Below are 461,373 nucleotides of genomic sequence, written 5' to 3' on the forward strand. Positions count from 1 at the left end.
CCCTATAATGCGCCTCCACTGACCGGGAACAAACGCTAACGCGATGCCGGGTCGGGAAGGGAAAAGCGCCCGGTACGGGCAAATAAAAGCTTGACTCTTCAGCGGGAAAACGTAATATACGCAACCCGCGCCAGGTGAGATTGATGCACGCTGGCCATGCTCTTTAACAATTTATCAGACAATCTGTGTGGGCACTCACAAGACCGTATCGAAACACAAAATACCAAGTCTTGAAGAGTGAACAAACAGTTAATTCATAAGATTAACAGTATGACAATCTTTGAGCATCAAGCTTTTAATTGAAGAGTTTGATCATGGCTCAGATTGAACGCTGGCGGCAGGCCTAACACATGCAAGTCGAGCGGCAGCGGGAAGTAGCTTGCTACTTTGCCGGCGAGCGGCGGACGGGTGAGTAATGTCTGGGGATCTGCCTGATGGTGGGGGATAACTACTGGAAACGGTAGCTAATACCGCATAACGTCGCAAGACCAAAGTGGGGGACCTTCGGGCCTCACGCCATCGGATGAACCCAGATGGGATTAGCTAGTAGGTGAGGTAATGGCTCACCTAGGCGACGATCCCTAGCTGGTCTGAGAGGATGACCAGCCACACTGGAACTGAGACACGGTCCAGACTCCTACGGGAGGCAGCAGTGGGGAATATTGCACAATGGGCGCAAGCCTGATGCAGCCATGCCGCGTGTGTGAAGAAGGCCTTCGGGTTGTAAAGCACTTTCAGCGGGGAGGAAGGCGATAAGGTTAATAACCTTGTTGATTGACGTTACCCGCAGAAGAAGCACCGGCTAACTCCGTGCCAGCAGCCGCGGTAATACGGAGGGTGCGAGCGTTAATCGGAATTACTGGGCGTAAAGCGTACGCAGGCGGTCTGTTAAGTCAGATGTGAAATCCCCGGGCTTAACCCGGGAACTGCATTTGAAACTGGCAGGCTAGAGTCTCGTAGAGGGGGGTAGAATTCCAGGTGTAGCGGTGAAATGCGTAGAGATCTGGAGGAATACCGGTGGCGAAGGCGGCCCCCTGGACGAAGACTGACGCTCAGGTACGAAAGCGTGGGGAGCAAACAGGATTAGATACCCTGGTAGTCCACGCTGTAAACGATGTCGATTTGAAGGTTGTGGCCTTGAGCCGTGGCTTTCGGAGCTAACGCGTTAAATCGACCGCCTGGGGAGTACGGCCGCAAGGTTAAAACTCAAATGAATTGACGGGGGCCCGCACAAGCGGTGGAGCATGTGGTTTAATTCGATGCAACGCGAAGAACCTTACCTACTCTTGACATCCAGAGAAGACTTCAGAGATGAGGTTGTGCCTTCGGGAACTCTGAGACAGGTGCTGCATGGCTGTCGTCAGCTCGTGTTGTGAAATGTTGGGTTAAGTCCCGCAACGAGCGCAACCCTTATCCTTTGTTGCCAGCACGTAATGGTGGGAACTCAAAGGAGACTGCCGGTGACAAACCGGAGGAAGGTGGGGATGACGTCAAGTCATCATGGCCCTTACGAGTAGGGCTACACACGTGCTACAATGGCGCATACAAAGAGAAGCGAACTCGCGAGAGTAAGCGGACCTCACAAAGTGCGTCGTAGTCCGGATTGGAGTCTGCAACTCGACTCCATGAAGTCGGAATCGCTAGTAATCGTGGATCAGAATGCCACGGTGAATACGTTCCCGGGCCTTGTACACACCGCCCGTCACACCATGGGAGTGGGTTGCAAAAGAAGTAGGTAGCTTAACCTTCGGGAGGGCGCTTACCACTTTGTGATTCATGACTGGGGTGAAGTCGTAACAAGGTAACCGTAGGGGAACCTGCGGTTGGATCACCTCCTTACCGAAATAGATACTAGATTGTGTAGTGTCCACACAGATTGTCTGATAACTGTAACGAGCAAGAAAAACCTTCTATAGGCTTGTAGCTCAGGTGGTTAGAGCGCACCCCTGATAAGGGTGAGGTCGGTGGTTCGAGTCCACTCAGGCCTACCAGTTCTACTTACCCTGGTCATTTTCACCGCTGCGTGACTCATGTGCTTGCGCACACTGCGTTACTCGCGCCGAAACTGTCTGCGGCTAAGCGAACTGGCTATCGTACCGAAATCCTCCCCGATGTGACATTGCTGAGTATCCTTAACCGGTGCCCGGTCATAAGCGCATGGAAAAGAATGCGGTGGATATAAAAAGGTTAAACGACTTGGGGCTATAGCTCAGCTGGGAGAGCACCTGCTTTGCACGCAGGGGGTCAGCGGTTCGATCCCGCTTAGCTCCACCATTTCCTGACGGGATGGGTGGTAAGATTGTCTGGTTTTTCTTATTTATTTCAGAGCACATTGTTATGCAACCGCGTATCAGTATGCTGCGAAATACATGCTCTTTAACAATCCGGAACAAGCTGAAAATTTGAAAAAAAACATGCTGAGCAAAATCAGTATGCGATTCTCTCAAAGCAAGCAAACCTAATGATTGCCGTGTCGATGGCAATCCCTGTAGCTCAGGCGAGGGTTTACCCTCACCAGGGTGAGACTGTGCGAACAGTGTCAGGGCAAGGCGCACGGCGCGCAGCCAGCGGAGTGGACTCAATGTCCATGAGCATGGCGAGCACCGCGCAACGATGCCCTGGCAGTGTGCAGCCAGTCGCAACACAGACACTTTAGGGTTGTGAGGTTAAGTGAATAAGCGTACACGGTGGATGCCTAGGCAGTCAGAGGCGATGAAGGACGTGCTAATCCGCGAAATGCGCCGGTGAGCTGATATGAAGCGCTATCAGCCGGCGATGTCCGAATGGGGAAACCCAGTGCAATTCGTTGCACTATCATTACGTGAATCCATAGCGTATTGAGGCGAACCGGGGGAACTGAAACATCTCAGTACCCCGAGGAAAAGAAATCAACCGAGATTCCCCTAGTAGCGGCGAGCGAACGGGGAACAGCCCAGAGTCACCATCAGCATTTGCATCAGGAGAACGGTCTGGAAAGTCCGGCAACACAGGGTGATAGCCCCGTATCCGAAGGTGCAAGTGCTGTGAGCTCGATGAGTAGGGCGGGACACGTGATATCCTGTCTGAAGATGGGGGGACCATCCTCCAAGGCTAAATACTCCTGACTGACCGATAGTGAACCAGTACCGTGAGGGAAAGGCGAAAAGAACCCCGGCGAGGGGAGTGAAATAGAACCTGAAACCGTGTACGTACAAGCAGTGGGAGCCTTGATTTATCAGGGTGACTGCGTACCTTTTGTATAATGGGTCAGCGACTTATATTCTGTAGCAAGGTTAACCGAATAGGGGAGCCGTAGGGAAACCGAGTCTTAACTGGGCGTTAAGTTGCAGGGTATAGACCCGAAACCCGGTGATCTAGCCATGGGCAGGTTGAAGGTTGGGTAACACTAACTGGAGGACCGAACCGACTAATGTTGAAAAATTAGCGGATGACTTGTGGCTGGGGGTGAAAGGCCAATCAAACCGGGAGATAGCTGGTTCTCCCCGAAAGCTATTTAGGTAGCGCCTCGTGAATTCATCTTCGGGGGTAGAGCACTGTTTCGGCTAGGGGTCCACCCCGGATTACCAACCCGATGCAAACTGCGAATACCGAAGAATGTTACCACGGGAGACACACGGCGGGTGCTAACGTCCGTCGTGAAGAGGGAAACAACCCAGACCGCCAGCTAAGGTCCCAAAGTCATGGTTAAGTGGGAAACGATGTGGGAAGGCACAGACAGCCAGGATGTTGGCTTAGAAGCAGCCATCATTTAAAGAAAGCGTAATAGCTCACTGGTCGAGTCGGCCTGCGCGGAAGATGTAACGGGGCTAAACCATGCACCGAAGCTGCGGCAGCGATACCTTCGGGTATTGTTGGGTAGGGGAGCGTTCTGTAAGCCTGCGAAGGTGGCCTGTGAGGGCTGCTGGAGGTATCAGAAGTGCGAATGCTGACATAAGTAACGATAAAGCGGGTGAAAAGCCCGCTCGCCGGAAGACCAAGGGTTCCTGTCCAACGTTAATCGGGGCAGGGTGAGTCGACCCCTAAGGCGAGGCCGAAAGGCGTAGTCGATGGGAAACAGGTTAATATTCCTGTACTGGGTGTGACTGCGAAGGGGGGACGGAGAAAGCTAGGTTCGCCGGGCGACGGTTGTCCCGGTTTAAGCGTGAAGGTGGAAAAGGCAGGTAAATCCGCTTTTTTATTCAACACTGAGGCGTGATAACGAGCCACTACGGTGGTGAAGGAATTGATGCTACGCTTCCAGGAAAAGCCTCTAAGCTCCAGGTCACATCGAATCGTACCCCAAACCGACACAGGTGGTCAGGTAGAGAATACCAAGGCGCTTGAGAGAACTCGGGTGAAGGAACTAGGCAAAATGGTGCCGTAACTTCGGGAGAAGGCACGCTGGCATTAGGTGGAGGGACTTGCTCCCCGAGCTGAAGCCAGTCGCAGATACCAGCTGGCTGCAACTGTTTATTAAAAACACAGCACTGTGCAAACACGAAAGTGGACGTATACGGTGTGACGCCTGCCCGGTGCCGGAAGGTTAATTGATGGGGTTATCCGCAAGGAGAAGCTCTTGATCGAAGCCCCGGTAAACGGCGGCCGTAACTATAACGGTCCTAAGGTAGCGAAATTCCTTGTCGGGTAAGTTCCGACCTGCACGAATGGCGTAATGATGGCCAGGCTGTCTCCACCCGAGACTCAGTGAAATTGAACTCGCTGTGAAGATGCAGTGTACCCGCGGCAAGACGGAAAGACCCCGTGAACCTTTACTATAGCTTGACACTGAACATTGAGCCTTGATGTGTAGGATAGGTGGGAGGCTTTGAAGTGTGGACGCCAGTCTGCATGGAGCCAACCTTGAAATACCACCCTTTAATGTTTGATGTTCTAACTCCGGCCCGTAATCCGGGTCGAGGACAGTGTCTGGTGGGTAGTTTGACTGGGGCGGTCTCCTCCTAAAGAGTAACGGAGGAGCACGAAGGTTAGCTAATCACGGTCGGACATCGTGAGGTTAGTGCAAAGGCATAAGCTAGCTTGACTGCGAGAGTGACGGCTCGAGCAGGTGCGAAAGCAGGTCTTAGTGATCCGGTGGTTCTGAATGGAAGGGCCATCGCTCAACGGATAAAAGGTACTCCGGGGATAACAGGCTGATACCGCCCAAGAGTTCATATCGACGGCGGTGTTTGGCACCTCGATGTCGGCTCATCACATCCTGGGGCTGAAGTAGGTCCCAAGGGTATGGCTGTTCGCCATTTAAAGTGGTACGCGAGCTGGGTTTAGAACGTCGTGAGACAGTTCGGTCCCTATCTGCCGTGGGCGTTGGAAGATTGAGAGGGGCTGCTCCTAGTACGAGAGGACCGGAGTGGACGCACCACTGGTGTTCGGGTTGTCATGCCAATGGCATTGCCCGGTAGCTACGTGCGGAAGAGATAACCGCTGAAAGCATCTAAGCGGGAAACTTGCCTCGAGATGAGTCTTCCCTGTGGCTTTAAGCCACCTGAAGGGACGTTAAAGACGATGACGTTGATAGGTCGGGTGTGTAAGCGCAGCGATGCGTTGAGCTAACCGATACTAATGACCCGTGAGGCTTAACCTTACAACACCTAAAGTGTTTGACGCGAAGAGAGCGTTGCCCCAAGGGGCGGCGAGAGGATTTTCAGCTTGTAACGGAAAGTATTAAACACAACCGGTCGAGATATTGACGGGTTGTCAACAACGCGGAGCGTTGGCCTTGCACAGGGGAAATGACAAAATCGCCGGGAGCGATTTTGTACAGCGCACAGCGCTGGCCCGCAGGGCGAGTCTCAGGATGAGACGAGAAATTTGCCTGGCGGCACTAGCGCGGTGGTCCCACCTGACCCCATGCCGAACTCAGCAGTGAAACGCCGTAGCGCCGATGGTAGTGTGGGGTCTCCCCATGCGAGAGTAGGGAACTGCCAGGCATCCAATTGACGAAGCCCTCTGTGAGAACAGAGGGCTTTTTCATGTGCGTAACCCTGGCGGTTCGCTACTCGAGTAAGAGAGTAGGACCACCGGCAAAGCTTTATAAATATATTTATCCCAATATCATCTTTTAATAGTTCATGTAATAAAATTGCTGACATTTTACTAAATACTTCAGATTAAGATTATTATCAACGCGAAATGTGACAATAGACCGGACGATTGTTTGATTACTGTTTATGGGCTGATCTATATTATGAGACACAATTAAATCAATCAGGATTTTTGTAAAATGATCAATAATCATAGAGACATTAACCACTCAGATTTATTTGGGATATATAATCAGTCACTTCATTCTCATATAAATGCACGTCCGAATGGTCGGATATTGACAGAAGTAAGTAATGTAAGCTTGCCACTGACTAAAGGTGCTAGCGAAAGCACCGATAATGACCCCGATTTGTCAGCGGTATTGTTACGGAGTATGGCGAGTTTAAATGAAGACGTTGTATTAAGGCAAACCATTGACGCCAGTTTGTCCTCCGCTAACCTGCCCTCCGGTGAAAAGGATGATGATTTCCTAAGGGCACTGGCTGCCAGCCAGCAAAGCGCCCTTGAAGATGAGGAGATCAGGCGAGCAATGGAAGCAAGTTTGGCCAGCACCACTTCCGTAGGAAATGGCCGTGTGGGCATGGCAGGGCCTGCAGCCGAGGCAAATAAGAATACGGTACAGCTCGAAACGCAGGCAATGGCCCATCTCAGCGCGATGCCGGCGTTAGAAAAGTTTCTATCTGAAACGGGATACGTTATACGGGATAGTAGTGGTGAGAATAACAATTGCTTATTTCATTCCATTGTCCAGTGTATTTACCACGATAAAGGAATTACCGACTCTATCGGGCATAAAGCATTTGAGCTGCGTATGTTTTATGATGCAGTAAAACCAGGAAGTGAAAACCAAGGCCTCTTTTTTGATAACAATAATTCCACGGGTAGTAATAGCGGCGACGCCACTTTTATTGTTAATTTAGTCAATCAGGCTCTTGGTGAAAACATTAAGGTTAAATTGATTTCTCCTAATATTGTAGATGACGGTAATCACTACATTACTGAAGGAGAGTACTCTGGCGATGAGGCGGATAATAATAGCCCTGTACGCGAGATTATAATCTTAAATACTCCTGGTCATTATCAATCGGTGGTTAAAATAGCGTAGCACGGCAAATCCAGCGTTTCGTAACGGTGATAAAAGGAAATGTTGGGTAAAATGCAGATAGTCTGGTCATGTTTACACTTTTCTTATCATAACGGCCTCATACCCTAAGGGGTAACGGAATCCTGCCCGCCAGATCGGGAAGGCGCTAAAGTTAGTCGCTGAAATCCGTCCCGATCGGGTAAACTAGGCTCAAGAGTGATTAAGAAAGGTTTTTACCATGACAATGCATGGTGTGGCGTTAAAACACCTGAATACCTTTGCCATCGACGCGGTAGCCGCCCATATCGCCACTGCCCATACCGCAACTGAATTGTTGACGCTTTGGCGCGACGCCCAACGGCGGTCCGAAGCGGTATTGCTGCTGGGCGGCGGCAGTAATGTCCTTTTTTTGGAAAATTTTGCCGGCACCGTATTGCTAAATCGCATTAAAGGAATACAGGTCAGCGAAGACAACCATGCCTGGCATCTGCATGTCGGCGCCGGCGAGGACTGGCATGGACTGGTGTCCTTCGCGTTGGCGCAGGACATGGCGGGGCTGGAAAACCTGGCGTTAATCCCCGGCCGTGTCGGGTCCGCGCCCATCCAGAATATCGGCGCCTACGGCGTGGAGCTGGAATCGGTATGCGAATACGTCGATCTGCTTGATCTGAATAACGGCGAGAAGATACGCCTTAGCGCCGCGGAGTGCCGGTTCGGTTATCGCGACAGTGTGTTTAAACACCGTTATCGGGCCAGCTACGCTATCGTGGCGGTGGGGTTTACCCTGGACAAAACCTGGCGCCCGGTGCTTACCTACGGCGATCTTGTCCGCCTGGATAGCCGGACCGTCACCCCGCGCCAGGTTTTTGATACCGTTTGCGCCATGCGCCGCAGCAAATTACCCGACCCCGCCATTACCGGTAATGCCGGCAGCTTTTTTAAAAATCCACTGGTCGGCGCTGAGGACGCACGGCGCCTGTTGCAACGGTATCCCGATGCGCCGCACTATCCGCAGCCGGACGGTAGCGTAAAACTGGCGGCGGGATGGCTGATAGATCGGTGCGACCTGAAAGGCTATGTGCTGGGCGCCGCCGCGGTGCATGCCAAACAGGCGCTGGTATTGATCAATAACGGCCAGGCTGATGGGCGGGCTATCGTCGCGCTGGCGAAACTGGTGCGCAATAGCGTAGCGGAACGGTTTAACGTCTGGCTGGAGCCAGAAGTGCGGTTTATCGCCGCCGGCGGTGAAGTAGACGCGGTGGATACTCTGTCATGAAAGATATCACCGTTCCGCTAAAATTAATCGGGCTGCTGGCCGACGGGGAATTCCACTCCGGCGAGCAGTTCGGCGATTCGCTGGGCATGAGCCGCGCGGCCATCAATAAACATATCCAGACCCTGCGGGAGTGGGGTATTGATGTTTTCACCGTTCCCGGTAAAGGGTATCGCCTCTATGCCCCGCTGCAACTTTTGGATGAGGGGAAAATCCTGTCGCTGCTGCCGCGGGGCGGGGTCACGGTGCTGCCGGTGATTGATTCCACCAATCAGTACCTGATGGAGCGCACCGCCGTCCTGCGCTCCGGCGACGCCTGTGTCGCAGAGTACCAGATGGCGGGACGGGGGAGGCGCGGCCGGCAATGGGTCTCGCCGTTTGGCGCCAATCTCTATCTGTCCCTGTATTGGCGGCTGGAGCAAGGCCCGGCGGCGGCGATCGGCCTTAGCCTGGTGATCGGCATCATCATGGCGGAAGTGCTGCATGAACTGGGCGCGCGCGAGGTGCGGGTAAAATGGCCTAACGATCTCTATCTGCACGATCGCAAGCTGGCCGGCATCCTGGTGGAGATCAGCGGCAAGGCAGGCGATGCCGCGCATCTGGTGATAGGCGCCGGAATTAACCTGGCGATGAGGGAAGCGGCCGAGCCGGTCATCAATCAGGGCTGGATTAATTTACAGGAAGCGGGTATCCAGATCGATCGTAACGCTCTGGCCGCGAAGCTTATCAACGGGCTCAGGCTGGCATTGCCGATTTTTGAACGGGACGGCTTCGCCGCGTTCGTAACGCGTTGGCAGGCACTGGATAACTTTTATCATCGCCCGGTTAAGCTGCTGATTGGCGAGCGTGAAATCAAAGGTATTTCACGCGGCATCGATGCGCAGGGGGCCTTGTTGCTGGAACAAGACGGTAAGGTAAAAGCCTACCTCGGTGGTGAAATCTCGCTGCGGGGACTTTGACATGTTCATCCCGCGCGGGGTCATATGGCTACGGCCAATAATGCCGTAACAGACAATCAATGACGATTTATAGGGCGCCGTTTCCTGTTATTTATGGATTACAGCGCGCCCGGACGTTATGGACTATTTCCGCAGCCTGATATTCCCCACTGCGTGATTGGCGCTTTTGGATAAAATCAGACTCGCACGCTCACGCGTGGGCAGGATATTTTCTTTCAGGTTTAATCCGTTAATTTCTTCCCAAAGCTGGCTGGCAATTTGTACGGCTTCTTCTTCCGTCAGCTTGGCATAATTATGAAAGTAAGAATGCGGATTGGAAAACGCACCCTGCCGAAAACGCAGAAAACGGTTGATATACCAGCTTTTTAGTAAATCTTCCGGTGCATCCACATAAATGGAAAAATCGACGAAATCGGAAACAAAAACATGATGGGAGGCATGCTGATAATCCATGCCACTCTGCAACACGTTTAATCCTTCAAGAATTAATATATCGGGTTGCGAGATGACTTTATTATCTTCCGGCACGATATCGTAGATCAGATGGGAATATACCGGAGCAGTAACTTCACTGGCGCCTGATTTTACTTCGGAAACAAAATTAACCAGGCTGCGCATATCGTAGGATTGTGGGAATCCCTTTTTCTTCATTAATTCCCGTTCTTTCAGTACGCGGTTGGGATATAAAAAACCATCGGTGGTGACCAGCTCGACCGAGCGGTGTTCAGGCCAACGGCTCAGCAACGCCTGTAATACGCGCGCGGTGGTGCTTTTACCCACCGCCACGCTGCCGGCAATGCCGATAACATACGGGATGTGCTGGCCGTTGGTGCCAAGGAACTGTTCCAATACCGCCTGGCGGCGCAGATTGGAGCTGATGTAGAAATTGATTAAACGCGAGAGCGGCAGATAAATTTCCGCCACTTCATCAAGGGAAAGATCTTCGTTAATCCCTTTCAGTTTTATTATTTCTTCCTGGGTTAACGTCAGGGGAACCGTATCACGCAAAGCGGCCCATTGCTGCCGGTTGAACTGAAGATAGGGTGTGGTAAGTGATTGATCACGATTTATCATAAGCTTAGCCAGCCTGTTGCGCAGGTCCAATCGGGGCAGCCGAGCCCACCCGGAACGAAAACAAGCTGCATAGTATAGACAGCTTCGTTAACATCGTAGAGTGTTTTTTCTGCTTAAACCATGGAATCTTGACAATGGGCGGAAGGGTACGGCTCGGGGACACTTGGGTCACAGGACAAAGATCCGTACCCGCCGCTTATGAGCTTAGCTGGCGATGGCGTTTAGCTGCTGGTTGACGGCGAATAAGCGTTTGTAATAGATAACCGTGGGATGGTAATAACCGTCCGGCGTGCAGGCGTAATCGGGAATTTCACCCAGGCAGCGGTAGCCGAGCGCGCGGTAAAAGGCTTCCGCGGGGGAACCGGATTGGGTATCCAGGTAGAGCAGGCCGCGCTGCAGATCGCGGGCGGTGCGCTCAAGGGCGCCTATCAGCGATTTCCCAATCCCTTCCCGCCTGGCGCGGCTGTGCACCAGGAGTTTTTGTATTTCCGCCCGGTTTTGCCCGTTTGGCTTACGGCATAACTCCAGCTGGATACTGCCGACAATGCCCCGCTCGTCACGTGCAATCCATAACAATAAGTCATTCTTAGCCATGGCGGAGCGCAGGCCGTGGATATAGCCCTCCGCCTCATCCTGGGTCAGGGGATTGGTGTAGCCTACCGAGGCGCCGTACGCAACGGCGTCCCTCAGCAGGCCGGCGAGCTCGCTGCGGTAAACGGGAAGCGTGGCGGCATTCAGCTGTACTATTTTCATGATGTCATCCTCCGGCCGGTGATATCACAGAAACTACAGTATAAATAAAGCAAGACGCGTGCCAGCTGGCGATCATGGCCAGCAGAGGCACCGCGCGGGAAGCGGCGATGTTCCGGGCGCCACGGCGGTGCAATAGGCCCATCGTGGTGCAGACTCGCCCTGGCCGGCCGGGGCGCTTCTCTCGGTGCATGAATAACAAACAAATTTGTGAGACATTTTCTAATTTTGGGTATTTTATGAGCGAAAGTGCGATTTACGCGATTTTTTTGTTGCATAGGTCGCCGGCTCTACCTAGAATGCGCTGCACTTGATGCCGGCATAGCTCAGTTGGTAGAGCAACTGACTTGTAATCAGTAGGTCGAGGGTTCGACTCCTTCTGCCGGCACCAACAAAAATCTGGTGGGGTTCCCGAGCGGCCAAAGGGAGCAGACTGTAAATCTGCCGTCACTGACTTCGAAGGTTCGAATCCTTCCCCCACCACCAAATTCGCCGCGGGCAACCAAGGCAATCCCTGATGCAAAGCAACATCATGCGCCAGGGGGAAGGTTGAGAACCTTCGATTAAGGTTCGAGTCGAGCAAAGCGAGACAACGTCGCTTGCGACGGCCCGAAGGGTGAGGAACGAAGTGACGAATAATCCTTCCCCCACCACCAAATTCGCCGCGGGCAACCAAGGCAATCCCTGATGCAAAGCAACATTATGCGTCAGGGGGAAGGTTGAGAACCTTCGATTAAGGTTCGAGTCGAGCAAAGCGAGACAACGTCGCTTGCGACGGCCCGAAGGGTGAGGAACGAAGTGACGAATAATCCTTCCCCCACCACCAAATTCGCCGCGGGCAACCAAGGCAATCCCTGATGCAAAGCAACATCATGCGCCAGGGGGAAGGTTGAGAACCTTCGATTAAGGTTCGAGTCGAGCAAAGCGAGACAACGTCGCTTGCGACGGCCCGAAGGGTGAGGAACGAAGTGACGAATAATCCTTCCCCCACCACCAAATTCGCCGCGGGCAACCAAGGCAATCCCTGATGCAAAGCAACATCATGCGCCAGGGGAAGGTTGAAAACCTTCGACCAAGGTTTGTATGATATGAACCTTTCAACAATCTACAGAAATATCAGGTAGCCGAGTTCCAAGATGCGGGCATCGTATAATGGCTATTACCTCAGCCTTCCAAGCTGATGACGTGGGTTCGATTCCCACTGCCCGCTCCAAATGTGCTGATATAGCTCAGTTGGTAGAGCGCACCCTTGGTAAGGGTGAGGTCGGCAGTTCGAATCTGCCTATCAGCACCACTTCTAGTCTCCCTCCTGATTCACTTTCTGTTAGAAAATAAATTTATCAGGCCTATGTCTGGTTAATGTGGTGATACCACCGATTTATTCGTGTCTTAGAGGGACAATCGATGTCTAAAGAAAAGTTTCAACGTACAAAACCACACGTTAACGTCGGTACTATCGGCCACGTTGACCATGGTAAAACGACCCTGACCGCCGCCATCACTACCGTGCTGGCCAAAGCTTACGGCGGCAGCGCCCGTGCTTTCGATCAGATTGACAACGCGCCGGAAGAAAAAGCCCGTGGTATCACCATCAACACGTCCCACGTTGAATACGACACCCCGGCCCGCCACTACGCGCACGTAGACTGCCCGGGACACGCCGACTATGTGAAAAACATGATCACCGGCGCCGCCCAGATGGATGGCGCCATCCTGGTGGTTGCCGCAACCGACGGCCCGATGCCGCAGACCCGCGAACACATCCTGCTGGGCCGCCAGGTAGGCGTTCCTTACATCATCGTCTTCATGAACAAATGCGACATGGTCGATGACGAAGAGCTGCTGGAACTGGTTGAAATGGAAGTGCGCGAACTGCTGTCCCAGTACGACTTCCCAGGCGACGACACCCCGGTAATCCGTGGTTCCGCGCTCAAAGCGCTGGAAGGCGACGAAGCCTGGACCTCTAAAATCCTGGAACTGGCCGAAGCCCTGGATTCCTACATCCCGGAACCGGAACGCGCAATCGACAAACCGTTCCTGCTGCCCATCGAAGACGTATTCTCCATCTCCGGCCGCGGCACCGTGGTAACCGGTCGTGTGGAACGCGGCATCGTTAAAGTGGGCGAAGAAGTTGAAATCGTCGGCATCAAGGATACCGTCAAGACCACCTGTACCGGCGTTGAAATGTTCCGCAAACTGCTGGACGAAGGCCGTGCCGGTGAAAACGTCGGCGTCCTGCTGCGCGGCACCAAGCGTGACGACGTGGAACGCGGCCAGGTACTGGCTAAACCGGGCTCCATTAAACCGCATACCCAGTTCGAATCCGAAGTCTACATCCTATCCAAGGATGAAGGCGGCCGTCATACGCCGTTCTTCAAAGGCTACCGTCCTCAGTTCTACTTCCGTACCACTGACGTGACCGGTACCATCGAACTGCCGGAAGGCGTGGAAATGGTTATGCCTGGCGACAACATCAAGATGATTGTTAACCTGATTGCCCCGATCGCCATGGACGACGGTCTGCGTTTCGCTATCCGCGAAGGCGGCCGTACCGTTGGCGCCGGCGTGGTTGCCAAGGTTATCGCGTAAGACTGGCGTATAAGTCTTCGAAAGATGTTGAATAACATTTGACGTAGCGCGCAGTAAAAGGGCATCATTTGATGCCTTTTTTCTACGCTGTGACAGAGAACCTATCTCATCAGCGATTTTACGTCATAATCATTGGTGAGATGGGCTCTTCATCAGCGGCGTGAAGCTTTGAAGTTTTGTTGCTTTTAAAGAGCACTCTTCGCTTGGTAGCCTCGCCCTCTGCGGGGCTAAGTTGTTTGTGTGAATCCTACGTGACAGGTTTTTTTTATGAGTGCGAATACCGAAGCTCAAGGAAGCGGGCGTAGCCTGGAAGTGGTAAAGTGGGCAGCGGTCGCTGTACTGCTGGTGGTTGCGATCGTCGGTAATTATTATTATCGTGATTTTAGCTTACCCCTGCGAGCGCTGGCTGTCGTACTGATTATCGCCATTGCAGGCGGTATTGCCCTGATGACAGTGAAAGGCAAATCGACCGTCGCGTTTGCCCGTGAAGCGCGTACCGAAGTACGCAAAGTGATATGGCCGACCCGCCAGGAAACGTTGCACACCACGTTAATCGTCGCCGCGGTGACCGCCGTGATGTCACTGATCCTGTGGGGACTGGATGGTATTCTGGTCCGTCTGGTATCGTTTATTACTGGCCTGAGGTTCTAAGATGTCCGAAGCTCCGAAGAAACGTTGGTACGTCGTCCAGGCGTTTTCCGGTTTTGAAGGTCGCGTATCGCAGTCTCTACGCGAACATATTAAATTGCACAATATGGAAGAGCTGTTTGGCGAAGTCATGGTGCCAACGGAAGAAGTCGTCGAAATCCGCGGCGGTCAGCGCCGCAAGAGCGAACGCAAATTCTTCCCGGGCTATGTGCTGGTACAAATGGTGATGAATGACGCCAGCTGGCATTTAGTGCGCAGCGTGCCCCGCGTGATGGGGTTTATCGGCGGCACTTCCGATCGCCCGGCGCCTATCAGCGATAAAGAAGTGGATGCGATCATGAATCGCCTCCAGCAAGTGGGTGACAAGCCGCGGCCGAAGACGCTGTTCGAACCCGGCGAACTGGTGCGCGTCAACGACGGGCCGTTTGCCGATTTCAACGGCGTGGTGGAAGAAGTCGACTACGAAAAAAGCCGCCTGAAAGTGTCGGTGTCGATTTTCGGTCGCGCCACTCCGGTCGAGCTGGACTTCGGCCAGGTTGAGAAGGGCTGATAGCCGACCCCCTATCGATAATGATTAATGCTTGCTCAAGGCGCGAAATTGAACTAGAATTTCGCGCCTTTCGTTTTTATGTGCCCACGGGCATGTAATAGCTTATACACTGGGGAGCCTTAACCGGCGCTATCACCCGCTAGAGGAAATTCAAATGGCCAAGAAAGTACAAGCCTATGTAAAACTGCAGGTTGCAGCAGGCATGGCGAATCCAAGTCCGCCGGTCGGCCCAGCGCTGGGTCAGCAGGGCGTTAACATCATGGAATTCTGTAAAGCCTTCAATGCCAAGACTGAAAGCATTGAAAAAGGTCTGCCAATCCCGGTTGTTATCACCGTTTACTCCGACCGCTCTTTCACCTTCGTTACCAAAACCCCGCCGGCTGCCGTGCTGCTCAAGAAAGCCGCAGGCGTGAAGTCTGGTTCTGGTAAGCCGAACAAAGAAAAAGTCGGTAAAGTAACGCACGCCCAGGTTCGCGAAATCGCGGAAACCAAAGCGGCGGATATGACGGGTGCCGATGTGGAAGCTATGTCCCGCTCCATTGAAGGTACTGCTCGTTCCATGGGCCTGGTAGTGGAGGATTAAGAAATGGCTAAACTGACCAAGCGCATGCGTGTAATCCGCGACAAAGTTGATTCCACTAAGCAATATGACATCAACGAAGCCGTTGCGCTGCTCAAGGAACTGGCTACCGCCAAGTTCGTTGAAAGCATCGACGTTGCCGTAAACCTCGGGATTGATGCCCGTAAGTCCGATCAAAACGTTCGTGGCGCCACCGTCCTGCCTAACGGCACCGGCCGTACCGTACGTGTAGCCGTCTTCACCCAGGGCGCCAACGTCGAAGCTGCCAAGGCAGCCGGCGCGGACCTGGTCGGTATGGATGACCTGGCCGATCAGATCAAAAAAGGCGAATTCAACTTTGACGTTGTTATCGCTTCCCCGGATGCCATGCGCGTCGTGGGCCAGCTGGGCCAGATCCTCGGGCCGCGCGGCCTGATGCCTAACCCGAAAGTGGGTACCGTTACCCCGAACGTCGCCGAAGCGGTTAAAAACGCCAAAGCCGGTCAGGTTCGTTATCGCAACGACAAAAACGGTATTATCCACACCACCATCGGTAAAGTGGACTTCGATACTGACAAATTGAGAGAAAACCTGGAATCCCTGCTGGTTGCGCTGAAAAAAGCCAAACCGACACAGGCCAAAGGCGTGTACATCAAGAAAATCAGCCTCTCCACCACCATGGGCGCAGGTCTGGCTATCGATCAAAGCGGTCTGGCAACGGTTGTTGCATAATTACCCCTTTGACTTGGGCGAAAGATTTGTCTAGAATCTAACGCCCATTGTTTCGTCATTGGCCGTTGTTTAGCCTGGACGAAAAAAAAACAAGATTTTCGGTTGGAGCTTGGCCTTATCCAAGCCTCCGTCCAAGACCGCAGGTGCATATTACCTAAACTATTTCGAGGTGCAGGAAGGCGGCAACCAAGCGATCGCCAGTGGCTTACTTACGTAAGGGGCTGGAGTGAATGCGGGCAGCCAAGGCATTCGCAGTATGAAATAGAGCGGGTAAAATGCTTAATCGTCCTGCGTAGACGGTGACAGAAGCTGAATAACATATTCGTTTGCTGGATTCTGCTCACCGTGTTTAGCCGCTTATCGCCATTGTGGCGTTAAGCTAGTGAGTGTCGGGTGCTTTTCCCCGGCTAAATCCAGGAGCACAAGCTAATGGCATTAAACCTTCAAGACAAACAAGCGATTGTTGCTGAAGTCAGCGAAGTAGCCAAAGGCGCGCTGTCTGCTGTCGTTGCGGATTCTCGCGGCGTTACAGTAGGTAAAATGACTGAACTGCGTAAAGCAGGTCGTGAAGCCGGCGTATACATGCGTGTTGTTCGCAACACCTTGCTGCGTCGCGTCGTAGAAGGCACTCCTTTCGAATGCCTGAAAGACACGTTTGTCGGTCCGACCCTGATTGCATTTTCTCACGAACATCCGGGCGCTGCCGCTCGCCTGTTCAAGGCTTTTGCCAAGGAAAATGCCAAATTTGAGGTTAAAGCAGCAGCCTTTGAAGGCGAAGTTATCACGGCGGCCAATATCGATCGCCTGGCAACTCTGCCGACTTACGATGAAGCAATCTCACGCCTGATGTCGGCCATGAAAGAAGCCTCTGCAGGCAAATTGGTCCGTACACTGGCTGCACTGCGCGATCAGAAAGAAGCGGCTTAATTGGCCAACCCTTTCGGTTGTTATTGCGAACGTATAAACACTTTCTGAATTTTAGGAACTATTGTTATGTCTATCACTAAAGAACAAATTCTGGACGCAGTTGCAGAAATGTCCGTCATGGACGTCGTTGAACTGATCTCCATGATGGAAACCAAATTCGGCGTTTCCGCTGCTACCGCTGTTGCAGCTGCTGCCGGCCCGGCTGAAGTCGTTGAAGAAAAAACCGAGTTCGACGTTGTCCTGACCGCTATCGGCGGCAACAAGGTATCGGTTATCAAAGCCGTCCGTGCTGCTACCGGCCTGGGCCTGAAAGAAGCCAAGGATCTGGTTGAATCTGCTCCGGCAACCATGAAAGAAGGCGTGAACAAAGACGACGCCGAAGCACTGAAGAAAGCCCTGGAAGAAGCTGGTGCTTCTGTTGAGGTTAAGTAAGACCTCCCAGGTTGCAGCCTGAACCTAGGCTGATGGCTGGTGACTTTTTGGTCACCAGCCTTTTTGCGCTGTAGGGCGTCAGTGGGGTTTGACACGATTTAACCACTGGCCAACCCCAATATCTTTCTCTATCGACGACTTAATATATTGCACCTCCTGTCGAGCCTCCCTGGTTTAGCAAAGTGCGACGAAATGGTTTAAGAGTGATAGAAACAGGTATTGCGGAAGGGGAATTTTCTTTCCGAACGAGAGAAATTGTGTTGCATGACCTGTCCTTCTTGGGCGGACAGAGTGGGTCACTGATCAGCGAGCTGAGGAACCCTATGGTTTACTCCTATACCGAAAAAAAACGCATTCGTAAGGATTTTGGGAAACGTCCCCAAGTGTTGGACATCCCATATCTCCTTTCCATACAGCTTGACTCGTTCCAGAAGTTTATCGAGCAAGATCCGGAAGGGCAGTACGGACTAGAAGCAGCATTCCGTTCTGTGTTCCCCATCCAAAGCTACAGCGGCAATTCGGAACTGCAATACGTCAGTTACCGTCTGGGCGAGCCTGTATTTGATGTCAAAGAGTGCCAGATTCGTGGAGTCACCTTCTCCGCACCGCTGCGTGTAAAACTGCGCCTCGTGATTTACGAGCGTGAAGCACCGGAAGGCACGGTTAAAGATATCAAGGAACAGGAAGTCTACATGGGCGAAATTCCGCTCATGACCGATAACGGGACGTTTGTTATCAACGGGACCGAGCGTGTTATCGTCTCCCAGTTGCATCGTAGCCCCGGCGTATTCTTTGACAGCGATAAGGGCAAGACGCATTCGTCCGGTAAAGTGCTGTATAACGCACGTATCATCCCTTACCGCGGTTCCTGGCTGGATTTTGAATTCGACCCCAAAGACAACCTGTTCGTACGTATCGACCGTCGGCGCAAGCTGCCCGCGACTATCGTACTGCGCGCGCTTAACTTCACCACCGCGCAGATTCTCGATACGTTCTTTGACAAAGTCATTTATGAAATTCACGACAATAAACTGCAGATGGAACTGGTTCCTGAGCGTTTACGTGGTGAAACCGCTTCGTTTGATATCGAAGCCAACGGTACCGTCTATGTCGAAAAAGGCCGCCGTATTACCGCGCGTCATATTCGCCTGCTGGAAAAAGACGGCATCGATAAAATCCAGGTACCGGTTGAGTACATTATCGGTAAAGTGGTGGTCAAGGATTACATCGACGAAAATACCGGTGAAATCATTTGTCCGGCCAATATGGAACTGACGCTGGACCTGCTGGCGAAACTGAGCCAGGCGGGACATAAGCGTATCGAAACGCTGTTTACCAACGATCTGGACCATGGCTCGTATATCTCCGAGACCCTGCGCGTCGACCCGACCAGCGATCGCCTGAGCGCGCTGGTTGAAATCTACCGCATGATGCGTCCCGGCGAGCCGCCGACCCGCGAAGCGGCTGAAAACCTGTTCGAAAACCTGTTCTTCTCGGAAGATCGTTACGATCTGTCCGCGGTTGGCCGCATGAAGTTCAACCGGTCGCTGCTGCGTGAGGAAATCGAAGGCTCGGGCATCCTGAGCAAGCTCGACATCATTGAAGTGATGAAGAAGCTTATCGACATCCGTAACGGTAAAGGCGAAGTCGATGATATCGACCACCTGGGCAACCGTCGTATCCGTTCCGTGGGCGAAATGGCGGAAAACCAATTCCGCGTCGGACTGGTGCGCGTCGAGCGTGCGGTGAAAGAACGTCTGTCCCTGGGCGATCTGGATACGCTGATGCCGCAGGATATGATCAACGCCAAGCCGATTTCGGCCGCGGTGAAGGAGTTCTTTGGTTCCAGCCAACTGTCGCAATTTATGGACCAGAACAACCCGCTGTCGGAAATTACCCATAAACGCCGTATTTCCGCGTTGGGCCCAGGCGGCCTGACCCGTGAACGCGCCGGTTTCGAAGTACGTGACGTGCATCCGACCCATTACGGCCGGGTATGTCCCATCGAAACGCCGGAAGGCCCGAACATCGGTCTGATCAACTCCCTGTCCGTCTATGCGCAGACCAATGAATATGGCTTCCTTGAGACGCCGTACCGCCGGGTGCGTGAAGATGTGGTCACCGATGAGATCCACTACCTGTCCGCGATTGAAGAAGGCAACTTCGTTATTGCCCAGGCCAATACCAATCTCGACGAAGAAGGCCATTTCGTCGATGATTTGATCACGTGCCGCAGCAAAGGCGAATCGAGCCTGTTCACCCGCGACCAGGTCGACTATATGGACGTCTCGACCCAGCAGATCGTCTCGGTGGGCGCGTCGTTGATTCCCTTCCTGGAACACGATGACGCCAACCGCGCCCTGATGGGTGCGAACATGCAACGCCAGGCCGTGCCGACCCTGCGCGCCGACAAGCCACTGGTAGGCACCGGCATGGAACGCGCCGTGGCCGTTGACTCCGGCGTAACCGCCGTGGCCAAGCGTGGCGGGACCATCCAGTATGTTGATGCGTCGCGTATCGTGATTAACGTTAACCCGGACGAAATGGTGGCCGGCGAAGCGGGTATCGATATCTACAACCTGACTAAATATACCCGTTCCAACCAGAACACCTGCATCAGCCAGATGCCGTGCGTGTCCTTGGGCGAACCGGTAGAACGCGGCGATGTGCTGGCCGATGGCCCGTCCACCGATTTGGGTGAACTGGCATTGGGCCAGAATATGCGCGTGGCGTTCATGCCGTGGAACGGCTACAACTTCGAAGACTCCATTTTGGTCTCCGAACGCGTGGTGCAGGAAGATCGCTTTACCACCATCCATATTCAGGAATTGGCCTGCGTGTCGCGCGACACCAAGCTGGGGCCTGAGGAAATCACCGCCGACATCCCGAACGTGGGTGAAGCTGCGCTTTCCAAGCTGGATGAGTCCGGTATCGTGTATATCGGTGCCGAAGTGACCGGCGGCGATATCCTGGTGGGTAAGGTTACGCCGAAGGGCGAGACCCAGCTGACTCCGGAAGAAAAACTGCTGCGCGCCATCTTCGGCGAAAAAGCCTCCGACGTGAAAGATTCGTCGCTGCGCGTGCCTAACGGCGTTTCCGGTACGGTTATCGATGTGCAGGTGTTTACCCGCGACGGCGTGGAAAAAGACAAACGCGCGCTGGAAATCGAAGAAATGCAGCTTAAGCAGGTCAAGAAAGACCTGACCGAAGAGCTGCAGATTTTTGAAGCCGGCCTGTTTGCCCGTATCCATGACGTGCTGGTTTCCGGCGGCATCGAAGACGAAAAACTGTCCAAGCTGACCCGCGAACGCTGGCTGGAACTGGGTCTGACCGATGAAGACAAGCAGAATCAGCTTGAGCAACTGGCGGAACAGTACGACGAACTGAAAACCGTGTTCGAGAAGAAGCTGGAAGCGAAACGCCGCAAGATCACCCAGGGCGATGATCTGGCGCCGGGCGTGCTGAAAATCGTTAAGGTTTACCTGGCGGTGAAACGTCAGATCCAACCAGGCGATAAGATGGCCGGCCGTCACGGTAACAAGGGTGTTATTTCCAAGATCAACCCGATCGAGGATATGCCTTACGATGAAAACGGCGTCCCCGTGGATATCGTTCTGAACCCGCTGGGCGTACCGTCGCGTATGAACATCGGCCAGATCCTGGAAACCCATTTGGGCATGGCTGCCAAAGGCATCGGCGACAAGATTAACGCCATGCTTAAACGCCAGGAAGACGTGTCCAAGCTGCGCGAGTTTATCCAGAAAGCCTACGATCTGGGTGATGATGTGCGCCAGAAAGTGGATTTGACTACCTTCACGGATGACGAAGTGTTCCGTTTGGCTGAAAACCTGAAGAAGGGCATGCCCATCGCGACACCGGTGTTTGACGGCGCCAAGGAAAAAGAAATCAAGGAACTGCTGCAGTTGGGCGGCTTGCCGACCTCCGGCCAGATCACCTTGTTTGACGGCCGTACCGGTGAACAGTTCGAACGGCAGGTTACCGTGGGTTATATGTACATGCTGAAACTCAACCATTTGGTTGATGACAAGATGCATGCCCGTTCCACCGGTTCCTACAGCCTGGTTACCCAACAGCCGTTGGGTGGTAAGGCGCAGTTCGGCGGTCAACGCTTCGGTGAGATGGAAGTGTGGGCGCTGGAAGCCTATGGCGCCGCGTACACCCTGCAGGAAATGCTGACAGTTAAGTCGGATGATGTTAACGGTCGTACCAAGATGTACAAAAACATCGTGGATGGCAATCATACGATGGAGCCAGGCATGCCGGAGTCCTTCAACGTGTTGCTGAAGGAAATCCGCTCTCTGGGCATCAACATCGAGCTGGAAGAAGAGTAATTCACCCCCTATGGCTTTCAGCCAGCGCACCTGCGGCTTGAAAGACGATGGGGGATCAGCTTGGGTGCGTTCGCACCGGTAATAAGGGCGCCTGAGCGTTTCAGGCGCCTAACAGGTCTAACTCCGACAGGAGCCAATCCGTGAAAGATTTGCTTAAGTTTCTGAAAGCACAAACCAAGACCGAAGAGTTTGATGCGATCAAAATAGCTCTGGCCTCGCCAGATATGATCCGTTCCTGGTCGTTCGGCGAAGTCAAGAAGCCGGAAACCATTAACTACCGTACGTTTAAACCTGAACGTGACGGGCTTTTCTGCGCGCGAATCTTCGGGCCGGTAAAAGATTACGAGTGCTTGTGCGGTAAGTACAAGCGCCTGAAACACCGTGGCGTTATCTGTGAAAAATGCGGCGTTGAAGTCACTCAGACCAAAGTGCGTCGCGAACGCATGGGTCATATTGAGCTGGCCTCCCCGACCGCGCATATCTGGTTCCTGAAATCGCTGCCGTCCCGTATCGGCCTGCTGCTGGATATGCCGCTGCGTGATATCGAACGCGTGCTGTACTTCGAATCCTATGTGGTGGTCGAAGGCGGCATGACCAATCTGGAGCGTCGTCAGATCCTGACTGAAGAGCAGTATCTGGACGCGCTGGAAGAGTTCGGTGATGAATTCGACGCCAAGATGGGCGCCGAAGCGATCCAGGCCTTGCTGAAAAACATGGATCTGGAAGCGGAATGCGAAACGCTGCGTGAAGAGTTGAATGAAACCAACTCCGAAACCAAACGTAAAAAGCTGACCAAGCGTATCAAGCTGCTGGAAGCCTTTGTCCAGTCCGGCAACAAGCCGGAGTGGATGATCCTGACGGTGCTGCCGGTACTGCCGCCAGACCTGCGTCCGCTGGTGCCGTTGGACGGCGGTCGTTTCGCGACCTCCGATCTGAACGATTTGTACCGCCGCGTGATCAACCGTAACAACCGTTTGAAACGTCTACTGGATCTGGCCGCGCCGGATATCATCGTGCGTAATGAAAAACGCATGCTGCAGGAAGCGGTGGATGCGCTGTTGGATAACGGCCGTCGCGGCCGGGCCATTACCGGCTCCAACAAGCGTCCGCTGAAATCCCTGGCCGACATGATCAAGGGCAAGCAGGGTCGTTTCCGTCAGAACCTGCTCGGCAAGCGCGTGGACTACTCCGGTCGTTCCGTGATTACCGTAGGCCCGTACCTGCGTCTGCATCAGTGCGGCCTGCCGAAAAAAATGGCGCTCGAACTGTTCAAACCCTTCATTTACGGCAAGCTGGAACTGCGTGGCCTCGCGACCACCATCAAAGCAGCCAAGAAAATGGTTGAACGTGAGGAAGCCGTTGTTTGGGATATCCTGGATGAAGTCATCCGCGAACACCCGGTACTGCTGAACCGTGCGCCAACCCTGCACCGTTTGGGTATCCAGGCGTTTGAACCGGTACTGATTGAAGGTAAGGCCATCCAGCTGCACCCGTTGGTTTGCGCGGCATACAATGCCGACTTCGACGGTGACCAGATGGCCGTGCACGTGCCGCTGACGCTGGAAGCACAGCTCGAAGCGCGCGCGCTGATGATGTCCACCAATAACATCCTGTCGCCGGCCAACGGCGAGCCTATCATCGTTCCGTCCCAGGACGTGGTATTGGGTCTGTATTACATGACCCGCGACCGTGTGAACGGTAAAGGCGAAGGCATGGTATTGACCGGGCCGAAGGAAGCCGAACGCATCTATCGCGGCGGCATTGCCGAGCTGCATGCGCGCGTTAAGGTGCGTATCACCGAGCATGCCAAGAACGAAGAAGGCGAATGGGTAGAGAACACCCACATCGTGGATACGACCGTCGGTCGCGCCATTCTGTGGATGATCGTGCCCAAGGGCCTGCCGTTTGCGCTGGTTAACCAGGCGCTGGGTAAAAAAGCCATCTCCAAGATGCTTAATACCTGTTACCGCGTGCTGGGCCTGAAGCCGACCGTTATCTTTGCCGACCAGATCATGTATACCGGTTTTGCCTACGCCGCCCGTTCGGGCTCGTCGGTAGGTATCGACGATATGGTTATCCCGGATAAGAAAGCGGGCATCATTGAAGAAGCCGAAGCCGAAGTGGCCGAAATCCAGGAGCAGTTCCAGTCTGGTTTGGTGACCGCGGGCGAACGCTACAACAAGGTGATCGATATCTGGGCCGCGGCCAACGAACGCGTTGCCAAGGCGATGATGGACAACCTGTCCACCGAAGCGGTGATTAACCGTGACGGCGTGGAAGAGCGCCAGGTTTCCTTCAACAGCATCTTTATGATGGCCGACTCCGGCGCCCGTGGTTCGGCGGCGCAGATTCGCCAGCTGGCGGGTATGCGTGGCCTGATGGCCAAGCCTGACGGCTCCATCATCGAAACGCCGATCACCGCGAACTTCCGTGAAGGCCTGAACGTGCTTCAGTACTTCATCTCGACCCATGGTGCTCGTAAAGGCTTGGCGGATACCGCGTTGAAGACCGCGAACTCCGGTTACCTGACCCGTCGCCTGGTCGACGTGGCGCAGGATCTGGTGGTGACCGAAGACGATTGCGGTACGCATGCCGGCGTGACCATGACCCCGGTCATCGAGGGTGGTGACGTTAAGGAACCGCTGCGTGAACGTGTATTGGGCCGTGTTACGGCTGAAGACGTTCTCAAGCCGGGTACCGCCGACATTCTGATGCCGCGCAATACGCTGCTGAACGAACAATGGTGTGACATCCTGGAAGAAAATTCCGTGGATATCATCAAGGTGCGTTCGGTCGTCACCTGCGAAACCGACTTCGGCGTGTGCGCGAACTGCTACGGCCGCGATCTGGCCCGCGGGCATCTGGTCAACAAAGGTGAGGCTATCGGCGTTATCGCCGCGCAGTCCATCGGCGAACCGGGCACCCAGCTGACCATGCGTACGTTCCATATCGGTGGCGCCGCCTCGCGTAACGCCGCCGAATCCAGCATTCAGGTGAAAAACAAGGGTACCATCCGCTTGAACAACGCCAAGTTCGTTGTCAATGGCGTGGGTAAACTGGTTATCACGTCGCGTAATACCGAACTGAAGCTGATCGACGAATTCGGCCGTACCAAGGAAAGCTATAAAGTGCCTTACGGTGCTGTTATGGCCAAGGGCGACGGTTCCGAAGTCCTGGGCGGCGAAACGGTTGCCAACTGGGATCCGCATACCATGCCTGTGATCACCGAAGTGAGCGGCTTTATGCGCTTCACCGACATGATCGACGGCCAGACCATTACCCGCCAGACCGACGAACTTACCGGTTTGTCTTCTATTGTGGTATTGGATACGGCGGAACGTACCGGTGGCGGTAAAGACCTGCGCCCGGCGCTGAAAATCGTCGATGCCAATGGCAATGACGTGCTGATCCCCGGTACCGATATGCCGGCGCAGTACTTCCTGCCGGGTAAAACCATCGTCCAGCTGGAAGATGGCTTGGCTATCACCGGCGGCGACACCCTGGCGCGTTTGCCGCAGGAATCGAGCGGTACCAAGGATATCACCGGTGGTCTGCCGCGTGTAGCCGACCTGTTCGAAGCCCGTCGTCCGAAAGAGCCGGCCATCCTGGCTGAAATCAGCGGTATTGTTTCTTTCGGTAAAGAAACCAAGGGCAAACGTCGCCTGGTCATTTCGCCGATCGATGGCAGCGATGCCTACGAGGAGATGATACCGAAATGGCGCCAGCTCAACGTGTTCGAAGGCGAACGCGTGGAACGCGGCGACGTGATTTCCGACGGACCGGAATCACCGCATGACATCCTGCGTCTGCGTGGTGTCCATGCCGTGACCCGTTACATCGTCAACGAAGTCCAGGATGTTTACCGTCTGCAGGGCGTTAAGATTAACGATAAACATATCGAAGTTATCGTTCGTCAGATGCTGCGCAAAGCAACCATCGTTAACGCCGGCGGCACCGACTTCCTGGAAGGCGAACAGGCTGAATACTCACGCGTCAAGATTGCCAACCGCCAGCTGGATGCGGACGGCAAGATTGAAATGACGTTTAGCCGCGATCTGCTGGGTATCACTAAAGCCTCGTTGGCCACGGAGTCCTTTATCTCCGCGGCCTCGTTCCAAGAGACAACGCGCGTGCTTACCGAAGCCGCCGTTGCCGGGAAACGCGATGAACTGCGCGGCCTGAAGGAAAACGTCATCGTCGGCCGGCTGATCCCAGCCGGTACCGGCTATGCCTACCATCAGGATCGCGCGCGCCGTCGCGCCTTGGGCGAAGTGCCGGTAGTACCGTCGGTCACCGCTGATGAAGCGTCCGCCAACATGGCGGAACTGCTTAACGCCGGTCTGGGTGGCAATAACGATAAATAATCGTTAATCCGTCCCCCTGACGTCCTATAAAACCGCCCTGACCGGGCGGTTTTTTTTTGCCTGGGTTTGAGTCATAGATTGAAGTTGTTGGTATGAATTATATTAATGGTGACTAACTTAAATAGTGTTCTCTTTCAGAATACGAGTTTCTGGTAATTTAAATATCCGCCTTAATAATTCCCCTGAAATACATCATAATCTCATCAAGATGTTTTTATTTTTCCTGCAGATAATGTAATTCAAATAATTAATTTTCCAAAAAATATTAAGCTGTATTAACGATATAAGATAAGGGGAATTATGCATTGTTATTATAAATAAATTAAAAAGGAATTAGTGAAGCCATATCTGAATAATCACTATCCATGTAATAGCGCGCCCTGACGATTAATAGGAAAAATTCATGCCAGGAAAGCCCTCATACCCTATATCCGATCCTAAGAAATGTTCAGTCACCCGTACACCCGCCGACAACCGGCGTTTCCCATTATGGCGGCCCGTCGCCTGGGTGGCCATTGCCGCGCAGGCCGTGTTCCCACTCAGTATAGCATCTGCTCCAGCGACAGCCTTAGGACAACCGGAGTCCGCCGCGGTGGAGAATAAGATTGCCGTCCATGCGCTGTCGGCGGGGAATATGCTGTCAGAACAACCAAGCGATAAAGCGGCGCTCAATATGGCGCGTTCGGCGCTGGTAAGCGGGGCGGGCCATTATGCCAAAGACTGGTTTGATCAATTCGGCACCGTGCGGTTACAGCTCAATCTCAATGAGCGATTCAAACTGGACAATAGCGCGCTCGATCTCTTGGTGCCGTTATATGAAAACCAGGATGCTATGGTATTCATCCAAGGGGGCATACGCAATAACGATCACCGTAATACCGGTAATATCGGCGGCGGCGTGCGGACTTTTTACGGCGATTGGATGTACGGAGTGAATACTTTTTATGATAATGACTTTACCGGAAGAAATCGCCGGGCCGGGATCGGCGCGGAAGCCTGGACCCATTACCTGAAATTATCGGCCAACAGCTATTTTCGCTTGAGCAGTTGGCGCCAATCGCGGGATTTCGCGGATTATAACGAACGACCGGCCAATGGTTATGACCTGCGTGCCGAGGCTTTTCTGCCGTCGCATCCGCAATTGGGCGGCAAGCTGATGTATGAAAGCTATCGCGGCGACGAGGTGGCGTTATTTGGCAAAAACAATCGGCAAAGGGATCCCTATGCGTTTACCTTGGGGCTTAATTATACGCCGTTTCCGCTATTGACCCTAGGCGGTGAGCATCGCCAGGGTAAGAGCGGGCAGCATGATTCCCGTATCAACCTGCAAATCAATTACCGCCTGGGGGATTCGTGGCTTGACCAGGTGGACCCATCCGCCGTTGCGGCCGGGCGAACCCTGGCAGGTAGCCGTTATGATCTGGTGGAGCGCAATAATCATATCGTGCTGGACTATCAAAAGCAGGATGCTATCCGCCTGCTGATGCCGGAGCGATTGAACGGGAATTCCGGCCAACAGCTCACCATCACCGCCCAGGTTACCGCTACCCATGCCCTGGACCGCGTGGAGTGGAATGCTGCGGAATTGATCGCCGCCGGCGGTTCCATCACGCAATCGGCGCCCCATATCCTGGCGGTGACCCTGCCGTCCTATCTGCCCGCCGGCACGACAAATCGTTATACCATTGGTGCAACGGCCCATGATAAAAAAGGCAACGCTTCAAGCCCCGCCTATACCCAGCTTACGGTGACCGGTCTGGGCATCAGCCTGGCGTCGACGTCCACGACGGCAACGCCGGACAGGTTACCGGCGGATGGTGTTTCAACCAGCCTGCTATCAATCAGTCTTAGGGATGAAAGCCATCAGCCGTTGAGTGGAATGGCGGAGGCGCTGACGTTGGATATTACATTTGAACGCGGGGACGGCCAGGCTTTCGCCGCGGCAAGCGCCGGCGTAACCGGCGCCGCGCCGGTGGTGGGTGATATCAGTGAAACCGCCGCCGGCGTCTATTCGGCCACCCTGGCCGCCGGCAGCGATACCGGACGGACAGTCATTACGCCGATGATTCACGGACAAGCGTTGCAGCCAATCAGCGTTGTCTTGCTGTCGTTGGATCTGGATCATAGCCGATCGGGGCTTGATATCAGTCGCGACAATATTCTTGCCGACGGCGCCGAACAGGCGACGGTCGTCTTCAGCGCCAGGGATGGCGCCGGCAATGCCCTCACCGGCCTCGGTCCGCGCTTAGTGTTTGCTATGACGGCGTTAGAGGGCGCCGTTTTGACCGAGATAGAGGAAGATAACGGTAGCTATAGCAGCGCTTTAAAGGGCACTCAACCGGGGACGGTGACCATTACGCCGGTTGTGGACGGCGTGAAGAGGGACGCCTTGGCGAAAACCGTCAGCCTGCGCGCGGCCCAGGCATACGAAGGCCACTCTGATTTCAGCGTGGGCGAAGATACGCTTACGGTGGGCGATGCCTTCACTGTCTTGCGCTTTATCGCCAAGGACAAGGACGGCAAGCTTGTCACGGCGCTGGGCGAGCGTTTGAAATTTATCGCTTTGCCGTCAGCGGGGATCTCGATTTCAGACATGGTGGAAACCGACGGGCATTATACCGCCCGGCTGAGCGGTATCGTGGCGGGCAGTATCGATATCGCGCCGTCAATCGACGGCCGGCAATTAAGCAACTTGGTGAAAGTGATAACCTTGACGCCAGGCCCGTTCAGCGAGCTTCATTCCGTATTCAGCATCAGCGGGGACCCGCTTAAAGCCAATGATGAAGATAGCGTAGAGCTTAAGCTGATACCGCGGGATGAATATGGCAACCTGACCAAAACAGTAGGCAATATTGATTTTCATCCTTCATCGTTAACGGGTTTCAGACAAGAAAATGCGCGGTTTGATGGTGAGGGGGCCTATGTCGCCCGATTGTTCGGCTCCGTACCGGGACACTATACGATAACGCCGTCGGTTGGAGGCGATCGCATGGCGAGCCTGAGTAAGCCCATCACCCTGATCGCCGTGGCGGTGGATGCAGCCGAATCCGCCTTTGCAATCGATAAGGATACGCTGACGGCGGATAACACCGAGACCGCTACGCTGACCTTTAGCGCCAGGGATACGAGCGGCCGGGCAGTAGCCGGATTGGGCGCCCGGCTTGCTTTCAGCGTTTCGCCGGGAGATAACGTGACCCTCTCGCCTCTTAGCGAGAGTGATGGCACGTATACCGCCACCGTGCGGGGTACTAAACCCGGCATAGTCAGGGTCGCGCCCAAAGTGGACGGCGTCGAAATCAGCGAAATGGTAAAAGAGCTGAATTTCACTCCTGATAGCATTGAGTTAAAAGTCACAGTGGACAAGGCGCAGGCGCAAGCCGGCGAGCAGATTATGTTGACGGTGGACGCGACCTTGGGAGACGGTTCGCCGGCAGGCGATGTGCTCATCAATATCCATTCCCTTGGCGCCGTCAATCGGCAAAACAGGTCGGAAAGTGCCACGCTGTTGATTAACGATGCGCCAAAATATGAAGGCAGAGTGGTGACGGCGACGGGTAAAATCAGCATTCCGTTAACCGACCCTGTGGGGAAGGGGGTTAAAACCACTATTGAGGTTGTCGCACCCGGGGGGAAAAGTGTGACGCAAGACGTTATCTTTACCGTAGCCACCAGCCCGAACGTTCCGGCCGCCAATTATTATGGTCATATGGTAGAGTCCATCGGCGGTATCCAGCGCCCCAGGCTTACCTCAGAACTCACCGGCGGCTACAGCGAGAGTTTTAATCATGAAAATTGGGCAGTGGCGAGTTATTCACTGGCAAGCTCACACTGTAGATTGCCGTCCTTTGCTTCTCTGCAGGCAGCCTATAGCACAATGCGCACGAGTGGATGGCCCTTATCCCCCGGCGGCTTTATTTGGTCTGGTACGGCATCCCCAATTGTTTTAGCCGGCCCGGCCGTCGAAGCTCTCAACAAACAGAACGGACTGAAATTGCTCATGGGGATATCAGGCGAGAACGCGGGATTTGTGGTGTGCGCCGATTAAAAATGTTCCGCTGCCCGGAGTAATCTAGGCTGGCGCTGATTAAGGCATACTTATCGGCGGGACTGATGATTGTCCCGCCGATAAATCAGATTAAAATCCTCGAAGTGCTCATCATCGTTTATTTAACCAGCGTCGGCGACCTGCCCAGATAATTGTCCCAATCCTTCCATACCGGTTGCAACCCGGCCTTTGTTACCATCCGCGCCACGGCCTGCGGCGAGCGGTTATCATGCGGCTCGAACTGCTCCAGCTCCGGCCGGCCGCCGGCATAACCGCCCGGTTGGGTCTTGGACCCGGCGCTGAGGCTGTTCACCATGATGGGCACCGCGTGATCGCGAAACCAGGGCGATTCCCGGGTGGACAACGACAGCTCTACGTCAGGGGCCAATAACCGGAAGGCGCACATCACTTGCAACAGCTGTGATTCATTCATCAGGGACGCAGGCGTAATGCCTCCGGCGCAGGGGCGCAGGCGCGGGAACGAAAGCGAATAGCGGCTTTGCCAGTAGGTCTTTTGCAGATACAGCAAATGCTCGGCCACCATATAGCAGTCTGTGCGCCAGTTATCCGACAATCCTATCAGCGCCCCCAGGCCAATCTTGTCGATTCCGGCCCGCGCCAGCCGATCCGGCGTTTCCAGCCGCCAGGCAAAATCCATTTTTTGCCCGCGCAGATGATGTTTTTGATAGGTTGGCTCATGGTAGGTTTCCTGATAAACCATCACCCCATCCAGGCCGAGGGTTTTCAACTCGGCGTAATCTTCCTGGGATAATGGCTGTACTTCCATCATCAGCGCGCTGAAATACCGGCGGATCAACGGCACGTAACGGCGGAAATAGTCCATGCCCACCTTGGTCTTATGCTCGCCGGTGACCAGCAGCAGATTATCAAAACCCATCGCCCGGATGGCCTCGCATTCCTGGATGATTTCCTGCTCATCCAGCGTCTTGCGTTTCAGGTGATTGCTCATGGAAAAACCGCAATAGGTACAATCATTGGCGCACAGGTTGGAAAGATAGAGCGGCAGATAAAACCCCACCACATTGCCGAAACGCTGGCGGGTCAGTTGCTGGGCACGCTGCGCCATGGGTTCAAGATAAGGCAGCGCCGCCGGTGACAGCAGCGCCATGAAATCCTGCCGGTCCAGGCGCGGGGCATTCAGCGCCCGCTCCACGTCGCGCGCGGTCTTGGCGTGGATTTGCAGTCCGGCGTCGTCCCAGCCGAGCCGGCGCCAGTGGTCAAGAAAAGATGTCATCAGGCCGCCCCCTCTTCCTGGGGATGGCGCAAAAATCCGGTTAGCGGGCTGGTGGCGCTGGCCTGGGTTAGCGTGGCGGCAAGCCCGGCCTCGCGCGCCAGGGCGCCGGCTTCCAGCGCCAGCCTGAACGCGCCGGCCATGGCCACCGGGTTGCGGGCCACGGCGATGGCGGTATTGACCAGTACCGCGTCGGCGCCCATTTCCAGCGCTTCCAGGGCCTGGCTGGGGGCGCCGATACCGGCGTCCACCACCACCGGCACGCCCGACTGTTCAATGATAATGCGCAGGAAATCGCGGGTGATCAAACCCTGATTGGAGCCGATCGGCGAACCTAGCGGCATCACCGCCGCACAGCCGGCCTCCTCCAGACGGCGGCATAATACCGGATCCGCGCCGCAGTAGGGCAAGACCACAAAACCTTCGCGCACCAGCTGTTCGGCCGCTTTCAACGTTTCGACCGCATCGGGCAGCAGGTATTTCATATCCGGATGGATTTCCAGTTTTATCCAGCGGGTGCCCAGCGCCTCGCGCGCCAGGCGGGCGGCGAACACCGCCTCCTCGGCGGTTTTTGCGCCTGAGGTATTGGGCAGTAACTTTACCCCTGCCTGGCGCAGGGCGGGCAGGATGGCGTCATTACCGCCGCGCAGGTCCACCCGGCGCATCGCCAGGGTGACCAATTGGCTGCCGGACGCGGCGATGGCTTGCCGCATTAATTCCGCGGTGGCGAATTTACCGGTGCCGGTAAACAACCGGGACGTAAAAGTGGTATCGGCAATGGTTAACATGGTCAGCCTCCGGCAATGGCCTGGAAAAGTAAGATATCGTCGCCCTCGTTTACCGGCTGTTGGGCCCACCGGCTACGGGGAATAATGGTTTGATTGACCGCCAGCGCGCTGCCCTCGGGCGGGTGGCCGAGCAGCTCCAGCATGTCCAGCAGCGAGGGCGTGCCTGAAAGCGCGACGGGGGTATCGTTAAGGGTAATGTTCATAGCGCCTCTTCCCGCTGAACCGCCGCGGCGCACACCGGACAGCCGGCCGCGCGGGACAGGCGCAGGGTGCGCCAGTTCATCGACTTGCCGTCGAACAGCCGCAGCTGGCCGTCCAGCGTAGACGGCATGCCGCACAGGATTTTGATCGTCTCCAGGGCCTGCATGGCGCCCATGATGCCGACCAACGGCCCGAGCACGCCCGCGGTGCGGCAATTACGCCGCGGCTCGACGGCGTCGGGAAACAGGCAGGCATAACAGCCGTGCCGGTAGGGCGGCCGCAGCACCAGCAACTGACCGCTGAACCCCACCGCGCTGGCGCTGACCAGGGTTTTCCCCCGGCGGATACAGGCGGCATTGATGTCGTGACGGGTCTGCATATTATCACTGCAGTCCAGTACCATATCGGCCAGCGCCACCGCCTGATCGAGGTCATCCCCGGCCAGGCGCCGGCTCAGCGCGACATAATGGCCCAGGGGATTAAGCGCCTGCAGCTGCCGTAGCGCCGCCGCCGCCTTGGGCCGGGCGATATCCCCGGTGCGATAAAGGATTTGGCGCTGGAGATTGCTCACGTCCAGTTTATCGTCGTCGGCCAGCAGCAGCGTGCCGACCCCGGCGGCGGCAAGATAGAGCGCCGCCGGCGAACCCAGGCCGCCCAGTCCGGCGATCAGCACGGTTGCTGCGCTCAGATGCTCCTGGCCTCCGGGGCCTATCTCCTCCAGCAGCAATTGGCGGCTGTAGCGCAAAAAAGCCTGGTCGCTAAGCATTGCGCACCTCCCGGCCTTCGATTTTCCGCAATAACGTGGCGGTCGCCTGCCGCCAGTCGGCGGCCTTGGTGATGGCGCTGACCACCGCGATGCTGCCGACGCCGCAGCGCAGCACGTCGTCCACCCGATCGATACCAATACCGCCGATGGCCACGGTGGAGATGCCGGGCATGCCGGCCACCAGGCGTTTCAGCTCCGCCAGGCCCTGCGGCTGTGACGGCATGGCTTTGGTCTGGGTAGGGAAGATATGGCCGAGCGCGATATAGGATGGCTGTAGCGCCAAAGCGCGGGCCAGTTCGCTATCGTCGTGGGTGGAAAGACCGAGTCGCAATCCGGCGCGCTGGATGACGGCCAAATCCGCCGTAGCCAAATCCTCTTGTCCCAGGTGCACGCCATAGGCGCCGTGTTTAACCGCCAGCCGCCAATAATCGTTGATGAAAATCCGGGCGCGGTATTTCCGTCCCAGCAAAATCGCGGCCTCGATATCCGGTTCGACCCGGTCTTCCGGCTGGTCCTTGATGCGCAACTGCAGCGTGGCGACGCCGGCGTCCAGCAGCCGGACCAGCCATGCCAGCGAATCCACTACCGGATAGAGCCCGAGCCTGGGCTCGGTCGCCGCAAAGGGCGCGTCGGGCGCGATCATTTCGCCACCCCCGTATCCTCAGGCGCAAGATAGATTTCCCCGCCGCTGGCGCGAAACGCCGACGACATCTCCGCCATGCCGCTTTCCCGTACCTCAATCGCCTGGGCGGCGGCATAATCCCTGACCTCCTGGGAGATTTTCATCGAGCAGAATTTCGGACCGCACATGGAGCAAAAATGGGCTACTTTGCCGGATTCCTGCGGCAGCGTTTCATCGTGATAGGCGCGGGCGGTGGCCGGATCCAGGGCCAGATTAAACTGGTCCTCCCAACGGAATTCAAAGCGTGCCTTGGACATGGCGTTATCGCGTATTTGCGCCCCGGGATGGCCTTTGGCCAGATCGGCGGCGTGAGCGGCGATTTTATAGGTAATAAGCCCCTGCTTAACATCTTCTTTGTTCGGCAGGCCCAGATGCTCTTTCGGCGTGACGTAGCACAACATCGCACAGCCGAACCAGCCGATCAGCGCGGCGCCGATGCCGGAGGTAAAATGGTCGTAACCCGGCGCGATATCGGTGGTCAGCGGCCCCAGGGTATAAAACGGCGCTTCGTGGCAATGCTCCAGCTGTTCGGTCATGTTGCGCCGGATCATCTGCATGGGAACATGGCCAGGGCCTTCGATCATCACCTGCACGTCGTACTCCCAGGCAACTTTGGTCAATTCGCCCAGGGTATAGAGTTCGGCAAACTGCGCTTCGTCGTTGGCATCCTGGATGGAGCCGGGACGCAGGCCGTCCCCGAGGGATAATGAGACGTCGTAGTCGGCGCAAATCTGGCAAATATCGCGAAAATGCTCGTACAGGAAGCTTTCCTGGTGATGCGACAGGCACCATTTGGCCATAATGGATCCGCCGCGCGACACGATGCCGGTCAACCGTTTGGCGGTCATCGGCACGTAACGCAACAGCACGCCGGCATGGATGGTAAAATAGTCCACGCCCTGTTCCGCCTGCTCGAGCAAGGTGTCGCGAAAGCATTCCCAGGTCAGGTTTTCCGCCACGCCGTTGACTTTTTCCAGCGCCTGGTAGATGGGCACCGTGCCGATGGGCACCGGACTGTTGCGCAGGATCCACTCGCGGGTTTCATGGATATAGCGGCCGGTGGACAGGTCCATCACCGTATCCGCTCCCCAACGGGTCGCCCAGACCAGCTTCTCGACCTCTTCCTCAATGGATGAACTGACGGCCGAGTTGCCGATATTGGCGTTGACCTTGACCAGGAAATTGCGGCCGATAATCATCGGCTCCGACTCCGGATGGTTGATATTGGCGGGGATAATGGCACGACCGTCGGCCACTTCCCGGCGCACGAACTCCGGGGTAATATCCGGCGGCAAATGCGCGCCGAAGCTCTGGCCGGGATGCTGTTGCAGCAATACGTCGCCGCGGATGCGTTCGCGGCCCATATTTTCCCGCAGGGCGATAAACTCCATTTCCGGCGTAATGACGCCGGCGCGGGCATAATGCAATTGCGTGACGCGCCGGCCGGGTTTGGCGCGCCGCGGCGTATGGCTGGGGGCGAAACGAACCTCATCCAGGCCCTCGTCGGCCCGGCGTTCGCCGGTATAACGCGAGCTTAGGCTGTTCAACGCCTCGCTGTCCCCGCGCTGTTCAATCCAGCCCGAACGCAGGCGGTGAAGGCCGGCGCGCACGTCTATCTCTGTCGCCGGATCGCCATAGGGTCCGGCGGTGTCGTATACCGGCACCGGCTCGTTTTCTTCGTAGCGCGGCGTTTTGCCGTTGCCGCCGATAAGCGTGGGGCTAAGCGCGATCTCCCGCATCGGCACCCGGATGTCGGCGCTGTTGCCTTGGAGATAAATACGCCGGGAGTTGGGGAAGGCTTCGCCTTTCAGACGATGGATGAATTCCTGCGCCTGGGCGCGCTGCTCACGGCGGGAAGGGGTGGTTTTGGATAACGACATAGCAATTCCTCACAATAAACGGGAAAATTGCTTGTCAGGAGCGCTACGGGAGTAATGAGGCCGGGCTTTGAATTTAGCAAAATAGACTATAAATCAAAGCGTTGCTTTACTCTTGTTCCCTTCGCAGGTATTAACCCGATCAGGTTCCGCGGATCCCGAATTAACGGTCTCAGCCTGGCGTAATGTACGCGCTAGGCACTCCGACAAGATATAGCGGCCCGTGAAGGACCGGTTACGACTTACTGCTTACCGCAAAATTACGCCAGACGCGATACGTCCGGATTATTGGCGGCCGGCACCGAGGCCAGGTAGTCCGCTTTATATTCCAGCGCCTGCTGGATCAGTTTGTCCTCCAGGGCAAAACGCGTGGCCAGGGCCTCGCCCACGCCGGAAAGCGCCTGTTGGAACTCCATACAGTTATCATGATCGATGGCCGTTTCCAATTGGCTATCATAAAATGCCATGATTTGTTTGGTATTTTCCTGCAACGCCGGATACAACTGGGTACTGATGATTCTTTTGCTGCTGCTGGTATCGTCCGCGTCCTGAACGATACGATCGTAGATATGGAAATGGCCGGCGGAAAGGTAGTCCACCAGTTTATGGCAAAAGTCGTCCAGCGCGTTTTCGTCCAGGGGAGTATGCTTTTCTTTATTGGGCTTAAGACCGATGAGATGGTAATACGCAATGAGCAACTTCCTGCGGGCCAGTATCCACTGATCGATCAGTTCGTTACTGCCGCCAACGCGTTGAGCCAGAATGTCCAGCTGGTTTAGCATGATTGACTCCGATGTAATAAAGTAACGCTGCGTTACTCATCAATTAAAGCTAATTTCTAGCTTGCCAGTGAATAAGAGGTAGTGCAACTAAAATGGAACAAGAACTCAACGGTAGCGAAAATGGCTGGTGGATCGTCAGCCAGGACAGCAAATTGTGGTTACCCAAGGGGGAACTGCCATTTGGAACGGCATCGGCCTGGTCACTTCAAGGATTGACAGCGACGCTTATCGGCGAATGGGAGGGGTCGCCCGCCTGGCTGGTACGCCACGCCATGCCCCGGGATATGGGCTCGGTGCGCCAGATCATCGATAGCGACCCAGGCTTGTTCCAACTGGCGGGCCGGGGCGTGCAACTGGCGGAGTTTTATCGTTCCCATCGCTATTGCGGCTACTGCGGCCATGAGATGCGCGTCAGTAACCGGGAATGGGCCTGCCTGTGCGATCATTGCCATGAACGGTATTATCCGCAAATCGCGCCCTGTATTATCGTGGCGATCCGCCGCGGCGACGATATCCTGCTGGCCCAGCATACCCGCCATCGCGGCGGCATTTACACGGTGCTGGCCGGTTTTGCCGAGGTGGGGGAAACCCTGGAGCAGACCGTGGCCCGCGAGGTCATGGAGGAGACGCGGATTAAGGTGAAAAACGTCCGTTATGTCACCTCGCAGCCCTGGCCTTTCCCGCATTCGCTGATGATGGCGTTTATGGCGGAGTACGCCGGCGGCGAAATCACCCCCGATCATAATGAAATCCTTGATGCCGGCTGGTACCGTTATGACGCGCTGCCCCTGCTGCCGCCGCCCGGCACCGTGGCCAGGCGCTTAATTGAGGACACGGTCGCGCTCTGCCGCGCCGATCGGGAAAATGACGGCCCGCATGCTACACTCCATTCATAACTGCAAGGGAATCCTGTATGCATGAACTGAAGAACGACCGCTATCTGCGCGCCCTGCTGCGCCAGCCTGTTGATGTCACGCCCGTATGGATGATGCGCCAGGCCGGGCGTTATCTGCCGGAATATAAAGCCACCCGCGCCGAGGCCGGTGATTTTATGTCACTGTGCAGGAATGCCGAACTGGCCTGTGAAGTGACCTTGCAGCCGTTGCGTCGTTTTCCGCTTGATGCCGCGATCCTGTTTTCGGATATCCTGACGGTTCCCGACGCCATGGGACTGGAATTGTATTTTGAACAGGGGGAGGGGCCGTGCTTTGCCCGTCCGATTACCTGTAAAGCCGACGTGGAGCAGTTGCCGATACCGGATCCGGAGGTGGAGCTGGGGTATGTGATGGACGCCGTACGCACCATCCGGCGCAACCTGCGCGGAGAAGTGCCGTTGATTGGCTTCTCCGGCAGTCCCTGGACCCTGGCCACCTATATGATTGAAGGCGGCACCAGCAAAGTCTTCACTAAAATCAAACAAATGATGTACGCCGAGCCGCAGACGCTGCATTTATTGCTCGATAAGCTGGCGGCGAGCGTAACGCTGTACCTGAACGCCCAGATTCGCGCCGGGGCGCAGTCGGTGATGATCTTTGATACCTGGGGCGGCGTGCTGACCGGCAGCGGCTATCTTGAGTTTTCCCTTGATTACATGCAAAAAATCATCGACGGCCTGCAGCGGGAGCATGAAGGCCGCCGGGTGCCGGTAACGCTGTTTACCAAAGGCGGAGGCCAATGGCTTGAAGCCATGGCGCAAACCGGTTGCGATGCGCTGGGCCTGGACTGGAGCACCGATATTCAGGCGGCGCGCCGTCGCGTGGGCGATAAGGTCGCGCTGCAGGGCAATATGGATCCTTCGGTGTTGTACGCGCCGCCGGCGCGTATTGAACAGGAAGTGGAGTCCATTCTGGCCGGTTTCGGCCGGGGTGAGGGGCATGTCTGCAATCTGGGGCACGGTATCCATCAGGACGTGCCGCCGGCACATGCGGGCATTTTTGTTGAGGCGGTGCATCGCCTGTCGCGCCCCTATCATCTGTAAAGACTGGTGAAAAAGGTGGAAAAAACATGGATATAACAGCATTGCGCGCCGAGCAGGTCGCCACCGCCAGTAGGGTCATACGCCATGACGATTTCGCTTTTTCCACGCCCGCGATAATCGCCGGCGCCGATGTGGGGTTCGAACAGGGGGGCGACGTTACCCGCGCGGCTATCGCGCTGCTGCGTTTTCCGTCGCTGGAGCTTCTCGAATACCGCATTGCCCGTGTAACGACCACCATGCCTTATATTCCGGGTTTTTTGTCGTTTCGCGAGTATCCCGCCCTGCTGGCCGCCTGGGAACAGCTGAATCAGCGGCCGGATTTGCTGTTCGTCGATGGCCATGGTATTTCCCACCCGCGCCGTCTGGGCGTCGCCAGCCATTTTGGTCTGTTGGTCGACCAGCCGACTATCGGCGTGGCTAAGCGCCGGCTGTGCGGCCGGTTTGAGCCCTTGAGCGATGAGGCGGGCGCCAGGGCGCCGCTGATGGATAAAGGCGAACAGCTTGCCTGGGTATGGCGCAGCAAGATCCGCTGCAATCCTTTATTCATCTCCACCGGCCATCGCGTCGGTATGGACACTGCCCTGTATTGGGTACAACAATGCATGCGCGGCTACCGCTTGCCGGAGCCTACCCGCTGGGCGGATGCGGTGGCCTCTAATCGCACCGCGTTTAAACAGTGGGAGCAGGGGCGCGGCGAACCGGACTTTTTCGACCTGGAATAGGGTAACCGGCTAATTTCAGGTACACTGCGACGCAGATTAAGAGTAATGGAATAGCGCGATGTTACGTAACCCGATACATTTACGTCTGGAAAAGCAGGAAGCCTGGCAGCACGTCATTTTTATGGCGTCGCTGTGTGAACGGATGTACCCCAATTATCAACTGTTCTGCGTGCAGACCGGCTTTGGCGACCCTGCCGTCTACCGGCGTATTCTCGACCTGGTTTGGGAGACACAGGTTGTTAAAGATGCTAAGGTCAATTTTGATTTACAATTGGAAAAGCTGGAAGAATGCATTCCCGCAGCGGATGATTACGATTTTTACGGCGTTTATCCGGCGATTGATGCCTGTGTGGCCCTGAGTGAATTATTGCACTCGCGGCTGAGCGGTGAAACGCTGGAGCATGCCGTCACCGTCAGCGAAACCTCTATCCGCACCGTGGCCATGCTGGAAATGACCCATGCGGAGCGGGAAATGACGGAAGAGGAGCTGAATGCCCTGCCCTCGATTGAAGAGGAATGGGACATTCAGTGGGAAATTTTTCGCCTGTTAGCTGATTGTGAAAACCGCGACGTAGAATTGATCAAAGGGCTGCGCGCAGACCTGCGCGAAGCCGGAATTAGCAATATTGGAATAATTTTACAGCAATAAGGCAATAAAACGTGATTTAAGACCTGTTTTGCCATGTCTTAATACTTCACATCTGCACCCCGTCTGGTCTACATTTGGGGGGGCATAAAAAAAGTGGCTATCGGTGCGTGTTTGCAGGAGAGTGCCGTATTCCGGCTTATCCGTCGTACTCGATGCTTAGCAAGCGATAAACACACTGTAAGGATAACATATGAACAAGACTCAACTGATTGATGTAATTGCTGATAAGGCCGATCTTTCGAAGGCGCAGGCGAAGTCGGCTCTGGAATCCACTTTGGCAGCAATTACCGAGTCTCTTAAAGAGGGTGATGCAGTACAATTGGTTGGTTTCGGTACTTTCAAAATTAATCATCGCAACGAACGCACTGGCCGTAATCCTCAGACCGGTAAAGAAATCAAAATCGCCGCGGCCAATGTTCCGGCATTTGTTTCTGGCAAGGCTCTGAAAGACGCTGTTAAGTAACCACCGTGTGTTGGTGAAAAGATTAAGCATAGGGGCAACCGTGCCCCTTTTGTTTTTGCGCCGGTGCGGTTGGCTCGGGCTGCTGGCCTGTCTCCTCACGGCATGCGGTTCGCATTCCAAGGCGCCGCCTGCGTTCACCGCCAGCGGTTATGTCGCCGATCGGGGCGCCATGCGCTTATGGCGTAAAGACGACGCGGCACAGCAAACGGTCAATATCGTCAGCGTCTACAGCCCCTATCAGGGCGAAAATACCATCATTACCCGCTATCAATTCCTCCATGACGACGTGCGCCAGATTAACCGGACGCAAAACGGCGCACATCCGCAAACCGTGCAAATCCGCTTTGACGATCAGGGTAATCCCAGCTATATGCAGCGTCAGCGCGATGGGCTGCGTGAAAAACTCAGTGATGACGAACTGGCGTTGTATCAGTTTGAAGCCAGGCGACTGCTGGATGTCAGCAGCACGCTACGTGCCGGACAGGTAAAGCTGATGCAGGGGATATGGCGCGACGGCGTGATAGCCACCTGCGACGGCAAGACGGCGCGGCCTGATTTTGACCAGCGCTCGGCCTCGTGGATTGCGGCGCGCGCCCAACATTCCACCGGGCAACTGGGCATCGCCTGGCTGGAGGCACCGGAAGGGACGCAGCTGTTACTGGTCGCCAATGAAGACTTCTGCCACTGGCAACCTAAAAAAAGCGAGTTGTAGTCACCCGCCTGCAAGCCGACATCGACAGGGCGCCGCGCATTGCCCAACGTCATGAATGCGCGACACCAGATGATGACAGGATTATTGCTCGCGTTGGATCGCGCGATAGCCGATATCCGACCGGCAGAAACTGTCCTGCCAGCGAATAGACTTCGCCGCGTGATAGGCCCTGGCCTGAGCATCCGCCACCGTTTCGCCCAGCGCGGTAACGCACAAAACCCGCCCTCCCTGCGTCAGTACCTTACCGTCCGCCAGACAGGTGCCGGCATGAAAGACTTTTTCGCCTGCTGTCTCAGCCGTCGGCAGGCCGCTGATTTCGTCCCCGGTGCGGTAATCCCCCGGATAGCCGCCGGCGGCCAGGACCACACCCAGGGCCGGTCGTTCATCCCATAACGAGCTTTCCCGATCCAGATGCCCTTCGGTGGCCGCCAGGCACAGCGCCACCAGATCGGAACGCATGCGCAGCATGATGGGCTGGGTTTCCGGATCGCCGAAGCGGCAGTTAAATTCAATCACCTTTGGCTGGCCATCGGCGTTGATCATCAGTCCGGCATATAAAAAGCCGGTATAGATATTCCCTTCCGACGCCATGCCGCGCACCGTCGGCCAGATAACCTGATCCATAACGCGCTGGTGGATTTCATCCGTAACCACCGGGGCGGGGGAATATGCCCCCATGCCACCCGTGTTGGGACCGGTATCGCCGTCGCCGACCCGTTTATGGTCCTGGCTGGTGGCCATCGGCACGACATGATCGCCGTCCACCATCACGATAAAGCTGGCTTCCTCGCCTTCCAGGAATTCCTCCACCACGATGCGGTGCCCGGCATCGCCGAAGGCGTTACCGGCCAGCATATCCTCAATGGCCGCTTCCGCTTGCGCAAGCGTCATAGCCACGATCACGCCTTTGCCGGCGGCCAGGCCGTCCGCTTTGATAACAATGGGCGCGCCTTTGCTGCGCACGTAGGCCAGCGCCTGGTCGATATCGGTAAAGTTACCGTATTCCGCGCTGGGGATATGGTGGCGGGCCAGGAAATCCTTGGTAAACGCCTTCGAGCCTTCCAACTGCGCCGCCGCTTTGGTCGGGCCGAATACCGGCAGGCCGGCTGAGCGGAACGCATCCACCACGCCCATCACCAGCGGCGCTTCGGGGCCGACGATGGTCAGGCCGATGGCGTGGCTTTGGGCGAAGGCGACCAGCGCCGGGATATCGGTCGGGCCGATGTCGACGTTTTCAAGCGCCGGTTCGAGGGCGGTGCCGGCATTGCCGGGCGCCACGTAGACTTTATCCGCCAGCGGCGATTGGGCGGCCTTCCAGGCCAGGGCATGCTCGCGGCCGCCGTTCCCGATAATTAAGATATTCATTGGTCGCTCCTGGGCTTAGTGGCGGAAATGACGCATATCGGTAAAGATCATGGCGATGCCATGTTCGTTGGCCGCGGCAATGACTTCGTCATCGCGAATGGAACCGCCGGGCTGGATCACGCAGCTGATGCCGACCGCCGCCGCCGCGTCAATTCCGTCGCGAAACGGGAAAAACGCATCGGAGGCCATGGCCGAGCCGCGCACGTCCAGCCCTTCGTCCGCCGCCTTGATGCCGGCGATTTTCGCCGAATAAACGCGGCTCATCTGGCCCGCCCCGATACCAATGGTCATGTTATCGCGGGCATAAACGATGGCGTTGGATTTAACGAATTTAGCCACCTTCCAGCAAAAAAGCGCGTCGCGCAGCTCGCTTGCGGTCGGCCGGCGTTCGGTGACGATGCGCAGATCCGCCTCGCCGACCATGCCTAAGTCGCGATCCTGTACCAACAGGCCGCCGTTAACCCGCTTGAAGTCCAGCGCCGGCACCCGGGACGACCAGACGCCGCTGGCCAGTACCCGGACATTTTGCTTGGCGGCAAGGATGGCCAGGGCGTCGTCGTTAACGGACGGCGCGATAATCACTTCCACGAACTGGCGGCTGATAATGGCTTGCGCGGCGGCGGCGTCAAGAGGGCGGTTAAAGGCGATAATGCCGCCAAACGCCGAGGTGGGATCGGTTTTATAGGCGCGCTCATATGCCTCGAGCAACGCGCCGCCGGTGGCCACGCCGCAAGGATTGGCATGCTTGACAATCACGCAGGCCGGCTCGGCGAATTCCTTTACGCACTCCAGGGCGGCGTCGGTATCGGCGATATTGTTATAGGATAGCGCCTTGCCCTGCAACTGCCGCGCGGTGGCGACCGAGGCTTCCCGCACCGGCTCTTCTATATAGAAGGCGGCCAGCTGATGGCTGTTTTCTCCGTAGCGCATATCCTGTTTTTTGATAAAGTTCAGGTTAAGGGTGCGTGGGAAACGGCCGGCGGGTACGGTGGTATCGCCGTGATAGGCCGGTACCTGGCTGCCGAAGTAGTTGGCGATCATGCTGTCGTAGGCGGCGGTATGCTCAAAGGCCTTGATGGCCAGATCAAAACGGGTCGCCAGCGTCAGCGAGCCGTTATGCGCATCCAGCTCGGCAATGATCCCGGCGTAATCGCCGCTGTTAACCACGATCGCCACGTCTTTATGATTCTTGGCGGCGGAGCGCACCATGGTAGGCCCGCCGATATCGATATTCTCCACCGCTTCCTCGCGGGTACAGCCTTCACGCGCCACTGTGCTGGCAAACGGATAAAGATTAACCACCACCATATCGATGGGGTCGATATGGTGCTGTTGCATAATCGCATCGTCCTGGCCGCGACGCCCCAGAATGCCGCCATGGACCTTGGGATGCAGGGTTTTCACCCGTCCATCCATCATTTCTGGAAAACCGGTGTAATCGGAAACCTCGGTCACCGGCAGCCCTGCCTCCGCCAGCAGCCGCGCGGTGCCGCCGGTGGAGAGCAGCGTGATGCCGCGTTGCGATAATGACTGAGCGAATTCTACGATACCGGCTTTGTCAGACACACTGAGCAAGGCGCGGCGAACAGGACGTGGTTGTTGCATGGTCAATTTATCCCTTGATTGGATAGCTTTAATAAAAAACTGGTATCAAGCGGCGGTTTTTTACTGAAAAAAGCCGCCGCTTGATAAAATACGCGAGCCGATAAAATTTGCGTGAATTGTAGCGAAAACGATTGCGCGATGCTCGGCAATTTTTGCCTGCGGCAATCATCTGTGGATAAGTTTGTGCAAAAGAGGGTATAAACCCCGGTATTGCTGTGGAATGCAGCAAACAGTTCGGATTGGGCAAATTAGCTGTTGCGGCTTCGGTTGAAATCCCTATAATGCGCCTCCATCGACCGGCACCGTGCAGCACATCGCAGGGTAGCGGAAACGAGTCAGAAGACAGGCCGAACGGGCTTGACACTGAAAGAGGAAAGCGTAACATACGCCACCTCGCGCCAGACTGATTACAGCGGCGCACTGCTCTTTAACAATTTATCAGACAATCTGTGTGGGCACTCACAAGACCGTATCGAAACACAAAAATACCAAGTCTTGAAGAGTGAACAAACAGTTAATTCATAAGATTAACAGTATGACAATCTTTGAGCATCAAGCTTTTAATTGAAGAGTTTGATCATGGCTCAGATTGAACGCTGGCGGCAGGCCTAACACATGCAAGTCGAGCGGCAGCGGAAAGTAGCTTGCTACTTTGCCGGCGAGCGGCGGACGGGTGAGTAATGTCTGGGGATCTGCCTGATGGTGGGGGATAACTACTGGAAACGGTAGCTAATACCGCATAACGTCGCAAGACCAAAGTGGGGGACCTTCGGGCCTCACGCCATCGGATGAACCCAGATGGGATTAGCTAGTAGGTGAGGTAATGGCTCACCTAGGCGACGATCCCTAGCTGGTCTGAGAGGATGACCAGCCACACTGGAACTGAGACACGGTCCAGACTCCTACGGGAGGCAGCAGTGGGGAATATTGCACAATGGGCGCAAGCCTGATGCAGCCATGCCGCGTGTGTGAAGAAGGCCTTCGGGTTGTAAAGCACTTTCAGCGGGGAGGAAGGCGATAAGGTTAATAACCTTGTTGATTGACGTTACCCGCAGAAGAAGCACCGGCTAACTCCGTGCCAGCAGCCGCGGTAATACGGAGGGTGCGAGCGTTAATCGGAATTACTGGGCGTAAAGCGTACGCAGGCGGTCTGTTAAGTCAGATGTGAAATCCCCGGGCTTAACCCGGGAACTGCATTTGAAACTGGCAGGCTAGAGTCTCGTAGAGGGGGGTAGAATTCCAGGTGTAGCGGTGAAATGCGTAGAGATCTGGAGGAATACCGGTGGCGAAGGCGGCCCCCTGGACGAAGACTGACGCTCAGGTACGAAAGCGTGGGGAGCAAACAGGATTAGATACCCTGGTAGTCCACGCTGTAAACGATGTCGATTTGAAGGTTGTGGCCTTGAGCCGTGGCTTTCGGAGCTAACGCGTTAAATCGACCGCCTGGGGAGTACGGCCGCAAGGTTAAAACTCAAATGAATTGACGGGGGCCCGCACAAGCGGTGGAGCATGTGGTTTAATTCGATGCAACGCGAAGAACCTTACCTACTCTTGACATCCAGAGAAGACTTCAGAGATGAGGTTGTGCCTTCGGGAACTCTGAGACAGGTGCTGCATGGCTGTCGTCAGCTCGTGTTGTGAAATGTTGGGTTAAGTCCCGCAACGAGCGCAACCCTTATCCTTTGTTGCCAGCGAGTAATGTCGGGAACTCAAAGGAGACTGCCGGTGACAAACCGGAGGAAGGTGGGGATGACGTCAAGTCATCATGGCCCTTACGAGTAGGGCTACACACGTGCTACAATGGCGCATACAAAGAGAAGCGAACTCGCGAGAGTAAGCGGACCTCACAAAGTGCGTCGTAGTCCGGATTGGAGTCTGCAACTCGACTCCATGAAGTCGGAATCGCTAGTAATCGTGGATCAGAATGCCACGGTGAATACGTTCCCGGGCCTTGTACACACCGCCCGTCACACCATGGGAGTGGGTTGCAAAAGAAGTAGGTAGCTTAACCTTCGGGAGGGCGCTTACCACTTTGTGATTCATGACTGGGGTGAAGTCGTAACAAGGTAACCGTAGGGGAACCTGCGGTTGGATCACCTCCTTACCGAAATAGATACTAGATTGTGTAGTGTCCACACAGATTGTCTGATAACTGTAATGAGCAAACAGCTCGTATGGTTTTTTGTCATGCCCTCTTCCTGAATGTTAAGGCAGGGTTGATAAAAAACGGTGGCATAAGAATTCGTTGCCTATTGACGACAACTTATCTCACAAACGCACTCCTGTCCCCTTCGTCTAGTGGCCTAGGACACTGCCCTTTCACGGCGGTAACAGGGGTTCGAACCCCCTAGGGGACGCCAAACTCTTTTTCATACGACCTGTTAACCAAACCAGACCCGCCTTTATTGTCTGATGATTTCAGAGCACATTGTTACGCAACCGCGTATCAGTATGCTGCGAAATACATGCTCTTTAACAATCCGGAACAAGCTGAAAATTTGAAAAAAACATGCTGAGCAAAATCAGTATGCGATTCTCTCAAAGCAAGCAAACCTAATAAGGTCGCCGTGTCGATGGCGCCCTTGTTGAGGGATGAGCGAGAAAGTCCCGGCCAAGGCGCACGGCGCGCAGCCAGCGGAGTGGACTGTATGTCCATGAGCATGGCGAGCACCGCGCAACACCGGCAGGGGCCTTTCGCAGCCATTCCGAAGACACTTTAGGGTTGTGAGGTTAAGTGAATAAGCGTACACGGTGGATGCCTAGGCAGTCAGAGGCGATGAAGGACGTGCTAATCCGCGAAATGCGCCGGTGAGCTGATATGAAGCGCTATCAGCCGGCGATGTCCGAATGGGGAAACCCAGTGCAACTCGTTGCACTATCATTACGTGAATCCATAGCGTATTGAGGCGAACCGGGGGAACTGAAACATCTCAGTACCCCGAGGAAAAGAAATCAACCGAGATTCCCCTAGTAGCGGCGAGCGAACGGGGAACAGCCCAGAGTCACCATCAGCATTCGCATCAGGAGAACGGTCTGGAAAGTCCGGCAACACAGGGTGATAGCCCCGTATCCGAAGGTGCAAGTGCTGTGAGCTCGATGAGTAGGGCGGGACACGTGATATCCTGTCTGAAGATGGGGGGACCATCCTCCAAGGCTAAATACTCCTGACTGACCGATAGTGAACCAGTACCGTGAGGGAAAGGCGAAAAGAACCCCGGCGAGGGGAGTGAAACAGAACCTGAAACCGTGTACGTACAAGCAGTGGGAGCCTTGATTTATCAGGGTGACTGCGTACCTTTTGTATAATGGGTCAGCGACTTATATTCTGTAGCAAGGTTAACCGAATAGGGGAGCCGTAGGGAAACCGAGTCTTAACTGGGCGTTAAGTTGCAGGGTATAGACCCGAAACCCGGTGATCTAGCCATGGGCAGGTTGAAGGTTGGGTAACACTAACTGGAGGACCGAACCGACTAATGTTGAAAAATTAGCGGATGACTTGTGGCTGGGGGTGAAAGGCCAATCAAACCGGGAGATAGCTGGTTCTCCCCGAAAGCTATTTAGGTAGCGCCTCGTGAATTCATCTTCGGGGGTAGAGCACTGTTTCGGCTAGGGGTCCACCCCGGATTACCAACCCGATGCAAACTGCGAATACCGAAGAATGTTACCACGGGAGACACACGGCGGGTGCTAACGTCCGTCGTGAAGAGGGAAACAACCCAGACCGCCAGCTAAGGTCCCAAAGTCATGGTTAAGTGGGAAACGATGTGGGAAGGCACAGACAGCCAGGATGTTGGCTTAGAAGCAGCCATCATTTAAAGAAAGCGTAATAGCTCACTGGTCGAGTCGGCCTGCGCGGAAGATGTAACGGGGCTAAACCATGCACCGAAGCTGCGGCAGCGGACATATCACTTAAGACAATTGTACGGAAAAACGATTGACGGAGCGCAGCGACGTCAATGCGTTCATCACGTCGAGTTGACTTAAGGATATGTCCGTTGGGTAGGGGAGCGTTCTGTAAGCCTGCGAAGGTGGCCTGTGAGGGTTGCTGGAGGTATCAGAAGTGCGAATGCTGACATAAGTAACGATAAAGCGGGTGAAAAGCCCGCTCGCCGGAAGACCAAGGGTTCCTGTCCAACGTTAATCGGGGCAGGGTGAGTCGACCCCTAAGGCGAGGCCGAAAGGCGTAGTCGATGGGAAACAGGTTAATATTCCTGTACTGGGTGTGACTGCGAAGGGGGGACGGAGAAAGCTAGGTTCGCCGGGCGACGGTTGTCCCGGTTTAAGCGTGAAGGTGGAAAGAGCAGGTAAATCCGCTCTTTTATTCAACACTGAGGCGTGATAACGAGCCACTACGGTGGTGAAGGAATTGATGCTACGCTTCCAGGAAAAGCCTCTAAGCTCCAGGTCACATCGAATCGTACCCCAAACCGACACAGGTGGTCAGGTAGAGAATACCAAGGCGCTTGAGAGAACTCGGGTGAAGGAACTAGGCAAAATGGTGCCGTAACTTCGGGAGAAGGCACGCTGGCATTAGGTGGAGGGACTTGCTCCCCGAGCTGAAGCCAGTCGCAGATACCAGCTGGCTGCAACTGTTTATTAAAAACACAGCACTGTGCAAACACGAAAGTGGACGTATACGGTGTGACGCCTGCCCGGTGCCGGAAGGTTAATTGATGGGGTTATCCGCAAGGAGAAGCTCTTGATCGAAGCCCCGGTAAACGGCGGCCGTAACTATAACGGTCCTAAGGTAGCGAAATTCCTTGTCGGGTAAGTTCCGACCTGCACGAATGGCGTAATGATGGCCAGGCTGTCTCCACCCGAGACTCAGTGAAATTGAACTCGCTGTGAAGATGCAGTGTACCCGCGGCAAGACGGAAAGACCCCGTGAACCTTTACTATAGCTTGACACTGAACATTGAGCCTTGATGTGTAGGATAGGTGGGAGGCTTTGAAGTGTGGACGCCAGTCTGCATGGAGCCAACCTTGAAATACCACCCTTTAATGTTTGATGTTCTAACTCCGGCCCATAATCTGGGTCGAGGACAGTGTCTGGTGGGTAGTTTGACTGGGGCGGTCTCCTCCTAAAGAGTAACGGAGGAGCACGAAGGTTAGCTAATCACGGTCGGACATCGTGAGGTTAGTGCAAAGGCATAAGCTAGCTTGACTGCGAGAGTGACGGCTCGAGCAGGTGCGAAAGCAGGTCTTAGTGATCCGGTGGTTCTGAATGGAAGGGCCATCGCTCAACGGATAAAAGGTACTCCGGGGATAACAGGCTGATACCGCCCAAGAGTTCATATCGACGGCGGTGTTTGGCACCTCGATGTCGGCTCATCACATCCTGGGGCTGAAGTAGGTCCCAAGGGTATGGCTGTTCGCCATTTAAAGTGGTACGCGAGCTGGGTTTAGAACGTCGTGAGACAGTTCGGTCCCTATCTGCCGTGGGCGTTGGAAGATTGAGAGGGGCTGCTCCTAGTACGAGAGGACCGGAGTGGACGCACCACTGGTGTTCGGGTTGTCATGCCAATGGCATTGCCCGGTAGCTACGTGCGGAAGAGATAACCGCTGAAAGCATCTAAGCGGGAAACTTGCCTCGAGATGAGTCTTCCCTGTGGCTTTAAGCCACCTGAAGGGACGTTAAAGACGATGACGTTGATAGGTCGGGTGTGTAAGCGCAGCGATGCGTTGAGCTAACCGATACTAATGACCCGTGAGGCTTAACCTTACAACACCTAAAGTGTTTGACGCGAAGAGAGCGTTGCCCCAAGGGGCGGCGAGAGAATTTTCAGCGAAGTTCCGGATAAAGGCCGATGGTCATCAGTAACAGGATGACGGTTGGTAAACGAATTTGCCTGGCGGCACTAGCGCGGTGGTCCCACCTGACCCCATGCCGAACTCAGCAGTGAAACGCCGTAGCGCCGATGGTAGTGTGGGGTCTCCCCATGCGAGAGTAGGGAACTGCCAGGCATCCAATTGACGAAGCCCTCTGTGAGAACAGAGGGCTTTTTCATGTGCGTAACCCTGGCGGTTCGCTACTCGAGTAAGAGAGTAGGACCCCCGGCAACGCCGGTGGAACGGAGCCGCAGGCGACGGCCCGCAGGGTGCCTGACGCAGTCAGGCATCCACTGCCAGGCATCCCATTGACGAAGCCCTCAAAGAAAACAGAGGGCTTTTTCATGTGCGTGACCCTGGCGGTTCGCTACTCGAGTAAGAGAGTAGGACCCCCGGCAACGCCGGTGGAACGGAGCCGCAGGCGACGGCCCGCAGGGTGCCTGACGCAGTCAGGCATCCACTGCCAGGCATCCAATTGGCGAAGCCCTCTGTGTAAACAGAGGGCTTTTTCATGTCCGTGACCCTGGCGGTTCGCTACCCGGGCGCTATGGCCGATCCCGCGATAATGCCGTACGCAGGACTTGCGCGCTGCGCTCCAGCAGATCCAGCGCCCGATCCCGCTGGCGATGGAACTGGGTGGTCATCATCAAAAAGGTTTCAGGCGTGGCCTCGGCGGCCTGATCTTTAAGGATCCGCAGCCCGGGAAATGCGCCGCCGTGATAACTCAGGTCGTAATGAAAATCATCGACCGAGCTATAGCGCAGGCGGTGCCATAAGGCCAGCACCTTGATTATTGCCGGCTGCCATGCCTGAGTATCGTATTGCCAACATGCTACCACCCGCTGCAAATCGTCCCGCAGACCCACCATGGCGTCAAGCGCCGGACTCAGGTCAAACGCCGGATCCAGCTGATCTTGCAACGCCACCATTTCTTTATACAGCCGATCCCGATAGCCCAGCGGATCCAGCGGCAACGCCGTAGCGGTTAGAAGCTCCGCCAGCCAGTAACCATGGATCCGGCTGTCACGCCATAAAATAGCCAGATCGACCTTATCATAGGTATCCGCTTCGGTATGCCACCACCAGCCGCCGCCGCTGCCCGGCGACAGCGTATTCTTATTTACCGGCTCTTCGCGCAGGGCGAAATGCAGCGGCAAACCGCTGCCCCAAAAAGACTGGTCGCCGCCTTTACCCAACGGCGTAATGCGTTGTGCCGCGCTACCGGTTACCCGACGCACCGCGCGGTTAAGGAAATCAGGCTGTTCGGCCCCACTGGCGTTGATCACTACCTGCAATGCTTCCCTACAGCCGGGGGAATCAACGTTAATATGCGCCACGCAATGTTGAGCCAACGGATGACGAAACCGGTCGGCATACCAGGTCGACCCCCCATAGCGGGCATTGGAATGGCCCGGCCACCAGGCAATCCGCAGACCCCGTGTTAACTCGTGGCGATGCTGATGAAAATGAACGGCCATCGCCAGACATAACGCATTGCCGGTGGCATTGTCGGTAACGCCTTCATGCCAGGAATCATAATGGGAAGATAACAGGACAAACTCGGGACATTCTCCCGCTATCTCCACCACCGGCAGGCTGCATGTGGAAACCGCCACCTGCAGCTCGGTGCGCAGGCGCGCGGTAAGCGGGGCGGGGTGCCGTTGATAAAGCGCCAGCAGCTCGCGCCCCTGCTGCTGGTTGATCGAGATGACCGGCAGGCGCGGATAACGATGGCGATCGTCGGGCACCGGAGTGCCCCAGATCGGCCCGACGGTTTCCTCATGCAACGCCGTTTCGCCCGACCACCAGATATGGATGAGACCCAACGCGCCGGCGGCATCAAGCCGCTGTACATAATCTTCAAAACCCTGATCGGCAATGACAATCTTACCTTTCACCTGGGCGGACCATTGCGCCATCTGATTATCCGGTATCGGGTCCGTGGAGCGCGCGTCGTAAAACAGCGCAGCGTCCACGCCCAGCGGGCAACTGGCCGAGAAAGAGCGAGTCTTGGCCGCGCAGCGCCATGCCGGGTAGTCCGGCAGTTGCAGACTGCCGGAAAGGGGATTGCTTAACAACAATGAACATTGCTCAATGCGCGGCGACAGGCCATGACGGCTCAGCACCTCTGCCAGATAGCCGGCCGAGCGTTCGGCGTCGTCGCTGCCGGATAACCGGTGCAACTGCGAGAACTGCCGCAACAGGCTGTCCATCAGCGGCAATAGCGTCCCTGCGTGCGGCTCAGTGACTGGCATCGGCCTGCTCCGGTTGATGAACCGACAAATCGATATCACCAAAGTACTGCTGTTTGATCTTTTCCCACGTGCCGTCGGCCTTGATTTTAGCCAAACCTTCGTTTAGCAATGCCCTGATCTTTTCGTCATCTTTGCGAAAACCATAGGCCGAACCGATGCTGAAGAGTTTATCATCGCGTACTTCGGGTCCGGTCAGGGCGAAATCCTTGCCTTCGGGTTTATTCAGGAAACCATAGGTGACCGCTACCGCCGGGCTTAATGCGCCGTCCAGCCGTCCCGCCGCCAAATCCTGATAAATCATATCCTGATCGGCGTAAGGGACGATATCGATACCCTTGGCGGCCCAGAACTGGTTGGCATACATCTCCTGGATGGTGCCCTGCTGGACGGCGATATGCTTGCCCTGCAGCGATGCCACGTCCGGCTGCAGGTTGCTGCCCTTGCGCGCCACCAGCCGGGTGGGGATATGGTAAACGAAATCACTGAAGTCGATGGCTTTCCTGCGTTTTTCGGTCGCTCCCAGCGGCGAAATAACATCGACTTTTTTAGCCAGCAGCGAGGGAATCTCCGCGTCAAAGCTACTGACCACGAATTGACATTGCACCGCCATTGCCCGGCAGACGGCATGGGTGATATCGATTTCAAAGCCCCGCGGCGTACCGTCCGCTTCCCGGTACTGAAACGGGGGATAGGTCAGATCGGCGCCGATACGCACTGTTTCACCGGCCGCCTGTGCCGCCGTTGCGCCCATAACCATGCCGAGTAACGCGAGTACCCCTCTGTTTTTCATTTTATTCCTCCTGCCCGGCCTGGTTGGCGAGCTTCCAGCGCGAAAATTCATCTCTTACCGCCTGCAATAGCGAGCGATCCTGATTCAGGTCAAAGGCGGTCATCGCCAGCGCCTTGGCGGCCTGCAGCATGCCGTCCAGGCCGGCGGGCGAAGCCGCCGCCTGGGCAAACTCAGGGGTATGCGGGAAAACGTCGCCAATGCGGATATAAGGATGGATGGCCGCGGTGACCTGACTGACATTACCGATATCGGACGAGCCGATACCACCGGTTACCGGCGGATCGAACACGTCGATGCCCAACAGCTCAAGGTTGCGTTGAAAACCCAGGGCCAGGGCCCGGTTGTTGTTGCGTTCGGCATAGGTCAGGCCCGGCTCGATTTCCAGCCTGGCGCCGCTTATCGCGGCGGCGCCTTGCGCTGCGGCGAACACTTTATCCCGCACCAGCCGCAGCCCGTTAACCGTCGCCGCGCGCATCAGGAATTTTGCCTCGGCATAGGCCGGCACGATATTAGTGGCGCTGCCGCCGGCGGTAATAATCCCATGTACCCGCACATCGTCGGTAAAGAACTGGCGCAGGGCATTAATGCCGACAAACGTATGGATGACCGCGTCCAGGGCGCTAATGCCTTTCTGCGGTGCCGACGAGGCATGCGCCGCCTTGCCGTAAAATTTAAATACCGCATCCACGCACGCCAGTCCGCCGCGCACCACCATGGTTTTCTCGCGCGGGTGGACCATCATCACCGCATCCACTGCATCGAATATGCCCAGATCGGCGAGAATGATTTTACCGCCGCCTTCTTCTTCCGCCGGGGTACCGATCACCAGCAGGCGCCCGCCTAATTCAGGGCAGGCGGCCTTTAACGCCAGCGCGGCGCCCACCGAGGCGGTGCCGATAAGATTATGGCCGCAGGCATGCCCCAGTTCTGGCAGCGCGTCGTATTCCGCAAGCAGCGCCACCACCGGTCCGGGTTTGCCGCTGTCAAAAGTGGCGCGAAAGGCGGTAGGAAGGCCGCCCAGCGGTTGTTCAATGACAAAACCCGCGCTCCTCAGTGGCGCGATCAGCGCGGCGGCGGACTGCGTTTCGTTAAAGCTCAGCTCCGGATTGCCATGGATCTGCAACGCCAGCTGTTCTAACTGCGCAGCCATGTCATCAACAGCATAAATAATTTTATTCTTTTGCCCGCTTGTGGTGCCAATCGCCATGGTGTCTCCCTGTTTTGGTGCGTTTTCAGCGCAGCATCAATATCTTATACCGCAGATATAGGCGATTTTCCCTGCTAAGCCCAATCGAGCGTTTTTATGACTTGCATCCTTAAGCCAAAAAATATTTTATAGTGGAAGATAATTTCCCATGGACACCGGCCGTGAATGAAAAAGACTGGCTCATTATCCGGGCCGTTTACCAGCATAAAAATATCACCCGCGCCGCGGAACAGTTATATACCTCCCAGCCCGCGCTGAGTTATCGCTTAAAACAAATCGAGCGCAAACTGGCGATCCAGTTATTTGACGAGAACAGCAAAGGCCTGGCGTTCAGCGCGCAGGGGGAATTTCTGGCCAGCCATGCCGATAAGGTGCTTAGGGACATGCAGCAGTTAAAAATCAACCTGCATAGCCTGGATGAGCAACAGCAAGGGGAGATCCGCATCGGGGTGTCGAGTAATTATGCCGCCTACCGCTTGCCCGCCTTGCTGGAACGTTTTCGCCGGCAATATCCCGGCGTCAGCATTAGCCTTACCAGTGGTTACAGCGAAGAAATTTTCCAGCGCCTGCAACGGGATGAGATTCATCTGGCGCTGGTGAAAGATGATTTTAACTGGAAAGAGGGCAAGCGGCTGATCGATGAGGATTGTTATTACCTGATAAGCCAGCATGAGCTTAATTTCAGCCTGCTGCCTCATTTGCCGCAGATTAAAATTAATCATGGGCCGCATATTACCCAACTGATTGAGCGCTGGTGGAATGCCAATTTTTCCCTGGCGCCGCGTATCGCCATGACGGTGGACAAACTGGAGGTTTGCCTGGCCATGGTGAACCATGGCTTAGGTTACGCCATTATCTCCAGCTATTTGCCGTTGCCGGATTCACTGTTCCGTCTGCCCATCACTGTGGACGGCCAGGCGGTTAAGAACAGAACCTGGCTGCTCCACCGTCAGGCCTGCGATACCTCCGCCCTGACGCTGCCCTTTATCCAGATGCTGGCCGATGCCGCGGGCCTGCCCCCCGTCCGGTAATAATCAGCGGTTCGGCAAGCTGGAAATAATAAAGAAAATGTTTCGCTAAAGATGAAACATTTTCAACTAATGGTTGAACACTCGACATCATTTACTAAAAACGCTATCGTGGGCATCTGGATGTCTAAACGTTTATACGTATGCTTTGAGGTTCTATAGTTATGCCGATTCGGGTTCTTGATGAGTTGCCAGCAGTGAATTTCCTGCGTAACGAAAACGTGTTTGTTATGACCACTTCCCGCGCGCGCACCCAGGAAATACGTCCGCTAAAGGTGCTGATCCTTAATCTGATGCCGAAAAAAATCGAGACGGAAAATCAGTTCCTGAGACTGCTGTCCAACTCGCCGCTGCAAATTGATATTCAGCTGTTGCGTATTGACAATCATGAGTCGAAAAACACCCCGGCGGAACACCTCAACACCTTTTACTGTGATTTTGAGGATATCCAGGATGAAAACTACGATGGTCTGGTGGTGACCGGCGCGCCGCTGGGGCTGGTGGACTTTCAGGACGTGATTTTCTGGCCGCAGATAGACCGGGTGTTGCAATGGGCTAAAGGGCATGTCACCTCGACCCTGTTCGTCTGTTGGGCGGTACAGGCGGCGCTGAATATTTTATACGACATTCCCAAAATGACCCGGCGGGAGAAGCTGGCCGGCGTATATCAGCATAACACCCTTAAGCCGCATGCCTTGCTGACCCGGGGGTTTGACGAGACGTTTCTGGCGCCGCATTCCCGCTATGCCGACTTCCCCTCCGACGTTATCCGTCAATATACCGACCTGGAGATCCTGGCGGAATCGGAGCAAACCGGCGCCTATCTATTCGCCAGTCCCGATAAACGCCTGGCCTTCGTCACCGGTCATCCGGAATACGACGCCTTAACCCTGGCCGGCGAATATCATCGCGATCTGGCGGCCGGCCTGAATCCCGCCATCCCGGTTAACTATTTCCCGGATAATAATCCAGACCTGCCGCCCAGGGCCAGCTGGCGCAGCCATGGGCATTTATTGTTCGCCAACTGGCTGAACTACTACGTTTACCAGATTACGCCATACGATCTGAAAAAAATGAATCCCACCCTGGATTAAAAGGGAATGCAGCTCGCACCCTGTTCCGCGCCGGAGAGTTGCCCGCGCAGCGCGCCGAACAGTTCGCGGCCGCAGCCGATATGCTCCGCGCTTAAATCAGGCCGCGCCACGATCCGCCGCGCCAGTTCGTCGGCGTCCACCAGCAACGACAGCTCGCCGGTAACGCCGTTCACCCGCACCCGATCGCCCGTCTGGATTTTCGCCAGCAATCCGCCGTTATAGGCCTCCGGCGTGACATGGATGGCCGCCGGCACCTTGCCTGACGCGCCGGATAAGCGTCCGTCGGTGACCAGGGCGACCTTGTAGCCGCGATCCAGCAGCACGCCCAGCGGCGGCATCAGTTTATGCAGCTCCGGCATGCCGTTGGCGCGCGGTCCCTGGTAGCGCACCACGATCACGCAGTCTTTGTTCAATTCGCCGGCATCAAAGGCCGGACCCACGTCATGCTGGCTTTCAAACACCATCGCCGGCCCCTCGATAACCTGGTTGGCCACGGGTACGGCTGAGGTTTTCATCACCGCGCGCCCCAGATTGCCGTCCAGCACCTTGGTGCCGCCGTGATGTTCAAACGGATTATCGATGCTGGCTATCACCTTGGGATCGAGCGAGATTTCGGTGCTTTCGCGCCAGGCCAGCACTCCTTGATCCAGCCAGGGTTCCATGGTGTAACGGCTTAAACCGAAACCGGCGACGGTATTGACCTCTTCATTCAGCAGGCCGCCTTTTAGCAATTCGCGTATCACAAGCTGGACGCCGCCGGCATCGTGGAATTGATTAATATCCGCCGGTCCGTTGGGGTAAATCCGCGACAGCAACGGCACGACGTCCGACAATTCGGAGAAGTCGTCCCAGTTAATGATAATGCCGGCGGCGCGGGCCATGGCGACCAAATGCATGGTGTGGTTGGTGGAACCGCCGGTGGTCAGCAGGGCGATAATGCCGTTGACGATCACCTTCTCGTCCACCAGCCGGCCAATCGGCAGATAGTTGCCGCTGTTTTCCGTCAGGCGCGTAACCTGTACGGCGGCGGCATCGGTCAAGGCGTCGCGCAGCGGGGTATTGGGCTGGATAAATGATGAGCCGGGTAAATGCAGGCCCATCATTTCCATGACCATCTGGTTGGAGTTGGCGGTGCCGTAAAAGGTGCAGGTGCCGGCGCTGTGATATGACGCCGCTTCGGCATCCAGCATGGCCGCGCGGTCTATCTTGCCCTCGGCGTAGAGCTGGCGTACGCGTACTTTTTCTTTATTCGGCAAACCGCTGGCCATCGGTCCGGCGGGGACGAATACCGCCGGCAGATGTCCAAAGGACAGCGCCGCCATCACCAGCCCGGGGACGATCTTGTCGCAAATCCCGAGGTATAAGGCGCCGTCGAACATATTATGGGATAAACCAATGGCGGCGGACATGGCGATGATCTCCCGGCTCATCAGCGACAGCTCCATGCCGTCCTGTCCCTGGGTCACGCCGTCGCACATCGCCGGTACCCCGGCGGCTACCTGGCCTACCGCGCCGACGCTGTGCAGGGCGTCCTTCAGGCGTTGCGGGTAATGCTCGTAAGGCTGGTGGGCGGACAGCATATCGTTGTATGAATTGATAATGGCGATATCATTGCGGGTCATGCTTTTCAGCGCCAGCTTATCATCGGGCTGGCAGGCGGCGAAGCCGTGGGCCAGGTTGCCGCAGGCCAGCTGCGACCGGTGAACCGTTTTGACGCGTGCGGCGTCGATGCGCGCCAGATAAGCGGTGCGGGTGGGTAAAGAACGGTCGATAACGCGTTGCGTCACCCGGGCTACGGTAGGATTCATATCTGCCTCACACTTAAGATTGAATGGTCAAGCCTGGCTCTTGCCGTCGGCGGAGCCTGGCTCAACAACGGAATTGGTGTCCCAGCCGCCGGACAAACCGTCGAATCGCTTTTTTTATAATGACAACCTATTGGTAGCGAAGCGGCCTGCCGGCTATTACAGCGATATTGTGAAATTGAATCGTTTCAGCTAAAAAAGCTTAAACAGCCGGATGCTCCCTCTGGAGATTACCGGCCGGGTATGACAATGATTATCCCTGGCATAACAAGCATAGTTGCTGTGCCGATCGCTGCTTAAGCGCGCGGGAGGTCAGCCGCCGTTGCCCCGATCTGTTCCTTGATGCAGCGCAGGGCATCGTTGATGACCCCGTCCACCGGCTGGTTGATATCCACCACCAGGACGTCCTTTTCATCGGCGCCCGGTTCTTCCAGGGTATCGAATTGAGTGACCAGCATTTGGGTCTTGAAGAAATGACCTTTGCGCGCTTTCATCCGGGCTTCTATCACATCGAATTCGCCCTTGAGATACAGGAAGGACAGGTTGGCGTTGCCTTCCCGCAGTCGATCGCGATAATGTTTTTTCAGCGCCGAACAGACGATAATGGAAATGGCGTTGGTACGTTGCATCGCAAACGCGGCATCATTGATTGCCGCCAGCCAGGGCGCGCGATCGTCGTCGTTAAGCGCCTGTCCCGCCGCCATTTTGTTGATGTTGGCGCGCGGATGCAAAAAGTCGCCGTCAAGGAACGCGGCCGATAGCTCACGGGCCAGGGCGTTGGCCACCACGGACTTGCCGCTGCCTGAAACGCCCATTAAAACGAAGATATGGTTAGCTGTTGTTGTCATCGTAAGGCTCCGTGGCCAGAAAAGAGTGTAGTGATGTTACCGGTAACATTATCCCGATTTTTGCTGCGGTTTCCAGATGCTTTGTCGTTTTTTCGCGCTAATTGTGATCTGCTTCAAATTAAAAATGTAATCTGAAACATTCTTTTTACATCGCACAGCATCGTTTCGGGCCAGACCGGTGGGATTTGAAAAAGTCTCATGCGCCTTCGGCGTCGATTGCCTGTAATTTATGCTAGGATGTTCTGCCTGTTTTGGCTTCATAAAAGATGATTTTTTCAGCGGTGGATGGGGTAATGGTGAACAATCGAGTGGACGGACTGCGCAGGCAATTAGCACAGCGCATCATGGTGCTGGACGGTGGCATGGGCACCATGATCCAGAGTTACCGGCTTGAGGAAGAGGACTACCGGGGGGCGCGTTTCGCCGACTGGCCAAGCGATCTGAAAGGCAATAACGATCTGCTGGTGCTGAGCAAGCCCGAGGTGATTGCCGCTATCCATCACGACTATCTGGCCGCGGGCGCCGATATCCTTGAGACCAACACCTTTAACTCTACCGCCATCGCCATGGCCGACTACCATATGGAGTCGCTGGTCGGCGAGCTGAATACCGAGGCCGCCCGGCTGGCCCGGCGCAGCGCGGACGAATGGACGGCGCGCACGCCGGAGAAACCCCGCTATGTGGCCGGCGTCCTCGGCCCCACCAACCGCACCGCCTCCATTTCGCCGGACGTTAACGATCCGGCGTTCCGCAACGTCAGTTTTGATCAGTTAGTGAGCGCTTACCGTGAGGCGGTTCACGCTCTGGTGACGGGCGGCGTGGACTTGATTATGGTGGAAACCATTTTCGATACCCTTAACGCCAAGGCCGCGATATTCGCCATCGAAACCGAATTCGAGGCCATGGGCGTACAGTTGCCGGTGATGATTTCCGGCACTATTACCGATGCCTCGGGCCGCACCCTTTCCGGCCAGACCACCGAGGCCTTCTATAATTCCCTGCGCCACGTCAAGCCCCTGTCCTTTGGCCTGAACTGCGCCTTAGGCCCCGATGAGCTGCGCCAGTATGTGGCCGAGCTGTCGCGCATTGCCGATTGTTATGTCAGCGCCCATCCCAACGCCGGATTGCCGAACGCCTTTGGCGAATACGATCTCGGCCCGGATGAAATGGCCGGGCAGATCAAGGAATGGGCCGTTTCCGGTTTCCTGAATATCGTCGGCGGCTGCTGCGGCACCACGCCTGCGCACATCGCCGCCATGGCGCGCGCCGTCGAGGGCATAGCGCCGCGCGTCCTGCCTGAACGGCCCATAGCTTGCCGTCTGGCGGGCCTGGAACCGCTGAATATCGCCAAGGATACGCTGTTCGTCAACGTGGGCGAGCGCACCAACGTTACCGGTTCGGCGCGCTTCAAGCGCCTGATCAAAGAAGAAAAATATAATGAGGCGCTGGCGGTGGCGTTGCAGCAGGTGGAAAGCGGCGCGCAGATCATTGATATCAACATGGATGAAGGCATGCTGGATTCCGCCGCCGCCATGGTGCGTTTTCTGCATTTGATCGCCGGCGAACCGGATATATCCCGGGTGCCGATTATGATCGATTCGTCGAAATGGGACGTCATCGAGCAAGGGCTGAAGTGCATCCAGGGTAAGGGCATCGTTAATTCCATCTCGATGAAGGAAGGCGAGGCCGCCTTTATCCACCATGCCCGTTTGGTGCGCCGTTACGGCGCCGCGGTCGTAGTGATGGCGTTTGATGAAGAGGGCCAGGCGGATACCCGGCAGCGCAAGATAGACATTTGCCGCCGCGCTTACCGCATCCTGACCGAAACCGTGGGTTTCCCGCCGGAAGATATTATCTTCGACCCCAATATTTTTGCCATCGCCACAGGGATTGAAGAACACAATAACTATGCCCAGGACTTTATCGGCGCCTGTGCCGATATCAAGGCCGAGCTGCCCCATGCGCTGATTTCCGGCGGGGTATCCAACGTGTCGTTTTCGTTTCGCGGCAACGAGCCGGTACGCGAGGCCATACACGCGGTGTTCCTTTATTACGCCATCAAGAACGGCCTGGATATGGGGATCGTCAACGCCGGCCAACTGGCCATCTATGACGACCTGTCCGATGAGCTGCGCGAGGCGGTAGAGGACGTGGTGCTCAACCGGCGCGCCGACGGCACCGAAAGACTCCTGGATCTGGCGGAGAAATACCGCGTTGGCAAAAACGACGACGATACGAAACAACAGCAGGCGGAATGGCGCGGCTGGCCGGTCAATAAACGGCTGGAGTACGCGCTGGTAAAAGGCATTACCGAATACATCGAAGCGGATACCGAAGAATCGCGGCAACAGGCGGCGCGGCCCATTGAGGTGATTGAAGGGCCGCTGATGGCCGGCATGAACGTGGTGGGCGACCTGTTCGGCGCCGGGAAGATGTTCCTGCCGCAGGTGGTCAAGTCGGCGCGGGTCATGAAGCAGGCGGTTGCCTATCTGGAACCCTTTATCAAGGCGGGAAAAGAAAAGCAAAAGGCGGCCGGCAAGATTCTGCTGGCGACGGTGAAAGGCGATGTGCATGATATCGGCAAAAATATCGTCGGCGTGGTGCTGCAATGCAATAACTACGAAATCATCGACCTGGGTGTGATGGTTTCGATGGATAAGATCCTGAAAGCGGCGCGGGAATTCAACGTGGATATTATCGGCCTGTCGGGCTTGATCACGCCCTCGCTCGATGAGATGGTCAACGTCGCCAAAGAGATGGAACGCCAGGGATTTACCCTGCCGTTGCTGATTGGCGGCGCCACCACCTCGAAGGCGCACACCGCGGTTAAAATCGAGAAAAACTACAGCGGGCCGACGGTGTATGTGCAGAATGCCTCGCGCAGCGTGGGGGTGGTGTCGGCCCTGCTGTCGGACGAGCAGCGGGATGAATTTATACTGCGTACCCGTAAGGAGTATGACACGGTGCGCATCCAGCATGGCCGCAAAAAGCCCCGTACGCCGCCGGTCTCGCTGCAGGCCGCGCGCGATAACGACCTGGCCATCGATTGGGATAGCTATATTCCCCCGGTGGCCCATCGCCTGGGCATTCAGTCCGTCAGCGCCTCTATCGAGACATTGCGCAACTATATTGACTGGACGCCGTTTTTTATGACCTGGTCGCTGGCGGGTAAATACCCCCGCATCCTGGAGGATGAAGTGGTCGGCGCCGAGGCGAAACGCGTGTTTGACGACGCCAATGCCCTGCTGGACCAGCTTTCCGCGCAAAAATCCCTTAACCCGCGCGGGGTGGTGGGTATTTTTCCCGCCAACCGGGTGGGCGACGACATCGAAATCTATCGCGACGAAAGCCGGCGCGAAATTTTGGTGGTCAGCCATCATCTGCGTCAGCAGACGGAGAAAAGCGAATTCGCCAATTATTGCCTGGCGGATTTTGTGGCGCCGAAAGACAGTGGCAAGGCGGACTACCTGGGCGCGTTCGCCGTCACCGGCGGTCTGGAGGAAGATGCGCTGGCGGCGGCCTTTGACGCCCAACAGGACGATTATAATAAAATCATGGTCAAAGCCCTTTGCGACCGTCTGGCCGAAGCCTTTGCCGAATATCTCCATGAGCGGGTGCGTAAAGTCTACTGGGGCTACGCGCCCAACGAGAACCTGAGCAATGACGAATTGATTCGGGAAAACTACCAGGGCATCCGCCCGGCGCCCGGCTATCCGGCCTGTCCCGACCACACCGAGAAAGCGGCTATCTGGCAATTGCTGAATGTGGACGACACCGCCGGGATGCGCCTGACGGAGTCCTATGCCATGTGGCCCGGCGCGTCGGTCTCCGGCTGGTATTTCAGCCATCCCGACAGTAAATATTATGCCGTGGCGCAGATCCAGCGGGATCAGGTGGAAGATTATGCCCGGCGTAAAAATATGCCTATCGCTGAAGTTGAACGCTGGCTGGCGCCGAACCTGGGCTACGATGCGGACTGATCGGCCACGGATGTCACAGCGGTAAAATAGCGGGGCGGCCCGGCGTTGACGCGCCGCGCTGCTTCATTGTGCTTTCCCCATTCCCCCCGCTCGTTTTCATAAGAAAAAAATATCGATATGCTTAATATTGAATCTATTAGCAATATTCAATTTTTGTTTTAAATGATTTAACGCTAATTAATTATAGCTAATAATATAATTATTTTACCTATTGGGATGGACGGGTTAAATTTAATCGTACTCAAGGACAAGCTGAGAAAGAAAAGTTTTATATTATTTTAATTATATTAATTTTTTTTAAAATACTTAGCGCCACTTTCCGCTGGCAACGCAAGGATGAGTGTAATCAATCCCTATTATTGAGGCAACTCTGTGGACACCCTTCATGAAAAGGCACCCTGGCGTACGGGACCGCGCGCACAGACGGGATGGCGGACTTAGCATGACAAAATAATAAGCGGTAAGAGGGCAACTGATGAATCAACATGAACAAAAAATATTTCTGACGACGCTGGTGGCGGCCTTCAGATCGACACATCGTTATATGAAGCGCAATTATCCTTATGGCAAGAGCGGGGCGAAAAGCCCTCCTTCCCCCTGAAAGGCGGCGTGCTTCAAGGGATGAAAAATCGGAGAGAAAGATGATTGAACATAATGTTCTGTTCCGGTTCAGGCCGGCATTGGCGCCGGCGGAGATCCAGCAGGTCGCCGCGACGCTGCTGGCGATGGATCGGTATATTCCCGGCATCCTGAAGGCATCGTGGCATGACAATGCCAGCCGGGAACAACGGGATAAGGGCTTCAGGCATCTGCTCCGGCTTTTTTTTGCCGACAGCGCGTCCCTGGACCAGTACCTGGCCCATCGCCATCATCTTTACGTGTGTGAAAATATCCTGTTCCCGGTACTGGCGGACGGCGCGGGGTCCGTGCTGGTGTTTGATCTGTGGGGACATGAAAACGCATTGTGAATGACCCCCGGCGCTACTGCGCCTCTACGTCGATATGCAGGGTATCGTAGCGCCAGTACTCCAGGTCGCAGTCAATAATGCGGCCATACTGATCGCGATTGATACGGGTAATAAACAGCGCCGGGCTGTTATCCGCCAATTTCAGCGCCTGCGACGCCGCCTGCGGAAAGGTGGTGGGCAGCATGGCGAAACGTACTTTGCCGTAACGGATGCCATACTGGTTGGCATACAGTTCCGTAAGCGAGGATGTCAGATCCTCATGCAAAATCGCCGGGAAATACGCCGGATTCAGGTAATGTTCCACGTAAAGCACCGCACGCCCGTCAATGCGCCTGACCCGGCGTATGCAATATACCCGTGAACCGGACGGCAAGGCCAAATGCGCGCATATCGCCGCCGGCGTCGTCATTTCGCTGGCATCCAATACCTCGGTGGCGGGTTTACGCCCCTGCTCGCGCACCATGGCATGGAAATGGCTGCGCGTCAGCGGGTTATAGATAATACGCGGCGGGCTGACAAACCAGCCGCGGCGTTCCTCGCGGTAAATCAGCCCCTGGGCTTCCAACTGCCCCAACGCTTCCCGCAGGGTAATGCGGGTCGTGGCAAATTGTTCGCTTAGCATCCTCTCGGCGGGCAAGCGATCGTTGTGCGTCAAGTCCCCTTGTGCAATCCAGCCGGCGATCGCCTGGCAAATCGCGGTAACGGTTTTTTGCCGGGACAGGCTGGCGCTGAAAGAAGCGCCATTATGCAGCATTTTTTTTACCGGCCTGCCTGTTCATAGTGCACATTTTTCTGCCTTTGCGGATGGGGTGGTAAAACCATAACAAAAAATCGGCTAAAAGAATTACTGACATCAAATATTCATCTTAATTCGGTAGATTGGCTTGGTTCTTGCTGGACTAGACCAGTAGAGTTCGTCACCTTCATTCCTTCACCCGGAGCATCATTTATGAAACTTCTGTTCGCTTCTGTGTTAACCACCGCCATCCTGATGGCAAGCCCGGCCGGTTTCGCCGCGCCCGCGGATGTCGCGGCCCTGGAGAAAGCGGCGCGCCAGGAAGGCGAGGTCAATAGTGTCGGCATGCCTGACAGCTGGGCAAACTGGAAGGATACCTGGGCGGATCTGGCCGGCAAATACGGCCTGAAGCATAGCGATACCGATATGAGTTCAGCGCAGGAGATCGCCAAATTCCTGGCTGAGAAAGGCAACGCCAGCGCGGATATCGGCGATGTGGGATCGTCCTTTGGGCCGGTGGCGGTACAAAAAGGCGTAACGCTGCCTTACAAACCCAGTACCTGGGATCAGGTTCCCGACTGGGCGAAGGACAAAGACGGCCATTGGGCGCTGGCGTATACCGGCACCATCGCTTTTATCGTGAACAAGCAAACGGTAAAAGAAACGCCGCATAGCTGGGCCGATTTGCTGAAAGGCGATTATAAGGTGACCGTCGGCGATGTCAGTACCGCGGCGCAAGCGACCAACGGCGTGCTGGCGGCGAGCTATGCCATGGGCGGCGATGAAAAGAATCTGAAGCCGGGCCTGGAATTTTTTGCCAAGCTGGCCAAGGCGGGACGCCTGGGACTGAACAACCCGACTATAGCGTCGCTGGAAAAAGGCGAAGTGGATGTGGGCATCGTCTGGGATTTCAACGGCCTTAATTACCGCGACACCATCGACAAGACCCGTTTTGATGTATTGATCCCCTCCGATGGCTCCATTACCTCCGGCTATACCACGATTATAAATAAATATGCCAAACATCCCAATGCGGCCAAGTTTGCGCGCGAATATATTTTCTCCGATGCCGGACAGATCAACCTGGCCCGGGGCTATGCCCGCCCGATCCGCGTGGAAAAGCTGACGCTGCCGGATGACGTGAAAGCCAAGCTGCTGCCTATCGAACAGTATAAAAACGCCCATCCCATCGCCGATCCGGTTGCCTGGGAAAAGAGCGCCAAGGAACTGCCGCGCCTGTGGCAGGAGAATGTCATGATGGTCATGCCGCAGTAAAGGAGGCGTGATGAAAACCCTGCTGGTGATACTGGACGGACTAAGCTATCCGGTGGCCTACGACGCCATGGGATATCTGCACGCTGAGTGCGCGGCGGGGCATGGATGCCTCTATCAACTGGACTGCGAGCTGCCGTCATTATCGCGACCGCTCTATGAGTGTATCCTTACCGGCGTGCCGCCGGTGGCGAGCGGCGTCGTGCATAATAACGTGGTGAGGCTTTCGCATCATCGCAGCATTTTTCATTTTGCCCGCGCCGCCGGCCTTACCACCGCGGCGGCGGCCTATTATTGGGTGAGCGAACTGTATAACCGCGCCCCCTTCGATGCCGTGCGCGATCGCCATACCGTCGCGCCGGAGGCGGCTATCCAGTACGGGCATTTTTATCATGCGGACCATTATCCCGACTCCCATCTGTTTGAAGATGCGGAAAGCCTGCGCCAGCGCCACCAACCGGATTTCCTGCTGCTTCATCCCATGAATATCGACGACGCGGGCCATCGCTTCGGCCTGTCGTCGCCGCAATACCGTAATATGGCCCGCACCGCGGACGGCCTGTTGTCGCAATATATGCCCGCGTGGCTGGCAGCCGGTTATCAGGTGATCGTCACGGCGGATCACGGCATGAACGACGATCGCAGCCATGGCGGCATCCTGCCCGAAGAGCGCCAGGTGCCGTTATTTGTGTTCGGCGCGGCTTTTAGCCAGGCGCCCGCCGCGCCGCGCCAGACGGAACTGTGCGGCACCCTTTGCAGCCTGCTGGGGGTTGAACACGATCGGCCGGCCTGCGCGGAGCTGTTGAAATGAAGGCCAAATGGCTGGCGGTATTGGTCATGCTGCCTTTTGCGCTGGTGTTCTGTGCTTTCCAAATCGCGCCGCTGGCGTGGATGGCGGTGCATAGCTTCAACAGCGACATCGAAGGCTGGGGGATGGATAACTATCGGCAAATCCTCGGCTCGCCGTTTTACCGGCAGGCGATCTACTTCTCCCTGCAAATCACCTTCTGGTCCAGCGTATTCGGGTTGCTGATCGCCCTGGTGGGCAGTTACTCGCTGCGCCAGCTCGGGGTGACGCGCCTGCGCACCGCCGTGATGTCCTTTACCAATATGACCAGCAATTTTACCGGCGTCCCGCTGGCGTTCGCTTTTGTCATCCTGCTCGGCACCAACGGCTGCGTTACGCTTATTCTGCGCCGTTATGGCTGGCTCGGGGACTTCAGCATCTATTCCAAAACCGGCCTGATGGTGCTGTACACCTACTTCCAGATCCCGCTCGGGGTGCTGTTGCTGTATCCGGCCTTTGACGGCCTGCGCGAGGACTGGCGCGAATCCGCCGCGTTGCTGGGCGCGGGCAAGGTGCGTTACTGGCGGCATATCGGCCTGCCGGTGCTGGCGCCGGCCCTGCTGGGCACCTTTGTTATCCTGTTGGCTAACGCCCTGGGCGCCTACGCCACGATTTTTGCCCTGACCAGCGGCAATTTCAACGTTATCCCAATCCGTATCGCCGCCCTGGTGGCGGGCGATCTGGAACTTGACCCGAATATGGCCAGCGCGCTGGGCATGTTCCTGGTACTGCTGATGGTGTTTATCACCCTGGTTCATCGCTGGGTGATGCGCAGGAGCTATACCCATGTACGATCCTGATAAGTTAGTTGGCGGCAAAACGGGAGGGGGTTGATGACGCGTGCTGAAAACATTTATCACCGCGCCGTGGTCGCGGTGCTGCTGTTTATCCTGCTGCTGCCTTTGGTGGCGACGCTGGTTTACGCTTTTTCCAGCCAGTGGGGGTCGACGGTGTTGCCGGAAGGGTTCACCTTAAAATGGATGGCCCAGCTCTGGCAGGATCCGCGTTTCCTGACGGCGCTGTGGCATTCGCTGCTGATTTGTTTCGGCGCGCTGGCCCTTGCCGTTGTACTGGTATTGCCATTAATGTTTGTGATTGCTTACTATTTTCCGCAGCTCGATGCCCTGATGAATATTCTGATCCTGCTGCCGTTCGCCGTGCCGCCGGTGGTGTCGTCGGTGGGCCTGCTGCAGCTGTATTCCGACGGTCCGCTGGCCATGACCGGCACGCCGTGGATTTTAATCGGCTGTTATTTCACCATCGCGCTGCCGTTTATCTATCGGGCGATCACCAACAATATGCAGGCCATCCACCTGCGTGATTTGATGGATGCCGCCCAATTGCTCGGCGCCAGTACCTGGCGGGCGGCGCTGCTGGTGGTGCTGCCCAACCTGCGCAAGGGCTGCATGATTGCCGTATTGCTGTCGTTCTCGTTCCTTATCGGCGAGTTTGTCTTTGCCAACCTGCTGGTGGGCAACCGTTTCGAGACGCTGCAGGTCTATCTTTATAATAGCCGCAACGGCAGCGGTCATTTCACCAGCGCCCTGGTGATCTCCTATTTCCTGGTGGTATTGCTGCTGACGCTAGTGGCGAATTCCGTGAATAAGGGCAAGGAATAATCATGTCTTATCTGGCGGTAAAACAGCTTAATAAACATTATGGTCCGACCCAGGTGTTCGAAAATATCGATTTCGATGCTGCGGAAGGCGAATTTGTTACCCTGCTCGGGCCGAGCGGCTGCGGCAAGTCTACCCTGTTGCGTTGCCTGGCGGGCCTGACGCCGGTGGACAGTGGGCAAATCTTGTTGCAAGGCGCGGATTTAGTGCCGTTATCGCCCCAGGACCGCGGTATCGGCATGGTATTCCAGAGCTATGCGTTGTTCCCGAATATGACGGTCACCGGCAACGTGGCCTTTGGCCTGAAAATGCAAAAGCTGGCGGCGACCGAGATCACGCGCCGCGTCAACGAGGTGCTGGAACTGGTGGAACTGCATGAGTTCGCCCACCGGTATCCGCATCAGCTCTCCGGCGGCCAATGCCAGCGGGTGGCCCTGGCGCGTTCGCTCGTCACCCGCCCCCGGCTGCTGCTGCTGGATGAGCCGCTATCGGCCCTGGATGCCCGCATCCGCAAGCATTTGCGCGACCAAATCCGGCGTATTCAGCAAGAACTGCGGCTGACCGCCATTTTTGTTACGCACGATCAGGAAGAAGCGCTGACCTTATCCGACCGCGTGGTGCTGATGAATAAAGGTAAAATCGTGCAAAACGGCAGCGCCGAAGCGCTTTATACCCAGCCGGTGGACGCCTTTGCCGCCGGGTTTATCGGCAGTTATAACCTGTTAAGCCCGGATCAGGCCGCGCTGTTGACCGGACGCGTCTGGCGTGGCCGGGTCGCCGTGCGGCCCGAGTCTATTATGCTGTTGCCGGCCGGGCAGGGCATTAATGCGCGCGTCGACGGCCATAGCCTGTTGGGTAATGTGATCCGTTATCGCGTGTCGGCGCAGGGGGTCGAACTGCTGGTGGATGTGTTGAACCGATCGGTGGCCGATCTGCACCCAAATGGCACGCCGGTTGGTCTACAGTTAGATATAACGACATTATGTGAGGTGGCATGAGCCTGGCGTTATTTGATTTGGATGACACACTGATTGATGGAGACTGCGCCAGCCTGTGGAGCCAGTACATGCTGACGCTGGGCTGGGCGCAACGCGACGGATTTGTGCAACGGGAACAGGCATTAATGCTACAGTACCGGCAGGGGACATTATCCATGGAAGAATATATGTCGTTTACCCTGGAGCCGCTGATCGGCCGTTCTACGGATGAAGTGGCGCAGTGCGTGGAGGCCTTTATCGACGAGGCGATCGTTCCCTGCATACGTGAGCCCGCCCGGCGCTGTATCGCCGAACATCAACGCCGCGGGGATCGGAACGTTATTATTTCGGCGTCCGGCGAACATTTGGTGACGCCGATTGCGCGCCGCTTCGGCGTCGCTGAAACCTTGTCGATACAACTTGAAGTTTATGACGATTCTTATACCGGTAAAACCTGTGGCGTATTAACTTATCGGGAGGGGAAAGTGTCCAGGCTGCTGGACCTGATCGAGGGCAAGGAGTCAATGTTGGCGCAGGCCAGCTTTTATTCCGACTCGTGTAATGACCTGCCGTTATTAAGTCAGGTGGGTTATCCTTATGCCGTTAATCCCGACGGTATCCTGCTTCGGCATGCACAACAGGCTGGATGGCCGGTTTTGCAATGGTAAACAGTGGGTCATCAAGGAGTTGTAAGAAGCGTGTTAACATTGTTGCATCTGCTTTCCGCGGTAGCGCTGCTGGTTTGGGGGACGCATATTGTCCGTACCGGGATCATGCGTGTCTACGGTGCCCGCCTGCGGCAGGTGCTGAGCAGAAGCGTAGAAAAAAAACCGATGGCGTTCATGGCGGGCATCGGCGTTACGGCGCTGGTCCAAAGCAGTAACGCCACGGCAATGCTGGTCACCTCGTTTGTCGCCCAGGGCCTGGTGGCGCTGACGCCGGCCCTGGTGATTATCCTGGGCGCCGATGTCGGTACCGCGCTGATGGCCCGGGTGCTGACGTTTGACTTATCCTGGCTCTCCCCCCTGCTGATCTTTATCGGCGTCTGCCTGTTCCTGAGCCGTAAGCAATCGCGCGTCGGCCAGATAGGCCGGGTGTGTATCGGCCTGGGCCTGATCCTGCTGGCGCTGGAGCTGATTGTCGCCGCCTCGACCCCCATTACCCAGGCCAACGGCGTCAAGGTGCTGTTCTCATCACTGACCGGCGATGTGGTGCTCGACGCCCTGCTCGGCGCGCTGTTCGCCATTATCAGCTACTCAAGCCTGGCGGCGGTGCTGCTGACCGCGACGCTGACCGCCACCGATGTGATTTCCTTTAAGGTGGCCCTGTGCCTGGTTATCGGCGCCAACCTGGGCAGCGGCATCCTGGCGATGATCAACGCCAGCGGGCAAAACGCGGAAGGCAAACGCGTGGCGCTGGGCAGCCTGCTGTTCAAGCTGGTGGGCGGCCTGGTGGTATTGCCGGCCATCTCATTCCTGGCCGGCCTGCTTGGGCGCCTGCCGGTCAGCGCCTCGGAGCTGGTGATCTATTTCCATGTTTTTTATAACCTGATTCGCTGCCTGCTCCTGGTGCCGTTCGCCGGGCCGATGGCGCGCTTATGTACACAATGGATCGGCGATACGGCGGTCGGCGACGTGGGCGTGCGCCCGCGTCATCTGGATACCAGCGCCCTGGATACGCCCGCGCTGGCGCTGGCCAATGCCTCGCGGGAAACACTGCGCATGGGCGATGTGGTGGAAAGCATGCTGCTGCTGCTTCGTGAAGTGCTGCACGGCCAGCCGAATAAAGACCGGGAAATACGCCGGCTGGATGATGATGTCGACGTGCTGTACACCGCCATCAAACTCTATCTGGCCCAGATGCCGAAAGAGGATCTGGAGGAAGCGGATTCCCGCCGCTGGGCCGAGATTATCGAAATGGCGCTCAACCTGGAACAGGCCGGGGATATTATCGAGCGCATGGCCGGGGATGTGGCCGCCAAGTCTCTGGCCACGCGCCGGGCCTTTTCCACCGAGGGGCTGCAGGAGCTTGATACGCTGCACGAACAGCTGATGTCCAACCTGCGCCTGAGCCTGTCGGTGTTCCTGACCGGCGATATCACCAGCGCGCGGCGCCTGCGCCGCGCCAAACATCGGTTTCGCATTACCGACCGGCGCTATGCCCATGCCCATGTGGATCGCCTCCACCAGCAAAATGTGCAGAGCCTGGAAACCAGTTCGCTGCACCTTGGGCTGCTCGGGGATATGAAGCGGATGAACTCCCTATTCTGTTCGGTGGCCTATAACGCGTTGGAACTCAATGAAGAGGACGAGACGGAAGAGAATGAGGAGCGGCGCGACAAAGCATCCACCCCGCTCTAAAGGCCCGTCATCCCTGGTTGGTCCGGGCGCCCACGCGCCCGTGCGGGGATAACGTCAACCAAACAGGTTGTGGTGCAGGGTCTTGACCACTTGTTCCGCGTCCTGTCCCGGCACCAGCAGGCACAGGTTATGGCTGCTGGCGCCATAGCAGATCAGCCGGATATTAAACGGGTCCAGTACGCCAAATACATCTTTACCCACCCCGCAGGCCTGGGAGAGCTTATTGCCGATCAGGGCGATCAGCGCCAGGTTCTCTTCAACCTCCACCCGGCACAGGGATGAGAGTTCCGTCAGCAGGGACGTGGTCAACAGGCTGGCGCTGGACGAAGTCGATCCCGTGGTGTCCATGGTCAGCGCCACGCTCACCTCGGACGTGGTAATCAAATCCACGGAAATATAATGGCGCGCCAGGATATTGAACACTTCGGCCAGGAATCCGCGCGCCTGCAGCATATTCAGACTGTGCAGGGTCAGCAGCGTTTGCCGGCGGCGCAGGGCAATGGCGCGGAACAACGGTGGATTGGGCGTTTTATTGCACACCAGGGTGCCGCCGGCATGCGGGTCCTTACTGGACCCGACGAAAACCGGAATATCGCTGCGCACCGCCGGCAACAAGGTGGCCGGATGCAGGATTTTGGCGCCGAAGGTGGCCATTTCCGCCGCCTCCTCGAAACTGATTTCATCAATGCGCTTGGCCTCGGGCACGACGCGCGGGTCGGTGGTATAGATACCGGGCACATCGGTCCAGATGTCGATGCGCTGGGCCTGCAGCGCTTCGCCCAGCAGGGCGGCGGTATAATCGCTGCCGCCCCGTCCCAACGTGGTGGTGCGCCCTTTGGCCTCACTGCCGATAAAGCCCTGCGTAATGATCAGCGCCGCGTCGATGCGCGGCAGCAGCAGGCTTTGGGTTAATTCCTTCAGGACGGCGATCTCCGGCTCGGCATGGCCGAAACGGTCATTGGTACGCATCACCTTGCGAATATCGAACCATTGGGCCTGCGCCTGGCGCTGGCGCAGCACCTCAACGAACAGCAGCGTCGACATCAGTTCGCCGTGGCTGACCAGCTCATCGGTCAGGGCATGGGATGTGGCGAGGCCCGCCGCCTCGGACAGCATGGCGATATTATCGAGCATGCGGTCAATTTCCTCGCGAATCACCCGCGAATCGGCCAGCCGGTCGATAATGGCATACTGGATGCGGCGGATTTCATCCAGATGAAAGGCGCGGCGCTCGGGTTCTTTGCCTTCAGCCAGCGCCACCAGCAAATTGGTGACGCCCGCCGAGGCGGACAACACCACCAGACGGACGGCGGCATTGGACAGCACGATATCCGCGCTGCGGTTCATCGCGTCGTAATCGGCGACGCTGGTGCCGCCGAACTTCGCCACGATAGGGGACTGTATTGATTCTGCCATGCTATTAATGCCTCTAATGCCTCGTGTCAGGATGCCATCCTTGATGACAACATATTAAGCTTTTGGCACGAGTCAGGGGCGGGAAACAGGGAGCAGGCGTAGAAGACTACGGTACACCCAGAAGCGCCCCACCGTGCCTATCGCCAATGGCGAAAATGCCGGTGACAACCCATGGGATTCAGCCCATGCGGCCGGTAACGCCGGCCCGTTTGCCGTACGCTGCCTCGGCGTCGCTCCCCCTTGGGTTTCATCAGCGGAAAACGGATCCTCCGAAACCTTGCCTGGGCGACGCGCCTCTTCTGGTTCACGCAACGGGTGCGCTACTAGGACCTTACAAATAGCGGGTAATTACCCCGGTGTCAACGGGCAGCGCATGATGCAAACGCATTTATCCTGAAAAGAGGGCAATCGCAAGAAAAGGGGTCGCAACTCGTGAGCTACGCGATACAATCATTGTCATCACGTCTTTTTATTCTCAATAAGAGCGTTGCCTATGAAAAACATAAACCCTAGCCACACCGCGGCCTGGAAAGCGCTGCAGCAGCATTTTGAACACATGAAGGATGTTACCATCAGCGAACTGTTCGCCAGGGACAACTCCCGTTTCGACACCTTCTCCGCCACCTTTGACGACCAGATGCTGGTCGATTATTCCAAAAATCGCATTACCCATGAAACGCTGGAAAAATTGCAGGCCCTGGCCCGGGAGTGCGATCTCGACGGGGCTATCAAGTCGATGTTCTCCGGTGAAAAGATCAACCGCACCGAAGATCGCGCGGTGTTGCACGTGGCCCTGCGTAACCGCAGCAACACGCCGATCCTGGTGGACGGCAAAGACGTAATGCCGGATGTGAACGCGGTATTGGCCAAGATCAAGCAATTCTGCCACCGGGTCATCGGCGGTGAATGGAAAGGCTATACCGGCAAAGCGATCACCGACGTGGTGAATATCGGTATCGGCGGCTCGGATCTCGGGCCTTATATGGCGACCGAAGCGCTGCGCCCGTTTAAAAACCACCTGACCATGCACTTCGTATCCAATGTCGACGGCACCCATATCGCCGAAACGGTCAAGCACCTCGACCCGGCCACCACCCTGTTCCTGGTGGCGTCGAAAACCTTTACCACCCAGGAAACCATGACCAACGCCCACAGCGCGCGCGATTGGTTCCTGCAGACCGCCGGCGATGAAAAACACGTCGCCAGGCACTTTGCCGCCCTGTCCACCAATGCCAAGGCCGTGGGTGAATTCGGCATCGATACCGACAATATGTTTGAGTTCTGGGACTGGGTCGGCGGCCGTTATTCCCTGTGGTCGGCCATCGGCCTATCCATTGCCTTGTCCGTGGGTTTTGACAATTTTGAACAGCTGCTTAGCGGCGCCCATGCCATGGATCGTCATTTCCGGGACACCCCGGCGGAACAAAACCTGCCGGTGCTGCTGGCCTTGATCGGCATTTGGTATAACAATTTCTACGGCATGGAAACAGAAGCCATCCTGCCCTACGATCAGTATATGCACCGTTTCCCCGCGTATTTCCAGCAGGGTAATATGGAGTCCAACGGCAAGTACGTGGATCGCAACGGCCATCCGGTGGATTACCAAACCGGCCCGATTATTTGGGGTGAACCGGGCACCAACGGCCAGCATGCCTTTTACCAGCTGATTCACCAGGGCACCAAAGTGGTCCCCTGCGATTTTATCGCCCCGGCGATAAGCCATAATCCGCTCAGCGATCATCACGCCAAGCTGCTGTCGAACTTCTTTGCGCAAACCGAGGCCCTGGCGTTTGGTAAATCTTTGCAGGTGGTCGAGGACGAATTCGCGGCGGCGGGTAAAACCCCGGATCAGGTCGGGCACGTGGCGCCTTTCAAAGTCTTCGCCGGCAATCGGCCGACCAATTCCATACTGCTCAGGGAAATCACCCCTTACAGCCTGGGCGCGCTGATTGCGCTGTATGAACATAAAATCTTCACCCAGGGCGTTATCCTGAACATCTACACCTTTGACCAATGGGGCGTGGAACTGGGTAAACAGCTGGCGAACCGGATCCTGCCGGAACTGGCGGCCGATGACCGGGTCACCAGCCATGACAGCTCCACCAATGGCCTGATTAACCGCTTTAAAAACTGGCGCGGCTGATACGCGCCGAAGGCCTTGCAGGACGGCCAGGGAACGGCCGCCGGGAGGCCGTCATACCCGGCGGTTGCACTGCTTGCGCCGGGTGTTGCAGAAAACAGCCGTGGTGTTAACTGTTTGTTACTTGGCGGCTTTTTGGCACTCTTTAAGGATTTTCCTAAAAACTAGCCGCGCCTGTTTTCAGAATAAGGCGCATCGTTGCGGGCAGGGAATATAAAAACCGGCTCTAAGGCCTTATTTTAAAACACGCAGACGGCTTATATACTTTTGGGCGTATAAGCCTCCTTATTGAGGTACTGACAGCGGAATTATCTGATTTTGCCCCTTGGCGTGAACTTCTCATTCACCGAAAAATTGTGCCCTAAATCGCATTACTGGTGATTAATTTTGCTTTTATGCAACAAAAGAGGGCATTTCACTACTTTGCCGCGTACCAATGCGGTGTCGCGCATTTTTTCGGCTAAATCAGGGATGATGAATGCAAGATATATTTTATTGCATTATATTCCTTTATGATGCTTATATAAGGCAAATCATCATTTCATTGCTTTATAGTCATCATCCTCATGAATCAAAGGTAATAAATATGAATAAACTGTTTAGTGTAGTAATGGCTGCAATGTTGATGGCTAGTGGTTCTTATGCGTTAGCTGCCACGCCGGGTAACAGTAGCGGTAACACCGAGACTGCTTCTGGTCTGAGCGCCGGGGCTGCCACGGCAGTCGGCGTTGGTGCGGTCGCACTGTTAGCTGGAGTGGCCTTAATCGGCGCTCATAATGACGATAACGGTGACGGTAATGGCAATACCGGTACCGGCACCACCACCTCAACGGTGCAGTAATAATAACTATTCGATAACCACACGCAAGTGTGGTTATTTTTTGGTCTCCTTTCGTTTGGGATAAACGACGTGCGCTATTTATTTATGGTGGTGGTGTGCTTTCTGGTGGCCGCTTGCAGTCAGTCGCAACAAGGTATCGGTGAAACATTCAAACTGGCGCTGTTCGGCACGCCGGACGTTGAATTAACACCGGAGCAGGTCCATGACATTCCCTACGCCAGTATTTACGCGCGCATCAATGACGGCGCGCAGATCTTCATGGTCTTGGCTTATGCCGAAAACGGCGATTTAAAATGGGTTTCGCGCGATAAAGCCATGCTGGTGACCCGCAATGGCCGCCTGATCAAAACCCTTGGCCTGCCCGATAATCTCCTCGAAGTCACCAACCTGGCCTCCGATCCGCTGGCCCACGCTCAAAGGATTACCGACGGCACTGAATGGACCCGCATCCAGTCCTGGACGGAAGATAAACAACTACGTTCGGCAACCCTGACCTCCCGTTTCACCCTGGCGGGCACCGAGACTATTACCGTATTGAATGCGCCGCACGCCTACCGCGTCATCAATGAGGATGTTACGGTGGCCGAGCTCAACACGCATTATCAAAACCGCTTTTGGATCGAACCAGGCACCGGCGCCGTGCGCAAAGCCCAACAATATGTCGGGCCGGGTAATTTCCCGATTGAAACCATCACTTTAAATCCTTATAAGCCATGAAAAAACAACTCTTACTCGTAGTGAGTTTATGTGCTGGTTTTATTGCCTCCGCTGCAGCCGACAGTCGTGTGGCGGTTTATTCCCCAGGTCAATCGCAGCCCGTGGTCCTGACGGGGATTAATACCCTCCAGCAGCTGACCCTGGATCCGAAACTGGCCGGGCGTACCTGGTGGCCCGGCACCGTTATCGCGGAAAACCTGGCCACCGCCGTCCAGCAGGAGCAACAGCGGCAATTGCTGGCGCGCCTGAGCGCCCTGAGCGCCGATTTCCGCCAGGACAACGACTTGGATCTGGCCGATGCCGTTGATCGGGTGCGCGGCCAGATCGCCGCCCTGAAGGTGACCGGGCGTCAGTTCGTCTCGCTGGACGCGGACGTGATTCGCCTGCAGACCGGCGCCAACCGCAGGCTCGTGGGCGACTACAGCCTGTATACGCTGGCTAAGCCGACCAGCGTTTATGTGTTCGGCGCGGTGACGCCCACCGGTTCACAGCCGTTTCAGGTGGGTCGCGACGCGGATGATTATCTGCAGACCCACCAGCGCCTGAGCGGAGCCGAAAGAAGTTATGCCTGGATAATCCTGCCGGATGGGCAGGCCAAATCGGTGCCGGTGGCCTACTGGAACCGGCGCCACAATGAAGTGGCGCCGGGCAGTGCGATTTACGTGGGTTTTTCCTCGTGGTCATTGCCGCGGGCCTATCAGGACGTAAACGAAAAAATTGTTTCCTTGCTGACACACCGGATCCCTGACTGATGAAAACACAATATCTATTAAGTCTCATCGCGCTGTCAGTGGCCTCCGCTTGCCAGGCGGCCTCCTATACCGAGCCGCTGGGGCCATCGCAGATGGATATGGGCGGCGCCGGGTTAATGCAAACCCCCTCCGGACGCATGGCGAAAGACGGTGAATTCAGCCTGAACTACCGGGATAACGATCAGTACCGCTTTTATTCCATCAACGTGCAGCTGTTCCCCTGGCTTGAAAGTACTATCCGCTATACCGACGTCCGTACCCGGCAATACAGCGCCAATGAAAACTTCAGCGGCGATCAAACCTATAAAGATAAGGGTATCGATCTTAAATTGCGGTTATGGGAAGAGGGGTACTGGCTGCCCGAGACCTCGGTGGGTATCCGCGATTTTGGCGGTTCCGGCCTGTTTGACAGCGAGTTTATCGCCGCCAGCAAAGCCTGGGGTCCCCTGGACTTCACCCTGGGGCTTGGCTGGGGCTACCTGGGCAACAGCGGCAATGTGAAAAACCCGTTCTGCGAAGTTTCCGATGGCTACTGTACCCGCAATAATGCCCACCGCAGCGCCGGTTCATTTAACACCGGCGACTTCTTCCATGGCCCGGCCTCGCTGTTTGGCGGCGTGGAATACCAAACGCCGTGGCAGCCGCTGCGCTTTAAGCTGGAATATGAAGGCAACGATTACGAAGGGGATTTTGCCGGCCGGCTGAAGCAGGACTCGCCGGTCAACGTCGGCGCCATATACCGGCTTGGCAAATGGACGGATCTTAACCTGAGCTATGAACGCGGCAATACCGTGATGTTCGGCGTAACATTTCGCACCAACTTTAACGACCTGACCCAGCAGCATCGCGACAGCGAAAAACCGGCTTATGCGCCGCAGCCGCAGACCGACATGCTCCAGCATCAGGTGGTGGCGCAGCAGCTGACCGATATGGACAGCAACGCCGGTTTTGCCGGCCCGCATATCCAGGTCAAAGATCGCACCCTGTATATGACCGGCGAGCAGTATAAGTACCGGGATAATGCAGAGGGTGTCGATCGCGCCAATCGGATCCTGGTCAATAACCTGCCGGCGAATATTGATACGCTGAAGGTGACCCAGACCCGGCAAAACCTGCCGCTGGTGACCACGGAAACCGACGTGAAGAGTTTGCAGGACACGCTGGCGGGCTACCCCCTGGGGCATGAGCAGCCGCTCAAGCAGCGCCGCACCGAGCCGGATGTGCCGAAAAACGCCGAACAGGGTTACTATATCGAACGGGACCGCCTGCAGCTTGGCTGGGCGCCGGTGCTTAACCAATCGTTCGGCGGGCCTGAATCGTTTTATATGTATCAAATCGGCGTCGAAGGCTCGGCCAATTATTGGCTGACCGACCACTGGGTGACTTCCGGTACCCTATTCGGCAATATCATCAATAACTATGACCGGTTTAAGTTCACCGCGCCGCCGAGCGACTCGCATTTGCCGCGCGTCCGTACCCGGATTCGGGAATATGTGCAGAACGATGTTTATATCAGCAACCTGCAAACCACCTATATGGATCGCCTGGGCGACGGCTGGTACGGCCAGCTCTACGGCGGCTACCTGGAAATGATGTACGGCGGCGTCGGCGGTGAAGTACTGTACCGCCCGCTGGACAAGAACTGGGCGGTGGGTCTTGACGGTAACTACGTCAAGCAGCGCGACTGGGACAATATGATGCAGTTCGCCGACTATACCGTGGCGACCGGCAACCTGACCGGCTACTGGCAGCCCGGCTTTTTGGACGGCGTACTGGTTAAAGCCAGCGTCGGACGATACCTGGCCAAGGATAAGGGCGTCACCTTCGATGTCTCGCGCCGCTTTGACAGCGGGATCACCGCCGGCGCCTTTGCCACCTTTACCAATGTCTCCAAAGAGGACTATGGCGAAGGGTCGTTTACCAAAGGATTCTACCTCTCGATTCCGCTGGATCTGCTGACGCCGACGCCGAACCGCAGCCGGGCGCAGCTGAACTGGATACCGCTGACGCGTGACGGCGGCCAGATGGTCGGCCGGAAATACTATCTGTACGGTCTAACCGAAGAACGTTCGCCGGCGCTGGAATAGCGGCGGGCAGATCTGATTTTAACGGCCTCCCTGCGGAGGCCTTTTTTTTGCCGCCGGCGCCTTAGCGCCCGGCGACCGGTATATTGCCGCCTGAAGAAACGCATTCTTCCCGCATCGGCAGGTTAATAAAATGGCGTTCTGAGCTACAATATCGGAGCTGACCACCTGAAACCATGGGGAACAGGATGACGGACGATCCCTCTATCGCCTTATTGGCATCCATTACCTGGCTGACTGACCAGGATCCGCCGCCATCGCCCGCCCTGGCGGACTGGTTGATGGAACAAGGGTCGATGACCCGGCGCCTCGAGCGCCATTGCCGGCGGGTTACCATCCGCCGCGGCCGCGAAGGTTATTTCCCGGCCCAGGCGCTGGGAGACGATATCGCTCTGTTGCCGCCAAGCGATCGCTACTGGCTGCGCGAAATCGTCTTATGCGGCGATGAACGGCCCTGGCTGGCCGGCCGCACCCTGGTGCCCGAAAACGCCATGAACGGAGCGGAGTGGGCGCTCACCACGCTGGGAGATATCCCCCTGGGCCGCTGGCTGTTCCGCGGCCGGGCGCCGGAGCGGGACTTTATCCAGCTGGGCCGCGCTGACGGCCTGTGGGCGCGGCGCTCCTGCCTGCGGCCGGACGGTAAGCCGTTATTGCTGACCGAACTGTTTTTACCCCAAGCCCCGCTGTATTGTTAAGCGCCGTGCGAGAATGATGAAGTAAAGGAGAAATAAGTGGAACAAAGCGCCACGATGGGCAAATGGCAGGCCTGGTGCCGCCTGATGCGCATTGATAAACCCATTGGTTCTCTGTTATTGCTTTGGCCGACCCTGTGGGCTTTATGGCTGGCGGGAAGCGGCACGCCCGCTTTCGGCACGCTGGTGGTATTTGTCCTCGGGGTGTTTTTCATGCGCGCCGCGGGGTGTGTCGTCAATGATTATGCCGATCGCAAGATAGACGGCCACGTCAAGCGTACGGCATCCCGCCCTTTGCCCAGCGGTCTTATCAGCGAAAAAGAAGCCAAGATCATCTTTGTGGTCCTGGTGGGGGTGTCGTTTGGGCTGGTGCTGACGCTTAATACCATGACCATTGCGCTATCGGTGGCGGGACTGGCGCTGGCCTGGGCGTACCCCTTTATGAAGCGGGTAACCCATCTGCCGCAACTGGTGCTGGGCGCGGCGTTCGGCTGGTCGATACCGATGGGCTACGCGGCGGTCAGTGAGTCCTTACCTCTTTCCTGCTGGCTGCTGTTTGCCGCCAATATCCTCTGGACGGTGGCGTACGATACGCAGTACGCCATGGTGGATCGCGATGACGATATCCGTATCGGCGTCAAATCCACCGCCATCCTTTTTGGGCGCCATGACAAACTGATTATCGGCCTGCTGCAAGCGGCGACGCTGCTGTTGCTGGTCTGGCTGGGAATACGGTCTGCGCTGGGGGTGATGTTCTATACGTCCCTGGCGCTGGCGGGGGCGTTATTTGTCTATCAGCAAAAACTGATCGCGCGGCGGGAACGGGATGCCTGTTTTAAAGCTTTTTTAAACAATAACCTGGTGGGCATGCTGATTTTTATCGGTATTGCCCTGAGTTTTTTCGGCCAGGGCCGTTTATAGCAGCGCGGTAAAGACGGGCGATGCGTCGGCATACGCCCGTTGCTTTCTTACACCGTGGACGGGGAGGCGTCTTCCGGCGTTGCGGCCAGCAGGCTGGCGCTGTTAATGGTCAGCTGTACCTCCGGCGTCATCAGTTCGCTCAGGATTTCGCTCATCTCATTGACCTTCTCGCCGATGGCATCGCCGGTGTCGCTAATATAATGTTCATCCCGCAGCGTCGCCACCAGGGTGGAGAATACCGCTTTATCAAAAAACTCCGGCGCGTTGATGCCATGCAACACCGAAAGTCGCTGGGCCATAATCCGGCTTTCCTTCTCCAATGTGCCGCGATTGATCCGGGGATTAAAACGCAGCAATGAAAAGGTAATGGCATACCGTTGCAATGTCTCGCGCACGCCCGCCGCCAGCAGTTGCAAGGTAAATGATTGCGGAGGGTTCAAGAACAACCGCCCCTCGCGCTCGGCAATCAGCTCCTGGCGCGACAGTTCCCCGATGAGCGCGTCGATGACCGGGCCGAGCTGCGACGTCTCGTAGCGCATGAACAGCTCGGCTTTCATCAGTGGGTAAAGCAAATCGATACGGCGTGCCAGCTGCGCGCGATCGATGCCGGGATGGCCGATAATGATACTGGCGACCAACGCGGGCAGGATAAACAGATGCTGGATATTATTGCGGTAATAGGTCATCAGTACCGCCTGCTCGCGGGACAGGTAGATGATATCGCCAATGGTATCCTGCTCGACGCTGAATTTGTTCATCGCCAGGGCATGCTCCAACAGGTCCTGCGCCGTGGTGTCCGGCACCGTGACGTCATCGGCGTAGGGCACATTGCGCATCAGTTCCAGATAGCAGGCCAACTGCTGCAAAAGCTGCTCGCGGGTTAACGAACGCTGGCGGGAGGCCAGCAACACCGTGGAACACAGGTTGATGGCGTTTGCCGCCGCGGCGTTATTAATGCGCACCATGATTTTCGCGGCGATGTCATCCACCGCCGGCGCCAGCCAGCCGGGACGCTGGGCTTCGATGGGGTCGATGGAATCACGCCAGTGCGGTACCTGCTGGTTAAGATAGGCGCTTAACGACAGCGGCTCGCCAAAATTGACATAACCCTGTCCCAGGTTGCGTAACTTACGTAAACCGCGCACCATCTGCACAAAGCCTTCTTTTTCCTTGGTGGCGCCCCGTAATTCCTTGGCGTAGGTCGCCACTTCCATAACATGTTCATAGCCGACATAGATGGGCACCAGCGTAATAGGCCGGTTGCCGCCGCGCAGCATCGCCTGGATGGTCATGGTCAATGTGCCGGTCTTGGGATCGAGCAGGCGCCCGGTACGCGACCGCCCGCCTTCCATAAAATATTCCACCGAATAACCCCGGGTAAATAACTCACCCAGATATTCGCGGAATATGGTGGAGTAAAGTTTATTGCCCTTGAAGGTACGCCGGATAAAAAACGCGCCCAGCCGACGAAAAATCGGACCCGCCGGCCAGAAGTTCAGGTTAATGCCGGCGGCGATATGCGGCGGCACCAGCCCCTGATGATACAGGACATAGGACAGCAGCAGATAATCCATATGGCTGCGGTGACAGGGCACATAGACAATCTCATGGCCGTCCTCGGCCAGTTGCCGGACGCGTTCGGCATTGCGCACGTGCAGGCCCTGGTATAGCCGGTTCCAGGTCCAGCTTAATACCCGATCCGACAAGCGCACGGCTTCATAGGAAAAATCCGCCGCAATTTCTTCCATCAGCTCGATGGCGTTTTGCTGCGCTTTATCAGTCGAGATTTTTTTAGCGCGGGCTTCGTCCTCCACGGCTTTTTCAATCGCCTTGGACGCCAGCAGCTTATTGAATAAATCCTGGCGGACAGGCAGCCGCGGCCCCACAGCCACCAGGCGTTGGCGGGCAAAATGAATCATGGCGACGCGTGCCAGCTTCTGCGCGATGGTTTTATCGGTGCCATGCTCGGTCGCCATATAGCGCATGGACAGCGGACGGGAAAAACGCACAAAGCTGTCGCGCCCCAACCACAAGACGGCGATAAACTTCTGGAAACCATTGAGGAGGCGCAACTGGGGCGCCGGCTGGTTCTGCTGCGCTTCACGGCCGGGCGATCGTCCGAACATAACGGATACCGGCACCATCTGGACATCAAGCTGCGGATTATTGCGATGTAAATCCAGATAATCGTGAAACAGCTTCACGGATTCCAGTTTTTCGGAAAAATAGCGAAAAATACGGGGGCCATCGTGGATAAAGACGTAGCGCGGCAAGACGACGCCGTCGATCTCCAGCGGTATCAGCGGATCGGACAACCCCAGTTGCAGACATTGCGCGCGCAGGGTGAGCAGGTCCGTCTTGGAGTTATAGGGCAAAACATACATCATTGGCCGCAGCGGGTCCAAGCCGGCTTCTTGCCGGGGATTGGCGGGAATGGCTTTACTCCGCACCAGTAGCCTGAGCGGTAAATTCAACAACGTATAATAAATAGTACGCCAGCCTGACATATCTTCGTGAAGCCTCTTGTTAGCATTGCGCCACAAGAATACCAGAAACCGCGCGACAGATCTGTGGTGATGCGAACGAGAAGAAACGGTAATATAGGCACAATTTTTCTTTAGCGCGCAAAATTATGGCAAACCAAACCAACGGACTTCGGCGCATCTTTAACGCCATGGGCTATTCCATAAAAGGATATCGCGCCGCCTGGCGGCATGAAGCCGCTTTTCGCCAGGAAGTGGTGGTTGCCGTGGTGGCGATTGCCCTTGCCTGTTACCTGGAGCCAGAACCCGTGGCGCGGATTTTATTGATCGGTTCGGTATGGCTGGTGCTGATCGTTGAGATCGTGAATAGTGCTATTGAAGCGGTGGTGGATCGCATCGGGCCGGAGCTGCATCCACTTTCTGGCCGGGCGAAGGACCTGGGCTCGGCGGCGGTGACCCTGGCCATTGTTTTGGCGCTGTTCGTGTGGATAACGCTGTTATGGCGGTATATTCCTTAAAATGGCCGGCGCGGCCGGTCGTCGGCAGGGTTTTATCACATTTTGCAACGCTTGTGGTTTTCAATTGCTGCGGACCTGTATATACTCACAGAAAGACTGTATAAACAAACAGGGGACGGAATGAAAGCATTAACCGCCAGACAACAAGAGGTATTTGACCTCATCCGCGATCATCTTGCGCAAACCGGCATGCCGCCGACCCGGGCGGAAATCGCGCATCGTCTGGGATTTAAATCCCCTAACGCCGCCGAAGAGCACCTTAAGGCGCTGGCGCGCAAGGGCGCCATTGAAATCGTTTCCGGCGCCTCGCGCGGCATCCGGTTATTGATAGAAGAAGAAACCGGCCTGCCGCTGATCGGCCGCGTGGCCGCCGGAGAACCCCTGCTGGCCGAACAGCATATCGAAAGCCATTACCAGATCGATCCCGATCTGTTTAAGCCCCACGCGGATTTCCTGCTGCGTGTCAGCGGCATGTCCATGAAGGATATCGGCATCATGGACGGCGATCTGCTGGCGGTGCATAAAACCCAGGATGCCCATAATGGTCAGGTCGTGGTGGCGCGAATCAATGACGAGGTCACGGTAAAACGCCTGAAAAGACACGGTAACATCGTTGAGTTGCTACCGGAAAACAGCGAGTTTTCGCCCATCATTGTCGATTTGCGCGAGCAGGAAATGTCCATCGAAGGTTTAGCGGTCGGCGTTATCCGCAACGGCAACTGGATTTAACTCACGGTGCTCCATGGCATCCTGAATATCCCTTATCCCGCGTCAGCGAGAATTTTATGGCGGATAACCGGCGACGCGGAATGCGGGTTCGCCGCCATAAAAGTGCCGCGGCGCGTCCGCTGCCGCTAGCGGTATTTATATTTAGTTACAATTAGCGGTGTACGGGCTGATACCTTCTACCTACTGTTTTATTTCACCTTATAGCCCATACGGCGTTTATAACCCTGCCAATATGGTCTAATCATCTGCTGAATAAACCTTATGCCAAATCCCCTGCTATACTTTAGACATAGGGTTAACTTATGACATGCAGGTTTTGGGACGCAATACGTGTCCTCGCTATGCGCTAACAAAACCTGGAGTGGCAGATGTTGACTGAGAAACCGATAACCAAGGAGAACTCCGATGAACAAAGATGAAGCCAGCGGTAATTGGAAACAGTTCAAAGGTAAAATGAAAGAACAATGGGGTAAGCTTACTGACGATGATCTGACGGTAGTTGAAGGTAAACGCGATCAGTTAATCGGTAAGATCCAGGAACGTTACGGTTACGGCAAAGAAGCCGCGGAAACGGAAGTAAAGGACTGGGAAACACGTAACAAATATCGTTGGTAATGATTTTTGGAAATCATGACTAATGCATATTCACTGTGCGGTTATGGCTTCCTTAAGTGTTCCTACCCAAAGGTACAAGGACGTACCACCTATTTTATATGATCCTATCAGCATTCCCCTGTTTTGCCGCCTCTCCAATGTATTAACCAAACGCGTTATCTCACTTCAGCCATAATAAACGTCATTTGCTCCCGGGTTCTTGTAAAAGCCAAAATGGGACGCTAGCGTTTCTTTATCGCTACGCTATGATCGTGTCCGCAGTCCTGGGGATTGTCACAAGCTTGCACTTCGGCGCATAAGGTACAAAATCCGTGTGCCTCGACGACATTATGGCGCATGGCGAAACCCGTGGCTTGCGCCATTTTTTGCAAAATATCTTCAATGCCTTCGGTTGATTGTTCAGTCACCTGGCCGCAGCGATCGCAGATAAAGAAGGCGGAGGTGTGACTGGGCTGCTCAAAATGGTGGCAAAGAACAAAGCTGTTAGTGGATTCCACTCTATGGATAAAACCTTGTTCCAGAAGGAAATCCAGCGCGCGGTAAATTGTCGGCGGCTTTGCCTGCGGTTCCGTCGCCCGCAGCAGATCAAGCAGGTCGTAAGCACTGATCGCGCCATCCTGCTGTGTCATCAGGCGCAACACTTCAAGTCGCTGTGGCGTCAGGCGCACGTTGCGTTGCTCACATAATTGTTCAGCCTGGCTGAGCAATTGAGACTGATCGGTGGTATTCATAGCGTTTCCCCCACTGCTGATTTCCGCCCTCTATCTTATCATGAAGGCGGAAAAACGCCGAATATTGGCGTGTTTTAACCCATATTGTCACCGGCAAAAGGGTGAGGGGACGGGGATCGGGGGCAGGTTTCTTTAGCTGTGGCGTTCGAACGGAGCCGCTGGTTTTCAGCAAACGGGATAACGGATATTGATACTATCTGTGACGCTGTTGGCAATAGCAATTAAATGGTATATCACCTGTTTATTACTGGCCTTGGTTTTCCGCTTAATATTTATTTTGTGAGAAGAAAGCGTTTTTTCTTTAATGTGCAATTGGGTACAGATATACATGGTGTCATAACCTGACATCCACATGGTTAAAATTTCTACTTCGGTCTTGCTAAAACGCAGCGGAGAGAACCCGATGGCGGCATCGTCATTGCGCCAGGCTTTGGTGTCCATAAAGTAACGGATTATCATTAACAATGTGCTGATCTTTATAAATTTTGATAAAATAATCACATTGTCCCTGATTGGCACGAAATCATGGAACTTAATATTCTCATTACCAATGAAAATAAAAAAAAGCGTCAAAGGCCGTTCGTCAATAATGGATTTTAATCCTTCTCCATCCCCTTGATACTGATAAGAGTTTTGATTAATAAAAACTATCGAAGGATTGGCGTTTTTGCATCTCATTCGCAACGTGCTGATATTGTCCACATCGCGAATGGCGCCTTTGATACCGCTTGCCGACAATGAGCTTTTAAGCGCGCATTTAGTATAAGTGCAAGGATCGAGTATAAATACTGTCATAATAATATCTGCAATTAGATTCATCCTGAAATAAAAAGGATTCGGATAAAAAATGACATAGGGGGATATTAAAATATAAAAATTACTGTCTATATCGATTTATCATTTTTCAACCTTTTATCAGCATGGCTGGATAAATTTGAATTAAGATCATGTGATAAATGATTATGATCGCTTTGTAAATCACTTGGGGAGGTATTGGGATGAAATGGTGCTTATTTGAGACGCCGTGGCCTTTTCACGCATTCTGGAAGCATAATTATTTAACAAGCTTTAAACATTTACCTATGTTTAGTAAGAATTAAACATTAACATGGTTGATGAATCGCCGCATGGGGTGTTCGCTACCTAATAGGGTTTCTGTGATACACTACACAGATAATCTCCCTCTCTTCCTTAAACCCATTTTTATGCCTGCATATGACGTTATGACATTTTCAACCGAGGCTAACAGCCGGCTGGCCGTAGCGCCATTTTCCCCGCAGCGCTTTTCCGTCGCGCCGATGCTGGACTGGACCGATCGTCACTGCCGCTATTTTCTGCGCCAGCTGACCCGTCATGCATTGCTGTATACGGAGATGGTGACCACCGGCGCATTGCTATACGGCAAGGGCGACTACCTGGCCTATAACGAGGCCGAGCATCCGGTGGCGTTGCAATTGGGCGGCAGCGAGCCGGATGCATTGGCGCAATGCGCGCGCATGGGCGCGCTGCGCGGTTATGACGAAATTAATCTTAATGTCGGCTGCCCTTCCGACCGGGTACAAAACGGCCGCTTCGGCGCCTGCCTGATGGCTGAGCGCGAGCGGGTGGCCCATTGTATCGCCGCTATGCGCTCGGCGGTGTCGATTCCGGTGACAGTGAAAACCCGTATTGGTATAGACGAACAGGATAGTTATGAATTCTTGTGCGAGTTTATCCAGACTGTGGCTGAACAGGGCGGCTGCGAGACCTTTATTATCCATGCGCGTAAGGCGTGGCTATCTGGGCTGAGCCCGAAGGAAAATCGCGAGATACCGCCGCTGGATTATGAACGCGTCTATCAGCTAAAACGCGATTTTCCTTCCTTGACGTTTGCCATTAATGGCGGCATCACGACGCTTGACGACGCCCAGCGGCATCTGAGCTGCCTGGATGGCGTGATGATAGGACGCGAGGCCTACCAGAATCCCGGTATGCTGTGCCAGGTGGACAGCCGGTTATTTGGTGTCGTTGATCCCCATGACACCATGACAGCGGTGGTGGAAGCCATGTTTCCTTATATGGAACGCGAGCTGGCGAACGGCACTTACCTCGGCCATATCACCCGCCATATGCTTGGGATATTCCAGGGCGTGCCGGGCGCGCGGCAATGGCGACGTCATCTGAGCGAAAACGCCCACAAGCCCGGCGCCGGTATTGAGGTGGTACGTCAGGCATTGGCCAAAGTGGCAAAAGCTGAACCGATGCGGTGCGTTGCCGAATAACTTTTGCCGGCTGCCCCCAGCCAATGGGTACCGCCATGCGCCGCCGGGGGCGAAAGCGCGTCATGAGGGCTATTGCGGCCATGGCGCGGGATTGAGGCTGCTGATAACGGCGATAATAACTATTAATTAGTCAAAAATACCATTCCTGCTTTGAGCACAACACTATTTTTCATTATTTTTCAATGGTCTGGCGCGCTACTTTATTGGCACGATTTTTGTAATATGTTTATTATCATCGCAATAGGCGCAGAAGGTCCAGCCTGCTGTGTCACCCCGATTTCAGGAGCCTGTAATGGTGGAATTCGTCTTTGTCATCGCATTCTTTTTCATGCTGCTGTTGACCGGTATCTCATTCCTGGGCGTACTGGCGGCGCTGGCGGTGGGTTTCCTGGTCATGATGTTTGCCGGCGTGCTGGTCATGGCGTTGAAACTGCTCCCCTGGCTGTTACTCGCGCTGGTGGTGGCCTGGATCTGGCGTACGGTTAACCCGCCCCGTTTTCCCCGCTATTAAGCTACCCGCCCGGGATGGGCGGCATAGGTGTTATATCTAATCCGAAGTCTTCCAGCTGGCGCCTTACCTGACAAGGGCAAGGTGCCAAAACGTTATTTTTGATATAATAATATTAGTATCCCATAAGCTTTTCAAAAACCCAGCGAATATCTCGATATTGCTTATTTATAGATTGCTATAGTAGCTCTCGTTATTTAAAGCTATGCGTCCACTCACATCGCTATATAAATGAGAGCTGCATTTCATTGAAGCTGGTGTGCATTTTTAATATATATTATTTATAATGCGTGGTATATCATGCAGCTAACTAAAGTTAAAATACATAAATCGTTATTTTATCGATTAGCTTTTTTTAAGTATTTTATTTGGCTTTTTGTTTTTATAATCCTGATGTTGCACTCTGTTATCATTGATGTGCATGCTGCTGAGACGCCAAGTGCCGCTGTATTTATGAGTCGGACTTATATTTTAGGGGAAGGGGAAACGGTTGATTCTGTAGCAAGGAAATATCATATTACAGCGGAAAATTTAAAAAATTTGAATAAATTCCGTACTTTTTCGAAACCTTTCGCTTCATTGACGGCAGGGGATGAAATTGACGTGCCGGATGGCGACACCTTGAGTAAGCCTGGTTTGCCCATAGCCGTGGCGACCGACGATGATCAGCGGTTCATCAATAGGTTTACCACGCTTGGCACGATGATGTCCGCCGATCAATCCGATGGGGAGATGGGAGCAAGGGTTGGCTCGCTGGTGACCGGCGAGGCAGGCGCGGCCATGCAGAAATGGTTAAATCACTATGGTACCGCCAGGGTGAAGATCAATACCGATAATCGTTTCCGCTTCGTAAATAGCTCGCTGGATTTTTTATTACCTCTGTATGACGACGACTCTGCTATGTTATTTGTGCAATTGGGCGGGCGGAATAACGACGATAGGAACACCCTTAATATGGGATGGGGAATAAGAACCTATCATGATGCCTGGCTGTACGGGATGAATTTTTTCTACGATAACGACCTGACCGGCAACAATCGGCGGGCAGGCGTAGGCGCGGAGGCCTGGACCGATTACCTGAAATTATCCGCCAACAACTACTTTGCTTTGTCCGGCTGGCATCAGTCGCGGGATTATGCCGATTATAATGAACGGCCGGCGGACGGCTATGATGTGCGCGCACAAGCCTGGCTACCGGCCTGGCCGCAATTAGGCGGGAAACTCATCTATGAAAAATACCGCGGAGATGATGTGGCCTTGTTCGGCAGGGGAACCCGGGTGCAAAATCCTTATGCCGTGACGCTGGGGGTGAATTATACCCCTTTCCCGTTATTAACCCTGGGCGCAAATTACCGCATCGGAAAAGGTAATAATGAGGATACCTCTATCAACCTGCAGCTAAACTATCGCATCGGCGAGACGTGGCAAAAACAAATCGACCCCGCGGACGTTGCCGTTATGCGTACTCTGGCCGTAAGCCGTTATGATCTGGTCGAACGTAACAACGATATTGTTCTCGAATACCAGAAGCAAGAATTAATCCGCCTGATTTTACCAGAGCAGTTGACCGGAACCGCCGGTGAGACAATGCATATCAGCGCGCAGGTTATGGCAAAATATGGGCTGGCAAGGATTGATTGGGATGCCGCGGAGCTTGTGGGGGCGGGGGGCGCGGTAACCCTTCCTGCCACGGATGCCATCGACATCGTGCTGCCGCCGTTCCGGCAGGGAGGAGCTTCGGCCAACCGCTATCATCTGCGCGCGCGCGCCATCGACCAACAGGGCAATGGGTCAAACCAGGCACAGGTGGTCATCAACATCGTGGCCCCCGCCGAACAGCTAGTGATAAGTGGGCTTGCGGTGACGGTGGATAACGCCGAAGCGAACGGCGCCGCGGCTAATGAGGTTCAGGCCACCGTCACCCTGGCCGGGCGGGCGGTCGCCGGGCAGGCGGTCAACTTTAGCGCCACCAATGAGGCCACGGTGCCAAGTCCAGTGGTCACGGACCGCTTTGGTATCGCCACCGCCCGGATTACCTCGTTGAAAGGCGGTACCAGCCAGGTGAGGGCGACGGTCGCGGGCAGCAGCCGCGCGGTGGATGTGCATTTTGCTGCTGTCGCCGCGCCGGACGAAGCCAACACGACGCTTGAGATTTTAACCAGCGGCGATAAAGTGGCCGACAATATTGACGCCCACCAGATTAAACTTACGGTAAGGGATATAAACAATCAGCCCCTGGCCGATCTGCCGGTGACCTTCTCGGCGGATAATGACGCCAGGGTGAATCCTGCCAGCGGACGCACGCGTGATGACGGTACCTTGATGGCAAGCGTCACCACCGATCGGCCGGGGCCGGTCAAGGTGACGGCGGCGGTCGAAGGTATCAGCAAAACCTCCGGGGAAATGCATTTTATCGAGCAGGTGGTGATGCTGAGTATCGCCGTTACGGCAAATGATGGTTTAAGCAACGGCCTCCAGCAAAATGTCGCTGAAATTATTGCCAAAGATGTTAACGGCATTCCTTTGCCAAATGTCCAGCTTGCGTTAAGCGCCGCCTATACCCTGCCTTCAAACCCGGGGACCTTAACCATTGATTCGTCAACCAACCCGGTGACAGATGGCAATGGCAGGGCGGAGGTGCGTTATACCAGTACCAGCAATGGCAGCGTGGTTCTCACCGCCGCATTGGGAAATGGGCAAAACTACTCCAGCACCGGCGGCCGTTTCGCGTCGCCTACCGCTACCTGGCGTGTTATCACCAATAATCAGCCCGCTGACGGCTTTTCACGTAATAGAATCGAAATAGACCTTCTTTCGCCGCGAGGCGAACCGGTGCCTAACGCAAGAATAGATATCACCTTTGTCCGGGTACAGTCTGGTGTCCAGCTGCCGTCAACTGCCGCGGCCGTCGTCAACCCTGTTTTTACCGGTGCTGACGGTATCGCCACCCTTGAAGCAACCAATGGCTCGGCGGAAGCAAATGTGGTGGTCCTGGGGGCATTAGCCGCTTATAACCTGGGCATGCAAATAAACAGTACAGGTAATTATATGAATTTTCTATAAAATAAACGGTGACTATAACCGCGGATAATTGACAGGCGGACCCGTCGTTACACCGGCAGGGTATAGGAAATATTGCCGGCCAGCACGGCGGGAACATTGGCTTGTTGCGCGGCTTCGCCGCCGCCCCATACGCTGACCCGTGAGTCATCCTGTAGCGCGGCGAAAGACCTTCTACCGCCATAGATAGCGCGTATATTACGTAAGTATGTGATATTTAATGGAGGGTTTCCCCCTGCGAATGACGAGCCCCATGCCGCCACGCTACCATCGGCGCGCAGGGCGGCAAAGGCTGTTTCCGTACTGCTCAGAGAGACAATATCCCTTAAACTGCCGATGACGCCCGGCAGGGGGCCGCCAAAGTATTCATGACCCCATGCTACGACACTGCCATTTTGACGTAGAGCGGCAAACGCGCCTCCGTTGCCGCACAGGGCGATGATATCCCGTAACGTGGCGATTGCCATAGGCACAGACCCGCCATACTGCGCGGTACCCCATGCGACGACGCCTCCGCCTCTGCGTAAGGCCGCAAATGCATAGTTTGCCGACACTACGCTGATAATATCGGTTAGCGCGCCGATTTCCGGCGGGAGTTGCTGCCCCCCTCCCCAGGACAATACGCTGCCATTGCGCCTGAGTAGGGTGAAGGTAAGGTTTGATGCGCTTACGCTTATGATATCGCGTAATACTTCGGCTTCCGGTGGCACGATGCCACCGCCTGAAACTGTGCCCCAGGCCACCACGCTACCGTCCTGGCGCAACGCGCTAAAGGCATTAGCCGTTGCCCGCAGGCTGACGATATCGCGAAGTTGGCTGATGTTGTAGGGCACCGACCCGCCTTCGGACGGCGAACCCCAGGCCACCACCCCGCCGTTTTGCCGAATGGCGGCAAAAGCAAAATCACAGGCGCACAGGCTTATAATGTCACGTAAATTACCTATGTCGGCAGGTACCTCCCCGCCCCGGCCCGCGATCCCCCAGCCGATCACGCCGCCATTTTGCCTCAGGCCGGCAAAGGCGTTAAGCGTGGCGCAAAGCGTCACGATATCGCGCAGGCCGGCTATTGCCCCCGGCACCGTTGCTTCAGCATTCCCCCATGCTACAACGCTGCCATTATTAAGGCAGGCGGCCACAGCACCGAAATGATTGTCATTGATTATTACGTTCAACGGTCGTATCCGCGCCGTCGCACCGCCGGCCGTGACCCGCAAAATTTTTTCCGGCTTGGTATCAATAAAATACGCGCCGCTGACGCTAATCGATTCACCTTCATATTGCCAATGGGCGTTAAGTAATGTGCGATCCATACGGTTAAGCGCGGTTAACAGCGTGGGATTCCCCGTGTATCTCGCCGTTTGCTGGGATCGCCGCCCCATGACCCAGGGTATCATGCCCGGCGTCCCCGGCGGGTGGAATTGCGACGTAACGGAATCTATCGCGCCGGGTCGGTTAATGAGAATGGCCTGTACGATAACAGTTTCCGCACTTTGATTAGTGAAAAAAACCTGGGCCCTGCCCGTTACGCCGGTACGAAGTTGCTGTGTTGCTAAGCCATTGGTAAATCGCGCGTTGCCGGATAAGGTAAACAGGGTATCTTCATTTGCCAGCAAAATGTCGTTATCCCGTAAGGCTGTTGCCGTCGCGCTATTGGTATCCTGCCCGTCTGCGGTTGCGGATGAGGTGGCGGATAGCGATACTGAAAATTCCTGGCGCATGTTTGCAAGATAATACATAGGCGATTCTCCTATCTATCCCTGACATAACCGGGTGCCGCAATGCCGGGGACCGGTTGCGCGACGAAATCGGTATTCAGCGTGAATGCCCCACCGGCAACCTGCGGCAGCCGCAGGATCACCGTCACCCTCTCGACATAGGTATTAGTGATATTGATAGCGACCGAATTGTCGCTGTTCAACGCGATGGTGGCGGCTTGCGCGTTGTAGCCGGCAATAACGGCATGCCCGTTTACCCTAACGTCGATTTCGGTGATATATATGCCCCCGGCCTGGGGGCGGGTTTGCAGGTAAATAGAATTCTGCGTGCGGCCATTCGCCGGAGCATGAGTGGTAAAGTTTATGGCTTCGATATTTTCATTGCCAATTTTATAAGGACCAAAAATCATGGTGTCGTGCAATACGCGATCGGGCCTGTCGGTTTCATAGGCTGTTAAATATATCATTACTTGTCTTGGCGAATACACCTTAAAAAATCCAAGCCCATTTTGGTCTAAAAAAAAGCTATATTTCTGACTGTGCGACTCATAAATAAAAGCAGGTTCGCTAACAGTGACATTAACCTGGGCAGTTGGCCTCCCCACCAATGCCCCTTGATTAAACGGTTCTACATTAATAGCGTCGTAATCAATACTGGCGGCATTGGTTGAAACCGCCATAGCCAACGGGGGTGAAGGCGCCTGGCTATTGCCGGTTATAAAGACCTCCGCCGCCGGCGATGTACTCGTTTGATTAAACGTATCTGTGACCGTATAGAATAGCGTGTTATTTCCGTTCGGAACATTATACGCCGGGATAATTGTAGAAAATGGCGGTTCATTGGCTAAATCCATAATAATGCGCTGGAGTACTGATGTTCCATTAAATATGAGATCAATATAATCGCCCAGCCCTGCGGTCACATAGCGGGGAACAATTACAATCAGTCCCCCCGCCACCGCCAAATCGTTTCCGGTAACGACACCCTCTTTTTTTTGAGGAACTGTAGGTTCAGGCAATGCCATAGCGTTTCCCCTTTTTGTCCATAATTCACTATTACGGACGATGAGAGCCAGGGTTATGTTCTGGCTCGGGATATTTTGGTAATACGTCTATCCGGGTAACACTGTATTGATCAATACTCTTGTAATATTGGAAACACTAACTGCATTTGTAATACGATTGATAATGCTATAAGAAATACTGCCGTTTACGCCACTGAGTTCCCGGAGATTGAAATAATTTATAGTGGCGTTTGTGCCCACCGTTGAGTTGGTCACGTCACCCTCCGCTACCACCGTACTACGGATAGGTACGCCGGCGTAGGTGCTGAGTGCTAACGTTATTCTGTAATGGTCCCCGTTGGAGACATTCGGCTGGCCACCGGGAATTTGCACTATGACGCCCTGGACCGCGGCATTATAAGTTATACGATAATCGGATATGTAGGGTAATGTTGGCGCGGCCAGAGTTGGAAGACTATAGGGGCTTCCTTCAATAGCAAGAAGCAATGGCGTGGAGGGAAAAAAGCCGTTCTGACTTTCTACTTCATAATAAACAAGGTAGGTTCCGTCAACGAGGTCGACTCCTGCATCCACTAGACCGGAAATATCTATGACCCAAGGGATATTCGTACCATCATAGAATCTTTGCGTTTTAAAAGACCCCCAGTAAAAAGTGAATACGTCGCCAATTGCCAGCACAACCGGGCGATATATGAGTGCCTGGACGCCTTGTTTGATAACGCTACCGGGCAAGACATTTTGTGTCGTCAGACCATTCACGCGCACCGGCAGCAAACTGGCATTAAAATAGATTATATTAATTGATGCGCTATTACCGCCGACAGAAGCTGTTACCGTCGCGGTGCCGAATTGAGGATTTGCCACTGAATTCATCAGCGTATTAGTGGTGATCCCATTATTGTCCGTCTCAGTGACCTGTGTAATTTCACCAAAAGAAGAACTCCAGGTTACCAACGCGTCTCTATGGGGCACCCCCGCCGAACTGGCGAAAAGGCTCAGCGTTACATCCGGGATGACTTGTGGGTTAATATAATAGGTCTCAGAGGTCAAGGATATCTCTACCGCCAGCGGATTTACCGGGCATACCGAATTGTGCTCTGGTGCATAATCAGGTTGATAAAATGTGTCAGACATAAGCACCCCTCTAAGAAATTACGCTAAAATTGCCGGCACAAATACCGGCAAAATTATCTTTTGTTTGTTCATTCCCAATCGGATTTGTTGCACACACATGGGCAATGCGGAAATAAATCAGCATAGATAAAGCATATGTTTATCAGCATCAATGAAATCGGCTAATTCAATATTAAGCGCGGCAATAATCGGAAGTCCATTGCCTTTTTCGCCTTATTACGCCCAAGGCGCTTTTCCTCGCACCGCATGGCCGGATGCCACTATCAAAAAATGAGGCGCGCGGCGTATGCGTATAAGTAAGGAAGGGAAATGTGGGCGATGGATCACACTTTGATGTTTTGCTGACGTCAGTCAGCGGCAAAGTATGCATTTTACTTATCTATCCTGTTAGAATAATACCTCGGTTTTAGCATAAGCGTTTCATCGGCATCGGTGAATAATAGCTGTATAAGCAGCATACACCGTTGTTTAAGCCACTGTCCTACCTACACACGCGTTTTGCAGTTCGTTGTAATCGACGGGCCTTCGTGAGAAGGCCCGTTTTTTTGCATGGCGCAAGGCATGCTTTGGCCATGGATTATCCCCGCGGTCGGAGAAGGGAAGGGATAATGTGGCCGAACTTAATCAGGGTATTAATAATGAGGAGCCGTTGGTTTCACGGTTTTCCAGTGCCTCGTGCGCCCGCCGTGCCTCGCCCAGGGGGTATTTTTGCCGCTCCGGTACCGTGATCTTGATGGCGCCGCTGGCAATCATCGAGAACAATTCGTTACTGGCAAATTTCAGCTCTTCGCGATTGGTGACATATCCGTTAAGCGAGGGACGGGTAACGTACAGCGAGCCTTTTTGGTTCAGGATGGCCAGGTTAACGCCGGTCACCGGGCCGGACGAGTTGCCGAAGCTGACCATCAGGCCGCGCCGGCGCAGGCTGTCCAGCGAAGCTTCCCAGGTGTTTTTACCCACTGAATCATACACCACGCTCACCTTGTTCCCCTGGGTCAGCGCCGCAACGCGTTCCGGCACGTTTTCTTCCCGGTAGTTGATGATTTCCCAGGCGCCGGCCTCTTTGGCCAGGGCGGCTTTTTCCTGCGAGCCGACGGTGCCAATCATCTTGGCGCCCAGCGCCTTGGCCCACTGGCAGGCAATGCGGCCGACACCTCCGGCGGCGGCGTGAAACAGGAAAATTTCATTCGGTTTGATTTCGTAGGTCTGGCGCAGCAGGTAAAAGACGGTCAGGCCTTTCAAAAATGACGCTGCGGCCTGCTCAAACGAAATGGCGTCGGGCAGGAGGGCGATATTTTTTTCCGGCACGTTATGCACGTCGCTATAGGCGCCCAGGGGCGACTGCGCATACACCACCCGATCGCCCGCCTTCAGCCCGGAGACACCGGCGCCCACCTTGATGATAATGCCGGCGGCCTCGGTCCCCAGGCCCGACGGCTTGGCGGGCGTCGGGTATAACCCGCTGCGTACATAGGTATCGATGTAATTGATGCCTATGGCTTTATTCGCAACCTGCACCTCGCCCGCCGCCGGATCCGCCGGGTTAAACTCCACGTATTGCATCACTTCCGGTCCGCCGTTGGCGGCAAACTGAATGCGCTTGGCCATGTCTGTTCCTCGCTTGGACAATGTTATTTACCCTTTATTTAACCATAAGCGCTTAATACCGGTTTGCAAAGCCGCATAGGATTTGGCGACAATCAACGCTACAATGCTGTTTTACCCAATGTCGCATCTATCAGGCAAAACCATTATTCCATGTCAGAAAAAAAACCAGCCGCCAAAACACAATTTTCCCGTGACCGCCAGGTCGAGGGTCTGAAACTTCCTCCCCATTCGCTGGAAGCGGAGCAGTCGGTATTGGGCGGATTGATGCTGGATAATGAACGTTGGGATAACGTCGCGGAACGCGTCACCGCCAAGGACTTCTTCAATCGTCCCCACCGCCTGATTTTTGGCGAGATGCAGCGTTTGCTGGAGCTGAACAAGCCGATCGATCTAATCACGCTTTCCGAGTCGCTGGAGCAGAAAGGCGATTTGGATTCGGTGGGCGGGTTCGCCTACCTGGCGGAATTATCCAAAAACACGCCCAGCGCGGCCAATATCTCGGCCTATGCCGATATCGTGCGGGAACGGGCGGTGGTGCGTGAAATGATCGCCGTCGCCCACGAAATCGCCGACGCCGGTTACGATCCCCAGGGGCGCAGCAGCGAGGATTTGCTCGATCTGGCGGAATCCAGGGTATTCCAGATTGCCGAAAACCGCGCCAGCAAGGATGAAGGTCCCAAGAGCATCGACCGCATCCTGGAAGACACCGTGGCGCGCATCGAGCAGTTGTACCAAAAACCGCATGACGGCGTTACCGGCGTCTCAAGCGGTTATTCCGATCTGGATAAAAAAACCGCCGGCCTGCAGAAATCCGATTTGATTATCATCGCGGCGCGCCCGTCGATGGGTAAAACCACGTTCGCCATGAACCTGTGTGAAAACGCCGCTATGACCGAGGATAAACCGGTGCTGATTTTCAGCCTGGAAATGCCCGGCGAGCAAATCATGATGCGTATGCTGGCGTCACTGTCCCGCGTCGATCAGACGCGTATCCGCACCGGCCAGCTGGACGATGAGGACTGGGCGCGAATTTCCAGCACCATGGGCATCCTGCTGGAAAAACGCAATATGTATATCGATGACTCGTCGGGGCTGACGCCGACCGATGTACGCTCGCGCGCCCGGCGGGTTTTTCGCGAGCACGACGGCCTGAGCCTTATCATGATCGACTACCTGCAGCTGATGCGCGTGCCGCAGTTGTCGGAAAACCGTACCCTGGAAATCGCCGAAATTTCCCGTTCGCTGAAAGCGTTGGCAAAAGAATTGCAGGTACCGGTAGTGGCGCTGTCCCAGCTCAATCGCGGCCTGGAGCAGCGCGCCGATAAACGTCCGATCAACTCCGATCTGCGTGAATCCGGCTCCATCGAGCAGGATGCCGATCTGATCATGTTTATCTATCGTGACGAGGTCTATCACGAAAACAGCGATATGAAAGGTATCGCGGAAATTATTCTCGGCAAGCAACGTAACGGCCCGATCGGGACGGTACGGCTGACCTTTAACGGACAGTGGTCGCGGTTCGATAGTTACGCCGGGCCGCAATATGATGATGATTAACAACCAGGACAAGGATAATGAAAACGGCAATCGCCGTTATTGACCGTGATGCGTTGCGCCATAACCTACGGCAGGTTCGCCGGTTGGCGCCGCATAGCCGCGTGGTGGCGGTGGTAAAAGCGCAGGCATATGGTCATGGGCTGCTGGAAACCGCGTTCGCCGTGCAGGATGAGGCCGATTATTTTGGCGTTGCGCGTCTTGACGAGGCGCTTCAGCTGCGCAAAGCCGGCATCACCAAGCCGATTTTGCTGTTGGAGGGATTTTTCAGCGCCGATGAGCTGCCGCTCCTGGCCGAATACCGTCTCGCCACCGCGGTGCACAGCCCCGAGGAGCTGCAGGCGCTGGAACAGGCTACGCTGGCGCATCCCCTCGAGGTCTGGCTGAAGCTGGATACCGGCATGCACCGCCTGGGCGTACGTCCGTCCCAGGCCGAGGCGTTCTACGCGCGGCTGGCGGCCTGTCGGAATGTCGCCGGGCCGGTGAATATCATGAGCCACTTCGCCCGCGCCGACGAGCCGGAGCTGGATACCACCCGCCGGCAACTGGCCGTTTTCGACGCCTTCGCGCAGGGCAGGCCGGGCAAACAATCCATTGCCGCTTCCGGCGGCATCCTGCTGTGGCCGCAATCCCACCGCGATATGGTGCGCCCCGGCATCCTGCTCTACGGCGTCTCGCCGCTTGATAACAACACGGCGGCGAACGACGGTTTTCGCCCGGCGATGACCCTCGCCTCCGTGCTGATTGCGGTGCGCCGCCATCGTGCCGGCGAAGCCTGCGGTTACGGCGGCACCTGGGTCAGCCCGCGCGATACCCGCCTCGGCGTGGTGGCGTTCGGCTACGGCGACGGTTATCCGCGCAGCGCGCCGAACGGCACCCCGGTGCTGGTTAATGGCCGCGAAGTGCCGCTGGCGGGGAGGGTTTCCATGGATATGCTGACCGTCGATCTCGGGCCGGACGGGCGTGAGCGCGTGGGCGACCGCGTCGAGCTGTGGGGGCCGCGGCTTCCGGTGGAACGCATTGCCGCCGCCAGCGGCATCAGCGCCTATGAGCTTATCACCAAGGTCACCTCGCGGGTCGCGCGCGAGTATGTGGATGGCGGCGACATCCGTTAAATTTTAATTAGGGTTATGACAAATAATTATATTTATTTGGTAATGTAGTGGCGAGGTTTCATATTTGAACCCGACAACCCAGGAGAGCTGCACTGTGTTCCAGAATGTTGATGCTTATGCGGGGGATCCAATCCTGTCGCTGATGGAAACCTACAAACAGGACCCGCGACCGGACAAAGTCAACCTGAGCATAGGGCTGTATTACAATGAGCAGGCGATTATTCCGCAATTGAAATCGGTGGCGCAAGCCGAATCCCTGCTTGAAGTCAGCCCGACGCAGGCATCATCCTACCTGCCGATGGCGGGACTGGCCTCGTACCGTTCCGCCAGCCAGTCGCTGCTGTTCGGTGAGCATCATCCGATGCGCGCGGCGTTGCGCATTGCCACCATCCAGACCCTGGGCGGCTCGGGAGGGTTAAGGATTGGCGCGGATTTCCTCAGGGATTATTTCCCGCAGTCCGAAGTCTGGGTCAGCGATCCGACTTGGGAAAATCATGTGGCCATTTTTTCCGGCGCAGGGTTTAAGGTCAACCGTTATCCCTATTTTGACGGCGAAACGCTGACGGTCAATGTCAGCGCCATGCTGGAATGCCTGCGCCAGTTGCCGGCCCAGAGCATCGTGCTGCTGCATCCGTGCTGCCACAACCCCACCGGTTCCGATCTCACCCGCGAACAATGGGACCGGGTTATCAGCGTGGTGGCGGAGCGGGAACTCATCCCGTTCCTGGATATTGCCTACCAGGGCTTTGGCGAAGGATTGGATGAGGATGCCTATGCGGTGCGCGAAATGGCGCGGCTGGGACTGCCCTGCCTGGTAAGCCAGTCGTTCTCGAAAATTTTCTCGCTCTATGCCGAGCGGGTGGGAACGTTGTCCGTGGTCTGCGCCAGCGCGGAAGAAGCCGGGCGCGTTCTGGGCCAGCTGACGTCCACCGTGCGCCGTAACTATTCCAGCCCGCCTAATTTTGGCGCGCAGGTGGTGGCGCGGGTGCTTAACGATCCGGCGCTGTACGCGCTGTGGCGTGAGGAAGTCGCCGCCATGCGCGCGCGTATCCTGCAGATGCGCCGGGACCTGGTGGGCGCGCTGAAAGTCGCGTTGCCCGCGCGTCGTTTTGACTATTTGCTGGAGCAGCGCGGCATGTTCAGCTATACCGGCCTTAGCCCGCGGCAGGTGGACCGGCTGCGCGACGAGTTTGGCGTTTATCTGATTGGCAGCGGCCGGATGTGCCTCGCCGGTCTGAACACCGATAACGTCCAGCGGGTAGCGCGGGCTATCGCCGCGCTGTAATGTGCCCGGCAATGCCCTGACGGCCCGTCGCGCGTTTTGCCGGCGGCGGGCCGCCGGCGCCTGCCATGAACGCCCGCTTTTCTCCGGTTCCCCCTCTATTAATCACCCCTTTCCACGCCGGTATGCCCCTATGCTCGCGCTGCTATACTTAAACTTACTGAAAGGAGCCTGAACTATGTGGCATCAACAAACCCTGATCCTGAAAGCCCGCGCGCGCGGTTTTCACCTGGTCACCGACGAGATAGCCGGCCAGCTCCCCGCGCTTGCCGATATTCGCACCGGCCTGCTGCATTTATTGCTGCAGCATACTTCCGCCTCGCTGACGCTGAATGAAAACTGCGACCCCAGCGTCAGAACCGATATGGAAAGCCATTTCCTGCGCCAGGTGCCCGAGGACGCCCCCTATGAACATGATTACGAAGGCGCGGACGATATGCCCGCGCACATTAAATCGTCTTTACTGGGTGCGTCACTGTTGATCCCCATCGGTCGGGGTAAATTGCTATTGGGGACCTGGCAGGGCATCTGGCTGGGTGAACATCGTAATCGGGGAGGGGAGCGCCGCATCGTCGCTACCCTGCAAGGGGAGTAAATATGGATCAATCCACATTTCTGGCGTATTGCATGGATAAGCCGGGCACGGAACAGAGCCTGCGGCAAGAATGGCAGGCCAGTCAGGTAAAAGTGGGGGAGGTTATGTTCGCCATGACCCACGAAATGAATGGCAAGCCCGTGATTTCATTGAAAAGCAGTCCGGAAATGGCGGCATCGCTGCGCGCGGAATATCAAGCCATCGTGCCGTGCGGCCTGTTGAATAAAACGCACTGGAATACGCTGTTCCTGGACGGGGATATCCCTGATTCGCAGTTTTATCACCTGGCCGACGCCTCCTGGCAGCTGGCGGTGGAATCGCTGCCGGACGCGCGGCGCCAGGAACTGAATATCTGACAGGGCGAAAACGCGCTCACCCCGCGGCGGCGCCTGTGCCGTTACGCCGCGCCGTATTTTCCCCAGTCGCTAATTAAAGCGCCATACAGCGCTACGGCCTGCCGTAGTTTATCCACCGCGCAGTATTCGTCGGTTTGATGCGCCATCGTCGGTTCACCGGGGCCGAGGATAATGCACGGCGGCGCGCCCAGCGCGCCCAGCAGCAGCGAGGCGTCGGTAAAATAGGGCACCACGCGCGGCTCTGGCTGCGCGTCATGCAGCGGGGCGCAGCGTTCGAATACCCGGCGGATCCAGGCGTTGCGGGGCTCGGTCAGTATCGCGGGCAGATCCACAAGCGTCGTCACCGTCACGGTATCGCCCAGCGCGGTGGTCAGCCGCTGGCGGATTTCGTCATGACGCAGATTGGGCGCGGTGCGGATATCCACGTCAAATTGGCTATGGTCCGGTACCGAATTGATATTCAGCCCGCCGCGGATGGTGCCGACGTTCAGGGTGGGCTGTTTCATCAGCGGATGCGGCGCGCCCGGCGCGAAATGACGGATCTTGCCTATTGCCTCGGCGGCCAGGTAAATGGCGTTGATACCCAACTCCGGCATGGCGCCGTGGGCGGTTTTTCCCCGGGTTTCGCAGCGCAGCCACAAGGCGCCCTTATGGCCGATGACCGGATAGTTGGCGGTGGGTTCGCCGACAATCAGCGCGCCTGCCGCCGGCAATGTGTCGCGCGCCGCGTCGATCAACGCCCGGGCGCCGTCGCAGCCGGTTTCCTCGCCGCCGGTTAAAACCAGCACCACGCCGGGGCCTGCCAGGATGGCGTCGCGATACTGGCGGCAGGCGACGATAAAGGCGGCGATGGCCGCTTTCATATCGCTGGCGCCGCGCCCGTACAGCCGGCCGTCGCTGATTTCGCCCGCAAAGGGGTCAAAACGCCACTCCGCATTGCCGAGCGGCACGGTATCCACATGGCCGGTGAACGCCAGCGGTTTCTCGTCGGCCCGCCGGCCCGCGAGGCGGGCCACCAGGTTAAACCGCCGCTCGCCGAACCGCTTGAGATCGATGCTGAATCCCTGTTCCCGCAGATAATCCGCCAGGAATGCCATGCATAAAGACTCGTCGCCGGGCGGATTGATGGTATTAAACCGCACCAGGGCGCGGGTGAGTGAAATAACGTCATCGTTCGGGTTCATGGCTTGGTCCGCAATCAGCGCCACGGGGGCGATGCCCCGCGGCATTCAGCGCGTAAAGACACGCCGGGGATTATCGATCATCAGGGTTTCCAACTGCTCGCCGCTGATGCCGTGGCGCCGCAGGCGCGGTACAAAATGCTTAAGAATATAACCATAGCCATGGCCGCCATAGCGGGTCAGCATGGTTTTCAGGAATACATCCTGGGACAGCAGCACCTGTTGAATAAACCCGTCGTCGATAAGCTCGCGAATGGCGCGGGCGTTTTCTTCGTCCGACGGCGATTGCGCGGCTTCATCGGCATAATAATAACCCATGCCGATCATATCGTATTCCAGGAACGCGCCGCGCCGCGCCAGATCGCGCTGATAGGTTTTATCCTGGAAACTGGGGTTCATATGGCACAGTACCACATGGCGCAGGTCGGCGCCCTCATGCTCCAGGATGTCCAGCACCCGGTGGCCGTGGCGTTCCCAGCCCGGCAAATGGATTTCCATCGGCACGCCGGTGGCGGCGCTGGCGCGTCCGGCGGCGCGCAGCGATTTTTCTTCATCCGGCGTAAACGCGGCGGATACGCCGATTTCGCCGATAAGCCCGGCGATAACCAGCGGTTTTTCCACGGCGCCGCCGACATCGTAGATAAGCTGCTCCGTTAACTGTTCCACCGATCGGGTCTTGACGTAGGCCGGATGCGAGGGTTCCAGGTAAAAGCCGGTGCCCATCACGATATTCAGGCCGGTAAGGCGCGAAATGCGCTGCAACGCCAGCGGATCGCGGCCGATGCCGATATTCGTGGGATCAACCACCGTTTCGCCGCCGAGCGCGCGAAATTTCATCAGCTCCGCCACCGCCAGCTCCGGGTCGAACAGCTGGCAATTATCGCGGCTGGCCAGGGGATTGAGCGCCAGTTCGCCGAGGTTTTCCATCCGCACCGGCATTTCGGCCAGGTGGCGTTCGCTGCAGCAGCAGGGCGGCACCCATTTGCCGGAAGCATCCAGCAGAATATGCTCATGCATCAGGGTCACCCCCATCCGCGCCACCGGCAGCGGGCCGAGCACCGTCATCACATAACCGCTGTCCACGCCGAGCGGCAGCGGATCGGCATGGCGGAAAATCGAGTTTTGCATCCTGTCTATCCTTTGGTCGGCACGGGATTAAAAATGCGGGTATTGAGCCAGATTGCCAGCAGGATTATGGTGCCGGTGGCAATTTGGGTATAAAACGGCGATATATGCGACAGGATCAGTCCGTTTTGGATTACGGCAATGGACAGGGCCCCCAGCAGGGTACCGATAATGGTGCCGAATCCGCCGAACAGGCTGGTGCTGCCGAGCACCACCGCGGCGATAACCTGCAGCTCGAATCCCTCGCCCTGGTTGGAGGAACCGCTGCCCAGGCGGGCGGTAATAATCATTCCCGCCAGCGCGGCGCTCATGCCGCTTAGCACATACACCCACAGGGTGGTGGCGCGGGTATTGACCCCCGCGCGCCTGACCCCTTCGGTGTTGGAGCCGATGCCGGTGACATAACGGCCGAAACGGGTGTGATTAAGCAATACATGCCCGCAAAGCAGGGCCAGCACGCCCAGGATGGCCGGCAAGGGCAACCCTATCACCCATGCCCGTCCCAGCAGGGTAAAAGGGCTATCGGCCGGGATGGGAATGGAATAGCCCTGGGTTATCAGCAGCGCCACGCCGCGCACCACCGCAAGCGTCGCCAGGGTGACGATAAAGGCCGGGATGCCTTCATAGGCGATAAAATACCCGTTAAGCACGCCTATCATCCCGCCGAGCGCCAGGCCGCCCAGCAGCACCACCGGCCAGGGCAATCCCCAGTTATTCAGGGCAATGGCGGACAGCGCGCCCACCAGGGCCAGGGTGGATCCTACCGACAGGTCGATGCCGCCGGTGGTGATCACAAGCGTCATGGCCGTGGCGACAATGAGCAGCGGCGCGCTCTGGCGAATAATATTCAGCCAGTTGGCGCCGCTGAGGAAGTTATCGGTAATCAGCGCAAACACCACGCAGCAGAACAGGCAAAACAGCGCGATGCTGACCACGCCGGAGTGATTGTGCAGGATGCGTCTTGGCAGGGAGTGCCGGATCATTCGGGTACTGGTCATATTTATCATACTCATGCGGAGATCCCCCGTTAATGGGCGCGGGCGGAATGCGCCTCGAACTTTTCGCCAACGATAAGGTTAACGATTTCCGCCAGGCTGGTATCGGCCACCCGGCGGTCGGCAACATTCGTGCCCTCGTACATCACCATAATGCGATCGCATACCAGGAACAGATCCTGTAAGCGGTGGGTAATCAGGATCACGCTGACCCCGCGGGCGCTGACGCGTTTGATTAACGCCAGAACCGCCTCCACCTCGGCCACCGCCAGCGCGGCGGTCGGCTCATCCATGATCAGCACCTTGGGTTCGAATGCCGCGGCGCGGGCGATGGCGATGGCCTGCCGTTGCCCGCCGGACAGGTTGCGCACCAGCAGACGGGTATCGGGAATGGAAATGCCCAGCCCCTGCAGCATGTCCCGCGCCTCGGCATGCATTCTTTTTTCATCCAGGAACGGCATGCCCAGTAGCCGCGTCTGCGGCTCCCGGCCCATAAATAAATTACCGGCCACATCCACCGTGTCGCACAACGATAAATCCTGATAGACCATTTCGATATGGCAGCGGCGGGCATCGGCGGGCGTGGCGAATCGCTGTTCGCTGCCGTCGATGCGGATGGCGCCGCTGGAGGGGACCACCGCGCCGGATAAAATCTTGGTCAGCGTGGATTTGCCCGCGCCGTTATCGCCGACCAGTCCCAGCACCTCGCCCGGCGCCAGCTTGAGATTGACGCCGCGTAGCGAACGTATGGATCCGTAGGTTTTGGTGATGGCCACCATCTCCACCCGGGGTGGCACCCTCTGTGCTACAGCCATTGATTAACCTCCACTCGTGTTAACAAATACGAAGGGGGGACATGCCGGCCCGCAGGGCCGTCACGCCGGCGTCGGAAATTGCCGTTATTTTCGGTTTGCATTCCTTTGTAAACCGGTTTACCAAAATAACGGGAATCCACTTTCGCCGCTCCACTCGCAATAACGCGCTGCTCATGGATATTTGTATCGCCATACGCCATCAAGCAGCTTTCATGCCATTCAGGATGGGCAGGGGGCGACATAGTCGTGCAATAAACCGGTATTTAACTGTTTTTTAAGATAATAAAAATTATTCGCAACATTGCGATCCCGGACTTGCCGGTCAGGGGGACCGGCGCGGATTACCGCGCCGTGACGCAGGGTTGTGCAGGCATGCGCCGTTATGGTGCAAAAGCGTTAGACCGGAGCATAAGGTTTAACCGAATCGCGGCCAATCCATTCCACCGGGATGCGGGTAACCTGGGCCACCGCCTGGCCGCCGCCAAGCAGCTTCATCATAATCTCAATGGCGGTGCGGCCCAGCAGCCGGGCGGGCTGGCGAATGGTGGACAGCCGCGGGGTGATAAGCTCGGCATAGCTGGCGTCATCGAAGCCGACCAGCGACAGCGCGTCGGGGGCGCTTTGGCCCCGTTGGCGCAGTCCGTCCAGCAGACCCAGCACCAGATAATCACTGGCGGCGAATACCGCGCTCGGCGCATCCGGCAGCGCCAGCAGCCGGTGCAGGGCGGCCTGGCCAAACTCGCGGCTGTAATCACCATACAGTACCCATTCCGGCGGGCAGCTCAAACCGGCGCGCGCCATCGCCTGCCTGAATCCTTCATGCCGTTCCCGCACGCTCATCAGGGCGTCGGGACCGCCGACAAAGGCGATACGCCGGTGTCCGGCATCAAGCAAATGCTGGGTGGCCAGTATTCCGCCCTGGACATTATCGACAAAGACCTTAGGCACGGCGCTGCCCGGGATATCCTCGTCAATCAGCACGATGCGCTGATGGCCCAGCAACTCCTCGCGCAGCAGGCCGTTATCGGGCCGGTTGGTCGTGAACAGCAGGCCGTCCACCTGGCAGGTATCCAGCCAGCGGATAAACTGACGCTCCTTGTCGGGATTATTGCGGGTAATGCACAGCACCAGGCTGTAGTGGTGTTCAGAGGCCGCCTCTTCCGCCGCATCGGCCAGCTCGGCAAAAAAAGGATTGGTAATATCCGGCAGCACCAGGCCGATAGTCTCGCTGCCGCCCTTGCTCAGGCGGCGCGCCAGGCTGTTGGCCCGATAGTCCAGACTGGCAATGGCATCCTCGATACGCGTAATAGTGGCCTGCGGCAGGACGATGCTGTTATTCAGGTAGCGCGAAACGGTAGCCTTGGACAGGCCTGCCAGAGCGGCGACATCCGACAGTACGACCCTTTTTTTACCCATCCAGCCCACCGCTGTCAGTGAATCCAGCGGTATTGTTAACACATTTTAGTCAGGCGTTTACAGCCTTTTTTTAGCCGGCGCGGGCTCCCGGCTGCTAGCCATAAAAAAATTAGCGCTTGACAAAAAAACGGCGCCGATTAATTGTAATTAACAGTTTACCTGCACCAAAGAGTAACCGGGAGTTATTCCCAAGCCTGTTGGTTCCTGCCGTGAAATAGCCTACATGGACAGGTTATGGTAAGGATTCAGCAGTGACGATGTATGCAAACCCGGCGAAAACGATTTAAGCCCGGGAATGTTTCTTCGCGCTATCAGATATTTGTCCCGCCAAAAAATAATCCTTGATGCGTAACGCGGCTGCCGCTTTACATTTCCCATCATGCCCTGAGCGTTTATTTCCGACGAGGACAACGTTATGTCATTCTATGCCAGTAAAAAAATTATCCGTACTGTAGCATGCTCGCTAAGCGCCGCCGCGCTCGTGGCCGGCGGGGTTTTCTCCGCCGGGGCAATGGCCAAGGACGCGCCGCCCACCTACGCGCTGGTGCAAATTAACCAGCAGGCGTTGTTCTTTAACCTGATGAATAAAGGCGCGCAGGAAGCCGCGAAAGAGAGCGGTAAATCATTGGTCATCTTTAATGCCAACGACAATCCGGTGGCGCAGAATGACGCCATCGAAAACTATATCCAGCAGGGAGTGAAAGGCATCCTGGTGGATGCTATTGATGTCAACGGCATTATGCCCGCCATTAAGGAAGCGGCGGACGCCCATATACCGGTTATCGCCATCGATGCAGTACTCCCGGACGGCCCGCAAAAATCCCAGGTGGGCGTGGATAATGTCAAAGGAGGCCAGATCCTGGGCGATTATTTTACCGATTATGTACAAAAAAATATGAACGGCAAAGCGAAGGTCGGTATTGTCGGCGCCCTGAACTCAGCCATTCAGAATGCCCGGCAGAAAGGTTTTGAAGACGCGATAAAAAAGAATCCGGCGATTACCGTCGCCGATGTGGTGGACGGACGCAATATCCAGGATGATGCCCTGACCGCGGCGGAAAACCTGATCACCGGCAACCCGGATATGACCGCGATTTACGCCACCGGCGAGCCGGCGCTGCTGGGTGCCATGGCGGCGGTGGTCAACCAGGGGCGCCAGGGCGATATCAAGGTCTTCGGCTGGGATTTGACCGCCCAGGCGATTGCCGGTATCGATCAGGGGTATGTGGCGGCGGTACTGCAGCAGGATCCGCAGAAAATGGGCGCCGAGGCGTTGAAGGCGCTAAACGCGGTAACCGCCGGCAACAGCGTGGAGAAAAATATCCTGGTACCGGCCGCGGTGGTGACCAAAACCAACGTCGATACCTATCGGCCATTGTTTAAATAACGCCGATCGGATCGGTGTTGATGGTCATGGGTGATAACGCCATTACCCGTACGGCATCCCGGCCCGGGCCGGGATGGATGAACGCGTCCGGTCACGCCAGGATGGCGTCAAGCTCGGCGCGGGTGGGAAACGCGCGCAGCGTACCGCTGCGGCCGATGGTGACTGCCGCCGCCAGGCCCGCGTGCCGCAGGGCGATAGCATCAACCGGCAGGTCGCGCCGCAGCGCGGAGGCCAGCATGGCCGCCAAAAAGGTATCGCCCGCGCCGGTGGTGTCGACGACCCGGCAGGGCGCGGCTTCGGCCCGCAGTTGCCGGCCGTCCCTGAACAATACCGCGCCGTCGGCGCCCAGGGTCATGACCAGGGCGCCGTTGCCGCCGGCCAGCAGGCGCCGTGCGGCGTCGGTCCTGTTTTCCAGGGCGGCGTTGAGCAAACGGGCCTCGACGCTGTTCACCACGGCCAAATCGACCAGCGGCCAGAGCCGGGCGAATTCCGTTTTGACCGGCGAGGGATTAAACACGGTGTATAACCGGCGGCTGCGGCAATATTCAAAAATGGCGCGCGTTTTATCAAAGGAGAAATTACCCTGCTGCAAGACGATATCGCCCGGCCGGGCATCGGCCAGGACGGCAGTTATCTGCGCCAGCGATAACATCCCGGCGGCGGTGGTGGTGGTAATATTGGCGTTATCACCGTCGGCGCTGTTTAAGATAATCGAGGTATCGGTCGCACAATCCAAGGGTTCTTCTGGAAATAATGTTAATGATTCCTGAGCTAATTTATCGCGACACCAGTCACCCTGATGATCGTTGCCGCGGGCGGCGATTAATGTGGTGCTTATTCCGCAGCGGGCCAATATTACGGCCTGATTGGCGCCTTTACCGCCAAGATCCTGCGATATTTTTCGGCCATGGATCGATGCGCCTTTTTCCGGCAGTTCATCGATTTGATAGGTCTGGTCAACGCCCATATTACCCACGACATAGACGTGCATAAATTATTCCTTAGAAGGTGAAACATAATGGCATCTATATCAGCAGAAAAACCAAGCGCAATACAAGATATATTTTCAAGAAACAAAGCGATTATTGGCGTGGTCCATTGCGAAGCCTTTCCCGGCTCGCCACAATATAAAGGCCAGTCTTTTGCTAAAATAATTGATCGCGCGCTCTATGACGCAAAAAGTTATATTGAAGGCGGTGTGCATGGATTAATTGTCGAGAACCACGGCGATATTCCTTTTTCTAAACCTGAGGATATCGGCCCGGAAACGGCGGCGTTAATGTCGGTAATCACCGATCGTATTAAGATGGAATTCGGCGTGCCGCTCGGCATCAATGTATTGGCCAATGCGGCGTTGCCGGCATTGGCCACGGCGCTGGCGGGCGGCGCGGATTTTATCCGGGTCAACCAATGGGCGAACGCCTACATCGCCAACGAAGGTTTTATCGAGGGGGCGGCGGCCAGGGCGCTGCGTTATCGCAGCCTGCTGCGCGCCGAGCATATCCGGGTGTTTGCCGACAGCCATGTAAAACACGGCAGCCATGCCATTGTCGCCGATCGCTCCATCCAGGAACTGACCCGCGATGTGGATTTTTTCCAGGCCGACGCGGTGATCGCCACCGGCCAGCGCACCGGCGACAGCGCCACCCTGGAGGAAATTGACGAAATCCGTTCGGCCACGGCGTTGCCGTTGCTGGTCGGGTCGGGCGTCACGCCAGATAACGTAGGACAGATCCTGCAGCGCACCCAGGGGGTGATCGTGGCCAGCACCCTGAAAGTGGGCGGCGTATGGTGGAACGAAGTGGAGCCGGCGCGGGTTAAACATTTTATGGCCGCGGCGCGGGCCGCGCTGGAGGCGTGATCGTGATAAGTTTTAGCGAACAATTGCTGGCGGAACATCAATCCACCTGGCAGGCCATGCAGCAGCATCGTTTTGTCACCGATATCGGGCAGGATCGGCTGCCGGCGCGGGTGTTTAACCAGTACCTGGTGTTTGAAGGCGATTTTGTCGCCACGGCCATCGGCATTTTTGCCCTGGCGGTGAGCAAGGCGCCTGGCATCCGCCAGCAGCGCTGGCTGGTGGGCGTGCTAAACGCGCTGGTGGACGAGCAGATGGGCTATTTTGAGGACGTGCTGGCAAGGCGCGGCATCGATATTAACAACTACAGGCGCGATGTGCCGGCGGTCGCCCGTTTTCGCGACGGTATGCTGGCGGCGGCGCGGCAGGGGGGCTATGCGGATATTATTACCCTGATGTTCGGCGCCGAGTGGATGTATTACGCCTGGTGTCGGCGCGTCAGCGAGTCGGCGCAGTCGGACGCCGATTTGCGCCATTGGGTGGAGATGCATGCCGCCGAGGCGTTTTTTGCCCAGGCGCGCTGGTTAAAAGAGGAATTGGACGCCCTCGCCGCGGCCCTGCCGGAGACGGAGCGCCAGCGCCTTTCCGACCTTTACCGCCAGGTGCTGGTGTGGGAAATTGATTTTCACGAGGCGGCGTATACCCAATAAGGCAGGGAAACAACGCCGGGTGGTTGCCCGGCGTTGGGTAGGGCGGCTTTGCGCCATCACCCGACGGAGGTTACCGGATGATGTTTGCGCGCCAGGATCGGCTTGAGAAAACGCGCGGTATGCGAGGTTTCACAGGCCGCCACCGTTTCCGGCGTGCCGGAGATCAGGATTTCGCCGCCGCCGTTGCCCCCTTCCGGACCCAAATCGACAATCCAGTCCGCGGTTTTAATCACGTCCAGGTTATGCTCGATAACCACGATGGTATTGCCCTGATCGCGCAGCTGGTGCAGTACCGCCAGCAGCTGTTCGATATCGGCAAAATGCAACCCGGTGGTGGGTTCGTCAAGGATATACAGCGTCTGCCCGGTGCCGCGTTTCGACAGTTCGCGCGCCAGCTTCACGCGCTGCGCCTCGCCGCCGGACAACGTGGTCGCCGACTGGCCCAGCCGGATATAGGACAGGCCCACGTCGATCAGGGTTTGCAGCTTGCGCGCCAGTGCGGGCACCGCGTCAAAAAACTCGCGGGCGTCCTCGATGGTCATATCCAGCACCTCGTGGATATTTTTACCCTTATACTTCACTTCCAGGGTTTCACGGTTGTAGCGCTGCCCTTTGCACTGATCGCAGGGCACGTAGATATCCGGCAGAAAGTGCATTTCCACTTTTATCACCCCGTCGCCCTGGCAGGCTTCGCAACGTCCGCCGCGCACGTTAAAACTGAAACGCCCCGGCGTATAACCGCGGGTACGGGATTCAGGCACGCCGGCAAACAGTTCACGCACCGGCGTGAATACGCCGGTATAGGTCGCCGGGTTGGAGCGCGGCGTGCGCCCGATGGGGCTTTGGTCGATATCAATGACCTTATCGAAATGTTCCAGGCCCTGGATATCGCGATAAGGGGCGACCTCGGTGGTGGTGGCGCCGTTGAGCTGGCGCTGCGCCACTGGGAACAGCGTGTCATTGATAAGCGTCGATTTACCGGAACCCGAGACGCCGGTGATGCAGGTAAACAGGCCCACCGGCAGGGTCAGCGTAACATCCTTGAGGTTATTGCCCCGGGCGCCGATAAGCTTCAGCACCTTGGTGGGGTCGGCCGGTATGCGGTGTTCGGGGATGGCGATTTCCCGCTTGCCGCTTAGGAACTGGCCGGTCAGCGAGGCCGGATTGGCCATGATCTGCTCGGCGGTGCCTTCCGCGACGATTTCGCCGCCGTGCACCCCCGCGCCCGGGCCGATATCGATAATATGATCCGCCGACCGGATGGCGTCTTCGTCATGTTCGACCACAATCACCGTATTGCCGAGGTTGCGCAAATGAATAAGCGTTTCCAGCAGGCGTTCGTTATCGCGCTGGTGCAGCCCGATGGACGGTTCGTCCAGCACATACATCACCCCCACCAGGCCGGCGCCGATCTGGCTGGCCAGGCGGATGCGCTGCGCCTCGCCGCCGGACAGGGTTTCCGCCGAGCGGGACAGCGAGAGGTAGTTCAGGCCCACGTTCACCAGGAATTTCAGCCGATCGCGGATCTCCTTGAGGATTTTGTCCGCAATCTGCGCGCGCTGGCCGCTGAGTTTCATCTCATCAAAGAACCCCAGCGCATTGCCGATGCCCATATCGGAAATGGTCGGCAGGGTGGTGTTTTCCACAAACACATGGCGCGCCTCGCGCCTGAGGCGGGTGCCGCCGCAGCTGGCGCAGGGCCGGTTGCTGATGTATTTCGCCAGTTCCTCGCGCACCGCCGAGGATTCGGTTTCCTTATAGCGGCGCTCCATGTTCGGCAGCACGCCCTCGAAAGGATGGCGCCTGACCGAGCTGTCGCCGCGATCGTTGATATACCTGAACTCAATGGTTTCCTTGCCGGAGCCGAACAGGATTTTTTGCTGTACCGAGGCGTCCAGCGCATTGAACGGCGCTTCCACATCGAACTTATAATGGTCCGCCAGGGAGCGCAGCATTTGAAAATAGTAGAAGTTGCGCCGATCCCAGCCGCGAATGGCGCCGCCCGCCAGCGAGATTTCCTCGTTCTGCAATACACGTTCCGGATCGAAGTATTGCTGCACGCCCAGTCCGTCGCAGGTGGGGCAGGCGCCGGCCGGGTTATTAAATGAGAACAGCCGGGGTTCCAGCTCCGGCATGCTATAACCGCAGATCGGGCAGGCAAAGTTGGCCGAAAACAGCATCTCCTCGGCATCGCCGCCGTCCATCTCGGCCACCACCGCCGTGCCGCCTGACAGGCCGAGCGCGGTTTCAAACGATTCCGCCAGGCGCTGGGCCAGATCTTCGCGCACCTTGAACCTGTCGACCACCACTTCGATGGTGTGTTTCTTTTGCAGTTCCAGTTTGGGCGGATCGGAGAGATCGCATACTTCGCCGTCGATGCGGGCGCGGATATAGCCCTGGGTGGCCAGGCCTTCCAGGGTTTTACTGTGCTCGCCTTTGCGGTCTTTGACGATCGGCGCCAGCAGCATCAGGCGCTTGCCCTCCGGCTGCGACAGCACGTTATCCACCATCTGGCTGACGGTTTGCGCCGCCAGCGGCACGTCGTGATCGGGACAGCGCGGCTCGCCGACGCGGGCGAACAGCAGGCGCAGGTAGTCGTGGATTTCGGTAATCGTCCCGACGGTTGAGCGCGGGTTATGCGAGGTGGATTTCTGCTCGATGGAAATAGCGGGGGACAACCCCTCGATATGGTCGACATCCGGTTTTTCCATCAGCGACAGGAACTGGCGGGCATAAGCGGACAGCGATTCGACGTAGCGGCGCTGCCCTTCGGCATACAGGGTGTCGAACGCCAGCGAGGACTTGCCGGAGCCGGACAGGCCGGTAATCACTATGAGCTTGTCGCGGGGAATAATCAGACTAATGTTTTTCAGATTGTGGGTACGCGCACCCCGAACTTCGATCTTATCCATTCAACTTAATCCCGACACCGGATGAATATTTGCCGCCGGTGATGCCTGCAACGACACACCTGGCGCGAAACGGACAATTATGACACAAAAAAAGCTGAACGAATATCCAGTATTGATTGTAACGCTGAACTCTGCATTCATCGGGCTGCGATCGCAGCCGCAATGATTTTCACCCGTGTCCTTTGGGCATTTGCGTGGTAAACTTTACCGATTACACTTACGTAAACGTTTAAGTAAAACATCTTATCAGGAGAGTCGACATGGCCAGCAGAGGCGTTAATAAAGTGATTCTAGTCGGAAATCTGGGCCAGGATCCGGAAGTCCGCTACATGCCGAACGGTGGCGCCGTGGCCAACATGACTCTGGCCACTTCCGAGAGCTGGCGCGACAAGCAGACCGGCGAGACCAAGGAAAAAACGGAATGGCACCGCGTGGTGCTGTTCGGCAAGCTGGCGGAAGTGGCCGGCGAATATCTGAAAAAAGGGTCGCAGGTCTATATCGAAGGCGCGTTGCAAACGCGTAAATGGACCGATCAGGGCGGCCAGGAACGTTACACCACCGAAGTCGTGGTTAACGTCGGCGGCACCATGCAGATGCTGGGCGGCCGCCAGGGCGGCGGCGCGGCGGGTGCCGGCGCGGGCGCGGGCGGCGGCCAGCAGGGCTGGGGCCAGCCGCAGCAGCCGCAGGGCGGCAACGCGCAGTTCAGCGGCAATCCTGGCGGCGCGGCGCCGGCAGCGCCCGCGGCAGGTCGTCCCGCCGCGCAGAATAATGCGCCGGCCGCGGGCAATGAGCCGCCGATGGATTTTGACGACGATATCCCGTTTTAAGTGTGCCGTTTTGCTTTGTAAATCAAGTGGTTAATTCGAGTTATTGAATTAATCATAGGCTGTTGGAGTGCCTATTGCAAGCCTGACTTATCCTTACCCAGTAATGGGTTTGAACCTCGAAAGAGGGAGGGGAGTGTAGCATGTCAGGAAAAGGCTGGTTGCGGGGAAATAACCTACTTTGCGCCAGCCATTGCAAATCCCATATGGTTAAGCCTGATTGGTTGAATCATAGTTCATAGTGGGTTTCGGGATATCGATGGCTCACGGTTATTTAGGAGTCATACCAATATTTATAGTAATTATTTTTAGAAGGTTACTATATCCAACAATGTTGGCACCTGCTCGGTGAGAGTGGTAATTGAACGTAAGTGAAACCTAAGTGGGATGCACCTTGACTACAAAGAAATACGGGATTACCTAAGTTGGTTAAGTAATTAACCAATATGGTAACGGAGACTCCGTAGTACCCAACGTAGCTCTGTAATGGAGTCGCAATTGGCTAACCAATCTGAAAAATATATATAAATTGATAAGTAATTATCAGTGAAACTATATTCGTAAGGGGGAAGGGAGTCAGTTGGATCTATACTAATAGAAGCGGGGTTCGATAGTCAGTGCTATCACAGAGAACACTCAATGCTCTAAATGGTATAAACAAAGCCAGTATACAAGGTTATAAGATCAAGAAACTGCATAAAATTATGTGCAGTAATAAAGATCTTTGGGCACAGGCCTATGCTAATATTTATTCTAATCAGGGAGCCATGACGAGAGGAATAAATAACAATACGATGGATGGAATGAGTGTGGACAGGATTATTAGTCTTATTCACCTCATAGAGTCCGGTTCGTACATACCCAAACCTTGTAAGCGCACGCACATACCCAAAGATGCCCGAAAACCGAATGGAAAGAAACGTCCATTAGGTATTCCAACCGGAGACGATAAATTAATACAGGAAGTAATGAGAATGTTATTGGAAGAAATCTATGAACCGGTTTTTAGCGACTGGAGCTATGGATTCAGGCCTAAGCGTTCCTGTCATTCTGCATTAAAAGAAATCAGAAACGGTTGGAAAGGAACAAAATGGGTATGTGATGTTGATATCAAAGGTTACTTCGACAACATTGACCACGATCTGCTGCTGAAATTCCTGAGCAAGCGGATCGCTGATAACAAATTTCTGGCGCTTCTCAAGAAGTTCCTGAAAGCTGGCTATCTGGACAACTGGCGTTACTTTGGCACTCATAGCGGAACACCACAAGGTGGCATTATCTCCCCTATTCTTGCCAATGTATTTCTCCACGAGCTTGATGAATTTATGAAAAATAGAATCACCGAATTCGGCAAAGGAGGACGGAGGAAACCCAATCCCATATACAGAAGAGCACTACAAAACCGGACAAATCGTATTAAATGGATCAGGCAAGGTTTCGGCGCTTCAGGAATGCCTGCTGATGAGCAGAAAATCCAAAAGTGGAAACAGGAAGCGGATGAACTGGAGAAACAATTGCGCACACTATCCAGTGTTATTATGGATGATACTGAATTCAAAAGAATGCGGTATGTTCGATATGCTGATGATTTTCTGATTGGAGTGATAGGAAGTAAAGGTGAGGCAAAAAAGATAATGGAAGAGGTTGTCTATTTTGTTGAATCCGAACTTCATCTGGAAATATCAAAGGAAAAATCCGGCATTATTGACCCGAAGAAAGGATTCACTTTTCTCGGTTATGAAATAAAAACACGCCGTGAAAGAAAACAGGTCAAATGTGTTGTAGGGCTTAATACAGATGGAAGTAAAACTCATGCGGTAAAACGTACGATAACGGAACACGTCCATCTGGGTGTACCGAGGGAAAGAATCCTGAAATTCTGCTCTCTACGTGGCTATGGGAATTACGATGGCGGATATGGTAATAGTGCTGGTCGGCCAGCAATGATGCACATGTCTGACTATGAAATCATTAGTCAGTACAACGCTGAAATGCGCGGCTACGCGAATTACTACAATCTTGCCCCCGTTCTCTATCTCAATAAGTTGCATTGGATATGGGAAAACAGTCTTTATAAGACGCTGGCAGGTAAGCATCGGATATCTCGCACCAAAATCGCGCGGCGGTTAAGGCAAGCGGATGGCAGGTATGTTTATCGGGAAAATCGTAATGGAAAGGTATATGAGTTGGAGGTATTTAGACTCAAAAACAGGAGTGCGCCCAAACACAGTTCACCGGATATATTGCCGAATACGTATAAATATTCTGGCAGAACTGAATTGCTGGACAGGATGGCTGCATGCCAATGTGAATATTGCGGTACTAGAACCGGCCCTTTTGAAGTCCACCATGTGAGGAAACTTAAGGATATCAAGTCGGGTACAGATAACTGGAAGACGCTGATGATTGCCCGTAACAGGAAAACATTAGTGATCTGCCGGATCTGTCACGTCAACCTTCACAGAGGAACACTGCCAGACCGAAGAAGCTTTGTTTGATCCAATGGAGAGCCGGATGCATAGAAATGTGCAAGTCCGGTTCGGTGGGGGGGTAACGGCTAATCCGTCAGGACGCACGTACCCTACCCAACTAGCTACCCAGCCCATCTTGCCACATCCAGGCTTAAAACCCCCGCATCGCGGGGGTTTTGTATTTTCGCCGTCACTCAGCGCTAAGCCGAACCGGGGGACGTGATATCCGCTGATGAAATCCGCCACTGGCCGTCATGACGTGTGGCGGCGGAATGTATCCTGCTAGCGACGGGACGACGGCGCGTAGAACGGTGCGCGCGGCGTTTCCTGCGCCAGATAATCGCGGTAAAAATCTTTTACATGCGGGAATACGGCCTTGCCCAGCTCGCGCCGGGCCTGCTCGTCCGCGCTGCGCGGCGCGGCCAGCTTTTGCGCGATATCATTGAGCACGGCGGCGCGATCGACCCGGGTAAACCGCCCCCGATGGCAGACTTCCTCGCCCTGGATGAATACGCTCTCGATATCCTTGGCGCGCGCCCGCTGCACCAGCACATCCAGCAGGGGAATATCCTCATCCTGATACGGCCAGGTGATACTTTGCCAATCGAACAGCACCGCATCCGCCAGTTTTCCCGGCTCCAGCCGGCCGATCCGTCCGGCAAAGGGGGTGGTTTTTGCCCCGCCCTCGGTGGCCATGCGCACGATTTCCCCACAGGACGGCACTTCATCGTCCTCAATGCCGGGCACGCGATGCACCCGCAACGCCAGACGCATCTCCTGCAGCATATCGCGATCTTCGTTAATTCCCGCCTCATCCAGCCCCAGGCCGACGGTCAGCCCATGGCGGCGGAAGGCGTTAAGCGGCGCGACGCCGCTGCGCAGGCGCAAATTAGAACTGCAGTTATGGCAAACGCAGGTCCCCGTTGCCGCTGCCAGTTCTATATCAGCCTCGTTCAGCCAAACGCCATGTCCCAGGGTCAGCGATGGTCCCAGCAGGCCCAGCTTGTGCAGGTGCGCCAGTGCCGTGGTACCGGTGCGTCTGCGGGCATATTCCCGCTGGTAGGCGGTTTCGACCAGATGCATATGCATCGGCACGCCGGCGTTATCCGCCTCCGCTTTGATCGCCTGTAACCCTTCGTCGCTGCACCAGTGCAGGTTGGCGGGCGCCAGTTGAATACGGGTCAGCGATTGGCCGCTATTATCTGCCGCCAGCATGCGGAACAGCTTGAGGTGATCGCCCAGCGGCAGCCGCTGTTTTTTCAAATGAGCAGCCAACTGCGGCTGGATTTCAGCCGGCACGCGGGCCACAAACCGTTCATCGGCTTCATAGACCAGCAGATTCTGCTCACGCACCGCGAAGCTGTAGGAGGCGCGCATGCCTATCTCACGGTAGGCGGCAAGCACCGCGCCGGCCGCCTGATGTATCGTCTCCAGCGTGCCGGGGCGCCAGCCGTGGATATGCTGTACGGTGGTGATGCCTGAGGCGATCATCTCAAAAGCGGAATAAAGCGTATCCAGCCGCAAATCCACCTCGCGCGCGCCCATGCGGCTGGCAAACCACAGTTCCAGCGCATAATCGGGCGAACCCAACTGCAGCGGGGTTAAGCCCACATGATGATGGCTGTTGACAAATCCCGGCATCAGCACGTGTTGCATGGACCCGTAGCGGCGGACCTGGGGATATTTATGGATCAAATCATCGGCATTGCCGATGTCCTCGATAACACCGTCTTTTTGGTAAAGCGCGCCCCGTTCCACCGCGATCGGGCGACCATCGTCGCCGATCCCCTGGATCAGCGTGCCTGCTAATATCAGTGACTCAGACATAAGGATATCCTGTAGCTGTAAAATTAACGCACCCAACCATGCGGCACGGGCCCAAACAAATCGTCGCGCCGATCGTTGAAATAGCGCATTTGCTGACGAAGCTGACTGAGTTGCCGGTAATCCAGCGTCGCGTTCACTTCCCCCGCGCCCAAGCGGCGAGGGCGGTGTGCCAGCAGCGTGCCGTCGGCGTTGATCACGCACGACTCGCCGTAATTATCCGTCGCTATTCCGTCCAGCCATTCCTCGCCCACTTTATTGGCGCAAACGACTATCAGGCCGTTCTCTTTGGCATGGGTACGCAATTCGCCGAGGAAGAAGGCTGCGTCGTCGCCGCCGCTGCCGGCGACGGGAACAATGACCACCTCAACCCCCGCCTGGCGCAGCGCGCGCCAGCATTCAGGAAAGCGGCGGTCATAACAGATCAAAATCGCACAGCGCCAGCCTTCAATAGCGAACCTTTGCAGTCCGTCGCCCGGCGTGAAATGCGCGGCCTCGTCATAGCCGGGCGGCGGATAGTCGCTGGTCGGCAAATGCAGCTTCCTGGCCAGGGCGCCGTCGCCCAGCCTTTTCCCCAGGCGGTCAAAACCGATAACGGCGTTGTGGTAACAGCCGGTTTGGCTATCGTGCTCATAGAGCGGCAATAAAATAGCGCATCCCAGCCGCTGGGCCAGCGCCGCGCACCATCCGGCGCTCTCGCCCCGGACGGATTCGGCCCAGTGGCGATATTTTTCCGCCGGCGCGGCGCAAAAATAGGGCGTCAGCGCCAGCTCGGGCAGCGCCACCAGCCGAGCGCCGGCTTGAGCGGCGCGGGTAATGGCCGCCTCCAGCTGCCGGCGATTAAGCGCCAAATCTTCGCCGCCCGGCGGCATTTGCAGCGCGGCCACCGGCAGGTAGGGTGATATCATCAGCCCACCTCCTGTTCGGCAAAGGCGCGATCGACTTCATCGCGCAGCAAATCGATAAGATGGTCGCTGAGCTGATGAAACAGGGGGCTTTTGGGGTCGCGCGGCCGCGGGAGATCGATGGGAATGATTTCTTTGATGCCGCCCGGACGCGCGGTAAAGACCACCACGCGATCGGCCAGCGCCACGGCTTCATCAATATGATGGGTGACAAAAATCATCGATACGCCGGTTTGACGCCATATGCGGATAAGGAAGTCCTGCATCTTCGCCCGCGTTTGCACATCCAATGCCGCAAAGGGTTCATCCAGCAGCAGCGCCTCGGGATTCAGCGCCAGCGCCCTGGCCATCGCCACCCGCTGGCGCATGCCGCCGGATAACTGATCGGGCCGTTTCTGCGCGGCATCGGCGAGGCCGACGTTTTGCAGGATGGACTGCGCCCGTTTCAGCCTTTGTTCTTTCGACATTCCCTGCATCTTCAGGCCGAAGGCGACATTTTCCGCAACCGAAAGCCAGGGATAGAGCGACGCTTCCTGGAAGACAAATCCGCGATCGGTGCCCGGTTGCGACACCTCGGCGCCGCCGCAGCGGATTGAGCCTTCGCTGACCGATTCCAGCCCGGCTATCATATACAGCAGGGTGCTTTTACCGCAGCCGCTGGGCCCAAGCAGCACGACAAACTCTCCGCGCGCCACTTGCAAATCGACATTTTTCAGCGCGACGACAGCGCCGCCTTGCGCGTCGGTCCAGACTTTGCCCACGCTATTGCAATCAATCAGCGGCGGCTGTGGGAGGGTATTTTGCGTCATTTCTGGCCTCCGGCGCGGTTGTCAGGTACCCAGTAAAGGAGCTTTTTCTGCACATAGCGCAACAGCAGATCGAAAACAAATCCGGTAATGCCGATGATGGTCATGGTGAAAAACGACAGGCTGGAATTGAAGGTATTGCGCGCCTGCATGACGATTTGCCCCAACCCGCTGCCAACGCCTGTCGCCTCAGCCACCAGCACAATCATCCAGGCGCCGAACAGGTTCATGCGCAGTACGAAAAATAACGCGGGCAGGATGGCGGGGATAATGACGTAACGGAAGGTTTGCGCCCGGGTGGCCCCCATAACCGCCGCCACGTTGAGATGGGTTTTGCTCACGCTCTCAATCTGGCTGATAGTGGATACCGTCATGACGAAAAACAGTGAAATAAACACCATGAAAATCGCCGGCGGATTGCCGATGCCGAAGATAAAAATGGCCACCGGCAGCCAGGCGATAGGCGAAATAGGCGCCAGCAGGGTGATGGTCGGCAATACCAACTTGCCAAACAGACGGAAATAGCAAATAGCCAGGCCACATACCAGGCTCAGGACAAAACCCAGAGTCAGGCCCGCCATCACGCGGCCCACCGTGGCGAGGATGGTTTTTCCCAACGACAGTAACGCGGTGTCGTCAGTGACCTGCCCGATAACATCGGTCGGGATAAAATATTGCGCCTGCTGGGCGAAATTCGCCAGGAAGATATGGGGCGGCGGCAACAACAGCGGATTTAATCCCCCAAAAGCCCAGCACGCTTCCCAGATCCCGGCAAACAGGGCGACGGAAGCCACGCCCCAGCCGAGGCGCGAGAAAAACGCCGGCCAGCCGCGGCGGCGGGTTTTCCTTATCGGAGGAATGATCTCGACCGGTGAAACACCGGCGGCTTTTACCGGCTTTCGCAGGGTATTCACATTCATGCGCTTTTCAGCTCCAGCGAACCATACAAGTCGGGATTTTCCTTAATCACCTCATTGAGCAATGACCAGTCGAAGATATCCGTTCCTGGTACCTTCTGGATGTAACGCAGCTCTTTCAGGTTATTGGCGCGCTGCAGGATAAAATCCTGGTTCTGCCGCTGGTCTATCATCGCCGGCTGTTTGGCGGCGGCGTCCAGGGTGGCTTCGTAGCTGGTCTTGAAATATTTGCCCACGGTATCCTTGACCGCCGAGGCGCGGTCGGTCTCTTCCTGATGCTGGCCGATCATCATGCCCTTGATAAGCGCCTTCACCGCCTCGCGATTTTCCGCCAGCACGGAGGAGCGTACCGCCAGCACGCAATCGCTATAGTTCTTGCCATAGATGTCGACGCCGTCGGAAAGCCGTACTGCGCCAGGGCGCGCCTGCAATGCCTGGGTAGCATAAGGTTCGATATGGCACATGGCGTCGATATTGCCGTTGATAAACGCCTGGGCCAGTTCCGGGGAGGTGCCGAAGTAGCGCACTTTGACGTCGGCAAAGCCCATGCCCGCTTTTTTCAGGTAGTCATAAGGCAGCATTTCCAGCGTATCCGCCTGGAAGGTGCCCAGCGTCTTGCCGCGCAGCTTTTCGGCGGAATCGATGCCCTGCTGGCTGACGATTACGCAGCCCTGCACGCCTGAGCCGGCGACGATCTTGATTGGCGCGCCCTGGGCGAAAAGCGTAATAAAGTTGGTGTAGGGGACTACCGTCACATCCACCAGCCCGGCGCCGAACAAGGCGGCTATATCGGCGTTAGTCGGGGTGGTGACAAAATCCAGCGCGACGTTTTTCGCCAGCCCGCGTTCCTTGACCAGGAAGAAGGGACAGTTGCATAAGCCCGTCCCATGGGTGGCCTTAAAGGTGGTGATATCCGCCGCCAGGGCGGGGGTGCTGATAAGGTATTTGCCCAACGCCAGGCCGCCGGCCGCCAGCGCGCTGTGTTTCAGGAAATGGCGGCGATTGATATCAAAGCCATTAAGCCGCGGAAAAACCCGTTTTGTTGACATGATGTTTGTCTCCTGGTGTTGATAAAAGAGCGAACGAACCCCTGCCTGCAAGGCATAATGTCCAGTGGATGGCTGTCGCGGCCTGGTGGTAGGCGAAGCCGCGTATTAGTGCGTATACTCCGTTTGCGCCAGCAGGGCGGATAACCGGCTGAAATCGAGTACGGAATACGGATTCTCCGGCGGCGCCAGCCTGCCCATCGCCGCCAGCGCCTGGAACCGGCTGATAATGGCGCCGGCAAGAGGGCGAATATCGATTTGCGGCGGTTGCCGCGCCAAGCCTTGCATCATCGTCGCCGGGGGAACGCCGGGATAAAATCGGGTTACGCTTGCCAGGGCGCCCTGCGGATCCGCCTTTATCGTGGTTTCCGCCTGCAACAGGGCCTTTATCACCGCATCCACCACATCCGGGTATTGATGTAAAAAGCTCTGGCGTGTGACCAATACGGTATCGGGGTAACCGGTTCCCCACACTTCGGCGGCGTCGCACATTTTTTGAAAACCCAGCATTTCGAGCTGGCTAATCACCGGCTCGATAAAAGTGCAGGCGTCTATTTCACGCCGCTGCATGGCGGTAATCGCCTGGTGCAAGGTGTCGAAATAACGAATATCGCTGTGTTGCCAGGCGCCGCGGTAATGGGTGATCGTATCGTGCAGCAACACTTCCATCGGGTCCTCGAAGAAGGTGCCGAAGCGCAGGGCAGAAGGCGCCGCGGCCACGCTGTCCGGATGGATCATTACCGCCATGCCGCCAACGCCGCTTCCGGCGATAATGCGCAGCGGATCCGGCGCGCTGAAATCGCTCAGCGGCTGGGTAAATCCCGTGGTGCCAATCTGCGCCGCGCCGCTTCTGAGCAAGGCGATGGTTGACGCCGTGCCGCTGAGTTCCGGCACCCTTACCGTTAATCCCTGTTCGCGAAAGTAACCGCATGCCTGCGCCACAAATAACGGCAGGTTGGAAAGCGCTTCACCATGAGCCAATACCAGTTCAGACATGCGGTGCTCCACAAAATGCTTAAAGATTGTCAACAATCATCTGCGGCGAAATAGCGTCGGGATCGTTGCGGCAGAGGATATGGATTAAATTTGACAATAAGATCATGCAAAATTGAAGTCAATAATTATTTAAATTGTTCATCAGTTTTATTTTCGTGATATGCATTTCTTATATATAGCGTTTTGCGGGCAAAAAGAAAGGAAAATACAAAGTGAAAAAAAGAGCGCCTAAAGCGCTCTTTCTACAGGGGAAAACCGGTGGATGTAAAGGATAGGGGGACATCGAGGCTGCCGGACCGCATGCGCCAGATATAAGAAATTCAGTTTCCCGTGCCGAGCAGGATCTCTTCCAGATCGTCTTCCTCTTCTTCCGGCTCTTCCAGATGAAGCGAATTTTCGATCCCCAACAGGTGATCCAACATCAGTTTTTGCGCGCGCATGCTGTCCCGCGCCTCTACCGCATCGACCAGCCGTTCATGCTCGTTGTGCTGGCAGGTGACGTCCGTGGGGGTGTCATACAGCAGGATAGTCAAGCACGTCAATAACTGCAGGCCGCGTACGGTTCTTTCAAGAAAACGATTTCCCGCCAGGGAGGCCAGCAGCACATGAAACTCGCCGGACAAGCGCACAATCTTGCGGCGATCGCCTGAATGCCTGGCTTTTTCTTCCTGTTTAACGTGCTGGCGCAGCAGCGTGATTTCCTGCGCGGTCACCCGCTGACATATATTTTCCAGCAAGGGAATCTCGACATAGCGCCGGGCCTGGAAAAATTCCTTCGCTTCCGCAATGGTGGGGCTGGCAATAAAAGCGCCACGGTTGGGCAGGATTTCCACCACGCGCTCGAAAGCCATTTGTTGCAAAGCCTCTCTTACGACGGTGCGGGAGACCTTGAAAATGGCCGCCAGCTTTTCTTCCGTAAGCTTGGTGCCGGGCTTCAGGCGGTGTTCCGAGATGGCATTCATTAATTTCTCATACACCGCGCTGCGATCCCGGGCACATAGCGTGGCCGCGGCCTGCATATTTTCATCTGTCGGACGTTTCGCTCTGGCCATGTTAAATCACTCAGCCTCCTACCTGTGGCGGAATTTAATATCAATATTTATTTACAACAATCATGACACCAATATGTATATGTCTACAAGATAAATTGTTAAACATTAAAATTAATTATGTTTATCAGTCTATCCGGCCAAGTTGGTATGGCCATGGTGTTATGACATTATGGCCCGGGCTACTATCCCTGAATTGCCCTCACTTGTCCGGCTTTTGTTGGCTAATATCACTTGTTTCGTTAAAAAATCGTACTATTTTACAAGATCGGCAGCGGCCTTCCAGGGATTATCGAAGCGTAGACACGCGTCGTATCAATAATAGGACCATGCCATGGATCATATTGTGTATGTTGTTGACGATGATGATGCGGTAAGACAAGCCATCGTTCGGCTGCTACAGTCGGAAGACTTTAACGTTGCCGATTTCGCCTCGGCGGAGATGTTCCTGAACCAGCATTTTGGCCCGCTCCCCAGTTGCTTGATCCTCGATATGAATATGCCGGTGGCGGATGGGTTCCAGGTTCTGGCCGCGCTGGAAAAAAAGGGCAGGGAATTGCCGATTATTTTTATCACCGGGTTTGGCACCATTCCTCTTTCGGTGCGAGCGATGAAGGCCGGGGCCTGCGAGTTTTTAACCAAACCGATCGACGCGGAAGACCTGCTCAACGCCGTGCGCGAGGGGCTGTCGGCGGCGGAAAAAAACCTCTCGTTCGTGAGCGAGCAGTCGAGCCTGGCCCAACGGCATCAAACCCTGACGCCCCGGGAGCGCGAAGTCCTGGGACTGGCCATCGGCGGCCTGCTGAATAAACAAATCGCCACGGCGCTGGGCGTCAGTGAAATTACCGCCAAGGTCCATAAACGGCGGGTGATGGAAAAAATGCAGACCCGCTCCCTGGCCGATCTGGTGCGGGCGGCGGAACGGCTGCATATTGTTAAATCACAAAGTCGTTAACGCTTCCCTTCTTATGAGGAACATCATTATGCCGGAGCATGTCAATGGCGATTATCGCGCCAGCCTCAAAACCGTTTCAACCTCATTACGTAAGCTGCATAAGGCCTTGATTGACCTGGAAACGGCGCGCTTCGGCCCGATCGGCGGCCCGTTTGAGCATTTGCAACTGGTGAGCAGCCATCCGCAGTTTGCCTGGATCCGGCGCCTGTCGGAGATCTTGGTGGAATTGGACGAACGGCTGGATGAACCGGACGACATCGATGCCGCAACGGTCCTGTCATATAAAACCGTCATTGAGCGTTTACTTGCCCTCGGGCCGGAAAACGACACGGAATTCGCTAAAAAATATATCGCCGCGCTGCAGGAATCCACCGAGGTGGCGATGGCGCACGGGGCGCTGCGTCATCTCCTGTTTTTAGCCAATGATACGTCAGGCGCGCCGGGTAATGCGCCGGCATGATGCATAGGCTCAGGGCTGTGCCGGGGGCCACGGCGCCGTCGGTACGGCCAGGCTGCCGCCCTGGGTGCGTTGCCAATAACCCGGCGATGTGCCGGTAAAGGTTTTAAATACCCGTGAAAAATGGCTTTGGTCGGTAAAACCGCATTCGAGCGCGATCTCCGTCAGCGTCTGTTGCCTGGCGCCCAGGAGTTCCAGCGCTTTCCGGATGCGCATGTTTTGCAGCCAGACACAGGCGGAAGTGCCGGTGGTATTTTTGAAATTGCGCGCAAAGTGCGCGCGGGACAGGCCGCATTCCCGGGCAATCAATTCAAGCGAAACGCCCTTCGCCAGGTTTTCCAGCATAAAATCCTTGGCCCGTTGTTCCTGCCAGGGCGCCAGCCGGCCTTTTTGCCGGGTCCAGTCCTGGGATGCCTTGCCGTAGACTTCGGCAATATGGGCGAACAGCGCCAGGGAGATATGATCAAACATAAAATCATGCATGCCGCCGGGTTGACCCAATAACGGGATCAGCGCCTGTGCCAGATGATAAATCACCGGATCCAGCGCACCGGGAGCGCAGTCAAAATGACCGATGCGCTTTTGTCCGCTGTCATAGGTGAATTCGTCCAGCGCCTGGCGGGTAATTAAAAATCGTACGTTATCAAAGGCGCTCAAATGCTGGCAACGCCAGTCCTCGGTAAGCCTGGTAATCGCGACGGCCTGCTGCGCGTGTCCGCCCGCGTGGACCAGGCGGCCGTCATGCCAGAGTCGGTGCGAGGCGAAATCCCGCAGTTGCACGATAACGGAAAAGGCTTCGTGATGGGGAATGGCGATAACCGGCGCGTGTTCCGGCGGCATGGTTTCCCTATGGCGGCTGACGACCAGCCGCGCCGCGCCGGTGGCCAGCGGGTTGACTGGCGAGGTGATAGTATCGATTTTTTACGCTCCCGGTGAATGTCGTCGGCTTAGACTGCGCACGCGGCGCACGCAACAACAAGGATCGCTGCAGACCCACAGTAAACCACAGAATACCCGGCTGGCGACCCTTTCCCGGGGCGCCGGGGCGGGATTCAGAATTTAGCCATTAGGGCGAACGCCGCCGCGGCGCGGCCTGGTTTTGCCTTTAAGCGCCGGTGGGCAGCGCAGGCAGGGTGAACGAAAAACAGCTGCCGTGGGGATGGCGCTGTGACGCCGCCATCTGCCCCCGGTGGTTTTCGATTATGGCATGGCTGATGGCAAGCCCCATGCCCATGCCCTGCTTCTTGGTGGTATAAAAAGACTCGAATACCCGCGCCCTGACCTCGTCGCTCAGGCCGATACCGGTATCGGCCATGGCGAAGGTTATCTTGCCCGGCGCCGGATTGACGGAGGACAAGGTGAGGATGCGCGGCCGGTCATCCACGTCCGCCATGGCTTCCGCGGCGTTCATCACCAGGTTAAGCAGCACCTGCTGGATTTGCACGCTGTCGCCATAGACGATAAAGGCATCGGCCCATAGCTTATCTTCGATGGCAATCCGGCGTCTTTCCAGTTCGCTATGGGAAAGGGTAAGGATATGATGCGCGGTATGGTGCAAATCGACCGGGGCAAAATGGGGCGGCGCGTTGCGGGTGAGCGCCTGCAGGCTGCGGATCATCTCTCCCGCGCGCTTGCCTTCGGCAATGATATCCTCCAGGCCGGTGCGGACATTATCCAGCCTGGCCGGGTCGCGGTTCAGCCAGCGCAGGCTGGCGCCGGCGTTGGCCACGATGGACATCAGCGGCTGGTTGATTTCATGGGCAATCGAGGCGGTGAGCTGCCCGACCGTCGTGGCCCTCGCCACACGCGCCAAGTCGGCCTGCGCGGCCCTGACCGCGTCCTCGGCCTGTTTGCGGGCGGTGATATCGGTTATGGTGCCAAAATACTCGTGGGCATTGCCGCAGGCCGGGATCGGCTCGCCGATTCCCGCCACGTAGCGAACAGTGCCGTCAGTCCTGACGATGCGATACTCGGCTTGCATGGACAATCCTTTACCCAGGCAATAGTCGATCTGGTTGAGTATCCGGTTTCGGTCATCGGGGTGGACAAAACCGATATAGGCGGTATAGGAGATAGCCTGCTGCTCTTCATCCAAACCGAATATACGCGCGAATTCGGCCGATATTTCCAGCGTTTCCTGGGTGGTTTCCCAGCGCCAGCTGCCGGTGTGGCTGATCTTTTCCCCCAGCATTAATGAGGTCTGGCTGGTGCGCAGCTCGTTCTCGACGCGACGGCGCTGGATATTCTCCTCGAGCAATTCCGCGTACAGGGTGGCGGTTTCAATGGAGATGGCGGCCTGCGCCACCAACAGCGCAATTACCTTCGAATGTTCGGCGGTAAAGGCATCAGGTATCAGCCGGTTTTCCAGGTAGAGCACCCCCACCAGCCGGGCCTGTTTAAACATGGGCACGCACAGCGCCGCCGCGCCGGAAGCCATCAGGTAGGGGTCGTGGCTGAACGGGCTGAACTCCCCCGGCGCGCCCAGGCGGATTTCCTGGCCGGTGCGAATGACGGCGTTAAGCATGGATACCGGCAGATCTGCCGCCACCGGCGCGGCCTTGACCACCTGTACGTTTACGCCGGCGACGGTGGTGTCGGCCCGCGCCTCGATAACCGGCGAACCGGCGATCACCCTGATCAGCAGGCCGCGCTGGGCGCCCGCGTGCTCCAGCGTCATTTTCATCAGGATATGAATCAGCCGGCCGAGATCGATTTCCTCGGATAATGCCCTTGAGGCGATGATAACGCTTTGCAGATCCTGGTTTTCCTGGGCCTGCCTAAAGGAAACCCCCGCGGGGAAACCGCCGCCATCGCCGTTTTTCTCCCGGCTCTCCAGTAAAGCGAACATCTCCTTTCGCATCAGCCCGGCTGCGTTTTTAGCGCCCCGGCGCGCCCGTATGGCCGCCAGGGAAAATTGCCATTTACCGTTGCGCCTGTCCCTGGTGGCCAGTCCGTCATTGATAACGCCGTTGATAAACTGCCGGGCGAGTAAAGGATTGCCGCCGGTCTCGGCATGCGCCAAACCGGCAAGCGCCGCCATATTGGCGGGTGTGGTACGAAAATCGCGCGCCAGCCATCGGGCCAGGGCGGCGGGGCTTAAGGGCGCGGGCTGGATATCCACCACCCGCGCCGCGTTATGGCGCAGCGTGGCAAGCGGCGCGGGACGCGACGGGTCCCCGGGGGATGTCGCGTCGCGTAACGCAACCACCAGCAGCAGCGGCAGCATGGCGGTATGGGCCATCAGGTGCTCCAGCAGGCCCATGCTGGCCGGGTCTATCCACTGAATGTCGTCGATGGCCAATACCAGCGGGCGGCCCAAAGAGGCAAAGGCGCTGGCCAGACCATATATCATAGGGTTAAACCGCGCCTCTCCCGCCTCGGCGGAAAGCGCGTACAGCGGGCTTTTTTTACCCAATATCAATGCCAGTTCCGGTACCAGATTGATGGCCAGCCCCGCATCATCGCCAAGCGACGACGCGAGACGTGTTTTCAGCGCATCGATTTGCGCCGCCGGTTGCCCGAGCATATACAGGGTAAGCGATCTGAACGCCTCCGACAGCACGGCGAACGGCAGTACCTGTCGATACCGGCAGACCCGGGCGACGGCCAGGAGCGCGTCTTCTCCCCGCAGTCCCGCCAGGGCGCGGGCAATCAGCGATGATCTGCCGATCCCAGGAGGGCCGCCGACCACCACCAGCGCATGGGTTCCCTGGCTTTTCACCCGGGTAAACGCAGTGGAAAAAGCCTGGAGACCGCTGGGCGGCGTGAAGCGGCCATCGGACGGCCGCAACGACGGGGAAACATCCTGCAGCCCCGGCATAAAGTGCCGGATATGGCCGTACGCCGCCAGCGCAGAACGGCATCGCCTGAAATCCGCCATCAACCCTTCGATGGTCTGGTAGCGGCTTTGCGCAGATTTAGCCAGCAGTTTCATCACCACCTGCGATAACATTTCCGGCACAGACGGCCGCAGGGTATGGGGCGCCGCCGGCTCGCAGGCGATATGGTGATGTATCCATTCGGCTACCCCGCCGCCGCCGGGGAACACAAACGGCGGCCGGCCGGCCAGCCGTTCATAAAAAATCATCCCCAGGGAATACAGATCGCTGCGGGCGTCGACGCCGCATTGGGTCCGTCCCGTATGTTCGGGCGACATATAGGCCAGCATATCCTTGCTGACCGGCATGCCCGCCGGCGCCGCCGCCGCGCGCGTCGCCGGGCCGCCCATATCAAGGCGGCAAGCGCCATCGTCGGTCATCGACAGCGCGGCGGGCGTCAGCGCGCCATGGATTATCCCCTCGGCATGCAACAGCCGCAGCGCGGCGCAAATACTCAGGGCCTGGGAGAGAAAAGCGGCGATGGCGCCATTCGCCGGGGCGGATAAGGGATCGGGGGCAGTGTGCGTCTTGTCATCGGTTAAGCGCGATCGTGGCGCCGGCGGCATTGCATTGATCATGGACTTCCCCCGCGTTGGGCTAATACCCGCTGGATATGCTCCAACAGCATATCCACATCGATAGGTTTACGCATAAAAGAAACCGCGCCGGCGTTTAGCGCCCTTTGTGCCATGTCCTCGTCGCCATGGCCGGAAATCAGCATGACCGGCAGCCCCGGTCGGGATTGTCCCAGGCGGCTGATAAGTTCAAACCCGTTTATCCCTTTCAATTTGACATCCAGGATGACGAAATCGATGCTATCCCGCGCTTCATCATTCAGGAATTGCTCCGCCGATTCAAAAGATATCGTCGCATAACCGGCGGATTGCAATAAATTACTTAATCCGCTTCTTACGGAACGATCGTCGTCGATAATGGCTATAAGCAACGAGGGCGTCATGACGGTCGTCCCTAGGATGGCGGGGGCTTTCGGGTATCGGGCGGCGGCGCGCCGCTGATCTTGGGGACACACTCCGTGCGAAACCATGCCAGGGTCAGCGGCTCCCGCTTCAGCAGGCGCCGGCAGACCGGCACAATCTGCTCTCCTATCAGCATACCGAGCAGGCCCAGCAGGGCAATAACCGGCGGCGCGGGTGAACGTACCTGCAGCAATGAATAAATCACGCCGGCTAACACCCCGGCCAGCAGGGAAACAACGTAGGATTTCATAGACCTCCTCCCGGAGCGGATGACTCGCCGCGCAGGGATCGATTGGGCGTGAGAGCCGCGTCTTGCGCCGTTAAGGAGGCAACGGTCTTTTTTGCCGGGGCGGCGTTTGCCGCGTGGCGTGTCGTGGGTTGCGCCGCAAAGGCCTGGCTTATCACCAGCGCCGACAGCTGTTCGCCGATAAGCATCCCCAGCAGGCCGATGAGGGCGATGGCGGGCGGGGCGGGGGAGCGCACTTTCAGCAGCGCATAGACCAGGCCGATCAGAACCCCGGCGCCCAGCGAAATACAATAAGCATTCATATTCACCCCTGCTTTAACGGGAAGCGGCCGGGCGCGCCATGGGGACACGCCGGCCGGGAGAGCGGTTATTTCGCGGGAACCGGCGCCAGGGTATGGTGATCGCCATGGCCCCTTTCCGGCGCCTTATGCACCATGGTATAGGCATAATCCACGCCCATGCCGTAGGCGCCGGAATGCTCCCGCACGATAGCCATCACGGCGTCGTAAGTTTCCTTGCGCGCCCAGTCCCGCTGCCACTCCAGCATCACCTGTTGCCAGGTCACCGGGATCACGCCGGCCTGGATCATGCGCTGCATGGCGTAATCATGGGCTTCCCTGGACGTGCCGCCCGATGCGTCGGCCACCATATAGATTTCATAATCGCCCTCCGCCATGGCGCACAGGGCAAAACTGTTGTTGCATACCTCGGTCCACAGTCCCGACACCACGACTTTTTTCTTGCCGGTGGCGGCCAGCGCATCGCGCACTTTCTGGTCGTCCCAGGAGTTCATCGACGAGCGTTCAAGGATGTCGTGGGTGGGAAATACATCCAGCAGTTCCGGATAGGTATGGCCGGAAAAACTCAGGGTTTCCACCGTAGTGATGATGGTGGGAATGCCGAACACCTTCGCCGCTTTCGCCAGCGCCACCGTATTGTTCTTTAACACCTGGCGATCTATCGACTGTACGCCGAACGCCATTTGCGGCTGCTGATCGATAAAAATCATCTGGCAGTTGGAGGGCGTCAGCACGTCAAGTTTTGAATCAATCATAATGGTATCCCGAGAGGGTGGAAGGAAAGGATCGCCCGCGCTTACGCGGCGCGCCGGTTGGGACGATGGAAGCCGGAAGTCAGCGGAACATCCATCTGCTGAGATGGTAGGCCGGGGAAATAAGCGAAACCATTATCTCTATGTATAACTAGACGGTGATCCACGCCGGCGATAATAATCCAGCCATTGCCAACGCGACCACGCCTGACCGCCCGGTGCGCGTTTCCGCCCGCAGCCTGGCGCTGCCCACAGTTCCGGAGGTTTTATGGTTTCGCCCGATAAAGCAGAGACAGCCGAGTTAATCCTGGTGAACGGAAGGTTTCATACCCTGGACCGGCAAAATCCCCTTGCCGACGCGGTAGCCGTCGGCAAGGGGACATTCCTGGACGTCGGCGACGCCGCGTCGGCGATGCGTTACCGCGGTACGCAGACCAAGGTTATTGATCTGGGGGGGCGTACCGTCGTTCCCGGCCTGAACGACTCCCATCTTCACCTGATCCGCGGCGGGCTGAACTATAACCTCGAACTGCGCTGGGAAGGGGTGCCGTCATTGTCCGACGCCCTGGCGATGTTAAAGGCGCAGGCGGACCGCACGCCACATCCGCAGTGGGTCAGGGTCGTGGGCGGGTGGACCGAGTTCCAGTTTGCGGAGCGCCGGATGCCGACCCTGGACGAGCTTAATGCGGCGGCGCCGGATACGCCGGTCTTTGTACTGCATCTTTACGATCGCGCGCTGCTTAACCGCGCCGCGCTGCGGGTCGTCGGCTATACCAGGGAGACGCCCAATCCCCCGGGCGGCGAAATCCAGCGCGATGCGGCGGGTAATCCCACCGGTATGCTGATAGCCCGCCCGAACGCCATGATCCTGTATGCCACCCTGGCAAAAGGGCCGACGTTGCCGCTGGAGTACCAGGTGAATTCCACCCGGCAGTTTATGCGCGAACTCAACCGGCTCGGCGTCACCAGCGCCATTGATGCCGGCGGCGGTTTCCAGAACTACCCCGAGGATTATGACGTGGTGGATCAACTGGCGCGGGAAGGCCAGCTGACGGTGCGCATCGCCTACAATTTGTTTACCCAGCGTAAAGGCGCGGAGCTGGAGGATTTTCAAAAATGGACCGCCATGGTCAAGCCCGGGCAGGGGGATGACTTTTACCGGCACAACGGCGCGGGCGAAATGCTGGTGTTCTCCGCCGCCGATTTCGAGGACTTCCTGGAGCCGAGGCCGGATTTGGCCGCCGGCATGGAGAACGAACTTGAGCAGGTGGTCCGGCATTTGGTCTCCAATCGCTGGCCCTTCCGTTTGCACGCCACTTATAACGAATCCATCAGCCGCATGCTGGACGTGTTTGAAAAGGTGAATCGCGAGATCCCCTTCGACGGCTTGCATTGGTTATTTGACCACTGCGAAACCATTACGCCGCCCAATATCGAGCGGGTGCGCGCCCTGGGCGGCGGTATTGCCATCCAGCACCGCATGGCTTTTCAGGGCGAATATTTTGTCGATCGCTACGGCGCGGCGGCGGCGAGCCATACGCCGCCCATCGCGCGCATGCTGGCGATGGGCGTGCCGGTGGGCGGCGGCACGGATGCCACCCGCGTGGCCAGCTATAACCCCTGGACCGCGCTCTACTGGCTGGTATCGGGCCGCACCGTCGGCGGTATGAAACTTTATGATAGTGCGGATCGTCTGCCCCGTGATATTGCCCTTGAGCTGTGGACCGCCGGCAGCGCCTGGTTCTCCGGCGAGCAGGATAAAAAAGGGCGGATCAAGGCCGGCCAGCTTGCCGATATGGCGGTATTGACCGCGGATTTTTTTGCCGTGCACGAGGATGAGATCAAATCCATCGCGTCGCTGATGACCCTCGTCGGCGGTAAAGTCGTGTATGCGGACGGCGAGTTTACCTCCCACGGCCCGGCGGCAATTCCGGTGCTGCCGGACTGGTCGCCCGTCGCCCTGGTGCCGGGACATTACCGCCAACTGACCGCCGCCCGCGCCCCGATGTTGCCCCATGCCTGCGCCGGTGCCTGCGGCGTCCACGGCCATGCCCATGACGCCGCGCGCGGTTCCTCGGTGCCGGTCGCCAATCACGCCGGTTTTTGGGGCGCGCTGGGCTGCAGCTGCTTTGCGTTTTGACCATGAAAACCACCGGGCGGTTTTACCTCACCCCGCAGGTCGACCTGGGCCTGCTGTTCCTGCGCCTGACCGGCTGTTTTATGCTGTTGTACGTACACGGCGCGCCTAAAGTGCTGCACTACGCCGATGAGCTCACCAGGATTGAGGATCCTTTTGGGCTGGGGGCGTCCTTGAGCCTGTGGGCCGCCATTTTCGCCGAAGTGGTCTGCCCGGTGTTTATCGCGTTGGGCGTGGCCGCCAGGGCGGCCTGTCTGCCCATCATCGCGGTATTGCTTATCGCCATGCTGGCGGTTCATCCGGACTGGTCGGTAGCGGAAGGACAATTCGGCTGGCTGCTGCTGATTATCTTTACCACCATCGGGTTATGCGGTCCCGGCCGCTGGAGCCTGCGGCCGGCGGCGCGGGGAGGTATCTTATGACGACATCGGACAAACAGGTTTTCAATCAGGATGCCGCCGGCGGGGACAGCGCGGCGGCCGCGCCGCCCTCCTCGTGGAGCCCGCTGCGCCAGCGCGTCTTCCGTATGTTGTGGATTGCCACGGTGGCCTCCAATATCGGTTCCTGGATGAGTGATGTGGGCACCAGCTGGATGATGCTCACCCTTAATTCCGACCCGCTGATGGTGGCTATGGTCCAGGCCGCCGGCAGCCTGCCCATGTTCCTGTTTGCGCTGCCCTCGGGGGTGATGGCCGACATCGTCGACAGACGCAAATACCTGCTGTTTTCGCAGGCCTGGGTACTGGCGGTGGCGGTGGCCATGGCGCTGCTGGCATTGTCAGGCCAGATGACGCCGCCCCTGCTGCTGGCCGCGGCGTTCCTGCTAAGCACCGGCGCCGCCATGAGCTCGCCGCCGTTCCAGGCCATCGTGCCGGATCTGATACCGCGCGCGGATCTGGCGCCCGCCATCGCCCTGAACTCGCTTGGCATCAATATCAGCCGCGCCATCGGCCCCGCCCTGGGCGGCCTGATTTTATCGTTTTCCGGTCCGGCGGTGGTCTTTATGCTGAATGCCCTGTCGGTGGTGGGCGTCATCGTCGTGCTGTACCGCTGGAAAACCGACACCGCCATCCAGCGCCTGCCGCCCGAACATTTTTTTTCCGCCATGCGCGTGGGGCTGCGTTATGTCCATGCGGCGCCGGTGTTGCGCACGGTACTGGTGCGGGCCATGGCGTTCTTCCTTTTCGGCAGCGCCGGCTGGGCATTATTGCCGCTGGTGGCGCAACGCGAATTGGGCCTGGGGCCAGGCGGATATGGCGTGCTGCTGGCGGCCATCGGCATCGGCGCGATTTGCGGCGCCATCCTGCTGCCGGGGCTGCGTAAAAAGCTGACGCCCGACAGCCTGACGGTACTGGCCAGCCTGCTGTTTGCGCTTACCATGCTGGCGCTCGCTTTTGTCCGCCATTTCTGGTGGCTTGCCGGCATCCAGTTTTTTACCGGTTTTGCCTGGATAACCGTGCTGTCGACCCTGAATGTCGGCGCGCAGCGCAGCGCGGCGCGCTGGGTAAAGGCGCGCGCCCTGGCCGTTTACCTGACGGTATTTTTCGGCTCCATGACCGCCGGCAGCGCTGTCTGGGGGAAGCTGGCGTCGCAGCTGACTATATCCACCTCCCTGGCCGTGGCCGCCATCGGCATGGTATTGGGCACCGCCACCGCCCTGCGCTGGCGGTTAAACCAAGATCCCGATTTAAACCTTGAACCCACGGATCACCCCCTGGCGCCGGAGTCCGCCATAGAGCATGACCGGGGCCCGGTGATGATAAGCGTCGAGTATCAGGTTGAATCCGGGGAAATACCCGCCTTTATGCGCGCGATCCAGGAAATGCGGCGCGTCCGCCGGCGCGGCGGCGCGCTGACCTGGGCGGTGTATGAGGACATCGAGTTTCCCGGCAAGTGTGTCGAGGTGTTTGTCGTCGGTTCCTGGCTTGAACATCTGCGACAGCATGAGCGTCACACGGTGAATGATAAACGCATCCAGGATCGGGTGCGCGCATTCCATCATGGCGAGCAGCCGCCGGTGGTGCGCCATCTGGTGGCGCCTGAATAGCGCATTACGGCAACAGATATGACGTCCTGAATCCGGGGATGTACACACCTTCAGTTTTCCCGCACACACCCTGTAAGGAGTATACCTATGACTACTTTTATGACCCGTGACGGCACAGAAATCTATTTCAAGGACTGGGGGCAGGGACAGCCGGTGATCTTTGTCCACGGCTGGCCGCTGGATGCCGATATGTGGGAATACCAGATGACGTTCCTGGCGGCAAAAGGTTATCGCGCGATTGCCTACGATCGCCGTGGTTTCGGCCGTTCCAGCCAGCCCTGGGAGGGTTATGATTATGATACCTTCGCCGATGATCTGGAGGAACTGCTGCAAAAGCTGGAGATCCAGCACGCGGTGCTGGTGGGGTTTTCCATGGGTGGCGGCGAAGTCGCGCGCTACATTGCCCGCCACGGCACCCGGCGGTTGGCAAAGGCGGTGCTGATAAGCGCGGTAACCCCGTTGTTTATCAAAACCGCCGATCATCCCGAAGGCGTGGATAAATCGGTCTTCGATGGCATAAAAGCGGGCCTGGCCGCCGACCGGCCGCAGTTTTTAAGCGATTTCAGCACGGTGTTCCACGGTACCAATCGCCCCGATAGCAAGGTTTCGGCCGGCATCCTCACCCAAACGCTGAATATCGCCCTGCTGGCCTCCATTAAAGGCACCCTGGACTGCGTCACCGCGTTCTCGGAAACGGATTTTCGCCAGGATATGCCGGCATTTTCATTGCCGACCCTGGTCATCCATGGCGATGACGATCAGGTGGTGCCTTTTGCGGCCACGGGTAAACTTGCGGCGGCGGCAATCCCGTCGGCCATCCTGAAAGTGTATCCCGGCGCCCCCCATGCCCTGTGTTTTACCCATAAAGACCGATTGAATCAGGATTTGTTGGCCTTTATACAGCAGGATTAAGCCATCCCGGCCCTGTGAATAGGCAGGCTGCGCCGCGTCCTGATAGGTTATGGATCAGGACGCTTCCAATAGGGCCAGATAATCGCCGATTTGCTTGCGCTGCTTGGTTTCGCGCAGTTGCAGGGCCATATTGATAATATCGAGCTGCCGGGCGTTGACGGCGATATCAGGGTGTAGCTTTCCTTTTGCCGCGAGCCATTCGGCCACGTCGGCCCAGCGCCATAACGGCGAGACGCCTTTGATCCTTTGCACCGGCGAGGGGAAATCGCCGCTGCCGCGGGTGCCGTCCTTGAGCATGGCAACCGCCTGCCGCGACATATCCGACAGCTCGGCGATATCGCTTAAACCAACCAGGTTGGCATCCACCGAGATGACCCTGGCGCCCAAATCCGCCGATTCGATATCACCGATGGCGCTTAACACCGCCTGGGCGAAAGACGCGCTGTCGCGATCGAATTCCAGGTACACGGATTTACCATAAAAACACACCAGGGCGTCATCGCAGCCGCTCTCGAACAGCCGGTCTTCCAGTCCTTTGGTCTCTGCGGTTACGCCGGAGAGGGTAAGCGCAAAATTGTACAATGCCATTGTCACCTCGATTAAAGGCGGAGACCCGCCTTTGCGTAATAAAGCATGTGGCCATGTTACCGGCAGTGATTGATCTTGCGGCGAAGCTGCCTGGCATGGTTTTCCGCGCTGCGGGGCGTAGACCAGACACTCATTTGATGTTCTTCATGGCCGGGCACGCCGCGGGTCAGGCGGCCAAACGCATGCCCTTTGCCATGGCGAAATCGCCAGCCTTTGGAGAGAGCATATTCAATCGCCGCCTGAATATGCTTGTTGGGATGATCCTTCATCTCCCTCCCTATTGCTTGGGTTAATGTAATAGACGTGTTGACGCTTGTCAACGATGAATGGCAGTCTCCTGCCGGCTGAGAGTAACAAATCTTTCGCAAGAAGAGAGCATAACGGGTTATTTAACAGTGGATTAGCGAGCGGCGCCGCAAATTCTGGGGTAATGGCGGGGCGGTACGGCCGCCACCGCCCAGCGGTTTATCACAGTGGCGCCTATGGCCGCTGCGCGCTGATATGCGGCGCAAGCTGTGCCGCCAGCCAGTCCATAAACACCCGCGCGCGCTGGGGCAGATAACGGCGATCGGCATAGACCAGCGAAACGTCCATAGGCGGCGCGGGGCAGTCGGGCAGGATCGCCACCAGTCGTCCGGCGGCCAGATGCTCCTCCAGGCCGATGGCCGGCGCCTGGATAATACCCAGGCCGCCGAGACAGGCCGCGTTATAGGCATCGACATTGTTCACCGTGACCAGCGAGGGAAGCTCCTGGCTCAGGTACTTGCCCTGATGGCGGTAAACAAATCCCTCCGCGCGCGATCCCAGGCTGGAGACATAATGGATCAGCACATGGCCGGCCAGATCCGCCGGCGTCCTGGGTATGCCATAGGCCGCCAGGTAAGACGGACTGGCGCAGTTCACCATGGGCAGCCGGCCCAGCCGCCGGGCGACCAGGGAAGCCTCGGTCAGTTCGCCGATGCGCAGGACGCAGTCAAAACCTTCGCGCACGATATCCACCCGGCGATCGGTGCAGCTGATTTCAATGCGCAGGTTGGGATATTTTTGCATAAATTCGCCCAATTGCGGCAATACCAGGGCGCGGGCAATACCGGCGGGCATATCCACCCGCAATCGCCCGGCCAGCACCAGGCCGTCCTGACGGAATAATCCCTCAAGTTCATCCATGTTCGCCAGCATATCCTTGCCGCGCTCATACAGCGCCAGCCCGTCCTGGGTGGCCGTGACGCGGCGGGTCGTGCGATGCAGCAACCTGGCGCCCACCAGGGCTTCCAGGGTCTGGACATGTTCCGATACCGTTGATTTAGGCAGGCCAAGGCTCTCGCCCGCCTGGGTAAAACTGGACAGTTCGCTGACGCGAATAAAACTGCGCAGCAGCTCAAGCTTGTTGACCATCGTATGTCCGGATTATTGTCCTGTCATACCGAACAGTATTTCCGCTTTTTGCGGGTTTATCTATACCCCGCCGGCTAATAAGCTGTAGACCGACAGATTTACCTACCCACAGGAGCACATCGAGATGAGTCACAAAATTGCTTTAATTACCGGCGCCAGCCGTGGACTGGGCAAAAACGCCGCTCTGCACCTGGCGGCAAAGGGCGTGGATATTATCGGCACCTATCATAGCCGGGCCGAGGAAGCGCAGGCGCTGGTGGCGGAGATTCAACGGGCCGGCGGCAAGGCGGTCATGCTGCAGCTGGACGTCGGCGACAGTAGCCGGTTCAGTGAATTCGCCGCTGAAGTCGGCCGCACCCTGGCCGAGGAGTTTCAATGCGATCGGTTTGATTATCTGGTCAACAATGCGGGCATCGGGCTGCATGCCGCTATCGCCGACACCACCGAACAGCAGTTTGATGAGCTGTTCAGGATTCATTTGAAAGGCCCGTTTTTCCTGACGCAAAAACTGCTGCCGCTGATAGCCGACGGCGGGCGCATCCTGAATATTTCCACCGGCCTGACGCGTTTCACCGCCTCGACGGCCGCCGCCGCGTACGCCACCATGAAAGGCGGCCTTGAGGTGTTGACCCGCTATCAGGCCAAAGAATTGGGCGGCAGGGGCATCAGCGTAAATGCCCTGGCTCCCGGGGCGATAGAAACGGACTTCGGCGGTGGGATAGTGCGCGATAACCAGCAGGTCAATCAGCTTATCGCCGCCAACACCGCCCTGGGCCGGGCGGGCCTGCCCGACGATATCGGCGGCGCGGTGGCCGCCCTGCTTGCCGAGGGTACTCATTGGATGACCGGCCAGCGTATCGAAGCCTCCGGCGGCATGTTTATCTGACGCGCCGGGCCGCGCTGTCCGCCAGCTGCAGGGCGCAGGGCAGCCGGCGCAGTTCCGCCATGACCGGCGGCGGGAGTTTGTCGTCGGTGATGATGTCGGTTAAGTCCGCCAGGGGCATGGCGCAGAACAGCGAGTAAGCGCCGTATTTACTGCTGTCCGCCAGCAGGATACGCCGTCCGGCATGGGCGGCGAGATCCCGTTTGAGCGCCGCTTTATCCTCTGTCGGCGTGGTCACGCCCTTTTCCAGGCTCCAGGAGTTGCAACTGATAAAGGCCACGTCCGGATAGATTTTCTGCAGCAGCTGGCGGCCGTGGTCGCCGATGCAGGACTGGCTGCTGTCATCAATACGTCCGCCGGTAATCGTCACCTCGATTTGCTTGAATTCCGATAAGAACAGCGCGATATGCAAATCCGAGGTGATAACCCGCAACGGCAGATGGGTCAGATGGCGCGCCAGTTCCAGCATGGTGGTGCCCGCATCCAGCACGACGGCGTCGCCGGGCCGCACGCATTGCGCCGCCAGTTCGGCGATGGCCTGTTTCTCCAGCAGGTTGCGCTGCTGTTTTTCGTTGGTGGTCGGCTGCGCGGGGATAAAACGGTTGAGCGTGACGCCGCCGTGGGTACGGCTGATAACGCCCTGCTCATCAAGTTTGATTAAATCGCGGCGAATGGTCGCGGGGGAGGCGGTTATCGCCTCGACCAGTTGTTCCACGGTGACCAGATTATGGCTTTTAAGGTATTCCATAATCTGATCTAAACGACTTTGTCCCTTCATAGCGCCCGTTCAGTTAAGCCAATGGCACGGCTGATTTTATGGATATCGCCATGCTGTCAGAGTTGGCTTTAGCTGTCCAGCCAATATCAAACGCCGCGCTTTTGTCCCCGTCATCTAACCAGCAAGATAGCCGGTAGGGTTTGCTGCCTTATGCCCGCGCCGGTCGGCGTGGTCAATATGGCCGCGCCTGATTGCCAATATTTTCAATTAATTCAGTTATATAGTGACAAAAAAAATTCCTCAGGCCAAATGGCAGGCCACCTGCTGCCCGGAAGGTTTGGCGCGCAGGATGGGATGTTCCGCGCGGCAGCGGTCCGTGACATAGGGGCAGCGGGTATGGAAACGGCAGCCCGGGGGCGGCGACAGGGGGCTTGGCAACTCGCCGGCCAGGCTGACCGTGGCGACGCGGTTGGCCGGATCCATGCCGGGCGCCGCGCGCAGCAGCGCCTGGGTATAGGGATGCAGCGGCTGCCGGTACAGGACCTCCGTCGCGCCGGTTTCAATGACTTCACCCAGATACATCACCGCCACGCGATGGGAAATATGCCGTACCAGCCGCAGGTCATGGGCGACAAACAGCACCGTCAGCGCCAGCTTTTGCTGTAAATCCAGCAGCAGGTTCACCACTTGCGCCTGTACCGAGACATCCAGCGCCGACACCAGTTCGTCCGCCACCAGCACTTCCGGCGCCACCGCCAGCGCCCGGGCAATGCCGATGCGCTGGCGCTGGCCGCCGGAAAATTCATGGGGCAGCTTATCCACCGCGTCGGCGGGCAGGCGTACCAGTTCGAGCAGCGCCATGATGCGCGCCGGGATCGCGGCGCGCGGGCACATCCTGTGTACCGAGAGCGCCTCGCGCAATACCTGTCCCACCGTCATGCGCGGGTTAAGCGAGCCATACGGGTCCTGGAAGATCATCTGCACCTGGCGGTTGAAATCGCGCCTTCCCTTGCCGCGCAGCGCGGCGATATCCTGGCCTTTAAAGCGGATACGGCCGTCATCGGCCGCCAGCAGGCCCACCAGCGCCCGCGCCAGCGTTGATTTGCCGCAACCCGATTCGCCCACCACCCCCAGGGTTTCACCCCGCTGTAATTCCAGCCTGACGCCGTTAAGCGCCTGGATAAACTGGGGCGGGTGCCCCTGCAACCGGTGCCAAAGCGATTGTTTTACCGCAAAACGCACCTGTGCGTCCTCGACGCAGATAATCGGTTGTTCGTCCGCCGGGGTTAATCCGTTCATCACAGGCTCCGCGTTTTGACCAGATGTTGATAATGGTGGCAGGCCACGCCCCGGTGGTCCGCCAGGGACAGCAGCGGCGGTACCTGCTGGCGGCACAGATCCGTGGCGTACGCGCAGCGCGGGTTAAAGCTGCAGCCCGGCGGCGGGTCCAACAGCGAGGGCGGCGTGCCCTCGATGGAGAGCAGCGGCGTGCGTTCCACGCCGACCCGCGGCACCGAGCCCATCAAACCCTGGGTATAGGGGTGGCGTGGCGTTGCAAACACCGCACCCACCTCGCCCGATTCCACGATGCGGCCGGCGTACATCACCGCCACCCGATCGCACAGCTGCGCCACCACCCCCAGATCGTGGGTGACGAAAATAATGCCCATATGCAGCCTGTCCCGCAGGGACAGCAGCAGATTAAGGATTTGCTGCTGGATGGTGACGTCCAGCGCGGTGGTCGGCTCATCCGCCAGCAGCAGGCTGGGTTCTCCCGCCAGCGCGATGGCAATCATCACCCGCTGGCGCATGCCGCCGGAAAACTCGTGGGGGTAGTTTTCCAGCCGGCGCCGGGCATCGGGAATGCCGACCTGGTTAAGCAGTTCAACGGTGCGCGCCAGCCGCTGGCGACCGTTAAGCCGCGTATGGGCGCGCAGCGTCTCGTCAATTTGCCGGTGTACCGTTAACACCGGATTGAGGGCGATCATCGGTTCCTGGAAGATCATGGCGATATCGCCGCCGCGGATGCGTTGCAATTCTTGCGGCGCGGCGTCGATGAGTTCCCGTCCCCGCCAGGTCACTGAACCGCTAACCTGGGCCGATCCGGGCATAAGGCGCAGCAGGGAACGCAGCGTCACGCTTTTGCCCGAACCGGATTCGCCCACCAGCCCGAGTATTTCGCCGGGCCGCAGTTCAAAACTGATATCCTGGATGGCCTTTATCATCCCGCGCGGGGTATGGATAACGGTGTTCAGGTTGCTGACCCGCAGGGTATCGTCACCCGGCGCGCCCGGCGCCTTGCCTGGTAATTCAGGGCCTGGCGCTGTCGTGGCATGCATTCTCGACCTCCCTCATCAGCGGTGTCCGGGCCGGAGCCGTTCGGCCAGCACATCGCCCAGCAGGCTGAATCCCAGTCCGGTAAGCACGATGGCCAGGCCGGGGAAAATAGTGATCCACCAGGCGGTATCCATAAAATTCTTGCCGGCGGCGATTAATACTCCCCACTCCGCGGTGGGCGGCTGCGCCCCCAGGCCGAGATAGCCCAGGCTGGAGCCGAGCAAAATAGCCAGCGCCATATCGGTCATCCAGTACACCAGGGTGGTGGTCATGACGTTGGGCAACAAATGTCGGAAAATAATGCGCGGCCGGCTATACCCCATCACCTGGCCGGCGGCAATATAGTCCAGGCGTTTCTGGATACTGACTTCACCGGCGATCAGCCGGGCATAGAACACCCAATAGATAATGCCGACCGCCACATACATGCTGCCCAGGCCCGGGCCGAGGATTGCCACGATGGCTATCACCAGCACCAGCAGCGGGAACGTGATCACCGCGTCCACCACCCGCTGGAACAGCGTTTCCGCCCAGCCGCCGTAAAAACCCACCAATAGCCCGACCAGCGTGCCGAAAACCATGGGGAACAGCGTGGTAAACAGGGCGATTTGCAAATCCACCCGATAGGCGTAGATAACACGTGAAAAAATATCGCGGCCAAAATTATCGGTGCCGAACAGGTGATGCGGGCCGGGCGGTTTCAGGATGGCGCGGTAATCGAACGCCAGCGGATCGTAGGGGGCGATCAGCTGCGGGAAAAAACCGGCGGCCAGGCTGAACAACAGGATGATGGCCGTGGTCAGCAGTGGCCAGGGGATATGCCGCCGCCAGGTACGGGCCGGCATTGATGGCGCCGGATGGACCGTCATCGCGCTCTCCTCGGGTCGATCATGACCTGGACGATATCGGTCACCAGGAAAATAAGCGACACCATTACCGACAGCACGATGACCAGTCCCTGGACCATGGGGTAGTCGCGGCTGAAGATGCTGTCGACCATCAGGCGGCAGATGCCGGGCACGGCAAACACCGTTTCGGTGATCACCGCGCTGCCGATAATGGTGCCGATATTAAGGGCAAACAGACTGACGGTGGGGATAAGCGAATTACGCATCACATGGCGCAGCATAATCACTCGGTTTTTCAGCCCCTTGGCGCGGGCAAAGGTAATGTATTCCGCGTCCAGCACCGCGATAATAGACGTGCGCAGGTTATTGATAAGCACTGCCGCCAGGCTCAGGGCCAGGGTCATCGACGGCAGGAACAGATGGTACAGCTTATCCGTGAAAGTGGCGCCGTAGCCGCCCACCGGAAACCAGTGCAGATGGGCGGAAAACACCGTCAGCAACACCAGACCGATATAAAACGACGGCATGGACAGCGTCACCTGGAAAGAACCGCGGATAGTCATATCGGCGGCGCTATTGCGCTTAAGCGCCGAGACAAAGGCCAGCGGAATCGCCATCAGCAGCGCGAACAGGCCGGCCATGGCGGTCAGCATCAGGCTGACCGGCAGGCGCTCGGCAATCACCCTGGTCACCGGGCTGTGCAGCACATAGGAGTCGCCCAGGTTGCCGGTCAGCACCTGGCGGGCAAAAAAGAAAAATTGCACCGGCAGCGGTTTGTCCAGTCCCAGCTGTGCGTTGATCCTCGCCACGTCGGCCTCGGTGCTGCGATCGCCAATCATGGCGCTGGCGGGATCGCCCGGCAGCAGCCGTACAATGGCGAAAGTCACCACCAGGATCACCAGCAACGTGGGGATAATCAGCAAAATACGTTTAACGATATAGGCAAACTCTGACACCCCTCTCTTCTCCTGTTCCAGGTTCCGGCCGTTAACCTGCGTCGACGTTATTTGCGCGTCAGGTAGGTTTCGGCAAACAGGTTATTGCCCAGCGGAATCTGCACAAAGCCGTGCACCGTCTTATTCAACGCCACCGGATAAGGGCTTTCATACAGCGGCACGATCGGCCCCTGGGCGTTAAAGATCGCCTGGATCTGTTGATAATCGGCCGCGCGTTTTTGCGCATCGATTTCCTGCTGGGATTGCTCAAACAGCTGGTCTACCCGATCGTTTTTCCAGCCCGAATGCACCGCCTGGATATTTTTCGAATAAGCGAAGTAAGAGGTGATTTCATTGGGATCGGCAATATCATCGGTCCAGGTAGATAAGCGCATGCCGAAATCGCCCTTGCGATAGCGGTCGGTTTCCGTGGCGTGGTCCACCTGGGTGATGGTGAGTTTAACGCCCACCTGCGCCCACATCTGCTGCAGGGCGGTGGCGATGCTGATTTCGTCCTCATTGCCGGCCAGCACCATGATATTGGCGCTGAAACCGCTGGCGAAACCGGCCTGATCCAGCAGCTGTTTGGCCTTGGCCGTATCCACCGGATAGAGCGGTTTGTCGCCTACGTGCCCCGGCGTGCCGCTGGAAATATAAGACGTCATCGGCGTGCCGATGCCATAGGTCACCAGTTGGATAATGCCTTGCTTATCGGTGGCGTAGTTCAGCGCCTGGCGCACCTTTTCATTGGCCAGCGGATTGGCCGCGCCCTGGTACTGCGGGCGCACGTTCAGGCTGACGTATTCCACCCGGGTGGAGGGAAACAGTTTCATATCAATGGCCGGATTGGCCTTCAATTCGTTGACGCGCGAATACGGGATAAACTCGGTGGCGTCCAGCTCGCCCGACTGTAACTTCAGGATGCGCGTGGCGTCGTCCGGGACGATCTCGAAGGTAATGCCGTCGAGATAGGGCAGCGGCTTGCCGTCGGCGCCGTTGCGCCAGTAATACGGGTTGCGCACCAGGGTCATGGTGGCGTTATGCTGCCAGGATTTCAGCACATAGGGGCCGGACCCCACCGGATGCTCGGCGAAAGCTTCCGCTTTTTGCTGGTCGGTGGCGCCCGGCGTCGCCTCGAACTGCTTTTTCGGCATGATGGAGGTATTAAACGCCGTCAGGGCGCTGAGGATGGCCGGGTCCGGGTGTTTCAGATGCAGGGTAATGGCGTTGGCGCCGTCAATGGAGACGCTGGCGATGGAATCGACCATAAATTGCCATACCCCGTTGCCGGGCTTGCTGGCGCGTTCCAGCGACCATTTAACATCTTCTGCGGTAATCGGCGATCCATCGGAGAACTTGATATTATCGCGCAGGGTCAGGCTGACGCTTTTGCCGTCGGCGGCGATATTCCATTTGTCCGCCAGGCCCGGTTCGATGCCTTTGCCGTCGGCGGTGGGAAACAGGAGCGTGTCATACAGATTCGACAGGATCCAGATATCGGTATTGTTTTCATTCAATACCGGTTCCAGGAACGAACTATCGCTATAGCGGCCATAGACCAGCGTGCCGCCGCGCTGCACGGTATCCGCCGCCCAGGCGTGGGCCAGTGGTAGCGCGCCCGCCGTCAGCAAGGCGATTAACGTTATCCGATGCATAACCTTCATTGTGCCCATCCCCTTATCGCTTGGAAAATGATCCCCGCCGGAAAATCCCGCGTCACTGTTCTAATGCAGTAGTACGATATTTGAAGCAATGATCGTTTAATGTCAATAAAAGGCAGTAAAAAAGGCATTATTTTGTCATAGGAAAATGCTATAGCCCGTTGAATAGGAAAATATGCCCGCTGTGCTTGCGTTAGCTAAGCTTATAACGATAGTGTATTAGTAAATTAGCACGCATTAATGGGCGCCTTGTGGATTTCCAACTTGATAGAACATTGTCGCTCCCGTTGGGGATGCAGTTGCGGGGGCTGGTGGAGTATGCCATCACCTTCGGCGCGCTGAAGCCGGGGGATAAATTGCCCTCGGTGCGCGACATGGCCGAGCGGGTCGGCGTGGCGCCGATGACCGTGGCGCAGGTTTATCGCGAGTTGAAACAGGCTGAACTGATCTACAGCAAGCCCGGCTCCGGTACCTTTATCGCCGACGCCGCCCAGGTCCTGCGCCACAGCGACAAGCGGTTGACCGATCTGCATCAGCACATCGACGCCTTGATCGATCGGGCGCAGGACCTGTCTTTATCGGCGGCCGACCTCGCCGCCCTGGTCACCAACCGGTTCCATCACCGCCAGCGGCGCGCCAGGACCAAAACGGTGCTGGTGGTGGGTAATTTTATCGAGTCCGCCCGCGATTATGCGCAGATTATCGCCGGCACCCTGGGCGACGGCGCGCAGCTGGACGCGACGACGCTGTCGATACTGACCGCCGATAACCGCGCGCGCGAGCAGGCGCACAGCGCCGATCTGATCCTGACCTTTGCCCACCGCCGGCGCGAGGTGATGAGCCTGCTGCCCGGTATGCGGGTCATTAATATCAGCTTTATCCCCTCCGAGCAGACCCGGCGGGCGCTGGCGTCGCTTGATCCCCTTGCCAGGGTGCTGGTGGTGTCGATCTTCCCGGAGTTTACCGCGCTGATGAAAACCGGGGTGCAGCGCTTCGCCCCGCATGTGCAGTCCATTACTGTGGTGCATCGGGACGACCCTGAACTGAACCGCTATCTGGCGCATGCCGATGTGCTGGTCTACGCCACCGGCGCCGAGGCGTTACAGGACGCCTTATCTCCCGGCCAACAGGCGTTTGAATACCGGCATATTCCTGACAGCGGCGATATCAGGCGTGTGGTGATGCCGCTGCTGACGCCGGATGTGCCCTCCGTGACCGGATTGAAGGAAATATCATGAAAATCAGTGAAATGAATTGGCAGCAGCTGGAAGAATACCTGGGCCGGGACGATCGGGTGGTGGTGCCGCTGGGCAGTACGGAGCAGCATGCGTTTCTCAGCCTGTCGGTGGATTCCATCCTGGCCGAAAAGGTCGCCGTCGAGGCGGCCGAGCCGCTGGGCATACCGGTATTCCCGGTAATGCCTTTCGGCATGACGCCGGCGTTCAGCGATTTTCCCGGCACCATCAGCCTGCGGGTCGGCACTTACCTCCGGCTGCTGTACGATATTCTCGATAATCTGAAACGGCAGGGCTTTAAGCGCGTCCTGCTGGTTAACGGCCACGGCGGCAATATGCCGGCGCAGCATATTATCAGCGAATGGATGGTGGCCAATCCCGAGGTGATGGTACAGCTGCATAACTGGTGGTGCGCGCCGCTCACCTGGGCAAAGGTACAGCAAACCGATCCGGTGGCCTCGCATGCCTCATGGATGGAAAATTTCCCCTGGACCCGGCTGGCGGGCGTCGCCCAGCCGGACCGGCAAAAACCGATGCTCGATCTGGTCGGCTTTCGCAAGCTCAATCCGGCCAAGGCCCGCGCGATGCTGGGCGACGGCAACTACGGCGGGTATTATCAGCGCGCCGACGAGGAGATGCTGGCCCTCTGGCAGGTGGGTGTCGAAGAAACCCGGCGCGTGATGGAACTGCTCTGATCGCCGCCCGGGCAAGGCACCGTGCGGGGAGCCGTTTATGCGGCGGGAGTACCCGCGGCGCGAGCGGCCGCCGGTGCGAGGCCTGGGGCGCGGAGAAATACGTCTTGCCCGGCGTCATGCCCGCAGTGGCGAACGCTTAGCCCTGCTGTTCCCGATGCCGGCATTTACGCTCTTGCGCCACCAACAGCGGGCAGCTCGGGCAATATTCCAGGCCGCTGAGCTTATAGCGCAGGCAGCACAGCCGGCGGATGATTTTCGGGCCGGCGTCGTGCTCCACCACCCGTACCGGCTGATACAGCCGGTTGGGCGCGCCGTCCGTCAGGGTTTTGGTGGCGAGAAACGCCCTGGCTTCCCCGGTATCGGCGCCTTGTTCCGCGGCCATATCGATGCCGTGGGCGACGCGGATGGCGGCGTTGTTCCAGAACAGGCCCGGCCTGATGCCGGCCAACTGGCCGAAGGTCCGGCAAACCGGCAGCACATGCGTCTCCAGCAGCTGCCCGAACAGGGCGGGGATGGCGACGCCGCCGGCGATTTTTGCGCCGCGATCGGCCAGGATAAATTTTTCCGGCACGGCGGATTGCGCTCCCTGGGTAAACTGAATCGCGCGCGGATCCGCCGGCAGCCGCCAGTCATGCAGCAGCGCGATCCTTGTCCAGGGCGCCAGCAGCAGGGCAAAATACCACTGCGACCACATGGAGATCACCGCCGCCCGGTCACCCCCTTCGTTCAGCCTCAGGAACGGCTCCAGTAGCGCCAGCGCCGTTTCCGGCGCGCATAAATCCGCCGCCGAATAGCCCGTTCCGCCGCTGGGAACGGAGAAGAGAAAACTGCCGTTGATATCAATGGCGCATCCGGGGGTGGGTGCTGCTGCGTCAGGCTTCATACGCTTCCTGTATCGATCGGGACTATTGATTAAGGACAAGGCAAAGAGCTTCCGGCAGGCGGGCGGCTTGCGGTCTCTCTCCGAATGCGCATAATAGGCGATCAAAATCAGAATGATAACTATTAATATTTAAAATTTATGCAGACTCATGATGCCTATCGCCGACGTCTTTTACAGGCGATGGCCGTGTTGCCCTGGTGGTTTTCCCGCCGCGCCGCCGCCGCGCCCATACCCGATGCGGCACGTATTATCGCGCTGGAGTGGCGCCCGGCGGAGCTGCTGCTGGCCCTTGGCGTGACGCCGATGGCCATTGCCGACGCGCCGAATTACCGCAGCTGGGTGGCGGAGCCGGCGCTGCCGCCGTCGGTGCTGGACGTGGGGTTGCGCAACGAACCGAATATGGAGGCGATGCAGCGCCTGGCGCCTTCGCTGATCCTGCTATCGGAGGGCTTTGGCCCGGCGCCTGCAAGCGTCGCGTCCATTGCGCCCACCATGACCTTCCGTTTTAGCCGGCAAGGCGATAGGCCTTTGGCCGTGGCCCGCCAGGATATCGTCGCCCTGGCCGGGCGCCTGGGGATGCCGGATCGGGCGCAACGGCATATGGCCGATCTCGACCGGCAACTGGACCAGACCCGGCAGCGGCTGGCGTCTGGATCCCTTCCGCTTCCCCCCGTCTTGCTGTTTTCCTTTATCGACAGCCGCCGCATCATGGTTATCGGCAAAAACAGCCTGCTCCAGGATGTGCTGGATCGGGTGGGGGTGGCGAACGCCTGGGACGGCGAGGAAAATGTTTGGGGCAGCGCAACGGTGGGCCTTGAGCGGCTGGCGCAGTTCCGGGGCGTCAGGGCGCTGTGTTTTCATCGCGGCGCCCAGGATCCCCTGGCGGAAGTGGCCGGTTCTACGCTTTGGCAAACGCTGCCTTTTGTCCGGGAAAAACAGCTGCGGGTGCTGCCCGCGGTGTGGTTTTTCGGCGCCACCCTTGCCGCCATGCGCTTTTGCCGGATGCTCGGGCAGGCGATGGAGCCACGGGCATGAGTAAACGCGTTCCGCGCTTATCCGCCGCATTGGTCCTGGCGTTGTCGCTTGCCGCGCTGTCGCTTGCGGTATTTAATTTAACCCTTCAGCTCGCGCCCGGTTTATGGTGGCGGGCGGCGTGCCATCCCGATACCGGCAGTATTGATCAAATGCTGTTTCACTACAGCCTGCTGCCGCGCACCGCGCTCTCGCTGCTGGTGGGCGCCGGGCTGGGGCTGGTGGGGGTGGTGTTCCAGCAAATACTGCGCAATCCGCTGGCCGAACCCACCACGCTCGGGGTGTCGGCGGGCGCGCAACTGGGGCTCACGGTGGCGACCCTCCTGGCGTTGCCGGGCGACGAGGCGACCCGCCAACTGGCGACGATAGCCGGCGCGCTGGCGGTGGGCGGCCTGGTGTTCGGCGTTTCCTGGGGGCGCCGGTTGTCGCCGGTCACCCTGATTCTGGCGGGATTGGTCCTGGGGCTTTACTGCGGGGCGGCCAAAAGCCTGCTGGCGCTGCTTAACTATGAGCGGCTGCAAACCCTTTTTCTCTGGAGCAGCGGCATGCTCAACCAGCAGGATTGGAGCAGGGTACAGTTCCTGCTGCCCCGGCTGGCCGTCGGCCTGCTGCTGATATTGCTGATGCTGCGACCGCTGATGCTGATGGGATTGGATGACGGCGTGGCGCGCAACCTGGGCCTGGGCCTTATCGCCGCGCGCGTCGGCGGCATCGGCGTGGCGATCGTGTTAAGCGCCTTTCTGGTCAACGCCGCCGGCATTATTGGTTTTATCGGCCTGTTCGCGCCGCTGCTGGCGCGGATGCTCGGGGCCAGGCGCCTGCTGCCCCGTTTAGGGTTTTCCTGCCTGCTGGGCGCGCTGCTGCTGCTGCTCAGCGATCAGCTGATGATCCTGCTGGCCCGGCTGTGGCGGGAAATCCCCACCGGCGCCGCCACCGCCCTGATCGGCGCCCCCCTGTTGCTATGGCTGTTGCCCAGGCTCAGGGAGACCCGCGCCATGGCCGCGGATAACGCCCAGACGCTCAGGCCGGAGCGGCGGATGACGCCGCCGGCCGTACTGGCAGGGGTTGCGCTGCTGGTCCTGGTCGCCGCCGTGGCGCTGACGCTGGGACGCGATAATCATGGCTGGTATTGGTCGCTACAGGAGATGTGGCGCTGGCGCTGGCCGCGCGTGCTGGCGGCCGGCGCGGCCGGCGCCATGCTGGCGGCGGCGGGCACCCTGATTCAGAAAATGACCGGCAACCCGATGGCCAGCCCGGAAGTGCTGGGCATCAGTTCCGGCGCGGCCTTTGGCGTGGTGCTGCTGTTGCTGCTGGTCCCGGACGACGCGTTTGCCTGGCTGCTGCCGGCCGGTAGCCTGGGGGCGGCCCTGACGCTGCTGCTGATTATCGCGCTCTCGCAGCGCGGCGGGTTTTCCAGCGGGCGTTTGCTGCTGGTGGGCATAGCGCTGAGCACGCTGTTCACCACCTTGCTTACCCTGCTGCTGGTCAGCGGCGATCCGCGCATGTCATCGGTGCTGACCTGGCTATCCGGCTCCACCTACAAGGTCAGCGGCGCCCAGGCCATACGCACCGCCGTTATCGCCGTGGTACTGCTGGCGGCGGCGCCCCTGTTGCGCCGCTGGCTGGACCTGCTGCCGCTGGGCGGCGCCACCGCGCGCGCGGCGGGCGTGGCGTTAAAACCGGCGCGTATGGCCATTCTATTGCTGGCCGCCGGGTTGATTGCCACCGCCACCCTGAACGTTGGCCCGCTCAGTTTTATCGGCCTGATGGCGCCGCATATGGCCCGGCTGACCGGATTTCGCCGTCCCATGCCACAGATGCTGGCGGCCTGCCTGCTGGGCGGCGTGCTGATGATGATCGCCGATTGGTGCGGCCGATTTATTATTTTCCCTTATCAAATTCCCGCCGGGCTATTGGCCACCTTCTTCGGCGCGCCCTATTTTATCTATTTACTGCGCCGGCAGGCCGGCTGATGTATTACCCTGGCATCAGGCGCGCTAATCTATTTACACACCACGCCGGCGGACCGGTTAACAGACCGGTGCGCCTGGCCTCGGAACGGTTCATAGCCCGGTATTCCCCCGCGTGTTACAGGGGAATACCGGGCAAATACCCGTCGACGCATGAGATTTGTTAATTTAAGACAAAAGAATTACTAATATCTAAAATATTGTCTTGCAAATAATGCATCCTCTTGCATAATCCTGAACTCTCATAAGAATCATTCTCATTATTATTCAGCAAGGGTTTTCTGCACATGCGTACTGCCGATTTTTCTCCCGTAGGGCGAATCACGTCCTCTCCACGTCTGCTGGCCGTGGTTATCGGCGCGTGCTGCGGCGCGATGGCGTTACCCGCCAACGCCGCCGCCGCATCCAGCGCTGCTAACGCCGCCGCGTCTACCGCCGCCACGCCTGCCGCCAATACGGCCGCGGGCAAGGGTGATACCATTACCGTGGTGGCCGCGCCGGAGACCAACTTCCGTCCGGGCGGCGATCAACTGGTGCCGGCGTATATGGATGGCCAGATCGCCAACGGCGGCCGGGTGGGATTTTTGGGGCAGCAGGACGCCAGTAATGTGCCCTTCAGCGTCGTCGGGTTCACGTCGAAGCTTATCCAGGATCAGCAGGCGCGCACGCTGGCGGATGTGCTGAATAACGATGCCTCGGTGCAACGCGGCTACGGGTACGGCAACTATGCGGAAAACTTCGTGGTGCGGGGATTTACCCTTAATGGCGACGATATCTCCTACGGCGGTTTGTACGGCATATTGCCGCGCCAGATATTGCCCACCGAGTTTGCCGAACGTATCGAATTACTGAAGGGATCCAGCGCATTCCTCAACGGCGTGCCGCCCGGCGGCACCGGGGTCGGCGGTACGGTAAACGTCGAGCCCAAACGCGCCGGCGATGAACCGCTTAACCGCGTTTCCCTGGATTATACCTCCAAATCCCAGGTGGGCGGCGGGGTCGATATCGCCCGTCGTTATGGCGATAACAACCAGTTCGGCGTGCGCATCAACGCGGCGCACCGCGAAGGCGGCAGCGCCATTGATGATGAAAAACGCCGCCTGACCATGGCCTCCATCGGCCTGGATTACCGGGGCGATCGTTTTCGCACCTCGCTTGATCTGGGCGCCAGTAAACAGACGGTACATGGCGGCCGTTCGGTGGTCTACCTGGGCAACGCCACCAAGATTCCCGACGCGCCTTCCGCGACGAATAACTACAGCCAGAAATGGGCTTATACCGATACGGAAAACGAGTTCGGCATGCTGCGCGGAGAATATGACCTGACGGATTCCTGGACCCTCTATGGCGCGGTCGGCGCCAATCACGATCATGAGAACGGCGATTACTCGTCGCCGACGTTGAGCGATGATAACGGCAACGGCACCATGAGCCGGCTGACAGTACCGTATTTTTCCGACAGTTTTGCCAGCCAGGCGGGGATTCGCGGTAAATTCAATACCGGCTTCGTGAAACACAACGTCAATGTCGGCTTCTCCACCCTCAACCGTAAGGTGAGCACCGCCTACACCATGTCAGGCGCGACGATAACCAATAATATCTACGATCCGCACTATTCCGACAGGCCGGAGGAAAACCTCTATACCGGCGGTCATATGGGCGATCCGGGCGTCTTCAACCGGGTGCGCAACAACGGTATCGCCATCGCCGACACCATGTCGGTACTGGATGACAAAGTGCAGCTGACCGCCGGCGCCCGGCGCCAAAACGTAGTGGTGGCCAATTACGCCTACACCGGCGAGCAAAGCAGCCAGTTCGATGAAACCAAGGTGACCCCGGCCTTCGGCCTGGTGGTTAAACCCTGGGATCATATTTCGCTGTACGCCAACCATATCGAAGCGTTGCAGGCCGGTGATAGCGCGGGCCTGACCTATAACGGCGATCTGGTAACCAACGGCGGGCAGGTGGCCGGCATCCAGACCTCCAAGCAAAACGAAGTGGGGATCAAGGCGGACTATGGCCGCGTCGCCGGTTCGGTGGCGCTGTTTGAAATCAAGAAACCGGTCGGCGTGTATACCCGCAACGGCGCCGACAGCTATTCGTTCAACAACAGCGGCGAGGTGCGTAACCGAGGCCTGGAGCTGAACGTCTTTGGCGAACCGATCTACGGCGTGCGCTTAAACGGCAGCATGGCCTGGATGGACCCGGAAATGACCAAGACCCAAGACGGCACTTACGACGGCAATGACGCCATCGGTATCCCGCGCTACCAGATGGTGCTGGGCGGCGAATGGGATATTCCCGGCCTGACCGGCATTACCGCCACCGGCAAGGTGATTCATACCGGCTCGCAGTATGCCGATTCGGCCAACAACCTGAAGGTGGATAGCTGGAACCGCCTGGACCTGGGCCTGCGCTACAATATGAACCTGCCGAAAAACAATATTATCTGGCGTGCCGGCGTGGAAAACGTCACCAACGAGAAGTATTGGGCTTCGGCCACCGGCGGTTACCTGACCCAGGGCGACCCGCGCCAAGCGAAAGTGTCCATGACGGTCGACTTCTGATAACGCGCCGGGCATAAAAAAACCGCACCGGCCCCGGCCGTTGCGGTTTTTTTTCTGGTATTTGCGCCGCCTTTGACGACATATCCGCCGTTAGATGCGTCACGCGTGCAGCGTTGGCCGCACGCGGTCGACCTATTAGAAGTCGACGCTCATGGAAAGCTTCAATTCACGCGGGTCGCCCTGGAAAACATAGGTGCCGGTTTCTTCCACCGATGACCAGTAATTTTCATTAGTGACGTTTTCGACACCGGCGCGCCAGACCACGTTATGCTCCTTAAGGCTGGTGGTGTAGCGCGCGGCCAGGTCCAGGCGGGTCCAGGAATCAAGCTTTACCGTATTAGCCTCGTTCATATATTGCGAGCCGGCGTGAGTTACGGTGCCGGTGGCGGTCAGTCCTTCAACGCCCGGGATATCCCATTCCCCGTTCAGCACCGCTTGGTATTTCGGCACGCCGACGGCATCGTTGCCATCATTGACCCCATTAAGGGTTCGGGACAGTTCGCTGTCTATCCAGGTGACGCTGCCAAGCAGGCGCACGCCGTATAGCGGCTCGCCGAACACATTGAGCTCTATGCCGCGATTTTTTTGTTCGCCGTTCAGGCCGTAAATATTGCTGGTCGGATCGGTAAAGCCGTTGGGCCGTTTAATTTCAAACAACGCCACCGAACCGGCGACGCGGCCGAAATCGGCTTTAATCCCCATTTCATTCTGTTTGGATAACACCGTGCCGGTAACATAACCGGCGTTAGCCGTTCTCGAAGGCGCGGTCTTGCCCGGCTGCAGCGCTTCGATATGGTTGGCGTAAAGGGAAATATGTTCCCAGGGTTTGACCACCAAGCCATATGCGGGCGTGATTTTCATCGCGTCAAAGGCGCTGGCGCCGTCTTCGACGCCGGTGTAGCTGTAATTGCGGATGCGAATTTCCTGGCGCCGCGCCCCAAGCGTTAGCAGTACCCGATCGTCCAGCGCCGAGAGCGTATCGGATACGGACGCGCCGGTGGTATTGGTGCGGCTGCGGGTCACCGGATGATGCAGTGAACTGGCGGAATACAGCGTCGGCGGATTATCAACCTGCACCGGATCGTATATGTTAGTCCGCGATGTCGAGCCCGATAGGGTATAGCCGGCGCGGGTTTGGGTATTGACACCCGAATAGCCGACGTTCACGTTATGCTTGATCACGCCGGTATGAAACGTCCCGCGGATGCCGGTCATGCCGGAGAAATTATCGCTGCTGTAACCGGTTGACAGACGGCTTATGCTCGCGTCGCCCTGGCTGTTAAGCACCGTCGCAGCGGTATAGGAGCCCAATTCATCGTTACGGCTGGCGCCGATGGCGGAATAAAACGTCCAGTTCTCGGTGATGTCATATTCGCCGCGCAGCATGCCGAATTGGGTCTTCAGATCGGAATAGGCCCACTGCGGGCTGTAATTGGTGGAAGCATCCGGCAGGGCGGGCAGGTCCGTCATGTTGGGCCCAAGCTTCAATCCCATCCGGCCGCCGTGGTCGGTCTGTTTCTGGTAACCCCCGTCCAGCGACGCGCGAAAACGATCGCCGCGGTAATCCAGGCCGACCGAGGCCAGGGTGGTGCGTTCCTTCGCGTCGTGCACCGCCGTTTCCCCTTCGCGCTGCAGGACGTTGGCGCGTACGCCAAACTGGTTGTTATCGCCAAAGCGGCGCCCGGCATCCACCGATGTCCCGATGCGTGATTTGGTGCTGTAGTCCGTTCCCAGACGCACCAGCGGGTCGTCGCCGGCGTGTTTCGGCTCCAGGTTAATTGCGCCCCCGACGCCGCTGCCTCCCGGCGGTACGCCGTTGAGGAAGGCGTTGGAACCTTTGAAAATTTCGACTCGATCTATCATCTGGGTGGAAATAATCTGACGCGGCATCACACCATAAAGCCCTCCCAGGGAAATATCCTGGCCGTCGACCTGGAAACCCCGGATCCGATAGCTTTCGGCAATATTACCGTAGCCGCCGGCCAACTGTACCGATGCATCGTTGCGCACGACATCGGACAGCGTTTTCGCCTGCTGATCCTCAATCATCTTGGCGGTAAAGCTTATTACATTGAATGGCACGTCAAGCGCGCTCTGTTCCCCCAGGATGCCCAAGCGAGCGCCATTGGCCACTTGTCCGTCCAGGTATGCCGGCACCGGCTGGTCACCACCGGGTTTAAACGCCTGCGGCGCGGCGACCACGGTAATCACGTCGTCCTTTGCACCGGTGGCGGCGGGGGTCGCTGTAGGGGCGGCGGGGAGCAGCGTTGCCCCAGCGACATGGCCACTTAATACGGAACTGAGGACTAGGGCCAGGGAACGGCGAACCCTAAACCGCCGCCCTACCAGTGAACACATACGCATAACATCCCTTAATGATAAAGATAATGAGTTTCATTCTTAGGTGGCTAATTATCAATAATTGGAATTCATTTGCAACAATTAGTAAGAATTACATTTGCAATTGCCTGCGAAAAACCAGGCGATCACAGCGGATGGCGCAAGGGGTGGTCTACAGTAATAACAGGCAATCCCTTCAAGGAGCGCGCGATGCTATCCGTTCATCACCTGAATAAATCCAGATCACACCGTATCCTGTGGCTATTGGAAGAGCTTGATCTGCCCTACGACGTTTTTTATTACCAGCGGGATAAACATATGCTGGCGCCTGAAACGCTGAAAATAATCCATCCGCTGGGCAAATCACCCATTCTCACCGACGGCGCGCTGACCCTGGCGGAATCGGGCGCCATTATTGATTATGTGCTGGATCGCTACGACGGCGCGTTCCTGCTCGCGCCGCAGGACAGTGGCAGCGAGGAGTGGGTACGGTATCGCTACTGGCTGCATTATGCCGAAGGGTCGTTAATGCCGTTACTGGTGATGAAGCTGATTTTCGGCATGCTGGGTAAACCGCCGGTACCGCTGCTGGCAAGGCCCATCGGCGCGGCGGTGGGCAAGGGGGTATCGCGCAAATATCTCGATCCCCAGTTGCTGACCCATTGCCGGTATCTGGAGAATCATCTCAGCCAGTATCTCTGGTTCGCCGGCGACCGGTTCAGCGCGGCGGATATCCAGATGAGCTTTCCGCTGGAGGGCCTGGCGACGCGCGTGGGCATTGACGGGTACCCGTCGCTGCGGTCTTATCTTGATAAACTGCGGCAGCGGCCGGCCTACCAGCGGGCGAAAGAGCGCGAGCAGCCGCCCGGGACAGCCTGAGGACCCCCGCCAAATCAATAAAGTGTCAGCTAAAGGAACTTTCGGTTGAAATCCCCCCGCCGGGGGCAGGATAATCCCCGCCCTCGCATGGTTATATCATCGCAATCGTGACGGTAAGTGATGATGAAGCAACATAATCCCAGGGGATTTTTTATGTCCAGTTCCATCCAACCGGCCAGCGACAACGCCCGGCCGCGCTCCTCGCTTGATGCCTGGTTCCAGATTTCCGCGCGCGGCAGTACCCTGCGCCAGGAAGTATTGGCCGGCCTGACCACGTTTCTGGCCATGGTGTATTCGGTGATCGTGGTGCCCGGCATGTTGGGCAAGGCCGGGTTTCCGCCGGCGGCGGTATTTGTCGCCACCTGCCTGGTGGCGGCGTTCGGTTCGCTGTTGATGGGGCTATGGGCCAACCTGCCGATGGCGATCGGCTGCGCCATTTCCCTTACCGCCTTTACCGCGTTCAGCCTGGTCTTGGGCCAGCATATCAGCGTGCCGGTGGCGTTGGGCGCGGTATTCCTGATGGGGGTGGCGTTTACCCTGATTTCCGCCACCGGCATCCGCTCCTGGATCCTGCATAACCTGCCTATGGGCGTGGCCCACGGCACCGGTATCGGCATCGGCCTGTTTTTATTGATTATTGCCGCCAACGGCGTCGGCCTGGTGGTAAAGAACCCTATCGAAGGCCTGCCGGTGGCCTTGGGTCATTTTGCCTCGTTCCCGGTCATGATGGCGCTGACGGGGCTGGCGGCCATTTTTGGCCTGGAAAAGCTGCGGGTGCCGGGCGGCATTTTGCTGGTGATTATCGCCATCTCGCTGCTGGGCCTGATATTTGATCCCCAGGTCAGCTATCGCGGGCTGTTTGCCTTGCCGACCCTGTCCGACGCCGAGGGGCATTCGCTGATTTTTAACCTGGATATCAAGGGCGCGCTGCAGCCGGCGGTATTGCCAAGCGTGCTGGCGCTGGTGATGACGGCGGTGTTCGACGCCACGGGCACCATTCGCGCGGTGGCCGGGCAGGCCAACCTGCTGGATAAGGATGGCCAGATTATCAACGGCGGCCGCGCGCTGACCGCGGATTCCCTGAGCAGTATCTTTTCGTCGCTGGTGGGCGCGTCCCCGGCCGCGGTCTATATCGAATCCGCCGCCGGGACCGCCGCCGGCGGCAAGACCGGGCTGACCGCGACCATTGTCGGTCTGCTGTTCCTGGTGATCCTGTTTTTATCGCCGCTGTCTTATCTGGTGCCGGCGTACGCCACAGCACCCGCGCTGATGTATGTCGGCCTGCTGATGCTCAGCAACGTCGCCAAACTGGATTTCAGCGATTTTGTCGACGCGATGTCGGGACTGCTGTGCGCGACCTTTATCGTGCTGACCTGCAACATCGTCACCGGTATCATGCTGGGCTTCGGATCGCTGGTTATCGGCCGGGTTTTTGCCGGGGAATGGCGCAGGCTAAACGTCGGCACGGTGCTTATCGCCGTGGCGCTGGTCACGTTTTACGCCGGCGGCTGGGCTATCTGAGGGGGTTAATGCCGGCGTGACGCGGCTACCCGCCGTCGCGCGGGTTATTTGCGCAGCTTTATCTTGCTTCCAGGCCGCGCCGGTTTCTTTAACCGGCGCGGTTTTTTATTGCTATCCCGGCGCCGCTACCCGATCGGGGGATAAAAAAAAACCGCCCATGGCCGATAACAGGTTTTTAACTTTTGGCAAAATGATCTACTATCAAAACTCGCGTTTCAGGCCAGGACCCCGCTCCAGGGCCAGACGGTAAACGTTGCCAGAAGGACAGACTAAGGTAAGCATGGAAATCTTTTTTACAATTCTGATCCTCACCTTGATTGTATCCCTGTCGGGTGTGATTACGCGTATTTTGCCGTTTCAAATTCCCCTGCCGTTAATGCAGATTGCGCTGGGCGCGCTGCTGGCCTGGCCGCAGTTCGGCCTGCACGTGGATTTTAACCCGGAACTGTTCCTGGTGCTGTTTATCCCGCCGCTGCTGTTCGCCGACGGCTGGAAAACACCGGCGCGGGAATTTTTACGCCACGGCGGCGAAATCGTGGCGCTGGCCCTGGTGCTGGTGCTGATTACCGTGGTCGGGGTCGGTTACCTGATTTACTGGATGGTGCCCGGCATTCCGCTGGTGGCGGCGCTGGCGCTGGCGGCGGTATTGTCGCCCACCGATGCCGTGGCGCTTTCCGGCATCGTCGGCGAAGGCCGCATCCCCAAGAAGCTGATGGACATCCTGCAGGGCGAGGCGCTGATGAACGATGCGTCCGGCCTGGTCTCGCTGAAGTTCGCCATTGCCGTGGCCATGGGCACCATGGTGTTTACCGTGGGCGGCGCCACGCTTGAGTTCGTGAAAGTGGCGGCCGGCGGTTTACTGGCCGGCGTGGCGGTGACCTGGGCCTATAGCAAGTCGTTGCGGCTGATCAACCGCTGGAGCGGCGACGACCCCGCCACCCAAACGGTATTGCTGCTGCTGTTGCCCTTTGCCTCCTACCTGATCGCCGAACATCTCGGCGTGTCCGGTATCCTGGCGGCGGTGGCCTCCGGCATGACTATCGGCCAGTCCGGCATTATCCGCAACGCGCCGCTGGCCATGCGCCTGCGCGCCAATAGCGTCTGGGCGATGCTGGAGTTCGTGTTTAACGGCATGGTGTTTATCCTGCTGGGCCTGCAGTTCCCGGAAATCCTGGCCACCTCCATTACCCAGGCCGAGCTGGATCCGACCATCGAAACCTGGATGCTGTTTACCGATATCGTGGTGATCTATGCGGCGCTGATGCTGCTGCGGTTCGTCTGGCTATTATTGATGAAAAAATTCAGCCAGCGGTTTTTGCATAAACGGCCGATGGTGTTTGGCGACTACAGCATGCGCGAAATCCTTATCGCCTCCTTTGCCGGGGTGCGCGGCGCCATCACCCTGGCCGGCGTGCTGTCGATCCCGCTGCTGCTGAGCGACGGCGCCGCGTTTCCTTCCCGCTACCAACTGGTGTTTATCGCCGCCGGGGTGATCCTGTTTTCGCTGATCTGCGGGGTGATCGCCCTGCCGCTGCTGCTGCGCGGCATCGTGGTATCGGATAAGGCGCTGAACCGCAAGGAAGAGCGCATGGCGCGCGCCGCCGCCGCCGAGGTGGCTATCGAAAGCCTGCGTAAAATGCAGGAGCGGCTGGCCAACGATAATGAAGAAAATATCGACACTCAGCTGCTTAACGAGGTTAGCGCGCGGGTTGTCGGCAACCTGCGCCGGCGCGTCGACGGCAAAAGCGACCAGGGCGACGCGCTGCTGGCGGAAAACCTGGAGCGGCGCATGCGGCTCAATGCGCTGCGCGCCGAACGGGGCGAGTATTATCATCTGCGCGCCCAGCAGAAAATCAGCAATGAAACCCTGATGAAGCTGCTGCACGATCTGGATTTGCTCGAGGCGCTGCTCATCGAGCGGGAATAATGCCCGGGGGCGTCCGGCGGGGAAGCGCGCTGATGTCCGTTTATGGCCGCGTGCGGCTATGCGCTGGCGTGCCGTTTAGCGCGCGTCGGCGGGTTTCGGCTGCGGCCAATGCTGGCGGCAGGCGGTTATCCAGGCCTGGGCGCCATGGGACAGATAACTGTCCTGGCGCCAAATAAGCCCCAGCCGCCACATCATCAACGGCGCTACCGGCAGCGACAGCAGCCGGGTTTTATCCAGCCGCCGGCAGATGGGCTCGGGCAGGATGGCTATGCCGATGCCCGCTTCCACCATGGCCGCCAGAAAATCCCATTGCCCGCTGCGCACCGCGATTTGCGCCGTGATGCCCCCGGCCTGGAAGGCGGTCATCAACTGCCGGTAAAGCGCAAAATCCTCGTTATAGATTAATATCGGCCAGCTCCCCAACTCGGCAAAAGGCACTGTGTCGCGCCTGAGCCACGGCGCTGCGCGCGGCACCACCGCGCATAACGGGTGGCCAAACAGGGGCAATATGGCCAGGGCGGCTTCGGTATCAGGCGTCAGCGCGGTCAGCGCCACATCCAGCTCGCCGGACAATACCGCCTGCTGTACCGTCAAACCGCCAAATTCGGCGATCTGCAATTCTATACCGGGGTACTGGCGGCGGAAATCGCGGATCAGATCCGCCATCTGCGTGCCGACCATAGGGGGAATGCCCAGCCGCAGGCGGCCTTTTTTCAGCGAGCCGATATCCTCAAGCTCCGTCTCCAGCTGGCGGAATTGATCCAGAATGCCCAGCCCGCGGTGATACACCGCCTGCCCGCTGTCGGTCAGGCGCAGCCTGCGTCCCTCGCGGATCAGCAACGTGCAGTCCAGCTCCTCCTCCAGATGTTTGAGCATTTTGCTGATGGTGGGCTGGGTAACGAATAAGCTTTGCGCCGCGCGCGTAAAGCTTTGCTGTTTGACCACTTCGACAAAATATCGCAGGGTGCGGATATCCATGACTATTCCAATGGGTAATGATATCCATGATATTAATTCATTTTAAGCAAGTTTACCCGTCCGCCTATAATGCCGTTTCTTCGAGGCAAAAAAGGATGCTGTCATGCTGTCGCAAGGGCGCCTGAACCTGCCGCCGCGCGTGCTGCAATATCAACTCCCGGTCCAGGTGGGGTTGTATATCGGCCTGTTCCTGATAGCCCAGCAATTGGTGGCGCGTTTTCATCTGCCGCTGCCCGCCAATGTGGTGGGCATGTTTATGCTGCTGGCGCTGATTTTATCGGGTATCGTGCCGGTGGCGTGGGTGGCGGCCGGGGCGCGCTGGCTGTTGGCGGAAATGTTGCTGTTTTTCGTCCCCGCCGTGGTGGCGGTGATTAATTATACCCAATTGCTGATGCTGGACGGCTGGCGTATTTTTGTGGTGATTGCCATCAGCACCGTGCTGGTGCTGGGGGTTACCGGCCTGGTGGTCGACCGGGTGTATCGTTTTGAGCTGTGGCTGGCGCGCCAAAAGGCCCGACATGATTGATCTGATCCTGGGTCTGGCTTGTTTATTAGTGACCTTGGTGCTGTATTTCGCTAATAAGCACCTTTATCGCCTTCATCACCACCTGATGCTGATGCCGCTGATTTTTACCCCCGCGGTGCTGGTGGCATTGCTGGCGGTAACCCATGTGTCCTATCAGCACTATCTGGTGGAAACCCATTGGTTGTTATGGCTGTTGGGCCCTGCCACCATCGCGTTTGCGGTGCCGGTATACGAAAACCTGGCGATTATCCGCCAGCATTGGCTGTCGCTTTGCGCCGGCGTTATCGCCGCGACCCTAACGGCGGTCATCAGCTCGGTATGGCTGGCGCGTCTGCTGGCGTTGCCCGAGGTTATCCAGCGCAGCCTGGCGGTGCGTTCCATCACCACGCCGTTCGCGCTCGAGGCGGCCCGGCAGATGGGCGGCCAGCCGGATCTGGTGGCGCTGTTCGTGGTGATCACCGGCGTGTTCGGCATGGCGATGGGCGATATTGTTTTTTTGCGTTTGTCGGTCACGGGCAAGATGGCCAAAGGCGCCGGCCTCGGCGCGTCATCCCACGGCGCGGGCACCGCGCGCGCCTATGAGCTGGGCCGGGAGGAGGGCGTGGTGTCGAGCCTGGTGATGATGCTGGCGGGAGTGCTTACGGTGATGGTGGCGCCGCTGATTGGGCGGGTGATGTGGTAAAGCCGCATCAGTAAGTTGATTTTATGGGTAAAAGACTTGCGTGGCGCGGGCGCCGGACGCGCGCTGGTAAAGGCGGTCCGTCCGCACGGACCGCCGGGCCGCTTGCCTGCGCCGGGCAATTCCTCTATCGCCCAGTCCATGGCACGCGTAACCCTGCCTAGGCGATGGAAACCCCACCGGCGGTCGCAAGCGACACCTTTATCGCCGCCGCGATCAGGCCTTTTTGAATGCGGCCGGGGCCGGTGTTTCCGGCCGCACGGCGTTGGGTTCGCGCACGCCGGTCTGCGAGCGGATAAACTGGGCGAAGAACAGCGCGCGCTCGCTGGCGCCCTGCGCCGAGGTATCGGTAATCGAAAACACCCAGATACCGATAAACGCCACCAGCATCGAGAACAGCGCCGGATATTCATACGGATAAATCGGCGCGGCATGGCCGAGCACCTGCACCCAGACGGTCGGCCCCAGGATCATCAGCATCACGGCGGTAATCAACCCCAGCCAGCCGCCCACCATGGCCCCGCGCGTGGTGAGCTTCGACCAGTACATCGACAGCAGGATAATGGGGAAGTTACAGCTGGCGGCAATGGAGAAGGCCAGCCCGACCATAAAGGCGATGTTCTGCTTTTCAAAGGCAATGCCCAGCGCAATGGCGACGATGCCCAGGATCACCACGGTGATTTTTGACACCCTGAGCTCGTCGCGTTCGGTGGCGTTGCCGCGCTTGATGACGCTGGCGTAAAGATCGTGGGAAACCGCCGACGCCCCGGCCAGGGTCAGTCCCGCCACCACCGCAAGGATAGTGGCGAAAGCCACCGCCGAGATAAAGCCCAGGAAGAAGTTGCCGCCCACGGCGTTCGCCAGGTGGATGGCCGCCATATTGGCGCCGCCCAATAACGCGCCGGAGCTGTCCTTAAACACCGGGTTGGCGCCGACCAGCAATATAGCGCCGAAGCCGATGATAAAGGTTAAAAAGTAAAAATAACCCATAAAACCGGTGGCGTAGAGCACGCTCTTGCGCGCTTCCTTGGCGTCGCTGACGGTAAAAAAGCGCATCAGGATATGGGGCAGGCCGGCGGTGCCGAACATCAGCGCCAGTCCCAGCGAGAGCGCGGAGATGGGATCGGAGACCAGCCCGCCGGGGCGCATGATGGCGGCGCCTTTGCTATGCACCTTCATGGCCTCGGAAAACAGCGTGTCAAAACTGAAGTGGACGGTTTTCATCACCATCAGCGCGATAAACGTGGCCCCCGCCAGCAACAGCACCGCTTTGATAATCTGCACCCAGGTGGTGGCCAGCATGCCGCCGAACAGCACATACATCACCATCAGGATGCCGACCAGCACCACCGCCACATGGTAATTCAGGCCGAACAGCAGCTGGATAAGCTTACCCGCGCCCACCATCTGGGCAATCAGGTACAGCGCCACCACCACCAGCGAACCACAGGCGGACAGGGTACGAATCGGCATTTGCTTAAGGCGGTAGGAAGCCACGTCGGCAAAGGTGTAGCGGCCGAGGTTGCGCAGCCGTTCGGCGATCAAGAACAGGATAATCGGCCAGCCGACCAGGAAACCCAGCGAATAGATCAGGCCGTCATAACCCGAGGTATACACCAGCGCGGAAATACCGAGAAACGACGCCGCCGACATATAGTCGCCGGAGATGGCCAGACCGTTTTGCAGGCCGGTGATATTGCCGCCGGCGGTGTAATAGTCCTTGCGCGAGCGGGTCCGTTTCGAGGCCCAATAGGTGATATACAGCGTCATGGCGACAAACAGCACGAACAGGATGATGGCCTGGATGTTCAGCGGCTGCCGGTCCCCCGGCGCCGCCTGTGCCAGCAGGGGAAAGGCCAACAGCAAGCCCGCGGGGAATCTGATGAATTTATGCATCGTACCGTACCTCGCGCAGGAGCTGTTGGGTCAGGCGTTCAAATTCGCCATTGGCGCGGATGACATAAACCGCGGTCAGGACAAATGAGAGGATGATAATGCCGACACCTATCGGGATACCGCGCGTGATGCTGGTCCCCTCATGGATCGGCGTGCCCAGCCAGCCCGGCGCAAAGGCGATCAGCATGATAAAACCATAGTAGATCATAAGCATTATCAACGAGAGCAGCACCGCGAAATGCTGTCGTTTGGCCACCAGTTCCTTGAAGTGTGGGTTACTCGCTATCCTTTGATAAATGACGTCATTCATCAGGGACTCTCCAGTAGGGTAGAGGTAAAGATCGGAAAGCGCCGTCCGGAGACGGCGGAGTTTTTATGAAGGCATATCCATTGATTGTTTTTCTTCTAACAGCTTTTCAACGACGCCCGGATCGGCAAGCGTCGAGGTGTCGCCCAGATTACTGGTGTCGCCGGCGGCGATTTTGCGCAGAATGCGGCGCATAATTTTGCCGGAGCGGGTTTTAGGCAATGAATCGGTCCAGTGCAGGATATCCGGGGTGGCGAGGGAGCCAATTTCCTTGCGCACCCAGCTGCGTACCTCGTTATACAGTTCGGCGGTGGGCATCTCGCCGTGGTTAAGGGTGATGTAGGCGTAAATAGCCTGGCCTTTGATCGCATGCGGAATACCGACCACCGCCGCCTCGGCGATTTTCGGATGCGATACCAGCGCCGACTCGATTTCCGCGGTGCCGAGGCGGTGGCCGGACACATTCAGCACATCGTCCACCCGGCCGGTGATCCAGAAATAACCGTCTTCATCGCGCCTGGCCCCGTCGCCGCTGAAATACATGCCTTTAAAGGTGGAAAAATAGGTTTGCTCGAAGCGGTCGTGATCGCCATACAGGGTGCGCGCCTGCCCCGGCCAGGAATCGGTGATCACCAGGTTTCCCTCGCAGGCGCCTTCCTGGATAGCGCCGCCGTTATCCACCAGCGCGGGCTGGACGCCAAAAAACGGCAGGGTGGCGGAGCCGGCCTTCAGCGCCACGGCCCCCGGCAAGGGCGTGATCATGAAACCGCCGGTTTCGGTTTGCCACCAGGTATCCATGATTGGGCATTTGGCGTTGCCGATTTTATGGTAATACCATTCCCAGGCTTCCGGGTTGATGGGTTCGCCCACCGACCCCATGATGCGCAGGGATGCGCGGCTGGTGCCCTCGATGGCCTTGTCGCCCTCGGCCATCAGCGCGCGGATGGCGGTCGGCGCCGTGTACAGGATATTGACCTGGTGTTTATCCACCACCTGGGCCATGCGCCGGGCGTCGGGCCAGTTCGGCACCCCTTCGAACATCAGGGTGATGGCGCCGCAGGCCAGCGGGCCGTAAAGCAAATAGCTGTGGCCGGTTACCCAGCCCACGTCGGCGGTGCACCAGTAAATATCGCCGGGATGATAATCAAAGACATATTTAAAGGTCATGGCGGCGTAGACCAGGTAACCGCCGCTGGTATGCAGCACGCCTTTGGGTTTACCGGTCGAGCCGGAGGTGTAAAGGATAAACAGCGGATCCTCGGCGTTCATTGCCGCCGGCGGGCAGTCGTCAGCGGCGCGCGCCACCGCGTCATGCCACCAGAGATCGCGCCCCTCGGTCCAGTCGATGTCTTTACCGGTGCGCTTAAAGACAATTACCCGTTCTATGGTTTTTACCGTCGGGTTTTTCAGCGCGTCGTCGATATTCTTTTTCAAGGGGATCTTGCGCCCGGCGCGAATGCCTTCGTCGGCGGTGATCACCAGTTTGGCGCTGGAGTCGACAATCCGTCCGGCAATGGCCTCGGGGGAAAAACCGCCGAAGATCACCGAATGTATCGCCCCGATACGGGCGCAGGCCAGCATCGCCACCGCCGCTTCCGGCACCATGGGCATGTAAATCGCCACCACATCGCCTTTGGCGACGCCTTGCTCTTTCAGCACATTGGCGAAGCGGCACACCGCCTGATGCAGTTGCCGGTAGGTCAGGGTCTCGCTTTCGCGGGCGTCGTCCCCTTCCCAGATAATGGCGGTCTGATCGCCGCGTTCCGCCAGGTGCCGGTCCAGGCAGTTGGCGGATACATTGAGGGTTCCGTCTTCAAACCAGCGGATTCGCACGTGGCCGGGGTCGAAAGAGGTATTTTTCACCCTTTGGTAAGGCGTGATCCAATCAATAATCTTGCCCTGTTCACCCCAGAAGGTATCGGGGTCGGTGACAGACTGTTGATAAAGCTGGCGATATTGCTCCTGGGATAACAGGGCGCGTTGCGCAATCGCGTCGGGAATCGGGTACGTATGGGGATGGCTCATGGTTTCCTCCTTGGATTTGTTAATAATATGTCAAGCGAGGGTTAATTGAACCTGCCCTGAGGGCTTTGTTTCTTTTTTGCGCGTTAGATCACGCAGCAAAACTGAGGTTTTACCTCAGCGTACAAAAATCTGCCGCGAACTGAACTTTTTGTCCGTTTGTAGGGAGTTTATTTATCATACATAAATATTTTTTTGGTCGCTTTTTCATCGCCGATTAAAGCGCCAAAAAAGAAAAATAAGGACCGAAAAGAGAAGGGTAAACCTGATTATAATGCGTAAATGGATAAAATTTATCAAATTATAACAAACGGTTATATGAGATATTAGGCCTAATTCCACCGCAATAAGTTAAATCGTCGCCAACTCCCTATAAATCAGCGCTTGCATTCGGGCTTTTCAAGATGGTACAGAGTGACGTCCTTTTTTTTAGGCAGTCTGTAAACAGGCTCCGCCGCGTCCGATGACAGGGCGCTAAAAAATGCGCGCGACGACGTATTCAGGCCGCAATCGGCCACGACGGAATCACTTCGGGAAATTGTAAATGTTATGAAAAAGTTAAAAATTAGTCTTGCCTGGCAAATTCTCCTGGCCCTGATCCTGGGCATCGGCGCCGGGGCGTTGCTGCATAACCAGATTGAAGCCAGGGTATGGTTTATCGGCAATATTCTTGCGCCGGCGGGCGATATTTTTATCCGTCTTATCAAGATGATCGTGGTGCCTATTGTTATCTCCACGCTGATTGTGGGCATTGCGGGCGTCGGCGATGCGAAAAAGCTTGGACGCCTGGGCCTGAAGACCATTGTTTATTTCGAGATTATCACCACCCTTGCCATTGTGTTGGGCATTACGCTTGCCAACGTGTTCCAGCCGGGGCACGGGATTGATATGTCCACGCTTGCGGCGGTGGATATTTCCCAATATGAAAAGACCACGGAACAGGTGCAAAGCGGCAACCATAGCCTGGTGGGCACGCTGCTTTCGCTGATCCCGCCGAATATTTTCGCCGCCATGGCGCGCGGCGATATGCTGCCGATTATTTTTTTCTCGGTGTTGTTCGGTTTGGGTCTGGCGGCTTTGCCCGGCGAGACCAAGACGCCGCTGCTTAATGTGTTTAAGGCCGTGGCCGAGACCATGTTTAAAGTGACCCATATGATCATGCGCTATGCGCCGGTGGGGGTATTCGCCTTGATTGCGGTGACGGTGGCCAATTTTGGTTTTGCCTCGCTGCTGCCGCTGGCCAAGCTGGTGCTGTTGGTGTATGCCGCGATCCTGTTTTTTGCCCTGGTGGTGTTGGGGCTGGTGGCGCGGTTGTGCCATTTGCGCATCTGGACGCTGATCCGCATCCTGAAGGAGGAGCTGATCCTGGCCTATTCCACCGCCAGTTCGGAAAGCGTGCTGCCGCGTATTATCGAGAAGATGGAAGCCTATGGCGCGCCTGCGGCAATCACCAGTTTTGTGGTGCCGACCGGGTATTCCTTTAACCTGGACGGTTCCACGCTGTACCAGAGCATCGCGGCTATTTTTATCGCCCAGCTGTATGGTATCGATCTGTCCATCGGCCAGGAAATCGTGCTGGTGTTGACCCTGATGGTGACGTCCAAGGGGATTGCCGGCGTGCCGGGGGTGTCTTTCGTGGTGCTGTTGGCGACGCTTGGCAGCGTGGGTATTCCTCTGGAGGGGCTGGCGTTTATCGCCGGCGTCGATCGCATTTTGGATATGGCTCGTACCGCCCTGAACGTGGTGGGCAACGCGCTGGCGGTGCTGGTGATAGCCAAGTGGGAAAACCAGTTCGATAGCGATAAGGCCCTGGCGTATGAACAGCAGGTACTGATGCTGAAGGCGTCGGCCGCGACGCCCTTCTGAAGGCGGCGCGCGCTCCCTTTAACATGACTTCTGTCGGTTTGGTGACGGCGGGCCCAGCGTGCCGTGGGGCGCTCGGTCGGGCGGGAAAAGCACGCCCGATTCGACCCCATTGGCAGGCTCTCTCTTTAACACGTTTGCTTTGAGATGGGTGTTGGCGGGCATACCCTGCCATGGGGCGCTCGGTCGGGCGGGAAAAGCACGCCCGATTCGACCCCATTGGCACGCTCTCCCTTTAACACGTTTGCTTTGAGATGGGTGTTGGCGGGCATACCCTGCCATGGGGCGCTCGGTCGGGCGGGAAAAGCACGCCCGATTCGACCCCATTGGCACGCTCTCCCTTTAACACGTTTGCTTTGAGATGGGTGTTGGCGGGCATACCCTGCCATGGGGCCTCGGTCGGGCGGGAAAAGCACGCCCGATTCGACCCCATTGGCACGCTCTCCCTTTAACACGTTTGCTTTGAGATGGGTGTTGGCGGGCATACCCTGCCATGGGGCCTCGGTCGGGCGGGAAAAGCACGCCCGATTCGACCCCATCGGCATGCTCTCCCTTTAACACGGCTTCTGTCGGTTTGGTGATGGCGGGCCCAGCGTGCCGTGGGGCGCTCGGTCGGGCGGGAAAAGCACGCCCGATTCGACCCCATCGGCATGCTCTCCCTTTAACACGGCTTCTGTCGGTTTGGTGATGGCGGGCCCAGCGTGCCATGGGGCGCTCGGTCGGGCGGGAAAAGCACGCCCGATTCGACCCCATCGGCATGCTCTCCCTTTAACACGGCTTCTGTCGGTCTGGTGATGGCGGGCCCAGCGTGCCGTGGGTGCGTTAACCTTTGCGGTGCAATAGACGATACAGCGCCGGGATCACCAGCATCGACAGCAGCGGCGCGCTGACCATGCCGCCGATCATCGGCGCGGCGATGCGTTGCATCACCTCGGATCCGACGCCGCCTCCCCACATGATGGGCAGCAGCCCGGCCATGATGGTGGCCACCGTCATCACCTTGGGGCGTACGCGCAGCACCGCGCCTTCGCGGATGGCCGCCAGCAGTTGAGCCTCGCTGAGCGGTTCGTTGCCGGTGCGATGGTTTTCCATGGCATGATTAAGGTACAGCACCATAATCACCCCGAACTCCGCCGCCACCCCCGCCAGGGCGATAAAGCCCACCGCCGCCGCCACCGACAGATTATAATGCAGCAGGTAAAGCAGCCAGACGCCGCCTATCAGGGCAAAGGGCAGCGTGCCCATAATCAGCAGCGCGTCCCTGACCCGGCCGAAGGTGACATACAGCAGGACAAAAATAATCGCCAGCGTAAAGGGCAGCACGATTTTCAGCTTGGCGCTGGCGCGCTCCAGGTATTCAAATTGTCCCGACCAGCTTAACGAGACGCCTTCCGGCAGCTTGACCTGCTGCGCCACCGTCCGCTGCATTTCCTGCACGGCGGATTTGAGATCGCGGCCGCGTAAATCGACGTAGATCCAGTCCGACAGGCGGGCGTTCTCGCTTTTCAGCATCGGCGGGCCTTCGCTGACGCGGATATCCGCCAGATCGGCCAGGCTGACCTGCGCGCCCCCGGCAGTCACTACCGGCAAGTCGCGCAGTTTCTGCACCGAGTCGCGCAGCTCGCGCGGATAACGTACGTTGATGGGGAAACGTTCGCGGCCTTCAATGGTTTCGCCGATATTATCACCGCCGATAACCGCCGCCACGATGGACTGCAGTTCACCCACCGACACGCCGTAGCGGGCGGCGCGCACCCGATCGATATTGATATCGATATAGCGCCCGCCGTTGAGCCGTTCCGCCAGCGCGGAGGTGACGCCTGGGACGTTTTTCACCACCCGTTCGATCTGCTGGGCCACCGCCTCGACCTGCTCGATATTATTGCCGTTCACTTTGATCCCCACCGGGCTTTTAATCCCGGTGGCCAGCATATCGAGCCGGTTGCGGATGGGGGGCACCCAGATATTGGCTACCCCCGGCAGCGACACCGTCCGGTCCAGTTCCTGCACTAGCTTATCGGTGGTCATGCCGGGCCGCCATTGATCCCTGGGCTTGAAATGGATGGTGGTTTCCAGCATGGTCAGCGTCGCCGGGTCGGTGGCGGTTTCGGCGCGTCCCGCCTTGCCGAATACGGTGGCCACTTCCGGCACGGTTTTAATCAGCCGGTCGGTTTGCTGCAACAGCCGGGCGGCTTCCCGCGCCGATATGCCGGGCAGCGTGGAGGGCATATATAATAAATCCCCCTCGTCCAGCGCCGGCATAAACTCGGTGCCCAGGCGGCTGAGCGGCAGCAGGGTGACCACCAGCAGCGCCAGCGACAGGGCAAGCGTGGTTTTCGGCCACGCCAAAACCTTGTCCAGCAGCGGCTGATACATGCGGATTAGCCCCCGGTTGAGCGGGTTGGCGTGTTCGTCCGGAATACGCCCACGGATAAAATACCCCATCAATACCGGCACCAGGGTAATGCCCAGTCCCGCCGAGATCGCCATGGCATAGGTTTTGGTGAACGCCAGCGGGCCGAACATCTTGCCCTCCTGCGCCTCCAGTGAAAATACCGGAATAAAGGACAGGGTGATGATCAGCAGGCTGCAAAACAGCGCCGGCCCCACCTCGGTGGATGCGCGGGCGGAGATTTCCCAGTAATCCTCGCTTTTCGGCGTCTGTCCGGGATGATCGTGCCGCCATTTCTCCAGCACCTTGTGCATATTTTCAATCATGACTATCGCCGCGTCCACCATGGCGCCGATGGCGATGGCGATGCCGCCGAGCGACATGATATTGGCGTTAACCCCCTGGTAATGCATGACGATAAAGGCGCCGAGGATGCCCAGCGGCAGGGTGATGATCGCCACCAGCGCCGAACGGAAGTGAAACAGGAACAGGCTGCACACCAGCGCCACGACGATAAACTCTTCCAGCAGCTTATGGGAGAGGGTTTCTATGGCCTGCTTGATAAGGCTGGAACGGTCATAGACCGGCACGATTTGCACGCCTGGCGGCAGGCTGCGGCGCACCTCGTCCAGCTTTTGCTTGACCGCGTTGATGGTCTCCAGCGCATTTTTGCCATAGCGCATGATAACAATGCCGCCGGCCACTTCCCCCTCGCCGTTCAGTTCGGCCACGCCGCGCCGCATTTCAGGACCCAGGCGGATATCGGCCACATCGGACAGCAACACCGGCACGCCGCCGCGCGAGGTGATGACGATATGATCAAAATCCTCCGGGGTTTTAAGGTAACCGGCGGCGCGCACCATATATTCGGCCTCGCTCATTTCCAGTACCGATCCGCCGCCCTCCTGGTTGGCTTGCTTAACCGCGTCGATGACCTGCTGGTGAGACAGGTTAAGCGCCCGCAGCCGGTCCGGTTTCAGCAGGATTTGGTATTGGCGCACCATGCCGCCGACGCTGGCCACTTCCGACACGTTCGGCACGGTTTTTAATTCGAATTTCAGCACCCAATCCTGGATGGCGCGCAGATCGGCCAGGCTGTGGCGCCCGGTTTTATCCACCAGCGCGTATTCATAGACCCAGCCGACGCCGGTGGCGTCCGGCCCAAGGCTGGCCTTGGCCTCCGCCGGCAGCGTAGACTGCACCTGGCTGAGATACTCAAGCACCCTAGAGCGCGCCCAGTAGGGATCGGTGCCGTCCGCGAACAGGATATAGACATAGGCGTCGCCAAACATCGAGAAGCCGCGCACGGTGGTGGCGCCAGGCACCGACAGCATGGTGGTGGTCAGCGGATAGGTCACCTGATCCTCCACCACCTGCGGCGCCTTGCCGGGATAACTGACGCGGATAATCACCTGTACGTCGGACAGGTCGGGCAGCGCGTCCACCGGCATACGCTGCAAAGACCAGATGCCCCAGGCGGTCAGCAGCCCGGCGGCCAGCAGCACCAGCAGACGGTTGCGCAGCGACCAGCGAATGATAAAGGCGATCATTTGGCACTCCCCAGCGGCATCATTTGGGTGATGCGCGCACCGCTGTCGTCAAGCGTAAAGTGGAACATGACACGGCTGCCGACGGCGATGCCCTTGGGCAGTCCGCCCGCGGGCAGGATAAAATCCATGGTCATCGGCGGCCAGTTCAGGCCGGGCACGGCATGGTGCGACAACGTCGCCATTTCGCCGTTAACCGCGTCGATAACGCCCTCGGTGGCATATTCCTGCGCGGCGCCGGGCGGCGGCGATTGCGTCGCGGCGCTGTCAGCCGGCGTAGCGGCGGACGGGGAGGCATCGTCCGCGCCGGCGCCAGGATTTACGCCGGTTGCCGCCGGCGAAGAGGCATCCGTATCGTCCGCCATCTGCGGCAGGGCGCTGCGCAGGCTGGCTTCGGAATCAATCAGGAACTGGCCCGAGGTGACCACCCGATCGCCGGCGGCCAGCCCTTTACGCACTTCCACCCAGTCGCCGAACTCCCGGCCGGCGATAACGCTTACCGGGGTGAAATGCCCGTCGCCCTTGGCCAGCAGCACGGTATTGCGGCTGCCGGTCTGGATCAGCGCGTCCTGCGGCATGGTCAACACCGTTTCGCCCCGCGCCGCCTGCGCCAGGCGGATGTTAAGGTACATGCCGGGCTGCAGCTTGCCGTCATGATTTTCCAGCGCGATGCGCGCCCGGTAGGTGCGGGTGGCGTTATCCACCACCGGCAGCATTTCCGCAATCCGGCCGTGAAACAGGTCCCCCGGCCAGCGTGACGTCGTGGCCTGGATATCGCTGCCGGGCTGGAGGGCCCCGGCTTGGGATTCAGGATAATCCACCACCACCCAGACCGGATCGAGCGAGCTGAGTTCAAACATCGCCTGGGACGTGCCGACCTGGCTGCCTTCGCGCACCTCCAGGCGGCTGATAAAACCCTGCTCCGGCGCCCGTACTTCGATACGGGTTTGCGGCCGGCCGGTTTTTTCAATAGCGCGGATAATGTCCTCCGGCATAAACAGCAGTTGCAGACGCTGGCGCGCCGCGGCGGTGAGCGACGCATCCCCCAAATGCCGCACCGCCAGATACTCCTGCTGGGCGGCGCTCCATTCCGGAATCCACAGCCGCGCCAGCGGCTGGTCCTTTTTCACCAACTGCTGCTCGGCGCGGACATAGAGTTTTTCCACCAGACCGTTGGCGCGCGCCGGTATCACCTGTATTCCCCGATCGTCAATGCTGACGGTGCCGAACGCCTCGAAACGCGGCTGCACGGTTCTCAATGCCACCGTGCCCAGGCGCACGCCCAGGTTTTGCTGCTGGCGGGCGCTGACGGTTACTCCGCCGTCCTGCTGCGTCTCGTCGGCATAACGCGGCGTCAACGGCATATCCATAAACGGCGATTTGCCGGGTTTATCAAAGCGCTGTGCCGGCGACATGGGGTCGTACCAATACAGTACCCGGCGGCCGCTGTCGGCCGCGGGATTGGCCTGGGCCGGCGTGCTTGCCGCTTCCGGCGGCCGGCGCAGGAAATAACCGGCGGCAAAGGCGGCGCAGAGCGCGGCCAGGGCCAGGACGACGGCGACGGTACGTCCGGTGGTAATACGGTTCATGACCTGTTCTCCTGCGGGATAAGATAACGAATGGCGGCCCAGCTTTGCGCCAGTTCCCTGGCGGCGCGGGTTTCATTCTGCTCGCTGGCCAGCAGGGCGCTGCGCGCGCCCAGCAGTTCGGCGAGCGTGGCGCTGCCGGCGCGATACTGCGCCTGCATCAGCTGCAGTCGCTGCTTTTGCAGCGGCAGTACCTCGTCCCGCTGCCGCAGCCAGCGGGCCTGGGCGGCCTGGTACTGGGCCACCAGGATATTCAGCTGCGCGGTATGATCCCGAATGGTCTGCGCCAGGCGATCGTTGGCCTCGAAGGTACGCGACTGGTCGGCGGCATGATCCTTATCCTGCCGTTGCGACTGGAACAGCGGCAGATCGACGGTAAACATAATGCCGGCCATATCGTCGCGGCCGCTGTCGCGCTTGCCGTAATACACTTCCACGCCGACATCCGGAATCGCCGCCACCGCCGACTGCGCGGAGCGGGCCTGCGAGACTTCCGCCTCGCGCCGCGCCTGCACTATTTCAGGATGCTGGTTCACGCCCTGGGCCAGTGCCTGCGGATCGGCCGGCAGGCGGTCGAACCGCGGCAGGGGGCCGGCGGTCTGGATACGATCGATGCCGGTCAGCTGCATCAGGCGCGCCTGCGCCATCGCCACGTCCCGCTGCGCGTCGGTAAGCGCATCGCGCATATCGATCACCACCAGGCGGCCGTCCAGCACCGCGCCGGCGCTGCCCCCGCCGGCTATCGCCGCCTTCTGCACCGCGATCTGCCGTTCGCTTTCCGTCAGCAGATGGGTCGCCGCCTCGACCGCCTGTTGCGACAGGGCCAAATCCAGCCAGGCCTGGGCGGTATCCCGCTGCAGCTGCGCGCGCAGGTTTTGATAACCGGCGGCGGTGGAGGCCGCCTCGGCCCTGATCGCGTCCGCTTTGCGTTCGCGTTTGGTACTGCTGACATAATCCTGCATGACGCCGATGCGCTGCATGGTCATGTCTTCACGGGTAAAACGCCGGGCATTGCCGCCGCCCACCGGCAGGTTATCAATGCCGAATTTCAGCTTGGGGTCGGGCAGCTGCAGGGCGGAATCGGCCATATTTTCCAGCGCCTGGCGCTGATGAAGGTTGGCGGAAAGATCCGCCGAATAGCGTTCGGCCCGGGCCAGCGTCTCATCCAGGCTCATTTGCGCCGCGGGAGCCGCGGCGGAAACGAACAGCATGAGGACCAGCCACGTCCGGGAGGAGCATGGTAGCAACATAACGATCCTCGCTTACTGCTGGAGAGAATGAATGGCGGTGAGCGTATAGCCCTGGGCGTCCTGGCGGAAACTGAAATCCACCTGCGTGCCGGCGGCCAGCTTTCCTGCGTCCAGGTCGGCCGGCACGGCGAAGGTCATGGTCATCGGCGGCCATTTCAGCGCCGCAATGGCCTGATGGGCGATAGCCACATGCTGGTTATCCCAGCGCTTGATAATGCCGCTTGCATGGTAGTCGGCGGGGGAGGTGTTAACGTTTGACGCGGCCGTGACGCCGTGATCATGATGCATACCGGGCATATCGCCCATACCGGCCATGTCGTCGGCAAACGCGGGCAAGGCAAAAACAGAAACAGCGGAGAGAACAACAATAAATAATGTGCGCATTGCATTGATTCCTGAACATAAGTCATCCACTACCGTCGCGTTCAGGCGACGGCAACCGTTGGCGTTATGTCAGGATCTATAACCGGTACCGGCAGAATTGAATCTCCGCCGGCGGCCCTGCTATGGGCGGGGTAAGCCAGGCGACATCCGGCAGGCGCGGTTCGTCGCGCCACTCGGCCACCTGGAGATCGGTTTGGCTGGGCAGGACCACGAACGGCGCGTGCTGGGTGTCTTTTTGCGCGGAATCCGGCACGCAGTGCTTATCGCATAATAACCCGGGCGCGGCGGCGCGCTGCTGCGAAGGCATATTGTCATGCAGCATATGCTCGCTATGCTCAAGGGCCGCCGGCAGCGCGGTAACCGGCATTGAGCACTGGTGGCTGGCCAGCGCCAGCTGGGCGTTCAGTAACAGCCAAAAGGCCAGCAGAATCATAGCGAACACCCGCCGCCTGCGGCAGCGTAGCTTGACCATGAATTCTGTTACTGAAGCGGAGGACACGATAATTCCCTTGTTTGGCAATCCCGGCGCGGAAAAGGCGCCGGTCGGCTTAAGTGAACGCGAAAAGCCCGGACAGCTTATTGATGCGCATCAATTTTTACTTGATAAGCAAAAACTGGCAAGGGTAATTTGCACTAACTGACAAATCATGGGGTAAGCCGCGATGCCCGCCGCGATGCGGCGTAAGCGCGACGGTTTCGCGGATGATGGCGGATGTTAACGCAGATGATGCACCACCTGGTTGCTGCTGCCGCGCCAGATCAGCGCCGGGTCCCGCAGCGCCTGGATAAATTTACCGTCGATCAGCACGTTTATCAACGCGGCCACCTCCTGCTGGGCGTCGGTTAATTCCGCCAGCCGGTAACCGGTCCAGACCCAGATATCCTTGGCCGGGCATTCGGCGCGCACGCGCCGCACCAGCTGCAGCACGGCGGAGAGATTCTGCGGATGCAGCGGATCGCCGCCCGAGAGCGTCAGCCCCTGGCGGTGGATACGGGTATCCTGTAAATCGGCGATAATCCGGTCTTCCATGGCCGGGGTAAAGGGCACCCCGGAGTTAAGCCGCCAGGTGCTTTTGTTATAACAGCCCGGGCATTGGTGCACGCAGCCGGACACAAACAGCGTACAGCGCGTGCCGGGGCCGTTAATCACATCCACCGGGTAATACTGGTGATAATTCATCCCTGTCAGCCCAGCTGGCCGTCGGGCAGATGTTTCACCCGACGTTTCACCTCTTCCTGCTTGCCGGCGTTGAACGGCCGCGCGTCCGGGCTGCCGAGATAACCACACACCCTGCGGGTTACCGACACTTTGGCCGGATTGTGATTACCGCATTTCGGGCAGGTAAAGCCCTTGCTGGTACAGGAAAACTCGCCGGTAAAACCGCACTCGTAGCATTCGTCGATGGGCGTGTTGGTGCCGTAGTAGGGAACCCGGGTATAGCTATAGTCCCAGACGTCTTCCAGCGCTTTCAGGTTATGCTGCAGGTTCGGATATTCGCCGTAGCAGATAAACCCGCCGTTGGAGACCGGGGGATAGGGCGCTTCAAAATCCAGCTTGTCGTAAGGGTTGACCTGCTTTTCCACGTCGAGGTGGAAGCTGTTGGTATAATAGCCCTTATCGGTCACGCCTTCGACGATGCCGAACTCGGCGGCGTCCAGACGGCAGAAGCGGTCGCACAGGTTTTCGCTCGGCGTGCTGTACAGGCTGAAGCCGTAGCCGGTCTCTTCTTTCCAGCGGTCGGTGGCCGCCTTCAGGTGGGCCACGATGGACACGGCCTTCGCGCGCAACGCCTGATCGTCATAGACATGGGTCTGGCCGCCGAACAGGGCGTTAATGGTTTCATGCACGCCGATATAGCCAAGCGAAATGGAAGCCCGGCCGTTCTTGAAAATGTCGGCCACGTCGTCATCGGCTTTCAAGCGCACGCCGCAGGCCCCTTCCATATACAGGATCGGCGCCACGCGGGCCTTGACGCCGTCAAGCCGGGCGATACGGGTCATCAGCGCTTTTTTCGCCAGCACCAGGCGTTCATCCAGCAATTGCCAGAAACGGGCTTCGTCCCGTTTGGCCTCCAGGGCGATGCGCGGCAGGTTGAGGCTGATAACGCCCAGGTTGTTGCGCCCGTCGTGGATCTGCCTGCCGTTCTCCTCGTAAACGCCGAGGAAGCTGCGGCAGCCCATCGGCGTCTTAAATGAACCGGTAACCTTCACCACCTGATCGTAATTCAGGATATCCGGGTACATGCGTTTGCTGGCGCATTCCAGCGCCAACTGCTTGATATCATAGTTGGGATCGCTGAATTTATGGTTCAGGCCGTCGCGAATGGCGAACACCAGCTTCGGGAAAACGGCGGTTTTGCGGTTTTTACCCAGCCCGGCAATGCGGTTGCGCAGGATGGATTGTTGGATCAGGCGCGATTCACGGCTGGTGCCCAGGCCAAAACCGAAGGTGACGAACGGCGTCTGGCCGTTGGCGGTATGCAGGGTATTGACTTCATATTCCAGCGACTGGAAAGCGTCGTAACATTCTTTTTCGGTGCGCGACAGGGCATACCCTTCCGCGTCGGGAATCTTCCACTTCGTGGCGGTATTGCGATGTTTGTCGTAGCTGGCGGCCACGTAGGGCGCCAGGATTTCGTCGATCCGGTTAATGGTGGTGCCGCCGTAGATATGGCTGGCCACCTGGGCGATAATCTGCGCGGTTACCGCCGTGGCGGTGGAAATGGAGCGGGGGGGCTCGATTTCCGCGTTGCCCATTTTAAAGCCTTTGGTCAGCATGCCTTCCAGATCGATCAACATACAGTTGAACATCGGGAAGAACGGCGCGTAATCCAGGTCGTGGTAATGGATTTCGCCGCGTTCATGGGCCAGCACCACGTCGCGCGGCAGAATGTGCTGGCGCGCGTAATGCTTGGCGACGATGCCGGCCAGCAGATCGCGCTGGGTGGGGATGACCTTGCTGTCTTTATTGGCGTTTTCGTTGAGCAGCGCCATATTGCTCTGCTCGACCAGGCCGCGGATTTCCTGGTTCAGGCGGCCGCGTTGTTCACGGGCGACGTCACGATCGTGGCGGTATTCGATATACAAACGGGCCAGCGTTTTATGCGGCCCCGCCATCAGCTGGTTTTCCACCGCGTCCTGGATATCGCGGATATCGACATGGGAGCGGGAATTCATCTGCTGGCCCACCAGGGCGGCGACGGTGGCGCAATAATCGTTATCCTGAACACCGGCGGCCTGCGCGGCATGCACTATCGCCTGGTAAATCCGTTGCTCATCGAAATTGACCTGGCAACCGTCTCGTTTGATCACTACCGGTTTCACGATGCGACTCCTTTACGCCTGGGGGCGGGTTAGGTGTTCCCTTCTTTTACCGGCCGTTTTCCCGGCGGGCCTGGCCGGGCGCGATACCAGCGGTAGAGAAGGTAAACACTATATCTAGTTTGTTATAATCAATAATGCCACTAGATGTAGAGTATGAGCTAGTCAGATGTCACTAAACTTGACCTAACGCAATAAAATCGACCCGTGGTCGAAGAGTTGTACAGCGCGGTTTTTAGCCGATAAACCGGCCGTCGCGGTTTATGCCGCTGAAAATAAATCAATAAATTTCCCCCGGGGCGGCTTGGGGCGTTAAAAAATTTTTCGCGCGATTTTCCGGTCGCTGTTACCGACGGGCGGGCGGGGCGACCGGCGGGTTTTATCCGCGCGCGTGATTATTCCCGCAGCCAGAAAACCGCCTCATAAGGCCGCAATGTCAGCGGCCCCGGCGAGTGGGGCGTATCGGCATAATTGCTCATCAGCCGCCGCCACGGACCGCGCCAGGCGGTTGCTGGCCGCCACTGCTGTGGTTGCCGGCCCAGATTCGCCAGCACCAGCAGCCGCTGGCCGCGCCAGGCGCGCCGGTAATGCCAAAGCGCGGGGTGCGCCGGGCTCAGGTCGCGATAATCCCCCTCCGTCAGGATCGGCAGGGTTTTGCGCAGCGCAATCAGCCGCTGATAGCAATAAAATACCGAATCCGCGTCGGCCAGGGCGGCCCGCGCGTTGATCCGGGCGGCATTGCCGGCGCCGGCAATCCACGGCGTGCCGGTGCTGAACCCGGCGTTGACGCCGTCATCCCATTGCATCGGCGTGCGGCTGTTGTCGCGGGATCGGGCGGCCAGGACGTCCAGCGTCTGCTGGCGGCCCAGGCCACGCGCCATGGCGTCGGCATACATATTCAGGCTTTCGACGTCGCGGTAGTCGGTAATGGCGCTGAACGCGGGGTTGGTCATGCCCAGTTCCTCGCCCTGGAAGATAAACGGCGTTCCCTGCATGCCGTGCAGCGTCATGGCCAGCATCTTGGCCGAGACGACCCGCAGCTCGCCCTCGTCGCCGAAGCGGGAAACGATGCGCGGCTGATCGTGATTACACCAAAACAGCGTGTTCCAGGCGTGGCGGTGCATCCCCCGTTGCCAGCGGTTGAATATCTGCTTGAGCAGCACAAAATCCGGCGGCGCCAGCGCCCATTTTTCTCCGTCGGCGTAATCCACTTTAAGGTGATGGAAATGGGCGGCCATGGACAGCTGTTCGCCGTTGAGATTGGCGTACTGGCGGCATTTCTCCAGGGAAGTGGACGACATTTCCCCCACCGTCGTCAGCGCCAGCGGCGTAAAGATTTCCCGGTTCATCTCGCGCAGATAATCCTGCACCTGCGGCAGATCGGTATAAAAAGGCCGGCCGTCGCCCCCGGGCGCATCGGGCAGCCGCGGGTGCTTGGCTATCACGTTGATCACGTCCAGGCGCAGGCCGTCGATACCGCGATCGGCCCAAAACCGGCAGATATTTTTCAGCTCCGCGCGCAGCGGCGGATGCGCCCAGTTCAGGTCCGCCTGCTCCCGGGAATACAAATGCAGGTAGTATTGTCCGCCCGGCGCCGGCTGGTGCCAGGCGCTGCCGCCGAATTTGGACAGCCAGTTATTGGGCGGGCCGTCGTCCCGGCCGTCGCGCCAGAAATAATAGGAGCGGTACGGGCCGTGCGGGTCTTTCGAGGCGATAAACCAGGGATGGGAAGTGGAGCTGTGGTTAAGCACCATATCCATAATGATGCGCATGCCCCGCCGGTGGGCGCCGGCCACAAGCGCGTCAAAATCCGCCATCGTGCCGTAGGACGGGTCGATGGCGTAATAATCGGCAATATCATAACCGCTGTCCACCTGGGGCGAGCGATAGACAGGCGTCAGCCACAGCGCATCCACTCCCAACTGGTGCAGGTAATCCAGACGCCGGGTGATCCCGGCCAGATCGCCGCAGCCATTGCCGGTGCTGTCCTGAAAACTTTTCGGGTAAATCTGGTAAATAACGCCGTTGCGCCACCACGGGACCGTCATGCTAGCCTCCGCCCCGCAGCCGGCCTGCCGCCGGTGTCGTTATGATTGTCGATGCGCTGGTCTCCCGGTTGTTTTTCATCGTGACGGTATAACGATTGCCTGGCAACGGGGCAAAATGTGCTGTCGCGACCAAGGGGTTCAATTATCAGCCGGCAAACGCATAGTTGTTTATTTTTCGTTGATGTCTGGGGCCGTATAGTCCGCCAGGAAATAAACGCGGCTGCCTGCAATACAGTTTATGCCTGACGTTACCTACCCTAAAGAAGTTGCCGCGCCAGGGACAGTAGTTTCGTCTTCCCGCGGGCGGATTTGTCGATAACCGCATGTTTTTTGTCTCACCGGAGGTGGATCACCCGTATGGACCCCGTACCCAACCCTGATTGTTATTCTCCCATCCGGTAAGCCCCCACGCGCTTTTTCGCGCCTGCCTTGCCGGATGATAAACGGCAGGCGGAAGCGACGCTCTTCTGCTGATGAACTTTTTGCCCTGCCCGGCGGTATTCGTCCGGATCGGCACGGAAGACAGCATCATGATTACACTTTACGCACGTCAACTTTTTACGCGGCTCTATCATCATTTGCCCCGCCGCCTGTTCCAGCGCGACCTGATGCTGGATGGGCTGAAAGCCGGCGCCAGCCGCACTGTGCCCGCCGCCCTGACCCGCGCTTGCCTGGAGTGCGCGCAGGCCACGCAAGCGGAACTCTACGCGCGTTTCGCCAGCGGCCCGCAGGGCCTGGACGCGGCCGGCGTCGCCATCGCGCACCGGCGGCATGGCCTGAACAGCGTGGCCGCCGAGCAGCCGCTGACCTGGCGGCGGCACTTATGGTCCTGCTATCGCAATCCCTTCAATATCCTGCTGACGGTGCTGGGCATCGTGTCCTACGGCACCGATGACATCATTGCCGCCGGGGTGATCGCCCTGATGGTGATGATTGCCACCCTGCTTAATTTTATCCAGGAGGCGCGCTCCAACAAGGCCGCCGACGCGCTCAAGGCCATGGTGAGCAATACCGCCACGGTACTGCGCGCCGACGGGCCGGGCGGCAGCGGCGTGTACCAGGAGATCGCCATGGCCAGCCTGGTGCCGGGGGATATCGTCAAACTGTCCGCCGGGGATATGATCCCGGCGGATTTACGCATCCTGCATGCCCGGGATCTGTTTATCGGCCAGGCGGCGCTGACCGGGGAAGCGCTGCCGGTGGAAAAAAAAGCCGGCGTCGCAGGGGAGGCCGGGCGCAATCCCCTGGAATGCGGCAACCTGTGTTTTATGGGCACCAACGTGGTAAGCGGCACGGCGCAGGCGCTGGTCATCGGTACCGGCGATAGCACCTGGTTCGGTCAGCTTGCCGGCCAGTCCACGGCGCAATGCGCGCCGCCAAACGCGTTCCAGCTGGGCATCAGCCGGGTCAGCTGGCTGCTGATCCGCTTTATGCTGGTCATGACGCCGGTGGTGTTGCTGGTGAACGGTTTTACCAAAGGCGACTGGTGGGAAGCGGCGCTGTTTTCGCTCTCGGTGGCCGTGGGCCTGACGCCCGAAATGCTGCCGATGATTGTCACTTCGTCCCTGGCGAAGGGGGCGGTGCAGCTCTCGCGCCAGAAGGTGATCGTCAAGCGGCTGGACGCCATCCAGAACTTCGGCGCGATGGATATCCTGTGCACCGATAAAACCGGCACGCTGACCCAGGATAAAATTGTGCTGGCCAGCCATACCGATGCGTTCGGCAAGCGCTGTGAGCGGGTGCTGCGAAACGCCTGGCTGAACAGCTTCTACCAGACCGGCCTGAAAAACCTGCTGGATAAGGCGGTGCTGGAAAAAATGGCGCAGGAAGACGCCGGCCTGGCGCAGGCGCGGTGGCGCAAAATCGACGAAATCCCCTTTGATTTTGAGCGCCGCCGGATGTCGGTGATTGTCGGCGCCGACGACGGCCAGGCGCGGCTTATCTGTAAAGGCGCGCTGGAGGAGGTGCTGGGCGTTTGCAGCCGGGTGCGCCACGGCGACGATATCGTGCCGCTCGGCGCCGCGTTGCTGGCGCAAATCAGCGCCGTGGCCGGCGAGCTGTCGCTGCAAGGGCTGCGGGTGGTGGCGGTGGCCGGTAAACCCGTCGCCATGGAACGCGGCGACTTCAGCCGGCTGGATGAGGCGGATCTGGTCCTCGAAGGTTATATCGCCTTTCTCGACCCGCCGAAAGAAAGCACCGCGCCGGCGCTGGAGGCGCTGGCCAGGCACGGCGTCACGGTGAAGATACTCACCGGCGATAACGAACGGGTGGCGGCCAAGGTTTGCCGGGACGTCGGCCTGGCGGTCGACCGGGTGCTGACCGGCGATGAGATCGAGGGCATGGACGACAGGCAGCTGGCGCTTATCGCCCGGGCGACCACGGTGTTCGCCAAACTGACGCCGCTGCAAAAAGCGCGCATTGTCGGCGCCCTGCGCCGGGAAGGGCACGTGGTGGGGTTTATGGGCGACGGCATTAACGACGCGCCGGCCCTGCGCGCGGCGGATATCGGCATCTCGGTGGACTCGGCGGTGGACATCGCCAAGGAGGCGGCGGATATCATCCTGCTGGAAAAAAGCCTGATGGTGCTGGAGGCGGGCGTAATCGAGGGCAGGCGCACCTTCGTCAATATGATGAAGTATATCCGCATGACCGCCAGCTCCAACTTCGGCAATGTCTTCAGCGTGCTGGTGGCCAGCGCCTTTTTACCGTTCCTGCCGATGCTGCCGCTGCATCTGCTGGTGCAGAACCTGATTTATGATATCTCGCAGATTGCCATCCCGTTCGATAAGGTGGACGAGGAGCAGCTACGGCGCCCGCAACGGTGGCGCAGCGGGGACCTGGGGCGTTTTATGGTGTTTTTCGGCCCTATCAGCTCCATCTTCGATATCCTGACCTTTTGCCTGATGTGGTGGGTATTCAAAGCCAACACGCCCGAGCAACAGACCCTGTTCCAGACCGGCTGGTTTGTGGTGGGCGTGCTGTCGCAAACCCTGGTGGTGCATATGCTGCGCACGCGTAAAATACCGTTTTTGCACAGTCGCCCGTCCTGGCAGCTTGGCATCACCACCCTGGCGGTCATCGCCGCCACCGTCGGCATGACCTTTACGCCGCTGGCCGGATTCCTGCACCTGCAGGCGCTGCCGGGCGGCTACTGGCCCTGGCTGGTGGCGATACTCGCCGGCTATATGGCGCTGGTCCAGTCCATGAAAGGCTGGTTCGTGCGCCGGTATGGCTGGCAATAAGCGCACGCCGGCGCCAAGCCTTGTCCCGCGCCGGCTAATTCTCCGCCAGCTTCAGCGGCGGCAGCTGCAGGAAGGTGTTCAGCAGTCCTTCGGCCCAGGCTTTGCGGATAGTGGCGAAGTAGGGGTGCTGCTCGGTAATGCGATACTGCTCGTCGCTGGCGAAGCTGTCGCGGCGATAGATCATCACATCCAGCGGCAGGCCCACCGACAGGTTGCTGCGCAGCGTCGAATCGATGGAAATCAGCGCGCAGCACATGGCCTGTTCCAGGGGGGTGTCAAAGGACAATACCCGGTCGATAATCGGTTTGCCGTATTTGCTCTCGCCAATCTGAAAGTAGGGGGTATCTTCCGTGGCCTCGATAAAATTGCCCTCCGGGTAGATATGGAACAGCCGGGGCCCTTCGCCGGCGATTTGCCCGCCCAGCAGGATGCTGCAGCTGAAATCGGTGCTGGAACCGCTTTGCTGCGCGCTGCTGTCGCGGAAAATAACTTCCCGCACCGTTTCGCCAATCAGGCTGGCGGCGTCGAACAGCGTAGGCACGGTCAGCAGGTTCGGCCGTTCCATATCCCGGGTGCGCAGCCGCAGCAGGTTGATGATGCTCTGGGTGGTCGCCAGGTTGCCGGCGCTTTGCAGCACCAGCGTGCGCTCGCTGTCCTGATGCAGGACATGCAGCTTGCGGAAGGTCGAGATATGATCCACTCCGGCATTGGTACGGGAGTCGGAGGCAAACACCAGTCCGTCCGACAGGCGCATCGCCACGCAGTAGGTCATAGAAATATATCCTCGTTATGCAGGTTATTGTTGTTGGGCGCCGGCCTGGCTTTCCTTGCCTGGCGGGAGGCTTCCCTCGGTCTGCTCCACCGTCGCTTCTGAAAACATCTCCTCGTAGCCGCCGCCGATACGCGAGCCGCGCACCGGGCAGGCGTCGAGATAATCGAAGCCGACCGCCAGCTTCAGATGCTGGCTGGGGTTACAGGTATTATTGGTAATATCGAAACTCTGCCAGTGCTCGTTCAGCCACACTTCCACCCAGGCGTGCATCGCCACGTGTTTGGTGTCTTCGCTGTAAATATAGCCGCTGACGTAGCGCGCGGGGATATGCAGGCTGCGGCAACAGGCCAGGAATACATGGGAATGATCCTGACAGACTCCGTGCTGGGCGGCAAATACTTTAGCCGCCGAATCCTGCACCTGGGTGGCGCCGGGGGTATAGGGCATGCGCTCGCGCAGTTCCGCCATCAGTTCGCGCAGGCTTTCGTCCGCGGCGGCGGCGCGGTAATAACGCGCGGCGAAAGTGCGGATGGCCTCGTCCGCCCGCGTCAGCGGGCTGGGACGCAAGAAGACCAGCGGCGACAGCGGGCCGCATTCCTCCATGATTTCCTCGCTGTTATCGGCAATCTCCACCACGCCTTTGGCGCGGATGGCGATCACCTCATGCGGCCGGTCGAGGGTCAGCACATGCTGCAGGTTGCCGAAGCCGTCGATAACCTGCGTCGCCTGCTCCGGCAGGTTAAGCGACCATTCCATAATCCGTTGCCGGGCGGTGTTCTGCGGCGTCAGGCGCAGGTATTGCGTGCTGAATTTGACCTCGTGATCGTAGCGATAATGGGTCAGGTGATCGACGGCCAGTTTCATAACGCCTCCAGATACGTATGGTTAATGCTTTCCGCCAGCGCGTTGATCTTGCCCTGGAATTGCATCATATAAGCCTGCAACCCCAGCGCCAGCACTTCATCCAGCGTGCTGAAGCGCAGCTCCACGTTCAGCGTATGGGCCAGCCGCCGGGGCACATTGGCCCGCTGGCCGCCGATCCGCTCCAACTGCTGCACCACGTCGCCCACGCAGGCGCGCAGGGAGCGCGGCATATCGTTGCGCAGCACCAGCAGCTCGGCCACCGTTTCGCGGCTGACGGGATGTTTATACAGGCTGTGGTAGGCCTCGCGGGCGCTGACCGCGCGCAGCAGGGTATCCAGGCGATAATATTCGCGCACCGGATCGGAGTCGGCATCCAGCTGCTGGTCCTTGACGCCCAGCAATTGCGCCGTGGCATAGGCGCGCTCGATAAGCGTGCCGAGGCGGATAAAACACAGGGCGTCGTTGCGCAGCAGGGTGCCGAACATGGCGCCGCGGAACAGGTGCGCCCGTTCCTTGACCCAGTCAAAGAACGCATCGGTGCCCACCTTGGCCACGCCCTTGCCGCGCATCAGCTTCATTTCGATCCAGGTGGCGTTAATGCTTTCCCACACCTCGGATGACAGGCTGCCGCGCACCGCATGGGCGTTGTTCCAGGCCACCTCGAAGCAGCTATAGATGCTGCTCGGATTGTGGGGATCCAGGGCGAAAAAGTTCAGCAGATTGGTCATGCTCAGGCGGGGATAATGCTCGGCAAACAGCTCGTGGGTGCCGGTCAGGTTAAGCGGCAGGGTCAAATCCTCGTTTTGCTGGCTGCGCAGCGGCATCAGCGACAGCTTATAGGTCACGTCCAACACCCGGGCAATGCTCTCGGCCCGCTCCAGGTAGCGGGCCATCCAGTACAGTTCGCTGGCGGTTCTGCTTAGCATGCGTCGTCCTCCATAATCCAGGTATCCTTGGTGCCGCCGCCCTGGGACGAGTTCACCACCAGCGAGCCGGCGTTCAGCGCCACCCGGGTCAGCCCGCCCGGCACCAGCCGCACCTCGTCGCCGGTCAGGGCGAACGGCCGCAGGTCGATATGGCGCGGCGCCAGGCCTTCCTCGACAAAGGTCGGGCAGGTGGACAGCGCAAGCGTCTCCTGGGCGATATAGTTGCTGGGGTTGGCCAGCAGCCGCTGGCGGAATTCAGCCAGTTCGGCGCGCGAGGCTTTCGGCCCCACCAGCATGCCGTAGCCGCCGGCGCCGTGCACCTCTTTCACCACCAGCTTTTCCAGGTTGGCCAGCACGTAGGACAGGGCGCTGGGATCGCGGCACTGCCAGGTGGGGATATTGCCGAGGATGGGCTCTTCGGAAAGATAAAACCGGATCATCTCCGGCACATAGGGATAAATGGATTTATCATCCGCCACCCCGGTGCCCAGCGCGTTGGCCAGCACCACGCCGCCGGCGCGGTAGACCGACAGCAGCCCGGGCACGCCCAGCGTGGAGTCGGCGCGAAAGGCCAGCGGATCGATATAGGCGTCGTCGATACGGCGGTAGATCACATCCACCTTGCACGGTCCCTCGGTGGTGCGCATATAAACCGCGCCCTGTTTGACGAACAGATCGGCGGCCTCCACCAGCTCCACGCCCATCTGCTGCGCCAGGAAACTGTGCTCGAAGTAGGCGCTGTTAAAACGCCCCGGCGTCATCACCACCACCGTCGGGTCTTCCACCGCCGTGCTTTCGCGCAGGGTTTGCAGCAGGTCGAAAGGATAGCGCTCGATGGGGGCGATATGCTGGCTGGCGAACAGATCCGGATAAAGCCGCATCATCATTTTGCGGTTTTCCAGCATATAGGAAACGCCGGACGGCGTGCGCAGGTTATCTTCCAGCACATAATAGTGCCCGTCGCTGTTGCGCACCATATCGGTGCCGACGATATGCGCATAGGTATTATTATGCAGATCGATCCCCTGCATACAGGGCTGGTACTGTTCGTTGGCCAGCACCTGCTCCGTCGGGACGATACCCGCCTTTAGGATATTCTGCCCGTGGTAGATATCATAAAGGAACGCGTTCAGGGCCTTGACCCGCTGGCGAATGCCGCGATCCATCCAGGCCCACTCTTTGGCCGGGATAATGCGCGGCACGCTGTCGAACGGGATCAAGCGCTCGGTGCCGCCTTCTTCTCCGTAGACGTTAAAGGTAATGCCAACCCGGTGAAACAACAGCTCGGCTTCTTCTTTTTTCTGCTGAATGGCCTGCCGGTCCGCCTGCTGCAGCCATTGCCAGTAAGCGCCGTAGTGGCCGCGATGTCCGCCGTCGGCCAACAGCATCTCATCAAAAAAGGGCGACCCGGAAAGATTTATTTTAATCATCTGTTTACCTTTGCTGGCCCATCAACGCTGATAAAACCCCGTTAGCAGCTCCATTGACAACCCATGCATAAAACGCGCCAGCCCGTGAACCGCGGCCACCGGAGAAAACCATGCCGCGGGGCGTCCGCCTGCATTATTTTAGTGCGCGCAACGACGCCGCCGCCGTTTTCTCCCCAAAATGGTGCGTAAAATTAACCTGTTGCACGCGGACGCTTGCCTGCCATATACACTTGCTATATACCGTAATGACGTATAATTTGATGAATAAACAGGCTAAAGGAGAGGTTGGATGTCCACGAGTACAATCTTTATCAATAATCGCTCGCAGGCCGTGCGCATCCCGGCTGAGTTACGCTTTGCCGATGATGTGAAGGTGGTGAATGTCCGCGCGGTGGGGAATGAGCGGATTATCTCTCCCGCGCAGCACCGCTGGGATAGCTTTTTTTTGACTGACCCGGCGGTCTCGGAAGATTTTCCGGAGGAAAGACCCTCTCAACCGCAACCTGAGCGTGAGTCCTTTTAATGTATAAATATATGCTCGAGACGAATTTTGTCATCTACGTGATAAAACGGCGTCCGCTTGAGATGCTCGACCTGTTTAACGCCAATGCGGGGCGCATGGTGTTATCGTCCATTACGCTGGCCGAGCTGATGCATGCCGCGGAAAAAAGCGCGGATGCGGCGCGCAATTACCGGGCGGTGGAGAGTTTTGTTTCGCGCATGGAAGTCCTGGGGTATGGCGCGAAAGCGGCGCGGCATTATGGCGATATCCTGGCCCATTTGGAACAGACGGGCCTGCCGATAGGGGTAAACGAGGTGCATATCGCGGCCCACGCCCGCAGCGAGGGTTTGGTCGTCGTCACCAACAACCCGGCGGAATTCAGCCGGGTCGAGGGTTTGCTGATTGAAAACTGGATTAACTAAGGCGCCGCGCGCGCCTGTCATGGCCTAGCGCCGTACGGCGATGGCCTCGATTTCAATCTGCACGTCTTTCGGCAGGCGCGCCACTTCCACGCATGAACGGGCCGGGAAGGGCGCGTTATGTTCGGTGAAAAAAGCTTCGTAAGCGGCGTTGACGGTGCCGAAGTCGTTTAAATCCTTGACGAACACCGTGGTTTTAATAATATCCGCCACCTTCAGGCCGGCGGCTTCCACAATCGCCCGCACGTTGTCCAGCGATTGACGGGCCTGCGCCGCGATATCATCGGCCACCAGCCCGGTTTGCGGGTTAATGGGGATCTGGCCTGAGGTGAAAAGCATAGTGCCGAGATCGACCGCCTGAACGTAGGGTCCGATGGCGGCCGGTGCGTTTTCAGTACTGATAATACGGGACATGCTGGCTCCTGGGGTTGATAGGCGAATCAAAAAGCGTTGCCGGCCATTATAAGGACTAAACCGGCGCGTGCCCAGCTCAGGCGTTCTGGATAACCGCCTGATGCTCGAACTCTTTTTCACAATATTTGCATTTCAGGTGCACCTGGCTGTCGCGGCTTTTGACCGTAAAACCCGAGGCCACCGGCTCGCTGCGGCTGATGCAGTTGCTGTTGGGGCAGGTCAGCACGCCGTCGATGCGATCCGGCAGCGTCAGGGTCAGCTTGCGCACCACTTCATAGTTATCGATACGATTCACGGTGGCGTGGGGGGCGTACATCGCCAACTGGTTCGCCTGCTGTTCGGTAAGGAACACGTTCTCGATCTTGATCAGATCTTTTTTCCCCAACTGGTTCGACGGCAGGTTCAACCCGATGGTGATGCGCTGATCGGTGGCGGTCAGCTTAAACAGGGTCAGCAGCTTAAAACCCACCTGCGCCGGGATATGGTCGATCACCGTGCCGCGCTTGATTGCCTCGACCTGCAGTTTATTATCCTGAGTCATTCTCTTTCCCCTTAGCCTGCCAGTTGATCGTTTAACACCAGGGACAATAACGCCTGGCGCGCGAAAATGCCGTTGCCGGCCTGCTGGAAATAATACGCGTAGGGCGTGGCGTCCACCTCGTGGGCAATTTCATCCACCCTGGGCAGCGGATGCAGCACCTTGAGATTCGCGCGCGCCTTCAGCAGATCCACGGCGCGCAGCACAAACTGGGCCTTGACGTTGGCGTATTCCGACGGATCCAGCCGTTCTTTCTGCACCCGGGTCATATACAGGATATCCAGCTGCGGCATCACTTCCTCGATGGTGGCATGCACGCTGTAGCCAATGCCTTTATCCGCCAGCATATTCAGGATATAGGCGGGCATCGCCAGCGCTTCCGGCGCGATCAGGAAAAAGTGATTGCCGTCGAACTTGGCCAGCGCCTGGGCCAGGGAGTGGACGGTGCGGCCGTACTTCAGGTCGCCCACCAGGGCCACGTTAAGGTTATTCAGCCGTCCCTGGGTTTCCTGAATGGTAAACAGGTCAAGCAGGGTCTGGGTCGGGTGCTGGTTGGCGCCGTCGCCGGCGTTGAGGATGGGCACGCCGCCGGAAAATTCGGTGGCGAGCCGGGCGGCCCCCTCCTGCGGATGGCGCATGACGATGGCGTCGACGTAGGTGCTGATAACCGAAATAGTATCCGCCAGGGTTTCGCCCTTTTTGCCCAGGGAGGTATTGCCGGCGTCGGAGAACCCGACCACCGAGGCGCCCAGGCGGTGGATGGCGGTTTCAAACGACAGCCTGGTACGGGTGGAGGCTTCAAAAAAACAGCTGGCCACCACTTTATGTTTCAACAGCTCCGGTTGCGGACGGGCTTTCAGGCCGGCTGCGGTGCGCAGTACCAGCTCCAGCTCCTCGCGGTTCAGGTCATTAATGGAAATGATGTGTTTTTGATAAAGGGGGTTAGCCATGTATGTCCTCCTTACGGGTGTCGTTGACGCCGGCCTTGCGCAAGTGTAGATCGCGGTCCGGGATAGCGCGCAAAAAAAAGCCCCTCAACGAGGGGCCTGATACGGATAGATAAAAACGGGCAACGGGAGCAGCAACGGCAGCTGGCCGCCTGCGGGCAGGCGGCGGCAGTCATAGGCAGCAAAAATCACGCAGCTGTTCATTGATCCTCCCGGCAAATTGCCCGGAATTATACGCGCGTGCCGGCACACTTCAAGGGCCAAGACGCCGATATTTATGAATAAGCAAACGATTGGCTTGCTAATCAAAATAAGTGTTAAATAACTCTCTTTTTTCGCGCGCAATCTGATTTATAATGAAACGATATTTCATTTTAAGGAAAAATTATGATCACCGGTAATATCCATCATCTCGATCTCGTGCCTTATCTGCCCGCCAAGCTGCGTGACGCCATCGACTATGTCAAACAACACATTACCAGCGAGACGCCGCTGGGTAAGCATGATATCGACGGCGACCGGGTATTTGTGCTGATCTCCAACGACAGCACCGATCTGCTGGAAAAGCGTCGCGCCGAGTTCCACGCTAAATATCTCGATATCCAGATCGTGCTGGACGGCGTGGAAGGCATGACCTTCAGCAACCTGCCGGCGGGCAAGACCGATACCGACTGGCTGGCGGATAAGGATATTGCCTTCCTGGCCGCCGGCGAGCAGGAAAAACAGTTTGTGATGCAGGCGGGCGACTTTGTGGTGTATTACCCCGGCGAAGTGCATAAACCGCTGTGCGCGGTCGGCGCGCCGGCCCATGTGCGCAAAGCGGTGGTGAAAATCGACACCGCCCTGGTTCGCTGAACAGATAGTACGCCGGCTTATTCCCGCGCGAGCGTTGCCACCATCACCGCTTTGATGGTGTGCAACCGGTTCTCCGCCTGATCGAATACCAGGCTGTGCGCCGATTCAAACACCTCGTCGGTCACTTCCATGCCGCCGGCCAGGCCATATTGTTCGGCCATTTGTTTGCCTACGCCGGTCTGGTCGTCATGGAACGCGGGCAGGCAGTGCAGAAATTTCACCTCTGGGTTGCCGGTCAGCCGGAGCATCGCCATATTGACCTGGTAGGGACGCAGCAGGGCGATACGCTCTCCCCACAGGGCTTTCTCCTCGCCCATGGAAACCCAAACGTCGGTGTAGATAAAATCCACCTCGCGCACGCCCGCCGCGATATCCTCGGTCAGGGTAATATTGCCGCCGCGCTGTTGCGCCAGTTCGCGGCAATGGGCCACCAGCCGCTTATCCGGCCAACAGGCGCTGGGGGCGACCAGGCGTAAATCCAGGCCGGTCAGCGCCGCCGCTTCCAGCATGCTGTTGCCCATATTGTTGCGGGCGTCCCCCACGTAGGCGAACGCCATCTGCGCGAAGGTTTTCTGCGGCAGGTGTTCCTGCATGGTCAGCAGATCGGCCAGTAACTGGGTAGGGTGGAACTCGGTGGTTAACCCGTTCCACACCGGCACGCCGGCATGGCGCGCCAGTGTCTCGACGATCTCCTGGCCATAGCCGCGGTATTGAATGCCGTCGTAAAGCCGGCCCAGGACCCGGGCGGTATCCTTAATGGATTCCTTATGTCCGATCTGGCTGCCGCTCGGGCCGAGATAGGTGACGCGCGCGCCCTGATCGAATGCGGCGACTTCGAAAGAGCAGCGGGTGCGGGTCGAGTCTTTTTCGAAGATGAGCGCGATATTTTTACCCGCCAGGCGCGGCGTTTCCCGCCCGGACTGTTTTTCCCGCTTCAGGCTGGCGGCCAGGGCCAGTAATTCATGGATCTCGGCGGGCGTGAAATCCAATAACTTCAGGAAATGACGGTGATAGAACTGGCTCATATGCGGCGTTCTCCGGTCTTAATCAATTGTAAATTGAATTTAAATTCACTTTATATGTATGAATATTCAATTTCAAGTGTTGATATCAATTCTTTCATGTTTAAGCTGGAGCCTTACCCCCGGCTGTGGGAAAATAGGCTCCTAACAGGCCGACCGACGCATTGAGGATTGAGGGCATGGCACATCAATTTCTGGAAGAGCAGCGTGACGAAACGCGTTTGATAATCGAAGAGCTGCTGGAAGATGGCAGCGATCCGGAAGCGCTTTACACCATCGAACACCATCTGTCCGCCGAGAATTTCGATACGCTGGAAAAAGCCGCGGTCGAAGCCTTCAAGCTGGGTTATGAAGTCACCGATGCCGAAGAGCTGGAAGTGGAAGACGGCTCCGTGCTGATGTGCTGCGACGCCGTCAGCGAAATCGCGCTGAACGCGGAACTTATCGACACCCAGGTCGAACAGCTGTTTACCCTGGCCGAGCGCTTGGGCGTTAATTATGACGGCTGGGGCACGTATTTTGAAGACGGCGAAGACGACGAAGACGACGAAGCGGATGAGGACGGCGAAGAGGGGATTGACGGCTCGGCCCCGCCGGCGCGCGGCCTTCTGGATCAGGACGACAACGGCACCCGCCACTAAGGCCATACGCGCCGTCAGATCAAAGGCTTAAGCATCGTGACTTCGCAATCCACATGTCCGGTGTGGCCCATCGGCCCGGCGATATGCCCAAACCCCAGCCGTTCATACAGCGCTATGGCCCGGGTCAGGGTGGCGGTGGTTTCCAGGTAACAGTGGGTAAAACCCTGCCCGCGGGCAAAGTCCAGCGCCTTGAGCGCCAGCTCATGGGCCAGGCCGCGCCCGCGCAGGACCGATAAAAAATACATCTTCTGCAGTTCACATATCCCCACATCCGCGCCGGCCAGCGGGGCAATGCCGCCGCCGCCGGCAATCCTGCCTTCAAACTCAATCACCCAGTACGCGCTGCGCGGCTGGCTGTAGAGCTGGTACAGATTATCCAGGTTCGGGTCGGAGACGGTATAGCCTTTATCCGCCGTCAGGCCGAACTCGGCCGATACCTGGCGAATGACGTCGGCAATGGCATGGTTATCTTCCGGCGTAATGGGGCGCACCAGAATATTGACTGAAGTAGCTGTGGACATCGTCATTACCCAAAAAAGAAAAAAGACACTAAGCGTTCTGGATTTATTGTTATGAGTAATAGCATCGCGCGGGCGGCGGATGCAAATAAATTAAACGGCGGTTAAACTTTTGTCGATTGCCGGCAAACCTCCACACGCGCTGAAAGCGGGTGTGCCGGGCCGGGAACCGAGCGAGCGCCCACGTCTTTGCACGACGGCGCGGACGTTGGCACGCGCTTATGGCTCACCTCCGTGTGAGCCATAAGCGCGCGTCTATGTCGCAGGGACGATTTACGCTCGCCCTCATGCCCGCGGGCATGGCCTGACCGGCAAACGCCCGCGGGTGACGCTTTCGTTGTCAGCTATAAATTGGCGATGGTCGCCTGCTGCTCCAGCAGCTTGGCCTTGGCGTCGGCATAACCCGCCAGTTTTTCCCGCTCTTTCGCCACCACCGCTTCCGGCGCGCGGGCGACAAAACCTTCGTTGGACAGCTTGCTCTCGATGCGCCCGATCTCGGTATCGATTTTCAGCACTTCGTTGGCCAGCCGGTCCAGCTCCAGGGCTTTGTCGATAATGCCCGCCATCGGGATCAGCAGTTCGCCTTCCTCCACCAGCTTGACGATGGAGACCGGGCCTTTCTCGCCGTCCGCCAGGATATCCAGGCTCTGCAGCCGCGCCAACGTCTGGATAAAGCTCTTGTTATCCGCAATCCGCCGGCGGGTCAGCGCCGTGGCGCCGCGCACCAGGACATCCAGCGGTTTGCCGGGGGCGATATTCATCTCGCTGCGAATGGTGCGCACGGCGATAACCAGCTGTTTAATCCATTCCACGTCCGCCAGCGCCTGCGTATCGTCAAGCGTGGCGTCAAACTGCGGGAAGGCTTGCAGCATCAGCGTATCGTCGGTAATGCCCTTGAGCACTTTCACCCGCTGCCAGATGGTTTCGGTAATAAACGGCACTATGGGATGCGCCAGGCGCAGCAGGCCTTCCAGCACCTCCACCAGGGTATGGCGGGTGCCGCGCAATTCGGCCTCGGCGCCGCCGGTCATGACCGGTTTGGTCAGCTCCAGATACCAGTCGCAGAACTGGTTCCAGGTAAAGTCATAGAGGATATTGGCCGCCATATCGAAGCGGTAGCCGTCAAGCGCGTCGCGATAGGCTTTTACCGTACGGTTGAATTCCGCCAGGATCCAGCGGTCCGCCAGCGACAGGCTCATCTCGCCGCCATGCTGGCCGCAATCCTGGTCCTCGGTGTTCATCAGCACAAAGCGGCTGGCGTTCCACAGCTTATTACAAAAGTTGCGATAGCCTTCCAGGCGCTTCATATCCCAGTTGATATCGCGCCCGGTGGAGGCCAGCGCCGCCAGGGTAAAGCGCAGCGCGTCGGTGCCGTGCGGCTCGATGCCGTTGGGGAACTGCTTTTCGGTGCGCTTGCGGATTTTGTCCGCCAGCTGCGGCTGCATCATATTGCCGGTGCGCTTTTCGATAAGCGCCGGCAGCGAGATGCCGTCCACCATGTCCAGCGGGTCGATAACGTTGCCTTTGGATTTCGACATCTTTTGGCCTTCGTCGTCGCGGATAAGGCCGGTCATATACACGGTCTTGAACGGCACCTGCGCACGCCCCTGTTCATCCTTGACGAAATGCATGGTCAGCATGATCATGCGGGCGATCCAGAAGAAGATAATATCAAACCCGCTCACCAGCACGCTGGTGGGGTGGAAGGTCTTCAGCGCCTCGGTCGGCTCCGGCCAGCCCAGGGTGGAGAAGGTCCATAGGCCGGAGGAGAACCAGGTATCCAGCACGTCCTCGTCCTGGCGCAGCGCCACCGAGGCGTCAAGGCCGTTTTCACGGCGCACCTCGGCCTCGTCGCGCCCGACATAGACCTTGCCGGCGGCGTCGTACCAGGCCGGGATGCGATGTCCCCACCACAGCTGGCGGGAAATACACCAGTCCTGGATATCGCGCATCCAGCTGAAATACATATTTTCATACTGCTTCGGCACGAACCGGATAGCGTCGTTTTCCACCGCCTCGATGGCCACCTTGGCCAGCGGCGCGGTACGCACATACCACTGATCGGTCAGCATGGGTTCAATCACCACGCCGCCGCGATCGCCGTAAGGCACGGTCAGGGCATGGGGTTTGATTTCATCAAGCAGGCCCAGGGCGTCGAAGGCGGCGACCACCGCCTTGCGGGCGGCAAAACGCTCCAGGGAGCGGAATTCGGCCGGGATCTCGCCGCTCCAGGCGTCGCTGGCCTCGCCCAGGGTGTCGAAGACTTCCGCCTGTTCGCGGATATCGCCGTCCAGGGTCAGGATATTGATCATCGGCAGGCCGTGGCGCTTGCCGACCTCATAGTCGTTAAAGTCATGGGCCGGGGTGATCTTCACGCAGCCGGTGCCCTTGGTCATATCGGCATGCTCGTCGCCGAGGATGGGGATGCGGCGGCCGACCAGCGGCAACAGGACGAATTTGCCGATCAGGTCTTTATAGCGCGGGTCCGCGGGGTTCACCGCCACGCCGGTATCGCCCAGCATGGTTTCCGGACGGGTGGTGGCCACCACCAGGTAGTCCCGGCCGTCCGCGGTCCTGGCGCCGTCGGCCAGCGGGTAGCGCAGGTGCCACATGGATCCCTGGGATTCGCGGTTTTCCACCTCCAGATCGGAAATGGCGGTGCGCAGCTTGGGATCCCAGTTCACCAGGCGTTTGCCGCGGTAAATCAAATCCTGCTTGAACAGCTGGACGAACACTTCCTTCACCGCCTCGGACAGCCCGGCGTCCATGGTAAAGCGCTCGCGCTCCCAATCCACCGAGGCGCCCAGGCGGCGCATCTGGCGGGTAATGGTGCCGCCGGATTCCGCCTTCCACTGCCAGATTTTTTCGATAAAGGCGTCGCGGCCGTAATCGTGGCGGGTCTTGCCCTCTTCGGCGGCGATTTTACGCTCCACCACCATCTGCGTGGCGATGCCCGCGTGATCGGTCCCCACCTGCCACAGGGTGTTTTTACCCTGCATGCGCTGGTAACGCACGATAATGTCCATAATGGTCTGCTGAAAGGCATGACCCATATGCAGGCTGCCGGTCACGTTCGGCGGCGGGATCATGATGCAGAAGCTTTCTTTGCTGGTATCGTTATGCGGCTTGAAATAGCCCTGTTTTTCCCAGTGCTCGTACAGCGGCTGCTCGATATCGTGCGGGTTATATGTCTTTTCCATTATGCGTCGTATTTCACTGCGTTGGCGGCGTGGCCGTGGTCAATTGGAAGCCGACGCTGCGATAGGCTTTATACCGGTCGCGCGCCAACTGTTTTAATGCGTCTTCGTCCGGGACGAAGTCTATCACTTCATGGAAAGCGGAGGCAAAATCCGCGCACTGCGGCAGCAGGCTTATCAGCAGCTCGCGCGGCGCATTGCCGCGGCGCTTGGGCCAGCACAGCTCCACCGGCGCGCCATAGCGCGGCCCCTCGCCCGCCAGGTTATGGGGAACAAAGGCGGCCGGGTCCCGCTGCCATAAGGCTTCGTCCAGCCTCAGCGCCTGCTCCTCGTCGTCACAGGCTATCAGCACCCTTTTGCCGGCGCGCCAGTGGAGCGCCGCCAGATCGCAGGCCAGCCGCTCCATGGGGCTAAGCCCTTCCTGGAGATCCTGCCGGTCGAGAAGATAAAAGGTTGCGTTTTTCATGTACCGTTTTAGTCAAGCCTGAGGGGGAGAACGGAAAAATAACGGGCGGCCTGGGCCGCCCGGACAAGTTTACCTTTTTTAGGCCTACTCGTCACCGTTGAGACCGGAGCGATTGAGCAGAAACTGCGCCAGCATGGAGACCGGACGCCCGGTGGCGCCTTTGGCCTTGCCCGAACGCCAGGCGGTGCCGGCGATATCCAGATGCGCCCAGCTGTATTTGCGGGCGAAACGGGACAGGAAGCAGCCGGCGGTAATGGCGCCGCCCGGCCGCCCGCCGATATTGGCCATATCGGCGAAATTGGACTCCAGCTGCTCCTGGAACTCATCTCCCAGCGGCAGGCGCCAGGCGCGGTCGCCCGACTGCTCGGCGGCGGCGATAAGCTCGTGGGCCAGCGGATTATGGTTGGACATCAGCCCGGTCAAGTGATGGCCCAGGGCGATAACGCAGGCGCCGGTCAGGGTGGCGACGTCAATCACCAGCTCGGGGTCGAAACGCTCGACATAGGTCAGCGCGTCGCACAGCACCAGCCGCCCCTCGGCGTCGGTATTCAGCACTTCCACCGTCTGGCCGGACAGGGTGGTCAGCACATCGCCGGGACGGAAGGATCGCCCGTCGACCATATTCTCGCATCCCGCCAGCACGCCCACCAGGTTCAGCGGCAGGCTCAGCTCCAGCGCCATGCGCATCACGCCGTACACGGTGGCGGCGCCGCACATATCGTATTTCATCTCGTCCATGCTGTCGGCGGGCTTGATGGAGATGCCGCCGGCATCAAAGGTCAAGCCTTTGCCCACCAGCACGATCGGACGCGCTTCCGGGTCCGGATTGCCCTTATATTCGATAACCGACATCAGGGATTCGTTTTGCGAGCCCTGGCCGACCGCCAGATAGGCGTTCATGCCCAGCTCTTTCATCTGCTGCTCGCCGATAACGCGGGTGGTGGTGGTCTTGCCGTACTTATCCGCCAACTGGCGCGCCTGGGATGCCAGGTAGGCCGGATTGCAGATATTGGGCGGCATATTGCCCAGGTCCTTCGCGGCCTTGATGCCGGAGGCGATGGCCAGTCCATGCTGGATGGCGCGCTCGCCGCCGGTAAGCTCGCGGCGGGTGGGCACGTTAAACACCATCTTGCGCAGCGGCCGGCGCGGTTCGGCCTTATTGCTTTTCAGCTGGTCGAAGGTATAAAGCGACTCTTTGGAGGTTTCCACCGCCTGGCGCACTTTCCAATAGGTGTTACGCCCCTTGACATGCAGTTCGGTCAAAAAGCAGACGGCTTCCATTGATCCGGTGTCATTCAGCGTATTAATGGTTTTCTGGATCACCTGCTTGTACTGGCGCTCATCCAGCTCGCGTTCCTTGCCGCATCCGATAAGCAGGATACGCTCGGAAAGCACATTGGGAACATGGTGCAGCAGCAATGTCTGGCCCACCTTCCCTTCCAGTTCGCCGCGGCGCAGTAAGGCACTGATATAACCATCGCTGATTTTGTCGAGCTGTTCGGCAATCGGCGACAGACGGCGCGGTTCGAAGACGCCGACGACAATACAGGCACTGCGTTGTTTTTCCGGGCTACCGCTTTTTACACTGAACTCCATGCACTCTCCTGAATCTTAAAGACAAAGACGGCCAACCGGGATAAAATATTTCATTCCCTATCGTATCCCCCGCCTTTGCATTAACTCTTATGTGTTAATCTGAACGACGCAAAGGACGTTATTCCGGCAATAATCAGTGCGTTCTCATAGCACAGCCGAACGCTTAATGTTGTTATACTCTATCTGGCGATAAAGGTGACTAATTGATACGCATTAATAGTGCATTAGCGAAGAAATTATCGATTTTCCTGCAAAAAGACAAGTTTTCACAGGCGAAATAAGCGTGATCATCATTAGATATCTGGTTCGGGAAACCTTTAAAAGCCAGCTGGCCATCCTGTTTATCCTGCTGCTGATTTTTTTCTGTCAGAAGCTGGTGCGGGTCCTGGGCGCGGCGGTAGACGGCGATATCCCGACAAACCTGGTGTTATCCCTGCTCGGTTTAGGCGTGCCGGAAATGGCGCAGTTGATTCTTCCCCTTAGCCTGTTCCTTGGGTTACTGATGACCCTGAGCCGGTTGTATGCCGAAAGCGAAATAACCGTCATGCACGCATGCGGGCTGGGCAAGAGCGTACTGATCAAGGCGGCGCTGCTGTTAAGCGTGCTGACGGCGTTATTCGCGGCCGCCAATGTCATCTGGCTGTCGCCCTGGTCGTCACGGCACCAGGACGAGGTGCTGGCGGAGGCCAAGGCCAACCCCAGCATGGCGGCCATGGTGGGCGGGCAGTTCCAGGCGGCGCAAAACGGCAACTCCGTCCTCTTTGTCGGCAACGTCAAAGGGCAGGAATTCCAGAACGTCTTCCTGGCGCAGCTGCGCCCGCATGGTAACTCGCGCCCCTCGGTGGTGGTGGCGGACCAGGGCCATATGACCCAGCGTCCCGACGGCTCGCAGGTGGTTAACCTCAATAAAGGCACCCGCTACGAGGGCACCGCGCTGCTGCGTGATTTTCGCATTACCGATTTTACCCAGTACCAGGCGGTCATCGGCCACCAGGCGGTATCGGTGAACAACAACGACGCCGAGCAGATGACCCTGCAGGCCCTGTGGCAATCCAGCCAGCCGGAAGCGCGCGCGGAGTTGCAGTGGCGCCTTACCCTTATCATATCGGTGTTTATCATGGCTATCATGGTGGTGCCGCTCAGCGCGGTCAACCCGCGCCAGGGCAGGGTATTAAGCATGCTGCCCGCAATGCTGCTGTACCTGGTGTTCTTTTTGCTGCAAAGCTCGCTGCGCTCCAACGGCGCCAAGGGCAAGCTTGATCCGGTGATATGGATGTGGCTGGTCAACCTGGCCTACCTGGGCATCGCCCTGCTGCTTAACCTGTGGGACAGCGTACCGTTCAGACGGGCGCGCGAACGTTTACATATCAGAGGAGCGGCCTGATGTTTGGAGTACTGGACCGCTATATCGGTAAAACCATCTTCAACACCATCATGATGACCCTGTTCATGCTGGTGTCGTTGTCGGGCATCATCAAATTCGTCGATCAGCTGCGCAAGGTGGGGCAGGGCGATTACTCCGCGGCGGGCGCCGGGCTCTATACCCTGCTGAGCGTGCCGAAGGATATTGAAATCTTTTTCCCGATGGCGGCGCTGCTCGGCGCGCTGATGGGGCTCGGCACTTTGGCCAGCCGCAGCGAGCTGGTGGTGATGCAAGCCTCCGGTTTCACCCGCATGCAAATCGCCGCGGCGGTAATGAAAACCGCCATCCCGCTGGTGCTGCTGACCATGGCCATCGGCGAATGGGTCGCCCCCCAGGGCGAGCAGATGGCGCGTAATTTCCGCTCGCAGTCGTTATACGGCGGCTCCATGCTGTCGGTGCAAAACGGTCTCTGGGCCAAGGACGGCAGCGATTTTATCTACATCGAGCGGGTGGTCAGCGACAACCAGCTGTCGGGGGTGAATATCTATCACTTCAACCACGAGAACCGCCTGCAGACGCTGCGCTACGCCGCCAGCGCCACCTTTACCGACGGCACCTGGCGCCTGGCGCAGGTGGATGAATCCGACCTGACCGACAGCCAGCAGATCACCGGCCGGCAAACGCTCAGCGGGGAATGGAAAACCAACCTCACCCCCGATAAGCTGGGCGTGGTGGCGCTCGACCCGGAATCACTGTCTATTTCCGGGCTATACGATTATGTCAAATATCTCAAGCAGAGCGGGCAGGAAGCCAGCCGCTACCAGCTGAATATGTGGAGCAAGATCTTCTCGCCCTTCTCGGTGGCGGTGATGATGCTGATGGCCCTGTCGTTTATTTTCGGCCCGCTGCGCAGCGTGGCGATGGGCGTGCGGATGATCACCGGTATCAGCTTCGGCTTCTTGTTCTACGTGTTGGATCAGATCTTCGGACCGCTCAGCCTGGTGTACAATATGCCGCCGCTGTTCGGCGCGCTGCTCCCCAGCATGGCCTTCCTGGTGATAAGCGTGGCGTTGCTTTTGAAGAAACGGTAAAGATATCCCGACGCGCTAACAGGCAAAACCTGTTAGCGCCGGGTTGGATTGGCGCAGGCCCATTGCATCGACCTTCAGATTCAGCTCTCTTATTACAACCGTAAAAAACTCATTTAATACTCTCGACAAACATCACCTTGGTCAGGTCGCGCAGCCATTTATGGCAGGGCGAGTGATTATGCTTGGAATGCCAAGCCTGGATGATGCTGCGTTTGCCCAAATCAAAATCGGCGCTGAAAAACTCCACCGCGATATTCAGTTTACGCAGGTTATTCACCACAAAATCCGGCACGATGGCCAGCGCGTCGGAATGGGTAATGGCGTTCATGGTGGCCATATAACCGGGCGTGGTGCCCATCACATGGCGCGTGGACCAAAAATATTTCATTGCTTCGTCCGACCCGGCCGGGTATTTTTCCTTGGTCTGGACAAAATGATATTTCAATAAGTTATCCATATTTTTATCCCCACAAATAATAGGGTGACCGCAGCGGCACATAAAATAACATTTGGCCGAGTGAATGGTGCGGATGGTAATTTCCGGATTGAGATCGCGCATTTCGCCAATGTAGAGATCAATATCGTTGGAGCGCAGGAAATCATCATCAAATTCCGAATCATGCACCATATTAATAAAGACATTCGGCGCGCTGCGCTGTATTTCGCTGAATAACGAGGCGTTAAGGGTAAAGACGATGGTGGCGTTCGCCGCGATGGTGAAGGACACCGTGGTGGTATGGGGTTCAAAGGCCATATTGGTATTGAGCATCGACTCAATGCGGTTGACCAGTTGGCGCACATCCTCCTTAAGTGCGATAGCCTTGGGCGTGGGGATCAGTTTTGTGCCGCTGCGCACCAGGATGGGATCGTTGAACAGCCCCCGAATCTTATTCAGCGATTTGCTGATGGCCGGCGCGGTGACGTTCAGTTTCCTGGCCGCCAGATTTACGCTACAGTCTTCCAGCAGCGCATTGAGTACTATCAATAAATTGAAATCAAAGTTATTCATATAATTGTCATGATCTAGAACGCTGGTTTGAGGGATATCCGATAGCTAAACGGATATAAATGCAAAATAAATTATTATCCTGCTTCTACTGCTCCTATATATCGATAGCATGAGAATTATTAACGTACTGCTTTCAGTGACTAATGATTTTATCTTTTATTTTTTAACGATGACAAGGCGAAAATATCTCCAATGAAATGCCTCAGCGCCGGAGAAGGCCATAAAATGACCGCGAAAGGGCGCTGGCGCTGGCATGTCTTGCCATTATTGTTGCGTTTCATAATATAGTTAATTGAGTGTAAATAGCATGATATTAATATTATGTTTACCATGTGAAGGGCGGTTTTATGATAACCGAATATAAGCGGAGGAGGGAAACTAATACACACAAACTGACGGTGGATGTGCCTTATGTTGAACTTAGTCTGAGAATTGCAACTACCCTTTAGTATAGGTGGCGTTGTCGCCCGCGGGCATATGCCATGCCGGACGGCATATCCGGCGCGGTAGTTCCCGCGCCTTATCCCGCGCGGTTAGGAAATGAAATTCTTGCTTTGTTTCAGCACCACATCGCAGGCCTTGGTTTTCACCTTCTGCCCCAGTTGGGAATTGCTCAGATCGTTAAGATTCACCTGGCCGTTTTTACCGGTGGTCAGCAGGCCGCCCAGGCCTTCCTGATAATCCTGGCTTTTGGCGTTGGCGGTGCTGGTAATGCCCAGCTTGCCAAGCAACTGGTCCTTCAGCGTCGAGGTGCCGTTGGCGGACAGCAGGTTATTTTTAACACAGTATTGCAGCACGCCGGCGGCATTGGTCATGCTGCTGGAGCTTAACGCCTTGTCGCCGCCGTTCAGCAGGCCCGACAGGGCGGCCAGTGAACTGGCGTTATTGCCGGTGGTGGCGCCGGCGGTGCCGGACCCGTTGCCGGTGGACGATTTATTCAGCTCGGTAACCGCGCTGTTAACCGAATCCATCCAGTTGCCGGCCGCCTGGGCCACGCCCGAGGCCAAACCGGTGCAGAGCGCGGCGGCAACGGCCAGCGCCATGAACCTGCGGTGGGTGGTGATCATAATAAGCATACTCCTGAAATAGTCGCGCCGGACGTGCCGGCTGTTAATCTGCGAATAACCTACCCCACACCCGCGCCGCACCGCCAGCGCGGACGGGTGAAAACCCCCCGCCGGACGGCAAATTAAGACTATTCCCGACGGCCGGTGCTATCTTAAGTACAGAAACGAAACATAAACGGAACATAACGGAGTGCAGCAATGCCGGAAGGACCGGAAATCCGCCGCGCCGCCGATACCCTGCTGGCGGCGATGGCAAACAGGCCCATAACCCGGGCCTGGTTCGCTTTTCCCCACCTTAAGCCTTATGAGGATGGATTGGTGGGCCAGCATATCGAGAAAATCGATACCCGGGGCAAAGCCCTGCTGACCTGGTTTTCCAATGGCCAGGTGCTTTACAGCCATAACCAGCTCTATGGCGTCTGGCGGGTGGCCGCAGCCGGGGAATCACCGGTCACCAAACGCGATCTGCGGGTGCGCCTGGAAAACGCCGACCAGGCCATCCTGCTCTACAGCGCCTCGGATATCAAAATCCTCAGCGCCGATGAACTGGCCGCGCATCCGTTTTTACTGCGCATCGGTCCCGACGCCCTGGATATGGCCCTGACGGTGGACGAGGTCATCGATCGCCTATCGTCGCCCCGCTTTAGCGGCCGCCAGTTCGGCGGCCTGCTGCTGGACCAGTCGTTTATCGCCGGCCTGGGCAACTACCTGCGGGTGGAGATTCTCTGGCAGGCGGGCCTGACCGCGCAGCACAAGGCGCGTGATTTAAGCGCGCAGCAGCTGCGCCGCCTGTGCGAGGCCATCCTTGACATCCCGCGCTTGTCCTACGCCACCCGGGGACGAAGCGATATCAATAAGCACCACGGCGCGGTGTTCCGCTTCCGGGTCTTTCACCGCGCGGGCAAGCCCTGCGAGCGCTGCGGCCGGCCGATAGAAAAAACCACGGTGGCATCGCGGCCGTTTTACTGGTGCCCGGGATGCCAGCGGTAAAAAAGGCGCCGGCGCGGGATGGGTTCACATACCGGCCGCATGAACCCGCCCGGAAGGGTGTTTTTTCAGCAGTCGGCAGCACCTGAAGCTGATTAGTATTGCGCCGGGATGCGTTAACGGTATAATGCACCTCGTTTTCCGTATACTAACTTCAGTGCCGAAGTGGCGAAATCGGTAGACGCAGTTGATTCAAAATCAACCGCCTTCGGGCATGCCGGTTCGATTCCGGCCTTCGGCACCATTAGTATGTAAATGGACCTCAACTGAGGTCTTTTTTTATGTCTAAAATCCAGTCCCCGTAAGGCTCCTCTCGCTTTTTCAGTCAATCGACGTCAACCAGATTCAACCCATATCAACCTGCTTGTGAGTATATAACTGAGGGTATATCTTGGTTCGATAACGTTTGTATCCTCATGGCGCTCACTCAGCTTATGGACATGCATCATGGCTCTTACCGATGTAAAAGTGCGTTCTGCAAAGGCGGAAGACAACAAAGAGTACAAACTGACAGACGGGAACGGCATGTTTCTGCTGGTCCATCCCAACGGCTCCATGGACTGGCTCATTCTGTATTAGCCCCCTGATGATCCATACACTTTGACCCGCCTAAAATAAGAGGTAGGCTTGGAACTATGTTCAAGACTGGTCAAAGCGAAATCATGGGTACTGTTCTTACTGAGCCAGAGCGACGCCGTCGTCGCACTCCGCAGGAGAAGATCGCCATCGTTCAGGAGACCTTCCAGCCAGGAAGCTCCGTTTCTCTTGTCGCTCGTCGTCATAATGTGAATGCTAATCAAGTCTTTAAATGGCGTAAGCAATACCAGGATGGCAGCCTGACGGCGGTCTCTGCCGGCGAAGAAGTTGTGCCGGCTTCTGAGTTAAACAGTGCCATGAAACAGATCCGTGAACTCCAGCGTCTCCTGGGTAAGAAAACCATGGAAAATGAGATCCTTAAGGAGGCGGTAGAATACGGCAAAGCAAAAAAATGGATTGCGCACGGACCCTTATTGCCCGGGGACGACGAGTAAAACCAGTGAGTGAAGCTCTGGGTGTGTCGCGTGCGCAGCTCTCGCTTTATCGTTATCGGCAGGCTGACTGGCAGGACGGTCGCATGCAGCGGCATCAAGATGACGCCGAATTACTGGAACACATCCGTGCCGAAGTTGCCGACCTTCCGAGTTATGGCTATCGACGCATCTGGGCTAATCTGCGCCGCCGTTCGGAGCAGGAAGGTCTGCCGAGGGTGAACGCAAAACGGGTATGGCGCGTGATGCGTGACAACGGCTTGTTGTTAGAGTCGAAACCCCGTCCCACACCGGATACCCGTCGTCACACAGGCCGGGTGGCGGTGGCCGAAAGCAATCGGCGCTGGAGTTCGGATGGCTTCGAGTTCCGCTGCGATAACGGCGAAAAGCTGCGGGTCACCTTCGCCATCGACTGTGGCGACAGGGAAGCCTTGGACTGGGCGGCCAGCACCGGCGGTTATGACAGCGATACGGTACAGGACGTTATGCTACGCTCAGTTGAACGCCGGTTCGGGCAAAACCTGCCGACAGCGCCCCTCGAATGGCTGACGGATAACGGTTCGGCCTATCGTGCCGATGAAACCCGGAGCTTCGCTAAAATGCTGGGCCTGGAGCCCCGAACGACCGCGATCAGAAGTCCACAAAGTAATGGTGTAGCAGAAAGCTTCGTTAAGACGATGAAGCGTGATTATATCGGCATGATGCCAAAACCGGACAGCCAGACGGCAGTGTTAAACCTGTCGTTAGCGTTCGAACATTACAACGAATATCACCCGCACAGCGCTTTAGGATATCGCTCACCAAGAGAATATCGGCGCAGGGGGAAACCATCAACCTAAGCGGGAATAGGTGCATGGATATATGGGGTCAAAACCACATTCCAACTGGCTTAGTCACTATATATTGGACACATCACCCGCCCACATCATCCTCTCCCCGCGCTTTGCTGTAATCTGGTATGGCACAACCCATAGTTTTAAGGTGTCTGAGAAAGCAAAATGCTGCTGTATCGGTTGGTTAAAGTCATCGTGCGCAGGGTAAATTAGATACATCACACCTTTGCCACCAAGATATTTTTGGCCGTAGGCAAACATCTGATAGAAGTCGGCTTGCGCCAGTCCATATAGCGATTTTTTTTGCTGGCTACTATTCACTATCTTCCATTTCGTATCCATCACCATTTTGGTTTGAACCGGTTGGCGTGACTGAATCAACAAGTCTGGGCGAAGCTTAAAGCAGTCGTAAGCCCCATGCTTCACCAAGGAATAAGTGGCAGCCTGTGATTTAACTTTGAGGTGAGGGGGTAATTCATCGTGGAGGGTTTGTGCAACAAAAGACTCAAACACCGCTTCCATAGGAAACAAGAGTGATATGGCTTTGGCGTTTCCCTGCAAGGCACTCGGGCTCATTCCTCTCAGGATCAACTGTGCCCAAGTTATTGGCTCGCTGTAATGAGCCATACCACGCTCAATGCGTAAGCTGTTTATATCGCTTTCAATATCCCGACTAAGTGGGATACCGTCAAAAGCAAAACACAGTTCGTAAAGCCAGCGTTGATTCTCAGACGAAAGCTTCAGACTTAGTAGCCTATTAAGCGCGGAATGTAAGAGCCGATTGGCTGAACAATCCGGCATGTAATCATCATAATCAACACAAAACTTATGACGGTTCACCACGTTATGCCGCAACTGTGCGGAAAGCATCAGCTTACCCTTCATAAAAGACAGATTACCTTGCTCGCCCACATAGTCGGATCGTAAACCTTGTTTAAGTAACTGGCTGACGCTTTGCAAAAACTGGCTGATAAAAATCTCGAGCAAAGGCATGCGTTGTGCCTGAAGAGTGGCCTGCTGGGTTTGAATATGTCGAAACCCAGGCAGGTGGCTTAGCATCGTGATTAATGTTTCTCGTGCACTCGCAGGCGTGAGGTTCTTGCCAACCTTAGGCAATATCTCAAGCTGTTGACCGTGAGGTGTTGAAAGCATCCCCGCGTAGTTTTGTACCTGAAGCAATTTGAAACCTGAGCGGGAGGTGAGTTTGAGAAACTGGCTCCCTTGAATACTTGCTAGGCTAAGTGCTTCTAAATAATCAAAGACCTGTTGAGGGACCAGCTTTGCGCCAACTGAAGTCGCTTTTCCACTCCCCAGCAGGTCATATTCAAAAACAGAGATAACTTCACCCATGGTCTACAGCCTGCTCATCAGGAGTGGTCTGCTGTGGCTGATAAATAGAACGATAAGCCTGCGGCATATTCCAGATCTCTTGATCAAATGCTTCGAGTTCGTAAGCTGTCGATTGCTGATCATGGCGTCGTAAACCATGGTTGTTACCAAAAAGCGTATCGAGATCGTCGGTTTTCTCAATTACGAATTGGAAGCTGTCGTCTTGCTTTTGGTTGTCTGCCAGCACCAGCCTGATCTTGTTCCAGTCATCGAAAAAGTATTCCTGTAACAGCGGAATGATCTTTTTCTGGAATGCGATCTTCAATTGTTTAAATGCAGCTTCTTCATCATCGGCATCGAGTGCATTTTTTACCGGCATAAAGAACGCATGCCCCAGCGTATGTTCTCGATCGTAAAGCGCTTCGATGCGGCTATTGAGTTTCTCTAACAATGACTCGAGTTCTATGCCTTTCACCTTAGTTCCACTTAGTAAAGAGAGATCAGGCATCATCTCGACAAAGTCAAAGCGACGGCGCAAAGCAGTGTCCATCAGAGCTAAAGAACGGTCCGCTGTATTCATGGCTCCGATGATGTCGACATTGGCGGGTACGCTAAAGTGATCACCGCTATAAGACAATTGCAGGCTCATGGCATTGGACATACCCGCACGCTTGTCTACTTCGATGAGCGAGATCAGTTCGCCGAAGATCTTGGAGATGTTGCCGCGATTGATCTCATCAATGAAAATGGCGTAGCGATGGGCTGGATCGGCATTCGCACGCTGACACAGGCGCATAAAGATACCCGGCTCAATAGGGTAAGAGATATTGCCACTTTCATCTGAGCGAGCGCAGATACCTTCAATAAATTCTTCATAGCCGTAAGATTGGTGGAAGGTAACCACCGCAAATCTCTGGATGGACTCGGCAGATTTAGGGCCGTGTTTAAGTTCGGCGTAGAGCTCTAGCAAATCCTCCACTTGCTCGAGCTGTGAATCAACTAGCAACCATTCGCTATTATCAGTTTTGTTAAATACGGCAGGTTCACGACGATTCTTATAATCAACGGTTAACGACTCGGGAACGGTATAGGATTGCAAAGCAGCCCAGGCAGTATTCGATAGATTGCCATTACGACCATTTAATAATGCCTTACGTTGAAACCACGTATGCTCAATAATTTGGCGAACTTTTGCTCGTTTATCAAGATCGAGCAGCACTAGCGTTATGACCTGCATCCAGTTCAACGATTCAAGGTGAGAATCAAGCCAGGCATCACGATCGGCTGGCTCAGCATGAGAGATGTACTCTTTCATCTTTTGCTGCAACGTGAAGGTCTTGCCAGTGCCAGGTGGACCAAAGTAGATCACATTAGTTGGTGAATGTGGGAGAGTCTTAATTTCGGTGAGCTCACTACTGGCTGTTGATGTCGTGCTGGATACTTTCTCCTGTTTTTGTTCATTATCGCGTTCACGAAGCAATTCATAGAGATGCCAGATAGCCATATTCACGTAATAAGGATCTGCATTAGGAGACTGGGTGTGTATGGCCTGCTTTAGTTGATAATTTTTCTGAAGCCAATTTCCGTTAAGTTCCAAACCGAGGATGAATTGCTTATTTAGGAATTCTGCCGCTTTATTAAACGCATTCTCATCCACGGTACTGGTGCATGCCTCAGGCGAAAACGCGGCAAAGACACGATTTCTCAAACTCCAATACATACGCTTTAGAAGTCCGGTCTCTTTGGCCTGCTTTAGAGCATCGCCAACATATCGGTAGGTTGCTTCATCTGGTTGCTGACGAATACGCTCGGTTAATTCTCTGAGCAGTGGTAGGCTTTGCTGATATTCCGCTAAAGATGGAACGCCCTGACGAATACTTGCAATACCGTTGTCACGTTCATACCAAAGCCTCTTAACTAAATCATCCGTTTCAGGCTCAGCAAAAGTTGAGGTTTGTTGTAGCAAGGTCGTAAATTCGCGGTATCGCTGATCCCACTTGGAAGCTGCATAATTTTTATCTTTCGCCAGGGTATCAATCAATTCACTGGGCGTCAGTTTGCCTGCTTCGACACTATCCACAAGATCCATCGTGACTTTTCCTCTGCTGTGACATTGCTTATTTTTTGACTAAGGTGATGCGTTCTAACTGCATTGTGTTAATCCATGGGGGCAGTTAGAACTGACCCTAACCCAATATTCTACTCCACCCAAAACTGGAAATCCGGCACGATAAACCCATCCCGTTGATGGCGGTGATGCCGATGTAAAAGTCCCGCTACACCGAAGGGCAGATCGCGTTTGCGCTCAAACATGCAGAACTGGCTACGCCGGTACCGGTGGTCTGTCGCACGCTGGAGATTTCCGATGCCGCGTTTTGCATTTGACGAAAACTATTCTGCGGACTTTCCCCGCTGAATTGAGGCACTTACGGCAACAGGAAGAAGACAATGCCCGGCTGAGAAGTTGGTGGCAGACTTAAGCCTCAGCAAAGCCATGCTGCAGGATGTGCTGTCAAAAACAATCTGACGCTAACGCGGTTACGCGCATGGATCCTCGACGTGCAGACGCGCTATGGAGCCAGCCAGCGTCAGGCACGGGATGTGTTCAACGCCAGCCGCGGTCCGGTGCGATATCGTTCGGTCGCACGTAATACTGCTACCTTATCCCAGCGCATTTGGGCGATCGCCGGGTGAATTGGCCGGTAAAATGCTCGATAAGTGGGTTTACGCGCGCCGGATAAAAATCGATTTCTCCCGACCGGGGAAACCGACGGAGAATGCCGCGGTGTAATCCTTTAATGGCCGCCACGGCAAATGCCTCAATCAGACGGGGTTCATGTCGCTGGGCGATGTCCGGTGCAAAATCGATGCAATTCGGATCAGCTTCTGCCTGGGTCTATCGCCCTGGCCACATTATCAGGAACGTCTGCACGATACCTTTCAGTTCGGCATCGCTTGTACCGGTCCCGGCCGCGATCAACAGGCCATCTGTGGTCGCCTTGAGCGACAACGCAAGGCTGCGGGCATCAAATTCTGATCCGAAGTCGCCCTCGGCCTGCGCCCGCTCGATCCGTTCGATGAGCCGCATGCGCCAATACGCTCCCCGTTCCAGCACATACTGCCGGACAGACTCGTCGCCCGGTGCGCTGCTGACCGAATGCACGATGCTCATGCTGCCTCGCGGATTGTCGCCTTCGGCCTGCAACGCCAGCGTACCGCGCAGAAGTTGTTCGGCCACGCCACGGGCCGTAGGCTGCTGCAAAGCGTCCAGCATGTAGGCCGACTTTTCCCGCTCATAGCGGTCAAGCACCTGGCGAAACAGTGCTTCCTTGTTGCCGAAGGCGGCGTACATGCTGGCCCGGTTGATGCCCATCGCCTTGAGCAACGTGCTGATACTGGCACCGGCATAGCCGTTCTTCCAAAACACGCGCATGGCGGCCACCAACGCGACTTCGGGGTCGAACTGGCGCGGCCGGCCGCGTGTGGTTTCACCGGGGAGAGAGCGACTTTGGCTGGGCATCAACGTTCATGATCCTAAATTCAGTTGTAGCAGTTTAATATAATTAAAGAACGAACACCCAATATTACTCCCGCCACGGCACCCCACGCATTAAGATCGGACGCGCGGCTCATACCGAATCCGCGTTCGAAGGCCTCATTGATTGCTCTGCCGGAACAACGGCAACGCACATAGGACGGCCACGACGGCCAGTGCGGCGGACGCGTAGCCGAGGAATGCCGTTCCGAGCTCGCTGATAACCCAACCACCAACAACCGCCCCCAAACCGGTACCGGCATTGGCGGCCGACACATTAAGCGTGCCGGCCAACGCCTGGGCCTGCTGCCCATGCTGCATCACCCGGATCTGACAGATCGGGAAAAGCGCCGTATAGGCGATTCCCCAGAACGCCAAAACCGCAGACAACGCCCAATGATTGGACGCAACCGGGACGAGGATCACCATGACCACTGCCAACAGGAACAGAAAACCAACGGTGGCCCCCAGGGAATTGCGATCGGCCATGACCCCGCCCAGCCAGTTGCCCAGCAGCCCCACGATGCCGAATCCCATCATCCACCATCCCACCCACGATGGTGCAATCTCCGCGACGCCTTCCAGCAACTCGGCCAGAAATGTGTAGGAAGTGAACATCGCGGTGAAAACCAGCACGGATAGCAGGACATGCATGAGGAACCTGGACGACTTCAGCAGGCTGAACTGGCCCGATCGTGAGGCCACGGGTACCATCGGCGGTCGCGGCATGCAGACGTGCATTAGCAGTGCAGCCAGCAAGGTCAGGCCGGCCAGGACCGCAAAAGCGCCGCGCCATCCGATGGCATTGCCTATCACCGTGCCGAGCGGCACCCCGAGGACCAGGGCGGCAGAGATGCCCAGGTAGACACGCCCGACAGCACGTCCCGCGTGCCGGGGGCCGGCCAGTTGTGCGGCCGTCTCGCTGGCCGTTCCCCAGAACACGGGCAGCGCCAGCGCGGGAATGAAGCGCGCCACCGCCAATATCCAGACGTTCGGGGATATCGCCGCCATCAGGTTGGCGCCAGCAAAGATCAGTAGAATGATCGTGAACAGGCGCTTGCGTTCGCGTCCGGCCAGCCGCGCGGTTAATACCGGCCCGCAGAAGGTCACGGTGAACGCGAACAGCGATACCAGCAGCCCGGCCTGCGACAGGGTCACACCGAAGTCGCGCGCTAAGGCAGGTATCAGGCCGATGATGACAAACTCCGTGGTCACCAGCAGGAAGCCGGCAACCGCCAGGATCGCGATCGGCGCAACGGGAATGTGCGCTGCGGCAGGGAGATCGCCGGGGGAAGATGGCCTTCTCCCGTCCTGTTCGGGCAAAACTGGCTTATTGTGTCGTGATCTCATCACTCATCTTTCCTTTCATAGAAACGGGTACATCACAATCACACCTAAATAAGGAATGATCATTCCATTTTTCGGCGAAAAAATAGATTGGCAGCGAACTCATAGGAAACTCCGGACGATATGGATGGTTTGCACATGACATTTACTGCGTGCCCTGTTTGATGGCATCACTCACACGCGGCAGCAAGTTCTCCTCTTTCCACCGGGTGGAGAACGCTTCCGATACCGTCCCATCCATGCGATAGAAGGCTCCCTCTGCAATTGTCGCCAGTTCCCGGCCTGTCCGCACAACAAATGCCTCATCACGGGAGAAGTTCATAAAGAACACGTGCTGCGTTTCGGTATTCCGTAGCTTGTCGAGCGATAACGGCAGCGAGCCCGACTGCGGCACGATCACCCCCTCGGGCAACACTGGCTCGAAGCCCAAGGAGCGCAGCACATTCAACACCGGCCCAGCCACTTCATGGGCGTCATTGAAGACATAGAGCGTCGTGTCGAATAGCTCTACCAGCAAGACCCGGGGACCTTTCTGCAAGGCGCGTTCGACGAACGGAACAGATCTGGCCGTGCCTGCAGCCGTGCTCTGGGCCGACTCCGCCGCATGTGCGTGGGCGAAGAGCGTATCCGATGCCGAGACACCGGCCGACAACACCAACAGCAGCGTCCTCATCTTCTGAACAACCGTTCGAAAACGGGTGTAAAGAGGTCTGAAAGGCAATATACCGAGATTCAAGGCCATCATTTTTGAATCCTCCTGGTTGATAGATTCATGTCGCCAAGGCGGCCAATACGGCAATTGGGGAATGCCGGTGTAGAGACTCTATAATTTTCGGAACGATTGGTCAATATATCGGGCATGCGTTACCATCCAACCTTCGCATCCCATGATTTCGCTTTGACCAGACGTGAACATAGTTCTGCGCCTACCTCAAATTTTAGGCGGGTCAATGTGTATGAATTATCAGGGAGCTAATACAGGACTTATGCACGCTTTGAGATGCTGCGCATTTCAACGCACTTCAGTTCAGGCGGCAGTATCGGCAACTCGTTGTGAGGGGGGGGGGTTAGGATTCCACTTCATATGTTTATAAAAACCGTTTTCATCGACATATAGCCTTAGTATGTCGATGCGATAAACATGTCACGCCATCATGTTTAAAAAATCGCGTTTTATCGACACATGGCCAGAACGTGCCGATACCATACGCCGAGAGCTGGGGCACTAGCGTACCCAGATCACCACTGTTTATTTAGGACGGTAAGCAAGGGGAGAGTATTCACTGCAGACGCGGAAAATAGCGGTCAACCCACATTGAGCACGGGTGCCGACAGCGACTTTTGCGCTTTAAGTATTAAAAACGGTGACCGGCGGCAGTGCTTCATTAATTCAGGCCGTTGTGCCAGGGCTTCTTCTGTCGGCTGCGGCTCAGACAACGCGCGCAGGGTAAATCCACTATTCAGCAGGGTATTCACATAGTTTTCAGTTGTGCGATGGTATTTAATAACGTCGTTTATAAACCATTTCGTATGGCGTATCGACTGATCGTGATAATTATCCAGCGGCCAATGTTCGCCGGTTTCAGTGGTGATCCACCCCACCGGCCAGGCGGTACAAACCGGATGTTCAACGCTGAAAATAAAATAGCCGCCGGATTTTAGCGCCTTATAAACCTTGCGGCATATTCCCGTGTAATCCTCGACGTAATGCAAGGCTAATGACGACACCACCAGATCATAGATATTGTCATCAGCCGCAAAATCCTCCATCGAAATAGGCTGAAAGGTAATGCCCGGATCATCCGTCAGGCGTTGCGCCTCAGCCAGCATACGCGTTGACAGTTCAATTCCCGTGACATGGGCGGCGCCCTTGGCGCGGGCGTATCGCGCAAAATCGCCAAAGCCGCTGCCAAGATCGAGCACGTTCAAGTGGCTCAGTTCCGGCAGTAACGCGCGGATCGCGGGCAGCTCCAGCGCGCCGTTCAGGCCGGAGTCCTTCTGGCGTAATGTTTTATATCCTTCGAAAAAAACAGGGTCATCGTACACATTTTGCCGGGATAAATCGTTGTGCAACGCAGTCATGATACAAGTCTCCTTTGTGGTCGGTTACGTCAGCTTGCTCTGATGCTAATGAAATTAGTGGAGGGAAGCACTATTTTGATCGATGATATACCTATCAATATTCATCCGGGAGAGGGCGTTGATGACACGCATCGCGATCGATTTACCTGAAGAAGATCTCCGGCAATGAGATAATCTGGCCGCTATACGCCATCTCTCTCGGCCAGAGTTAATCAGGCAAGCCTTGTCTGGCTATCTTGCAGATAATCGTGCTGATAGTAATAATGCGTTTGGCCTATGGGCTAATAGCAACACTGACGGCATCCTCTATGAAAGTCAGGTCCGCAATCATGACTGGGAATGAGTGTTCGATGGGCTTCGTTTGACATCGCTATCAGTTTTAAAATGGCGCTGAAAAAGTCCTCGCAATCTGGTTTGACCAGTTCTGGATTCAGCGTAAAAATATGTCGGCTCCGCCCCATCTTAACAAATTGGGGGCCTTTTTGGGGGCTTCGATAGAAAGGCTTTCTAACTTACTAAAATTAAATAATTATTTGGTGTTCGATTTCGGCCTTCCCATTACTACATAATCAGGTTACCCAAGGGTGGCTTTTTCTGTCCATATTCTTCTGCAAGTTCATAATCTTCTTTTATATAAAGAAATATATCCATCTTTCCTTCCGTGTCGAGTTCTCATTCTTCCATGCTGGCCGTTTTTCATCCATTAATATCCGGTCCATGGATGCGGCTTCCCGTTTGCAACAAACAAAATCAACGCGCTCCTGCCATGGAACCTCACATCCCTGCGGAATAACGGTCAATACGGCCCTGGGCGTATGTTTACACTGGGAGAGGTGCCGACAGTGTCTATACAGCTTCTTCGGGGTAAGTTCAGGGAGACGCGCTATGTTTTTTGACAGCCCGTGACTTGCGGGTAATTGCGACATACGAGATCGAGTTTGTTTTTCGGTTCGAAACCTTTATCCAGCATGCATCGCTGAACATTAGCGGCTTTGCGCAGCGTGGGCACGTAAGGCGCCGAGCCCAAAGGTTGCGGATAACCGCATTGATACATCACCGCCAGTGCTTGTTTGTCGTTTTCAACTTCATGAGAAAAATGCAGCGAGGCCCCCACTTTACGCCAAGTAATCAAGGAAAACTTGCTCACGCCGGAATCCGGCTTAATCGGATGAAACCCGCTGTCTGCGACAAAAGGCAGCGCTTCCTGCTGGCTCTGGCTCAAGGGGTGCCCCTGCTTTTGCTGGAGGCAGGCTGGTGTATCATGGTAAACACGAACGCTGCAAATTTTGAATCCGTCTTTGCGGGTAAACCCCATATTTTCCATGCATTGGTAATACAGAACGGACTCATTATCCGTTTTGGGGATATCGGAGCCGGGGAGTTGCACGCCGCATTTATCCATCGCGACGCGCACGCCGTCGATATCCGTATCAGGACGCTGCCACTGTGTTAGATCCGGTGCTGGGGGGCATCCTGTCAGCAGGAATACCGACGTCGTCAGCAGAAGTAAAGTCATCAGAATCGATTTTCGGAACATTAAAATCCCTTATTCTGTCACCCCGCGCAGGAATGTGTGGTAATCATCACGCCTCTCCAGGATGGAGCGGGACAAATACAGTATAGGCAGCGAAAGCAACCCAGACTGAATCAGGTACAGGATATTCAGGATACGACTCGTTCACCTGTTCCCGTCCGGGAACGGGTGGATGTACTCAAAAAACATGTCACGCCATCATGTTTAAAAAATCGTGTTTTATCGACACATGGCTAAAACGTGTCGATACCATAAGCCTATCCCGGCCATATGTTTAAAAAAAAATTTCATCGACACATGGCCGAGACATGTCGATATTGTAAATACGTTCGGGCCGTATATTTAAAAAATCATTTTTATCGACATATTCTAAGATGTTTTACGTGCGCCATCTGGATTGATCTATAACCATTTTCCAGCATACAAAACGCATTGGGTCGAAGACAAAACAGTCTATAAACTAAATGAGGCAACGCCGGAAGCGTACCCGCGCCCTGTGCAGGCGACAGTTGCGGACCATTCCATCAATAATGTGCCGGATCCTGGCGGTTATGGGGGCATTCTACATACCCAAATCGTGTTAAATAACACCTCTATTTATTAATCGCGTAATAGTAAACACAAGCTGAATAATAAAAAATTTTGAATGCCTGTCGCCATAAGTAAACCCAGTCATGCTCAATTCCTTGCCAACACAAACAAACTATTGCGATCGTGTTCGCATCGTGGAATGCTTAACAATGTGCTGCGTTTATATCAATGAAATCAATAATTTTTGTTAAGTCAGGGACGGGGAATGGACAAGAATACTCAGGGGTTCACATCATACTGGCGTAACTCCTTAGCAGACGCCGAGTCTGGTAAAGGGGCATTTGAGCGTAAAGACGCGGATAAATTCACCCGGTGGATGGACATCTCCACGGGACGGCTGGATGAAGAAGTTATTAACGCATTCTTTGAGGGGGAAAGCGACACGGTAAAAACCGTCGAGGTATTGTTACGACCAAAAGCTTGGATCCGCCAGCTAAAGCATGGTAAAGAGCGAACGGCAGGTGCGCCAGGTATCGCCACACCGCTGGTGACTTCCGCTCTCCTGAACCGTGAAGGCTTTTTGTTCCCCACTGCACCTGCCACTATCCCTCGTGACCTGCTCGAACCGCTTCCCAAAGGCACCTTCTCCATTGGCGAGATGGCGCAATATGACAGATACAAAACCACGCATAATTCGACCACTTTTGGCGAGGATGACGAACAGCAACGCCGCGAGGAAAATGACGAGCAGCGGGTTAAGCGTTATGAAAAGCATCAGCAGCAGTGGCAAAGGTACCTGACTGAGACAAATAATCTCCTGGAAAGCGTGGCCGGAAAATGGATCGCCACACACGAGCAATACGAACCGGCAGGGTATGGCTACATTATCAAAGCGAACCAGCCCAGCGGGGCCAGCCTCCATATCCTTCCTCTGTATGATCATCTGCTGATGTGTAAAAAAGAGGTTCCGTTACTGGCGCGCTTTGCCTCGACGGAAATGCCCCCCGTAGAACTTCTCCTTGCCGCCAATGCAAAGTTCAGCGAGCGTCTGGGGCATTCCGGGGACGAGTTCCCACTGGCTGTGGCGCAGCGAGACGCCCTGAGCCATTATCTCACCCAAAAGCAGGGTGATATCCTCGCCGTCAACGGCCCGCCGGGAACCGGAAAAACCACTCTGGTTCTCTCTATCATTGCTACTGAATGGGCAAAAGCTGCTCTCAATAAAACCGAACCGCCGGTGGTGATTGCCACATCAACCAATAACCAGGCAGTGACCAACATCATTGAAGCGTTCGGTAAAGATTTTGCCATTGGCACCGGAGCAATGGCCGGGCGCTGGCTGCCTGAGCTGAAAAGCTATGGCGCGTACTTCCCGTCTTCGGGCCGTAAGGCCGAGGCTGTGAAAAAATACCAGACGGATGACTTTTTTAACCGTGTTGAATCCCTGGAGTATGTTGAAGATGCGCAGGCCTTCTATCTTGCAAGGGCAAGGGTGGCGTTTCCGTCGGAGGAATGCAGTTCGCCCGAACGCGTCGTGGATCTCCTGCATGAGCGTTTAACCGAGCAGTCCGCGCAGCTCAAGCAAATCGATTCAGCATGGTACAGCCTGAGCCGCATCCGCCAGGAACGGAGCGCTATCAGCGAAGATCTTGACCAGTACATTCAGGACAAAAGTACGTTATTGCTCGACCGCACGAATGAAATTGCGCTTTTAACACTGGGCAAAAAGCAGTGGCAGCAATATCGCGCGGGTGAGTCGATGATGTATGCGTTCTTTTCATGGATCCCCGCAGTTCGTACTAAGCGCCATTATCAAATTAACCTCTTCCTGAACACTACGTTTGGCACACGAATGGCCGGGTTCCAGGGAATTGCGCCGGAAGGTATTGACGCGTATATCGACGGTTTGATTGCGCAAACGCAAAAAGAGCAGGGTGAGTATCAGCAACAAATCGATCTTGCACAGGACGTTTCCCGGCGCGAAAGCGCGGCCGTCAAGCATTGGCGCCAACTGACCGGGGCATTGGGACATTCAGGCGAAGAAGAGCTGGGCCTGTCCGGAGCCGATGAGCTTGCTGATACGCAGATTCGCTTTCCGGCGTTCCTGGTGGCGACCCACTACTGGGAAGGTCGCTGGCTGATGGATATGGCCGCTATTGATAATCTTCAAAAAGAAAAAGGCCGAAACGGCGCGAAAACAGTTAAGGCTCGCTGGCAGCGCAGAATGAAGCTCACCCCCTGTGTGGTGATGACCTGTTATATGCTGCCTTACCATATGAAAACCAGTGAATTTGCAGGTAAGGGAAAGCCATTTGATAAAAGCTATTTTTATAATCTTGCTGATCTGCTAATCGTCGATGAAGCGGGGCAGGTGCTCCCGGAGGTGGCGGCAGCCTCCTTCGCGCTGGCGAAAAAAGCGTTAGTGATTGGCGATACGGAACAAATCGCGCCTATCTGGAACAGTTTGCCCGGTATTGATATGGGCAATATGGTGGAGGAGAACATCCTCCCCGGCGGCACTCAGGAAGAGCTGACGGATGCCTATGCGCTGATGTGTGATTCAGGTAAAAGCGCGGCGTCGGGCAGCGTCATGAAGGTCGCGCAATTTAATTCGCGCTATCAGTACGATCTGGATCTGGTCCGCGGGATGTACCTGTACGAGCACCGACGCTGCTTCGATAACATCATTGGCTACTGTAACGCGCTCTGCTACCACGGCAAATTACAGCCGAAACGGGGCGCACAAAAAGAGACGCTTCTTCCGGCGATGGGTTATCTGCATATAGATGGTCTGGGTCAGCAGACAAACGGTGGCAGCCGCTACAACGCCTTTGAGGCCGGGACGATAGCGGCCTGGCTGGCGTCGCACAAAGAGGAAATCGAGCGTCATTACGACAAACCGCTGCATAAAGTGGTGGGGGTCGTTACGCCATTTTCGGCGCAGGTCAACGCCATCAAAGCGGCGTTGCGTAAGCTTGACATTAACTGTAGCGGTGATGAAGATTCCCTGACGGTCGGCACGGTGCACTCCCTGCAGGGGGCGGAAAGAGCGATTGTGCTCTTCTCCCCGGTCTATTCCAAACATGAGGATGGCGGGTTTATCGACAGCGACAGCAGCATGCTGAATGTCGCCGTCTCCCGCGCTAAGGACAGCTTTCTGGTCTTCGGCGATATGGATTTGTTTGAGATCCAGCCCGGTTCTTCGCCACGAGGATTGCTGGCAAAATACGTGTTCGCCTCAGACAGCAACGCATTGCAGTTTGAGTTTCAGGAGCGCAAAGATTTAAGCGCAGCACAAACGCAGGTCTCTACCCTGCACGGGGTGGAGCAGCATGATGCGTTTTTGAACCAGGCTTTTGACACTATCGTTAAGAGTATTACCATTGTTTCCCCTTGGTTGACCTGGCAAAAGCTGGAACAAACCGGCTTTCTGACATCAATGATTAAGGCGTGCTCGCGCGGCATTAATATCACGGTGGTGACAGACAGATATTACAATACCGAACACGCCGATTATGAAAAGCGTAAAGAGAAGCAACAGCGTCTTCACGTAGCATTGGAAAAGTTGAACGAGATGGGTATCACTACGAAGCTAGTTGAGCGCGTCCACAGTAAAATTGTGATTGGGGACGAGGGACTACTGTGCGTAGGGTCGTTTAACTGGTTCAGCGCCACGAGAGAAGAGAAGTATCAACGGTACGATACGTCGATGGTTTATCGCGGCGAGAGCTTAAAAGGTGAAATCAACACGATTTATACCAGCCTGGAGCAGCGCCAGTTGTAAGGCGAGTGCGAGTCCTTTAGATATGGAGTGAGCACCTTGAATATGTTGCATGAGCTCTGACGGTACGTTTTAGCGGTGGTGGATGCCGGTACTCACAGCGTCAACTCTGGGCCGTATTGACGCTTATTCAGTAGGGATTTTGAGGTTCCACGGCAGGGGATCTGTGATTTTATTGATGGGATGATCCGCGATAATTTCCAGCACATGGCGCAGATACGCTTCCGGCCCCACGCCGTTCAGTTTGCAACTGCCGATCAGCATATACATTAATGCCGCCCGATCGACGTCGCTGTTTTACGCCGAGTTGCCCTATTCTCAAATTTATCTTTAGTAGAACTCGGGCCTATGGGACTGTTAAAAAGGGCCGAGCCTTTTACAACGTTCTAATCAATCGGGCTGGGTTGCCGGCATAAATCCCTTTCACCGTCACGGGATTGACCACAACCCCCCCAGCCCCTATCACCGACCCGCTGCAAATGAAATCGGTTAATATCGTCGCACCGCTGCCGATGGTGACATTATCGCCAAGGCTGATTTTAATCCAACTTGCTGGATTTGGGTCTGGCGCACCACACCTGAATAAATCATTGGCGAATGTGACATTATGCCCAATAAAACAGTTCTCCCCCAATGACACGTTCTCACAAATGAACGTGTGTGACTGCACACGGCTGCCGCGCCCAATGACACATCCTTTCTGAATCTCAACGAAGGGGCCGATAAAAACATCATCATGAAGCTCACATTCATAAATGTTCGACGGTATCATCACTTTGACGTTATCTCCGGTAGTCACGTCTCGTATGTCACAACTGATAATTTTCATAACCCATCCATAGTTTATTTGTTGCCGCCAATGTAAAAAGACCCACTGAGGTTGGAGATGTCAACATGGGTCAATGGAAATATACTGTGTCCAGCAGAATTAATTTATAACTCTTATCACAATTATTGTTGGCGTAAATGAAAAATAACTGATTGCGATATGAAGTTGGATGAACAACATCCAGATTTGTTATATTTTAATGCTAAAAATGCTATATGGAATGATAATAATGTTAATGCAAATATATATGCCGCTAACCTATGTCCTAATAGCGATGTATTTTACGGTGAGCAATCATGGCCTGAGCCGCAATAGTATTTACAAAGGCATATGTTATTCTTTTCTGGCCAATTTTTTGATATTGCTCGCGCCCGATAACCTAAGCATTGATAATATCACTCAAGACGGTATGTTATCGTACCTCTCTGCATCATCACTCACGATAATTATCATGCTTATCGTGTTATTTCTTTATTATCTTTGCAAAAGGGGAAAAATTGAATAATGTCAATGCAGGACCGGATAATGCCGAAGTAGCGCGTGGTATAGGTAGCGACATGGCCTGGGGCGCGACGTTCGGCGCGGTGTCCGGCGGCCCCGTCGGGGCAATGGTGGGGGCCGGTTGTGCCGCCGTGCAAAATGTGGTGCAAGGAGCGGTGAAACACGGCCCCGTGGCTGTAACTATGCCAACGGTTCCTATGGGACCTACGCCTTTCATGTCCGGCGCACCGCCGACCATCAATGGCATGTCTATAGACGAATTTTTAAAAAAACATAAAGCGCTTAATTAAGCCTTTATCAACGATTTGATTGCTTACATTCAATCTGGGAAGTCTTTTGCTGGATGCTTTCTGCTTCTTCTCTATGTTATGCCACCCTGTTGATTAAACAACAGTGAAAGGTTAATATCATGCTTGTAGACCCCCGGTGCGACCTCTGCGCAAGCATGCCCCCGGGGGCTTGTTTTTATATAGGCTAGACAGCATTATATTTCATAATATTTTTCGGTAAATTAAAAGTATGATTTTAATCATGCAGTAACTTTATTTTTTCATTTTATCTTTTAATTCAATTACATTAATTGGTTTTTTTAGATTCCTAGGTGTTATCTTTTCTTTATATCATTACATGATGAAAGGTATTGCCTATGTCATCGATCAGCCGTTGGTGTTGTTAATGAGATAAGTGGTTCAGAACACTATTGTGATCGATAATGATATACATAAGGAATCATCCGAGAGAGGGTGCTGATGACCCGCATCGCGATCGATTTACCTGAAGAAGATCTCCGGCAATGGGATAATCTGGCCGCTATTCACCCTCTCTCCCATGCAGGGTTAATCAGGCAAGCCTTGTCCGACTACCTTGCAGATAATTGCACCGGTAGTAATAATAATGCGTTTGGCCTATGGGCTAAAAGCAATACTGACGGGATTTTCTTTGAAAGCCAGATCCGCCAGGAATGGAAATGAGTGTTTGATGGGCTACGTTTGATATAGATATCAGTTTTAAAATGGCGTTGAAAAGAGCCTCGCAATCTGGTTTGACCAGTTATACATTCAGCGTTACAGGTCATCCGCGGGTGGCTTATTTATGCCTGAAATTCAGTCGCCGCAAGGCTTTCCACGCTTTCCCAGTCAACATAAGTACTGGATTCAATCAACATCAACTTACTGACAATAGTACAATTGTGGCTATATCCCGCTTCGATCATGTTTGTATCCGTGAGGTCGGCTGCATGGCCCACAGCCGGCGTAAAATCCTTGATATCCATATGCGCCGTCCGTTGCCAGCCACGACCGAGACCCTGCGCCGGGCCGATACGGCTAGGCGTTCAACTACTTGGTAAGCCACTGATAGGCGTTGTGTTATTACAGCACCGATAGTTGTTTAGCCCCTCCGGTTTTTAGTACCACTGCCACTTGTGGCATCCCGCCCATTAACTTCTGGCTAGGGGATCAAGGGTTTATTCCCGGGCGCCGGCAGCGCGCCGGGTTATGGAATGCTGAAGCCTGTGACAATGATCACGGTTGTACTACGCTTAATCGTATCCTACGCCGCGGCCGCCGGCGTTCATTGATGAGCCAGGAATCAGCCAGTTGTGAAGAACAAAACCTTTATCTCACCCGCCCGGGAACAGGGGTACGCGGAGCTGGGCGACTATGCCGCGATTGGCGAGGGCCGTTCCGTGGCGCTGATCGCCCCGGACGGCGCCATTGACTGGTGGTGCGCGCCCAATATCGATTCACCGCCGCTGTTCGACCGCATACTCGATGCAGGTATCGGCGGGTATTTTCAGCTGGTTCCGGAGGGGGCCTGGCGTATGCGGCGCGGTTACCGCCGGGACAGCAATGTGCTGGAAACCCATTACGAGACGGCAAGCGGCAGCGTGCGGATAACGGAATCGCTGAACAGTACCTTGGCGGGCCGCCTGCCGTGGAGCGAACTGGCGCGGCGCGTCGAGGGGCTGGAGGGGACGGTGCGCATGCTGTTGCGATTAAAGCTGGGTACGCGCGCCGAAACGCAGTCGCCCTGGCTGGATGACGCGCAGGGCATACCGGTGTTTCATCTTGGCGATCTGATGGCGATGCTGCGTTTTTCCGAGGATATCACCCTTACCGACAGCGGCGATGAAGGGGTAAGCGGCTTTTTTATTACCCGCCCCGAGTCCCGCTCGCTGGTGGCGCTGGTGGCCACGGAACGGGAGCCGCTGGCGGTGCCGCCGCTGGCGAAGATTGACCAGCGTATCGAGACCAGCGATCGCGCCTGGCGCGACTGGGCGGACAATCTCACCTGGGATGGTCCTTATACCGATCACGTTAAACGTTCGGCCCTGGCCCTGAAGTTCCTGTGGTATGCGCCCACCGGCGCGCTGGCCGCGGCGGCCACCGCTTCGCTGCCGGAAGGGCTGGGCGGCGGGAAAAATTACGATTACCGCTATGCCTGGGTACGCGACGCCTGCCTGATCATCAAGGCGTTTGTTTATCTTGGCGCGCTGGAGGATTGCAAAGCGGCCTTCTCCTGGCTGACCAATACCATTATCCGCCATGATGGCGTACTGCGCGCCTGCTATACCCTTGAGGGCGGGCTGGTGCCCGAGGAGCGCTTCCTGCCGTTGAAAGGGTACCGGGGCACCCAGCCGGTACGGTCCGGCAATAATGCCAGCGACCAGGTCCAGCTCAGCATGTATGGCGATATGCTGGCTACCGCGCGCCTCTTTATCGATGCCGGTCATATCCTGGATCTCTCAACGTCGCGGCTGTTGGGCCATCTCGCCAACCGCTGCGCCGACAGCTGGCGCGAACAGGACAGCGGTATCTGGGAACTGCCGGAAAAACAGCATTATACGCATTCAAAGATGGCCTGCTGGCTGGCATTGGACCAGGCTGTCGCCCTGGCGGACGCGGGCCATATCGAACCGACCTGGAAAGGGCGCTGGCAACGGGAGCGCGACCGCATCAGCGCCTGGATTGAGCGGCACTGCTGGTCTGAACAGCGCCATGCTTACACCTTCTACGCCGGCAGCGACAGGCTGGACGCGGCCATCGCGCTGACCCACTATTATGGCAGCAAGGTCAATCCGGCACGCATGCTCTCCACGCTTGGCGTTATCCAGCGGGAACTGGGCGAGGGCGGCCCGCTGGTTTATCGCTACTCCGGCATGGACAAAGAGGAAAGCGCATTTGTCGCCTGCGCCTTTTGGCTGGTGGAAGCGCTGGCGAATATGGGGCGCCAGGCGGCGGCGGATAACGCCATGGAAGAGATTTTAGCGACGCTTTGCCAGACGGGGAATGTGCAGATCTTCAATGAGATGTTTGATACTAAAACCCAGACCTGGCGCGGCAATATGCCGCAGGGCTTGAGCCATCTGGCGCTGATCTGCGCGGCAAAAGGACTGGCCGGGGGCGCTACCGGGCAAGGGCAGGCCCTGACCCGATCGCCGCCCGCGGATAAGGCGTAGGCGTTCAGAGATAAATCCTTGTCCGGAGCGGAGTGATGGCGCCCGTGATGGCCGGGCGGCTGCGATAATAATAGCGCCGGCAGCGTCCTTCGGGAAGGGAACCTGGGCCAAGGTTGCCTTTACAAAGGCTTCAGGCGCGCCGGCTGCTGACAATCCAATAAAAAATCAAAAAAGGAATGCGGCGGGTTTTTATCATTCCCGCCGTCAATGTCGCTTTTGAAAACGTTTATTGCTGATGAAGGTTTTTATTTGTGAGTAATTTATATGATTTCTTCTTTAATAAGATATTAATTTAGCTATTGTATATTAATCAATTTTTTAATCGTGAATTCTGTAAGGTAATTTATATATTAAATATATGTTATTAGTGTTTGCAATAGCCCGGTGTGTATTTTGGGTTAACAACGCGAGTGCTATATAAAAGATCTTTAAAATATAAATATCCATTATCATCATTGGGGGAAATAAAATGAACACTATTTTTCCATCGCTATGGCCGCCGCAGGCGTACCCTGACTATGAAAAGAAAGGCCATAACAAATTAAATAATAATTTAACTGCCGGGTACCTATACCACCATGCCCCGCAGCGAAATAATGCCATTCTTAGCGGAGAAGAACTTTTCCATAGGGCGCACGTTCTCAAACAAGAAAGCAGCCGGCAGCTTGATGATAAGTCTCGCCAAATAGCCACGTTAAATCAGCCCCAAAATATTTTCGAGCGCATCCTCTATGGTCTTTTGCTGGTGTCCTCCTTAAAAGTAGCACAGCAACATCAGGTAAAACCACCGGCAATGTCTTCTTCTTTCCCACGGCCATTCCTCCCTCCGGAGCGAAGGATAAAACGCGAGGCTTTGCCAGCCCTGCACGATTACGCCGCCGAAAGAAATTATCGCCTTGCCACATACCTTAATAAAAATATAGGCGTCGGAATTAATCCCGACTTCACGGATGATAAACATCTGGCCATAATAATTATCGACAGCATCGATCGGCATCCGGAGCTTATGCCTGATGTTGCCCGGCTGACGTTGTACGGCAGTCAGCTCTATGGAGAACGCAGGGGAGAGACACTCAGGCCTTTACAGCAAAAGGGACTGATAGGACAACTGCTTTGCCAGCTTATTTTCAGGGAAGACAATATCGCTCTGCGCATAGCGAAATTATTTGATGCTAATCGCAGCATCACGCACCAGGCGTTTGCCGCCCTGGTGGAAACATGGCCGTTGTCAGAAAGTTATGTGCGGAATAAATGGTTGTGGCAGGAAAAGTACGAGGCAATGGAAATTCCGACGCTGTATCTGAAAAGCTATTTTCACGTCAAGGACCAGCCGGCATGGATGGCGCAAAATCAGACTGCCATCCTTGATCTCGATAATTTGTGGGTCGGCAGCCTGACCTGGACATTATTGCATTTCGGCGCCCGGGCAATTGTGCTTGATAACCCGGATAACCTTATATCGTCATCCCTGTCATCCCTGATTGAATTAGGTATTGGCCTGGTCAGTACATCCTGGCATGGCTTGCTGGCCACAAGCGCGGAATCGACAATGTATCTGGGATTGGTGTTGTATTATTTGCGCGCCCGCCCTGAGCTGAGCATTGGGCAGATAATGGCCGAGGGCAGCTTGGATGAAGTGTTTGCCTGGTTTAAGGCCGATCTGGAAAAGCGGCATCTCACCGCGCAACATCTGTATGACAGTTTTAGCTATTACAAAATCAATTTTCAACGGCCCGTATGGCGTTCGCGCAAGTCGGCGGCGGAGGAATTACTCAAGCAGCACTGCGGCAGCGCGCAAGCTCTCATTATGGGCTATGACAATCTGGATAGACATGACCCCCCATCGCATGCTCCGGACCCTGTCGGGCAGTTAATGAGATCGTCCACGGCCCGGCAATGCGTGGCTAACGGTGCGTCGATCCCGAATCTGGATACTTTTTATCGTCGGGAGGTGGACCGGTTCGCGATGAAAATCCGCGCCCTGGACACGGCGCTGCTGGAAGCGGTATTTATGCCCAGTGATGTTCTTGATGATAATCTACAAGCGGATGATGAGCGGTTTCTGCAAGGAGCGGAAATTAAATGGGTGGCCCCGCGGCTGACTCAGCGCCGGACCATACAGGATATGTTTTATTCAAATAAGCCTATTCATTATCTTAGTAAACCGGATACGTTTTTTTTCCAGGGCGGTCAGGGGAGCGATCGCCGGCTATTTGCACTTCGGATCACAGATATGGGCTATCTGCTGCGCAAGATTGCGGTTAATGATCCGCATCTTGGCACCCTGATGCCGTTTATGGCGGACTGGCCGCTCCCGGAGCGGGTCTCGCAGCACGAATTTACCCTTCTGCCATTAAATAATACCGGCATCTCAAAAGAGCCGAATGAAACATTGTCCCTGTTTCTGGAGCGTTATGCCGATTTCCATTACCAGCTTTACCGGCTCAAAATCCATGAAATGGGGTACGAAGAGGAGAAGTCTGGTTTTCATCAGCTTATGGCATCGTTGCCGGGGCTTATCATCCCTTTCTATGGTTGTGCCAACGCCCTGCACGCCGGACAAGCCCAGGATGCCTTTACCTCATGCCTGATGGACGGCGCTCTGGTGGGCTTGCCGCTGGTGTTTACCGGCGTCAGGGCCGGTCTGGGGTTGTTCAGGAGCGCGGCGATTGGCGCCGCCAGGACCTTGAGCGGGCCGGTATTCAGCGCCTCGGGACAAGAAGTCTTCAGGAATATAGTGCCGACAAGGATACAACTCGCCGGGGGTATCGAGGCTACCCACGCCCAATTATGGCCATTTATGGATACCGTGGGAAAAGGCATACTGAAAAGTGTCGACCCTGGTTTTGCCGCCGCCCGATCGCTGAGTATATTGACTAAAGGCCTGTATCTGGCCCTCCTTGGCAGGACGACCGTCGGGGTGGTGGCGTGGCGATCCAATATTGCAAAAGTGACCAGCGGACTGCCGAAATTTGTGCCCGCAATCCACGTACAGGATGCAAAAATAGTCTTTGGCGCCGAGGGCAGGGTCCCTTTAACCGTGGCCATCAAGGGCGTCATCTATCCTGTGGCGAAAGTACAAAACAGCAGCATAGTGGCGGTTGAGACCGGTGAGCGTACCCTCGACGGCAAGCTGCTGTTTGTCCAAATGGATCTGCAAAGCCAGTTCGGTATTTATAAGAAATACTATTGTCTGGAAACGGGTAGTGCCGTGTGTAATCTGGCCGAATATAGCCTGCCGGATTTCAGGATTGAAAAAAATGCCGAAATACCTCCTGCAACAGAGGTGCAGCTTTTTTGGCCGCTTTCCAGCAGCACGCCTATTTATTTGTTGGTTGTGCATCCGCTCCATATTCTGGATATAGCCGACAAGACATGGGTGATGTTTGAGATCAACGGCAGACGCTGGGCTTTCTCCAGGGACAATGGCACCCTGATGCCGGCGGATAATCTCGATGATGCGCAGGTGCGCGTCCGCCGAAGCGGCGAAGCCATTGCCATGATCCACACGGGCGATAACGACCGGACATTCTCGCTGCGTTTCACGCCAATGCGGCATCAAAAAAAGCGCGAAGCCGCTCTGCCGCGGGTTTTGGACTGGCATCAGTTATTGACTAACTATACGCTCAATGAAGATGAATCCACGGGTTTTAACGCCCTGATCCATGACGAAACGCACCTGGACGTGCAGATAGGCGATGCGCGCTATTTATTATTGCCCGAAAAAAACGCCGCCACCTTCCTGATGTGCCACCCGGCGCAGGCTAACGCGCCGGTGTTCCGGGTGGCATATCAGGTTGGTAAGGGCGATTTCGTTTTTGCCTCGCCGTGCGAACCGCTCAATGCCCACCATATCGGTGAATTATTGCGCCGGAAAATTGCCGATCATCCCCAGGCCACCCAGGAGCCTTATATTAATATCCTGTTGCCGCCTTTGGTGAACGGCGCCTTCCGCTACGGCAATAAAATGTTCCTTAATCTCGGCGGGCGGTTTTTACATATCGCGCCGTTTAACGGGGTTTATCACACACTGTCCCTGGACGAGGGTGAGGCGGGGTCCGTTAATAGTTACTGGACCCTGCGTTATGAATTATTTACGGGCTGCTTCGATATCATTGACATAAGCGACCGACCTCCCGCGCCCGGTCATGACGCAGGCTCGCTCTCGCGGTTTGAGAAACTCGCCGCACGGACATATGCAAAAAGCAGGTTTCCCTCCCTGGCGGCGCTTTGCCGCAGGGAAAACGCGACTCAGGACGCGGCGTTGGCCCAGGGGCATCCGCTTCGTACCCGCTTACGGCAGGTGGCGTTGCTGCTGCGTCTTGATCCGCTGCGGCGAGACGAGATCCTGCACGCCTCAAGCAGTGCGCTGCGTACCTTTAAAATGGATAAAACCCTGCCGGCGGAGTGGACGGCGGAATACCCGCCTTTGGCGCTCTGGGCCACGTTGGTTAATGTGGTGGCGGCCTGCCAGCGCGACCGTTCGCAAGGCAACCCGTGGTCAAGCAGGCAATTGGCTTTCATCGCTGATCATCCATGGCACTTTTTCCCGCCGTTATTGATAACCCAAGGCCCCGATTGCAGAGCAACCCTCATTAACGAAGACGCGGCCCATGAAGTTATTTTCGAGCAGAAAGGAATAGCGCTGGCGCCATTGGCATCGGAAACGGGATACCGTCGCTGGTTTCCGGCCCCGGGCGGCAATCAGCCGACAATAGTGACCAAATTCATCCTGGCGGAGACACAGCAGCCCATTTTCTGGGTGGACGGGGATAACCAGATCTGGGCGCAGACGCCCGACGGCGTTAAAACCCGGCTATATCGGCAAGCCAGCCACCATCCCGTCGACGATATTATCGTTTCACCGGACGGCGATATCGTCGTATTGGTTACCGAGCGCACACAAGGCAGGATCCGGGCCTTATATTATCATCTGCCGTTTATGGGCAGTCCGTCGGCGGGACAGGATAAAGAATTCTTCGAAGAAGCCTTGCTGACGGGTATCTTTGTCCCCGGCCGGGCGTTGTGGGTTACAAACCAGGGCGATTTATACGCACCATGGGAAAAGCACTGGTCTTTTTTGGAAGACGACCATCCACGCTGGGCGACGCCTGAGGGTTTCCAGCCGGATTTTGTGTCCCCCGACCAGCGTTTTCTTGGTTTTGTTAAGCGCGATGTGAATATGGCCGACCATGAAATCCTGTTACATGATACGACCAACAATAAACAACACCTATTGCCACGCAGCCAGCCCTTATTCTGCGAGGGCATTGGATTGGGCAGAATGGTGAGCGCCGCGTTCTCAGCCCTGAACGCGCTGGTGGCGGTAGGTTTTGCCGATGGTTATATTGAAATATTCCGTATTGGCGGCGGCGAGGAGACCGGAGGCGTTTTTTCGCTTGGTTATGCGCGGCTGCCGATGGGCCGGTTCATCCTGACGGATACGGTTCTGCCCAAACCAAAACAGATGGTGATGAAATTTAACAATGCTTTTGACCAATTGCTGGTGTTCCACGATGTGGGTGATTTCCGGGCAGACCATCAGGGCAATGGGACCTACGCTGTTTCAGAGATCTCCCTGGCGGAATTATAGACAGGTTCGTTCGTATCATTCCGGCTCAAACTTCCCGGCGTGGCCCATGGCCTGGCGGGAGAGCCGCTCATCAGCTCAGCATAAAGTCGATAAGCAGCGGGACCTGCGCCATGATCATTTCCTTGCCGTAATGGACCGGCAATCCGGCCTGGGCGGCGTTGGCCAGCAGAGGCGTTTGCTCCGGGAACACCACAATATCGCACACCACCGTGGAGGCATCCAGGTAGCGCAATGAAAAGGGCTGTGCGGTATCGCCGCCCATGCCGACGGAGGTGCCGTTAATGGCGATATCCACCTCCCGGGGAAATTCATTGCCCTGCTCAATTAACACTCCGGGATAAAGGGACCGCAGCTGTTGACACAGCGCGGAGGCTTTACCGGCGGTGCGATTGAAGATAACCAGCCGACGGGCGCCATGGGCGGCCACCGCAAAGGCAATCGCCGCCGCCGCGCCGCCGGCGCCGGCCAGATAAACGCTTTTGCCCCGGATGCCATATCCCCGTGTTTGCAAACCGGCGACAAACCCTTCCCCATCCATCATGGTGCCGCTTAACCGGCCGTCGGGAGCGCGCTTAAATACGTTACAGGCTCCGATGGCCCTGGCTGAGTCGGATACCCTATCCAGCAGGGGCAACACGTTGCGCTTGTGCGGCATGGTGACGACCGCGCCGCAAAAATTGCGGCAGGCCTTCAGCCCGTTAATGGCGTCCGCTAAACCGGCGGAGTCGACATGCAAAGGGATCATCAGCGTGTCCGTGATCCGTCGCTCGCGCAGCGCGGCATTGATTAACATGGGGGATTTAGCCTGTGCCACCGGATCGCCGATAATGCCCAGGAACCGCAGGTTGCCGTTGACCGTATTGCGTTCGTCCATGCCCGTGCCCGTGAATGATTGCGTGTTATCTGAGCATAAAACAAAAGCCCGCGGGCTGCATCAGCAAGAGAGAATTTGCCCGATGAGAGGGAAGGGGGTTTGTACCGTTAGCGCAGCGTATTCAGCGGCATAGGCGCGCCGGCGCGCGGTTCGCGTGGCGCAAGAAATCAAGCGGAATAGGCAATAATCCGGAAGGATCGGACTGACGCCGGCCCGCCGGGCGCGTGTAAAGTCAGGGAACGCAATTCAATCAACTGGGAGAGATGTATGAAGACTATCGGTTATGCGGCGCTGAAGGCCGGTACCCCACTGGCGCCCTTTTCCTTTGAACGGCGCGCCCTGCGCGGCAATGATGTGGCGATTGAGATTTTGTACTGCGGCGTTTGCCATAGCGATCTCCACCAAAGCCGGGACGACTGGCAAGATTGGGGGCCGACGACCTATCCTTGCGTTCCGGGCCATGAAATCATCGGCCGGGTGATTGAGATCGGCGCCGGCGTTACGCGCCACGCCGTTGGTCAATTGGTGGCGGTGGGAACTATTGTCGACAGTTGCCAGCATTGCGACCAGTGCCGCAAAGATCAGGAACAGATGTGCCGGGAATACCCCACGGTGACCTATAACGGCCACGATCGCCTCACCGGCGAGATCACCCGCGGCGGTTATTCCAAGCATATCGTCGTGCGGGAAGAGTTTGTCCTGACATTGCCGCAGGGGCTCGATCCGGCCCGCGCAGCGCCGTTGCTTTGCGCGGGTATTACCGTTTATTCCCCGTTACGTACCTGGAACGTTGGACCCGGGACCCGGGTCGGGGTCATCGGCATCGGCGGTCTTGGTCACCTGGCGGTTCGGCTGGCCGCGGGCCTGGGCGCCGCGGTGACGGTGATTACCCGCACCGGTGAAAAAGCGGCGGAAGCAACAGCGCTGGGCGCGGAAAAAATGCTGCTGTCCACATCACGAGACGATATGGCGGCGGCAGGGGCTTCTTTTGACGTGATTATCGATACCATTCCCGTTTCTCATGATGTGTCGCCCTACGTGCAACTGCTGGATATTGAAGGCGCGCTGGTGATTGTCGGCAATTTGGGGAATATGGCGGGCTTTAGCAGCCTGCCGTTGATTATGGGACGCCGGCGCATAACCGGTTCACCCTCGGGCGGTATTGCCGAAACCCAGGAAATGCTGGATTTCTGCGCCAGGCAAAACATCCTTCCCGACTGTGAAATCATTCCCATACAGCATATCAATCATGCTTTTGAACGTATGGAGCGTGGCGAGGTGAAATATCGCTTTGTGATTGATATGGCATCGCTGGATATGGCCTAGGTTGTTTCAGGCGTAGGGAACAGGCCGGCATCAGCCGCCACCTTTTTATTGATGGGTTTATACCCTTTGGCCCCTGTCCGCTGTAACAGGACAGGGGCCTTATTATTTTATGCGCTTTCCTTGGATGGCGGGCCATTCCCCCGGACACTTTAACCGGCGGCGCGCGAGGTTTTTTCCCTGGTCCCGGCTGAGTCTCCATACGCAAGCCCACCGTTGCCGTGGCATTATTCTTATTTTTCGCGACCGTGGTTTTTTTGGCTAACAGTCGGTTTGGTTAGCGCGTTGATAATATATATCATTCTCATCTGTGACGTGACATGCGCGTAATAATCCTTTCCCGGCGATGGCGACTGCTGAAAAATAGCGGCCGCCCTGGAAAGAGTAAAATTCTATAACAGACGGATTTAATGTGAATTTTTAATAGAGTTGCATAAAACATAAATCTAATCTAATGAAACAGCTCCCCGCTTCGCTTAATTTCCGGATTGGTGCCACGCCAAACAATCATTATCACTGGCATAAAAAGAGCCGGCGCGTTGATGGTAAAAGTTTATTTTTTTATTTTTCCATGGCAGGGTGCGATGATAACGCTATGAATAAAATGGTTTTTTTATAAAGTCAAAAATATCGATTCAAACTTGCGCTTATCTTAAGATGCGCTACATTTTAATAGGTACAACAAGCGAGACATTAACTAAACAATTAACATCAAGCACCCTCTAATGTTATGAGTGTTGCGCAGAGTTGCAGGAGAATATTCTTATGGCCGCGCAGTGATAGGGCGGGGGAAGATTACTGGACCCTGTGAAATAGGGTGGTCAGCGGATTAAATATACCGCAGACGCTTTATTTTTGTTAAGAGTATCATCCGCGCTGGGGGTTAATTGTTCGTCTTTAATACAATACGGTGAGATAAATTATTCGACGGCACCCATCCATTTAAACCCGGTCAATGTAAACCAGGCTAAAGTGCCAAGCGTATTTATCATCACGGGCATAAAATGACGCAATGACAGCTATATTAAGCAATGGAACATTATTGTATGCCTGCAACGTATCATATTTCATAGCCTGGGCGAAATGGCATTGAAAAATAATGAAATTGACGCTGCACCGTGCAGGGCAGGGTTGTTAGGTACTCTCTTTTCCCCCATGGTTGTTGCCGGATAACCACAAAATGAAAGCGCGGCTGCAGAAATATTTTCTTTTTTCCGCGCGCCGTATCTTGTTAACCATTACTTCAAATTCAAGGCCCGGTTTTTTTGGCACGGCAGCTAAGCCACCCTACCTCCCTGGTGCATACGTTCCTGGCAAAAAGACCACGGATACCACGACAGGCAGGTTTGTTTAATCAATTGAGAGGTGAATCATGACTTACGAAGAAAATTACCACGATTGGCTTCGTGACGCGCACGCCATGGAAAAACAAGCCGAAAGCATGCTGGAAAAAATGGCCGGCCGGCTGGAGCATTATCCCGATCTTAAGGCGCGTCTTGAACTGCATAGAGAAGAAACCCGTCAGCAACTGGTGCTGCTGGAGGACGTGATTGATCGTAATAACATTTCCCGTTCAACCTTAAAAGACGTCATGGGGAAAATGTCGGCCTTTGGGCAGGCGGTGGGCGGCATGACCGCGGAGGACGAAGTGGTTAAAGGCGCCATCAGCGGTTATGTCTTTGAGCATTTTGAAGCCGCTTGCTACACATCGCTTATCGCCGCCGCCAAGCTGGCCGGGGATGTTGAAGGCGCCAGGGTTTTTGAGCAAATCCGCGAACAGGAACTCGCCATGGCCGAATGGGCCTTTACCCATCTGCCGAATGTCACGGAACAGTTTATGGTGCGTTCCGCCACGCCCGATGTCGAGGCGAAAAAATGATCTTGCCGGATAAAGCGACAGGTTGCTTCGTCCGTGGCGAGAATAAGGGAAAACCGGCATGGAAGCATTGAAAATAATAACTTTTGTCGGGAGTGAGCATGTTTAGACACGTAAAACAACTTCAATTTACCGTTCGTGTCGCCCAGCCTAATCCAGGCCTGGCGAATCTTCTGCTGGAGCAATTCGGCGGTCCGCAGGGCGAGCTGGCGGCGGCGTGCCGCTATTTCACCCAGGGCCTCGGGGATGAAGATCCGGGACGCAAGGATTTGCTGCTGGATATCGCCACGGAAGAACTGAGCCATCTGGAAATTATCGGCTCATTGGTCGGCATGCTTAATAAAGGCGCCAAGGGCGATCTGGCGGAAGGCACCGAACAAGAGGCGGAATTGTATCGTTCATTAACCGGCAACGGCAATAGCAGCCATACGACGGCATTGCTGTATGGCGGCGGACCGGCATTAACGAATTCCGCCGGCGTGCCCTGGACCGCGGCGTATATTGATACCATCGGTGAAGTGACCGCCGATCTGCGATCGAATATCGCCGCCGAAGCGCGGGCGAAAATCATCTATGAACGTCTGATTAATCTGACGGACGATCCCGGGGTAAAGGATGCGTTGGGTTTTCTGATGACGCGTGAAGTGGCGCACCAGATTTCGTTTGAAAAGGCGTTGTATTCCATTCGCAATAACTTTCCGCCGGGCAAGCTTCCGCCTATTGAAAAATATGCCACCACGTATTTTAATATGTCGGATGGCGGCGAGGTGCGCGGTAGCTGGAATTCGGATGAAAACTTCGCGTACGTCGCCAATCCCGCGCCGGCGGTTGACGGGGGTGATGGCGGCGCCAGCGTGGCGCTGCCGCCCAAGCAGCAGGCCAATGTGGATACCCTGGCGCTGCGTACCCAATCCGATCCGCAGGTGAATCCCATCACCGGCGCGGAAATCGGCGCGGTGCCCCCGATTGAGAACGAGGCGGCCGGGCAGACCAAACCCGCGAAGAAAAGCAAGAAAAAATAAAAACCCCGCGGTTTACCCACGGCATCTTTTGCCGGGGTAAACCGCTGCTATTGGCGTTATTGGCTTATAATAGGTGAGCTGGCCTGGAAAACATCTTTGCCCATTGCTTCCCGTCACGCTGCTTATGGCCTCTCATCAATAAGGCTATTTTTATTACACGGGCAGGATCCTGGCCAGACTGAGCAACCAATGTTATCCCTTAATTGCCGTGCCTGGGCGTGAGCGCAGCAATGCGGCTTATCGCGACGTCTCAGGACGGTGGCAACGGCTAAAAGCCCCTCTCAGGAGAGCCGGGCAAGCAGAGGTAAGCATGGGCGATATGCACGCGTTTATACTGGCAAGGATACAGTTTGCCTTTACCGTTTCTTTTCATATCATTTTCCCCGCTATCACTATCGGTCTGGCCAGTTTCCTGGCGGTGCTGGAAGCCCTATGGCTTAAAACCCGGCGGGAAAGCTATCGCGATCTTTATCATTTCTGGCTAAAAATATTTGCCATTAATTTTGGTATGGGCGTGGTCTCGGGTCTGGTTATGGCCTATCAATTCGGCACCAACTGGAGCGGGTTTTCGGCTTTTGCCGGATCCATCACCGGCCCTTTGCTGACCTATGAAGTCCTGACCGCCTTTTTCCTTGAAGCCGGATTTCTCGGCGTTATGCTATTTGGCTGGGATAGGGTGGGGCCGGGATTACATTTCTTTTCCACCTGTATGGTGATGCTGGGCACGATAATGTCCACGTTCTGGATCCTGGCCTCCAATAGCTGGATGCATACGCCGCAGGGGTTCGAGATTGTCAACGGCCAGGTTGTCCCGGTGGATTGGCTGGCGGTGATTTTTAATCCCTCGTTTCCTTATCGATTGCTGCATATGACCATCGCCGCGTTTCTGGCCTCCGCTTTTTTCGTCGGCGCCTCCGGCGCCTGGCATTTGCTGCGCGGCAATAATAGTGCGCCGGTACGTATCATGTTTTCAATGGCGATGTGGATGGCGCTGTGCGTCGCCCCCATACAAGCTTTTGTCGGCGACGCGCACGGTCTTAATACGCTTGAACATCAGCCCGCCAAAATCGCCGCCATAGAGGGGCATTGGGAGAATACCGCCGGCCGGGCCACGCCGCTGATTGTGTTCGGCTTGCCCGACATGCGCGCGGAAAAAACGCGCTTTGCGCTGGAAATACCTTATCTCGGCAGTCTTATTCTTACCCATAGCCTGGACAAGCCCATTCCCGCGCTGAAGGATTTTCCGCCGGATGAACGTCCGAACTCCACCATTATCTTTTGGTCATTCCGGATCATGGTCGGCCTGGGCTTATTGATGATCACCGTGGGCGTCGCCGGCCTGTATTTGCGCTGGCGCGGCACATTATTTCACAGCCGCCCGTTTCATCAATTTGTTTTATATATGGGCCCTTCAGGGTTGCTGGCGATCATTGCCGGCTGGTTTACCACTGAAATAGGCCGCCAGCCATGGGTTGTTTATGGCCTGCTGCGTACCAGGGACGCGGTGTCGGCCCACGGCGCGCTGCATATGAGCATCAGCCTGCTGGCGTTTATCGTGGTTTATTTTGCCGTCTTTGGCACCGGCATTATCTATATGCTCCGGCTTATCAGGCAGGGGCCGCAATCCAGCAGCGGACGGCACGCGCCGGAAGGCGGCCCCGGACAGAAGCGGACGCCGGCCCGGCCGTTGTCGGCGGCGGACAATGGCGCCGCCGGCGACGAGGGTTTTCCTGAGGGGAGACACTAATTATGGGCATCGATCTTCCGCTGATTTGGCTGATCATCATTATTTTCAGCATCATGATGTATGTGGTCATGGATGGTTTTGATCTGGGCATCGGCCTGCTTTTTCCGCTGGTGAAAGAACGCCACGATCGCGATGTTATGATGAATACCATTGCGCCGGTGTGGGATGGGAATGAAACCTGGCTGGTGATGGGCGGGGCCGGATTATTCGGCGCATTCCCGCTTGCCTATTCGGTGATTCTGGACGCGTTGGCAATCCCACTTACCCTGATGCTTATCGGATTGATATTTCGCGGCGTGGCGTTTGAATTCCGCTTTAAGGCCGCCCCGGAGCGCCAGCATATCTGGGATAAATCATTTTTTGCCGGTTCCCTTATCGCCACCTTTTCGCAAGGGGTGGTATTGGGCGGGTTTATCAATGGCTTTACGGTGCAGGCGCGCCACTACAGCGGCGGCGTCCTGGACTGGCTTACGCCGTTCAGCCTGTTTTGCGGCCTGGGACTTATGGCGGCCTATGCCTTGCTGGGCAGCACCTGGTTAATCATGAAAACCGGCGACCGGCTGCATAGCGACATGAAACGGTGGGCCGGGCTGTTAACCCTGGCGTTGCTGGCCATTATCGCCATTATCAGCGTCTGGACGCCTTTGGCGCAGCCGGCGATTGCGCATCGCTGGTTTAGCCTGCCGAATGTGTTTTTCTTTTTACCCGTGCCGGTGTTGGTATTACTCACGGCCTGGGCGCTGCGGCGCGCGATTATGCGGGACGATACTCATTATTCACCTTTTCTGCTGACCCTGTTTCTTATTTTTATGGGCTATAGCGGCCTGGGCATCAGTATCTGGCCTCATCTTATCCCGCCGTCGATTACCTTTTGGGACGCCGCCGCGCCGCCGCAGAGCCAGGGATTCATGCTGGTCGGCGCCTTGTTTATTATTCCCCTGATCCTGGTCTACACGTTTTGGAGTTATTATGTGTTCCGGGGCAAGGTTACCCATAATGAAGGCTACCATTGAGGGGGACAGAGCTATGGCGCTGATACGAAAAATGAAACATTCACCGTCCTTGCCGTCCTGGTGGGGCCGTATATTTTGGCTGGTGGTGATTTGGTGTGGCAGTGTGATGGCGTTGTTTATTGTTTCTCTAATATTAAGAATGATAATGAGCATGGCAGGATTGAAAATAGCCCACTGATAAGATGTTAAACCGGTATATATCACAGATATGCCTGCCCTGGCAGGCCCTTTTTTTAAATGCCGGCGGGGCATGGCGTTTATTTATGATGGCCTCCTTGAAATAATGAAATGTGGACACACAATAATATTGTAGTCTCATAACGATAAGATGTGATGTTGTTTTTCCCTGGTGAAGTTTTGCCCGCCACCACTCGCTCCGTTGTGGAACGGCGGGATTTTTTTTATCCCCAATCATCCTATTTTTTGCGATGTTTATGGGGGTATCGCGTTTCACCAAATTTAAAGCTTAATTCATCGCTGACGCTCCTGCCGGCGAAAGCACGCCGCATGGCAATAATAAAATATTGCCTGTTTTTTATGCGTTTACCCGTCAGGTTGCCGGGAATATCAATAAGAAATTTTCTTTAATTTTTTTACAAAATGTAACGGCAACAAATAACAATTTGAATAGGAATGCTTTTTATGAAAAATAAGCAAACCTTGCGTTTTGGGCATAATGCGCTAAAGTTAAAAATGTAAGACGCGCATACACTTTATCTCCTGATATACCTATAGATAAAGGTATGCAAATAAGTAAACCATGAAAAAGAGGAATATTATTATGACCGAACATCGTGGTGGTTCAGGTAATTTCGCTGAAGATCGTGATAAAGCCTCTCAAGCCGGTAAAAAAGGCGGCCAGAATAGCGGCGGTAATTTCAAGAACGATCGTGAAAAAGCGTCTGAAGCCGGTAAGAAAGGCGGTCAGAACAGCAGCCGCAGCTAGTGTTGTTCAGTGCAAAACGCACTATCAACAGAGGTAAGTGCCTATAAAGATGTAAGTACCTATACATAGGTGCCTATAACTCTGTTACCCCGGCGCGTTGACTGCCGTCCGTGCCGGGATTTAATTTTACAAGCAAGAATGACGGCTTATTTTTATTATCCGTGTTGGCCATCCGTAGCGTGATGTTACCAGTTGATTTTCGCATTCGTGAACGTGATTTGCCCCGCCGGCTATCCGCTTCATCACCGCCTGCTTTAGCCCATCATGCAGTATTTTCCTGATCTCAGCACCGCGCCTTTAAAACCTTGCTCTCTAAACGCTAGCTAGCCCAGCGCGCCGGTATGCCGTTGCAGGCAAAGCACCAGCGCGTCGAAGGTCGCTTTGCAGCGCGGGCTGGCGCGCAGATCCTCATGCACGATGATCCAGGTGGGCAGGATAAACCCGTACTGTTGCGGCAGTACGCGCACCAGGTCCCCTGCCAGCGCCGTTTGGCATATGCCGATGCCGCAGCCGGCGCGGATAAGCGCCAGTTGGGCCAGATCGCTGTCGGTGCGAAAGGTGAAGGCATCGCGCGTCCATACCGGCAACTGCCTGCGCGCGGCCCGCAGATAAGGCGTTTCTTCATCGAATCCGATCAGCGCATGCCGGGTCAGGTCGGCGGGCGCGGACGGTACGCCGTGCCGGCGCAGATAGTCGCGATGCGCGTAGAGGCCGAGCTTCACATCGCCCACGCGTCTGGCGATAAGCGATTCCTGTTTGGGCGGGGTCATACGAACGGCAATATCGGCTTCGCGCCGCAGTAAGTCCTGTACCCGGTTAGTGGTCACCAGTTCAAGGCGCAGCAGCGGATGCGATTGTTTTAGCTGCGCCAGCATTGGCGGCAATATTTCCGTCCCTATCACTTCGCTGGCCGAAATCCGTACCGTACCGGCGATTTCCCGGCCACGGCCGGTGGCCGCCCTTTCCAGCGCCGCGGCGGTATCGCGCATGGTTTCGGCATACCCCCGTAAGGCTATTGCGCCCTCCGTCGGGGATAAGCCGTTACGCGATCGGATAAACAAGGGCTGGCCGAATGAGGATTCCATGGCGGCGATATGGCGGCCCGCTGTTGGTTGGGTCATGCCCAGGGCACGCGCCGCGCCTGAGAGCGACCCTTCGGTGAGCACGGCGAGAAAAGTGCGGTAGTATTCCCAGCCGATAGTTGAGCCCATAAACTCCCCTCTCTTGTTGACCATACATAAATGTATAGGTTGTAGCCTGACATAGACAATTTCTTTTATACGCCGCCGCATTAAAATTCTCTTATAACCCTTGGGGAGAAATGCGATGAACATAACGGACAATCCGGCGCATACGGCTTTGGTCCTTGGCGCGACTGGCGGCATTGGCGGCGAAGCGGCGCGCAAATTGCATCACGCCGGCTGGCAGGTGCGGGCGCTTTACCGGCAGGCGCCGGCCGCCGGCGAATACCGGGACGGCATCCACTGGCTGCGCGGCGACGCGATGAACCCCGGGGATGTGATGCGCGCGGCGCGGGGGTGCGGCGTGATTGTCCATGCCGTTAATCCGCCGGGCTACCGACGCTGGGCAGAGCTGGTGCTGCCGATGATCGACAATAGCATCCGCGCCGCCGTCGCCGAAAACGCCACCATTATGCTGCCGGGCACGGTTTACAATTATGGACCGGATGCTTTTCCATTGCTGAATGAAGATGCCCCGCAGCATCCGCTGACCCGTAAGGGCGCCATTCGCGTCGAGCTTGAACGGCGTTTGCAGGCGGCGGCCGATCGGGGGGCGCGGGCCATCGTGGTGCGGGCCGGGGATTTTTTTGGCCCACGAGCGGGCAATACCTGGTTCTCGCAAGGCGTGATCAAACCGGGACGGGCGGTGAAGGTGATCAATAGCCCCGGGAAGGCCGGTATCGGCCATCAGTGGTGTTATCTGCCGGACATCGCCGAGACGATGGCGGCGTTGCTGGCCCGGCGTGAGACATTATCGCCTTTCAGCACCTTCCATATGGCGGGGCACTGGGATGATGACGGCATGCAAATGGCGCACGCTATTCGCCGCGTGGTCATGCGCCACGGCGGGCAGCCAGCGTTGCGCGCTTTTCCGTGGTGGCTTACCTCGCTGTTGGCGCCGGTGGTGCCCACCCTGCGTGAACTGCAGGAAATGCGTTATCTCTGGCGCCAGCCGGTTAGGCTTGATAACAGCCGCCTGCAGGCGATGCTGGGCAGCGAACCCCATACGCCGCTGGAGCAGGCGGTGGAAACAACGCTGATGGGCTTGGGGTGTCTTACAGCCCATTGAGGGAAATGCCGGCCCCGGGCGGCCATGATATCACGGCCTCACACACCGGACGCGCGGGGCACCGACGGAGTGATGGTTCCGGCCCCGCGGATACCGTTATTGCCGATCTTATTATGTGATGACCCTCTATGTCCCCGCCGTTACATCGCGTCCAGGCCTCGACAGGATGCCGGATTCGGCCCTATAGTAAGTTGCATAATACAACTATATGGGCAATTTGCATGACAGAGGATGATCTGCCGCTGGTTGACGGCATTCGGGCGGCCTCGCGCCAGATGGTGCGTAAACTGGGGTTTATGCAATCAACCCTGGCTGCAACCGACTATCCGCCTTCGGCTGTGCATGCCATGGTGGAAATTGGCGCGCGGGGCGATATGACGGCGGCGCAGCTCACTGAGCTGCTGGGCCTGGAAAAGTCCAGCGTCAGCCGCATGGTGCGTAAGCTGATTAACGCCGGGGAAGTGAAAGAAACCGCCAGCGCCGTCGATGGGCGCGTCAAACTCCTGGCCTTAACCGCGGCGGGCCAGCGCACCCGGGCCGTTATTGAGGCGTTTGCGCGGCAACAAGTAAGGGCGGCATTGGAACGCATGCAGCAAGCGGAGCGGCAGGCGGTTGCCCGGGGTTTGGCTCTTTATGCCCAAGCCCTGACGTCCCATGGCCAGGCGCCAGCGCAGATCGCCGCGCCGGTGCGTATAGATACGGGTTATCAGCCCGCCGTTATCGGCCGCATCGTACAAATGCATGCGCATTTTTATTCCCGTCATACGGGGTTCGGCCAGTTTTTTGAAGCCAAGGTAGCCAGCGGTTTGGCTGAATTTACCGCCAGGCTGGCCCACCCTGACAACCAATTATGGACCGCCGTCGACAGCGGGCGGATCGTGGGTTCGGTCGCCATTGACGGCGAGGATCTGCCCGGGCGGCAGGCACATTTGCGCTGGTTTATCGTGGAAGAGGGCCTGCACGGGGCGGGTATCGGCCGGCGTTTGCTGCAAGAAGCGCTGGCGTTCTGCGACCGCCGGGCTTTTACCGCCACCCAGCTGTGGACTTTCAGCGGGCTGGATGCGGCGCGGCGTCTTTATGAGTCACAGGGTTTTGTCCTGGCCGAGGCGTCTCCCGGCCGGCAATGGGGCCGGGAAGTGATGGAACAGCGTTTTGTGCGGCCCTGTCACGCGGATTAGCATCACGACAATTTATAATCATCCGCCGCGCAGCATCAGCCCCGGACACCCGGGGCGGTGCCAGGGCTAAAACCTACTCTTTCGGCGCCGGCGCCAGGCCCGCGTAATGCATGCCGGCGCTGGCGACGATATCGCGCCGCGCCAGATAGCGATAGCAGCCGGCGCCCAGAAAGACGCCGATAAACCAGCTGAAGTTCGCCACCTGATGCAGGCTGGGGGTAAAGCTTATCGCCAGCCCTATCAGCACCGCCGGCGCCAGGGCCATGATCGCCTTGGGGTTAAAACCATTATTATACCAATAACGACCGGACGGCGTGGCGTTGAACAGGTCGTCCACCCATACCTTGCCGCGCTTGATAAAATAGAAGTCGGCGATCAGGATCCCGAACAGCGGGCCGATAAACGCGCCCAGCACGTCCAGCGTGTAATGGATAAGCTCCGGCGACTGGAACAGATTCCACGGCGTCAGCAATACCGAGCCCACCGCCGCGATCATGCCGCCGGTGCGAAAGCTGATTTTCTGCGGCGAACAGTTGGAAAAATCGAATGCCGGCGAGACAAAGTTCGCCACGATATTAATGCCTATCGTCGCGATAATCATGGTCAGCAGGCCCAATGCCACCGCCACGCTGCTGCCGACCCGGCTGACGGTTTCAATCGGATCGGTAATCATCTGGCCGAACAGACTCTGGGTACCGGAGACGATGACCACGGTGACAATGGAAAACAGCAGGAAATTGAACGGCAGGCCCCAGCGGTTGCCCCGGCGGATTTCATCCATGCTTTTACCGTAGCGGGAGAAATCGCCGAAGTTCAGCAGCGGTCCCGAAAAATAGGAGACCACCAACGCCACCGCGGTGAGCATTTCCCAGGCCTGCTGGCCCGGGGTCAGCGCTTTGCTGCTCAGGGTAAAGGAGATATTGCTTATCCCGGTCTGGAACAGGATCCAGCCGGCCAGCGCCAGCATCACCACGTAGACCGCCGGTCCGGCAAAATCGATAAACTTCTTGATGGCGTTCATGCCGTGCCAGAACACCATCGCCTGGAGCAGCCACATCACGCCAAAACAGAGCCATCCCAGCGTGGAAAGCCCCAGCCAGTGGCTTTGCGTCAGCGCCTGTAATGACGGCACGAATTTCAGCAATACCAGCATCAGGGCGTTCGCCGCCAGATAGGTCTGGATGCCGTACCAGGCAAAGGCGATAAGCCCGCGGATCACCGCCGGGATATTGGCGCCGAATACGCCGAACGCCTGGCGGCAGATCACCGCGTAGGGCACGCCGGCCATCTGGCTGGGTTTCGCCACCAGGTTGGCGCAGATTTGCACGATGCAAATGCCGAGCAGCAGGCATAACAATACCTGCCAGCTCGCCAGTCCCAGGGTGAAAAAGCTGGCGGCCACCACGTAGCCGCCCATGCTGTGCACGTCCGACATCCAGAATGAAAAAATATTGTACCAGCTCCAGTCCTGCTGGCGGGTAGGGGCTAAATCCTCGTTGCAGAGCTTGGGGCTGTAACGGCTGTGATCGGTGGATCCAATGCTATCGCTTACCTGATGAGTGTTTGGCATGAAATGTGCTCCTCTTATCACTACCCTTGGATGTCGGTACTGAGGAATGATTTGCAGGATCCAGGCCAATGCGACAAAATGTGTATACTTAATTTTTAATTTTGGTATACGGAAATAGATCTCTATCGTATACAGGAGCGGTGAATGTCCAGTTGGTACGGCCTGAAAAGTACTGTTTTTTCGCAGGATAAGGACGATGAGATTTATCACGCCATAGTTAAAGCCATCGTCGAGCATCAACTGCCGCCCGGCAGCAAATTGCCGGAGGAGGCGCTGGCGGCGGCCTTCGGCATCAGCCGTACCGGCATTCGCAAAGTGCTGCAGCGCCTTGCCGCAGTGCATTTGATCCGGCTTACGCCCAAGCGTGGTGCGCAGGTGATCACCCCGGGGGTGGATGAGGCGCGTCATGTCCTGCTGACCCGCCGCATGCTGGAGTGCGCGAATTTACCGCAGGTGGCGGCACACTGCGAGGCGGTGCATATCAGCGCGCTGGAGGATCTGCTGGCCGGGGAGGCGAGGGCGCATGAAGAGCGGGACGGCGCCACCGCGATTCGTCTTTCCGCGCTGTTCCATGTGCAGCTGCAGGCGATTTCCGGCAACGAGGTGCTGACGCAAATGGTCTCGCAGCTCACCCTGCGCTCCTCGCTGGTGATTGCCGCTTATGGCGCGCCGTGGCAGCAGGGTTGCCGCTGCCATGATCACCAGCAGCTGGTCGCGGTGTTAAAGGCGGGGGATACCCCATCGCTGGTGCGGCAGATGGAACAGCATTTCGACGATATCCTGGCGAATCTTCATTTCGAGCGCAGCGGCGAAACCACGCCGGACTTTGCGCGCTTATTCTCGCCGGCGGTAAAAGGGTAGTACTTGCCCGGTTCCGGCCCCGGGCGGCACAGAAATCTGGCCGCCCGCCCGGGCGTAACCGGATAACCATCGCCGTATATTCGGTGCAGGCACAGGTAGAAAGGAGCCGCGATAATGGCCGCTTGTCGTATACAATTAATCAATCCCAACACCAGCGTTGCCATGACCGAGCGGATCCAGACGGCCGCGCGGCGCGTTGCCGCGCCGGGCACCGATATCGTCGCGGTCTGTCCGGCGGAGGGCGTATCCTCGGTGGAAGGGCATTTCGACGAAGCGGTGGCGACCATGGGCGTGCTGCAACGGGTGAAACAGGGCCGCGAACAGGGGATGAACGGGCATGTCATCGCCTGCTTCGGCGATCCGGGCCTGCTGGCGGCGCGGGAACTGGCCGGCGCGCCGGTGGTCGGCATTGCCGAGGCGGCGATGCATATGGCGACCCTGGTGGCGACCCGTTTTTCGGTGGTCACCACCCTGCCGCGCACGCTGGTTATCGCCCGCCAGCTATTGCACAGCTACGGTTTCGAGCGGCACTGTTCCCGGCTGCGCGCCATTGATTTACCGGTGCTGGCGCTGGAGGATCATTCGGGGCTGGCGCAGCAGCAGGTGCGGGAGCATTGCATCCGGGCCAAGCGGGAAGACGGTATCGGCGCCATTATACTGGGTTGCGCCGGAATGGCCGACCTGGCGCAGGAGCTGACCGGAGAGCTGCAACTGCCGGTGATAGACGGCGTCAGCGCCGCCATCAAGCTGATTGAATCCCTGTACGCCATGGGATTGTCCACCAGCAAATACGGCGATCTGGATTATCCGCTGCCAAAAGAGATCAGCGGCCATTTTAACGGGCTGAACCTGTAGACCAGCCCGTAAAAAACCCGGCATTTAACGTTGCCCGCCGTGGCCTGCGTCGTCAGCCGTCAGGCCGCTTTTTGGCAGGCGGCGGTCGCCGCTACCACGCCGCTTTGCTCCAGCGCCCGCGCGGCGCGCAGGCAGAGATCCTCACGCCACGGCGCGGCGATCAGCTGCACGCCGATCGGCATCCCGCCCGCGATGGTGAGCGGTACGGTCACCACCGGCAGACCCAGAAACGACACCGGCTGGGTCAGCATGCCCATGCTGGCGCGCACCGGCAGCGCCTGGCCATTAACGGTAAACGTGTCCTGGCCGATAAGCGTGGCGCAGCAGGGCGTGGCCGGCGCCAGCAAAATATCCCAGTGGGCGAATAGCGGCTGGATGCGCTCCTGCAAATAGCGGCGAAAACGCTGCGCCTGGATATACCACGCGGAAGGGAGCATCGCGCCGGCCAGCAGGCGCTCGCGCGACAGCGGCTCAAAGCGGTGCGGTTCCCGCCGCAACGCCGGCAGGTAACGGTTGCCTCCCTCCGACGCGCTGAGGATAAAGGCCGCCGAGCGGGCGAGCGCCGCCTCGGGGAACATCACCTCTTCGTCCGCGCCCAGCGCCCGGGCGACGGTGTCCAGCGCCCTGGCGGCATCCGCGTCGCACCAAGCGCGGAAATACCCGCCCAGCACCGCGCAGCGCAGCCCCTCCTGTCCCCGGTCCAGCAGCGGCAGCGTCGGGCTGACCGGCCGGTCGGCTTGGAACCCGTCCCCGGGGTCAATGCCCTGCAACGCGTCATAGACCGCGCTGAGATCTTCACAGCACAGCGCCATCGGCCCGATATGATCCAGACTGGCGACAAATGAATGCGTACCGCCGCGCGACAGCCGGCCGAAGGTGGGTTTTAAGCCCAGGATGCCGCACAGTGACGACGGCACCCGGATGGAACCGTTGGTATCGCTGCCCAGGGAAAACTTCACCAGCCCGGCGGCCACCGCGGCGGCCGACCCGCCGGAGGAGCCGCCGGCGATGCGCGCCGGGTCGCGTGGATTGCGGGTGGCGCCATAATGGCTGTTCTCGGTGGTAAAACCATAGGCGTAGGCATCCATATTCAGCATGCCGGACAGCAGGGCGCCGCTGCCGGCCAGTTTGGCCACCGCCCAGGCGTCCCGCTGCGCCGCGGCGCGATCGCTGTACAGGCTGGCGCCGGCCAGGGTGGTTTCGCCCGCCACGTCAAACAGGTTTTTCACGCCATAAGGGACGCCCGCCAGCGGCGGCAGGGGGGAGCCGGCACGGCGCAGCGCGTCCAGGGCGTCGGCTTCGCTTAACATTCTCTGCGCCGTGACCCGGGTCCAGGCGTTCAGCGCCGGATTGGCGGCGTCGATGGCGTCCAGGACGGCGCGGGCGATCTCACGGGCCGATACCTCGCCCCCGGCCAGCAGGGCGGTGATCTCGGCTATCGATAATGACGCCAGGGTGGTGATGTTCATGCCTTGTAGACTCCCGCCACGTCCAGCCGGTCATCCAGCGGAAAGGCCATCAGGGGCGCCGCCATGGCGGCGATGCGCTCAAACTGCGCCAGCAGCTCCGCGCGCCTGGCGTCATCAAGCTTAAGCGCCAGCACGCTTTCCATCTGGCGGATATAGGCCGCGCAATCGATGGGAACGGCATCGCCAGGCAAGGAATCGTTTGGCATTGAGTCTCCGGGCGCTGAATCGCCCGGTACTGAAACCATGGGTACCGCATCGGTCGGAATCAAGGGCTTATCCATCAGGTTCTCCAGGTTTTGTTAACACTAAAATCCGGCGGCGCTGCCGTTGCTGCGCGGGTCAAACGCGCCCTCCAGCATCCCGTTGGTATGGCGCACTATCGCGCCGGCGTGTCCGACCGCTTCGCTGAAATCCGGCAGGGACTCCACCTCGTGGCCGAGCGCGCGCAGGGCATCAAAGGTGGCGCCGCTAAAACGCCCTTCGAGTTTCAGGGTATCGGTGGCCTGCCCCCAGGTCCGCCCCAGCAGCCAGCGGGGCGCGTTGACGGCTTGCTGCAACGGCATGCCCTGCATGATATGGCGGGTAAATATCGCCGCCTGGGTCTGCGGCTGGCCGTCCCCGCCCATGGCGCCGTAGACCATGACCCGGCCGTCATGCAGCTTTGCGGCGGCCGGATTAAGCGTATGGAACGGATATTTGCCCGGCGCCAGCGCCCGCAAATGCCCGGGCTCCAGGCTAAAGGCGGCGCCGCGGTTTTGCCACAATATACCGCTTTTCGGCAGCACCACGCCGCTGCCGAATTCGTGGTAAATGCTCTGGATAAAGGACACCGCCAGCCCGCTGCTGTCCACCGTGCCCATCCATACCGTATCCCCCGGCGCCAGCATACTGCCCCAGGGCGCGGCGCGTTCGGCGTCCACCCGGCGCGCCAGGCCGTCCAGGAAAGCGGGCGCCAGCAGGGCGTCAGGATCGCAGGCCAGGTGCGCCGGGTCGGTGATAACTTCATCGCGCAGCGCGAACGCCAGCTTGGTGGCCTCGACGATGCGATGGATGGTCTGGGTTTCAGACTGCGCGGCCATGGACAGGCGATCGGTAATGCCGAGGATGGCCAGCGACACCAGGCCCTGGGTGGGTGGCGCCAGGTTAAACAGCTCGCCTTTGCCGTGCGCCAGGCGCAGCGGGGCGCGCCGTCTGGCGCGGTAAGCGGCCAAATCCGCGGCGGTGACCGGCATGCCGATCGCCTTCATTTCCTGGGCCATGCCGGCGGCTACCGGGCCGCGGTAAAAACTGTCCAGTCCCTGCTCCGCCAGGGCGGTAAGGGTTTCGGCGAGCCGTGGCTGGGTAAAGCGGCTGCCGGCCAGCGGAATCTCCCGATGGGGAAAAAACACCCGGGCAAAATCCGCCCGGCCCGCCAGTTCGGAGAATTTGGCGCGGGAAGCCTGTTCCTGCGACAGGGAAACCGGCATGCCGTCGGCGGCATAACGGATGGCATCCGCGAGCAGGCTTGATAGCGGCAGCCGCGGGTAGCCCATTTCCGCCGAGAGCGACAGCGCCTCAGCCCAGCCGGCCACCGTGCCCGCCACCGTCAGCGCCGACATCGCGCCGCGATGGGGGATAAGCGCCTCATCCCGGTAAAAATCGAAGGTCGCCAGCGAACCCGCCGGGCCGCCGGCATCGATGGCGACCGGCTCGCCGCGCGGCGGCACGATAAGCCAGAAACCATCGCCGCCCAGGCCGTTCATATGCGGGTAGACCACCGCGATGGACGCGGCAGCGGCCACCATCGCTTCAATGGCGTTGCCGCCCGCGCGCAGGACGGCCAGCGCGCTTTCGCTGGCAAGATGATGCGGCGTTACCGCCATGCCCATCGGCGCCATGGAACTGTTGTTCATCGTGGTCAATATCTCTTGTTAACGGGCGGAGGCTGGCAACAGTTAAGCAAGAGGCGTTCCAACCCGCGCCGCCGGATTCATTTGCCTGCGCCGCGGCAGGATATGCTAGGGTAATATGAAACAAAGGTTGCAGCCGGGAAGGAGATATGAAGCAATTCGATGAGCGCCTGCGCGCCGCTTATGCGCAGCTTTCGCCGCAGGAACAGCGGGTCGCCGCGTTTATCCTCGATCATTTCGACGATCTGATCAGTTATAACAGCGCGGAGCTGTCGCGTTTAAGCGGCGTCTCCAAGGCGACCGTCAGCCGGCTGTTCAAACGCCTGGGTTATGATAACTATCGCCAGATGCGCGACGAACTGCGGGTGTTGCGCCAAAGCGGGATGCCGTTAACCGATAGCCGCGACGCGGTCCAGGGCAACACGCTGTTGTCACGGCATTACAAACAGGAAATGGCTAACCTGACCTACTGGGTCAACCGGCTGGACGGCGCGCAGTTTTCCTCGGTGATAACGGCGATGGATAATGCCCGGCGTCTGTGCCTGGTGGGCTTGCGCAACAGCTATCCGGTGGCGATGCACCTGCGCCAGCAACTGCTGCAGGTGCGCGGGCGGGTGAGCCTGCTGCCGCAGCCGGGGCAGACGCTGGCCGAAGAAATAGTGGATCTGACCGCCGAGGATATGGTGGTGGTGGTGGCGTTTCGCCGGCGCACGCCGCAAATCCGGCCGTTATTATTGCAGCTTAAAAATAACGCCGTGCCGGTGCTGCTGATAAGCGAGCCCCAGGCGCAGGCGCTGATTCCGCTGGCGCGCTGGCATATCGCCGCAACGCTTGACAGCGTATCGGCGTTTGATTCCTACTCGTCTGCCATGAGCCTGGCGAACCTTATCAGCAACGCATTGCTGCATCATACCCTGGCCCAGGGACGGGCGCGCATCCACAGTATCGCCGATGGGTATGGCGAACTGGATGAGCTTGAACCCCGGGGTTCATAAAAAAACAGCGCGACATAGCGGTGCGCTTGCACTTTATGGGTGCGTTATTTTCCCGCCGCAGGGCCAAGGCTTTGCCATTCCCGTTAGCATAACCCCGCTTATGGCGGGGCTGGCCTGATGTTTCCCCCCGGTGTTCCCCGGCGTGAATCAATGGTTTCATTTGGCACATTAGTTGCAGATAATTAGCCTGAGAATCATTTGTTTCATTACTTCATCTTGGGAACCCGGTATGCAAATCAGAAAACAGCTTATAGCCCTGGCGGGCGCGGTCCTGTTGTTTACCCAGGCGGGGGCGGCCCTGGCCGATCAGTTACAGCAAATCCAGCAGCGCGGCGTGCTGCGGGTCGCCATTCCACAGGACTTCCCCCCTTTTGGGTCGGTCGGCACCGATCTGCAGCCCCAGGGCTACGATATCGACATGGCGCGTTACCTGGCCGACAAGATGAAGCTGAAATTGCAGCTGGTGCCGGTGACCAGCGCCAACCGGGTGCCTTATTTGCAAACGGACAAGGTCGATCTGGTGATTTCCAGTTTGGGTAAAAACGCCGAGCGCGAAAAAACCATTGATTTCAGCCGCGCTTACGCGCCGTTTTTCCTCGGCGTCTTCGGGCCGAAGGACGACGGGCTGAAAGCGCCGGCGGAACTGGCCGGCAAAACGGTGGGGGTGACCCGCGGCGCGGTGGAGGATATGGTGCTGACCGATCTGGCGCCGAAGGATGCCCAGATCAAGCGTTATGAAGATAACAACACCACGCTGTCGGCCTATATGTCCGGCCAGGTGCAGTATGTGGCGACCGGTAATCTGGTGGTGAGCGCCATTGCCCGCCAGAACCCGGCCAAGGCGCCGGCGGCGAAATTTATGCTTAAGGACTCGCCGTGCTATGTCGGCCTGCGCAAGGATGAGCCGGCGCTGAAGGAGAAGGTTAACGCCCTGATCGACGAAGCGCTGAAAGACAATACCCTCAACAGTCTGTCCGAAAAATGGATGAAAGCGCCGCTGCCGGCCGATTTGGGCGCCTGAGGACGCCGCGCCCATGACCTATCAGCTTAATTTCGCCGCCCTGTGGCCCTATACGCCCGAACTGCTGTCCGGGCTGTGGGTGACCCTGATGCTGACCACCGCCGCCACGGCGGGCGGTATTACCCTCGGCGTGTGCGGCGCGGCTATCCGCAGCGGCCGGTATGTCGTGCCGGGCCGGTTATGGGGCGTCTATGTGGAGCTTATCCGCAATACGCCGTTTGTGGTGCAGCTGTTTTTTATCGTCTTCGGCCTGCCGGCGCTGGGGCTGAAAATGACCGCCGGCGAGGCGGCGCTGCTGGCGATGGTGGTGAATCTCGGCGCCTACAGCACGGAAATCATCCGCGCGGGCATCCAGGCCACGCCGAAGGGGCAGTGGGAGGCCGGCCGGGTGCTCGGCCTGTCGCGCGGCCAGGTCTTCCTGCGGGTGGTGCTGCCGCCGGCATTAAAACGCATCTACCCCGCGCTGGTGAGCCAGTGCGTGATCGTGATGCTCGGATCGTCGGTGGTTTCCCAGGTGTCTTATGAGGAACTGACGTTTGCCGGCAGCCTTATCCAGTCGCGTACGTTCCTGAGTTTTGAGGTGTACCTGGTGGTGACGCTGATGTATCTGATGCTGTCGCTGCTGATGCGCCAGGTATTGCTACGGGCCGGGCGCCTGATCTTCGGCGGAGAAGAGGCATGACGTCGTTTACCGACTGGGATATCCTGCGCAACCTGCTGCTGGCCGCGCGCTGGACGCTGCTGTTGTCGCTGGTGGCCTTTGCCGGCGGCGGCCTGTTGACCCTGCCGCTGATGTTGATGCGCCTGTCGCGCCGGCGCTGGCTAAAGCAGGGTGTTCGCGCCTACAGTAACCTGTTCCAGGGCACGCCGCTGCTGATGCAGCTGTTCCTGGCCTTTTTCGGCCTGGCGCTGTTCGGCATTGATGTCAGCCCCTGGCTGGCGGCGGCGCTGGCATTGACGTTGTTCACCAGCGCGTTCCTGGTGGATATCTGGTGCGGCAGTATCGATGCCCTGCCGAAAGGACAGTGGGAAGCGTCCCGCTGCCTGGGCTTAAGCTTCGGCCAGACCCTGCTGCGGGTCATGGCGCCGCAGGCCATCCGCATCGCCATTGCGCCGACGGTGGGGTTTTCGGTACAGGTGGTTAAAGGCACCGCGCTGGCGTCCATCATCGGTTTTGTCGAGCTGACCAAGGCGGGGACCATGCTCACCAACGTCACCTTCCAGCCGTTTAAAGTCTTCGGCCTGGTGGCGCTGGGGTATTTCCTGATGTGTTATCCCCTTTCCCGCCTCAGCCATTATCTGGAGAAAAAGTATCATGCCGCTGATAACCATTAACCAGGTGCAGAAATATTACGGCCAGAACCATGTGCTGAAGGGGATCGATCTGGATATCGACGCCGGCGAGGTGGTGTCGATTATCGGGCGCAGCGGTTCCGGCAAAAGCACCCTGCTGCGCTGCATCAACGGCCTGGAAGAGTATCAGGAAGGCAGCATTAAGCTGGGCGGCATGACGGTGACCCACCGTGATGCCCAGGCGCGGGAAATCAGTCGTTCGGTGGGGATGGTGTTTCAGAATTTCAATCTGTTCCCGCATATGACCGCGCTGCAAAACGTGATGCTGGCGCCGCGCCGGGTGCTGGGGAAAAATGCGGCCGAATGCCGCGAACTGGCGGTATCGATGCTGGACAAGGTCGGCCTGGGCGACCGGTTGGATTACCACCCCGCCAGCCTTTCCGGCGGCCAGCAGCAGCGGGTGGCCATCGCCCGCGCGCTGGCGATGGATCCCAAGGTGCTGCTGTGCGATGAGATCACCTCGGCGCTGGATCCGGAACTGGTGGGGGAAGTGTTGAAAGTGCTGGAAAAACTGGCCGGCGAAGGCATGACCCTGATCCTGGTCACCCATGAAATGAGCTTTGCCCGCGAAGTCGGCGACCGGGTGGTGTTTATGCACCAGGGCACGGTGTGGGAGCAGGGCGCAAGCCGAGAACTGTTCGCCCGGCCGCGGACGGCGGAACTGAAACAGTTTATTGCCTCGGTACGGGGCCTCGGCGACGCCTAGGCCTGGCTGTCCGGCGCCAGGATCTGCATCCCTGCCGCCGCCTGGATTGGGCGCGGCGGGCAGCGGGGTTCAGGACCGGTGAGGCGGTTCCCCGTTGCCGACTTACTTGGCGTATTACTAAATAGATTAATAGCGTTCTCGGAAGGATAAATCATGTTGGATATTGCGAGCTATGACCAGATGAATCCGCCGGCCCGGCTGCTGATGGGGCCGGGGCCGATTAATGCCGATCCGCGCGTGCTCAGGGCGATGTCGGCCCAGCTTATCGGCCAGTATGATCCGGCGATGACCGGCTATATGAACGAGGTGATGGCGTTGTACCGCCGGCTGTTCAACACCGCCAACCGCTGGACCCTGCTGGTAGACGGCACATCGCGCGCCGGCATCGAGGCGGTGCTGCTTTCCGTGATCCGGCCCGGTGATAAGGTCCTGGTGCCGGTATTCGGCCGCTTCGGCCATCTGTTATGCGAAATCGCCCGCCGCTGCCGCGCCGAGGTACACACCCTTGAGGTTCCCTGGGGAGACGTCTTCAGCCCCGGCCAAATCGAGGACGCCGTGAAACGGATCCGTCCGCGTGTTTTACTGACGGTGCAGGGCGATACCTCCACCACCATGCTGCAGCCGCTGGCGGAGCTGGGCGATATCTGCCGCCGTTACGGCGCGCTGTTTTATACCGACGCCACCGCCTCGTTCGGCGGCAACCGTCTGGACACCGACGCCTGGGGCCTGGACGCGGTATCCGCCGGCCTGCAGAAATGCCTCGGCGGCCCGTCCGGCAGCGCGCCGGTCACGTTGAGCCCGCGCTTTGAAGAGCAGATCCGCCGCCGCAAATGCGTGGAGCAGGGGATCCGCACCGCCGATCATCGGGACGGCGATGATGAAATGATCTATTCCAACTATTTTGATCTCGGCATGATCATGGATTACTGGGGGCCGGAGCGGCTTAATCATCATACCGAGGCCACCAGCATGCTATTCGCCGCCCGGGAGTGCGCGCGCATCCTGCTGCAGGAAGGGCTGGATAACGCCATCGCCCGCCATGAACTGCACGGCGCGGCGATGCTGGCCGGTATCCAGGCCATGGGGCTGGGCGTCTTCGGCGATATACGCCATAAAATGAATAATGTGCTGGGAGTGGTGATACCCGACGGCATCAACGGCGAACAGGTACGGCAACTGCTGCTGAACGATTTCGCCATTGAAATCGGCACTTCGTTCGGCCCGCTGCACGGCAAGATCTGGCGTATCGGCACCATGGGCTATAACGCGCGCAAGGATTGCGTGATGCAGACCCTGGCCGCGCTGGAAGCGGTGCTGAACCGGCTGGGTTTTGCCAGCGGGCAGGGCGCCGGCACGCAGGCGGCCTGGGATCATTACGCAGCCGCGGCGGAGGTGTAATGACGCAACCGAGAATGACGGCGGATTTGGCCGGCAGCGCCGCGCTCAGGGTGATGGCGCGCTGCGATACGCTGGCGGAAATCAGCGCGACGCCGGGCGAGCTGACGCGGGTCTATCTTTCTGCGGAACATCTGCGCGCCAATCTGCAGGTCGGCGCATGGATGCGCGCGATAGGGATGCGTGTCTGGCAGGACGAGGTCGGCAACCTGTGCGGCCGTTACGAGGGGTTGCAGCCGGCGCTGCCGGCCATCCTGCTCGGTTCCCATCTGGATACGGTGCGCAACGCGGGGCGCTACGACGGTATGCTGGGCGTGCTCACCGCCCTGGAGGTGGTGCATTACCTGTACCAGCACCGGCTGCGGTTGCCGATGGCGATTGAGGTCATCGCTTTTGCCGACGAGGAGGGCACGCGCTTCGGCATCGCCCTGCTCGGCAGCCGGGGCCTTACCGGCACCTGGCCGCCGGACTGGCTGGAGCGGCGCGACGCCGAAGGGATAAGCGTCGCCCAGGCGCTGCGCGCCGCCGGGCTGGATGCGGGACTTATCGGCCGGGCCAAACGGGAGAAAACAGCCTTCAGCGCTTACCTGGAGCTGCATATCGAGCAGGGGCCCTGCCTGGAAAATGCGGGACTGGCGCTGGGCGTGGTCTCGGCCATTAACGGCGCCAGGCGCCTGAACTGCCGCTTTACCGGCTCGGCCGGGCATGCGGGCACCGTGCCGATGGCAAACCGCGCGGACGCGCTGAATACCGCCGCGCGCTGGATAGCGCGCATCAACGATATCGTCGCCGCCCACGGCCCGGAGATGGTGGCGACGGTGGGCGAGCTGCACTGCCTGCCGGGCGCGGTCAACGTGATCCCGGGCGAGGTCCGGCTAACGCTGGATGTCCGCGGCCCCGACGACCGCGCGCTGGCGGCATTGCTTGCCGGCCTGCTGGACTGTGCCGCCGCTATCGCCGGGCAGCACGCCTGTGCCTTCGGCAGCGAGGAGTTTTACCGCATCGACGCCACGCCCTGCGATCGACGCCTGCAAGCCGTGCTGGCCGGCAGCGTGCAGGCCGTGCAGCAAAAAAGCCTGTTATTGCCCAGCGGCGCCGGTCATGACGCCATTGCCGTGGCGCAACGCTGGCCGGTGGGCATGCTGTTCGTGCGCTGCGAACGGGGAATAAGCCACCATCCCGATGAAGCGGTCGCCATGGCGGACGTGGCGGCGGCGATCCGGGCTTATCTGGAGGCGGTGCTGACGCTGGCGGAAGGCCCGGCGGGCGACGAACCCAGGCGCGACATTACCGGCGCCGGTTAGACTATGTAGTATAGGAGCAGGGCGGCGCAAGGAGGCGACCCGCACCGATAGGGCGCGCCAGGCGCATCGGGACAGAAAAATATCTTTAGCGATAAATATCTTTCAAGCATGTTCTTTATTCGCCAAACTTGAATGCGGCGGTGTTATATCTTTCGCATATAGAAATAATTATTATTAAATTGAATAAGTGATAAAAAACTTAATTTTTTAATTTAGTATATATTTTAAATTTATTTTATTAACGCATCATTATCGGCAGATACTCAAAGCAACAGGTGACATGGGGAAAGGTAGCCATTATGGTAAGCGGCGTCAGCGATACAATACCACCATCAAATCATTCACGCCATCATGAACGGTTGTTGCATAATAATATTAGTAATGCTTTTATTTCTGCTTATTCATCGATTAATAATTTAAAGGAAGATAATACTTCCATAACCGGCGACGATCTTTTCCAGCGGGCGGCGCAATTAAATACGGAGCGCGCTCATCACTGCGGGGCGGAGGAATCATTAACGCCGACAGCGCCCAAAAACCTGTGGCACAGACTCGCTTATGCTTTGCTGATGGCGTCTCCCGTTATGGGGAAGGAGGCGTTGTGGGCTACCCCCTTGCGCGGCGGGAATACGCTTTGCGTAATGTCCGCTACGCCGCGCCGGGGTCAGCGTCTCTTAGGCCTGCCGCAAGGCGGCAAGGTTAAACGCGCGGCGAAACCGGATTCGCGGCGGATCAGGACCGATAGATTCTATCTCCTGGCACTGTTTCTCAACAGAAACGCAACGGCGAGTCTCGACCCGGAAACCTGCGGCGATCTGCAACTGGCGGCAAAGTTGCTCGACGTCGTCGCCCGGCAGCCTTCCCTGATACCGGATATTGCCCGCATGGCGCTTTCCGGCAGCAATCTCTACGGCGAGCGTCGGGGGGAAACGCTCAGCTCGTTGCAACAACGCGGCCTGGTCGGGCAAATGCTGTGCCGGCTTATCTACCAGGAAGAAAGCATCCCCCTGCGCATGGCAAAATTATTTGCGGTAAATCGTCAGGTGACGCAAAAAGAGTTTGCCGCGGTAGTGCGGACCTGGCCCTACGCCGAGGGCTTCGAGACAGGTGAACGGTTATGGCGAAAAAATTATGAAGCGGCGGAAATTCCTGTTCTATACCTCAACAGCCTTTATACCCTGACGGAAGGGCAGGCGTGGCACAAAAATGATTATCCCTTTTTTCTCGATCTGGATAACCTTTGGGTCGGCAGCCTGACCTGGACGTTAATACAATTCGGCGCCAGGTCTATCGCGCTGAAAGATATGGACAACCTTAACGCCACCTCTCCTTTTTCCATGATGGAATTGGGCTTGGGGCTGGTCGCTCTTTTCCGGCAAGGATTACTGGCAACCGGCGTGGAACCTACGTTTCATCTGGGCCTGCTGCTGTATTACCTGCGTGCTCGGCCGGAGCTGGACCTCGGGCAGATAGTCGTTAATGAAACGCTGGACCCTGCTTTCGCGCTTCTCAAAGAAGAATTAGAAAACAGGCATATTATCGCCCAGCGCCTGTACGACAGCGTCAGCGATTACCAGGCGGATTACCAACGCCCGGCATGGCGTACCCGTCAGGGCGCCGCGGAGGAATTGCTCAGGCAGTATTGCGGATCGGCTTCGCTTCCACTGTCAAGGAAACATGCTCCGGCTGCCAGGCATTTCCGCTATTATGAGCAGAATCCGGTACGGCAACTGATGATCCGGCCTGCCGGCCAGCAATGTGCTGAAAACGGTACGACCATACCGGATCTCGATGCCTTTTATCGCCAGGAAGTGGAAAATTTTTCCAATAAAATCAAAATCCTGGATGGCGCCCTTCTGGCTGCGGCCTTTCTGCCCAGCGATTTTCATGATCACCTCCTCCAGTCAGTGGACGTAAAGTTTCTGGAACATGCCGGCATAGACTGGGTGATTGCGAAGCTGGAGCGCATCCGGCGCGTGCCGGACATGTTTTATTCCAGCGTGCCCGTACAAAATGTGGGTAAATCCGATACGTTTTTTTTCCAGGCCCGGCTGACCCATGAGCGCCGGCTGTTTGCGTTGCGGACCACGGAACAGGGCTACCTGTTGCGCAGGATTGTTTATGACAATGCCCATCTTGAGGCACTGAAACCCTTTATGGAGGGTTGGCCGGCGCCGGGATTGCTGCCGCACTTCCGATTTTCGCTCGCGGTCCTGAATCACAACGCGCCCCTAAAACAACGAAATGAAACACTGGCGGTTTTCCTGGAGCGTTATGCCGAAATTCACTACCAATCCTATCGGCAAAAAATTTATGAACAGGGCTATCAGGCCATCGAGTCGCCTTTTCCCCGCATTTTGGATAAGGCGGCCGGCATGTTTATTCCCTTTTACACCTGTGTAAATTCTCTTATCGCGGGCCAGCAACAATCCGCCTTTACACATTGTCTGGTGGACGGCGCGCTGGTGGGGTTGCCGCTGATATTTGTCGGGGTAAAAGCCGGTCTGGGCCTGTACCGGGAGGCGGCTATCGGCGCCGCCGAAACACTGGGCGGACCGAGGTTCATCGCATCGGAGCGGGAAATTTTCGCCAACAGGGTGCCGGCCTCGACACAAATTGCCGGCGGCGTCACGGCCGCCCAAACGCAACTCGCGGGATTTATGGATGTGATGGGCAAAGAGGTGTTGAAAAGCTTCGACCCCGGTTTTGCCGCGCTGCGATCGCTGAGTCTCCTGACCAAAGGGGTCTACCTTGCGGTGCTCGGCAGAACGGCGGTTGGGCTGATACCATGGCGGTCTAGCCTGGCCAAAATCACCGGGAAAATCCCTCAGTACGTCTCTATCAATGCTACCCAGAATTATCAATTGACCTATGGGGACCAGGCAGATACACCCCTTACCATCAATGTGAAAGGGATTTCCTATTTGGTATTGCAGATACAAAACAGCAGCATGGTGGCGGCGCAGACCGGCGAGCGCATGCCCCACGGCGAATTAATGTTTTCCCAGTTGGATTTGCAGAGTCGGTTCGGCATCTATAAAAAATATTACTGCATCTATACCGGCGATGCGCAATGCCGGCTGGAGACCTATCGCCATCCGGACTTCAAGATTGAAAAGGCCGCCAATATCTCCCAGGCGCAGGAGGGACATTTTGTCTGGTTGCTTAACACCACCTTACCGATAAACCTGGTGGTGGTGCATCCTATTTATCAGGTCGAATATGTTGGCAATCGGTGGGTGCTATTTGAAATCAATGGCCGGCGCTGGGCCTTCGCCCATGACAGCGGCATTCTGATGCCGGCGGATAATACCGATGAATGGCATATCTCTCCCCCCGCGGCCGGAGATTTTATCTCGATGATTGATCGCGGCGCTGACGACAGGACTTTTAGGCTGCGCCTGATGCAGTTGCCAGGACGCCGTAAACGGGATACGGGATCGCGCAGCCTGCGCACGTGGCGTCAATTATTGACGGATTACCGGCTGGATGATGAGGGGGAAATTTCCGGATTCGCCGCCAATATTTACGATGACGCACACCTGGATGTGGCAATCGGCGAGGCAAAATTTCTCCTTGCGCCGGAAAAGAATGCCGCCACCTTCCTGTTGCGTCATCCGCGAAACGCAGCAGCGCCGGCTTTTCGCGTGGCGTATCTTCCCGACGAGGCTGATTTTGTTTTTGCCTCGCCGCTCGATCGGCTCAATTCCCACCGGATCGGCGAGGATTTGCGCCGGAAAATGGACGCTATCCCGCCGTCCGCCCGGGCATTCCCCGGCGATATCCTGCAGCCGCCGCTTTTCAACGGCGCTTTCCGCTACGGTAAACGCATGTTCCTGAAAAACGGCGATCGGTTTTTATCCATCACGCCCGCCGGCGCGTATTACCATGGTCTGCCGGGCGAGGAAGGGGATAGCCATGAGGGCGTATGGACCTTACGCTATGAATTGTTCACCGGAAGTTTTGAGCTGTCCGTCCTCCGGTCGTCTTTTCACCTGCCGGGCCAGGGAGACGACGAATTCCTTTCCCGGTTTGAAAAGCTTGCCGCTCGCGCCTATGCGAAAAAAAAATACCCCACCCTGGCGGCGTTATGCCAGCCGGGCAACATGACTGACGGCCTTTCTCCCGCGCGGCAATCGCATCTTGGCGGTCGCCTGCGCCAGGTGGCGCTGCTGCTTCGTCTTGATCCTCATCGCCGAACAGAGCTTTTGCATGCTTCAAGCGTAGCGTTGCGCGCGTTCAGGAAAGACGACCGCCTGCCGATGGAGTGGATTGCCGACTTCCATCCCCTGGCACTCTGGGCCACGCTGGAAAACGTGGCGACGGCCTGCGGCCGGCGTAACGAGGGAGAGAGCCTGCTGGCAAGCCGGCAGTTGGCGCAGTTGGCGGGACAGGAATGGGGTTTCCCTGCGCCAGTCCTGATTGCCGAAGGGCCGGAGCCCATGCTGTTTATTGTCAGCCATACACCGGTTCCGGCGGGGCCGCACCAGGAAAAAAAATTTGTCATACGGCTGTTTGTCGACCGGATAGCCATACAGGAACTCGTCAGCGAGGACGGATTCCGTCGTTGGCTGCCGCTGTTTGAGGACCCGCAGCGGACGACGGTGACCAAACATGCCCTGGCGGAAACACAGCAGCCGGTGTTCTGGTGTGATGAAGCGGATCATCTCTGGGCGCAAACACCCGACGGCGTTAAAAGACGCTTATTGCGCAATGACAGCCGCCAGCCGGTGGATGATATTATCGTTTCTCCCGACGGCGCCACGGTGGTGGTGCTTCACTTCAGCGCACCGATAACGCAGCGCGCGCTGTTTTACGCCATGCCGGCCATGGGCGCGCGGACCGGGGAGGCGGATATTGCTTATTCGAGGGAAGTCGTTGTTACCGGTTCGGTGGCCCATGGCCGGGCATGGTGGGTTACCGATCGGGGCGAGCTGTTTGTACCGCGGCAACATTATTGGTCCTTGCAGGATGACCCGCAACCCCGCTGGCGCGCGCCTGAAGGTTACCAGCCGGATTTCGTCTCCCCCGACCAGCGTTTTCTTGGTTATAGCGGGCACGATAGCCAATTACGCCAGCATGAGATAATGCTGATCGATACCGTTACCGATAACCGCTTGATACTGCGGCGCGGACGGCCTTTCAACCTGGAGAACTTTCGCCTGGGCAAGGTGGTCAGCGTCGCGTTCTCAGCGTTGAATGCGCTGGTCGCGGTTGGTTTCTCCGACGGTTACATTGAAATATACCGTATCGATGATGAGAATAACGCCGGCATGGGCATTTCTCTTGGCGGCGTAAGCGTGCCCGAGGCACTGTTTAATCTGGCGGGCATCAGCTATCCCAAACAAAAGCAGATGGTGCTCCAATTTAATAATGCTTTTGACCGGCTGCTGGTTTTTCACGATATCGGCGAATTTAGCGCCGGTTCGCCGGGTAACGGCAGCTATGCCATGGCGGAAATCTATCTGTCGGACGCAAAAAAACCGGATAGCTGACCGGGCGATGGCGCGCCAGCGGTGATAAGGCGGCTTGCCGGCGCGCAAGGCTGCCCCGCCTCCTTCCTAAAAAACCATTGAATTAATAAATTAATTTAAAACAATGGGTTAATGTTTTTTCGGTATTTCTGAAAGTGTTTATTCTGTGATCCTGTCCCACAAATCCTAATAAAAACGTTTTTATTAGAAACGTTTTTATGGGAGGCTGGCGCTATGTTACGGCTTGGTTGCCACTCTGTTAACCTTGATTGAGGTCTGGATAACGGGGAGCGCGGAAACAACGAAGGGGAGTCATGCATGGACACAGAAGGTAGCGGGAAAAACACAGGGCAGCGCAGGACCGGGGCGCATATCTTCGCCGCCGCGCTGAAACGCCATGGCGTGGAGGTGATTTTTGGCCAAAGCATTCCGGCCGCGCTGTTTTTGGCCACGCCGGAATACGGTATCCGCCAGGTGGGCTATCGTGCGGAAAACGCCGGTACGTATATGGCGGACGCTTATGCGCGCCTGTCCCATAAGGTGGCGGTGGTCACCGCGCAAAACGGTCCGGCGGCCACCCTGCTGGTGGCCGGGCTGGCGGAGTGTTATAAGGCCTCGGTGCCGGTGGTGGCGGTGGTGCAGGATGTGCATCGCAAAATGACCGATAAAAACGCGTTCCAGGAACTGGACCATCTCGATTTGTTTAAAGGCGTGTCGAAGTGGACGCGCCGCGTTACCGACATCGACCGGCTTGATGATTATATCGACATGGCGTTTACCGCCGCCGCGTCGGGCCGCCCCGGCCCGGTGGTGATTATCGTTCCCATCGATCTGTTTAACGAGGCCGCGCCGCAACCTCCCCGCCGGCATGCCTCCTCGCTCGGGCATTTTCCGTTGGATCGCACGGTGGCCGCGCCCGAGGCGATTGAAGAGGCGGCGCGCCTGCTGGCCGGGGCCGCGGCGCCGTTGATTATCGCCGGCGGCGGCGTGCATATTTCCGATGCCGCCCGGGAGGTTGCGGCGCTGCAGGATGCGGCCTGCCTGCCGGTGGCCACCACCGCCATGGGCAAAGGGGCGGTCAGCGAGGACCATGAGCTTTCGTTGGGCGTGGTCGGGTATTTTATGGGCGCGCGCGGCCGTACCCGCCATTTGCGCGATATGGTGGCCGGCGCCGATGTCATCCTGCTGATTGGCAACCGCACCAACCAGAACGGCACCGATAGCTGGAGCCTGTATCCGCAGGAGGCCAAATATATCCACCTGGATATCGACAGCCAGGAAGTGGGCCGCAACTACGACGCGCTGCGTCTGGTGGGCGACGCCAAACTGACCCTGCAGGCGCTGACGGCGGCCATGAAACGGCAGGATCTCGGCAAACGCCGCGGCGCCCGTTCCGCCATTGCCGCCAGGATTGCCGCCGCCCATGAAACCTGGCAATCGGAGGTGCAGCAAACCCTGGATCTCAACGCCCGCCCGATTCGCCCGGAACGCCTGATGCTCGATCTGGATTCCCTCTTAACGCCGGAGACGATCGTGGTCTCCGACGCCAGCTATTCCTCGATCTGGGTGGCCAATTTTCTCAAGGCGCGCGCCGTCGGCGCCCGGTTTGTTACCCCGCGCGGCCTGGCCGGCCTGGGGTGGGGATTTCCTTATGCGGTAGGCGCCAAGATCGCACGTCCCGAGGCGCCGGTCTTCGCGCTGGTGGGCGACGGCGGTTTCGCCCATGTATGGTCGGAGCTGGAAACCGCCCGGCGCATGGGGGCCAATGTGGTGCTGGTGGTGCTGAATAATGAAATCCTCGGCTACGAAAAACACGCGGAGAAAACGCTGTTCGGCGATTATTCCGACGCCTGTGATTTCAAGCCGGTGGACCATGCCGCCATTGCCCGCGCCTGCGGCTGCGAGGGGGTGCGTATCGAGAATCCCGCTGATTTTTTACCGGCCCTGAAACACGCCTTCAGCGCCGATAACACCACCGTTATCGATGTGATTACCGAACAGCGCGCCTACCCCCCGGTGACGATGTTCGACGGGCAAAAGAACCTGGATTACTGACAGGCGGAGAGACGCTATGAAAAAAATACTGAACTCCCCCGACGCCTATGCCGATGAGGCGCTGGCGGGCATGTGCCTGGCGCATCCCCACCTCTATCGGCAGATCGGGGAAGAGGGCCGGGTCGTGGTACGCAACGCCGGCGTCAAAAAAGATAAAGTGGCGATTGTTTCCGGCGGCGGCAGCGGGCATTTGCCTTTGTTTGCCGGTTATGTCGGCCAGGGCCTGCTGGATGCCTGCGCGGTGGGTAACGTGTTTGCCGGCCCCGCCGTGATGGACTGCATGGACGCCATTCGCGCCGCCGATAACGGCCGGGGCGTACTGCTGTTGTTCGGCAATTACGGCGGCGACAAGATGAATTTCGCCATGGCCGCCGAGATGCTGGCGGCGGAAAATATCCGCACGGCGACGGTGCTGGCCGCCGACGACGCCGGCAGCGCGCCGCGCGCGGAACGGCACAAACGCCGCGGCGTCGCCGGCCTGGTTTATGCCTATAAAATTGCCGGCGCCAGGGCCGAGCAGCCCGGCGCCACGCTGGAATCCGTCGCCGCCGTCGCCGCGCGCGCCCTGGACAACACGGTCACGCTCGGCGTGGCGCTGTCGTCTTGTACCGTACCGGAGGCGGGCAAACCGACCTTTACGCTGGGCGACGACGAGATGGAAATCGGCATGGGCATCCACGGCGAGCCGGGCATCCGCCGCGGCCCGCTGCTAAGCGCCGATGAAATGGTGGGTGAAATGCTGGATACGCTGATTCAGGACGGCGGTTTCGCCGCCGGCGACCGGGTGTCGGTCATGGTCAATTCCCTCGGCGCCACGCCGCTGGAAGAGTTGTTTATACTGTATCGCCATGTAGACCGGCGCCTGCGTGACCAGGGCATCCAGGTCGTGGCGCCCCGCACCGGCCGTTATGCCACCTCGATGGAAATGGCCGGCATGTCATTGTCTCTCATCAGGCTGGACGGGGAACTTGAATCCCTGCTGCTGGAGCCGGCCCATTGTCCCTACTGGAGTAATCTCTGATGACCAATCAGGAATTGATTGCGCTGTTGACGCGATGTACCGCCAAAATCCGCGAGGTCTCGCCTAGGCTTAACGAGCTGGACGGCCGTTTGGGCGACGGCGATTTGGGGGCGACCCTTGAGAAATGCGCGCGGTTAACCGACCAGGCCCTGGCGGCGGCGCCCGCGGATATCGCCCCGGTATTCCAGGCCGCGGCCATGGCCTGCGTGCGCGCCTCGGGATCAAGCTTTGGTACCCTGCTGGGGGTGGCGCTGCTGACCGCGGCGCAACAATGCGCCGGCAAAACCACGCTGCGGCGCGAGGATATCGCGCCTTTGCTGGAGGCGGTGCTGGCGGCGCTGATGGCGCGCGGCGGCGCAAGCCTTGGCGATAAAACGGTGCTGGACCCGCTGGATGCGGTGCGCCGGGCGCTGCAGGCGGCGGCGCCGGGCGACGATTATCACGCCCTTGCCGTCGGCGCGGTGCGCGCCACGCTGGAAGAATACCGGCAAAAACCTAATAAAATCGGCCGCGCGCGCATGTTCGCCGAACGTTCCATCGGTTTGGACGATCCCGGCATGGTGGCTTTTGCCTGTCTGGTGCACGCCGCCGCCGGCCATGCGGCAATCCCTCAGGAGGTGTCATGATGCCAGGATCCCTGGAAGGACTGAAAGTGCTCGACCTGTCGCGTTTTATAGCCGGTCCCCTGTGCGCCATGCAACTGGCCGATCTGGGCGCGGACGTGGTAAAAGTCGAGCGGCGGGGCAAGGGGGAGGACACGCGCCAGAACAAGCCGCAGCTAAACGGACAAAGCCTCTATTTCCTGTCGTTCAACCGCAATAAGCGCAGCCTGGCGCTGGATTTTCGCGACCCGCAAGACCAGGAACAGCTGCGGCAGTTGATCGCCGCGGCCGATGTGCTGATCGAAAACTTTCGCCCCGGCACCATGGAAAAAATGGGCTGCGGGTGGGAAGCCCTGAAACAACTCAACCCGCGCCTGATCATGGTACGCATCTCCGGGTTCGGCCAAACCGGCCCGCTGGCGCAGCGTCCCTGCTTTGACGCCATCGCCCAGGCGATGAGCGGCCTGATGAGCATTTGCGGCCAGCCCGACGGTCCGCCGACCATGTCCGGCACCTTTATGGTGGATTATGCCTCCGCCCTTTACGCCACCATCGGCACGCTGGCGGCGCTGAACGCCCGTCACCTGACCGGGCGCGGGCAGCTGGTGGAGGCCTGCCTGCTCGACAGCGCCATCAGCATGCTGATTTCAGCCATCCCGGAACAGGCCCAGCTTGGCAGCACCATGTCGCGCATCGGCAATCTCGATCGTTTCTCCGCGCCGGTAAACAGCTACCAGACCGGCGACGACGCCTGGATTTACCTGTCCGCCGGCACCGATACGCTGTTCGGCCGCCTGGCGCAGGCCATGGAGCGCGCCGATTTGCTGGCGGATGACCGCTTCAGCACCTATCACGCGCGCCTGGAAAACTACCGCGCCATCGACGGGGTGGTGGCGGACTGGATAAAAAACCATACCGCGGAGGACGTCGTGGCCAGGATGGATCTGGCCGGCGTGCCCTGCTCCAAGGTCGCCACCATTGACGAGGTGCTGGAGAATCCGCAGCTCAGGGCGCGCAACCAACTGGTGGATATTACGCATCCCACCGCCGGCGTCTATACCACCCATGGCGTTACCGTCGGCCTGTCGGACACGCCCGGCATGATCCGCCGTCCGCCGCCGCTGGTGGGGGAGCATACCGGCGAAGTGCTGGCCGAGTGGTGCGGCATCACCCATACCCACAAGGCGTAAACGCCGCCAGGAGGAGGATTATATGGCCCGTATCAACCCTGAACTTCGGGATCCGACCTATGAAAATGTGGTGGTCGGCGAATTAATCGGCCCGCTGGCGGTAACGGCGGATGAAGCCTATCGCCGCCGCGCCTGTTTTGCCCTGGACGACTACAGCGCGGACTATTGCCCTGCGTCCGGGCCGTACGTGCCGGCCGCCATGCTGGGCCGCGATCTGGTGGCCCTGTTCTGCAGCGTTTACGATCCCAGCCGCACGGTGGGGCTGCATCAAAAGGAAGAGATCTGGTTTGTGAACCCGGTTCCGCTAAACGCCGGGCTGCGTTATACCGGCAAATACACCGATAAATATATGAAGCGCGGCAAGGGCTATACCGTGTTTGATACCGAGGCCCGCGACGCCGATACCGGCGAACTCTACGTGCGCCAGATCAGCACCGAGATCATGCGCATTCCGGACAATATCCAGCTGGGCGCCGGCGGGTCCCGCGCCGCGCCCGCGCCGGGCCATATCGAACCGCACTGGCCCGCGCATGTGACGCCCGCGGCGAAAGCGGACGCCGCGCTGCGCCCGGGCACGCCGGTTACGCCGCTCACCAAATGCCCGGAACAGGGGCAAATGACAGTGTTCTCCGGCGGCAATACCCAGTGGTACAACATCCATACCGATATCGAGGTGGCGCTTAAGGCCGGTTTTCGCGACACCCTGGCCCAGGGCATGATGGAAACCTGCTGGGTGGCGGAAATGCTGGCCGGTTTTATCGGCCCGTCGTGGCATACCTCGGGCTGGATAAAAATGGCCTATATCAAACCGGTCTATCGTGCCGACCGTATCACCTGCAAAGCCGTGGTCCAGGACATCGTCGGGCAACGGGTGACCTTCCATGTCTGGGCCGAGAACCAGCATGGAGACATGACCGCCGTGGGGTGGGCAAGCGCCGATAAAGCACATAACGCATAACGCCGTTAGCGGTAGTTAACGGCTCATCTTTATTTTTATTGTCATCACGCTCTATAAAGCGTGCGGGAAACCGCGCGCATAAAAACAACCCTACACTAATAGCTCCTGACGGAGGTTATATGACTAACGTAACGAACGAAACCGCGCAACAGCCCGCGGCGGAGAAAATAAATAAAAAGGAATTGTCGCGTGTGGCGTTTGCCAGCCTGATTGGCACTTTTATCGAATTTTATGACTACTTTATTTATGGCGCGGCGGCGGGGCTGGTATTTCCCCATCTGTTTTTCAGCGATATGCCGCCCACCGTCGCCACCATCGTTTCGTTCGCCACGCTGGGCGTGGCCTTTATTACGCGCCCCATCGGCGCCGTAATATTCGGCCATTTCGGCGATACGATCGGGCGCAAGGCGATGCTGCTGGCCTCGGTGACCATTATGGGCGGCGCGACCGTGGTCATCGGCCTGTTGCCCACCTATGAAACCATCGGCGTGGCCGCGCCCATCCTGCTGGTGATAACCCGGTTAATCCAGGGGCTGGCGGTGGGCGGCGAGTGGGGCGGAGCCACCACCATGATGATCGAATACGCGCCGCCGAACCGGCGCGGCTTTTACGGCACCTTTGTCCAGCTGGGCAACGTATTCGGCGTACTGGTCTCGACCATGGCGTTTGCGCTGGCCTCGTCATTGCCGAAGGACATCTTCCTGGACTGGGGCTGGCGCATTCCTTTCCTCGCCAGTATTTTGCTGATGTTCGTGGGCATCTTTATCCGCCTGAAAATCCAGGAACCGCCGATGTTTCGCAAAGTGCAGGCGGAACGCGAGAAAAATAAGCTGCCCATCGTCGTGGTATTTAAAAAGTTTCCCAAACAGATTTTCCTGGCGGCCGGGCTGCGCGTCAGTGAAAGCGTGGTGGGTTACCTGGTTATTAGTTTTGTCTTGCAATATTGCACCTCTCACTTTGGCATGCAGGGCAATACGGTGTTACTCGGCGTCATGATTGCGGCGGCGTCGGGGATTATTACCTTCCCGCTGTGGGGACTGCTTTCCGATAAAATCGGCCGCCGGTCGGTATTCCTCATCGGCTCCCTGGGTTCGTGCCTGCTGGCCTATCCGTTTTACTACTTGATCAACACCGGCAATATCTGGGGTATTTATGCCGGCCTGGTGCTGGCCTACAGTTTTATTGTCGGGTCGATGTACAGTATCGAACCCTGCTATTTGTCGGAACTGTTTTCCACCGAAGTACGTTATACCGGCGTCTCCGTCGGCTCGCAGATTGCCGGCATCTTCGGCGGCTTTACCCCCGCGGTCGCCACCGTGCTGGTGGCCTGGGCCGGCGGCGCATTCTGGCCCATAGCCCTGATGATTATCGTCTGCGGCCTGATTACCGCGCTGTGCGCCCTCGGGGCGGGTGAAACGCTCGGGCGCGATCTGAACAGCGATATGATGCCGGTAAAAAAGCATAAAGGTAACGCCGAATCGTACCTGCTGAAAACGCGCTAGTCACGTGTCCCGGGGCGAAGGCGCGGCGCGCCGACACCGGCCGGATGCTATCGCCCCGGCGCGCTTCGTTTAACGGTTTTCTGCTTTCACGCCGGCGCCGCTGCGGGCGGGTCGCTCCGGCGGCGAGCACGGGGCCGGCCTGACCGCCGGGGCCTGGCGCGGGGATATCTCTGATTATGTGAATAAAAACGTTTTTTTAAGCGGGCGCGACGGTACAATAACGTTCACGAAGGTTTCCCGGCTCATCTCGCTTAAGGGTGCAAGGTTCGGATTGAATGGCAAAAAAATCGGCGCCAGGTAAGCGCCCGTCATCGACTAACAAAGTCTCCATCCATGATGTGGCCCGCGAAGCGGGGGTTGCCCTGTCCACGGTATCCAACGCGCTGAGCGGCAAGGACAATGTCAGGGCGGACACCCGGCTGAAAGTACAGGCGGCGGCCGACCGGCTGGGCTACCGGGTATCGGTGGTGGCGCGGTCCCTGCGCATGCGCCGCACTTTTACGCTGGGCGTGCTGCTGGCCGACGTGGCCAACCCGTCGTCGCCGGATTTCCTGCGCGGCATCGAGGATGTGGCCGATCAAGAACAATGCAGCCTGCTGGTGTGCAACACCGACGGCAGGCTGGAAAAACAGCTCGAGCAGATGCGCGTGCTGCTTGACCGCCGGGTGGATGGCCTGGTGCTGCTGTCGCAGCACTGCGGGCAGCCGGAGGTCAGGGAACTGCTGGCGGGCGATACGCCCTACGTGCTGCTGCAACGCCGATCGCTTGCGCATGAAGACACCTATGTCGGCGCCAATAACGAGGAAGGCATCGGCGCGGCGGTGAAGCACCTGGCCGGCCTTGGCCACCGGCGTATCGGCCTGATTCGCGGCCCCGGCGACTCCTCCACCGCCGACGAACGTTATGAGGCCTACCTCCAGGCCATGGCGGCGCATCGGCTGCCGGTGCCGCCCGGCTATGTGGTACAGGGCGATTACCATGTCATGGGCGGGTACCGGGCCGCCAAACGGTTTTTCGCCATGGACCCGCGGCCCACCGCGATACTGGCGGCCAATGATATGAGCGCCATCGGCGTGATGAATGCCGCCCATGAGGCGGGACTGGCCATACCGGCCGATTTTTCGTTAATCGGCCTGGATGATATCGAGATGGCGTCGTTTTCGCCCATCAACCTGACCACCATTGCCCTGCAGCGGCGTGAAATGGGCGCGGCGGCCAGCACGCTGCTGATGAAAATGATCCGCCAGAAAAGCACGCCCAAGCCTAAAAAGAAAATCTTCCCGATGAAGCTTATCGTGCGCGGGTCCACCGGGCCGGCCAAAGCGGACTAACCGGCGGCGTCAGGGGCCATACTCCGCGCGCTATTCCCTGGCCGGTTCCAGGCCGGAACCGGCGCGATAATCCGGTTAAACCGATCCTGGCTGGAACAGCGTGCCGTGCGGATCGATCACCTTGCGAATCAAATGCACCTCTTCCGCCGTCGGCGGCGCGGTTGGCCGGGGCTCGCCTTCAATAACCGGCTCGAACCCCATATTGTCCAGCACCTGCTCCAGGGTAAAACCCGGATGTATCGAGCGTAAACGCATCATTTTCGACGCCGGATGGAAATCGAAAATGGCTTTGTCGGTTACGCACAGGCTGGGACCCGGGCCGGGCAGGCCGAGCGCCCGGCGGCTGTCGCCGCCGTCGAGATACCCGACGCTTGTGATAAAATCCACCTTCGGCACAAACCCGCGCCGGGACAGATCGGTGACGATAATCGGGCGTTTGATAAAAGCCAGGTGCTCGGTTTGCGCCAGGCAGCCCACCAGCCTGGTTTTCGGCGGGCTGCCGCCGCCGAGGGCGGTAATATTGAGGTTGCCGTACCGATCAACCTGCGGCGCGGACTCAAAGGACACATCAAACCGGCCGCGGGTCACCATATCGATTTTATAGCCCACATCGGCGGGGGACGCGGCGGCCGGCCAGCGGGTATAGGCATCCTGCAGCAGCGCGTCGGGAATGGCGTCAAGGGACGGGGTCAGCAGGTTGCCCCAGTAAATGGAGAACCCGGGCGCGTGCCGGATCTGCGCCAGGCGCGCGGCGGCGATGGGGATGCCCACCGCCAGGGTAAAGGCGCGGGCGGCGGTGCCCAGGCCGACAAAACCCAGCTCGTCATCGCGCAGTTCGCGGGCGATGGCGGTTATCATCAGTTCTTCCGTGGTGTAATCATCTGCGGTCATAAGCTTATATCTCCCTGGCGACGTCAAAGGCGCTGAGCGCGGTATGGGAACCGAATTTGTCCAGATAGCCGGCGCGATCCCGGGTGGCGAGAATATAGTCGCGCAGGTACCGCGCCGGGCCGTCGGGCTCTTTTGCCGCCGCCAGCCAGGCTTTCAGCGCCGCCTCGTCTTCGTTATAAAACCCATCGGTGGCGGTGGGATGCGCGCCGTAAGGCGTTTCGATCACCGCCTCCACCAGGGTGTGCGGAATGTAGGTCAGCGCCGGGCGCCGGCATATTTCGGCATGGGGCACGATTTTCTCCACGGTAACGATCAGGCGCCTGGACGCGCAAGCCATCATCTGATCGATGTCATCGCTGTCGCGCACCACCGGCCACTGCACATTGCCGTATTCATCGGCCACATAGCCGTGCAGCAGGGTAAAATCCGTTTCCGCCGCTTTCAGCGCCAGGTAGGTGTCGCCGCTAAACGGACAGGTAATAGGTTTGATTTCCTCCGGGCTGCCGGCGCGCATGCCGGTGCCCAGCAGGGCTTTCGACGGCAGGAAGCTCAGCCCCATGGCCGCCGCGCGAAAGCGGGCCACGAAGGCGGATTCGGAATAATCATGGGTCTCGATCGCGCCGTCCTGCACCGCGCGGCGGAAATTGGGCGCCAGCCCGTGGCGGAAGAAACCGGCGTAAATGCCCTCCCAGCGCCGGATGGCGCCGGCGGCGGCGAGCATATCGGTGGCGAGCGTGGTCGCCCAGGTCAGCAAATGCAGGCCGGTAATATCCTGGCGGATCAGTTCGTGCACCAACGCCATCGGCTGGCGGCGCAGCAGCGAGCCGCCCAGGGCGACAGTGGCGCCCGAGGGGATACGGGACACCGCGTCGGGTAGGGTGGTCAGTTTGGGTTTCATGGCGTTCCTCGTGTGGTGGCGCAGTATGGCGTGGGGGAGCCGCTTCCCCGCCCATGGGGGATCAGCACGTGATGGGGGTCGACCCGGCGGCGCAAAATGGCGAGCTCCTCGCGGGTGGGCCGCGGGGTGACCGGCGCATCCGCAACGGATACCGGGAACCCGGTGCTGCGCCGCACGTCGTCCGGGTCGATGCCGGGATGGATGCTGACCACCCGCGCGTGGCCGGAAACGTCGTCGAAGGCGAAAATGCATTTCGGCGTCACTATCCATTCCGGCCCGCCGTGGTTCAGGCCCAGGGCCCGGCGCCCGTCCCGGCCGCCCGGATAACCGACGCCGGACACATAGTCCACCTGCCCGACCAGGCTGCGCGCCTGGTGATGGGGCATCATCAGGTATTCGCGGCCGAAGCAGGTCATATGCTCCGGCAGCAGGATGGAGCCGACCAGGCGCACGTCCGGGCGGCGATAATCGCCGATGCAGGTGCTGTTGATATTGCCCTGCCGGTCCACCTGCACGCCGGAGCCGAAACCAAAATCCACATCCCCGCGCCGTACGGCGTAGTGACCGGGGTAACTTTGCATTTGCGCCTCGCAGGGCAGATCCTGCAAGCGGGTGTCGAATTCCGCGGTGGGCAGCGCCCTGAGGGCGGAAAAATCGGGATTAATACACCAGCCGGCCAGCAGGATGGTTAAATTGGGGGCATGGGTATGGCGGGCAAATTCCATGGCGGCCAGGGGAATGCCGGTAATATACAGGGCGGCCGCGCCGCCGGTCGCAAGACCGGTAAATCCCACTTCGCCGTCGCGAAAGCGTCTGGCGAGCGTAATGGTGATGATTTCCTCAAGCGTACAGTCATTCGCACTCATGCGGGCAGCTCCGTATTGCGCAGGGCCAGCAGGCGCGTCAGTCCGATGCGCTCCAGCCAGCCCATCGGCGTCAGCGCCCGGGTTTCGTCCTGCCAGGCGGCGAATTGGCCAGGGGTCGCGCTGGCCGCCACATATTCCGCGAAAGCCGCGTCGTCGCAGTCGTAAATACCGGGGAGCGAGGTAGGGTGCGCGCCAAAAGGCGCCTCGACGATATGCGTGGTGCGAAAGGCCGGGATTTCCACCAGGTGCGGCTGTTTTTGCAGCTCCCGCGGGGTGACGATTTTTTCCACGCTGACAATCACCGTATCGCAGGCGCGGGTTAAGGTGATATCCACGCTTTGCGGCAACATCTTGCGCCGGTGAAACGCCACGTTACCGTATTCGTCGCCAATCGGCGCGTGCACCAGCACCACATCCGGCCGGGCGGGCGGCACCGCCCAAAGCTGAGCGGCGGTGACGGGGCAGGTGAACGGCACGATATCCGCATTGTATTGCGCCACGCCGCTGCCGCCGAGAAAGGTGCACGGCCAGAACGGCAACCCTTCCTGGGAGGCGCGAAAGCGGTCCCAGGCCAGCAGTTCAGGATAATCCACCACCTCCAGCCGGCCGGCTTCCACCGCCCGGCGGAAATTTTTCGCCAGGCCGAATTTTTCCAGCCCGACATAGGAGGTCTCGATACGCGCCACGGCCCCGGCGCCGATAAGCCAATCGGCCTCAATGGCGTTAACGATGCCGACAATGGTCAGGTTGCGCCGTTGCTGACGGACCAGTTCGCGCGTCAGGGCCATGGGCCGCTGGTAGATGGCGAACCCGCCCAGGGCGATGCGCTGCCCGTCCCTCACGGTATGCACCGCGGTTTCAAGCGTAGTCAGTTTTGTCGTGCGGCTCACTATCCCCCCCTTATCCGGCGTCTTATCGCCCGTCCATCGTCAGCCCGGCAGGTTATGAATCGTATATGAGATCGATCTCATGTATAATGAAAAAAAACGCCCAACGGGGCGGATGAAGCGTCGCTCTGCGGTGAATACCCGGCGGTAAAGCACGTGGTCATGACGGCGGCGACCTGGTTTATAAATTATCGGGCTTTGCGCGCGCTGGCTGTGAGATCGATCCCAGTTTTAACATCGTTAACCAGTGTATAACCCGGGAGGAAACCTATGGGCCGGCGGGAAGAAGGCGCAATGAAGAACATCACTACCATCACGGCGGCGGCCAAACGCCCGACGCTGCTGGATATCGCCCGCGAATGCGGCCTCTCGCGCGCGACGGTGGCCCGGGCGTTGTCCGGCAAGGGATACGTCAATCCCCAGCGCAGGCAGCTTATCCATGATACCGCCGAACGCCTGGGATACCGCACCTCGGCCATCGCCCGCGCGCTGCGCACCCAGAAATCCGCCACCATCGGCGTGCTGATTGCCGATATCACCAATCCCATCTTTCCCGAGATCGTCAAGGGCATAGACGAAGCGGTATCCGTGGACAACTACACCCTGTTTCTGTGCAACACCGATGAGGACGTCGCTAAGCAACGCGCCTTAATCCGTTCCCTGCTGGACCGCCAGGTGGACGGGCTTATCCTCATATCCCAGACCGTCGCGGATGAAGCGCTCGCATTGCTGCAGGCGGGCCCGCCCTGCGTCTTTGTCAATCGCCGGCCCGATCCCCTGTTCGGCGATTATATCGGCCCCGATAACGCCATGGGGGTGGCGCAGTTGCTGGAGCATCTTTACGCGCTGGGGCATCGCCGCATGGCCTATGTGGCCGGTCCGGCGGCGTCCTCTACCGCCCAGGAGCGGCGGGCCTGTTTTATCCGGGAAATGGCGCGCCTGGGCTGCCCCGTGCCGGAGGGATTTATTATCGCGGGGTCCTACCAGGGGGAAAGCGGGCGACTGGCCGCGGCGGCTTTATTAGAGTGCGCCCCGCCGCCCACCGCCATCCTGGCGCCCAATGACTTTGTCGCCCTGGAAATCATCGCTTTATTAAATGAACGCGGCTTACGGGTACCGGACGATATCTCGGTGACCGGTTTTGACGATGCGTTCAAGCTGGGTGTCGGCGGCCTGTATGCGCTGCGCGCGCAGGGGCTGACCACCATCGATCAGCCAAAACGGCAACTGGGCCGCTTGGCGGGCGAGGCCCTGCTAAAGCGCATGGCGCAGCCGGGCGCGCCGTTCGCCACCACCCTCCTGCCGACGCTATTAGCCGTCAGGGACAGCACGGCGCCGGCAAAATCCTGACCGGGCCGCCCCGTCGGCGGGCAAACGCCGGGATTAACCGTGCGCCGTTTGATAATGCCCCAGCCAGGTTTCCAGATGCGCCGCCGTCAGCGGCGGCGAGTGATAAAAGCCCTGGACTTCATCACAGCCCAGCGCGCGCAGCGATGTAAATGTGCCGGCGTCCTCGACGCCTTCCGCCAGCACGGTATAGTCCAGCGCCTTAAGCATGCTGATCACATGGCTGACGATAGTATGGCTGGCCTTGTCGGTGGTCAGGGTTTTGATAAGGGAACGATCGAGTTTGATGATATCCAGGGGCATTTTGCGCAGATAGCCGATATTGCTGTAGCCGGTGCCGAAGTCATCCAGCGAAATGGTAAAGCCCCGCTGTTTTAACCTCTCCAGGCCGTGCAGCGCCTCGGCGCTTTCCAGCACCCTTTCCGTCTCCAGGCATTCAATGCCCAGCAGCGCGGGCGGCAGCCCGTGCGCCGTTATTTTTTCCGCCAGCGCATCGGCAAAATGCGGCCGGGATAAATCGCTGACGCCGACGTTAATGGAAACCGGCAAATGTATCCCTTTTGCCGACCATTGCTTAACCTGGTCCAGGGCCGCGTTGATGACCCAGTCGGTCAGCGCGGCCATCAGGGTGGTTTTTTCCAGCAGCGGGATAAACCGGTCGGGGGTGATGTTGCCCAGCGCCGGATGCTGCCAGCGGATCAGGGCTTCGAGCCCCGTTACCCGCCCGTTGCGTAAGGCGATTTTGGGCTGGAACACCAGATACAAGCCGGGTTTGCCATGCAGGTACGGGTAGAAATCATTCAGCAGCCGGAAATCCTCTTTTTGCCGGGCGTCGCTGGCGGCGTCATACGCCATGACGCGTTTTTTGCGGCCGATGGCGTCATGCAGGGCGCTTACCGCCCGGCGCAGGATTTCGGTAGGATCCAGCTCACCCGGCGCAAAGCCGACATAACCCGCTGAAATATGCAGGTCAATGTTGATTTGCGTGTTGATATGGGCGCTAAGCCCCGCCAGGTGGTCGTTAAGCGCCGCGGGCGGTATCGGGCTGTCATCGTCCATAATCACCGCGTACCGTCCGGTGGCGACGCTATACAGCGTATCATGCCACTCCAGTTTCAGCCTGAGCAGGGTGGCCATATCCCTGAGCATATCCTCCACCACCGTCATGCCCAGGGAACGGGCGATTTCGTAGGCGAAGGGCATATCGATACAGTCAAACAACATCAGGCGATAGCGCCTGACCGCGCCGGGCGTTTGCAACAGGCGCAGATCGTTCATCAACCGCTGGCGGTTGGGCAGCAGGGTCACCGCGTCGATATAGCCAATGTTATGCCAGGCTTCCAGGAACGCCGAAACCAGCCCGGCCATAATGCGCAAGGTCGCGATCTGCTCGCTGGTAAAGAGACGGGGCTGGATATCAATCAGGCACAGGGTGCCGATAATCACGCCGTCCCGCGACCGCAGCGGCGCGCCGGCGTAAAACCTGACATAAGGCTCGCCCCGCACAAACGGGTTATCGCGAAACCGTGGGTCCAGGCGCATATCGGCGCAGACCGTGATATCGTCGGCGGCCACGGCGGTCAGGCAAAATGCGTCTTCCCGCCGCGTTTCCGTCACCGGCGCCGGAAGCGCGTAGGGCGCTTTTAGATACTGGGTATCGCCGTCGAGGATAGCGATAAAGCTGGTGGCGATGCCCAGCGTCTTGCCGGTCAGCCGGGTCATCCTGCCCAGTATTTCGTCACGATCATGCTCATCCGCTTTCAGCAGCTCAATGGCCGCCAATCGTTTTTTTTCGTCATGACTCAGGTTTGTCAGCATGATCAGGGCCCTTGCGGACGTTCCCAACGGGAAGCCGGTGTAACATCTCACCTTAACGGCGGCTATGGAATGCCGGGGTACATCTTTACCATAGCATTTCATCGGGCGACTTGCCCACACCGCTAAGGACAATATGAGGGAATCGGCCGGCGATAAACGGTTTTATTCCACACGCGGGGCGCGCAGGTGCATTAATGCCGATTTAAGGAAGAGAGGGTGCGGGTGATATCGCCGTTTAACGGTAAATACAAGGCATGCTCATTTTTTTCAAAAGAATAGAAACCATATTTTATATAAAATGCCTTGGCCCGGGGATGTTTTGCCTGCGCGTTAATCGCCCAGACCCCTATGGCGGAGTTAAGGGTATTAACGATGGCGTCGACGATAAGCGAGCCGCCCAGGCCTTTACCCTGATAACGAATATCGACCGCCAGCCGGCCAAGCAGGGCGGTGGGCACGGTCGGGTAGCGCGGCAGCTTTTGGGTGGCGGATGCCGCCAGGGCATTGATATTCACGGCGTAGGACGAGAGGGTGTAAAAGCCCAGCACGTTATTATTATTATCCGCGGCCGCATAACATTGGGTAAAGCGTTCGCGGCTTTCCTGGCCGGCATATTTCGCCAGATAAAGGTTCAGGCAGGGGACGCCGCAATCGAAATCCGTTTTGTTATGCTGGTCACCGAGCAGCGTAAAGGTCAGCGCGCGCATTATCTTCCGCCGAACTCCCTGCGCCGGCCCATGGCGCGCAATAGTCCGGCCGGCGTCTTACGATCCTCCAGCAATGTCTCGGCGAACCGCAGCTGATCTTCCATCGCCAATTGCAGTACCGCCGCTTCTTCTATCGCCTGTTTTGCGGCGTCATGGGTGGCGGTAATGATAAAGTCCGTCATGGTGATTCCCTGCAGGTCGGCGGCATGTTTGATTAACGCGTGAAGCGCCAGCGGAATACGGGCTTCAAGCCTGGCGGTTGTTGCCATGGTCACCCCTTTGTTCAGAACCCGGCAGTTTGCCGTACGGGAAGTCTACCTTAATCTTAGCCTGTTTATAATAACCGTTAGCGATAAAAATGACTTATTGCACATATGATCTAATAAGTAAAAATAGTTGCAAGATATTTTTATTAATTAATTATTTTAATTAGTACGCATTAATAGAAAAAATACATAACCTGATGATATGACAAATATTTTTATCGCCGCCGCTTCTGTTGGTACGGAAAAATACGGCGATAATTTACATATCAGCGAAAAAAATCGCTATTTAAATGTGATTATAACGGTGGTGATTTTCATAATATCGTGGCGACGCAATAAGCTTTTAATGCTATTTTTGCGCAAATAGAGCAATAACTCATTTAAACTATTTGTGCGGTTGGGCGCGCAACGTCACCGGGCGACGTTTGCTAAGGCCCGGCCATTATACAAAGCAGGAATATATGCAGGGGTTTTTATGCCGGCGACGCTGTCTCAGTCATCTTATGCCGCTACGGCCGGCTATCAATCGCCGCGTACCGATACCTGGCTCAGGTGCAGCATATTGGTATTGACGATGGCGATATTCACTTCAAAAGGCGTACCGTCATCCAGATACACGACCTCATATAACTCCATCATGGCGTCATTTGGTTTTATATTCATATGTTTGATCATTTCCAGATCAGTAGCATTAAATGCATGAAAATTTTGATCACGTTTATAAACCTTTTTCCCGGTAATCCGCTCGATATAAGAATATTTGGAATTTTCCAGCTCTTTAAACTCTATTGAATTAAACAGAGATACCGGGAAATGGATATACTCCAGCGAAACCGGAATGTCGTCGAAGCTCATCAGCCGCAGTATTTTATAAACCGAATCGCTGTTTTTAATACGCAACGCCTGTGCCATCGCGGCGTCGGGAACGGCGACAATACTGGCGGAAATTACTTTGCGGCCGGCGCGATGGCCGCCTTTTTGCGCCTGGTAATCAAAAGGAGACAGCGCATGAAACCGGCCGGATTGATTATTTTTACCAATGGAGCCGATATAGATACCCGACCCCTTGATGCGATAAATCCGGCGCTGATCGATAAGGATGCGGGTGGCTTCGCGCACCGTGGCGCGGGTGAGGCATAGCGCCCGTGCAATGGCTATTTCCGTGTCCAGTTTATCCCCGGGCTGCAGATCCGCTTCCTTTATTTTAGCGAGGATATAGTCGATAACCTCTTTTTGTTTTTCCGTAATATTGTCGGTCATCTCGTCATCTTCCGCCGCGTTATCAGATTGCGCACACCAAAGGCATAGTTTCCGGAGCGGGGAACAGAAGTCCACCAGCCGGCACGATGTGCATGATAAATGTGATCAAGTTAACAGCTTTACTGTAAAGCCATCCTGTCTGCTCATCTTTGCAAGCTTACCTCTTGTGTATAGTCACGTCCAGGTGCATTCTAAAGATGACTATACAAATTCAACATGTACATACTGCTATGGATTCTGTGTGTTTTTATCGTCTGCGTTTCAGGCTCAGGGGCAATCCCCTCGGCTTGGCAGCACCACATAAGGTTCATGGATTCAGTCGGATAGGGGAAAATCGTGGAAGAGAAGCAGCTGGCGAACGCCATAAGGTTTCTGAGCATCGATGCCGTGCAGAAGGCCAACTCGGGACATCCCGGCGCGCCGCTGGGCATGGCGGATATGGCGACTGTGTTATGGCGGAAGTTTTTAAAACACAACCCGGCCGATCCGCAGTGGATTAACCGCGACCGCTTTGTGCTGTCCAATGGCCATAGCTCGATGCTGCTGTATTCCCTGCTCCATCTGACCGGTTATGACCTCGGTATCGAGGATTTACGCAATTTCCGCCAGCTGCATGCCAAAACCCCGGGGCATCCCGAATACGGTTATACCCCCGGGGTGGAAACCACCTCCGGGCCGCTGGGCCAGGGCATTGCCAACGCGGTGGGCATGGCCCTGGCGGAAAAGACGCTGGCCGCGCAGTTTAACCGGGAAGGTTTTCCGGTGGTTGACCATTTCACCTATGTATTTATGGGCGACGGCTGCCTGATGGAGGGGATTTCGCATGAAGCCTGTTCGCTTGCCGGCACCCTTAAACTCGGCAAGCTTATCGCGCTTTGGGACAACAACAATATCTCCATCGACGGCCATGTCGACGGCTGGTTCAGCGATGATACCCCGGCCCGTTTCCGCGCCTACGGCTGGCAGGTCATCGCCGATATCGATGGCCATAACCCCGGGCAGGTGGCGGCGGCGCTGGAACAGGCCAGAAATGAACCACACCGGCCCACGCTTATTTGCTGCAAGACCACCATCGGCTACGGTTCACCCAACAAGGCCGATAGCCATGACAGCCATGGCTCGGCGCTGGGGGCGGCGGAAGTGGCGCTGGTCCGGCAAACCCTGGGCTGGACCCATGCCGCGTTCGAGATCCCGCCGGATATCTACGCCCACTGGGACGCGCGCGAAACAGGCGCCGCCGCCCAGGCGGAATGGCAACAGCTGTTTACGCGCTATCGCCGGGAATACCCCGAAGAAGCCGCCGGCTTACTACGGCGCAGCCAGAAAATCCTGCCGGCGGACTGGCATGCCAACAGCCAGGAGTATATCCGCCGGCTGCAGGCTAACCCGGCCAACCTGGCCACCCGCCAGGCCAGCCAGAAAGCGCTTGACCAGTTTATCCAATGGCTGCCGGAACTGCTGGGCGGATCGGCTGACCTGTCGCCCTCCAATTTAACCCGCCACGGCCAGGCGCGCGATATTACGCCGGATGACGCCTCGGGCAACTATATCTCCTATGGCGTGCGCGAATTCGGCATGTCGGCGATGATGAACGGCGTGGCGCTGCACGGCGGTTTTATCCCTTACGGCGGCACCTTCCTGATGTTTATGGAATACGCCCGCAACGCCGTACGCATGGCCGCGCTGATGAAGATACGCAGCATTTTTGTCTATACTCATGATTCCATTGGTTTAGGTGAGGACGGGCCGACGCACCAGCCGGTGGAACAGCTCGCCGCATTACGTCTGACGCCGAATATGGAAACCTGGCGCGGCTGCGATCAGGTTGAGGCCGCCGTGTCCTGGCAGCAGGCCATCGAGCGTAACGACGGTCCCAGCGCGCTGGTGTTTACCCGCCAGCCGCTGGAGCAGCAGCCCAGGAACGCGCGACAACTGGCGGATATCGCCCGGGGCGGCTACGTGCTGCGTGATTGCGACGGTGTTCCTGAACTTATCATTATCTCGAGCGGGTCGGAGATCGAGCTGGCCGTTTATGCCGCCGCCGGGCTCACGGAGCAAGGCAGGCGGGTACGCGTGGTCTCCCTGCCCTGCGTTGAACGCTTCGAAAAACAGGACGCGGCCTGGCGCGAAAGCGTGCTGCCCATCGCGGTGCGTAAACGTCTGGTGATTGAAGCCAGTATCGCCGGATTCTGGCAAGGGTATGCGGGACTGGACGGCAAGGTTATCGGTATGAACAGCTTTGGCGAGTCGGCGCCGGCGGCGGTGCTGTTCGGGCATTTCGGCTTTACGAAAGATAATGCCCTGGCGGCCGCCCGCGCGCTGCTTACGGCTTAACGCGCGCCGGCGAATGCAAGGTCAATCAATTGAATGGGTTAAATATGCCAGCTTTATCAACATGGTTAAATGAAGATCGCATCCAGTATGTCAACGCCGTCGGCGACTGGCGGGAGGCCATCACACGGGTGGCCGAGCCGCTGTTACAGGACGGGACGATTTCCGCGGACTATGTGGCGAACATCATCAAGCAAAAAGAGGCCATCGGCCCTTATTTTGTAATCGCGCCGCGTATCGCCATGCCGCATGCCCGGCCGGAGGAAGGCGCCAACCGCCTGGGGTTGTCCATCCTCAAGCTGCGCGAGGGCGTGGTGTTCGGCGCGCAGGAAAATGATCCGGTTGATTTTGTAGTGATGTTCGCCGCGCCTGACGGCAACAGCCATGTGGAGCTGATTGCCCAACTGGCGGAGTTTTTGTCGGATGACGACGTGATGGCGAGCGTATTTAACGCGCGGGATCGGGCGGAATTAATCAAGATCGTGAACAGTTTTTAACTGAGTATCGACACTTATTCACTATGACCAACGAGGTGAAGCATGAAAATTATGGCGGTGTGCGGCGCAGGCTTAGGCAGCAGTTTTATGATGGAAATGAATATCAAGAAGGTCCTGAAAAACCTGAACATTTCCGCGGACGTTGAACATTCGGATCTGGGGTCGGTAACACCGGACGCGGCCGACGTGTTTGTTATGGGCCGGGATATCGCCTATAGCGCCAACCTACCTGAAAACAAGCTTATTATTGTCAACAGCATCATTGATATCAAAGAGCTGGAAACCAAGATAAGCGAATATTTTCAGAAACAATAACAGGTTATACATCTTACCGCTGAGGTTGCTATGTTTATACAAAACCTTTTACTGGTCGTGGTCGACGTGCTCAAGGTGCCGTCTATCCTGGTCGGACTGGTGGCGCTGTTCGGCCTGGTCGCCCAGAAAAAGCCTTTTCCCGACGTCATCAAGGGCACGGTCAAAACCATCCTGGGGTTTTTGGTGCTGGCCGGCGGGGCATCGGTCCTGGTCGGTTCCCTGTCGCCGCTGGGGGATATCTTCAAGCATGCCTTTGATGTGCAGGGCATCATCCCCAACAATGAAGCCATGGTGTCCATCGCCCTGGAAAAATATGGCGCCTCGACCACGTTGATTATGGCTTTCGGCATGGTGGCCAACATTATCGTCGCGCGCTTTACCCGGCTGAAATACATTTACCTTTCCGGCCATGTCACCTTCTATATGGCCTGTATGGTGGCGATTATTTTGTCGGTGGCCGGGTTTGCGGGCGTGCAGCTGATTTATACCGGTTCCCTGACGCTGGGCCTGCTGATGGCGATTTTTCCGGCGATGGCCCAGCCGTATATGCGCAAGATCATCGGCAACGACCAGGTGGCTTTGGCCCATACCGGCACCGTGGGTTATGTTCTTTCCGGCTGGATAGGCTCGCTGGTGGGTAAGGGATCTAAATCCACCGAAGAGATGAACATGCCGAAAAACCTGAGTTTTTTGCGCGACAGTACCATCTCGATCTCCATCACCATGATGATTATTTATTTTATTCTGGCGATTTCAGCGGGCCGGGAATATGTCGAAAGCCAGTTCAGCCATGGCCAAAACTATCTGGTCTATTCATTTGTGCAGGCGATAACCTTCGCCGCCGGCGTGTTTATTATCCTGCAGGGCGTGCGCTTGATTTTAGCGGAGATTGTTCCGGCCTTTACCGGCTTTTCGGAACGGCTGGTGCCTAACGCCCGTCCGGCGCTGGACTGCCCGATTGTCTATCCCTATGCGCCCAACGCCGTGCTGCTGGGCTTTATTTTCAGTTTTATCGGCGGGCTGGTGGGGTTGTTTTTCCTCGGGCAATTGCACTGGGTATTAATCCTGCCGGGCGTAGTACCGCACTTTTTCTGCGGCGCCACCGCCGGCGTCTTCGGCAATGCCACCGGCGGCAGGCGCGGCGCCATGGCGGGGGCCTTTGCCCACGGTGTATTAATCACCTTCCTGCCCGTGGCGCTGCTGCCGGTGCTCGGCGCCATGGGCCTGGCCAACACCACTTTCTCGGATACCGATTTTGGCGTGGTGGGGATTATGCTGGGCAACATGGCGCGCTTTATGGACCGAGGCACCATTACCATGGCGATAACCGGGGTATTTGTGCTGCTGGTGATTTATAACTTTGCCGCCAGGAAGAAGGTGGCGGTGGAGGAGAGCGAGGTGTAATCGCTCCGCCGGACATACTGAATAAGGGCCGGCGACGGCCCTTTTTATTGCTCATTTGCCCTTGGATGACGTCTCAACAACAAGGGCGCTGTACGAACTTATGTTAAATGCCTTGGGATGCCCTGGCTTACTTTGCTTTTTATACATAATGGGTATATTTTTTATTTATACAAAATATGTATAAAACACGTTTATACTATATTTGTATATTTTAAGAATATACTGTATATGTATAATGCGTCAGGCAGGGGGCACCTCAATGAAGGTTTACATTCAAAATCCGCACAGTTTAGGCCGCATGATCCGCGATACGCGTATCAAGAAAGGCTGGACACAGGCAGATCTTGGCCGGCAAGTCCATATGCTGCAAAAAGACATCTCGTTGCTGGAACATGACCCCGGCAGCGCCAAACTGTCTCGGCTGCTGGCGGTATGCGCCGCGCTGGAGCTGAGATTGATGGCCGAGGAAAGTATCGCTTCAAAGACCAGTGAGGACATGTGGTGATGGGCAGAAAAGCGCTGTACCAGCAGCTCTATTGTTCAATGAATGGCATCCCGGTAGGCGTGATTACCCGGCGACAGGGCAGGATGAGTTTCCAATATGTTGAAACCTGGCTAAACCACCGGCAAGGACGCCCGATTTCGCTTAGTATCCCTCTTGCGCGTGAGGAACAGCATACTGAGGCGGTACATGCCTATTTTGAGAACCTTCTGCCCGATAATGATAATATCAGAAAGAAGATCGTCGACAGCCTGGGTGCGGCAAGTACCCATCCCTTTGACCTACTGGAAATCATCGGTGCTGATTGTGTAGGTGCATTATCTATAACGTCCCAAAAGCTCCAGTACACCCACCCTGAAATTACGGTGAAGAAACTGGCAACGGAAGACGTGGCACAGGTGATCCGCCGATCCCGCATTACCAATATGTTAGGTATGGAAGAAGACGATGATTTCCGTATTTCACTGGCCGGAGCACAGGAAAAAACAGCGCTGACATGGTGGGATGGTCACTGGTGCAAGCCGTACGGCCAAACGCCGACTACGCATATTATTAAGCCTTCAATAAATATGCATAAACAAATGCAGCTCGATTTATCAAATAGCGTTGATAACGAGTTCTTTTGCCTGCGGTTTTTGCAGCATATGGCTATCCCCGTTCCCCATGTTTACATACAGTCATTTGAAGAACAGAGGGTCCTAGTGGTGACGCGTTTTGATCGTTTGTTAGCGCAGGGGAAAATTTTCCGATTGCCCCAGGAAGATATGTGCCAGGCTCTCGGAAAAAGCAGTGGTAGTAAGTATCAGGATAAGGGTGGTCCGGGTGTTAAAGATATCATGGAACTGCTACTCACTTCAGCGCGGCCAATGACGGATCGCGAAATTTTTATGAAATGTCAGTTACTATTTTGGCTATTAGCCGCTATCGATGGCCATGCTAAAAATTTCAGCTTATTTCTTAGACCTACAGGATATGAGTTAACACCCATTTACGATGTCATGTCAGCTTATCCTTACTTTGGGCAAGGGAATATGCAAAAAAAGAAGATAAAAATGGCGATGGCAGTCTATGGTACAAATGCCCATTATCATTGGAACACTATTTATAAAAGGCACTGGCTCTCTACTGCCGAGAAAGTTGGATATGATAAAGGTTTGATGGAAAATATTATTGATGATGTGATCACGAATACCAACACAGCATTAGAAAAAACGGCACAAGATCTCCCTGAGGGATTTAGCGAGAACATAGCAATATCCATAATTGATCATGTTAAATGCGCCTTAAGACGATTAACTGATAATTAACACATTTTTTAAGACGACAACTGCTGCGTTATTCGTCGTATTCATCAGGAATAAGACCTACGACTATCGTAGCCATAAATGCGTCTACACCATCCCGCGACCTTGTTCAAAAACGCCCGACGGCGGCCCGCTTATACCCTATCCCGTCGCGGAAAGGGCTGGGTATCGCCGCCGGCATTAATGAATTTGGCGCCGGCGTTATCGGAGATATTCCCGCCGCCGATTAATCCATCACCCACCTGCATCGCGGACTCATGGTCGGGCAGTCCACCGCCGATCGTAAGGTCAGCCGGGCCGGGTAGCGGGACGTCACCCCAACGAATAAAGGCGAGGAAACGACAGCACGTTACGTTGATGTCGGTGTAATAATAGTACCAGAATCAAAATCATATGTAGTAATATGTAATCATTGATTATAAGCAAGATAATGATTGCAGTCATGCATGCAGGAAAGTGGGATGGCAACATATGATTTTGTAGTAGGGAATAGTTATACCAAAAATGATCTTTATACCCTGTGCCGTATTCCCGTAGAAAAGCAAAAAGGCAGTTGGAATACCGGCTATACCCAGTACGATGGGGATTGGTTTATCTTTTGTAATATCGGCATGCCGGGGCGTACGGGCCATAACTATGGCAATAGATTCGTTGGGGATGATCTGTTGTGGTATGGCAAGACCGACTCCCATATCAATCAGCCTTCCATCAAATCAATGCGGGATGGAATCGGCAATAATTTCATCTTTTATCGCACAGACGATCGCTCCCCCTTCACCTTCGCGGGCACCGCCAAGGCGATACAGGTGCGCGATATACGACCGGTTGAAATCCTGTGGGGGTTTCTACAATCGGGAGAGCAACGCGTTGAGGTGCTGGCGCAAGAAGAGGTGGAGCCGGAAAAGTTCTATGAAGGCGCCACTAAAACCATTTCAGTGAATATCTATGAACGCAACCCCCAGGCGCGCAGGCTGTGCATCGATAAACATGGCGTGTCTTGTGCCGTATGCGGGTTTAACTTTGCCAAGGTCTATGGGGAGGTCGGCAAAGGTTTTATCCACGTCCATCATCTCAAGCCGCTGGCTGGGATTGGGGCGGAGTATCAACTCGACCCCGTTGAAGATCTGCGCCCCGTATGTCCGAATTGCCATGCTATGCTGCATCGGCGCAAACCGCCCTATTCTATTAATGAACTAACTGAATTACTAAAAGAGAATAGTTCCCAGTAAAGCGATTCAAAAGGCACGCTCACTTAAACGGTCATCGTTATGATGTGAGCGTGCTTGAAAAATATTGTTGAATAAACCATGGCGAACTTGTGTATTGTCTATATTGACTTTTTGAAGGATAAACATTAGGGTTACCTCATGCGCTGACCGCTGGAGAAACAATGTCATTGATCGTGTTGATACTTTCAGTATCATTAATGGGCTTTTACTTTAAGAATAAAACCGAATTAAATAAAACGATTAATTTTATAAATGTATTTTCCATATGTATGACCCTGTTTTTTATTACTTATTTTATCAGAAATTATAGCTCATCGTCGCCTGAATTGATTATGTCATTTGATGTATTTATAACTATTTTTTTCATAAGTTTATTCATTGCTGCTTTTGCACACTTAATGTTTTTAAGAATTAAACCTTATTGATATTGGTGAGATTATAAATAAATGGAATTTCATTAACATTTTTTTACAAAAGGAGATAATTATGATCAGACCACAGTTTGGTATTACCCCTAACCCAGCCTGCAATCAACCCAATCCCGTGGGCAATACTAATTACAATACCAATGGTTTATTGCCTTTAGGAATAGGCATTGGAACAACGGTTATGCGGGCTATTCCCACTCCTGTAGGCGTCGGAATTGCGGTTGCCACCGATGTGTTAGGCAGGGCCGCGAATCATATGCCTATTAGTACGCCCATGCCTAACGTACCGATGAATCCCAGTTGGGTTGGGAATAAATAATTTTTTAAGGGCCTAATGAGTTATTAGGCTCTTAAGTCATCGCATTAAATTTCTCGATTAAATCATTTAATTTACCCTATCCACTTTGCGATGGCGGCTACAATTATCGATTAAACGGATAGCGCACGATCTTATCCTGCTTTTTTCCCTCGCCCGGGAGCCTTGCCACCCGAGCGTGTCGGCTTGCCCGCGGCCTGTGCCCCCATCCCCGTAAACCGCGTTAACGCCGGCTGAGCGTTGCGATCCCGCTTTTTGCCCGTCCTGAGCTCATCCACGGTGGCCGGCGGAATCAAGCACTCCCTGCGGTTGCCGATCAGCTGCTTCATATCCATTGCCGTCAGCGCCTCGCGGATCAGCGGCCAGTTGGCCGGGTCGTGATAACGCAGCAGCGCTTTATGCAAGCGCCGCTGGCGCTCGCCGCGCGGGATCACCACCTCTTCGCTGTGATAATCCACCTTCGCCAGCGGATTTTTACCGCTGTAATACATGGTGGTGGCGCTGGCCAGCGGCGAGGGGTAAAAATTCTGCACCTGGTTCAGCCGGAAGCGGTTTTTCTTCAGCCACAGCGCCAGGTTCACCATATCCTCGTCGCGGGTGCCGGGATGCGCCGCGATAAAGTAGGGGATCAGGTATTGCTCCTTGCCGGCCTGCCGGGAATAGGTATCGAACAGCTGCTTAAAGCGCTGATAGCTGCCCATGCCCGGTTTCATCATCTTGGCCAGCGGACCTGCCTCGGTATGCTCCGGCGCAATCTTTAAATAACCGCCAACGTGATGCTCCGCCAGTTCCTTAATATAACGCGGGTCCGCCACCGCCAGGTCGTAACGCACGCCCGAGGCGATCAGGATCTTCTTGACGCCCGCCAGCGCCCGGGCGCGGCGATAAAGTTTGATGGTCGGCTCGTGGTTGGTATCCATATGCGGGCAGATTTCCGGATAGACGCAGGATGCCCGGCGGCAGGTCTGCTCGGCGCGCGGCGCCTGGCAGCGCAGCATATACATATTGGCGGTGGGACCGCCCAGATCGGAGATCACGCCGGTAAAGCCCGGCACGTTGTCGCGGATTTCCTCGATTTCCCGCGTAATGGAGGTTTCCGAGCGGCTTTGGATAATGCGGCCTTCATGTTCGGTAATCGAGCAGAACGCGCAGCCGCCAAAGCAGCCGCGCATAATATTCACCGAGAAGCGGATCATATCGTAGGCCGGGATAGCGGTATTGCCATAGGCCGGATGCGGCACGCGCTGGTAAGGCAGGGCAAATACCGAGTCCATTTCTTCCGTCAGCAGCGGAATGGCCGGCGGGTTGATCCAGACATAGCGGTCGCCGTGTTTTTGCATCAGGGCGCGGGCGCAGCCGGGATTGGTTTCATGATGCAGGATGCGCGAGGCATGGGCGTACATCACCTTGTCGTTCCTGACCTTTTCAAACGAGGGCAACAGGACGTAGGTTTTTTCCCAGGGCTTGGGTTTGGGCGCGCGCACGCTTACCGGCCGGGCGTCGCCGGCGTTTACCGTCCGGGTGGCGCAGGGCAGGTCGTCGCCGTAAGGATTAACCATGGGCTCGATACGCCCCGGCGCATCAAGGCGCGTGGAATCGACGCCGGTCCAGCCGGGCAGCGCCGTTTTACGCAGTACGGCGGTATTACGCACATCGTTGATATCAGCGATGGGCTCTCCCGCCGCCAGGCGGTGGGCCACTTCCACCAGCGGACGCTCGCCGTTGCCGTAAATGAGCATATCGGCCTTGGCATCCACCAGTACCGAGCGGCGCACGGTATCCGACCAGTAGTCGTAATGGGCGATACGGCGCAGGCTGGCCTCGATGCCGCCCAGCACCACCGGCACATCGCTGAACGCCTCCTTGCAGCGCTGGGTATAGACCAGCGTGGCGCGGTCCGGGCGTTTGCCGGCGAGATTGCCCGGCGTATAGGCATCGTCATGGCGCGCTTTACGATCCGCCGTGTAGTGGTTGATCATCGAGTCCATATTGCCGGCCGTAACGCCAAAAAACAGGTTCGGCTTGCCCAGGCGCATAAAGTCCGCTTTGCCGCGCCAATCCGGCTGGGCGATGATGCCCACCCGAAAGCCCTGCGCCTCCAGCATGCGGCCGATTATCGCCATGCCGAAGCTTGGATGATCGACATAGGCGTCGCCGGTGACCACGATAATATCGCAGCTGTCCCAGCCCAATTGGTCCATCTCCGCGCGGGACATGGGCAGGAAGGGCGCGGTGCCAAAACATTCGGCCCAGTAAAGCGGATAGGAGAACAGCTGGCGTTCGGGGCGGATCAGGCTTGTCGGCACGGGGAACTCTTAAGCGGATGGCGTCTTTGGGGCGAAAATTCTACCGATTTTGCCGGGGAAATGGTGGGGAAATTGCGATCACAATGAGACAGATCAAAAAAATCAGCCCCGCTTATCGCCTGGGCCAGGAAGGCATGGCGGCAATATTACCGGCTGTGCCGTTAACGCTCTTACCGAAATCGCAATGGCCGGAAATGGGCCTGATTAGCATTCAGGCCCTCTAAGTCTTCACATTTTATCTATCAAAGTACATTATCGATCATACACTGGAGGAAAGGTTTGACTTGCTCTTGCCGGTCCTGACTGACGGGTTGGCTTGTTTCGTCGCTAATATTCAGTTCCCTCGTTATTTTATCCTGTTTGTCCGGTGATTTTTTATCAACCGCCACTTTGATATCTATGAGGTACTCATGGCCGTCAGGCAGCAGCCTGGTACAGCTTTTTATCCGCTCACTCTCGTTTTCCCTCAGCTTTACTGACTCATGTGTGGTGTGCGCATACGTGAGTGGGCTAAGCGTTACGATTGGTAATAGCATGCAAAGCAATTTTTTCATCTTATATCCTCGTTAAATTTATTTTTATTAAAAACGCGTTAATTAAAAAAATTATGCCAATTATTCACTTTAAAATTATTTTAAGTAAAATAAAAATGACCCAGAATAATCTAACCGGAATGCAATGCTCGCATACTGCTATTTAAAATAGACTATTGTGGTGTGTTTTTATATAGGGTTGGATGTTGGGTGGGCGGTAAAGTTCATCCATTTTTTAAAATCATTATTCATTTTTTGCAAGTTATAGATAGATTATTTTAATTATAATGTTAATTATATATAGTGATTTAAACGCCTGGAGCAGAGGGTGCCGCGTAATCACCGTATCGTGGTATCGGCCATCACCTACGCCGAAACGCGCTTCGGGACAATCGGCCAGAAGGCTTCCCGGCGCCATGCTGGTGACCAATAATATCAGAGAATTTGCGCTGGTGCCGGGACTGGCGCTGGAGATTGGGTTGAGCAACAGGATTCGGCGAGCTTTAGCGTTATTCGTTAACCCAGGAGGCAGCGCCGCGTTTAACGCCGCCGCCTTATCTCCTGCGGCAATGTCGCCAGCGTCGCCAGCTCCGCCACCGGCCGGGGGGCGTCATCGGGGGCGGGCAGTCCCACCCGGTTGTGCCAGAACGTGGGCAGGCCCACTTTGGCCGTGCCGAACAGATCGTAGGCCGAACCGGCCACGAATACCGCCCGGTCGGCGCTGACGCCGGCGATATCCAGGGCCAGTTGATAGGGGCGCGGATCGGGTTTATAGAAGCCGGCCTGTTCCGAGGTGACCACTACATCAAAGGGCACGCCAACGCTGAGGGCCGCGGCCAGACCCAGGCGCTGCGAGCAGTTGGTGACCACGCCCAGCCGGTAATGCCGCGCTAACGCCCTAAGCACGCCCACGGCTTCCGGCCAGGGACGCAAATCGCGCCAGCCCTCCTCCAGGCGGCGGGCGGCGGCTTGACCCAGTCCGACGCCGGCGGCGGCTTCCGCCACCAGGGTTTCATAAGGCCGGTAGGCGCCGCAGCCGTAGGTCAGCCCCAGATAGGCCATGCGCCAGGCGCGCCCCGCGTCTTCGGACCCGGCGGCCCGGTTCCATACCGTCCATGAGTCCAGCACGGCGGTAAGCAAATCAAATAACACCAGCTCCACCGGCAATACGGGTGCCCCTGCCTGGATAGCGGTTTGGTCCATGGGTTTCTCCTTGCCTGGCCTTAGTCTGGTTGCGCGATGGCGCTGATGTCCGCCTTGACGTGCCCCGTATTGCCTACCAGCCGTTGATGCGCGGCCAGAATACCGGCGGCTGGGTATCGGCCAGGTAATAACCGCTGAACTGCGCGGCGGTGGCGCAGGCGTGGTTGGGCAATATCCGCAGCAGGGTGCCGATCGGCAGCGCCGGCAGATCGCGCGCGCCGGAACGGGAGGCGATAATGCCGTGCTCCTGGTTGGCGTCGGCGACGATCAGGTCGGCGATGGGGTTGCCCTGATTATCGCACACCAGGCCGTACCCCTGATCGACGGGTTGGGCCGCGGTGCCGCGATCGCGCGACAGGGCCATCCAGCCCGCATCGATAAGGGTCCAGCCTTTGGCCGGCTGATGGCCGATGACCGTGGTCGCCACCGACAGCGCAATATCCCCGGCACGACAAACGCCCAGTCCGGCCATCACCAAATCAAAAAACGCGAATACCCCGGCGCGCACTTCGGTTACGCCGCTAAGGTCGCGGGCAAACAGCGCGGTGGGCGTGGAACCCACACTGACGATCTCTATGGGAAAACCGGCCCGGCGCAGCATATCGGCGCTGGTGACCACCGCGTCGCGTTCATCCATGGCGCACTGCTCCAGCGCGGCGGCGGAGCGGCAGTGATAAGAGCCGCCGGCGTGGGTCATGACGCCCCGCAGCCGCACCCTGCTGTCTTGCAGCACGCGGGCGATATCGATAAGCAAGGACGAGGCCGGCGGCACGCCGGAACGGTGGCCGTCGCAATCAATTTCCAGCAGGACGGCGAAATCGACCTGGTGACGGCCGGCAAAGGCCGTCAGCGCGCGGGCGCTGGCGAGGTTATCGAGGATCAGCAGCAACCGGCAGCCGGCGCCGATAAGCCTGGCGGCATGGGCTAATTTATTCGGCGCAATTCCCACGCCGTACAGAATATCCCGGTAGCCGGCGGCGAAAAAGAAATCCGCCTCGCGCAGGGTGGACACGGTAATCGGGCCTTTTTCCCCGGCAAAAAGACGCTCGCTGACCTGAAGGGATTTATTGGTCTTCACATGAGGGCGCAGCGTAACGTTAAACGGCGCAACCTGGCGGCGCATGCGCTGAATATTGTTGTCCAGACGCGCAACATCCAGCGTCAGGTAAGGGGTTTCCATGGTGGCGCTTATATCGGGCATAGGTCCTCCGGCTGAATAGTGACAGTATAAAAAACCGCCGCTGGCGGAGTAAATTGAATCTTTCTGTATCTATGATTCAGTACTACTTAATACTTGATTCATGCATTTAGCAGGATGGCAATATTAGTCACAGTAGTATGGTAACGGGCGGTGACTATGATAATTTATCATTATTAATCCCAGATTCAGGAATGTCCTATGCACGATATGCGGGATCTGAAGCTGCTGCTGGCGATTCGCGATAACGATACCCTCGTGGCCGCCGCCCATCAGCTGGGCCTGACCCCTTCGGCGGTGACCCAGCGTTTGCAGACCATAGAGAAGCGGCTAAATGTGCGCTTGATCGACCGATCCGCACGGGGCTTGTGTTTTACCGGCGAAGGGGAACTGTTATGCCTGCGCGGTAAACAGCTGGTGGAGCAGTACGATGCCCTGATGCATGAGCTGGATAAGCGGCGCAGCGGTTTTGCCGGCACCTTGAAAATCAACGCCCCGTTTGGCTTCGGCCGGCGTTACCTGGCGGCGGCGGCCGCGGATTTTCAGCAGCGCTATCCCGACGTCGAGATGTCGCTTACCCTGTCGGACCGCCCGCTGGTTGAAGCCGCCGAACGGTTTGATATCGTGATTCATATCGGCCAATTGCGGTCATCCAGTTTGATTGGCCATGCTATTGCCGCCAACAGACGTTTTGTCTGCGCCTCACCCGATTTTATCGCCCACCATGGTCAGCCCAGCTCGCCGGAAGAGTTGGCCCGCCTGCCCTGCATCGCCCTGCGTGAAAATAATGAAGACGTGCTGCTGTGGCATTTTACCCGCGGACGCACCAGCAGCAGCGTGCGCGTGCGCTCAACGCTTGCGAGCAACGACGGCGATATTATCCGGCTGTGGGCGACGCGCGGGCTGGGCATTATCATGCGCTCGGAATGGGATGTGGCGGAGGCCTTGCATAAAGGGGAACTGGTGCGCCTGATGCCGGCCTGGAAAACCCCCGACGCCAATGTGATTGCCTTGACCCACCAGCGTGAGGGGTTGCCGCTGCGCACGCGCCAGTTCATGCGTTTTCTGCGGGAACGGTTTTCGCCGGTCCCGCCCTGGCGCGAGGCTCAGGAGGGCACTATCCACGGCTAGGATTACGCGTTAATACCGCCGTCCACATTGATGCCGGTGCCGGTAATATGCCCCGCCGCCGGAGACGCCAGGAATGTGACCGCGGCCGCCACGTCTTCTGCCTTGCCGTAATGGCCCAGCGCAATATACTGGCGCTGGGTCTCGGCGCCTTCGCCGTCGGCGGGGTTCATATCGCTGTCGGTGGGGCCGGGGTGGACCAGGTTAACGGTAATGCCGCGCGGGCCCAGATCGCGGGCCAGGCCGCGGGTCAGCGACAACAGGGCCGATTTGGTCATCGCATAAACGGCAATGCCCGGCATCGGCACCCGATCGGCCAGGCAACTGCCGATATTGATAATGCGCCCGCCTTGCCCCAGGTGCGGCAGCGCGGCCTGGGTGGCGACCACCAGGCCGCGGATATTGACGTTAATCATCGCGTCGATATCCTCAAGCGCCATATCCTCCAGCATGCCGCCGCGCGCGATGCCCGCGTTATTGACCAGGATATCGAGACCGCCCAGCCCGGCCACGGTTTGGCTTACCGCATCGCGTACCGCGCCGGACGATGCGCTGTCGGCCTGGATGGCCAGCCCCTTGCGGCCAAGCCGCTCAATCTCCGCTACCACCGCGCTGGCCTTGTCGGCGGATTTTTCATAGGTAATAGCCACGTCGGCGCCGGCCCGCGCCAGCGATATCGCCATGGCCTTGCCCAGGCCGCGGCTGGCGCCGGTGACGAGCGCGCGTTTGCCTTGCAGTGAATTCATGGTCGCTTCCTCTTTATGTGTTAATCGATACAAAAATAACTTAAACGGAATTGCCGCCGAAGATCAAGCGTATTATTATAATGATCGACACATAATTAATGAGGGCAGGCGCAGGTTATGGCGGCACGAGGACGACCCAGGGCTTTCGATCGCGAGGCGGCGTTGGCCGCGGCAATGAGACTCTTCTGGCAGAAGGGGTACACCGCGACGTCGATGGCGGAACTCTATCAGGCGATGGGCATTCATTCGCCAAGCCTGTATGCCGCATTCGGCAATAAGGAAGACTTGTTCCTGGAAGCCGTGGCCTGCTACGAAAAATCTATCGCGCCACTGATATGGTCGCCGCTGGATACCGCGCCGACCGCGCGTGAAGCGGTGGGGGAATGGCTGAAATGCTCGGCGCGTATCCTGACCCGGGACGCGTGGCCGCCAGGCTGTATGGTGACGCTGTCGAATGTGGCGGGTGAAGGATACGCGCGGCTGGGCGAGCAGGTGAAACGATCGCGCCAGCGCGGTATCGATAAGCTCACCGCCCGGCTGGATCAGGCGGTGGCGGAGCGGGAGCTGGCGGCCGGCATCGATACCGCGGCGCTGGCGCGGATGTACTTTAGCATCCAGCAGGGGATGTCTATCCAGGCACGCGACGGCGCCGGTTTCGCTGCGCTTGACGCCATGGCGGATATGGCGCTGGCGCTGTGGCCGGCGGCCCAGGCCATGGCGTGCCATGGTGTCTAGGGCTTATATCCCCAGGCAGGGGCAAAAGAATGCCGGCGCCTTGGTTACTCGGCATCGCCGTTAAAATGTAATACCGGCGCCGGCTGCCGGTGGGTGCGACGAAACCCGTACAGGCGCAGCCCGCCTAACGCCAGCCAGATCAGGCCTAATATCATGGCGGTTTTATCCAGGCTGACCAGCAGCCATAAGGTCGCGACGGCACCGAACGCCGGGCAAACCAAATAGAGCAGGGTGGACAGGGGGTCTCGCCGGCGCTGGCGGATGAAGTAGTGGCTGATAACGGACACATTGACCAGGGTAAAGGCCAGGAAAGCGCCGAAATTAATAAATGACGTGGAAGTGGTGACGCTCATAAACAAGGCGAGCAGGGCGACCGCGGCGCAAAGCAGGATGGCGTTCGCCGGGGTATTACAGCGTCCCAGCCTGCCCAGGACCCGGGGCAGCACGCCGTCGCGGCCCAGGGTATAGATAAGCCGGCTGGCGCTGGCCTGGGCGGCGATACCGGAGGCGAACTGGCCGAAGACCAGGCCAATCATAAACAGGGTGACGAAAATATCGCCGCCAATATTGCGCGCAATCTCAAATGCGGCCGCGTCGGTATTCGCGAATGCCGCGCCGGGGTGCGCCAGCTGTACGCACCAGGACACCGCGATAAAAATAATGCCGCCGATAAGCGTAATCAGCATAATGGCGCGCGGAATACTGCGTTTGGCGTCGATGGTTTCTTCCGTCAGGGTGGTAATGGCATCAAACCCGAGGAAGGAATAACAGGCCACGGCGGCGCCGGCGACCAGCAGCGGCAGCAGATGGGCGCCGCCGGCGGTAAAGGGCGCCAGGCTCCAGAACGGCCGGGACGCGTCGCCCCAGATATAATGCACCGCGAGAGCCACAAAGGCCGCCAGCACCAGCAGTTGCACTATCATCAGCAGGCTGTTGACGGCGCTGGCGACTTTCAGGCCGATAATATTGATACATGTGGTCACGGCGATAAACGCCAGCAGCCATACGTACTGCCCAACGGCGGGAAACGCCGAGGAGAGGTAGACCGCGCCGATAAGCCAGATCACCATCGGCAGGAACAGGTAATCAAGCAGTATCGCCCACCCGGCGAGAAAGCCCAGGTTATCGCTGATGGCATTGCGCACGTACATATAGGCGGAACCCGCCACCGGGAAGGCGCTGGCCATCCGGCTGTAGCTAAACGCGGTAAACAGCATGGCCACCAGGGCCAGCACATAGGCGCCGGGCACATGGCCGTCGGTAATCTGCGCCAGTACGCCAAAGGTGCCCAAAACGATAATCGGCGTCATATAGGCCAGGCCGAACAGCACCAGATGACCGGTGGTAAGCGTCTTTTTAAATGCCGACATGGAAAACTCCCGTGTGTGTTTAGTTTTACTAAACATCAAGTTTAAAAAGTGAACGTTAAGCCGTTAAAGCGGCCACCAGCGTTGCCCGTCGGGGCAGGTTTCCATATGGCCGGATAACATGAGCCGGCGGTCCTTGAGATAGTGATATTGGCTGCGGGCTTTTTCCGGCAGGGTAAAATCCAGCGTGACCCTGAGCGTCGCCTCCTGCCTGCCCAGCGCGCCGAGCAGGTTGCCATAGGGATCCACCACCGCGCTTTCGCCGGCAAACGTGAAACCGGCGCCGGCGCCGGCGCGGTTGGTCATCGCGAAAAAAATCTGGTTTTCGAACGCCCGGGCCAGCGCCGCATGCCGGTGTACCGGACCGTAGGGATCCATATTGCCATTGGTCACGACCAGCAGATCGCAGCCCATGGCGGCCAGGGCGCGGGCGGTTTCCGGGAATTCAATGTCATAACAGATAAGCAGCCCGATCCGCTTGCCGCGCCACAGGCCGCATACCAGGCGATCGCCGGCCAGCACCAGCGCGCGTTCATCCGGCCATAAATGGGTTTTGCGGTATTTAAACGCCACGCCGTCTTCCGGGGTGATAAAAACCGTGGTGTTGAAGACGCCCTGTTCATCCCGTTCCAGCAGGCCGATGGCGATGGCGATATCGCGCCGGACGCTGAGTGCCTTAAGCGTTGCGATCTCCGGCCCGTCCAGCCGCAGGGCGCGATCGTCCACATGGCCGTTTTCGGCAAAGCCGGTCAGAAAGGTTTCCGGAAAAATCACCAGCTGTGTTTGCGGACTGCAACGTTCGATATGCATTACTGCCTGCGCCATATTGCCTTTGATATCACCCTCGCGGTTGCGTGCCTGTATTAATTCAAGCTGCATACACTGTTATCCTTTGTGCATATTTATGGCGTTAATCATTAGTCCGATTATGCATGTAGGGATATGCTTGCCTATAACACGAACGGGGATGACTCAAATGGGTGATAAGCTTTACTTATCAATGGAGGACCTGGCCTGGCACCATGATATCGGGCTGCTGATCGATAGCCTGGACCAGGCGGATTTTTGGCTGAAAGCCGCGCGCTATTTGCATGGACGGCTGGTATTCGATAATTGGGTGGCGCTGCTGTTTATCCGCGACGCGCCGCCGGTGATCTTCGCCGAAAGTGATGAAAGTGACGGCAGCGACGCCAAATTGTTTTTGGATTATCAGAAAGGCCTATACCTGCTGGACCCCTTTTACCTTGGCGTATGGGCCAATCCGCGCAGCGGGCTTCAGCGCCTGGACGAGGTGGCGCCGATCCATTTTCGCGACTCCGAGTATTACCGCCGTTATTTCCAGCGCAATATCGTCGAGGATGAAGTGCAGTTAAACCTGGTGTTGGATGAGCGGCGGATTTTGTGTTTATCGCTGGGCGGGGCGCGGCGTTTCAGCGATCACGACATGGGCTTCCTGCGGCTGTCCGTGGCCTGGCTGCTGCCGCTGATGCGCCAGCGCATGCGTTTTGAAACCGCCCGCGCCGAGAGCGTGGCCTCTCCTTTCCTGACCGGCCTGCCGGGCACCGAAATGCTGACCGAACGCGAAAGCGAGGTGACGCAGCTCATGTTAAGCGGCTGCTCCACCAAGGAAATCGCCCGTCGCCTGTGTATCTCCATCGAGACCGTGCGCGCCCATAAAAAGCATATCTATGCCAAGCTGGGCGTGAAAACGCAGTCGGAATTATTTGTGCTGTTTTGGCAGGGGCGGCAGGAGTGATGTCGGCCCGCTTCCCCGGGGCAGGCTCTTAAAATCGTCCGTAATCAGCAGCGCGGCGGCTTTTTTCAGGATATCCCTTTCCATCTCCAGGCACCTGATGCGTTCCTCAAGCTCCTGGATGCGCTGCTGATCCGCCGTGACCGCCATGCCCGGCGGCATGATGCCGCTGCGTTCAGCCCGCAGCTGCGCGACCCAGCGGTACAGTACGTTTTCGTTGACCCCGGTGGCGTCACAGGCTTCCTTGTAGGTATGGTTTTTATCGAGCACCAGGCTTGCGGCCTCCCGCCTGAACTCCATGCTGAATGTTGTTTTTCTGGTCATCAGGACATCCTTTTTAATCCGGCGATTATATCGCCTATCAGGACGCCCGGCATTAGTAGCACCCCCTGCCGTTGCCGCGCGGCCGTCCCCGGCGGCCACGCTTAACCAACAATCTCGGCCAGGGGATTATTCCCGGCCGGCCGGAGAATAATCATGCTTCCTGCCGTTTCGTTCCTGTGCCGTTTAACCGTTTCTTTGCGATCTTCGCAGGGATAAAACCTGACTGGCTCGCTGAAAGAATCAATTATCTCGCACGCTATAAGGCGGGAAATGCTATTTCGCGGGACGCCTGTCCCAGCGAATAATTTCGGGGCGGCAGCGATGCCGGTTTGACGCTTTGCGCAGGGACCACGCCGTCGTCATAACTTTGTCATGATTGCGTCAGGCCGGTGTCAGCGCCGGGGCCGTAAACTCCTTACCTGAAACAAGTGGTACAGACCACTGCCACCACGGTATATGGAGCTTAAAATCATGCGTATTTTGTTAACCCGTACTATGTTGTCATCCGCCGCCTGCGCGCTTTTGCTTACGGCAGGCATGGTTTCCGCCCAGGCCGCGCCGGTCAGGAATATCGTCCTGGTGCACGGCGCATTTGTCGGCGGCGCCGGCTGGCGGCCGGTGTATGATATTTTGACCAGGGACGGCTATCACGTCACACTGGTGCAGGAGCCGCTGACATCGTTCCCGGAAGATGTGGCCGCCGCCAAACGTACGCTGGCCATGCAGGACGGTCCGGCGGTGCTGGTGGGGCATAGCTACGGCGGCGCCATCATTACGGAGGCGGGTAACGATTCCCATGTCGCCGGCCTGGTGTATATCGCGGCCCACGCCCTGGATAATGGCGAAACCGAGGCCAGTAACGGTAAAAAAATGCCCAACACCGCGCGACCTTTCGCCAAAACGCCCGACGGCTACCTGTACATCAACCCGGCAAATTATCCGGCGGATTTCGCCGCCGATCTGCCGCGCAAACAGGCCGAGTTCGAGGCGCAGGCGCAGATGCCGACCTCGGCCAGCGTATTTACCGCCAATATTGCCGACCCGGCCTGGAAAACCAAGCCGAGCTGGTACATGGTGGCGCAGGCCGACAAAATCATCAGTCCCGACCTGGAGCGGATGTATGCGGCGCGGGCGCATAGTCATACGGTGGAAGTCGCCGGCGCCAGCCATTCGGTATACGAATCCCATCCCCAAGAGGTCGCGGCGCTGATAGAACAGGCGGCGCGCCATGCGTTAGACTAAACCGTGGCCGCGACAGGCCGCGCCGGAGATTATATGAAGATTCTCGTCATCGAAGATGAACCCAAGGCCCGGGACTATATGCGCAGCGGCCTGACCGAATCAGGTTATGTGGTCGACGTGGCGTCGGGCGGCGTGGACGGCCTGCATATGGCCCTGGAAGAACGCTACGATCTGATCCTGCTGGATGTGATGATGCCGGGAATGGACGGCTGGTCGGTGATGGAGGTGATGGACAAACGGATTGATACCCCGGTGATCTTCCTCACCGCCAAAGGCACCCTGGAGGATAAACTCAAAGGGCTGGCGCTGGGCGCGGACGATTACCTGGTGAAGCCGTTTTCCTTCGCCGAGCTGCTGGCGCGCATCCGGATTGTTTTGCGGCGCGCGGGACAGGGCCGGCAGGATGACGTGCTGGCCGTCGCCGATTTGCAGATGGATGTCGCCAAACGGCGCGTGGAGCGCAACGGTGTGCGCGTCGACCTCACCAACAAGGAGTTTAACCTGTTGCATCTGTTTATGCTGAGCCCGGGGCAGGTGCTGACCCGCTCGCTGATTGCCTCCAGGGTGTGGGATATGAATTTTGACAGCGACACCAACGTGGTGGATGTGGCGGTGCGGCGTCTGCGGCAGAAAATAGACGAGCCGTTCGGCAAGCCATTGATCCATACCGTCCATGGGGTGGGTTATCGCTGTGAAGACGAAACATGAAACGTTTCTCGCTGACCTCCCGCCTGTCATCGGCCCTGGCCATGCTGGTCATGCTGGTCATGGCCACCGTCGGATACGCCCTGTACCGTACTCTTGAGCAACAGCTGATTATCCGCGACGACGGGGCGCTAATCACCCGCGTCGAGCAGATCCGTACCCTGTTGCTCAATGAAGACGTCATGACGCTGATTCACGATAAGCCCGGCCTGTTTGCCAATATGCTCGGCAATACGGAGTCGTTATTGGTGCTGCAATTTACCGACCGGCCCCCCCTGATTGAAATCAATCCCGGCCATTCGCCCATTCCGCACATCAATCCGGTGCCCGCGGACGCGCCCCTGACGCTCGCCGCCGTACAGCATGCGGTGGCCGCCGGCGGCATTCCCTTTATTTCCGCCTCCGCCCTGGCAAACGTCGCCAGCGCGCCTTATCAGGTAAAAATCACCACCGGCCGCCTGATGTCGGAGCGCACCCGTACCCTGGCCATGTACCGCAACCAGATCATCCTCGTCGCGTCGATCGCCACCGTGCTTACCGCGCTGCTGGCCTGGATTTTCACCCGCCGGGGTCTGGCGCCGCTGCGCCGCCTGGCCGCTGAAACCGCCATGATGGATGTCCGCTTTTTGTCCAGGCGCATCGGTATCACCCATGCGCCGCCCGAACTGCGGGAACTGATCGCGGCGTTTAATACCATGCTGGAACGGCTGGAAATCAACTTTCGCCAGCTTAGCCAGGTATCCGCCGATATGGCCCACGACCTGCGCACCCCCATCGGCATACTGCTCGGGCAAACGGAAGTGGCGATGCGGTTCAAACGTGATAATGACTATTATGAAAACCTGCTGGGCTCGAATTTCGAAGAACTGCAGCGCCTGGCAAAAATGATTGATAACATGCTGTTCCTGGCCCGGGCCGGGGATGCGGGCCATGCCATCCAGCGCGTGGTGCTGTCGTTAGCGGACGAATTCGGGCGTTTGAGCGAGTATTTTGAAGGGCCGGCCGGAGAACGCGGCCTGACGCTGGTCTGTGCGCGGGACGGCGCCACGGCGTGGGCCGACCCCGAGCTGCTGCGCCGCGCCCTGGCCAATCTGCTGGCCAACGCGATACGTTATGCCGACGCGGGCACGGCCATCGTGCTGCGGGCCGTGCAGCAGCCTGAGGGAACCACCATCAGCGTGGAGAATACCGGCCCCGACATTGCGCCGCAGCACCTTGAACGCCTTTTTGACCGTTTTTACCGCGCGGACGCTTCGCGTACCGGCGACGCCAGCGCCAGCGGGCTGGGTTTGTCCATTGTCCGCAGCATCATGATGCTGCATCAGGGCAGGTGGCATGCGCAAAGCAGTAAACGGCTCACCCGGTTCAGCCTGTTTTTCCCGGCAAAACCGCGGTAAAACCATTGCCGGGAATATATTTCATAAAAGTGGCATATCCGGCAAACATATTTGATAATTAATCAAATATGAAAACGACTCTTGATGAAATGCAGGCGTTTATCGCGGTAGTGGACAGCGGTTCCATTACCGCCGCCGCCGCGCAGCTGGATCAAACCATTTCCGCCACCAGCCGCACCCTCGGGCGGTTGGAAGAGAAACTGCGCACCACGCTGCTCAGGCGCACCACGCGCCGGCTGGAACTTACCGAGGAGGGCCGGGCCTTTCTCGAGCGCGCCCGGGATATCGTCCGCGCCGTCGAGGAGACGGAGGAATTGCTGTCCATGCGGCGTAACCAGCCGTCCGGGCTGCTGCGCGTGGATGCCGCCTCGCCGTTTATGCTGCACGTCATCGTGCCGCTGGTGGCGGGGTATTGTGAGCGCTATCCCCAGGTGGCGCTGGAGCTGAACAGCAATGAGGGCATTATCGATTTACTGGAAAAACGCACCGATCTGGCGATCCGCATCGGGCGGCTGAAGGATTCCACGCTGCACGCCCGGCTTATCGGCAACAGCCGCATCCGCGTGCTCGCCAGTCCCGCTTATCTGGCCGCGCGCGGCACGCCGGCAAGCGTGGCGGAATTATCCCGGCATACCCTGCTGGGTTTTAACCAACCCGAGGCGCTGAATGAATGGCCGCTGCCCGATGACAGCGGGCTGCCGCTGCATATCCAGCCGTCCATCCGCGCGTCCAGCGGCGAAACATTGCGGCAACTGGCGCTCAATGGCGCCGGTATCACCTGCCTGTCGGATTTTATGACGTGCGCGGATCGGCGGGAGGGGAGGTTGTGTCAACTGTTTCAGCGGCAGACGCTGGATGTCCGCCAGCCGATTAATGCGGTGTATTATCGTAATACGGCGCTGTCTTCCCGGATCCAGTCTTTTGTCGATTACCTGGTCGAGGCCCTCGGCCCCCATGGCTTCGGCGCATAAGGCGCCGCGGTTTAGCTGAACAGGCCGAGATGCTCGATCAGGATATGACAACCGATGCCGACCAGCACCATGCCGCCCAGGATCTCGGCCCATTTACCCATGACCGGGCCCAGGAAGCGGCCAAGCAGCACGCCGGATGAGGTCATGACCAGCGTTGCCGTACCTATGGCCAGCGCCGTGGTGACGATATTCACCTGCAGGATGGCCAGGCCGACCCCTACCGCCATGGCATCCAGGCTGGTGGCGATGGCCGTGGTGACCAGCAGCCAGAAACTGTGTTTTCTGCGCGGCGGCAGATCGTCGGTGGTTTTGTTAAAACAGCCGTGAATCATCATTCTGCCGCCCAGGATACCCAGCAGGATGAAGGCGATCCAATGATCCCAGGCGACGATGTATTTGCTGGCGGCAATGCCCATTATCCAGCCGATTACCGGCGTGATCGCTTCCACCGCGCCAAAGATGGCGCCGGTTCTCAGCGCCTCTTTCAGCCCCGGGCGTTCAAGCGTCGCCCCTTTGCCGATGGAGGCGGCAAAGGCGTCCATCGACATGGCGAAGGCGAGGATCATGGTGGCGTACATATTCATTATTATTACCGGGTGGTGCCTGGCATCGATCCTGCCGCTGTTCGTCCTGCGCGGCGGGCGCATACCGGTTAATCAGTGAAAGAGGGGATGATACAGCGTTATCGCAGGAAAAAAAAGACAATAAAAACATGGGATTAAGTATAGCCATGGCTATATTTTATAGCCATGGCTGTTTAGCGGTATAAAATTGCGACGCTTTACGCCGGCCGCTGCTCGCTGCGCCGGCCCGCGATCAGCATGATAAGGCCGCCGGCCAGCAGCGTCAGGCCGCTGTAGGCGATGGCGCCCGGCGGCCCGAAGCCGTCCACCAACAGGCCGCCCGCCACTGCGCCCAGCGCGATGGCGATCTGGAACGTCGTCACCAGCAGGGCGCCGGCGGTTTCCGCATGATCGGGCGCGGCCAGCGTGTTCCAGGTCTGGAAGCTTACCGGCAGCGCGCCAAAGGCAAAACCCCAGGTCGCCGTGGCGGCAAAAGCCAGCCCGGCCAACGCGCCGTAGGCAAGCAGTAATGCTGCCATGACGCTGAGCAGGAGCGCCGCCAGCCCAACGCCCAGGCGGGCGCTGCGTTCAGCGATAAAGCCACCGGCGAGATTGCCGAAAAACCCGCCGATGCCGAAGGCCAGCAGCGCCAGGGAAATCATGCGCACGTCAAAGTGCGGCACCTGTTCCAAGAAAGGGCGTACATAGGTAAAGCCGGCAAAATGCCCCGAGATGACGAATATCACGGTAACCAGGCCGATGCGGATGCCCGGGCGGCGCAGCAGCAGCCAAAATGTCCCGAGGCTCGGCACATCCGCCGGCGGCAGCCGGGGCAGGGTGACCAGCTGTGCCAGCAAGGCGGCGATGCTGATGCCGGCGGCCGCCAGAAAAGTGGCGCGCCAGCCCAGGATATCGCCCAGATAGGCGCCCAGCGCCGGGGCGCAAACCGTGGCCGCCGAAACGCCGGTAAAAATAATCATCATGGCCCGCGGCAATAACCGGGCCGGCACCAGGCGCAGGGCAATGGCGGCCGCCAGCGACCAGATGCCGCCCAGGGCAATGCCGAGCAGCACCCGGGCTGCGATCAGCACCCAGATATTGGCGGCGACGGCGGCCAGCAGATTCGACAGCACCAGCAGCAGCGCCAGCCCCCAGACGACCATGCGCCGGTCCACTTTGCCCGTGCCGAGCACCACCGCGGGGCCCGCGATGGCGGCCACCAGCGCCGTCGCCGTTACCGCCTGCCCGGCGGCACCGTCCGAAATGCCCAAATCGGCGGCGACCGGCGTCAGCAGGCTGGCGGGTAAAAATTCCGCCGTCACCAGGGCAAATACGCCGAGCGACAGTGAAACCACCGCGCTCCAGGCCGCGGCGGAGCGCCCGTTATCGGTACGCGCCCCAGGGCATGACAAGCTTTCATCACCGGTACAGGACTTTTCTGACATGGAGACTCCACGAGATTCTTTGCAAGGTATGATCCGGATGGTACAGTTGAAGAGTTGGAACATCCATGCTAGGAAACCCGTAATGCTTGACAATTCGTCCAAATCTGGCGCGCCGCCGTTAAACGATCCTTTAACCGATATGCTGCGGGGACTGCGCCTGGACGGGGTGGAATATGGCCGCTGCCGACTTGCCGCGCCCTGGGCCTTTGCGTTTCCGGCCCGCCAGGACGCCTGTTTTCTGTTCGTGGCGGAAAAAGGCTGCTGGCTGCAGACCCCGGCCGGCGCATGGGAAGAGCTGAACGCGGGCGACGCGGTGCTGTTGCCGCGCGGCAGCGCGCACGCGCTGGCAAGCGCCCCGGGCGTGGCGCCGCAAGCCTTTCCCCGCTGGCAGTGTCAATCGATTACCGGCAATTTCTTCGATTTAAACGCCGGCGAGGAAGGCGAGCATTGCGTGCTGTTCTACGGTTCCATGCGTTTTAATCTTGATAGCCTGCATCCTTTGCTGCGCATGATGCCCGATATGATGCGCGCCCATGAGCTGATGCGTAACGAGCCGGCGATCGTGCCTTTGCTGGAGGCCATGGGCTGCGAGGTGGCGATGAACCGGGTGGGCGCGTGCGGTATGGTAACGCGCCTGGCCGATGTCCTGGCCGCGCAGATTATCCGCGCCTGGGTAGAACACGGCTGCGGCAGCGCGGCGGGATGGATTGCCGCGGTGCGCAACCCGGAAATCGGCCGCGTGCTGGCGGCTATCCACGCGGCGCCCCACCGTGACTGGCCGTTGTCCGAACTGGCCGGCGTGATGGGCGCGTCGCGCTCCAGCTTCGCCAGCAAGTTTGCCGCCATCGTTGGGGAAACGCCGGCCCGCTATGTCGCGCAGGTGCGTATGCACCAGGCGCGGCAGTGGATTATCCGCGATTCCGCGCGCATTTCCGAGGTGGCCCAGCGGCTGGGATATGACTCCGAGGCGTCCTTCAGCCGCGCCTTTAAGCGCATTATCGGCACGGCGCCGAGTCATTTTCGCAACGTTGCGAAACAGGAGGCCTGACATTGTGCATGCTATGGCAAGAGGAAACCCGGGCGTTATTCCGGCCGCTACGCGGCCAGGCGCTACCGTCCGGGCGCGTTATTGAGAACACATCGGCCAGGCCGGGTCGCTTTAGGCCGCGTCGCCAGCGCTGCGGGATTGTCCGCTGATTTTTTGCCGCGCCCACTGCTCTGCGCTTGTCATGCCGATATGGTGCTTATGATTAAACGTCTGGTTCATATCCCATGCCACGCCGGTTCCTTTGGCGAAGGCCAGCCGGTATTTGCGCACCGTATCCCCGGGTTCACGCGCCAGTCCGGCGGCGAGGTACGCTATATCCCATGTCACACGGCGAACCTTGGTGCCGGTTACGCCGTCAACGATATCCGCCAGCCGCGCATAGGTCAGAGTATCGCCGGCGATATACACCACCTGGTTGACGATGCGCGGCGCGGCGAACAGAATAGCCGCGGTCAGTACGCCGATGTCCTCGGGCGTGGTGACGGTAACGGCGTTATCCCAACTGCCCAGGGCATGCACGGTGTTGTGCGCCAGATCCACGATGCCGAAAGACGGCTCGAACAGATAGCTGGTAAAGATGCCGGTGGAAACGATGACCCATTCGGTGCGCGTTTGCGCCCGCAGGAGATGACGCACGTCGAGCTGTTCGTCAAACAGATCCTGGCCGCTGCCTTTGCCGATCAGATCGTAATCGACGCCGAATTGCCAGGGAAAATAGCGTTTTACTCCCGCCGCCAGTACCGCATGGGCTATTTTAAGCTGCGTGCCGCCGCCGGCGGCAAAGCCGGTGCAACACACCAGGGTGGTAAACGGCCGGAAGAGGTCGGCCAGGTCCGATGTGGTCGCGGTGAGCAGATCGCCCGCGAGCAACTGTACGCCCAGCGCGCGCAGTTCGGCCACATCACGTTGTTTGCCTGGTTCCCGGCTGTGTATGGATGCCTGGCGCAGCAGCACGGTGATGGTGGTGCCGGCGGATAAGGCGGCGCGCTGCGCCAAATTGCGGATCACCGCCATGCCGAGCTCGCCGGCGCCGATCACCAGGATAGCGTCGTGGGTATTTTCAGGGTTGACGTTCATGGACTTCTCCTATTAAGTTGCGACCAGGGTTACATCTCCCATGATGAAGAACAAGAAGGCACACCGGTGATACCGGGAGGCAATGTGGAAATGAGCGATATGATTGCACGGTCGCAGGCCGTGTGCGACGCGTTGAGCGACGACGACGATGGTTTAAAGCGCGAGGTGCTGACCCATGCCGGCAACCGCTGGTCGCTCGGCATCGTACACATCCTGGGCGTGGGGGGACGGCTGCGCCATGCGGAGATAGCCAGGCGCATGGGCGGGGTGACGCAGCGTATGCTGACCCGCTCGCTGCGGCAGCTGGAGCGCGACGGGCTGGTGCTGCGTTATGACTATTTTGAGAAATCCCCGCGCGTGGAGTATGAGCTGTCGGAGCTGGGCAGGCAGTTGCTGGGGCAAATGATACCGCTGTGGTTATGGGTGGTGGAGAATGCCGACCGGTTTCGCCAGGCACGGGCGACTTTCGATACCGCCCGGGAGCGTCCGTAAGTCGTCCCGGGCGGCTAGCGTTATCCGGGTAAACAATCCGGTTTGGAGATGATGCCCGGACGGCGGTTATGTATTACAGTGAGATCAGGATAGTTATGCCAGGGGCCACGGTCCTGTTTAACCCGGAGATCTTACCATGCTCACATCGCATATGCGCATCGCCCGCCCCGTCACCAACCTTGAACTCAGCAGGGAAATGTACTGCTCGGGCCTCGGCATGCGGGTGCTGGGCAGTTTTACCGGCCATAATGGGTTTAACGGCGTCATGCTCGGCGCGCAGGGACTGCCCTGGCATTTTGAATTTACCGTTTGCGAACAGCACCCGGTGCCACCGGCGCCGACGCCGGAAGATCTGCTGGTGCTCTACCTGCCGGATGAGGCGCGGTGGCGGCGATCGTGCCAGCGTCTGGGCGAGGCGGGTTTCGAGCGGGTGGTATCGTTTAATCCGTACTGGGACGTGGCGGGCAAGACCTTTCAGGATCATGACGGTTATCGGCTGGTGCTGCAAAACCGGGCCTGGGGCGACGAATCCGGCGCCGGCGCGGCCTAAGGCAAATGTTGCCAGGCGATTTCCAGGCCAAGGCCGAGCAGGCCCAGGAAAAAACAGCGGCGAAACAGTCCGGGGCTGATGACGGCGCGCAGCCAGGCGCCGAAAAACATGCCCGCCAGCGCCGGAATAACGGCCAGCAGCGACAGGCCCAGCGCGTGCAACGGCAGCATATGATGCCAGGCGAGGCTGGCCGCCAGCGCCAGGGTCGAGACGGTAAACGACAGCCCCAGCGCCTGGATAAGCTCGTCCCGCGCCAGGGCCAGGGCATTTAAATAGGGCACGGCGGGGAGGACAAACACGCCGGTGGCGCCGGTTACCAGGCCGGTGATTCCTCCCGCCAGCGGCCCCAGCCATTTCTCCGCCGCGGGCGGCACCCGCGCCTGCCGGTTAAGCAGGCTGACCAGCGCGTAGGCCATCAGCAGGATCCCCAGCCACAGCGATGTCCACGCCGCCATTGCGCCCGCCATCATGCCGGCGCCGTACCAGGTGCCGAGGCATACGGCCAGCAGCATCGGCCAAAGCCTGCGGCATAAACGCGCCCGGTGCGGCCCGCTGCACAGTTGCCATATATTCGTCACCAGCGAAGGGATAATCAGCAGCGCGGCCGCTTGCGCGGGCGGCATCACCACGCCCAGCACGCCCATGGCAACGGTAGGCAGGCCAAGGCCAATCACGCCCTTTACCATACCGGCGATCAGGAATATCAGCCCGATTAACAGGATATACAGCGTCGGTTCCATGGTAAGCTTTTTTCTCAAAGTGCGGGTCCTTCTATTTTTGCCGCGTAAAGGATGCGGCACAATGCGTATGTTTTTAAGTCGGCCTTCGTTATTGCCGAAGGCTGGACGCCAGGCCGCACACGGGTAGGGAGGTAATATCATGCATTTCGACCTGACCGATTTACGTCTGCTGGTGTGGGTCGTCGACGCCGGCAGCATTACCGCCGGCGCGGGCAGGGCCTGCCTGTCCCTGTCGTCCGCCAGCGCCCGCATCGCCGGGCTGGAACGGGAGGCGGGCGTCCGCCTGCTGGCGCGCCGCCACCGGGGCGTCACGGCCACGCCGGCGGGACGGGTGGTCTATGACCGGGCAAAAATCATCCTGGGACACGCCGCGCAGCTGTCGGGCGAATTAAGCGCCTTTACCCAAGGCATAAAGGGGCAGGTGCGGCTGCTGGCGAACACCGTGGCGCTGGGGCAGTTTTTGCCCGGGCCGCTGTGTGATTTCCTGCGGCTGCATCCCGGCGTGGATATTGAGCTCGATGAACTGCCCAGCGAGGAGATTACCCGCGCGGTGGCGTGCGGCGCGGCGGATATCGGTATCGCGGCGGATCATGCGGATTTCAGCGGGCTGGAAATCCTGCCGTTCAGGCAGGATTGTTTAGTGCTGGCGGTGCCGCCGGGACATGCGCTGGAACGGCGTCGGCGGGTCAGCTTCAGCGAGGCGCTGGACCATGAGTTTATCGGCCTGCCGGAAGACAGCGCGCTGGCGCGGCATATCGAAGGACACGCGATCCGCGCCGGTAAAACCCTGCGGCTGCGGGCCCGGGTGCGCGGCCTGGATAATATCCGGCGCATGGTGGCCGGCGGCGCGGGAATTGCCATATTGCCCATCGCCATGGCGGCGAACGGGCCGGACGACGGCGTGGCCTTTATCCCGCTGGACGAAAACTGGACCCGGCGGCAGTTGAGGATCGCCATGCGCTCGCGCCTCGATCTTACCCCAGCGGCAAAAAAGCTGGTTGAATTTCTCGGTGCGTTAAACCCCCAGGCGCCAACACCCGGGGGATAAAGCCTGGCCAGATTACTCCTCCAGGGTGATATAATCCGGCCATGCCAGCGCGGCTTTGACCTGCAGCAGGTCGCGCATGCGCACCGCTTCCTGGCGTGGGCTGCGTGAGAACAACCGTTTAAACTCCCGGCTGAACTGTGATGGGCTTTCATAACCGACCCGGATAGCGACCTCCGCCGCGCTCAGGCCTGAGCGCACCATCAACAGGCGGGCCTGGTGCAAACGAGTGGATTTAAGATACTGCATCGGCGTGCTTTGCGTCACCGCTTTAAAATGGGCATGAAAAGCGGGAATGCTCATGCCGGCGTTTGCGGCCAGTTCGGTCACATCAATGCGCGCGGAGAACTGCTGCTGTATTTTTTGCATCGCTCTGGCTATTTGCCCAAAATGCCCCTGGTTGTCCAGCGCGGCGCGCAGCGCTTCCCCCTGTTCCCCCAGCAATACCCGATAATAAATTTCCTTGATTATACCTTCACCCAGCACCTGACAGTCGAGTGCGGAACCGAGGATTTTCACCAGCCGCAATATCGCTTCGCTTAACGCTTCATCGATAGGCGTAGACACCATACTGGCGGGAGCCGCATACCCTGCGGGTTTTTGCCGGGACAGGGTTAGCATTACCTCCGCCAGCAGTTTGAAATCCAGTTTCATGGATATCGCCAGCATGGGTTCATCGGCGCTGGCCTCGGTTTGGCTGGCAAAGGGCAGGGGAACCGACAGCACCAGATAGTGCCGGGCATCATAGACAAACACGGCGTCACCGAGAAAACCGCGTTTGCGCCCCTGGCAGACAAATACAATACAGGGCTCATACAAGACGGGGGTACGTTCCAGTGCGGCGTTGGCGCGTAGCAAGCGTACACCGGGCAGCAATGAGTGGTTGTAACCCGGATTGGACGCCAGGCGCAGAAGGTGGCCGACTATTTCCCCGCCTAGGGAGTGTGTGGTAAAAAGCATATTTCTCTCATATATCCAGGTTTTTACTGGATTATTTCAAAATTATTGCTCTTTTTTTACCTTATTGCGATAGGAATAGGCAATTTATTTAGAGGCCTGGGCATTATTTCCCTCGCCGGCAATTTTTACAATAGGCCTCAATCAGCCATCTGGCGAGAAAGGGACACTGGGTTCCTTACCGCCCATCGTAGGGTAAACATTATGTCTATAGATACCACCCAAGGCCTGAGGGAACGGGTTGCCATTGTTACCGGCGCGGCGGGGGATATCGGCCGCGCCACCGTGGCGCTGCTGCTGGCCCATGGCGTTCGCATCGTAGCGGAAGATATTAATCCCGAGGTCAGGGATCTAGAACAAGCCGGCCACATTGTGACGCTGGTGGCGGATGTCAGCGAGGAAGCCACGGCAAAGCAGGCGATAAAGTTAGCGCAAGAGCAGTTTGGCGGGCTGGATATTCTGGTGAACAACGCCGGGCGCACGCTGAACAAATCCGTGGCCGACACCAGCGCGCAAGAATGGGACCAGATCCTGGCCGTCAACGCGCGCGGTTGTTTTTTGCATTCCCGCGAGGCGCTGCGGGTGATGGCGGCGCAGGAGCAGGGCGCTATTGTAAACGTAGCGTCGGTGGTCAGCGTAATCGGTATGGCCGGCACTGCCGCGTATGCCGCCTCTAAGGGGGCTATCGCGCAGCTAACCAAAGTGATGGCGCTTGAATACGGCGCCCACAACATCCGCGTAAACGCTGTGGCGCCCGGGGTGGTGGAAACCGGCATCCTGAACGGCATCGTCGCGGATAGCCGCGCCACCCTGGCCGGCTACGGTCATCTGCATGCCTTGGGCCGTGTGGCTCAGCCGGGGGAAATCGCCGATGTCATCGCCTGGCTGGCGTCGCCGCGCGCCAGTTTTGTCACCGGCGCGTTAATCATGGCCGACGGCGGTTATACGGCACGTTAAACACTTTTGGGAGTAAAACAAATGAACAACCAAGACATACTGATCATCGCGGCGGAACGCGGACTGGGCCTTGGCCTGGCGGAACAATTTTTCCAACGGGGGTGGCGGCTGTTTGTGACGGCGTTTCCCGGCGCCGATACCACGTCGCTTGAACGTATTGCGGTAGCCGATCCGGCCAGACTGGCCATCGGCTATATAGACGTTACCGACCGCGAACAGATCGAGGAGCTTAAAACCGCGCTGGGAGAACGCAAGTTTGACGTTATATATCTCAATGCGGGTATTTACGGCGCCTTACATCAGTCAGTGCTGGAGGCCACTGATGAGGAGATGATGCAGATTATGCTGACCAATACCTTTGGCCCTGCCCGGTTGGCCCGTAGTCTGCTGTCTTTCCTGCGCGAAAGGGGCACGCTGGCGTTTATGTCGTCTCACCGCGCCAGTATCGCCGGCAATGTGGAGGGCGGCCTGGAGCTGTACCGGGCGAGCAAGGCTGCGTTGAATATGTTAGCGCGTGGTATCTATGCCGATCAAAAGGCGCGGGGCGTTACCGTGCTTTCGCTGCATCCGGGATGGGCCGCCACCGCAATGGGCACGCTGGACGGCAGGGTGGCCGCGGAAATAGACGTGCTGACGAGCGTCACGGGCGTGGCGGACGTAGTGGAGCATTATCGCCATAGCGGACAACATCTTTACCTGGATTATCAGGGAAAACCCCTACCGTGGTGAACTACAAATAGCGCGCGATAAAACTGTCCAGATCGCGAAAATCCGCCAGGCGCTGTTGCAGCGTCTCATGATCCCAATGCCACCACTGGCTGCGCTCGATACGTTCAATCAGCGTCGCGGCAAAACGGCTGCCGATGGGTTTCGCCGGTACGCCGGCGACAATCGCGTAGGGCGCGACGTCCTTGGTCACCACCGACGCGGTGCCGATGACCGCGCCGTTGCCGATGGTGACCCCGGGCATAATGGTGGCGCCATGGCCGATCCACACATCATGACCGATGGTGACATGCCGTTCGCGCCGCCAGTCGAAAAACGCCTCGTCGTCGGCGCCCAGTCCATATGCCGAGCTGCGATAGGTAAAATGATGCTGGGCGATGCGCTGATAGGTGGGATGGTTGCCCGGGTTGATGCGCACATAAGAGGCAATCGAGACGAATTTACCGATGGTGGCGTACGAAATCTTGTTATGGCCGTCGGTATACGAGTAATCGCCCATGTCCACCTCTTCGAGAAAGGCGTCATCGGCCAGATGAACATACTGGCCGAGGCGGGTGCTGTTCAGTATCACGTTGTTGCCGATTTTCGGCTGTGACCGGGATGTCATGAATTGGGTTCCTGTCAAAATAACGCATTCTTCACGGCGGATCGGCGCTGCCTGCCCCGCCGCCGCGGGCTGAAAGGGGCCGCGGTCAGAAGACCTGCCGCCCTTGCCGCCAGACATTTTTCACCGACACATGGCCGTGATGGCGATGGGCCAGCACCAGATCGGCGCGCAAGCCTTCGGCAATCAGGCCGCGATCGCCGAGTCCCAGCGCCCGCGCCGGATTGCCGGTCATCAGCATCACCGCCTGCGGCAGGGTAAAATCGTTGGTCTCATCCGCCGCGATGCGAAACGCGGCGTCCAGCAGGCTGGCGGGATAGTAATCGGAGGAGAGGATATCCAGCACCCCAATCGAGGCCAGATGATGGGCCGCCACATTGCCGGAATGCGATGCGCCGCGCACGATATTCGGCGCGCCCATCAATACCTGCAAACCCAGCCGGTGCGAGGCGCGCGCCGCCGCCTCGGTGGTGGGAAATTCGGCGATGGCGCTGCCCAGGGCGCGCGATTCCTGCACATGCGCCACGGTGGCGTCGTCATGGCTGGCCAGGGTAATATTGCGCCGGCGGCAATGGGCGGCGATCGCCGCGCGGTTGGGCGCCGACCAGCGCAGGGCCAGGGCGGTCTGTTCCTGTTCAAAGGCATCCATTTGCCGATCGCTGAGATGATATTTACCCTGGGTATATTCACGGTATTTCAGCGACGAGACAAACTGGCGCTGGCCCGGCGAATGATCCATTAATGACACCAGCGCCACCGCCGGCTGATCCATAAATTGCTCAAACAGCCCAAGGGTGCTGCTATGGGGCAATTCACAGCGCAGGTGCAGCCGGTGTTCGGCGCGGGTGGCGCCGGAGGCGTGGCTGGCGACAATGGCGTCGATCATTTTTTGCAGCGTGCCGGCCCGGTGTCCGCCGTCGCGCACATCGCCTATCGCCACCGCGTCCAGCACGGTGGTGATGCCGTTGGCCACCATCAGCGCGTCATGGCTGCTCATGGCGGAATGCGCCGGCCAGTCGACATTCGGGCGCGGGGTAAAGAATTTATCCAGGTTATCGGTATGCAGTTCGATTAACCCGGGCAGCAGCCAGCCGCCCTCGCCGTCCAGCGCCTGGGGCAATTGGCTGGCGCTGTCGGCGTAGCTGAGAATCATGCCGTCGCGCATCTCCAGCGAACCGCTGACAATCTCATCTTTTAATATGAGTTTGACGTTATTAATGATCATCGGGGGTATTCACCTCATGAGACGGTTGCATAGCGTAGAGCCGGTCCGCCACCCGCTGGCGGACGGCGTCGTCATGGAAAATGCCGACAATGGCGGCGCCGCGCTGTTTGGCCTGTTCGATCAGGGCGACCACCGCCGCGCCGTTGCGGCCGTCGAGCGACGCGGTGGGCTCGTCGAGCAGCAATACCGGGTAATCGATGATAAAACCGCGCGCAATATTGACCCGCTGCTGCTCGCCGCCGGAAAAGGTGGAGGGCGCCAGATGCCAAAGCCGGCGGGGCACATTCAGCCGGTCGAGCAATGCCTCGGCGCGCTCGCGGCACTGCACGCGTTCGACGCCCAGCTCCAGTAATGGCTGCATCACCAGGTCCAGGGCGCTGATGCGCGGGATCACCCGTAAAAACTGGCTCACCCAGCCGACGGTATGGCGGCGCACCGCCAGGATTTGCCGGGCCTCGGCCTGGACCATATCCAGCCATCCGTCCTGGTGCCGTATCCAGATATGGCCCTGGTCGGGCAGGTAATTGGCGTACAGCGAGCGCAGCAGGGTGGACTTGCCGCTGCCGGAATGGCCGTGCAGCACCAGGCATTCGCCGCCCTTGACCGTCAGGTTGGCGTCGCGCAGCACCGGCAGGCGCACGCCGTTTTGCTGATGCAGCACAAAGGTTTTACTGAGATGTTCGACCCGCAATTGCGTATTCATCCGATGGTTCCACATGATAGATGTCTCCGTCTCAGGATAAGACCGACGAGACCAGGAGCTGGGTGTAGGGATGATGGGGATCGTCCAGCACCCGATCGGTGAGTCCGCTCTCCACCACCCGTCCTTCCTTCATCACCAGCAGCCGATGGGCCAGCAGGCGCGCCACGCCGAGATCGTGCGTGACGATCACCGCCGCCAGCTGCATCTCGACCACCAGCCCGCGCAGCAGATCCAGCAGCCTGGCCTGCACCGACACATCCAGTCCGCCGGTGGGCTCATCCATAAACACCAGCCGCGGCCGGGTGACCAGGTTGCGCGCGATCTGCAGCCGCTGCTGCATGCCGCCGGAAAACGTGGTGGGCAAATCATCAATGCGCGCCGCCGGGATTTCCACATCCTCCAGCCAGTGGGCGGCCTGTTGCCGGATCTCGCCATAATGACGCTGGCCGACGGCCATCAGGCGCTCGCCGATATTGCCGCCGGCGGAGACGCGCGGGCGCAGCCCGTCGAGGGGATGCTGGTGCACCACGCCCCATTCGGTGCGCAGCAGGCGGCGGCGGTCGCTTTCCGCCATGGCGTACAGGTCGCGCCCCGGACCGGTGGCCGGACAATAGGTTATCCTGCCCTCCTGCGGCGTGAGCCGCGCGGAAATGGCTTTCAGCAGCGTGGTTTTGCCCGATCCGGACTCGCCGACAATGCCGACCACCTCGCCGGGATAGATATCGAACGAGACGTCGCTGAAGCCTTTTCCCGGCGCGTAGAGATGCGTGAGGCGCTCAACCGACAGCAGCGGCGTCGGGGAAAGCGATACGGAGGTCATACGGGATTCCCCTGTGGCTGTTGCGCCAGCTGCTGCTGGCAAAAATCGGTATCGGAGCAGATAAACATGCGATTGCCCGCGTCGTCGAGCACCACCTCGTCCAGGTAGCTGGCGCGGGATCCGCACAGCGCGCAGGGCTGTTCCCAGCGCTGCACGCTAAAGGGATGATCATCGAAATCCAGGCTCTTGACCTTGGTAAAGGGCGGCAGGGCGTAGATGCGTTTTTCACGGCCGGCGCCGAACAACTGCAGCGCCGGCATCATATGCATTTTGGGATTATCGAACTTGGGGATCGGCGAGGGATCCATGACATAGCGATCGTTCACCTTCACCGGATAAGCGTAGGTCGTGGCGATATGGCCGTAACGGGCGATATCCTCGTACAGCTTGACCTGCATGACGCCGTATTCTTCCAGGGCGTGCATTTTACGGGTTTCGGTTTCGCGCGGTTCGATAAAGCGCAGCGGCTCGGGGATCGGCACCTGGTAAATCAGGATCTGGTCCGCCGCCAGGGGCGTTTCCGGGATACGGTGGCGGGTCTGGATAAGCGTGGCCTGGGTCGTGCGCACGGTGGTGGCGACGCCCGCCACCCGCTGGAAAAAGCGGCGGATCGACACCGCGTTGGTGGTATCGTCCGCGCCCTGGTCAATCACCTTCAGCACATCGTTGCGGCCGATAATGCTGGCGGTGAGCTGGACCCCGCCGGTGCCCCAGCCGTAGGGCATCGGCATTTCACGCCCGCCGAACGGCACCTGGTAGCCCGGAATGGCCACCGCCTTGAGAATGGCGCGGCGGATCATGCGTTTGGTTTGTTCGTCGAGATAGCCCGGATTATAGCCGGCCAATGTCTCACTCATGGGGGTTCTCCGATCCGGTGCCGGCGCCGTGGACAAATTCCTGGCGCAGGCGTTTAAGCAATTCCAGTTCAGCCTGGAAATCGACGTAGTGCGGCAGCTTGAGATGGGAAACAAATCCCGCCGCCTCCACATTATCGGCATGGGCCAGCACGAACTCCTCGTCCTGGGCCGGGCTATCGACCTGCTCGCCGTACTCGCCGCATTGCAGCGCGCGATCGACCAGCGCCATGGACATCGCCTTGCGCTCGGCGCGGCCGAATACCAGCCCGTAGCCGCGGGTAAAATGCGGCGGCCGGTCCGCGGGGTCGACAAAGCCGTTGACCATTTCACATTCCGTCAGCAGGATTTCGCCGATATCAATGGCAAAACCCAGCTCTTCCGGCACGACGGTGACCGTCGCGTAGCCGCTGCGGATCTCGCCGGCAAACGGATGGGTGCGGCCGTAACCGCGCTGGCCGGAGTAACTTAGCGCCAGCAGAAAACCCTCGTCGCCGCGTACCAGCTGCTGCAGGCGGGCGGAGCGCGAGCTGGGATAGGTGGGCGGACGGCGGGTGATATCGTCCGGTTCCGCGCCGTCGTCGTGTTCGCCGGGAGCCAGCTGCTGCTGGCCGAGCAGGCTGAACACATGGGCGCATTCATCGGGCAGCGCGGCGTCGGCGCGCGGCGCGGCCGGCACCGGCGCGCCCTCCGCCAGCAGGGCGAAGTCCAGCAGCCGGTGGGTATAGTCATAGGTCGGCCCGAGCACCTGTCCGCCGGGCAGATCTTTATAAACCGCCGAAATGCGGCGCTCCAGGCGCATTTTTTCCGTGGCGACCGGTTCGCTCACCGCCAGGCGAGGCAAGGTGGTGCGATAAGCCCGCAGCAGGAAGATGGCCTCGACCAGATCGCCGCTGGCCTGTTTTATCGCCAGCGACGCCAGTTGCCGATCGTAGATGCCGCCTTCGGTCATGACCCGATCCACCGCCAGGCCGAGCTGTTGATCGATCTGCCCGCAGCCGATCGCCGGGATCGCGTCGTCGCCGCGACGCAGATGTTCCTGTAGTTGATGGGCGGCATCAATCGCCTTTTCCCCGCCTTTCACCGCAACATACATCAGCACACCTCCACATGGGTGGTCCTGGGAATGGCCATCAGGCCGTCTTCGCAGGCTAGCAGGAAATCAAGGCCAAGCGGGAAACGCTGTGGCCGGTTGATCAGGTAATCCAGCAGCGGCGCCGGCAGCGCCGGGGCCGCCCGGCGCGGATGCTCTATGCCCGGGCCGCTCAGGCGCAGCGGTACGCCATCGTCCAGGCTGTCGATTTGCACTACCACCATGGCGCCGAGCTCGGGCGAAATTTCAGTGCCGTGCGCCAGCGCCTGGAGCTGCGCGGCGGTAAGCCGGTTATCGAATACGGCAAGGCTGGCGAGCGCCGGGCGTGCGGCCAGCGGCGCGCCGGTATGGAAACGCAGGTTGTTGATAACGGCGTCGCTGCCCAATGCCGGGCAGATGGCGAGCGGCGTTTCCCCATCGGCCAGCGTCAGCAGTACGCCGGTGGCGGCCTTGCCGAGCGGATGCCACCCGTCCTTTACCGGCAGGGTCACCCGGGAGCCGGGTTCGCTCAGGGCTTTGAGGATCAGGCGAAAAGCCTGCTGGGACTGGTGCACCGGTTGGGTAAATCCTGGCAGCAGCGTCATCAGTTATCCCCCCGCACCAGGGTAAAGAAGTCCACGCGGCTGGCGGCGATTTCACGCGCCCGTAATTGGTGTTGCTCTTGCCGCCGGGCGGACAGGGGCTCGATTAATTGCCGATGCAGGCGTTCATGATGCTCCGCCCGTTGCAGCATGGCATCCGCCAGGGCGCACAGCTCGGCATGGGCTTTATCGCGACCGGCCACGTAGCTGTAGCCATAGGTGCCGCTGCCAAGGCGGACCACGGCCCGCGTTACCGTCATGTCGCCCAGGACAAAACGGCGTCCTGTGGCGCCCATGCGCGCGACAAGCTGGGTAAGCCCGGTTTCCGGCGCGCGGATAATGTCAAACGGGACGTTAAGATCCAGGCTCTGCCAGCCGGCCCGCACTTCCGCGGCGGGGGAGGACGCCAGTACCGACATCCAGCGCTGTCTTTGCTGTAAGGTAAACATTCAGTGCTCCATCGTCAGTTCAATCATATCGGCGCGCGCCAGGGTAAAGGAGTATTCCGCTATCCGGTCGCTGTCGCCGCGGGTATTGAGCGTGCGCACGCAGAGCAGCGGGATTTGATGGGCCGCCTCCAGAAGCTGGCTTTCCTTGGTCTGGGCCCGCCGCGCGCTGATGCGCGTTTGCCTGCGCACCAGCTTCTCGCCCAGGCGCGTAGTGATAAATTCATGTAGCGAACCGCTGGCGAACTGCTGCAGTTCGGGCCACCACGCCAGGTCCGGCAGATAGTGGTCGATAACGCTGAGCGGCACGCCGTTGACCCGGCGCAGCGTGCGTAAATGAATCACGGTTGCGCCGGCCTGGCACGACAGCGCGTCCGCCACCGGCACGCTGCACGGTCGCAGCACCGCCAGCAGCAGTTCGCTGGTGGGGTGGCTGCCCTGATCCAGCAGGTTCTGGCTGAAATGCGCCTGGGCATGCAGCGGATAGTCATAGGGCCGCATCAACACCAGGATGCCGATACCGTGCCGACGCTGCAGCCAGCCGCGATCCACCAGTTGATCCACCGCGCGCCTCAGGGTGTGGCGGTTAACCTGATAGCGCTGCGCCAGGCGCTGCTCCGACGGCAAATATTCGCCGCTGCGGTACTGCGTGCGCAGCTCCTGCTCCAGCTGCGCGGCGATATGCTGATAAAGCGTGGGATAACTGGTCGGATGTCTAGATAACTGCATCATAATAAAAATCTCCACGGGGCGGCGGACAGTGGGTATGCAATAACGGGATGGCGCGGTGTGGCGGCATAACATACGGCAACGCTTCCGTTACGACATTGCATAGCATGATGGCGGCGCAAGATGACAGTGGGGTTAAAATAAGATGACATCGGAATGAATACTTGCCATTCACTGTTTTTATAAAAGAAGAAACGTCTGCAGCTATTTGAATTAAAGAGATAAAAAGATATTGCTCATGCGACGGGAATATATTTTTTGGGGCAACAGGCTGATGAATGACTTAATCCGGGGCAGCGTCATCTGAGCATCATAATAATATCATCCTGCTGTCATATATTAATCCGTTAATAGCAATCCATAGTGGTTTGGTAGACTTATTCCGGAGCAAACTTATGGCACAGGCACTGTTGCAGTTGGCGCAGCCCGAGGATCCCGTACTGCTGGCGCTGGAACAAAAAAAGGTCTTGGCGGTCAGGGGATTGAATAAGCATTTTAATCCGCAAAATAAGGTATTGCAGGACATTAACTTTGACCTGTACGCCGGTGAATTTGTCGCGATCATCGGCCGTTCCGGCGCGGGGAAATCCACCCTGCTGCATATCCTCAACGGCTCATTGCCCGCCTCCGGCGGCGAAATCCTGCATTACGCGCAAGACGGCGGCATGCTGGATATCGCCAGTCTGCCCGCGCGCCAGATGCGGCGATGGCGGGCGCAGTGCGGCATGATTTTCCAGGATTTTTGCCTGGTGCCGCGCCTGGATGTCATTACCAACGTTCTGCTGGGACGATTAAGCCAGACATCGACGTTAAAATCCCTGTTTAAAATATTCGACGATAACGATCGCGCCAGGGCGATCGAACTCCTGCAATGGCTGAATATGCTGCCCCACGCCCTGCAACGGGCGGAGCATCTGTCGGGCGGGCAAATGCAGCGGGTGGCCATTTGCCGCGCGCTGATGCAAAACCCGAAAATAATGCTGGCGGACGAGCCGGTGGCTTCTCTCGATCCCAAAAATACCCACCGTATTATGGGTGCGCTGAAGAACGTGGCCGAAAATAATATTTCCGTTTTGATAAACCTGCATTCCGTTGAATTAGTAAAAGAATATTGCACGCGAGTAATAGGTATTTCCCAGGGACGGATTGTTTATGACGGACATCCCGATCTGCTGGATGAGCACGTCTTGCAGATATTATATGGCGATGAAATTGCCCAGGTTCATTGATAAGCAGATCAGCCTCCGTTAATAGAGCGGGCGGGTTGGATTAACCCACACTTTTTGCCATTTTATTCATTGACTCACAAAGGCTATTTTAATGAAAAAGACATGTTCCCTGATAACCTTGCTGGCCGGTGCCTTCATGACATTGAATGCCGGTGCGGCCGATGCCCCGAAAGAACTTAACCTGGGTATTCTCGGCGGGCAGAACGCGACGCAGCAGATTGGCGACAATATGTGCGTGAAGGATTTTCTGGATAAAAAATTAAATGTCGATACCAAGCTGCGCAACTCCTCCGATTATTCCGGCGTCATTCAGGGGTTATTGGGCGAGAAGGTGGATATGGTATTGAGCATGTCGCCGTCGTCCTTTGCCTCGGTATATATCGCCAATCCCAACGCGGTCGATCTGGCGGGCATCGTGGTGGACGATACCGATCAGTCAAGGGGCTATCATTCTGTAGTGGTGGTCAAGGCCGACAGCCCGTATCAAAAGCTGGAAGATCTGAAAGGTAAATCCTTTGGTTACGCCGACCAGGATTCCACCTCGGGTTATCTGATCCCGGATCATGTGTTCAAGAAGCAATTTGGCGGCAATATTGATAATAAATACAATAACTTTTTCTCAAGCGTTACTTTTTCCGGCGGTCATGAGCAGGATATTCTGGGCGTGCTGAACGGCCAGTTCGAAGGGGCGGTAACCTGGGCGTCGATGGTGGGCGATTACGATAAGGGTTACAACACCGGCGCCTTTGTGCGCCTGATTAAGGCGGACCATCCCGATTTGATGAAACAAATCCGCATTATCTGGCAATCGCCGTTAATTCCCAATGGCCCGATATTAGTACGCCACTCCCTGCCGGCGGATTTTAAAGCCAAACTGGTCGATGCTATCGAGCAGTTGGATAAGCAAGACCACTCATGCTTTATCAAGGCGGTTGGCGGCAAACAGCATATCGCCCCCACGTCCCTGAAGGAATTCCAGGATATTATCGACCTGAAACGCGAGCTGGTGAAAGGCAATCGCTAAGGCGCGGTAGGGTTGTTAACCCCCGCTGGCCGCCAGTTGGCGGCCGGCTCTGAAACGATGGCCTATGAATACTGATTTCAACCACTATTATCATCAGGTCCGGCGCAAACATAAACGCGACTCGCTGCTATGGTCGGGGGCGCTGGTGCTGCTGTATCTTGGCGCCGGCAATATCGCCGAATTCAACCTGTACGCGGTTTGGGTCGCCATTCCCCACTTTTTCGACTATCTGGCGCAAACCATTCCTGTCCTGCATTGGCGGGTATTGTTCGCCGATCGCCATACCCTGGGCTCGCTGCCTTACTGGGGCTACCGGCTGCCTATCCAGCTGCCGCTGATTTGGGATACCGTGCAGCTGGCGCTGGCTTCGACGATATTATCGGTGCTGGTCGCCAGCGTACTGGCGTTTCTGGCGGCTAATAATACCCGCAGTCCCGCACCGCTGCGCTTCGCGCTGCGTACGCTGGTGGCGTTTTTGCGCACCATGCCGGAGCTGGCCTGGGCGGTGATGTTTGTGATGGCGTTCGGCATCGGCGCGTTCCCCGGGTTCCTGACGCTGGCGGTACATACCGTCGGCAGCCTGACCAAACTGTTTTATGAAGCCATTGAGTCGGCTTCGGACAAACCCGTGCGCGGGCTGTCCGCCTGCGGCGCGGGGACATTACAGCGCATGCGCTTCGGCCTGTGGCCGCAGGTGAAGCCGATCTTCCTGTCCTACAGCTTTATGCGCCTGGAAATCAATTTCCGCCTGTCGACCATTCTGGGGCTGGTGGGGGCGGGAGGCATCGGCCAGGAGCTGATGACCAATATTAAACTCGATCAGTACGATCAGGTCAGCATGACGCTGCTGCTGATCATCCTGGTGGTGGCGCTGCTGGATTATATTTCCGGCAGGCTGCGCAAATGGGTCGTGGAGGGGAGGGGCTGATGCCGACCACAACATTGTCACCGCAGGCGCTGGCGGAATCCAGGCGGCGGCACAAAGATATCTTCGCCCGGCAAAACCGCTACCTGCGCCGGCTGGGCCTGCTGACCGCCGCCGTCGCGCTGTATTATGTTTATTTTTTTTCGGCGTTCGGCCTGCCGTGGCCGCGTTTCCTGCTCGGTTGCCAGCAAATCGGCCATTACATGGCGCGCATGCTGGTTTGGCATGATGTGGCCCACTGGCCGTTTGCCTATTACCTCGGGCAGATCTTCCTCACCATCGCCATTGTCTGGGTCGGCACCCTTACCGCCACCCTGATTGCCTTGCCCCTGTCTTTCCTGGCGGCGCGCAACGTGATGTCCACGCCGGCGCTGCGGCCTATCGCCCTTGTGGTCCGCCACACGTTTGATATTTTCCGCGGTATCGATATGGCTATCTGGGGAATGGTGTTCGTGCGCGCCGTCGGCATGGGGCCGCTGGCCGGGGTGATGGCGATTATCGTGCAGGATGTCGGCCTGCTCGGCAAGCTGTACGCCGAAGGCCATGAGGCGGTGGATAAATCGCCCGGCCGCGGCCTGAGCGCGGTGGGCGCCAACTACGTGCAAAAACAGCGCTTCGGCATCTATACGCAATCGTTTCCCGCCTTCCTGGCGCTCAGCCTGTACCAGATTGAGTCCAATACCCGCTCCGCCGCGGTGCTGGGCTTTGTCGGCGCGGGCGGGGTAGGGCTGGTTTACGCTGAAAATATGCGCCTGTGGAATTGGGATGTGGTGATGTTTATTACCCTGGTGCTGGTGGTAATTGTGATGGTCATGGATAAGATTTCGTCCCTGCTGCGCAAGAAATACATTACCGGTAATGACATCCCCTTATTCCAGGCGCCGCGGATCGCCCGCGAGGTGAAATAACGGCGTCCGGCGGCGCACGGATATCCGCCTCAGATGCCTTGGCCGCCGGAGACCTCGATACGCTGGGCGTTAATCCAGCGGTTGTCTTCCGACAGCAGGCTGGCGATCATCGGTCCGATATCGTCGGGCAGGCCGGCGCGGCCGAGTGCGGTCATCGCGGCGAAAATCCTGTTGATCTCCGGATTATCCCGCACCGCGCCGCCGCCGAAGTCGGTTTCGATGGCGCCCGGCGCCACTGTATTGACCGCAATCCCGCGGCTGCCCAGTTCCTTCGCCAGGTAGAGGCTTAACACCTCAACCGCCCCCTTTACCGCGGCATAAGCGGCGTAGCCGGGATACGCTACCCGGGTCAGGCCCGAGGACAGGTTCACGATGCGTCCGCCGTCCGCCATGTGCGGCAGCAGCGCCTGGGTCAGGAAAAACACGCCTTTGAAATGGACGTTGACCAGGCTGTCGAACTGCGCCTCGGTCGTTTGTCCGATAGGTGCGTAATCACCATGGCCGGCATTATTGACCAGATGATCAAAGCTGTCGCGCCGCCAGGTTTCGCTCAGCGCCGCCTTCACCGCCGCGGCAAACGGCGCGAAGCCCGCGATATTGCCGGTATCGAGGGGCAGGGCGACCGCCTTGCGCCCCATGGCGTTGATGTCGGCGACGACGGATCGGGCGTCTTCGCCGCGGCTGCGGTAGGTGATGATCACATCCCCGCCGCGGCGGGCGATGGCTAAGGCGCTGCTGCGGCCGAGTCCGCGGCTGGCGCCGGTAACGATGGCGATTTTAGTCATGGGGCACTCCTCTTGATTGGGATGTCCATCATAAGCGGTCCGCCGTGCCTTCATCGTTGCCGAAACCTCGACGTTCTTTGCCTATTCCTCCAAACTGATTTGCCTGCCGGCCGGCGATCGGCTAGCATCTGCGCATGAATGATACCCTGCTTACTGCCGTGCGACGGTATGTCGAGGCTTACGCCGATCCCGCCGGACTTGCCCACACTCCCATCGCCGGGCTGACCACCATCCGCGCGACCGCGCCCAGCGGACTGGTTTACGATATCTCCCGTCCGCTGGTGTGCCTGGTGCTGCAGGGAAGCAAGCAGGTGGCGATGGGAACCCGCGCGTTCTCGTTTCGCGCCGGCGACTCGCTGCTGATCACGGCGGATGTGCCGACGGTAAGTCAGGTTACCGGCGCGAGCAGCGACGCGCCCTACCTTTCGCTGGTGCTGGACCTGGATCTGTCGGTGATAGCGGAGCTGACGGTGGAAATGCAGGCGGACCCGGCAGCCGCCGGGATCCCGGTGCATGCCCAGCCGACCGACGCCGAGGTCGCCGACGCCGCGCTGCGCCTGATGCGCCTGCTGGACCACCCGGCGGCGGTGCCGGTGCTGCATGCGCAGCTGGTGCGCGAACTGCATTATTGGCTCCTGGCCGGCCGGCATGGCGCGGCCATTCGCCGCCTGGGCTGGCCGGACGGCCATTTCCGGCGCGTGGCGCGCGCCGTCGCCATCCTGCGCACCGGGTTCGCCCAGCCGCTGCGGGTCGATAGCCTGGCGCAGGCGGCCGGCATGAGCCCGTCATCATTCCATCATCACTTTCGCGCCGTCACTTCGCTTTCGCCGCTGCAGTTCCAAAAGCAGCTGCGCCTGATCGAGGCGCGCCGGTTATTGCGCGCGGAAGGTATGACGGCGGGCAGCGCCGCGTTTGCGGTGGGCTACGAAAGCGTATCGCAGTTTACGCGGGAATATAGCCGGATGTTCGGCCTGCCGCCGGGTAAGGACACACAGGCGGAAAGACGCGGGGCCCAGTGATTTAATTTGTGATCAATATCACAAAATTTCCCCTTGAAAGCCGTGGTGGCGCCCTTATTTAACTAGCGAAGGCAACAGATGATATTGCCTTCAGGTTTGAGCTTTTGAATGTGCAACTGATATTCAGGAGGTTTAACCATGGCACGCACAACATTATCCGTATTCCCAAGCTTTAACGATGCTATTTTCAGCGATCGGTTCGATCGCATCGACCGGCTGTTCAGCCAACTCACCGGCGACACGCCGCTGTCCACGACGCCGTCTTATGATATACGCCGGCATGGCGACGACCGCTATGATTTAACCCTCAGCGTTCCCGGCTGGAAGGAAGACGAGCTGGACATCAGCGCCCAGGGCGGCACGCTGGTCATCAGCGGTAAACGCAAAGAAGAAAACACCGCTGAAGAACAAGACGGCTGGGTGCATCGCGGCATCAGCCGGACTGATTTCTCCCTGAGCTACCGGCTGCCGGAACATGTCAAGGTTGAAGGCGCCAATCTGGAAAATGGCCTGTTAACGGTGAATTTGCTGCAGGAAATACCGGAAACGGAAAAACCGCGAAAAATAGCGATTGGACAGCGCAACCAGGATGCGCCGAAAGCGCTGGAGCATGATGTGGCGTAACGGTGTTGTCCGCCCGGCCCTGAACCCCGGCTTTGACCGGGGTTCAGACTATTTGCCGCCGCTATGGGGCAAACAGCGTAAAGCGTAGCGCCCCCGTGCGCCGCTTTGCCTTTGTCATCGGGCTTTTTTTACGGTTTCTTTGCGCTTTCTTTGCAATGTGCGCGCTGAAGACGCCCGCAGGGTTGCCGATAACCTACCGGGTGCATAGAAAAAGGAGCCCTACCTTGTCCAATACCATCACATCCTCGGCGTCGGCCACATCGTCCGGGGGCGGCAGCGACGTCGCCGCGCAAATCAAGAATCTTACCCAGCAAATCACCAAATTGACCAAGCAACTGAAAACCGTCTCCCAGTCCAGCCTGACTGCCGACCTGAAACAGGAGCAGCAACAGCTTATCGAGGCGCAAATCAAAATGCTGGAAGCGCAAATTGCTCAACTGCGCCAGCAGCAGGCCGAAAAATCCGCCGGCACGCAAAAAACCGCCGCGACCGACGAGATTAAAGCCGATGGCGTCAATCGCGCCGCCGACGCCGATAAGGTCGACGTGTACATCTAAAGCCGCCGTCCGGCCGCCGGGGCGGGCCCGCTTACCACTCCGGCCTGTCCTGCACTATACTTTACCCTGGTTTGCCGGCCGGGGGGTGTTCCGTTCGGCAATAAAAAACCAATTGGTTCAAAAAATCTTGCTAAGCCCAATGTGTCGCTATAAATTGAACCAATCGGTTCTAAATAGCCACGACGCTGTCGCCTTCGATTTTCATCACCATCCTGTCAGCGCCATAGCGGCACTTAGCGATATTCCAGACACCAACTCCATAAGGGGACCCATTATGAGCACGATTAACGCAGCGGCTTCAGGACAATTTACGCTAGGCGATATTACCATCAACCGGTTGGGTTTTGGCGCCATGCGCATCACCGGCAACGGCATCTGGGGCGAGCCGGAAGATCGGCAGGCCGCGCTGGATACCCTGCGGCGCCTGCCGGAGCTGGGTGTTAACTTTATCGATACCGCCGACAGTTACGGCCCGGACGTCAGCGAAAACCTGATTCGGGAAGCGCTGTATCCCTATGACGGGTTGCTTATCGCCACCAAGGGCGGCTTAACGCGTCACGGCCCGAATATCTGGCAGCCGGTGGGGCGTCCTGAATATCTGCGTCAGGCGGTTTTGATGAGCCTGCGCAAACTCAAGGTGGAGCAAATCGGGTTATGGCAATTGCACCGGGTGGACGCCAAGGTTCCCGAGGATGAACAGTTCGACGCCATTGCCCAGATGCAAAAAGAAGGGTTGATCCGCCACGTCGGGCTGAGCGAAGTCAACGTGCAGCAAATCAAAAACGCCCAGCGCTTTTTCCCGGTGGTCTCGGTGCAAAATATGTTTAATCTGGTGTCGCGCGGCCACGAAGCCGTGCTGGATTATTGTACTGACAACAATATCGGCTTTATCCCCTGGTTCCCGCTGGCCTCGGGCGAGCTGGCCAATCCCGGATCGATACTTGACACCCTGGCGAAGGAAAAAGGCTTTACTCCCGGGCAGATCGCGCTGGCATGGATATTAAAACGCAGCCCGGTCATGTTGCCCATCCCCGGCACCAGTAAGGTAAAACATCTGGAGGAAAACCTGGCGGCGACCCAGGTGCGCCTGACCGACGAGGAGTTTCGCCTGCTTGATGAGCTGGGCCGTAAAGCGCAGCCTTCCCGGGTGCCGGGCAGCAACTGATCCTTCAGGCTGAGGGAAAACCGGCTATCGTCATGATCCTGCGCCCGTCGCGGCGCAGGTTCCTGTCCCGCGCGCGGATTGCACGCTAAGAAATAAGCGGTCCTTATGTGATGCCGGGTTGATGTTATTAATTACAGTGTTGACATGACGATGGAAAGGGGTAGATTGATTATTAACGCAGGCGAAGGCAGTTTTGAAATACTTAATTAAGCCTGTGTTCCAGAAGATGATGCGATAAAGGCAGCGAAGTGGTAAAAATAGTCGTGATTTAAGGTTTGAGTTTGCCAAACGGCGGACGTCACGATGGTAAATAAGGCCACGTAATAAAGCTTTATCATCGCACAATGGGGTCTTAAATGTTAGCGCGATACAGTAAAGCCTTGTAGTTGAAGTGAATATTCGTGATTGTGGGTTTGTAGCCAAATGATTGAGAATATCGCGGAGAAAGTAAGGTCTTGTAACAAAAGTATATATCGCGATGGGTGATGTGCTGTGTTAGTCGGTTGGCGTCTGGACTGATTAACCAATATAAGTGTCGGGAAGCTTTTATTCAGTAATATACCGGAGGATAGCTCGTTATAAATACTTAATGTTCCCGTATGAAAATGTACATCGTTAATGTGGTTTGTGTTAAAAAATTGAAGTATTGAATGTTAAATTTTAAATTCGTAGCACCCTGAAAGCCCTGACCTCACCGTCAGGGCTTTTTTCATGTTTTGCCGCCGCGCTGGCGGAGTATTGTCATAATATCCCCAGCCATGATCTACAATTACCTCAGGTTATGACTCCACCGGAGATGTCCATTATGAAACCTTATATCGTATGCCACATGATGTCGGCAGTGGACGGGCGCAGCCTGACGGATGGCTGGAACCTTGACTACGCCTCGGACTTGTATGAATCCACCGCCGCCACCTTTAAGGCCGATGGCTGGATTTGCGGCCGCGTGACCATGCAGGAAATATCCCACGGCACCGATTATCCCAAGAGGCTGGCGAGCACGCCGCTGCCCCGTACCCATTATTTCGCCAGGCGCGATGCCGAACAGTACGCCATATCCATCGATCCGCGGGGTCTGGTGGCCTGGAAAAGCAATACCGCCCTTAACTCACATGTGATTGAAGTGGTGACAAAACAGGTCCCGGACGATTTTCTGGCCTACCTGCGCTCCATTGAGGTGTCCTATGTGTTTGGCGGCGAACTGGAAATTGATTTGGCGGCGGTGGTGACGCTGCTGGCGGCCGAACTGGGCGTGACCAGGCTGATTGTCGAAGGCGGAGCCCATGTCAGCGGCGCTTTTGTCAACACGGGCCTGGTGGATGAGGTCAGCGTGCTAATCCTGCCGTTGGTAGACGGACGTCCCGGGCGTCCCTCGTCGTTTGAAATTGCCCGCGAGGCCTGGAAAACGCCGAACTACCTGAAGCTCGCATCGGTGGAAAAAACCGATCACGATGGCGTTTGGCTGCGCTATACCAAAATTTAGCCCGGCCGGTAAACGGCCCAATCCACCCATTTACCGGCGGCGCAAAGACGGCCCGGTGCTATTTAGGCAAAATATCTTTATAGATATGGCCGTCTTTCATGATGATCACGAAATTCTTCCCCGGATCCTCGATAAGCTTGATATTTTCCAGCGGGTCGCCGTCCACCAGCAGCAGATCCGCCAGCGATCCTTCCTCCACCGTGCCGAGCCGGCCGGGATAGGGATTGATAAAACCGGATAATCCCATGAGCTCGCCGTTGTCGCCGGTGGCCATTTTCAGCGTTTCCGCCGGGGTAAACCAGCGTACCAGCTTGGCCAGCTGCGCGCCCTGGCGGCTGGCCACCCGCTGGTCGAACAGCGCGTCGGTGCCGAAAGCCGTCTTGATATGGTATTTACCGGCAAGCCGGTAGGCGTTGCCGGTGCCGGCAAACACCTGCTGGGCTTTTTGCCGGGATAGCTCCGTTGGCAGCGGCGAGGCATCCTCATCGTCGAGCAGCGGCTGGATGCTCAGCCAGATACCTTTGTCCGCCAGTAATTTGGCGGTGTCCTCGTCCATCAACTGGCCATGCTCGATGTTTTTAACCCCGGCGTCCACCGCCTGGCGTATTGCCGCCGGGGTGTAGGCGTGCACCGTGACATAGGTGCCCCAGTTGGCCGCGGCCTCCACCGCCGCGCGAATTTCCGGCACGGTGTATTGTACCGATTCGAGGGGATTGTACTGCGAGGCCACGCCACCGCCGGCCATCAGCTTGATTTGGCTGGCGCCCTGCCTTAATTGTTCCCTGGCCCGCAGGCGGACTTCGTCGGGGCTGTCGGCGATGGCTGCAATGCCCGTGCGTTCAGAAAAGCTTAAGGGGCCGCCAGGCTGGCGGGGCAGCTCGAACATAAAGCGGAAGTCGCCATGGCCGGAGGTTTGCGAGATAAACGCGCCGGAGGGATAAATGCGCGGGCCTGTAATCAACCCTTCGTCGATGGCGCGCTTGAGGCCGAATACCGGACCGCCGAGGTCGCGCACCGTGGTAAAACCGCGCATCAAGGTGGCGCCGGCCTCGTGCGCCGCGCGCATCTGCAGATAGTCCGGACTGGCGGTCATCAGCATCATCTGCGGGGTTGCCGCCATAAACGCATGCCAGTGCGCGTCGATAAGCCCCGGCATCAGCACGCGCCCATTGCCGGCGATCACCTGGGCATGGTCGCCGTTGTCCACGGCGATGGGGTCGGCGGAGATGCGCGCAATGACGCCGTTCTTGACCAGAACGTTGGCCGGACCGGACAGGGCGGTGCTTTTACCGTCAAAGATGCGGACATCCTGGAATAAGGTCACCTCGTGATTGACCGGCGGCGGCGGGGCTTCTCCGGGAATGGCGAAATCGCCTTCATCCGCCAGGGCGACAGACGAAAATAAACAGAGTATTCCCACCAGGAGCAGCCAGGGATATTTAAAGGTTTTGCCGTAACCTGGTGAAACAGCGCCGGGCCAGATGGACTGACTGTTATTTATTAAGCTCATAGTTATCGATCCTTAAGGATATTCTTGCGGGAACACGCCGCCGGCGGGTTAATAAAAACGCCATTACTCAATAAACTATGTCACGTCGCTGTATTCTGGTCGTCAATCATTTGCCGTATTTGAGATCGGGTGCGCATTAAAAATGGCGGCTTATTTTCCGTTATTAGATAGGTGAATAAATAATATTATTAAGTATGAACTTTGAGGGCCGCAAAAGAGTGTGTTAATACTTAACGTTGTTTTTTATTCCACCGGCATAACCATGATTGCCGCTGAATAAAAGCCATGTCCGCCGCGCCGCGCCGGCTTTTTGCCACCCTGGATATATAAGGCGCCGGCATGCAATGACCTGGGATAGTCGTGGGTTAACCCGTTGATTATACTAGGCGGAGGATAAGGTTATACTGATGACATTAAATCATGAGATATTTTTATCTTATTTGGGATACCTTTCCGGCGGATTTAACAGGCCTGCTGATTTATTCGCCGGGCGGCGGCCAGGGCAAAAGTCGCGACCGGACAGATTTTTTTAACCATCGCCTTTCACTGCCGCGCTGGTTGCGGCCTGGCCGGACCGCGGGATAAACAGCCGGCGTAAACCATTCAGGTCTATTTGGCGCAAATTCTGAAGGACCTTCTTAATTTTTCGTCTGCTTCTGCGCATTTTATTATTATGAAGGGAATTATTGCATTTAGTGACCTTTCCCCGTGCCGTATTATTCCCCGCCGGCGGCGCCCCGGGCCGCGCATAGCGCAATTACCGCCCTCACATTAATAAGCGCGCCAGGCGCTGAAAGAATGTCCGGACAGCTATTGCCACCGGAGCGGGCGGGTGGGACAATCGGCGCCCGCCGGCCAGGACGGTAAGCGCGGGCACGTATGAGACAAAATTATTTTTGGAAACAATGATAAAAAATTTAATTAAAATAGGATTAATGTTTTCGGGCACATTTGTCCTCTCCGCCTGCGCCACCCTGTCAAGCATGCCCATTGATAATTCGGCCGTCGAGGGCCTGCGCCTTGCCGGCCATGGCGATTTGCGCGCCCAGGTGGACAGCCTGGCGCTGCCCATGATCGCCGCCGGGCAAACGCCCGGCCTGGTGGTCGGCGTGCTGCGGCCCGACGGCGCCATGGCCACCTTTGGTTATGGCGTTACCGATAAGCGCGGGGGATACCCCGTCCGGGGCGATACGCTCTTTGCCGTCGGATCGGTGAGCAAGGGATTCCTTGCCGAGGTGACGGTCATTCTGGTTAATAAGGGCCTCTTGCGCTGGGATGAGACGCTGGAGACGCTATTACCGTCGACCGTGCCGCTCAGCCCGGACGCGCGCAATATTACCCTGCTGCAATTAGTCACCCATACTTCCGGCCTGCCAAGGCAAATGTTTTCCCTAGAGATATTAACTTCTTTCGTTCATTATTTATTTACCGGCGAGAATTTCTACTCTTCGCTGGATAATGACCGGCTGATGGATGCGCTGGCCGGTTTTCATCGTCCCGCCCGCCTGGAACCGCGCTATTCCAACCTGGGCTATGCCTTGCTGGATTATATCCTGCAGCGCCGCGGCGGAAAAAAAGTCACAGAGCTGCTGGCGGAAAATATTACCGGGCCGCTGGGCCTGGAGCATACCGGCTACGACGCCGGCTCATTGCCTGGTTATGCGCGCCGGGCCATCGGCCACGCGGGCGATCAACCCAAGTTTATCCGCCGCGGGCAGGCGGTGCCCGACTGGCATTTTTCATCGTATATGGTGGGCGCCGCCGGGCTGTACACCAATGCCGACGACCTGCTGCTGTATGCGCGCGCACATCTGCGCCCCACCGGTTATCCCGCCTTGGACGCGGCGCTGCGGGACTCCCTTAGCGTACGTTATAGCCGTACGCGGGAAGCCGCGGCGCTGGGCTGGATCGTCGATGATCTCGGCGCGCAGAAAATTACCTACCAGGTCGGTTTTATCGGCGGCTATTCCAGCTATATCGGGCTGGACACGCGGCATAACATCGCGGTGGTGGTGCTGCAAAACAGCTTTAACTGGACCAATAATATCGGCCATCGGCTGCTGCAGCGCATGGGCGAGGCGGAGGATGAAAAGGCCCGCGCGTCGCAAACGCGGGCCACGCCCCCGGCCCATTGACGCCAAAAACGGCGCCATGGCCGGCGCTGGCGACTTTCGCCGGCTTGGCATATACCTAACAGTATCGTGCTTAAACCAGCATCGCGTCGGCGCAGCCGGGAAGGAGGAGCATCCCGGCGGATATTAAGGGTCTTTTATGAATCATGAGCATAAATGGTGGCATCGTTCCGTAGTCTATCAAATTTATCCCCGCAGTTTTTATGACGCCGACGGCGACGGTATCGGCGATCTGGCGGGCATTATCCGCAAACTGGATTACCTGGCGCTGCTGGGCGTGGGCGTCCTGTGGTTATGCCCGGTATACGCGTCGCCCAACGATGACAACGGCTATGACATTGCCGATTATTACCGCATCATGGACGAGTTCGGCACCATGGACGATATGGATCGGCTGATCGCCGAAGCCGGCAGGCGCGGCATGAAGATCATGATGGACGTGGTGGCTAACCATACCAGCGACGAGCACCGCTGGTTTTGCGAGGCGCGTACATCGCCGGATAATCCTTATCATGATTATTATATCTGGACCAAGCAACCCAACGATCTCATGTCGGTATTTGGCGGCAGCGCCTGGCAATATGAACCACGGCTCGATGAATATTACCTGCATCTGTTCTCGCGCAAACAGCCGGACCTGAACTGGGCTAATCCCCAGGTGCGCCGGGAAATCGTCGATGTGCTGACCTTCTGGCTGGAAAAAGGCGTGGGCGGCTTTCGCTTCGATGTCATCGATTTGATCGGCAAAATCCCTGAACAGCGCATCATCGCCAACGGTCCCCGGTTGCATGACTACGTGCTGGAACTCAATGAAGACGGCTTCGGTCAGTATGACGATATCCTGACCGTCGGCGAAGCCTGGGGAGCCACCCCGCAGACCGGGGTGCGCTGGAGCGATCCCGAGAGCCGGCAACTGAGCATGATCTTCCAGTTTGGCCACCTGACGCTGGATCAGGCCCGGGTCGGTGGCGAAAAATGGGATATCATCCCCTATGACCTGCGCGAGCTGAAAACCGTGTTAAGCCGCTGGCAGACCGAACTGTACGGCCGCGGCTGGAACAGCCTGTTCTGGAACAACCATGACCTGCCGCGGGCGGTGTCGCGGTTTGGCGATGACGGCCGGTATCGGGTTGAAAGCGCCAAAATGCTGGCCACGGTGTTGCACGGCATGGCGGGCACGCCCTATATCTACCAGGGCGAGGAGATCGGCATGACCAACGTGCGTTTTACCGATATCGCCGATTACCGCGATATTGAAACCCTGAACATGTACCGCGACCGCCTGGCGGCCGGGTACCGGCCCCAGGGCCTAATGGCGGCGATCTACGCCAAGAGCCGCGATAACGCCCGCACCCCCATGCAATGGGATACCAGCGAGCATGCCGGTTTCAGCGCCGGCACGCCGTGGATAAAGGTAAACCCCAACTATTGGGACATCAACGCCTTGTCGGCGGTGGAGGATAAGGATTCGGTATTCCATTATTACCGGCGGCTGGTGGCTCTGCGCAAGACGGCGGACTGGCTGGTCTACGGCAGTTATGAACTGCTGTTGCCCGACCACGGCCAGCTGTTTGCCTATTGCCGGCGGTATGAACGCGAGGAATATCTGGTGTTCGGCAATTTCAGCGGCCTTACGCTTACCATCGACCCGGCGGAACTGCGCCTTGGCGCGCGATCGGTCCCGCTGCTCAATAACTATCCCGACCCGACCCTGGGGGAAAACGGCGTTATCCGCCCGTGGGAAACGGCCATTATCAAGCTGTAGCGCCCGCGTCCGCGTCGATATCCGCCTTGTTCCTGACAAACACCGGAATGGTGTCGATAGGGGTCGCCACCTCGATCCAGGCGCCGCCGGGGTGGGTCCGGCCGGTGAAAAAATCCCGCCAGCGCATACCCTGGGGCAGCGGCGGCAGATAGACGCGCCGGGATGCCATCCCCGCCTCGAGCACTGGCGCCACCAGGATATCCGGCCCGAACAGATACTGATCCTCGATTGACCAGCAGGGCTCATCCTGCGGAAAATCGTAAAACAGCGGGCGCATCACCGGCGTGCCTTTGTCATGGGCCGCCACCATCTGGCGCTGGATATAGGGTCGCAGGCGCTCGCGGATATGCAGCCAGCGCGACAGAATGCGGTAATTCCGTTCGCCGAAGCTCCACAGCTCGTTTGCCGAGCCGCTGTTGCACTGTTCGACGCCGTCGCGGAACTTTTCCGGCGGATCGATTTGCGGCTCGCGACAGCCGTGCAGGCGCATGACCGGGCAGAACACGCCCCACTGGAACCAGCGCACCAGCAGTTCCAGAAAGCCGGGGTCGCGGATGTCCCCGCCCTGGAAACCGCCGATATCCGTCGTCCACCAGGGGATGCCCGCCAGCCCCATATTCAATCCGGCGACCACCTGGAAACGCAGCGCAGTGAACGAGGAATGCACGTCTCCCGACCAGGCGAGCGCGTCGAAGCGCTGGCTGCCGGCCCAGGCGCAGCGCACCAGGTTGACGATGCCGGTTTGCCCCTCCCGGCGCTGTCCGTCATACAGGCATTGGGTGAAGTTCTGCGGATAGACATTGCCGACTTCAAGCGCAGTGCCCATGGCATAACGATAATTATCGAAGTGGTAGGTGCGGTATTCCGGCTCCGCCATATCCAGCCAGAACAGGCGAATGCCGATATCGTAGTAGTTTTTTTTGATTTTTTTCCAGACATACGCGCGCGCCTTGGGGTTGGTGGGATCAAAAAACGTGGTGCTGCCGCGCGAGTCGAGATTGATGGGCACCCCGCGGTCGGTGCGCACCAGCAGTCCCTTGGTTTCCATATCGGCAAAACTGTCGGCCCGGCTGTCGACGGTCGGCCAGATGGAGACCATGAGCTCAATGCCCATGGCGCGCAGCTCGTCCACCATGCCCTTGGGGTCCGGCCAGTCGCGTTGATCAAAACACCAGGTGCCCTGGATGGGCCAATGGAAGGAGTCGATCACCAGCACCGATAGCGGCAGCCCGCGCCGCCGGTACTCCCGCGCCACCGCCAGTACTTCCTCCTGGGTACGGTAGCGCAGCTTCGATTGCCAAAAGCCGGTGGCGAATTCCGGCATCACCGAGACCGTGCCGGTGGCCCGGGCATAGTTTTCCTCGATGGCGGCCGGGCTGTCGCCGGCGGTAATCCAGTAATCCAGCCGGTCGGTGACCCGCGCGCGCCAGACCGTCTGGTTGGCGGCGAAATGGACTTCGCCCACCGCCGGATTGTTCCATAAAAAACCGTAGCCGAGGCTTGAAAGCATAAAGGGCACGCTGGACTGCGAATTGCGCTGGGCCAGCTCCAGCAGGCAGCCTTTGAGATCCAGCATGCCCTGCTGATATTGCCCCATGCCGTAGATTTTCTCGCCGCGCCGCGCTTCAAAAAACTGCGTCAGCTGATATTTGCCGCCGGGAATGGGATTGAACTCCCGCGCCTCGATTTCCAGCGGGCTGATATATTTGTCCTTATCGGTCTCGCCCGGTTCTATGCCGTCGGTGGTGCGCTGGCGCCACTGTTCGGCCAGCAGCAGCTCGCCGCGCTGGTTGTAGAACGCCAGCCGGCCGCGCTTATCGATTTCCGCCCTGATCTTGCCGTTAACCAGGGTCACCCGCCCATCGGTATGCGTGATGACCGGCCTGGATTTTTTTTTCACCGGCAGCAGCGCCCAATCCTGCTGCATATCCAGTTTGGCATAGTAGCTGACCCTGACCCGCAGGCTGTCTTCGCCCCAGGCCTCCATGATTAACTGCTGGCCGCTGGCGCGCCAGTACACCTTATTATTTCTGATGGCAAAGTTAGACATGCGCTACCCCGGTGACATCCATCCCCTGTTTACTATAGCAACCGCGACGGTAAATGCATGGGCGCGGCCGGGACCGGCACCGCTTTGCGCCCCGGGCGGGCGCGGGCGCCAATCGCGGCGTTCGATTTTTCCGAAACTGTCCGGCATGCGCGCTATTTACTGGCTATAGGGTCACCCGCTCTATATAACTATTAGATAAGGTTGCTTATTATTTGGATAACGGGGCGGGCGCTGATGCTGACACTGCGGCAGTTACGTCATTTTATTGCGGTGGCCGAGGCCGGCTCCATTTCCGGCGCCGCCCAGGCCACCTTCGTCGCCCAGTCCTCGCTGACGCTGGCGGTGCAGCAGTTGGAGGAGGAACTGGAGGCGCCGCTGTTCGAACGGCACGCCAAAGGCATGACGCTCACCCATCAGGGCCACCAGTTCCTGCGCCAGGCCAACCTGATCCTGGCGACGGTGGATAATGCCAAATTCAGCGTCAAGCAGGGCATGGCGCGCCTGAGCGGCAACCTGACCCTGGGGGTGACCAGCCTGGTGTCCGGGTATTTTTTAGTGGATATGCTGACCCGGTTCCGCGCCTGTTATCCCGAGGTGACGGTGCAGATTATTGAAGATGAACGCCGTTATATCGAGCATCTGCTGGTCAACGGCGAGATCGATATCGGCGTGCTGATCTTAAGCAACCTGGAGGACCGCCACGCCCTGCAGACCGAAGTGTTGGTCCATTCCCCGTACCGGTTATGGCTGCCGCCGCTGCATCCGCTGCTGGAGCAGGAAGCCATTTCCCTGGGCGATGTGGCGCCCTATCCGCTGGTGCAGCTCAACGCCGATGAAATGGAAAGGCACGCCAGGCAAATCTGGGCCAGGGCCGGGCTGCATCCCTGCATCGCCATGCGCACCGCGTCCACCGAGGCGGTGCGCAGCATGGTGGCCGCCGGGCTTGGGGTCTCGATCCAGCCGGACATGGCCTACCGTCCCTGGTCGCTGGAAGGCAGCATGATTGAGGCCCGCCAGCTGTCGGATCTGAATGAACATCTCAATATCGGCCTGGCCTGGCGGCGGGGCAACAGCCGGCCGGAGCTGGTGACGCCGTTCCTGGCGCTGGCGCGCGAAAAGACGTCGGCGCGCAAGGTTTCGCTTTAATCGAACGGGGCGTTCGTTATTTAGAATTTGTCGCTGGCAGGCCTGCGGGATAGTCTCAATGTGTAAGCAATTGTACCTACGTTGTTAACACCCGCGCCAATCCCCGAGGGCAACGCCGTGACCGACCTTTCCCTGTTAAGCGAGACCCGTTGGCTCAACTTCATCGACGGCGCAACCGTCGCCGGCGAAGGTGCCGCGCAGCCGATTATCAATCCCGCCACCGGCGCGGTCATCCTTGCGCTTAACGAAGCCGGCGAGGAGCAGGTGATCGGCGCGGTTAACGCCGCGCATCGCGCCTTTGCGCACTGGTCCGCCACCACCCCGGCCTTTCGCGCCGGCATCCTGCTGGAGATCGCGGCCGTCATCGACCGCCACGCCGGCCTGCTGTCCGGGCTGGAAGCGCTGAACTGCGGCAAGCCCCTGCACCAGGCGCGGCAGGACGATATCGCCGCCGCCGCCGACGTGTTCCGCTTTTTTGCCGGGGCAGTGCGTTGCCAGCAAGGACAACTGGGCGGGGAGTATATCGCCGGCCATACCTCGATGCTGCGCCGCGACCCGCTCGGCGTGGTGGCCTCCATCGCGCCCTGGAACTACCCGCTGATGATGGCCGCCTGGAAAATAGCCCCGGCGCTGGCGGCGGGCAATACGTTGGTCTTCAAGCCCTCCGAACATACCCCGCTATCGATCCTGGCGCTGATGTCCCGGCTGGACGGCCTGCTTCCCCCCGGCGTGGTTAATGTTATCTCCGGCCGCGGCGAGACCACCGGCGCGGCGCTGGTCAATCATCCCCTGGTGCGCATGATTTCCGTGACCGGCGATACCGTCACCGGTCAGAAGATCCTCCAGGCGGCGGTCGGCGGCATCAAGCGTACCCATCTTGAGCTGGGAGGCAACGCGCCGGTGATTGTCTGCGACGACGCGGATCTGCAGGCGGTGGTGGAGGGGATCCGCCGCTATGGCTATTACAACGCCGGCCAGGACTGCACCGCCGCCTGCCGCATCTACGCCCAGGCCGGCATCTACTCCCGGCTGGTGGACGCGCTGGGGGAGGCGGTGGCCGGCCTGCGTTATGCCCGGCCCGATGATGCAGACAATGAGCTTGGTCCGTTGATTTCTTCGCGTCAGCGCGACCGGGTGGCCAGTTTTATCGAACGCGCGCTGGAGCAGCCGCATATCTCCCTGGTCACCGGCGGCCAGGCCCACGCCGGCCCCGGCTTTTATTACCCGCCCACGCTGCTGGCCGGCTGCCTGCAGCACGATGAGGTCATCAAAAAAGAGGTGTTCGGCCCGGTGGTCAGCGTCACCCGCTTCGAGGATATCGCCCAGGCGCTGGCCTGGGCCAACGACTCGGAGTACGGCCTGGCGTCCTCGGTCTGGACCCGTGATGTCGACCTGGCGTTTTTCCTGGCCTCGAAGCTGCAATACGGCTGTACCTGGATCAATACCCATTTCACCCTGGTCAGCGAGATGCCCCACGGCGGCCTGAAGGGTTCGGGCTACGGCAAGGATCTTTCCGGCGAGGCATTGCAGGAGTACAGCGTGGTGCGCCATATCATGGCCAAATTCGATACCCGTTTTCCCACCCGCCCCCCGACCCCGAGACAGGAGACAGGCAATGAATAAAATAATGCGGTCAAGCGCCTTATGTATCAGCGTGTTATGTATCAGCGCCCTGGCCCGGGCCGCCGATCTTCCCACCCGGCTGGGTGAAAACGAAGGGCGGGTGGATATCATCGCCTGGCCCGGTTATATCGAGCGCGGCCAGACCGACAAGCAGTATGACTGGGTGACGGCGTTTGAAAAGGAAACCGGCTGCCAGGTCAACGTCAAGACCGCCGCCACCTCCGACGAGATGGTCAGCCTGATGGCCAAGGGCGGCTACGATCTGGTCACCGCCTCCGGGGACGCCTCGCTGCGCCTGATCCTCGGCAAACGCGTCCAGCCGATCAATACCGCCCTGATCCCCAACTGGAGCAAGATCGATCCGCGCCTGATGGGCGGCGTCTGGTATAACGTCGACGGCAAAACCTACGGCGCCCCTTATCAATGGGGACCCAATCTGCTGATGTACAATACCCGGGTATTCACCACGCCGCCGGACAGCTGGTCGGTGGTATTCGAGCCGCAAAACCTGCCGGACGGCAAAAGCAATAAGGGCCGGGTACAGGCTTACGACGGCCCGATCTATATCGCCGACGCGGCGCTGTACCTGAAAAGTACCCAGCCGCAGCTCGGCATCAAGGACCCCTACCAGCTCAATGAAACCCAGTACCAGGCGGTGCTGGCGCTGCTTAAACAGCAGCATCCCCTGATTCACCGCTACTGGCACGACACCTCGGTGCAAATGAGCGATTTTAAAAACGAAGGGGTGGTGGCGTCCGGCGCCTGGCCTTATCAGGCCAATGCCCTGGCGGGCGAGGGGCAGCCGATCGCCACGGTGATCCCGAAAGAAGGGGTTACCGGCTGGGCGGATACCACCATGCTGCACAGCGATGCCGCCCATCCCAACTGCGCCTACCGCTGGATGAACTGGTCGCTGGAGCCGAAAGTGCAGGGGGATGTCGCCGCCTGGTTCGGGTCGGTGCCGGCGGTGCCGGAAGGCTGCAAGGCCAGTACCCTGCTGGGGAGCAAAGGGTGTGAAACCAACGGCTTCAGCCAGTTCGACAAAATCGCCTTCTGGAAAACGCCGATGGCGAAGTGCGACAGCGGCAACGGCGGCCAGTGCGTATCCTACAGCCGCTGGACCCAGGATTATATCGCCATGATGGGCGGCCGTTAGGGCGCCGGTAATTTGCCCGCGGCGCCTGCGCCGGGGCGCCAGCAGGAGGGGCCATGATGAACAGTGCGGTGAGCCTGGATAACGTAACGCGCCGTTTTAACGGCGTTGCCGCCGTGGACGGGGTATCGCTGGATATTCCCGACGGGGAATTTTTCGCGCTGCTGGGGCCGTCGGGTTCCGGCAAAAGCACCTGCCTGCGCCTGATTGCCGGCTTTGAGCAGCCGGACGGCGGCGTTATCCGGCTGCACGGCGTCGACACCGCCAACCTGCCGCCCTATCAGCGCGACGTCAATACCGTGTTCCAGGATTATGCCCTGTTTCCCCATATGTCGCTGCTCGACAACGTGGCCTATGGCCTGATGGTCAAAGGGGTGGGGCGCGCCGAGCGCATGGCCCGTGCCCGGGCCGCGCTGGCGCGGGTGGCGCTGGGCGATGTGCACGATCGCAAGCCGGCCCACCTTTCCGGCGGCCAGCGCCAGCGGGTGGCGCTGGCGCGCGCGCTGGTCAACGAACCGCGCATCCTGCTGCTGGACGAACCGCTGGGGGCGCTGGATCTCAAGCTGCGCGAACAGATGCAGGGCGAGCTGAAAACCCTGCAGCGCGAGCTGGGAATCACTTTTATTTTTGTCACCCACGATCAGGGCGAGGCGCTTTCCATGTCCGACCGGGTGGCGGTATTTAACCAGGGACGCATTGAACAGGTGGATACGCCGCGCCGGCTTTATCTTCAGCCCAGGAGCCGGTTCGTCGCCAATTTTGTCGGCAGCGCCAATGTGATTGGCGGCGAGCTGGCCCGGGAACTGACCGGCGAAAACGGCCTGTTCGCCGTGCGCCCGGAGTTTGCCCGCATCAGCGTAGCGGGCGCGCCCGCGCCGGCCGGCGAGCTGTCGGTTAGCGGCGTTGTGAGCAATATCCTGTTTCAGGGGGCGATGACCCGCTATGAGCTGGTGTTGGCGGAGGGAACCCATTTTTCCGTCAGCGAGACCCATCCGGTACGTTCATCCGGCCAGGAAGGGATTGCCCTCGGCCAGCGGCTGACCGCGTCCTGGTCCCGGGCGGCCATGACCGTCCTCGAGGAGTAAGGAGTATGGCTATGAGCCTGGCCGATCGGCCGCAAACCGCCCGGCGCCCGGGCCGCGCGATAGCGACATTCCTCTACCGCCGGCCGGCGGTGCTGCTGGCGTTACTGCTGCTGCCGCCGCTGATGTGGTTTGTCATCATTTACCTGGGCGCCTTGCTCAGCCTGCTGTGGCAGGGCGCCTATACCTTTGACGATTTCACCATGACCGTGCTGCCGGAGCTGACCGCGGCCAATATCCTCGCGCTGTTCAGTCCGGCCAACTACGACATTATCCTGCGCACCCTGGCGATGGCGGTGGCGGTCACGCTTGCCAGCGCGCTGCTGGCGTTTCCCATCGCCTGGTATATGGCGCGTTATACCAGCGGCCGCTGGAAGGCGTTTTTTTATATTGCGGTGATGATGCCGATGTGGGCCAGCTATATCGTTAAGGCCTATGCCTGGACGCTGCTGCTGGCCCATGACGGCGTGTTGCAGTGGTTTTTACAGCATCTCGGCCTGCAGCCGGCGCTGCAGGCGGTGCTTACCGTGCCGGGCATCGGCGGCAGCACCCTGTCCACCTCCCATTTGGGCCGCTTTATGGTGTTTGTGTATATCTGGCTGCCGTTTATGATTTTGCCGATCCAGGCGGCGCTTGAGCGCCTGCCGCCGTCGCTGCTGATGGCCTCCGCCGATCTTGGCGCCCGTCCGGACCAGACGTTGCGCTATGTGGTGCTGCCGCTGGCGGTGCCTGGCATTGCCGCCGGCTCCATTTTTACCTTTTCGCTGACCCTGGGCGATTTTATCGTGCCGCAGCTGGTGGGGCCGCCGGGCTATTTTATCGGCAGCATGGTTTACGCCCAGCAGGGCGCCATCGGCAATATGCCCATGGCGGCGGCGTTTACGCTGGTGCCGATGGTGTTGATCGGTTTGTATCTTACCCTGGCCAAACGTCTGGGGGCTTTCGATGCGCTCTGATCGCGCGCCGCTGGCGCTGAGGCTTGCCGCCTGGGGCGGTATCCTGTTCCTGCATTTTCCCCTGGGGATCATTGCCCTGTACGCCTTTAACACCGAGGACGCGGCGTTCAGTTTTCCGCCGCGGGGATTTACCCTGCACTGGTTTGAACTGGCCGCCGGGCGCCCGGATATTTTGTCCGCCCTGTGGCTGTCCCTGCAGGTGGCCTGCCTGGCGACCCTGATTGCCCTGCTGCTGGGCACCCTGGCGGCGGCGGCTTTGTACCGGCGGGATTTTTTGGGCAAACAGGCCATCGCCATGATGATGGTGCTGCCCATCGCCCTGCCGGGCATTATCACCGGCATCGCCCTGCTGTCCGCTTTCAAGGCGCTGGATATCAGCCCCGGCCTGATGACCATCGTTATCGGCCATGCCACTTTCTGCGTGGTGATTGTTTTCAATAACGTTATCGCCCGGCTGCGCCGCACCTCTTTTAGCCTGATCGAGGCGTCGATGGACCTGGGCGCCGACGGCTGGCAGACCTTCCGCTATGTGGTGATGCCGGGGCTGTCCTCGGCGCTGCTGGCCGGCGGCATGCTGGCGTTCGCGCTGTCGTTTGACGAAATCATCGTCACCACCTTCACCGCCGGCCATGAGCGCACGCTGCCGCTGTGGCTGATGAACCAACTGGGCCGTCCGCGCGATGTGCCCATCACCAATGTCGTTTCCCTGCTGGTCACCCTGGTGACCATGCTGCCGATACTCCTGGCCTATTACCTGACACGCGGCGGCGAGGGCGTGGCGGGCAGCGGCAAATAACCCAAGGACTCTCCTATGCATGACACATTATTGATAGACGGCAGGTCGGTGACGGGCGCGGGCAAACCGACGCCGGTGATAAATCCCGCCACCGGCGATACGATTATCACCATTAACGAGGCCAGCCTGGAGCAGGTGGACGCGGCGGTGCTGGCGGCGGACGCGGCGTTTGAAACCTGGGGGCAAACCACGCCGAAAACCCGCGCCACGCTGTTGCTGCAATTGGCCGACGCCATCGAGCGCCACGGCGAGGCGCTGGCGCGCCTGGAATCCCTGAACTGCGGCAAGCCGTACCACTGCGTTATCAACGATGAAATCCCGGCGGTGGCGGACGTATTCCGTTTCTTTGCCGGCGCGAGCCGCTGCCTGGGCGGCAGCGCCGCCGGGGAATACCTGGAAGGGCATACCTCCATGATCAGGCGCGATCCCATCGGCGTCATCGCCTCCATCGCGCCCTGGAACTATCCGCTGATGATGGCGGCGTGGAAACTGGCGCCGGCGCTGGCCGCCGGCAATTGCGTGGTGTTCAAGCCCGCCGAGCAGACGCCGCTGACCGCGCTGTTCCTGGCGCAGCTGATGGCGCCGATCTTGCCGGCGGGGGTGGTTAACGTGCTGTTCGGCACCGGCGCGGAAATGGGCGACGCCCTGACCGGCCATGAGCGGGTGCGCATGGTATCGCTGACCGGTTCGATTGCCACCGGCGCGCATATCCTGTCCCATACCGCCGGGGGGATCAAAAAGACCCATATGGAGCTGGGCGGTAAGGCGCCGGTGATTGTGTTTGACGATGCCGACATCGACGAGGTGGTGGACGGTGTGCGCACCTTCGGATTTTATAATGCCGGCCAGGACTGCACCGCCGCCTGCCGGCTGTATGTGCAGCGTGGCGTTTACGATGCGCTGGTGGACGCCTTGGGCAAAAGCGTCGCCACCCTTAAAACCGGCGATCCGGCCGATGCCGGCACTGAACTGGGGCCGTTGATTACCGCTGAGCACCTGCGGCGGGTCAGCGGGTTTGTCGAGCGCGCCAGGGCGTTGGCGCATATCCGGGTGATTACCGGCGGCGCGCCGATCGACGGACCGGGTTTCTATTTTGCCCCCACGGTGCTGGCCGATGCGCGCCAGGAGGATGAAATTGTCCAGCGCGAAGTGTTCGGGCCGGTGGTGACCGTCACGGTCTTTGACGACGAAGCGCAGGCGATACGCTGGGCCAACGCCTCCCCCTACGGCCTGGCCTCGTCGGTATGGACGCGGGATATCGGCCGCGCCCATCGGGTTAGCGCCCGTTTGCAGTACGGCTGCACCTGGGTCAACACCCATTTTATGCTGGTCAGCGAAATGCCCCACGGCGGCCAGAAGCTGTCCGGCTTCGGCAAGGATCTGTCGATGTACGGGCTGGAAGATTATACCGCGGTGCGGCATGTCATGATTCGCCATTAGCCGCGGCTTATCACTCCGGTCGGCGGCGGGAATAGGGTTTTTCGCCGCCGCGCCGGGGCCGCGAAAAAATTGCCATAAAAAGCGCTGCCATCGACATAAAAAGATTGCCGTTCCGCTCCGCGTCTGTTATAAAATTCTGCGTTCAAATATTATTGGCTAAATATCACTGGTCAATTGCACCTATTTAATGCAGGCGCGATCTATTATGGTGCATGGTTATTTTCGCAATAAATCTCCCTTATATTTCCTTTGGCAGTAATCAGCATTTCCGGCCGCGGTTCTTCTCTCTCCCTATGTGAATAACTTTTTTTATTGGTCTTATTTATATTTTGTTCTAAACCTAAGCATGTAGTTACAGTTGGCCCGGACGCTGCATCTGTCAGATCGATATCATATGATATCTCCTTCCAAGGAGCTTATTTTGTCTCGTTCAACCCCCATGCTTACCCCGTTAGAATGTACTCAGCAGGCGCTTTCGTGGATTGAGAAAAAAACGCTGACGCATGATGAGATGGTTAACCTGAATAAGGAAGTGATAAACAATTTTAAAGAGTATGTGAATCCTGGTTTTCTCGATTACCGTAAATCCGTGACGGTAGGCGGGGATTACGGAGCCGTAGAATGGCGGGCCGGCGGTCTTAATACGCTGGTCGACACCCAGGGCAGGGAATATATCGATTGCCTGGGTGGTTTCGGCATATTTAACGTGGGGCACCGTAATCCAAAAGTTCTTTCCGCCGTCGAAAACCAACTGGCGAAACAACCGCTGCATAGCCAGGAACTGCTTGATCCGCTGCGCTCCATGCTCGCCAGGACCCTGGCGGCGGTCACCCCCGGCACGCTGAAATATAGTTTTTTCAGCAACAGCGGCACCGAGGCCGTCGAGGGCGCGCTGAAGCTGGCCAAGGCGTATCAAACCCCGCGCGGCAAAACCACCTTTATCGCCGCCACCGGCGCCTTTCACGGCAAAACCCTCGGCGCGCTGTCCGCCACCGCCAAATCCACCTTTCGCCGTCCTTTTATGCCGATGCTGCAGGGTTTCGATCATGTGCCGTTCGGCGATATCGGGGCGATGCGCGATCATGTCTATCGCTGCCGGTCCACCGGCGCGGACGTGGCGGCGGTTATCCTGGAGCCTATCCAGGGGGAGGGCGGGGTCATTATTCCGCCGGAGGGATACCTGACGGCGGTGCGGGCGCTGTGCGACGAGGTGGGCGCGCTGCTGATCCTCGACGAAGTGCAGACCGGCATGGGCCGCACCGGCCGGATGTTTGCCTGCGAGCACGAAGGCGTGCAGCCGGATATCCTGTGCCTGGCCAAGGCGCTGGGCGGCGGCGTAATGCCGATCGGCGCCACCGTCGCCACCGAAGAGGTATTCTCGGTGCTGTTCGAGAACCCGTTTTTGCATACCACCACTTTTGGCGGCAATCCGCTGGCCTGCGCGGCGGCCCTGGCGACCATTAACGTGCTGCTGAGCGAGGATTTGCCGGCGCAGGCGGCGCTTAAGGGCCAGATTTTGCTTAGCGGTTTCGCCCGGCTGGCGTCGGCGTATCCAGAGTTTATGGTGGAGGCGCGCGGGCGCGGGCTGTTGCAGGCGTTGGAATTCAGACGCAACGATATCGGTTATGCCTTTGCCCAGGGTATGTTCCGTCATCAAATCCTGGTGGCGGGTACGCTGAACAATTCCAAAACCATCCGCATCGAGCCGCCCCTGACCATTACCCCCGAGTATTGCCAGCAGGTGCTGGCGGTGGCGGAACGGGTACTGGACCAGATGCGCGGCAAGGAACCGGCCCATTACAAAACGCCGGCGACGACGGTGGCGCAGCCGCAAACGCAGGCACACATACCGTTCCCCTTGGCCGCCTCGACCGGCCTGACCGCATAAGACGGACCCGCCGTTGGCGCTTGCGGGAGGGGTTGCCGTGTCGGCGCGGGTTTTGCCTAGGCGGCATAAAGCTTACCCCTAGGCGCCCCCCCACCGGTTCGGCATAAATCCCGCGGTAAGCGTCGTGATGCTCAGCCGACCGGCATCACCTGGCGGCCCAGCTGTTCATTGACCACCTGCGCCATGGCCAGATAAATGGCGCTGGCGCCGCAGAACAGGCCTTCATAGCCGGCAATGACGATGATCTGATGATTGCCGGTAATATTGCCGGCGGCCAGCAGGGCGAACAGCACGGTCAGGCTGCCGAACACGATTTGCAGGCCACGGCTGGATTTAAGGGTGCCCAAAAACATAAACAGGGTAAAAATGCCCCACAGCGCCAGATAAACGCCTAAAAATACCGCGTCGCTCGGCTCGGCCAGGCCCATGCGCGGCAGCATCAGAATCCCCACCAGGCTCAGCCAGAACGCGCCGTACGAGGTAAACGCCGTGGTGCCGAAGGTATTGCCGTGCTTATATTCCATAATACCGGCGATGATTTGGGCAATGCCGCCGTAAAAAATCCCCATACTGATAATGATCGAGGTTAAAGGGAAAAAACCGGCGTTATGCAGGTTTAGCAAGACGGTGGTCATCCCAAAACCCATTAATCCCAGCGGGCCGGGGTTCGCCAACTTAAAGGTATGCATATATCCTCAGCAGAAAAAAGCAAAATGAAGTGGACTGACTGTCCTGTTGCGTCCCGCGACGGCGAAGATGGCTCTGCGGCCGAAGGAGGGCTGCGGCATCATAATGACCTTGCACGGCTGAAACAATGATTTAGATTAGTGCCGGGTGATTTTTGCCGGTTTTTGCCGGCCGGAAAAAAAAGGTGCGCCTGGGCGCACCAATATTCTGCCAAATATCAGCAGTATCGGGATAACCTTACCCCTTGCCTTTTACACTACTGATAAATGTTTGCCGCGCCGATGACGATCCCAGCCGCTCCGCTTCGTTGAGCAGCTTCAGCGCCTTATCGATATTACCGTCGCGCACCGCTTGTTTAATGGCTTGATTAAAATAGCTCTCGGTATCGTTAAGCATCGGCGCGGCCGGTCCCGCTGCCGCTGCCGCGGCCTGGGGCGCCGGCGGCGCGGTATTGCCGACCACGACCGGCTGCGTCTCGGGGCCGGAGAAGATCTGGCCGATGGTGATATTGCCGCTCTTCTGTTCCGCCTCCACTTTTAACCTGATGGTGCCGGTGTCGCTATGGCGGCCGATGGGATCGGGAATATCGGGCACCGCATTACCGACGCCCTCGGCGTAGGCCTTGGCCGGATTGGTCATGGTGGTGGTGGTCAGCAGGTCCTGGCGGGTGGTGTAGATCAGCAGGTAGATTTGTTTCTGTCCCAGGGCGGGAGTGAGCTTAAGCGTGCCTTCCAGCCGGTCCATCGACATGCCGCCCGGTTTTTCATAGGGGAAATAGCTGCTGGGGAAAAACGCCGCCGGACGCAGTTGTTCATCCAGCACCAGCACGTTGGGGGCGTAGATCGACTGGCCTTTAGCCAGGCTGCTGAGGGTGATGGCCAGCGATCCGCGGTTGGCCGGCAGCGTAATGGCGGCCACCGGCCCGGTGATATCGCCCATCTGGATGCGGGGCGAGGCGGCGTCGAGAATGATTTCCTGCCTGGCCGGGGGCATCAGCGTCTGCCAGGGCAATTGCCGCAAGGTGGACTGCGGTATCACCGGCGCCACCGACATATCTTGGGGGTTGGTCAGGGTATCCGCCAGCGTGGTGGCCGGCAGGGTGGCGCTCAGTGCGGCCATCAGGCACAGGGAAAGTATTTTTATTTTCATTATTATCGCCTTTTCAGCGTGACGAGCGACGGGCCGTCGCCGGGCAAGTAGCGCCGGCCCGCCAGGTACTATCCCACGCGTCCTACCCCCGGGGGCGGGACGCGCGGGAGATTATTTCCACCAGGCTTCCATCTGCACGCCGAAGGAGACTTCATCATCCTTACCGCGGCTGAAGGTGGTCGAGCTGTTATCGCTATACGCGATGCCGTTGGTAAAACCGGCGTCGTTATTGCCATAACCCCATTTTTCATTCCATTTGGCGTAGGTGGCGAACAGGCGGATCGCCGGACGGGAGAAGATGCTGTCCCCGGCCTGCCACTGCTGCGCCAGCGTCACTTTATACTGATCGTTGCGATCGCTGGTGCGCTGGGATTTGACATTGTCGTAGCCGACTTCCAACAGGGTGCTCATGATCGGGGTCCATTTGTACATCGGGCGTATGCCGACGGTGTACCAGGTGGTGCCGTTATTGTTATCGCGGTCGATATCCTGGTACATGCCGACGTACATCATTGCCCACTTGTCGTTGAAGTCCAGGCCGCCGTGATCCAGCACGCGGATCATATGGCCGTCGTTATCGACGTAGGAGCCGTGCGGGCGCCCGGTATTATCGGTGGTCATGGCGTCGGTGGCGTATTGCAGCACAAACTTGTTAAAGCCGTTGCCGATGGTCTGGGTATGCTCCATCGTGGCCATGGTGCCGTCTTTGGTGGCCCCGTCCGCCAGATTGAAATTGTCCTGCACGTTGGCGCGGCCGTAGTCCACGCCGAATTCCAGCTTGCCGCCGGGGTTGGTTTCCAGTTCGGCGATACGCACGTCGTAGATGTCGTTAATGGTCGGCACCTGGTTGAGCTGGTTATCGATATAACCATAAGAGCCGCCGGACTCGCTGTTGCGCGTGACCGCCAGGGACAGCTTGCCTACGCCCAGATCGATATTTTCCAAACCGGCGCCGGGACCGGAAATGTCCCAGTAGTAGAAGTCGATCATATGGACGTCGTGACGCTGATAGAAACGTTTCCCGGCCCACATATTGGCGCCCGGCAAGGCGTCGATCAGATTCTTGCCCACCACGTTGACTTCGCGGAAGCTGGGTTCCAGCGGTTCGTCATCGTTACGCTGGGAAACGGAGTACCCCACGTTGGTATCGAAGTAGAAGCTCTTGTTGCCTTCGCGCCACAGCTCCTGCCCGAGTTTTAATTCGGCGTAGGTTTCGCATTCGTTGCCGAGACGGTATTTACTGGAGGCGCCGGTGGCCTTGAAGCATTGCTGCTCGCCGCCGCTCCCGGTCCAGCCGATGCCGGAACGGGCATAACCGCCAAAATCCACCGCCATCGCCTGGGCGGAAGCCGCGCCGGCGATGATTGCCACTGACAAAGGTAAAATGCGTAGGTTAGTCATTATTTTCTCCTGATTATTATTGCCTGCGGACAGGCAGACTTATACGCCCGGTTCCTGATGTAACCGTCGGCAGGCGCTGCCATCCTCGCGGAATAAATGGCAGCGCTCGGGCGGCAGGCCGATAGCGAATTGGGCACCCTCGTTTACCAGCACCACGTCATTCTGGCGATAAACCAGATTGAGGCGGAGCGAGGGAATTTGAATATGGATCAGGGTTTCATACCCCAGTTGCTCCACCACCTGCACCACGCCTTCCAGGACGACATCGGCGATGTTGCCGGCCAGCAAATGCTCGGGCCGGATACCCAGCGACATCGTGGCGCCGACCTCCACCCGGCTGCTCTCCACCGGCAGCCACACTTTCTGGCCGTTGTGCAGCGCGATCTGCACCTGGTCGATGGCGATGGCGGTGACTTTTACCGGCAGGAAATTCATCTTCGGCGAACCGATAAACCCGGCGACAAACCGATTTTCCGGGTAGTGATACAGCGCCAGCGGCTTGCCGACCTGCGCCACGCGCCCGCCGTCGAGCACCACGATTTTGTCCGCCAGCGTCATGGCCTCGGTCTGGTCGTGGGTGACGTAAATCATGGTGCGCCGCAGGCGCTGGTGAAGACGTGAAATCTCGATACGCATCTGGACGCGCAGCGCGGCGTCCAGGTTCGACAAGGGTTCGTCTAGCAGGAACACCTGCGGCTCCGCCACCAGGGTGCGGCCGATGGCGACCCGCTGGCGCTGCCCGCCGGATAACGCTTTGGGGCGGCGGTCCAGCAAATGGCCGAGCTGGAGAATCTCCGCCACCTGGTTTACCCGGCGCGTTATTTCCTCTTTTTTCACCCGGGCCAGCTTCAGGCCGAAGGACATATTGCCCGCCACCGACAGGTGCGGATAAAGCGCGTAGGACTGGAAAACCATCCCGACCCCGCGTTCGGCGGGCGGCACGTCATTCATCCGGCGATCGTTGATTTTCAGCTCGCCGGAGGTGATGTCCTCCAGCCCGGCAATCATTCTCAACAAGGTGGATTTGCCGCAGCCCGACGGGCCGACAAACACCACGAACTCCCCTTCGCCGATATCCAGGTTGATATCGCGGGAAATCACGTTTTCACCGTAGCTTTTGCAGATATTGCGCAGCGTCACGCTTGCCATAGACCCGGATTCCTACCTCTGTTTACCCTGCCGCCCGGCGGTGCGGCGGCAGGCTGACATCAAGTGTCGGCAAGTGTGAGGGAAATGCGCGGCAGGGAAATCATCCGGGACGGTTTTTTTCAAGGGGGAGGCGGCGGGATGACGGCAAAGCGCCATTCACGGCCGCGTCGGCGGCGAGCCGGCAAAAACGTGACGGCGGCGGCAAATATCCAGCATGCTTTTTGTGGCTTGCCCCGCAAATTGTCCACGGAGTGTTAATGCGGTCACATCGGGAGGCGCAGGGGCGTAGGACGGGGGAGGATGAGCGCGCCTGAGGTTAAACGCAGTATGTCCGGTGTATAAATTCACCACAGCTTTCCGTGCGCCCCGAACATCGCCGGGCAGGTTGCAGGTGCGATGCCTGTCGGGACCCGCTTTGCGCGCGTTGGGAACGCTGCCACCAGTAAGGATGGAACTATGACCCGCATCAAATGCACTCTCCGTACCCTGGCGCTGTCGTCCCTGATGTCGGCGATGGCCTGTTCTTCAGCGTTCGCCAAAATAGAAGAAGGCCGGCTGCTTATCTGGATCAACGGCGACAAGAGTTACAACGGCCTGGCTGAAGTCGGCAGGAAGTTCGAACAGGATACCGGCATCAAGGTGAGCGTAGAGCATCCCGATAAGCTGGAGGAGAAATATCCCCAGGTGGCGGCCACCGGCGACGGACCGGATATTATCTTGTGGGCGCACGACCGTTTTGGCGGTTATGCCCAGTCGGGCCTGCTGGCGGAAGTGGCGCCGGATCAGGCGTTCCAGGATAAGCTGTTCCCCTTTACCTGGGACGCGGTGCGCTATAACGGCAAGCTGATCGGCTATCCCATCGCGGTGGAGTCCCTGTCGCTGATTTACAACAAGGATCTGGTCGGCGCGCCGCCGAAAACCTGGGAAGAGATCCCGGCGCTGGATACCCGACTGCGCGCCAAAGGCAAAAGCGCCATTATGTGGAACCTGCAGGAACCCTACTTTACCTGGCCGATTATCGCCGCCGCCGGCGGTTATGCCTTCATGCCGGAAAACGGCGGTTACAATATCAAGGATGTGGGGTGAACAATGCCGGCTCCCGCGCCGGGCTGCAGTTTATCGTCGATTTGGTCAAAAGCGGGCATATCAGCGCCGATACCGATTATTCCGTCTCCGAAGCCGCCTTCAACAAAGGACAGACCGCCTTGACCATCGACGGCCCCTGGGCCTGGGGCAATATGGAAAAAAGCGGCGTTCACTACGGCGTGGCGCCGTTGCCTACCTTCCAGGGCCGGCCGTCGAAACCTTTTGTCGGCGTGCTAAGCGCCGGGATTAACGCCGCCAGCCCCAATAAGGAACTGGCGAAAGAGTTCCTGGAAAATTACCTGCTGACCAGGGACGGACTGGATGCGATGAATAAAGACAAGCCGCTCGGCGCGGTGGCGCTGAAAAGCTATCAGGCGGAGCTGGCCAAGGATCCCCGGATCGCCGCCACCATGGCGAATGCGCAACAGGGTGAAATCATGCCCAATATTCCCCAGATGAGCGCGTTTTGGTATGCCGAGCGCAGCGCGGTGGTCAACGCCATAAACGGTAAACAAAGCGTGCAGGCGGCGCTGGACGGCGTGAAGGACCGCATTACCAAATAATCCGCCGGCCGCCGTCACGGGGCCTGCGTTCAAGCGGGTTGTCATCCGCCGTTATAGGAAGGGTTATGTCAAACACCGGCTCGGTTCCTCTGTCCCGCAAGCCCGCGCGCTGGCGGCATCACCGGTTTGTGAAGCGGGCGGTCGTGATTTTTTGCGCCCTGGCCATCGCCTGGATGGTGATACCGCTGTATGCCCGGGGTGAATATCTGTTTGCCCTGCTGACGCTTATCCTGACAAGCGCGGGGCTGGCCGTTTTCGCCAATGCCGGGGCCTATGCCTGGCGCTATGTGTATCCGGGACTGGCGGGCGTGGGGCTGTTTGTGTTGTTTCCGCTGCTGTGCACCGTCGGCATCGCCTTTACCAACTACAGCAGCGTCCATCAGCTGTCCTTTGAGCGCGCGCAATCGGTGCTGCTGGATCGGCAGTTGCAAATCGGCAAAGCCTACGCCTTCAGCCTGTACGGCCAGGGAACCGCATGGCGGCTGGCGCTGGCCGATGCCGACGGCGGACGGTTATGGGTCTCGCCGGCGTTCAGCCTGGACGGCGGCCGGGACCAGACGCTAATGATGTCGCCGAGCGACGCGCCGCCGCCGGGAGAGCGCGGCACGCTCAGGGTGGTAACACAGTATCGCCAGGCCCTCGGCCGGCTGACGCTGCAATTGCCCGACGGCGCCCGGCTGCGCATCAGCTCGTTACGGCAATTTTCCGGCCTGCGGCCGCTGTATACGCTGGGCGGCCAGGACCGCCTGACCGACAGCCGCACCGGGGCCGTCTACCGGCCCAACCGGGCCACGGGTTTTTACCAGGCGGTCGATGCCGAAGGCCATTTTGTCGCCGGGCAGCTCAGCCCGGGTTATACCGTGCCGGTGGGGTGGCAAAATTTTATGCGGGTGGTAGAGGATCAGGGAATCCGGCAGCCTTTCCTGGCCATATTTGTCTGGACCATCGTGTTTTCGTTGCTGACCGTGGTCCTGACGGTGGCCATCGGCATGGTGTTGGCCTGCGTGGTGCAATGGGAGGCGCTGCGGGGCCGCGCTTTGTACCGGCTGCTGCTGATCTTGCCGTATGCCGTGCCGTCGTTTATTTCAATATTGATTTTCAAGGGATTGTTCAACCAGAGTTTTGGGGAAATCAATATGCTGCTGAACGCTGTGTTCGGCATCCGGCCCGCCTGGTTTCAGGATCCGCTGCTGGCGCGGCTGATGCTGGTGGTGGTGAACGCCTGGCTCGGGTATCCCTATATGATGATTTTGTGCATGGGGCTGCTGAAATCCATACCCGATGACTTATACGAAGCCTCGGCCATGGACGGCGCCGGACCGTTACAGAATTTTTTCCGTATTACGCTGCCGCTGCTGCTCAAGCCGCTTACGCCGCTGATGATCGCCAGCTTTGCGTTTAATTTTAATAATTTTGTGCTGATCCAGCTGCTGACCAACGGCGGGCCTGACCGCATTGGCACCAGCACTCCCGCCGGTTATACCGACCTGCTGGTAAGTTATACCTACCGTATCGCCTTTGAAGGCGGCGGCGGGCAGGATTTCGGCCTGGCCGCCGCCATCGCCACCCTTATTTTCCTGCTGGTGGGCGGGTTGGCGATACTGAATGTGAAAACGGCGCGTCTGACATTTGATTAAGGAGGTCCCGGGTGGCTATGGTGCAATCTTCATCGCGTTTCCTGCGGCTGGCGGCGACGCACGTGCTGCTGCTGGGTTTTATCGCCCTGATCGTGTTTCCATTGCTGATGGTGCTGGCGATTTCACTGCGCGTCGGCAACTTCGCCACCGGCAGCCTGATCCCGCAGCAGATATCCCTGGAGCACTGGCGGCTGGCGCTGGGTTTGAGCGTACGGCACGCGGACGGCAGCATAACCCCGCCGCCGTTCCCGGTGCTGCTGTGGTTATGGAACTCGGTAAAGGTGGCGACCATTACCGCCCTGGGCATCGTGGCGCTGTCCACCACCTGCGCCTACGCCTTTGCCCGCATGCGTTTTCACGGTAAAAGCGCGTTGCTTCAGGGCATGCTGATTTTCCAGATGTTCCCGGCGGTACTGTCGCTGGTGGCGCTGTACGCGCTGTTTGACCGGTTGGGTCAGTATCTGCCGTTTATGGGGCTTAATACCCATGGCGGGGTGATCTTCGCCTATCTTGGCGGCATTACGCTGCATGTCTGGACCATCAAGGGATATTTCGACACTATCGAGGGTTCGCTTGAGGAAGCGGCCGCGCTGGACGGCGCCACGCCCTGGCAGGCGTTCCGACTGGTGTTGCTGCCGCTGTCGGTGCCGATACTGGCGGTGGTGTTCGTGCTGTCGTTTATTGCCGCCATTACCGAGGTGCCGGTGGCGTCGCTGCTGCTGCGCGATGTGGATAATTTTACCCTGGCGGTGGGCATGCAGCAGTATCTCAATCCGCAAAACTATCTGTGGGGGGATTTTGCCGCCGCGGCGGTACTGTCCGCCCTGCCCATCACCCTGCTGTTTTTGTTGGCCCAGCGCTGGCTGGTAAGCGGTCTTACCGCCGGAGGCCTGAAAGGTTAAGCCACTGTTGTTGTTCTTGCGTACGTGTCTGTGTCTGTGTCCTGTGTTTTTGGCGACGTTATGTCGCCATTTTTTTGCCGGGCACGAAAATATTGATTTTTCCTGCCAAATGGCTATAATTAAGTATGACATTTGGCAGAAAGTGAGGCGTGCATGAAAATATATACCCCTCCCGTAATGAAAGAGCCCGCACATAGCCTGTGGGCCTCCGCTCATTTGCCGGATGCGTCCGGTCCCGAGCTGCGTCATCTGATGATGGAAGGGCTTGAAGTGTCGGTAATTGATAATATCAGGTCCATCGTCGGCTTCAAAAGGGAAGAATTTTTGGCGACGCTTGGGTTAAGTGGACGCAGCATTGCCCGGCGTAAAGAGAAGCTCTCTCCGGCTCAAAGTGAATCTATTACCCGTTATGTTACCGCCTTTGATATGGCTTTAGCGCTGTTCGGCAATGACTTCCAGAAAACCATTGCCTGGATGAACAAACCTGCCAAAGTTTTAGGCGGCGAAACACCCAATCAGGCGATTGGCACTGAAACCGGTGCCCGTGATGTGGTCAGTTTGATTGAAGGCATTAAACATGGAGTTGTCATGTGATCTTGTATCGATTTTGCCAGAAGCAATATATCGCCACCGCGTGGAGTGGCGTTGGCGCTTTTAACAGCTCGGTGGCAAGATGGAACAGAATGGGTACGCCGATGGTGTATATCTCCTCGGCAGTGTCACTGGCCATTCTGGAAGTATTAGTGCATTTACAGGACGAATCCATATTAGATTTTTATCAGTTAATGAGTATTGACGTACCCGACGATTTCATTGTCAAACTCAATGCGCAAGATCTTCCTGCTAACTGGAATGCGCCGGTGCCGATTCCCGCCACCAAGGATATCGGCACACAATGGTTTCAGGGAAAATCGAGCGTCGGGCTAATGGTGCCTTCCGCCATTGTGCCTATGGAATACAATGTATTGATTAACAATGAGCATCCGGCGTTTGCTGGTTGTCTGGCGTCGGTTACGCCGCTCGAATTTACCTTTGATCCAAGGCTGAACCCCAGCCTCTAACGCAACTGGCGACGCCGGTTGATATCCCGCAGCAGGGCATTGATGCCCTTATCGGCGAAAATCTCCTCCAGGCCGCGCGTCAATTTGCGGCGCCAGTTCGGATACCCATCGCTGGTGCCGGGCACGTTGACCGGCGTGGTGATATCCAGCCAGTCCTCGGGCTGTAATCCCAATAACGCGCTGCCGCTGTCGGCCAGATAGCGGTGAATGGCATGGTTAAGCATGCGCGACATCGGCAGGCCATCGGCCCGGCGCGATACCCGCCGCGGCAGGCCGCCGTGACGGTGCAGGGCGTCCAGCAGCCCCTGGCGCGCGCGCCGTCGGTCCTCATGCAGATAATGCAGCACCGCCGCGTCGGGATACAGTCCCAGCGCTTTGCCAAGGCTGAGATCGCCGGCGCCCCAGTAGCCGCGCAGCGTCGGTAAATCATGGGTGGCGGCGGTGGCCATCGACTGCGGCGGGTAGGCTTCCGGCGGCTGGAAATGATGCCGGGCGTCACGCTCGAAATAGAGCACTTTATAGGAATAAACGGCGCTGTCGCGCAGCCGCGCGAGGATTTCATGCGGCACGGTGCCCAGATCCTCGCCGATCACCAGGCACTGGTTGCGCAGGCTCTCAAGCGCCAGGATGGCGAGCAAATCGTCCAGCGGGTAGTGGACGTAGGCGCCCTGTCCGGCGGTATCGCCGCGTGGGATCCACCACAGGCGCAGCAGCGACATGACGTGATCGATGCGCAGCGCGCCGCAGCCCTGCATATTCGATCGCACAAGATCGATAAACGGCTGGTAGCCGCGGGCGGCCATCACCCGCGGATCCATGGGCGCCAGCCCCCAGTTCTGCCCCTGCGGACCGAGCACATCCGGCGGCGCGCCTAGCGCTACCTCCAGGCAATATAATGCCGGATCGCTCCAGGTTTCCGCGCCGCCGTCGCTGACCCCCACCGCCAAATCGCGGTATAAGCCGAGAGGCATGCCAAGCGCCCGGCAGAGCGCAGAACATTCGGCAAACTGACGGTCGGCCAGCCACTGCAGCCAGAGATAAAATGCGATCTCACCGGCATGCCGCCGGCGGAACGCCTGCGTTCCGGCGCCCTGGCTGGCGCGGTACTCGGCAGGCCAGTCCTGCCAGCGGCGCCAGGACGGATCCCGCGCCAACAGGTACGCGTGCAGGGCGTCAAATTCAGCCTGATGGCGCAGGCTGTCGCCGCCCAGGCGCACAAAAGCGGCAAACGCCAGGCGCTGCGCGTCCTGCTCTCCGCGCAGGCTGAACTGTTGCCAGCACAAACGCAGCGCGGCTAATTTCAGCGCGCCGACCCGGGGATAATCCACCTCGGGAGCGGCGCGCGCCAGCGCCAGCGCTTGCTGCACCTCTTCGCGCGCCCACCATGACCGCGCCGCCGGGCTAAGGTGGAAATCCTCCAGGCTATTGATATCGATATACAGCATATTCAGCCAGCGCCGTGACGACGGGCTGTAGGGACTGGCATCGCCCGGCGTGGCCGGGCAGAGCGCATGGATGGGGTTGAGACCGACAAACGCGCCGCCGCGCCGGGCGACTTCCCGCACCATCGTTTTCAGATCGCCGGTATCGCCGATACCCCAATTGACCGCCGAACGCAGCGTATAGAGCTGGATGCAGGCGCCCCAGAGCTTTTGCCCGGCCAGCAGCGCCCCTGGCTGAAAACAGCGGGGCGGGGCGATGATTACCCGGCAATGCCACTCCCGCGCGCCCTGGCTTAACGTTAACCGGTGATAGCCGCACGCCAGGGTGTGGGGCAGCGATAGCGGCGATCCGGCGCTTATCTCGCCCTGAAGGGTTCCGCCCTGCTCGGTGCGCAGTTGCCAGCGGTAATCGCCCCGGCCGCCGGGCGTCAGCGCCGCCGGCGCATCCCGGCGCCAAACGGCCACCGGCGGCAGCGGGTCCTGCGAGACGGCCGCCAATCCTGACCCGCGCCCCATGGCGTCCAGCAACCGTCGTTTGGTTTGTGCCGAGATGGCCTGCCGCTGGCCCAGGGCATTGATATAGTCGCTGCCGATACCGGCCTGGGCCGATATCTGTTCCAACAAGAGTTCTTCCATTATTTTTCCCGCGGTGGATAGCCGTCGCCCGTTTGCCGCCACCGGCCATCATGACGCGGCATAGGGCGTTTTTCATCCTCCCGGCGGCGGGTTAAAAGGGGAGGAGCGCCAAGGCTGAGTTAAAATTGTGATAGGGCGCAATTTACTAAAATGGGATATGGATAACCTTAGGTAATAATTATTTACATTATAATTACAATGGTTAACAGTTAGTTTTAGCACATTGCCGTGTACCCCTGGGGAAATAAAAACAATGCTAATCCCATCAAAACTGAGACGGCCAGTGAGGCTGCAAAGTGCCGTGCCGCGCCAGCGTTTGCTGGACCGGCTGGATAGCGCGGCGAACTATCGCCTGGCGCTGATTACCAGCCCCGCCGGTTACGGCAAAACGACGCTTATTGCGCAGTGGGCGGCGGCGAGGCAGGATCTGGGCTGGTATTCCCTTGACGATAGCGATAATGAACCGGAGATCTTTGCCAATTACCTGGTGGCGGCGATCCAGCAGGCGACGGGCGGCCATTGCCTGCGCAGCGAAGCGCTGGCGCAGAAGCATCAGTATGCCAGCCTGGGAACCTTGTTTGCCCAGCTGTCGGTGGATCTGGCCGACTGGACCACGCCGCTTTTCCTGGTCATCGACGATTACCATCTGATCACCAATACGGTTATCCATGACGCCATGCGCGGCCTGCTGCGCCAGCAGCCGGATAGCCTCAAGCTGGTTCTGCTGTCGCGCAACCTGCCGTCGCTGGGCATCGCCAATCTGCGGGTGCGCGATCAACTGTTGGAAATCGGCAGCCAGCAGTTGGCCTTTACCCATGAGGAGGCCAGGCAGTTTTTCGCAGGACGCCTGGATATGCCCATCGCAGCCCAGGACAGCAACCGGCTGTGCGACGAGGTCGCGGGCTGGGCGACGGCGCTGCAGCTGATTGTGCTGTCTTCCCGCCAGTCCGATACCCCGGCCAGCAAAACCGCCCGGCGGCTGTCGGGCATTAATGCCGGTCATTTGTCCGATTACCTGGTGGATGAGGTGCTCGATCGGGTCGATGGCGCCACCCGTCGTTTCCTGCTGCGCTGTTCGCTGCTGCGCTCGATGAACGATGCGCTGATTGACCGGCTGATGGGCGAGGGAAACGGCCAGCAGCGGCTGGAGCAGACCGAACACCAGGGGCTGTTTATCCAGCGTATGGACGACAGCGGCGAATGGTTTCGTTTTCATCCGTTATTCGCCAGTTTCCTGCGCCAGCGCTGCCAGTGGGAACTGGCGGCCGAGCTGCCCGAGATCCATTGCGCCGCCGCCGAGGGCTGGCTGGCGCAGGGCTATCCCGCCGAAGCCATCCACCACGCGATGGCGGCGAATGATGTGGGTATGATGTGCCGGATACTGCTTGATAGCGGCTGGACGTTATTTAACCATGGTGAGCTGGCGTTGCTGGACCGTTGCCTGAAGCATTTGCCCTACGACGTGCTGATCCTGCGGCCCAGGCTGGTGTTGCTCAAGGGCTGGCTGGCCCAGGGCCAGCACCGGAGCGCCGAGGTGGCGAGTCTGCTGGCCCATGACAAAGCGGAGATGGCGCGGCGCAAACTCGATCTTGCCCCCTGGCTGGTGGCGGAGTTTAACGCCCTGCTGGCGCAGGTGGCGATAAATACCGGCAAGCCCCTTGAAGCGGAATCCCTGGCTGCCGAAGCGCTACGGTTTTTGCCGCAGTTTAATTATTACGGCCGTATTGTCGCCACGTCGGTGACCGGCGAAGTCGCGCATTGCCAGGGACAGTTGGTCAAAGCCTTGAGCATGATGCAGCAGACCGATCGGATGGCCCGCCGGCATGGGGTGTATCACTACGCCTTGTGGGCCTTGCTGCAGCAAAGCGAAATCCTGATAGCGCAGGGGTATTTGCAGGCGGCGTATGAAATACAGGATAAGGCGTTCGAACTGGTGGGCGAGCAGCATCTGGAACAATTGCCGATGCATGAGTTCCTGCTGCGTCTGCGCGCGCAGCTGCTGTGGTCCTGGGCGCGCCTGGACGAGGCCGAACAGGCCGCCAGCGCCGGGCTGAAGGTGCTGGAAAGCGCCGAACCGCAGCAGCAGCTGCAGTGCCTGGCGATGCTGGCCAAAATCGCGCTGGCGCGCGGCGATTTCGATAATGCCCGCAGCCATCTGCACCGTTGCGAGAACCTGATAAGCGGCGCGCAATACCATAGCGATTGGGTGACCAATGCCGATAAGCCGCGGGTGCTGTTCTGGCAACTGACCGGGGATGTCGATGCCGCCGCGAGGTGGCTGGACCAGACGGTGAAACCGGATAACGTCGATAACCATTTTTTGCAGGGGCAGTGGCGTAATATTGCCCGCGCCCAGATTCTGCTCGGCCAGTTCGACGAGGCGGAAGTGGTGCTCGACGAGCTTAATGATAATGCCCGACAACTGCATTTGGTGAGCGATCTTAACCGTAACCTGTTGCTTAATAATCTTATTTATTGGCGCACCGGGCGCAAGAACGATGCCCAGCGGGTGCTGATGGAGGCGTTGTCGTTAGCCAATCGCACCGGTTTTATCAGCCATTTTGTTATTGAAGGCGAAACGATGGCGATGCAGTTGCGGCAACTGCTGCAGCTCGGCGTGCTGCCGGAGCTGGAACAACAGCGGACCCGGCGCATTTTGCGCGATATTAATGCCCATCATCGCCATAAGTTCGCCCATTTCGACGAAGATTTTGTCCAGCAATTGCTGCATCATCCGCAGGTGCCCGAGTTGATTCGCATCAGTCCGCTGACCCAGCGGGAGTGGCAGGTGCTGGGGCTGATTTATTCGGGTTACAGTAACAACCAGATTGCCGGCGAGCTGGATGTGGCGTCGACCACCATCAAAACCCATATTCGTAATCTTTACCAGAAGCTGGGGGTGGGGCAGCGGCAGGACGCGGTGCAGCAGGTGAAAAAGATGCTGACGATGATCGGTTATGCGGTATAAGGCGCGTATCGATTACGCGTCCGGGCTGTTGACGGCGCCGGCGCTTTTTTTCGTTCGGGCGTGATGGGTAAAGGGGGGCGGTATTACAGTGGCCTCGTGGCGGCTTGAGCCCGGTGGGCAAAGGTTTTGTTTGCGGTCAGCTGAATGTTGCGTCGGGGAGGGGTCGCTTGCCGTGTGCGGGGGAGGCTTATACTGCCGAGGCGGAAGGTTCGCTTGCGGGGGAGGCTTATGCTGCGGCGGTAGGAGGTTCGCTTGCGGGGAGGCTTATGCTTCGGCGGCGGGAGTTTCGTGTGCGGGTAGGCTTATGCTGCGGCGGCGGGAGTTTCGTTTGTGGGTAGGCTTATGCTGCGTCGGCGAGAGTTTCGTTTGCGGGTAGGCTTATGTTGCTGCGGCAGAGGTTTCGCTTGCCGTGCGTCCGGTGGTTATATGTATTGCCTGGCGCCGGCAAGCGAGAGCCTGTTTAGGAATCTGTGTAAACGCCTTTTTATAAATGACCACTTAAACGATCTCCAAATTCTATACTAAAACGATTCAATGCCATCTTCCACTCCCTCACCGGCATCGACCATTTTTTTGACGCCGCCTGGATGGCCAGCCACACCACTTTTTTTACCGATTCGTCTGACGGGAATACCTTGCGTTTTTTAATAGCGTGTCGGATCACGCTGTTTAGCGACTCGATGGCGTTTGTGGTGTAGATCGCTTTGCGAATGTCTTCCGGATAGGCGAAGAATGTCGCAAGGTTAGTCCAGTTAGCCTGCCAGCTCCGGCTTACTTGCGGATAACGGGAGTTCCATACGCTGGCGAACGTCTCCAGCGCCCGCTGTCCCGCTTCCTCCGTCGGTGCCTGGTACACTGCCTTCAAGTCTCGCATGACGGCCCTGGCGTCTTTCCAGGAGACAAAGCGCAGGCTGTTACGCACCATGTGTACGATACAAAGCTGAATGCAGGTCCTCGGGTAGACCGTATTAATAGCGTCAGGAAAGCCTTTCAGGCCATCGACGCAGGCGATAAAAATATCCTGTAATCCCCGGTTTTTAAGCTCGGTCAACACGTTTAGCCAGAACTTCGCGCCTTCGTTCTCTGCCATCCACATGCCCAGCAGTTCCTTTTGGCCTTCAATGTTAATTCCCAACGCCAGATACACGGATTTATTGATGACGCGACCGTCGTGGCGAACTTTTACCACGATGCAGTCCAGGTAAATGATGGGATAGAGCGTATCGAGTGGGCGATTCTGCCATTCAGTGACCTGCTCCAGAACCGCCTCAGTGACTTTCGATATCAGTGCTGGTGAGACATCCGCATCGTACATTTCCTTAAACATCGCCGATATCTCACGGGTGGTCATGCCTTTGGCATAAAGCGCCAGGATCTGGTCATCCATTCCGGTAATACGGGTCTGATTTTTCTTCACTAGTTGGGGCTCGAAGGTCCCTTCGCGATCACGAGGTGTCCTCAGCTCTAGCGGGCCATCACCTGTGGTAACCGTTTTAGAGGAATAACCGTTACGGGCGTTGGAACCCGATTTGAGCTGATTTTTCTCATAACCCAAATGGTGAGTCAGTTCAGCTTTAAGGGCAGCCTCAACACTTAATTTTTTTAAAAACCGATCAAATTGGCTCAGATCCTCAGGGGTTTTGAGACTTTTAGCCAGCTCAGTTGCGAGAGCCTGTAGCAATTTTTCGTCCATAAATTCACCTAATTCTAATGATGGATTGAACATATCAAAATCAGGCGATTACACAATCTTATGTACAGGCTCGCAAGCGACAAGGAGGCCGTACCGCGACGGCCTCCTTGACCTCCGCGCGCCCGGCAGGTCGCGCGTCGCTGCGCGATGCCTTCCGCCGCCCATGCCCCCGTTATGCACCGGCCCGGTTAGCGCTCCCGGCGCAACCGGGCCTTTCGCCGCTCCCGGCGGCTCATGCCGGGGGCACAGGCGCCGTCAGCGCGCTTTATGCCGGTCCCCATGTCGCGGTTCGCACGGCATATTATGAAGCGATAGCGGCGCTGTTGTTTTGGATGGGGGCTAGCGTCGGCATAGGATTGACGGTTATCGAATGCAACACGTATGGAAAACCGTTGGCACAGCGAAAATCAGTCATGCAGTCATGCAGTCATGCAGTCATGCAGTCATGCAGTAAGGCAGTTAGGCATTCATCATTCAGTTTTGAGTTTTAACAGTAAGCATTACGCTTTCAGCCATTAGCCATTAGCCATTAGCCATTAGCCATCAGGCTGTAAACATTAGCGCAAAATGAATACTGAGACTTTTCCCGGTAAGCGCATACCGCTAAGAACCTCAAAACGCTGTTTTACTGGCAGGCGATGGTGTTGACGTGGTGCCGGCATAGAGTGCGCCGGCGGCGCACGTCACGGCTGGATGAGCCGCCGGGAGCGGCGAAAGCCCGGATTGCGCCTGGAGCGCATACCGGGCGGTCCACAAGCCGGGATGGGTGATGCCGGGCACCGCGCAGCGGCGCACGATCTGTCGGACGCGCGGAGGTCAAGGAGGCCGTCGCGGTACGGCCTCCTTGTCGCTTGCCGGCGCCAGGCAATACATATCACCACCGAACGCACGGCAAGCGAAACCTCCGCCACGGCAGCATAAGCCTACCCGCACACGGCAAGCGAAACCTCCGCCACGGCAACATAAGCCTCCTCCGGCCACGGCAACATAAGCCTCCCCACATACTACAAGCGAAACCCTCTCCGGCCTGCCATACCTCTCGCCGCCGGCGCCCCTCCTTTGTCAACAAACCCATCGTACCAGCGGCACACCCTTTCCCCCGCTACCGGCGACGGCTTCAGAAGTGGGTGTTAAGGCCAAGGTAGAAGGTTCTGCCCGGTTCGTTGTAGGTAGCGGCGCCGGCGCCGTACATATAAGCGTTGGTGGCGGCGTTGCCGGTGGTCTGGGCGTTACCGGCGCGGAACTGGCGCTTGTCGAAGACGTTGTCGATGCCCAGGGTCAGGCTGGCGTATTTGTTGATATCGTAGGTGCCGCTCAGGCCGACAATGGCGTAAGGACTGACCTCATTGGTTTCGCTGCCGGTAACGCGTTCGCCCTTGTAGTTGTATTTTTTCGGTTTCTGGCGTCCATACCATGAAAGGGTGGACTGTAGCGACAGATCCTGGCGCGCCTGCCAGCTCAGGGTGGAATTCAGCGTATATTCCGGAATGATCGACAGGTAGTCCCCGGTCTCTTTATTTTTGCTTTCAATGATATAGGTAACATTGTTATTCCAGGAAACCGTTTCGCTAACCGGGATATTCAGCGTACCTTCCAATCCCTGCACCACCGCCTTGGGTACGTTTTCCCAGCGATAGATATCGGACGCGCCGTTGGTCGAGACGCCGGTCGGCACATAACCCGCCTCGATTTTATCGCGGTAGTCATTGCGGAAATAGGTCACGCCCGCCTGGTAGCCGTCGCGTTTAAATTCCAGCCCGATTTCTTTGTTGATGCTGGTTTCCGCCTTGAGATCATCATTACCCAGCAGATAACACCCGCCGGTGCTGGCGGCACAGCCCTGGCCGCGGCTGTAGAGCAGGTAGTTGGGGTTGGTCTGGAACAGGCTCGGCGCTTTATAGGCGCGGGCGATGCCCATTTTCAGGGTGAAATCCTGTCCCAGCCCCTGCGAGAGGTTAAGCGAAGGACTCCAGTTGTCGCCGACGATGGAATGGTGGTCGAAGCGCAGCCCCGGCACCAGCATGGTGCTGTCGGTCAGTTCCATATTATCCTCGGCGAACAGCGAGAAAATATCGGCCGAGGAGTAGGGGCTGCGTCCGGTGCTGGCCACGCCCGGGATAGCGCCGCCCAGGAGGGTCTGGGTATTCGACGCCGGATCCTTCATTTTCTGCTGGTTCCACTCGCTGCCGGCCGTGAGGGTCTGGTTGACCCCCAGCTCAAACGGCACGCTGAGTTCGGTATGCGCCAGCATGCTGTCCAGCTGGATGGTGGAAAAATCATTGCTGGCGAAAATCCCCTCCGTGCCGCCGGCCAGCCCCTCGTCCAGGCGGGTATTTTTTGTGCGCTCATATTGCAGGTAATTAAGGGTGCTGACGCCGCTGTCCCAGGCGCCGCGCCAGGTCAGGGCATGGGTCTGGCGATAGATACGGTTGGTTTCATGGCCGTAGTTGTCCTGCACCAACTGGCTGGTATTGGTGTTCTGGGTATCGCCGGCGTAGATATTGCCCTGGCGGCTGTAGGTGGTTTCATATTCCAGGCTTTGCATCGGCGCCAAATCCCAGTGCAGGAGGGCATCGATATTTTTGTCCCTGACCCCTTCGCGTCCGGCCGGGACAGTATCGGCATAGGTGCCGGTGCGCAGGGACTGATGACCGTCGTTAATATCCTGGGCGTCGGCCTGGGTTTTGCTGTAGCCGCCGGTCAGGCGGAAGCTGAACGCGTCGCTCAGCGGCCCGGACAGGCTGAAGTTGGTGCGTTTGGTCGCGCCTTCGTCGTCATGCTGCGGCATATTCAGGTAGGTATTCCATGAACCATGCCAATCGCGGGTGTCTTTTTTGGTAATAATATTCACCACGCCGCCGGCGGCGCCGTTGCCGTAGCGCGCCGCCGCCGGTCCGCGGATCACCTCGATATGATCGATCATTTCCGGCGGCACCCAGGCGGTATCGCCCCGGGTGTCGCGCTCGCCGCGCCAGCCCTGGCGCACCGAGTTGCGGCTGCTGACCGGCAGGCCATCAATCAGGATCAGGGTATTTTCCGGCCCCATGCCGCGGATATCGATTTGGCGGTTGTTGCCGCGCTGGCCGCTGGTGGAATTGCCGGTCAGGTTGACGCCGGGCATGGTGCGGATGATTTCCGACACATCGCGGGCGGGCGGCCGTTTCCTGATTTCATCGGCGCTGATGGTGGATACGCCAGGCGCCTGGAGATTTTGCTTTGCCGCGGTGACGACGATGGTATCGCCCGCCGCGCTTTTGCCGCCGCTGGTTGCCGTGGCGTCGTCCGTCGTCGCGGAGGTTGATACCGGTGCTGTGGTCGTGCTGTCGGCCGCAGGCGCGGCCAAAGGAAGCGCCAGAGTTCCCAGACCCAGACTGATTAGGGTCGCTAAGGAGTAACCTGAGAATGTGGTATGCATATGTTCCCTGATCTGTAGCCGATCCCGTGACTGCTCCGGCGAAAGCCAGCAGTATGGACGGCCTGCTATGTTATAAATTGGATAAAATAAGCAGTTTTTTCAGCAACTGCCGGCGGCTAGCACGCAATGTTAAATCGCTGTTAACATTACGTTATTCCCTCGTTCGGCCACGCCATTGACAAATAAAACCGACCCTTAATGGAACTTTTACACACTATTGCAAATAGAAATAATTATCAATAGTATTTAGTTTACGTTTTAGATTAAAACGTCTACATTCACGGTTTACATAAGGAATCGCGCCCGGTGAAAAAAATGATGTTGGCCCGCGCCGATGTGGGCGGCGACGACTGGTGGCGGGAGGTGGAACGCCAGGGCGCGCCCTGGGTGGAGGCCGGTGCGTCCGGGCAGTGCGGCGTGATATTCCTGTGGCGCGACCCCGGGGGCGACGAGCGCGCGTCCCCTATCCGCCGGGTATGGATTAACATCAGCGGCGTGACCGACCACCATAGCGATACCGGTCCGCAAAGCCTGGAGCGTATTGCCGGCACGGATGTCTGGTATTGGCAAACCAGTCTCGGCGCGCGGTGGCGCGGCAGTTATTGCTTTATCCCATGCCGGGACGACGGGGCGTTCGGCGCGGCGGCGGCGCCCATGGACCGCGCCGCGCTGCGTAACGCCTGGCGTGGTTTATTTTCCGGCGCGGTCGCCGACCGGCTTAATCCGCTGCGTGCCTGGACCAACGGACGCGGCCATCCGGTTTCCGCGCTGCATATGCCGCTGGCGCCCCCGCAGACGGCCTGGAACGAGTACGACAGGCTTGGCCCGGTGGCCGGGCGCACCCTGCCGCCGCTGCCGCCGCCCGCAGGGCTGGAGCGCCATCGCTGGCATAGCGAACGCCTGGGCAACAGCCGCGATATCTGGGTATTCACCAGCGGACGCCGGCATGCGCCCGGGCGTCCGCTGGCCATCCTGCTGGACGGGCAGTTCTGGGCGCGGCAGATGCCGGTCTGGTCGCCGTTGCTGCATATGACGCGCGCCGGGGTCCTGCCCGAGGCGGTCTATGTATTGATTGACGCCATCGATAGCCCACGGCGCGGGCGTGAATTAACCTGCAACCCTGAATTCTGGCGGGCGGTACGGGAAGAACTGCTGCCGCAGCTGGCAGCCTGGGCGCCGTACCGCGCCGATCCGGCGACGACGGTGGTGGCGGGGCAAAGCTATGGCGGCCTGTCCGCCCTGTATGCCGCCTTAAACTGGCCCGGGCATTTTGGCTGCGTGCTCAGCCAGTCCGGTTCGTTCTGGTGGCCCGACCGGGATGCGGCACAGGCGCGGGACGCCTCCGGCGATGACCGTGGGCTGCCGGCGCAGATCGGGCGGGGCCTGGGCGACGGACTGGCGCTTAAGGTCTTTATCGAGGCCGGCAACCGGGAGCGGCTTATTCACCAGGTAAACGACCGGGTGGTGGAACTCCTGCGCCGGCAAGGGCACCGGGTTGATTACCGGGTGGTGGACGGCGGCCATGACGCGCTGTGCTGGCGCGGCGGCCTGCTGGACGGGCTGGCCGCGCTCTGGTCGCCCGGCCGCTAGCGCCCCCGGCCCGCGCTTCCCGCGTCCATGCCCGGCCTGGCTATTTTCGCCCCGGGCAATCCCCGTCATTGGCGCTATCGCCACAAAATAAGGAGTGCGTTTTGGAACACCCCAACCCCTTCGACGATCCGCAACAGATTTGTCTGGTTTTGCAAAACCGCCAGGCCCAATACAGCCTCTGGCCGGATTTCAGCCCGGTGCCCGCCGGATGGACGCCGGTTTTTGGCCCGGCGCCGCGCCCGGAATGCGGCCGGTGGCTGGAAACCCACTGGACCGATATGCGTCCCGCCGCGCTGCGCGGGGCATAAGCAGCGCAACCCATCGTTTTTAAGGAGTTACCGCCGTGTCAGAAATATCCTTGCCAACCGGCGCCGATGGACAGCCGGCCGAACTGCCGCTGGTGGCGGCGCAGCCCGGTATCTGGGTGGCAGACCAACTTTCCGCGCAGCCCAACGCCTATGCGGTGGCGCACTATATCGAGGTTAAGGGCGATATCGATGAAGGCTGCCTGCTGCGCGCCATCGACCAGGGCATGGGCGAAGCCGACACCCTGCGCATGCGTTTTGCCGAGCGTGACGGCATTGCGGTGCAATGGGTTGACGGCGATCTGACCTTTGACCGTCCCGATTGCGTGGATCTCAGCGCCGCCGGCGACGCCCGGAACGCCGCGCTGGCGCTGATGCAGCAGGATCTGGCGGGAGATCTGCGGGTGCTGAGCGGCAAACCGTTGTACCGGCATCTGCTGATTCGCGTGGCCCGCGATCGCTGGTTTTGGTATCAGCGCTATCATCATCTGATCGTCGACGGCTTTAGTTTTACCGCCATCACCCGCCGCATCGCCGTGCTGTATAGCGCCTTCATGCGCCGGGAAACGCCGCCGCCGTCGCCTTTTACCCCCTTTCAGGGGGTGGTGGAGGAATATCAGGCGTATTATCAGTCGGATGCCTGGCGCCGCGACGCCGCTTTCTGGCGCGAAAAAACCGGCCGACTGCCGGCGCCGGGCACGCTGTCGCTCAAACCGTTGTCCGGCCAGGCCGCCACCACCCATGTGCTGCGTTATGCGCTTGATCTCGATAGCCGGCTGTTCGCCGGCCTGGTCACGGGGGAGGAGCGCGCGCCGGGCATCGCCGATCTGGCCCTGGCGCTGGTGGCGTTATGGTTTGCCCGGCTGTGCGGGCAACCGTCCTATGCCGCCGGTTTTATCTTTATGCGCCGTATGGCCTCGGCCGCCCTGGATGCCACCGGTCCGGTGATCAATGTCCTGCCGCTGGCCGTGACCGTCGGCCCGGGGCAGACGCTGGGCGCCTTGGCCGCCGCCCTGTCCGGCGAGCTCAAGAGCCTGCGCCGCCATCAGCGTTATGATGCGGAACAGGTACTGCGCGACCTGGGCCGCACAGGGGATGAACAACCGCTGTTCGGCCCGGTATTTAATCTGAAGATGTTCGACTTCCAGCTTGATTTCGCCGGGGTGGAGGGCGTGACGCACGCGCTGGCTTCCGGGCCGGTGCGCGATCTGGAAATCGCGCTCTATCTTGGGGAAGAAACGGTAGCGGTGGAACTGGTGGCCAACGCCGAGCGGTATACCGCCGGCGAGCTGGCCGGCCATGCCCGGCGCCTGCCGCTGCTGCTGCTCCAGTTTGCCGCCGATCCCGCGCTGCCATGCGGCCAGGCCGATTTGCTGGGCGAGGCCGACCGCGCGCTGCTGGCGCGCATCAATGATACCGGTAAAACGCTGGCGCCGGATACGCTCGCCACCCTGCTGGCACGCCAGGCGTTGCGCACGCCCCAGGCCGTGGCGCTGGCGGATGCGCGGCGCCGCCTGACCTACGGCGAAACCCGCGGGCAGGTGCTGGCGCTGGCGCAACGGCTGGCGGCGCAGGGGGTACGCCCGGGCGATATCGTCGCCGTCGCGCTCCCGCGCTCGGTATTCCTGACGCTGGCGCTGATGGCGGTTATCGAGGTGGGCGCCGCCTACCTGCCGCTGGACACCGGTTATCCGGACGAGCGGCTGCAACTGATGCTGGACGATGCGCGGCCGCGGCTGATTATCACCTGCGCCGGACAGGCCGCGCGGTTCGACGGCCGCGGCGATCTGTTGCTGTATGAGGCTCCGTTGACCGCGGACCCGCGGCTGCCGCGGGATTTCCCCCGGCCGTCGGCCCATCATCCCGCTTATATTATCTATACCTCCGGGTCGACCGGACGGCCGAAAGGCGTGGTGGTGGCCCATGACGCCATCGTCAACCGGCTGCTGTGGATGCAGGATCGCTATCCGCTGAGCGCGGATGACGCGGTGCTGCAAAAAACCCCCTGTAGCTTTGACGTATCGGTGTGGGAATTTTTCTGGCCGCTTATCAACGGCGCGCGGCTGGTCATGGCGCCGCCGGACGCCCACCGCGATCCGCAGGTGTTGCTGCAGCTTATCGCCGATTACCGCGTTACCACCCTGCATTTCGTCCCCTCGATGCTGGCGGCGTTTGTCGCCTCACTTGCCGATGACGGCGCCATCGCCTGCTGCGCCACCCTGCGGCGGGTATTTTGCAGCGGCGAGGCGTTGCCCGCCGAACTGTCGCGCCTGTGGCAGCGGCGCACCGGGGTGGAGCTGCATAACCTCTACGGCCCCACCGAGGCCGCGGTGGACGTCAGCTGGTACCCGGCCCACGGCGAGACGCTGGCGGCGGTGCGCGGGGCGCATGTGCCGATCGGCTTCCCGGTATGGAATACCGGCCTGCGCATTCTTGACGGGCGGCTGCGGCCGGTGCCGCCGGGCGTTGCGGGCGATCTTTACCTGACCGGCGTTCAACTGGCCCAGGGTTACCTGGCGCGCCCGGAGCTGACCGCCAGCCGGTTCGTGGCCGATCCCGACGGCGACGGCGGGCGGATGTACCGCACCGGCGATGTTGCCCGCTGGCTGGACGACGGCGCGGTGGAGTACCTGGGCCGCAGCGATGATCAGCTTAAAATCCGCGGGCAGCGGGTGGAGTTAAGTGAAATCGATCATGCGCTGCTGTTATTGCCGGGCGTGCGCCAGGCGGTGACCCATGCCCGGGTATTGGGCGCCGCGCCTGATGGCGGCATCGGCGGCGATGCGCGGCAACTGGTCGGCTATCTGGTGGCGCAGCCGGGTGAAAAGCTGCACCCCGAGGCGCTGCGCGACGCCCTGGCCGAACGGCTGCCGGCGCATATGGTACCGGTGGCGCTGGTCGAACTTCCGGCCCTGCCGCTCAGCGCCAACGGTAAACTGGATCGCAAGGCGCTGCCGTTACCCCAGTCGCGTCGGGCGACACGGGGACGAGCGCCGCAAACCGCCATCGAGCGGCGGGTAGCCGCGCTGTTTGCGCAACTGTTGCAACAGGAGATCGGGTCCGTCGATGATGACTTTTTTGCCCTTGGCGGCCATTCCCTGCTGGCGATGCGGCTGGCGGCGGAGCTGCGCCGCGACGTGGGTAAGCCGGTAACCGTCGGACAGGTGATGGTGGCCTCGACGGTGGCGCGCTTGGCCGCGCTGTTTGATGATGAGGTGGATAACGACCCCGGCGATGCTATCCGGCGTTCCGGACTGGACGCGGTCCTGCCGCTGCGCCAGGGCGAGGGCCCGCCGCTGTTTTGCTTTCATCCCGCCTCCGGTTTCGCCTGGCAGTTCAGCGTGCTGCGGCGCTATATCGATCCGCGCTGGCCGCTGGTGGGTATCCAATCGCCGCGTCCGGACGGTCCGCTGCAGCGGTGCGGCACCCTGGAGCAGGTGTGCGACGCGCATCTGCTGACGGTGCGCGACATACAGCCGCACGGCCCTTATCATTTTATCGGCTATTCGCTGGGCGGCACGCTGGCGCAGGGCATTGCCGCCCGTTTACGCGCGGCGGGGGAAACGGTGGCGTTTCTCGGCCTGCTCGATACCTACCCGCCGGAGACGCGCAATTGGGACGCGGTGCAGGGTAAACATGTGCTGGACCCCGAAGTGCTGGAGGAAGTACGGCGCGAGCGCGAGCAGTTCATCGCCGCGCAACAGGGTATTGCGGAGCCGGCGGGGGACGAACAGCGGCGGCTGTTCGATGCCATCGAGGGCAACTATGCGGATTCGGTACGCCTGCTGGCGGCCAGCCGCAGCGCGTATTTTGCCGGAGAAGCCACGCTGTTCGTGGCCCGGCGCACGCTGCCCGCCGCTATGGACGTGCGCCGGACCTGGTCAGATTATGTGGACCGGCTGCGCGTGCACGAACTGGACTGCGCCCATGTGGATATTATCTCGCCCGCGTCGTTCCAGGTGCTCGGACCCTTGCTTAACCAGGCGCTCAGGGAACTGTAGGCGTCAGCCCCGGCCCAGCGGCACGATCATCGGCGTATGGGAGACCGGATCGTCGATGATCATGCAGCGCAGGCCGAATACCGCCTCCACCAGTTCGGCGGTGACGATGTCCACGGGCGCCCCCTGGGCCAGGATACGCCCGTCGCGCATCGCCACCAGGTGGGTGGCGTAGCGGCAGGCGTGATTAAGATCGTGCAGCACCACCACCAGCGTATGGCCGGCGCGGTGCAACTCGCGCATCAGCTCCAGCAGGTCTATTTGATGGGCGATATCCAGCCAGGTGGTGGGTTCGTCCAGCAGCAGCAGCGGCGTTTGCTGCGCCAGCACCATGGCGATCCAGACCCGCTGCCGCTGGCCGCCGGACAGGGTATCCACCGGCCGTTCCGCCAGCCCGGCGACGCCGGTGGCGCGCATCGCTTCCTGCACCGCTTGTTCATCGCGCCCGCTCCAGCGGCTTAACAGCGATTGGTGCGGGTAGCGTCCGCGCGCCACCAGATCGCCCACCGTGATATCCCCGGGCGCGCTGGAGCTTTGCGGCAACAATCCCAGGCGCCGCGCCACCTCCTTGGTGGCGTAGGCGCCGATCTCCCGGCCGTCCAGCCATACGGTGCCCTCGCCGGGCCGCATCAGGCGGCTGAGCGTGCGCAGCAACGTCGATTTGCCGCAGGCGTTGGGGCCGATGATCACCGTCAGTTCACCATCGGGGATGGTGATGGACAGATCGCGGGCAATCACTTTTTTATCATAGGCGAGCGTAAGATTTTCCGCCCGCAGGCGGCTGGACGACGGGGTAAGGGCGCTCATTTTTTTCGCGACTCCCGGATTAATAAGCCGATCAGATAGAGGCCGCCGATGCTGACGGTAACCACCCCGACCGGAAGCTGATAAGGCGTAAACATACGCTGGGCGGCGAGGTCGGCCGCCAGCAACAGCAGCGCGCCGGTCAGGGCCGCCAGGGGGAGCGCCAGGGTTTGGCTGCCCGCCAGGCGGCGTGAAATCTGCGGCGCCACCAGGGCGATAAAGGAAATGGGGCCGGCGGCGGCCGTGGCGGCGGCGGTCAGGGCCACGCCCGCCAGCATCAATCCTAGTCGCGATCTTTCCACCGGCACGCCGAGCGCGCAGGCGGCGTCATCGCCCATTTCCAACAGGCGCATGCGCCGCGACAAAGCCAGGGCCAGGGCAAAGGCCAGGACAATCGGCACGGCCACCGGCGGGCATTTCGCCCAGGTCATGCCGTTAAGCGATCCGGCGCTCCATAGCCCGGCGGTCAGGGCGGATTCCAGCGAGGCGCTGACCACCAGCCAGGTGTTAAGCGATACCAGCAGGGCGCGAACGGCAATGCCGACGATAATGAGCCGGAAGGTCTGGATGCCGTTGCGCCAGGCCAGCAGGTAGACTATGGCGGCGGTCAGCAGGCCGCCGGCAAGGGCCGCGCCGGTTATGCCCAGATAGCTGCTGTTGAACAGCACTATCGCTATCAATACGGCGCTGTGCGCGCCGGTATTGAAACCCATGACATCCGGGCTGCCGAGCGGGTTGCGCATCAACGACTGGAAAATAGCGCCGCTGGCGCCCAACGCCGCGCCCAGCAATAACGCCATCGCCACCCTGGGCAGCCGCCATTGCGTCACGATAACCTGGATATTGTGCGCCGCCGCGCCGCGCAGGGCGTCCACCACCTGCCGGGCCGGAAGCGGGAGCGACCCGGCGCCGAGGGCGTAAATCGCCAGCGCAAGGCAGGCAAGCAGCAGGATGCCGACGGTCAGCGACGTCCTGATCCGGGCGTGCCGGTTCGCCATCATCACCGGCTTATCATCCGGTGGCGGCGTACCAGGGCTATCAGCACCGGCGCGCCGAGCAGCGCCGTTATCACCGATACGCGCAGCTCGCCGGGCACCATCACCCGGCCCGCCATATCGCTGCCCAGCAGCAGCAGCGGCGTAAGCAGCAGCGTCCAGGGCAGCAGCCAGCGGTGGTCCGGGCCGGCTATCCAGCGCGCGATATGCGGCATCATCAGCCCGATAAAGGCTATCGGCCCCGCCAGCGCCGTAGCCGCGCCGCATAACAGGGTAATGGCCGCCAGGCCGAGCAGCTGCGTCAGGCCCACCCGCGAGCCCAGCGCCGTCGCCAGTTCGCTGCCCATGCCCAGGGTATTGAGCGCCCGCGTTAGCCAAAGCGTCAGGCCGGTGCCCAGGACGATAGGCCAGATAACGGCGTTTACCGCCGCCATGCTGCGGATATCCAGCGAACCGGCCTGCCAGAAGCGCAATTGGTCGTAGACCAGGGGATTGAGCAAGGAAATACCGGAGGCCATGCCGTCCAGCACCGCGCCCAGCGCCACGCCCGCCAGGGTGAGGCGAATGGGGTTCAGCCGCCCGCCGCCCGCCGCGCCGATTAACGCCACCAGCAGGGCGGCGGCCAGCGCGCCGGCAAAGGCAAACCACAGGTAGCGATCGATGGAGGCGGCGCCGAAAAAGGTGATGCCCAGCACCACGGCGAACCCCGCGCCGGCGTTGACGCCAAGAATGCCGGGGTCGGCCAGCGGATTGCGGGTCAGGGTTTGCATCAGGGCGCCGGACAGCCCCAGGGCGATGCCCGCCAGCAGCCCGGCCAGCGTGCGCGGCAGGCGGCTCTCGAGGATAATAATACAATCCGGGCTGCGGCAGGCGCCGGTCAGCGCGGGCAATACCTGGTCGGCGGGAATGGTTTTGGCGCCGATAAACAGGCTCGCCGCCATCAATAATGCCAACAGCACGCCGCTTAACAGCAATCCGTAATAATGGCGCATAAAAGACTAAACCATAAATTATATGATAATGATATTTATTATCGTTATTACTCGCAATAACTTATGATAGCATGACTGCTTCCCTGATTGCAGCGCCCAGTGGCGTCGAATTCCCCGGATAGTTAGCGTCTTATGCAAAAACCCTCGTATTTACTCGATATCAGCCTGCTGAAAACCCACCCCGCCTTCCGGGCGGTTTTTATCGCGCGGTTTTTGTCCATCCTGGCGCTCGGCATGCTGGCGGTGGCGGTGCCGGTGCAGATACAGGCCATGACGGGGTCCACCCTGCAGGTCGGGCTGGCGGTGACGCTGGCGGGCGGCGGTATGTTCGTCGGCCTGCTGGCCGGCGGGGTGATGGCGGATCGCCGCGAGCGGCGCGGGCTTATCCTGTTTGCCCGCGCAACCTGCGGGGTGGGGTTTATCGGCCTGTGCCTTAACGCGCTGCTGCCGGTACCGTCCCTGTTCGCGATTTATCTGCTGGCGGTGTGGGATGGTTTTTTTGGCGCGGTGGGGGTGACGGCGCTGCTGGCCGCCACGCCGTCGCTGGTCGGGCGGGAAAATGTCATGCAGGCGGGCGCCATCAGCATGCTGACCGTGCGCTTCGGCGCCATTTTATCACCGGCGGCGGGCGGACTGGTCATCGCCTCCGGCGGGGTGGCCTGGAACTACGGGCTGGCGGCGCTCGGCACGCTGCTGACGCTGTTGCCGCTGCTGCGCCTGCCCAGGCTGGCGCCGCCTCCCCAGCCCCGGGAACACCCGCTGCACGCGCTGGCCGGCGGCATGGCCTATCTGTTTCGTCATAAAACCATCGGCCTGGTGGCGCTGATCGGCGCCCTGCTGACCATGGCAAGCGCGGTACGGGTGCTTTACCCGGCGCTGGCGATAAGCTGGCATATCAACGCCGCCCGGCTGGGGTTGATGTATGCGGCGGTGCCCCTGGGCGCGGCGATAGGCGCGTTTACCAGCGGCCGCGTCGCCGCCACGGCGCGGCCGGGAAGAATGCTGTTGCTTACCGCCGTCATGGCGTTTATCTGCGTCGCGGCATGCAGCCTGATGCCGTGCTACGCGCTGGCGCTGCTGTGTCTGGCGGGCTTTGGTTATTTCAGCGCCATCAACTCGCTGCTGCAATATGCATTGATACAACAGCTGACGCCGGATCATCTGCTGGGCCGCATCAACGGCCTGTGGACCGCGCAGAACGTCACCGGCGACGCGCTGGGGGCGCTGGTATTGGGGGGGTTGGGCACCCTGATGCCGCCGGGGCTGGCCGCCGCGGCGTTCGGCCTGGCGGCGGCCCTGGCGGGGCTACTGCCGGCGCTGGCGCTGCGGGGCCTGCGCGCCGTGGATATGGCGCGGCATCGGGATCAGGGCCGGCCGGCGGATGAAATCCCGCCCGCCGGCCGCAGTGAGCCATAACCGCCATGAATCCCCGCCCGGCTGGGAATGGCCGCGGCATGACGCGGTTAGCCACGCGGCAGGACGGGGAAAGATCACGGCTTGGCGAACAGCTGTTCCAGGCGGGCCAGCACATTGCTGGCGCTGTAGTAATCAAGGCGGAAGGTGTCGTTGCCAAGGGCGTAGACCCGGCGGTTTTGCACCGCCGGCAGATGCGCCAGGAACGGATTGGCCAAGAGCAACCGGGCGCTGGCGTCATCGCCGGCAAACAGCAGGAAGGTTTGCCCGTTCAGGCCGGCGGCCAGGTTTTCGCCGGACAGCTGGACGATGTCCTTGCGCACGCCCATGCTTCGGCCGCCGACGGGGGTGGCGGGCGGTTCGGCCAGCGTAAAGCCCAGCTGGCGCAGCAGCTGGCCCTGCGGCGAATCGGCGGTCCACAGGTTGGCGGCTTTGCCGTCCGGCTGGTATACCAGGGCGGATACCGGCTGCGGCGGCAGCGCCAGATGCTGTTTCAGCGCCTGCCGGCGGGCGTCGAAGCGGGCGATGACCTCCGCGGCCTGCGCTTCATGGCCGGTGGCTTGTCCCAGCTCCCGGGCCAGGTCCTGCCAGCTTTTATCGTCATAATTGACCACCAGGGTCGGCGCCAGCGGCGACAACTGATCGTAAAGGCGCAGGGCCGAATCGCCGCCGGTGGCGGCGATAATAATCAAATCGGGATTCTGGCCGGCGATGGCCTCGGCATCCGGTTCGCCGATGTACAGGCGTTTGACGCCGCGCTGCCGGGCGACATCGCTCCACTGGCGAAAAAAACCCTGCTCGTCCGCGACCCGGTTATTCGGCGTGGTGGCGCCGCTGGCTATCACCGGCGCCCCGATGGCCAATAGCGAGCCGGTAAGGGTGACGCTTGTGGATACGATGCGCTGCGGCATGTGATCCAGGGTAATGGCGCCATGCGCGCCCGCCACCTGCCGCGGCCAGCCGTTCTCAGCGGCGCGCGGGGACGCGGCCGCCAGCAGTAAGGGCAGGGCCATCAGGGCGAGCCAATTGCAGGCGGATCGGTGCCGGGACAATAGAGTGATCATGTCTGGTATTCCTGGGGTAGGGGCTGGTTTTGTCCGCCTTATGATGACAAAAAACGGGCAATCAAATCCACCCTTGCGCGGGTGAGGCAGTGTTTACGTTCATTGACACGGCAGATTCTACGACGTAGTTTATGTGCTATCAATACAAATGATAATTATTATTATTGTGTTTATCATTTGATAATAGCGGAGATCGTCACGTGGAATTTTCATTGTTTCGACAGACAACACCAGGCGACGCGGATGCCATTATAAACGGATTTTTTTTCATGTCGCCTTATCGCAGCTTCGTTACCCAGGGTCGTTTCTGCGCCATCAGCGCGCCCGCGGGCAGGGGTGATCAGCCCGATGGCGTGTTTCAGCGGGAGCTGCGCCACGCCTTCCGGCGCGCCAGAAACGCCGGCATTGAACGGCCGCTGGTGGTGGGGGCCATTCCCTTCGATGCCGACCGGCCCGCGGCGCTGTTTATCCCGCAGCGCAGCCAGGGGTTCGATCGCGAGATGTTTTTGCAAAGCCGGAATGTGCCCGCCGAACCCTTGCCGCAGGTAACCGGCAAAATCGAGCGACCGCCGGAGCGCGACTTTAAACACATGGTGGCGCGGGCGGTGGAGGCCACCGGCCAGCAACGGCTGAGTAAAGTGGTGCTCGCGCGCCTGCTGGATATCACCACCCGGGAACCGGTGAATACCGCGGCCCTGATGCGGCGCATCGCGGCCCAAAATCCCGCCAGTTACAATTTCCATGTTCCCCTCGACAACGGCGCCCTGCTGGGCGCCAGCCCGGAGCTGCTGCTGCGCAAGACCGGCAACCGGTTTTACTCCACGCCGCTGGCGGGTTCCGCCCGGCGCGACGCCGAGCCGGGCCGTGACGCCGCCGCCGGCCGCCAATTGCTGGATTCAGTCAAGGACCGCTATGAGCATCAGCTGGTTATCGACCAGATGCGCGAAGTGCTGGCGCCCTACAGCGCGGGTTTAAACGTGCCGCCCGTACCCGGCCTGGTCAATACGCCCACCCTTTGGCATCTGGCCACCGCCATCGACGGCGAGGTGGCGGACCCCGCCGTCAACGCCCTGGCGCTGGCCTGCCTGCTGCATCCCACGCCCGCGCTGTGCGGCGCCCCCACCGATCGCGCGCGGCGCTTAATCCAGACCCTGGAACCCTTCGACCGCGATCTGTTCGGCGGCATGGTGGGCTGGTGCGACGAGGAGGGCAATGGCGAATGGGTGGTAACCATCCGCTGCGCCAGGGTGGCGGGCAACCAGGTGCGGCTGTTCGCCGGCGCCGGCATCGTGCCCGCCTCCCTCCCCGACGCGGAGTGGCGCGAAACCGGCGTCAAGCTCGATACCATGCTGAGCGCGTTCGGATTGCATTAACAGGAGAGATGATGAGCATTGTATTTAACCGTTGGCCGGATGAGTTCGCGGCCCGCTACCGCGCCAGGGGATACTGGCTGGATTTGCCCCTGACCGATATTATCGACCGCCGTAAAGACAGCGGCGCGCTGGCGGTGGCCTGCGGCGAGCGCCGCCTGAGCTACCGGGATATCAACACCTTGTCCGACCGGCTGGCCGCGGCCCTTGCCCGGCGCGGGCTGGCGGCGGGGGATACCGCGCTGGTGCAACTGGGCAACGTGGCGGAATTTTACCTGGTGCTGTTCGCCCTGCTGAAAATCGGCGTGGCGCCGGTAAATGCCCTGTTCAGCCACCAGCGCAGCGAACTTACCGCCTATGCGCTGCAAATCAGGCCGGCGCTGCTGATTGCCGACCGGCAGCATGGGCTGTTCAGCGATAATGGCTTTATCGATGAACTGCGGCGGCAGCATTCGTCGCTGCGGGTGGTGGCGATGCGCGGCGACGACGCGCCGCAAACAAGTTTACAGGCATTATTCGACGAAGCGCCGGGCGCGTTCACCGCCGCCCCGTCGCCCGCCGACGAGGTGGCCTTTTTCCAGCTGTCCGGCGGCAGCACCGGCACGCCGAAGCTGATTCCGCGCACCCATAACGACTACTACTACAGTATTCGCGCCAGCGTGGACATCTGCCGTTTCGATGAGGATACCCGCTACCTGTGCGCGCTGCCCGCGGCCCATAACTACCCGCTGAGCTCGCCGGGCGCGCTGGGCGTGTTTTACGGCGGCGGCAGCGTGGTACTGGCCAGCGATCCGAGCGCCAACGTCTGTTTCCCGCTGATAGCGCAACATCGGATCACCGTCACCGGGCTGGTGCCGCCCGCCGTGACGCTGTGGCTGCAGGCGATGGAACAATGGGGCGACAGCGGGCAGCTGGCCAGCCTGCAATTATTGCAGGTCGGCGGCGCCAAGCTTGGCGAGGCCCTGGCCGCGCGCATTCCGGCGGAGCTGGGCTGCCGGCTGCAGCAGGTGTTCGGCATGGCCGAAGGGCTGGTGAACTACACCCGGCTGGACGATGACGACGAACATATCTTTACCACCCAGGGCCGTCCGATATCGCCGGATGATGAAGTCTGGGTGGCCGACGGGCAGGGCAATCCGCTGCCGCCGGGCCGCGTGGGACGCCTGATGACGCGCGGGCCTTATACGTTTCGCGGCTATTACCAAAGCCCGGAGCACAACGCCGCGGCGTTTGACGCCGACGGGTTTTATTGTTCCGGCGATTTAATCGAGCTGACGGACGACGGCTACCTGAAAGTACAGGGACGCGAAAAAGACCAGATCAACCGCGGCGGGGAAAAGATCGCCGCCGAAGAAGTCGAAAACCTGTTGCTGCGCCATCCGCACGTGGTGAATGCGGCCCTGGTATCCATGACCGATGCGCTGATGGGGGAAAAGAGCTGCGCCTATATTGTCGTCACGCAGGAGATCAAACCGGTGGCGCTGCGCCGTCATTTGCGCCAGCTGGGGGTGGCGGAATTTAAACTGCCCGACCGTTTTGAACGGGTGGACGCCTTGCCCCTTACGCCGGTGGGCAAGGTCGATAAAAAACGACTGCGCCTGCTGATCGACGCCGCCACCGCCACCCCCGCCACAGGAGAAAAATAAATGGCCATCCCGAAACTGGTTTCCTATGCCATGCCCACTCCGGCGGAACTGCCCGCCAATAAGGTCAACTGGGCCTTTGAGCCGCAGCGCGCGGCGCTGCTTATCCATGATATGCAGGACTATTTCCTTAACTTTTGGGGCGGGGACAGCGCGCTGGTCAGCCGGCTGGTGGAGAATATCGCCGCCCTGCGCCGCTACTGTAAATCGCAGGGCATTCCGGTGTTTTACACCGCCCAGCCGGCGCGGCAGAGCGAGGAAGATCGCGGGCTGTTAAACGATATGTGGGGGCCGGGGTTAAACCAGTATCCCGAACAGCAGGCGGTCATCGCCGCCCTCGCGCCCGACGCCGATGACCAGGTCCTGGTCAAATGGCGTTACAGCGCCTTTCACCGCGCCCCGCTGGCGGATATGCTGGCCGAGCGCGGCCGCAACCAGCTTATTATCTGCGGCGTTTATGCGCATATCGGCTGCCTGATGACCGCCGCCGATGCGTTTATGCGCAATATCAAACCGTTGCTGGTGGCGGACGCCCTGGCCGATTTTACCCGCGACGACCATCTGATGGCCCTGCGTTATGCCGCCGGCCGTTGCGGGCGCGTGCTGATGACCGCCGATTTGTTGCCGGCGCCCATCAGCAAGGCGCACCTGCGCGCGCTGATCCTGCCGATGCTCGACGACGACTGCGGTGATTTGGGCGATGATGACAACCTGATCGACTACGGCCTGGATTCGGTGCGCATCATGACGCTGGCCACCCGCTGGCGGCAGGCGCGCGCGGGGCTGGATTTTGTCGCGCTGGCGCGGAACCCGACCCTTAACGGCTGGTGGCAATTACTGGCGCCGGAGCATAACGTATGACTATCAGCCTGGATTTCAGCGGTAAGCGCGTCTGGGTGACCGGCGCCGGCCAGGGCATCGGCTACCAGACCGCGCTGGCGTTCAGCGAGGCCGGAGCCGACGTGGTCGGACTGGACCGGCGCTTTGCCGGCGACGGCTACCCGTTTCGCACGCAATTGCTGGATATCACCGATGCCCCCCAGGTCGAACGGGTGTGCCGGGCGCTGCTTGAGGAAAACCCACGGCTGGATGTCCTGGTCAACGGCGCCGGCATCCTGCGCACGGGGGCCACCGATAGCCTGGACCTCCAGGACTGGCAAGACTGCATGGCGGTCAACGCCGGCGGCGCGTTTAACCTTTTTCGCCATACCCTGCCGGTCTTTCGCCGCCAGCGGGCAGGCGCCATCGTCAGCATCGCCTCCAACGCCGCCCACGTGCCGCGCGTGGGCATGTCCGCCTACTGCGCCTCGAAAGCGGCGCTGAGAAGCCTGTGCATGACCGTCGGGCTGGAAATGGCGCCGTTCGGGGTGCGCTGCAACCTGGTGTCGCCCGGCTCGACCGATACGCCGATGCAGCGCGGCCTGTGGCAAAGCGCGGATGCGGAACAGCGGACCATTGCCGGTTTTCCCGGGCAATTCAAGCTGGGCATTCCGCTGGGGAAAATCGCCCGGCCGCGCGAGATTGCCGACGCGGTGCTGTTCCTGGCCTCGGAACATGCCGGCCATATTACCTTGCAGGATATCGTCATCGACGGCGGCGCGACGCTTGCCGCCTGATGCCGTTACGGCCCGCCGGGCGCTAATGCCGGCGGACGTGTTTCATCGCCGGCCGGCCTGCTTCAGTGCCAGCCCAGCCGGTTGCTCAATACTAGTGCATGGCGTTTCACCGCCGCGATAATATCCTCGCGCCGCTCGGCAAAACGGCTGGAAAGGGCCGCCACATTCAGCGCGGCCACGGTTTCCCCCTTGGCGTTCAGCACCGGCGCCGCCACCCCCGAACCGCCGATATCCATCTCCTGATCCGACACCGCGAAGCCGTCCCGGCGGGCCTTGGCGATATGCTGGCGGATAAGATCGCGGTCCACCAGGGTATGCCGGGTGTACTGCACGATGCGTTCATGGGCGAGGTAACGCTCGATCTGGCCGTCGTCCCGGGCGGCCAGCAGGGCGCGCCCCATGGCGGTGCAATAGGACGGCAGGCAACTGCCCAACGGCGACTCGTAACGCACCGGTTGGGTGCCGCTGCAACGCTCCAGGGTTTTCAGCCGGCAATCGCGGTTCAGTACCCCGAGCATGATGGTTTCGCCGCAGCCGTCGCGCAGTTCGCGCATCACCGGCCCGGCCAGTTCAATCAGCCTGGCCTCCGGCCCGCAGATCCAGCCCGGGCCGTTGCGGTACGTGTCGCTCAGCGTATACCGATCCGCCTCGCCGCGCACCGCATAGCCGCGCGCCACCAGGGTCGCCAGCAGGTTATGGGTGCTGCTTTTCGGGTAGCCCAACTCGTCCACCACCTCTTTCAGGGCGAGCGGTTTTTCCGCCTGCGCCAGCAGTTCGAGTACTTCCAATACGCGCACCGCGCTTTTGACTTCGTTCATGTATGTGAACCCTATTCTTGTTGCTGAACTTATTTTTACTGTGTTAGAACTCGGAACACAATCTTTTCCTGATACGGGATCCGCGATGAACCAAACAGCGCCGCTGGACCAGATAGCCATCGAGCTTGTCCGCAACGCCTTCCATTCCATCTGCGATGAAATGGCCGAGTCGCTGGTGCGTTCCAGCCACTCGCCGAATATCAAGGAGCGGCGCGACTGCTCATGCAGCGTCTATGACGTGGCCGGCGATATCGCCGTGCAGGCGGAGCATATTCCCATCCATCTCGGTGTGATGGCGGGCGCGCTGCGCCATATCCTGGCGGCGTTCCCGGCGGCGGAGATGGCGCCGGGAGACGTGTTCCTGGTCAACGATCCGTATTACGGCGCCAATCACCTGCCGGATTTTATCGTCGCGGGACCCTTGTTCGCCGGCGGCCGGATGGTCGGCTTCGGCGCCAGCATGGCGCACCATACCGACGTGGGCGGCCTGACGCCGCGCAGCATGCCCGCCACCGCCACCGAAATCTTCCACGAGGGCCTGCGCATTCCGCCGGTGAAACTGGCGGCCGCCGGCCTGGTGGATAACAATATCCTGACCATTATCGCCGCTAACTCGCGCCTGCCCGACGAGCGCATGGCGGATCTCGGCGCGCAAATCGCCACCATCCGCGTCGCCCAGAGCCGCATTGACGAACTGGCGCGCCGCTATGATACCGATCAGCTGCGTTACGCCCTGGCCGAGATTATCCGCCGGTCGGAGGCGGCGACCCGCGCCTGTATCGCCGCGCTGCCCGACGAGGTTTGGTACGGCGCGGCGGCGGCGGATTTCGGCGGCGAGATGATCCCGCTGCGGGTGGCGCTTTCCCATCAGGGCGATCGCCTGAAGATTGATTTCTCCGGCAGCGGCCCGCAGACCAACAGCCCGTTTAATTCCTGCCTGGCCAATACGCTGGCCTGCGTCTACATGGCCATCCGCATCACCCTGGCGCAGGGCATCCCGGCCAACGCCGGCATGTACCGCGCCCTTGAGATCGCCATTCCCGCGGGTTCCATTCTCAACCCCGTTTTCCCGGCGGCCATTTCCGCCGCCACCCAGGTGTCCTATCATACCTTTGAGGCGCTGATGGACGCGCTGTCCGCCTTTGCGCCGGAACGGGTGCTGGCCGGCACCGGCGGCGGCGGGGTGTTTTCTTTCGGCGGCACGAACCCGCTGACCGGCCGGCTTTTTGCCTATGGCGAGGCGCTGGGCGGCGGTTCGGGCGCCAGCAACGTGGCCGACGGCGAGAGCGGCATGATCCCGCCGGTGGCCAATTTGCACGACACGCCGGTGGAAGTGCTGGAAATGAGTTTGCCGGTGCGTATTTTACGTTATGAACTGGTGCCGGGTTCCGCAGGCGCCGGACGCCAGCGCGGCGGCTTTGGCCTGCGCCGGGAATTCCAGGTGCTGACGCCGGTGCGCTGCTCTTTCCAGGTCAGCATGCCCACGCACGGGCCGGGCGGCCTGCTGGGCGGCGGCGCCGGCGCGCCGACGCGCATTACCGTCACCGGGCCGGAAGCCGCGCCGTTGTCCATCACGGGTTTTAGCGAACTCTCCGCGGCGGCGGGCACGGTCATCCGGGTGGAAACGGCGGGCGGCGGCGGCTACGGCCCGCCGTGCGAACGCGCCGCGCCGGCGCGCGCGCAGGACCGGCTGTACGGCTATGGCGATATCCACATCAGGGAGGCTCAGGCATGAGCGGATTACTGGCCGCCGTTGACGTCGGCGGCACCTTTATCGACGTGGTGGTGACCAATCCCGCCACCGGCGAAACCCGCATCGCCAAAGTCCTGCACCGCAAGGGCGATCAGGGCAACGACATCCTGGCGGCGCTGGACGGGCTGGCGCGGCAGATGAATGCCGGCGCCGCCGACATCGATGCCGCGGTGGTGGGCACCACCGTGGTGACCAATGCCTTGCTGGAAGGCGCGCTGGCCAAGACCGCCCTGGTGACCACGGCGGGCTTTCGCGATGTGCTGGAAATTGCCCGCATGACCCGGCCGTCCTCCTATGATTTGCACGCCCGGCGCGCGCCGGTGGTGGCGCCCCGGCATTTGCGCCTGGAGGTGCCGGAACGCCTCGATCATCGTGGCGAGGTGTTGCTGCCCCTGGATGAGGCCGCGCTGGACCGCTGTATCGAACAGCTGCTGGAGGAAAAAGTGGAGGCGGTGGCGGTCAGCCTGCTGTTTTCCTTCGTCAATCCCGACCATGAGCGGCGTATCCTGGAAAAGCTGGCGGTGCTGGGGGTGCCGGTCTCGTTGTCCTCCGACGTGTTGCCGGTATTCCGCGAATACGAACGCACCGCCACCACGGTGCTGAACGCCGCCACCATGCCGGTGATGGCGCAGTTTTTAGCCGGCCTGCAAACCCTGAAAGACCAGGGACCGGCCCGGGCCTTTATCATGGGATCGGCCGGCGGCTGCCTGACCTTTGCCGAAGCCCGCCGTTTCCCGATAAAATGCGCCATGTCCGGCCCCGCCGGCGGGGCGGTGGGCGCGCTGGATCTCTGCGCCCGCCATGGCCTGGGGGAAGCGCTGACGCTGGATATCGGCGGCACCAGTTCGGATATCGCCCTGCTGCGCAACGGCGCCATCCCGGTGACCGACGAGCGGGCGATCGGCGGCTATCCGGTGGCGGTGGCCTCGGCGGAAATTGAAACCATCGGCGCCGGCGGCGGTTCGATAGCGTATCTGGACCGCGCCGGATCCCTGAAGGTCGGGCCGCGCAGCGCCGGCTCGACGCCGGGGCCGGTGAGCTACGGCCGCGGCGGCGAACTGCCCACCGTCACCGACGCGCATGTGGCGCTCAATCGCCTGGGGGTCGACAGCATGCTCGGCGGCGGATTCCCCCTCGACCGGGAGGCGGCCGTCGCCGCCATCGGACGGCATATCGCCGCGCCCCTGGGCGTCAGCTGGCAGCGGGCGGCGCACGGCATATTGCAAATCACCACCGCCAATATCGTGCGCGCCATCCGCGCCATGTCGGTGGAACGCGGTCACGATCCGCGCGCCATGACGCTTATCGCCTTCGGCGGCGCCGGCCCGCTGCACGCCGTCGACGTGGCGCGCGCGCTTGAGATTCCGCGCGTGCTGATCCCGTATTTTTCCGGCGTGTTTTCGGCCCACGGTATTTTGTCGGTGGATATCGCCTATGACGCCCAGCGCACCTGGCTGCGGGAGCTGTCCGCCATCGATGCCCACGCACTGGCGGAACTGACCGACGAGATGCTCGGCGCGCTGCTGGCCCGCGCCGCCGAAGACGGGTTTAGCGCCGGCGACCTGGCCATCGCCTGGTCGGCCGACCTGCGCTATCGCGGCCAGTCCCATGCGCTGACCGTGGCGCTGCCGTCGCCGGACGCGGCGGGCCTGGCCGTCAGCCGCTCGGCGTTTTTGGCCGAGCATCTGCTGCGCTACGGCCACGCCTCCGCCACTGCGGCGGTGGAGCTGCTCAACCTGCGGCTGAAAATCAGCCGGCCGCGCGGGGGCGGCGGCGAGGTCGGCGCCGCGCCCGCGACGGCGGCCGAACCGGCCGGTCAACGCGATATCTGGCTTGATGAGGCCGAATGCGTCGCCTGCCCGGTCTATCAGCGCGCCACGCTGCCGGACCACTGGCGCGCTACCGGCCCGCTGGTGATTGAACAGTTCGACGCCGTGACCGTACTCGGCCGCGGCGATATCGCCGAGGTCCTGCCCGGCACGCGCGCCTTATCGATTCGCATCCACCCACACACCGACTGAAACCATTCACCCGAAGGAGCACCCTATGAGATTTTCTGCTAAGCACGGCGCGGCGCTGATTGTACTGGCCGCCAGCCTGACCGTCGCCGCCCTGTCGGCCCAGGCGCAGGGCCTGACCCAGCTGCGCGTTGGCGCCGATCCCAGCTACCGGCCGATATCCTTCGTCGATCCGTCGGGCAAGCTTATCGGCTTCGATGCCGATTTCGCCGCCGCCCTCGGCCAGCATATGGGGGTGCCGGTGTCCTATGAGGGCATGGCGTGGGACGGTATTATCCCGGCGCTCCAGGGCGGAAAAATAGACGCCATCACCAATCTGGTGATAAGCGACGAGCGCAAGAAAGTCGTGGCGTTTTCCCAGCCGATCATGACGCAAACGATTGTCGCGGTGGTGCGCGCCGACAGCCAGCATCCGCAGGCGACCGCCGCCGACCTGCCGGGGCTTAAGGTCGGGGTGATGGTCAACACCGCCGCCGCCACCGCGCTGCAGGGCATGAAGGGAGTAACGCCGGCCATGTATAACACCGTGGTGGACGCCTATAATGATCTGATGCTCGGGCGCATCGACGTGGTGGCGGTGGAAAGCGTCAACGGCACCTATATTGCCGCCAGCCAGTATGCCGGTAAGCTGAAAGTGGTGCCGAAGCCGCTCACCGACGATGTGAAGCTGAACGGCGTGGCGCTGCGCAGGCAGGACACCGACGGGCTGGCGCAGGTTAACGCCGCCATTGATAAAATGAAGTCGGACGGCACCCTGGCCGCCATCGCCACCAAATGGTTCGGCAATACCTTGAATGTGCCACACTGATTGTACTGCCAACGTTACCCATGAGGTCAACAGATGCCGGAAATGACGGAAACGCCGTCGGTGGAGCCAGAGCCGCCGATCCTGCGGATTAGCCAGCTCTGCAAGTCGTTTAACGGCGTGCCTGTCCTGACCGATGTCAATCTTGATATCGCGCGCGGGGAAACCGTGGCGGTGATTGGCCCCAGCGGGGCCGGCAAGACCACGTTGCTGCGCTGCGTCAATTTTTTAAATACCTACGACAGCGGCAGCGTGACCCTGCGCGGCGAGCAAATCGGCTACCGGCAGTTGGGCAACCGGCGGGTGGAGGATAGCGACGCCAATATCAGCCGGATGCGCCGTAAAACCGGCATGGTGTTTCAGCGGTTTGCGCTGTTTCCGCACCTGAGCGTGCTGGAAAACCTGATTGAGGGACCGACGCGGGTGCTGGGACAATCCCATCGCGAGGCGGTGGCGCGCGCGACCGCGACGCTTGCGTCTGTGGGACTGGCGGATAAGGCCCATGCCTACCCGGCCCGGCTTTCCGGCGGCCAGCAGCAGCGGGTCGGCATTGCGCGCGCCCTGTGTATGGAACCGGACGTGCTGCTGTTTGACGAGGTGACCTCGGCGCTGGACCCGGAACTGGTGGGCGAGGTGCTGGCGGTGATGCGCCGCCTCAGCGAGGAGGGGCGTACCATGCTGATGGTCACCCACGAGCTGCGCTTTGCCCGCGATGTGGCCGATCGCATCGTGTTTATGGAGCAGGGACGCGTGGTGGCCGACCTGCCGGCCCGGCAGTTTTTTGCCGAGCCGCCCAACGAGCGTATCCGGGCGTTCCTGACGGCCAGCGAGGCAAAATAAGCGCGCCGGCGACGGCAATATTTAATCTTGATACAGGATGGCGCGGGTTATGATGGAATTTGTGGCGGCCTATTCGCCGCTGTATTTGCAGGGCGTGCTGGTCGGTCTTTCTTTAACCGTCTTCGCTATGGCGGGCGCCCTGGTCATCGGTTTGCTGGTGGCGCTCGGGCGTTTATCCCGGCGGATGCCGGTGCGGCTGTTTTGTCTGGCGTATGTCACTGTTTTTCGCGGCGTGCCGCCGCTGGTATTGCTGTATCTGGTGTATTTCGGCTTGCCGGCCTGGGCCAGCCAGGCCGGCAGCCCGCTGCTGATAAGCCTGCTCAGCCCGCTGGATAACCGGCTGCTGGCGGCGACCCTGGCGTTTGCGGTTAACGCCGGCGCCTATACCGCGGAAAGCATTCGCGCCAGCATTACCTCGATTCACAGCGAGCAGATGGAGGCCGCCCGCTCCATCGGCATGACCTATCCGCAGGCCATGCGGCGCATTATCCTGCCGCAGGCGCTGCGGGTGGCGTTTCCGCCGTTGTGTAATGAGTTTATCATCGTGCTTAAGGGAACGTCGCTGGCGTCGGTTATCGGCGTTACCGAGCTGATGCGCAATGCCCAGATGGTGGCGTCGGCCACTTTCCTTAATCTTCAGGCCTACCTGCTGGCCGCCGCGTTTTATGTGGTGCTGGTGATCCTGCTGCAAGTGCTCGCCAGCGCCGTCGAACGCCGCCTGAGCCTGCCGAAAGGCTAAGGCGCTACGCTTTACTCTCCTTGCCCCTCATTCCCGCGTCAGGCTTGGGTACGGTCAGCGCCGGCCAAACCGCCATCCAGGTGGCCGCGATGGCGTGCAGATCATCCCGGCTGGCGCCTTCGCGCGCCTGTACCGACATGCCGTGCAGCGCGCAGACCAGATTCTTGGCCAGGCCTGCCGCGTCAATATCCGCCGCCAGCTCTCCCGTCGTCTGGCGCTGGCGGAAAAATGCCAGCAGCATATCCTCCTGCCGGTGATGGCGAGCGCGCAGCATCAGCGCCACGTCGTGCGAGGATGAAGACAGCGCCGCAGAGGTGCAGATTAAAAAGCAGCCCGGCGGCAGCGTCTCATTGGTAAACATCGCTGCGGCGTCGCGCAGGTAATCCCGCAGTACCTCATCCAGCGGGCGGCCCGCATCGGCCAGCAGGTTTTTACCCCGCTCGGCGTACAGCGCGATATAACGTTCGGCGGCGGCGCGAAACAGCCCCTCCTTATTACCGAACGCGCTATAAAGCGTCGGCGCCTTGGCGCCGGTGGCCGCCACCAGATCGGACATGGAGGTGGCTTCATAGCCATGGCGCCAGAACAGTTCCAGCGCTTTATCCAGCGCGCACTCCCGGCTGAACTGTTTTGGCCGGCCCGGTCCTTTGGCGGTTTTGACACACGCAGTCGGATGTGTGTCCATAAAATCCTCTCTTAATGATGGTGACGTATCAGTATATAATTAACGATCATTAAGAAAATTACAAGCACCACGTGGCAACGCAGGGAGGTGACGCATTGCCAGGGGAGTCGTAAAGGGGATAAAGACAAAAAATTTTCAACTTTAATCGTATTGTTATCAGTTGCTTAACTATTAAATTAACGATCGATAATAAAAAGAAGTTGCGTGCCGCGCCGCGGGAGGATAGTATTTAGTTATCGAACGTTAAGAAATTAACGTCGCCAACTGAATCCTGACTAACTTTAGAGAGTACATATCATGAAAAACGTAAAATATGCCGTTGCCGCCATCGCCCTGAGCGTTGTTTCTTTCGGTAGTTTCGCCGCCGACCTGGTTAACGCCGCACCGGCCGACCAACAGCAGGTCGGGGTGATTTCCGCCACCGGCGGCAGCAACCTGTCCTCGCTGGAAAGCCAACTGGCCGATAAAGCCGCGCAGTCCGGCGCCAAGTCGTTCCAGATCACCTCGACTACCGGCCAGAATAACCTGCACGGCACCGCGGTGATTTATCAATAAGTGTGGCCGACCGCGGGGCCTATCCCCCGCGCCGCAGATAAATAACAAACCCACAATCGTTAATTATGCGCTTACCCGCGGATAATGATAATGTCATTTGAATACAGAGAGTCGCTATCATGAAAAACGTAAAATATGCCGTTGCCGCCATCGCCCTGAGCGCTATTTCCTTCGGTAGCTTCGCCGCCGACCTGGTTAATTCAGCGCCGGCCAACCAGCGCCAGGTCGGGGTGATTTCCGCCACCGGCGGCAGCAACCTGTCCTCGCTGGAAAGCCAGCTGGCCGATAAAGCCGCCCAGTCCGGCGCCAAGTCGTTCCAGATCACCTCGACCACCGGTCAGAATAACCTGCACGGCACCGCGGTTATTTATGAATAATATAAAAAGAACGGAAGCGCCGTTTAACCGGCCTTCCGTTCTTTTTTATTCGCTATTATTGCGCCGTCAGCGCGGCGTCTTAATAGTTTCTCCCGCCGTTAACCTCCCTGTTTATCCGCCGCGTTCGCGTGCTCATCGCTTGTCAAATCACTTATTCAAATGAACCCAGATAATCGCTTTTACCTATAGCCAGGCCCTGGTTACGCAGGATGTCATAGGCCGTGGTGATATGGAAAAACAGGTTCGGCAACGCCAGGCGGAATAAATAATCATAGCCGGTGAAGGTTTTCGCCGTACCGCGCATATTCATCACGATGGGCCTTTCGCCGCTATGGGCAAACTGATCCTGGGACAGGCTGTTGAGGTAGGTGATGGTTTTGGCGATACGCTCCTGCAACTGCTCAAAGGTGGTCTCGGTATCGGGAAAACTGGGAATGTCGCCGCCGGACAGGCGCGCCGCGCAGGATTTTGCCGCGTCGCTGGACGACTGCACCTGCCGGGCCAGGCTGAACATATCGGGGGCCAGGCGGGCGTTGACCAGTTGGGATTCGTCGATGCCCTGCTCGGCGGCGTAAGCAACCGCTTTATGCAGCAGCGCGGACAGATTGTTCAGCGCCCGGATAAATACCGGGATCGAAGCCTGGTAGTAGGTCAGGTCATGTTGTGCCGGATTAGCCATTTTTCGTCTTCTCATCGTTATCGGACATCAGGATAGACAGCGGGCCGTTGATTCCGCCCGCCATCAACTTAGGGCGCGGCATCCGGCCCGTCAATGTTTTTTTAACGATCGCTATGAAATGTGATAACCCGGCGGCATTGGTTTCAGGTACGGCATACGCAGGCCAACGTCTCAGCCGGCCCGGTCGCGGGCCAGGCAGGCCAGGCGCCGTTCATCAACCCGCTTGGCGAACCAGGCGGTGGTCAGCTTGCGGGTTATTTTCGGGCTTTCCAGGGTAATGCCCGGCAGTATGGCGCGCGGCAACGGCTGGCCCTGGGTTTTATCGGCCAGGGCAAACACGCGCCGGTAAAGATCCGTTTCTTCAAAATCCAGACGTTCGCCCTTTTCCAGCGCCCGGCGGATGGCCGCGTCGCCGATATCCAGACGCTTGCCGATCGCCCGTACGGCCAGTTCCGTGGCGCTCGCCGCATCCGACCCATAGTTGACCAGATCGCCGTCAAGCGCCAGCTGCTTGCCGGAGAGGCGATTGACGGCATTCTGGAACGCGGCGTTGCGGCTGGCATACCAGCCGGCGTTGAAATCGGCGAAGCGGAAGATCTGCCGGGGATAATGGGTAGGATAGCCGAGTAAATGCACAATGCCGAAATACATGCCGCCGCGCCGGCTGAACACTTCGTGGCGGATCGAGCCCTCGATGGGGTAGGGGTAGCCGTCGGCATGTTCGGCGGCGAAGGCGATGCTGACCTGCATCGGCCCGCCGGTATGGACTGGGTTCAGGTTGCCGAACAGTTTTTGCCCCATCGGCACCATGCCGATAAAGTCCTCGAAAATGCCGCTCAGTTCTTTTTCATTGCGCACGTTGTCCAGGCGTTCGCTATAGGTCTTGCCGTTGGGCGAATTGATATGCAGCGCGGCATGGACCACGATCGCCGGGATATGCGCCTGCGCGGCGCGGCGGTCGATTTCATCCCAGGCTATCTTGCCCAGGCCCGCTACCGGCGCGTCGGCCTGCAGCCCTGATTCCTGCTGGGCTACCGCCAGTACCGAGCAGATATTCTCGCTATTGGGGTCGATATTGCGAACGGCGAACGCCGTATAGATATCCTTGGCCCAGCCCGCGCGATCGGCGGTATTGGCCGGCAGTAACCGGATGATATGCGCCTGGACGTCCGCCGGCTGCGGCTTGGCGGGCTGGCGCTGCTGGCTGCCGCAGCCGGCCAGCGCCAGCAGCAGGGCGATGCCCGCCCAGGGGCGGCAGGCGCGCAATAATGCCGCCGCCGGGCGGTTTCCCGCTTGGCGGGCGATCCTGTCGGCGGCCTGGGCAACAGGTGAAAATGAGATAACGCGGTATAAAAGCATGGCTTTCCTGTTAAACCTGACGGGGACGGCGGGACAACGCACAATGCAGCAGCCCCGAGATAAGCAGCGCCGGCAGGGTGGCGCCCACCTGCGGCAACCAGTGCGACATGGCCTGGTAGACCGCGATGCCGCAGACCCAGGCCAGGAAGGCCCGCCATGACAAGGCGGCGCCCGGGGCCAGGTCATGGCGGCGGCGCACCAGGAAATGTTCCACCAGCACCACGCCGAACAGGGGCGCGAACACCGACCCGATCAGCAGCAGAAAGTTTTCATACTGCGACAGCGGCACCCGCCAGGCTATCAGCGTACAGGCCAGGCCGATAACCAGGGTCAGCGGTTTCACCCGCAGCGGCACCAGCAGCGCCGACGACAGCGCCGCCGAATGGATATCGGCAAAGGCGTTTTCATTTTCATCGATAAGGATAAGCAAAAGGGGAATGCCCATGGCGGCGCCCGATAACGCCACCAGCAGCGCGCTGGTATCGTTATTGCTGACGAACGCCAGGGCATAGGCGCCGCCCAGGGCCATGATCCACAGACTGCCGCACAGATAGCCGGCCAGGGTGCCGAAAAAGGTTTGCCGGGCGCTTTTGCCGAAACGGGTGTAATCCCCCACCAGCGGCAGCCAGGATAAGGCCATGGAAATCACGATATCGCAGCCCGCCGCAAACGGCAGCGTGCCGTCGCCGGGGCTGGCGGCCAGCGCGCCCATATCCGCCCGCCGCCATAACGACCAGCTCAGCCAGCCGCAGGCAATAATCAACAGCCAGATGCCGAAGCGCCGCAGCACCACCCGGATAAACGCCAGCGGCCCCGACAACGCCAGCGCCGTGGCGCACAGGCCGAACAGCCAGGTCCACAGAATGGGATTCGCCCACGGACTGCCGCCGCCCAGGGCGCGCGTCGCCAGCAGGCTGGTCGCGTCACGCATCATCACAATTTCAAACGCGCCCCAGCCGACCAGCTGCAAAAAGTTGAGCAGCGCGGGTACCGACGCGCCGGTGTTACCCAGGCTGAAGGCCATGCCCGCCATGGACGATCGCCCGGTGTCATAACCGATAACGCCTGACAGCGCCAGCAGCACGCAGCCGGCCAGCGATCCGATGGCGATGGCGGACAGGGCGCCCAGCATGCCCAGGCCCGGCGTAAGAAGGGCGCCGGCCTGCAACACCGCCAGCCCCAGGCCTAAAGAGAACCATAAGGAAAAAAGATCCCGCCAGCCCAATACGCGCCCGCCAGGGGCAATCAACCGGTCGGGGGCATAAGTATCACTGTTTTTCATGGGGTTATCTGTTCGCACAAGGATAAGCGAGCATAGCATAGCCCGCGCGCGCCGTCGGCTAATCCCGGCGCCGGCGTCAATCCGGCTTGCCTTGCAGCGCGAGCTGCGTCAGCCACAGGCGGGTATCGAATTCCAACTGGTGATAGCGCGGCTCCATATGGCAGCAAAGCTGATAGAACGCCTTGTCATGCTCTTTCTCTTTCAGGTGGGCCAGCTCATGCACCACGATCATGCGCAGAAAATCCGCCGGCGCGGTTTTGAATACCGTGGCGATGCGGATCTCCGCCTTGGCTTTCAGCCTGCCGCCCTGCACGCGCGATACCGCGGTGTGCAAACCCAGCGCATTCTTCAGCACGTGGATTTTACTGTCCCAGGCGACTTTATTGATCGGGGCCGCGTTGCGCAGGTAGCGGTTTTTCAGCTCCAGCGTATATGCGTACAGCGCCTTGTCGCTGGCGATCTCATGCGCGGCGGGATAGCGCTGCGCCAGCACCGCCGCCAGCCGCTGCTCCGCGATAAGCGTGCGCACCTGGGCGAGGAGGTGCTCCGGGTAACCCTGCAAATAGATAAGTGGTGTCATAAGTGCCCTGTTGCGCGGCAAAAGATGCCGACCCGGCTAAGGGTAACGGATCCCGGGTGTAAAACCAACGGCCGCGGCCGCGTCGCCCCGGTGTTATCGCCGGCCCGTAATGTGCGTCAGTTCACCCTCTACCGCGCTACGCCCGCATGATGTTCCAAAATGAAACCTTATCCGCGCCGCAACGTTCCAAAACGGAACTATTTACGTCGTTATCCCGTCCGGCCAAAGCTGCCTTATAGTCATGATCTATTCCTATTCATCTGGCGGAGCAGCGTATGAAAAAATTAATCAATAGCGTTGAAACGGTGTTGCAGGAACAGCTCAACGGCCTGGTAGAGGCGCATCCCACACTGGCATTGCATCAGGAACCGCTGTTTATCACCCGCGCCGACGCGCCGGTGGCGGGGCGGGTGGCGCTGATGTCCGGCGGCGGCAGCGGCCATGAGCCGATGCACTGCGGTTATATCGGCCAGGGTATGCTGGCCGGCGCCTGCCCCGGGGAAATCTTCACCTCGCCCACGCCGGATCAGATGTATGAATGCGGACAGGCGATTGACGGCGGCCAGGGCGTATTGATGCTGATTAAAAACTATACCGGCGATATCCTTAATTTCGAGACGGCGGCGGAATTGCTGCACGCCAGCGGCACGGCGGTGGCGACCCTGGTGGTCGACGATGACGTGGCGGTAAAGGACAGCCTGTTTACCACCGGGCGGCGTGGCGTGGCCAATACCGTGTTGCTGGAAAAATTGCTGGGCGCGGCGGCGGCGCGCGGCGACTCGCTCGATGATTGCGCGGCGCTTGGGGAGCGCATCAACAACCAGGGGCATTCCCTGGGCATCGCCCTGGGCGCCTGCACCGTGCCCGCCGCCGGCAAACCGTCGTTTGCGCTGGCGGACAACGAGATGGAATTCGGCATCGGCATCCACGGCGAGCCGGGCATCGAGCGCCGTCCGTTTATCTCGCTTAACGACACGGTGGATACCCTGTTCGCCACCCTGATCGAAAACGGCGGCTACCAGCGCACCCTGCGGCACTGGGATCGCCAGGCGGGCGATTGGCGTGAAACCCGCCAGTCCAAGCAGCCGTTGGCAAAAGGCGATCGGGTTATTGCGCTGGTCAATAACCTGGGGTCGACGCCGCTGTCGGAGCTGTATGGCGTCTGGCATCGCCTGGCGGAGCGCTGCGCGGCGTTCGGCCTGCAGGTGGAACGTAAATTAATCGGTTCCTATTGCACTTCGCTGGATATGCAAGGCATGTCCATCACCCTGCTGAAGGTGGATGACGCGCTGCTGGAACTGTGGGATGCGCCGGTCAACACGCCGGCCCTGCGCTGGGGCTGTTAATTTATGGAGGCAATAATGGTTATTACCAGACAGCATATCGTCAGTTGGCTGCAACTGTGCGCCGAGGTGTTCACCGAACAGCGGGACTTCCTTACCCAACTGGATTCGGATATCGGCGACGGCGATCACGGTCTGAATATGAACCGCGGTTTTAATAAGGTACTGGAGAAATTGCCTTCAGTCGCGGACAAGGATATCGGCTTTATCCTCAAGAATACCGGCATGACGCTGTTGTCGAGCGTGGGCGGCGCCAGCGGCCCGTTGTTCGGCACCTTCTTTATCCGCGCCGCCCAAAGCGCCAACGCCAAACAAAGCCTCGATTTGCCGGCCCTGTGCCAGATGCTGAAGGAGGGCGTGGAAGGGGTGGTCATGCGCGGCAAGGCTGAACCCGGTGACAAGACCATGTGCGACGTCTGGGTGCCGGTGGTCGAGCAACTGGAACAGGACAGCCGGGACCACCTGGCGTTGCCCGACGCCCTGCGCCAGGCCGTCGAGCGGGCGCAGCGGGCGCTGGAGTCCACCATCACCATGCAGGCGCGTAAAGGACGGGCCAGCTATCTGGGCGCACGCAGCATCGGCCACCAGGATCCCGGCGCCACCTCGGCGATGCTGATGATCCAGGCGCTTTACCAGGTGACGACCCGTTAGTCGCAGGCCCGGGCGGGCAGGAGGAAAGATGGTCAATATCGTGGTAGTGTCCCACAGCCTTCTTCTGGCGCAGGGCGTAGCTGAGCTGGCTGAACAAATGATCCAGGGCGGCTGCCGGCTGGTTATCGCCGCCGGGGTGGACGACGGCGATCATCCCATCGGCACCGATGCGGTCAAGGTGATGGACGCCATTGAATCGGCGGACGATCCCTCCGGGGTGCTGGTGCTGATGGATCTCGGCAGCGCCCTGTTGAGCGCGGAAACCGCACTGGAACTGCTGGACCCCGCGCTGGCGCAGCGGGTAACGCTGTGCGCCGCGCCGCTGGTGGAAGGCACCCTGGCGGCGGTGGTGGCGGCGTCGGCGGGGGGTAGCCTGGCGCAGGTGAAGGCGGAGGCGCTGGGCGCGCTGGCGGCTAAGGCCCGCCAGCTTGGCGAGCCGGATGACGCCGGCGACGAGGGGACAGGCAAGACGGTAATGCCCGCCGACAGCCAAAGCGTCAGTTGGACGGTGCTTAACCCGAACGGACTCCATGTCCGTCCGGCGGCGCGGCTGGCCGGGGTATTGGCGCCGTTTAAGGCGGACCTGCGTCTTGAAAAGGGCGGGCGCGGCGTCGACCCGCGCAGTCTTAACCAACTGGCGACGCTGCAAATCCGCCAGGGCGATACCCTGCGCCTGCTGGCCAGCGGACCGGAGGCGGGGGCGGCGCTGGACGCGTTTATCGCCCTGGCGCGCCGGGGTTTCGGCGAACAGGTCGACGCGCGCGCCGGCATGACGCTTACCGGCATACCGGTTCCCCCCGGCGGTATTCGCGCGCCGGTGCTGAAGCTGCGTCCGGCCCGTTATCATGCGCGGCCGGAGACGATTTCGCGCCAGCAGATAACCGGACAGCAGCAGCGGCTGCGTTCGGCGCTGGCGGCGACCCGCGGCGATCTGCGGCGGCTGGCGCATCGGGCCGGCGATGCCATGGGGCCGGATCAGGCGGCCATTTTCAGCGCCCACGCGCTGCTGATTGAGGATGCGGATCTGCTGCGGGCGCTGGATCAACGCATCGCAACGGAACTCTCCAGCGCCGAGGCGGCGGCGTCGCGGGAACTGATGGCCATGGTCGACGATTACCGCGCGATGGAGGACCCCTACCTGCGCGCCAGGGAACTGGATATCCGCGATATCCTCAACCGGGTGCTGGGACATCTTGGCGCCGGGCCGGTGGCGCCGCCCGGCGTTGGCGACGGCGACGGCGTGCTGCTGGTGGCCGAGGAACTGATGCCTTCCGAGATGCTTGGCCTGGACCGGCAAAAGGTGAAAGGCATTTGCCTGAGCGCGGGGAATATCTGGTCGCATAGCGCCATCCTGGCGCGGGCGCTGGGCATACCGATGGTAGTGGGCGTGAGCGGATGTTTACAGGCCACCCGCAACGGCCAAACGGCGGCGCTGGACATGGCCGCCGGCACCCTCACCGTCGACAAGCCCGCCGGTGGTAAAAAAGCGGGGACGGAGGAGAGCGAAGACAAAAAGCCGCGCGGCGGCGCGCTGGTTTAACGCCTGGCGCTTTCGCAGCGATGTTTGGCGCGAGTATTTTCCCGGCGCCGGCGGACCCGCCGGCGCTTATTCCGCCTCGGCGCCCGTTTTGAACCGCGCCATTTCCAGGTGGTATTGCTTCACCTTGCGCCAAAGCGTGGTGCGGCCGATGCCCAGCAGCGGTGCCATTTCGTTTAGCTGACCCCGGCATACCAGCGCCGCGCGGATAATCGCCTGGCGCTCCAGGTCCGGAAACGACAGCACCGGCTGCGACGCGGGCGCGTCCGGTTCCACCAGCGCCCGTTCCTGCAGCAAATGCTCCGGCAGATCGTTAAGCTCGATACGATTGTTGCGGCAGGTCATGGCGGCGCGCTCCACCACGCTTTTCAGCTCCTGATCGTTGCCCGGCCAGGGGTACAGGCACAGCTGGCGAATGACGTCCCCGCCAATCTGATAGCGGCACTGGAAATGGCGGCCCAGCGCCTGCAGGCTGTCCTGCACCAGCACGGGAATATCCTGCGTCCGCAGGCGCAGCGGCGGGATATGCAGTTCAAAGGATTGCAGCGTGTAAAACAGCTGGCGGCGAAAACGGTTTTGCTTGACCAGCAGCGGCAGATCGGCGCCGGTGGCGGCGATGACCCGCACATTCACCGGGATCACCCGGTTCGAATTGACGCGCATCAGCATGCCGGTCTTGATGATTTGCAGCAGGGCTGACTGCATTTCCGGCGACAGATATTCCACCTGTTCCAGATACAGGGTGCCGCCGTTGGCGAGTTCGAATTTACTCGGCTGCCCGGCCTCGCCCTCGCTGGCATCGCTGCCCAGAAATTCCCGCGCCATCAAATCCTGCGGCAACGCCTGGCAGTTCAGGGCGATAAACGGACCCTGCGCGCGTTCGCCGCCGTTATGGATGGCCTGTCCCAGACGCTGCTTGCCCACGCCTTCCTCGCCGTGCAGCAGCATGGGATGGCTGCCTTTGGCCGCCTGTTTGCCATAACGCACCAGCCGCCGCATTTCCAGCGACGCCAGCGGCATATCCGCAAAGGTATAACTCACCCGGCCCAGCTGGTTATGCACCAACTGCTGCAGGAGTTCCTGCGGGTGAAGCAGGGCGATAAAACCGCAGCGATCGCCGTCGGGAATAGGCTTTAGCGTCAGCAGCGCCGGGATAAACTGCTGCCGGTTCTCAAACGTGACCTGGACATGGCTCAGCGGGCTGCGGTTATGCATGGCCTGGATCACCAGCGCCGGCAGCGTCAGCAGGGTCAGCACCGGCTTGCCGAGGCTCTCCGTTTCATCGAGGCGCAGCATGGCCGCCGCGCGCGCGTTAAGGTATTGCAGGCAACCGTGCTGATCCCAGGCCAGCACGCCGTCTTCCACGCCGTCGAGCAGGGCGTTGAGCGCGTTAAGGTGGCGGTTGGTTTCGGCCAGCAGGCTGTCGGCGTGCAGGTAATTGCCCACTTCGCGCGCCAGCACCAGCGTCAGCGACAGATCGCTGGCGGCCTTGTCCTCCACCAGGCTGGCCAGCACGATGACCGCCCGCTGGCGGCCGCCGTTGTCGTACACCGGGGCGGCGCAAAAGTGCCAGGGGTGCAGCGCCTGGCGGAAATGCTGTTCTCCCGCCAGTTGCACCGGATAGCCCCCGGCGATGGCCAGCGCCGGCGCGTTGGTGCCGATCAGGCCTTCGGTCCAGTAACTGCCGGGGCCGATGCCCAGCGCCTCCAGCCGGGCCTGGGTAAACGGATGGCCGCACGCCCACAGGGTACAGCCGCTTTCATCCAGGATCAGCAACGCGCAGGGCCGCGACTCCATATACTCATACGCATCCTCCAGCGCCGCCTGTCCCAGCACCAGCAAATCGTCCTTACGCCGGCAAATGGAAGCGAAGGTCACGCCGGCGGCCCGGTGCGCGGGACGCCAGTCGGCGGGCTGCATCAGTTTGCGGCAGCGGCGCCGGGATTCCTCCAGGGCCGGAACGGCGCACGCCGGTTCCCGCTTGGGCAGGTCGTCGCGGCCAGGGTGGGGCAAGGCAGTTTTCAGCACCAAGGTATCGTCTCCCCGGATTAACGGCATCAAGGGAGGTATTACTCCAGAATCCCGGCGGGATTTCTGTTAAGCCTCAGGCAAATATCGCAGGCGGCGATAACGCGGGGGGAGCAACCGCACCGGCGGGGCGCGGTTAGGCAGGGGCTAAAAGTCCTGGCCGTACAGGCTGCCGAGACGTTGGAACTCTTTCATTTCAGTCCGCTCGAAGGTGAGCGGCGTCACCGAAATATAGCCTTCGTCATTCAGCTTCAGCTCGCTGTTCTCCGGGCGTTCAAGGCCGCCGTGCTGCACCCGGATCCAGAAATAGTCCTCGCCGTGGGGATCCTTGGCGGGAATGACCATCATGCCGTCCACATTGCCCATGCCCTGCTTGGTGACCCTGATGCCTTTCACCCGATCGGCGGGCATATCCGGGAAATTCACATTCAGGCACACCTGCCGGTCCCATGTCGCCTGCAACACATGCCGCAGGGTCGGTATCAGGTAGCGCGTGGCGCTATCCCAGTTTACCGGTTGATCGGGATCGCGGTTCTGGCTTAGCGCAATCGAGGGAATGCCCGACAGCATGCCGGTCATCGCCGCGCCCACCGTGCCTGAGAGCAGGGTTTCAAATCCCAGGTTGGAACCGTTGTTGACGCCGGAAAGCACCAGGTCGGGCGGGGAACCGAGCATCGCCTGGTGCACGGCGTAGGCCACGCAGTCGGCGGGCGTGCCATAGACGGCAAACCGCCGCGGACCTTTGTTTATCACCCGCACCGGCTCGCGCATGCTCAGGGAGTTGGCCACGCCGCTTTTGTCCTGGGCGGGGGCGACTATCCACACCTCTTCTGCAATCTCCTGGGCGGCCTTGGCCAGCAGCTCCAGACCGGGGGCGTCGATGCCGTCATCATTGGTCAATAAAACGCGATTCACTTTTTTCATCACAGGGTTGTTCTCCATGGGTCAGGCCAAAAATGAATGAATGTCGAGTTGATTTCGCCACGGGCTCTGCCTGACATCATAAGACAAAAATCACGTGCGCAGGGGATAAAATCTGCGCGGCCGCGCGGCTTCCCGCCCTGGGGCGGGTCAAAAAGCGCAGCGCAAGGGTAAATAAATGGGTTGAATAGGGGATGACAAAAATATGACAAATCAGATAAATAAAGCGGTTACCCTCAACGCACTCGGTGTTTGCCATCAATACGCTTGTTCACCAAGTTGCTGGAGACCATAAGTCCTGGATTATTTCCGCCAATATCCATTAACCATCAGTGATATCACTGCGGGAAATCCGTCGCCAGCGACGCATCCTTCCACGCCGCCAGATCCAGCTTAACCTCGCCGAGTTTCTGATACGCCAGATCCCAGGCAAGATTGCCGGCAAACAGATGCAGCGGCGGTTTTTCCACGGACGCGATCCGGACGATAAGTGCGGCCAGCCTGTCGGGATCGCCGGCCTGGTTGCCCGCCAGGGTGTCCCTATGCAGATCCAGCGACGCCTGGGCAGCGGCGTAGTCGTCAATCTGGCGCTGCGCCACCGCCAGGGAGCCGGCCGAGAGAAAGTCGGTGCGCACCGGCCCGGGGTAGATCACGGTGGCATGGATGCCCAACTCCCGCGTTTCGGCCGCCAGCGATTCCGTCAGTCCGGCCAGGGCGAACTTGGCGGCGACATAACCGCCCCAGCCGGCATAGCCGCCCTGGAAACCGGCAACGGACGCGATATTGATAATGTGCCCTGCGCGCTGGCGGCGCAGCTGCGGCAAGGTCTTGCGCAGTACGTTTAGCGGCGCGAAGACATTGACGTCGAAATTACGGCGCAGTTCGGCGTCGGTCAGCGCTTCCACCGTGCCCTGCAGGCCATAACCGGCATTATTTACCACGACATCGATAACGCCGAACGCCTTTATAGTTTGCTCCACCGCTGCGCCGACGCTGTCCTCGTCGGTGAGATCGGCTTCCAGCGGCAGGAACAGCAGGAACTGGTCGGCGGTGGGCGCCACGGCGCGCTCCAGCGCCGCGCGGTTTCTCGAGGTGGCGGCCACGTTGTGGCCCTGCGCCAGCAGCAGGCGGGCCAGGGTCAGACCGAGGCCCCTGGAGGCGCCGGTAATAAACCAAGTCTTGGGTGGTAGGGTGCGCATAGCAGTTATTCCTCAGGATAATGAAACGGGCCGTCGGTCTGACGGGCGATCGGTTTGCCGACGTCGACGCCGTCCGGCTGGAGAATGACCATGCTATGGTACGGGGTTGTCCGCCGCGCGCGAATATACAGTCCTTTTGATTTGTTGCCTATTTCTCTTTAATTGCTCTTCAAAACGGTTTGCCGCAAAAATTGGCATTTAATTTCAATTTGTGACAGACATTAAAATTTCACATTTTGATAACCAAAAAATGTGACCCACTTCATTCTACTGATTGATGGTGTATTTTATAAAACACCGTTCCAGATATATTCATTTTGTTACTTTCCTTTTGCTTATACATTTTAGCGCCCAGCGGCGAGCTGCCCGTCCGCCCAGGCGTATGCGACCTCTGAAACCCGTCCGGAGTTAAAATAATGAAAACGAATAAATTATTGATTGCACTATCGATAACCCTGGCCACCGCATTGTCCGCCCCCATCGCCACGGCCAGGGTGCTTAAGGTCGCCGAGGTGCAGCCCGACGGCTATCCCACGGTGGTGGCGCTGCAGCATATGGGGGAAAAGCTGAAGCAGGCTACCGACGGTCGCCTGGAGATGAAGGTCTATTCCGGCGGCGTGCTGGGGGATGAAGAGCAGACGCTGCAGCAGGTACAAATCGGCGCGGTGGATATGATCCGCGTTTCGCTGGCGCCGATGACCACCATTGCCCCGGAAACCAGCGTGCTCACCCTGCCGTATATTTTTCGCGATGAAGATCATATGCATAAGGTGCTTGACGGCGAAGTGGGGCAGGAAATCGCCGCCAAGGTCAGTGCGGATCCCAAGGCTAAAATGGTCTTCCTCGGCTGGACCGACGCCGGCGTGCGCAATATGATCACCAAAAAACCGGTGGTGAAGCCGGAGGATCTGCACGGCATGAAAATCCGCGTACAGAACAGCCAGATATCGCTGGCGACGTTAAAAGCCATGGGCGCCAATCCGGTCGCCATGGGCGTAAGCGAAGTCTTCAGCGCCATGCAGACCGGCGTGGTGGACGGCACCGAAAATAATCCGCCGACCTTTGTTGCCCATAATTATATTCCGGTGGCCAAGTATTACACCCTGACCGGCCATTTTATCCAGCCGGAAATGATTTTGGTGTCCTCGCTGGTGTGGAATAAATTATCCGCCGCGGATCAGCAGACCATGCTGAAATTGGGCAAGGAAGCGCAACTGGACGAGCGGCAATTATGGGCCACCTACAACCAGCAATCGCTGGATAAAATGAAAGCCGCCGGCGTGACGTTCCAGAATATCGATCATGATTATTTCATTAAGGCGACGCAGCCGGTAAGAGATCAGTTTGGCAAAGGACATGAAGAATTAATGAAACGTATTGCCGATGTGCATTAATCCTTATCCCTCCCTGCGGCGGGGATAACGTCCCGCCGCCTGCAACCTTTCAGGTGGAACATTATGCCTTTTAATTATTCCCGGTTAATGGACGGGTTGTATGCGATATGTCTGCTGATCGCCAGCATCGCGCTGATGATTATGGTCACCGTGATCCCCATCGGCATCTGCGCCCGTTATTTGTTTGATAACGCCCTGTCCTGGCCGGAGCCGGTGGCGATTGTCTGCATGATTATCTTTACCTTTATCGGCGCGCCGGTGGGGTATCGCGCCAACACCCATATTTCCGTCTCGATCATGACCGACCGGTTGTCCCCGGCCGGAAAGCGTTTCTGCGAGCTGGTCTGCGATATTCTGATGTGCGTGATCTGCCTGATCATGATCTGGTACAGCACCAGCCTGTGCGCCGCCATGTGGGACCAGATGATGGCCTCGCTGCCGGGCTTTTCGTACGGAGAAATGTACCTGCCCATCCCCGTAGGCTCGTTCCTGATGATGTTGTTTGTCATCGAACGCATGATATCCGGGCCCCAGGATCACCGTCCTTTGGTGATGCTGGGCAATTCCCATTAATAAAGCGGAGCGGTGCTATGGATGCGTTAATCTTGATAGGCAGCCTGGTGGTGCTTCTCGCCCTCGGGTTTCCCGTGGCCTTTGCCGTGGGCTTAAGCGCTTTTATCGGCGCGTGGTGGATTGATTTACCGCTGGAGGCGATTGTTATCCAGCTGACCAACGGCATTAACAAGTTTTCCCTGCTGACGATTCCGTTCTTTATTCTGGCCGGCGCCATTATGGCCGAAGGGGGCATAGCGCGGCGAATGGTGAACTTCGCGTACATCTTCGTCGGCTTTATCCGCGGCGGCCTGTCGCTGGTGAATATTGTGGCGTCGACCTTTTTCGGCGCGATCTCCGGCTCGTCGCTGGCGGATACCGCCTCCATCGGCTCGGTAATGATCCCGCAAATGGAGGCGCAGGGCTATCCGCGCGATTTCGCCGCCGCGGTGACCGCCAGCGGCTCGGTGCAGGCGGTGTTAACCCCGCCCAGCCATAATTCGGTGATTTATTCGCTGGCCACCGGCGGCACCGTAACCATTTCCTCCATGTTTATGGCGGGTATCTTTCCCGGCTTATTGCTGGGACTGTGCCTGGTTATCATGTGTATCGGCTTTGCGCGCAAGCGCAATTATCCCAAAGGCGAACTGGTGCCGTTCCGCCAGGCGTTGAAAATATTTGTCGATGCGTTCTGGGGCCTGTTCACCATCGTGATTATACTCGGCGGTATTCTTTCCGGCGTGTTCACCGCCGCTGAATCCGCGGCTATCGCCTGTATCTGGGCTTTTTTTGTCACCATGTTCATTTACCGCGAATTCAGGTGGCGCGATCTGCACCTGCTGCTGTTCCGCACCATTAAAACCGTCACTATCGTCATGGTGCTGATCGCCTTTGCCGCCGCCTTTGGTTCGGTGATGACCTTTATGCAGCTGCCGACGATTATTACCGACTTTTTCCTGAGCATTTCAGAAAACAAATACGTTATCCTGATGTGCATTAATATCATGCTGCTGATTGTCGGCTGCCTGATGGATATGGCGCCGCTGATACTAATCCTGACCCCGGTTCTGCTGCCGGTCACCACCTCGCTGGGTATCGACCCGGTGCATTTCGGCATGATTATGCTGGTCAATCTCGGCATCGGCCTGATCACTCCGCCGGTGGGCACCGTGCTGTTTGTCGCCAGCGCGGTCAGCCAGCAGAAAATGGAGGCGGTGGTAAAGGCGATGCTGCCGTTTTACTGCGTGCTGTTTATCGTGCTGTTGATCATTACCTATGTGCCGATTATCTCGCTATGGCTGCCCGCGGTCACCGGGGTGTATAACGGCAACGGTTGAAGGGTGCGCCGCGATTTCTTAGCAGTACCGGCAATAACTTAGAACCGATCAGTATTGGGCGACGTTTTAAAGATGATGCATGTTGGGCTCTTAGGTATGAACAACGGAGCAGCCTATGAGTACGGCAGTAGCGGCATCTTTACCCTTGCTCGATCTTTCCCGGCTTGATGGCGGCCAGGCGGAGCGTACGGTCTTTTTAACCGAGCTGCGTCTCGCGGCGCGGGATATCGGTTTTTTCTACCTGGCCGGCCATGGCGTGGATTCGCAGTTGCTTGACCAGGTGCAGCGGCTGTCGCGTGAATTTTTTGCGCTGTCCGACGCGCAAAAACAGGCGGTGGCGATGATCAACTCTCCCCATTTTCGCGGCTATAACCGCGCCGCGTCGGAATTGACCCGGGGACAACCCGACTGGCGCGAACAGTTCGATATTGGCGCCGAGCGCGCGCCGCTGCCGCAGACGGAGCGGACGCCGGCGTGGACCCGGTTGCAGGGGCCTAACCAGTGGCCGGCGGAACTGCCTGGGTTAAAACCGGCGCTGCTGCGCTGGCAGGCCGCAATGACCGCGATGTCCCTGCGCCTGCTGCGCGCCTTTGCCGAGGCGTTGTCGCTGCCGGCGGACGCGTTCGATCCCCTGTACGGCGATAAGCCCAATGAGCATATTAAGCTTATCCGTTATCCCGCCCGCAACCAGACCGGCAGCAGCCAGGGCGTCGGCGCCCATAAGGATTCCGGTTTTCTCAGTTTCCTGCTGCAGGATCGGCAAAAGGGCCTGCAGGTGGAAGTGGAAGAAGGTCATTGGACGGATGCCGCGCCGGTTGCCGGCACCTTTGTGGTCAATATCGGCGAACTGCTGGAACTGGCCACCAACGGCTACCTGCGCGCCACGGTGCACCGGGTGGTGTCGCCGCCCGCGGGCGCCGATCGCCTGTCCATCGCCTTTTTCCTTGGCGCCCGGCTGGACGCGGTGGTGCCGCTGTTTGAACTGCCGCCCGCGCTGGCCGCCCAGGCGCGCGGCCCCGCAAGCGATCCGCGCAATCCGCTGCTGCGCGACGTCGGCTGGAATTATCTGAAAGGACGGTTGCGCTCCCACCCCGATGTGGCGCAGCGCTATTACCCCGATATCCCGGCGTTATTATAACGCCGCCAGCCCGCGGGCCAGATCCGCCATCAAATCCCCGGCGTCCTCAATGCCCACCGACAGCCGCACCAGCTGCGGCGTAATGCCGGTGGCCAGCCGTTGCTCCAGCGGAATGGAGGCGTGGGTCATGGCGAAGGGCTGGCTTACCAGGCTTTCGACGCCGCCCAGGCTTTCGGCCAGGGTAAACAGGCTAAGCTGCCGGATAAAGCGATTGGCCGCCTGCGCATCGTCGCCGCGCAGGCGGATGGAAATCATGCCGCCCGCGCCGCGCATCTGGCGCCGCGCCAGCTCATGCTGCGGATGGCTCGCCAGGCCTGGGTAATAAACGTTCTCAATCTGCGGCTGCGTTTCCAGCCATGCGGCAATGCGCAACGCGCTTTCGCTGTGGCGGGCGATACGCAGCGCCAGGGTGCGAATGCCGCGCAGGGTTAAAAAACTGCTGAACGGGTCGAGCACGCCGCCGATGGCGTTTTGCAAATAGGCCAGCCGCTCCGCCAGCGCGGGATTATCCCCCACCACCGCCAGCCCGGCCACCACGTCGGAATGGCCGTTAATGTATTTGGTCGCCGAATGCACCACGATATCGAACCCCAGCGTCAGCGGCTGCTGCAATACCGGCGAGGCAAAGGTGTTATCCGCCACGCTTATCAGGTTATGGCGGCGGGCGATAGCGGCAATCGCCGCCAGATCGGCAAGCTTAAGCAGCGGATTGGTGGGGGTCTCCACCCAAATCATCCGGGTATCGGGTTGAATGGCCCGCTCCAGCGCGTCCGCGTCCTGTGGCTTGACCCAGCTGACGCGCAGGCCGGCGGTGCGGGCGCGCACGTTTTCCAGCAGCCGGTAGGTGCCGCCGTACACATCGTCCACCGCCACGATATGGCTACCCTGATCCAGCAGTTCCAGCACCGTTGAGCAGGCCGCCAGCCCGGAGGCGAAGGCGAATCCCCGGGTGCCTTGCTCAAGCTGGGCGATGGCCTGTTCCAGCGCGTGGCGGGTGGGATTGCCGCTGCGCGAATATTCGTAGCCGCTGTGTTCGCCTGGCGCCGTTTGCGCAAAGGTGGAGGTGGCGTAAATCGGCGGCATTACCGCGCCGGTGGCGTCCGGGGTATAACCGCTGTGCACGGCAAGGGTGGCGATATGGGTCATGCTATTATCCTTATTATGATTATGGAGGTTGCGGTTGCGTCGGGTGTTCAGCACATCATGTTGAAGGCAGGCGGTTGCGCCACGTGTTCAGCACATCGGCGCGGGTGATGAGCCCCAGGAATTGCCCGCCATCCATTACCACCGCCACATGGCCTTGGGCGAAAGTACGCAATAGCGTCGCTTCGTCGGCTTCTTTCGCCAGGGTAATCACCTCCCGCGTCATGGCGGCGTCGACCGTCAGGGCGAACCGCCGGGCATCGGCCCGTACCTGGGTAAGAATATCCCATTCATCGATAAGCCCCACCAGCCGGCCGTTTTCCAGCACCGGCAGTTGTGAGATATCGTACAGGCGCATACGGGCGTGGGCTGTGGCCAGGGTATCCGCCGGCAGGGCGAACACGGTGGCGCCTTCATCGTGACGAAAAGCGATAAAATCGCGCAGATCGCCGGTAACCGGACGCGCCAGCAAACCCTGCTGGCGCAGCCAGTCGTCGTTGAACATTTTGGAGAGATATTTGTTGCCGCTGTCGCAGGCGAAGGTCACCACCCGTTTGGGCGTACGCTGCGCCCGGCAGTAGCGCAGCGCCGCCGTCAGCAGGGTGCCGGTGGACGACCCGGCCAGGATGCCCTCCTTATGCAACAGGGTACGGGCGGTGGCGAATGCCTCGCCGTCGGTAATGCGAAACGCCTGGCTCAGCCGCTCCACCTGGCTGAGCGGCGGCACAAAATCCTCGCCAATCCCCTCCACCAGCCAACTGCCGGCCTCGGGCGCGGTGCCGTGCTCCACCACATCCGCCAGGATTGACCCCGCCGGATCGGCGAGGATAAATTCGGTTTTGGGCGATACCTCGTCAAAAAAGCGCCTGAGTCCGCCCAGGGTGCCGCCGGAGCCGACGCCGACCACGATGGCGTCGATATCCTGATCCATCTGCTGCCACAGTTCGGGCGCGGTGCCCTGGTAATGGGCCAGCGGGTTGGCGGGGTTGTTAAATTGATCGATATAAAAGGCGCCCGGGGTTTCCCCGGCCAGGCGACGGGCGTAGTCCTGATAATAATCGGGGTGTCCCTTACCCACGTCGGAGCGGGTCAGCAGCACTTTCGCCCCCAGCGCCCGCAGATGGAATATTTTCTCGCGGCTCATTTTATCCGGCACCACCAATATCAGGCTATAGCCTTTTTGCGCGGCCACCAGCGCCAGGCCCAGGCCGGTATTGCCGGCCGTGGCCTCGATAATGGTGCCGCCGGGGGCCAGGATGCCCTGGCGCTCCGCCTGCTCGATCATGGCGAGCGCCACGCGATCCTTGATCGATCCCGCCGGGTTTTGGTTTTCCAGCTTAAGAAACAGCCGGCAGATGCCGCTGTCCAGCCGCGTAAGTTCCAGCATCGGGGTATGGCCTATCAGATCGAGAACGGAATCAGGTAATGGCATGGGCAATGTCCTTTAACGTGCCGGGGATGATTTGCGTGGATAATAGAGCTGAATCAAGCCGGTGTTTAAAGAACAAATAACTACTTTATATGCCATAAAGTAATATATTGCTCTGTTTAGACGTCGGGATGTACGGCCGTATAGCGGTAAGGAAAGATAAAATAAAACCTCTTCCGCGCCGGCGCTGGGTCCGGCGACGGCGGGTATCGCGTTCCGGTGCCGGCCCTGCGGCCCAATAGGCAAAAAATGCGTTAGCTTAAACAAAATAAGTATAAGTTGACGCCATACTGAAACACCGGCGTGGTATGAACTATGATCTCCATATCCGGACAGGTGCAACGCGGGGGGAGATATGCGTAAGCCACGTAATGACGATCGCGCCATCATCGAGATGCTAGGCGATGATCAGGAATTCGCCGTGGAATTTTTACATATGGTGTATGGCGGGCTGGACGAGGAAGAAGAGGAAGAGCTTTTCCTGACGGCGCTGCATGGGCTGAAGGCGTCCGCCGGCGATAACGCCCAGGCGCCGGAAACAGCGCCGGGACGCCAGGGCGGTTAACCGGCCGGCACCGATATAACCCTGATAAACCGGGCCGAAACCCGTTCCCGGTGTAGATTTCTGCGCCCGGCATCGCCGCCATTGCGCCGCCGCCGCACGCCACGTTCGCCGCGCCGGTGGCGACGACGGTCCCACCTTTGCGCCCGTCCGGCGGCCATTTCCCCACCTGTTATTTCCCGCAAACGCTCCCGCGACGCAAGACCGGCCCGCCAGGATCAATCCGGCGGGTTTTTGTGATCCAAGATACAGAACGAACACGCATTCCCACGGTGGGTATTTACACCGCCAAAATGACGGTGCTAGTATCTCGTTAAGCATTATACAACCGTGTTCTATAATATAGAACAAATCCACTGACGATTGCCGGTAATGATCCTGATTTTTTGGCCGGTCCGCATAATGCGCCTTCCCACATTCCCGGTTGTAAAAGGTTACTATTATGATTGATAACAAGAAGTTTCGCGGGATTATTCCGCCGGTGTCCACCATCCTGACCCAGGAAGGTCAGCTTGATGAGGCGGGCATGGGCCTGACCATCGACCATCTGATCGCCGCCGGGGTCAACGGCCTGTTTTTCCTGGGGACCGGCGGCGAATTTTCGCAAATGTCGTGCGCCGAACGGCAGACCGTGGCCGAATTCGCCGTGCGCTATGTTAACCACCGGGTGCCGGTGCTGATTGGCACCGGCAGCACCAATACGCGCGAGGCCCTGACGCTGAGCCGCCATGCCCAGGCTATCGGCGCGGACGCCATCGTGGTGATCAATCCCTATTACTGGCATCTCACCGACGCCAACCTGTTGCGCTATTACGGCGACATCGCCGCAAGCGTCGATCTGCCGGTGATTTTATACAATTTCCCTTTCCTGACCGGGCAGGATCTGACGCCGGCCCTGGTCAAGCGCCTGGCCGATGCCCATGGCAATATCGTCGGCATCAAGGACACGATCGACTCCGTGGCCCATCTGCGTGAAATGATTATCACGCTGAAGGATGCCCATCCCGCTTTCTCGGTATTCTGCGGTTTTGACGATCATCTGCTTAATACCCTGTTGCTGGGCGGCGCCGGCGCGATTTCCGCCAGCGTCAATTTCGCCCCCCAGCTCTCCGTCGGCATTTATAACGCGGTACGCGCCGGCGATCTGGCCAGGGCCGCCGAATTAAACCAATCCTTGCTGATGCTGCCCGCGCTGTATGCCATCGACAGCCCGTTCGTCAATGTGGTCAAGGAGGCGATGCGGGTATGCGGACTGGCGGTATCCGATTATGTACTGCCGCCGGCGCAGCCGCTGGATAGCGCGGGCAAAGCGGCCGTCAGGCGGGTACTGCAACGGGCCGGCGTCATTAACCAACAATGATGCGCCGCAACGTTAATGTCGCCGCTACGCGGTATGTTGAATCACAGAGAATGAAGTCATAGCAGCAGGTGAGTAATATTATGTCTATCAATACTATTTTCACTGATGTCGATGCGTCGATATATGATATCCAGACGCACGCGGAAGGGCCCAGGGGGTCGCTGCCGCTGACGCCGGAAATGCTGATGGATTCCCCCAGCGGCAACATTTTCGGCCTGACCCTGAATGCCGGCATGGGCTGGGATCCTAATAAGCTATTGGGTACCGAAGTACTGATCCTGGGTACCCAGGGCGGGATTCGCGATCATGACGGCGCGCCCATCGCCCTGGGTTACCATACCGGCCATTGGGAAATCGGCCTGCAAATGAAAGCCGCGGCGGAGGAAATCAGCCGGCACGGCGGCGTTCCTTTCGCCGGTTACGTCAGCGACCCTTGTGACGGACGCTCCCAGGGTACCACCGGCATGTTTGATTCCTTGCCCTATCGCAACGACGCGGCCGTGGTATTCCGGCGCCTGATCCGCTCCCTGCCGACGCGCAAGGCGGTCATAGGCGTGGCGACCTGCGACAAAGGGCTGCCGGCGATGATGATCGCCCTGGCGGCGATGCACGACCTGCCGACGATTATCGTGCCCGGCGGCGCGACGCTGCCGCCCACCCAGGGTGAGGATGCGGGCAAGGTGCAAACCATCGGCGCCCGTTTCGCCAACCATGAGCTTACCCTTGAGGAAGCGGCGGAGCTGGGTTGCCGGGCCTGCGCATCACCCGGCGGCGGCTGCCAGTTCCTCGGCACCGCCGGCACTTCCCAGGTAGTGGCGGAAGGGCTGGGCCTGGCGTTGCCGCATTCGGCGCTGGCGCCGTCCGGCCAGGCCGTCTGGTTTGAAATTGCCCGCCAATCGGCCCGCGCCGCGCTGGTGATGGGGCGCAAGGGACTCGCCACCAAGGATATCATCACCGATAAAGCCATAGAAAACGCCATGGTCATCCATGCGGCTTTTGGCGGTTCGACCAACCTGCTGCTGCATATTCCCGCCATCGCGCACGCCGCCGGATGCCATATCCCCACCGTGGACGAATGGGCGGCGATAAACCGCCGCGTGCCCAGGCTGGTGAGCGTGTTGCCCAACGGCCCGGTATATCACCCCACGGTAAGGGCGTTCCTCGCCGGCGGCGTTCCCGAGGTGATGCTGCATCTGCGCCGGCTGGGTTTGCTGCATGAGGATGCGCTGACCGTGACCGGCGAAACCCTGGGCGCCAATCTGGACTGGTGGGAGGCGTCGCCGCGGCGCGCACTGTTCCGCGAACGTTTACAACAGCTTGACGGCGTGCATCCGGATGAGGTAATCATGTCGCCGCGCCAGGCAAAGGAACGCGGCCTGACCTCGACCATTACCTTCCCCACCGGTAATATCGCCCCCAAGGGGTCGGTCATCAAATCTACCGCCATCGACCCCTCGGTGGTCGGCGCCGACGGCGTTTACCGCCATACCGGCAAAGCCCGGGTATTTACCGCCGAGTCCGACGCCATCAAGGCCATCAAGCAGGGTCATATCCACGCCGGCGACATGATGGTGGTGATAGGCGGCGGCCCGTCGGGCACCGGCATGGAGGAGACCTATCAGTTAACCTCCGCGTTAAAGCACCTCTCCTACGGCAAGCATGTTTCCCTGCTGACGGATGCGCGTTTCTCCGGGGTATCCACCGGCGCCTGCGTCGGTCATATCGGGCCCGAAGCGCTGGTGGGCGGCCCGATAGGCAAACTGCGCGACGGCGATATCATTGAAATGATCGTCGACCGCGACCGGCTGGTGGGATCGATTAATTTTATCGGCACCGATTCCGCCGCGCTGTCCCCCGGCGAAGGCGCCGCGGTATTGGCGCAGCGTCCCAGCCACCCCGGGCTGCGCCCGCATCCCCAATTGCCCGACGACACCCGGCTCTGGGCGGCGCTCCAGGCGGTCAGCGGCGGAACCTGGCGCGGCTGCGTCTACGACGCCGACCGTATTATCGCGGTGCTCGATGCGGGCGTGAAAGCCCTGGCGGAAAAAACGCATAATTAAATTACTATTCAGATCTATAACGACGAAGCTATTAATAGCTCACTGATATGAAGTGGCAATCTTATTAACAGGATTGCCGCCTCTTTTTTCATATTGTTGTCATGATAGAACATATCTCTGCGCTGACTATAGCTCCAGTGATAATAACCGCAGCCTTATTTCTCTATATAAGGTTGGCGAAAGCGTGTGTCTTTTTTATTAATTGATAACACAATAAAACCGGAGTGAGAGAATGCCTTTAATTATTGTTTCTTTGGGAATAGTAACCCTCTTATTTTTAATCATGAAGTGTAAGCTTAATACTTTTGTTTCGCTGATTATTGTTTCATTCGGCGTGGCGTTGGCATTGGGCATACCGCTGAATAACGTGGTGAAATCCATCGAAGGCGGCCTGGGCGGCACGCTCGGTCATATCGCGCTGATATTCGGTATCGGCGCCATGCTGGGACGCCTTATTGCCGATGCCGGCGGCGCCCAGCGCATCGCCATTACCCTTATCGGCAAATTTGGCGAGAAAAATATCGAATGGGCGGTGGTGGTCGCGTCTTTTATCGTTGGCATCGCGCTGTTTTTTGAAGTGGGCCTGGTCTTGCTGATCCCGATAATCTTCACCATCGCCAAACAGCTGAAGGTGTCAATCCTGCATCTGGGGATTCCCATGGCCTCGGCGCTGCTGGTGACCCACGGCTTTTTACCGCCGCATCCGGGGCCGACGATGATCGCCGGGGAATATGGCGCCGATATCGGTTCAGTGCTGCTGTACGGCATTATTGTCGGCACGCCGACGGTGATCCTGGCCGGTCCGGTTTATAATAAACTGGCCAAAAAAATCGTGCCTGAGGGGTTTAACAAAATCGGCAATATCGATTCCCTTGGCGAATCAAAGCTGTTCAGGCTTGAGGATACCCCCGGTTTCGCCATCAGTATGCTGACCGCCATGCTGCCGGTGATATTGATGTCGTTAGCGACCATTATTACCATGATCCAGCAGGAAACGGGGCTGGCCGATAATACCGCGCTGGCCATTATCCGCCTGCTGGGCAACGCTTCTGTCGCCATGCTGCTTTCCCTGCTGTTCGCCATCTACAGCATGGGGCTGGCGCGCGATATCCCCATCAAAAACCTTATGGCCTCCTGTGGCTCGGCGGTGACCAGCATCGGCATGATGCTGCTGATTATCGGCGGCGGCGGGGCGTTTAAACAGGTGCTGATCGATGGCGGCGTCGGGCACTATGTGGCCGATTTATTCACCGGCACCGCCGCCTCGCCGATTATCCTGGCCTGGGTGGTCGCCGCGATCCTGCGTATTTCGCTGGGTTCCTCCACCGTGGCCGCTATCTCGACGGCGGGGCTGGTCATACCCACCCTGGCGCACAGCGATGCCAACCTGGCGCTGGTGACGCTGGCCACCGGCGCCGGCAGCGCCATCGCCTCGCATGTCAACGACGCCGGTTTTTGGATGATCAAGGAATACTTCGGCCTGACCATGAAAGAGACATTCGCCACCTGGACGGTACTGTCCACCATTGTCTCGGTGGCCGGGTTGGGGTTTATCTTATTACTGAGCCTGGTGGTATAACTCCCGGCGAGTGATGAATGACGATCTTGATGCCGGGAGCGCGGTAACCCTTGTCGCCGTCAGTTCCCGGCCGTATATCCTAATTGCTGTGATAATTCCTGCCCGGCCTGTTTTAATAATTGGATATAGTCATCGAATTCGTTATCGCTGACGCGGGAAATTAAGGTCGAGATACTGATGGCGGCGATAACCTTGCGTTCAACATTCCATATCGGCACGGAAATACATCTTACCCCCTGTTCATTTTCCTGGTTATCGAGGGCATATCCCCGGCTGCGCACCTCGGCCAGTTCCGCTAAAAACCGGCCTTCATCGGTAATGGATTGCGGCGTTTGCCGGGTATAGTCGTAATTCTCCAGCAACGCCTGGATATCCGCCGGTTTAAGAAAGGATAACAGCACTTTGCCGATGGCTGTGGCATGCACCGGCAGCCTGCGCCCGATGCGGGAATAAGAAATTACCGCCATCTTCCCTTCCACTTTATCGATATACACGCCTTCTTTACCGTCAAGAATACCCAAATGCGTGGTCTGGCCGGTTTTAATCGATAATTCAAGCAGGAAACTTCTGGCTTTTTGCCGGATATCAATGGAATTGACCACCAGGTTTCCCCGTTCGACCAATTTCATGCCCAGACGGTATTTGCCGTTTTCATGATTTTGATCGATATAACCCTGCACCTGCAGGGTTTTAAGCAAGGAGTGCAGGGTGCTTTTGTGCAGGCCCATTTTATTGCTGATTTCGGTGATTTTTAGTTCGGTGTCGTGTTCATCGAACAGGTCCAGAATATGCAGGGCTCGTTCAACGGATTGGATGATTGGCATGGCTGACCGCTTGGGAAAAGAATGATACATGTTATGGGCTTGACGGTACTACGTCCGGTCGGGAAAATCAATTTAACCCCATCCGCCGCGCGACGCGTCCGTTTATCGTCTTATGCGATCGCGAACACGGATTTTAAAAAAATAATTTCAAAATCATCTAAATTTGAAAGTTTTTTTGGCGGACGGTCGCTACCTTGTGGCGGTAAATCAGGGGAGAATTCGTTATGACGACAAACATCACTAACAACTCTTTTTACCGTCCCGAGGATAATAATGCGTTCAACACAGGCGTGAACAGAATGTCGGGCGCGCTGCGGTTAGATGATCGCAGCGAAGGAGCGTATGAACAGCCGGGCGTGCCGCAACATATCATCAAAGTCAGTAACCGGCCGGCGGGAAGCCCGTTAGCACCAAACGGCCATCGTGCGTCTGGATTCCTTCCTTTGCCGGTTCAGCCTATCAATCCGGGTGTTGCGGCAGCGCGCGCCGCGGCGGGTTCTTCCATGGCGGTAGCCCCCGGCGCCGCACACAAGACCACCGCTATAAAGGCCATACCCGCTAACGCCGAAACCACGGCAAGCCAGCGCATTAAGATGTTCATTAAGTCGTTATTTACGGCTAAAAATATTAACAAGGCCATCAGAGTGGTGGGCGTGGCCATGACCGCTGCCGCGCTATTCTCCGCCGTGGCGACCTTAGTCGGTGTGGCGGGGGGACCTTTGCTTATCGTCGTCGCGGTAGGTTTTGCCATTGGCGCGCTGGTGAGTTTAACGGCCAAGGGTTTATCCCGCGCTTTCGCCAAGGCTGCGGTTCATGTGGTCAAAAATAAATCCGCCGAAACCCAGGCCAAAACCGGCGGCGCGGTGGCTCTGATGTCGGCGTTTGGCCACAATGCCAGCACCCGTGGAATGCAAACCGCCGCCTACGTTGGCGGCATAGCCGGTTATTGCTGCGCCACAATCGGGAAACCTGAACTGACCAAGGTTTTGTTGGCGCCCATTGGCAAAGCCGTTGGCGTAATGGATACGATGATGTGTGGAACGGCTAATGTGGCTAAACAATGGGGCGCGGCCGTAGGCACCGCCGTGGCGGGCTGTTTGGCATGGTACAGTAATTTGGCGGAGCACGAACTTGGCAAAGTTGCCGATGGCGCCGCGTCTGGCAGCCAAACCGGGGCGTCAGTTGGCCGTTTAATCGATGATTTTATTTTTTCTCCCCTCGGGCTGGGTTTGATTCGCAATATACAAAATCAGTATATCAACACCGCTAAATCCTGGTATTTATTACCCTGGACATCGGAAGAACCCGCGGCCGGTCCCGCGGAATGGCTGGCGGCGATATCCGGGGGCACCCTGGGCGGCGTGACGCAGGTGGCCGATATTTACACCGGGGGGGAAATAACCCGCATAGGCCAGGCGGCCGATACCGCCCGGCGCACCGTATCCTTTGGCAAACTGCTGCGCGCGGCGGGTAATGCGCGGGATATGCGGCCCGGCGGGACCCTCAACGCCTTGCATACCGCCTGGCAAACCGTTTCCTTCGGCAAGATGGTAAGCGCGGTAGGTAATTATTTCGAACTGCGTATTCCGCATCCGGCCTGAATCACGCCTCGGCGGCGGCCAGCAGTTTTACGGCGGTATCCTCATCCGTTACCAGGCCGTTAATCCAGCCGCCGCTGAGCACCGCCTGGATAGCCTGGAACTTTTCCCGGCCGCCGGCAAAGGCGATCACCGGTTTTTCGGGGCGTGTCTGGATAGCGACGCTGGTCAGGCGATCGTCCATTTCGCTTGCCACCCGCTGGCCGTTTGCGCCGATAAAATGGCCGACGATTTCCGCCACTACGCCCGCCTGCGTCAGCCGGTTGACTTCGTCGGTGGTGATAAAACCATCCTTATGCAACGGGCAAAGGTAGTTCATCTGGCCGATGCCGATAAAGGTGACATCCGCCTGCGCCGCCTTATCGGTCACCATGCGGTAGATACGGTGATTACACCACAGCTCTTTATCCGTCAGGTTATCGGCGAACAGCGGCGCCGGCAGGATAAAATATTTACCCTGGGTTTTTTCCGCCATCCATAACGGCACATCGTAACGGGTACAGGAGCCGTCGGAGGCGATGGCGCCGATAAGCGATACGCAGCTATGCTGCGGGCGATCGATGGGCGCCATTTCGTTAATGGTGGCGCGCAGCGCCCGGCCGGAGCCGACGGCGATGGTCCTGGGCTGCGGCTGATCGAGAAACTGCATCATCACCTCCGCGCCGGCCACCGCGATCATGCTGTTAATACTGCCGGTATCCATGCCTCCCGACGGCACCACCAGGCATACCGACAGGCCAAAACACCGGGCCAGCCGTTGGGAAAGCGCCGTGCATTCAGCCACCGGATGGGTGATATTCACCCTGACCAGGCCATTTTCCGACGCCAGCGCCACCAGGCGCTGCGCCGCCTGGCGCGACACCCCCAGCACATCGGCGATTTCATGCTGTGTTTTGCCCGCCACGTAATACATCCAGGCGGCCCGGGCGGCCTGATCCAATTTCCTGTCGATTTTACCCATTGATCATACTCAGCTTTTAGCAGTGGTGGAACTATACCCATCATTTATGGAGGGCGTAAATCGATCATGTGCGAACTGTGAGCTAAAGCTCATTTGATGGGCTATTATTCGATTAAGCTCTCCATCTAGGCAATTACTCATTTTGTGAGCTTATGCTCATCTCCCTTTCGCGAGGTACTATACATTATGACCACTTCACAACACTTTACCTGGATGCACATCGGCGCCGGTTCTTTCCACCGCGCGCACCAAGCCTGGTATCTGCACCGTCTGCTGATGCAGGGCGACGGACGCTGGTCGATTGCGCTGGGTAATATCCGCGACGACGCCAACCCACTGCTGGATATCCTGGCGGCACAGAAAGGGGAATATGCACTGGAAACCGTGACGCCCGCCGGGGAGCGCAGCTATGAAAAAATCACCTCCATCCGCAAAATCATCCCCTGGGACGAGCAACTGTCGGCGCTGGTCGGGCAGGGCGCGAGCGCCGATACCCGGGTTATCTCCTTTACCGTGACCGAAGGCGGTTATTACCTGGATACCCATTTTAAACTCGACCAATCCAACGCGGATCTGCAGGCCGACCTGAAGGGCGGCGCGCGCACGATTTACGGCACCATCGCGCGCATCCTGCAAACCCGCCGCAGCCAGGACACCGGCGGCGTCACCCTGCTCAGCTGCGACAATGTGCGCCATAACGGCGAACGGTTCCGTGACGGCCTGACCGAATTCCTGACCCTGCGCGGCGAGCAGGATCTGCTGGCCTGGTTCCAGGCCAATACTACCACGCCGAACACTATGGTTGATCGCATCACGCCCCGTCCGTCCGCTGATATTGCCGGCCGGGTCAAGGAAAATCTGGGCATGGACGACCGCGCGCCGGTGATGGGCGAGTCTTTCATCCAATGGGTGGTGGAAGACCATTTTATCGCCGGACGTCCGGCGCTGGAAAATGTCGGCGTCGAAATGGTGGATTCCGTGGTGCCTTATGAAGAAGCGAAAATCCGCATCCTCAACGCCAGCCACAGCTGCATTGCCTGGGCGGGCACGCTTATCGGCCAGTCTTATATCCATGAAAGTACCGGCACCGCGGATATCCGCCGCATGGCCTACGACTATGTCACTCAGGACGTGATCCCCTCGCTGACGCCAAGCCCGCTGGACCTGGCGCAATACCGCGATGTGGTGCTGGACCGCTTTAGCAATCCGTATATCCGCGACACCAATCAACGGGTCGCCGCCGATGGCTTCTCCAAGATCCCGGGCATGATCACCCCGACCCTGATTGAATGTTACCGCCGGGGACAGCCGCCCAAGGCCACGGCCGTGCTGCCGGCGCTGTTTTTTATCTTCATGCGCCGCTGGCATGACGGCGAACTGCCTTACGACTACCAGGACGGCATCCTGGACGCGGCGGCCACCCACGCCATGTTCAGCGCGGCCGACCCCGTCGCGCTCTTTGCCCGCGACGCTAAACTGTTCGGGCCGCTGGCCACCGACCAGGATTTTGAAAAATTACTGCGCGAGACCATCACCCGGCTTGACGCCTGGGCGCTGGCCAAGGCCCCGAAGGTCGCCGCTCAGTAACCGCATCAGCCAATAACGAAGGGGAGCGAATATGTATCTCGGTCTTGATTTAGGCACCTCGGAAATCAAAGTAGTGATTATCGATGACAAGGGACAACTGGTCGCCAGTGAAGGCGAACCGCTGACGGTGCAGCGCCCGCATCCGCAGTGGTCCGAGCAGGATCCCGCGCAGTGGTGGGCGGCCACCAACCGCGCCGTCGGCCGCCTGCGCGCGCGGCATACCGATCTTTGGGCGGGGATTCGCGCCATCGGCCTTTCCGGCCAGATGCATGGCGCGGTATTGCTCGACGCCCGGGATAACGTGCTGCGCCCGGCCATTCTGTGGAATGACACCCGCAGCGCGCAGGAGTGCGAACAGCTTACCCGGCTGGCGCCGGAGCTGCATCAAATAGCCGGTAACCTGGCGATGCCGGGGTTTACCGCGCCTAAGCTGCTGTGGGTGGCGAAACATGAGCCGGAGATCTTTGCCCGCGTCAAGACCGTACTGTTACCCAAAGATTACCTGCGCCTGATGATGAGCGGTGAAAAAGTGTCGGATATGTCCGACGCGGCGGGCACGCTGTGGCTGGATGTGGCGAAACGCGACTGGTCGGATTCCTTGCTCGGCGCCTGCGGCCTGACCCGGGATCATATGCCGGCGCTGGTGGAAGGCTCCGCGCCGTCCGCCACCCTGAAGGCGGATGTCGCCCGGGAATGGGGTCTGCCGCCATCGGTGGTGATAGCCGGCGGCGGCGGCGACAATGCGGCCAGCGCCGTGGGCATCGGCGCGGTGAATACCGGCGATGCGTTTATCTCACTCGGCACCTCCGGGGTGATCTTTGCCGTTAACGAATGTTTCCGCCCCAACCCGCAGTCGGCGGTGCATGCGTTTTGCCATGCCCTGCCGGGCCGCTGGCATCAGATGAGCGTCATGCTCACCGCCGCCAGCGCGCTGCGGTGGTTATGCCAGATTCTGCATACCGACGAACCCACCCTGCTGGCGGAGGTGGCCGCGCTGAGTCTTGAGGAACAGCGGCGGGCGCCGATATTCCTGCCTTATCTTTCCGGCGAGCGTACCCCGCATAACGATCCCGTCGCCAGCGGGTCGTTCCATGGCTTGACGCATTCCACGGAGCGCGCGTCGCTGGGCTACGCGGTGCTGGAAGGCGTGGCGTTCGGTCTCGACGATGGCCTGGCGGTCATGAAACAGGCCGGCAGCCATATCGAACAATTTTCGCTGATCGGCGGCGGCGCCCGCAGCCCGTGGTGGGCGCAGCTGATAGCCGACGTGGTGGCCGTCCCGGTGGTAACCCATCGCGACGGCGCGGCCGGCGGCGCGCTTGGCGCGGCCAGGCTGGGCTGGCTGGCGGCGGGCGGCAACGAGGCGGACGTGTGCCGCAAACCGGCAATCCATACCCGTTTCACCGCCGGGACCGACCGCACCGAACAGCTGCAACACCGATTGGCGCTCTACCGGCTGTTCTATCGCCAGCAGGTGGACGCCAGGAAACTGGCGCTATGATCCCGGCCCGCCGGATCGGGCGCCGTATCCGGCGGGCCACCCCCATTCACGCACGCTGAACAGAACAATAAAGACGTTACCTCTACCCTAACGTAAACAAACAGAAGGAAGGATATCGATGAAAAAAGTATTAGCGGGTCTGTTGCTGGCCGTGGCCTCGGTGGCGATATCGGCCCATGCCGAAGATAAAATCAAAGTCGGTTTTGCCAACCGAACCCTCAATGGTGCCTTTTTCAACGGCCTGACAGAGTATATGAAAATCCATGCCAAGGAACGGGGCTATGATTTGATCACCACCGATGCGCGCGGGGATTTGAACAAGCAGATCTCCGATGTCGAGGATATGATTTCCCAAGGCATTAATTATCTGGTGCTCAATCCGCAGGATCCCGAAGCCGGCATGCGTATTACGCAAATCGCTAAACGCGCGGGTATTCCTACCGTTATCCTCGACAGCGATATTTCACTGGATGCGCCGGTGATCACCCGCGTGCAGGCCAATAACGCCAAGAACAATATCGCCATTGGCGAATTCGCGGTCGATCAGTTTGGCAATAAGCCGATGAACTGCGTCATTATCAGCGGCAACCAGGGCAACCTGGTGGGTGAAGCCAGGCGCACCAATTTTATTCGCGGCGTGATGGAAGCGCAACTGCGTAAATATAACCAAACCAACCTGACCATCGTCAGCCAGGGCTGGGGCAACTGGGATCAACAGGGCGGCCTGAAAGCCATGGAAGACATCATTGTCGCCCAGGGCAATAAGATCAACTGCGTCTACAGCGAAATGGACGATATGGCCCTGGGCGCCATTTTGTCGCTAAAAGGCGCCAATAAACTCCAGGACGTAAAAGTATTTGCCCACGACGGCTATAAAAAAGGCCTGGAAGCCATTGAACGCGGCGACCTGCAGGCGACGGCGGCCAATAACCCCAATACGCTGACCAATACCGTGCTGGATGTTATCGCCAAATACCAGGCGGGCAATAAAGACTTCCCGGATTATGTTTACACCCCCACCGTGCTCATTACCAAAGATAACGTGAAACAAGTCTACGATGCTAAATCGCTTTTCTAACGTCTTCCCCCCCCCTTGCCACAAGGGGGGCTGATATGAGGTATGTTCATGGACCAGTATGCAGTCGTTATCGAAAAGGTTAAAAAAAGCTTTGGCGGAGTCCATGCGCTAAAGAGTATTGATTTGAAGGTGAAGAAAGGAAGCATCCACGCCATCGTCGGTGAAAACGGCGCGGGTAAATCGACGCTGATGAAAATCCTCTCCGGTATCTATATCAAGGATAGCGGCACCATCTATATCAACGGTAAAGAGGTGCATTTCACCACGCCAAAACAAAGCCGGGAAAATAATATCGGCATTATCTACCAGGAACTGGCGCTGGCGCCGGATCTGACCGTGGCGGAAAATATTTTCCTCGGCGACCTGGGGTTCGGTGGCCAACTGGTGAACTGGAAAAAAATGAACCAGAAAGCCGGCCGGGTATTATCCAACCTGGGTTTCCATATACCGCCCACCGCGCGCCTGGGCACGCTGAGCGTCGCCTACCAGCAGATGGTGGAAATTGCCAAATCGCTGGCCAGGGACGTCAAGATATTGATTCTTGATGAACCCTCGGCGGTATTATCGAACCGGGAAATCGATATTTTATTCAGCCAGCTGAAATTACTGAAAGGGCAGGGGGTCACCATTTTGTATATCTCCCATCGCCTGGATGAAATATTCGCCATCGCCGACGCCATTACGGTTATCAAGGATGGCGAGACGGTGACCGATCTGGACCCCAAAACCTGCACGGAAGACGACATTATTTCCAGCATGGTGGGGCGTAAATTTGAAAACCTGTATCCGACCAAAAATATTCCCCAGGACGAAACGGTGCTGGAGGTGTACGGCATGTCCACCAAATCGCTGTTAAAGGATATCAGCCTGACCGCCAGGAAAGGGGAAATCGTCGGGCTGGCGGGATTGGTCGGATCCGGGCGCACGGAAATTTCCCGCTGCCTGTTCGGCCTGGACCGCATGACCAAGGGCCGGATTGTTAAAAACGGCAAGGACATCACCATTCGCCACCCGGCCGACGCCATGCGCCAGGGCATCGGCCTGGTGCCGGAAAGCCGCAAAGAGCAGGGCGCGATTTTAACCCGTCCTATTCGGGAAAATATGACGTTATCCAGTCTGAAACGCGTTTGTTATAGGTTTGGCATTATTAATTATCGCAGTGAGCGGGCGTTCAGCGAACAGTCGCGGCAACGGCTGGCGATCAAGCTGGGCTCCGTCGAGGACCCCATATCCAGCCTGAGCGGCGGCAATCAGCAAAAGGTGGTTATCGCCAAATGGCTGGCCACGGAATGCGATCTGCTGATCCTGGATGAGCCCACGCGCGGCGTCGACGTCGGCGCCAAGGTGGAAATTTACAACGTCATCCATGAACTGGCCGAGAAAGGCTACGCCATTATCGTTATCTCGTCGGAAATGATCGAGGTTATCTCCCTCTCCCACCGGGTGTATGTGATGAGCGAGGGATCGATAACCAAAGAGTTGCAGGGCTCCCAGATTACCGAGGAAAACATCATGAGATTCGCCATACCTAAACGTGCTTTAGTGTAGATGAGGAAAAATTATGGAAACGGTAAACAATCCCACTAAAACGACGGGCTTTGCCATGCGAGCCAAAGTGCTGAAATTTTTCGCCAACAACTCCACGTTACTGGTATTTTTCGTGATGTTGATTGTGGCCAATTTTTTATCCGATCGCTTCTATAGCCCGGAAAATATTACCAATGTGCTAAGGCAAAGCGTGCCGCTGGGCCTGGCGGCCATCGGCATGCTGTTTGTTATCCTCACCGGCGGCATTGATTTATCGGTGGGGTCGATCATGGCCCTGGTGTCGGTGGCCGTCGCGCTGCTCATCCCGGAAATCGGCGTGATGCCGGCCATCGTGGCGGGCGCGGGCATCGCCACGCTGGTGGGGGCCGCCGCCGGCTGCCTGGTGACTTTTTTTAATATCGCCCCCTTTATCGCCACGCTCGCCATGATGACCATTGCGCGCGGCCTGGCGCTGATTGCCGCCAAGGGGCAGCCGATTTTCATCGACGATGTATCTTATGTGAATTTCGGCACCGGCTATTTATTGGGACTGCCCCTGCCGGTCTATGTCTTTATCGCATTTGCCATCATTGCCCATTTTGTCTATCAGTACACCGTGTTCGGCCGGTTGGTGATTTCCATCGGGTCCAACGAAACGGCCACCCGTTTCGCCGGTGTGCGGGTCGACTGGTATAAGTTTGCCGTCTATGCCCTAAGCGGACTGGCCTGCGGCCTGGCGGGCGTGCTGGCCTCCACCCGTACCGGCGTCGGATCGCCGGTGATGTCCATCGGCTTCGAGCTGGATGTGATCGCGGCGGTGGTGGTGGGCGGCGCCAGCCTGGCGGGTGGCCGCGGCACGGTGGTCAATACCATTATCGGCGTGCTGATTCTCAGTATCATCTCCAATCTGATGAATTTAATGAATATCTCCGGCTATAACCAACAGGTGGTCAAAGGCGCCATCATTATCATCGCGGTGATGCTGGAAAGCTTTAAATCCCGGGCGCGGGCGTAAAGCCACTTCGGCGGGAAGAGCGGCCAAACCGATCGGGGCATGTGGTTTTGGTGGGCAAACCAGCGCTGGGTGCGGGCGTATGCAACGAGCGTGCATACGCCCGTTTTCGCCTAAAATTAACGCGTCTGCGCAGCGTCGGTCAAGGGGCGGCACTGCTGATAAAGCTCGCGAAAACGCGGGTACAGTTGGTGGTAAAAATCCCGTGCCGCGGCACTGGGCCGGATGACCTCGCCGAAACGCACAAACCGGCTGGCGCCGTTCCAGTCGTCGCTTAGACCCGCTCCAATGGCGGCGGTCCAGGCGGCGCCCAGGCAAGAGCCGGGATGTCCCTCCAGGCGCTGCAACGGCTCACCGAGCACGTCGGCGACAATTTGCATCCACAACCGGCTGCCGGAACCGCCGTCGGAAACGATATAACGACGGGTGGGATACCCGATATCATGTAGCGTGTCGATATGGTGCCTGATGGCAAAGGCGTAGGCTTCCAATAACGCGCGCCAGATATGACCCGCGTCGTGGGACAGCGTCAGGCCGAACAATACGCCGCGCGCCGCCGGATCGTGCAGCGGCGTCTTTTCGCCCAGGAAATAGGGCAGGCATATCACCCCGCCGGCCCCCGGCGGTTTCTGTTGCGCCAGGCTATCGATATATTGATGCAGTGAAAGGCCGGCCTGCGCCGCCGCCGGCCGGTGCTGGCCGGCAAAATTTTCCGCAAACCAGTTTAGTCCCGAGCCGCCGGTGGACATACAGCCGTTCGGCATATACATACCCGGCACCAGATGATAATCAAGAAAAAGGCGCGCATCCGGATTGACCGTGGCGGTGGCGGTCAATATATCCACCGACCCGCCGAATTTCAGCAACACGTCGCCCTCCCGGGTGACGCCTGCGCCCAGCGCGGAGGCAATAAAATCCGCCGCGCCGCCGATAACCGGCGTGCCCGCCGCCAGGCCGGTGAACTTAGTCGCCGCCGGCGATACCCTGCCCAGGATGTCATGGGATCGTACCAGGCGCGGCACCGCCAATCTTGGCAGATGGGCCAGGGCAATCTGTTCGTCGTCAAGCCTATGGGAGGCGATATCGATAAAACCCGCTTCCAGCGCCCAGTTCTGCTCGATGGCCTTTTCGCCGGTCAGCCGCCAGTTGATGAAGTCATAGGCGCCGAATACCGTGGCGATCCTTTGATAGATCGCGGGTTCATGGCGTTCGATCCAGCGGATCTTGGCGGCGACCAACTGCTGGTTGATGCCGTTGCCGCTACGGCGGATAAACGCCTGCTCATCCTGTTCGGCGCGAAGTTCGGCCACTTCCCTACCGCAACGGCCGTCGCTTTGCTGGATGCTGGGGCGCAATAGCCGATCCTCTCCATCCAGTAGCACCACGGCCGGTAACATGCCGGTGATGCCGATGCAGGCGATATCGGTGTTGGTTATGCCGCTACTCTCCAGCAGCTCGCGGCAAATTTCGCCGACGTTGCGCCACCATTGTTCAGGATCCTCCTCGGCCCATCCCGGCTGCGGCGAGGAGAGCCGCACCGGACGGGAAACCAAGCCCAATACGTCATCCGGGAGCCGGATCAGCATGCCGATGGTGGACGTGGTGCCTATATCAATACCCAGTAAGCAGTTCATGCGCCCTCCCGTCAGGCCGCCGTCGCGATGTCAGTTCATTAACGCAGGCTTTCCACCACATCCATAAAGCGCTTGACCCGATCACCGTCCACCGCGTTCCAGGTATAGCCGTCCACCTTGAAATGCGTGCCAATAACCACGCCGCTGGCCATGCTTAACACGTCGCGCACGTTATCGATGGTGGTGCCGGTGTTGGCGAATACCGGCACGTCGGAAACTGCTTCGCAGACTTTACGCAGATGGGATTTATCCGCCGCCTCGCCGGTTATCTGGCCGGAGACCAGAATGGCGTCGGCCAGAGAGGAGAATACCGCGCTGCGCGCGCGCAGCTCAATCGGCCGGCAGTCCAGGGAATGGGCGAATTCGGCGTTGATATTGAACAGCAGTTTCATATCGTCCCGGCCCAGATTATGGCGCAACCGGGATGCGGTGGCGCAGTCGGGCTGCCAGATGCCCATGTCCGAGGCGAACACGCCGGTAAAAATTTCCCGCACAAAACTGGCGCCGGTGACGGCGCCGATAGCGACGCTGGCATTCGGATCCCACAGGTAGTTGACGCCGAAGGGTACCCTAAGCGCCGGTTTAATGGCCTGCACCACCGCCGACATGGCGGCGACGCCTTCCAATGCCGCGTTAAACACATAAGGCCGATCATTTTCGTTGCCGAACATGATGGCGTCCACGCCGCCCGCCTGTAGCTTTTCCACATCGGCCAGCACATCGGCGATCAGTTTATCAATGCCGCCGCCGGCATCGTAGAGCGGGGACCCCGGCAGCGCGCCGATATGCGCCATGGCTATAACCGCTTTGGCTTTATTACCAAAAAAATCAAAAATCATAGGACACTCCAGACGATGTTATCGGGGACCGGTATCCCCGGGCCACATATCAGCAGCCTGCCGACAAAGGCGGAGCGATGACCACCTTAATCCTGGCTGCCTCGAGCGCCAGGGCAATTGCCGGTGGCGGCGAGCTCTCGGTAATCAGCATGTCCACACCCTCCAGCGGGGCGATGTTCACCAGCGACATGCGTTGGAATTTGGATGAATCGCACAGCACCACGGTATAACCCGATCGGTTTAGGTAAAGCCGTTTCAGGTCCACATCCTCAAAGGAGTAGTCATAAATGCCGTCGGCGGTAATGCCGGAAACACCGATAAAGGCGACATCAAACCACAGCTGTTCAAACTGGGCGATGGCGGCCGGGCCGCCCATGGCCATTTCATCGCCGCGCATATGCCCGCCCGCGAGATAAATATCCGGCGCCCCGCTGCTCATACGGTGGGCAATGCGCACGCTGTTGGTGAAAATTTTCATCCGCTGGCGCTCCAGTAGTCTTTCCGCCACCAAATAGGTGGTGGTGCCGACATCCAGCGCCACGGTGCGGTAACCGCAGGCGATATCCGCCGCCATCGCCGCAATGCGGGCCTTTGCCTCGCAATGCTTTACCAGGCGGGCGTCAAAACTGGGCTCTTCGCGATCTATCGCCACCGGCGTAATGTGGTCCGGCAGCACCGCCCCGCCGTGGATCCGCACCAGTTTCCCTTCCGACTCCAGCTCGAGGAGATCGCGTCTGATGGTCATATCTGAAACGTCCAATTCGGCGGCGATGCAGGTAACCGAAACGGATCCCTGCTGCGCCAAGGTCTCGATGATATGTAAATGGCGGTCTTGTGCCAGAAGCCTGGGGCGTTCCGGTTTCGCGTCATAGGCCGAAAACTGTTCTTTATTGGTGTTCATTCCGACATCCATTGCAGCTTAATGTTTGGGTTTGTCTGTCATCAAACAATAATTCACATAATACGGAGAATTATTTTTTTATCAAACATATTTATGTTTTGATTTGTTCGATATTTTGTTGTAGATAATAGTGGATAACTTAGAGGAGCAGCAACATGAGCTATGATATTGCCAGTCCCTATCAGTATCACGATCTGGCCGGAAAGGCCGCGGTAGTCACGGGCGGCGCCACCGGTATCGGCCGGGCCATCGCCGCCGCGCTGGCCGCGCAGCGTGTGCGCGTCGCCATTGGTGATATCGATGAGGTAAAGGCGAAACGCACCGCCGAGGAATTAGGCGGCGAGACGTTTGGTTTTCATCTTGACGTATGCTCCCGCGCATCGGTCACCGCCGGGTTTGCCCGGGTAAATGAGGTTTTTGGCGGTTTTGAGATTTTAGCGGCCAACGCCGGGGTTTCTACGATGCAGCATGCGTTAAAACTCACCGATGACGAATGGGATTTTAATTTTGACGTCAATGCGCGCGGGGTGTTTCTGACCAATCAGATCGCCGCCCGCCAGTTTGTCGGCCAGGGCCGGGGGGTGATAGTCAATACCGCTTCCCTGGCGGCGAAAGTTGGCGCGCCGCTTCTGGCGCACTACTCCGCCAGTAAATTCGCGGTACTGGGCTGGACCCAGGCGCTGGCCCGTGAACTGGCGGTACATGGCATTAGGGTGAATGCCGTGTGCCCCGGATTTGTTAAAACGGGGATGCAGTCGCGAGAGGTGGAATGGGAAGCGGAGCTGCGTTCCGTCGAGCCGGAACGGGTCATCGCCGATTATATCGCGCAGACGCCGTTGGGACGTCTGGAAACCCCCGATGATGTCGCCGATGTGGTGGCGTTTTTGTGCTCGGACGCCGCCCGCTTTATGACCGGTCAGGGTGTTAATGTCACCGGTGGCGTTTATACCGGCTGATAAATACAACAAAAAGAAACATTCTAATCAGATGCGGACAACACTTCTGCGGGATCCGATAGGCAACCGGCGAAAGCGCGCCACCGGTAAAAGCAATCGTTTGCCCCGATGATGGTCGGTTTTGCGTTAACGTCAAAGAGAGGGAATACCATGGCTTCTATTGAACTGCGGCGGGTTTCCAAGATCTATCAAAACAATCAGTACAGCGTACGTGACGTCGACCTGAAGATTCGCGATGGTGAGTTTGTGATCTTTCTCGGCCCGTCCGGCTGCGGCAAATCCACGACGCTGCGCATGATTGCCGGCCTGGAAAGCATTACCTCCGGAGAACTGCGCATCAATGACCAAAATGTTAACCATGTGGCGCCCCGCGATCGCAATATTGCCGTGGTATTTCAAAGTTACGCGCTCTACCCCCATATGACGGTGGCGGAAAACATGGGTTTCGGTTTGAAAATGCGCGGCACCGCGACCGGCGTTATCCGGCAAAAGGTCGCCGAAACCGCCGCCATGCTGGGACTGGACCAACTTCTGCATCGCAAACCGGGCGCCCTGTCCGGCGGCCAGCGGCAGCGGGTGGCGCTGGGGCGCGCTATCGTGCGGGAACCGCAGGCTTTTCTGCTGGATGAGCCCTTATCCAACCTGGATACGCAACTGCGCGCCGAAATGCGCACCGAACTGATAAAACTGCACCGCAGGTTGGGTAAAACGATGGTGTATGTCACCCACGACCAGATAGAGGCGATGACCATGGGTGATCGCATCTGCATCATGCGCGACGGATACCTGGTACAGAGCGGCACGCCGTTGGAGGTTTACGCCAACCCGGCCAATACCTTTGTGGCGCGTTTTCTTTCCTCACCGCCCATCAACCTGATCCCCTGCGTGGTGCGCGCGTGGGCCAAGGGAGTATCTCTTGAGCTGAACGCCACCTGCCGCCTGCGGGTGGCGGATTACGCGCGGGGGGATTACCGGCACTATGACGGACAGCCTGTGATCCTGGGAATCCGCCCGGAAGATTTCCATGCGCGGCAGCTTAACGCCAACTGGCAGCCGGTGATGTTAAAGGTGACGGCTGTGGAAGCCCTGGGGGCGGAGAACATCGTCATCGGCACCATTGCCGATGTCCGGTTCGTGGTGCGGCTTGACCGGCATACTCTGCCGTCGCCCGGGAGTACCATCACCCTCTATATGGACCCCGACCCACTGCATTTATTTGACAGCCTGACGGGGGATGTCCTGCCGCGCCGGGCCTCCCCTCCACTCGCCAGCTAGGCTACACCGAGGGCATGGTATGTTACGCAAAATTGCACTGCATCTTGGGCTGATACTTTCCTGCCTGCTGGTGATACTGCCGCCGTTATGGGCGCTGCGCACGAGTCTGGTACCCGAGCCTATGGCCTACAGCGCCGATTTGTTCCCAGGCTGGTCATGGGAAAATTACCAGGGACTGCTTGAGAAAAACAATTTTCTGGTTCATTACCGCAACAGTCTGATTGTCTCAATATGTTCGGTGATTCTGGCGATGCCGTTTGCCGCCGCCACCGGTTATGCGTTTGCCCGTTTCAGGACCGGCGGACGGGCGGCACGCTTTATTATGCTCGCAACCCAAATGCTGCCGGCGGTGGCGCTGGTATTGCCGGCGTTTGCCCTATTGCGCACGCTCGGGCTGACCAACTCGCTGGTCGGGTTGACGCTGGTGTACGCCGCGCTGAACCTGCCGTTCCTGACCTGGATCCTGATGGGTTTTTTCGAGGGTATACCGGTCGACCTGGAATGGGCGGCCATGACCGACGGCGCCACCGCCTGGGGCGCCTTCCGCCACGTGGTGCTGCCGGTTTCGCTGCCGGGCCTGGCCGCCGCCGCGGTGCTGGGGTTTATTCTTTCGTGGAACGAGTTTCTATTCGCCCTGGTGCTGAGCGGGCCGCAAACCTCGACTATTCCGGTGGCGCTGGCCGCGTTGCAAACGTCCAACGGCGTACAGATTGGCAAAGTGTCGGCGGGGGTGGTAATGGCCATTTTACCGCTGATTATCGCATCGCATTTTATCCAGCGTTTTATCGTCAAGGGCCTGACGTTCGGTAGCGTTAAATAATATAAGCGTTTAATAGTTAAAACCTCACGGCCCATTGTTCTTTTTCACCAGAGAAAATCATCAATCCGACGAAACAGGAGCCGGTCATGTTAATAAAGACAAAAATATTATTCTTATCAGGTTTGGTTATGTTGTCCACCGTTATGGCAGCGCAGGCAAAAGAGGTGGTATTGCGCGCCCTGATGGAAGATGTCCCTGAGACTCATATTATCGAGCAAATGCTGCCGCAATTCGAAAAAGAGAGCGGTATCAAGGTTGAGTTTGAAAAGATCGGCTACGGCGATATGCATGATAAGCTGGTAGCACAATTAATTGCTCCACAAAGTTATTACAATTTGCTGGAAGTGGATTTTCTATGGGCCGGTGAATTTCCCGCCGCGCAATGGCTAACCAATCTCACCCCGCTCATTAAAAAAGATAATTTTGATACGTCGGCGTTTATCCCATCCACCGTTTCACTGCTCAACCACGACAAAGATAAATTATTTATTTTGCCGATGTATAACTATTCCATGGGGCTGATATATCGCACTGATATTCTGGCGGATAAAACGCTACAGCAGCAATACCAGGCCAGCGCCAATAAGGCGTTGGTGCCACCGCAAACGCTTCAAGACTATGTCGCGTTAATTAAATATATTAAAGAAAAACAGGGTATTGCCGGGGCGGCCATGCAGGGGCAACGCGGGGATCCCAACAGCATGGAATTCTCCAACTATCTGTTTGCCGCCGGCGGCGATTACCTGGACCAGGATAATAAGGTGGTGCTCAATAGCCCGGCGGGTAAAAAGGCCCTGGCCTTATATGTCGATGCCATCCAGCATGGGGCCCAAGCTGGCGCGCTGTCCGCCACCCTCGACGATACCATGCGTTTGATGTGCGGCGGCAAGGCCTTCAGCATGATCACCTACTGGTGGATGCTGCCGCAACTGGACAACCAGCAGGCATGCCCGGCCGTGGCGGGTAAACTGGCGCTGACGACGATGCCGGGCGGCCATGGTGAAAGCGGCGGCTGGGGATGGGGCATTCCACATAATGTTTCACCTGAAGAAAAACAGGCCGCCTGGACCTTTATCCAATGGGTGCAAAGTAAAAAAACCGAAACCGAGCGCGCGCTGCAGGGCCATGCGCCGGTGCGCGCCGATGTCTACCAAGACCCGGCGGTGCTGGCTAAATTCCCCTATTACCAAACCGCGCAGCAGGTGGTCGCCAGCGGCAAATCTTTCCCTATCTTCACCTATTCCGCCCAGTATGAGGATGTGCTCGGCACCCAACTTTCCCAAGTGGCCGGCGGCAGCGGCACCGTTGACGGGGCGCTGGCGGAATCCGCCGCCCAGCTTGAAAAGCTGATGAAGAAGTAGAAGTCATTGATGATGCTATCTAAAACCTCCGCAGCTTCCCTGCGACAGACAAAACCCGACCGCGTCGGGTTTGACCGGTTTCGCCTGACCGGCTGGGCGTTTGCCTCACCGGGTTTGACCGCATTGGCTATCGTGCTGGGTTTCCCTGTGCTGTATGCCGTCGCCCTGGCTTTCTCTTCCTTTACCCTGATGCGGCCTGCCCTGGCGCCGTTTGCCGGCATCGACAACTTTGTCGCCGTGCTGAACGATGGGGCATTTTGGGCGGCTGCCTGGTTGACTATTAAATATTCGCTGATTACCGTCACCGGCGAGTTTTTGGCGGGGCTGGGCATTGCTCTAATGCTTAACCGGGTGGTCAGGACCCGGCCGCTTTATTTCGCGTTGCTGACCATCCCGATGGCGATGTCGCCGGTATGCGTTGCGCTGATTTGGCGTATGTTGCTGCAGCCCAACCTGGGTATTATCAACCATGTGTTCGAGTCCTGGGGACTACCGCGCATGGACTGGTTGGGCAATCCGACCCTGGCGTTCTGGAGCATGGCGTTTATTGATGTCTGGCAGCAAATGTCTTTTGTGGTGCTGATCCTGGCGGCCGGTCTTGCCGCGCTGCCACGTGAACCTTACGAGGCCGCCGAAATGGACGGCGCCAGGCAATGGCAGCAATTTTGGTATATTACCTTGCCGATGCTGCGCCCGGTGGCGGCCATCGCCGTGGTCATCCAGCTGATTAACGAGCTGCGAACCTATGATTTGCCTTATGTGCTGACCCGCGGCGGCCCCGGTACCGCCACCGAGGTACTGAGTTTTTTTGCCTACCGTCGGGCCTTCCTCGGCCTGTCGATTAACGAAGGCTCGGCCGCCGCACTGGTATTGCTGCTCATTGTGCTCGCCATGACGGTCATCTTTTTCGCCATGCTGGAGCGGCGTCGTTAATCGCCGGGGCAACCCGCTGTTCCTGATAACGTTACGCCAGCCCAGGGGATTGGCGCCCGGTACGTATGAAGGCAGGTGGCGGCTAATATCGGTATTGGCGCCGGCAACGACTGACGATAGCGGTATATTAGCCGCTATTAGCCGCTACTGGCCGCTACTGGCCGATATGCCGCAGCTTTTTACCCGCCAGCAGGTTGTGCTCTATTTTTTCCAGCGACATATTTTTGGTTTCCGGTATCAGGATAAAGGTGATCACCACAAAGACCACATTAAGCGCGCTGTAGAGCCAGAACGTGGCGGCGGCGCCAATATGTCCCATCAGGGTCAGGAAGGTGGCGCCGATAATCATATTGGCGACCCAGTTGGTGGTGGTGGAACAGGTAATGCCGAAGTCGCGGCTTTTCAGCGGCTGGATTTCAGAACACAGGATCCACACCACCGGCGCGGCGCTCATGGCGTAACCGGCGATGCACATCATGGTCATGCCCACCGCCAGATAGGAAATGCCGGCGGAATGATTGCCGCTATCGATCAATTGCAGGCAAACCCCCAGCAGCAGCGTGCCGACGGCGATGACGCTAAAGCCGATTTTCAGCGCCGGCTTGCGCCCCGCCTTGTCCACCATGCCGATGGCGATAAATGTCGCCAGCACAAACGTCAGACCGACGATAACCGTCGCGATCATTTGTTGGCGGGTGGTGGTGAATCCCGCCAGGCTGAAAATTTTCGGCGCGTAATACATGATGATATTCATACCGGTAAATTGCTGCATTGCCTGCAACAACATGCCGAGAAACACCGCCCGGCGCACATTGCCGTTGGACTTGAATAATGCCCAGCCGTTTTGCTTGAGCTTCAGGCTTTCACGGATATCATTGAGCTCTTGCCGCGCCTTTTCCGAGGTGTCGCGCAGCATCCGCAGTACCTGTTCCGCCTCGATATGCCGTCCCTTGGATGCCAGCCAGCGGGGACTGTTGGGCAGAAAAAACACCGCCGCCAGCAAGACGATCGCCGGGATGCACAGCACGCCCAGCATGGCGCGCCAGTTGCCGCTAGCGCTAAAGGCGGTATCGGACAAAAAGGCCAGCAATATGCCCAGGGTCACCATCAGCTGATACATGGCGATAAGCTTGCCGCGTATGGATTCAGTGGCCATTTCGGACAAATAAAGCGGCGCGGTATAGGACGCGATGCCGATGGCAAAACCCAGCAGCACACGGCTGAGCAACAGGATTTCCGCCGACTGGGCCAGCGCCGAGCCAAGAGATCCGAAGATAAACAGCACGGCGCCGATCATCAGGCTGTATTTGCGTCCCAGACGGGAAGAGAACCAGCCGTTGGCCAGCGCCCCGATCGCCGCGCCCAGCATCATGCTGCTGACTATCCACTCCTGCAATTGATTGCTCAGGGAAAAATGCTCGGCGATAAGCGGCAGGGCGCCGGCAATCACGCCGATATCCAGCCCGAACAACAGGCCGGCCATGGCGGCGGAGAAGGAGATAAACGCATTCATAAAGCGCGCGTTACCGGCCAACGGAATGCCGGTAGCGGCGGCCGGGGAGGGGTATTCGCCAGAGTGTGACATGAAGTCTCCATACAAAGCATAACAACGGCGGTCAGCCGGACAGGTGCTTAACATGGAACCCATTGCCGTTCAGCGTGAGACTTGGTCGGCTAAAGATATAGAGAGTCCTGCTACTTATCGGGTATTTGTGATAGGTGTATCACATTTATCAGCTGGTTAATCCCTACAAAATGGATAAAACAGCTTTACGATTGCCCGCTTTTTTTATGCCGCGCGGCGGCGACCGGACAGACTTTTAATGCACTGGCCGAAGTGCTAAAGTTAATCAAATTGCAGGTATTTCCGTCAGCGGTGGGTTTAAACGCCGCAATTCACTACATCAAATATGGCGGTAGGGCTGTATGGATTTTAAAGATTATTATGCCGCTCTGGGTGTCGAACCCACGGCCGATATTAAAACGATCAAAACCGCGTATCGCCGGCTGGCGCGTAAATATCATCCCGACGTCAGCACCGAGCCCAATGCCGAAGCTAAATTCAAAGATATCGCCGAAGCCTATGAGGTGCTCAAGGACAGCGCCCGTCGCGCCGAATACGATGAACTGCGTAAATATGGTCAGGGCGGGCGCTTCGAGGCACCCCCCGGCTGGCAGCCCGGCGGGCGCGCCGGCGGCCAGGCGCAAAACGATTTCGAGCCGCGTGACTATTCCGATTTTTTTGAATCGGTGTTCGGCGGCCAGGCCCGTGGCGGACAGCGCGCCCGCGCGCCCAGGCGCGGCCAGGATGCTGAAATTGAGGTGGCGGTATTCCTGGAGGAAACCCTTGAGGAGCACCAGCGCACCATCAGTTATCAACTGTCGGCCCCGGTTGAGCGCGGGCGGCAGGGCGCGCCGATCGGCAAAACGCTGAAGGTGAAGATCCCCGCCGGCGTCAGCGACGGCGATCGCATCCGCATCAAAGGACAGGGGCCCGCGGGCAGCAACGGCGGCGACAATGGCGACCTTTATTTGGTTATCCGCATCGCCCCGCATCCGTTATTTGACATCGACGGCAACAACCTGCTGGTCACTTTGCCCCTGGCCCCTTGGGAAGCGGCGCTTGGCGCTAAAGTCACGGTGCCCACGCTCACCGGCAAGATTACCCTTACCGTGCCGGCCAACAGCCAGACCGGCCAGCACCTGCGCGTCAAGGGCAAGGGCCTGGTGAATAAGCAGGGAACCGGCGATTTATATGCTTTGATTAAAGTGGTGATGCCGCCGCAGGCCGACGATCGGGCCCGTGACCTGTGGACGCAGCTCGCCGCGCAATGTGCGTTTAATCCTCGTGCGGAATGGGAGTAAAAGGCCATGACCGATGTCAGGGTTACCCTGGAAATCACGGAAATTTGCCAAACAGCCAGTATTTCCCGGGACGAACTGTTAGAAGTGGTGGCGTTGGGCATTATTGCCCCGCAGGATAACTCAACCGACGACTGGCGTTTCGAGCCGGCGGCGTTGCGGGAGCTTAAGCGGGCGCAGCGCCTGCGCCAGGATTTGGAGCTGGACTGGGCGGGCATTGCGCTGGCGGTGAACCTGCTTGACGAAATCTCCCGCTTAAGAACGGAGAACCGGCGTTTGCATCAGCGCCTGGACCGCTTTCTGATGAAATAATTGGCCGGCGACCCGGCCGGTTACCCCACTCTTTCAGCCCTGGTCCAGGGCTGATATCATTTATTGCCTTATCATTTATCTTCAAATGGTTGAACGTGTCTAATTCGCCGGTGTCCTATAACCGGTCATAAACCATCCTTATGTGGCCCGGTGGGGTTTTAACCTGACTGTTAATTCTATCAGCGGAGCAACGCCATGAGAGCCTTGGTGGTATGTCGGGATAATATCGGCGATACGTTGTTGACCACTCCGCTCATCCGCGCCCTGGCCAGGGAAGGCGGCTACCAGGTCGATGTCCTGGCAAACAGCTACAATGCCGGGGTGCTGGCGCGCAATCCCGATATCGGCAATATCTACGTCTATCAGAAAAGCCACCATCGCGGCGCGGGCGCATCCCGTCTCGGTATTCTCCTGCGCCGGATAAAAATCATGTGGCTTATCCGCCGTACGCATTACGATATTGCCGTGATTGCCAAAAGTCGCTGGGACCGGCGGGTATTAAAATGGGGCACATTGTCGGGGGCCGCCAGGATCCTGGCCCTGGGCGAACTTTCCCATCCGATGATTACCGATTTGGTCACGCCGCCGCCAGAGAGCCGGGAACATCTGGTGCAGCGATTTCACCGTATGCTGGCCCCCCTGGGGCTACGCTCGCCCGCCGGACCCCTGGTGCTTAACGCAGATCCGGCCGCGGTCGACGCGCTGTCGGCACGTTACGGCATCGAGCCCGGCCAGCCGGTCATCGGGCTGCAAATCAGCGCCCGCAGAATTCTGCAGCGCTGGCCCGAGGCTCATTTTGTCGCCTTGGCAAGGCTCATCGCCGCCGCCGGTCCCGGCAGGATCATCCTGCTCTGGTCGCCGGGCGCGGCGGATAATCCCACGCATCCGGGTGATGACGCGTTGGCTGCGCGCATTGTGGCCGCCTGCCGTTTACCTGGTTTGATCCCTATCGCCACCCGATCGCTGGATGAGCTGACGGCGGCCATGCAGCTGTGCGACAGCGTGGTGACCAGCGACGGCGGGGCGATGCATATCGCGGCCGGATTGGGCAAAGGCATTGTCGCGTTATTCGGCGACAGCGATCCGGTATGCTGGGCCCCCTGGCGGGTGCCGCATACGGTTTTGCTGGCAGAGGATAACAATGTGGCGTCTCTGACACCCGGGCGGGTGTATCAGGCGTTGCGCGGGCTCAGGCCGGAAGCGCGCTAGTTTTCCTGGCGCGGCCATCTGCCGGCGCGGGCGGCCGAGACCAGCATCGCCAGGGTTAACGGCCGCGGACCGTCTGGCGGCGTAGCACCGATGCTCAGGCCCAAATGCTGCATTATCCTGATGGGTATCGGACGGTTGTTTTCCGGGAAATAGGCCAAATGGTCGTAGTGGCTGGCGTCGACCTGAAAAAGCAGAAAAAAGTCGTTCATCAGGTGATCGAATTCGTCTTGGGATAAATTCAGATCCTCGCGCAGGGAAAAGGCCGGGCACAGGGGCTTGCTCCGGCCCCAGATATCGGGCTGGCGAAACGGGCTGATAAAATCGAATACCTGCTGGCGCAAATCAGGTTCCATAATGGTATTCGCTCATTGCCAGATCCGGCGTGTTGTCCTGGCCGCGGCGGTAACTCCGGCGCACGGCGGCAAAAACTTCATCGACGGTAATGGCCGTCATCGGGAACGGGCTGTTGGCCAGGTCCGGCGCCAGCGTGTGCAGCGGTTTATAAAACACATGGTGCAGGTGCTGGTCCTGGTAGGGCCCGGTATACAAGGGATTGGCGGTCACGAACAGGCTTACGGTCCGCACCTGCTGCGCAATCGCCAGATGCAGTGGCCCGGTATCGCCGGTTACCAGCGTATCAAAAGTGGTTATCGCGGCGGCAAGTTCCAGCAGGCTGGTTTTACCCACCAGTGAAATTACCCGGCGCCGGTTATCAGTCGGTATCAGGGCCATAAAGTCATCGACCAGGGATAACTCGTTCTTGCCGCCGATAAGCACCACGTCAAGCGTTGAATCCTGATCCATCAGTTTGCGGCTTAACGCGGCGAAGCTCGCCGGCGGCCAGCGCCTGAAATCCCGCGAGGCGCCAAGCTGGAAGCCGACGCGAACCCTATCCAGGGGTTTTGCCTGATGCGGGATGACCACTGGAATCGCCATCCGCACCGCGGTCGTATCGCATCCCAGGGGTTGCAGCAGATTCAGCTTGCGTTGCACGGTATGTCCCTCGAATTTTTGCGAGTAGGCGGTGAGCCAGGGGTTGAGCGCCGGGCTTTCGCTGCCGTAATGATCGCGAAAGATGTAACGGCATCCGGCCAGTACCACGCTTAGGATATCGTAAGGAAAATAGGAGTGCAGGATCACCGCCAATTGCGGACGCAGGCGACGTAATTTATAGATAAAATAGATAATATTATTGAACTTATTGTTCCAGTATATGACCTCGTCAAACAGCGCGCTGTTATGTACCAGTTCCTTATTTTTCGGGCTGGACACCAGCACCAGCCTGGCATGGGGGAATTTTTTCCTGAGCGCATGAATTGCAGGGGTATTAAGAATTAAATCGCCTAGCGCAGTAGTGGAATAGATGACAATACAACTAATGTCATTATTGTTGCACTCGTCCGCCCGGCCTTTTTTATAGCCGCTAAAAAAAGTGTAGCAAGAGAGTATCTTGTTGATAATATTGATCTTATTTCTTTTCATAGCGTTATTTTATTAATAAGAGAATTAAAGGCATAATAACATAACCTGGCCAAAAAATATTCGCTATTATTGCCAGGAAATCGTTAAATTCGTAAATGCTGATGGCAAAACGGAGCGGCCAGAAGAACAGGGTATGCCATTTTTATCGCCAAGTTAAATTAAATAATTTTATATGTTACTTAAATGGCGTTTATACCAAATGCTCCATGAGCTTGTCCTTGGAGGGTTTTTATTTTGGTAAGTTCAATTAATTTTAATTTTAATAGTAACTCTGTCATAAATTAAATAGGGTTTGGCATATCTTGCAATAATATCTGCTTAAATCCATGAGTAACATTACATAATCTACCCGTGAGTTATTTATTCACCCTGTGACTCGACCCGGTCTGGGGCAAAGCAACATTCGTTACAAAAAAAATGTGATATAACCCCATTTTTTGGAGGTACATCACACTTTTAGTGTGATCTGCTTCTAAGTTCTTGCCTTTTTTATAGTCAGGAAGGACTATTGTTACCGGTAACATTTTTTCTTTAGGAGTCAGCGCGTGATCGCACAAAAAAGAACTACCGTCAGGACCGGCGGCGCCATGACCGGTATGGCGGATAAGGCAATATGAGTACCTTAACATTGATTATCACCGCCATCGGGTCGGTGCTTATCCTGCTGTTCCTGGTGATGAAAGCGCGTATGCACGCGTTTGTCGCCCTGCTGTTGGTTTCCGTGGGCACAGGTATCTTCTCCGGAATGCCGCTGGAAAAAATTGCCGATACCATGCAGGCGGGCATGGGCGGGACGCTGGGCTTCCTGGCCATCGTCGTCGCTCTGGGGTCGATGTTTGGCAAGGTTTTGCATGAGACCGGCGCGCTGGATCAAATCGCCGGTAAAATGGTGAAGTGCTTTGGTGAAAGCCGCGCCTTTTTGGCTATGGGCATCGTGGGATTAATTTGCGCGTTGCCGCTGTTTTTTGAAGTGGCGGTCATGCTGCTGATTGGCGTGGTTTTTGCCGTCGCCCGTCGTACCGACGGTAATTTGGTTAAGTTATTGGTGCCGTTATTTGCCGGCGTTGCGGCGGCGGCGGCATTTTTGCTGCCTGGTCCGACGCCAATGCTGCTCGCCTCGCAGATGCACGCGGATTTTGGCTGGATGATTGCCATCGGCCTGATGGCGGCAATCCCGGGCATGCTGTTGGCCGGTCCGGTATTCGGCAGCTTTATCAGCAAGTCTGTTTTTATCCCGGTGCCGGCGGATGTCGCTGAACCGCAGCTGAAAACGGGCGAGCTGCCGTCGTTTGGTTTTAGCGTCTCGCTGGTGCTGTTTCCGCTGATCCTGGTGGGGTTGAAAACCATCGGCGTGCGCTTTGTGGCCCAGGGCGGAACCATGTATCGCTGGATGGAACTGGTCGGTCACCCGTTTATCGCCATCCTGCTCGCCTGCCTGGTGGCCATCTACGGTCTGGCTTATCGCCAGGGCATGAGCAAGGATAAGGTGATGGAGATTTGCTCGGCGGCGTTGCAGCCGGCGGGCATCATCCTGCTGGTGACCGGCGCCGGCGGGGTATTCAAACAGGTATTGGTGGATTCCGGCGTAGGGCCGGCGCTGGGCAATGCCCTGATCAGCACCGGACTGCCGATTGCCGTGGCCTGCTTTGTGCTGGCCGCCGCCATCCGCATTATCCAGGGGTCCGCCACCGTTGCCTGCCTGACCACCGTCGGCCTGATTATGCCGGTGGTCGCGCCGCTGGGGTTCAGCGGCGCGCAGATGGCGGCGCTGTCGGTATGCATCGGCGGCGGCTCCATTGTCTGCAGTCACGTCAACGATGCCGGCTTCTGGCTGTTCGGCAAGCTGACCGGCGCCACCGAACTGCAAACGTTAAAGACCTGGACGGTTATGGAAACCATTCTCGGCACCACCGGCGCGGTGGTGGGCATGATTGCCTTTGCCTTGCTATGATTCCCTCCACGCGGCTTTGCGTCCATAGCCGCGCAAGAGGATGCCGATAGCCACCGCGTAGGCGGGTGCAAATCACACTGTCCGGATAAGACATCTGCCCGCCGCCGGCAATCATTCTTGCCGTCGGCGGGCAGCGCTAATCAGAAGCGATAACCCACGCCCGCGTTAAACCCATTGATTGCCAGTGATTTATGATTATCGCTGGCTTTGAAATGGGAGCCTTCATATCCCACATCCAGCGTCAGGTTTGAAGTGGGGTTAAACTGCACACCGGCTCCATACATCAGGGACGTATTTTTATAGTTAGCCTGGGTTTCTCTTATTACCTTTCCTGTTTTATCATAAGCCTTGCGGTTATAGTCCAATTTATTAAAGTTAACCCCAGCCAGGCCATAAATACTGATAAATTCATTGAATCGGAAAGCCGGGCCGGCGGCAAGAGACAGATAACGGAATTTTTCTTTTTCTTCGCCGGTGCGATAGTTCTGTTTAGGATCAAATGCGGAGTAAGAATCATTGGCGCCCATAAACGTCATGGAAGTAATAATACCGACCGGACTCTCCCCTTCATAACGATACTTGAGATTCGCGCCTTTGGGACGGGAGTCTAAAATTTTACTCTGCGCATACCCCAAAGACAGGGTATGTTCATTAGCGGCGGCGGCAAAACTGGTTCCCAGGGTCGCGCAAGCGGCCAGCGCAAGGCATATTTTTTTCATTATCTCATCCTTAATTAATTTATAAATTAAATATATGCAATTGTTCAATAGTGTTATAACGCGTGAGTATAATAACGTGTTTGAGGGCGAGAATTTTAAACGAAACGTTACACTGAGAAAGAATAAATAAAAATCACCGGGTTAAATTGAACTTCTTGGTAATGCATGTTCATAAAATTGCTTATTAAAGTATTAAGTAATGTATTAACAAGAGAGGATGTTGCCATAAAATTATATTATTTTTATGATTAACCTCTATTGCCTGAATTAAAAAAAGATGACGTCTGTGCATTATATTCCATGCCCCGGCCGCGGTTGAGAGGACCTGGCATCCGCCTTCGACCGTCATTGCCGCTCTCCGCTGTCGAAAGCGGTCCTCGCGCCGGGATGTCCCTGGCGCAACAGCCTTGACAAAATCTGAAAACCACCTCGACACTGGCGTCGCGATTTTTTATAATGGCCATTAATTATTCAATCACCGCAGTTTGGGCCAGAGAGGATGTCATGAGCATTGAACAAGCAGCATGTCTGAAGAAGGGTCGTGGACGCCCTAAGCAGTTTGACCGCGACATCGCTTTGGACAAGGCGCTGGAAATGTTCTGGCGGCATGGTTATGAAGCCACCTCAATGGCCGATTTGGTCGAGGCCACCGGCGCCAAGGCGCCGACGCTGTATGCCGAGTTCGGTAATAAAGAAGGGTTGTTTCGCGCGGCGGTGGAACGCTACGTCAGCAAATTCGCCGAGAAAGGCAAAGCCTTGCTGACACGCCCCGGCAGTTCCATCACCGAAGCCGTGGAAGGTTTTTTCCGCGCCGCGGCGGCCACCTTTACCGATAAGAGCCTGCCTTCAGGGTGCTTTATCATCTGCACGTCGGCGGCGTTGTCCGCCTCCTCGGAGGATGTCGCCGAATTGCTGCGCACGCGCCACCATTTGCAGGAAAATACGCTGCGGGAATTCCTGCTGGCCCGCCAGGCCCAGGACGAACTGCCCGCCGGCACCAACATCCCGGCGTTGGCGAAATATCTGGCCTGCACGCTGCAAGGCATGTCGGTCCAGGCCCGGGACGGCGCAACCCAGGAAGATTTGGACAGTATCGTTTCCACGCTTATGGCGGTCTGGCCGGAATTAATCCGCATCGGCGCGGACTTCAGGCTGCTTGCCGCCGTCGAAGCCTGACTTTTACCCCCGGCGGCCCGTCGGCGCAGCCTGGCCCCCCACCCTTGGCGCGCCGGCCAGGGGGCGTGTACATCCCCCGCCGTGCGCTGGTCCGTTTTACACGGCTGCCTGCGTGATACCACTGATTACCCCAGCATTAATTTTTGCGCCAGCGTACGCATTTCCGCCGCCGGATTATGGCCGATCAGCATAAAATGGTGCTTTTGCGCGCTCCAGTACACCACGTTCATCTCCAGGCGGACTTCGCTTTGCGCGCCGCGGTTAACCGCGCGATCGGCCGTGGTAATACAGAACGCCAGTGGGCCATGGCTAGGGTCCAGATAGGCGATTTGCGCAATGGGCTGGCTATCGTAACGCAGCATCCGGGCAAACTTCAGCTCTATCCCCGGCAGGGACAGGCGTGAAGGCTCAAGCGCCAGGCCCAGCTTGGCGCCGATAGTGCGCAGCTGCCGGTGTTGCAGCGCCATGGATTCGGGCATGTCGGCAAAGGTTTCATTGGTATAAAGCGACATATACTGCGCAACCAGGCCGCGCCAGTTGCCCTCGGGCGCTTCGCCTTCTCCCAGCCCCGCCGACAGCCGTCCGGCCACGCCGCCCACCGCCAGGCACGCTATCGCCGCCGCGATCAGCTGGCGCCGGCTGACGCCATTCCCGCGCGCAGACGACGCCGGCAATGGTGAAGACCCGGCGTACAGCGTTGCCAGCCCGGCCTTTAAGCGGGCCACCGGCGCCTGTTCCAGCAGGCCGGCATAAGCCGCGCCAAACGGCAGGCTGGCGGAATCCAGATGGGCCAGACGCGCCGCCAGCCGTGGGTCCCGGCTGACCTGCTCCTCTATCTGACGGCGTTGTTCCGCGCTGATTTCATTATCCAGGTAAGCCACCAGGGTTTCATCGGAAAACGGCGGAGCCGGGTGTTGTTGTGTCATTAAAAATCCCCCTCTGCCACGATCCGTCCTGACGCGACGGCGGTGTCGTTTGCCAACCGTTGCCGGGCGGTCGCCAGTCGGCTCATAATAGTGCCGATAGGTACGGACAAGGTATGTGCCGCTTCCTGATAGGTAAAACCTTCCACATAAACCAGGAATACCGCATTGCGCTGCGCCTCCGGCAACCGGTTGACCCGCGCCATGACTTGATTCGCCCAAATAGCATTCACCGCGCTATGGTCGTCGGTTGGAACATCGGCGCCATCGATATCAACAAATCCCTGGCCCTGGCGGATTAACCGTGACCTGATCTCATTGACCCATATTGAGTGCAGAATCGTGAACAGCCAGCGATCCAGGGTGGTGCCGGCGGTAAACTGCCCCGCACGCTCCAGGGCGCGCACGCAGGTCGCCTGCACCAAATCATCGGCGATATCCGGTTTGCGCGATAACACCATGCCGTAGCGCCAAAGGCGCGCCAGATGGTGCTCCAGTTCGCCTCTGATCTCGTCTGCTTTCACACTTATCCTCTCACTGCCGGATGCGCTGCCTACAGCTCGGGGTGGCCGTCAATGGCCGCCGCCAGATCGCGATATTCCTCGCATCCGGTACCGCACAGGGTCTTGATCGTGGCCAGCTGTTCCCTGGCCAGGTCCGGACGTCCCTTGATCATATAGGCTTCGCCAAGATATTCGCGTACCTGGGCATAATGCGGATCGAGGGCGATCGATTTCTGATAATACCCGATGCCCTCGTCGGTGCGCCCCAGCTTGCGGGTGGCGTAACCGCGATAATTCCAGGCCTGGGCGGTATTGGGCTGCCTGAGGGTATTCAATACTCCCAGCGCCTCGTCATAACGCCCGGCCTTGGCCAGGGAATAGGCATACCGGGCGCGATCGGCGTCGGATAGCATGCCGCCTTTATCCACCATGCAGCTTTTGGTGCGTGAATCGTAGATCTGTCCCTTGGGACAGGTGGGCGTCGTGGCCGAACTGTCGCCCATGGCGTTCGCCGCGCCGGACAGCAGCAGCATGACGCCGCCCGCCAGCGGCAGGACGCGTTTTTTTAATACCCTTACAGTCGCTGCGTAAGTCATGGTTGGTACTCCGGTGGTTAAGGGGCGGATATCCGGACGTTATTCTGCCGGCGGGAACATTCTTTTCAGCGTATCGTCGCGCAGTACGTAGTGATGGAATAACGCCGCGCAGGCATGCAGGCCCGCAAGGATGATAATGGTCCACGCGGTATAGAAATGCAGCATGCCGAACGTACGGCGCAGCATGGGATCGACGCCGAAAATATCAGGAACAGGAAACAGGCCGAAAAACAGAAAAGGTTCGCCCTGAGCCCACCGGAACAGAAAGCCCAGGGTAACCTGCCCGATCAGCAGCAGGTATAGCGCCCAATGGGTCAGCTTGGCGATACGGTGCAGCCATAATGACGACGAGGCGGCGGGTAATCGTTTCCCGGCCGTACCCCGCCAGATAAGCCGGGCGACAATCAGAGCGGCGAGCATGATACCGAAGGAGATGTGCAGCGACTGGAGCCCTTTACGCCAGGGCGTACCGCGCTCCAGTTGCTCCCATATCTGCGAGCTGGCAAAAAGAAAAATAACGATTAACGCCGTTGCCCAATGCAACGTGATGGTCCATTTATCATAGCGTCGCGAGGGCGTTTTTTCCGACGCGGAAGGTGTGGTTGACATACCTGTATCCTGATTGCCTGGTTGGAATACAGAGTAAACACCTCATCGTGGCAATTTATTCGCTTTTTATAAATTATTTTTCTCACCGGCCTATGACGCTACGGCGTGCTCCCGGCCGCGCTGATAGACCGCCAGATGGGTATAGGCGGCGCAAAGCAGGGGAGTGGCGAGCCCGGCGCGCTGGCCTATTGCCACCAGATCGCCCAGCACCTGCTCCGCCTCCACCTGGTAACCCTGGTTCATATCCCGGTACATGGACGAGGTTTGCGCTGAATTTTTCTGAGTCAATAACGCGGTGGTATGCGCGATATAGTCTTCGCGCCGCTGATAGCCCGCCGAGGTTATCACCGTCAGTATCTCGTTTATCATCGCGCGGGCGAACTGTTCCCCGCCCGGGGCCGCGGCCACCTGGCCGATATTGCCGCGCATCAGGCAGGTAATGGCGCCGAGGCTTGCCAGCAGCAGCCATTTTTCCCACATATCGTTGATGATGGTGGTGGATAACCGGGAGGTAAAACCCGCATCCTTGAACAGCGCATCAAGCCGGCTGATGCGATCGGACAGCGAGCCGTCCAGTTCGCCGTAGGTGAATTCATGCAGCGGGCTTAATTGCACGACCCGTCCCTGTTCGTCAAGGGTGGCGGCTATTTTGCACAACCCGCCGATAACCGCCTGCCCGCCGAAGCGGTCGATGAGGATCTCCAGATGCTTCATGCCGTTGAGTATCGGCATGATAATCGTATCGGCGCCCACCGCCGGGGCAATATCGTTAAGCGCCGCTTCCAGGCCGAAGGCTTTTACCGTTAACAGGATGACGTCAAAGGGGCGGTTGATTTGCGCAGCGGTTATCAGCTGCGGTTGCAATGACGTCTCGCCTGTGGGAGTGACTAACCGCAGGCCGTGATGGCGCAGCGCATCGGCACGCTTGCCGCGCACCAAAAAAGTCACGTCGCGTCCGGCCTGGGCCAGCCTGCCGCCAAAATAACCTCCGGTAGCGCCTGCGCCGACAACTAAGATCCGCATAGTATTCCCTTCTTATTGTTAAATAGTGAAGAACCCCATCATCCGCCAGAAATGGGTGAGGATGCAACTCAGCGCGCGGACATCCCAGGCATCGCATAACCCGGTCTGGGATGGGGCCTGCGCCACGGAGCGGACAGGATACGTTAATCTAAACGCAATGCATGGCGTTAAGAAAATATCTTTCTAGCGGTTGATTATGAAAAATACTACCGTGATAATCCACGCTATTCAGTCTCAATAGCCAGCGTCAGGCCGGGATTTATATTGCGGCGGCAATTACCGCGGGATTATTTTCGCCACCTGCTGTTTGATCCGGTCTGGTCATGAAAATGTCATTTTATTCAATTATAATGAATTTAATAATATGATTTTAAAATAAAATATATTATGCCATTCTTAATAGATTATTGAATCGTATATGTTGACGCTTGGCGGTAAAAGTGCCGGCCGACCTGTTAATCGGCGCATGATGGATGACCCGACATTCGATCCGATAATAATGTCATCGATAAGATAGTATTCAAAAGTTTTGATAATGTTATATGAATTAATATTAGCGGAGATAAGAAATGAAAATCATCCAGATCACCGACAGCCACCTGCGCTCAACGCCTGGCGCGACGATCCATGGCTATAATACCTATGAGGGGTTAACCTCGGTGATAGACGTTATTATTGACCATCATAATTTTGCATGCGAAGCACTGCTGGTTACCGGTGATATCTCTGATGACGGTTCTCACGCGTCTTATCGGCTCGCGCTGCAACAGATGAAAAGGCTGAGTCTGCCGATTTATTATTTGGGTGGTAATCATGATAACGCAATAAATCTGGCTGCGGTATTCGGCGCGGAAAACAACGTCGGCAAGATAGAGGCGTTGTTATGCGACGATTGGCAATTTATCTGCGTCGACACCGTACAAAATAACCAGGACAGCGGTTTCCTGTCCGCGCAGGCGCAGGAGACATTGCGCAGGAAAATCGCCGGCGGTGAAAAAAATAATATCGCATTATTTATGCATCATCACCCCGTTGCCGTAGGTATACCTTTGGTCGATGATTGCATGCTGCTTAACGGCGAAGACATTATCGCCCTCTGTCAGGCTCACGATGAAATCAAGGCGCTGTGCTGCGGCCATGCGCATACAGAATATCAGGAAATACAAAATAATTGCATGATAAGCGTATGCCCGGCGACCTCGTTTCAATGGCAAGACGGCGCCAGAACACTACTCACGGAAAATAAGCGCGGGTTCAACATCCTGGAGTTCGGCGCAACCTATCAGGCCACAACCTTTTTTATATGACTGCCGTTAAGAGATATAACCTGCGCCATACCGTTGCCATCCCTGCAACGCGGCCGGCACTCCCCGCCGTTTACAGCCCGGGCGCTTTCCACATCGAGGTGGTCAGGCCATGATCCACCAAGCCCAGCTGGTCGGCGTACACCGCCTGCCAATTGATTTTCATTTCCTGGTAGCGCTGATGGTTTTCCATGTCGGGCTGGTATTCACGCTCCCAGCGCACCAGGCGCTCGCCGGTTTCGGCCAGCGCCGGATAGATGCCGGCGCCCACCCCGGCGGCGATGGCGCAGCCCAGCGCCGTGGCTTCCTTGACCTCGGGTACTTTAACCATCAGGCCGGTAACGTCGCTGAGGATCTGGCACCATAACTTACCTTTGGATCCGCCGCCGGCGAAAACCAAGGAGGGCGCCTGTACGCCTGAGAAGCGGGCGATCTGCTCCAGATTGCAGGCACAAACGATGGCCGCGTTTTCTTCCAGGGCGCGGAACAGCGTCTGTTTATTGCAGCGATCGGGATCGATGGACAAATTGATAAACGAGGGGGCGGCGTGATACCAGGATTTAAAATGCATGGCGTCGGAAAATATCGGCATGATGCCATGGGATCCCACCGGTACGCGGGCCGCCATTTCCTCCAGCAGGCTATAGGTGTCCACGCCCATGCGCGCGGCGATGGATTTTTCCTCGCTGCAAAAAGCGTCGCGAAACCAGCGCATGGTAAGCCCGGTAAAAAAGCTGATGCACTCGGCCTGCGTCATGCCGGGGATGACATGGGGATTGATGCGGATGTTCATATCCGGATCGGTCATCGGCGCGGGCAGGTTAACCACCTGCTGCCAAAAGGTGCCGCCCAGCACCGCGGTTTGTCCCGGCTGCACGATGCCTAATCCCAGGCTGCCGAGCTGTACATCGCCGCCGCCCATGACGACCGGGGTGCCCGCCGCCAGTCCGCAGGCATGCGCGGCCAGGCGCGTGACCTCGCCCAATAGGGTGCCGGTCTCGCGCACCGGCGAGAGCATGTCGGCGCGCAGGCCGGCCATATCCAGCAGGCTTCGTTGCCAGTCGCGGCTGGAGAGACTCAGCATGCCGGTGGTGCCGGCGTTCGAGGGATCGACCGCCAGTTCCCCGGAAAGCATATAGGCCAGCCAGTCGCTTATCATGGTCAGCGTCGCCGCCCGGCGATACACGTCCGGCCGGTGGTGCGCCAGCCACAACAGGCGCGGCATGGCGCTCAGCGCCAGGGTTTGCCCGGAATACTCATACACCTCGCGCTCAAAACAATAATCGTGCAGTTCTTTCAGCTCGGCCACTTCGCGGCTGGCGCGGGCATCGACGTTGGCGCAGGCCCAGATGGGCTTGCCGTGGCGATCATAGAGCACGATGCCTTCGCGCATGGAGCAGGTGGCCACCGCCCGAATCGCCAGGGGAGGAAGCCCGGCGCGTTGCAGCGCCTGGCGTATGCATCCGCAGGCCAGCTGCCAGTTGTTGTCCAGATCAAAGTCCATGGACCCTGGGATGGCGGGGTCGGAGACGTGCCGCCATTCAGCCTGGCTCACGGCCACCTGATTGCCTGCGGTATCGAAAATTACCGCCCGCACGCTGCCGGTGCCGGCATCGATCGCCATCAGATAATCGCCGCCGGGGGCGGGGTCATTGTGCGTAGGGTTACAGAGTGATGTCATGGTTTTATCTCTGTTTTATCCGCGCCGGGGCGCGTTATGGGTATGGATTACAGCCTATCGAGCATGGCCCTCACCGTACTTTCTTCCGTGACCAGGGCGTTGATATGTTTGCCCGCCAGCGCCGCCAGGATGGCCTCGGCTTTTTCCACGCCGCCCGCCACGCCGATCACCAAGGGAATATTGTCCAAATCCCGCAGCGATATGCCGATCAGTTCCTGGTGGATTGGCATGGCCGCCGTCAATTCGCCGTTTCGCTGCATAAAATAGCCAAGAATATCGCCTACCGCGCCCTTGCGTCCGAACAGCAGCTGTTCCCCCTCGCTGATATAACCGGAACGCATGATGGTGGCCTCGCGCCGCTGGCTTAGCGAACCGATGCCTACCACCGCGATATCCGCGGCGCAGGCGGTCAGCATGACATCCTGTACGCTGCGCTCCTGGCGGAAAATTTCCGCCACGCTTGCCGAGGACGCGCGCAGCGGCGCCGGGATAATGCTGACGCTGCAGGCGGCGTCCAACTGGCCGATGCCGGTCATATAGGGACCGACCCCGCCGGAAAGGGTCACCAGCCTGATCTGCTGCGAGGTGATAAAACCGCTCAGATGCTGCAGCGTGCTCATGGCGGTTTCGCCAAAACCCACCGCCAGCAGTTGCTGCGGTTGAAGCTGCTTCATGATCTCCTGGGCGGCGCCGATGCCGATGCGTTGGCTCATATCCCGCTGCGGCAAGGCCGGCAACACCCGCGCGTGGCGCAAATCGAAACGCTCCAGCAATTGGTTTTCCAGCTCCAGGCATCCCTCGTAACGGGAGTTAATTTGTACGCGGATGACGCCCGACTGGCGGCCTTTTTCCAGCAGACGCGACACCTTGAGGCGGGTCAGCCCAAGCTGCTCGCCAATCTCTCCCTGGGTCATGCCGTCGTGATAATAAAACCACGCTATACGCGCTAACAGTTCCTGCTCGGCCATGCTGCTGTCCGCTGGGTTGAAATGATCCGGATTATTTTTCTTCATATAGAACACTTATTAAAATTTAAATCAATTGTTCAATTAATCACAACGCTAAATTGTGATGGAGACGACAAAAAGACCTTTCCGCCATCTGGTACGGCGATTAATAACCCCGTGATGCACAAAATGTGATCGATCTGGCGGTTTTATTATAACGGCCCAACTAGGATTATGAACAGTTTTGAATTTTAAATTCATTTGTTCATACGCGTCGAGGCAGCATGATACTACCATCCCCGATGGAACCCACGCCGTTGCTCAGCGTGCATAACGTCAGCAAACACTATTCAGGCGTGGCGGTATTAAAAGATATCGCCTTTACCCTGATGCCGGGGCAAGTGCATGCCTTGCTCGGCGGCAACGGCGCGGGTAAGTCGACGCTGATGAAAATCATCGCCGGCGTGGTGGCGCCGGACAGCGGCGCCCTGAGCATCATGGGCGAGCCCTGCCCGTCGCTGACGCCCGCCCGGGCGCATCAGTTGGGTATCTATCTGGTGCCCCAGGAGCCGATGCTGTTTCCCAACATGACGGTTAAGGAGAATATCCTGTTCCGCCTGCCGCGCCATCAGGCCGATAGCCGGAAATTGCAGGCGCTGTTGCACCGCCTGGGCTGCGATCTGCCGCTGCAGGCCGCGGCCGGCACGCTGGAAGTGGCCGACCAGCAGTTAGTCGAGATCCTGCGCGGCCTGATGCGCGACGCGCGTATCCTGATCCTCGACGAACCCACGGCGTCGCTGACCCCCGTGGAAACCCAACGTTTGTTTCAACAGGTGCGCGGCCTGTCCGGTCAAGGGGTGGGGGTGGTGTTTATCTCCCATAAACTGCCGGAGGTCCATGCCCTGGCGGACCGGGTCAGCGTTATGCGCGACGGCGCGATTACCCTCAGCGGCGCCATCGGTGAGTTTACCACCGACGCGCTTATCCAGGCGATCGCCCCCGTGGCGCGTGTGGATAGCCTGCCGGTGGAGCAGAAGATGTGGCTGGAATTGCCGGGACGGCGCCATACCTTCGCCGCCCGCGGGCCGGTACTGGACGTGTCGGGCCTTACCGGCGAAGGGTTTAAAGACGTCTCTTTCACGGTTAATGCCGGAGAAATCATCGGCCTGGCGGGCGTGGTGGGCGCCGGGCGGACTGAACTGGCGGAAACGCTGTATGGCCTGCGCCCGGTCCGCGGCGGGCTGCTACGGCTGGAGGGACGCGATATCGGATCGCTGACGCTGGCCCAGCGGCTGGCGGCCGGGCTGGTCTACCTGCCGGAGGACCGGCAGTCGTCGGGATTGTACCTGGATGCGCCGCTGTACTGGAATACCGCCGCGCTGACCGCCGGCCGCCGCGGCTGGTGGCTGCATCCCCGGCGGGAAAAAGCCACCCTGGAACGCTACCATCGCGCGCTGGGCATCAGATATGCCGATCCCGATCAGCCGGCGCGCACCCTCTCGGGCGGCAACCAGCAAAAGCTATTGATCGCCAAATGCCTGGAAGCGCAGCCCCGTCTGCTGATCGTCGACGAACCGACGCGCGGCGTCGACGTATCGGCGCGCGCCGATATCTACCAGCTGCTGCGCGGGGTGGTGGCGCAGAATGTGGCGCTGCTGCTGATTTCCTCGGATCCGGAAGAGATAGCGCTGCTGGCGGACCGGGTCTTTGTCATGCATCAGGGGCAATTAAGCGCGCCCATGACGGGCGGCAGCGTAAGCGTAGAACACATGATGCGCATGGCCTTTGGCTCCCATGCCCCGGATGAGGAGATCGCGGATGCTTAGACTATTGCAGAATAACCGTGAATTTACCGCCTTGCTGGCCATCCTGGTGCTGTTTGTGCTGCTGGGGGCGCTTGATCGCGGTTATATCGGTTTCCAGACGCTGCTGATGATTTTCAGCAGCGCGCAGATCCTGATGCTGCTGGCGATGGGCGCCGCACTGGTTATGCTGACGCGCAATATCGATGTGTCGGTGGGGTCCATCGCCGGTCTTTGCGCGGTAACGCTGGGATTGTTGCTCAATGCCGGCTGGCCGCTGGCCACCGCCATTGTGTTTACCCTTTTGACCGGGCTGGCGGCGGGGCTGTTTAACGGTGTGCTGGTCGCCTGGTGCCGGATACCCGCCATTGTCGCCACGCTTGGTACCCTGGGGCTGTACCGGGGACTGATGCTGTTGCTGACCGGCGGTAAATGGATTGAAGGCCTGCCGTCCGGGTTAAAGTCTTTGTCCAATCCGTCCTGGTTTGGCGTCTCGCCCATCGGCTGGGTGATCATGCTGTTGCTGGCCGGCCTGTTCTGGCTATGCTCGCGCAGCGCGTTCGGGCGCAACTTCTATGCGGTGGGGGACAATCTGCAGGGCGCGCGCCAATTAGGCGTGCCGGTAAACGCCATCCGTATCGCCGCGTTTGCCGTTAATGGGGCGATGGCATCGCTTGCCGGCATCGTGTTTGCCTCGCAGATCGGTTTTGTCCCCAACCAGACCGGCAGCGGACTGGAAATGAAGGCTATCGCCGCCTGCGTGCTGGGCGGCATCAGTTTGCTGGGCGGCACCGGTACGGTGATAGGCGCCATCCTCGGCGCCTATTTCCTGACGCAAATCGACACCGTGCTGGTATTGCTGCGTCTGCCGGCATGGTGGAATGATTTTATCGCCGGCCTGGTGCTGCTCGGCGTGCTGATTTTCGACGGCCGCCTGCGCCGGGCGCTGGAGTTGAACCGCCGCCGCCAGAAATACGCCCGTTTTATGCCGGCGCCGACGGCGAAGGCCAAAGACGCTAAAAAACGCCCCGGCGGCGGCGCGCGCGCGGCGGCGTCCGGCACCACTAAAAAGAACAGCGGGGTGGCCTGATGAAACCGGCAAAACTAAAAGGCTATGGCTGGGAAGGCGCGCTGATAGTGCTGCTGATAGCGGAAATCCTGCTGTTCGGCGTCATCAACCCGCGCATGCTGGATCTCAATATGCTGTTGTTCAGCACCAGTGATTTTATCGCCATCGGCATCGTCGCCCTGCCGCTGACCATGGTCATCGTCAGCGGCGGGATTGATATCTCTTTCGCCGCCACCGTCGGACTGTGCGCCATCGCGCTCGGGGTCCTGTTCCAGGGCGGGGTGCCCCTGTCCCTGGCGATCCCCTTGACCCTGCTGCTTGGCCTGGCGTGCGGGCTGCTTAACGCCGCCCTGATTCTTTATACCGGCGTGAATCCGCTGGTGATAACCCTTGGCACGCTGTATCTGTTCGGCGGCAGCGCCCTGCTGCTGTCAGGCCTGGCGGGCGCCACCGGGTTTGAAGGCATCGGCGGTTTTCCCGCGGTCTTCAGCGATTTCGCCAACCTGGCGCCGGGCGGCCTGCCGATGCCGCTGCTGCTGTTCCTGCTGACGCTTCTCGGGTTCTGGCTGCTGATGCACCGCACGCGGCTCGGCCGCAATTGCTTTGTTATCGGCCAAAACGCGCGCGTGGCGCGTTATAGCGCGGTGCCGGTCGGGCGCACCCTGTGCGCGGTATATGGCTTGACCGGCCTGGCGTCGGCGGTGGCCGCGGTACTGCTGGTGTCTTATTTCGGCTCCGCCCGGTCCGACCTCGGCGGCGCGTTGCTGATGCCGGCGATTACCGCCGCGGTGCTCGGCGGGGCCAATATCTACGGCGGCTCCGGTTCCATCCTCGGCACCGCGCTGGCGACCCTGCTGGTGGGCTTTTTGCAGCAGGGCCTGCAAATGGCGGGCGTCGCCAACCAGGTCTCCAGCGCCCTGTCGGGCGCGCTGCTGATCCTGGTGGTTATCGGCCGCTCCGCCAGCCTGCATCGGGAACTATTGGCCCGCTTCCTGACTCGCCGGCTGCGCCCGCGGGTTTCCTTATGATGACTATCTCTGAGATCAATGGAGTCGAACATGGATAACAGTATCTGGCGCAATAGAGCAATGGCGGGCGCGTTCCTGCTGGCGGCCGCGGGGTTCGCCACCGCCCAGGCCGCCGAGCGCATCGCCTTTATCCCCAAGCTGGTGGGCGTGGGTTTTTTTACCAGCGGCGGCAACGGCGCGCTGGCGGCGGGCAAGGAACTGGGCGTCGACGTTACCTATGACGGCCCTACCGAGCCCAGCGTCTCCGGGCAGGTACAGTTAATCAACAATTTTGTCAACCAGGGCTACAACGCCATCATCGTATCGGCGGTGTCGCCCGACGGTCTGTGTCCGGCGCTCAAGCGGGCCATGCAACGCGGGGTAAAGGTGCTGACCTGGGATTCCGATACCAAACCGGAGTGCCGTTCGGTGTATATCAACCAGGGTACGCCGAAACAGCTCGGCTCGCTGCTGGTGGATATGGCGGCGAAACAGATCACCAGGGAGCAGGCCAAGGTGGCGTTTTTTTACTCCAGCCCGACCGTTACCGATCAAAATCAATGGGTCAAAGAGGCAAAGGCCAAAATCAGCGCCGATCATCCCGGCTGGACTATCGTTACCACGCAGTTCGGCTATAACGACGCCACCAAATCCCTGCAAACCGCCGAGGGTATCCTGAAGGCCTACCCGGACCTGGATGCGATTATCGCGCCTGACGCCAACGCGCTGCCCGCCGCCGCGCAGGCCGCGGAGAATCTTGGCCGTAAGGGCGTGACCATCGTCGGTTTCAGCACGCCTAATGTCATGCGTCCCTATGTGCAACGCGGCACGGTGAAGACCTTTGGCCTGTGGGATGTGGTACAGCAGGGCAAGATTGCGGTGTATGTGGCGCATGAAATGCTGCAAAAGGGCGACCTCAATGTCGGCGATAAACTGACCATCCCGCAGGTGGGCGCGGTGGAGGTCTCCGCCAACAGCGTGCAGGGATATCAATATGAGGCCAAGAACAACGGCATCGTCCTGCTGCCCGAACGCGTGCAGTTCAATAAAGACAATATCGATAAATACGATTTTTAACCGGTCTGCGTAGGAGACATGATTATGGCTGATTTGGACGATATCAAGGACGGCAAGGATTTCGGCATCGGCGTGGCGCAGCGCAATGTGCCGTTTTTCCTCAAGGGCAGCGGAGCGCTTGACTGGGGCATGCAATCGCGCCTGGCGCGGATTTTCAATCCCGTATCCGGCCGTACGGTAATGTTGGCGTTCGACCATGGTTATTTCCAGGGGCCGACCACCGGTCTTGAGCGGATCGATTTGCACATCGCGCCGCTGTTCGCCCATACCGACGTGCTGATGTGCACGCGCGGCATCCTGCGCAGCCAGGTGCCGCCGGCGGTAAATAAACCGGTGGTGCTGCGCGCGTCCGGCGCCAACTCCATCTTAGGTGAACTGTCGAACGAGGCGGTGGCGGTATCCATTGAAGATGCGCTGCGCCTGAACGTGGCGGCGATGGCGGCGCAGGTGTATATAGGCAGCGAATACGAGCATCAGTCGATAAAAAATATTATCCAGCTGATTGACCAGGGCACGCGCTACGGCATGCCGACCATGGCGGTCACGGGCGTGGGAAAGGATATGGCGCGCGATCAGCGCTATTTTTCGCTGGCGACACGCATTGCCGCCGAAATCGGCGCGCAGGTGATCAAGACCTATTATACCGATATCGGTTTTGAACGCGTGGCGGCGGGCTGTCCGGTGCCGATCGTCATTGCCGGCGGCAAAAAACTGCCCGAACGGGAGGCGCTGGAGATGTGCTATCGCGCCATTGACCAGGGCGCATCCGGGGTCGACATGGGGCGGAATATCTTCCAGTCCGAGGCGCCGGTGGCGATGCTGAAAGCCGTGCAGGCGGTGGTGCACCACGGCGAAAACGCCGAGCGCGCGTATGCGCTGTTCAAAAGCGAGCAACACCCGATAGAAGGGGGCAGGTAATGCATGTGACGCTGGTGGAGATCAATGTCAAAGCCGACAAGATAGACGATTTTATTGCGGTTTTCCGGCAAAATCATCTTGGTTCGATTCAGGAACCAGGCAATTTACGCTTCGACGTGCTGCAGGACGAGCAGGTGCCGACCCGATTTTATATTTACGAGGCGTATCGCGATGAACAGGCGGTGGCGGCGCATAAAAAAACCGCGCACTACCTGCGCTGCGTTGAGCAATTGGCGCCGCTGATGACCGAACCGCGCAAGAAGACCACCTTTATCGGCCTGCTGCCGGAGACGGCGTAAGCTCCCGGCATAAACGGCGGGCGGTCAGGGCTGCCATAGCGGTTCCTGTCCGCTGAGCTTACGGTCAAGGAAAAACGCCGCGCTGATCAGTGCCAGATGGGTCAGCGCCTGCGGCGTATTGCCCAGCGGGTAGCCCCGCTGGTCGAATTCTTCAGCGTACAGGCCGAGCGGATTGGCATAGCT

At 58.3% G+C, this 461,373-nt stretch carries 377 protein-coding genes, 8 tRNA genes, 6 rRNA genes, 3 other RNA genes, 8 pseudogenes and 2 riboswitches (1 of these 404 only partly in view); of the genes and pseudogenes, 228 read left to right on the forward strand and 174 right to left on the reverse strand.

The window, feature by feature from the left end:
* Positions 1-296 precede the first annotated feature (296 nt).
* The 8 genes from ACL2XQ_RS00005 to birA all read left to right on the forward strand — a co-directional run bounded on the left by ACL2XQ_RS00005 (position 297) and on the right by birA (position 9,355).
* Positions 297-1,839: ribosomal RNA gene (locus tag ACL2XQ_RS00005) — 16S ribosomal RNA — on the forward strand.
* Between the two features lie 75 nt (positions 1,840-1,914).
* A tRNA-Ile gene (locus ACL2XQ_RS00010) sits at positions 1,915-1,991 on the forward strand.
* Positions 1,992-2,198: 207 nt separating this feature from the next.
* Positions 2,199-2,274, forward strand: a tRNA-Ala gene (locus tag ACL2XQ_RS00015).
* Positions 2,275-2,664: 390 nt separating this feature from the next.
* Positions 2,665-5,578, forward strand: a 23S ribosomal RNA gene (locus ACL2XQ_RS00020).
* Between the two features lie 230 nt (positions 5,579-5,808).
* Positions 5,809-5,924, forward strand: a 5S ribosomal RNA gene (rrf, locus tag ACL2XQ_RS00025).
* Together the 16S, 23S and 5S rRNA genes with 2 tRNA genes alongside form the textbook arrangement of a ribosomal RNA operon.
* Positions 5,925-6,217: 293 nt before the next feature.
* Positions 6,218-7,144 carry a hypothetical protein gene (locus ACL2XQ_RS00030; RefSeq protein WP_413739907.1) on the forward strand — a complete coding sequence of 309 codons (927 nt, stop codon included), beginning with the start codon at positions 6,218-6,220 and terminating at the stop codon, positions 7,142-7,144.
* Positions 7,145-7,361: 217 nt separating this feature from the next.
* Entirely contained in the window at positions 7,362-8,399 is a 1,038-nt protein-coding gene (murB, locus tag ACL2XQ_RS00035) for a UDP-N-acetylmuramate dehydrogenase (RefSeq protein ID WP_413721816.1), read from the forward strand.
* On the forward strand, positions 8,396-9,355 hold the full coding sequence (birA, locus tag ACL2XQ_RS00040) for a bifunctional biotin--[acetyl-CoA-carboxylase] ligase/biotin operon repressor BirA (RefSeq protein ID WP_413721817.1): 960 nt from the start codon (positions 8,396-8,398) through the stop codon (positions 9,353-9,355). The genes murB and birA overlap by 4 nt, the downstream gene beginning before the upstream one ends.
* 123 nt (positions 9,356-9,478) lie before the next feature.
* On the opposite strand, the gene coaA is transcribed toward birA, so the two are convergent.
* Together coaA and ACL2XQ_RS00050 are read right to left on the reverse strand one after the other, a co-directional pair.
* Positions 9,479-10,429, reverse strand: a complete 951-nt coding sequence (gene coaA, locus ACL2XQ_RS00045; RefSeq protein ID WP_410012675.1) for a type I pantothenate kinase — start codon at positions 10,427-10,429, stop codon at positions 9,479-9,481.
* A gap of 204 nt (positions 10,430-10,633) precedes the next feature.
* Positions 10,634-11,182, reverse strand: coding sequence for a GNAT family N-acetyltransferase (locus ACL2XQ_RS00050; protein ID WP_413731529.1), 549 nt, complete (start codon positions 11,180-11,182; stop codon positions 10,634-10,636).
* A 312-nt stretch (positions 11,183-11,494) separates the two neighbouring features.
* On the opposite strand from ACL2XQ_RS00050, the gene ACL2XQ_RS00055 reads away from it, so the two are divergent.
* The 17 genes from ACL2XQ_RS00055 (at position 11,495) to ACL2XQ_RS00135 (ending at position 30,377) form a co-directional block, all read left to right on the forward strand.
* A tRNA-Thr gene (locus ACL2XQ_RS00055) sits at positions 11,495-11,570 on the forward strand.
* Between the two features lie 10 nt (positions 11,571-11,580).
* A tRNA-Tyr gene (locus ACL2XQ_RS00060) sits at positions 11,581-11,665 on the forward strand.
* Between the two features lie 42 nt (positions 11,666-11,707).
* Positions 11,708-11,835: non-coding RNA, RtT sRNA (locus tag ACL2XQ_RS00065), on the forward strand.
* 42 nt (positions 11,836-11,877) lie between these two features.
* Positions 11,878-12,005, forward strand: a non-coding RNA gene (locus ACL2XQ_RS00070) — RtT sRNA.
* A gap of 42 nt (positions 12,006-12,047) precedes the next feature.
* A non-coding RNA gene (locus ACL2XQ_RS00075) (RtT sRNA) lies at positions 12,048-12,175 on the forward strand.
* Positions 12,176-12,317: 142 nt separating this feature from the next.
* Positions 12,318-12,392 (forward strand) — tRNA-Gly (locus ACL2XQ_RS00080).
* Positions 12,393-12,397: 5 nt separating this feature from the next.
* A tRNA-Thr gene (locus tag ACL2XQ_RS00085) sits at positions 12,398-12,473 on the forward strand.
* A gap of 110 nt (positions 12,474-12,583) precedes the next feature.
* Positions 12,584-13,768 (forward strand): elongation factor Tu, encoded by a 1,185-nt coding sequence (gene tuf / locus ACL2XQ_RS00090; protein ID WP_410012673.1) that lies wholly within the window; start codon positions 12,584-12,586, stop codon positions 13,766-13,768.
* 267 nt (positions 13,769-14,035) lie between these two features.
* Complete coding sequence (gene secE, locus ACL2XQ_RS00095; protein WP_410012672.1) at positions 14,036-14,419, forward strand: preprotein translocase subunit SecE; 384 nt, start codon at positions 14,036-14,038, stop codon at positions 14,417-14,419.
* Between the two features lies 1 nt (position 14,420).
* Entirely contained in the window at positions 14,421-14,966 is a 546-nt protein-coding gene (gene nusG / locus ACL2XQ_RS00100; protein ID WP_410012671.1) for a transcription termination/antitermination protein NusG, read from the forward strand.
* 154 nt (positions 14,967-15,120) lie between these two features.
* Entirely contained in the window at positions 15,121-15,549 is a 429-nt protein-coding gene (gene rplK / locus ACL2XQ_RS00105; RefSeq protein WP_162368658.1) for a 50S ribosomal protein L11, read from the forward strand.
* Between the two features lie 3 nt (positions 15,550-15,552).
* Positions 15,553-16,257, forward strand: a complete 705-nt coding sequence (gene rplA / locus ACL2XQ_RS00110) for a 50S ribosomal protein L1 (RefSeq protein WP_162368657.1) — start codon at positions 15,553-15,555, stop codon at positions 16,255-16,257.
* A 429-nt stretch (positions 16,258-16,686) separates the two neighbouring features.
* Positions 16,687-17,184, forward strand: coding sequence for a 50S ribosomal protein L10 (gene rplJ / locus ACL2XQ_RS00115; RefSeq protein ID WP_162368656.1), 498 nt, complete (start codon positions 16,687-16,689; stop codon positions 17,182-17,184).
* A gap of 66 nt (positions 17,185-17,250) precedes the next feature.
* The gene (gene rplL / locus ACL2XQ_RS00120; RefSeq protein ID WP_410012670.1) at positions 17,251-17,616 is read left to right on the forward strand and encodes a 50S ribosomal protein L7/L12; all 366 of its coding nucleotides are present in this window, start codon (positions 17,251-17,253) and stop codon (positions 17,614-17,616) included.
* Between the two features lie 323 nt (positions 17,617-17,939).
* Positions 17,940-21,968 carry a DNA-directed RNA polymerase subunit beta gene (gene rpoB / locus ACL2XQ_RS00125; protein ID WP_410012669.1) on the forward strand — a complete coding sequence of 1,343 codons (4,029 nt, stop codon included), beginning with the start codon at positions 17,940-17,942 and terminating at the stop codon, positions 21,966-21,968.
* Positions 21,969-22,108: 140 nt separating this feature from the next.
* Complete coding sequence (gene rpoC, locus ACL2XQ_RS00130; RefSeq protein ID WP_410012668.1) at positions 22,109-26,332, forward strand: DNA-directed RNA polymerase subunit beta'; 4,224 nt, start codon at positions 22,109-22,111, stop codon at positions 26,330-26,332.
* A gap of 592 nt (positions 26,333-26,924) precedes the next feature.
* Complete coding sequence (locus ACL2XQ_RS00135; protein ID WP_413739908.1) at positions 26,925-30,377, forward strand: inverse autotransporter beta domain-containing protein; 3,453 nt, start codon at positions 26,925-26,927, stop codon at positions 30,375-30,377.
* Between the two features lie 118 nt (positions 30,378-30,495).
* Here the strand turns inward: ACL2XQ_RS00135 and thiH are convergent, their stop codons facing one another.
* The 7 genes from thiH to rsd form a co-directional block, all read right to left on the reverse strand.
* Positions 30,496-31,632: a 2-iminoacetate synthase ThiH gene (gene thiH / locus ACL2XQ_RS00140; RefSeq protein WP_410012666.1), complete on the reverse strand. Its 1,137-nt coding sequence runs from the start codon at positions 31,630-31,632 to the stop codon at positions 30,496-30,498.
* Positions 31,632-32,417, reverse strand: coding sequence for a thiazole synthase (locus ACL2XQ_RS00145; protein WP_410012665.1), 786 nt, complete (start codon positions 32,415-32,417; stop codon positions 31,632-31,634). Before ACL2XQ_RS00145 ends, thiH begins: the two co-directional genes overlap by 1 nt.
* Before the next feature lie 2 nt (positions 32,418-32,419).
* Positions 32,420-32,620 carry a sulfur carrier protein ThiS gene (gene thiS, locus ACL2XQ_RS00150; RefSeq protein ID WP_410012664.1) on the reverse strand — a complete coding sequence of 67 codons (201 nt, stop codon included), beginning with the start codon at positions 32,618-32,620 and terminating at the stop codon, positions 32,420-32,422.
* Positions 32,617-33,384 (reverse strand): HesA/MoeB/ThiF family protein, encoded by a 768-nt coding sequence (locus ACL2XQ_RS00155; RefSeq protein ID WP_413721820.1) that lies wholly within the window; start codon positions 33,382-33,384, stop codon positions 32,617-32,619. The genes thiS and ACL2XQ_RS00155 overlap by 4 nt, the downstream gene beginning before the upstream one ends.
* The gene (gene thiE, locus ACL2XQ_RS00160; RefSeq protein ID WP_413721821.1) at positions 33,377-34,027 is read right to left on the reverse strand and encodes a thiamine phosphate synthase; all 651 of its coding nucleotides are present in this window, start codon (positions 34,025-34,027) and stop codon (positions 33,377-33,379) included. Before thiE ends, ACL2XQ_RS00155 begins: the two co-directional genes overlap by 8 nt.
* A complete protein-coding gene (thiC, locus tag ACL2XQ_RS00165) occupies positions 34,024-35,946 on the reverse strand; it encodes a phosphomethylpyrimidine synthase ThiC (protein ID WP_413739909.1) in 1,923 nt (640 codons plus the stop codon). Before thiC ends, thiE begins: the two co-directional genes overlap by 4 nt.
* 99 nt (positions 35,947-36,045) lie before the next feature.
* Positions 36,046-36,159, reverse strand: a riboswitch (TPP riboswitch).
* A 44-nt stretch (positions 36,160-36,203) separates the two neighbouring features.
* Positions 36,204-36,725: a sigma D regulator gene (rsd, locus tag ACL2XQ_RS00170; protein ID WP_410012660.1), complete on the reverse strand. Its 522-nt coding sequence runs from the start codon at positions 36,723-36,725 to the stop codon at positions 36,204-36,206.
* Positions 36,726-36,817: 92 nt separating this feature from the next.
* On the opposite strand from rsd, the gene nudC reads away from it, so the two are divergent.
* The 6 genes from nudC (at position 36,818) to ACL2XQ_RS00200 (ending at position 41,249) form a co-directional block, all read left to right on the forward strand.
* Entirely contained in the window at positions 36,818-37,621 is an 804-nt protein-coding gene (nudC, locus tag ACL2XQ_RS00175; RefSeq protein ID WP_410012659.1) for an NAD(+) diphosphatase, read from the forward strand.
* Between the two features lie 17 nt (positions 37,622-37,638).
* On the forward strand, positions 37,639-38,703 hold the full coding sequence (gene hemE, locus ACL2XQ_RS00180; protein ID WP_413739910.1) for a uroporphyrinogen decarboxylase: 1,065 nt from the start codon (positions 37,639-37,641) through the stop codon (positions 38,701-38,703).
* Between the two features lie 26 nt (positions 38,704-38,729).
* Complete coding sequence (gene nfi / locus ACL2XQ_RS00185) at positions 38,730-39,425, forward strand: deoxyribonuclease V (RefSeq protein ID WP_410012657.1); 696 nt, start codon at positions 38,730-38,732, stop codon at positions 39,423-39,425.
* 58 nt (positions 39,426-39,483) lie between these two features.
* A complete protein-coding gene (locus ACL2XQ_RS00190; protein ID WP_413727390.1) occupies positions 39,484-40,074 on the forward strand; it encodes a YjaG family protein in 591 nt (196 codons plus the stop codon).
* 190 nt (positions 40,075-40,264) lie between these two features.
* On the forward strand, positions 40,265-40,537 hold the full coding sequence (gene hupA / locus ACL2XQ_RS00195) for a nucleoid-associated protein HU-alpha (RefSeq protein ID WP_162368642.1): 273 nt from the start codon (positions 40,265-40,267) through the stop codon (positions 40,535-40,537).
* Between the two features lie 40 nt (positions 40,538-40,577).
* A complete protein-coding gene (locus tag ACL2XQ_RS00200) occupies positions 40,578-41,249 on the forward strand; it encodes a DUF1481 domain-containing protein (protein WP_410012655.1) in 672 nt (223 codons plus the stop codon).
* Between the two features lie 81 nt (positions 41,250-41,330).
* Here the strand turns inward: ACL2XQ_RS00200 and purD are convergent, their stop codons facing one another.
* Genes purD through ACL2XQ_RS00215 form a run of 3 tightly spaced genes read right to left on the reverse strand, consistent with a single transcriptional unit; the run spans position 41,331 to position 44,604 of the window.
* On the reverse strand, positions 41,331-42,614 hold the full coding sequence (gene purD, locus ACL2XQ_RS00205) for a phosphoribosylamine--glycine ligase (RefSeq protein WP_413731524.1): 1,284 nt from the start codon (positions 42,612-42,614) through the stop codon (positions 41,331-41,333).
* Positions 42,615-42,629: 15 nt separating this feature from the next.
* Complete coding sequence (gene purH / locus ACL2XQ_RS00210) at positions 42,630-44,219, reverse strand: bifunctional phosphoribosylaminoimidazolecarboxamide formyltransferase/IMP cyclohydrolase (protein ID WP_410012653.1); 1,590 nt, start codon at positions 44,217-44,219, stop codon at positions 42,630-42,632.
* Positions 44,220-44,247: 28 nt separating this feature from the next.
* Positions 44,248-44,604: a hypothetical protein gene (locus ACL2XQ_RS00215; RefSeq protein ID WP_410012652.1), complete on the reverse strand. Its 357-nt coding sequence runs from the start codon at positions 44,602-44,604 to the stop codon at positions 44,248-44,250.
* A gap of 176 nt (positions 44,605-44,780) precedes the next feature.
* Here ACL2XQ_RS00215 and ACL2XQ_RS00220 point away from each other — a divergent pair.
* Positions 44,781-46,323, forward strand: a 16S ribosomal RNA gene (locus tag ACL2XQ_RS00220).
* Positions 46,324-46,503: 180 nt separating this feature from the next.
* Positions 46,504-46,579: transfer RNA gene (locus tag ACL2XQ_RS00225), tRNA-Glu, on the forward strand.
* An 86-nt stretch (positions 46,580-46,665) separates the two neighbouring features.
* On the opposite strand, the gene ACL2XQ_RS00230 is transcribed toward ACL2XQ_RS00225, so the two are convergent.
* Positions 46,666-46,881, reverse strand: coding sequence for a hypothetical protein (locus tag ACL2XQ_RS00230; RefSeq protein WP_413739911.1), 216 nt, complete (start codon positions 46,879-46,881; stop codon positions 46,666-46,668).
* A gap of 66 nt (positions 46,882-46,947) precedes the next feature.
* On the opposite strand from ACL2XQ_RS00230, the gene ACL2XQ_RS00235 reads away from it, so the two are divergent.
* A 23S ribosomal RNA gene (locus ACL2XQ_RS00235) occupies positions 46,948-49,941 on the forward strand.
* A gap of 126 nt (positions 49,942-50,067) precedes the next feature.
* Positions 50,068-50,183 (forward strand): 5S ribosomal RNA (rrf, locus tag ACL2XQ_RS00240).
* A gap of 410 nt (positions 50,184-50,593) precedes the next feature.
* Here the strand turns inward: rrf (ACL2XQ_RS00240) and ACL2XQ_RS00245 are convergent.
* From ACL2XQ_RS00245 to ACL2XQ_RS00255, 3 genes are read right to left on the reverse strand one after another with little or no spacing between them, the layout of a single operon-like run.
* Positions 50,594-52,303, reverse strand: coding sequence for a M28 family peptidase (locus tag ACL2XQ_RS00245; protein WP_413739912.1), 1,710 nt, complete (start codon positions 52,301-52,303; stop codon positions 50,594-50,596).
* Positions 52,290-53,093 (reverse strand): transporter substrate-binding domain-containing protein, encoded by an 804-nt coding sequence (locus ACL2XQ_RS00250; RefSeq protein ID WP_413721826.1) that lies wholly within the window; start codon positions 53,091-53,093, stop codon positions 52,290-52,292. The genes ACL2XQ_RS00245 and ACL2XQ_RS00250 overlap by 14 nt, the downstream gene beginning before the upstream one ends.
* A gap of 1 nt (position 53,094) precedes the next feature.
* Positions 53,095-54,243 (reverse strand): M20 family metallopeptidase, encoded by a 1,149-nt coding sequence (locus ACL2XQ_RS00255; RefSeq protein ID WP_413739913.1) that lies wholly within the window; start codon positions 54,241-54,243, stop codon positions 53,095-53,097.
* Positions 54,244-54,461: 218 nt separating this feature from the next.
* On the opposite strand from ACL2XQ_RS00255, the gene ACL2XQ_RS00260 reads away from it, so the two are divergent.
* Together ACL2XQ_RS00260 and metA are read left to right on the forward strand one after the other, a co-directional pair.
* Positions 54,462-55,331 (forward strand): LysR family transcriptional regulator, encoded by an 870-nt coding sequence (locus ACL2XQ_RS00260; protein ID WP_413727384.1) that lies wholly within the window; start codon positions 54,462-54,464, stop codon positions 55,329-55,331.
* Positions 55,332-55,492: 161 nt separating this feature from the next.
* On the forward strand, positions 55,493-56,422 hold the full coding sequence (gene metA / locus ACL2XQ_RS00265; RefSeq protein WP_410012646.1) for a homoserine O-acetyltransferase MetA: 930 nt from the start codon (positions 55,493-55,495) through the stop codon (positions 56,420-56,422).
* On the opposite strand, the gene edd is transcribed toward metA, so the two are convergent.
* Both edd and gntK read right to left on the reverse strand, forming a co-directional pair.
* Positions 56,419-58,230 carry a phosphogluconate dehydratase gene (edd, locus tag ACL2XQ_RS00270; RefSeq protein WP_413729092.1) on the reverse strand — a complete coding sequence of 604 codons (1,812 nt, stop codon included), beginning with the start codon at positions 58,228-58,230 and terminating at the stop codon, positions 56,419-56,421. The genes metA and edd overlap by 4 nt on opposite strands.
* A gap of 293 nt (positions 58,231-58,523) precedes the next feature.
* On the reverse strand, positions 58,524-59,075 hold the full coding sequence (gntK, locus tag ACL2XQ_RS00275) for a gluconokinase (RefSeq protein WP_413721830.1): 552 nt from the start codon (positions 59,073-59,075) through the stop codon (positions 58,524-58,526).
* Positions 59,076-59,368: 293 nt separating this feature from the next.
* On the opposite strand from gntK, the gene metH reads away from it, so the two are divergent.
* Together metH and ACL2XQ_RS00285 are read left to right on the forward strand one after the other, a co-directional pair.
* Positions 59,369-63,055 (forward strand): methionine synthase, encoded by a 3,687-nt coding sequence (gene metH / locus ACL2XQ_RS00280; protein ID WP_413739914.1) that lies wholly within the window; start codon positions 59,369-59,371, stop codon positions 63,053-63,055.
* Between the two features lie 641 nt (positions 63,056-63,696).
* Positions 63,697-64,023, forward strand: a complete 327-nt coding sequence (locus tag ACL2XQ_RS00285; protein WP_413739915.1) for a Dabb family protein — start codon at positions 63,697-63,699, stop codon at positions 64,021-64,023.
* Positions 64,024-64,036: 13 nt separating this feature from the next.
* On the opposite strand, the gene ACL2XQ_RS00290 is transcribed toward ACL2XQ_RS00285, so the two are convergent.
* Positions 64,037-64,777 (reverse strand): UTRA domain-containing protein, encoded by a 741-nt coding sequence (locus ACL2XQ_RS00290; protein ID WP_410012641.1) that lies wholly within the window; start codon positions 64,775-64,777, stop codon positions 64,037-64,039.
* A 195-nt stretch (positions 64,778-64,972) separates the two neighbouring features.
* Here ACL2XQ_RS00290 and ACL2XQ_RS00295 point away from each other — a divergent pair, with 195 nt between their 5' ends.
* From ACL2XQ_RS00295 to ACL2XQ_RS00325, 7 genes are read left to right on the forward strand one after another with little or no spacing between them, the layout of a single operon-like run.
* Positions 64,973-66,034 carry an ABC transporter substrate-binding protein gene (locus ACL2XQ_RS00295; RefSeq protein ID WP_413721832.1) on the forward strand — a complete coding sequence of 354 codons (1,062 nt, stop codon included), beginning with the start codon at positions 64,973-64,975 and terminating at the stop codon, positions 66,032-66,034.
* Between the two features lie 10 nt (positions 66,035-66,044).
* Positions 66,045-66,842, forward strand: coding sequence for an alkaline phosphatase family protein (locus ACL2XQ_RS00300; RefSeq protein ID WP_410012639.1), 798 nt, complete (start codon positions 66,045-66,047; stop codon positions 66,840-66,842).
* Positions 66,839-67,678, forward strand: a complete 840-nt coding sequence (locus ACL2XQ_RS00305) for an ABC transporter permease (RefSeq protein ID WP_410012638.1) — start codon at positions 66,839-66,841, stop codon at positions 67,676-67,678. Before ACL2XQ_RS00300 ends, ACL2XQ_RS00305 begins: the two co-directional genes overlap by 4 nt.
* Before the next feature lie 33 nt (positions 67,679-67,711).
* On the forward strand, positions 67,712-68,497 hold the full coding sequence (locus ACL2XQ_RS00310; protein ID WP_410012637.1) for an ABC transporter permease: 786 nt from the start codon (positions 67,712-67,714) through the stop codon (positions 68,495-68,497).
* A gap of 2 nt (positions 68,498-68,499) precedes the next feature.
* On the forward strand, positions 68,500-69,492 hold the full coding sequence (locus ACL2XQ_RS00315; protein WP_413739916.1) for an ABC transporter ATP-binding protein: 993 nt from the start codon (positions 68,500-68,502) through the stop codon (positions 69,490-69,492).
* Positions 69,489-70,139 (forward strand): HAD family hydrolase, encoded by a 651-nt coding sequence (locus ACL2XQ_RS00320; protein WP_410012635.1) that lies wholly within the window; start codon positions 69,489-69,491, stop codon positions 70,137-70,139. The genes ACL2XQ_RS00315 and ACL2XQ_RS00320 overlap by 4 nt, the downstream gene beginning before the upstream one ends.
* Positions 70,140-70,169: 30 nt before the next feature.
* Positions 70,170-71,831, forward strand: coding sequence for a Na/Pi cotransporter family protein (locus ACL2XQ_RS00325; protein WP_413739917.1), 1,662 nt, complete (start codon positions 70,170-70,172; stop codon positions 71,829-71,831).
* 54 nt (positions 71,832-71,885) lie between these two features.
* Here ACL2XQ_RS00325 and lysC read toward each other — a convergent pair whose 3' ends face one another.
* Complete coding sequence (lysC, locus tag ACL2XQ_RS00330) at positions 71,886-73,247, reverse strand: lysine-sensitive aspartokinase 3 (RefSeq protein WP_413729090.1); 1,362 nt, start codon at positions 73,245-73,247, stop codon at positions 71,886-71,888.
* Positions 73,248-73,360: 113 nt separating this feature from the next.
* Positions 73,361-73,554: riboswitch (Lysine riboswitch) on the reverse strand.
* A 186-nt stretch (positions 73,555-73,740) separates the two neighbouring features.
* Between lysC and pgi the strand changes: the two genes are divergently transcribed.
* The 7 genes from pgi (at position 73,741) to ubiA (ending at position 81,394) form a co-directional block, all read left to right on the forward strand.
* Positions 73,741-75,390, forward strand: coding sequence for a glucose-6-phosphate isomerase (pgi, locus tag ACL2XQ_RS00335; RefSeq protein WP_410012632.1), 1,650 nt, complete (start codon positions 73,741-73,743; stop codon positions 75,388-75,390).
* A gap of 475 nt (positions 75,391-75,865) precedes the next feature.
* Complete coding sequence (yjbE, locus tag ACL2XQ_RS00340; protein ID WP_410012631.1) at positions 75,866-76,228, forward strand: exopolysaccharide production protein YjbE; 363 nt, start codon at positions 75,866-75,868, stop codon at positions 76,226-76,228.
* A 69-nt stretch (positions 76,229-76,297) separates the two neighbouring features.
* Positions 76,298-76,945: a YjbF family lipoprotein gene (locus ACL2XQ_RS00345; RefSeq protein ID WP_410012630.1), complete on the forward strand. Its 648-nt coding sequence runs from the start codon at positions 76,298-76,300 to the stop codon at positions 76,943-76,945.
* Between the two features lie 68 nt (positions 76,946-77,013).
* Positions 77,014-77,697, forward strand: coding sequence for a capsule biosynthesis GfcC family protein (locus ACL2XQ_RS00350; RefSeq protein WP_413739918.1), 684 nt, complete (start codon positions 77,014-77,016; stop codon positions 77,695-77,697).
* The gene (locus ACL2XQ_RS00355; protein WP_413739919.1) at positions 77,697-79,784 is read left to right on the forward strand and encodes a YjbH domain-containing protein; all 2,088 of its coding nucleotides are present in this window, start codon (positions 77,697-77,699) and stop codon (positions 79,782-79,784) included. Before ACL2XQ_RS00350 ends, ACL2XQ_RS00355 begins: the two co-directional genes overlap by 1 nt.
* 185 nt (positions 79,785-79,969) lie before the next feature.
* Complete coding sequence (gene ubiC, locus ACL2XQ_RS00360; protein ID WP_413727379.1) at positions 79,970-80,476, forward strand: chorismate lyase; 507 nt, start codon at positions 79,970-79,972, stop codon at positions 80,474-80,476.
* A gap of 54 nt (positions 80,477-80,530) precedes the next feature.
* On the forward strand, positions 80,531-81,394 hold the full coding sequence (gene ubiA, locus ACL2XQ_RS00365; protein ID WP_410016660.1) for a 4-hydroxybenzoate octaprenyltransferase: 864 nt from the start codon (positions 80,531-80,533) through the stop codon (positions 81,392-81,394).
* A 47-nt stretch (positions 81,395-81,441) separates the two neighbouring features.
* On the opposite strand, the gene plsB is transcribed toward ubiA, so the two are convergent.
* Positions 81,442-83,901: a glycerol-3-phosphate 1-O-acyltransferase PlsB gene (gene plsB / locus ACL2XQ_RS00370; protein WP_413727378.1), complete on the reverse strand. Its 2,460-nt coding sequence runs from the start codon at positions 83,899-83,901 to the stop codon at positions 81,442-81,444.
* A 125-nt stretch (positions 83,902-84,026) separates the two neighbouring features.
* On the opposite strand from plsB, the gene ACL2XQ_RS00375 reads away from it, so the two are divergent.
* The 3 genes from ACL2XQ_RS00375 to ACL2XQ_RS00385 all read left to right on the forward strand — a co-directional run bounded on the left by ACL2XQ_RS00375 (position 84,027) and on the right by ACL2XQ_RS00385 (position 85,739).
* Positions 84,027-84,395 carry a diacylglycerol kinase gene (locus ACL2XQ_RS00375; protein ID WP_410012625.1) on the forward strand — a complete coding sequence of 123 codons (369 nt, stop codon included), beginning with the start codon at positions 84,027-84,029 and terminating at the stop codon, positions 84,393-84,395.
* Between the two features lie 120 nt (positions 84,396-84,515).
* A complete protein-coding gene (gene lexA, locus ACL2XQ_RS00380; protein ID WP_410012624.1) occupies positions 84,516-85,124 on the forward strand; it encodes a transcriptional repressor LexA in 609 nt (202 codons plus the stop codon).
* A 405-nt stretch (positions 85,125-85,529) separates the two neighbouring features.
* The gene (locus tag ACL2XQ_RS00385; RefSeq protein WP_410012623.1) at positions 85,530-85,739 is read left to right on the forward strand and encodes a CsbD family protein; all 210 of its coding nucleotides are present in this window, start codon (positions 85,530-85,532) and stop codon (positions 85,737-85,739) included.
* A 221-nt stretch (positions 85,740-85,960) separates the two neighbouring features.
* Here ACL2XQ_RS00385 and zur read toward each other — a convergent pair whose 3' ends face one another.
* Both zur and rcsA read right to left on the reverse strand, forming a co-directional pair.
* Complete coding sequence (zur, locus tag ACL2XQ_RS00390) at positions 85,961-86,470, reverse strand: zinc uptake transcriptional repressor Zur (protein ID WP_410012622.1); 510 nt, start codon at positions 86,468-86,470, stop codon at positions 85,961-85,963.
* A gap of 165 nt (positions 86,471-86,635) precedes the next feature.
* Positions 86,636-87,265 (reverse strand): transcriptional regulator RcsA, encoded by a 630-nt coding sequence (gene rcsA / locus ACL2XQ_RS00395; RefSeq protein WP_413727376.1) that lies wholly within the window; start codon positions 87,263-87,265, stop codon positions 86,636-86,638.
* Between the two features lie 428 nt (positions 87,266-87,693).
* Here rcsA and dusA point away from each other — a divergent pair, with 428 nt between their 5' ends.
* The 3 genes from dusA (at position 87,694) to ACL2XQ_RS00410 (ending at position 92,302) form a co-directional block, all read left to right on the forward strand.
* A complete protein-coding gene (dusA, locus tag ACL2XQ_RS00400; RefSeq protein WP_410012620.1) occupies positions 87,694-88,731 on the forward strand; it encodes a tRNA dihydrouridine(20/20a) synthase DusA in 1,038 nt (345 codons plus the stop codon).
* Positions 88,732-89,023: 292 nt separating this feature from the next.
* Positions 89,024-89,242, forward strand: coding sequence for an envelope stress response protein PspG (gene pspG / locus ACL2XQ_RS00405; protein ID WP_410012619.1), 219 nt, complete (start codon positions 89,024-89,026; stop codon positions 89,240-89,242).
* A 297-nt stretch (positions 89,243-89,539) separates the two neighbouring features.
* Positions 89,540-92,302, forward strand: coding sequence for an inverse autotransporter beta domain-containing protein (locus ACL2XQ_RS00410; RefSeq protein ID WP_413739920.1), 2,763 nt, complete (start codon positions 89,540-89,542; stop codon positions 92,300-92,302).
* Positions 92,303-92,349: 47 nt separating this feature from the next.
* On the opposite strand, the gene ACL2XQ_RS00415 is transcribed toward ACL2XQ_RS00410, so the two are convergent.
* From ACL2XQ_RS00415 to ACL2XQ_RS00430, 4 genes are all read right to left on the reverse strand, one after another.
* Positions 92,350-94,035 carry a hypothetical protein gene (locus ACL2XQ_RS00415; protein WP_413727374.1) on the reverse strand — a complete coding sequence of 562 codons (1,686 nt, stop codon included), beginning with the start codon at positions 94,033-94,035 and terminating at the stop codon, positions 92,350-92,352.
* Between the two features lie 11 nt (positions 94,036-94,046).
* Positions 94,047-95,039 carry a hypothetical protein gene (locus ACL2XQ_RS00420; RefSeq protein ID WP_413727373.1) on the reverse strand — a complete coding sequence of 331 codons (993 nt, stop codon included), beginning with the start codon at positions 95,037-95,039 and terminating at the stop codon, positions 94,047-94,049.
* Positions 95,040-95,126: 87 nt separating this feature from the next.
* On the reverse strand, positions 95,127-96,173 hold the full coding sequence (locus ACL2XQ_RS00425; protein WP_410012615.1) for a hypothetical protein: 1,047 nt from the start codon (positions 96,171-96,173) through the stop codon (positions 95,127-95,129).
* A 624-nt stretch (positions 96,174-96,797) separates the two neighbouring features.
* Entirely contained in the window at positions 96,798-97,781 is a 984-nt protein-coding gene (locus ACL2XQ_RS00430) for a quinone oxidoreductase (protein ID WP_413721845.1), read from the reverse strand.
* A 150-nt stretch (positions 97,782-97,931) separates the two neighbouring features.
* On the opposite strand from ACL2XQ_RS00430, the gene dnaB reads away from it, so the two are divergent.
* From dnaB to ACL2XQ_RS00455, 5 genes are all read left to right on the forward strand, one after another.
* Positions 97,932-99,338 carry a replicative DNA helicase gene (dnaB, locus tag ACL2XQ_RS00435; RefSeq protein WP_410012613.1) on the forward strand — a complete coding sequence of 469 codons (1,407 nt, stop codon included), beginning with the start codon at positions 97,932-97,934 and terminating at the stop codon, positions 99,336-99,338.
* 17 nt (positions 99,339-99,355) lie between these two features.
* Positions 99,356-100,450 carry an alanine racemase gene (gene alr / locus ACL2XQ_RS00440; protein WP_413727372.1) on the forward strand — a complete coding sequence of 365 codons (1,095 nt, stop codon included), beginning with the start codon at positions 99,356-99,358 and terminating at the stop codon, positions 100,448-100,450.
* A gap of 94 nt (positions 100,451-100,544) precedes the next feature.
* Positions 100,545-101,735, forward strand: coding sequence for an aromatic amino acid transaminase (locus tag ACL2XQ_RS00445; RefSeq protein ID WP_410012611.1), 1,191 nt, complete (start codon positions 100,545-100,547; stop codon positions 101,733-101,735).
* A 175-nt stretch (positions 101,736-101,910) separates the two neighbouring features.
* Complete coding sequence (locus ACL2XQ_RS00450; RefSeq protein WP_410012610.1) at positions 101,911-102,327, forward strand: secondary thiamine-phosphate synthase enzyme YjbQ; 417 nt, start codon at positions 101,911-101,913, stop codon at positions 102,325-102,327.
* A gap of 2 nt (positions 102,328-102,329) precedes the next feature.
* Positions 102,330-102,683, forward strand: coding sequence for an MmcQ/YjbR family DNA-binding protein (locus ACL2XQ_RS00455; protein WP_410012609.1), 354 nt, complete (start codon positions 102,330-102,332; stop codon positions 102,681-102,683).
* Positions 102,684-102,724: 41 nt separating this feature from the next.
* On the opposite strand, the gene ACL2XQ_RS00460 is transcribed toward ACL2XQ_RS00455, so the two are convergent.
* From ACL2XQ_RS00460 to ACL2XQ_RS00480, 5 genes are all read right to left on the reverse strand, one after another.
* Positions 102,725-103,867 (reverse strand): M20 family metallopeptidase, encoded by a 1,143-nt coding sequence (locus ACL2XQ_RS00460; RefSeq protein ID WP_413727371.1) that lies wholly within the window; start codon positions 103,865-103,867, stop codon positions 102,725-102,727.
* A 45-nt stretch (positions 103,868-103,912) separates the two neighbouring features.
* A complete protein-coding gene (locus ACL2XQ_RS00465) occupies positions 103,913-104,992 on the reverse strand; it encodes a phosphotriesterase (protein WP_410012607.1) in 1,080 nt (359 codons plus the stop codon).
* Between the two features lie 5 nt (positions 104,993-104,997).
* The gene (locus ACL2XQ_RS00470; RefSeq protein ID WP_410016659.1) at positions 104,998-105,993 is read right to left on the reverse strand and encodes an ABC transporter permease; all 996 of its coding nucleotides are present in this window, start codon (positions 105,991-105,993) and stop codon (positions 104,998-105,000) included.
* A gap of 23 nt (positions 105,994-106,016) precedes the next feature.
* A complete protein-coding gene (locus tag ACL2XQ_RS00475; RefSeq protein ID WP_410016658.1) occupies positions 106,017-106,763 on the reverse strand; it encodes an ATP-binding cassette domain-containing protein in 747 nt (248 codons plus the stop codon).
* 432 nt (positions 106,764-107,195) lie between these two features.
* Positions 107,196-108,215, reverse strand: a complete 1,020-nt coding sequence (locus ACL2XQ_RS00480; protein WP_413721849.1) for a LacI family DNA-binding transcriptional regulator — start codon at positions 108,213-108,215, stop codon at positions 107,196-107,198.
* A 415-nt stretch (positions 108,216-108,630) separates the two neighbouring features.
* Between ACL2XQ_RS00480 and ACL2XQ_RS00485 the strand changes: the two genes are divergently transcribed.
* Complete coding sequence (locus ACL2XQ_RS00485) at positions 108,631-109,602, forward strand: substrate-binding domain-containing protein (RefSeq protein ID WP_410012605.1); 972 nt, start codon at positions 108,631-108,633, stop codon at positions 109,600-109,602.
* 91 nt (positions 109,603-109,693) lie between these two features.
* On the opposite strand, the gene ACL2XQ_RS00490 is transcribed toward ACL2XQ_RS00485, so the two are convergent.
* Complete coding sequence (locus tag ACL2XQ_RS00490) at positions 109,694-110,593, reverse strand: ribokinase (protein ID WP_410012604.1); 900 nt, start codon at positions 110,591-110,593, stop codon at positions 109,694-109,696.
* Positions 110,594-110,620: 27 nt separating this feature from the next.
* Between ACL2XQ_RS00490 and ACL2XQ_RS00495 the strand changes: the two genes are divergently transcribed.
* Positions 110,621-111,463, forward strand: coding sequence for a BtpA/SgcQ family protein (locus tag ACL2XQ_RS00495; protein WP_413739921.1), 843 nt, complete (start codon positions 110,621-110,623; stop codon positions 111,461-111,463).
* A 2-nt stretch (positions 111,464-111,465) separates the two neighbouring features.
* Positions 111,466-112,110, forward strand: a complete 645-nt coding sequence (locus ACL2XQ_RS00500) for a TenA family protein (RefSeq protein ID WP_410012602.1) — start codon at positions 111,466-111,468, stop codon at positions 112,108-112,110.
* A 56-nt stretch (positions 112,111-112,166) separates the two neighbouring features.
* On the opposite strand, the gene uvrA is transcribed toward ACL2XQ_RS00500, so the two are convergent.
* Positions 112,167-115,022: an excinuclease ABC subunit UvrA gene (gene uvrA, locus ACL2XQ_RS00505; RefSeq protein ID WP_410012601.1), complete on the reverse strand. Its 2,856-nt coding sequence runs from the start codon at positions 115,020-115,022 to the stop codon at positions 112,167-112,169.
* Positions 115,023-115,282: 260 nt separating this feature from the next.
* On the opposite strand from uvrA, the gene ACL2XQ_RS00510 reads away from it, so the two are divergent.
* Together ACL2XQ_RS00510 and ACL2XQ_RS00515 are read left to right on the forward strand one after the other, a co-directional pair.
* Positions 115,283-115,849 (forward strand): single-stranded DNA-binding protein, encoded by a 567-nt coding sequence (locus ACL2XQ_RS00510; RefSeq protein WP_413739922.1) that lies wholly within the window; start codon positions 115,283-115,285, stop codon positions 115,847-115,849.
* Positions 115,850-116,463: 614 nt separating this feature from the next.
* A complete protein-coding gene (locus ACL2XQ_RS00515; protein ID WP_410012599.1) occupies positions 116,464-118,344 on the forward strand; it encodes a group II intron reverse transcriptase in 1,881 nt (626 codons plus the stop codon).
* A 255-nt stretch (positions 118,345-118,599) separates the two neighbouring features.
* Here the strand turns inward: ACL2XQ_RS00515 and ACL2XQ_RS00520 are convergent, their stop codons facing one another.
* The 7 genes from ACL2XQ_RS00520 to ACL2XQ_RS00550 form a co-directional block, all read right to left on the reverse strand.
* A complete protein-coding gene (locus ACL2XQ_RS00520) occupies positions 118,600-120,144 on the reverse strand; it encodes an amidohydrolase family protein (RefSeq protein WP_413739923.1) in 1,545 nt (514 codons plus the stop codon).
* A 23-nt stretch (positions 120,145-120,167) separates the two neighbouring features.
* Positions 120,168-121,049, reverse strand: coding sequence for a carbon-nitrogen hydrolase family protein (locus ACL2XQ_RS00525; protein ID WP_413739924.1), 882 nt, complete (start codon positions 121,047-121,049; stop codon positions 120,168-120,170).
* Complete coding sequence (locus tag ACL2XQ_RS00530; RefSeq protein WP_410012596.1) at positions 121,049-121,855, reverse strand: ABC transporter ATP-binding protein; 807 nt, start codon at positions 121,853-121,855, stop codon at positions 121,049-121,051. The genes ACL2XQ_RS00525 and ACL2XQ_RS00530 overlap by 1 nt, the downstream gene beginning before the upstream one ends.
* A complete protein-coding gene (locus ACL2XQ_RS00535) occupies positions 121,852-122,772 on the reverse strand; it encodes an ABC transporter permease (protein ID WP_413739925.1) in 921 nt (306 codons plus the stop codon). Before ACL2XQ_RS00535 ends, ACL2XQ_RS00530 begins: the two co-directional genes overlap by 4 nt.
* A complete protein-coding gene (locus ACL2XQ_RS00540; RefSeq protein ID WP_410012594.1) occupies positions 122,769-123,818 on the reverse strand; it encodes an ABC transporter substrate-binding protein in 1,050 nt (349 codons plus the stop codon). Before ACL2XQ_RS00540 ends, ACL2XQ_RS00535 begins: the two co-directional genes overlap by 4 nt.
* A gap of 105 nt (positions 123,819-123,923) precedes the next feature.
* Positions 123,924-124,811, reverse strand: coding sequence for an ABC transporter substrate-binding protein (locus ACL2XQ_RS00545; protein WP_413721858.1), 888 nt, complete (start codon positions 124,809-124,811; stop codon positions 123,924-123,926).
* 320 nt (positions 124,812-125,131) lie between these two features.
* Positions 125,132-125,863 carry a GntR family transcriptional regulator gene (locus ACL2XQ_RS00550; protein ID WP_413721859.1) on the reverse strand — a complete coding sequence of 244 codons (732 nt, stop codon included), beginning with the start codon at positions 125,861-125,863 and terminating at the stop codon, positions 125,132-125,134.
* Positions 125,864-126,194: 331 nt separating this feature from the next.
* Here ACL2XQ_RS00550 and ACL2XQ_RS00555 point away from each other — a divergent pair, with 331 nt between their 5' ends.
* The gene (locus ACL2XQ_RS00555; RefSeq protein ID WP_413721860.1) at positions 126,195-126,815 is read left to right on the forward strand and encodes a response regulator transcription factor; all 621 of its coding nucleotides are present in this window, start codon (positions 126,195-126,197) and stop codon (positions 126,813-126,815) included.
* A gap of 28 nt (positions 126,816-126,843) precedes the next feature.
* The gene (locus tag ACL2XQ_RS00560) at positions 126,844-127,275 is read left to right on the forward strand and encodes a hypothetical protein (RefSeq protein WP_413721861.1); all 432 of its coding nucleotides are present in this window, start codon (positions 126,844-126,846) and stop codon (positions 127,273-127,275) included.
* 9 nt (positions 127,276-127,284) lie between these two features.
* Here ACL2XQ_RS00560 and ACL2XQ_RS00565 read toward each other — a convergent pair whose 3' ends face one another.
* The 7 genes and pseudogenes from ACL2XQ_RS00565 to ACL2XQ_RS00595 form a co-directional block, all read right to left on the reverse strand.
* Complete coding sequence (locus ACL2XQ_RS00565; RefSeq protein ID WP_413721862.1) at positions 127,285-128,112, reverse strand: helix-turn-helix domain-containing protein; 828 nt, start codon at positions 128,110-128,112, stop codon at positions 127,285-127,287.
* A 265-nt stretch (positions 128,113-128,377) separates the two neighbouring features.
* A pseudogene (locus ACL2XQ_RS00570) lies at positions 128,378-130,060 on the reverse strand (ATP-binding protein); the annotation flags it as partial.
* A gap of 429 nt (positions 130,061-130,489) precedes the next feature.
* Positions 130,490-131,728, reverse strand: a pseudogene (locus tag ACL2XQ_RS00575) (serine/threonine protein kinase); the annotation flags it as partial.
* Positions 131,725-132,108, reverse strand: coding sequence for a response regulator transcription factor (locus tag ACL2XQ_RS00580; protein WP_413721863.1), 384 nt, complete (start codon positions 132,106-132,108; stop codon positions 131,725-131,727). The pseudogene ACL2XQ_RS00575 and the gene ACL2XQ_RS00580, both read right to left, overlap by 4 nt.
* A gap of 11 nt (positions 132,109-132,119) precedes the next feature.
* Positions 132,120-132,377, reverse strand: a complete 258-nt coding sequence (locus ACL2XQ_RS00585; protein ID WP_410012587.1) for a DUF1427 family protein — start codon at positions 132,375-132,377, stop codon at positions 132,120-132,122.
* Positions 132,374-132,676: a DUF1427 family protein gene (locus ACL2XQ_RS00590; RefSeq protein ID WP_413721864.1), complete on the reverse strand. Its 303-nt coding sequence runs from the start codon at positions 132,674-132,676 to the stop codon at positions 132,374-132,376. Before ACL2XQ_RS00590 ends, ACL2XQ_RS00585 begins: the two co-directional genes overlap by 4 nt.
* A 65-nt stretch (positions 132,677-132,741) precedes the next feature.
* Positions 132,742-133,428: a hydrolase gene (locus ACL2XQ_RS00595; RefSeq protein WP_410012585.1), complete on the reverse strand. Its 687-nt coding sequence runs from the start codon at positions 133,426-133,428 to the stop codon at positions 132,742-132,744.
* A 265-nt stretch (positions 133,429-133,693) separates the two neighbouring features.
* On the opposite strand from ACL2XQ_RS00595, the gene ACL2XQ_RS00600 reads away from it, so the two are divergent.
* The 4 genes from ACL2XQ_RS00600 to ACL2XQ_RS00615 all read left to right on the forward strand — a co-directional run bounded on the left by ACL2XQ_RS00600 (position 133,694) and on the right by ACL2XQ_RS00615 (position 138,521).
* Positions 133,694-135,565: an amidohydrolase gene (locus tag ACL2XQ_RS00600; RefSeq protein WP_413721865.1), complete on the forward strand. Its 1,872-nt coding sequence runs from the start codon at positions 133,694-133,696 to the stop codon at positions 135,563-135,565.
* A 2-nt stretch (positions 135,566-135,567) separates the two neighbouring features.
* The gene (locus ACL2XQ_RS00605) at positions 135,568-135,984 is read left to right on the forward strand and encodes a DoxX family protein (protein WP_410012583.1); all 417 of its coding nucleotides are present in this window, start codon (positions 135,568-135,570) and stop codon (positions 135,982-135,984) included.
* Entirely contained in the window at positions 135,981-137,609 is a 1,629-nt protein-coding gene (locus ACL2XQ_RS00610; protein ID WP_413721866.1) for an MFS transporter, read from the forward strand. Before ACL2XQ_RS00605 ends, ACL2XQ_RS00610 begins: the two co-directional genes overlap by 4 nt.
* 87 nt (positions 137,610-137,696) lie before the next feature.
* The gene (locus ACL2XQ_RS00615; protein WP_413739926.1) at positions 137,697-138,521 is read left to right on the forward strand and encodes an alpha/beta fold hydrolase; all 825 of its coding nucleotides are present in this window, start codon (positions 137,697-137,699) and stop codon (positions 138,519-138,521) included.
* Between the two features lie 54 nt (positions 138,522-138,575).
* Here ACL2XQ_RS00615 and ACL2XQ_RS00620 read toward each other — a convergent pair whose 3' ends face one another.
* From ACL2XQ_RS00620 to ACL2XQ_RS00630, 3 genes are all read right to left on the reverse strand, one after another.
* Complete coding sequence (locus tag ACL2XQ_RS00620; protein WP_410012580.1) at positions 138,576-139,109, reverse strand: helix-turn-helix transcriptional regulator; 534 nt, start codon at positions 139,107-139,109, stop codon at positions 138,576-138,578.
* Positions 139,110-139,165: 56 nt separating this feature from the next.
* Positions 139,166-139,378, reverse strand: a complete 213-nt coding sequence (locus ACL2XQ_RS00625) for a hypothetical protein (RefSeq protein WP_413739927.1) — start codon at positions 139,376-139,378, stop codon at positions 139,166-139,168.
* A 211-nt stretch (positions 139,379-139,589) separates the two neighbouring features.
* Positions 139,590-140,504 (reverse strand): LysR family transcriptional regulator, encoded by a 915-nt coding sequence (locus tag ACL2XQ_RS00630; protein WP_410012578.1) that lies wholly within the window; start codon positions 140,502-140,504, stop codon positions 139,590-139,592.
* 124 nt (positions 140,505-140,628) lie between these two features.
* Between ACL2XQ_RS00630 and ACL2XQ_RS00635 the strand changes: the two genes are divergently transcribed.
* Positions 140,629-141,390, forward strand: coding sequence for an SDR family NAD(P)-dependent oxidoreductase (locus ACL2XQ_RS00635; RefSeq protein ID WP_413739928.1), 762 nt, complete (start codon positions 140,629-140,631; stop codon positions 141,388-141,390).
* Here the strand turns inward: ACL2XQ_RS00635 and ACL2XQ_RS00640 are convergent.
* The 6 genes from ACL2XQ_RS00640 to ACL2XQ_RS00665 form a co-directional block, all read right to left on the reverse strand.
* Positions 141,383-142,165 (reverse strand): DeoR/GlpR family DNA-binding transcription regulator, encoded by a 783-nt coding sequence (locus tag ACL2XQ_RS00640; protein WP_413727358.1) that lies wholly within the window; start codon positions 142,163-142,165, stop codon positions 141,383-141,385. The two genes, ACL2XQ_RS00635 and ACL2XQ_RS00640, sit on opposite strands and share 8 nt — an antisense overlap.
* A gap of 240 nt (positions 142,166-142,405) precedes the next feature.
* On the reverse strand, positions 142,406-143,404 hold the full coding sequence (locus ACL2XQ_RS00645) for an ABC transporter ATP-binding protein (protein WP_413727357.1): 999 nt from the start codon (positions 143,402-143,404) through the stop codon (positions 142,406-142,408).
* A complete protein-coding gene (locus tag ACL2XQ_RS00650) occupies positions 143,404-144,444 on the reverse strand; it encodes an ABC transporter ATP-binding protein (protein ID WP_410012574.1) in 1,041 nt (346 codons plus the stop codon). The genes ACL2XQ_RS00645 and ACL2XQ_RS00650 overlap by 1 nt, the downstream gene beginning before the upstream one ends.
* Before the next feature lie 15 nt (positions 144,445-144,459).
* Positions 144,460-145,311: an ABC transporter permease gene (locus ACL2XQ_RS00655; RefSeq protein WP_413721870.1), complete on the reverse strand. Its 852-nt coding sequence runs from the start codon at positions 145,309-145,311 to the stop codon at positions 144,460-144,462.
* A complete protein-coding gene (locus ACL2XQ_RS00660) occupies positions 145,308-146,246 on the reverse strand; it encodes an ABC transporter permease (protein ID WP_410012572.1) in 939 nt (312 codons plus the stop codon). Before ACL2XQ_RS00660 ends, ACL2XQ_RS00655 begins: the two co-directional genes overlap by 4 nt.
* Positions 146,247-146,293: 47 nt before the next feature.
* Positions 146,294-147,889, reverse strand: a complete 1,596-nt coding sequence (locus ACL2XQ_RS00665) for an ABC transporter substrate-binding protein (RefSeq protein WP_410012571.1) — start codon at positions 147,887-147,889, stop codon at positions 146,294-146,296.
* A 248-nt stretch (positions 147,890-148,137) separates the two neighbouring features.
* Here ACL2XQ_RS00665 and ACL2XQ_RS00670 point away from each other — a divergent pair, with 248 nt between their 5' ends.
* Positions 148,138-149,124: a GntR family transcriptional regulator gene (locus ACL2XQ_RS00670; RefSeq protein WP_410012570.1), complete on the forward strand. Its 987-nt coding sequence runs from the start codon at positions 148,138-148,140 to the stop codon at positions 149,122-149,124.
* A complete protein-coding gene (locus ACL2XQ_RS00675; protein WP_410012569.1) occupies positions 149,121-149,816 on the forward strand; it encodes a creatininase family protein in 696 nt (231 codons plus the stop codon). Before ACL2XQ_RS00670 ends, ACL2XQ_RS00675 begins: the two co-directional genes overlap by 4 nt.
* Before the next feature lie 136 nt (positions 149,817-149,952).
* On the opposite strand, the gene fhuF is transcribed toward ACL2XQ_RS00675, so the two are convergent.
* Positions 149,953-150,699, reverse strand: coding sequence for a siderophore-iron reductase FhuF (gene fhuF / locus ACL2XQ_RS00680; RefSeq protein WP_413729068.1), 747 nt, complete (start codon positions 150,697-150,699; stop codon positions 149,953-149,955).
* Positions 150,700-150,837: 138 nt separating this feature from the next.
* Between fhuF and fhuD the strand changes: the two genes are divergently transcribed.
* The 3 genes from fhuD (at position 150,838) to ACL2XQ_RS00695 (ending at position 156,268) form a co-directional block, all read left to right on the forward strand.
* The gene (fhuD, locus tag ACL2XQ_RS00685) at positions 150,838-151,734 is read left to right on the forward strand and encodes a Fe(3+)-hydroxamate ABC transporter substrate-binding protein FhuD (protein WP_413727353.1); all 897 of its coding nucleotides are present in this window, start codon (positions 150,838-150,840) and stop codon (positions 151,732-151,734) included.
* A complete protein-coding gene (gene fhuB / locus ACL2XQ_RS00690) occupies positions 151,731-153,704 on the forward strand; it encodes a Fe(3+)-hydroxamate ABC transporter permease FhuB (RefSeq protein WP_413739929.1) in 1,974 nt (657 codons plus the stop codon). Before fhuD ends, fhuB begins: the two co-directional genes overlap by 4 nt.
* A gap of 284 nt (positions 153,705-153,988) precedes the next feature.
* Complete coding sequence (locus ACL2XQ_RS00695) at positions 153,989-156,268, forward strand: TonB-dependent receptor (RefSeq protein ID WP_413721876.1); 2,280 nt, start codon at positions 153,989-153,991, stop codon at positions 156,266-156,268.
* A 135-nt stretch (positions 156,269-156,403) separates the two neighbouring features.
* Here ACL2XQ_RS00695 and ACL2XQ_RS00700 read toward each other — a convergent pair whose 3' ends face one another.
* The gene (locus ACL2XQ_RS00700) at positions 156,404-158,626 is read right to left on the reverse strand and encodes a TonB-dependent receptor (protein WP_413721877.1); all 2,223 of its coding nucleotides are present in this window, start codon (positions 158,624-158,626) and stop codon (positions 156,404-156,406) included.
* A gap of 192 nt (positions 158,627-158,818) precedes the next feature.
* Here ACL2XQ_RS00700 and ACL2XQ_RS00705 point away from each other — a divergent pair, with 192 nt between their 5' ends.
* The 3 genes from ACL2XQ_RS00705 to ACL2XQ_RS00715 all read left to right on the forward strand — a co-directional run bounded on the left by ACL2XQ_RS00705 (position 158,819) and on the right by ACL2XQ_RS00715 (position 162,935).
* Entirely contained in the window at positions 158,819-159,487 is a 669-nt protein-coding gene (locus tag ACL2XQ_RS00705; RefSeq protein ID WP_410012564.1) for a glutathione S-transferase, read from the forward strand.
* A gap of 153 nt (positions 159,488-159,640) precedes the next feature.
* Positions 159,641-161,008 carry an NCS2 family permease gene (locus ACL2XQ_RS00710; protein WP_410012563.1) on the forward strand — a complete coding sequence of 456 codons (1,368 nt, stop codon included), beginning with the start codon at positions 159,641-159,643 and terminating at the stop codon, positions 161,006-161,008.
* A gap of 280 nt (positions 161,009-161,288) precedes the next feature.
* Positions 161,289-162,935 carry a Na+/H+ antiporter gene (locus tag ACL2XQ_RS00715; RefSeq protein WP_410012562.1) on the forward strand — a complete coding sequence of 549 codons (1,647 nt, stop codon included), beginning with the start codon at positions 161,289-161,291 and terminating at the stop codon, positions 162,933-162,935.
* A 75-nt stretch (positions 162,936-163,010) separates the two neighbouring features.
* On the opposite strand, the gene ACL2XQ_RS00720 is transcribed toward ACL2XQ_RS00715, so the two are convergent.
* Positions 163,011-163,913 carry a LysR family transcriptional regulator gene (locus ACL2XQ_RS00720; RefSeq protein ID WP_410012561.1) on the reverse strand — a complete coding sequence of 301 codons (903 nt, stop codon included), beginning with the start codon at positions 163,911-163,913 and terminating at the stop codon, positions 163,011-163,013.
* 103 nt (positions 163,914-164,016) lie between these two features.
* Here ACL2XQ_RS00720 and ACL2XQ_RS00725 point away from each other — a divergent pair, with 103 nt between their 5' ends.
* Complete coding sequence (locus ACL2XQ_RS00725) at positions 164,017-164,439, forward strand: CidA/LrgA family protein (RefSeq protein WP_410012560.1); 423 nt, start codon at positions 164,017-164,019, stop codon at positions 164,437-164,439.
* The gene (locus ACL2XQ_RS00730; protein ID WP_410012559.1) at positions 164,432-165,121 is read left to right on the forward strand and encodes an LrgB family protein; all 690 of its coding nucleotides are present in this window, start codon (positions 164,432-164,434) and stop codon (positions 165,119-165,121) included. The genes ACL2XQ_RS00725 and ACL2XQ_RS00730 overlap by 8 nt, the downstream gene beginning before the upstream one ends.
* A 213-nt stretch (positions 165,122-165,334) precedes the next feature.
* Here ACL2XQ_RS00730 and ACL2XQ_RS00735 read toward each other — a convergent pair whose 3' ends face one another.
* The 3 genes from ACL2XQ_RS00735 to acs all read right to left on the reverse strand — a co-directional run bounded on the left by ACL2XQ_RS00735 (position 165,335) and on the right by acs (position 169,346).
* Positions 165,335-167,014: a cation acetate symporter gene (locus ACL2XQ_RS00735; RefSeq protein WP_410012558.1), complete on the reverse strand. Its 1,680-nt coding sequence runs from the start codon at positions 167,012-167,014 to the stop codon at positions 165,335-165,337.
* Positions 167,007-167,324, reverse strand: coding sequence for a DUF485 domain-containing protein (locus ACL2XQ_RS00740; protein ID WP_413727349.1), 318 nt, complete (start codon positions 167,322-167,324; stop codon positions 167,007-167,009). The genes ACL2XQ_RS00735 and ACL2XQ_RS00740 overlap by 8 nt, the downstream gene beginning before the upstream one ends.
* 63 nt (positions 167,325-167,387) lie before the next feature.
* A complete protein-coding gene (gene acs, locus ACL2XQ_RS00745; RefSeq protein WP_413739930.1) occupies positions 167,388-169,346 on the reverse strand; it encodes an acetate--CoA ligase in 1,959 nt (652 codons plus the stop codon).
* Between the two features lie 546 nt (positions 169,347-169,892).
* Between acs and gltP the strand changes: the two genes are divergently transcribed.
* Complete coding sequence (gene gltP, locus ACL2XQ_RS00750) at positions 169,893-171,209, forward strand: glutamate/aspartate:proton symporter GltP (protein ID WP_410012555.1); 1,317 nt, start codon at positions 169,893-169,895, stop codon at positions 171,207-171,209.
* 819 nt (positions 171,210-172,028) lie between these two features.
* On the opposite strand, the gene ACL2XQ_RS00755 is transcribed toward gltP, so the two are convergent.
* From ACL2XQ_RS00755 to ACL2XQ_RS00775, 5 genes are all read right to left on the reverse strand, one after another.
* On the reverse strand, positions 172,029-175,148 hold the full coding sequence (locus ACL2XQ_RS00755; protein WP_413739931.1) for an efflux RND transporter permease subunit: 3,120 nt from the start codon (positions 175,146-175,148) through the stop codon (positions 172,029-172,031).
* Complete coding sequence (locus ACL2XQ_RS00760) at positions 175,145-176,734, reverse strand: efflux RND transporter periplasmic adaptor subunit (protein WP_413739932.1); 1,590 nt, start codon at positions 176,732-176,734, stop codon at positions 175,145-175,147. Before ACL2XQ_RS00760 ends, ACL2XQ_RS00755 begins: the two co-directional genes overlap by 4 nt.
* Positions 176,731-177,981, reverse strand: a complete 1,251-nt coding sequence (locus tag ACL2XQ_RS00765; RefSeq protein ID WP_413721885.1) for a TolC family protein — start codon at positions 177,979-177,981, stop codon at positions 176,731-176,733. The genes ACL2XQ_RS00760 and ACL2XQ_RS00765 overlap by 4 nt, the downstream gene beginning before the upstream one ends.
* Before the next feature lie 12 nt (positions 177,982-177,993).
* Positions 177,994-178,365: a copper-binding protein gene (locus ACL2XQ_RS00770; protein WP_413721886.1), complete on the reverse strand. Its 372-nt coding sequence runs from the start codon at positions 178,363-178,365 to the stop codon at positions 177,994-177,996.
* A 76-nt stretch (positions 178,366-178,441) separates the two neighbouring features.
* Positions 178,442-178,798: a hypothetical protein gene (locus ACL2XQ_RS00775; RefSeq protein WP_410012550.1), complete on the reverse strand. Its 357-nt coding sequence runs from the start codon at positions 178,796-178,798 to the stop codon at positions 178,442-178,444.
* 31 nt (positions 178,799-178,829) lie between these two features.
* On the opposite strand from ACL2XQ_RS00775, the gene ACL2XQ_RS00780 reads away from it, so the two are divergent.
* Entirely contained in the window at positions 178,830-179,006 is a 177-nt protein-coding gene (locus tag ACL2XQ_RS00780; protein ID WP_413739933.1) for a hypothetical protein, read from the forward strand.
* 74 nt (positions 179,007-179,080) lie between these two features.
* Here the strand turns inward: ACL2XQ_RS00780 and nrdG are convergent, their stop codons facing one another.
* The 3 genes from nrdG to ACL2XQ_RS00795 form a co-directional block, all read right to left on the reverse strand.
* Positions 179,081-179,545, reverse strand: coding sequence for an anaerobic ribonucleoside-triphosphate reductase-activating protein (nrdG, locus tag ACL2XQ_RS00785; protein WP_410012549.1), 465 nt, complete (start codon positions 179,543-179,545; stop codon positions 179,081-179,083).
* Positions 179,546-179,550: 5 nt separating this feature from the next.
* Positions 179,551-181,689 carry an anaerobic ribonucleoside-triphosphate reductase gene (gene nrdD / locus ACL2XQ_RS00790; protein WP_410012548.1) on the reverse strand — a complete coding sequence of 713 codons (2,139 nt, stop codon included), beginning with the start codon at positions 181,687-181,689 and terminating at the stop codon, positions 179,551-179,553.
* A 392-nt stretch (positions 181,690-182,081) separates the two neighbouring features.
* Entirely contained in the window at positions 182,082-183,734 is a 1,653-nt protein-coding gene (locus ACL2XQ_RS00795) for an alpha,alpha-phosphotrehalase (RefSeq protein ID WP_410012547.1), read from the reverse strand.
* A gap of 530 nt (positions 183,735-184,264) precedes the next feature.
* On the opposite strand from ACL2XQ_RS00795, the gene mgtA reads away from it, so the two are divergent.
* Positions 184,265-186,976, forward strand: a complete 2,712-nt coding sequence (mgtA, locus tag ACL2XQ_RS00800; RefSeq protein WP_413739934.1) for a magnesium-translocating P-type ATPase — start codon at positions 184,265-184,267, stop codon at positions 186,974-186,976.
* 34 nt (positions 186,977-187,010) lie between these two features.
* Here mgtA and ACL2XQ_RS00805 read toward each other — a convergent pair whose 3' ends face one another.
* Genes ACL2XQ_RS00805 through ACL2XQ_RS00820 form a run of 4 tightly spaced genes read right to left on the reverse strand, consistent with a single transcriptional unit; the run spans position 187,011 to position 190,968 of the window.
* Positions 187,011-187,748 (reverse strand): peptidase, encoded by a 738-nt coding sequence (locus ACL2XQ_RS00805; RefSeq protein WP_410012545.1) that lies wholly within the window; start codon positions 187,746-187,748, stop codon positions 187,011-187,013.
* Between the two features lie 24 nt (positions 187,749-187,772).
* Complete coding sequence (locus tag ACL2XQ_RS00810) at positions 187,773-188,612, reverse strand: transglutaminase family protein (RefSeq protein ID WP_413729058.1); 840 nt, start codon at positions 188,610-188,612, stop codon at positions 187,773-187,775.
* The gene (locus tag ACL2XQ_RS00815; protein ID WP_410012543.1) at positions 188,609-189,538 is read right to left on the reverse strand and encodes an alpha-E domain-containing protein; all 930 of its coding nucleotides are present in this window, start codon (positions 189,536-189,538) and stop codon (positions 188,609-188,611) included. The genes ACL2XQ_RS00810 and ACL2XQ_RS00815 overlap by 4 nt, the downstream gene beginning before the upstream one ends.
* Complete coding sequence (locus tag ACL2XQ_RS00820; RefSeq protein WP_410012542.1) at positions 189,532-190,968, reverse strand: circularly permuted type 2 ATP-grasp protein; 1,437 nt, start codon at positions 190,966-190,968, stop codon at positions 189,532-189,534. The genes ACL2XQ_RS00815 and ACL2XQ_RS00820 overlap by 7 nt, the downstream gene beginning before the upstream one ends.
* A 289-nt stretch (positions 190,969-191,257) precedes the next feature.
* Between ACL2XQ_RS00820 and vapB the strand changes: the two genes are divergently transcribed.
* Both vapB and vapC read left to right on the forward strand, forming a co-directional pair.
* A complete protein-coding gene (gene vapB, locus ACL2XQ_RS00825; protein ID WP_410012541.1) occupies positions 191,258-191,491 on the forward strand; it encodes a type II toxin-antitoxin system VapB family antitoxin in 234 nt (77 codons plus the stop codon).
* The gene (gene vapC, locus ACL2XQ_RS00830; protein WP_410012540.1) at positions 191,491-191,892 is read left to right on the forward strand and encodes a tRNA(fMet)-specific endonuclease VapC; all 402 of its coding nucleotides are present in this window, start codon (positions 191,491-191,493) and stop codon (positions 191,890-191,892) included. Before vapB ends, vapC begins: the two co-directional genes overlap by 1 nt.
* 24 nt (positions 191,893-191,916) lie before the next feature.
* On the opposite strand, the gene ridA is transcribed toward vapC, so the two are convergent.
* The 3 genes from ridA to pyrB all read right to left on the reverse strand — a co-directional run bounded on the left by ridA (position 191,917) and on the right by pyrB (position 193,791).
* Positions 191,917-192,303, reverse strand: coding sequence for a 2-iminobutanoate/2-iminopropanoate deaminase (gene ridA / locus ACL2XQ_RS00835; protein ID WP_410012539.1), 387 nt, complete (start codon positions 192,301-192,303; stop codon positions 191,917-191,919).
* Between the two features lie 76 nt (positions 192,304-192,379).
* Positions 192,380-192,844, reverse strand: coding sequence for an aspartate carbamoyltransferase regulatory subunit (gene pyrI / locus ACL2XQ_RS00840; protein WP_410012538.1), 465 nt, complete (start codon positions 192,842-192,844; stop codon positions 192,380-192,382).
* A gap of 11 nt (positions 192,845-192,855) precedes the next feature.
* Entirely contained in the window at positions 192,856-193,791 is a 936-nt protein-coding gene (pyrB, locus tag ACL2XQ_RS00845) for an aspartate carbamoyltransferase (RefSeq protein WP_410012537.1), read from the reverse strand.
* Between the two features lie 384 nt (positions 193,792-194,175).
* On the opposite strand from pyrB, the gene ACL2XQ_RS00850 reads away from it, so the two are divergent.
* Positions 194,176-194,643 carry a YhcH/YjgK/YiaL family protein gene (locus tag ACL2XQ_RS00850; protein ID WP_410012536.1) on the forward strand — a complete coding sequence of 156 codons (468 nt, stop codon included), beginning with the start codon at positions 194,176-194,178 and terminating at the stop codon, positions 194,641-194,643.
* A gap of 17 nt (positions 194,644-194,660) precedes the next feature.
* Here the strand turns inward: ACL2XQ_RS00850 and argF are convergent, their stop codons facing one another.
* The gene (gene argF, locus ACL2XQ_RS00855; RefSeq protein WP_410012535.1) at positions 194,661-195,668 is read right to left on the reverse strand and encodes an ornithine carbamoyltransferase; all 1,008 of its coding nucleotides are present in this window, start codon (positions 195,666-195,668) and stop codon (positions 194,661-194,663) included.
* A gap of 176 nt (positions 195,669-195,844) precedes the next feature.
* Between argF and rraB the strand changes: the two genes are divergently transcribed.
* Positions 195,845-196,306, forward strand: a complete 462-nt coding sequence (rraB, locus tag ACL2XQ_RS00860) for a ribonuclease E inhibitor RraB (RefSeq protein ID WP_410012534.1) — start codon at positions 195,845-195,847, stop codon at positions 196,304-196,306.
* A 14-nt stretch (positions 196,307-196,320) separates the two neighbouring features.
* On the opposite strand, the gene ACL2XQ_RS00865 is transcribed toward rraB, so the two are convergent.
* The 4 genes from ACL2XQ_RS00865 to pepA form a co-directional block, all read right to left on the reverse strand.
* Entirely contained in the window at positions 196,321-196,827 is a 507-nt protein-coding gene (locus ACL2XQ_RS00865) for a GNAT family N-acetyltransferase (RefSeq protein ID WP_410012533.1), read from the reverse strand.
* Positions 196,828-197,168: 341 nt separating this feature from the next.
* Positions 197,169-200,024 (reverse strand): valine--tRNA ligase, encoded by a 2,856-nt coding sequence (locus ACL2XQ_RS00870; protein WP_410012532.1) that lies wholly within the window; start codon positions 200,022-200,024, stop codon positions 197,169-197,171.
* Positions 200,025-200,037: 13 nt separating this feature from the next.
* The gene (locus tag ACL2XQ_RS00875; RefSeq protein ID WP_410012531.1) at positions 200,038-200,487 is read right to left on the reverse strand and encodes a DNA polymerase III subunit chi; all 450 of its coding nucleotides are present in this window, start codon (positions 200,485-200,487) and stop codon (positions 200,038-200,040) included.
* Positions 200,488-200,571: 84 nt separating this feature from the next.
* Positions 200,572-202,083 (reverse strand): leucyl aminopeptidase, encoded by a 1,512-nt coding sequence (gene pepA, locus ACL2XQ_RS00880; RefSeq protein ID WP_331122916.1) that lies wholly within the window; start codon positions 202,081-202,083, stop codon positions 200,572-200,574.
* A 283-nt stretch (positions 202,084-202,366) separates the two neighbouring features.
* On the opposite strand from pepA, the gene lptF reads away from it, so the two are divergent.
* Both lptF and lptG read left to right on the forward strand, forming a co-directional pair.
* Positions 202,367-203,467 carry an LPS export ABC transporter permease LptF gene (gene lptF, locus ACL2XQ_RS00885; RefSeq protein WP_410012530.1) on the forward strand — a complete coding sequence of 367 codons (1,101 nt, stop codon included), beginning with the start codon at positions 202,367-202,369 and terminating at the stop codon, positions 203,465-203,467.
* Positions 203,467-204,537 (forward strand): LPS export ABC transporter permease LptG, encoded by a 1,071-nt coding sequence (gene lptG / locus ACL2XQ_RS00890; RefSeq protein WP_410012529.1) that lies wholly within the window; start codon positions 203,467-203,469, stop codon positions 204,535-204,537. Before lptF ends, lptG begins: the two co-directional genes overlap by 1 nt.
* 109 nt (positions 204,538-204,646) lie before the next feature.
* On the opposite strand, the gene ACL2XQ_RS00895 is transcribed toward lptG, so the two are convergent.
* Both ACL2XQ_RS00895 and ACL2XQ_RS00900 read right to left on the reverse strand, forming a co-directional pair.
* Positions 204,647-205,546, reverse strand: a complete 900-nt coding sequence (locus tag ACL2XQ_RS00895; protein ID WP_410012528.1) for a LysR family transcriptional regulator — start codon at positions 205,544-205,546, stop codon at positions 204,647-204,649.
* 533 nt (positions 205,547-206,079) lie between these two features.
* Entirely contained in the window at positions 206,080-206,613 is a 534-nt protein-coding gene (locus ACL2XQ_RS00900) for a DUF2501 domain-containing protein (RefSeq protein WP_413739935.1), read from the reverse strand.
* Positions 206,614-206,811: 198 nt separating this feature from the next.
* Between ACL2XQ_RS00900 and nei the strand changes: the two genes are divergently transcribed.
* The 4 genes and pseudogenes from nei to ACL2XQ_RS00920 form a co-directional block, all read left to right on the forward strand.
* A complete protein-coding gene (gene nei, locus ACL2XQ_RS00905; protein ID WP_413739937.1) occupies positions 206,812-207,603 on the forward strand; it encodes an endonuclease VIII in 792 nt (263 codons plus the stop codon).
* A gap of 156 nt (positions 207,604-207,759) precedes the next feature.
* Positions 207,760-207,844: transfer RNA gene (locus ACL2XQ_RS00910), tRNA-Leu, on the forward strand.
* A gap of 203 nt (positions 207,845-208,047) precedes the next feature.
* Positions 208,048-208,176 (forward strand): annotated as a pseudogene (locus ACL2XQ_RS00915) (Arm DNA-binding domain-containing protein); the annotation flags it as partial.
* A gap of 86 nt (positions 208,177-208,262) precedes the next feature.
* Positions 208,263-209,446: pseudogene (locus ACL2XQ_RS00920) on the forward strand (IS3 family transposase); the annotation flags it as partial.
* A gap of 78 nt (positions 209,447-209,524) precedes the next feature.
* Here ACL2XQ_RS00920 and ACL2XQ_RS00925 read toward each other — a convergent pair.
* The 8 genes and pseudogenes from ACL2XQ_RS00925 to ACL2XQ_RS00960 all read right to left on the reverse strand — a co-directional run.
* On the reverse strand, positions 209,525-210,811 hold the full coding sequence (locus ACL2XQ_RS00925; protein ID WP_413739938.1) for an McrC family protein: 1,287 nt from the start codon (positions 210,809-210,811) through the stop codon (positions 209,525-209,527).
* Entirely contained in the window at positions 210,804-212,879 is a 2,076-nt protein-coding gene (locus ACL2XQ_RS00930; protein ID WP_413739939.1) for an AAA family ATPase, read from the reverse strand. Before ACL2XQ_RS00930 ends, ACL2XQ_RS00925 begins: the two co-directional genes overlap by 8 nt.
* Before the next feature lie 807 nt (positions 212,880-213,686).
* Complete coding sequence (locus ACL2XQ_RS00935; RefSeq protein ID WP_413721903.1) at positions 213,687-214,310, reverse strand: TetR/AcrR family transcriptional regulator; 624 nt, start codon at positions 214,308-214,310, stop codon at positions 213,687-213,689.
* A 135-nt stretch (positions 214,311-214,445) separates the two neighbouring features.
* The gene (locus ACL2XQ_RS00940) at positions 214,446-215,675 is read right to left on the reverse strand and encodes an MFS transporter (protein ID WP_413739940.1); all 1,230 of its coding nucleotides are present in this window, start codon (positions 215,673-215,675) and stop codon (positions 214,446-214,448) included.
* Positions 215,676-215,817: 142 nt separating this feature from the next.
* Positions 215,818-216,417: a hypothetical protein gene (locus ACL2XQ_RS00945; protein ID WP_413739941.1), complete on the reverse strand. Its 600-nt coding sequence runs from the start codon at positions 216,415-216,417 to the stop codon at positions 215,818-215,820.
* A 560-nt stretch (positions 216,418-216,977) separates the two neighbouring features.
* Entirely contained in the window at positions 216,978-217,754 is a 777-nt protein-coding gene (locus ACL2XQ_RS00950) for a class I SAM-dependent methyltransferase (protein WP_413739942.1), read from the reverse strand.
* Positions 217,755-218,637: 883 nt separating this feature from the next.
* Positions 218,638-219,291: a hypothetical protein gene (locus ACL2XQ_RS00955; RefSeq protein ID WP_413739943.1), complete on the reverse strand. Its 654-nt coding sequence runs from the start codon at positions 219,289-219,291 to the stop codon at positions 218,638-218,640.
* 12 nt (positions 219,292-219,303) lie between these two features.
* A pseudogene (locus tag ACL2XQ_RS00960) lies at positions 219,304-219,471 on the reverse strand (Fic family protein); the annotation flags it as partial.
* 613 nt (positions 219,472-220,084) lie between these two features.
* On the opposite strand from ACL2XQ_RS00960, the gene ACL2XQ_RS00965 reads away from it, so the two are divergent.
* Complete coding sequence (locus tag ACL2XQ_RS00965; protein ID WP_413739944.1) at positions 220,085-223,603, forward strand: AAA domain-containing protein; 3,519 nt, start codon at positions 220,085-220,087, stop codon at positions 223,601-223,603.
* Between the two features lie 123 nt (positions 223,604-223,726).
* Here the strand turns inward: ACL2XQ_RS00965 and ACL2XQ_RS00970 are convergent.
* Positions 223,727-223,885 (reverse strand): annotated as a pseudogene (locus ACL2XQ_RS00970) (transposase domain-containing protein); the annotation flags it as partial.
* Between the two features lie 91 nt (positions 223,886-223,976).
* Positions 223,977-224,429 (reverse strand): acyltransferase, encoded by a 453-nt coding sequence (locus ACL2XQ_RS00975; RefSeq protein WP_413739945.1) that lies wholly within the window; start codon positions 224,427-224,429, stop codon positions 223,977-223,979.
* Positions 224,430-224,588: 159 nt separating this feature from the next.
* Between ACL2XQ_RS00975 and ACL2XQ_RS00980 the strand changes: the two genes are divergently transcribed.
* The 3 genes from ACL2XQ_RS00980 to ACL2XQ_RS00990 all read left to right on the forward strand — a co-directional run bounded on the left by ACL2XQ_RS00980 (position 224,589) and on the right by ACL2XQ_RS00990 (position 225,901).
* Complete coding sequence (locus tag ACL2XQ_RS00980) at positions 224,589-224,744, forward strand: hypothetical protein (RefSeq protein ID WP_413721909.1); 156 nt, start codon at positions 224,589-224,591, stop codon at positions 224,742-224,744.
* A 182-nt stretch (positions 224,745-224,926) separates the two neighbouring features.
* Positions 224,927-225,220: a hypothetical protein gene (locus ACL2XQ_RS00985; protein ID WP_413739946.1), complete on the forward strand. Its 294-nt coding sequence runs from the start codon at positions 224,927-224,929 to the stop codon at positions 225,218-225,220.
* Positions 225,221-225,679: 459 nt separating this feature from the next.
* On the forward strand, positions 225,680-225,901 hold the full coding sequence (locus ACL2XQ_RS00990) for a hypothetical protein (protein WP_413739947.1): 222 nt from the start codon (positions 225,680-225,682) through the stop codon (positions 225,899-225,901).
* 119 nt (positions 225,902-226,020) lie between these two features.
* Here ACL2XQ_RS00990 and ACL2XQ_RS00995 read toward each other — a convergent pair whose 3' ends face one another.
* Positions 226,021-226,203, reverse strand: coding sequence for a hypothetical protein (locus tag ACL2XQ_RS00995; RefSeq protein WP_413739948.1), 183 nt, complete (start codon positions 226,201-226,203; stop codon positions 226,021-226,023).
* A gap of 327 nt (positions 226,204-226,530) precedes the next feature.
* Here ACL2XQ_RS00995 and ACL2XQ_RS01000 point away from each other — a divergent pair, with 327 nt between their 5' ends.
* Both ACL2XQ_RS01000 and ACL2XQ_RS01005 read left to right on the forward strand, forming a co-directional pair.
* Positions 226,531-228,390 (forward strand): glycoside hydrolase family 15 protein, encoded by a 1,860-nt coding sequence (locus ACL2XQ_RS01000; protein WP_413739949.1) that lies wholly within the window; start codon positions 226,531-226,533, stop codon positions 228,388-228,390.
* A gap of 1,006 nt (positions 228,391-229,396) precedes the next feature.
* Positions 229,397-233,983 carry a hypothetical protein gene (locus ACL2XQ_RS01005; protein WP_413739950.1) on the forward strand — a complete coding sequence of 1,529 codons (4,587 nt, stop codon included), beginning with the start codon at positions 229,397-229,399 and terminating at the stop codon, positions 233,981-233,983.
* Positions 233,984-234,053: 70 nt separating this feature from the next.
* Here the strand turns inward: ACL2XQ_RS01005 and ACL2XQ_RS01010 are convergent, their stop codons facing one another.
* Positions 234,054-234,857, reverse strand: coding sequence for a shikimate dehydrogenase family protein (locus tag ACL2XQ_RS01010; RefSeq protein WP_413721913.1), 804 nt, complete (start codon positions 234,855-234,857; stop codon positions 234,054-234,056).
* A gap of 267 nt (positions 234,858-235,124) precedes the next feature.
* Between ACL2XQ_RS01010 and ACL2XQ_RS01015 the strand changes: the two genes are divergently transcribed.
* The 7 genes from ACL2XQ_RS01015 (at position 235,125) to ACL2XQ_RS01045 (ending at position 242,784) form a co-directional block, all read left to right on the forward strand.
* A complete protein-coding gene (locus tag ACL2XQ_RS01015; RefSeq protein ID WP_410012514.1) occupies positions 235,125-236,183 on the forward strand; it encodes an NAD(P)-dependent alcohol dehydrogenase in 1,059 nt (352 codons plus the stop codon).
* A gap of 1,369 nt (positions 236,184-237,552) precedes the next feature.
* The gene (locus tag ACL2XQ_RS01020; RefSeq protein ID WP_410012513.1) at positions 237,553-238,059 is read left to right on the forward strand and encodes a ferritin-like domain-containing protein; all 507 of its coding nucleotides are present in this window, start codon (positions 237,553-237,555) and stop codon (positions 238,057-238,059) included.
* Positions 238,060-238,157: 98 nt separating this feature from the next.
* Positions 238,158-239,078 (forward strand): manganese catalase family protein, encoded by a 921-nt coding sequence (locus ACL2XQ_RS01025; RefSeq protein ID WP_413739951.1) that lies wholly within the window; start codon positions 238,158-238,160, stop codon positions 239,076-239,078.
* Between the two features lie 310 nt (positions 239,079-239,388).
* Positions 239,389-240,825 (forward strand): cytochrome ubiquinol oxidase subunit I, encoded by a 1,437-nt coding sequence (locus tag ACL2XQ_RS01030; protein WP_413739953.1) that lies wholly within the window; start codon positions 239,389-239,391, stop codon positions 240,823-240,825.
* 2 nt (positions 240,826-240,827) lie between these two features.
* The gene (gene cydB / locus ACL2XQ_RS01035) at positions 240,828-241,838 is read left to right on the forward strand and encodes a cytochrome d ubiquinol oxidase subunit II (RefSeq protein ID WP_413739954.1); all 1,011 of its coding nucleotides are present in this window, start codon (positions 240,828-240,830) and stop codon (positions 241,836-241,838) included.
* A gap of 31 nt (positions 241,839-241,869) precedes the next feature.
* Positions 241,870-242,016, forward strand: coding sequence for a DUF2474 domain-containing protein (locus ACL2XQ_RS01040; RefSeq protein WP_413723529.1), 147 nt, complete (start codon positions 241,870-241,872; stop codon positions 242,014-242,016).
* A gap of 603 nt (positions 242,017-242,619) precedes the next feature.
* Positions 242,620-242,784 carry a general stress protein gene (locus ACL2XQ_RS01045; protein ID WP_413739955.1) on the forward strand — a complete coding sequence of 55 codons (165 nt, stop codon included), beginning with the start codon at positions 242,620-242,622 and terminating at the stop codon, positions 242,782-242,784.
* A 323-nt stretch (positions 242,785-243,107) separates the two neighbouring features.
* Here ACL2XQ_RS01045 and ACL2XQ_RS01050 read toward each other — a convergent pair whose 3' ends face one another.
* Positions 243,108-243,995 (reverse strand): LysR family transcriptional regulator, encoded by an 888-nt coding sequence (locus tag ACL2XQ_RS01050; protein ID WP_413739956.1) that lies wholly within the window; start codon positions 243,993-243,995, stop codon positions 243,108-243,110.
* 115 nt (positions 243,996-244,110) lie between these two features.
* Here ACL2XQ_RS01050 and ACL2XQ_RS01055 point away from each other — a divergent pair, with 115 nt between their 5' ends.
* The gene (locus tag ACL2XQ_RS01055; protein WP_413731458.1) at positions 244,111-245,094 is read left to right on the forward strand and encodes an NAD-dependent epimerase/dehydratase family protein; all 984 of its coding nucleotides are present in this window, start codon (positions 244,111-244,113) and stop codon (positions 245,092-245,094) included.
* Positions 245,095-245,315: 221 nt separating this feature from the next.
* Positions 245,316-246,272 carry a GNAT family N-acetyltransferase gene (locus ACL2XQ_RS01060; RefSeq protein ID WP_413721919.1) on the forward strand — a complete coding sequence of 319 codons (957 nt, stop codon included), beginning with the start codon at positions 245,316-245,318 and terminating at the stop codon, positions 246,270-246,272.
* Positions 246,273-246,345: 73 nt separating this feature from the next.
* Here ACL2XQ_RS01060 and ACL2XQ_RS01065 read toward each other — a convergent pair whose 3' ends face one another.
* The gene (locus ACL2XQ_RS01065) at positions 246,346-247,842 is read right to left on the reverse strand and encodes an NCS1 family nucleobase:cation symporter-1 (protein WP_413721920.1); all 1,497 of its coding nucleotides are present in this window, start codon (positions 247,840-247,842) and stop codon (positions 246,346-246,348) included.
* A gap of 144 nt (positions 247,843-247,986) precedes the next feature.
* Here ACL2XQ_RS01065 and ACL2XQ_RS01070 point away from each other — a divergent pair, with 144 nt between their 5' ends.
* Both ACL2XQ_RS01070 and ACL2XQ_RS01075 read left to right on the forward strand, forming a co-directional pair.
* Positions 247,987-248,703, forward strand: coding sequence for a GntR family transcriptional regulator (locus ACL2XQ_RS01070; RefSeq protein ID WP_410012503.1), 717 nt, complete (start codon positions 247,987-247,989; stop codon positions 248,701-248,703).
* 114 nt (positions 248,704-248,817) lie between these two features.
* Positions 248,818-249,558 (forward strand): aspartate/glutamate racemase family protein, encoded by a 741-nt coding sequence (locus ACL2XQ_RS01075; protein ID WP_410012502.1) that lies wholly within the window; start codon positions 248,818-248,820, stop codon positions 249,556-249,558.
* Between the two features lie 59 nt (positions 249,559-249,617).
* Here the strand turns inward: ACL2XQ_RS01075 and ACL2XQ_RS01080 are convergent, their stop codons facing one another.
* The 3 genes from ACL2XQ_RS01080 to ACL2XQ_RS01090 form a co-directional block, all read right to left on the reverse strand.
* The gene (locus ACL2XQ_RS01080; RefSeq protein WP_413731454.1) at positions 249,618-251,027 is read right to left on the reverse strand and encodes an AtzE family amidohydrolase; all 1,410 of its coding nucleotides are present in this window, start codon (positions 251,025-251,027) and stop codon (positions 249,618-249,620) included.
* Positions 251,024-251,233, reverse strand: coding sequence for an oxalurate catabolism protein HpxX (gene hpxX, locus ACL2XQ_RS01085; RefSeq protein ID WP_410016656.1), 210 nt, complete (start codon positions 251,231-251,233; stop codon positions 251,024-251,026). The genes ACL2XQ_RS01080 and hpxX overlap by 4 nt, the downstream gene beginning before the upstream one ends.
* Before the next feature lie 99 nt (positions 251,234-251,332).
* Complete coding sequence (locus tag ACL2XQ_RS01090; protein WP_413739957.1) at positions 251,333-252,919, reverse strand: gamma-glutamyltransferase family protein; 1,587 nt, start codon at positions 252,917-252,919, stop codon at positions 251,333-251,335.
* Positions 252,920-253,065: 146 nt separating this feature from the next.
* On the opposite strand from ACL2XQ_RS01090, the gene ACL2XQ_RS01095 reads away from it, so the two are divergent.
* From ACL2XQ_RS01095 to ACL2XQ_RS01165, 15 genes are all read left to right on the forward strand, one after another.
* Positions 253,066-253,911, forward strand: coding sequence for a MurR/RpiR family transcriptional regulator (locus tag ACL2XQ_RS01095; RefSeq protein WP_413739958.1), 846 nt, complete (start codon positions 253,066-253,068; stop codon positions 253,909-253,911).
* A gap of 229 nt (positions 253,912-254,140) precedes the next feature.
* Positions 254,141-254,932 carry a transporter substrate-binding domain-containing protein gene (locus ACL2XQ_RS01100; protein ID WP_410012498.1) on the forward strand — a complete coding sequence of 264 codons (792 nt, stop codon included), beginning with the start codon at positions 254,141-254,143 and terminating at the stop codon, positions 254,930-254,932.
* A 13-nt stretch (positions 254,933-254,945) separates the two neighbouring features.
* Positions 254,946-255,614 carry an amino acid ABC transporter permease gene (locus tag ACL2XQ_RS01105; protein ID WP_410012497.1) on the forward strand — a complete coding sequence of 223 codons (669 nt, stop codon included), beginning with the start codon at positions 254,946-254,948 and terminating at the stop codon, positions 255,612-255,614.
* Positions 255,611-256,267 (forward strand): amino acid ABC transporter permease, encoded by a 657-nt coding sequence (locus tag ACL2XQ_RS01110; protein ID WP_410012496.1) that lies wholly within the window; start codon positions 255,611-255,613, stop codon positions 256,265-256,267. The genes ACL2XQ_RS01105 and ACL2XQ_RS01110 overlap by 4 nt, the downstream gene beginning before the upstream one ends.
* A complete protein-coding gene (locus ACL2XQ_RS01115; protein ID WP_410012495.1) occupies positions 256,248-256,991 on the forward strand; it encodes an amino acid ABC transporter ATP-binding protein in 744 nt (247 codons plus the stop codon). Before ACL2XQ_RS01110 ends, ACL2XQ_RS01115 begins: the two co-directional genes overlap by 20 nt.
* 153 nt (positions 256,992-257,144) lie before the next feature.
* Complete coding sequence (locus ACL2XQ_RS01120) at positions 257,145-258,389, forward strand: pyridoxal-phosphate-dependent aminotransferase family protein (RefSeq protein ID WP_413727317.1); 1,245 nt, start codon at positions 257,145-257,147, stop codon at positions 258,387-258,389.
* Positions 258,389-259,690: an allantoate amidohydrolase gene (gene hpxK / locus ACL2XQ_RS01125; RefSeq protein ID WP_413739959.1), complete on the forward strand. Its 1,302-nt coding sequence runs from the start codon at positions 258,389-258,391 to the stop codon at positions 259,688-259,690. The genes ACL2XQ_RS01120 and hpxK overlap by 1 nt, the downstream gene beginning before the upstream one ends.
* Positions 259,691-260,259: 569 nt before the next feature.
* Positions 260,260-265,185 (forward strand): hypothetical protein, encoded by a 4,926-nt coding sequence (locus ACL2XQ_RS01130; protein ID WP_413739960.1) that lies wholly within the window; start codon positions 260,260-260,262, stop codon positions 265,183-265,185.
* A gap of 297 nt (positions 265,186-265,482) precedes the next feature.
* The gene (locus ACL2XQ_RS01135) at positions 265,483-267,219 is read left to right on the forward strand and encodes an acetolactate synthase catalytic subunit (RefSeq protein WP_413727314.1); all 1,737 of its coding nucleotides are present in this window, start codon (positions 265,483-265,485) and stop codon (positions 267,217-267,219) included.
* Between the two features lie 16 nt (positions 267,220-267,235).
* Positions 267,236-268,240, forward strand: a complete 1,005-nt coding sequence (locus ACL2XQ_RS01140) for a dihydroxyacetone kinase subunit DhaK (protein WP_413739961.1) — start codon at positions 267,236-267,238, stop codon at positions 268,238-268,240.
* On the forward strand, positions 268,240-268,866 hold the full coding sequence (locus tag ACL2XQ_RS01145) for a DAK2 domain-containing protein (RefSeq protein ID WP_410012489.1): 627 nt from the start codon (positions 268,240-268,242) through the stop codon (positions 268,864-268,866). Before ACL2XQ_RS01140 ends, ACL2XQ_RS01145 begins: the two co-directional genes overlap by 1 nt.
* Complete coding sequence (locus tag ACL2XQ_RS01150) at positions 268,863-270,032, forward strand: CaiB/BaiF CoA transferase family protein (RefSeq protein ID WP_410012488.1); 1,170 nt, start codon at positions 268,863-268,865, stop codon at positions 270,030-270,032. Before ACL2XQ_RS01145 ends, ACL2XQ_RS01150 begins: the two co-directional genes overlap by 4 nt.
* A 22-nt stretch (positions 270,033-270,054) precedes the next feature.
* Entirely contained in the window at positions 270,055-270,990 is a 936-nt protein-coding gene (locus ACL2XQ_RS01155; RefSeq protein ID WP_410012487.1) for a MaoC family dehydratase, read from the forward strand.
* 119 nt (positions 270,991-271,109) lie between these two features.
* Entirely contained in the window at positions 271,110-272,492 is a 1,383-nt protein-coding gene (locus ACL2XQ_RS01160) for an MFS transporter (RefSeq protein WP_410012486.1), read from the forward strand.
* 275 nt (positions 272,493-272,767) lie between these two features.
* Entirely contained in the window at positions 272,768-273,823 is a 1,056-nt protein-coding gene (locus ACL2XQ_RS01165) for a LacI family DNA-binding transcriptional regulator (RefSeq protein WP_410012485.1), read from the forward strand.
* Positions 273,824-273,898: 75 nt separating this feature from the next.
* On the opposite strand, the gene ACL2XQ_RS01170 is transcribed toward ACL2XQ_RS01165, so the two are convergent.
* The 4 genes from ACL2XQ_RS01170 to ACL2XQ_RS01185 are packed head-to-tail and all read right to left on the reverse strand — an operon-like array spanning position 273,899 to position 277,368.
* Positions 273,899-274,714 (reverse strand): CoA-transferase subunit beta, encoded by an 816-nt coding sequence (locus tag ACL2XQ_RS01170; protein ID WP_410012484.1) that lies wholly within the window; start codon positions 274,712-274,714, stop codon positions 273,899-273,901.
* Positions 274,715-274,718: 4 nt separating this feature from the next.
* On the reverse strand, positions 274,719-275,612 hold the full coding sequence (locus tag ACL2XQ_RS01175; RefSeq protein ID WP_413739962.1) for a CoA transferase subunit A: 894 nt from the start codon (positions 275,610-275,612) through the stop codon (positions 274,719-274,721).
* A complete protein-coding gene (locus ACL2XQ_RS01180) occupies positions 275,609-276,478 on the reverse strand; it encodes a hypothetical protein (protein WP_413739963.1) in 870 nt (289 codons plus the stop codon). Before ACL2XQ_RS01180 ends, ACL2XQ_RS01175 begins: the two co-directional genes overlap by 4 nt.
* Entirely contained in the window at positions 276,475-277,368 is an 894-nt protein-coding gene (locus ACL2XQ_RS01185; protein ID WP_413721935.1) for a CoA transferase subunit A, read from the reverse strand. The genes ACL2XQ_RS01180 and ACL2XQ_RS01185 overlap by 4 nt, the downstream gene beginning before the upstream one ends.
* Before the next feature lie 291 nt (positions 277,369-277,659).
* Between ACL2XQ_RS01185 and ACL2XQ_RS01190 the strand changes: the two genes are divergently transcribed.
* Positions 277,660-278,715 carry a LacI family DNA-binding transcriptional regulator gene (locus ACL2XQ_RS01190; protein ID WP_413739964.1) on the forward strand — a complete coding sequence of 352 codons (1,056 nt, stop codon included), beginning with the start codon at positions 277,660-277,662 and terminating at the stop codon, positions 278,713-278,715.
* A gap of 33 nt (positions 278,716-278,748) precedes the next feature.
* On the opposite strand, the gene ACL2XQ_RS01195 is transcribed toward ACL2XQ_RS01190, so the two are convergent.
* The 4 genes from ACL2XQ_RS01195 to ACL2XQ_RS01210 all read right to left on the reverse strand — a co-directional run bounded on the left by ACL2XQ_RS01195 (position 278,749) and on the right by ACL2XQ_RS01210 (position 282,763).
* Positions 278,749-280,530 (reverse strand): EAL domain-containing protein, encoded by a 1,782-nt coding sequence (locus ACL2XQ_RS01195; protein WP_413739965.1) that lies wholly within the window; start codon positions 280,528-280,530, stop codon positions 278,749-278,751.
* 191 nt (positions 280,531-280,721) lie between these two features.
* Complete coding sequence (locus ACL2XQ_RS01200) at positions 280,722-281,237, reverse strand: GNAT family N-acetyltransferase (protein ID WP_413721938.1); 516 nt, start codon at positions 281,235-281,237, stop codon at positions 280,722-280,724.
* Positions 281,237-281,506 carry a DUF1778 domain-containing protein gene (locus ACL2XQ_RS01205; RefSeq protein WP_410012477.1) on the reverse strand — a complete coding sequence of 90 codons (270 nt, stop codon included), beginning with the start codon at positions 281,504-281,506 and terminating at the stop codon, positions 281,237-281,239. The genes ACL2XQ_RS01200 and ACL2XQ_RS01205 overlap by 1 nt, the downstream gene beginning before the upstream one ends.
* A 519-nt stretch (positions 281,507-282,025) precedes the next feature.
* Positions 282,026-282,763, reverse strand: coding sequence for a GntR family transcriptional regulator (locus ACL2XQ_RS01210; protein ID WP_410012476.1), 738 nt, complete (start codon positions 282,761-282,763; stop codon positions 282,026-282,028).
* A gap of 333 nt (positions 282,764-283,096) precedes the next feature.
* On the opposite strand from ACL2XQ_RS01210, the gene tkt reads away from it, so the two are divergent.
* The 8 genes from tkt to ACL2XQ_RS01250 all read left to right on the forward strand — a co-directional run bounded on the left by tkt (position 283,097) and on the right by ACL2XQ_RS01250 (position 291,092).
* On the forward strand, positions 283,097-285,097 hold the full coding sequence (gene tkt / locus ACL2XQ_RS01215) for a transketolase (protein WP_413740491.1): 2,001 nt from the start codon (positions 283,097-283,099) through the stop codon (positions 285,095-285,097).
* Positions 285,098-285,141: 44 nt separating this feature from the next.
* Positions 285,142-285,591, forward strand: a complete 450-nt coding sequence (locus ACL2XQ_RS01220; protein WP_410012475.1) for a PTS sugar transporter subunit IIA — start codon at positions 285,142-285,144, stop codon at positions 285,589-285,591.
* A 42-nt stretch (positions 285,592-285,633) separates the two neighbouring features.
* A complete protein-coding gene (locus ACL2XQ_RS01225) occupies positions 285,634-285,906 on the forward strand; it encodes a PTS sugar transporter subunit IIB (RefSeq protein ID WP_410012474.1) in 273 nt (90 codons plus the stop codon).
* A gap of 30 nt (positions 285,907-285,936) precedes the next feature.
* On the forward strand, positions 285,937-287,310 hold the full coding sequence (locus tag ACL2XQ_RS01230) for a PTS ascorbate transporter subunit IIC (protein WP_413739966.1): 1,374 nt from the start codon (positions 285,937-285,939) through the stop codon (positions 287,308-287,310).
* Positions 287,311-287,569: 259 nt separating this feature from the next.
* Positions 287,570-287,815: a hypothetical protein gene (locus tag ACL2XQ_RS01235; RefSeq protein ID WP_413739967.1), complete on the forward strand. Its 246-nt coding sequence runs from the start codon at positions 287,570-287,572 to the stop codon at positions 287,813-287,815.
* Positions 287,815-289,119, forward strand: coding sequence for a type II toxin-antitoxin system HipA family toxin (locus ACL2XQ_RS01240; RefSeq protein ID WP_413739968.1), 1,305 nt, complete (start codon positions 287,815-287,817; stop codon positions 289,117-289,119). The genes ACL2XQ_RS01235 and ACL2XQ_RS01240 overlap by 1 nt, the downstream gene beginning before the upstream one ends.
* Before the next feature lie 458 nt (positions 289,120-289,577).
* Positions 289,578-290,345, forward strand: coding sequence for an HNH endonuclease (locus ACL2XQ_RS01245; RefSeq protein ID WP_413739969.1), 768 nt, complete (start codon positions 289,578-289,580; stop codon positions 290,343-290,345).
* A 486-nt stretch (positions 290,346-290,831) separates the two neighbouring features.
* Positions 290,832-291,092, forward strand: coding sequence for a hypothetical protein (locus tag ACL2XQ_RS01250; RefSeq protein ID WP_413729005.1), 261 nt, complete (start codon positions 290,832-290,834; stop codon positions 291,090-291,092).
* Positions 291,093-291,223: 131 nt separating this feature from the next.
* Here the strand turns inward: ACL2XQ_RS01250 and ACL2XQ_RS01255 are convergent, their stop codons facing one another.
* Both ACL2XQ_RS01255 and ACL2XQ_RS01260 read right to left on the reverse strand, forming a co-directional pair.
* Positions 291,224-293,395 (reverse strand): YgiQ family radical SAM protein, encoded by a 2,172-nt coding sequence (locus ACL2XQ_RS01255; RefSeq protein WP_413739970.1) that lies wholly within the window; start codon positions 293,393-293,395, stop codon positions 291,224-291,226.
* Positions 293,396-293,637: 242 nt separating this feature from the next.
* A complete protein-coding gene (locus tag ACL2XQ_RS01260; RefSeq protein WP_410012469.1) occupies positions 293,638-293,949 on the reverse strand; it encodes a hypothetical protein in 312 nt (103 codons plus the stop codon).
* A 289-nt stretch (positions 293,950-294,238) separates the two neighbouring features.
* On the opposite strand from ACL2XQ_RS01260, the pseudogene ACL2XQ_RS01265 reads away from it, so the two are divergent.
* Positions 294,239-294,349, forward strand: a pseudogene (locus ACL2XQ_RS01265) (VapC toxin family PIN domain ribonuclease); the annotation flags it as partial.
* Positions 294,350-294,468: 119 nt separating this feature from the next.
* Here the strand turns inward: ACL2XQ_RS01265 and ACL2XQ_RS01270 are convergent.
* Positions 294,469-295,131 carry an HAD-IA family hydrolase gene (locus ACL2XQ_RS01270; RefSeq protein WP_413739971.1) on the reverse strand — a complete coding sequence of 221 codons (663 nt, stop codon included), beginning with the start codon at positions 295,129-295,131 and terminating at the stop codon, positions 294,469-294,471.
* Positions 295,132-295,204: 73 nt separating this feature from the next.
* A complete protein-coding gene (locus tag ACL2XQ_RS01275) occupies positions 295,205-296,332 on the reverse strand; it encodes an alanine racemase (RefSeq protein ID WP_413731438.1) in 1,128 nt (375 codons plus the stop codon).
* 198 nt (positions 296,333-296,530) lie between these two features.
* Here ACL2XQ_RS01275 and ACL2XQ_RS01280 point away from each other — a divergent pair, with 198 nt between their 5' ends.
* Positions 296,531-297,460, forward strand: coding sequence for a LysR family transcriptional regulator (locus ACL2XQ_RS01280; protein WP_413731437.1), 930 nt, complete (start codon positions 296,531-296,533; stop codon positions 297,458-297,460).
* Between the two features lie 2 nt (positions 297,461-297,462).
* Here ACL2XQ_RS01280 and ACL2XQ_RS01285 read toward each other — a convergent pair whose 3' ends face one another.
* Positions 297,463-298,203: a 3-oxoacyl-ACP reductase family protein gene (locus ACL2XQ_RS01285; protein ID WP_410012465.1), complete on the reverse strand. Its 741-nt coding sequence runs from the start codon at positions 298,201-298,203 to the stop codon at positions 297,463-297,465.
* 117 nt (positions 298,204-298,320) lie between these two features.
* Here ACL2XQ_RS01285 and ACL2XQ_RS01290 point away from each other — a divergent pair, with 117 nt between their 5' ends.
* Entirely contained in the window at positions 298,321-298,938 is a 618-nt protein-coding gene (locus ACL2XQ_RS01290) for a TetR/AcrR family transcriptional regulator (RefSeq protein ID WP_413739972.1), read from the forward strand.
* Positions 298,939-298,982: 44 nt separating this feature from the next.
* On the opposite strand, the gene ACL2XQ_RS01295 is transcribed toward ACL2XQ_RS01290, so the two are convergent.
* A complete protein-coding gene (locus ACL2XQ_RS01295; protein WP_413729000.1) occupies positions 298,983-300,308 on the reverse strand; it encodes an APC family permease in 1,326 nt (441 codons plus the stop codon).
* Positions 300,309-300,371: 63 nt separating this feature from the next.
* Complete coding sequence (locus tag ACL2XQ_RS01300) at positions 300,372-301,184, reverse strand: carbon-nitrogen hydrolase family protein (RefSeq protein ID WP_410012462.1); 813 nt, start codon at positions 301,182-301,184, stop codon at positions 300,372-300,374.
* 97 nt (positions 301,185-301,281) lie between these two features.
* On the opposite strand from ACL2XQ_RS01300, the gene ACL2XQ_RS01305 reads away from it, so the two are divergent.
* Entirely contained in the window at positions 301,282-302,061 is a 780-nt protein-coding gene (locus tag ACL2XQ_RS01305) for a response regulator transcription factor (protein ID WP_413731434.1), read from the forward strand.
* Here ACL2XQ_RS01305 and ACL2XQ_RS01310 read toward each other — a convergent pair.
* Positions 302,026-302,382, reverse strand: coding sequence for a transposase (locus ACL2XQ_RS01310; protein ID WP_413739973.1), 357 nt, complete (start codon positions 302,380-302,382; stop codon positions 302,026-302,028). The genes ACL2XQ_RS01305 and ACL2XQ_RS01310 overlap by 36 nt on opposite strands.
* Before the next feature lie 471 nt (positions 302,383-302,853).
* Between ACL2XQ_RS01310 and ACL2XQ_RS01315 the strand changes: the two genes are divergently transcribed.
* The 4 genes from ACL2XQ_RS01315 (at position 302,854) to ACL2XQ_RS01330 (ending at position 306,697) form a co-directional block, all read left to right on the forward strand.
* Positions 302,854-303,624, forward strand: a complete 771-nt coding sequence (locus ACL2XQ_RS01315; protein ID WP_410012459.1) for an alpha/beta hydrolase — start codon at positions 302,854-302,856, stop codon at positions 303,622-303,624.
* Positions 303,625-303,657: 33 nt separating this feature from the next.
* Positions 303,658-304,332 (forward strand): heavy metal response regulator transcription factor, encoded by a 675-nt coding sequence (locus ACL2XQ_RS01320; protein ID WP_410012458.1) that lies wholly within the window; start codon positions 303,658-303,660, stop codon positions 304,330-304,332.
* The gene (locus ACL2XQ_RS01325; RefSeq protein ID WP_413731431.1) at positions 304,329-305,726 is read left to right on the forward strand and encodes a heavy metal sensor histidine kinase; all 1,398 of its coding nucleotides are present in this window, start codon (positions 304,329-304,331) and stop codon (positions 305,724-305,726) included. The genes ACL2XQ_RS01320 and ACL2XQ_RS01325 overlap by 4 nt, the downstream gene beginning before the upstream one ends.
* A gap of 68 nt (positions 305,727-305,794) precedes the next feature.
* Positions 305,795-306,697 (forward strand): LysR substrate-binding domain-containing protein, encoded by a 903-nt coding sequence (locus ACL2XQ_RS01330; RefSeq protein WP_413731429.1) that lies wholly within the window; start codon positions 305,795-305,797, stop codon positions 306,695-306,697.
* Between the two features lie 11 nt (positions 306,698-306,708).
* Here the strand turns inward: ACL2XQ_RS01330 and mntP are convergent, their stop codons facing one another.
* Together mntP and ACL2XQ_RS01340 are read right to left on the reverse strand one after the other, a co-directional pair.
* Positions 306,709-307,281, reverse strand: coding sequence for a manganese efflux pump MntP (gene mntP / locus ACL2XQ_RS01335; RefSeq protein WP_410012455.1), 573 nt, complete (start codon positions 307,279-307,281; stop codon positions 306,709-306,711).
* 197 nt (positions 307,282-307,478) lie between these two features.
* On the reverse strand, positions 307,479-308,705 hold the full coding sequence (locus ACL2XQ_RS01340; protein WP_410012454.1) for an MFS transporter: 1,227 nt from the start codon (positions 308,703-308,705) through the stop codon (positions 307,479-307,481).
* 82 nt (positions 308,706-308,787) lie between these two features.
* Between ACL2XQ_RS01340 and ACL2XQ_RS01345 the strand changes: the two genes are divergently transcribed.
* A complete protein-coding gene (locus ACL2XQ_RS01345; RefSeq protein ID WP_413727300.1) occupies positions 308,788-309,753 on the forward strand; it encodes an AraC family transcriptional regulator in 966 nt (321 codons plus the stop codon).
* A gap of 111 nt (positions 309,754-309,864) precedes the next feature.
* Here ACL2XQ_RS01345 and ACL2XQ_RS01350 read toward each other — a convergent pair whose 3' ends face one another.
* On the reverse strand, positions 309,865-310,830 hold the full coding sequence (locus ACL2XQ_RS01350) for an aromatic alcohol reductase (protein WP_413731425.1): 966 nt from the start codon (positions 310,828-310,830) through the stop codon (positions 309,865-309,867).
* A 90-nt stretch (positions 310,831-310,920) separates the two neighbouring features.
* On the opposite strand from ACL2XQ_RS01350, the gene ACL2XQ_RS01355 reads away from it, so the two are divergent.
* Positions 310,921-311,322: a winged helix-turn-helix transcriptional regulator gene (locus ACL2XQ_RS01355; RefSeq protein WP_410012451.1), complete on the forward strand. Its 402-nt coding sequence runs from the start codon at positions 310,921-310,923 to the stop codon at positions 311,320-311,322.
* A gap of 136 nt (positions 311,323-311,458) precedes the next feature.
* A complete protein-coding gene (locus ACL2XQ_RS01360) occupies positions 311,459-311,872 on the forward strand; it encodes a VOC family protein (RefSeq protein ID WP_410012450.1) in 414 nt (137 codons plus the stop codon).
* Here the strand turns inward: ACL2XQ_RS01360 and ACL2XQ_RS01365 are convergent.
* Positions 311,869-312,612, reverse strand: a complete 744-nt coding sequence (locus ACL2XQ_RS01365; protein WP_413740492.1) for a sulfite exporter TauE/SafE family protein — start codon at positions 312,610-312,612, stop codon at positions 311,869-311,871. The genes ACL2XQ_RS01360 and ACL2XQ_RS01365 overlap by 4 nt on opposite strands.
* A gap of 139 nt (positions 312,613-312,751) precedes the next feature.
* Here ACL2XQ_RS01365 and ACL2XQ_RS01370 point away from each other — a divergent pair, with 139 nt between their 5' ends.
* Positions 312,752-313,660, forward strand: a complete 909-nt coding sequence (locus ACL2XQ_RS01370; protein WP_413739974.1) for a LysR family transcriptional regulator — start codon at positions 312,752-312,754, stop codon at positions 313,658-313,660.
* A 12-nt stretch (positions 313,661-313,672) separates the two neighbouring features.
* Here the strand turns inward: ACL2XQ_RS01370 and ACL2XQ_RS01375 are convergent, their stop codons facing one another.
* Positions 313,673-314,617 (reverse strand): AraC family transcriptional regulator, encoded by a 945-nt coding sequence (locus ACL2XQ_RS01375; RefSeq protein ID WP_413739975.1) that lies wholly within the window; start codon positions 314,615-314,617, stop codon positions 313,673-313,675.
* A 201-nt stretch (positions 314,618-314,818) separates the two neighbouring features.
* On the opposite strand from ACL2XQ_RS01375, the gene ACL2XQ_RS01380 reads away from it, so the two are divergent.
* Together ACL2XQ_RS01380 and ACL2XQ_RS01385 are read left to right on the forward strand one after the other, a co-directional pair.
* Positions 314,819-315,571 carry an SDR family NAD(P)-dependent oxidoreductase gene (locus ACL2XQ_RS01380; protein ID WP_413727297.1) on the forward strand — a complete coding sequence of 251 codons (753 nt, stop codon included), beginning with the start codon at positions 314,819-314,821 and terminating at the stop codon, positions 315,569-315,571.
* Positions 315,572-315,592: 21 nt separating this feature from the next.
* On the forward strand, positions 315,593-316,300 hold the full coding sequence (locus tag ACL2XQ_RS01385; protein ID WP_413739976.1) for an SDR family oxidoreductase: 708 nt from the start codon (positions 315,593-315,595) through the stop codon (positions 316,298-316,300).
* 1 nt (position 316,301) lies between these two features.
* Here the strand turns inward: ACL2XQ_RS01385 and ACL2XQ_RS01390 are convergent, their stop codons facing one another.
* The 9 genes from ACL2XQ_RS01390 to phnF all read right to left on the reverse strand — a co-directional run bounded on the left by ACL2XQ_RS01390 (position 316,302) and on the right by phnF (position 323,352).
* Positions 316,302-316,904: a DapH/DapD/GlmU-related protein gene (locus tag ACL2XQ_RS01390; protein WP_413739977.1), complete on the reverse strand. Its 603-nt coding sequence runs from the start codon at positions 316,902-316,904 to the stop codon at positions 316,302-316,304.
* 85 nt (positions 316,905-316,989) lie between these two features.
* Entirely contained in the window at positions 316,990-318,126 is a 1,137-nt protein-coding gene (gene phnM, locus ACL2XQ_RS01395; RefSeq protein ID WP_413721954.1) for an alpha-D-ribose 1-methylphosphonate 5-triphosphate diphosphatase, read from the reverse strand.
* Entirely contained in the window at positions 318,116-318,829 is a 714-nt protein-coding gene (gene phnL, locus ACL2XQ_RS01400) for a phosphonate C-P lyase system protein PhnL (RefSeq protein ID WP_413728990.1), read from the reverse strand. The genes phnM and phnL overlap by 11 nt, the downstream gene beginning before the upstream one ends.
* A gap of 31 nt (positions 318,830-318,860) precedes the next feature.
* Positions 318,861-319,649 (reverse strand): phosphonate C-P lyase system protein PhnK, encoded by a 789-nt coding sequence (phnK, locus tag ACL2XQ_RS01405; protein WP_413728989.1) that lies wholly within the window; start codon positions 319,647-319,649, stop codon positions 318,861-318,863.
* Positions 319,646-320,506 (reverse strand): alpha-D-ribose 1-methylphosphonate 5-phosphate C-P-lyase PhnJ, encoded by an 861-nt coding sequence (locus ACL2XQ_RS01410; protein WP_413728988.1) that lies wholly within the window; start codon positions 320,504-320,506, stop codon positions 319,646-319,648. Before ACL2XQ_RS01410 ends, phnK begins: the two co-directional genes overlap by 4 nt.
* On the reverse strand, positions 320,499-321,599 hold the full coding sequence (locus tag ACL2XQ_RS01415; protein WP_410012440.1) for a carbon-phosphorus lyase complex subunit PhnI: 1,101 nt from the start codon (positions 321,597-321,599) through the stop codon (positions 320,499-320,501). Before ACL2XQ_RS01415 ends, ACL2XQ_RS01410 begins: the two co-directional genes overlap by 8 nt.
* On the reverse strand, positions 321,599-322,180 hold the full coding sequence (gene phnH / locus ACL2XQ_RS01420) for a phosphonate C-P lyase system protein PhnH (protein WP_413728987.1): 582 nt from the start codon (positions 322,178-322,180) through the stop codon (positions 321,599-321,601). The genes ACL2XQ_RS01415 and phnH overlap by 1 nt, the downstream gene beginning before the upstream one ends.
* Positions 322,180-322,626: a phosphonate C-P lyase system protein PhnG gene (phnG, locus tag ACL2XQ_RS01425; protein ID WP_413739978.1), complete on the reverse strand. Its 447-nt coding sequence runs from the start codon at positions 322,624-322,626 to the stop codon at positions 322,180-322,182. Before phnG ends, phnH begins: the two co-directional genes overlap by 1 nt.
* The gene (phnF, locus tag ACL2XQ_RS01430) at positions 322,627-323,352 is read right to left on the reverse strand and encodes a phosphonate metabolism transcriptional regulator PhnF (protein ID WP_410016653.1); all 726 of its coding nucleotides are present in this window, start codon (positions 323,350-323,352) and stop codon (positions 322,627-322,629) included. It lies immediately after the preceding gene.
* Positions 323,353-323,747: 395 nt separating this feature from the next.
* Here phnF and phnC point away from each other — a divergent pair, with 395 nt between their 5' ends.
* From phnC to phnE (ACL2XQ_RS01450), 4 genes are all read left to right on the forward strand, one after another.
* Positions 323,748-324,581, forward strand: a complete 834-nt coding sequence (gene phnC, locus ACL2XQ_RS01435) for a phosphonate ABC transporter ATP-binding protein (RefSeq protein WP_413721959.1) — start codon at positions 323,748-323,750, stop codon at positions 324,579-324,581.
* Positions 324,582-324,672: 91 nt separating this feature from the next.
* On the forward strand, positions 324,673-325,605 hold the full coding sequence (phnD, locus tag ACL2XQ_RS01440) for a phosphonate ABC transporter substrate-binding protein (protein WP_410012436.1): 933 nt from the start codon (positions 324,673-324,675) through the stop codon (positions 325,603-325,605).
* Positions 325,606-325,669: 64 nt separating this feature from the next.
* Positions 325,670-326,533 (forward strand): phosphonate ABC transporter, permease protein PhnE, encoded by an 864-nt coding sequence (gene phnE / locus ACL2XQ_RS01445; protein WP_413728986.1) that lies wholly within the window; start codon positions 325,670-325,672, stop codon positions 326,531-326,533.
* On the forward strand, positions 326,533-327,438 hold the full coding sequence (gene phnE / locus ACL2XQ_RS01450) for a phosphonate ABC transporter, permease protein PhnE (protein WP_410012434.1): 906 nt from the start codon (positions 326,533-326,535) through the stop codon (positions 327,436-327,438). Before phnE (ACL2XQ_RS01445) ends, phnE (ACL2XQ_RS01450) begins: the two co-directional genes overlap by 1 nt.
* A 29-nt stretch (positions 327,439-327,467) precedes the next feature.
* On the opposite strand, the gene ACL2XQ_RS01455 is transcribed toward phnE (ACL2XQ_RS01450), so the two are convergent.
* Positions 327,468-328,223 (reverse strand): SDR family NAD(P)-dependent oxidoreductase, encoded by a 756-nt coding sequence (locus tag ACL2XQ_RS01455; RefSeq protein ID WP_413731419.1) that lies wholly within the window; start codon positions 328,221-328,223, stop codon positions 327,468-327,470.
* A gap of 134 nt (positions 328,224-328,357) precedes the next feature.
* On the opposite strand from ACL2XQ_RS01455, the gene ACL2XQ_RS01460 reads away from it, so the two are divergent.
* The 5 genes from ACL2XQ_RS01460 to ACL2XQ_RS01480 all read left to right on the forward strand — a co-directional run bounded on the left by ACL2XQ_RS01460 (position 328,358) and on the right by ACL2XQ_RS01480 (position 333,071).
* Positions 328,358-329,242, forward strand: coding sequence for an AraC family transcriptional regulator (locus ACL2XQ_RS01460; RefSeq protein WP_413739979.1), 885 nt, complete (start codon positions 328,358-328,360; stop codon positions 329,240-329,242).
* Positions 329,243-329,380: 138 nt separating this feature from the next.
* Positions 329,381-329,866 (forward strand): Hsp20 family protein, encoded by a 486-nt coding sequence (locus ACL2XQ_RS01465; RefSeq protein WP_410012431.1) that lies wholly within the window; start codon positions 329,381-329,383, stop codon positions 329,864-329,866.
* Between the two features lie 224 nt (positions 329,867-330,090).
* Positions 330,091-330,423 carry a FlxA-like family protein gene (locus ACL2XQ_RS01470; protein ID WP_410012430.1) on the forward strand — a complete coding sequence of 111 codons (333 nt, stop codon included), beginning with the start codon at positions 330,091-330,093 and terminating at the stop codon, positions 330,421-330,423.
* A gap of 274 nt (positions 330,424-330,697) precedes the next feature.
* The gene (locus tag ACL2XQ_RS01475) at positions 330,698-331,588 is read left to right on the forward strand and encodes an aldo/keto reductase (RefSeq protein ID WP_410012429.1); all 891 of its coding nucleotides are present in this window, start codon (positions 330,698-330,700) and stop codon (positions 331,586-331,588) included.
* 805 nt (positions 331,589-332,393) lie between these two features.
* Positions 332,394-333,071, forward strand: coding sequence for a dihydrofolate reductase family protein (locus ACL2XQ_RS01480; RefSeq protein WP_413739980.1), 678 nt, complete (start codon positions 332,394-332,396; stop codon positions 333,069-333,071).
* Positions 333,072-333,129: 58 nt separating this feature from the next.
* On the opposite strand, the gene ACL2XQ_RS01485 is transcribed toward ACL2XQ_RS01480, so the two are convergent.
* Entirely contained in the window at positions 333,130-334,581 is a 1,452-nt protein-coding gene (locus tag ACL2XQ_RS01485) for an amidohydrolase family protein (protein WP_413721965.1), read from the reverse strand.
* Positions 334,582-335,516: 935 nt separating this feature from the next.
* Between ACL2XQ_RS01485 and ACL2XQ_RS01490 the strand changes: the two genes are divergently transcribed.
* Entirely contained in the window at positions 335,517-336,716 is a 1,200-nt protein-coding gene (locus ACL2XQ_RS01490) for a serine hydrolase domain-containing protein (RefSeq protein ID WP_413739981.1), read from the forward strand.
* A 136-nt stretch (positions 336,717-336,852) separates the two neighbouring features.
* A complete protein-coding gene (locus ACL2XQ_RS01495) occupies positions 336,853-338,478 on the forward strand; it encodes an alpha,alpha-phosphotrehalase (RefSeq protein ID WP_413739982.1) in 1,626 nt (541 codons plus the stop codon).
* Here the strand turns inward: ACL2XQ_RS01495 and ACL2XQ_RS01500 are convergent.
* Positions 338,468-340,528, reverse strand: a complete 2,061-nt coding sequence (locus ACL2XQ_RS01500; protein WP_413739983.1) for a TIM-barrel domain-containing protein — start codon at positions 340,526-340,528, stop codon at positions 338,468-338,470. The genes ACL2XQ_RS01495 and ACL2XQ_RS01500 overlap by 11 nt on opposite strands.
* A 234-nt stretch (positions 340,529-340,762) precedes the next feature.
* Here ACL2XQ_RS01500 and ACL2XQ_RS01505 point away from each other — a divergent pair, with 234 nt between their 5' ends.
* The 8 genes from ACL2XQ_RS01505 to ygjG all read left to right on the forward strand — a co-directional run bounded on the left by ACL2XQ_RS01505 (position 340,763) and on the right by ygjG (position 350,612).
* Complete coding sequence (locus ACL2XQ_RS01505; RefSeq protein ID WP_410012423.1) at positions 340,763-341,674, forward strand: LysR substrate-binding domain-containing protein; 912 nt, start codon at positions 340,763-340,765, stop codon at positions 341,672-341,674.
* Positions 341,675-341,791: 117 nt separating this feature from the next.
* Complete coding sequence (locus ACL2XQ_RS01510; RefSeq protein WP_413731407.1) at positions 341,792-343,297, forward strand: gamma-aminobutyraldehyde dehydrogenase; 1,506 nt, start codon at positions 341,792-341,794, stop codon at positions 343,295-343,297.
* Between the two features lie 4 nt (positions 343,298-343,301).
* Positions 343,302-344,453: a putative ABC transporter substrate-binding protein YdcS gene (gene ydcS, locus ACL2XQ_RS01515; RefSeq protein WP_413723532.1), complete on the forward strand. Its 1,152-nt coding sequence runs from the start codon at positions 343,302-343,304 to the stop codon at positions 344,451-344,453.
* 56 nt (positions 344,454-344,509) lie between these two features.
* A complete protein-coding gene (locus ACL2XQ_RS01520; protein WP_410016651.1) occupies positions 344,510-345,535 on the forward strand; it encodes an ABC transporter ATP-binding protein in 1,026 nt (341 codons plus the stop codon).
* Between the two features lie 5 nt (positions 345,536-345,540).
* The gene (locus ACL2XQ_RS01525; RefSeq protein WP_413739984.1) at positions 345,541-346,488 is read left to right on the forward strand and encodes an ABC transporter permease; all 948 of its coding nucleotides are present in this window, start codon (positions 345,541-345,543) and stop codon (positions 346,486-346,488) included.
* Positions 346,478-347,284, forward strand: coding sequence for an ABC transporter permease (locus ACL2XQ_RS01530; RefSeq protein WP_410012420.1), 807 nt, complete (start codon positions 346,478-346,480; stop codon positions 347,282-347,284). The genes ACL2XQ_RS01525 and ACL2XQ_RS01530 overlap by 11 nt, the downstream gene beginning before the upstream one ends.
* A 15-nt stretch (positions 347,285-347,299) precedes the next feature.
* Entirely contained in the window at positions 347,300-348,724 is a 1,425-nt protein-coding gene (gene patD, locus ACL2XQ_RS01535; RefSeq protein ID WP_413739985.1) for an aminobutyraldehyde dehydrogenase, read from the forward strand.
* A 439-nt stretch (positions 348,725-349,163) separates the two neighbouring features.
* Positions 349,164-350,612, forward strand: a complete 1,449-nt coding sequence (gene ygjG, locus ACL2XQ_RS01540; RefSeq protein WP_410016650.1) for a putrescine aminotransferase — start codon at positions 349,164-349,166, stop codon at positions 350,610-350,612.
* Between the two features lie 131 nt (positions 350,613-350,743).
* On the opposite strand, the gene satP is transcribed toward ygjG, so the two are convergent.
* The 4 genes from satP to malK all read right to left on the reverse strand — a co-directional run bounded on the left by satP (position 350,744) and on the right by malK (position 354,998).
* A complete protein-coding gene (gene satP / locus ACL2XQ_RS01545) occupies positions 350,744-351,301 on the reverse strand; it encodes an acetate uptake transporter (RefSeq protein ID WP_410012418.1) in 558 nt (185 codons plus the stop codon).
* Between the two features lie 235 nt (positions 351,302-351,536).
* The gene (gene malM / locus ACL2XQ_RS01550) at positions 351,537-352,448 is read right to left on the reverse strand and encodes a maltose operon protein MalM (protein WP_413739986.1); all 912 of its coding nucleotides are present in this window, start codon (positions 352,446-352,448) and stop codon (positions 351,537-351,539) included.
* Positions 352,449-352,559: 111 nt separating this feature from the next.
* On the reverse strand, positions 352,560-353,849 hold the full coding sequence (locus ACL2XQ_RS01555; RefSeq protein WP_410012416.1) for a maltoporin: 1,290 nt from the start codon (positions 353,847-353,849) through the stop codon (positions 352,560-352,562).
* Positions 353,850-353,888: 39 nt separating this feature from the next.
* Positions 353,889-354,998: a maltose/maltodextrin ABC transporter ATP-binding protein MalK gene (gene malK, locus ACL2XQ_RS01560; RefSeq protein WP_410012415.1), complete on the reverse strand. Its 1,110-nt coding sequence runs from the start codon at positions 354,996-354,998 to the stop codon at positions 353,889-353,891.
* A 456-nt stretch (positions 354,999-355,454) separates the two neighbouring features.
* On the opposite strand from malK, the pseudogene malE reads away from it, so the two are divergent.
* The 5 genes and pseudogenes from malE (at position 355,455) to ACL2XQ_RS01585 (ending at position 360,247) form a co-directional block, all read left to right on the forward strand.
* Positions 355,455-356,647: pseudogene (malE, locus tag ACL2XQ_RS01565) on the forward strand (maltose/maltodextrin ABC transporter substrate-binding protein MalE).
* A 65-nt stretch (positions 356,648-356,712) separates the two neighbouring features.
* Positions 356,713-358,284: a maltose ABC transporter permease MalF gene (gene malF, locus ACL2XQ_RS01570; RefSeq protein WP_413739987.1), complete on the forward strand. Its 1,572-nt coding sequence runs from the start codon at positions 356,713-356,715 to the stop codon at positions 358,282-358,284.
* Between the two features lie 11 nt (positions 358,285-358,295).
* Entirely contained in the window at positions 358,296-359,186 is an 891-nt protein-coding gene (gene malG, locus ACL2XQ_RS01575) for a maltose ABC transporter permease MalG (protein WP_410012412.1), read from the forward strand.
* A 153-nt stretch (positions 359,187-359,339) separates the two neighbouring features.
* Complete coding sequence (locus ACL2XQ_RS01580; RefSeq protein ID WP_410012411.1) at positions 359,340-359,780, forward strand: antitoxin Xre/MbcA/ParS toxin-binding domain-containing protein; 441 nt, start codon at positions 359,340-359,342, stop codon at positions 359,778-359,780.
* Complete coding sequence (locus ACL2XQ_RS01585; protein WP_410012410.1) at positions 359,777-360,247, forward strand: RES family NAD+ phosphorylase; 471 nt, start codon at positions 359,777-359,779, stop codon at positions 360,245-360,247. The genes ACL2XQ_RS01580 and ACL2XQ_RS01585 overlap by 4 nt, the downstream gene beginning before the upstream one ends.
* Here ACL2XQ_RS01585 and malQ read toward each other — a convergent pair.
* Positions 360,244-362,325, reverse strand: a complete 2,082-nt coding sequence (malQ, locus tag ACL2XQ_RS01590) for a 4-alpha-glucanotransferase (protein ID WP_413739988.1) — start codon at positions 362,323-362,325, stop codon at positions 360,244-360,246. The two genes, ACL2XQ_RS01585 and malQ, sit on opposite strands and share 4 nt — an antisense overlap.
* A gap of 253 nt (positions 362,326-362,578) precedes the next feature.
* On the opposite strand from malQ, the gene malT reads away from it, so the two are divergent.
* A complete protein-coding gene (gene malT / locus ACL2XQ_RS01595; protein WP_410012408.1) occupies positions 362,579-365,293 on the forward strand; it encodes an HTH-type transcriptional regulator MalT in 2,715 nt (904 codons plus the stop codon).
* 484 nt (positions 365,294-365,777) lie between these two features.
* On the opposite strand, the gene ACL2XQ_RS01600 is transcribed toward malT, so the two are convergent.
* Together ACL2XQ_RS01600 and ACL2XQ_RS01605 are read right to left on the reverse strand one after the other, a co-directional pair.
* Positions 365,778-366,986: an IS256 family transposase gene (locus ACL2XQ_RS01600; protein ID WP_413740493.1), complete on the reverse strand. Its 1,209-nt coding sequence runs from the start codon at positions 366,984-366,986 to the stop codon at positions 365,778-365,780.
* Positions 366,987-368,103: 1,117 nt separating this feature from the next.
* Entirely contained in the window at positions 368,104-370,401 is a 2,298-nt protein-coding gene (locus ACL2XQ_RS01605) for a TonB-dependent siderophore receptor (RefSeq protein WP_413739989.1), read from the reverse strand.
* 315 nt (positions 370,402-370,716) lie between these two features.
* On the opposite strand from ACL2XQ_RS01605, the gene fes reads away from it, so the two are divergent.
* From fes to ACL2XQ_RS01620, 3 genes are all read left to right on the forward strand, one after another.
* Entirely contained in the window at positions 370,717-371,991 is a 1,275-nt protein-coding gene (fes, locus tag ACL2XQ_RS01610; RefSeq protein WP_413740494.1) for an enterochelin esterase, read from the forward strand.
* A 101-nt stretch (positions 371,992-372,092) separates the two neighbouring features.
* Entirely contained in the window at positions 372,093-372,299 is a 207-nt protein-coding gene (locus ACL2XQ_RS01615) for an MbtH family protein (RefSeq protein ID WP_410012406.1), read from the forward strand.
* Positions 372,300-372,334: 35 nt separating this feature from the next.
* Positions 372,335-376,297 (forward strand): enterobactin synthase subunit F, encoded by a 3,963-nt coding sequence (locus ACL2XQ_RS01620; RefSeq protein WP_413739990.1) that lies wholly within the window; start codon positions 372,335-372,337, stop codon positions 376,295-376,297.
* 3 nt (positions 376,298-376,300) lie between these two features.
* Here the strand turns inward: ACL2XQ_RS01620 and ACL2XQ_RS01625 are convergent, their stop codons facing one another.
* The 3 genes from ACL2XQ_RS01625 to fepD are packed head-to-tail and all read right to left on the reverse strand — an operon-like array spanning position 376,301 to position 379,085.
* Positions 376,301-377,101 carry an ATP-binding cassette domain-containing protein gene (locus ACL2XQ_RS01625; protein ID WP_413721974.1) on the reverse strand — a complete coding sequence of 267 codons (801 nt, stop codon included), beginning with the start codon at positions 377,099-377,101 and terminating at the stop codon, positions 376,301-376,303.
* Positions 377,098-378,099, reverse strand: coding sequence for an iron-enterobactin ABC transporter permease (fepG, locus tag ACL2XQ_RS01630; RefSeq protein WP_413739991.1), 1,002 nt, complete (start codon positions 378,097-378,099; stop codon positions 377,098-377,100). The genes ACL2XQ_RS01625 and fepG overlap by 4 nt, the downstream gene beginning before the upstream one ends.
* Positions 378,099-379,085, reverse strand: a complete 987-nt coding sequence (fepD, locus tag ACL2XQ_RS01635) for a Fe(3+)-siderophore ABC transporter permease (RefSeq protein ID WP_410012402.1) — start codon at positions 379,083-379,085, stop codon at positions 378,099-378,101. The genes fepG and fepD overlap by 1 nt, the downstream gene beginning before the upstream one ends.
* 132 nt (positions 379,086-379,217) lie before the next feature.
* Here fepD and entS point away from each other — a divergent pair, with 132 nt between their 5' ends.
* Positions 379,218-380,501 (forward strand): enterobactin transporter EntS, encoded by a 1,284-nt coding sequence (gene entS, locus ACL2XQ_RS01640; RefSeq protein WP_413728972.1) that lies wholly within the window; start codon positions 379,218-379,220, stop codon positions 380,499-380,501.
* A gap of 74 nt (positions 380,502-380,575) precedes the next feature.
* On the opposite strand, the gene fepB is transcribed toward entS, so the two are convergent.
* Positions 380,576-381,511 carry a Fe2+-enterobactin ABC transporter substrate-binding protein gene (fepB, locus tag ACL2XQ_RS01645; RefSeq protein ID WP_413730978.1) on the reverse strand — a complete coding sequence of 312 codons (936 nt, stop codon included), beginning with the start codon at positions 381,509-381,511 and terminating at the stop codon, positions 380,576-380,578.
* Between the two features lie 251 nt (positions 381,512-381,762).
* Here fepB and ACL2XQ_RS01650 point away from each other — a divergent pair, with 251 nt between their 5' ends.
* Genes ACL2XQ_RS01650 through dhbA form a run of 4 tightly spaced genes read left to right on the forward strand, consistent with a single transcriptional unit; the run spans position 381,763 to position 386,191 of the window.
* A complete protein-coding gene (locus ACL2XQ_RS01650) occupies positions 381,763-382,935 on the forward strand; it encodes an isochorismate synthase (protein WP_413727279.1) in 1,173 nt (390 codons plus the stop codon).
* A gap of 11 nt (positions 382,936-382,946) precedes the next feature.
* Positions 382,947-384,578 carry a (2,3-dihydroxybenzoyl)adenylate synthase gene (locus ACL2XQ_RS01655; RefSeq protein WP_413740495.1) on the forward strand — a complete coding sequence of 544 codons (1,632 nt, stop codon included), beginning with the start codon at positions 382,947-382,949 and terminating at the stop codon, positions 384,576-384,578.
* Positions 384,579-385,436, forward strand: coding sequence for an isochorismatase family protein (locus ACL2XQ_RS01660; protein WP_410012399.1), 858 nt, complete (start codon positions 384,579-384,581; stop codon positions 385,434-385,436).
* Positions 385,433-386,191: a 2,3-dihydro-2,3-dihydroxybenzoate dehydrogenase gene (gene dhbA, locus ACL2XQ_RS01665; protein WP_413727278.1), complete on the forward strand. Its 759-nt coding sequence runs from the start codon at positions 385,433-385,435 to the stop codon at positions 386,189-386,191. Before ACL2XQ_RS01660 ends, dhbA begins: the two co-directional genes overlap by 4 nt.
* Positions 386,192-386,253: 62 nt before the next feature.
* Here dhbA and ACL2XQ_RS01670 read toward each other — a convergent pair whose 3' ends face one another.
* A complete protein-coding gene (locus ACL2XQ_RS01670) occupies positions 386,254-387,009 on the reverse strand; it encodes an IclR family transcriptional regulator (protein ID WP_413739992.1) in 756 nt (251 codons plus the stop codon).
* Positions 387,010-387,094: 85 nt separating this feature from the next.
* Between ACL2XQ_RS01670 and ACL2XQ_RS01675 the strand changes: the two genes are divergently transcribed.
* The 5 genes from ACL2XQ_RS01675 to ACL2XQ_RS01695 are packed head-to-tail and all read left to right on the forward strand — an operon-like array spanning position 387,095 to position 393,164.
* Positions 387,095-388,744, forward strand: a complete 1,650-nt coding sequence (locus tag ACL2XQ_RS01675) for a hydantoinase B/oxoprolinase family protein (RefSeq protein ID WP_413739994.1) — start codon at positions 387,095-387,097, stop codon at positions 388,742-388,744.
* Positions 388,741-390,783 (forward strand): hydantoinase/oxoprolinase family protein, encoded by a 2,043-nt coding sequence (locus tag ACL2XQ_RS01680; protein ID WP_410012394.1) that lies wholly within the window; start codon positions 388,741-388,743, stop codon positions 390,781-390,783. The genes ACL2XQ_RS01675 and ACL2XQ_RS01680 overlap by 4 nt, the downstream gene beginning before the upstream one ends.
* A 25-nt stretch (positions 390,784-390,808) precedes the next feature.
* Entirely contained in the window at positions 390,809-391,588 is a 780-nt protein-coding gene (locus tag ACL2XQ_RS01685) for a substrate-binding periplasmic protein (protein ID WP_413739995.1), read from the forward strand.
* A gap of 42 nt (positions 391,589-391,630) precedes the next feature.
* Positions 391,631-392,425 (forward strand): amino acid ABC transporter ATP-binding protein, encoded by a 795-nt coding sequence (locus ACL2XQ_RS01690; protein ID WP_413728831.1) that lies wholly within the window; start codon positions 391,631-391,633, stop codon positions 392,423-392,425.
* Positions 392,426-392,474: 49 nt separating this feature from the next.
* A complete protein-coding gene (locus ACL2XQ_RS01695) occupies positions 392,475-393,164 on the forward strand; it encodes an amino acid ABC transporter permease (RefSeq protein WP_410012392.1) in 690 nt (229 codons plus the stop codon).
* Between the two features lie 4 nt (positions 393,165-393,168).
* Here ACL2XQ_RS01695 and ACL2XQ_RS01700 read toward each other — a convergent pair whose 3' ends face one another.
* A complete protein-coding gene (locus tag ACL2XQ_RS01700) occupies positions 393,169-393,849 on the reverse strand; it encodes a TetR/AcrR family transcriptional regulator (protein WP_413727274.1) in 681 nt (226 codons plus the stop codon).
* A 297-nt stretch (positions 393,850-394,146) separates the two neighbouring features.
* Here ACL2XQ_RS01700 and bhsA (ACL2XQ_RS01705) point away from each other — a divergent pair, with 297 nt between their 5' ends.
* Both bhsA (ACL2XQ_RS01705) and bhsA (ACL2XQ_RS01710) read left to right on the forward strand, forming a co-directional pair.
* On the forward strand, positions 394,147-394,404 hold the full coding sequence (gene bhsA / locus ACL2XQ_RS01705; protein WP_413721983.1) for a multiple stress resistance protein BhsA: 258 nt from the start codon (positions 394,147-394,149) through the stop codon (positions 394,402-394,404).
* A gap of 119 nt (positions 394,405-394,523) precedes the next feature.
* Positions 394,524-394,781 carry a multiple stress resistance protein BhsA gene (gene bhsA, locus ACL2XQ_RS01710; RefSeq protein WP_410012389.1) on the forward strand — a complete coding sequence of 86 codons (258 nt, stop codon included), beginning with the start codon at positions 394,524-394,526 and terminating at the stop codon, positions 394,779-394,781.
* A 151-nt stretch (positions 394,782-394,932) separates the two neighbouring features.
* Here the strand turns inward: bhsA (ACL2XQ_RS01710) and ACL2XQ_RS01715 are convergent, their stop codons facing one another.
* From ACL2XQ_RS01715 to ACL2XQ_RS01730, 4 genes are all read right to left on the reverse strand, one after another.
* On the reverse strand, positions 394,933-395,460 hold the full coding sequence (locus tag ACL2XQ_RS01715) for a DUF1993 family protein (protein ID WP_410012388.1): 528 nt from the start codon (positions 395,458-395,460) through the stop codon (positions 394,933-394,935).
* A 171-nt stretch (positions 395,461-395,631) separates the two neighbouring features.
* Positions 395,632-396,819, reverse strand: a complete 1,188-nt coding sequence (locus tag ACL2XQ_RS01720; protein WP_413728966.1) for a DUF1615 domain-containing protein — start codon at positions 396,817-396,819, stop codon at positions 395,632-395,634.
* A 10-nt stretch (positions 396,820-396,829) separates the two neighbouring features.
* Complete coding sequence (cytX, locus tag ACL2XQ_RS01725) at positions 396,830-398,101, reverse strand: putative hydroxymethylpyrimidine transporter CytX (RefSeq protein WP_413739996.1); 1,272 nt, start codon at positions 398,099-398,101, stop codon at positions 396,830-396,832.
* Positions 398,102-398,177: 76 nt separating this feature from the next.
* Positions 398,178-398,681 carry a YgjP-like metallopeptidase domain-containing protein gene (locus ACL2XQ_RS01730; RefSeq protein ID WP_413721985.1) on the reverse strand — a complete coding sequence of 168 codons (504 nt, stop codon included), beginning with the start codon at positions 398,679-398,681 and terminating at the stop codon, positions 398,178-398,180.
* A gap of 275 nt (positions 398,682-398,956) precedes the next feature.
* Here ACL2XQ_RS01730 and dhaK point away from each other — a divergent pair, with 275 nt between their 5' ends.
* The 3 genes from dhaK to dhaM are packed head-to-tail and all read left to right on the forward strand — an operon-like array spanning position 398,957 to position 402,215.
* The gene (gene dhaK, locus ACL2XQ_RS01735; protein WP_410012384.1) at positions 398,957-400,027 is read left to right on the forward strand and encodes a dihydroxyacetone kinase subunit DhaK; all 1,071 of its coding nucleotides are present in this window, start codon (positions 398,957-398,959) and stop codon (positions 400,025-400,027) included.
* A 15-nt stretch (positions 400,028-400,042) separates the two neighbouring features.
* Complete coding sequence (gene dhaL / locus ACL2XQ_RS01740) at positions 400,043-400,675, forward strand: dihydroxyacetone kinase subunit DhaL (protein ID WP_410012383.1); 633 nt, start codon at positions 400,043-400,045, stop codon at positions 400,673-400,675.
* Between the two features lie 28 nt (positions 400,676-400,703).
* Complete coding sequence (dhaM, locus tag ACL2XQ_RS01745; protein ID WP_413739997.1) at positions 400,704-402,215, forward strand: dihydroxyacetone kinase phosphoryl donor subunit DhaM; 1,512 nt, start codon at positions 400,704-400,706, stop codon at positions 402,213-402,215.
* 66 nt (positions 402,216-402,281) lie between these two features.
* Here dhaM and dhaR read toward each other — a convergent pair whose 3' ends face one another.
* From dhaR to ACL2XQ_RS01760, 3 genes are all read right to left on the reverse strand, one after another.
* Entirely contained in the window at positions 402,282-404,201 is a 1,920-nt protein-coding gene (gene dhaR / locus ACL2XQ_RS01750) for a dihydroxyacetone kinase operon transcriptional regulator DhaR (protein ID WP_410016645.1), read from the reverse strand.
* Between the two features lie 186 nt (positions 404,202-404,387).
* Positions 404,388-405,164, reverse strand: coding sequence for a 5'/3'-nucleotidase SurE (surE, locus tag ACL2XQ_RS01755; protein ID WP_410012381.1), 777 nt, complete (start codon positions 405,162-405,164; stop codon positions 404,388-404,390).
* Between the two features lie 335 nt (positions 405,165-405,499).
* Positions 405,500-406,360: an SDR family NAD(P)-dependent oxidoreductase gene (locus ACL2XQ_RS01760; protein ID WP_413739998.1), complete on the reverse strand. Its 861-nt coding sequence runs from the start codon at positions 406,358-406,360 to the stop codon at positions 405,500-405,502.
* Positions 406,361-406,776: 416 nt separating this feature from the next.
* Here ACL2XQ_RS01760 and ACL2XQ_RS01765 point away from each other — a divergent pair, with 416 nt between their 5' ends.
* From ACL2XQ_RS01765 to ACL2XQ_RS01780, 4 genes are all read left to right on the forward strand, one after another.
* Positions 406,777-407,754 carry a TRAP transporter substrate-binding protein gene (locus ACL2XQ_RS01765; RefSeq protein WP_413721988.1) on the forward strand — a complete coding sequence of 326 codons (978 nt, stop codon included), beginning with the start codon at positions 406,777-406,779 and terminating at the stop codon, positions 407,752-407,754.
* A gap of 63 nt (positions 407,755-407,817) precedes the next feature.
* Positions 407,818-408,327, forward strand: a complete 510-nt coding sequence (locus ACL2XQ_RS01770) for a TRAP transporter small permease (protein ID WP_413739999.1) — start codon at positions 407,818-407,820, stop codon at positions 408,325-408,327.
* 17 nt (positions 408,328-408,344) lie between these two features.
* On the forward strand, positions 408,345-409,643 hold the full coding sequence (locus tag ACL2XQ_RS01775; protein ID WP_413728961.1) for a TRAP transporter large permease: 1,299 nt from the start codon (positions 408,345-408,347) through the stop codon (positions 409,641-409,643).
* 115 nt (positions 409,644-409,758) lie between these two features.
* Entirely contained in the window at positions 409,759-410,781 is a 1,023-nt protein-coding gene (locus ACL2XQ_RS01780; RefSeq protein ID WP_413740000.1) for an isopenicillin N synthase family dioxygenase, read from the forward strand.
* Here the strand turns inward: ACL2XQ_RS01780 and ACL2XQ_RS01785 are convergent.
* A complete protein-coding gene (locus tag ACL2XQ_RS01785) occupies positions 410,776-411,927 on the reverse strand; it encodes a trans-sulfuration enzyme family protein (RefSeq protein WP_410012375.1) in 1,152 nt (383 codons plus the stop codon). The genes ACL2XQ_RS01780 and ACL2XQ_RS01785 overlap by 6 nt on opposite strands.
* A 55-nt stretch (positions 411,928-411,982) precedes the next feature.
* Positions 411,983-413,356 carry a pyridoxal-phosphate dependent enzyme gene (locus ACL2XQ_RS01790; RefSeq protein WP_410012374.1) on the reverse strand — a complete coding sequence of 458 codons (1,374 nt, stop codon included), beginning with the start codon at positions 413,354-413,356 and terminating at the stop codon, positions 411,983-411,985.
* Between the two features lie 352 nt (positions 413,357-413,708).
* On the opposite strand from ACL2XQ_RS01790, the gene ACL2XQ_RS01795 reads away from it, so the two are divergent.
* The 4 genes from ACL2XQ_RS01795 to ACL2XQ_RS01810 all read left to right on the forward strand — a co-directional run bounded on the left by ACL2XQ_RS01795 (position 413,709) and on the right by ACL2XQ_RS01810 (position 418,914).
* Complete coding sequence (locus ACL2XQ_RS01795; RefSeq protein ID WP_410012373.1) at positions 413,709-413,918, forward strand: hypothetical protein; 210 nt, start codon at positions 413,709-413,711, stop codon at positions 413,916-413,918.
* A 439-nt stretch (positions 413,919-414,357) separates the two neighbouring features.
* Positions 414,358-415,275 (forward strand): dihydrodipicolinate synthase family protein, encoded by a 918-nt coding sequence (locus ACL2XQ_RS01800; RefSeq protein ID WP_410012372.1) that lies wholly within the window; start codon positions 414,358-414,360, stop codon positions 415,273-415,275.
* Positions 415,276-415,355: 80 nt separating this feature from the next.
* Positions 415,356-417,335, forward strand: a complete 1,980-nt coding sequence (locus tag ACL2XQ_RS01805; protein WP_413740001.1) for a YjhG/YagF family D-xylonate dehydratase — start codon at positions 415,356-415,358, stop codon at positions 417,333-417,335.
* 232 nt (positions 417,336-417,567) lie between these two features.
* Complete coding sequence (locus tag ACL2XQ_RS01810) at positions 417,568-418,914, forward strand: GntP family permease (protein ID WP_410012370.1); 1,347 nt, start codon at positions 417,568-417,570, stop codon at positions 418,912-418,914.
* Positions 418,915-418,973: 59 nt separating this feature from the next.
* Here ACL2XQ_RS01810 and ACL2XQ_RS01815 read toward each other — a convergent pair whose 3' ends face one another.
* The gene (locus ACL2XQ_RS01815) at positions 418,974-419,738 is read right to left on the reverse strand and encodes an IclR family transcriptional regulator (protein WP_410012369.1); all 765 of its coding nucleotides are present in this window, start codon (positions 419,736-419,738) and stop codon (positions 418,974-418,976) included.
* Positions 419,739-419,962: 224 nt separating this feature from the next.
* On the opposite strand from ACL2XQ_RS01815, the gene ACL2XQ_RS01820 reads away from it, so the two are divergent.
* The gene (locus ACL2XQ_RS01820) at positions 419,963-421,339 is read left to right on the forward strand and encodes a hypothetical protein (RefSeq protein WP_413740002.1); all 1,377 of its coding nucleotides are present in this window, start codon (positions 419,963-419,965) and stop codon (positions 421,337-421,339) included.
* Between the two features lies 1 nt (position 421,340).
* Here the strand turns inward: ACL2XQ_RS01820 and ACL2XQ_RS01825 are convergent, their stop codons facing one another.
* Entirely contained in the window at positions 421,341-422,297 is a 957-nt protein-coding gene (locus ACL2XQ_RS01825) for a sugar-binding transcriptional regulator (RefSeq protein WP_410012367.1), read from the reverse strand.
* 186 nt (positions 422,298-422,483) lie between these two features.
* Here ACL2XQ_RS01825 and dalD point away from each other — a divergent pair, with 186 nt between their 5' ends.
* From dalD to ACL2XQ_RS01850, 5 genes are all read left to right on the forward strand, one after another.
* Positions 422,484-423,884, forward strand: coding sequence for a D-arabinitol 4-dehydrogenase (gene dalD, locus ACL2XQ_RS01830; RefSeq protein WP_410012366.1), 1,401 nt, complete (start codon positions 422,484-422,486; stop codon positions 423,882-423,884).
* A gap of 31 nt (positions 423,885-423,915) precedes the next feature.
* Positions 423,916-425,385, forward strand: a complete 1,470-nt coding sequence (gene xylB / locus ACL2XQ_RS01835) for a xylulokinase (RefSeq protein ID WP_413721994.1) — start codon at positions 423,916-423,918, stop codon at positions 425,383-425,385.
* 118 nt (positions 425,386-425,503) lie between these two features.
* Entirely contained in the window at positions 425,504-426,463 is a 960-nt protein-coding gene (locus ACL2XQ_RS01840; protein WP_331122048.1) for a substrate-binding domain-containing protein, read from the forward strand.
* 48 nt (positions 426,464-426,511) lie between these two features.
* On the forward strand, positions 426,512-428,011 hold the full coding sequence (locus ACL2XQ_RS01845) for a sugar ABC transporter ATP-binding protein (RefSeq protein WP_410012364.1): 1,500 nt from the start codon (positions 426,512-426,514) through the stop codon (positions 428,009-428,011).
* Between the two features lie 55 nt (positions 428,012-428,066).
* Positions 428,067-429,005, forward strand: a complete 939-nt coding sequence (locus tag ACL2XQ_RS01850; RefSeq protein WP_410016644.1) for an ABC transporter permease — start codon at positions 428,067-428,069, stop codon at positions 429,003-429,005.
* A gap of 116 nt (positions 429,006-429,121) precedes the next feature.
* On the opposite strand, the gene ACL2XQ_RS01855 is transcribed toward ACL2XQ_RS01850, so the two are convergent.
* Genes ACL2XQ_RS01855 through ACL2XQ_RS01865 form a run of 3 tightly spaced genes read right to left on the reverse strand, consistent with a single transcriptional unit; the run spans position 429,122 to position 432,376 of the window.
* The gene (locus ACL2XQ_RS01855; protein ID WP_413721995.1) at positions 429,122-430,636 is read right to left on the reverse strand and encodes an FGGY-family carbohydrate kinase; all 1,515 of its coding nucleotides are present in this window, start codon (positions 430,634-430,636) and stop codon (positions 429,122-429,124) included.
* Between the two features lie 38 nt (positions 430,637-430,674).
* Positions 430,675-431,475, reverse strand: coding sequence for a BtpA/SgcQ family protein (locus ACL2XQ_RS01860; protein WP_410012362.1), 801 nt, complete (start codon positions 431,473-431,475; stop codon positions 430,675-430,677).
* 49 nt (positions 431,476-431,524) lie between these two features.
* Entirely contained in the window at positions 431,525-432,376 is an 852-nt protein-coding gene (locus tag ACL2XQ_RS01865) for a DeoR/GlpR family DNA-binding transcription regulator (RefSeq protein ID WP_413740003.1), read from the reverse strand.
* A 155-nt stretch (positions 432,377-432,531) separates the two neighbouring features.
* Here ACL2XQ_RS01865 and ACL2XQ_RS01870 point away from each other — a divergent pair, with 155 nt between their 5' ends.
* The 5 genes from ACL2XQ_RS01870 to ACL2XQ_RS01890 all read left to right on the forward strand — a co-directional run bounded on the left by ACL2XQ_RS01870 (position 432,532) and on the right by ACL2XQ_RS01890 (position 437,721).
* Positions 432,532-433,332 (forward strand): SDR family NAD(P)-dependent oxidoreductase, encoded by an 801-nt coding sequence (locus ACL2XQ_RS01870; RefSeq protein WP_410012360.1) that lies wholly within the window; start codon positions 432,532-432,534, stop codon positions 433,330-433,332.
* Positions 433,333-433,482: 150 nt separating this feature from the next.
* On the forward strand, positions 433,483-434,607 hold the full coding sequence (locus ACL2XQ_RS01875) for an ABC transporter ATP-binding protein (protein WP_410012359.1): 1,125 nt from the start codon (positions 433,483-433,485) through the stop codon (positions 434,605-434,607).
* 19 nt (positions 434,608-434,626) lie between these two features.
* Positions 434,627-435,427: a carbohydrate ABC transporter permease gene (locus ACL2XQ_RS01880; protein WP_410012358.1), complete on the forward strand. Its 801-nt coding sequence runs from the start codon at positions 434,627-434,629 to the stop codon at positions 435,425-435,427.
* A gap of 128 nt (positions 435,428-435,555) precedes the next feature.
* The gene (locus tag ACL2XQ_RS01885) at positions 435,556-436,788 is read left to right on the forward strand and encodes an ABC transporter substrate-binding protein (RefSeq protein WP_410012357.1); all 1,233 of its coding nucleotides are present in this window, start codon (positions 435,556-435,558) and stop codon (positions 436,786-436,788) included.
* A gap of 9 nt (positions 436,789-436,797) precedes the next feature.
* Positions 436,798-437,721 carry a carbohydrate ABC transporter permease gene (locus ACL2XQ_RS01890; RefSeq protein ID WP_410012356.1) on the forward strand — a complete coding sequence of 308 codons (924 nt, stop codon included), beginning with the start codon at positions 436,798-436,800 and terminating at the stop codon, positions 437,719-437,721.
* A gap of 154 nt (positions 437,722-437,875) precedes the next feature.
* Here ACL2XQ_RS01890 and ACL2XQ_RS01895 read toward each other — a convergent pair whose 3' ends face one another.
* Complete coding sequence (locus tag ACL2XQ_RS01895; RefSeq protein WP_413728954.1) at positions 437,876-439,306, reverse strand: sugar porter family MFS transporter; 1,431 nt, start codon at positions 439,304-439,306, stop codon at positions 437,876-437,878.
* Positions 439,307-439,647: 341 nt separating this feature from the next.
* Between ACL2XQ_RS01895 and cbpA the strand changes: the two genes are divergently transcribed.
* From cbpA to ACL2XQ_RS01910, 3 genes are all read left to right on the forward strand, one after another.
* The gene (gene cbpA, locus ACL2XQ_RS01900) at positions 439,648-440,586 is read left to right on the forward strand and encodes a curved DNA-binding protein (protein ID WP_410012354.1); all 939 of its coding nucleotides are present in this window, start codon (positions 439,648-439,650) and stop codon (positions 440,584-440,586) included.
* Between the two features lie 6 nt (positions 440,587-440,592).
* Positions 440,593-440,895, forward strand: a complete 303-nt coding sequence (locus ACL2XQ_RS01905) for a chaperone modulator CbpM (RefSeq protein WP_410012353.1) — start codon at positions 440,593-440,595, stop codon at positions 440,893-440,895.
* Between the two features lie 195 nt (positions 440,896-441,090).
* Positions 441,091-442,104 carry a glycosyltransferase family 9 protein gene (locus ACL2XQ_RS01910; RefSeq protein ID WP_413740004.1) on the forward strand — a complete coding sequence of 338 codons (1,014 nt, stop codon included), beginning with the start codon at positions 441,091-441,093 and terminating at the stop codon, positions 442,102-442,104.
* Here the strand turns inward: ACL2XQ_RS01910 and ACL2XQ_RS01915 are convergent.
* Complete coding sequence (locus ACL2XQ_RS01915) at positions 442,101-442,457, reverse strand: DUF1493 family protein (protein ID WP_413740005.1); 357 nt, start codon at positions 442,455-442,457, stop codon at positions 442,101-442,103. The genes ACL2XQ_RS01910 and ACL2XQ_RS01915 overlap by 4 nt on opposite strands.
* The gene (locus ACL2XQ_RS01920) at positions 442,447-443,586 is read right to left on the reverse strand and encodes a glycosyltransferase family 9 protein (protein WP_413740006.1); all 1,140 of its coding nucleotides are present in this window, start codon (positions 443,584-443,586) and stop codon (positions 442,447-442,449) included. The genes ACL2XQ_RS01915 and ACL2XQ_RS01920 overlap by 11 nt, the downstream gene beginning before the upstream one ends.
* Positions 443,587-444,199: 613 nt before the next feature.
* Between ACL2XQ_RS01920 and gntU the strand changes: the two genes are divergently transcribed.
* The gene (gene gntU / locus ACL2XQ_RS01925; RefSeq protein ID WP_410012348.1) at positions 444,200-445,537 is read left to right on the forward strand and encodes a gluconate transporter; all 1,338 of its coding nucleotides are present in this window, start codon (positions 444,200-444,202) and stop codon (positions 445,535-445,537) included.
* Positions 445,538-445,677: 140 nt separating this feature from the next.
* Here the strand turns inward: gntU and ACL2XQ_RS01930 are convergent, their stop codons facing one another.
* Complete coding sequence (locus tag ACL2XQ_RS01930; protein ID WP_413727263.1) at positions 445,678-446,256, reverse strand: Ail/Lom family outer membrane beta-barrel protein; 579 nt, start codon at positions 446,254-446,256, stop codon at positions 445,678-445,680.
* A 504-nt stretch (positions 446,257-446,760) separates the two neighbouring features.
* Here ACL2XQ_RS01930 and ACL2XQ_RS01935 point away from each other — a divergent pair.
* Positions 446,761-447,432, forward strand: a complete 672-nt coding sequence (locus ACL2XQ_RS01935; RefSeq protein ID WP_410012346.1) for a TetR/AcrR family transcriptional regulator — start codon at positions 446,761-446,763, stop codon at positions 447,430-447,432.
* Positions 447,433-447,557: 125 nt separating this feature from the next.
* Here the strand turns inward: ACL2XQ_RS01935 and ACL2XQ_RS01940 are convergent, their stop codons facing one another.
* The 5 genes from ACL2XQ_RS01940 to panE all read right to left on the reverse strand — a co-directional run bounded on the left by ACL2XQ_RS01940 (position 447,558) and on the right by panE (position 451,086).
* Positions 447,558-448,358, reverse strand: a complete 801-nt coding sequence (locus ACL2XQ_RS01940; protein WP_413721997.1) for an anti-sigma factor family protein — start codon at positions 448,356-448,358, stop codon at positions 447,558-447,560.
* Positions 448,358-448,885, reverse strand: coding sequence for a sigma-70 family RNA polymerase sigma factor (locus ACL2XQ_RS01945; protein ID WP_410016643.1), 528 nt, complete (start codon positions 448,883-448,885; stop codon positions 448,358-448,360). Before ACL2XQ_RS01945 ends, ACL2XQ_RS01940 begins: the two co-directional genes overlap by 1 nt.
* A 23-nt stretch (positions 448,886-448,908) precedes the next feature.
* Entirely contained in the window at positions 448,909-449,391 is a 483-nt protein-coding gene (locus tag ACL2XQ_RS01950) for a tetratricopeptide repeat protein (RefSeq protein ID WP_410016642.1), read from the reverse strand.
* 102 nt (positions 449,392-449,493) lie between these two features.
* A complete protein-coding gene (locus ACL2XQ_RS01955) occupies positions 449,494-450,063 on the reverse strand; it encodes a cytochrome b (RefSeq protein WP_410012344.1) in 570 nt (189 codons plus the stop codon).
* A gap of 90 nt (positions 450,064-450,153) precedes the next feature.
* Positions 450,154-451,086, reverse strand: a complete 933-nt coding sequence (panE, locus tag ACL2XQ_RS01960) for a 2-dehydropantoate 2-reductase (RefSeq protein ID WP_413728952.1) — start codon at positions 451,084-451,086, stop codon at positions 450,154-450,156.
* Between the two features lie 569 nt (positions 451,087-451,655).
* On the opposite strand from panE, the gene ACL2XQ_RS01965 reads away from it, so the two are divergent.
* Positions 451,656-452,393, forward strand: a complete 738-nt coding sequence (locus tag ACL2XQ_RS01965; RefSeq protein ID WP_413740007.1) for a metallophosphoesterase — start codon at positions 451,656-451,658, stop codon at positions 452,391-452,393.
* Between the two features lie 70 nt (positions 452,394-452,463).
* Here ACL2XQ_RS01965 and lsrK read toward each other — a convergent pair whose 3' ends face one another.
* Positions 452,464-454,071, reverse strand: coding sequence for an autoinducer-2 kinase (gene lsrK, locus ACL2XQ_RS01970; RefSeq protein ID WP_413740008.1), 1,608 nt, complete (start codon positions 454,069-454,071; stop codon positions 452,464-452,466).
* Between the two features lie 47 nt (positions 454,072-454,118).
* Positions 454,119-455,084: a transcriptional regulator LsrR gene (gene lsrR, locus ACL2XQ_RS01975; RefSeq protein ID WP_410012339.1), complete on the reverse strand. Its 966-nt coding sequence runs from the start codon at positions 455,082-455,084 to the stop codon at positions 454,119-454,121.
* Between the two features lie 218 nt (positions 455,085-455,302).
* Between lsrR and lsrA the strand changes: the two genes are divergently transcribed.
* The 6 genes from lsrA to lsrG are packed head-to-tail and all read left to right on the forward strand — an operon-like array spanning position 455,303 to position 461,190.
* On the forward strand, positions 455,303-456,844 hold the full coding sequence (gene lsrA, locus ACL2XQ_RS01980) for an autoinducer 2 ABC transporter ATP-binding protein LsrA (RefSeq protein WP_413740009.1): 1,542 nt from the start codon (positions 455,303-455,305) through the stop codon (positions 456,842-456,844).
* Positions 456,837-457,910, forward strand: a complete 1,074-nt coding sequence (gene lsrC, locus ACL2XQ_RS01985) for an autoinducer 2 ABC transporter permease LsrC (protein ID WP_413722002.1) — start codon at positions 456,837-456,839, stop codon at positions 457,908-457,910. Before lsrA ends, lsrC begins: the two co-directional genes overlap by 8 nt.
* Positions 457,910-458,917 (forward strand): autoinducer 2 ABC transporter permease LsrD, encoded by a 1,008-nt coding sequence (gene lsrD, locus ACL2XQ_RS01990; protein WP_413722003.1) that lies wholly within the window; start codon positions 457,910-457,912, stop codon positions 458,915-458,917. The genes lsrC and lsrD overlap by 1 nt, the downstream gene beginning before the upstream one ends.
* Before the next feature lie 30 nt (positions 458,918-458,947).
* Entirely contained in the window at positions 458,948-459,973 is a 1,026-nt protein-coding gene (gene lsrB, locus ACL2XQ_RS01995) for an autoinducer 2 ABC transporter substrate-binding protein LsrB (protein WP_410012334.1), read from the forward strand.
* A 24-nt stretch (positions 459,974-459,997) separates the two neighbouring features.
* Positions 459,998-460,891, forward strand: coding sequence for a 3-hydroxy-5-phosphonooxypentane-2,4-dione thiolase (gene lsrF, locus ACL2XQ_RS02000; RefSeq protein WP_410016641.1), 894 nt, complete (start codon positions 459,998-460,000; stop codon positions 460,889-460,891).
* Complete coding sequence (gene lsrG, locus ACL2XQ_RS02005) at positions 460,891-461,190, forward strand: (4S)-4-hydroxy-5-phosphonooxypentane-2,3-dione isomerase (protein ID WP_410012333.1); 300 nt, start codon at positions 460,891-460,893, stop codon at positions 461,188-461,190. Before lsrF ends, lsrG begins: the two co-directional genes overlap by 1 nt.
* 24 nt (positions 461,191-461,214) lie before the next feature.
* On the opposite strand, the gene ACL2XQ_RS02010 is transcribed toward lsrG, so the two are convergent.
* A protein-coding gene (locus ACL2XQ_RS02010) for a glycoside hydrolase family 15 protein (RefSeq protein WP_413722004.1) crosses the window boundary here: on the reverse strand, positions 461,215-461,373 show its 3' portion. It continues 1,674 nt past the right edge of the window; only the last 159 of its 1,833 coding nucleotides appear in the window; the start codon falls outside the window, past its right edge — the gene reads right to left on this strand; the stop codon is at positions 461,215-461,217.

This window comes from Sodalis sp. RH14, from assembly GCF_047324285.1.
Taxonomy (GTDB): Bacteria; Pseudomonadota; Gammaproteobacteria; order Enterobacterales; family Enterobacteriaceae; genus Acerihabitans.

Excerpts from the sequence above, each read along its gene's own strand:
- ACL2XQ_RS01495 (WP_413739982.1), top strand. The coding sequence starts at position 336,853 with ATGAATCATGAGCATAAATGGTGGCATCGTTCCGTAGTCTATCAAATT.
- ACL2XQ_RS01330 (WP_413731429.1), top strand. The coding sequence starts at position 305,795 with ATGAAAACGACTCTTGATGAAATGCAGGCGTTTATCGCGGTAGTGGAC.
- gntK (WP_413721830.1), bottom strand. The coding sequence starts at position 59,075 with ATGACAACAACAGCTAACCATATCTTCGTTTTAATGGGCGTTTCAGGC.
- ACL2XQ_RS01210 (WP_410012476.1), bottom strand. The coding sequence starts at position 282,763 with ATGACCGACAATATTACGGAAAAACAAAAAGAGGTTATCGACTATATC.
- ACL2XQ_RS01340 (WP_410012454.1), bottom strand. The coding sequence starts at position 308,705 with ATGTCAGAAAAGTCCTGTACCGGTGATGAAAGCTTGTCATGCCCTGGG.
- ACL2XQ_RS01245 (WP_413739969.1), top strand. The coding sequence starts at position 289,578 with ATGGCAACATATGATTTTGTAGTAGGGAATAGTTATACCAAAAATGAT.
- vapC (WP_410012540.1), top strand. The coding sequence starts at position 191,491 with ATGTATAAATATATGCTCGAGACGAATTTTGTCATCTACGTGATAAAA.
- ACL2XQ_RS01875 (WP_410012359.1), top strand. The coding sequence starts at position 433,483 with ATGGCTTCTATTGAACTGCGGCGGGTTTCCAAGATCTATCAAAACAAT.
- ACL2XQ_RS00705 (WP_410012564.1), top strand. The coding sequence starts at position 158,819 with ATGCTATCCGTTCATCACCTGAATAAATCCAGATCACACCGTATCCTG.
- ACL2XQ_RS01080 (WP_413731454.1), bottom strand. The coding sequence starts at position 251,027 with ATGAACATCACCACCCTGGCGTCATTATCGATAGCCGAGATCACCGCC.
- ACL2XQ_RS00950 (WP_413739942.1), bottom strand. The coding sequence starts at position 217,754 with ATGACTGCGTTGCACAACGATTTATCCCGGCAAAATGTGTACGATGAC.
- ACL2XQ_RS01270 (WP_413739971.1), bottom strand. The coding sequence starts at position 295,131 with ATGGACCAAACCGCTATCCAGGCAGGGGCACCCGTATTGCCGGTGGAG.
- malT (WP_410012408.1), top strand. The coding sequence starts at position 362,579 with ATGCTAATCCCATCAAAACTGAGACGGCCAGTGAGGCTGCAAAGTGCC.
- ACL2XQ_RS00050 (WP_413731529.1), bottom strand. The coding sequence starts at position 11,182 with ATGAAAATAGTACAGCTGAATGCCGCCACGCTTCCCGTTTACCGCAGC.
- ACL2XQ_RS01300 (WP_410012462.1), bottom strand. The coding sequence starts at position 301,184 with ATGCAGCTTGAATTAATACAGGCACGCAACCGCGAGGGTGATATCAAA.
- dusA (WP_410012620.1), top strand. The coding sequence starts at position 87,694 with ATGACATTTTCAACCGAGGCTAACAGCCGGCTGGCCGTAGCGCCATTT.
- lysC (WP_413729090.1), bottom strand. The coding sequence starts at position 73,247 with ATGGCAGAATCAATACAGTCCCCTATCGTGGCGAAGTTCGGCGGCACC.
- ACL2XQ_RS01940 (WP_413721997.1), bottom strand. The coding sequence starts at position 448,358 with ATGACACAACAACACCCGGCTCCGCCGTTTTCCGATGAAACCCTGGTG.
- ACL2XQ_RS00465 (WP_410012607.1), bottom strand. The coding sequence starts at position 104,992 with ATGCAAAACTCGATTTTCCGCCATGCCGATCCGCTGCCGCTCGGCGTG.
- ACL2XQ_RS00215 (WP_410012652.1), bottom strand. The coding sequence starts at position 44,604 with ATGTTACGCTTTCCTCTTTCAGTGTCAAGCCCGTTCGGCCTGTCTTCT.
- ACL2XQ_RS00810 (WP_413729058.1), bottom strand. The coding sequence starts at position 188,612 with ATGAAACTGGCCGTCGATCACCTGACCCATTATCGCTACGATCACGAG.
- ACL2XQ_RS01275 (WP_413731438.1), bottom strand. The coding sequence starts at position 296,332 with ATGCCCGATATAAGCGCCACCATGGAAACCCCTTACCTGACGCTGGAT.
- ACL2XQ_RS00755 (WP_413739931.1), bottom strand. The coding sequence starts at position 175,148 with ATGATCGCCTTTATCATTCGCTGGTCGCTGCGCAACCGTCTGCTGGTG.
- ACL2XQ_RS01130 (WP_413739960.1), top strand. The coding sequence starts at position 260,260 with ATGGCGTCTCCCGTTATGGGGAAGGAGGCGTTGTGGGCTACCCCCTTG.
- phnD (WP_410012436.1), top strand. The coding sequence starts at position 324,673 with ATGAAAAAGACATGTTCCCTGATAACCTTGCTGGCCGGTGCCTTCATG.
- ACL2XQ_RS01110 (WP_410012496.1), top strand. The coding sequence starts at position 255,611 with ATGACGTCGTTTACCGACTGGGATATCCTGCGCAACCTGCTGCTGGCC.
- lsrG (WP_410012333.1), top strand. The coding sequence starts at position 460,891 with ATGCATGTGACGCTGGTGGAGATCAATGTCAAAGCCGACAAGATAGAC.
- ACL2XQ_RS00310 (WP_410012637.1), top strand. The coding sequence starts at position 67,712 with ATGACGCGTGCTGAAAACATTTATCACCGCGCCGTGGTCGCGGTGCTG.
- ACL2XQ_RS01800 (WP_410012372.1), top strand. The coding sequence starts at position 414,358 with ATGATTGATAACAAGAAGTTTCGCGGGATTATTCCGCCGGTGTCCACC.
- ACL2XQ_RS00675 (WP_410012569.1), top strand. The coding sequence starts at position 149,121 with ATGAAAATCAGTGAAATGAATTGGCAGCAGCTGGAAGAATACCTGGGC.
- ACL2XQ_RS01840 (WP_331122048.1), top strand. The coding sequence starts at position 425,504 with ATGAAAAAAGTATTAGCGGGTCTGTTGCTGGCCGTGGCCTCGGTGGCG.
- dalD (WP_410012366.1), top strand. The coding sequence starts at position 422,484 with ATGACCACTTCACAACACTTTACCTGGATGCACATCGGCGCCGGTTCT.
- ACL2XQ_RS01520 (WP_410016651.1), top strand. The coding sequence starts at position 344,510 with ATGAACAGTGCGGTGAGCCTGGATAACGTAACGCGCCGTTTTAACGGC.
- hpxX (WP_410016656.1), bottom strand. The coding sequence starts at position 251,233 with ATGCCAAACGATTCCTTGCCTGGCGATGCCGTTCCCATCGATTGCGCG.
- ACL2XQ_RS00510 (WP_413739922.1), top strand. The coding sequence starts at position 115,283 with ATGGCCAGCAGAGGCGTTAATAAAGTGATTCTAGTCGGAAATCTGGGC.
- phnC (WP_413721959.1), top strand. The coding sequence starts at position 323,748 with ATGGCACAGGCACTGTTGCAGTTGGCGCAGCCCGAGGATCCCGTACTG.
- gltP (WP_410012555.1), top strand. The coding sequence starts at position 169,893 with ATGAAAAAGTTAAAAATTAGTCTTGCCTGGCAAATTCTCCTGGCCCTG.
- ACL2XQ_RS00740 (WP_413727349.1), bottom strand. The coding sequence starts at position 167,324 with ATGAATGACGTCATTTATCAAAGGATAGCGAGTAACCCACACTTCAAG.
- pspG (WP_410012619.1), top strand. The coding sequence starts at position 89,024 with ATGGTGGAATTCGTCTTTGTCATCGCATTCTTTTTCATGCTGCTGTTG.
- ACL2XQ_RS00530 (WP_410012596.1), bottom strand. The coding sequence starts at position 121,855 with ATGACGCAAAATACCCTCCCACAGCCGCCGCTGATTGATTGCAATAGC.
- ACL2XQ_RS01935 (WP_410012346.1), top strand. The coding sequence starts at position 446,761 with ATGAGCATTGAACAAGCAGCATGTCTGAAGAAGGGTCGTGGACGCCCT.
- ACL2XQ_RS01345 (WP_413727300.1), top strand. The coding sequence starts at position 308,788 with ATGCTTGACAATTCGTCCAAATCTGGCGCGCCGCCGTTAAACGATCCT.
- lexA (WP_410012624.1), top strand. The coding sequence starts at position 84,516 with ATGAAAGCATTAACCGCCAGACAACAAGAGGTATTTGACCTCATCCGC.
- ydcS (WP_413723532.1), top strand. The coding sequence starts at position 343,302 with ATGCGGTCAAGCGCCTTATGTATCAGCGTGTTATGTATCAGCGCCCTG.
- fepG (WP_413739991.1), bottom strand. The coding sequence starts at position 378,099 with ATGATGGCGAACCGGCACGCCCGGATCAGGACGTCGCTGACCGTCGGC.
- ACL2XQ_RS00375 (WP_410012625.1), top strand. The coding sequence starts at position 84,027 with ATGGCAAACCAAACCAACGGACTTCGGCGCATCTTTAACGCCATGGGC.
- ACL2XQ_RS01685 (WP_413739995.1), top strand. The coding sequence starts at position 390,809 with ATGAGATTTTCTGCTAAGCACGGCGCGGCGCTGATTGTACTGGCCGCC.
- ACL2XQ_RS00720 (WP_410012561.1), bottom strand. The coding sequence starts at position 163,913 with ATGGATATCCGCACCCTGCGATATTTTGTCGAAGTGGTCAAACAGCAA.
- ACL2XQ_RS01695 (WP_410012392.1), top strand. The coding sequence starts at position 392,475 with ATGATGGAATTTGTGGCGGCCTATTCGCCGCTGTATTTGCAGGGCGTG.
- ubiC (WP_413727379.1), top strand. The coding sequence starts at position 79,970 with ATGACGGACGATCCCTCTATCGCCTTATTGGCATCCATTACCTGGCTG.
- ACL2XQ_RS01720 (WP_413728966.1), bottom strand. The coding sequence starts at position 396,819 with ATGCTTTTATACCGCGTTATCTCATTTTCACCTGTTGCCCAGGCCGCC.
- ACL2XQ_RS01105 (WP_410012497.1), top strand. The coding sequence starts at position 254,946 with ATGACCTATCAGCTTAATTTCGCCGCCCTGTGGCCCTATACGCCCGAA.
- ACL2XQ_RS01680 (WP_410012394.1), top strand. The coding sequence starts at position 388,741 with ATGAGCGGATTACTGGCCGCCGTTGACGTCGGCGGCACCTTTATCGAC.
- panE (WP_413728952.1), bottom strand. The coding sequence starts at position 451,086 with ATGCGGATCTTAGTTGTCGGCGCAGGCGCTACCGGAGGTTATTTTGGC.
- ACL2XQ_RS00710 (WP_410012563.1), top strand. The coding sequence starts at position 159,641 with ATGTCCAGTTCCATCCAACCGGCCAGCGACAACGCCCGGCCGCGCTCC.
- ACL2XQ_RS01860 (WP_410012362.1), bottom strand. The coding sequence starts at position 431,475 with ATGATTTTTGATTTTTTTGGTAATAAAGCCAAAGCGGTTATAGCCATG.
- ACL2XQ_RS01050 (WP_413739956.1), bottom strand. The coding sequence starts at position 243,995 with ATGGGCTCAACTATCGGCTGGGAATACTACCGCACTTTTCTCGCCGTG.
- surE (WP_410012381.1), bottom strand. The coding sequence starts at position 405,164 with ATGAAAAAAGTGAATCGCGTTTTATTGACCAATGATGACGGCATCGAC.
- thiE (WP_413721821.1), bottom strand. The coding sequence starts at position 34,027 with ATGATCGCGCCCGACGCGCCCTTTGCGGCGACCGAGCCCAGGCTCGGG.
- rplJ (WP_162368656.1), top strand. The coding sequence starts at position 16,687 with ATGGCATTAAACCTTCAAGACAAACAAGCGATTGTTGCTGAAGTCAGC.
- ACL2XQ_RS01160 (WP_410012486.1), top strand. The coding sequence starts at position 271,110 with ATGACTAACGTAACGAACGAAACCGCGCAACAGCCCGCGGCGGAGAAA.
- ACL2XQ_RS01320 (WP_410012458.1), top strand. The coding sequence starts at position 303,658 with ATGAAGATTCTCGTCATCGAAGATGAACCCAAGGCCCGGGACTATATG.
- ACL2XQ_RS00665 (WP_410012571.1), bottom strand. The coding sequence starts at position 147,889 with ATGAAGGTTATGCATCGGATAACGTTAATCGCCTTGCTGACGGCGGGC.
- ACL2XQ_RS00795 (WP_410012547.1), bottom strand. The coding sequence starts at position 183,734 with ATGACGGTCCCGTGGTGGCGCAACGGCGTTATTTACCAGATTTACCCG.
- bhsA (WP_410012389.1), top strand. The coding sequence starts at position 394,524 with ATGAAAAACGTAAAATATGCCGTTGCCGCCATCGCCCTGAGCGCTATT.
- ACL2XQ_RS00030 (WP_413739907.1), top strand. The coding sequence starts at position 6,218 with ATGATCAATAATCATAGAGACATTAACCACTCAGATTTATTTGGGATA.
- ACL2XQ_RS01355 (WP_410012451.1), top strand. The coding sequence starts at position 310,921 with ATGAGCGATATGATTGCACGGTCGCAGGCCGTGTGCGACGCGTTGAGC.
- ACL2XQ_RS01115 (WP_410012495.1), top strand. The coding sequence starts at position 256,248 with ATGCCGCTGATAACCATTAACCAGGTGCAGAAATATTACGGCCAGAAC.
- zur (WP_410012622.1), bottom strand. The coding sequence starts at position 86,470 with ATGAATACCACCGATCAGTCTCAATTGCTCAGCCAGGCTGAACAATTA.
- ACL2XQ_RS01555 (WP_410012416.1), bottom strand. The coding sequence starts at position 353,849 with ATGACTAACCTACGCATTTTACCTTTGTCAGTGGCAATCATCGCCGGC.
- ACL2XQ_RS01600 (WP_413740493.1), bottom strand. The coding sequence starts at position 366,986 with ATGGACGAAAAATTGCTACAGGCTCTCGCAACTGAGCTGGCTAAAAGT.
- ygjG (WP_410016650.1), top strand. The coding sequence starts at position 349,164 with ATGCTTACCCCGTTAGAATGTACTCAGCAGGCGCTTTCGTGGATTGAG.
- ACL2XQ_RS01040 (WP_413723529.1), top strand. The coding sequence starts at position 241,870 with ATGAAACATTCACCGTCCTTGCCGTCCTGGTGGGGCCGTATATTTTGG.
- ACL2XQ_RS00805 (WP_410012545.1), bottom strand. The coding sequence starts at position 187,748 with ATGACCTACTGCGTGGCGATGCGCCTGTCGGACGGACTGGTGTTTGCC.
- ACL2XQ_RS00635 (WP_413739928.1), top strand. The coding sequence starts at position 140,629 with ATGAGTCACAAAATTGCTTTAATTACCGGCGCCAGCCGTGGACTGGGC.
- ACL2XQ_RS00700 (WP_413721877.1), bottom strand. The coding sequence starts at position 158,626 with ATGTGTTCACTGGTAGGGCGGCGGTTTAGGGTTCGCCGTTCCCTGGCC.
- ACL2XQ_RS01165 (WP_410012485.1), top strand. The coding sequence starts at position 272,768 with ATGGCAAAAAAATCGGCGCCAGGTAAGCGCCCGTCATCGACTAACAAA.
- ACL2XQ_RS00695 (WP_413721876.1), top strand. The coding sequence starts at position 153,989 with ATGCGTACTGCCGATTTTTCTCCCGTAGGGCGAATCACGTCCTCTCCA.
- rraB (WP_410012534.1), top strand. The coding sequence starts at position 195,845 with ATGGCACATCAATTTCTGGAAGAGCAGCGTGACGAAACGCGTTTGATA.
- ACL2XQ_RS01025 (WP_413739951.1), top strand. The coding sequence starts at position 238,158 with ATGTTTAGACACGTAAAACAACTTCAATTTACCGTTCGTGTCGCCCAG.
- edd (WP_413729092.1), bottom strand. The coding sequence starts at position 58,230 with ATGAATCCTACCGTAGCCCGGGTGACGCAACGCGTTATCGACCGTTCT.
- ACL2XQ_RS00475 (WP_410016658.1), bottom strand. The coding sequence starts at position 106,763 with ATGGTGGCCATCACCAAAACCTACGGATCCATACGTTCGCTACGCGGC.
- ACL2XQ_RS00715 (WP_410012562.1), top strand. The coding sequence starts at position 161,289 with ATGGAAATCTTTTTTACAATTCTGATCCTCACCTTGATTGTATCCCTG.
- murB (WP_413721816.1), top strand. The coding sequence starts at position 7,362 with ATGACAATGCATGGTGTGGCGTTAAAACACCTGAATACCTTTGCCATC.
- ACL2XQ_RS00385 (WP_410012623.1), top strand. The coding sequence starts at position 85,530 with ATGAACAAAGATGAAGCCAGCGGTAATTGGAAACAGTTCAAAGGTAAA.
- ACL2XQ_RS01770 (WP_413739999.1), top strand. The coding sequence starts at position 407,818 with ATGCCTTTTAATTATTCCCGGTTAATGGACGGGTTGTATGCGATATGT.
- ACL2XQ_RS01325 (WP_413731431.1), top strand. The coding sequence starts at position 304,329 with ATGAAACGTTTCTCGCTGACCTCCCGCCTGTCATCGGCCCTGGCCATG.
- ACL2XQ_RS01150 (WP_410012488.1), top strand. The coding sequence starts at position 268,863 with ATGATGCCAGGATCCCTGGAAGGACTGAAAGTGCTCGACCTGTCGCGT.
- ACL2XQ_RS01120 (WP_413727317.1), top strand. The coding sequence starts at position 257,145 with ATGTTGGATATTGCGAGCTATGACCAGATGAATCCGCCGGCCCGGCTG.
- ACL2XQ_RS01670 (WP_413739992.1), bottom strand. The coding sequence starts at position 387,009 with ATGAACGAAGTCAAAAGCGCGGTGCGCGTATTGGAAGTACTCGAACTG.
- ACL2XQ_RS00595 (WP_410012585.1), bottom strand. The coding sequence starts at position 133,428 with ATGATTGATTCAAAACTTGACGTGCTGACGCCCTCCAACTGCCAGATG.
- ACL2XQ_RS01070 (WP_410012503.1), top strand. The coding sequence starts at position 247,987 with ATGTCCAGTTGGTACGGCCTGAAAAGTACTGTTTTTTCGCAGGATAAG.
- ACL2XQ_RS01625 (WP_413721974.1), bottom strand. The coding sequence starts at position 377,101 with ATGAGCGCCCTTACCCCGTCGTCCAGCCGCCTGCGGGCGGAAAATCTT.
- ACL2XQ_RS01090 (WP_413739957.1), bottom strand. The coding sequence starts at position 252,919 with ATGAACAACAGTTCCATGGCGCCGATGGGCATGGCGGTAACGCCGCAT.
- fepD (WP_410012402.1), bottom strand. The coding sequence starts at position 379,085 with ATGCGCCATTATTACGGATTGCTGTTAAGCGGCGTGCTGTTGGCATTA.
- ACL2XQ_RS01855 (WP_413721995.1), bottom strand. The coding sequence starts at position 430,636 with ATGAACTGCTTACTGGGTATTGATATAGGCACCACGTCCACCATCGGC.
- ACL2XQ_RS00535 (WP_413739925.1), bottom strand. The coding sequence starts at position 122,772 with ATGAATGTGAATACCCTGCGAAAGCCGGTAAAAGCCGCCGGTGTTTCA.
- ACL2XQ_RS00230 (WP_413739911.1), bottom strand. The coding sequence starts at position 46,881 with ATGCTCATGGACATACAGTCCACTCCGCTGGCTGCGCGCCGTGCGCCT.
- hemE (WP_413739910.1), top strand. The coding sequence starts at position 37,639 with ATGCATGAACTGAAGAACGACCGCTATCTGCGCGCCCTGCTGCGCCAG.
- ACL2XQ_RS01030 (WP_413739953.1), top strand. The coding sequence starts at position 239,389 with ATGGGCGATATGCACGCGTTTATACTGGCAAGGATACAGTTTGCCTTT.
- ACL2XQ_RS00815 (WP_410012543.1), bottom strand. The coding sequence starts at position 189,538 with ATGCTAAGCAGAACCGCCAGCGAACTGTACTGGATGGCCCGCTACCTG.
- lsrD (WP_413722003.1), top strand. The coding sequence starts at position 457,910 with ATGAAACCGGCAAAACTAAAAGGCTATGGCTGGGAAGGCGCGCTGATA.
- ACL2XQ_RS01380 (WP_413727297.1), top strand. The coding sequence starts at position 314,819 with ATGTCTATAGATACCACCCAAGGCCTGAGGGAACGGGTTGCCATTGTT.
- lptG (WP_410012529.1), top strand. The coding sequence starts at position 203,467 with ATGTTTGGAGTACTGGACCGCTATATCGGTAAAACCATCTTCAACACC.
- ACL2XQ_RS00940 (WP_413739940.1), bottom strand. The coding sequence starts at position 215,675 with ATGAGATCACGACACAATAAGCCAGTTTTGCCCGAACAGGACGGGAGA.
- ACL2XQ_RS00255 (WP_413739913.1), bottom strand. The coding sequence starts at position 54,243 with ATGGCTGCGCAGTTAGAACAGCTGGCGTTGCAGATCCATGGCAATCCG.
- ACL2XQ_RS00555 (WP_413721860.1), top strand. The coding sequence starts at position 126,195 with ATGGATCATATTGTGTATGTTGTTGACGATGATGATGCGGTAAGACAA.
- ACL2XQ_RS01730 (WP_413721985.1), bottom strand. The coding sequence starts at position 398,681 with ATGACACCACTTATCTATTTGCAGGGTTACCCGGAGCACCTCCTCGCC.
- ACL2XQ_RS01135 (WP_413727314.1), top strand. The coding sequence starts at position 265,483 with ATGGACACAGAAGGTAGCGGGAAAAACACAGGGCAGCGCAGGACCGGG.
- ACL2XQ_RS01390 (WP_413739977.1), bottom strand. The coding sequence starts at position 316,904 with ATGACATCCCGGTCACAGCCGAAAATCGGCAACAACGTGATACTGAAC.
- lsrC (WP_413722002.1), top strand. The coding sequence starts at position 456,837 with ATGCTTAGACTATTGCAGAATAACCGTGAATTTACCGCCTTGCTGGCC.
- secE (WP_410012672.1), top strand. The coding sequence starts at position 14,036 with ATGAGTGCGAATACCGAAGCTCAAGGAAGCGGGCGTAGCCTGGAAGTG.
- ACL2XQ_RS00480 (WP_413721849.1), bottom strand. The coding sequence starts at position 108,215 with ATGGGTAAAAAAAGGGTCGTACTGTCGGATGTCGCCGCTCTGGCAGGC.
- ACL2XQ_RS01810 (WP_410012370.1), top strand. The coding sequence starts at position 417,568 with ATGCCTTTAATTATTGTTTCTTTGGGAATAGTAACCCTCTTATTTTTA.
- phnM (WP_413721954.1), bottom strand. The coding sequence starts at position 318,126 with ATGATCATTAATAACGTCAAACTCATATTAAAAGATGAGATTGTCAGC.
- nfi (WP_410012657.1), top strand. The coding sequence starts at position 38,730 with ATGGATATAACAGCATTGCGCGCCGAGCAGGTCGCCACCGCCAGTAGG.
- ACL2XQ_RS00620 (WP_410012580.1), bottom strand. The coding sequence starts at position 139,109 with ATGGCATTGTACAATTTTGCGCTTACCCTCTCCGGCGTAACCGCAGAG.
- thiC (WP_413739909.1), bottom strand. The coding sequence starts at position 35,946 with ATGTCGTTATCCAAAACCACCCCTTCCCGCCGTGAGCAGCGCGCCCAG.
- ACL2XQ_RS00730 (WP_410012559.1), top strand. The coding sequence starts at position 164,432 with ATGATTGATCTGATCCTGGGTCTGGCTTGTTTATTAGTGACCTTGGTG.
- ACL2XQ_RS01005 (WP_413739950.1), top strand. The coding sequence starts at position 229,397 with ATGCCTGATGTTGCCCGGCTGACGTTGTACGGCAGTCAGCTCTATGGA.
- dhbA (WP_413727278.1), top strand. The coding sequence starts at position 385,433 with ATGACTATCAGCCTGGATTTCAGCGGTAAGCGCGTCTGGGTGACCGGC.
- fepB (WP_413730978.1), bottom strand. The coding sequence starts at position 381,511 with ATGGCCCTGCCCTTACTGCTGGCGGCCGCGTCCCCGCGCGCCGCTGAG.
- ACL2XQ_RS01225 (WP_410012474.1), top strand. The coding sequence starts at position 285,634 with ATGAAAATTATGGCGGTGTGCGGCGCAGGCTTAGGCAGCAGTTTTATG.
- rplK (WP_162368658.1), top strand. The coding sequence starts at position 15,121 with ATGGCCAAGAAAGTACAAGCCTATGTAAAACTGCAGGTTGCAGCAGGC.
- ACL2XQ_RS01055 (WP_413731458.1), top strand. The coding sequence starts at position 244,111 with ATGAACATAACGGACAATCCGGCGCATACGGCTTTGGTCCTTGGCGCG.
- cytX (WP_413739996.1), bottom strand. The coding sequence starts at position 398,101 with ATGAAAAACAGTGATACTTATGCCCCCGACCGGTTGATTGCCCCTGGC.
- ACL2XQ_RS00320 (WP_410012635.1), top strand. The coding sequence starts at position 69,489 with ATGAGCCTGGCGTTATTTGATTTGGATGACACACTGATTGATGGAGAC.
- ACL2XQ_RS00460 (WP_413727371.1), bottom strand. The coding sequence starts at position 103,867 with ATGAACCCGAACGATGACGTTATTTCACTCACCCGCGCCCTGGTGCGG.
- ACL2XQ_RS00820 (WP_410012542.1), bottom strand. The coding sequence starts at position 190,968 with ATGATTAAAATAAATCTTTCCGGGTCGCCCTTTTTTGATGAGATGCTG.
- ACL2XQ_RS01010 (WP_413721913.1), bottom strand. The coding sequence starts at position 234,857 with ATGGACGAACGCAATACGGTCAACGGCAACCTGCGGTTCCTGGGCATT.
- ACL2XQ_RS01965 (WP_413740007.1), top strand. The coding sequence starts at position 451,656 with ATGAAAATCATCCAGATCACCGACAGCCACCTGCGCTCAACGCCTGGC.
- ACL2XQ_RS00955 (WP_413739943.1), bottom strand. The coding sequence starts at position 219,291 with ATGTTCCGAAAATCGATTCTGATGACTTTACTTCTGCTGACGACGTCG.
- ACL2XQ_RS00760 (WP_413739932.1), bottom strand. The coding sequence starts at position 176,734 with ATGAACCGTATTACCACCGGACGTACCGTCGCCGTCGTCCTGGCCCTG.
- ACL2XQ_RS00300 (WP_410012639.1), top strand. The coding sequence starts at position 66,045 with ATGAAAACCCTGCTGGTGATACTGGACGGACTAAGCTATCCGGTGGCC.
- ACL2XQ_RS01605 (WP_413739989.1), bottom strand. The coding sequence starts at position 370,401 with ATGCATACCACATTCTCAGGTTACTCCTTAGCGACCCTAATCAGTCTG.
- ACL2XQ_RS01350 (WP_413731425.1), bottom strand. The coding sequence starts at position 310,830 with ATGAACGTCAACCCTGAAAATACCCACGACGCTATCCTGGTGATCGGC.
- ACL2XQ_RS01760 (WP_413739998.1), bottom strand. The coding sequence starts at position 406,360 with ATGCGCACCCTACCACCCAAGACTTGGTTTATTACCGGCGCCTCCAGG.
- tuf (WP_410012673.1), top strand. The coding sequence starts at position 12,584 with ATGTCTAAAGAAAAGTTTCAACGTACAAAACCACACGTTAACGTCGGT.
- ACL2XQ_RS01260 (WP_410012469.1), bottom strand. The coding sequence starts at position 293,949 with ATGAAAAAATTGCTTTGCATGCTATTACCAATCGTAACGCTTAGCCCA.
- ACL2XQ_RS01455 (WP_413731419.1), bottom strand. The coding sequence starts at position 328,223 with ATGACTAAAATCGCCATCGTTACCGGCGCCAGCCGCGGACTCGGCCGC.
- ACL2XQ_RS01785 (WP_410012375.1), bottom strand. The coding sequence starts at position 411,927 with ATGACCCATATCGCCACCCTTGCCGTGCACAGCGGTTATACCCCGGAC.
- ACL2XQ_RS01805 (WP_413740001.1), top strand. The coding sequence starts at position 415,356 with ATGTCTATCAATACTATTTTCACTGATGTCGATGCGTCGATATATGAT.
- ACL2XQ_RS01205 (WP_410012477.1), bottom strand. The coding sequence starts at position 281,506 with ATGGCAACAACCGCCAGGCTTGAAGCCCGTATTCCGCTGGCGCTTCAC.
- ACL2XQ_RS01715 (WP_410012388.1), bottom strand. The coding sequence starts at position 395,460 with ATGGCTAATCCGGCACAACATGACCTGACCTACTACCAGGCTTCGATC.
- ACL2XQ_RS00850 (WP_410012536.1), top strand. The coding sequence starts at position 194,176 with ATGATCACCGGTAATATCCATCATCTCGATCTCGTGCCTTATCTGCCC.
- gntU (WP_410012348.1), top strand. The coding sequence starts at position 444,200 with ATGAGTACCTTAACATTGATTATCACCGCCATCGGGTCGGTGCTTATC.
- ACL2XQ_RS00565 (WP_413721862.1), bottom strand. The coding sequence starts at position 128,112 with ATGCCGCCGGAACACGCGCCGGTTATCGCCATTCCCCATCACGAAGCC.
- ACL2XQ_RS01190 (WP_413739964.1), top strand. The coding sequence starts at position 277,660 with ATGAAGAACATCACTACCATCACGGCGGCGGCCAAACGCCCGACGCTG.
- lsrR (WP_410012339.1), bottom strand. The coding sequence starts at position 455,084 with ATGAAGAAAAATAATCCGGATCATTTCAACCCAGCGGACAGCAGCATG.
- phnL (WP_413728990.1), bottom strand. The coding sequence starts at position 318,829 with ATGAATACGCAATTGCGGGTCGAACATCTCAGTAAAACCTTTGTGCTG.
- ACL2XQ_RS01170 (WP_410012484.1), bottom strand. The coding sequence starts at position 274,714 with ATGACCGCAGATGATTACACCACGGAAGAACTGATGATAACCGCCATC.
- ACL2XQ_RS01530 (WP_410012420.1), top strand. The coding sequence starts at position 346,478 with ATGCGCTCTGATCGCGCGCCGCTGGCGCTGAGGCTTGCCGCCTGGGGC.
- ACL2XQ_RS01175 (WP_413739962.1), bottom strand. The coding sequence starts at position 275,612 with ATGAAACCCAAACTGACCACCCTACCCGACGCGGTGTCCCGTATCCCC.
- vapB (WP_410012541.1), top strand. The coding sequence starts at position 191,258 with ATGTCCACGAGTACAATCTTTATCAATAATCGCTCGCAGGCCGTGCGC.
- ACL2XQ_RS01910 (WP_413740004.1), top strand. The coding sequence starts at position 441,091 with ATGAGAGCCTTGGTGGTATGTCGGGATAATATCGGCGATACGTTGTTG.
- ACL2XQ_RS01775 (WP_413728961.1), top strand. The coding sequence starts at position 408,345 with ATGGATGCGTTAATCTTGATAGGCAGCCTGGTGGTGCTTCTCGCCCTC.
- nusG (WP_410012671.1), top strand. The coding sequence starts at position 14,421 with ATGTCCGAAGCTCCGAAGAAACGTTGGTACGTCGTCCAGGCGTTTTCC.
- ACL2XQ_RS01580 (WP_410012411.1), top strand. The coding sequence starts at position 359,340 with ATGAAAATATATACCCCTCCCGTAATGAAAGAGCCCGCACATAGCCTG.
- ACL2XQ_RS01385 (WP_413739976.1), top strand. The coding sequence starts at position 315,593 with ATGAACAACCAAGACATACTGATCATCGCGGCGGAACGCGGACTGGGC.
- ACL2XQ_RS00525 (WP_413739924.1), bottom strand. The coding sequence starts at position 121,049 with ATGATATCACCCTACCTGCCGGTGGCCGCGCTGCAAATGCCGCCGGGC.
- ACL2XQ_RS00765 (WP_413721885.1), bottom strand. The coding sequence starts at position 177,981 with ATGTTGCTACCATGCTCCTCCCGGACGTGGCTGGTCCTCATGCTGTTC.
- ACL2XQ_RS01885 (WP_410012357.1), top strand. The coding sequence starts at position 435,556 with ATGTTGTCCACCGTTATGGCAGCGCAGGCAAAAGAGGTGGTATTGCGC.
- ACL2XQ_RS01250 (WP_413729005.1), top strand. The coding sequence starts at position 290,832 with ATGATCAGACCACAGTTTGGTATTACCCCTAACCCAGCCTGCAATCAA.
- ACL2XQ_RS01905 (WP_410012353.1), top strand. The coding sequence starts at position 440,593 with ATGACCGATGTCAGGGTTACCCTGGAAATCACGGAAATTTGCCAAACA.
- ACL2XQ_RS00630 (WP_410012578.1), bottom strand. The coding sequence starts at position 140,504 with ATGGTCAACAAGCTTGAGCTGCTGCGCAGTTTTATTCGCGTCAGCGAA.
- ACL2XQ_RS01220 (WP_410012475.1), top strand. The coding sequence starts at position 285,142 with ATGCCAGCTTTATCAACATGGTTAAATGAAGATCGCATCCAGTATGTC.
- ACL2XQ_RS00965 (WP_413739944.1), top strand. The coding sequence starts at position 220,085 with ATGGACAAGAATACTCAGGGGTTCACATCATACTGGCGTAACTCCTTA.
- ACL2XQ_RS01280 (WP_413731437.1), top strand. The coding sequence starts at position 296,531 with ATGCACGATATGCGGGATCTGAAGCTGCTGCTGGCGATTCGCGATAAC.
- argF (WP_410012535.1), bottom strand. The coding sequence starts at position 195,668 with ATGAGCCAGTTCTATCACCGTCATTTCCTGAAGTTATTGGATTTCACG.
- ACL2XQ_RS00420 (WP_413727373.1), bottom strand. The coding sequence starts at position 95,039 with ATGGCATTGCCTGAACCTACAGTTCCTCAAAAAAAAGAGGGTGTCGTT.
- ACL2XQ_RS01315 (WP_410012459.1), top strand. The coding sequence starts at position 302,854 with ATGCGTATTTTGTTAACCCGTACTATGTTGTCATCCGCCGCCTGCGCG.
- ACL2XQ_RS00295 (WP_413721832.1), top strand. The coding sequence starts at position 64,973 with ATGAAACTTCTGTTCGCTTCTGTGTTAACCACCGCCATCCTGATGGCA.
- ACL2XQ_RS01490 (WP_413739981.1), top strand. The coding sequence starts at position 335,517 with ATGTTTTCGGGCACATTTGTCCTCTCCGCCTGCGCCACCCTGTCAAGC.
- ACL2XQ_RS00605 (WP_410012583.1), top strand. The coding sequence starts at position 135,568 with ATGAAAACCACCGGGCGGTTTTACCTCACCCCGCAGGTCGACCTGGGC.
- ACL2XQ_RS01460 (WP_413739979.1), top strand. The coding sequence starts at position 328,358 with ATGAATGATACCCTGCTTACTGCCGTGCGACGGTATGTCGAGGCTTAC.
- ACL2XQ_RS00550 (WP_413721859.1), bottom strand. The coding sequence starts at position 125,863 with ATGGCCAGAGCGAAACGTCCGACAGATGAAAATATGCAGGCCGCGGCC.
- malF (WP_413739987.1), top strand. The coding sequence starts at position 356,713 with ATGTCAAACACCGGCTCGGTTCCTCTGTCCCGCAAGCCCGCGCGCTGG.
- ACL2XQ_RS01870 (WP_410012360.1), top strand. The coding sequence starts at position 432,532 with ATGAGCTATGATATTGCCAGTCCCTATCAGTATCACGATCTGGCCGGA.
- ACL2XQ_RS01360 (WP_410012450.1), top strand. The coding sequence starts at position 311,459 with ATGCTCACATCGCATATGCGCATCGCCCGCCCCGTCACCAACCTTGAA.
- ACL2XQ_RS01880 (WP_410012358.1), top strand. The coding sequence starts at position 434,627 with ATGTTACGCAAAATTGCACTGCATCTTGGGCTGATACTTTCCTGCCTG.
- ACL2XQ_RS01930 (WP_413727263.1), bottom strand. The coding sequence starts at position 446,256 with ATGAAAAAAATATGCCTTGCGCTGGCCGCTTGCGCGACCCTGGGAACC.
- dhaL (WP_410012383.1), top strand. The coding sequence starts at position 400,043 with ATGGTTATTACCAGACAGCATATCGTCAGTTGGCTGCAACTGTGCGCC.
- ACL2XQ_RS01920 (WP_413740006.1), bottom strand. The coding sequence starts at position 443,586 with ATGAAAAGAAATAAGATCAATATTATCAACAAGATACTCTCTTGCTAC.
- ACL2XQ_RS01700 (WP_413727274.1), bottom strand. The coding sequence starts at position 393,849 with ATGGACACACATCCGACTGCGTGTGTCAAAACCGCCAAAGGACCGGGC.
- ACL2XQ_RS01955 (WP_410012344.1), bottom strand. The coding sequence starts at position 450,063 with ATGTCAACCACACCTTCCGCGTCGGAAAAAACGCCCTCGCGACGCTAT.
- rplL (WP_410012670.1), top strand. The coding sequence starts at position 17,251 with ATGTCTATCACTAAAGAACAAATTCTGGACGCAGTTGCAGAAATGTCC.
- ACL2XQ_RS01865 (WP_413740003.1), bottom strand. The coding sequence starts at position 432,376 with ATGAACACCAATAAAGAACAGTTTTCGGCCTATGACGCGAAACCGGAA.
- ACL2XQ_RS01890 (WP_410012356.1), top strand. The coding sequence starts at position 436,798 with ATGATGCTATCTAAAACCTCCGCAGCTTCCCTGCGACAGACAAAACCC.
- ACL2XQ_RS01285 (WP_410012465.1), bottom strand. The coding sequence starts at position 298,203 with ATGAATTCACTGCAAGGCAAACGCGCGCTCGTCACCGGCGCCAGCCGC.
- ACL2XQ_RS01180 (WP_413739963.1), bottom strand. The coding sequence starts at position 276,478 with ATGAGTGCGAATGACTGTACGCTTGAGGAAATCATCACCATTACGCTC.
- ACL2XQ_RS01230 (WP_413739966.1), top strand. The coding sequence starts at position 285,937 with ATGTTTATACAAAACCTTTTACTGGTCGTGGTCGACGTGCTCAAGGTG.
- ACL2XQ_RS00425 (WP_410012615.1), bottom strand. The coding sequence starts at position 96,173 with ATGTCTGACACATTTTATCAACCTGATTATGCACCAGAGCACAATTCG.
- nei (WP_413739937.1), top strand. The coding sequence starts at position 206,812 with ATGCCGGAAGGACCGGAAATCCGCCGCGCCGCCGATACCCTGCTGGCG.
- ACL2XQ_RS00495 (WP_413739921.1), top strand. The coding sequence starts at position 110,621 with ATGGCATCTATATCAGCAGAAAAACCAAGCGCAATACAAGATATATTT.
- ACL2XQ_RS00865 (WP_410012533.1), bottom strand. The coding sequence starts at position 196,827 with ATGTCCACAGCTACTTCAGTCAATATTCTGGTGCGCCCCATTACGCCG.
- ACL2XQ_RS01100 (WP_410012498.1), top strand. The coding sequence starts at position 254,141 with ATGCAAATCAGAAAACAGCTTATAGCCCTGGCGGGCGCGGTCCTGTTG.
- ACL2XQ_RS00490 (WP_410012604.1), bottom strand. The coding sequence starts at position 110,593 with ATGCACGTCTATGTCGTGGGTAATATGGGCGTTGACCAGACCTATCAA.
- ACL2XQ_RS00190 (WP_413727390.1), top strand. The coding sequence starts at position 39,484 with ATGTTACGTAACCCGATACATTTACGTCTGGAAAAGCAGGAAGCCTGG.
- ACL2XQ_RS00540 (WP_410012594.1), bottom strand. The coding sequence starts at position 123,818 with ATGTCAACAAAACGGGTTTTTCCGCGGCTTAATGGCTTTGATATCAAT.
- metA (WP_410012646.1), top strand. The coding sequence starts at position 55,493 with ATGCCGATTCGGGTTCTTGATGAGTTGCCAGCAGTGAATTTCCTGCGT.
- lsrB (WP_410012334.1), top strand. The coding sequence starts at position 458,948 with ATGGATAACAGTATCTGGCGCAATAGAGCAATGGCGGGCGCGTTCCTG.
- ACL2XQ_RS01820 (WP_413740002.1), top strand. The coding sequence starts at position 419,963 with ATGACGACAAACATCACTAACAACTCTTTTTACCGTCCCGAGGATAAT.
- ACL2XQ_RS01845 (WP_410012364.1), top strand. The coding sequence starts at position 426,512 with ATGGACCAGTATGCAGTCGTTATCGAAAAGGTTAAAAAAAGCTTTGGC.
- xylB (WP_413721994.1), top strand. The coding sequence starts at position 423,916 with ATGTATCTCGGTCTTGATTTAGGCACCTCGGAAATCAAAGTAGTGATT.
- ACL2XQ_RS00895 (WP_410012528.1), bottom strand. The coding sequence starts at position 205,546 with ATGAATAACTTTGATTTCAATTTATTGATAGTACTCAATGCGCTGCTG.
- alr (WP_413727372.1), top strand. The coding sequence starts at position 99,356 with ATGAAAACGGCAATCGCCGTTATTGACCGTGATGCGTTGCGCCATAAC.
- ACL2XQ_RS01415 (WP_410012440.1), bottom strand. The coding sequence starts at position 321,599 with ATGTATGTTGCGGTGAAAGGCGGGGAAAAGGCGATTGATGCCGCCCAT.
- ACL2XQ_RS01375 (WP_413739975.1), bottom strand. The coding sequence starts at position 314,617 with ATGCTTTTTACCACACACTCCCTAGGCGGGGAAATAGTCGGCCACCTT.
- ACL2XQ_RS00520 (WP_413739923.1), bottom strand. The coding sequence starts at position 120,144 with ATGTCTGAGTCACTGATATTAGCAGGCACGCTGATCCAGGGGATCGGC.
- coaA (WP_410012675.1), bottom strand. The coding sequence starts at position 10,429 with ATGATAAATCGTGATCAATCACTTACCACACCCTATCTTCAGTTCAAC.
- ACL2XQ_RS00870 (WP_410012532.1), bottom strand. The coding sequence starts at position 200,024 with ATGGAAAAGACATATAACCCGCACGATATCGAGCAGCCGCTGTACGAG.
- ACL2XQ_RS00600 (WP_413721865.1), top strand. The coding sequence starts at position 133,694 with ATGGTTTCGCCCGATAAAGCAGAGACAGCCGAGTTAATCCTGGTGAAC.
- ACL2XQ_RS01465 (WP_410012431.1), top strand. The coding sequence starts at position 329,381 with ATGGCACGCACAACATTATCCGTATTCCCAAGCTTTAACGATGCTATT.
- ACL2XQ_RS01915 (WP_413740005.1), bottom strand. The coding sequence starts at position 442,457 with ATGGAACCTGATTTGCGCCAGCAGGTATTCGATTTTATCAGCCCGTTT.
- rplA (WP_162368657.1), top strand. The coding sequence starts at position 15,553 with ATGGCTAAACTGACCAAGCGCATGCGTGTAATCCGCGACAAAGTTGAT.
- fes (WP_413740494.1), top strand. The coding sequence starts at position 370,717 with ATGATGTTGGCCCGCGCCGATGTGGGCGGCGACGACTGGTGGCGGGAG.
- malK (WP_410012415.1), bottom strand. The coding sequence starts at position 354,998 with ATGGCAAGCGTGACGCTGCGCAATATCTGCAAAAGCTACGGTGAAAAC.
- ACL2XQ_RS01895 (WP_413728954.1), bottom strand. The coding sequence starts at position 439,306 with ATGTCACACTCTGGCGAATACCCCTCCCCGGCCGCCGCTACCGGCATT.
- dhaM (WP_413739997.1), top strand. The coding sequence starts at position 400,704 with ATGGTCAATATCGTGGTAGTGTCCCACAGCCTTCTTCTGGCGCAGGGC.
- fhuD (WP_413727353.1), top strand. The coding sequence starts at position 150,838 with ATGCAGACTCATGATGCCTATCGCCGACGTCTTTTACAGGCGATGGCC.
- satP (WP_410012418.1), bottom strand. The coding sequence starts at position 351,301 with ATGCATACCTTTAAGTTGGCGAACCCCGGCCCGCTGGGATTAATGGGT.
- ACL2XQ_RS01790 (WP_410012374.1), bottom strand. The coding sequence starts at position 413,356 with ATGCCATTACCTGATTCCGTTCTCGATCTGATAGGCCATACCCCGATG.
- hpxK (WP_413739959.1), top strand. The coding sequence starts at position 258,389 with ATGACGCAACCGAGAATGACGGCGGATTTGGCCGGCAGCGCCGCGCTC.
- ACL2XQ_RS00725 (WP_410012560.1), top strand. The coding sequence starts at position 164,017 with ATGCTGTCGCAAGGGCGCCTGAACCTGCCGCCGCGCGTGCTGCAATAT.
- ACL2XQ_RS01065 (WP_413721920.1), bottom strand. The coding sequence starts at position 247,842 with ATGCCAAACACTCATCAGGTAAGCGATAGCATTGGATCCACCGATCAC.
- patD (WP_413739985.1), top strand. The coding sequence starts at position 347,300 with ATGCATGACACATTATTGATAGACGGCAGGTCGGTGACGGGCGCGGGC.
- ACL2XQ_RS01780 (WP_413740000.1), top strand. The coding sequence starts at position 409,759 with ATGAGTACGGCAGTAGCGGCATCTTTACCCTTGCTCGATCTTTCCCGG.
- ACL2XQ_RS01095 (WP_413739958.1), top strand. The coding sequence starts at position 253,066 with ATGAAGCAATTCGATGAGCGCCTGCGCGCCGCTTATGCGCAGCTTTCG.
- ACL2XQ_RS00545 (WP_413721858.1), bottom strand. The coding sequence starts at position 124,811 with ATGTCTGAACTGGTATTGGCTCATGGTGAAGCGCTTTCCAACCTGCCG.
- ACL2XQ_RS00430 (WP_413721845.1), bottom strand. The coding sequence starts at position 97,781 with ATGGCCAAGCGCATTCAGTTTGCCGCCAACGGCGGACCGGAAGTGATG.
- ACL2XQ_RS01655 (WP_413740495.1), top strand. The coding sequence starts at position 382,947 with ATGAGCATTGTATTTAACCGTTGGCCGGATGAGTTCGCGGCCCGCTAC.
- phnK (WP_413728989.1), bottom strand. The coding sequence starts at position 319,649 with ATGACCTCCGTATCGCTTTCCCCGACGCCGCTGCTGTCGGTTGAGCGC.
- ubiA (WP_410016660.1), top strand. The coding sequence starts at position 80,531 with ATGGGCAAATGGCAGGCCTGGTGCCGCCTGATGCGCATTGATAAACCC.
- nudC (WP_410012659.1), top strand. The coding sequence starts at position 36,818 with ATGGAACAAGAACTCAACGGTAGCGAAAATGGCTGGTGGATCGTCAGC.
- ACL2XQ_RS01295 (WP_413729000.1), bottom strand. The coding sequence starts at position 300,308 with ATGTCGGCATTTAAAAAGACGCTTACCACCGGTCATCTGGTGCTGTTC.
- ACL2XQ_RS00735 (WP_410012558.1), bottom strand. The coding sequence starts at position 167,014 with ATGCATAAATTCATCAGATTCCCCGCGGGCTTGCTGTTGGCCTTTCCC.
- ridA (WP_410012539.1), bottom strand. The coding sequence starts at position 192,303 with ATGTCCCGTATTATCAGTACTGAAAACGCACCGGCCGCCATCGGACCC.
- ACL2XQ_RS01045 (WP_413739955.1), top strand. The coding sequence starts at position 242,620 with ATGACCGAACATCGTGGTGGTTCAGGTAATTTCGCTGAAGATCGTGAT.
- cbpA (WP_410012354.1), top strand. The coding sequence starts at position 439,648 with ATGGATTTTAAAGATTATTATGCCGCTCTGGGTGTCGAACCCACGGCC.
- ACL2XQ_RS01505 (WP_410012423.1), top strand. The coding sequence starts at position 340,763 with ATGCTGACACTGCGGCAGTTACGTCATTTTATTGCGGTGGCCGAGGCC.
- ACL2XQ_RS00315 (WP_413739916.1), top strand. The coding sequence starts at position 68,500 with ATGTCTTATCTGGCGGTAAAACAGCTTAATAAACATTATGGTCCGACC.
- lsrF (WP_410016641.1), top strand. The coding sequence starts at position 459,998 with ATGGCTGATTTGGACGATATCAAGGACGGCAAGGATTTCGGCATCGGC.
- ACL2XQ_RS00875 (WP_410012531.1), bottom strand. The coding sequence starts at position 200,487 with ATGAAAAACGCAACCTTTTATCTTCTCGACCGGCAGGATCTCCAGGAA.
- ACL2XQ_RS00415 (WP_413727374.1), bottom strand. The coding sequence starts at position 94,035 with ATGTATTATCTTGCAAACATGCGCCAGGAATTTTCAGTATCGCTATCC.
- ACL2XQ_RS00645 (WP_413727357.1), bottom strand. The coding sequence starts at position 143,404 with ATGAACGGATTAACCCCGGCGGACGAACAACCGATTATCTGCGTCGAG.
- mntP (WP_410012455.1), bottom strand. The coding sequence starts at position 307,281 with ATGAATATGTACGCCACCATGATCCTCGCCTTCGCCATGTCGATGGAC.
- ACL2XQ_RS01660 (WP_410012399.1), top strand. The coding sequence starts at position 384,579 with ATGGCCATCCCGAAACTGGTTTCCTATGCCATGCCCACTCCGGCGGAA.
- ACL2XQ_RS00450 (WP_410012610.1), top strand. The coding sequence starts at position 101,911 with ATGTGGCATCAACAAACCCTGATCCTGAAAGCCCGCGCGCGCGGTTTT.
- ACL2XQ_RS01140 (WP_413739961.1), top strand. The coding sequence starts at position 267,236 with ATGAAAAAAATACTGAACTCCCCCGACGCCTATGCCGATGAGGCGCTG.
- ACL2XQ_RS00935 (WP_413721903.1), bottom strand. The coding sequence starts at position 214,310 with ATGCCCAGCCAAAGTCGCTCTCTCCCCGGTGAAACCACACGCGGCCGG.
- ACL2XQ_RS01500 (WP_413739983.1), bottom strand. The coding sequence starts at position 340,528 with ATGTCTAACTTTGCCATCAGAAATAATAAGGTGTACTGGCGCGCCAGC.
- ACL2XQ_RS00770 (WP_413721886.1), bottom strand. The coding sequence starts at position 178,365 with ATGCGCACATTATTTATTGTTGTTCTCTCCGCTGTTTCTGTTTTTGCC.
- ACL2XQ_RS01020 (WP_410012513.1), top strand. The coding sequence starts at position 237,553 with ATGACTTACGAAGAAAATTACCACGATTGGCTTCGTGACGCGCACGCC.
- ACL2XQ_RS00990 (WP_413739947.1), top strand. The coding sequence starts at position 225,680 with ATGACCCGCATCGCGATCGATTTACCTGAAGAAGATCTCCGGCAATGG.
- phnF (WP_410016653.1), bottom strand. The coding sequence starts at position 323,352 with ATGCAGTTATCTAGACATCCGACCAGTTATCCCACGCTTTATCAGCAT.
- ACL2XQ_RS00560 (WP_413721861.1), top strand. The coding sequence starts at position 126,844 with ATGCCGGAGCATGTCAATGGCGATTATCGCGCCAGCCTCAAAACCGTT.
- ACL2XQ_RS00945 (WP_413739941.1), bottom strand. The coding sequence starts at position 216,417 with ATGATGGCCTTGAATCTCGGTATATTGCCTTTCAGACCTCTTTACACC.
- ACL2XQ_RS00290 (WP_410012641.1), bottom strand. The coding sequence starts at position 64,777 with ATGCTGCATAATGGCGCTTCTTTCAGCGCCAGCCTGTCCCGGCAAAAA.
- ACL2XQ_RS00625 (WP_413739927.1), bottom strand. The coding sequence starts at position 139,378 with ATGAAGGATCATCCCAACAAGCATATTCAGGCGGCGATTGAATATGCT.
- ACL2XQ_RS01145 (WP_410012489.1), top strand. The coding sequence starts at position 268,240 with ATGACCAATCAGGAATTGATTGCGCTGTTGACGCGATGTACCGCCAAA.
- malM (WP_413739986.1), bottom strand. The coding sequence starts at position 352,448 with ATGAAAATAAAAATACTTTCCCTGTGCCTGATGGCCGCACTGAGCGCC.
- entS (WP_413728972.1), top strand. The coding sequence starts at position 379,218 with ATGCAAAAACCCTCGTATTTACTCGATATCAGCCTGCTGAAAACCCAC.
- ACL2XQ_RS00975 (WP_413739945.1), bottom strand. The coding sequence starts at position 224,429 with ATGAAAATTATCAGTTGTGACATACGAGACGTGACTACCGGAGATAAC.
- phnE (WP_410012434.1), top strand. The coding sequence starts at position 326,533 with ATGCCGACCACAACATTGTCACCGCAGGCGCTGGCGGAATCCAGGCGG.
- ACL2XQ_RS00900 (WP_413739935.1), bottom strand. The coding sequence starts at position 206,613 with ATGATCACCACCCACCGCAGGTTCATGGCGCTGGCCGTTGCCGCCGCG.
- ACL2XQ_RS00610 (WP_413721866.1), top strand. The coding sequence starts at position 135,981 with ATGACGACATCGGACAAACAGGTTTTCAATCAGGATGCCGCCGGCGGG.
- ACL2XQ_RS00145 (WP_410012665.1), bottom strand. The coding sequence starts at position 32,417 with ATGTTAACCATTGCCGATACCACTTTTACGTCCCGGTTGTTTACCGGC.
- pgi (WP_410012632.1), top strand. The coding sequence starts at position 73,741 with ATGAAAAACATAAACCCTAGCCACACCGCGGCCTGGAAAGCGCTGCAG.
- ACL2XQ_RS01815 (WP_410012369.1), bottom strand. The coding sequence starts at position 419,738 with ATGCCAATCATCCAATCCGTTGAACGAGCCCTGCATATTCTGGACCTG.
- ACL2XQ_RS00585 (WP_410012587.1), bottom strand. The coding sequence starts at position 132,377 with ATGAAATCCTACGTTGTTTCCCTGCTGGCCGGGGTGTTAGCCGGCGTG.
- ACL2XQ_RS01240 (WP_413739968.1), top strand. The coding sequence starts at position 287,815 with ATGGGCAGAAAAGCGCTGTACCAGCAGCTCTATTGTTCAATGAATGGC.
- ACL2XQ_RS01365 (WP_413740492.1), bottom strand. The coding sequence starts at position 312,612 with ATGGAACCGACGCTGTATATCCTGTTAATCGGGCTGATATTCCTGATC.
- rsd (WP_410012660.1), bottom strand. The coding sequence starts at position 36,725 with ATGCTAAACCAGCTGGACATTCTGGCTCAACGCGTTGGCGGCAGTAAC.
- ACL2XQ_RS01795 (WP_410012373.1), top strand. The coding sequence starts at position 413,709 with ATGCGTAAGCCACGTAATGACGATCGCGCCATCATCGAGATGCTAGGC.
- ACL2XQ_RS01825 (WP_410012367.1), bottom strand. The coding sequence starts at position 422,297 with ATGGGTAAAATCGACAGGAAATTGGATCAGGCCGCCCGGGCCGCCTGG.
- ACL2XQ_RS00250 (WP_413721826.1), bottom strand. The coding sequence starts at position 53,093 with ATGAAAAACAGAGGGGTACTCGCGTTACTCGGCATGGTTATGGGCGCA.
- metH (WP_413739914.1), top strand. The coding sequence starts at position 59,369 with ATGGTGAACAATCGAGTGGACGGACTGCGCAGGCAATTAGCACAGCGC.
- ACL2XQ_RS01155 (WP_410012487.1), top strand. The coding sequence starts at position 270,055 with ATGGCCCGTATCAACCCTGAACTTCGGGATCCGACCTATGAAAATGTG.
- purD (WP_413731524.1), bottom strand. The coding sequence starts at position 42,614 with ATGAATATCTTAATTATCGGGAACGGCGGCCGCGAGCATGCCCTGGCC.
- ACL2XQ_RS00655 (WP_413721870.1), bottom strand. The coding sequence starts at position 145,311 with ATGACGGTCCATCCGGCGCCATCAATGCCGGCCCGTACCTGGCGGCGG.
- ACL2XQ_RS00455 (WP_410012609.1), top strand. The coding sequence starts at position 102,330 with ATGGATCAATCCACATTTCTGGCGTATTGCATGGATAAGCCGGGCACG.
- mgtA (WP_413739934.1), top strand. The coding sequence starts at position 184,265 with ATGATTACACTTTACGCACGTCAACTTTTTACGCGGCTCTATCATCAT.
- nrdG (WP_410012549.1), bottom strand. The coding sequence starts at position 179,545 with ATGAATTATCACCAGTATTACCCGGTGGATGTGATTAACGGCCCCGGC.
- ACL2XQ_RS01200 (WP_413721938.1), bottom strand. The coding sequence starts at position 281,237 with ATGCGCGCGCTGACCTTTACGCTGCTCGGTGACCAGCATAACAAAACG.
- ACL2XQ_RS00650 (WP_410012574.1), bottom strand. The coding sequence starts at position 144,444 with ATGCATGCCACGACAGCGCCAGGCCCTGAATTACCAGGCAAGGCGCCG.
- dhaK (WP_410012384.1), top strand. The coding sequence starts at position 398,957 with ATGAAAAAATTAATCAATAGCGTTGAAACGGTGTTGCAGGAACAGCTC.
- ACL2XQ_RS01850 (WP_410016644.1), top strand. The coding sequence starts at position 428,067 with ATGCGAGCCAAAGTGCTGAAATTTTTCGCCAACAACTCCACGTTACTG.
- malQ (WP_413739988.1), bottom strand. The coding sequence starts at position 362,325 with ATGGAAGAACTCTTGTTGGAACAGATATCGGCCCAGGCCGGTATCGGC.
- ACL2XQ_RS00410 (WP_413739920.1), top strand. The coding sequence starts at position 89,540 with ATGCAGCTAACTAAAGTTAAAATACATAAATCGTTATTTTATCGATTA.
- cydB (WP_413739954.1), top strand. The coding sequence starts at position 240,828 with ATGGGCATCGATCTTCCGCTGATTTGGCTGATCATCATTATTTTCAGC.
- ACL2XQ_RS00640 (WP_413727358.1), bottom strand. The coding sequence starts at position 142,165 with ATGAAGGGACAAAGTCGTTTAGATCAGATTATGGAATACCTTAAAAGC.
- yjbE (WP_410012631.1), top strand. The coding sequence starts at position 75,866 with ATGCAAGATATATTTTATTGCATTATATTCCTTTATGATGCTTATATA.
- bhsA (WP_413721983.1), top strand. The coding sequence starts at position 394,147 with ATGAAAAACGTAAAATATGCCGTTGCCGCCATCGCCCTGAGCGTTGTT.
- ACL2XQ_RS01310 (WP_413739973.1), bottom strand. The coding sequence starts at position 302,382 with ATGACCAGAAAAACAACATTCAGCATGGAGTTCAGGCGGGAGGCCGCA.
- plsB (WP_413727378.1), bottom strand. The coding sequence starts at position 83,901 with ATGTCAGGCTGGCGTACTATTTATTATACGTTGTTGAATTTACCGCTC.
- ACL2XQ_RS00980 (WP_413721909.1), top strand. The coding sequence starts at position 224,589 with ATGAAGTTGGATGAACAACATCCAGATTTGTTATATTTTAATGCTAAA.
- ACL2XQ_RS00355 (WP_413739919.1), top strand. The coding sequence starts at position 77,697 with ATGAAAACACAATATCTATTAAGTCTCATCGCGCTGTCAGTGGCCTCC.
- fhuF (WP_413729068.1), bottom strand. The coding sequence starts at position 150,699 with ATGAAGCCTGACGCAGCAGCACCCACCCCCGGATGCGCCATTGATATC.
- uvrA (WP_410012601.1), bottom strand. The coding sequence starts at position 115,022 with ATGGATAAGATCGAAGTTCGGGGTGCGCGTACCCACAATCTGAAAAAC.
- rpoB (WP_410012669.1), top strand. The coding sequence starts at position 17,940 with ATGGTTTACTCCTATACCGAAAAAAAACGCATTCGTAAGGATTTTGGG.
- ACL2XQ_RS00245 (WP_413739912.1), bottom strand. The coding sequence starts at position 52,303 with ATGCCAGTCACTGAGCCGCACGCAGGGACGCTATTGCCGCTGATGGAC.
- pepA (WP_331122916.1), bottom strand. The coding sequence starts at position 202,083 with ATGGAGTTCAGTGTAAAAAGCGGTAGCCCGGAAAAACAACGCAGTGCC.
- ACL2XQ_RS01015 (WP_410012514.1), top strand. The coding sequence starts at position 235,125 with ATGAAGACTATCGGTTATGCGGCGCTGAAGGCCGGTACCCCACTGGCG.
- hupA (WP_162368642.1), top strand. The coding sequence starts at position 40,265 with ATGAACAAGACTCAACTGATTGATGTAATTGCTGATAAGGCCGATCTT.
- ACL2XQ_RS00775 (WP_410012550.1), bottom strand. The coding sequence starts at position 178,798 with ATGATTCTGCTGGCCTTTTGGCTGTTACTGAACGCCCAGCTGGCGCTG.
- fhuB (WP_413739929.1), top strand. The coding sequence starts at position 151,731 with ATGAGTAAACGCGTTCCGCGCTTATCCGCCGCATTGGTCCTGGCGTTG.
- phnH (WP_413728987.1), bottom strand. The coding sequence starts at position 322,180 with ATGACGCTGCTGCCAGGATTTACCCAACCGGTGCACCAGTCCCAGCAG.
- thiH (WP_410012666.1), bottom strand. The coding sequence starts at position 31,632 with ATGACATCTTTTCTTGACCACTGGCGCCGGCTCGGCTGGGACGACGCC.
- ACL2XQ_RS01410 (WP_413728988.1), bottom strand. The coding sequence starts at position 320,506 with ATGAGTGAGACATTGGCCGGCTATAATCCGGGCTATCTCGACGAACAA.
- ACL2XQ_RS01485 (WP_413721965.1), bottom strand. The coding sequence starts at position 334,581 with ATGAGCTTAATAAATAACAGTCAGTCCATCTGGCCCGGCGCTGTTTCA.
- acs (WP_413739930.1), bottom strand. The coding sequence starts at position 169,346 with ATGAGCCATCCCCATACGTACCCGATTCCCGACGCGATTGCGCAACGC.
- ACL2XQ_RS01370 (WP_413739974.1), top strand. The coding sequence starts at position 312,752 with ATGCATTTCGACCTGACCGATTTACGTCTGCTGGTGTGGGTCGTCGAC.
- ACL2XQ_RS00590 (WP_413721864.1), bottom strand. The coding sequence starts at position 132,676 with ATGAATGCTTATTGTATTTCGCTGGGCGCCGGGGTTCTGATCGGCCTG.
- ACL2XQ_RS01305 (WP_413731434.1), top strand. The coding sequence starts at position 301,282 with ATGGGTGATAAGCTTTACTTATCAATGGAGGACCTGGCCTGGCACCAT.
- ACL2XQ_RS01475 (WP_410012429.1), top strand. The coding sequence starts at position 330,698 with ATGAGCACGATTAACGCAGCGGCTTCAGGACAATTTACGCTAGGCGAT.
- ACL2XQ_RS01195 (WP_413739965.1), bottom strand. The coding sequence starts at position 280,530 with ATGCTGACAAACCTGAGTCATGACGAAAAAAAACGATTGGCGGCCATT.
- ACL2XQ_RS01235 (WP_413739967.1), top strand. The coding sequence starts at position 287,570 with ATGAAGGTTTACATTCAAAATCCGCACAGTTTAGGCCGCATGATCCGC.
- ACL2XQ_RS01950 (WP_410016642.1), bottom strand. The coding sequence starts at position 449,391 with ATGCTGCTGCTGTCCGGCGCGGCGAACGCCATGGGCGACAGTTCGGCC.
- ACL2XQ_RS00285 (WP_413739915.1), top strand. The coding sequence starts at position 63,697 with ATGATTGAACATAATGTTCTGTTCCGGTTCAGGCCGGCATTGGCGCCG.
- ACL2XQ_RS01690 (WP_413728831.1), top strand. The coding sequence starts at position 391,631 with ATGACGGAAACGCCGTCGGTGGAGCCAGAGCCGCCGATCCTGCGGATT.
- ACL2XQ_RS00305 (WP_410012638.1), top strand. The coding sequence starts at position 66,839 with ATGAAGGCCAAATGGCTGGCGGTATTGGTCATGCTGCCTTTTGCGCTG.
- purH (WP_410012653.1), bottom strand. The coding sequence starts at position 44,219 with ATGCAACAACCACGTCCTGTTCGCCGCGCCTTGCTCAGTGTGTCTGAC.
- ACL2XQ_RS01290 (WP_413739972.1), top strand. The coding sequence starts at position 298,321 with ATGGCGGCACGAGGACGACCCAGGGCTTTCGATCGCGAGGCGGCGTTG.
- phnG (WP_413739978.1), bottom strand. The coding sequence starts at position 322,626 with ATGTTTACCTTACAGCAAAGACAGCGCTGGATGTCGGTACTGGCGTCC.
- ACL2XQ_RS01675 (WP_413739994.1), top strand. The coding sequence starts at position 387,095 with ATGAACCAAACAGCGCCGCTGGACCAGATAGCCATCGAGCTTGTCCGC.
- ACL2XQ_RS00615 (WP_413739926.1), top strand. The coding sequence starts at position 137,697 with ATGACTACTTTTATGACCCGTGACGGCACAGAAATCTATTTCAAGGAC.
- ACL2XQ_RS01525 (WP_413739984.1), top strand. The coding sequence starts at position 345,541 with ATGGCTATGAGCCTGGCCGATCGGCCGCAAACCGCCCGGCGCCCGGGC.
- dnaB (WP_410012613.1), top strand. The coding sequence starts at position 97,932 with ATGTCAGAAAAAAAACCAGCCGCCAAAACACAATTTTCCCGTGACCGC.
- ACL2XQ_RS01765 (WP_413721988.1), top strand. The coding sequence starts at position 406,777 with ATGAAAACGAATAAATTATTGATTGCACTATCGATAACCCTGGCCACC.
- ACL2XQ_RS01075 (WP_410012502.1), top strand. The coding sequence starts at position 248,818 with ATGGCCGCTTGTCGTATACAATTAATCAATCCCAACACCAGCGTTGCC.
- pyrI (WP_410012538.1), bottom strand. The coding sequence starts at position 192,844 with ATGACTCAGGATAATAAACTGCAGGTCGAGGCAATCAAGCGCGGCACG.
- rcsA (WP_413727376.1), bottom strand. The coding sequence starts at position 87,265 with ATGACAGTATTTATACTCGATCCTTGCACTTATACTAAATGCGCGCTT.
- ACL2XQ_RS00925 (WP_413739938.1), bottom strand. The coding sequence starts at position 210,811 with ATGGGTGAAGTTATCTCTGTTTTTGAATATGACCTGCTGGGGAGTGGA.
- ACL2XQ_RS00155 (WP_413721820.1), bottom strand. The coding sequence starts at position 33,384 with ATGCTTAGCGACCAGGCTTTTTTGCGCTACAGCCGCCAATTGCTGCTG.
- pyrB (WP_410012537.1), bottom strand. The coding sequence starts at position 193,791 with ATGGCTAACCCCCTTTATCAAAAACACATCATTTCCATTAATGACCTG.
- lsrK (WP_413740008.1), bottom strand. The coding sequence starts at position 454,071 with ATGACATCACTCTGTAACCCTACGCACAATGACCCCGCCCCCGGCGGC.
- lsrA (WP_413740009.1), top strand. The coding sequence starts at position 455,303 with ATGATACTACCATCCCCGATGGAACCCACGCCGTTGCTCAGCGTGCAT.
- ACL2XQ_RS00930 (WP_413739939.1), bottom strand. The coding sequence starts at position 212,879 with ATGGATCTTGTGGATAGTGTCGAAGCAGGCAAACTGACGCCCAGTGAA.
- ACL2XQ_RS00485 (WP_410012605.1), top strand. The coding sequence starts at position 108,631 with ATGTCATTCTATGCCAGTAAAAAAATTATCCGTACTGTAGCATGCTCG.
- ACL2XQ_RS00995 (WP_413739948.1), bottom strand. The coding sequence starts at position 226,203 with ATGGATATCAAGGATTTTACGCCGGCTGTGGGCCATGCAGCCGACCTC.
- phnE (WP_413728986.1), top strand. The coding sequence starts at position 325,670 with ATGAATACTGATTTCAACCACTATTATCATCAGGTCCGGCGCAAACAT.
- ACL2XQ_RS01480 (WP_413739980.1), top strand. The coding sequence starts at position 332,394 with ATGAAACCTTATATCGTATGCCACATGATGTCGGCAGTGGACGGGCGC.
- thiS (WP_410012664.1), bottom strand. The coding sequence starts at position 32,620 with ATGAACATTACCCTTAACGATACCCCCGTCGCGCTTTCAGGCACGCCC.
- ACL2XQ_RS00580 (WP_413721863.1), bottom strand. The coding sequence starts at position 132,108 with ATGACGCCCTCGTTGCTTATAGCCATTATCGACGACGATCGTTCCGTA.
- ACL2XQ_RS01060 (WP_413721919.1), top strand. The coding sequence starts at position 245,316 with ATGACAGAGGATGATCTGCCGCTGGTTGACGGCATTCGGGCGGCCTCG.
- birA (WP_413721817.1), top strand. The coding sequence starts at position 8,396 with ATGAAAGATATCACCGTTCCGCTAAAATTAATCGGGCTGCTGGCCGAC.